A 401,937-nucleotide genomic window follows, 5' to 3' on the forward strand; every position below is an offset into this window, starting at 1 on the left:
ATCAACTTGTTCGAATCCGGTGAACTTGATGTCGTACCACTCAACTCGGAGAACGTCGTCACGTACAAGGATCAAAAAGAGTACAACACTTTCAGCGATTCGCGGATGTTCTTCATCCGGATGAACGAAAAAACGGATGCTTTGAAGGATAAGAAAACACGCCAAGCAATCGACGCAGCGTACGATAAAAAAGCGATGACGGAAACGTTGCTTGGAAACGGATCACTCCCTGCGGACTACATCGTACCGCAAGAACTTGATCCGAAATACGATAGTGCGCGTCAAATCGAATCGTCGTACGATGTTACGGCAGCAAACAAAGTGCTGGCGAAGCAAAACCTTGAGCTGACGATGTTGATTGAAGATGACGATGTCTCAAAAAAAATCGGCGAGTACATCCAAGGCGCATTGAAGAAACAGAACGTCGACGTCAAACTGTTGTCACTACCGAAGAAAGAACGTCTCGCCCGTGAAGGACGAGGGGATTACGATTTGTCACTCGCGAGCTGGGCGCCGGACTATCAGGATGCGACGACATACCTGAACTTGTTCACGACAGGTAACCCGTTCAACATGATGGATTACTCGAATAAACAGTATGACCGTCTTTTGAAACAGGCTGAAAGTGAACTCGATCAAGACAAACGTCTCGCGTTACTCAGTAAAGCGGAAAGTGTGTTGCTCGACGATCAAGCGATCTCACCTGTCTACCAACGGAAGAATGCTTTCCTGCAAAACACAGAAGTCACACATCTTGCCCGCCACAATGTCGGAACGGATATCTCATATAAGTATGTCGAGATTGAGCGGAAATAATAGTACGGTAACGAGTGATGGATGAAGCGGTCCATCACTCTTTTTGATGTATTTTTGTCAGTTCACTGGGAATCGTTTTTGAAAATCGGGTCAACTGACTTAAAACGGTTACAAAAGAAACCGATAGAGAGGACGGTGAAAGAAGATACAGGAAAGGGAGTTTCGGTTATGCGTAAATTACGAAGCAACTTGAAGGTACGGTTATTCTTTTGGGTCTTAGCTATCTCAGTCATCACGAGTGGTATCTCAGCCCAGCTTGTGCTTTATCTCCACCGTGGACTTGATGTCGCGGATACGAACGCGATTTGGATTGGAGCAGGGATCGGTTTACTGTTATCGCTGATTGGAACGTCGTTGACGCAATTAATCCTACGTCAACCGATCAAAGCGATCGAAAAAGCAACAGAAACGGCACGCGAAGTCGCGAACGGCAACTTCAACGTCGATTTCGAGGAAGCGAAACGCGGCGATGAAGTCGACCAACTAATGCACGAACTCGAAGTCATGGTCTTACATATCCGCAAACAGGCGACGCAGATGGGCAGTTCAAGCGATAAGCTGACAGCGTCCGCGCAAGAAATCGCAGCAGCAGTTCAAGAAGGCAATGCGTCCGGTGAAAGCATCCGTTCAGCGATGGCAGAGTTATCCGCAAAGATGAACGAAAACGTCGATCAAGCCTACTTGTCGATGGATGCGCTCGGTGCCGTCAAACGGACGATGGATGAAGTTGCAAAAGAGATGAACGAAGCATTGAAATCAGCGACAGTCATGCAGACGGAAGCCCAAAACGGGAAGACACTCGCAACAGATTCCGTCGAAGCGATGCATATGATTTCGAAGAAGATGGAACAGTCAGCGACACTCAATGGTCGTTTGACGGACATGACAGGCGAAATCTCACGGATCACGGATGTCATTAGTGATATCTCAGCACAGACGAACTTGCTCAGTTTGAATGCATCGATTGAAGCGGCACGAGCAGGAGAAGCAGGACGTGGATTTGCCGTCGTCGCAGCAGAAGTCAAGAAGCTCGCGGAACAGACAGCGACATCCGCAAAAGAAATCACTGATTTGATTTCTGGTGTTAAACGTCTTGTTAATGATACGGCGAACGCGATGACCGATGTTCAAAGTGAAGTCGCGACAGGTGTTGGACTTGTTGAACAAGCAGGATCGTCATTCGAAGAGATTCATCATTCGACAGAAAATGTCTACTCACGTGTGAAATCGGTTGACCAGCTTGTCGTCAAATCGGATCAAGAGATTGACCAAGTCGGCTTAACGACTGCGAACATCCTTGCAATGGTTGAGGAAGCATCAAAACACGCAGAGCAAGTCTTGCAGGCATCAAGCCATCAAGCGGCTTCGCTCAGTGAAGTTAATGGCGCGATGGAAGAACTAGTTGCGGTAGCGGAGCAATTACAGGAAGAGACAGGCGCAACACGTCTTTGAGTAATGAGCAATCGTACATCCTAAAACAGGATGTACGATTTTTTTTGGATTTTTTTGAAAAAAGCATTAAACATTTGGGGAGAACGACGATATATAGAGTGGAAGCAGTCATCGACTAATTCTACCGTGTCGCCCTTGGGCCGGCCAGGGGGCACATCTCGGAGAAGATGGATCTTCAAAGAGACAAAAAATTGATCCTATGGAGGGAAATTACAATGATTATCAATCACAACATTACAGCACTTAACACGCACAACAAGTTGTCTGCAGCTTCTGCAGCACAAAGCAAGTCAATGGAGAAACTCGCTTCAGGTCTTCGCATCAACAAAGCGGGCGACGATGCAGCAGGTCTTTCAATTTCTGAAAAAATGCGTGCTCAAGTTCGTGGACTTGATCAAGCCTCACGAAATGCACAAGATGGTATTTCAATGATTCAAACAGCTGAAGGAGCTTTAAATGAAGTACACGCAATTTCTCAACGTATGCGTGAGTTAGCGGTTCAAGGTGCTAACGAAACAAATAATAGCGATGATAAAGGCGCGATTCTAGATGAATTAGAACAGTTAGAAACTGAAATCAATCGTGTTTCTAAAACTACAGCATTCAACGATAAAAAATTATTGAATGGTGATCTATCCGCTAAGTTAGATTCAACTTCTGAATTAAAAGTAGGTACTGCAGCAGGTGCGGGTTCTGTAATTTCTGCAATTGATGTATCTGGAGCTTTAGCTAATCGTGACTATCAGTTTTCATACGATGATACGACTGATAAGTTAACGTTAACAAGAAGTGGAGATAACGTTGCTCAAACTATTACGTTACCTGCTACTGCTGGCGACTCTAAAACTCTATCGTTTAATGAATTGGGAATTAGTTTAACAGTCAGTGGTACAACTACAGCAGACCTTATTGGTGCAGCATTAGAAACAGCAGCTACTGATACGATTAAAACTGCAGCAGGAAGTGGAGCGGCAGAATTTTTAATTGGTACAAAAGGAGGATCAGATGAAACTCTATCTGTATCTTTCGGAAAATACGACGCTTCGACAATTGGTAACATTGAATCTGCGAATGGTTCAGATACCATCGAACTAGCTTTGAATAAATTACAAGCTGCTAATGGATTAAGTAAATCGAATTTTGAAAACTTAATATCTACAATGGATCGTTCAATTAAAGATATTTCAACACAACGTTCTTCTTTAGGTGCTAATCAAAACCGTCTAGAACATACAATCAACAACTTGAAAACATCGTCTGAAAATATCACAGCGGCTGAATCACGCGTTCGTGACGTTGATATGGCTAAAGAAATGATGAATCAAACAAAGAACTCGATTCTTGCACAAGCTGCACAAGCAATGTTGGCTCAATCGAATCAAACACCGCAGGGCGTTCTTCAACTCCTCCGATGAACGATTCTACTGGGCGTCTAATCTGGTAACGGATTAGATCATGACTGGGTGAATTGCTGGAACTCCTGAGAGCCTTGATGTACGACAACGTGGCTGGAAACGGCGAGCGTGACCGTTCTGAAAAACATCAAGGATTGGACAATCAGCAGCCAAGCACCTGTAGGGAAACCTTGGTGAAGGTTCAACGACTAGGATAGACGACCTAATGGATTTGTCCGATGGTTATGAAATCCGTACTCCGTAAACGGCGGGGGAAGTGCCCAGCTCCTAGTAAATCTAGGATGAAGATATAGTCTTATCATTAGCGAAAGCTAATGCGCGTAGCAAGCGAACCAACAGCCGCAAGGCGTTCTCCAATTACTCCGTTAATCGTAATTGGCACATTTCAATTGTTCAGGTCACGGACTCGTTCCGTGACTTTTTTTGATGGCATTGAGTTTGGCGTAGATTGACCATGTCGAACGATTTAAACGTTGTGCGATTTCTGGTACAGGAACTTGATTTGCTGTGTCATTCATCAGTTGTTCAAGTTCTGATGCACTGAAGTGCCGATTTGGCTTTGTGCTTAAGACTTTTACATACGGGTGATCTTGTTGTATTTGCTTCATTCGAATTTCCCAATCGAGTTTATAAGAAAAATCGGGTAACTGATTTACATAGGGTGTCAAATAATCAAGAAACTGGATCGTATCTTCAAAACGAGTTGTTCGCAAGAAATATCCAGAACCATTTGACGTTTTGGCTACTCTGAAATGGAGTCGAAAATTATGATTTAACCATTCACAAAAGAGTGTTAGTGACTGTTTAGGGAAGGACTGAAGATAAAGTGCGATTGTAGGAGAAACAATCAGTTGTTTTTTAGATGTGAGACGCTTTGAGACAATTAGTGAGCCGTCATCAAGATACAGGGTCAATAAGAAAAGCGGATGATTGCATGAGGGAAGTAAAGCGAAAGGAACATCTTTTTGATCAGATGGATAAAAGTAAGGATAAAGTTCCGTAAATAAAGGAAGTGAGCGTGACACTAAGTTGTTTTGACGAATATATAACAAACCAGGAAGTTGTTGTCGCTTCCATTCCCGATAAAATCGCTGTGACTCCCCAAAGTGTTCGCGATAACTATTGTTCTTTCGCCTAGAACCTGGGTAACACTTTGTAATTTCTCCATCTCCGAGAATACTGGCCAATAAAATAGCTTGTTGTGACGATGATAGATCGTTTAGCAGAAGCATTAGAGTACCTCCTTCTATATAGGATCATATGTTCTAATTACCCCGAAATCATCTTCCTTAAATTAATACTTATAAAATATCTAATTCAGCCGATATACTACATAGAGAACAAATAAGGAGTGACCGACTATGAATTCCATTAATACGGAAATTCGCCTTCATCTGCCTTCGAACGTCCTACCGTACGAAGCGACACGTAATGTGTTTGTGGAAGCGAATCAGGAAGCGCTAGCAGAAGAAGGAGTCGTTGTCCTACCGACACCGCAACACATCACGAAACTTGAGACGGCGATGGAGCAGGCGAATGTAAAACTTGAACTGCAACGGACAGGACTTAAATTCGTCAAGCATGAAAAATTAAACGAATATTACATTCAAGTTGTTGATACGAATAATAACGTCGTCCAGGAAATTCCGAGTAAAAAAGAACTCGATTTCTTTGCGGCATTCATGGAATTTAATCAATTAATCGATAAACGGATTTAACAGAAAGGACTGATTGGATGGCAGGTATTCGACTGAGCGGTTTAGCAAGTGGGATTGATACAGAAACGATGATTAAACAATTGATGCAGGCGGAACGGGCACCGGTCGATCGGTTATCGCAAAAGAAACAGACACTGACGTGGCAACGTGATGCTTATCGAGAAATGAACCGGGCATTACTTGATTTCCGAACAGCTGCAAGCGATATGCTGTTATCGAAGAACTATCAATCAAAAACCGTCACCAGTTCCAATCCGACGGCGTTGACGGTAACGGCAAGTCCGGGTGCACCAGCCGGAAGTTTGACGATTGACAGCATTGACCAGCTCGCTAGCGCCGCTTCAGTAACGATGGTCGCAACAAGCGGAAAGAAAAGTGATGCAACCCTTGAAGAGAGTGGATTGTTCACGAAAGATGCGAATGGCAAAATCAATGTTCAAATCAATACATTTGATGCAGCAGGTGTAGCGGTGACGGAGACATTGCAGCTGGATGCAACACAAAAGATATCGGATTTGACAGCGGCAGTCAATGGTAAAACAAGCCTCGGAATGAACGCAGTCTTCAATGATCTAACAGGAAAACTCGTCTTAACAAAAACAAGTACCGGTAACTTAAATCCTGCAGGAGCGGACATCTCGATCGTCGATGCATCAGATAATACTGCGAAGGTTAATTCACAAGACGGCTCATTCGGTCGTGAAGGACAGAATGCGAAGTATACGATTGGTGGACAACAGCTCGAACAGACGACTAATACGTTCGCGCAAAACGGTCTGACAATCACGTTGAATAACGTCTCGACGACAGCGACGACAATCAATACGACGCTCGATACACAGAAAAACTTTGACTCGATCAAGAATTTCGTTGATAAATACAACGAGGTCATTGATAAGATGAACAAAAAGGTTCGTGAAGAGAAGTATCGGGACTACCAACCCTTGACAGATGCCCAGCGCAAGGAACTCAGCGAAGATGAAGTCAAGAAGTGGGAAGAAAAAGCGATGAGTGGTGTTTTAAAGAACGATAGTTACTTACAGGACGGACTTAATCAGTTTCGGAGTGCGATTTCGTCAAAAATTGATACTGGTTACTCTTATACTTCTGGAACCAATACAATTCAACTTCAGTCTATGTCACAAATCGGAATTACTTCAACGAGTGATTTCCGTGACGGCGGGAAGCTGAAAATCGATGAGACAAAACTGAAGAAAATGCTCGAAGAACAGCCGGAAGGCGTCTATAAGCTATTTACCGCTGATGCGCCGGAACCGACGAAGGATGCGCAAGGGAATACGATTCCGAATGGACTTGACGGTTTTGTCCGGCAAATTCAAGGATTTGCGACAACACTTCGTGATAAGATTTCCGGTGTTGCCGGACGGGACGGAGCGGTTGCGACGACATATCGACTCGGAAAGTCACTCGCTGATCTCGATAAGAGTATGCTGTCGTGGGAAGATAAGCTGAAACGAAAAGAAGACAGTTACTATCGCCGATTCGCGGCCATGGAACAAGCGATGAACCAGGCGAACAGTCAATCGGCGACGCTTGCTGGCTATCTCGGACAAGGATAAAAAGGAGGAAGCGCAATGAACCCTTATGCTACGTATCAGACGAACTCGGTAACGACAGCGTTACCTCAAGACTTAACATTGATGTTATATGAAGGACTAATTAAATTCTCGATGCTTGCAAAACGAGCAATTGAACAGAAGATGATTGAACAAAAAAATACGAATATCCAAAAAGCACAAGCCATCATCAGTGAGTTGCAATTAACGCTCAATCAATCAATTGCGCTATCGAAAGACTTAAACAGTCTGTATGACTACATGCAAACACGCTTAATCGATGCCAACGTCAAAAACGATCTCGTTGCAATCGACGAAGTGATCGGCTTTGCCGAAGAATTCCGCGAGACGTGGAAAGAAGCGATGAAACTCGCACGGCAACGATGAGTCCGCTCGATCCGCTTCGCCTGAAGACGAAACGACTGATTGAATTACTTGATCAAACGCCGAATGAAGAGACGTATGACGAATGGATCGAGAAGATTCAAGGCCTGCTGAATGAACGGGAAGCGTTCATTGCGGCGCACTCGAATCTACTAGCGGGTGCTAATCAAGCCGTCATCCAGGAACTCGTCGCGGATAGTCGGAAAATCGACTTGAAATTATCGGCGGAAACGGCTAAATTAGGGGTACAAATCAGTCAGTTGCGTCAGACGCAAACGAGTCGTAAATCGTACGTTGATCCGTACGAGGAAGTCGATCATAGTTTTTCACCGTATTTTGATTCTCGTCAGTAACTTTCTTGTGTGAGGGAGGGATCTTTCGTGACCAAGCGGGAAGACAAGAAGCGTCCCGTACCGCAGCCGTATTTCCAATCGGACGGCTCGTACGATCAGTTCATTGAACCGGACGTCGAATCGGAATCATGGGAAGAGTTCGAACGCCCTGTCTCCGATGCACCAGATGCTTATGAGGAAGAAAAATATCGTCGTGAGTCGTAAGCTTATGAAAAATGCCCTGTCCATTTCATGGAGAGGGCATTTTACCTTTTATTTAAAGCGATACGCGTTCTTCTCTTCTTGCTTGACGTTACATCGCTTCATCGGCGCGAATCAATAATAGACTCGTCGTCCGACCATCCTCAAGGTGACGAGCGGTGCTAATTGACGGCGTGACCTGCATCGCGGTCGCATGAAAGAAAAAGGGGGCGTTTAAGCGAAGGAGGACGTTCTCGGCGTAGGTAATCGTCTCCGCGCGACTACGAGCAGTGAAAAAAAATCCTTGTTGCGTCTACTGACGAACAAGGATCAGTCCTGCTCTTGCACCCATTCCCAGTGGGTCCGTGCGTCTTTTTTGATTTTGTCTGTAGCTTCTTGACTTTGGAATAAACGACCATACCACAGGCGAGCTTGTTCTTTATCTTGCGTCACAGCGTATAAATCAGCGATTCGCAGTAAAAGGACGTCTTCCGGAAGCCCGCTCTCTTTGACGGACGTGTAGTTGTCGTAAAGCGAGACATACTTCTCGATCGCTCGGCTCGCCCAGAGTTGTTCTTCGTTCTGTTGACCGGTCAACCGGTGTAACCAGGACAAGCGCACACCGAGCATTGCTTGGATGGCTGGTTTTTGCTCCGTCACTTGAGCCGTATAGAGACAGAGCTTATAGAGCTGGATCGCCTGCTCGATCGTCCGCTCCGTGCTAGCGAAAGGCAAGACGGGAAGCGTCGGCAGGATATGATCTTGTAAGGTCGCTCGAACATCTGGCGATAACTTTCCGAACGACTCGTGGAAGAAGAATCGACAATGGCTACACTGGACCGGTTCATAGAGATAGACGTTGACACCTTGATGGCGGATGAAGCCATCAAAGTCGGTCGAGGCAACACGGATATGTCGCGACAGGACACGTTTCGTCTCCGTCGTTTTCAAGCAGTAGGGGCAGGTGCATTTTTTAAGATATAAGTCTGGCATGTTAGGGGAACTCCTCTAATTCTAGATTACACGAAGACGTTGACGAGCATCCCTTTGATTTCGCCGACTTGATCGAGGATATCGAGCCGTCGCGATTCGCCAGAGATGACCGTATCCGTCAACTGGAGGAGCTTCGCATCGACTTGTTCGACGACTTTATAGATCTTCGTCCGACCGCGACGGTTGAAGCCGCGCTTCTCTTCGAGTTGTTGTGATTGGTCGAGGGCATCTTTTAGGAAGTCCTTGATCTTTTCTTTATAGCTTTCGAGGTGCTCGATCGTCTGACTTTCAGCGAGCAGTTGCCCGTGTTCTTCGACGAGCGCGAGCTTTTGTTGCAAGCGCTCATAGCCTTTATGGTCGCGTTTCTCTTGCATCAAGGCAGAGAATGTCGTCGACGCTTCGACTTCACGCGGACCGCCTTTTAAGGACTGGAGTCGTTGCGTTTCTTGGATGCGGCGGATATCCATCGGGTCTGCCTCCTTAGTTGAGTAATTGTAAGACGCCTTGCGGCAAGGCATTCGCTTGAGCGATCATTGCCATCCCCGATTGGTTGAGGATGTTGTATTTCGCATATTCCATCATCTCACGCGCCATATCGGTGTCGCGAATCCGCGACTCTGAAGCCGTCAAGTTCTCGACGCTGACGCTGAGGACGGATGACGTCGCTTCAAACCGGTTCTGAATTGCCCCGAGTTGTGAACGTTGCTGAGAGATCGTATCAATTGCTTTCGTATAATGGCTGATCGCATCATTCGCGTCCGTTGCCGTCATGACGCTGAGGGCGTACTCGGGTGCGTCACCGCTCGAGAAATCAAGCGGACGAATCGAGGAATCAGCTTGTGTCGTTGAACTGACGCCGATCGCAAGGGCTTGCATGTCGTTAATCGTGATCGAAATCCCTTCGTTTGCCCCAGCATTCGTTTGGATGAACAGGGCACTGTCGGCATCGTTGAACTTGCCGCTTAACAACTCTTTGCCGTTGAACTGGGTCGTCTTCGCAATCCGTGAGACCTCGTTTGTTAGCTGATTGATTTCTTCCTGGATTGCTGTCCGGTCTTCGGTCGCGAGTGTTCCGTTCCCAGCTTGGACGGCGAGTTCGCGCATCCGTTGCAAGAGGTTATGTGTTTCACTCAAACCACCTTCAGCCGTTTGAATCATCGAGACGCCGTCAAGAACGTTCTGTTCCGCTTTATCGAGCGCCTTCAAGCGATTGCGCATCTTCTCCGAGATCGCGAGACCAGCTGCATCATCTGCACCCCGGTTGATTTTTTGACCGCTCGATAGTTTATCCATCGTCGTCTTGACGTTCGTCTGGTTGATGCTGAGGTTGCGGTAAGCCTTCAAGGCTTGGACGTTATTCGTGATTCTCATTCGTATTCCATCCCTTCGTATCGTTGATGATGTGCGGCGCGCACGAGTGGTCGATCGACGGTCTGTGCCGCTTGCCAGGTGACGCGTAAGTCTTCTACCAGTTCGAGTAGCTCGTCGAGAACGGCTGGTGTCATATAGACCTGTAACGTTTGCTCAGCAAGATAGTGGTAGAGCGCGTCCAGTTGTGCCGTGATGATGCCACCGTCGTCGTGTAACCCCGCCTGCAATTTGTCGAGTAACTGATAGGCTTTTTGTAAGCGTTCGTTGACCTCGTCAAAGCGATTCGTATCACGTGCGAGAATGGCGCGATCGTATTGAAGGACGAGTCCCGTCAACATCACTTCCGTCAGCTGTTGCGGGGTCATCGCGTAGAGTTCTTGTTCTGTCATGTCTGCCGTCCTTTCGCGTTGTCGAGTTCTTCGATCAGTAAGAGCAGTTCTGCCATCACGTCGTACAGTTGCGGTGGGATCGCCGTCCCAAGGTCGAGATCAAGCAAGTGACCGAGCAGGGACGTATCGTGTTCGATCGCGACCCCGTTCGCCCGTGCTTCTTGCAGGATTCGATCTGCGGCTTGACCACTAGCTCGAGCGACGACGACCGGTGCTTGACCGGATGCTTCATCGTAGCGGAGGACAGCAGCAGTCTTGCGTCCGGTTAAATCGATTTTCTGATACATATCGGTCTCTCCTTTTAGATACGGTAGTCGTAGCCACTTGGTGTCTCGTCTTGCTTGGCGGTTTCCATGACTTGTTCGCGCGTGAACGGACGGAACTGGATCCGGACGTCCTGGTAGCCAGTTGCTTGCAAGGCGTCCGTCGTTCGGTCGAGGAACGGGGTCGCCAGTTGTTCAAGAACCGGGAAATCATTTTCAATCGTGATCTGCATCTTTCGGTTGACGGTCTCAACGCGGACACCGATCTCTCCGAGGCGTGGCGTGTTGAGCTGGACATACAACGTATTGTTTTCCCAGTCGATCACTTCGTCTGGCCGTTTGTTTTGCAAATGGACGTGGAGTCCTGCCGTCGCTTCAACAATTTGGACCGGTAACGCAAGCAGAATCTGATTCAACTGTTGCTGACTGTCCGGTTTATTGACTTGCTGTTGTGCTGCAAGGAATGTTTGCAATTTGGCAGCTTCCGGATTTGCTGCCGGCGTACTCAGTTTCAGTTCCGCCGTCTGGAGCTGAAGTGTCTTTTGGACGGTCTCCTGCAAAAGACGTGGACTGTTCTGTTGCGGCTCATATGGAACGGCTTTTTGTGCCGTTTGTGACGAAGGAAACGGCGCTTGTGGCGGCAGTCCTTGCATCTCCGGTAAGTAAGTCGGACGGACATTTGCTGGCGCATAGCGGAAGGCTTCAAACGCAACCCGGACTTCTTGTAAGACGGCTTTTGCTTCCGTTCCACGCCCGAGTAACGCCAGTTCCGCGCCCCGTTCGAGTTTCGATAAAAAGTGAACTAACTGTTTTTCATCCTTCATCGAGGTATGTAATAAGGCGTCCGTTTGCTGAAAGACTTGTTTTAAGCGTTGCGCCGTACTCTCGATGACGGCGACCATCTGAACCGGACGTGTCTCGACGAGCGGTTCGATCTGGCGGAGTTGGGATACGATCGTTCGCTGTTGGCTCTTGAAATCATTCGTAATCTCAGCAAGTCGTGGCGTCACTTCGCGGACAAGCGTCAAGGCTGATCGGACCGGTTCCGTTTGCCCCGTTACTGGTTCCGGTTGACTTGCTCGTGCCGTCAGACCGATCAGTTGCTCACGGACGCTCGTCTTCGGATCGAGCGGCGCTTGCGGGAAGTAGGGCGCCAGCTGTTTGCGGACCGTCTCGACATCGCCTTGTTCGAGCGTAGCGACGAGTGCCGGGCGTTTCTCCGTTGGTAGGTGTTCGATGTATTGCCGGATATGGAGTGGTGACGCTGTCTCGATCTCGCGTTGCGTCGGGAGTGTCACGCGGGCGACGTCAAGAGCGATGGCTTTTTCGAACGTCGGTTGCTCCGTTAAGGCGTCGCGCTCCGGAAGGACGTCCGAATAGTCTTCCGTCGTCGCAAGGAGACTTGCGATCAAGACGTCGGCGTCAACGGGCAGTGCAGTATCCGGTCGCGACACAAGTTCGAGTGCTAAGTCCTTGTACGTTCCTTGCAGTGCCGTCACAAGCTGGGCGACGATTTCCGGTGTCTGCGGCAATTGACCGCTTGCGAGTAACTTCGCGACGGCTTGCTTCAGTTCTGCAGGCACACCTTCAAGCAAAGCGGGATCGACATTTGATGGAACGGACAGGACAGGTGGCGTTTCCGCGTCAGGTATCGCTGGTGTCAATTGTTCAATCAGGTAACCTTCTGCTGTCTGTCCTTTGACCTTGAACTGGAAATCACCTGTCGGAACGTCGCCTGTGAAGGTCATCTCGATCTTATCCCGACCGACCTGGACGAGAGCCGTATGCGGACCAGTCTGCTCAAGGACCGTTCCTTTATAGGTCTTTGTCTCCAAAAGCGGCGTCTGACCAGGGGATTGCGCCGGACGTGCCGGATTCAATTGGATGTTCATCGAGAAGCCTCCTTGTTTTTTAAAACTGTCATCTCATTATATATCGGCAGAAACCAAAAAGGATTGAGCGAATTCATCGCCCAACCCTGATTTTTTTACGGTTACTCTTTAAGATTTGATTGCATTAAAGCGTTCCTCTAATGTCATCGCGTTCAATTGTTGATAACGAGCCATCAGCTCGCCAGTTGCTTTCATTTGGTTGCGGACGATGTAAGGAGAGGCGTTTACGGGAAGGATCATGCCATTACGAGTCTTGAGCTTCGTCTGTCCGTCTTCCTCGATGACTTCAGACATGTGGCTCCAAGCATACCACTCGCAATCATCACGTTTCGGTGATTTTGTTGGGAAAAACACGAGGCCGAGTGTCGGTTCAATGACGACTGGTACTTTTCCTTTTACAGATGCGACACGTTTTGCGGTCACGATGCGTTCCTCAATGGAACTGTTGTATTGCCTGCAGGAAAGCTGCAGTAGTTGATACGGTCGAAGCGGGGTCATGATGGTCGAGCCATCCTCGAGTACGATGATGGATTGCTTCATCATGTCGTAGCACGGGAGAATCGCCACCGTCCGTTTCGTGATTCGATACTTTTCGTCATTATGGAATGGTCGCATTCGACTACATCCTCCTTAAGATAGGACAATGGATAAAATAGGTAATTACTAACGATATAATACAATAATACAACTGTAATGACAATGTAATTTTTTTAAATATAGAGCAATAAGTAGGGAATATTATTCATTTTTTAGAATGAATTCAAAGTAATCAGAATTTTTAATTGTCAATAATTCCTTCTTTTGATAGACTAAGCCGTAGAGAGCTTGCTCTCGAACTCTGGTTTGCGAAGGGAACGTGAATTTGAATGGAACAAGGTAAAGTAAAATGGTTTAATGCTGAAAAAGGTTATGGATTCATCGAAACGTCTGACGCGAAAGACGTATTCGTACACTTCTCAGCGATTCAAGTCGATGGTTATAAATCACTTGAAGAAGGCGAAGAAGTGGAATTTGAAATCGTTGAAGGCGATCGTGGTCCACAAGCTGCGAACGTTTCAAAGATCTAATCCAATAGCAGCCGCCACCGTTTTTAGGCTATTCGCCTAAAAGCGGTTTTTTGTTTTGAGTTCGATCAAAACGGGTATATACGTTAACATCAACATGCTTCAATATTATCGTACGCTAAGAACAGTAGTGAATGTTCATGAGAATGTCATTGTTCTCATGGTCTTCCTTCACTTATCGTGCTATAATAAAAACGAACCAAAGAATTTCGAATATTCAGAAGGAAACGACTGGAGCATCTCGAATTCATAGGTTCAACCGGTTACTTAAGGAGGAGTTTACATGATCTACAACATTCGCGGTGAAAACTTGGACGTCACAGATGCTCTCAAGGATTACGTCGAGAAAAAGCTTGAAAAGTTAACTCGTTATTTTACAACTCCTACGGAAGCGCAAACGGCTTATGTCAATCTCAAAGTCAACAATGAGAAACAAAAAGTCGAAGTGACGATTCCAATGCCAAACCTCTTGCTCCGTGCTGAGGATGTCAATGGCGACATGTATGCAGCAATCGACCTCGTCGTCGATAAGCTCGAACGTCAGATCCGGAAACACAAAACGAAATTGAACCGGAGAGGGCGCGCTAAAGAAGGCGGCATCGGAGAGTACTTCAAAACGCTCGAAGGACCGGAAGCGGAAGCGCCAGTCTATGAAGAGGACGAGGCAGAACTCGAACTCGTTCGGACGAAGCGTTTCACACTCAAACCAATGGACACGGAAGAAGCGATTCTTCAGATGGACATGCTCGGACACGCATTCTTCGTCTTCTCAGACGCAGAAACGGGCAACACGAACGTCGTCTACCGTCGTAAGGATGGTCGTTACGGTTTGATTGAACCAGAATAATGAATGCAACAGGGACTCGCTCTTACGGGCGAGTCCCTTTTTGATATGATGGAAAACTATTTCTAAACAAGGTACGTTTGCTCTACGACAAAAGACCGAGACCGCTGCTCGGTCCGCTTGTTGAAATTTGACGTCGTATTCGGTACACTGAATAAAGGAAAAATCTCGGAATTCTGTTCGTTCAAAGAATCGTTCGAAGTAAGGGGACTGTAAGGCATGGCTAATTTTCTAAAAGAATTATTTGCACCAACGAAACGTGTCCTGAAGAAAGCCGAAAAAGCAGCAGACGCTGTGGAAGCGCTCGAGACACAAATCGGTGCGTTATCGGATCAAGAACTGGAAGGGAAAGTCGTTGAATTCCGTGAGCGTCTCGCTAACGGAGAAGACTTAGATGATATTTTACCGGAAGCCTTCGCGGTCTGTCGCGAAGTGTCAACACGCGTTCTCGGCATGCGCCACTACCGCGTTCAGTTGATTGGTGGATATGTCCTGCACAATGGGGATATCGCCGAAATGAAGACCGGGGAAGGTAAGACGCTCGTCGCAACACTCCCTGTCTATTTGAATGCTCTCGCTGGCAACGGCGTACACGTCGTTACCGTCAACGAATATCTCGCAAAACGTGACCGTGACATCATGGAGCCGCTTTATGCAGCACTTGGTCTCTCGGTCGGCTTGAATCTCTCAAGCATGTCGCGTCAAGAAAAACAAGCAGCATACAGCTGTGACATCACGTACGGAACGAACAACGAGTTCGGTTTCGATTACTTGCGTGATAACATGGTCCTCTACAAAGAAGACCGCGTTCAACGTCCACTCAGTTATGCCGTCGTCGATGAAGTCGACTCGATTCTCGTCGATGAAGCGCGGACTCCGCTCATCATCTCAGGATCGGCCGAAAAATCGACAGCGCTCTATTCACAAGCCGATGCGTTCGCGAAAATCATGAAGGCAGAGGAAGACTACACGGTCGACATCAAGACGAAGAGTGTCCTGTTGACGGAGCAAGGAATCGACCGTGCTGAAAAATACTTCGGTATTGATAACTTGTTTGGTCTCGAACACGTCGCGCTCAACCATCACTTAAGCCTCGCGCTGCGGGCAAACGCCGTCATGCATCGCGACGTCGACTATATGGTTCGTGAAGACGAAGTCATGATCATCGACCAATTCACGGGTCGTGTCATGGAAGGTCGTCGTTATTCGGAAGGTCTGCACCAAGCAATCGAAGCGAAGGAAGGCGTCGAGATTCAACGCGAATCCATGACCCTTGCGACGATCACGTACCAAAACTTCTTCCGGATGTATACGAAGCTTGCCGGAATGACCGGTACAGCGAAGACGGAGGAAGAAGAGTTCCGTAACATCTACAACATGCACGTCGTACCGGTTCCGACGAACAAGCCGGTCGTCCGAAACGATATGCCGGACTTGATCTTCAAAACGATGAACGGGAAGTTTGCTGCTGTCGCAGACGAAATCGAACGTGCCCACCGTGAAGGACAACCAGTCCTCGTCGGTACGGTTGCCGTCGAGACGTCGGAGTTGCTGAGTAACATCCTCAAAAAACGTGGCATCCGTCACGAAGTCTTGAACGCGAAGAACCATGCACGTGAAGCGGAGATCATCGAGAACGCGGGTCAAGCGAACTCGGTCACGATCGCAACGAACATGGCCGGTCGTGGTACCGACATCAAGCTCGGTCAAGGTGTCTTAGAAAAAGGTGGTCTCTACATCCTTGGGACAGAACGTCACGAATCACGCCGGATCGATAACCAGCTCCGTGGTCGTGCCGGTCGTCAAGGGGATCCAGGTGCATCACAATTCTATCTCTCACTTGAAGATGAATTGATGCGTCGCTTTGGTTCTGATTCGCTGCAGTCGATGATGGATCGTCTCGGAATGGATGATTCGCAACCGATCGAGAGTCGGATGGTGTCTCGTGCCGTTGAATCGGCTCAAAAACGCGTCGAAGGAAATAACTTTGATGCGCGGAAACAAGTCCTCGGCTACGATAACGTCATGGCAGATCAACGGAAAGTCATGTACGCGGACCGGGCAGCGATTCTCGATGCCGGTTCCGTGTCAGATATCGTCCGTCCGATGATCGAGCAGACGATTGAAGCAGGCGTCCATCAATATACGCCGGTCGAGTTCGTACCGGAAGAATGGAGCATCGGTGCACTTGCGGAGTGGGCGAACCAGACGCTTGCGATCGAAGAGAAGGTCACGGAAAGCGACCTCTTCGGAAAAGAACGCGAAGAGATCATCGAGTTGCTCAAAGAGCGCACATTCGCGCACTACGAGCACAAACGGTCAGAAGTCCCAGCAGAAGCATTCGATGAGTTCGAAAAAGTCATCGTCCTACGTGCCGTCGACCAACACTGGATGAACCACATCGATCAGATGGATCAACTCCGTGAAGGGATTCACCTTCGGGCATACGGTCAAAACGACCCGCTCCGTGAATACCAATCAGAAGGTTCGATGATGTTTGATGCGATGAACGCTGCGATCGCTGAAGAAGTGACGCAATTCGTCCTTCGTGCAGATCTCGACCCGAACCTCAAACGCGAAAAAGTCGTCCAAGACGAAGTCGCGGTTTCTGGTAAGGAAGATAAAGCGGTCAAGAAAAAACCGGTCCGGAAAAATCCAAACGACCAAATCGGACGCAATGATCCGTGCTGGTGTGGATCCGGTAAGAAATATAAGAACTGTCACGGCCGTCAGGCATAAGTGATGAATCGACTGAAAGAGAGGCAGGAGATTCCTGCCTCTTTTCACGGAAAGAGAAGGTGGAACACATGGAATTAGCAGAAATTCGCAACACCGCCGAGTGGATGGAAAAGAAACTCGACGAATATAAGGCATCACTCGACCTCGAGTCGAAGATTGCCCGGATCGAAGAACTTGAAAACGAGATGACGTACCCAGACTTCTGGAACAACCAGGAATCGGCACAAAAAGTCATCGATGAGTCGAACGGCTTAAAAGCGATGGTCGACAAATACAAAGAACTCGAAGCAGGTCACGAAAACGTTGCTTTGACGTACGAATTGATCAAGGAAGAGCCGGATGCGGATCTTCAAGAAGAGCTCGAGTCAGAACTTGGCGACCTTAAGAAGAAGTTCGAAGACTTCGAACTACAAATCCTCTTGAACGGCGAGTATGACGCAAACAACGCAATCCTCGAGTTACACCCAGGTGCGGGTGGTACCGAGTCACAAGACTGGGCATCAATGTTACTGCGTATGTACCAACGTTTCTGCGACAAGCAGGGTTGGAAAGTCGAAACGATGGACTACCAACCGGGTGATGAAGCAGGTGTCAAATCGGTCACGCTCCGTATTCAAGGGCACAATGCCTATGGATACTTAAAAGCCGAAAAAGGGATCCATCGTTTAGTCCGGATCTCACCGTTTGACTCGTCAGGCCGTCGTCATACATCGTTCGTCTCGTGTGACGTCATGCCGGAATTCAACGATGACATCGATATCGAAGTCCGTACAGAAGACTTACGGATCGATACGTACCGTGCCTCTGGTGCCGGTGGTCAGCACATCAATACGACGGACTCGGCTGTCCGGATCACACACGTACCAACAGGCGTCGTCGTCTCCTGTCAACAAGAACGGTCGCAGATCAAAAACCGTGAAGCAGCGATGAAGATGTTGAAAGCGAAACTTTATCAACGCGAAATCGAAGAGCAACAAAAGAAACTCGACGAAATCCGTGGTGAAAAATCGGATATCGCGTGGGGTAGCCAAATCCGTTCGTACGTCTTCCATCCATACAGCATGGTCAAGGATCACCGGACGAACTATGAAGTCGGGAACACGCAAGGGGCAATGGATGGTGACATCATGGGCTTCATCGATGCGTACCTCCGTCTCATGAATATGTAAGACAACCAACCAGTCGGACGATGTTCGACTGGTTTTTTGACCGTCAAAGGGGGAAACGTGATGAAGAAGCAAAGTCGGGTCAACAAACAGGCGTGGGAATACCGAGCACATGAATTTTGGGAGAAACGCGATGGAACGGTGAGAACATCCCGACCGAGTTCACGCTCCTCGCAACCAAACTACTTGAAGGGAGCAATAACTAATGATCATCCGTAAAGAAGGCTTCAAGGACGCCACGGGAATTCGGCTCGTCCATGAAGCGGCATTCGAACAACCAAACGAAGCGAATCTCGTTGTTGCGTTACGCGAGGAAGAAGCCGCGCAACCAGTCTTCGGTCGCGTCGCCGTGACTGATAAAGGAGAAATCGTTGGTCATGTCCTGTTGAGCCGGATCCATATCGATGACATCCCGTCGCTTGCCTTAGCGCCGGTCGGTGTCCTACCCACCTGGCAGCGAAAGGGTATCGGCTCTGAATTGATCCGTCAAGTGATCGAGGATGCGCGGGACGCCGGGGAATCCCACATCGTCGTCCTCGGTCACGACAGCTATTATCCACAGTTCGGCTTTGAACGGGCGATTGACTACGGTATCAAGCCGCCGTTCCCCGTTCCGCCGGAGGTCTTTCTCGTTCTTGCACTCGAACGGAATGGATTACGTGGCGTTAGCGGTATCGTTCGCTACAGTCCACCCTTTAGTGCGGTATAAAGGGAACACTGTGAGTTGTTCCGCCTGTCTAGTCGTTGTCTGACTTTTCCGCTAAAATGAAACACGAGAATCAATTGATAAGGGGAAATGGAATGTCATGACATCGACACGTCAGGAAGTCGTGCGCGATTATGCGTATTTGTTAATCGGGTCCTTGTTCGTCGCAAGTGCCTTTAGTTTATTTTTAGCACCGAACCAACTCGCCTCGGGAGGGGTCAGTGGCTTATCGATCGTCTTGAACGATTTGTTCGGGATCTCGCCAGGATTGTTCCAACTCGTCGCGAACGTCGTCTTGCTTGCGATCGGTTGGATGATCCTCGGGATGGGCTTTGGGGTCAAATCACTCGTCGGGTCGATCTTCTTACCGGTCGTCATTCTCGTATATGAGCGGTTCGATGTTCCGGCTGCGACAATGAATCCGATGCTTGCTGCAATCTTCGGTGGTGCCGGGGTCGGGATTGGACTCGGTCTGATCTTCCGGGGGCGAGCGTCGACCGGAGGAATGGATTTGATTGCGCAAATCCTGCATCGTTTCACGAAATTGCCACTCCATCTGTGTATCGCCTTGCTTGACGGCACGATCGTCATTAGTGCGGCGACGATCTTCTCGCTTGAGATTGGGCTGTATGCACTCGTCGCTTTGTTCATCACGATCAAGATGATCGACGTCGTCCAGCTCGGAATCACGAACGACAAACTTGCCTACATCATCTCCGATCAACGGGAAGCGTTAGTGAAGGAAATCTTCGAGACGCTCGATCGCGGGGCGACGGAGATCGAGGCAGCGGGAGCGTTCACTCGGACACGCAAACCAATGCTGATGGTCGTCGTTCGTCAAGGAGAAATCACGACATTAAAGGAAATCGTCAAACACATCGATCCATCGGCATTCCTCGTCGTCAGTGAAGCCCATGAGGTGCTCGGACTCGGGTTTACAGACGATAAACGCTACCGTAATGTGCCGTAATCGTTCTGAACTCGTGAAGTTTTTGTGAAATCACGCTTAACTCCTCCGGATAACGGTTATACTCTAACTAGGTCAGTAGCGTTTATGTAGATACTTACAAGAGGGGGATATCCGGATGAAGCTGAAAAACTTGTTACTCGCGTTAGGCTTAGGAACGACACTTGCGCTCGCGGCATGTGGTGGTAGTGACGATTCGAGTTCTGATGATTCATCGTCAGGCACGAAGGATGAGTCAACGATGAACGATGATTCGTCGAAGACACAATCTGGTGTAGATGCTGAGAAAATCTTCGCAACAAACTGTGCGACGTGTCATGGTAAAAACCTTGAAGGAAACGTCGGACCGAATTTGACGAAGGTTGGCTCGAAATATTCTTCAGAAGAGATTCAAAAAATCATCAAGAACGGGAAAGGGCAAATGCCTGCTGGTATCCTGAAAGATGATAAAGAAATCATGGCTGTTGCCGACTGGCTCGCTGCTAAAAAATGATTATGGGATATGATGGGGTACGAGATGACACACACGACATGTGTTCGTCATTCGTGCCTCTTTTTATGGTATAATCGCCTGAAATGACATTTGATTGTAATGTGCGTTCAATTTTGTCCCTGTTATAATGGTGGTCGGTAGGTTTTTGGACCTATTCATTCAGCATCAGTAAATAAGTAAGGATGTGAAGTACGTGATCAAGATGCAACGAATCAGTAAGATTTATCCGAACGGCGTCACGGCACTCCGTGAGGTCGATTTGACGATCAATCAAGGCGAATTCGTCTATATCGTCGGTCCGTCGGGTGCGGGTAAATCAACATTCATGAAAATGATGTACCGCGAAGAGAAACCAACGAGCGGTTCATTTTTGTTTAAAGGAATCGAAGTCGGTAAGTTGAAGAACCGTCAAATCCCCGAACTTCGTCGCCAAATCGGCGTCATCTTCCAAGATTTTAAATTACTCCCGTCACTGACGGTTTATGAAAATGTCGCCTTTGCGCTAGAAGTCGTAGGGGAAGACAAAGCACAAATCCGGAAGAAAGTACTCGAAGTACTCGATCTTGTTAAGCTCAAGCATAAAGAGCGCAACTATCCGGACGAATTATCTGGGGGCGAACAACAACGGATCTCGATCGCGAGAGCCATCGTCAACCGTCCGTCACTCGTCATCGCCGATGAGCCGACTGGAAACCTGGACCCGGATACAGCCTGGGAGATCATGGAAGTATTCGAAGAGATCTATCGCCGTGGGACAACGGTCGTAATGGCGACACACAACCGGGACATCGTGAACAAGATGCGTCATCGTGTCTTAGCGATCGATGGAGGAAAAATCGTCCGAGACGAAGAGAAAGGAATGTACGGCTATGAAGTTTAATGGATTCCGTCATTTACGGGAAGGGGCAAAAGGTCTCGTCCGGAACGGCTGGATGACATTCGCTTCTGTCAGTGCCGTTACCGTCACGTTACTTCTCGTAGGAATATTCGCGATGCTCATGTTCAATGTCAACAAGATTTCCGATAACGTCGAAAAAGACGTTGAAATCCAAGTGTTCGTCGAACGAGAAGCAGACCAGTCGAAGATCGATTCAGTCGGTGAAGCACTCAAGCAGATGCCGGGTGTCGACTCCGTTCGTTACAGTTCGAAAGAAGAAGAACTGGACCGCTTCAAGGAGCAACTTGGCGAAGGTTCCCAGGCCTACCAGTCGGTTGAAAAGGATAATCCGCTTCATGACCGGTACATCGTCAAAGCTACCTCACCAAAAGAGACAGAAACACTTGCAAATTCCATCAAAAAAATGGAAAATGTAGATAGTGTCGAATACGGTAAGGAATATGTTAAAAAGATGTTTAGTTTCCTTGAAGGAGTTCGGATCGGTGGAATCATCCTGATCGTCGGATTGACGTTCATGGCGATGTTCCTCATTTCGAACACGATTAAAGTCACGATCTTCTCCCGTCGCCGGGAAATCGAGATCATGCGCCTCGTCGGAGCGAAAAACGGATTCATCCGTGCCCCATTCTTCGTCGAAGGATTATTGATGGGCATATTAGGTGCCATCATTCCGATCGTCGTCGTCTACTTCGGTTATGAAGTCTCCTACAATGCGATCCAACCCCAACTTTCTACCGTGAATGCGGGAATCTTCTCGTTGATTCCACCAGGTGAATTGTCGGCACAAGTCGTCTTAATCCTGCTCGGACTCGGTGCATTCATCGGTGTATGGGGATCAACGACATCACTCGGTCGTTTCTTGAAGATTTAAATCAGTTACTCAAAAATAAAATAGAGGAGAGATGCTTCTCATGAAAGTCCGATTCTATTCTGCCGTCCTGAGCTTAGCTTTGATTGGAACTAGTGTGTCCGTTGATGCCACGTCTAAAGAAGATTTGCTGAAGGAACAACAGGAGGTCGAAAGCCGTCTGAAAGAGACGGAACGATTACAGAATCAGACATCAGAGAAGTTGATCTTGACGAAACAGGAGCGTAAGGAAGCCCGTGCGCAACTGAATGAAGTCAACAGCCGTTTGGATGATTTAGCGCTTAAGATAGCCGATCAACAAGCGGCTGTTGCTGCATCTAAAGAACAATTGCGTCTGACGGAAGCAGCGATTTCCGAGACACTCAAGGAACTGCACCAGCAAGAAGAGTTGCTTGGAAGCCGATTGCGTGCCGTCCAGCAAAAAGGGGACGTCAAATACATCGAGGTCTTGCTCGACGCAAAAGACTTTGGTGATTTGATTTCGCGCTTCAGTACGGTCAGTGAGATCATCAAACAAGATGATCATGTCTTACAAGCTTACAAGGGGAACGTCAAACAACTGAGCGAACAACGGTCGGAACAAGCACTATTGCTTGAAAGCGTGAAACGGGAACAACGCAAGCTCCTTGTGCTCCAGACGCGGATCATCGCGGAGTCCGAACTGAAGCGTAAGCTCGTCGTCCAGTTGAACACGAAGGTCAAGGAACTGCAACAAGAGCAGTTCTCTAAAGCCGAGGAGGCAGAAATTCTCGCGGATCAGCGCCGTCTGATTCAAAATGAATTGATTGCCCTGCAAGAAGCCGAACGGAAAGCTAAAGAAGAAGCGAAACGGAAAGCGGAAGAAGCGGCGCGGGCAGCAGAAGCAAAACGTCAAGCGGAAGCGGCAGAAGCGGCACGTGCGGCAGAGGCGAAAAAGAAAAAATCCGATGCTCCAAGTGCGGAACCGATCATTCCTGAAGTCGAGTCACCGACTGCGACACCGGAGCAACCGGCAGATGCCGTGACGAGTCGTCCGTTCCATTTACCGGTTCAAGGATATGTCTCGTCGCCGTTCGGTCCCCGGAACAATCCGTTGACAGGAAAGCCGGAGATTCATAAAGGGATTGATCTCGTAAATGCAAAAGGAACACCGATCCATGCGGCGGCAGGTGGTATCGTTCTACGAGCCGGTAGTGCAACAGGTTACGGGAACGTCGTCATGGTGACGCATTTGATCGATGGACAGGTCTACACGACCGTCTATGCACATCTCGATTCGATCAGCGTCTCCGCCGGTCAAACAGTCATGCCGGGTAAGACGGTCGGTACATTAGGTACAACGGGCTGGTCGACAGGTCCGCATTTGCATTTCGAATTGCATAAGGGAGAGTGGGCAGTCGGACAACCGAATGCAGTTGACCCAGCACCGTACATCTTTTGACATCCCACAGAATACTGAAAAGATAGGGTAACCTATCTTTTTTTGCTATACTGAAAAAAATAATGCGTTTTTAATGGAAGTGGGGAATCAAGCGTGAAAAAATCTACAACAGCAGTGATTGCGGTCAGTACCTTCGGGCTTGGTTTAGGGGCAGGTGCCGTCGGTATGTTAGCGGCTGGCGGAACAGATTCCGTTGCAACGCAGTCATCATCTTCGAATGCGACTGGTGATTGGAAAAAAATCGACCAGGTCCGGCAGATGATCGAACAAAATTATCTAAAAGACGTGACAGATAAAGAGTTACTCGATGGTGCGTTATCTGGCATGACAGAAGTGCTTAACGATCCATATTCCGTTTATATGGATGAGTCGGAAACGACCTCGTTCAACACGAATCTGTCGTCTTCGTTCGAAGGGATCGGTGCGACGCTTGAACAAAAAGGTGAGTCGATCGTCATCGTCTCGCCGATCAAAGGATCACCTGCTGAAAAAGCTGGTATCAAACCAGGCGACGTCATCCTAGAAATCGATGGTAAGTCGACAAAAGGTCAAAAGACGGATCAAGCCGTTAAAAAAATTCGTGGTGAAAAAGGAACGAATGTCGTCCTGACGATTCAGCGTAGCGGACAAGACGCAATGGAGATCACGATTAAACGCGATACGATTCCAATCGAGACGGTCTATACGTCAACGGAGAATGTCAACGGCAAGAAGATCGGTGTCTTACAAGTAACACAGTTCTCGGAACCGACAGCAGAAGAGTTCGAGAAGGGGTTGACGAAACTCGAGAGTCAGAATATTGATGGACTCGTCATCGACGTCCGCGGAAATCCGGGTGGTCTTTTGACGGCCGTCTCGAAAATGATCGCTCCGTTCATTCCGAAAGACGTGCCGATTTATCAGGTCGAGAACAATAAAGGCGAGCGCCAGCAGGAATTCGGGAAGGCAGACGAGAAGAAACCATATAACATCGTCGTCTTAGAAGACGGCGGATCGGCCTCAGCGTCCGAGATCCTTGCAGCCGGACTGAAGGAAGGAGCTGGCGCCGAAGTCGTCGGTACGAAGTCGTTCGGGAAAGGGATCGTCCAAAGTGCGTATGATTTGAAGGACGGTAGCGACCTGAAGTTAACGACGAACAAATGGCTGACACCAGACGGAAACTGGATCCACAAAAAAGGGGTCAAGCCGACGGTCGAAGTCAAACAACCGGCGTACTTCAACGTCACGAAGATTTTGACTGATCAAAAGTCACTCGCTGTCGGCGATTACGGAAAATCAGTCGAGAATGCCCACCTCGTCCTCGAAGCGATCGGTTATGAGCCAAAAGGACAGGACGGCTATTTCGGTGACACGATGAAACAAGCTGTCGAAGCTTTGCAAAAGGATGCGAAACTTGACGTCACTGGAAAAATCGATCAGCAGACAGCGGGTGAGATGGAGACGCGTCTCCTGAAGAAACTCCAGGACGATAAGAATGACGTCCAGCGGAAAAAAGCACTCGAGGTCGCTGCTCAATAATAAGGAATGGAAAGAGGTCTGAATGCGCGTGGAATTACTCGATGAAATTGGTTGGACCGCGATTAGTCTCATCGCCAGTCCGACCTTGTGGTTAGCACTCCTTGTCAGTTGGGTCATCGGCATCCGGCGTGTCAAACGGGAACGCGGACTGTTTCGCTCCCGGACACACGGTAAACGAAGCGATGTCCTCGAAACACTTTTACCAGGCCTACTCGTCGGTCTCGTCTTGTCCGTCGTCAGCGGATGGCTCGGATTGACAGTGACACCGCAGTACGCTCTACTGTTGCTTGGACTTTCGAGCGTCCTGTTGTTGGTCGGGATCGTTCGTTTGAACCTGCCACTCTGGCCGATCTTCTTGCTTGGACTGACCGGCTGGTTCCTAATGGATTCACGTCTTGACTCGATCCGAGCGGTCGAGCCGAAGATGGTTTTATTACTTGCAACGTTGACGCTCGTCGCGGAATGTCTCCTCGTCTGGTGGCGCGGGCAGCGGCGTCTGTCACCGTCACTCGTCGTCTCGAAGCGTGGTCGCTTCATCGGTGGGCTGTCGGCAAATAAGCTTTGGCTGTTGCCGTTGCTTGTCTTTGTTCCGGGTGACGTGCTTGAAGCCTGGTGGCCACGTTACAGCTTCCCAGAGCTCGTTCCGATCGTTCTTTGGTTACCGATTGGTTTCAGCTTCCTCTTTACGGGTAAGTTGCCGAAAGAATTGATGCGTCCGCTCGTTCAAGGACGTTTGATCACGAGCCTCGTCGCGATTCTATTGACGGTTCTTGCATACGTCACCGGACAAGCTGAATGGCTGTACGGGATCGTCTTGTTGCTCGTCCTGCACATTGTGTTGCATCAGCGGGTCAAACGCTTGAACCGGGCACAGACACCGTTGTTCCTCAATGGAACGCGTGGTGCCGTCATTCTTGGAACGCTACCTGATAAACCGGCTGCTGAGATGGGCTTGATTCCAGGTGAAGCGATTTATAAGGTCAATGGTGAGAAAGTCGATTCGGAAGCATCGTTCTACGAAGCCATCCAAAAACACAAACCGTATCTGCGTCTTGAAGTCATGAACCATAACGGTGACATCCGGTTTGCGCAACGTGCCTTTTATGAACAAGATCATCATGAACTTGGTATCCTGTTCGTCAACGAGCCGGTCCATGGTCGCACTAAAGTGCGGTCCTTACATTAACGAGTACATCCCTGTCACGGAACAGCCGTGACGGGGATTTTTTTGTTGGCAGAAAAATCGAGGATCAACACTCGAAGCAAAAAGAAACTTTTGCATTTTCGAAAAAAAGGGTAACTTCCTAAAAGGAGCACTTCATAATCGAATGTTTGTTCGTAAAGTGGTACAATAAAAATAGATTTTTTAACGTGATGAGGGGGAAGCAAACGATGGATTTTGAACTCGTTTCACCATTTGAACCAGGCGGTGATCAACCGACGGCAATCGAAAAATTGGTGACTGGGCTAAAACAAGGCGAACGACATCAGACGTTGCTTGGGGCGACCGGTACCGGGAAGACGTTCACGGTCTCGAACGTCATCAAGGAAATCAAGAAACCGACGCTCGTCCTTGCCCACAACAAAACACTAGCGGGACAACTCTACTCGGAGTTCAAGGAATTCTTCCCGAACAATGCGGTCGAATACTTCGTTAGTTTTTATGATTATTACCAACCGGAAGCGTACGTCCCATCGACGGATACGTTCATTGAGAAGGACTCTTCGATCAACGATGAAATCGATAAGTTGCGTCACTCGGCAACGTCCGCCTTGTTCGAACGGGAAGACGTCTTGATCGTCGCGTCCGTTTCGTGTATCTATGGTCTCGGTAACCCGGAAGAGTACAACAACCACGTTTTGTCACTGCGTGTCGGCAATGAGATGGGGCGAAACGAGATGCTCCGTCGTCTAATCGACATTCAGTATGAGCGTAACGACATCGACTTCCAGCGCGGACGGTTCCGCGTCCGCGGAGACGTCGTCGAAATCTTCCCGGCGTCACGCGACGAACAGTGTGTCCGGGTCGAGTTCTTCGGTGACGAGATTGAACGGATCCGTGACATGGATCCGCTGACAGGTGAGATCGTCGCGGACCGCGAGCACATCTCGATCTTCCCGGCGTCCCACTTCGTGACGGGGGATACCCGTCTACAGAAAGCGATCGCGAACATCGAGAAGGAACTTGAAGTGCAGCTTGCGAAGTTACGCGAAGACAATCAGTTGCTTGAAGCGCAACGGCTCGAACAACGGACGAACTACGATCTTGAGATGATGCGTGAGATGGGCTATTGTTCCGGAATCGAGAACTACTCGCGTCACTTGAACTTGATGCCGGAAGGGGCAACACCGTATACGTTGCTTGATTACTTCCCGAAGGACTTCTTACTCGTTGCCGATGAGTCACACGTCACACTGCCGCAAATTCGCGGGATGTATAACGGAGATCAGGCGCGGAAACAAGTCCTCGTCGATCACGGTTTCCGTCTTCCGTCGGCAAAAGACAACCGTCCGTTACGGTTCGAGGAGTTCGAGGAAAAAATCAGTCAGGCGATCTATATCTCGGCGACACCAGGACCGTATGAACTCGAACATTCGAAAGAGATGGTCGAGCAAATCATCCGTCCGACCGGTCTCGTCGATCCGACGATCGAGATTCATCCGATCACGGGACAAATCGATTACTTGATGGATAACATCCGTGACCGGGTCGCGAAGAACGAACGTGTTCTCGTGACGACACTGACGAAGAAGATGGCAGAAGACTTGACCGATTACTTGAAAGAGAATGGTGTCAAGGTCAACTATATGCACTCGGAAATCAAGACGCTGGAACGGATTGAAATCATCCGTGACTTACGACTCGGGAAATATGATGTCCTCGTCGGGATCAACTTATTACGAGAAGGACTCGATATTCCGGAAGTCTCACTCGTGACGATTCTTGATGCCGATAAGGAAGGCTTCCTCCGGTCGGACCGTTCGCTGATTCAAACGATTGGTCGGGCGGCGCGGAACGCGGAAGGACACGTCATCTTGTTTGCCGATAAAGTCACCGATTCGATGCAACGCGCGATCGATGAGACGGAACGCCGTCGCGCGATCCAGATGGCGTTCAACGAAGAACATGGCATTACGCCGCAGACGATCAAAAAAGACGTGCGTGGTGTCATCAGTACGACAATCGAGAGCGACGATACCGTCGAAAAACTCGAGAAGTTCAACAAACTCAAAAAACCGGAGCGTGAAACGTTGCTTGAACAGCTTGACCAAGAGATGCGTCAAGCGGCGAAAGACATGCAGTTCGAGCGAGCTGCTGAGCTCCGCGACCTCATATTAGAATTGAAAGCAGGTGCCTAAGTTGGGAGAAAAGAAGAATCAGATTATCATCAAAGGCGCTCGCGTCAATAATCTACAAAACATCGATGTCGAAATCCCCCGCGATCAGCTCGTCGTCTTGACGGGCTTGTCCGGGTCAGGGAAATCGTCGCTTGCCTTCGACACGATTTACGCTGAAGGACAACGGCGTTATGTCGAAAGTCTGTCTGCCTATGCCCGCCAGTTCCTCGGACAAATGGATAAACCGGATGTCGATACGATTGAAGGACTGAGTCCGGCAATTTCGATCGATCAAAAGACGACGAGTAAAAACCCTCGTTCGACGGTCGGAACGGTCACAGAGATTTATGACTACTTGCGTCTGTTATACGCACGGATCGGTAAACCAATCTGTCCGAATCACGGAATCGAGATTTCGAGTCAGACGATCAGTCAGATGGTTGACCAAGTGATGGAGTTGCCGGAACGGACCCGTCTGCAAATTCTCGCGCCGATCGTTTCCGGACGCAAAGGAACGCACGTCAAAGTGCTCGACGATTTGAAGAAGGAAGGTTTCGTCCGCGTTCGTGTCAACGGAGAGACGATGGATCTCGCCGAAGAAATCACGCTTGAGAAAAACAAGAAGCACTCGATCGAAGTCGTCGTCGACCGTGTCGTCGTGCGACCAGACGTCGAAGCCCGTCTTGCGGACTCACTGGAGACTGCACTTCGCCTCGCGGATGGTCGGGTCATCGTCGATACGATGGACGGCAACGAACTGTTGTTCAGTGAACATCACGCTTGTCCGATCTGTGGTTTCTCGATCGGTGAACTCGAACCACGAATGTTCTCGTTCAACTCACCGTTCGGTGCTTGTACGTCATGTGACGGACTCGGAACGAAGCTTGAAGTCGATGTTGATCTCGTCGTACCGCATCCCGATAAGTCTTTGAACGAAGGAGCGATCGTGGCGTGGGAACCGACGAGTTCGCAGTATTATCCACAATTGCTCAAAGCGGTCTGTGACCACTTCAAAATCGATATGGATACACCATTCGAACAGTTACCGGAAGAGCAGCGCGAGATAATTTTAAACGGAAACACGAAGGAAGAGATTCATTTCCGTTATGAGAACGACTTCGGTATGGTCCGAAATACAAACCTCTACTTCGAAGGGGTCCTCAATAACTTACAGCGTCGCTTCAAGGAGACATCGTCTGATTATATCCGGGAACAGATGGAAGGCTACATGGCGAAGAAAGCCTGTCCGACGTGTAAAGGACACCGCTTGAAACGGGAATCACTCGCCCTCAAAGTATCCGATCACCATATTGGTGAAGTGACGAAGATGTCTGTTAAACAAGCAGTTATGTTCTTCGACGAACTGCCTGAGAAGTTGAGTGAGAAGGATCAGACGATTTCGCGGATGATCGTTCGTGAGATTCACGAACGGGCGTCGTTCCTCGAAAACGTCGGTCTCGATTATCTGACGATCTCACGCGCAGCCGGTACGTTGTCCGGTGGGGAGGCGCAACGAATTCGTCTCGCGACACAAATCGGTTCGCGTTTGACGGGTGTTCTCTACGTTTTGGATGAGCCGTCAATCGGTTTGCACCAACGCGATAATGATCGTCTGATCAATACGCTGAAGGCGATGCGTGACCTCGGCAACACGCTGATCGTCGTCGAACACGATGAAGATACGATGATGGCAGCCGACTACTTGATCGATATCGGACCAGGTGCCGGGGATCATGGTGGATTTGTCACAGCAGCCGGAAAACCGGAAGAGTTGATGCAGGATGCGAACTCGCTGACCGGTCAATATTTGTCCGGGAAAAAATTCATCCCTGTCCCGTCGACACGAAAAGAGCCGGACGGTCGGATGCTCCATATCCACAAAGCATCGGAAAACAACCTGAAGAACGTTGATGTCGACATTCCGCTTGGTCTGTTCGTCGCCGTCACCGGTGTCTCGGGATCCGGAAAATCGACGTTGATCAATGAAATTCTCTATAAGACGATTGCGCACGAGATGAACCGGGCGAAGGAAAAGCCAGGTGCTCATAAAGGAATCACGGGTCTAGAGCAAATCGATAAGGTCATCGACATTGACCAATCGCCAATCGGACGGACACCACGTTCGAACCCTGCAACGTATACGGGTGTCTTCGATGATATTCGGGACGTCTTTGCTTCGACGAACGAAGCGAAACTCCGTGGTTACAAAAAAGGACGTTTCAGTTTCAACATCAAGGGTGGACGCTGTGAAGCGTGTCGTGGCGACGGGATCATCAAGATCGAGATGCACTTCTTACCGGACGTCTATGTTCCGTGTGAAGTCTGTCATGGTAAACGTTATAACCGCGAAACACTCGAAGTAAAATATAAAGGCAAAACGATTGCCGACGTGCTTGAGATGACGGTTGAAGATGCACTCGCCTTCTTCGAGAACATTCCGAAAATCACGCGGAAACTGCAGACGATCGCTGACGTCGGTCTGACGTACATGCGTCTCGGTCAACCCGCGACAGAACTGTCTGGTGGGGAAGCGCAGCGTGTTAAACTGGCGTCCGAGTTGCATAAACGCTCGACTGGGAAGACGATCTATATTCTCGATGAGCCGACGACGGGACTCCACGTCCATGATATCGCGCGTCTGTTGAAAGTCTTACAACGTCTCGTCGACAATGGTGATACGGTGCTCGTCATCGAACACAACTTGGATGTCATCAAGACGGCCGACTACTTGATTGATCTCGGACCTGAAGGGGGCGACGGTGGCGGAACGATCGTTGCTGCCGGTACACCGGAACAGATTGCTGAAGTTGAAGCATCTTATACGGGACGATACCTCGCACCTGTCCTTGAACGCGATGCGGCACGAATTGAATCGTGAAACTTTTGTGGATGAGGATTCGTAGGAAGGAACTAAGGGAACTTAAACGAAAGTATCATGTAACACACGTTTGAGGTTCAAGAATAGGAGGGAACGGTTCATGAAGCAAGATATGCGTCAATTGATATTGGAGCAAGTCAAAGAAGGAAAGTTAACGATTGATGAGGCACTCGATAAACTCGAGCGGCTCGAAGCGATCGACGAACGTGCAACTTCTGCCAGTGAACATAAGTACGTCGATGAACCAGAACAATATGATCGGGTCGACCAGTATTCCGTCGATTCGCTGACGACGAAAGTCATGTCAGCGTTCGATAATCTCGTCAGCCGGATCAAGGACAGTGATCTTTCGCTTAATCAGGCGTCCGGTCCGAACGTCACCTACGTCAAACAATTCCCGTTCAGCGGTGAGACGGTTCACGTCGATCTGTTCAATGCGAACTTGGTCGTCGAACCGAGTGATCTTGAAGAATGCGAATTGACGGTGACAGGACGTCCGCTCCGCCGCCAACAGGTGACGGAAGAACAGGCGCTTGAGCAACTTCAAGCCGCTGTGCAACACGCGGTATCGGCGAACACACTCTCAATTCGTTTGAAGGATAAGAGTGTCCGTGCGACAGTCCATCTGAAAGTACCACGCCGTCATTACGAATCATTCGTCTTACAGACGTTGAATGGGGAAATTTCGTTATCGTCACTCGATACGACATCCGCTCAACTGATGACAGCGAACGGTCGGGTCAACGTCCGTGACCTCTTCAGTGAAGATGTCAAAGTATCGACAGCGAACGGCTCGATCGAAATCGAAGAGTCGGAGTTGAAGGTCTTAAAAGCGAAGACAGCCAACGGTCAAATCATCACGACGGGTGTCTTCGAACGTTCAGAATTGAAAACAGCGAACGGAAACGTCCGGTGCGAGCTGAAGACAGCGCAAAATGCGAAAGTCAAAGCCTCGTCACTTGCTGGAAGCATCGCCTTGATGTTGCCGCATGGCGCTGAAGTCTACGGGGAACTTGAGACGAACTTTGGTGGTCTCAACTGCAACTTGGACGACATGGAATTGATTCGGGATCAAAAAGAGATCGTCAACCGGAAACTCCATTTCGTATCAGGACGCGGCCGTTCACCAAAAATCGAGGTCGAAGCGGATACGAAGACTGGTACGATTTCGGTCACACACGGCGTTCACCTCAGTCCACAAGCGTTATAAGCATACTCGGCGCAACTTCTTGAAAAAGAGGTTGCGCTTTTCTAATGACGTCGTATCCGCTGTGCATGCTTTCCTCAGGTGAGACACGAGCCGCGGCTACGTCGTTCTAGGAACGAGTAGCTGGGTCTCGTTTGTCTCTGACAGCGCGGATGACCGCGCTTTTTCCTGTAGGAGTCACAGATGCGGAACGACTTCGTCTGCACATGTAAAAACACCCATCCTCATAAGAAGATGGGTGTAGCTACATCAATAATCGTAATCCTGATCCATCATCGGCTCGTCGAAGTTCATGTTCTTGATATTAGTCATATCGTAACCGAACGAGAGTAAGGCGATGACACCGATGATTGCAAGAACGATCGAAACGAGAATCAGACCAATGCCGAGCCAACTCTTTCCGCGTGCGCGATTCCAATAGAAGATGATCGCGAGGACGTAGGAAATGAATGAACCACTGATGAAGACCCCGATAATGGAAATAATAAAGAATAAGAGAGCTGTTTGATCTTGATTCCGGGAGTAAGCCTTCCACATATCGATCAGCGAAATCACGAGATAAACGAAACCGGCGATCGCGAGGATTCCAAATAAAATAAGTATTAAAACGAACCAAATACCGCCACCTGACATCATGGCAAAACCTCCTTCAAAATATTAACTCTTTATTCCATTCCCAAGAAATCATGCTTCTAATCCAATTCCATGAATCGAATAAAAATATGGTACAATACTTCAAGTGAAAGGGGCTGACGAAGCGTGCAACCAAAAGTGCGAACAGCTGAAATCGTAAAACAATTCAATCTCCACATCGTCACGGGAGAAGAAGGCTTACATCGCCCGATTCTAACGGCTGATTTGTGCCGACCTGGCCTTGTGCTTGCCGGTTATTATGCCTATTACCCGGCAGAACGTCTTCAAATTCTCGGAAAAACAGAATTGACGTTCTTCAATAATTTAACGTACGAGGAACAACGTGAACGAGCGAACGTCCTTTGTACAGATGAAACACCTGGTATTTTGATCACACGTGGATTTGAAGTGCCGGAAGCGATCATCCAAGCTGCGGACGAGACGAACGTGCCACTGTTGACGACAAAAGGGCATACGACATCGGTCGAGTCACAGATCACGAACTTCCTCGAAGCGGAACTCGCGCCAACGACGGCGATGCATGGTGTCCTTGTCGATATCTATGGTGTCGGCGTCTTCATTAAAGGAGCAAGTGGCGTCGGTAAATCGGAAACAGCACTCGAACTCGTCAAGCGGGGTCATCGTCTGGTCGCAGATGACTCGGTCGAGATTCGTCAAACGGGTGACGGGATTCTCGTCGGAACGGCACCGAAGTTGATTCAACATCTGCTTGAGATTCGTGGAATCGGGATCATCGACGTGATGACGTTGTTTGGTGCAGGTGCTGTTCGCTCGCACAAGAAGATCAGCCTCGTCTGTAACCTCGAGATTTGGGATCAATCAAAAGTCTATGACCGCGTTGGTCTGGATCAAGAGACGCTTCAAATCATCGATACGGAAATCCCGTTCTTGACGATTCCGGTTCGTCCCGGACGAAACCTCGCCGTCATTATTGAGGTGGCAGCGATGAACTATCGCCTGAAAAACATGGGCATTAATACAGCAGAAGAATTCGCGGGACGTCTCGCGCAAGCAATTGAAGATGGGAATGGTGGTCTTTGATGGGAACTTTAGCCTCTGTACAACCAACGTTTGATCGCGTCGCAATCAATCTCGGACCGGTACCGATTTACTGGTACGGCATCGTCATCGCACTCGGTGCGGTCGTTGGTCTCCTGATTGCGATCTTCGAGTCGAAGCGGATCGGCTTCAACGAAGAGTACGCGGTCGATGTCGTCATCTGGTCGATTCCGATCAGTATCATCTGTGCCCGGATTTACTACGTCGCGTTCGAGTGGAACTACTATAGTCAACATCTTGACCAAATCATCAACATCCGCCAAGGTGGAATCGCGATTCACGGTGCGATCATCGGGGCGATTTTGACGGTCATCATCTATACGCGTAAGAAAAAGATCTCGTTCTGGCAAATCGCCGATATCTTGGCACCGTCGCTCTTGTTCGGTCAAGCCGTCGGACGCTGGGGCAACTTCTTCAACCAAGAAGCACACGGCGGCGAGACGACGTGGTCGTACTTACAAGATACGTTGCACTTACCAAACTGGATCGTCAATCAGATGTACATCGACGGGACGTACTACTTACCGACATTCCTCTATGAAAGCATCTGGAACATCATTGGTGTCATTCTATTAATCGTCTGGCGGATGAAGTTCAACCCACGTCGTGGATATGTCTTCCTCGGTTATTTGATTTGGTATTCGATCGGACGCTACTTTATCGAAGGACTCCGGACGGATAGTCTGATGGCTGACGGACTGCGGACGGCGCAAGTCGTCTCGATCTGTTTAGTCATCTTCGGTGTGATCATGCTCGTCATTCGTCGCAATGCCGTTCGTTACTTGAACGGTTCAAAAAAGGAGGCGAAGTAATCGATGATTCGCACACTTTTGTTTGACTTAGATGGAACGTTGATTGATACGAATCCATTGATCTTAAAAAGCTTTGAGCATACGCTCAGTTACTATTACCCCGACCGGACGTTCACGGAAGCGGAACTGCTTCCGTTCATCGGTCCGACGCTTGAAAAGTCATTCTCAGCGATGAATACGGAACAGTGGAAAGAGATGGTTGCTTTTTACCGGAGCTACAACATTGCCATGCATGACGCGCTTGTACTCGAGTATCCAGGTGTGCTTGACGGATTACGCCGTTTGCATGAAGCAGGCTATAAGATGGCGGTCGTGACGTCGAAGAGTCGTCGCGTTGCCTTACGCGGGATCGAGTTATTCGGATTGACGTCACTCTTTGACGCTGTCATCGCAGCGGACGACGTAACGGAAGAAAAACCAGCCGTCGAGCCGTTTGAGAAAGCGTTGCAGTTACTTGGATCAACACCAGACGAGACAATCATGGTCGGTGACAACGATACGGACATCCTTGGGGGCAAGAACGCAGGAGTGAAGACAGTCGCAGTCGGTTGGGCGATCAAAGGACGCGCGTACTTAGAAGCTCTCGAGCCGGACATCATCATTGATTCGATGGACCATCTTGCTGCTTGGCTGGAGGAACAAAATGGCACGGCGAACTGATCGGTTTCAGGTCGGAACGACGAATCCACTCTGGCATATGTACCGGACGGTGTCGTTCTTTAAAGTGATGTGGTGCTTTACGATCGTCACGATTGGTCGGTTTGCCCCGTCGTTACGCTTTAAGAACGCGCTCTACCGGACGTGCCTCCGAATGAAGATCGGGGAGAAGACGGCACTTGCCTTGATGGTGATGCCAGACACGATGTTCCCGGAGCGAATCACGATTGGTGACAATACGATCATCGGCTTCAATACGACGATCCTCTGTCATGAATATTTGACGACGGAGTATCGTTTAGGTGACGTCGTCATCGGAAGCAACGTCTTGATCGGTGCGAATGTGACGATCCTACCGGGCGTGACGATCGGAGATGGTGCCGTTGTCGGTGCCGGATCCGTTGTTCACCGGGACATCGCTCCGAACGAACGCGTCTCGAGTCAGCCGCTTCGCCGGCACGAAATGTGACAAAACTGTGAGAAGGAAGAAGGAAAAAAGATGACGCACATCCGCTTTACGTATAAGACAGGAAAGTATTTCGGAAGATTATTCGCCGAACGTCCACAAGGTCTCGTCGTGGAGGTGCTGGCTGTCGAGAAGCATCCGGTTCAAGGAGATCTTCATCAACCGAACCAAGTCGATGTCCCGCTCTTTCATATCCGGACCGCCTTGCATAAGCACGAAAAGATCACGGTTTCGCCCGCAGTCGTTTATGCGTATGACGGAGAGATTCCCGATTATGCGACGAGCTTACGGCAGGCATATGATAAGGACGTGGCACGTCTTGAAGGACTGAATCCAGAGACGGATGCTTTTGTACGAAAATGCTTAGAGAATTACAAAGAACTGGAATCAATTTATGCGAAACGCTGGGGATGAACTTCGGCGTTTTTTTCTGTTGCATGCCTTCTAGAGATAGGGTATTCTTGTGTCTGCAACTACGAAACCAGTTTATTATTTATGGGGGCTTGAATCATGATGGAATTAACCCAATACAAAGCAGACCCCTTTGCGATTACAGCGCGCCAAGCGGAACTTTTTTATTTCCGCGGACGGAAGGCGCACCGGGAAGGGCGACTGGACGAAGCCGTCTATCATCTAGATGAGGCGACGACACTTCAGCCAGCGGACATCCGTTATTTGCTCCGTTATGCCCGTGTCTTATTCGAGACAGGAGAAATCAATCATGCGAATGATGTCTTGAAACAAGTACGTGCACTCGACGCATCAAATACGGAAGCACTCTTTTATTTAGCGAATAACTACGCACACGTCTCACTTTATGAAGAAGCGCGACAGCATGCGATGGAATATTTAGAGCAAGCACCAAACGGCAAACACGCGGAGGCATCGGCCGCACTCGTGGAACTGATTGATCTCGAACAAGAGATGGAAGACGACGAAGAGGACGAATTGATTCGTCTGCACGGTCAAGCACAACGCCAGATCGATAAAGGGATGCTGTTCGCGGCACAGGAGACGTTGACTGGACTGATTGCCCAGTACCCGACGTTCTGGCCTGCCTACAACAACCTCGCGATCGTCGAGTTCTATTTAGGAGAGAATGATCAGGCATTCGCTTCCCTCGAACGGGTCCTTGAAGGAAACCCGGGGAATTTGCATGCCCTCTGTAACACGCTCGTCTTACTACACGAGATGGGACAGGACGAAGAGGCGCATCGTCTCTCTCGTCAGCTCGAACACGTCCGTTCCGTGCATCTTGAGACACGTTATAAGGTCGCATCAACACTTGCGATCATCGGACGATACGATATCGCCTATGAAGAGTTGAAGTTGCTCGAGCGTCGCGGGTACCGAGGAGATCCCCTCTTTGGGCACTGGTTATCGATCTCTGCTTATAAGACAGGACATGTCGAAGAGGCAGCCGCTTTCTTAAAGTCAGACGAAGCACAAGCGTTAAAGGAAGAAACGGATACGTATGACATCCGCCACAACCTACAGTTTCGCTCGGCACTCATCCAAGCGTTGAAGACGGAAGATGACGTCTCGCGAATCTTCACGGCACTTCTTCTTGGCAAGCTGAACGATGCCGAAGCACGGCTTGCATTGTCGATGATGCCAGAAGTGACGGACCGAGAAGACGTCCTGTTACTGACGGAACAGATTGTCATCGAGATGGAAGGACGGATCGATGTCGTGGATGAACGCATTCACCGGGCATTGCAGACGATCCGTCTTGCAGAACGATTCGTTTCAGACGAAGAACGGATGAGTCTTGAAGGGGACTTTTATGAGCGCTTCGCACAGCTCGTCTTAAGTGGAGAATCGTTCGATTCAATTGAAGCATCCGCGGCATCACTGCTTTACCTGTTCCATGATTTACGAGACGGAATGTTGATCGAGGAATGCGCATCGCTCGTCGATTGTTCGTTCGATCATGTCGCATCGATGATCCGGACACATGAACGGATGCTGGCACCGCTGCAAGCAAAGTGTTAGACGTTTAGGGGATTCTCACCTATACTCAAACTACAACGATTACGATAAATGGGGTGGAATCATGGCGGAAACAGAACAAAAAATTTATGACGTCATCATCATCGGGGCAGGTCCTGCTGGGATGACAGCCGCACTTTATGCATCACGTGCGAACCTTTCGACATTGATGATCGAACGCGGGATTCCGGGCGGTCAGATGGCGAACACAGAAGATATCGAGAACTACCCAGGATACGATAGCATCCTCGGACCAGATCTCTCACAAAAAATGTTCGACCACTCGAAAGCATTCGGCGCAGAATATGCGTACGGAGATGTTCGAAGCATCGAAGACGGTAAAGCATACAAAACGATTCATGCACACAACAAAGATTACTACGCACGGGCAATCATCATCGCGTCTGGTGCACAATATAAAAAAATCGGCGTACCGGGAGAAGAAGAGCTCGGCGGTCGCGGCGTCTCGTATTGTGCGGTCTGTGATGGGGCGTTCTTCAAAGAAAAAGAACTCTTCGTCATCGGTGGTGGGGACTCTGCGGTAGAAGAAGGTGTCTACTTGACACGTTTCGCGAAAAAAGTCACGATCGTTCACCGTCGTGATGAGCTCCGCGCTCAAAAAATCCTTCAAAAACGTGCGTTCGACAACCCGAAAATCGACTTCATCTGGAACCATACGGTTAAACAGATCAACGAACAAGACGGGAAAGTCGGCGGTATCGAGCTGATCAATACAAAAACAGCTGACGTGACGACGCATCCGATCGATGGGGTCTTCATCTACATCGGAATGAACCCAATCACAGGTTACGTCCAAGATCTCGGTATTTTGAACGACCAAGGTTACGTCGTGACGAACGAAGCGATGGAAACGAACATCAAAGGTATCTTTGCTGCTGGTGACGTTCGTGAAAAAACATTGCGCCAAGTCGTTACAGCAACGAACGATGGTTCGATCGCAGCGCAAAATGCACAGCATTTCATTGAAGCGTTGCTTGAAGAATTACAAGAATCCTCACACGCATAATATCGAACCAGTTTCATTGAAGGAGACTTCAGTGAAGCTGGCTCTTTTTTTATGATATACTGAAAAAGAAGCGAAAAAATACACACGGAACTGTTGTCTGGAGGGCGAAAAGATGGAACAGAATCAACCGCAACTTGTCATCATCACGGGTATGAGTGGGGCTGGGAAGACTGTCGCAATGAATAGCTTTGAGGACTTAGGCTATTTTTGTGTCGACAATCTACCCCCGACGTTACTGCCGCATCTCATCGAAGTCATTGGACAAGTGCGTCCTAAAATCGCCGTTGCCATCGATACCCGCGCGCGTGATTTCATCGACAGCTTTTTTGTCGTCTATGAGGATTTAAAGAAAACGGACTTACAAATCCGGATGCTGTATCTTGATGCACGAAACGATGTCCTCGTACGTCGTTACAAGGAATCGCGCCGTTCGCATCCGCTCGCACCAACGGATTCCCCATTGATTGGAATCGAACGGGAGCGGACGTTGCTCGAAGGATTCCGTGATAAGGCACAGATGCTGATTGATACGAGTGACATCAAGCCGCTTGCACTGAAAGAACGTCTCTTGAAGGAGTTCACGGAAGGCACTCGGATTCCGTTCACGGTCAACGTCATGTCGTTCGGTTTCAAACACGGTTTACCGCTTGATGCGGATCTTGTCTTTGACCTGCGCTTCTTACCGAATCCGTTCTACATTCCAGAGCTGCGTCCAAAGACGGGACTCGACGAGGAAGTCGCGTCATATGTCATGCAGTGGCCGGAAGCGAAGCTGTTCTATAAAAAACTCGTCGACTTGCTCGAGTTCCTGATTCCGCAATACGAGCGGGAAGGGAAGTCGCAACTCGTCATCGCCCTCGGTTGTACAGGCGGGAAACACCGATCGATCACGTTCGCGGAAGCGATCAGTAAAGAATTCGCGACGCAGTATCACATCGAGACGAATCACCGGGATTATGTGCATGCGAAGGAGGAGAAGTGATGAAATGGGAACGCAAAGTCGTCGCCATCGGTGGCGGGACAGGACTCTCGACGCTTCTTCGTGGACTGAAACATTATCCGCTTGATATCACAGCCATCGTCACGGTCGCCGATGACGGGGGCAGTTCTGGTCGTCTGCGGACGGAATTCAACATGTTACCGCCGGGCGATATCCGCAACGTCATCGTCTCCTTATCGAAGTCGGAGACGTTGATGGACCGAATCATGCAGTACCGGTTCGAGACCGGGGAAGGATTACACGGGCATTCGCTCGGAAACCTGATGCTGACGGCAGCAACCCAGCTCTGTAATGGTTCGTTCGTCGAAGCAATCGGCGTCATGGGACAACTGTTGAACGCGGAAGGAAAAGTCTATCCGGCGACGGAACGGACGATCACGTTATGTGCCGAGTTCGAGGACGGAACGATCGTCAAAGGTGAGTCGTTGATTCCGAAGGTCGGCAAGAAGATCGAACGGATCTTCCTTGAAGAACAAGACGTCCGTCCGGTACCGGAAGCGATTCAGGCGATTCTTGATGCCGACGTCATCGTCCTTGGTCCGGGTAGTCTCTATACGAGTATCATCCCGAACGTCCTGATCGATGAAATCCGGGAAGCGATCCAACAATCGCTGGCTCCGGTCGTCTATATTTGTAACGTCATGACGCAGCCCGGTGAGACGACGGCGTTCACGGCGAATGAACATTTAGCGGCACTCGAACGCTTCCTCGGACAAGGCGTCGTTGATACGATCATCGTCAACAACGAATCGATCGATGCGAGTTACCTGAAGAAATACCAGAAGGATCACGCTGACATCGTCACCTATAATGAAAAACAATTCGAGCTCGCTGGCGTTGAAGTGCTTGCGGACGACATCGTCGATTACAATCATCACTTCATCCGTCATGACTCAGATGCCGTCGCAAGCCTCGTCATGCGAAAAGTGTTGTCGATTCGACGGATGCGTCAACTCGAAGGAAAGGAGGAGCTGACATGAGCTTTGCCTCAGAAGTCAAAAAAGAATTAACGCAGATTCCGATCACCGATCACGAGATGAAGGCGGAACTCGCGGCGCTTGCCCGGATGAATGGTGCGATCTCGTTCGGTCTCGGACGTGGTCTGACACTCGATATCTCGACCGAGAATGCCTCGATTGCCCGTCGGATCTACTCGCTTTTGAAAAAAGCATACGGGGTTCATCTCGATCTGCTCGTGCGGAAGAAAATGCGTCTGAAAAAGAATAATGTCTACATCGTCCGCGTCAAACAACAGGCGGATAAGATTTTGCAAGACCTCGGGATTTTAGGGGAAGGGTTCACGATGATTCGCTCCATCAGTGACACGATTCTAAACGATGAACGAAAAGCACGCGCATATTTACGAGGGGCGTTCCTCGCCGGAGGTTCGCTCAACAATCCGGCGACATCGTCGTATCACTTGGAGATCTTTAGCTTATATGAAGAACACAATGCGGCGCTCCGCGGTCTATCGAACGTCTTTGATTTGAACGCGAAGGCGATCGAACGGAAAAAGGGACATATCCTCTACATTAAAGAGAGCGAGAAGATTTCCGATTTCCTTAAGCTCGTTGATGCGACACAATCGATGCTGCGGTTCGAGGATGTCCGGATCTTAAAAGATATGCGTAACTCGGTCAACCGTCTCGTCAACTGTGAGACGGCGAACCTCAACAAAACGGTCGGTGCGGCATTACGCCAAGTCGAGAACATCAAGTTCCTTGAGCGGACGGTCGGGCTCGATGTCTTACCGGATAAGCTGAAGGAGATCGCGATCTTGCGTGTGACCCATCAAGACGTCACGTTACAAGAGCTCGGGGAGATGGTCGAAAGCGGCTCCATCTCAAAATCAGGGATCAATCACCGGTTGCGGAAAATTGATCAAATCGCTGAAAAAGTACGAAATGGCGAGTCGATGACAGGGGCCTTATAAGAGGGTCGCTTGCGGGATGAACCATAGTCTACTATAATATATAGTCGATGCAACTAAATGTTCGAATTAAGGAGTTTTTGAAATGGCTAACGAAAAGAAACGTATTTCGCTGACAGTCGATGCGAAGTTTGATGAAGTGTTAACAAAAAAAGCAAAAGCAATCGGTGTACCGAAAAGCACACTCGTTGCATTCGCAACATCTTTGTTCCTGAAACAATTACAAGCAGAAGAAGAGCTTTCGCCACATGCGAACGCGATCTACTCGCTGATTCGTGAAAACCACGATATCGTTTCAGACATCACAGACTTGATCGACTGATCATCACCCTCTCGTTCTATAAGGAACGGGAGGTTTTTTGTATGTAACGATAACCGACAAGGCTTCACTTTTCTATGGATACAAAAAAAGTGCCTCCCGAAGGAGACACTCTGGATGACTTATGCACGTTCCATGACGCGGTCGATAAGACCGTAATCAGCAGCAGCTTGTGCTGACATGAAGTTGTCACGCTCTGTATCGCGTTCGATGACTTCAAGTGGTTGTCCTGTGTTTTCAGCCATGATTTTGTTGAGGTGCTCACGCATTTTGATGATACGCTCCGCATGGATTTTGATATCCGATGCTTGACCTTGTGTACCACCGAGTGGTTGGTGGATCATGATTTCAGCGTTTGGTAACGCGAAACGTTTTCCTTTTGCGCCTGCTTGTAGCAAGAATGCACCCATCGATGCTGCCATACCGATACAAATCGTTGAAACTTGTGGCTTGATGAAGTTCATTGTATCGTAAATCGCCATACCGGCAGTGATCGAACCACCTGGGCTGTTGATGTAAAGCGAGATTTCTTTATCTGGATCTTCTGCTGCTAAGAACAGAAGCTGGGCAACGACTGAGTTGGCGACGTTGTCGTCAATCGCGCTCCCGAGAAGAATGATGCGGTCTTTTAGCAAACGTGAGTAGATATCGTAAGCACGTTCCCCGCGGTTTGTTTGTTCGATGACTGTTGGAATTAACATAGTCTTTGCCTCCTTATAGTTGGTATGTAGCTTCCTATTCGACTTATCCTTATCATAATCCTTTGGTCAATATTGGTCAAAAGATACGATGCGACTTTTAGGTATTTTTCCATTACAAGGGCAAATGAAACATATCAATATAGAAAAAAGGCAACGCCATTGCTGGCATTGCCTTGTAGTTGAATAAATGGTACACCCGGAGAGATTCGAACTCCCGACACCTGGTACCGGAAACCAGTGCTCTATCCCCTGAGCTACGGGTGCATCTGATGTACTGAACAATTAATAGTATAGCGACATTTTTTCAGAAAAGCAATAGGGAAGGATGACTTTTCTTTTCTCTAGCGACTCAAAAGGGGTTCAGAGCACGTTTTTCAAAACGTTTCTTCTATAATAAGAAGTGAGGGAGGGAAATCGATGGATCAACGCCAGGAACAAACGCAACAGCTGACGTTATCGGCGTCACAACAGTATCAGTTACATGTACTTGAGCAACCGGCGGCAGAACTCGAGGAGGAATGGCGACGGTTGAAACGACGGTTACATCGTCATTACCCGAATCAGGTTTCGCTAGAGGTCGAGCAGATGGCAGGACATTTGTCATCCTATGAAGACGAGCTTCTTGCACAAATACGTTTAGAATCAGTCAGACAGGAAATAGGATATATGGCGGAACAACTCATCGTGTATTTAGAAGCGGACGGTTTATTGCGGACATCGGACGAGGAGCTCGCTGCATCCTTCTCGACCGATGTCGCAACGATTACAGAAGCACGGACACTCTTACAACAATGTGAACCAGTCGGCATTGCTGCCCGCTCGGAGCGCGAGTGCCAATGGTTACAGGCGATCGAGCTAGACGACGCAGAATTGATCGGACTGACGGATCGGTTACGACATGAACCGGCGAGTCAAGTGTTCGCGCAGTTCAGTGAACAGGATCGAGCACGGTTGCGAAAACGATTGACGCGCCTGAGCCGGACACCGGATCTTCCTAAAGAAGAACGACCGGTCATGGCAGAAGCACGGATTCACCTGCTAGATGGAAAACTTCAGATTGACTGGATGACACTCGACATGGATCAGAAGTGGCTCGGATTAAAAGAGGCAACACCTTTTTTGCGCGCGTACGAACGACGTCGCGTTACGATGCATGCCATCCTCTCGGTCTTGCTTGAGCGACAAGAACGCTGGTTCAAGGGAGAACTGCATCTTGAGCCACTGACGAAAAAACAAGTCGCTGAGGCGACGGGGCATCATCCGTCAACGATTGGTCGAGCGATTGCTGCGAAGTATGTCGAGACGGTTCATGGTCTCGTTGCTTTAGAAGACTTGTTCGTCTCACGGACAACAACCGGAGATTCGAGTTTTTTAATTAAACGGCGGATCGCCGAATACATTCAACATAGCGATCGTCCGTTAAGTGATCAGCAATTGACGGATCGTCTGCAAGCAGACGGTCTGACAGTCGCGCGACGGACGGTTGCGAAATATCGGGCAGCACTTGGTTTAACGAAAAAAACGATGCAGCAAAGGAAGGCGCAATCAGAATGGGATTAAAACGACACAGACACTTAACACTCTATTCACGTCCGGGATGTACGCTATGTGAAGAAGCCGCCATCTTACTCGACTTCGTACTCGATGAGTTTCCGGAATGGACATTCGAGGAAGTCAACATCGATCAGGATGAAGCGCTCAGTCTACGGTTCTTATATGAAATTCCGGTCGTCATGCATGACGAGGAAATCTGGAGTTATGGCAAATTTGATACGGAAACGATAAGAAACCGCTTACTTCAAAAAACTTGAGAAACGAGACTTGCAAGGCGAGAAATGGACTGTTATGATAACGGTGTACCAAGTGGGACACGTTATGACATGCGGGACAAAAAGCGTCCAGCTACTTGAGAGGAGAGGGAAATACATGATTCGGCAGTTAGTCCAGATCCAAAAACGAATCGTGCCTGATCTGATCGAAGAAATGCAGACACGCTACGACATCCTTCATTATGTTCGACTGATGCAACCGATTGGACGACGTACGCTTGCGACAAGCCTTGGCTTGACGGAACGCGTCTTACGGCGGGAAGTTGACTTCTTGAAGCAGCAAGACCTCTTAGAGGTCGCGACGCAAGGGATGTCCTTGACAGATGAAGGACGAAACGTTCTTCGCAGCATGCACAGCATCATGGGAGAACTCGCAGGGATCTCAGACATGGCGAAAGCCTTAAAAGAGAGACTCGGAGTACGGGACGTCGTCATCGTACCGGGTGATTCCGATGAAACCTTCTGGGTACAACGAGACATGGGGCGGGCGACCGTCGCACGACTCAAACGAGAGCTTTCTTCAGACCATCACAATACGATCGCTGTCACAGGCGGTACGACGATGGCTTCCGTCGCGGCGATGATGTCGCCAGACAAGGAACACCGTCCGATGACATTCGTTCCGGCACGCGGAGGACTGGGAGAAACGCTCGAATTACAAGCGAACACAGTATGCTCACGGATGGCGTCACGCGCTCAAAGTGATTATCATCTGCTTCACATCCCCGACATGGTCAGTACAGAGACGTTCGTCAAGATGATTGAAGAGCCGAGCATAAAAAATGTGCTTCAAATGATTAAAGGTGCTTCAATCGTGGTACATGGAATTGGTGAGGCGAAAACGATGGCAAAACGTCGTCGCGCGTCTGAGGATCTCCTGACCCGACTGGAACATGAACAGGCAGTAGCGGAAGCATTCGGATATTACTTCGACCGAGACGGGAACATCGTGCACCGGGTCAAGACGGTTGGTCTCCAACTGGCTGACTTGAAGCAAGTCGAACACGTCATCGTCGTCGCAGGTGGTCATTCGAAGGCAGAAGCGATCAACGCCTATGTCAAACAGTCGCCGGACATCATCCTGATCACGGATGAAGGCGCAGCAGCTTCGATTTTGAAAGGGTAACCCCCTTTTGAATAATAGATAACTCGCTTTACATTAAAAGGAGGAAAATTATCATGGCAGTAAAAGTTGGTATTAACGGATTTGGACGTATCGGACGTTTGGCACTTCGTCAAATTCTTCAATTTGATGGAATCGAAGTAGTCGCGATCAACGACCTTACAGACACTAAAATGCTTGCACACCTTCTCAAATATGATACGACTCAAGGTCGTTTCGACGGCGAAGTTGAAGTACACGACGGTTACTTCCTCGTCAACGGTAAAGAAATCAAAACACTTGCTAACCGCAACCCAGAAGAACTCCCATGGGGCGAGCTCGGTGTTGACATCGTTCTCGAATGTACTGGTTTCTTCACAGACAAAGAAAAAGCTGAGCTTCACTTGAAAGCTGGCGCTAAAAAAGTCGTTATCTCTGCACCTGCAACTGGCGACATGAAAACAGTCGTCTTCAACACGAACCACGAAATCCTTGACGGAACTGAAACAGTTATCTCTGGTGCTTCTTGTACTACAAACTGTCTCGCGCCAATGGCTAAAGTTCTCCAAGATCAGTTCGGAATCGTTGAAGGTCTCATGACTACGATCCACGCTTACACTGGTGACCAAAACACACTCGACGCTCCACACCCTAAAGGTGACTTCCGTCGTGCACGTGCGGCAGCAGCAAACATCGTTCCAAACTCAACTGGGGCTGCAAAAGCAATCGGTCTCGTTCTTCCAGAACTTCAAGGTAAACTTGATGGATCTGCACAACGTGTACCAGTCGCTACAGGTTCACTCACTGAGCTCGTAACTGTACTCGACAAAAAAGTTTCTGTAGAAGAAGTTAACGCAGCAATGAAAGCAGCTGCTAACGAGTCTTACGGTTACACTGAAGACGAAATCGTTTCTTCTGACATCGTTGGTATCTCTTACGGATCACTCTTCGATGCAACACAAACTAAAGTCATGACAGTCGGCGACAAACAACTCGTTAAAACAGTTGCTTGGTATGACAACGAAATGTCTTACACTAGCCAACTCGTTCGTACACTCAAACACTTCGCAGAAATCGCTAAGTAATTCGAGCAATTAAATAGCAATTGAATAAGAGCGGAAACGATATCAGTCTCCGCTCTTATTGCGGAAAAAAGCGGGAGGGGCATTCGCCCCTCACTATACGTAAGAGACGGAGGACGAATGTATGAATAAGAAATCGATTCGCGACATCGATGTACAAGGAAAACGCGTATTTACACGCGTGGATTTCAACGTACCGTTGGAAGACGGTAAAATCACGGATGACACACGGATCCGTGCTGCACTCCCAACGATCAAACACTTGATCGACGGCGGAGCAAAAGTCATTCTCGCTAGCCACATGGGTCGTCCAAAAGGCGAAAAGAACCCTGAGTTCTCACTTGCACCAGTCGTAGCACGCCTCAGCGAATTGCTTGGTAAAGACATCAAGCTCGTTGAAGAAGCATACGGTCCAGTTGCAGAAGAAGCAGTCAGCAAACTCGAAAACGGCGATGTCGTCGTCTTAGAGAACGTCCGCTTCTACCCTGGTGAAACGAAAAACGACGAAGAGCTCGCTAAAGGATTCGCGAAACTCGCTGACGTCTTTGTCAACGACGCGTTCGGCGCAGCACACCGTGCACATGCATCGACAGAAGGTATCGCACACCATGTCGACACAGCAGTTGCCGGTCTTCTCATCGAAAAAGAACTTCAAGTTCTCGGTAAAGCTCTTTCTAACCCGGATCGCCCGTTCACGGCAATCATCGGTGGTTCGAAAGTTGCGGATAAAATCGGTGTCATCGATCACTTACTCGACATCGTCGATACGTTGATCATCGGTGGCGGCTTATCGTACACGTTCCTCACAGCTCGTGGTATCGAAGTCGGTACTTCACTTCTTGAGGTCGACAAAATCGACCAAGCGAAGGAATTCATGAAAAAAGCAGAAGAAAAAGGCGTTAAGTTCCTCATGCCAATCGACTGTGTCATCACGAAGGAATTCGGAGAAGAAACATATGTCGGACCACGTGACATCACAGAGATCCCAGCAGATCACATGTCACTTGATATCGGTCCAAAAACGGTTGAACTCTATGCAGAGGCAATCAAGAACTCGAAACTCGTCGTCTGGAACGGACCGATGGGCGTATTCGAACTCGATAAATACGCAAACGGTACAAAAGGTGTCGCGCAAGCTCTTGCGGACAGCGATGCGTACTCAATCATCGGCGGTGGCGACTCAGCTGCTGCGGCAGAGAAATTCGGTCTTGCTGACAAAATGAGCCACATCTCTACAGGTGGTGGAGCAAGTCTCGAATTCATGGAAGGGAAAGCTCTTCCTGGTGTCGAAGCGCTAAACGACAAGTAATCTAAGTTCACAAGGGAGTGTTTCTCAATGCGTAAACCAATTATCGCAGGTAACTGGAAGATGAATCTGACACTCAAGGATGCAGTCGCATTCGTTGAGGAAGTCAAAGGAGCTGTACCTGCTTCGACGACAGTCGACGCAGCCGTCTGTGCGCCAGCAGTATTCTTGGCACACTTGACAGAAGCAGCAGCTGGTACGGATCTTAAAATCGGTGCTCAAAACATGTACGACAAAGAGAGCGGCGCGTTCACTGGTGAAATCAGCCCGCTCATGCTCAAAGAACTCGACGTGACATACGTCATCCTCGGTCACTCTGAGCGTCGTGAGTACTTCGGCGAAACAGATGCGTTCATCAACAGCAAAGCGAAAAAAGCGTTCGAGCACGGCCTCGTTCCAATCGTTTGTGTAGGTGAAACACTGGAAGAGCGTGAAGGCGGCAAGTTCGAAGACGTCATCCGCGAACAGACAGCAAACAGCCTCAAAGGTCTTACTGTCGACCAAGTGAAAAATCTCGTCGTCGCTTACGAGCCTGTCTGGGCAATCGGAACAGGTAAATCAGCGACAGAACAAGATGCACAAGATTCTTGTAAATTCGTCCGCGACGTCGTTGCAGCTGAATTCGGTGCTGAAGCAGCAGAAGCTGTCCGCATCCAATACGGTGGTAGCGTCAAACCGGAAAACATCAAAGAATATATGGCTCAACCAGACATCGACGGCGCGCTCGTCGGCGGTGCAAGTCTTGAGACAGGATCGTTCCTCAAACTGTTGGAGGCGATTTAAATGAAAAAACGTCCAGTCGCACTGATCATCCTTGATGGTTTTGGTATGCGTGACGAGGAGTTCGGAAATGCCGTTACGGCGGCAAACAAACCGAACTTCGACCGTTACTGGGGTCAATACCCGCATACGTTGTTGAATGCGAAAGGCGAATACGTCGGTTTGCCTGAAGGTCAAATGGGGAACTCAGAAGTGGGTCACCTCAACATCGGTGCAGGTCGCGTCGTCTATCAATCGCTATCCCGAATCAACAACGCGATCAAGGATCGCTCGTTCTTCTCGCGTCAAGCGATGAACGATGCGGCAGGTCACGTGAAGAAATACGGTTCAGCGCTTCATATCTTCGGTTTGGTCTCTGACGGTGGAATCCACAGTCACATCAACCACTTATATGCGGTGCTCGAATTCGCGAAACTTCACGAAATCGAAAAAGTCTACCTCCATGCTTTCACGGACGGTCGTGACTGCGACCCACAATCGGGCGCTGGTTTCCTCCGTGACGCGCAAGCGAAGATGGATGAATTGAATGTTGGACAATTCGCGAGTATCTCTGGTCGCTACTATGCGATGGACCGCGATAACCGTTGGGAACGCGTCAAGAAAGTTTATGACGCCATCACGTTCGGTGAAGGTCCAACGACGAAGGATCCAATCGGCATGGTTGAAGCTTCGTACAAACAAGACGTAACGGATGAGTTCATCGAACCAACTGTTGTCGTGCAGGAAGACGGTACGCCAGTCGCACCGATCCACGATAACGATGCGATCGTGTTCTTCAACTATCGTCCTGACCGTGCGATTCAGCTTTCGAAAGTCTACAAAGAAAAAGGTGGCTTCGACGGTTTCGAAATTCCGGACAACGCACCGAAGAACCTGCTACTCGTCTCGATGACGAAGTACTCGGATGCGATTGATACGGACATCGTCTTCCCGCCTGAAGACATCAAGAACACGCTTGGGGAGACATTGTCAAAACAAGGTCTCAAACAGCTACGCATCGCGGAAACGGAAAAGTATCCGCACGTCACGTTCTTCTTCAACGGACAACGTGAAGAACCATACGAAGGGGAAGATCGGATCTTGATCCCTTCACCAAAAGTCGCGACATACGACTTGAAACCGGAGATGAGCGTCTATGAAGTCACAGACGCCCTCGTCGACGCAATCAACTCGGACAAACACGACGCGATCATCCTCAACTTCGCAAACCCGGATATGGTCGGTCACTCGGGTATGCTCGAGCCGACGAAAAAGGCGATCGAAGCTGTCGATGAGTGTCTTGGGAAAGTCGTTGACTTGATTCTCAGCAAAGGCGGCGCGGCAGTCATCACGGCTGACCACGGGAATGCGGATAAAGTCCTTAATGCGGACGGCAGTAAGATGACGGCGCATACGACAGAACCGGTTCCATGTATCGTGACGGTCGAGGACGTTGAACTCCTTGAACCACTCACAGGTGCACTCGCTGACCTCGCACCAACGGTCCTTGATCTCCTCGGAGCGGACCAGCCAGCAGAGATGACTGGTAAATCGATCGTATTGAAGAAATAATCCCGTCGATCGAAAGAATTACAGCACATATTTCTTACACACAAAAGGAGCGAATTTAAATGTCAATGATTACAGAGATTTACGCACGCGAGATTCTTGATTCACGCGGTAACCCAACAGTAGAAGTAGAAGTTTATACAGAAGATGGCGGTTTCGGTCGCGCACTCGTACCATCAGGTGCATCAACTGGTGAGCACGAAGCAGTCGAACTCCGTGATGGCGACAAAGCACGTTACCTTGGGAAAGGTGTTTTGAAAGCTGTTGACAACGTCAACGAAAAAATCGCACCAGAAATCATCGGTTACGATGTCTTCGACCAAGCTGGAATCGACAAAAAAATGATCGATCTCGATGGTACGAAAAACAAAGGTAACTTCGGCGCTAACGCAATCCTTGGTGTTTCTATGGCTGCTGCACGTGCTGCTGCTGATGAGCTTGGTCTTCCACTTTACACATACCTCGGTGGATTCAACGCGAAAACATTGCCAACACCAATGATGAACATCATCAACGGCGGATCACACGCAGACAACAACGTGGACTTCCAAGAGTTCATGATCATGCCTGTCGGTGCTCCAACATTCAAAGAAGCACTTCGTATGGGTGCTGAAATCTTCCACGCGTTGAAATCAGTTCTTAGCGGAATGGGTCTTAACACAGCAGTTGGTGACGAGGGTGGATTCGCTCCAAACTTGAAATCAAACGAAGAAGCAATCACAGTTATTCTTGAAGCAATCGAAAAAGCTGGCTACAAAGCAGGCGAAGATGTTTACCTTGCAATGGACGTCGCTTCTTCTGAGTTCTACGATAAAGCAGCTGGAAAATACAACCTCGCTGGCGAAGGCAAAGTCCTCTCAACAGAAGAGCTTGTTGAATTCTACGCACAACTCGTCGACAAATACCCAATCATCTCAATCGAAGATGGCTGTGACGAAAACGACTGGGATGGTCACAAACTTCTTACAGATCGTATCGGACACAAAGTTCAACTCGTTGGGGATGACTTGTTCGTAACGAACACTGAGAAACTTGCTGAAGGTATCGAAAAAGGCATCGCTAACTCGATCCTCATCAAAGTTAACCAAATCGGTACGTTGACTGAAACATTCGACGCAATCGAAATGGCTAAAAAAGCTGGTTACACAGCTGTCGTTTCTCACCGTTCTGGTGAAACTGAAGATTCAACGATCGCTGACATCGCTGTTGCGACAAACGCTGGTCAAATCAAAACGGGTTCACTTTCACGTACAGACCGTATCGCGAAATACAACCAACTTCTCCGCATCGAAGATATGCTTTCAGACGTTGCTGTCTACGACGGAATCAAATCATTCTACAACCTCAAGAAGTAATTTCAGGTTGATCGTTTGAACAAGCTATAAGGAAAACCTCCTATTCGTGTGATACGTACACACGGATAGGAGGTTTTTTGTATACCAAGCGATGTCAAACATGAAAAGCACTTTTGTCATTAAAACTATACTGAACTGTCAAAAAATTGATTCATCCTAATAGATGACTAAAATGTTATACTCGTAAATAAGTGCAAATTAAATAGTTATAGGCATTAATTAAATCTTGCTCGATACAGATGACAAATACGTCTAAAGGAGATACGATCATGCTAAATTCAGATTTAGATATCCGTTTAGAACCACGCATTCAAGAGTTATATCGACTACACAAGGAGCGTTCAGCCAACATCGACTGGAGCTACCACGAATTCATTCCGTGGGATAAGGCGATGTCGTTCAAGCGCGTTCCCTGGGATGAAAGCCAAGTCACGCTTCCAGAAGGTGTCATCGTCGCAATCGAGACGGCATTACTGACAGAGGTCAACTTACCGTGGTATACGTCGCACTTAGACTATACGTTCAAGAACTCGATGGAAGTCATCAATGACTTCGTCCGGACATGGACAGCAGAAGAAGATCAGCACTCGAACTTACTCGAGACATATTTACTCGTCACGCGAAACGTCAATCCAACGCGACTTCATCAATTAAGAAGACGCGTCGTTGAAAATGGCTGGTTCCCGGACTTCACGAACCCGCTAGCGACAATGGCGTATACGTCACTGCAAGAGTTAGCGACACTCGTCTTCTATAACAATGTTGCGAAGATCGCAGGGGCACACGACAAAGACTTAGCAACGCTACTCCGTCGTCTAGCGAAAGACGAAGCGCTCCATTATGCGTTCTATCGTGACACGGTCAAAGCACACCTAGAGCTTGACCCGAACTTCATCGTCTTCTTCGAAGACGTCATCATCAACTTCTCGATGCCAGGTGCTGTCATGCCGGACTTCACGGAACGGATGAAGACGATTGCTGTTGATACGAACTATGGACCACTCCAATACTTCGACCAAGTATTAGACGTCGTCGTCAAATTCTGGGGCATCGCCGATTTAGAACCGACAACTGACGAAGCGAAACAATCTCAAGCGAACATCATGAAGTATCATGGACGTCTGAAGCGTATCAAGGAACGTCAAGAGCGCCAACTCGAAAAAGCGAAGATTGACGCGTAAGGGGGAATGAAGATGAAGTGTGAAATCTGTGGAACTGAAACGAACAACCAAGTCAGTTACTTGGAACTCGATACATGGGAATTCAACTCATTGAACAAAGAAGCAAAAGATTTTTATCCGATCTGTTTTGATTGCTTCGACAAGCATACGAATCAGTTCATTGATCAGGAGATGGATCTCGAATTACGTAAAAAACGTTCGCAAATGGTCAACAAAGAAGTAGAAGCTGAAATCGAAGCGATTCTTGAGGTTGAGAATTAAGTCTTCTTTACCATACGTGAAGGGAAGCAAAACCGGTAGTGCTTTGGCGCTATCGGTTTTTTTTATCCCTAAAAAAAGCAGTTATCTCTTGCTTCACATGTTTTGTGAAAGAAGAAATAGCTGCTTTTAACATGAAGTCAGTCTTCGATGAATGTAACGAGATAATGATGGGCAGAATGAAGCGGTGCACGGGTCACGAAAAAGTCCGGGAGATTGACATCGATTCCCAATTCGCGCAGTGTATCGGGATCCAAACATTCCTGAATCAAACGTTTGATGTCTTGTAACAGTTCATCGTGCAAGTTCGCTTCCTTCGGAAAGGTACGTTTCGCGTCATCGCGCAACAATAGCACGATCGGTGGTAGACCTCGTAAGAGATCGACCTGAAGGGGCTGCTGATGACGTTCGAAATAATCATTCAGACAACTGACGACCTTCATCGAGTGTTCTTCTTTCATCCGATCCCAACTCTCTGTATATGACTGTAACTCTCTAGCTATTCCCTAATTGAAGCGAGGATATGCAGAGAAACTGGAAATCAAGCATTACAAGGACGCTGTTCGGGGTAGAACTAGAGGGAAGGGGGAATCGACATGCTATTTCGGTTTTTGTTTTTAGGGCTTGATACGTCGATTGGTGATATCCCGTTGCGCCTCATCTATTTTACGGAACTCATACTATTCATCGGTTTGTATCAAATCACGAGCCGGTTTTCGCGTCAGAGTCTGATTTTTGGAACGGCACTCGGAATTGGTGGACTGATTGCCATCTTACCCGGTGCGCTCTATATCATCCGTTATAATCCGGAGGATGCCGTCATCGATGTCACGTTCCTATTGATTTATTTGTTTGAGCCGCTGGCAATCGTTGCGTTCGTTGTTGCTTTGATTCGGCGTTTGTTCGTGGAGCGAAAAAGAGCCGGGAAAGCAAAAAGATGAAAGACTTGTCAGCTAGACTCCGATTGTTCATTGATTTCCGTCCAAGACGTCGCTTTCCGCGGGCGGAAGGTAAGCCTCCTCGTCGCGTGTGCTCCTGCGGGGTCTTGCCTATTCCGCTCTTCCCGCAGGAGTCTCCGTCTTTTCCGAAAATCAACAATCTAACGTGCTACTGAGAGGATAAGAAATACACCGTAAGATGGCGTGACGCTGTCTTGCGGTGTATTTGCGTATGCATCCAAATACTTTCTTTCAATAGTGTAAGGAAGAGTAACTGGAAGAATATTCTATAATAGAGGGAGAGCGAAATTAGATCTTAGTTAATTTCGTAAGATCCCGTTGATTATAGGAGTGAGTTTCATGCATAAAATGTTGTTTGGTTTATCTGTCTTAAATAGTCTCTACATTACGAACAACTTATTTACGTATTCCGATAGTTTTTTGAATGCACCTCTGGGCATCACGACTGTTATTGCCGTGACATTGATGTATCTAAACGATAGCGCAAAAAAAGATAAACCGTCGTTGTACACGAAAGCGACGGATGGATTAGGATTCATTAATATTCTGATTGGTCTCTCGCTGATCGTCTTTATTTAAGGATGATTCAGAACGTTCAAATGCATGATTATACGGAATTACCGTAAGTCTGACGCCGTGTCAGGCTTCTTTTTTATGTTTCAATTCAAGAACTCGAAAAAAAATAAAATATATTTTAGATAAAAAAGATTGATGTGTAACCGGTTACACAATATGATGATTCTTGTAAGCGTTATCAAAAGAAAGAGGTGGCGAAACATGTCGACCATCCGGGAAGTAGCGAAAGCGGCCCATGTCTCCGTCGCGACGGTCTCACGCGTCATGAACGAAAAGGGTTATGTCAGTGAGAAATCGCGTAAGGCGGTGCTTCAGGCAATCAAACAATTGGACTATCGACCGAACCGAGTCGCGCGATCGTTGTTCCAAAAACGGTCCGGACTGATCGGATTGATCGTTCCAGACATCACGAACCCGTTCTTCCCACAACTCGCACGAGCTGTGGAAGATATGGCACATCAACATGGTTTTCAGGTCATTTTGTGTAACACAGACGAACAGTTTCAGAAAGAACGCGAATATATCAAGTCACTCGAGGCGATGCATGTCGACGGATTGATCATCACAACGAACTACTCAAACAATCCGAACTATGAAGAACTCGAAGTGCCGGTCGTAGCGTTAGACCGTGTGTTACAAGGCGCGATTCCGACGGTGACGTCAAACGGTTACGAAGGCGGGAAAAAGGCAGCTTCGTTCTTACTTGCTTCTGGTGCGACGGAGCTCGCTGTCATCAGCGGTCCTTCGAAACTCCCGACGATCAAGAAACGACGAGATGGTTTTGAGGAAGTCGCCGGAACGCATCTCGTTGCAAGCATTGAGTCACCGTTCCATTTTCAAGGAGCACTTGATGCCGCAAACTATCTCTTTGATCACTATCATTGCAACGGGATCTTTGCTGCGAGCGATGTTATTGCCGCAGCAACGGTGCAAGTCGCTGCCGAACGCGGGATCACGATTCCGGACGAGCTACAAGTGATCGGCTATGACGGCATCGAACTCGGACAAATGATTTCACCACCGTTGACGACGATTGCGCAGCCGATCTATCAAATGGGAGAACTGGCGGCGAAACTTTTGATTCAGCGGATTGAAGGCACACCGATTGCCGCCGTCCATCATGAGTTGACGGTTGAGATCATCGAACGGGAAACGACGAAACGGAAGGATGAGGAAGCATGAAACAAATCAGTGTCATCGGCAGTATCTCGATGGATCTCGTCGTCGAAAGTAAACGTCGTCCAGGCGCAGGCGAAACGGTCATCGGGGATGCCTTTCATACCGTACCGGGCGGAAAGGGTGCGAACCAAGCGGTGGCAGTCGCGCGTCTCGGCAGTACCGTCGAAATGATCGGTTGTGTCGGCAGTGATGCAAACGGAGATGCGATCCGCGAAAACTTTAAAACACAAGGGGTGCAGACGACACATTTGCAAACGATTGAAGGTGAACGGACGGGAACGGCACATATCACGCTCGCTGAAGGCGATAACTCGATCGTCGTCGTTCAGTCTGCTAATCAACATGTGCAATTTACGAGTGATGCACTTACACCAATTCTCTCGGAGAGTAAAATCATCTTACTCCAGCTCGAGATCCCAATCGAGACGGTCGAGACCGTTGCCCGGGAAGCACATGCAGCCGGCATTCCGGTCGTCTTAAATCCGGCACCCGCAATGTCACTCTCTACTGAGTTGATTGAACACGTGACGTACTTAACACCAAACGAACATGAATGTGGTTTGATCTTCGGACAAGACCAGCCAATCGAACATTGGTTGATGGAATACCCGAATAAATTGATCGTAACGGAAGGCAGTCGCGGAGCACGCTTCTACGATGGAGAATCAATCGTGACGATTCCAGCGATTGAGACGACCGTCGTCGATACGACGGGGGCAGGGGATACGTTCAACGGTGCTTTAGCTGTTGCGTTAACCGAAGGACAATCGCTCGTTGAAGCTATTCGTTTTGCGAATCGAGCAGCCGGTTTATCGATCCGCGCACTCGGCGCTCAAGGCGGTATGCCAACACGGGAACAGATGGAGGGAGAGGCATGAAGAAGCACGGTATCTTAAACAGTCATATCAGTAAGGTTCTGACCGATCTTGGTCATACCGATACGATCGTCATCGCCGATTGCGGCTTACCGATTCCAGACGGTGTTGCCCGAATCGATTTAGCACTTGAACTTGGCACACCGTCATTTCTCGATGTCGTCCGTGTCGTTGCTGGTGACATGGCGATCGAACAGCTGACACTCGCAACGGAGATCAAGGAAGCGAATCCGAACGTCCTCGAGGCACTGGAAGAGATGAAGATCGAGAGAACGTTCGTCTCACACGAGGAGTTCAAGAAATTGACGCAGCAGGCGAAGGTCATCATCCGGACCGGGGAAGCGACGCCGTACGCAAATGTCATCTTCCATTCCGGCGTAATCTTTTAAGGGGGTCATGCGATGCGTATCGAGATGACAGGTATCAAAAAAGCATTCGGGCCTGTTCCCGTCCTCAAAGGTGTCGACTTCGAACTCGCTGCGGGTGAGATCCATGCCTTGATGGGAGAGAACGGTGCCGGGAAATCGACGCTGATGAAGATTTTGACAGGTGTTCATAAAGCGGACGCAGGCACGATCCGCGTCGATGGACGGGACGTCGAATATAAGAATCCGAAACTTGCCGAAGAAGCGGGGATCGCCTTCATTCACCAGGAACTGAACATCCTCCCCGATTTAACGGTGACGGAAAACTTGTTCCTCGGACGGGAGCTGAAGTCACGCTTCGGGATTCTCAAGCAAGGGGAGATGAAGCGACAGGCAGAACGTGAACTCGCCGAATTGAACGTCTTCATGGACGTTGATCAACTCGCCCGGACGTTATCGGTCGGTCAGCAACAGATGATTGAGATCGCAAAAGCTTTGATGACGGACGCGAAGGTCATCATCATGGATGAACCGACAGCCGCACTAACGGAGCGGGAAATTCGTGCCTTGTTCAGCGTCGCGACGGCACTGCGCAACCAAGGTGTCTCGATCGTCTATATCTCACACCGGATGGAGGAAATCTTCGAACTTTGCGACCGAATCACCGTCTTACGGGACGGGATTTCCGTCTCGACACACGCGATTCCCGAGACCTCGTTCGAACAGATCGTCCGAGAGATGGTCGGTCGTGAGATGGGCGAACGGTATCCGGACCGTGATGTGTCGATCGGTGAGACCGTCCTTGAGGTCAAACAGGCGAGCGGGAAACGGTTTGACGATGTCTCGTTCTCCGTCAAGGCGGGTGAAATCATCGGCTTCTCAGGTTTGATGGGCGCTGGGCGGACGGAAGTCATGCGCGGGCTGTTCGGGGTCGATCGCCTGAAAGAGGGAACGATCGAACTGAACGGACAGTCGCTGAAAATCAAGACACCATACGATGCGATTCGCCAAGGCATCGGCTTTTTGACCGAAGACCGCAAAGGCGAAGGCTTGTTCCTCGACTTTTCACTGCGCGAGAACATCTCACTGCCAACGATTCGTTCGTTATCCCGCTCCGGTGTCATCAAGGATCAGGCAGAACGCGATTTCGCGGAAGGATACTTGAAGTCACTTTCGGTCCGGCACAGCTCGATGGACCAGCCGGCGAAGTCATTATCCGGTGGGAACCAACAAAAGGTCGTCCTCGCGAAGTGGCTCGGAACACAACCGAAAGTCTTGATCCTCGATGAACCGACACGTGGTGTCGACGTCGGGGCGAAGAAAGAGATTTATCTCATCATGAACGAACTCGCTGCGGCGGGTGTCGCGATCATCATGGTCAGCTCGGACCTCCCGGAGATTCTCGGGATGAGCGACCGGGTCTACGTCATGCGCGAAGGCAAGATGAGCGGCATGTTAACACGACAGGAAGCGACGCAAGAAAGCATCATGACACTTGCGACAGGAGGACAATGATATGGAATTGATGCAAGGCAAGGTAACGGAAGCAAAACCGAGACGTCTTGGGATCGGACAAAAGCTTGGACCACTCGCAGGATTGTTCGCGATCGTCCTCGTCGTCTCGATCATGGAACCGGATTTTTTAACATTGAATAATTTATTTAACATCTTACGGCAAGTCTCGATTAATGCCTTGATTGCCTTCGGGATGACGTTCGTCATTCTGACGGGTGGGATTGATTTATCGGTCGGCTCGATTCTCGCACTCTCGTCCGCCTTCGTCGCGGGTCTGATGACGGACGGAACGTCAGCGTTGATTGCTGTTCTTGCAGGGTTGATTGTCGGAGCCGTCATGGGTGCCTTGAACGGGATGGTCATCTCGCTTGGGAAGGTCGCACCGTTCATCGCAACACTTGCGACGATGACGATCTTCCGAGGCTTGACGCTCGTCTATACGGATGGGAAACCGATCACTGGTCTGAGCCAAGGTGGCTGGTTCGAACTGTTCGGACGCGGTTACTTCTGGATCTTCCCGGTACCGGTTCTAACGATGTTAATCGCCTTCGCGGTCCTCTACTTCATCTTGAAGAAGACGACGTTCGGTCGCTATACGTATGCGATCGGCGGCAACGAAGAAGCAGCGAAGTTGATGGGGATTCAAGTCAATAAAGTCAAAATCATGATCTACTCCCTCTCAGGATTGATGGCAGCACTTGCCGGAATCATCCTGACGTCTCGTCTGAACTCGGCACAGCCGACGGCGGGGACATCGTACGAACTCGACGCCATCGCAGCGGTCGTCCTTGGTGGGACGAGCCTCTCAGGTGGTCGTGGCTGGATTGTCGGTACCTTGATCGGTGCCTTGATCATCGGAACACTGAACAACGGACTTAACTTGCTTGGTGTCTCCTCGTTCTTCCAACTCGTCGTCAAAGGTTTAGTCATCCTGTTCGCGGTACTCGCGGACCGGAAACAAGCAGCGTAACCCACATTCCAAAAGGAGGATCTACCGATGAAAAAACTACTTGCAGTCGTCATGATGGCATTAATGGTCTTCGCAGCCGCCTGTTCGACGGAACAGCCAGGCAGCAGCAACGAAACGAAGAAAAAGACGAAGGACTTCAAGATTGGTCTTTCGATTTCAACCCTCAACAACCCATTCTTCGTCTCGTTAAAAGAAGGGGCGGAACAAGAAGCAAAAGCACAAGGCGCAACGCTTCAAGTCGCAGATGCACAAGATGATGCGGCAAAACAAGCAAGCGACATCGAAGACATGGTTCAAAAGAAAGTCGACCTCATCTTGATCAACCCAACGGATTCAGCAGCAGTTGGCGCAGCCGTCCAAACAGCGAACGATGCGAACATCCCCGTCATCACAGTTGACCGGAATGCAGAAGCAGGCGACGTCGTCGCACACATCGCGTCAGATAACGTCGCGGGTGGGAAACAAGCAGGTGAGTACATGATTGAACTCGTCGGCGACAAAGCAAAAGTCATAGAGCTCGAAGGGATTCCAGGAGCATCCGCAACTCGTGACCGTGGTAAAGGGTTCCATGAAGCAGTCGACGGTAAACTTGACGTCGTCGCAAAACAAGCAGCCAACTTCGACCGAGCAAAAGGTTTGTCGGTCATGGAGAACATCCTCCAGAACAACAAAGACATCAAAGCCGTCTTCGCACACAATGACGAAATGGCACTTGGTGCGGTCGAAGCGTTAAAAGCAGCGGGTCTCAACGATGTCAAAGTCATCGGCTTCGATGCGACGGATGATGCCGTCAAAGCCGTCAAAGACGGAAAAATGGCAGGAACGATCGCTCAAAAACCGACTGAGATCGGGAAGATGGGTGTCGAGACAGCAATCAAGCACCTAAAAGGCGACAAAGTCGAGAAGAACATCCCAGTCGATCTCGAATTGATCAAACAATAAGGAGATAAGACACCTGAGTCGACGATTCAGGTGTCTCTTTTCGTCAGGCAGGAAAAAGTTCCTAAATCTATTCCTTGTTCCCGTACTTGTTTTTCTCTATAATGAAAGAAGCGTATATTACTGAAGGAGGATCATCGATGATCATTCATAACGTGGCTCTTGTCGGCCTCATCGTCGTTTCCGTTCTTCTCATCATCGTCGTTCTATTGATGTCAGGTCGTACGACCGGACTCGGAGCATTGACGGGTGGAGCAGAACAATTATTTGGTCGCCAAAAAGCTCGTGGCTTGGATGCGGTCCTAAATCGTGTGGCGTCTATCTTAGGAGCATTACTCTTCATCTTGGCGTTACTCGTCGCTTTTTATAAGTGAGCATTGAAACGACAGCCGTATGATCGCGCTGTCGTTTTTTGTATTTCTCGATATTCATTTTTTCCGGATATGGGGTATAGAGTTAGAGGGGGAATCATTTTATGAAAATCACTTTACCGAAACCATTCTTTTTCGAAGCCGGCCCACGTGCCGTTTTACTATTACATGGATTCACTGGATCGAGCGCGGATGTCCGCATCCTCGGTCGCTACTTGCAAAAGCAGGGCTATACGTCCCTTGCACCACAATATAAAGGGCACGCTGCCCCACCCGAAGAGCTGACGAAGACCGGGCCAGCCGACTGGTGGCAGGATGTCCTTGCCGGATATCAGGAACTCGTCGATAAAGGCTATGACGAAATCGCCGTTTGCGGACTATCGCTTGGCGGCGTCATGTCGCTGAAGTTATCGATGAACCGTCCGGTCAAAGCGGTCATCCCGATGTGTGCACCCGCCTACATCAAAAGTGAAGAAGTCATGTATGCAGGAGTCACCGAGTACGCACGAGAATTCAAGAAGCGAGAAGGCAAATCGCAAGAAGAGATCGACCACGAGATGGCGTCCTTCGAACCGATGCCGACCTTGAAGGACTTACAGGAACTGCTGCGCGAGACTCGTGATTCGCTCGAGGACGTCTACGCACCGACGCTCGTCGTCCAAGCACGCAACGATCACATGATCAACACCGACTCTGCAAACATCATCCATGATGGAGTCAGTGCCTTCCAAAAAGAGCTGATCTGGTATGAGAACTCAGGTCACGTCATTACGCTCGACAAAGAAAAAGACCAGCTCCACTCTGACATCTTGGACTTCCTGGAGTCATTGAACTGGAGCAAGTAACTGGAGGTGTCACGTTGGAATTACGTGAACGAATACTAACGGTCATCACGACGGAAGAACGTCCGTTGTCGATTGATCAATTAACGAAAAAACTAGAACTAGCGGATACGGAAGCATTCAAGGAATTGATTCGGACGCTAAACGCGATGGAAGACGAAGCATTGATCGCCCGGACACGCTCGAACAAGTACGGAACGCTTGCGCAAATCGGTCAAGTCGCAGGGAAGATTTCCGTCCACCAACGCGGGTTTGGTTTCGTCTCACCGGAAGACGGCTCAGAAGGCGATATCTTCTTGCCGGCACCGGAACTGAAGAACGTCTATAACGGCGATCGTGTCCTCGTCAAAGTGTTTGCCGAGTCAAACGGTGGTGACCGTCGTGAAGGGAAACTGCTCAAGATTCTCTCACGCGGACCAGCCGATTTCGTCGGCACGTTCGTCAGTCCAAAAGGACGGATCGAGTCGATTGCTTACATCGAACCGGATGATACGAAATTGACGTTCTTACCGGTCGTCGCGAACGACGATACGCTCGGTGCCGTCGATGGCCATAAAGTCCTTGCCCGGATCACGAAGTATCCGGATGGACGCTACGCCGGAACGGCAAAAGTCTTGAAAATCATTGGTCACAAAAATGACCCAGGCGTCGACATCTTGTCGATCGTCCATAAGCACGGGATCAACGTCGACTTCTCACCGGAAGCGATCGCTGAGGCGAATGCTGTACCGGATCAGATCGATGAGAAGGATCTAGTCGGACGCGTCGATCTACGAAACGAATTGACGGTGACGATTGACGGGGCAGACGCAAAAGACCTCGATGATGCCGTTCACGTCAAAAAGTTAGCGAACGGTAACTTCGAGCTTGGTGTCCACATCGCCGACGTCTCGCATTACGTCAAAGAAGATTCAGCACTCGACGAAGAAGCGCGTGAGCGCGGAACGAGTGTTTATCTCGTCGACCGCGTCATCCCGATGATTCCGCACCGTCTATCGAACGGGATCTGCTCGCTCAACCCGCACGTCGATCGTCTGACGCTCAGCTGTATCATGGAAATCGATGCGAACGGTGCTGTCGTCAACCATGAAATCTTCCAGAGTGTCATCAAGACGACGGAACGGATGACGTACACGGATGTCCGGAAAATCATCGAACGCGAAGACGAAGAAGTGATCGCAAAGTATCAAGATCTCGTCGAGTACTTTGACAAGATGGCGGAACTCGCAGCAATCCTCCGCGAACGCCGCTCGCGTCGTGGAGCGATCAACTTTGACTTCCCAGAAGCGAAGGTTCTCGTCAACGAAGAAGGCAAGACGAGTGAGATCATCCTCCGGGAACGGTCGGTCGCCGAGAAGCTGATCGAAGAGTTCATGCTCGCAGCGAACGAAACGGTCGCGGAGCACATCCAGCGTCAAAAACTGCCGTTCATGTACCGGATTCACGATGAGCCAAAAGCAGAACGTCTCGATACGTTCTTCAAGTTCATCGGTAACTTCGGGATCAATGTCGAACGCAAAGGGGAGTCGGTCGCACCGAAGACGTTGCAATCGATCCTCAACGCTGTCGAAGGTGAGCCGGAAGAAGCCGTCGTCAGTACGGTCATGCTCCGATCGCTCCAACAAGCGAAATACGATATCGAACCGATTGGTCACTTTGGTCTGTCGACGGACTACTACACGCACTTCACGTCACCGATTCGTCGTTACCCAGACTTAATGGTTCACCGTCTGCTCCGTGAATATGTCATCTACAACGATAAGTCACAGAAGACGCAAGACCGTTACTCGGAAATCTTACCGGAAATCGCCGATCACTCGTCGAAACGTGAGCGTCGTGCGGTTGATGCGGAGCGGGAAACGAATGCGTTGAAGAAAGCCGAGTATATGGAGCAACACATCGGTGAGACGTTTGAAGGCGTCGTCAGTGGTGTCACGAACTTCGGAATGTTCGTCGAATTGCCGAACACGATCGAAGGACTCGTCCACATCCAAGCGATGACGGATGACTTCTACCGTTACGATGAAGCGAACTATCAGCTAATCGGTGAGCGGACGAAGCAACAGTTCAGGATCGGTGATGTCGTCGAGATCAAGGTCACGAACGTCAACATCGATGAACGGACGATCGACTTCAGTGTCGTCGGGATGCCAGAACGGCAACCGAAGAAACGGTTCGAGTCGAAGACGATTCGCTCAAGCGGCGGACGTCCAGGACAAAAACGCGACGACAAGAAGAAAGACGATCGTCGCGGCAAGAAACGGTCAGGTAAAAGCGACCAAAGCAAAGGAAAAGGATTCTCGTTAAAGAATAAGAAAGATAAACCGCCGTTCCATAAGGCGGTCTCGAATAAGAAACGGAAGCGCAAATAAGCGCTTCCGCATCGGAAATGTGGTGAACGAACATGCCAAAGGGAACAGATTCGAAAGTCTTAGCGAACAATAAACGGGCCTCGTTCGATTATGCGATCGAGGATACGATTGAAGCCGGTCTCGTCTTGACGGGAACGGAGATCAAATCGGTCCGTAAAGGAAAAATCAGTATCGGGGACGCGTTCGTCCGGTTCGACGGGGGAGAAGCGATTCTTTGGAACTCGAACATCGCCCACTTTGAACAGGGGAACCGTTATAACCATGAGCAGCTCCGTCCGCGAAAACTGTTGCTGCACAAGAAACAGATCGCGAACTTGATCGGCGCGGTCTCACGGGATGGTTATACGATCGTACCGCTTAAGGTCTACATCAAGAACGGATACGCGAAATGCTTGATTGGACTCGGGCGCGGGAAGAAGAAGTTCGATAAACGCGACGACCTGAAGAAGAAGGATGCGAAGCGTGATATCGAGCGAGCACTACGCGATAAGCAAAAGTATTGAACCCGTAACACTTTTCTGCTAGAATATTAGTATTCGGAAAGCCCCAATTTTATATCTTGGGGACGTTACGGATTCGACGGGGGTAGTTCGGTCTTCTGTGGCGTGTCGAGGGGTCGGCCTCGTTAAAACGCACCAGCCATAACTGGCAAAACTAACACACAACTCGCAGCAGCGTAATAGCAACTGCGGATCCTAGCAGCTGTCGCCTGGTCGGCTGATTTCTAGGGTCTCACTTTAAACAGGCTACGCTTGGACCCTTCCGTCTGGAGGGAAAGAGAAGAGATGGAATCAGACTGGTCGGACGGACGCCTGTCAATTGGCAGCCTGACGACGAGATCCCAATAAATTGACTACACACGTAGAAGCTTAAGTATACGATGCCTTCGGACGTGGGTTCGACTCCCACCGTCTCCATACGACGAAATCAGTGGATTTCAAAAAAGTACTTGAATCTCATTAAATGGGTTCAAGTACTTTTTAGTATAAAAAACTATTTATAAATATATAAAAACAAAATAAAAAAATTAATAAGGAGAACTAAATATGAAATTTGGTCAGACAATTAAAATGTTTTTAATTGATGGTAATTCTGATGGCAGATTAACGTGTGAGTTGTCAAATTGGACTGGTCTCGCTTATAGAATTCCACGTACTGAAGTTAAAAAATGTAATGATCGACCTAATTTAAATTCAACTGGAATTTATATGTTGTTCGGTCGAAACGAAGAAGATGAAGAAGCAGTTTATATTGGTGAGGCTGAAGAAGTGTATAATCGTCTTCAAGATCATTTACGAGAAAAAGATTTTTGGAATGAAGTGATTGTGTTTATTAGTAAAGATGAGAACTTGAATAAAGCACATATTAAATATTTGGAGAACAAACTGTATCATAGAGCAAAAAAAGCAAACCGTTATAAAATCGTAAACGGTAATATTCCCCCGATGCCTTCTATATCAGAGGCAGATCGTGCTGAGATGAATACTTTTGGTGAGAATGTTGAAATGTTGGTAAATATGCTAGGACATAAATTATTCTCAGAAGTTCAAAAGAATATCGATACTGAGAATGAGAACGTTCTATACTTAAAAGGCCAAAGAGGTGCCGATAGTATGGGAGCTCAAACATCAGAAGGGTTCGTTGTTTTTAAAAACTCTAAAATTGCGTCAGAAGTTGTCAATTCATTCTCGGAACGATTGAAAGTCAAAAGAAAAGAATTAATTGACTCTAATAAAATTCAAATAATTGATGGAGAATACATAGTAATCGAAGACTTATTGTTTTCAAGTCCGTCGTTAGCAGCTGATATTGTTACGGGCAGAAGTGCCAATGGATTGATTGAATGGAAGAATAAACATGGAGTTATCCTAAAAAAATTATCTTAATTTTTACTTTTTATAATGTTGGTGTAGAGTGAAAATAGGCTGTAATATTGTAAGGAAAGGAGCTGACACCTATGATACGACGTGCCACGTTGATGGACGGAAAAGCCTTATCGGACTTGATGCGACGCATTGATCGGGAAACGAAATATATGCTGTATGAGCCGGAGGAACGCGTCCTGTCAACGGAACAGGCGGAGGCGTTCATCGAGAAATTCGGTCAGGCTACGAACTCGGACATCTTCGTCGTCGATGTCGACGAGCAACTCGTCGGGTATGTGCTCGTCGTTGGTGGTGAGCCGAGTCGGATTCGTCACCGCGCGAACCTCGTCATCGGCTTGCTCGATGCCTATACGGGGCGTGGGCTCGGTGCAGGTCTACTTGAAGCGGTGGATGCCTTTGCGATTGAAGCGGGACTCATCCGGCTCGAGTTGACAGTTCGCAAGGATAACCTGCGGGCAATCGAGCTCTATCATAAGTTTGGCTTCAACATCGAAGGAACTCGCATTGCGTCTCTCTTCATCGATGGCGAATACGTTGATGAACTGGCGATGTCGAAGATCTATACAACAGAAGAATCCTAAAAAAGATGCTCAGTGGACTTATCTCTAAAAGGAGACGAGACCATGAGCATCTTTTTTATGGTGATATTTTCTGTTGCTCGAAATCGATCTCCAAAACGTTTTTCGCATAATCCTTACCCCAATCATACATCGCATCTAAAATCGGCATTAAGCTATGACCGTGTGGCGTCAACGAATATTCGACCTTCGGTGGTACGACCGGGTAGACTTCTCGGTGAATGATATGGTGGTCTTCAAGTTCCCGCAGTTGATTGACGAGCATCCGTTGCGTGATCCCGGGCATCAGACTTTTCAGTTCCCCGAAGCGTTTTGTCCCTTCCTTGCCTAAGTGCCAAAGAATGAGCATCTTCCATTTTCCCCCGATGATCGAGAGTGTCAATTCCTTCTCACAGTTAAACTGACGGTCTTCAAAATGTGGCATCGTTTCACCTCCTGCTCCAGTATAGTCTTTCTTCCGATTGACAGTATACTTTTTTGCACTATGTATGAAAAACCGCACTATGTAAATTAAAAGTGCGTACTTCTCAAGAATGCTCCTGCGGATTATATTTAGTCCTGTTCCTTCATGAACGTCCGAAGGAAGTGTCAGGTACGACAATATAGAGAAGAATGGGAGAGATACAAAATGAAATTACAACTCGCAATTGATTTAGTCGATACAGCAGGTGCGATTGCTTTAGTCAAAGAAATCGGGGAAGACAATTTAGATATCGTTGAGATCGGCACACCAGTCGTCATCAACGAAGGGCTCCGCGCCGTCAAAGAAATGAAGGCCGCGTTCCCGAACTTAACGGTCCTCGCTGACTTGAAGATCATGGACGCTGCCGGTTACGAAGTCAGCCAAGCTGTCGCACACGGTGCTGACATCGTGACGATTCTTGGGGCAGCGGAAGACATGTCAATCAAAGGGGCAGTCGAAGAAGCGAAAAAATCAGGCAAACAGATTCTCGTTGATATGATTGCTGTGAAAGATATCGCGACACGTGCGAAAGAACTGGATGCATTAGGCGTCGACTACATCTGTGTCCACACAGGGTACGATTTGCAAGCAGTCGGTCAAAATTCATTCGAGGATCTCGCGACAATCAAGTCGGTTGTGATGAACGCAAAAACTGCTGTTGCGGGTGGCATCAAGATGGAGACGTTACCAGAAGTCATCGCAGCACGTCCTGATTTGATCATCGTCGGTGGCGGTATCACGGGACAAGATGATAAACAAGAGACAGCGTCAACGATGCATCGGATGCTGCAAGAGGCGTAAATGACACATATTCAAACGATTATCGAAGAGCTGACTTCGACGGTCGAAGCGATCGATGCAACCGAGACAAAAGAACTGGCAGACGCTGTGCTGCAAGCGAACCGAATCTTTCTCGCAGGAGCCGGTCGCTCCGGCTTAATGGGAAAAGCGTTCGTCATGCGGTTGATGCACATGGGACTCGACGCGTATGTCGTCGGTGAGACGGTCACGGCGAATTTACGCGAGGGTGACTTGTTGATCGTCGGTTCCGGATCGGGTGAGACGAAAACCTTGATTCCAATCGTCGAGAAAGCACAGCAACTCGGTGGAACGGTTGCCGTCGTCACGATTAATCCGACGTCGACGTTAGCACTACTTGCAGACTTAGTCGTCAAATTGCCCGGAGTTCCGAAAGAACAAACGGCATTAGCGGACGAGACGGTTCAACCGATGGGCTCGTTGTTTGAACAGACGATGTTGTTGTTCTATGATGCCTTGATTCTGCAGATCATGGAAGACAAACAGCTCGATTCGCAGACGATGTACGGGAAACATGCCAACTTAGAGTGAAACATACGAAACAGATTAGTTCTTTTCAATCGAAGAGGGCTAGTCTGTTTTTGTCTGTAGATTTTTCGCGTATGAATGCGTATTAATCAGAAATTCTCCTTTCCTTCTTTTCATAATTTTCTTAAAGACTTAGTCCCGCAACGTGAGATACTCAAAGAAAGGAAAAAGAGGAAAAGGAGATTGTCATGCGATTTCAACGGATTGGTGTAATCAGTGCTTTACTCGCTGCAAGTATCTTGACCGGTTGTGCAGAACCGGACCAAATTCCGCCTTTGAATCAGCTTAGGTCACACTGGATCGAGGATAATACTGCTGAAGATGTAAATAATCCCGATGCCATCGTGCAACGCATTAAAGCGAAGGACTTTTCAGAACAGGATTCGTTTGAAGCGGATTTCCGTCGTCACGTGACGTTTTACTTTAAAGATGGAACAAAAGCGCACCCGACTGAAGGTGATATCTGGAGCAGTATCGTTGTCGGAAATCATGCTTACGTGACGCTGCATTATCCAAAAGGAGCAGATCGTCTTGCTGTACTAGAGTATACCAAGCAAGAGACGAACTGGATGTTAGGAGGCGTCTCATATGACGACGTTCAAAACATTAAGAAGAGTAGTTCTGCTCGCGGCTTGAATTTACCGTTCTCGACATTCCAAGCGATTATGAGTAGTTCGACTCCTAATGGGGACGATAGTGTTTGGTTCTTCCACACGAAGTCCCAAACGATTCTTCTAACCGTTGTTCCGAAGCAAGACGTTCAAGGCGAGGACTGGAAAGAAACGACACTTGCGAACGGACAGACGGCTTATTTCGAGCAGAAACAAGGGAGAGCGAACCTCTATTACGTCGAGGACAACCAAATCGTCCTCCTGTCTGGTAACGTGTCGCTAGCACAATTAAAAAAATTAGCACGATCGATTGCTCCTGTCGAAGCTGCTGATTTTCCATATTCCTAAACAAAAAAATCCGGACGCTGCGGCATCCGGATTTTTGTTTTACCATTTGAAATCGAAATCAGCACCGACATCTTTTGCGAGATGGGCATCTGATCCATAGACGAGCGGAATCGATAACGACTGCGTGACTTGCAGGAGTTCCGGGTAAGGATAGGAAAGACCACATAATGGCTTTCGGAGTCCTGCCGTGTTGACGTCGAGTGTGAAGTTCGCCTGACGGATCTTCCGTAACGTGTCGTCGAGGTTCGTTGGGTTCGACTCAAGCGGATAGGCTTGGATGAATTTCGTCGGTAACGTTAAGTGACCGAGGCGCTTCGGCTGGTGTGCACCGAGATCCGTCATGACGAGGGCTTGGATGCCTTCATAATAGCGTTCGTGTACCGCCGTGACGCTTCCGAGTTTCGTGACGATCTCACCGAAGCTTTCCTTGCTGAAGTCGACGCCGTAATATTGCTCATCGATGTATAAGTAATGCAGTGAGAGAATGCCGTCGGTCAAGACGTCAGCGTAGCGGGCAATGATGTCACGCGTCCCGTCGACATGCCCTTCCCAGTAGTCGAACTCCATCCCGATCCGGATATCAATCTGATTCTTGTATGTCTCGCGGAGTTGTGTCAATTCCTTCAGGTAGGCATCGGCTGTCGCGAACGACATTCCGGAATCGTTATCTGGCGCAGGATCCGTCACACCTTCAGGTAAAGGGGCATGTTCCGTGAAGCTGATCCGTTCTAAGCCTTGCTCTAACGCCCGCTCGATGTAGGCTTCGAGTGGATCCTTCGTACCGTGTGGACAATATGGACTGTGGACGTGACCGTCCCATTTCAATAATTGCATGAGTAACCCTCCGATTTTTTAGAATTGGCAAGCAAAGCGATTGACAATGTGCCCGAAACACGGTATCTTATCGTTAAATAATTTAGCGTGGTACAGTGATAATAAGATAAAGGAGTGGGAGTATGCAATCATTTTCTACGATTCGACTCAAGGATGGAGCGACGGACTATGTCGGTGCCTCGGCAACACGGCTTCAACGGGTCATCCGTCAGCTCGAGGATGGACTCGAACAATCTAACTATACCCGATTAATCACCCCCTTAATTGAGGAAATCGGTGGACGGGAACAGATTCGGATGGATTTTACGACTAGTGTCGCGCGTGCCCTTAGCGAACGTGGTCGCGAACAATATAAACGTGTCTTCTACAGTGGCTCGGTCTTTCAACCGGAAGAGAAGTTCCAGGTCGGATTCGAGGAACGGGGACAACTCGCGGAAATCGAAGCAATTCAACTCGCGGTCCGACTCGTCGAAGAACTGACAGGAAAAGAAGTCACACTCTCGATCGGCGATGCTGGATTGATCGAGCATTTGATTGAGACGCGCGTCGGTGATCACCACTTACGCGACCAAGTGACGCAGATGCTCCGTTTACGTAACGTCATCGAACTGAAGCGAATCGCGGGTCAACTTGATGATGCTTTACTCGCGAAACTTCCTTTATTATTCGGACGCGAAGGGGCAGAGACGATCTTACCGTACGTCGACGAGACACGACTCAATGCCGTGCTTGATCTCGCAGAAGCCGTCAATGCCGATCTCGACTTCGGTCAAATGGGCTTACAGACGTACTATGACGGGATCACGATTCACGGTTTCATCGAAGGTGTGACGGAACCCGTCCTCGTCGGTGGACGCTATGACCGGCTTTATGAACAATTCGGACAAGAACAACAGGCGTTCGGCATCGGATTCTCGGTCGAACGGTTGGCGGAGGTGCTCTAAATGCGAATCGGAATTACGAAAGGACGGCTGTCGAAAGCGACAGAACGTTACCTAAAAGAAGCTGGCGTCGAGACATGGGGAGCCATTGAACGCGAACTAATCGTCAAACGGGGCGAGCACGAATTCGTCTTCATGAAAGGATCGGATTTGATTCCGTACGTTGCTCAAGGCGTCCTTGACGTCGCGATCACGGGGAGCGACATCTTACTCGAATCGGATCAAGAACTGTCAGAACTCGCGGAATTGCCATTCGGAGTCTGCCGGATGTCCGTCTGTGCAAAGGAACCGTTGCAATTCGAAGGCGGACGCCGCGTCCGGATCGCGACGAAGTATCCGGTCATCGCAAAACGCTACTTCAGCGAACTCGGTGTCGACGTCGACATCGTACCGTTGAACGGTTCGGTCGAGTTAGCGCCGTTACTCGGTCTTGCTGACGCAATCGTCGATATCGTCGAGACAGGTGAGACGTTACGGGCAAACGGACTAAATGAATACGAAAAAATCATCGATATCAGCGCTCGATTCTTTACGAGCGAATGGACGTTAAAACGGAAGCGGGTTGAAGTCATCCGCTTGCTCGAGCAATTGACAGAAGGAGTGACACGATCATGACACCGACAAAACCTTTCAGCATCGATCGCGACACGGAGCTTGCGGTCCGCGCGATCCTCGAACGCGTCGCAACAGACGGTGATGCTGCTGTCCGCGATTACACGAACCAATTCGATCAGGTCGATCTTGAGGATTTCCGCCTTAGTGAAACACGGATCACGCAAGCGTTTGAACAGGCAGACGCCAATTTGATCGACTCGTTGAAGTTGATGGCGACACGACTCGTCGAATGGCACGAGCAGGAACTTCCGTCTGACATCGAACTCGTCGAAGCAGACGTGACACGACGTCAACGGTTCGTCCCTGTTGATTCGGTTGGGATTTACGTTCCAGGTGGTGCAGCCAGTTATCCATCGACCGTCTTGATGAACGCCATTCCAGCGAAAGTTGCTGGGGTTGAACGCGTCGTCATGGTGACGCCGATGACGAACTTAAGTGATGAGGTCCTCGTTGCAGCACGGATCGCTGGTGTGACAGAAATCTATACGATCGGTGGAGCACAAGCTGTCGCTGCGCTGACATTCGGAACAGAAAGCATCCAAGCCGTCGATTTGATCGTCGGACCTGGGAACCGCTTCGTCGCTGAAGCAAAACGCCAAGTCTACGGCATCGTTGGTATCGACTCGGTCGCCGGTCCATCGGAAGTCGTCGTCATCGCGGACGAAACGGCGCATCCGGACCGGATCGCAGCCGACTTACTTGCGCAAGCTGAACACGACCGTGACGCTGTCGCGATCGCCTTCGTGCCAACGGAAGAGATGAAACAAGCGGTGGATACGGAGATCGAGCGACGCTTACAGCAATTGCCGCGTCAAGAGATTGCCCGTCGCGCGATGGAAAACGGTGGCGTCTTCGTCGCTCCACTCGAAACAGCAATCGAAGAAGCGAATCGCCTCGCAGCGGAACACTTGGAACTTGCCGTTGCCAATCCGCAAGAGGTCGTCAAATCAATCCGTCACGCCGGGATGATTTTCCTCGGTCACGAAACACCGGAAACGCTTGGCGATTACGTCGCTGGAACAAACCACGTCTTACCGACATCCGGGACAGCCCGTTTTGCGTCTGGATTATCAGCGCGGACGTTTTTGCGTCACCAGACGATGCTCGAAGCCACTCGCGCAGGCGTACAACGTCTCGCGAACGCAGCGAAAACCGTTGCCCGGGTCGAAGGACTCGAAGCACACGCACAAGCCATCGAAGTGAGGGAAGACTAATGCGATTACACCAAAACGAACGATTCACGACCCACAGTCCAGTGGGGATCGAAGCGATCCAGGAATTGATCGCGACGTTCCCATTAAACGAATATCCTGTCGAAATCATCGATCAAGTCAAGGCATCGTACGCGACGTACGCTGGTGTCCGTCCGACGCAACTCGTCGCCGGAAACGGCTCGGACGAGTTGATCGGCTACTTATGTGCCCGCTATGGCGGACCCGGCATGCCGGTCATCGCCTCAGAACCGGATTTCGTCATGTATCAGTTCTATGCTGACCGAGCACGGGCACCGTTTGAACGCGTGCCGTTACTCGACGAGATGGCGCTTGACGTTGAGGGATTGATCGCAGCTCCTGGTGAGATCATCTTCTTGAGTCACCCGCATAATCCGTCCGGTGTCCTCCGGAAGGAAGCGGACATCCGTCGTTTGCTCGACAGTGGCAAATACGTCGTCATCGATGAGGCCTACATTGACTTCGCGCTCGAACAATCGATGCTTCACTTACTCGAGGAATATCCGAAAGCAATTATCTTACGGACGCTCTCGAAAGCGTTCGGACTCGCATCGCTCCGACTTGGTTTTGTCATCGCGAGCGAACAAATCATCCAAGAAATCGAACAGATTAAATCACCGTACAACGTCTCTGGTCTATCAGCAGCTGTCGGTATCGCCATCATGGCAGAACCGGAACTCGATCGGGTCTTAGAGGAAACGTATGCGAGCCGCGAGGCGATCGAACGGATTCTCGCGCCAATCGGCAAGACGTATCCGAGTGCAGCGAACTTCGTCTACGTCGAGTATCCGGAAGCTGAACGCTTTACGCAGCGTTGTGCTGACGCCGGATTACGGATTCGTTTGTTTGACCAAGCCTTCCGTGTCAGTTGTGGATCACCAGAAGCGATGCAAGTATTAGAAACGTGTGTAGAGGAGGAATTACGATGCGGCGTGGCGCAAGCGAACGAGTAAGTGCAGAGTCAGACATCAAGGTCGAGGTCGATCTCGCAGGAGGTCCGGTTGAAATCAAGACCGGTGTCGGCTTCTTTGATCATATGTTGACGTTATTCGCCTTTCAGGCCCGGATCGGTCTGAAGGTGACAGCAAAAGGTGATACGTGGATCGATGCCCACCACACAGTCGAAGATACCGCGATCGTCCTCGGGGCAGCATTAACGGAAGCGCTCGGCGATAAAGCCGGGATTGAACGCTATGGTGAATCGCGTGTACCGATGGATGAGACACTCGCGTCGGTCGTCCTTGATTTCAGCGGTCGTCCGTTCACGGTCTTCCGTGCTAGTTTCAAGAATCCGAAGCTCGGTGACTTTGATACGGAACTCGCAGAAGAGTTCTTCCAAGGCTTATCACGGAGTGCCCGGATGACGATCCATGCCGAAGTCTTATATGGTTCAAATACCCACCACATGATCGAAGGGTTGTTCAAAGCACTCGGTCGGGCCGTCCGTCAGGCAGTCGCCGTGACGAGCGAAGGCGTACCGTCTACGAAAGGGTTGATTGATCAATGATAGCAATCGTCGATTATGGCGTCGGGAATATCGCAAACATTGAGCGGGTATTAAAACAGTTGGGTGAGGCAGTCATCGTCACGAATGATGCTGAACTACTGGAGCAAGCTGAAGCACTCGTCTTACCCGGTGTCGGTGCCTATGCACCGGCAATGGAGCGCTTGAAGGAGACTGGACTGGTCGACTTCTTAAAAGAACAAGCCGAAAAGAAACCGTTCCTCGGGATTTGTCTCGGGATGCAATTGCTCTTTGAATCGAGTGACGAAGATGGACTGACGGAAGGTCTCGGCATTTTACCAGGAACGATCGAAAAACTACCGAGCGATGTCCGCTTACCACACATGGGCTGGCACCAGCTGACGAACCACGGCGAAGCGGTCTATTTCGTCCACTCGTACGGTGCCGTCTGTGATCCAGAGTGGATCGTCGATTCGGTCGAATACGGACGCCTTGTTCCGGCGATCGTTCAAAAAGGACAAGTCACGGGAATGCAGTTCCACCCGGAAAAGAGTGGCGAAGTCGGATTGAAACTACTGAAGGAATGGAGAGAGACGACATGCAACTCTACCCAGCAATCGATTTAATGAGCGGACAGGCCGTACGCCTGAAGCAAGGAGATTTTGACCAACAGACATTCTTCGGTGATGCGTTGACGATTGCGAAGCGCTTCAAGGAAGATGGGGCGACAGCGATCCACTTGATCGATCTTGATGGCGCGAAAGCCGGCGAACCGTTGCACTTGAACTTGATCGCCGACATCAAAAAGGAGACCGGTTTGTTCGTCGAAGCTGGTGGTGGTGTCCGTAACATCGAGACCGTCGAAGCATACGTCGGTGCCGGAATCGACCGGATTCTCGTCGGTACGGTTGCCCTTGAAGACGAGGCGTTACTCGAACAGATGATTGCTCTTGCTGGTGATAAACTGGCTGTTGCCTTGGATGCCAAAGAAGGAATCGTTCAAACACGCGGCTGGCTCGAAGCGAGCGGTTGGACGCTTGAAGAGGCAATGACACACTTGATCGGTAAAGGCATCAAGACGTTCCTGTATACAGACATTTCGCGTGACGGAATGATGATGGGACCGGACGTTGATGGACTCGATCGTTTGAAGCGGGAAGGGGTCGAATTGATCGCTTCTGGTGGTGTGACGACCGTTGATGACGTCGCGCGCCTCAAAGAGATCGGGATGGACGGAGCGGTCGTCGGTCGGGCATTGCTCGACGGATCACTCGCCTTAAAAGAGGTGTTACGCGTATGTTGATGAAACGAATCATTCCCTGTCTTGACGTCAAGGAAGGACGTGTCGTCAAAGGCGTTAAATTCCAAAACCTACGTGATCTCGGTGACCCGGTCGCCGTCGCAAAGTATTATTACGAGCAAGGGGCGGACGAACTCGTCCTGCTCGATATCTCAGCAACACAAGAAGGACGCGAGACGATGCTCGATATCGTCGAACGCGTTGCGGAAGTCATCTATATGCCGTTTACGGTTGGTGGCGGAATCAAGACGATCGAAGATGCGAAACGCTTGATTCGTGCCGGTGCTGACAAAGTCTCACTCAATTCATCAGCGCTCCAAAACCCACAACTGATTCAAGAAGTCAGCCGCCTGTTCGGCGTCCAAGCGACAGTCGTCGCGATCGATGCGAAACAGACCGGCGACTCGTGGGGTGTCTTCTCACACGGTGGCACACAACCCGTCGGGCGTGACGCGATCGAATGGGCACAGGAAGCCGTTGCTCTCGGTGCCGGGGAGTTACTCGTCACGTCGATGGATGCTGACGGAACAAAAGACGGCTATGATCTCGCCTTGATTCGTCGTCTACGTGAAGTCGTCAACGTGCCGATCATCGCTTCTGGTGGGGTCGGAACGCTCGATCACTTAGCGGAAGGGCTAGAGGCAGGCGCTGACGCGGCTCTTGCTGCTTCAATCTTCCATGAAGCGACATACACGATGCCGGAAACGAAAGCCTACCTCAAAGAACGAGGAGTCGAAGTCCGATGACGACATTGAATTTTTCAAAAGGACTCGTCGCTGCCGTCGTCGTCGACGAGCAGACGAACGATGTCTTGATGGTCGGCTTCATGGACCAAGCCGCTTATGATAAGACGCTTGCGACCGGTCTTGTCACCTTCTTCTCGCGGACGAAGAATCGTCTCTGGACGAAAGGGGAGACGAGCGGGAACACGCTTGAACTCAAACGGATGTGGATTGACTGTGATCAAGATAGTCTCTTGATCACGGTCAAAGCGAATGGTCCGACATGCCATACAGGAAATCGTAGTTGTTTCTATACGGAAGTGGAGGTGCCCGATGTTATACGAACTGGAACAGACGGTCAAAGCGAAGATTGACGCGAAAGAAGCAGAATCCTATACGAACTATTTGATTGCTTCTGGATATGAGAAGATCGCGAAGAAGTTCGGCGAAGAGGCATTTGAAGTCGTTCTAGCTGGTAACGATACGTTAGCAGAAGAGACAGCAGACTTGTTGTATCACTTAACGGTCTTGCTCGCTGAGCGCGGTGTCTCATTCAAAGAAGTCGAAGCCGTCCTTAACGAACGTCACGGTACAAAATCGACGTTCAAGGATCGCCCGGATATTGAACAATGGTAAACGACATCCACATCGCAAAGGCGGTGTGGATTTTTGTATAAGCGGGAAAAGACAAACAGATGACGGTTGTCATCAAATCGACAGAATCTTTCGATAGGCATGCTGTCGCATGAGGGCGTATAATCAAAAGCATAGTCCTTTGTTTTTAGAAAGTAGGTGTTCGAGTGGTTACGAAAAAAGAAATCAAGCAAACGATCAAGCAACAATCGAAGGAAACGATCGAAGAGCTACTCGCAAAAGGTGACTCCTTGAAAGAGGAGATCGCCAGTGCCATTACACACGGATTGGGTGTCATTTTCAGTATCGTCGCGCTCGTGATGTTGATCCTGCAGGCGACGAAATCCGGCAGCGCTTGGAACGTCACGGCTGTCAGTATCTTCGGGGCAACGATGATTCTCCTTTATCTGTTCTCGACCTTGATGCATTCACTGATGCACACGAAAGCGAATAAGGTCTTGCAAATTTTAGATCACGCCGGTATCTATCTCTTGATTGCCGGTAGTTATACACCGTTCGCTTTGATCACACTCCGTGGTCCGCTCGGCTGGACATTGCTCGGCATCGTCTGGGGTGTCGGGACGCTAGGCATCATCTGGAAGCTCTACTCGACGGGGAAATATGTCTGGATCTCGAACGCGTCTTATCTGATTCTTGGCTGGTGTTGTCTGTTTGCAATCAAGCCGATTTATGAAGCGCTCGGATTCCAAGGATTCTTACTGCTCCTCGGTGGTGGTCTTGCGTACTCGCTCGGCGTCATCTTCTACGTCTGGGCACGTTTGCCGTATAACCACGCGATTTGGCATCTGTTCGTCCTTGCGGGCAGTGTCCTGATCTTTCTCTCGATTTTCTACTACGTTGCTCCGGCGACGATGTCATGAAGAAATTACGGCTCCGGGACTGGCTCCCGCTTACGCTGTATTTTATGTTTGGTCTTGGATTGCTCCTGTACTTCCGGATGTCTGGAATGCTGGAGCAATTCGACATTCAAGCATTATCGGATTGGGTACGGAATCAAGGTCTGACAGGGATGTTGCTCTATGTGCTCGCTTATACCGTCCGACCACTCGTCTTTTTTCCGGCGAGTCTTTTGACCGTCTTTGGCGGCTATACGTACGGTCCGTGGCTCGGGACATTACTTGATGTTATTGGTGCCGGTACCGGTGGCTTGCTCAGCTTTTGGATCGCCCGGATGCTCGGTCGCCGTGGAGTTGAGAAGTTGATCGGGAAAGGGAAGCTGAACGTACTCGACGAACGGATTGCAACGAACGGCTTTCTCGTCGTCTTGATCGTCCGGTTGATTCCGCTATTTCCGTTTGACGCGATCAGCTACGCGTCCGGATTATCAAAAATCCGCTTTAAACAGTTCGCCATCGCGAACTATATCGGGATCATTCCCGGTGCGTTCGTTTACAACAATATCGGCTCAAGCCTTCGTGATCCGTTCTCGTGGCAGTTCTTCCTCGCGATCGGTCTGTATGTCTTATTCTTTGCCGTGGGACTTGTCGCACAACAGATTCTCAAAAATAAACAAAAGAAAGAGCGTATGTAAGCGCTTTATGTCATAATATAAAGGCAGAGATGTGAACCGATACGGTAAAACAGCCTAGCATTTATTTAGGGGGAATCATGAGTGATGGAAAAAGTACTACGGGATGGTTTTATCTTCTTATCGCAAAACAAGACATTGAACGGTCTCGCCAAGCGATACGGGCTTAAATTCGGAGCAAGTCGCTTCGTGGCAGGGGATTCATTGGAAGCATCAAAACGGGCGATCCAGGAATTGAACGCAAAAGGATTATGCGTCACGATGGACCATTTAGGGGAGTTCATCTCGACGGTAGCGGAAGCAGAGATGATGACACAAGAATGTATTCGTGCGGTTGAGATGATTGCGGAAGAAAAATTAGACTCGCAACTCTCGTTGAAACTGACATCACTCGGACTTGATATCTCGGACGACTTGATTCGTTCGAACATGGAACGGATTTTAACACGGGCAAAAGAACTCGGTGTCTTCGTCACGATCGACATGGAAGATGAGCCACGTTGTGAAAAAACGATTCAACTGTTTGAAGAATTGCGCCAATCTTTCGATAACATCGGTACGGTCATTCAGTCATACCTCTACCGGTCGGAAGATGATATCAAACGCGTCGGTCGCTTCGAGACGAATCTCCGGATCGTCAAAGGGGCATATAAAGAGCCGGCAACGGTGGCGTTCCCAGAAAAAGAAGACGTCGATCACAACTACATCAAGCTCGTGAAGTTACAATTATCACTCGGAAACTATGCTGCCGTCGCAACACATGACGATGCGATGATCGAGCAAATCATCCGTTACGCTAAAGAAAACGGGATTGAAAAAGACCAGTTCGAATTCCAGATGTTATTCGGCATCCGGGTTGAGCGTCAACTCGAACTCGTCAAACAAGGCTATAAAGTCCGTGTCTACGTTCCTTATGGACGTGACTGGTACGGTTACTTCATGCGCCGCTTAGCAGAACGACCGGCAAACGTTGCCTTCGTTCTCAAAGGAATGGTCAAAGGATAAGTAGAAAAGACGATGCAGCGCTGCGTCGTCTTTTTTGAATTCAGGAAGGAGAGAACAAAATGGCTCGAACGGAACAACAGCTAAAAGAACTGCTACAACAAAACGAAAGTGTAACACCTGCGTTACTCGATGAGTTGCTTCTACATATCGGTTCGACGGATTCTGAGTTGCGGGATGGATTGATCTATCCGCAGTTAGCGACCTACATCGTATCAGAGTCATTTGCGATAGAAGACACCAATCGAATTTTCGATTTTATTTTAAGTGGGCATGGATTGATGTATAGAATGGGAACAGCGGACACAACAGCTGTCCTGACGCGATCATTTTCAGCATTAGCACTCGCTGAATTGTTGGTGATGGACAAAACCCGACACTTATTGACGCAAAGTCAGCTGAATCGGCTGTCGACTTACTTACAAACCTATTTGGAGCAAGAAAAGGATGTCCGTGGATTCATTGACGGAATGGGGTGGGCACACAGCATGGCACATATCGCAGATGTCTATGCGGTTTGGTTTACGCACCCAGCGAGTCGTCCACAGGAGGAGCTCGGAGCGATTGATGCGATGATTCGTCAGTTGATCCGATCCGATTATCTCTATGTCGATGAAGAAGCGGACCGGATGGTGACAGCGTGGTTGCAAGCTTGTCGTCATGGACTGTCGGAAGATGTCCTATTGCAACGAATCGAACGTAATATTAAGGAGTGGCTTGAGAGTGACGTGACATGGGGAGATGCGGAGTGGACGACGTATCGTAACGTCAAACAATTGCTACAGACACTCTATTTCCGACTGAAATGGGAAGAACAATCGGATCTCGTCTTAATTGAAGAGTGGTTGCGACAGGTACATCAGCGAACGCATGGAGGATGAAGCATAGTATACCGGACGTCCCTAGCATCTTCGCTTTCCTCAGGCGGGAAGTAAGCCGCGGCATCTCACATTCCATGTGATTTGCCGGGTCTTCCTATTCCCTGACGGAAGCATGGCTCATGCTTCCTTTTCCTGTAGGAGTCGAAGATGCCTAGTTTCGTCCTATATGAACTCACATCAAAAGCGATCGATTTCCGTCAATGGAATCGATCGCTTTTGAGTTCTTTGGATAACAAATGAGTGCGTCCTCCTCACATGTCTTCACCCGACTCCTACAGGAAAAAGCGCGACGTTTCATCTCGCGCTGTCAGAGACGAACAAGACCCGGATTCGTCATCCGAAGGGTGAAGAAGACTGGCTTGTGTCTCGCCTGAGGAAAGCGGGTGAGAAGACAGTGAGGTGAATAGTGCGTTACATCGGTCATTTCGCATCATGGCCAAATGATATTACCTAGAAACATCATCCCAGCAAATAAACCAATCATTAAGAAGACAGTAGTTTGTGGTTGGAAACGTTTCTCCCGATAACGTCGAAATAAACGGTCCCCCAATGCCTGTATACAGAATAAGAGACCAATAAAGAGTAGGAAGAATTGCCATCTTTCTAGAACATCGAGAGCATCAATGTAAAATAAAAAAACAATACATAAAGCTATTAATATAGATGTATAAAAGGTACTGTGTGACATATTTATCGCTCCCTCACAGCCGTCGTCTGAAAAGCAAACAAACACGAGAAAGCATGTGCTTGATCAAGTAACCGATGCCCCGTCATGACGGCTCCTTCCTTTTGGATGACCGCTTCATCAAGCAACGTCCAGCCGCGCTCTTTTGCTAGCTGCAGCAATTCCCACGGCATCATCGTATTTCCCATCGCGACTTCTTCACCGTACAGACGACGATAAGCAAGTTGACGCGGAGCGGCTGTCGGACCAAGTAGACTGATGACGACAAGTGGGGCAACGCGTTCGATTTCTTGCAGTACTTGAACGGGACGTGTCGACCATTCGAGTGAGTTGACGGCAAGAACGACGTCAAATGCATGATCAGCGAACGGTAACGCTTCGCTCGTCCCGACGATGAACGTCTGCTCGGGTGATTTCTGACGCGCGATTCGAATCATTTCGTCTGAGACATCGAGTCCGACTGTCTGAAAGTCCGGTGTCAGTAGTCGACAGGCTGCCCCATCACCGCAACCGAGATCAAGCAACCGACCACCGGTGATCATTTTTCGTAAGAATGGTAAAACGGTTTTGCGACTGCCGTTCGTCCACATATCGTCAGCGCGATCCGCCCAGTCGGCGGCTTTTTGATTCCATACATGCTCGGTTTGACTCATTTTCAACCACTCCTTTTTATCAGTCTAACAGGAAAATTTGTCCATTGACTGATTTTTTATTGCTACTGAATCATTATTCATTTATGATGAAGATGTAGAAGAAGCACACCAAAGTCGTTCGGCTTCTTTTTTTGTCAGTATAATGAATGGTTGTTCATTCAATTTAAAATCAGGGGGTATATCATGGCGAGTCAAATCGGTCAGCCGACCACAATCCAGTTGACGAAACACATCCAATTCGCCGTCATCATCGGTTCAGGGGTGATGGGTGCAGGCATCGCGGCACATCTTGCGAATGCTGGCATACGGACATTGATGCTTGATATCGTACCAAAAGAACTTACGGCACAAGAAGAGAAGCAGGGCTTGACGCTGAGTGATCCGCGCGTTCGTTCCCGCATCGCGCGCGATAATCGCGAAAAACTCTTGAAACAAACCCCAGCACCACTGGCATCAAAGAAATTGATCGACTTCATCGAGGTCGGAAACTTAGAAGACGACTTAGAACGTCTGAAGGAAGCGGACTGGATCGTCGAAGTCGTCGTCGAACGACTCGACGTCAAACAGCAATTGTTTAAAACGATCGAACCGTTCATTCGGGAAGACACGATCGTCAGCTCGAACACATCAGGCATTTCAATTGAAGCGATGCGCGAAGGACGCTCGGAATCATTTAACCGTCGTTTCCTCGGGACACACTTCTTTAACCCACCACGTTATCTGAAGTTACTCGAGTTGATTCCGACGTCAGACACGGATCCACGTGTCGTTGACTTCATGAAACAATTCGCAGAAGAACGACTCGGGAAAGGTGTCGTCATCGCGAAGGATACACCGAACTTCATCGGCAACCGGATCGGGACATACGGTCTCCTCGTGACGATGGATGAGATGAAAAAAGGTGGCTATTCGATCGGGGAGGTCGATTCCGTCACAGGTCCACTCCTTGGTCGCCCAGGGTCAGCGACGTTCCGGACACTTGACGTCGTCGGCATCGACACGTTCGTCCATGTCGCGAACAACGTCTATGACTTGTTGCCAAAAGGCGAAGAGAAGGAGACGTTCGCGGTTCCGACTGAGATGCGTCGCCTTGTCGAACAAGGAGCGCTCGGTGCGAAGACAGGTCAAGGGTTCTATAAGAAAGTCGGAAAACAGATCCTTGAACTTGATCTCGAGACATTTGAGTACGTTGAAAAGAAAGCGCTTACTGAAGCGTCGATTGGACAAGCTAAAGCACTTCCGGGCGCAAAAAACAAGCTGAAAGCCGTCGTCTTCGCGCAAGATCGTGTCGGTGCTTTACTCTGGCCAATCCATGCGAAAACATTGCTCTACTCGGCTCAGCTGACGGGAGAAATCGCAGACGACATCAAAGCGATCGACGAAGCAATGAAATGGGGCTTCGGCTGGAAGATGGGACCGTTCGAGACATGGGACGCACTCGGCGTCGAGAAGACGGTCGCGAAGATGAAACAAGATGGTTACGCAGTACCGGCATGGGTCGATGAGATGCTCGCAGCAGGAAAAACGAATTTCTATGATGCGTCCGGTCGTCATTATGACGTTGCAACGAAAGACTACGTCGGAGCAACGGTCAATCCGAAGGAAATCCGCCTCCGCGACGTCCGGAAGTCAAACGGTGTTTTACTTGAGAACAACGGGGCACGCTTGCTTGATATCGGCGACGACGTCGCAGTCCTTGAGTTCACATCGAAGAGCAATGCAATCGGTGTCGACATCATGCAGATGATCGAACAGTCAGTCGATCTCGTCGAGAAAAATCACCGCGGTCTCGTCATCGCGAACGATGGCAAAAACTTCTGTGTCGGTGCGAACCTAGCGATGATGCTGATGGAAGCGGAAGATGAGAACTGGTTCGAGCTCGACTGGATCATCAACAAGTTCCAACAATCGATTCAAAAGATTCGTTACGCATCACGTCCGATCGTCGCTGCCCCACAAGGGATGACGCTTGGTGGCGGTACAGAGATCTCGCTTCCGGCAGCTCGTCTGCAAGCTGGTCTTGAAACGTACATGGGTCTCGTCGAAGTCGGTGTCGGTCTGATTCCGGGAGGTGGCGGAAACGTCAACACGTACCGTCGACTGCTAGAAAACACACCGGACGGACTCGTCAACATCGAGAAAGCAGCGCAAAAAACGTTCGAGAACGTCGCGATGGCAAAAGTCTCAAAATCAGCCTTTGAAGCGCGGGAACTCGGATATGTCCGCTCCGTTGATCAGATCTCGATGAACCGCGATCACTTGACGTATGATGCGAAACAACTCGTCCTCGAACTCGACCGGACTGGCTATACGGCACCCGCGAAAGCGAAGATTCCAGTCGTCGGTCGTGCGGGGAAAGCGACGCTTGAACTCGCAACACGCGAAATGTTCTACGGCGGGTATATCTCGGAGCATGACTTAAAAATCGCCAGTAAACTCGCACACGTCATCGCCGGTGGGAACGTCGCCTTCGGTAGCCACGTCGATGAACAATATATGCTCGACATCGAACGGGAAGCATTCTTGAGCCTGATCGGTGAGATGAAGACACAACAACGGATGCAGCACATGCTCGTCAAAGGCAAGCCGCTTCGTAACTGAGGACTGGGGGGATTCGGATGAAGGAAGCAGTAATCGTCGCCGGTGCACGGACACCGGTCGGAAAAGCAAAAAAGGGCGCATTCAAGTCAATGCGCTCGGATGAATTAGCAGGCATCGCCATCCAGGAAACGTTGAAACGGTCCGGTTACACGGGAGCGGTCGATGACGTCATCCTCGGATGTGCCTTGCCGGAAGCGGAACAAGGCATGAACATCGCTCGTTACGCTTCGGTCCTCGGTGGTTTATCACACGAGGTACCGGCAATCACGATCAACCGGTATTGCTCAAGTGGATTACAATCGATCGCTGACGCGGCAATGAAGATCATGACGGGGCAAGCAACTGCGGTCGTCGCCGGAGGACTTGAATCGATGAGCCAAGTCCCGATGCCGGGTCACGTCGTCCGACCTAATCCGTCGATCGTCGACACGGCACCGGAATACTACATGAGCATGGGGCATACAGCGGAGCAAGTCGCTGCGACCTACAATGTCTCACGAGAAGATCAGGATGCTTTTGCGTTGAAGAGTCACCAAAAAGCAGCGGCAGCAATCGCAGCCGGTAAGTTTGCTGACGAGATCGTCCCGGTAACGGTGACGGAACAATTCGTCAATGATGAACTAAAAATCGAAGAGAAGACATTCGTCATCGAGCACGATGAAGGCGTTCGCCCGGATTCGTCACCGGAAGGTCTCGCGAAACTTCGCCCAGCGTTCCGTCTCGGCGGAAGCGTCACGGCAGGGAACTCTTCGCAGACGTCAGATGGTGCGGCTGCCGTCCTCGTCATGGAACGAGAAGAAGCAGAACGCCAAGGGTTACCGATTCTCGGGAAGTTCAAATCGTTTGCGGTCGGTGGTGTCCGTCCGGAAGTGATGGGAATCGGACCAGTCGTTGCGATTCCGAAGGCACTGGACCTCGCAGGCATCACGCTTGAGGACGTCGGTTTGATCGAGTTGAACGAAGCGTTCGCTTCTCAGTCGCTCGGTGTCATCCGCGAGCTTGGATTAAACGAAGACATCGTCAACGTCAACGGTGGAGCGATCGCCCTCGGTCATCCACTCGGTTGTACAGGAACAAAACTCACATTGACGCTCTTGCATGAAATGAAACGCCGGAATGTCCAGTATGGTGTCGTCTCGATGTGTATCGGTGGCGGAATGGGCGCAGCAGGCGTATTCGAATTAGTTGAAGGAGGAACAGGACAATGAGCCAAACGACAAACGAATTAATCAAAGGTGGCAGTTTCGTATTAGATGAGTTAGCACCAGAACGTCTCTTCACACCAGAGGATTTCTCGGAAGAACACAAAATGGTCGGTGACATGACAGCGAAGTTCGTCGAAGATCGTGTCGTTCCAGTCCTTGATCGAATCGAAAAACACGAGTTCGAATTATCAGTCGGTCTCCTCCGTGAAGCAGGCGAGCTTGGTCTACTCGGCGCAGACGTTCCGGAAGCATACGGCGGCTATCAGATGGATAAGATTTCGTCTTCAATCATTACTGAAAAATTCGCACGTGGCCGTTCATTCGCCCTCAGCTACGGCGCACACGTCGGAATCGGTTCGTTGCCGATCGTCTTCTTCGGTAACGAAGAGCAAAAGCAGAAATACTTGCCGAAACTCGCTTCAGGGGAGTGGATCGCTTCGTACGCATTGACAGAGCCAGGCTCTGGTTCAGACGCTCTCGGTGCTAAAACGACAGCTGTCTTGAATGAAGCTGGCACGCACTACATCCTAAACGGTGAAAAACAATGGATCACGAACGCTGGTTTCGCAAGCTTGTTCGTCGTCTACGCAAAAATCGACGGCGACAAGTTCACAGCCTTCCTCGTCGAAGGATCGTATCCAGGCGTCTCGACAGGCGTCGAGGAACAGAAGATGGGAATCAAAGGATCATCGACACGGACGTTGATCTTACAAGATGCAGAAGTACCGGTCGATAACATTCTTGGTGAGATCGGACGCGGTCACGTCATCGCCTTCAACATCTTGAACGTCGGTCGTTACAAATTAGCTGTCGGTGCTGTCGGTTCGTCAAAACGAGCGATCGATCTTGCAGTCCAGTACTCGAATGAACGTAAACAGTTCAAGACACCGATCAGCTCGTTCCCATTGATTCAAGAAAAACTCGCGACGATGGCAGCACAGACGTATGCGATGGAAAGTTCAGTCTACCGGACGGGTGGTCTGTTCCAAGACAGTCTCGATCAGTTGTCAGAAGAAGAGAGCAAGGACGGTAAGAAAATCGCCGATGCAATCGCTGAGTACGCGATCGAATGCTCGATGAACAAAGTCTTTGCTTCGGAAACATTTGATTATGTCATCGATGAAGCGGTTCAGATTCACGGTGGTTACGGCTTCATGGCAGAATACGAAGTCGAGAACATGTACCGCGATTCACGGATCAACCGGATCTTTGAAGGAACGAACGAGATCAACCGTCTCCTCGTACCAGGAACATTGCTGAAGAAAGCGATGAAAGGCGAGTTACCATTGCTTGCGGAAGCACAGCGTCTGCAACAAGAAGTGATGAGCTTCATGCCGACTGACATCGGAACAGCGCCACTCGATCGCGAACGTCACTTACTTGCGATGATGAAGAAAATCTTCTTGTTGACTGCCGGAACAGCGGTCCAGAAATACCAGGACAAACTCCAAGGCGAGCAAGAGATCTTAGCGAACACAGCCGACATCATGAGTGCAATCTATGCGCTTGAGTCAGCGATCGTCCGGACGGACAAAGCGATTGCCGATAAAGGCATCGAGAAGAGCGAACTGAAAGTCCGTTATACGGAAGTCTTCGCGCAACAAGCATTCGAAGCTGTCGAGCGTGACGCGAAAGAGACTCTCTACGCGGCAGCAAGCGGCGACGAACTCCGGATGTTGCTCTCGGCACTCAAAAAATTCAGCCGTTATCAGCCGATCAACGTCATCGGTACGAAACGCGTCATCGCAAAACGCCTCATCGAATCAAACAAATATACGGTATAAGTCAGGTTTACCGCTTCGCCTTTGCAGGGAAAATCTCTGTAAAGGCGAAGTTTTTGGTTGAGGAGGGAAAACGAGATGCGCCAAGAATTGGTTGAACTGCAATTTGCGATTGCCTACTATCAATCCCTTGAACGTTTGTCGCCAGAAGAATGGAATCTGCCGCTTGCCCTGAACAAGTGGACTGTCCTTGAGTGCGTCAGTCACCTCTATTTATGGGACCGGTTTTATTATGATCATGCCATCTCGAAGTTACCGGACGAACCGCTGACACTCGTCGAGACGGATTTTGATCAGTTCAATCGATTGGCGGTCGAGTATGCGCATCATATCGATCCGCTTGCCTTACTGAAGAAAGCGATCAGTGTCCGGCGTGATATCGTCGATCACCTCAATCGTCTGTCTGATGAGCAATTTGAAGCGACCTATGAGGATTTTCGACCGCAAGCCTTCGTCGAGTCGTTCGTCGTCCATGACGCCCATCATCAAGATCAGATCGACGGGACGCTCGCACGCTTGAAGCAGAAGTGATCCATCTGCTACTCTTGGAAGTGAGGTGATGAACATGACAACAACAGTCACGATGTACGGCTACCCGAAATGTAGTACGTGCGTCAAAGCAAAAAAAGCACTCGAACAACACGGTGTCGAAGTCGATTACAAACATATCGTCGAGGAAACACCATCTGCTGCAACGATTCAGGAACTTCATCAAAAGAGTGGAGAGCCACTGAAGAAATTCTTCAACACGAGCGGTCAATCATACCGTTCGCAAGGCATCAAGGACAAACTCCCTGAGTTATCAGAAGACGAGCAATACAAGTTGCTCGCAAGTGACGGCATGTTGTTGAAGCGTCCGATCGTTACAGATGGAAAAGAAGTCACGATCGGCTTCAAGGAAGAAATGTATCAAGGAAAATGGTATTAAGTTCAGAGTCGATTTTGGTATACTGAACACGTTAGTCCAAATTAGTCCACAGGGGGAATCGGAAATGAGTCAAGTAAAAGACAACTTACGCTATTCGGAAGAACATGAATGGGTCGAAGTATCAGGAAACAAGGCGCGCATCGGAATCACGGATTTCGCGCAACACGAACTCGGGGATATCGTCTTCGTCGAATTGCCTGAAGTCGGGGATACGATCACAGCAAACGAGCCATTCGGTTCAGTCGAGTCGGTCAAGACAGTCTCGGAATTATACGCACCGATCTCTGGTAAAGTCGTTGCCATCAACGAAAACCTTTCGGATTCCCCAGAACTCGTCAACGAGTCACCATTCGAAGGCGCTTGGATGGTCGACATCGAAATCGAAGATGCTTCACAAGTCGAGGCATTGATGGACGCTGCGGCGTACAAATCGATGATCAACGAGTAATACTTAACGAAAAGAGAGTGAACGAAGCGCTTGCGTTTCGTCCGCTCTCTTTTTTTTGTATACTGACGACAGATGCCACGAAGAAAGGAGCGACCGTCATGCAAGAGGTCACGACCGTCCCGGAAAACGGGCTATTGTATGTCTATGCACCGATGTGCGGGACATGCGCCATCGCGGAGCGTATGCTCGATATCGTCGAAGCGACGGAATCAGGTCAATCGATTCAGAAGGCGAATGGGAATTTCATTCCGGATTTCTTAGAAGAAGCCCGTGTCATGAGTGTTCCTGCGTTGTTGCGAATTGAAGAAAATCAAGTCGTAGAGCGACTTTATGCTTTCCAGTCCGTTCAAAACGTCTTTGCTTTCTGTCAAGAACGGTAAGAAAAGTCCGACTGGATTTTTCTTTTTGTTAAATTGTCGGAATATTTACAATAATCCGTTGACAACGACGAAATATGAATGGTATATTCATAACAACTTCTAGAAATGCATTATAGGAAGTCTAGCAGAGATGATCGTTCAATACGATTCAAGTCCTGAACCCTTTCTCCCATCCTAAGCCGGTGTATTGTTTCCCCTTAAGTCGTCCCCCAAAGACGAAGCGGTGCAATGAACGGGTGGTGGATCGAAAGGACCGATCAGGAAGTGAACGTAAGCTGGCGATCATGTCGAACAGGCGCCGTCCTCCACGCGGAAGAGCGAACAATTCCGAATGGAGCTGGGTTTTCCTTCGTAGCATTTCTAACCACATTATTCGTGTTGTCGGTTCGCCGGCAACGCCTTTTTTTGTTTTCTGGAAGTTTTTCGAGCCGGTCGCTTGCCAGGATGGAATCTCCTTGCTACAATGCGAATAAGGAAAATTACTTTAATTCATATCCGATTACTCGGAATTAACTGGTGAGATGGAGGACGACAAGGCATGACAGTACGTTTTATGGATGTTTTCACAGAATGGGCATCAACGTATGACGAGACAGTAACCGGACACGATCCGGAATATAAAGAGGTTTTTCGTCGATACGATGAGATTTTGGATACAGTAGCGGATAAAGCGCAGTCGCCGGTCATTGAATTCGGAGCAGGCACAGGGAACCTGACACAACGTCTTCTGGCACGTCACGACGCCGTACTCGCCGTCGAACCAAGTCCGGAGATGCGGGCAATCCTGACGGAAAAGATTCCGTCGCTTGATGTACAGGATGGTCACTTTCTCTCGTTCGAGGCGAAGGAAGCACGTAGTTTTGTTTCGACGTATGCGTTTCATCATCTAAAAGATGAGGAAAAGGGAGAAGCAATCGAACTGATGGCATCACATTTACCGGCAGACGGAAAAATCGTCTACGCGGATACGATGTTCGTCTCAGAAGAGGCACGCCTGCAAACGATTCGCGAAGCACGCGCTCAAGGGTTCGATGCGTTAGCGGACGATCTCGAACGCGAGTTTTACCCGTTGATTCCAGTCATGGAAGAATTGTTTACAGCACGGGGATTCACTGTTAACTTCACACAATACAATCACTTCGTCTGGCTCGTAGAAGCCGAGAAAATGGGGGAATAAATCATGGCACTTCAAAAAATGAACGTCGAAAGCTTTAACCTGGATCACACGAAAGTCAAAGCACCTTATATCCGTGTCGCGGGTTATAAAGAAGGTAAAGTCGACCAAGTCGTCAAATACGATATCCGTTTCACACAACCAAACGTTGAGCAAATGCCGATGCGTGCGATGCACACACTCGAGCACTTACTTGCTGAAAACATCCGCAACTACTCGGATGATGTCATCGATGTCTCGCCGATGGGATGCCAAACAGGTTTCTACATGGCGATGATGAACTTCGACTCTGTCGAAAAAATGAGCGAACTCGTTGAGAAGACGTTGAAAGACGTCCTTGCAGCAGAAGAGATTCCAGCGCAAAACGAAGTCCAATGTGGATTTGCGAGCGCACATGACCTCAAAGGAGCGAAGCACTATGCCGAGAAAATGCTTGCCGGTCGTGATGAATGGGACATCGTCTTCGGATGATCGCGAACAACGTCCGCGACCTCGTCGGAAACACACCACTCTACGAGATCACTTCATTCGATTTGCCTGCTGGTACGCGCATTTTGGCGAAGCTCGAATGGATGAACCCTGGGGGCAGCGTCAAAGACCGCCTTGGCATTCAACTCGTTGATGCAGCAATCGAAAACGGACATGTGACACCAGGCGGTACGATCATCGAGCCGACAGCCGGGAATACCGGCATCGGCTTGGCGCTTGCCGCTAAAAAATATGATCTTCAAGTCATCTGTGTCGTTCCGGAAAAATTCAGTCAGGAAAAACAGACGTTGATGCGGGCACTCGGCGCAACCGTCGTCAACACGCCGACTGAACTCGATATGCAAGGGGCTATCGACCGGGCAAAAGAACTCGGTCAGGAAATTCCGAACAGTTACGTTCCGTTACAATTCGAAAACGAAGAGAACCCAGTCACGTATCAGCGGACACTCGGTCCTGAGCTGATTGCGGACTTGCCGCACATCGACTGGTTCGTTGCCGGTTGTGGTTCAGGTGGTACGTTCGCCGGAACAGCGGACTTCTTAAAACAACGTCTCGGTACAAAAGCAGCGATCGTCGAACCGGAAGGCTCCGTCTTAAATGGTGGTCCAGCCGGTCCGCATAAGACAGAAGGCATTGGAACAGCGAAATGGCCAAGTCTCGTTCCGCGTGAACTCGTCGACGAGATTCATACGATTTCTGACCGCGATGCATTTGACGCGGTTCATACACTCGCTGCTCGCGAAGGATTACTCGTTGGTAGTTCAGCAGGTGCAGCGCTCGTTGCTGCGCTTGATATCGCGAAGCGTCACCCCGGCAGTACGATCGTCACCGTCTTCGCAGACAGTGCCGAACGCTACTTAAGCCAACAAATCTTTGAAAAGGTGGACGAAACTCATGCGTAAGAAGACAGCATTGATTCATGGAGGAACAGGTGTCGACCGGGCAACAGGAGCCGTCACACCTCCGATCTATCAAACAAGCACATACAAGCAGGATAAAATCGGTCAACTTAAGGACGGATACGAATACTCACGGACAGCGAACCCGACACGGACGAGCATCGAACGATTGATTGCGGATCTCGAGGGCGGCGCACGTGGTTTTGCCTTCGGTTCTGGGATGGCAGCGATCCATGCCGTCTTCCACTTGCTTGAGTCTGGCGACCACATCGTTATGACGGATGACGTCTACGGTGGTACGTTCCGCTTGATGCAACGCGTCTTACCAAAGTTCAACATTCAAGTGACATTCGTCGATACGACGGACCTTGCGGCAACGGAAGCAGCGATCCAAGACAACACGAAGATCGTCTACGTCGAAACACCGACGAACCCGTTATTGAAAGTAACGGACATCGCAGCGATCGCAACGATCGCCAAACGTCACGATCTTAAACTCGTCGTCGACAACACGTTCGCGACTCCATATCATCAACAACCACTCGCGCTCGGTGCAGACATCGTCTTGCACAGTGCGACGAAATACATCGGCGGACACTCGGACGTCGTCGCTGGACTTGTCGTCGTTAAAGATGATGTGCTCGGCGAAGAGTTGCATTTCATCCAAAACTCGACAGGCGGCGTGCTTGGACCGCAAGACAGCTTCTTGCTCGTCCGTGGTCTTCGTACGCTCGGTATCCGGATGGATGCAATCGAAGAGACAGCACATGATCTCGTTGCGTTCCTACAAGCGCAAGATATCGTCTCGAACATCTTCTACCCAGGACTTGCATCGCACCCTGGTCACGACATCCAAGCGAAACAAGCGACTGGATTTGGTGGGATGATCAGCTTTGATGTTGGTTCAGCAGCGAACGCAGAAAAACTCGTCGAGGCGACACATTTCTTCACACTCGCTGAGAGTCTTGGTGCCGTCGAGAGCCTGATTTCCGTTCCGGCACGGATGACGCACGCGTCGATCCCAGCAGAACGTCGGGCAGAACTCGGCATCACGGACGGTCTCGTCCGGATTTCAGTTGGACTTGAGGATGCGGAAGATTTGAAAGAAGACTTAACACGTGCTTTCACGTTCCTCGAAAAAGTTTCTGAAAAAACTGTTTGACAACAAAAATAACCCCTGCTAATATTCAGAATATATTCTACAAACTTAATACCGAAACTCTTATCGAGAGTGGTGGAGGGACTGGCCCGATGAAACCCGGCAACCGCGGATCTAATCCGAAGTGGTGCTAATTCCAGCAGACAAAAGTCTGGGAGATGAGAGCAAATGGTTTTGTGTACTGAAAAGTGCGCGCGTTTGCTCTAAAACGCGCGCACTTTTTTTATTTTAGGAGGGACAGTTGTGATTCGTTTACAAGACGTAGGAAAGATTTATCGCTCAAAGCGCGGAGCGGTCGAAGCTGTCGCGAATGTCGATCTGACAATCGAACGCGGTGAAATTTTTGGAATAATCGGTTATTCCGGAGCAGGGAAATCGACCTTGATCCGATTGTTGAATATGCTCGAAGCACCAACGAGTGGTTCGATCCAAATCGATGGTGTTGAGATGACATCACTAAAACCAAAGGAATTACGAGGCGTCCGTAAGAATGTCTCGATGGTCTTCCAACATTTCAACTTATTGTGGTCACGAACAGTTGAAGAGAACATCATGTTCCCACTCGAGCTCGGTGGCTTCCCGAAAGCACACCGCAAGGAACGGGTAGCGGAACTGATCCAACTCGTTGGTTTGGACGGACGCGAAAAAGCCTATCCGTCACAATTATCGGGTGGTCAAAAACAACGTGTCGGTATCGCTCGGGCACTGGCATCGAACCCGGACGTTCTCTTATGTGACGAGGCAACAAGTGCACTCGATCCGAAGACGACGGACTCAATCCTTGAGTTACTCGTCGACATCAACCAGAAACTAAAACTGACGATCGTCTTGATCACACACGAGATGCACGTCATTCAAAAAATCTGTCACCGGGTCGCTGTCATGGAAGCCGGTAAAATCGTCGAGCAAGGACCGGTTGCAGAAGTCTTCCGTCATCCGAAGCAAGCGATGACGAAGGAGTTTGTCAAACAATTGACGTCGCCGTCGGAAAACGAGTTGACGTTCGCGAAACTACGCGAACGGTACCCAACCGGAAAAATCGTTCAGTTGACGTTCGTCGGATCAACAGCGGAAAGCCCGATCCTCGCGGAAGTCATGAAGGATTCACCGGTCCTGTTTAATATCATCGGCGGAAACGTCGGTCAATCGCAGGAAGGGGCACTCGGTACACTGTTCATTCAGTTGATCGGGGAAACAGCAGCAACACAAGCGGTCATCACGAAGCTTCAAGCCAGTGATGTTGAAGTGGAGGTGGATCACCGATGATTTCATTCTTTGACAACCTAGACTGGGACATGGTGTGGGAAGCGACAGGCAGTACCGTTTATATGACGGCAATCGCTGGGGTTTCGACATTCGTCCTCGGTTTGATCATTGGTTTACTATTGTATGCGACAAACGAAGAATTATTGTTCAAGAATCGGGCGTTTTATTCAGTGTTGAGCTTGGTCGTCAACGTCTTCCGTTCGATTCCGTTCATCATCTTACTGATCTTATTGATTCCATTTACGACAGCGATCGTCGGTTCGTTCCTCGGACCAACGGCAGCATTACCGGCACTGATTTTCGGTGCTGCACCATTTTACGGTCGGATGGTTGAACTCGCGTTACGTGAAGTCGATAAAGGTGTCATCGAGGCAGCGGAATCGATGGGGGCGACGAAGTTCCAAATCATCTATAAAGTCTTAATCCCGGAAGCGTTGCCTGCCATCGTTTCTGGTATCACGGTCACACTCGTCTCACTTGTCGGTTATACGGCAATGGCCGGAGTAGTCGGCGGAGGTGGACTTGGGGACATGGCCTTCATCGAAGGATTCCAGCGTTCTCAAAACGATGTCATCGTCATTGCGACACTCTTAATCTTAGCGATCGTCTTCGTCATCCAAATCATTGGTGATTTGCTGATCCGTGCGATTGATAAACGTTAATTCAAATTTTATTCATATTGGAGGAATCATTCATGAAAGTTTGGAAAAAATTCGTAGGTACTGCCGCTGTATCCGTCTTAGCAATCAGCCTTGCTGCATGTGGTGAAAAATCATCAGGATCAGGTAGCGACGATAAAACACTCGTCATCGGTGCTTCAAACGTACCGCACGCTGAGATTCTTGAGCACGTCAAAAAAGAATACGAAGCAAAAGGTTACAAGCTTGAAATCAAGAAGTTCCAAGATTACGTACTTCCGAACAAAGCGCTCGCTTCAAAAGAAATCGATGCGAACTACTTCCAGCACGTACCGTATCTTGAGCAACAAGAGAAAGAAAACAAATCGTATAAGTTTGCGAACGCAGGTGGCGTCCACGTTGAACCACTCGGTATCTACTCGAAGAAATACAAGTCACTCGATAAGTTGCCAAACGGTGCAACGATCTTAACGAGCTCAAACGTCGCGGAACGCGGTCGTGTCTTGACGTTCCTTCAAAACGAAGGGTTGATCAAACTCAAAGACGGTAAAACGACAGATGCACAACTCGGCGATATCGCGGAGAACCCGAAGAAACTTAAGTTCAAAACGAACATCGAAGCATCGCTTCTTCCGCAAGCTTACAAAAACAATGAAGGCGACGCCGTCCTCATCAACACGAACTATGCGATCGATAACGGTCTGAACCCGTTAAAAGACGCGATCGCATCAGAAGATGAGTCTTCACCATACGTCAACATCATCGTCACACGTGACGGCGATGAGAAAGACAAGCGTGTCACGACACTTCTCGATGTCTTGCACGAAAAGAAAAACCAAGATTGGATCCTCGACAAGTACAAAGGTGCAGTCGTTCCAGTCAGCAAATAAGTTTACCGAATCCGGCATCCTTCCTATATAATGGAAGGATGCTTTTCATTTGTCTGAAACAGGGGTTAGGGGGAATCATATGCAACGCATTCGTCAACTGCATCCGTTGACACTCGGGGTCTTGTTCGGGACGTTTTTCTCACGTCTCGGAACGTTCATCACGATGCCGTTCTTCGCCATCTACATGACGACCGTCCTGAAGTTTGATCCGGTCGATGTCGGCTGGGTCCTCAGTATCTCAGCGATTGCCAGTCTCGTCATGAGTTTCATCGGCGGTACACTGTCAGACCGGTATGGTCGGCGGGCGATGATGCTCGCTGGAACGATTGGGTTCGCGATCGTCTTCATCGCACTGGCACAAGTCGAGACATTCTGGGCGTTCTTCATCCTCAGTGCCTTGAACGGGGTCTGTCGTTCGATTTTTGAACCATCCGCCCGTGCCTTGATCAGTGATACGACGGATGAAGCGAACCGATTGTTCGTCTTCAATATCCGTTACGCGATGATCAACATCGCGGCAGCAATCGGACCGGGAATCGCTTTACTGCTGAGTGCGGGGAACACGTCCGCGACGTTTTACATCACGGCGTTCGTCTATATCGTGTACGGCGTGATGATCGGAATTTTATTCAAACGTCATCCGATCACCGAGACACACGGTGGCAAGAAAGTCTCGTTCGGAGCGACGATTCGTCTGTTGCGGACGGATATCGCCTTTACACTGGCACTTGCCGGCATCATCTTCGGGGTCTTCGGCTACAGTCAGTTCAACTCGACTTTGCCACAGTTCTTGACGGAGACGTCACTCCTTGAAGGCGGGAAGACACTTTATGCGATCTTGATTACGATCAATGCGATCACCGTCTTGATCGTGCAATATCCGATCATGAAGTTCGGTGTCAAGACGTCACCGCTCGTCTCGATCACGACCGGAATTGCGACCGTCGCTGTCGGATTGTTCATCATCGGTAATGTGAGTTCGATTTGGCTGATGGTCGTCGCGATGGTCATCTTCACGTGCGGCGAAGTCATGATGTTCACGATGACTGATATCTTGACCGATCGGTTCGCAAAACCAGAATTACGGGGCAGTTATTTCGGGGCAATGGGCTTGACGTCGATCGGACAATCAATCGGTCCAATTGCCGGCGGACATTTATTAAGTTTATATGGAGCGGACCGTCCGTTACCGATTTTCGGGATTTTAGCGGGCTTGACATTATTCGGAATACCACTGCTCCTACTGTCACAACGGATTCATCGGACTTCGACGATCGAGGAACTGGAGGAACCGGTGAAACTTTCGAATGATTCTCAACAAAACGCATGATTTTGAGAAAAAACAACGAGCGATGACGCTTGAATAATACGCCATGTTTCTTTAAGATTAGAATGATACTAAATTAGTAACGCTCGTGTTCTGAATCGTCAGTCACGAAATGAATAGATGGAGGGATTCTAACATGAAGGCTTCACACTTGAAGATTGAAGATCTACACGTCGCGATCGACGGCAAGGAAATCTTGAAAGGCGTCAACTTGGAAATCAAAGGCGGGGAAATCCACGCGGTCATGGGACCAAACGGGACAGGTAAATCAACACTCGCATCAGCATTGATGGGTCACCCATCGTACGAAGTGACATCTGGTTCAGTCACACTCGACGGCGAAGACGTCCTCGACATGGAAGTCGATGAGCGCGCACAAGCAGGTATGTTCCTCGCAATGCAGTACCCAAGCGAAATCAGTGGTGTTACGAACTCGGACTTCCTTCGTTCAGCGATCAACTCGCGTCGTGAAGAAGGCGATGAAATCTCACTCATGAAATTCATCCGTGAACTTGATTCACAAATGGGACTTCTCGAGATGCCTTCAGAAATGGCACACCGTTACCTCAACGAAGGTTTCTCTGGTGGAGAAAAGAAACGTAACGAAATTCTTCAGATGATGATGCTTAAACCAGCAATCGCGATTCTCGATGAAATCGATTCAGGTCTTGATATCGATGCACTTAAAGTTGTTGCGAAAGGTGTCAACGAAATGCGTTCACCTGAATTCGGCTGCTTGATCATCACACACTATCAACGTCTCTTGAACTATATCGAGCCAGACTTCATCCACATCATGATGGGCGGAAAAATCGTCATGTCTGGTGGTAAAGAACTCGCACACCGTCTCGAAGCAGAGGGTTATGACTGGGTTAAAAAAGAACTCGGCATCGAAGACGTCGAAATCGAAACAAAAGCGTAAGACGAGGGAGGAAGCATGATGACTGTAGAACTGAATCTTGCAGTAAATCGCGAGGCAGTGGCAGAACGTGCGACTCGCTTAGGGGAACCATCTTGGATGGTCGCAAAGCGTCAAGACGCGCTTGATCTTGCCCCAACGCTCGCATTGCCAAAAGTAGAAAAAATCAAGATCGAAGGCTGGAACTTCACAGAAGGTACGACGGAACTTGAAACCGTCACTGGTCTTTCTTCAGATATCGAAGCATTGATCGGCGAAAACCGTGATCACATGCTCGTCACACGTAACGGACAACTTGTCCACGCGCAAAACAGTGAAGCGTCGAACGGCGTCATCTTCACGACGCTCGAAGACGCATTAAAACAACACCCGGAACTCGTCGAGAAGTACTTCATGACGGAAGGTGTTCAAGTCAACGAAGATCGTCTTGCGGCATTAAACGCAGCACTTCGTAACGGCGGTACGTTCCTTTATGTACCAAAAGGCGTCAAGCTGTCTGTACCAATGCAAGCGATCTACACGCTTGAGCAATCAGGCGCTGCCCTTTACCATCACGCAATCATTGTCGCAGATGCTGACAGCGAATTGACGTATATCGAAAACTTCGTCTCTTACGGTGACGAAGCGCATAACGTCAACGTCGTCACAGAAGTATTCGTCGAAGACAACGCAAAAGTTCTCTTTGGTGGTGTAGATACACTATCTAAGGGTGCCATCACGTATATGAACCGTCGCGGTGTCGTCAAACAAGGCGCGAAGCTCGAATGGGCACTCGGTCACATGAATGACGGTCACACGGTTACAGAAACAAAAACACACCTCGTCGGAAACGATTCGTTCTCAGATACGAAAGCCGTTACGGTCGGTCGTGGAGAGCAAAAACAAAACTTCAACGTCCGGACGGACCATTTCGGTAAAGGATCAGAAGGTTTCATCTTGATCCACGGTGTCCAAAAAGACGCAGCAACATCGATCTTCAACGGAACGTCGATGATCCATCACGGCGCTTCGAAATCAAACGGCGTTCAAACGGAACGTGTCCTCATGTTGTCTGAAAAGGCACGTGGTGATGCGAACCCAATCCTCTTGATCGATGAGGATGACGTCATGGCAGGACACGCGGCATCTGTCGGTCGTGTCGATGAACTACAACTCTACTACTTGATGAGCCGTGGCCTTTCACGGAAGGAAGCAGAACGCCTCGTCGTTCACGGATTCCTCCAGCCGGTCGTCTCGGAACTTGCGATTGACTCGGTGAAAGAACGTCTCGTTCAAGTCATCGAAGGGAAAGTAAACTAATATGGGAATCGATGCATCCATCCGCAATCAGTTTCCGATCCTCGACCAACAGGTCAACGACCGGAAACTCGTCTATCTCGATAGTGCGGCCTCTTCGCAGAAGCCGCTCGTCGTCATCAATGCGATTGACGACTACTATAAGACGATTCATTCGAATGTGCACCGTGGCGTCCATACGCTCGGAACACGAGCGACGGATGCGTACGAAGGTGCGCGTGAGAACGTTCGTCGTTTCATCCAGGCGCAACACCATGAAGAAATTATCTTTACCCGCGGCACGACGACGGCGATCAACATCGTCGCGTCAAGCTACGGTATGGAGCATGTCGAAGAAGGCGACGAAATCGTCGTCACGTACCTCGAACACCATGCGAATCTCATTCCGTGGCAACAAGTCGCTAAACGCAAAAAAGCGAAGTTGAAATACGTTGATTTGACAGCGGATGGTCGCGTGACGGTCGAAGCGGTCGAAGCACAACTGTCTGACCGGACGAAAATCGTCGCGATGGCACACGTCTCGAACGTTCTCGGGACAATCAATCCGATCAAAGAAGTCGCTCGTCTTGCGCACGCTCGAGGAGCCGTCATGATCGTCGATGCCGCGCAAAGTGCACCGCACCAACGGATTAATGTCATGAATCTCGATTGTGATTTCCTCGCCTTCTCTGCACACAAGATGTGTGGTCCGACAGGCGTCGGTGTCCTTTACGGGAAAAAGGCATTACTCAATGCGATGGAACCTGTTGAGTTCGGTGGCGAAATGATTGATTACGTCGGTCTTGAAGAGTCGACATTCAAACCGTCTCCATATCGTTTCGAAGCGGGTACACCGATCATCGCAGGCGCTGTTGGTTTATCGGCAGCGATTGATTTCTTAGAAGAGATTGGTTTAGAGAACGTCGAAGCACACGAACGTGAACTCGCGCAGTATGCGATGGCACAAATGCGTGACATCGACGGACTAACGATTTACGGTCCGGAAGAACGCGTTGGACTCGTCACGTTCAATCTCGGTGATGTCCATGCACATGACGTCGCAACCGTCCTTGATATGCAGGGAATCGCGGTTCGCGCCGGTCATCACTGTGCACAGCCCCTGATGCGTTGGCTCGGAGCGAGCTCGACGGCTCGCGCTAGCTTCTATCTCTACAACACGAAAGAAGAGGTTGACGCACTCGTGACAGGACTTCGCCAAACGAAGGAGTATTTCAGTCATGGATTTTAACAATCTCGATCACTTGTATCGTCAAGTGATCATGGATCATTATAAAACTCCCCGAAATCGCGGTGCGATCGAGGGGGGCGTCACGATCGACATGAACAATCCGACGTGCGGCGATACGATTCGTCTCCAGCTCGCGATTGAAGACGATGTCGTCCGTGATGCGAAATTTGACGGGGAGGGCTGCTCGATCAGCATGGCGTCTGCTTCAATGATGACGCAACTCGTCAAAGGTAAGACTATCGATGAAGCCTTACGACTCGCGGATATCTTTTCGGACATGGTCCAAGGAAAAGACTATGACGACGAATCGTTCGACCTCGGGGACGTCGAGGCACTCTCGGGTGTCACGAAATTCCCGGCACGCATCAAATGTGCGACACTTGCCTGGAAGGCGCTCGAACGCGGCGTAGAAGAAGGGAAGTAAACTTCGGTCACAAGCAAGTAAGAGGAGGAAATGAACATGGCAAAGAACATGCCGGAAATTGGCGATTATAAATATGGTTTCCACGATCGCGATATCTCGATCTTCCGTTCTGGACGTGGCTTGACGACTGAAGTCGTCGAAACGATCTCGAAAATGAAGGAAGAACCACAATGGATGCTTGATTTCCGTTTGAAATCACTCAAGATCTTCAACGAACAAGCAATGCCAGCGTGGGGTGGCGATCTCTCAGAATTGAACTTCGACGATATCACGTACTACGTCAAGCCGTCTGAACGTGCAGAGAAATCGTGGGATGAAGTACCAGAAGAAATCAAACGTACGTTTGATAAGCTCGGTATCCCAGAAGCAGAGCAAAAATACTTGGCAGGTGTCTCGGCTCAGTACGAGTCAGAAGTCGTCTACCACAACATGAAAGAAGACCTCGAAGAAATCGGTGTCGTCTTCAAAGATACAGATACAGCCTTAAAAGAAAACGAAGATATCTTCCGTGAGTACTTCGGAAAATTGATTCCGCCAACAGACAACAAGTTCGCAGCCTTGAACACAGCGGTCTGGTCAGGTGGATCGTTCATCTACGTACCAAAAGGCGTTAAAGTCGACACGCCGCTTCAAGCCTACTTCCGGATCAACTCGGAAAACATGGGTCAATTCGAGCGGACGTTGATCATCGTTGATGACGAAGCATCGGTTCATTACGTCGAAGGATGTACAGCACCGGTCTACACGACGAACTCGCTTCACTCAGCGGTCGTTGAGATCTTCATCAACAAAAACGCTTACTGCCGTTATACAACGATCCAAAACTGGGCGAACAACGTCTACAACCTCGTTACGAAGCGTGCGATCTGTGAAGCTGGCGCAACGATGGAATGGGTCGATGGTAACATCGGTTCGAAACTGACGATGAAATACCCAGCCGTCATCCTCAAAGGTGAAGGTTCACGTGGTATGACATTGTCAATCGCAATCGCAGGTAAAGGTCAACACCAAGATGCGGGTGCGAAGATGATTCACTTAGCACCGAACACATCGTCGACGATCGTCTCGAAGTCGATCTCAAAACACGGTGGTAAAGTCACGTACCGCGGTATCGTTCACTTCGGACGTAAAGCGACAGGTGCACGTTCGAACATCGAATGTGATACGCTCATCATGGATAACCAATCGACGTCGGATACGATTCCGTACAACGAAATCCTCAACGATAACATTTCGCTCGAGCACGAAGCGAAAGTCTCGAAGGTCTCGGAAGAGCAATTGTTCTACCTCATGAGCCGCGGGATCTCACAAGAGGAAGCAACGGAAATGATCGTCATGGGCTTCATCGAGCCGTTCACAAAAGAACTTCCAATGGAATATGCGGTCGAAATGAACCGTCTCATCAAGTTCGAGATGGAAGGTTCAATCGGATAATTCGTCTTACTCTCTCATCTGCGGATGAGGGAGTTTTTTCATGGTTGGAGGAAAACGGGTATAGGAGGGAAAAAGGAGGGGTTACTATGCGTGACATCGTTTATTCCTTTCAAGTCTCACTTGACGGTTATATCGAGGATGCGTCAGGCAGCATCGATTTCGCTTCACCGGATGCGGAACTGCATCAATACTTTAATGATTATGAGAGAGCGTTCGATACCCATGTCTATGGACGTCGTTTGTATGAAATGATGCAGTACTGGGAGACAGCGGATCAAGAAGACGAGCCGATCATCGTTGAGTATGCGAAAACGTGGCAGGCGCTTGAGAAGATCGTCTTCTCGCGAACGCTCGACGCTGTCGAAGGAAAAGCGCGTCTAGCGACCACGTCGCTTGCCGAGGAACTTCAAGCACTAAAAGCCTTACCTGGCAAACAGATTGCGATCGGTGGGGCAACGCTTGCTGCTGAAGCGATTGAGCTTGGACTCGTCGACTGTTATCATGTCGTGATTTACCCGGTTCTCCTCGGAGGTGGAAAACGAATGTTTCCAGTATTTGATCAACCGCAACACTTAAAAATGATCAAAACACAACGCTTCGAATCAGGATGTATCATACTTGAATATGAACGTTTAAATTGAAGCATTGAAGAAGAAATCCCGGATTCTGCTATGCTATGATGAATAGGCAGAATAGAACACGCGAGGGGGAAGAGAGCATGATATATATCGGTGTCACGGGCTGGGGAGATCATGATAGTCTCTACTTGACCCCGCAAGATCGAAAAGAAAAACTAGCTGCCTATGCTGGGCATTTTCCAGCAGTTGAGGTCGACTCGACATTCTATGCGATTCAACCGGAACGAAACTACGAAAAATGGACATCTGAGACACCGGACGGGTTCCGCTTCATCGTTAAGGTCCACCGCGCGATGAGTGGGCACGACCGGGAAAATAAAAATCCGCTCGGACCAATTTTTGAACAATATATCGCGTCGATCGAACCGATGCGTAAGAGTGGAAAAATTGCGGCAATCCTTGTCCAACTTCCACCATGGTTCGATGTCAGTAAATTGCATTTGGAATACTTGCAAACGATCCGAAAATCGCTTGCTGGACTGCCAGTCGCGATCGAATTCCGAAATCCATCGTGGTATTCGGAAGCTTATCGTGAGCGGACGCTCCGTTTTTTGAAGGAACATCAGTTCATCCATACGATTTGCGATGAACCGCAGACCGAAGATGGTTCGGTGCCGTTCGTACCGGTCGTGACGCAGGAGACGGCATTCATTCGATTACATGGACGAAACAAGGCCGGTTGGTTAAAGAAACCGGGTCAAAGCAGCGACGATTGGCGAAAAGTCCGCTGTCTCTATCGGTACTCGGAAGATGAGCTACAGGAACTTGCAAGTCACGTCCGCGACGTTGCAGCGGAAGCAAAGGATGTCTATGTCTTTTTCAATAATAACTCAGCAGGAGATGCTGCCCCGAATGCGAAACGATTAATCGAAATTCTTGATCTCGACTATGAACTCGCGCCGCGACAAATCTCTTTGTTTTAAATCATCAAGGGGGGCTTCTGCATGAAGTTACACATCATTCACTATAATGATTTGCACTCACACTTCGACATGTGGCCTCGCTACATGTCATTCGTCAAGGAACATCGGACGTATGATTCGCTCGTCTTTGATCTCGGCGATCATGCTGACCGTGTCGATCCAGCGACGGAAGCAACAAAAGGAAAAATCAATACGCATCTACTGAATGCGTTGATGCCGACTGCCGTGACGATCGGGAACAATGAAGGCATCACGTTTCCGCATGACTGGTTAGCGAATCTCTATACGGAAGCAGACTTTCCAGTCCTTGTCTCGAATTTAGAAGCACCATTCGCCAAGCAAGGTGTCATTCATGAGTTACCGACGGGAAAAGTCGGTGTTTTTGGTCTGACGGCACCGTATATCGAACTATACGGTTTACTCGGTTGGACGATCGAAGAACCATTTGACGTCGCGGCGCGCGAGATCGAACGTTTGCGCCAGGAAGTCGACGTCCTGATTTGTTTAAGTCACCTCGGATTTTATCAGGATGAAGAACTTGCGATGCGCTTTCCAGAACTTGATTTAATCATCGGTGCGCATACGCATCATGTCCTCGATGATGGTGTCGTCAAGAACGGTGTCTTAATCACGCAAGCCGGAAAACACGGTCAGTATGCGGGTGAGATTTATATGAATACGGATACGGGTGAGAAAGAAGCAGTACTTCATTCCCTACACGATTACGTTGAGGATGAGGCAACAGCGAAATTACTCGATCGAGAACAATATCTGGCGGAACAACAGATGAAGGAACCGATTGGCGAGACAGCTGGTCTAACCAATGATTGGTTCAGTGAGTCGCCGTTTTCACAGTTGCTCGTCGAGACGATGCGCGACTGGTGTGAGGCAGATATCGCTTGTGTACCAGCCGGTATTCTGCTCGGGTCGCTTCCACCAGGTCCCGTCTCTGTCTTTGATTTACATCGACTCTGTCCACATCCGATCAATCCTTGTAAAGTCACGATGACAGGAATGGAATTACAAACATTCCTCGATGAAGTCAACACAGAACAGTTCGAGCACTTAAAGGTTCGTGGTCTTGGATTCCGAGGAAAGTTGATGGGACGGATGCATTATGCTGGTTTGGCGGATCATCAACCGCTTGAGCTAACACGCGATTATTCTGTCGTCTTGCCGGATATGTTTACGTTCGGTCCATTATTCCCGGCCATCAAAGAGATGCCCAAAGAATATTTCATGCCTGAATTGTTGCGTGATTTGTTGTTTGAACGCTTATCGGAGAAGTCGGAATATAATGAATTGCATGTTCGCAAACCCTGATTGTTTGTTATACTAAAGCAGACATGAATTGACTTTTTGGGGATGAAGGGGGAAGCGAAACCATGGGACGCGGAGAAATCCAACGTAAACCGGAATGGTTGAAAATCAAGCTGAATACGAATGAAACTTACACAGAATTAAAAAGTATGATGCGCGAGAAAAAGCTACATACTGTCTGTGAGGAAGCAAAGTGTCCGAATATCCACGAGTGTTGGGCGGTACGCCGAACGGCGACGTTCATGATTCTCGGAAGTATCTGCACACGTGCGTGCCGTTTTTGCGCCGTGACGACAGGACGTCCGAACGAACTCGATCTCGAAGAACCAAAACGCGTCGCGGAATCCGTTCGATTGATGAACCTGAAGCACGCGGTCATCACAGCGGTCGCACGCGACGATCTGAATGATTTCGGAGCAGGCGTTTACGCTGAAACCGTCCGTGAAGTGCGTCGGATGAACCCAGAGACATCAATCGAAGTCCTACCTTCAGATATGGGTGGGAACTTTGAGGCATTGAAAACGCTGATTGATGCACAACCAGACATCATGAACCACAACATCGAGACGGTCCGCCGTCTGACGCCGACCGTTCGTGCGAAAGCAACTTACGACCGGACGCTTGAATTCCTTCGTCGTTCGAAGGAACTCGCACCTGAAATTCCAACGAAGTCGAGCTTGATGCTTGGTCTTGGTGAGACATGGGAAGAGATTCTTGAAACGATGGATGATCTTCGCGCAAATAACGTCGACATCATGACGATCGGTCAGTATCTCCAACCGACGAAAAAGCACCTCGACGTCATCAAGTACTATACACCGCAAGAATTCGCTGAACTGAAGCAAATCGCGCTCAGCAAAGGGTTCTCGCACTGTGAGGCAGGTCCACTCGTTCGTTCATCGTATCATGCAGATGAGCAAGTCAACGCAGCGAAAAAGAATAAAACAGCACTTCCGATCGACTAACGATCAACGACCGTTCGAGCAGCTGACTCGGACGGTTTTTCGTCTGTCAGGAGAAATGGAATATGCTATGATAAGAACAGCAGGAGGTGGGAATAATGATACAAGTCAATCGGGAACGTTATGAAGTCGTCGAAGAGAAACGGGAAGGCTTTAATGAAGAAGCCTTCATCGGTCGTTTCAGCGATGTCCTTGAAAAATATGATTATATCGTGGGCGACTGGGGGCACGGTCAATTACGACTACGTGGCTTCTATGAGGATCAACACGAGAAAGCGACATTCGATACGAAGATTTCGCATGTGGCTGATTATCTCTACGAATACTGTAACTTCGGATGTGCCTATTTCATCGTCAAGAAGGTCGGATTGGTAGAAGGAGAAGAAGCACCACCTCGCTTCGACGGTTCTTCATCCAATACGTTGAAGTTGAAACGGAAGTTCGCACCTGCACCAGAGAAGACGGAAAGCGAGTAATCAAACTGTCATACAGAAAAGCGTTTCTAGTGGACGGAATTCGGCTATTACTATAAGTATCATGTACCTATAGGGGGAATCATCCATGCGAATCGTTGGAATTTACTCATCCGTACCAGAAGTCGTCAGTGCCGTGCACGATCTCCGTGTTGCCGGTGTCGTCTCGACTGATTTAAAAGTCTTAGCACACGACAAATACGATCTCGAACAAATCGAGGAACTAGCGGATTTGAACAACCAACAGACATCTACGCGTCTGTCGCAGGAAGATCATCGTAATCTATGGCAGGAAATCAAGAGTATCTTCAAAAAAGATGAATCAGTCTCTCATGGAGATGCCATCCACGGAAGTGGCTTGACGAAGGAAGACGTCGATCGTGCGAATCATGCGGTCGAAAGTGGTCAATTCGTATTACTCGTCGGTGATGAAGCGGATCAGCATTCAGAACGCCGTGCCCATGACGAGTCAGACAATACGAACGTCTTCAGCGGACCAAACACACTAAATGAACGAAACGATCGTCTCTTATAAGAAAAAGCCTTCGTCCGCGGACGAAGGCTTTTTTCATAGACCGATATAAGCGCGCAGATACATCTCGAGTTCCGTTGCCGCATCGTCTTCGACGTCAAACGCTGTCGCGATGTAGCCCGGTTCATCAAAATCGTCCGCACCGATGATCGCATAGCGATTCGATAAGAGATTCAAGACGAGAATCTTACCGTAAAAATGCTCCGAGTGGGTGATGGCGAGATCAAACCGACTGGCTTCTCCAATCCAACTGACGAAGCGTGTCTTCGTTTGTTCGACATCATCATATAAAAAATCACGTTCTTCCATCATTCAGCTTCCCTCATTTCCCTAACATCTGTTTCAGATTAAAGGGTTTGGGGGACTTTTTGCAAGTATGGTTTACGCGATAAGCTATGCTCAGCGATCACTTTTCGGATTGTCCGTGTTTTCGAACGCATGACGAGAGATGTCGTCTCAACGATATCATCCGTCAAGAACTTAACGCCATCGAGCATTTCGCCCGTCGTGACGCCGGTCGCGGCAAAGATACAGTCGTCGCTTTTAATAAGGTCATCAAGCGTCAAGAGTTGAAGTGGATCTTCAAGTCCCATCCGGATGACACGAGCAGTTTCTTCTTCATTCATCGGATGTAAACGTGCCTGCATGTCGCCGCCCATCGCTTTAACGGCAGCAGCCGTGATGACACCTTCAGGAGCACCGCCTGTTCCGATGAAGATATCGATTCCTGTCGCAGGAGAAAGTGGTGCGATTCCAGCTGAGACATCGCCGTCTTCAAACAGACGGACGCGTGCGCCCATCCGCATGGCTGATTCGCGGAAGTGATCGTGACGCGGGCGATCCTGCATGATGACCGTGACGTCCTCAATCCGTTTATTGTTGTATTGAGCTGCTTTTTCGATGATGACTTCAAGTGGATCGTCGAGTGAGACGTGCCCTTTCAAGTTCGGTCCGACTGTTAATTTATCCATATACATATCAGGTGCGTGGAGCAGGGCACCTTGATCGGCGACGGCGATGACGACCATCGCATTACCGAGACCTTTGGCAACGATGTTCGTACCTTCGAGCGGATCGACGGCGATATCAACGATTGGACCATTCGCTGTTCCGACACGTTCACCGATGAAGAGCATTGGTGCTTCGTCAAGTTCACCTTCACCGATGACGACCGTTCCGTTCATGTTGACCGTGTTCAAGACTTCGCGCATCGCAGTCGTTGCTGCGTCATCCGCTTCATTTTTCTTACCGCGACCAATCCATTGAGCAGAAGCTAGTGCTGCTGCTTCCGTAGCGCGTACGATTTCCAGTGCGAGTTCCCGTTCCATGTATATAACCTCCACGTCACCAATGTGACATACTATTTTCAGCAAAAATCTAAATTGAGGATAACACATTTGGGAATGTGATGCAAATGACCTTTCTGCTTTTCAGGATTGCCGGATAACGATAAAATGGAGGATGTGAGGGGGAATGAAGATGTATTTCGTCAATCGTCAAAAAATCGAAGAGACGGTCGTCTGTTATGAGACGGCACTTCGACAAAGTAAGGAAGTTACGGGGGATCCGGTGACGACGGCACTGGCTATGGAACGGATCGGTTTTTTAGTCATCGAAAGTGTCATCGACATCGGAAACAGTATGATTGATGGATTCATCATGCGGGATCCGGGAAGTTATGAAGATATCATTCTCATTTTAGAAGATGAGAAGGTCATCGATGGACCGCTCGCGACGAGTCTGAAGAAGCTCGTTGCGTTACGTACGTTGATCGTCCGATCATTCACACAGTCGAGTATGGCGGAGATTCGGGCGGTACTTGAGACAGAGGAAGCAGAACTACGTCGTTTCCCGGAAGCGATTCGCCGGTATATCGAGACAGAACTCGGACCGGTGTCTGCATTTTTACCAAACGAGGAGTGAGTCAGGATGAAGGCAAAAGGCTATTTATTTGATTTAGATGGAACGATGTATAACGGAACGGAACCGGTAAAAGAAGCGGTCGATTTCGTCAATCGTCTGCAAGCAGAGGGCATTCCGTACTTGTTCGTGACGAATAACGCGTCGATGACGGCAGAAGCTGTGGCGGAGAAACTACGCGGGATGGGTGTTCATTCCGATGCGAAACACGTCTTGACGAGTGCGATGGCGACTGGTCGTTATATTGCTGCCCTGTCACCAAAAGCGCGCGTCTATGCGATCGGAGAAACAGGACTGATCGACGCGCTTGAACGAGAAGGGTTAGACGTCGTCGCAACCGAAGCGGCAGATTACGTCGTCATCGGACTCGATCGTCAGATCACGTATGAAAAACTCGCTGTTGGTGCACTTGCGATTCGTGCCGGTGCTCGTTTCATCTCGACGAACGGAGACATCGCGATTCCGACCGAACGTGGTTTCCTGCCAGGTAATGGTGCCTTGACGTCCGTCCTGCGCGTGACGACGGAGAAGGAACCGTTCTTCATCGGCAAACCGGAACCGGTCATGGTCGATATCGCAACGGAGATGATTGGTCTGTCAAAAGAAGACGTCATCATGGTCGGGGATAACTACCATACGGATATCCTATTCGGAATCAATGGAGGCATCCGGACGATGCACGTCAATTCTGGCGTCCACACACCCGTCTTCATTCAAGGGCAGGATCGTCAACCGACATACATGGTCGATACGTTAGCCGAATGGATTCTATGAATCAAAAAATCCCGAACGAGAATTCGTTCGGGATTTCATGTATTAGAAGACTTGTTCGACTTCGACGACGCCAGCGACTTCTTCAAGAAGGGCACGTTCGATACCGGCCTTCAATGTGATCGTTGAACTTGGGCAGCTACCACAAGCTCCCATCAAACGGAGTTTTACGATTCCGTCTTCTACATCTACGAGTTCAACGTCTCCTCCATCACGAAGAAGGAACGGACGCAATTTTTCAAGAACTTCATTCACTTGATCAAACATTTCCATGCGTAAACACATCCTTTCGTATAGTTTCATTGTAACAGGGTTGAAAAATGTTCTCAATCTGGAAAACTTGTATACTAAAGAGGAGAGAATTGAAAAGGGGGACTTCAAGATGGAAATCACGGTTTATGGAACAGCGGTCACCTGTCCGAGTTGTGTCGGGGCACCCAGCTCGGAAGAGACATTCAGTTGGCTACAAGCTGTCCTCGGACGGAAATATGAGCAAGCGATGACGCTACGCTATGTCGATTTCGAGACAGCAACATCAGATCAATGGACGGAAGCGCTAAAAGAGGATGTCTATTTTTATCCACTGATCGTGCTTGATGATGAGATGATTGACGAGGGGTACATCAAACTGAAGACGATTACGGAAGCGATTGATGCAAAGTTAAGTCAGACGGGGTGAACGAAGAAGAGGTATCCCAAAGCTTGGGACACCTCTTTTGCTCATTTAATCTTTTTGTGTTTCCATAAGACACCGGACTTCAAGAGACGTGGGACTTTCCCCGTCAATGCTTGCTTGCCCATGACGATCCCGAAACCGTCTGATTTTCCGAGTGAACCGAGCATCCCGCGCAGTTTAATTTCTGGCAGCTTCGGTAATTTCTTTCCTTGCCACTTGGCTTGTAAGACATCGACGACTTGTTCTGCCTGATGTTCTGCGAGTTGACCACTTGGTGCATATGGTAGACTTGCACAATCACCGATGACGAAGACGTTATCGTATTCCGGTACGTGATGATGTTCCGTCAATTTGATCCGACCGCCACTATCCGCAGCAAAGCCGAGATCGCGTACAACTTTGACCGGCTGCGTACCAGCTGTCCAAATCGTTAAGTCGGATGGATACGTATCGTCGCCGTTTCGCACATCGTCCGCTGTGACGAGCGTGACATTCGAGTTGTTGATGACTTCAACGTCATGTTCCTCGAACCATTCCTGAACGTAAGACGAGACTTTATCGGATAAGAACGACAAGACGGATGGACCGCGGTCGAATAGACGAATCGTCAAATCCTTCCGGCTCTCATGTAGTTCACTGGCGAGTTCGACACCAGATAGACCAGCACCGACGATCGAGACGACTGACCCCGGTGACAGACCACAGATCGCTTGTTGTGTCTTCCGTGATTCTTCTAGTGTCTGGATGCTATATGTAAATTCTTGAGCACCCGGAATGTTGTGGTATTTATCCTCGCAACCGAGGGCGATGATTAAGTCATCATAGAATAATTCTGATCCGTCCTGCAGATGGACTGTATTCGTCTCTGGTGAGATTTTGATGACATGTCCATATTTATAGGTAAGATGTTTCCCCTCCGGAAATTCAATCCGGACATCCCGATCTGATAATGTACCTGCTGCGAGTGCGTAGTATTCCGTTTTGAGTGCGTGGTACGGTAGACGGTCGACGAGCGTGACGGCAACTTCCTCGTCCTTGAATCGCTCACAAATCCGCATTCCACCATAACCTCCGCCGAGTACGATCAATTGCTTCATAACGTAAAATCCCCCTTAGTTCCCCTAAATCAGTCTGACCTTGTATAATACGACATGAGGCAGGTCGTTTCCTGCTTGAAGGAGGAAAAAAAGTGAATCCGATTATTGAATTTTGTATTAGTAACTTAGCGGCTGGTACACAGGTCGTCATGGAGCAACTTGAACGTGACCCGAATGTTGACGTCGTCGAATACGGTTGCCTTGGTTATTGCGGGATTTGTTCGCTTGACCATTTTTGTCTCGTAGATGGTGAGACCGTCGTAGGTGAAACGCCGGAAGAGTTGCTTGAAAAGATTTACCTGAAAATCGAAGAGAATGAGCTGTGAGCACGGACAGCCAAAAAATCCCCTCGTTCGTCTGAACGAGGGGATTCGTGTCCGTCAGCGGGCGCAGCTTTTCGGATCAGGCAGATTGTTGACGGCGCATCATCCATGGGCGTAGTTTCAAGAACAACGGAATGAAGAGTGCCGAGATGAACAAGGCCTTGATGACGTTAAACGGTAAGATACCGGCTGTGATCGCTGTCCATTTGACAGCTGGATCCGCCATGTAATCCATACCGAGGAACCATGCATACGCTGGAAGGATCAAGATATAGTTGAGGATCGCAAGACCGAGTGCCATCGTGATCGTACCAGCGACGAGACCAGTTGCGAGACCTTGTGTTGATTTCTTTTTGTGGTAGAACCAGCTGACAGGTAGTACGAATGCGACGCCTGCAGCGAAGTTCGCGAATTCTCCGACCGGAACACCACTTCCGCGGAAGATGTAGTATAACACGTTCTTCAATGCTTCGACGATGACACCTGCGACCGGTGAGAACATGATCGCTGCGACAAGAGCAGGAACATCACTGAAGTCGATCTTCAGATAGTTTGGTAAGAACGGTAGTGGAAAATTGATAAGCATAAGAACAAACGAGATTGAACCTAACATTGACAGAGTGACCATTTTTTGTGTGCGTTTCATACGAGTATTGTCTCCTTTTGCTCGTTCCTCTCGATGAAGTATTGGCATGACTGCGACCATAAAGAAACCCCCATTGATGAGATCAACAGGGGAGAAGTCCGCATTAAATAAACCTAATCGATTATTGCAAAATCGATCAAATTCAAACTCATGCCGCCATCTTCTCCCATCCAGACTGTACTGTCGGCTCCTGAATTACACAGAATCAGCAAATAGCGCCCTATTCGCTCGCGGGCTTCAACTTAAAAAGAGTTGTTTACCGCCGGTCGGGAATTTCACCCTGCCCTGAAGATGGAACGATTATTTTATTGTACATACCATTTATACAACGAATTCAAGATAGTTTCAAGCAACTAGGTTTCGATTCGCTCAGAAGTTGCGTATACTAAAGAAAAGGAAGGTGATGACATGATCCATTTAACGGAGGCAGCAGCGCTACAAGTCCAGGACATGATGGCGCAGGCACCAGCAGATGAACGAAATCTTCGGATGCTCGTCCAAGGTGGTGGATGTAGTGGTCTGTCGTACGGAATGGGATTCGATCAACAAAAAGAAACGGATCTCGTTTTTGAACAGCACGGCGTGACCGTCATCGTGGACGAAAAAGATTACCCGGTCGTCAAAGGACTGGAAATCGATTATAAACAGTCAATGCTTGGTGGCGGATTCACGATCACGAATCCGAATGCCATCGCAACATGCGGTTGCGGGACTTCGTTCCGGACGGCAACGAATGCCGGGACACCGGGTGGCTGTTAATGAATCCAATCGTGGACATCGTCCACGATTTTTTTATTGCCTGCAAACAGGAGACCTGCTCCATTGACTCGAAATATTTAAGAGAGTGAATGCTACTACGAATAGGGAGGGCTTCAGGATGAGAAAAGTATTGATCTTCGGGGGAACGCGCTATTTCGGACGCCGGCTTGCAATTCGTTTAGCCGATTCGGGGGATGATGTGACGATCGTCACACGGGGTGAGCATACTCCACCGGTCGCGAAGGGCTTGACATTTTTTAAAGGAGACCGGACGTCAAGTAGTACGATGAAGGATTTAAGCCAACAGCACTGGGATGTCATCTATGACAACATCTGCTTCACACCGTATCAAGCAAAGCTCGCGATCGACGCATTTGAAGGGAAAGTCGGACGCTACGTGTTGACGTCGACGATGTCTGTTTATGAAGACGGTGGTGCGAATATTTCGGAACGCGCCTACAATCCGTTTCCCGGGAAATATGATCTTGAGAAGGAACATGGGTATGGCGAAGGGAAGCGCCAAGCGGAGAGTTATTTCTTCCAACGGGCGACGTTCCCTGTCGTTGCCGTTCGTTTTCCTGTTGTCCTCGGACCAGACGATTATACGGAACGACTTGTCTTCCATATCAAACGGGCGCTTGACGGGCGTCCGATTATCGCTGAAAACAACTATGCGAAGATGGGCTACATCTCAAGTTACGAAGCCGCTGCCTTTTTGGAGTGGTGTGGTCGTTCGGAATTGACAGGACCGATCAACGCTGCGAGTGACGGCGTCCTAACGATTCAAGACCTGATGGATAAAATCGACCGTATTGCGGGAACGACGAGCCAAATCGTCGCAAAAGGAGAGGATGAATCGCCACTTGCGCCAGAACGCGATTTCTATATGGATACGACAGCTGCGAAAGAAGCGGGCTATCTGTTCCAACATATCGATGACTGGCTCGATCGTTTGATTGAAGAGGAGGTGCGTAATCACCAATGATGCAGTTGATAAAACCAACCCTCGCATGGGAGACAGAATACCGCGCCTTTTTAGAAGACTGGCGAAAGTCGGGCGAAACGATCGTGCCGGAAGCAGTCGGGGATACGTATGAACCACTGGGCGCTTATTTTGCGGAACTGAAGGAAATGGAGACAACGGTCAGACCGGGGCTCGTCACCCATTCGACGTACTGGATGGTCGACGGACAACGAATCGTCGGCGCGTTGAACTTCCGGCATGATTTGACGGAGAACTTGAAGTTGTACGGCGGACACATCGGATACGGCATCCGACCATCCGAGCGTCAGAAAGGGTATGCGACGACCGGGCTTCGTTTAGCGCTAGAAGAAGCACGGCAACGTGGACTCAATCAAGTGCTGTTGACGTGTGGCGTTGATAATGTAGCATCACGTCGTGTCATCTTAGCGAACGGCGGACGAGAAATTGAGCCGACTGTTCATAATGGACGCGAGACACGTCGCTTCATCATCCCATTATGAGAATTCGTGAAGCACGTCTTGAAGATGCGTCGACCATTGCGCGCGTTCATATCGATGTCTGGCGGGAGACGTATCAAGGGATCATCCCTGATTCTTATTTAGCACAGTTGTCTTACGCGAAACGGACGAAACAATGGGAGCAGGCGTTAGTCGATCAGCGCGTGTATGTTGTGGAGTTAGAAGACGAAGTCGTTGGCTTCGCGCAAGGTGGACCAAATCGAAGGGATGCGCGTGAAGGAGAACTCTACGCGATTTATGTTTTGCGAGCTTCTCAAGGGCAGGGGCTCGGGAAGGCATTGTTTCAACGTATCATCGAGGACTTGGCGTAATACGAGGCAATGCAGGTTTCTGTCTTGCGGGATAATCCGGCGTGCCAGTTTTACGAGCGATTCGGTGGTCAGGTCTTCGAAGAATCGATGATTGAGCGAGGTGGGATCGAACTCGTGCAACGGGTTTATCGGATGCCTGTTAAAAGATCATTCGTATGAAATCGGACGTTTCAACATCTTCGCTTTCCTCAGGCGGGATGTAAGCCGCGCCAGTTCCCATTCCATGTGATCTGTCGGGTCTTCCTTACCCCTGACGGAAGCACACATCGTGCTTCCTTTTCCTGTGGGAGTCAAAGATGTTTGGTCACGTCCTAGATGTGATTCCATCAAAATAAGAGATCGGACTCCGGTATGTCATCCGGAATTCGACCTCTTATTTGTTTGCAGCCATTCATTTATCTCAAGAATGATTCGTTACTTTTTCGAACAGACTCGTTGAGTGTTGCGGGTGACGAGCCGATGGATCGACAAGAAGTTTCGCCTGGTTGACGGCAATCGGTGCTTCACCGAAGCCTGTTGCGATCAATTTGACGCGTCCTTCGTAAGTCGCAATATCTCCACAAGCGAAGACGCCTGGAATCGCAGTCTCCATCTTCGAGTTGACGCGAATCGAATTGCGTTCGAACTCGACTTCCCATTCTTTGAGCGGCCCAAGTGACGAGACGAAACCAAAGTTGCAGACGACATCGTCAGCAGCAACGACGACGACTTCACCACTTTCAGCATGTTTGAACGTCATCGTCTCGATGTGCGTCTCACCTGTGACCGATTCGAGCGTATACGGCGTCATGACGTTAACGGATGAGTCATGTAATAGTTCGACCGAATGTTCATGGGCACGGAACTTATCGCGACGGTGGACGAGCGTGACAGATTTGGCAATCGGTTCAAGCATCAATGACCAGTCGACTGCTGAATCGCCACCACCAAGCAGGACGACTTGACGATCCTTGAAACGTTCCATGTCGTTGACGAAATAGTGTAAGTTCGTTTCCTCGAAGCGTTCTGCATCTGCCACTCCGAGTGGGCGCGCGGCGAACGAGCCGTTTCCTGCTGTCAAGATGACGGTCTTCGTATAATGCTCGCCTTTGTTCGTGACGAGGCGGATGATTCCGTCATCCATCCGTTCGTAAGCGATGACGGTCTCACCGAGCACGTATGTCGGATCGAATTCATTTGCTTGTTCAAGCAACCGGTCGACCAGTTCCTGTGCTTTTACTTTCGGAAAACCGGCAATATCGTATATATATTTTTCAGGATAAAGCGTAGCGAGTTGACCACCTAATTGAGGTAGACTCTCGATGACCTTCGTCTTCATCTGGCGCATCCCTGAATAAAACGCGGTGAACAGTCCGACCGGACCGCCGCCGATGATCGTGACATCATATGGTTGGTGCATCTGATTCCCTCCTAGCGTTGGATAGGTCTATTATATAGGAAGTAGGGGGTGAAGGTGCAAGTACGGGACATCTCACATTTTTTTAAGGGAAATTACATTTTTCTTTTGCAATCATTCCTGAAAAGTGTTTCAATAAGCTTATAGACATGTGAACATTATTTGAACAAAATTTTTGAGCATTCGTCTGTAATTGAATGTGAAGAAAATCACAACAAAACTACGATTCGTAAGGAGTATCAGAACATGAACACACCTAACATTGTTATTCTTGGAGCGGGCTACGGTGGATTGATCACAGCAGTCAACCTTCAAAAGAAACTCGGCGTCGATCAAGCGAACATCACGTTGATTAATAAACACGACTATCATTACCAAACAACTTGGTTGCATGAACCAGCTGCAGGTACGATGTCTGCGGAGCAAGCGCGCATCTACATCAATGATGTCATCAACCCGTCACGCGTCAAACTTGTCAAAGGTATCGTTGAGAAAGTCGACACGGCTGCTAAAACAGTTCTTTTACAAGATGGCGGAACAGTTCCTTACGATTACGTCGTCGTTGCTCTCGGTGGCGTTCCTGAAACATTCGGTATCAAAGGATTGAAGGAACACGCATTAACGATCAGCTCGTTGAACAGCGTCCGTAAAATCAAGGAACATATCGATTACTCATTCGCACAGTACAAAACAACAGGATCACAAGATCGTTCACTCTTGACGATCGTCGTCGGTGGTGCTGGATTCACAGGAATCGAGTTCATGGGTGAGCTCGTCAACCGTATTCCAGAACTGTGCAAACAATATGATATCCCACGCGAACTCGTTCGTGTCGTTAATATCGAGGCAGCGCCAACAGTCCTTCCAGGATTCGATGCTGATCTCGTCAACTACGCACACAAATGGCTTGAGCGCCAAGGCGTCGAGTTCAAACTCGGTAACGGCATCAAGGAATGTGGACCAGGAAGCGTCACGTTCGGTCCGCTTCAAGGCGACACGACTGAAACGATCGAAGCAAGTACGATCATCTGGACAGGTGGCGTCAGCGGTAACCCTGTCGTTGCAGCATCTGGTTTCGAAGCGATGCGTAACCGTGTCGTCGTCGAAGAAGATCTTCGTGTTCCAGGACACGATAACGTCTTCATGATCGGTGACTGTTCAGCAGTCATGGATCCAAGTTCGAACCGTCCGTACCCACCAACTGCACAAATCGCGACACAACAAGCACACAAAGTCGCTGAGAACATCGCAGCACTCATCGCGGGTCGTCAAACATCGACGTTCACGTACGAGAACAAAGGAACGGTTGCTTCACTTGGTCATAAAGATGGTATCGGCATGGTCTTCGGCAAGAAGATTTACGGTCGTAACGCATCATTTATGAAAAAAGTCATCGACAACAAACACTTCTTTGAACTGAAAAAACTTGGTCTTGCGATCAAAAAAGGGAAGTTCTAAGTTCACGTTTTAGGCAAATGTACACTCGTGCATTTGCCTTTTTTGTCGGTTATACTAGAAGAGATTCAAAGGGGGAACAGTATGCATATCATTCAAGCCGTGATCGGGAGTGTGCTTTATCTCGTCATGTTCTTTAGTATCGGATTCATTTTAAACATGTTGTTGCGGAGTACATGGGTGATGCTCGTACTCTATCCGATCATCATCATCATGATGATCGACAACCAATCGACGCTCGAATACTTCACGAATGCTCGTGAAGCGATTCCGAATCTTGGGGACCGGATTGCTGGTCTACAGACAGCGGATATCACGATGTTCGCGGCTGGTCTTGCCGGAATCATCATCGCCGGTCTATCGATTCGCTTCTTGCGTAAGAGCGGTTACCAAATGTTTTAAAGTCTACTTGAGTAAGTAGGCTTTTTTCGTGTCTGAAAAACCGTTATAATAAAAACAATGTCTTTAAATAAATGTGTAAGAGCAGATTGGGTTGAGAGCGAATGGATAAACAAATGTACCACGTTATCAAGGTATTGAATAATAATGTCGTCATTTGTTCGACTGGTGCGAATCAGGAAGTCATTATCCTCGCGAAAGGGATTGGCTTCGGTCGGAAGCCAGGCGATCAACTGACAGATCTCGACAAGTTGGAAAAAGTCTACACGTTGAAGGATAAAGAAGAACAGGATCAATATAAGGCGCTCGTCGATCATCTCGATGAGAACTTCATCGCGTTGATGAACGAGATCGTCTCGATGATCGAGACACGCTTCGGAAAAAAGGTCGATGAACATATCCATATTGGATTGACGGATCATTTGACGTTTACGTTCAAGCGACTAGAACAAGGAATGGAAGTCACGAATCCGTTTCTTGCTGAAACGGAAGCCTTGTATCCGGAAGAGTACGCCCTTGCAGAAGAAATCGTCGAGTTCATCAGTGCCGAGATGAATTTTTACCTGCCTCCAGCGGAGACAGGATTCATCGCACTTCATATTCATTCGGCGACGAACTTCAAAGACGTACTCGAAGTTAACCGCCATCATCAACTCGTCGGTTTAATTGCTAGTCATATCGAACAGCGACTGGAGATTAAAATCGATCGAAAATCGCTTGATTACAAGCGTCTGATTCGGCATCTTCGTTCAGCGATTGAAAGGGTTTCCAATGGGGAGTATCTAGAGGCTCCAGAAAAAGTAGAAAAGCTATTGCGTGAAGAATATCCGCTATGCTATGATACTGCTTGGGAGCTGATGTCCATCATGGAACGTCAGTTGAAGAAAGCGGTACCGCGCGGTGAGGCGACGTATCTTACGATGCATCTGCAACGCTTAGTGCAGTACGATTCAGGTAAATGACCGCACGGACTACGTGTTACTGATACGATCAGGCATGAGTGGGATGTCGGGCAAGAAGCTTTATTTCCGTTATTCAACGGGATAAGTCTATTGTCTACAATCCGCTCGTGCCTGATTTTTTTCTGTAAAAAATCGGTCAGATGTCTGACTTTTTTCGTCTCAATCATTGGCATTATTCATCATACTTCGCTCTTAACAGGAAAAGGAGGAAACACACATGTTCAAACAGATTTTTGCTGTTCTTCAACGTGTCGGTAAAGCGTTGATGCTTCCTGTAGCGATTTTGCCAGCTGCCGGTATCCTACTCGGATTCGGTAACGCGATGCAAAATCCGAACTTGACGTCAAAACTCGAGTTCTTGAAAAATGATGCAATCATCAAGGTTGCAAAATTGATGGAAGCAGCTGGGGATATCATCTTCGGTAACTTAGCACTCTTATTCGCGGTCGGTGTCGCGATTGGTCTTGCAGGGGACGGCGCAGCCGGACTTGCGGCAATCGTCGGATTCTTGATCATGAACAAAACAATGAGCGTTTGGCTCGGCGTTACACCAGAAATGGTTGCTAACGGTCAAGGATATGCAAACGTACTCGGTATCCCAACACTTCAAACTGGGGTATTCGGTGGTATCATCATCGGTTTGATCGCAGCTTGGGCGTACGGGAAGTACCATAATCTCGAATTGCCACAGTTCCTTGGATTCTTTGCTGGTAAACGTTTCGTTCCAATCGTCACAGCAGTTGTTTCATTGGTTGCAGGTCTTGTTCTCGTATTCGTCTGGCCGTTTGCGCAAGATGGCTTGAACTCGTTCTCGCACTTCATGATGGAGAAAAACCCAACACTCGCAGCATTCGTCTTCGGTCTCATCGAGCGTTCGTTGATTCCATTCGGTCTTCACCATATCTTCTATGCACCATTCTGGTTCGAATTCGGTTCGTACAAGAATGCAGCAGGAACAGTCGTTCATGGTGACCAAGCAATCTTCTTCGCACAATTGAAAGACAACGCAACATTAACAGCTGGTACGTTCATGACTGGTAAATTCCCGTTCATGATGTTCGGTCTTCCAGCAGCAGCACTCGCAATGTACCACGAAGCTCGCCCTGAGCGTCGTGCAGTCGTTGGTGGTCTTCTTGGATCAGCAGCACTTACAGCATTCTTGACAGGTATCACAGAGCCAATCGAATTCGCATTCTTGTTCGTAGCTCCAATCTTGTTCGCAGTTCACGCTGTCTTCGCAGGTCTCTCGTTCATGACAATGCAATTGTTGAACGTTAAGATCGGTATGACATTCTCTGGTGGTTTGATCGACTTCCTTCTGTTCGGTGTTCTTCCAGGGCGCACACAGTGGTGGCTCGTCATCGTCGTCGGTCTTGCACTTTCTGTCATCTACTATGCTGGATTCCGTTTCGCAATCCGCAAGTTCAACCTGAAAACTCCAGGTCGTGAAGATGCAGCTCAAGAGACTTCATCTGCTCAAGGTTCTGAACTCGCTGAAGGTATTCTTGATGCACTCGGTTCAGAGTCGAACATCAAACACTTGGATGCATGTATCACACGTCTTCGTGTTGAAGTTCTCGACAAATCGAAAGTCAATAAAGATGAGTTGAAAAAATTAGGTGCTGCTGGTGTCCTTGAAGTTGGTAACAACGTCCAAGCGATCTATGGACCGAAATCAGACAACATCAAGTCTGAGATTCAAGCTGTCATCACGTCACGTAAACAAGAAAAAACAGTCTAATGTTTTTTTAGATGAGTCCTTCTGCGGAAGGGCTCATTTTTTTTTTTTCGAAATCGTTTAGAATCGTTTTGCACTAGAATATTTTAGGGTATGAATTAAGTAGTTTGTTTAAAAAAGGAGGGAATATGCGCATGTGGAAAAACGTGTTTGGTGTCTTACAGCGGATCGGTAAGGCCCTGATGCTACCGGTAGCGATTTTGCCAGCAGCGGGGTTATTGCTTGCGTTCGGGACAGCGTTTCAAAACCCGAACTTAACACAATATTTACCGTTTCTGGAGAACGATTCGCTTGTCGTCATCTGGCGAGTCATGCAGGATGCGGGTGACATCATCTTTGCGAACCTCGGATTATTGTTCGCCGTCGGGGTCGCGATTGGTCTTGCGAACGGAGAAGGGGTCGCCGGTTTAGCAGCCATCGTCGGTTTCCTGATCATGAACAAGGTCATCAGTTCATTCTTGCAGATTACACCAGAAAAAATCACGGAAGCACAAAAGGCGAGTGATTTGTCGTATGCGACGGTCCTTGGGATACCGACCTTGCAAATGGGGGTATTCGGAGGGATCATTGCCGGTTTGATAGCAGCGTACAGTTATAATAAATTCTTCAAAATCAAACTGCCTGATTTCCTCGGATTTTTTGCAGGGAAACGTTTCGTTCCGATTGCAACGGCCTTGTTCAGTCTTGTCGCAGGTTTTGCTTTGTCATATATTTGGCCACCGATCGGGACAGGCATCAATACGTTCTCCAAAACGATCATCGAAGCGAACGAACCGTTGTCTGCCTTCATCTTTGGACTCGTCGAACGTTCGTTGATTCCGTTTGGTCTTCACCATATCTGGTACTCAAGCTTCTGGTTCCAGTTCGGTGAATATACGGATAAAGCCGGAACGATCATCAACGGGGATCAGCGGATCTTCTTTGCACAATTAAAGGACGGTGTACCGTTCACGGCAGGGACATATATGACCGGGAAATATCCATTCATGATGTTCGGTCTGCCAGCAGCCTGTCTTGCGATGTACCACACGGTCGCAAAGGATCGTCGTAAAGCCGTCGAAGGTCTCTATTTCTCAGCTGCGTTGACTTCTTTCCTGACTGGGATCACGGAGCCAGTCGAGTTCTCCTTCGTATTCGTTGCACCACTTTTGTTTGCCGTTCACGCTGTCTTTGCAGGTCTTTCATTCATGATCATGGATTTACTGAACGTCAAGATCGGGATGACATTCTCCGGTGGATTGATTGACTACACGTTGTTCGGGATTTTACCGAACCGAACTTCGTGGTGGCTTGTCATTCCAGTCGGTCTCGTCTTCGCCGTCATCTATTACTTCGGTTTCCGTTTCGTCATCACGAAATTCGATCTGAAGATTCCAGGACGTGAAGCAATCAAAGAGGGTGCTGCGACATCGACGGCACAAGCAGGCGATCTACCGTATGAAATTCTACAAGCATTCGGTGGTCCATCAAACATTAAACATTTAGATGCCTGTATCACACGTCTTCGGATTACCGTTAATGATAAATCAGGTGTCAACAAGGATCGCTTGAAAGAGCTCGGTGCTGCCGGTGTCCTTGAAGTCGGAGATAACGTCCAGGCAATCTTTGGACCGAAATCTGATGGGATCAAGTCAGAAATGGCAGATATCATGAAAGATCCAAATTACAAACCGAAAGAGACACCGGAAGCCGACCCGATTCCACAAGTTCCAACAGGAGATGAAGCGCGAACTTCTGGATCGGGTACAACCGATACGGGACCACTCGCTGGAGATCGTGGGGGTGCTTATGTGCCTGAAGATGGATACGTCGCACCACTGAGCGGTATCATTCGTTCTCTGGATGATGTACCGGATCAAGTATTCTCCGGTCGTATGATGGGTGACGGATATGCGATCGAACCGACGGAAGGATATGTCGTCTCTCCCGTCTCTGGTGAGATTACAACCTTCTTCCCGACGAAACACGCGATCGGTATTCTTGCGGATAACGGAGATGAGATCTTGATTCACATCGGTATTGATACGGTGTCACTTGAAGGAAAAGGGTTTGAGGCGTTAGCGAAAGCTGGAGATCGTGTCAAACCGGGGACACCACTTCTCAATGTCGATCTCGAGCAAGTACGACCACTCGTGCCATCGTTACTGACACCGATCATCGTCACGAACAGTGGCGATCGAAAAGTCGACGTCGATGTCGGACAGACGGTCGAAGCCGGAGAAGCGATTTCGTATCGTGTAGAGTAAAGGAAGAAAAGCGACGGATCGTCACGAACGGTCCGTCTTTTTTTGTGTGAAAATATTGTAGAACACATTTGATAGTGAGATTTTGCACATATGATGATACAATGAGTTAGCTATTATAAGAGTTAGCTAATTTTTTAGAAATGAGGTGTGTCGATGTCTTCGACTACAACAAAAACGAATACGACACCTGTCGTCATTGGACTATTGATTGGGATTTTAGTCGCAGCAATGGATAACACGATCGTTGCGACGGCGATGCCGACGATCGTCAGTGAACTGAATGGGTTTGATCAGTACGCTTGGGTCACGTCGGCTTACATGATCGCAACCGTTGCCGGGATGCCGATCTTCGGTAAATTGAGTGACATGTATGGAAGAAAACGCTTCTTCCTCTTTGGGATGCTTATCTTCATGATAGGGAGTATCTTGTGTGGAATGGCAGACTCAATCATTGAATTGTCTGCGTATCGTGCCTTACAAGGGCTTGGTGGCGGTGCGTTGATGCCGATCGCCTTTACGATTATCTTTGATATCTTCCCACCGGAGAAACGTGGGAAAGTCAGTGGATTGTTCGGAGCGGTCTTCGGGATCTCGAGTATTTTCGGACCGTTGCTTGGTGCCGTATTGACGGATTCCCTCGACTGGCGCTGGGTATTTTATATCAACATCCCACTCGGATTGATTGCCCTTGGTCTCGTGACAGTCTTCTATCAGGAATCACCGGTGCACCGGACACAGAAAATCGACTACATCGGTGCCTTCACGCTTGTTGCAGGATTGGTTTTATTCTTACTCGCGCTCGAAATGGGTGGGAAAGAGTATGCATGGTCTTCACCACAAATTCTTGGTCTGTTCGGAGCAGCACTCGTCGCGTTCGTTGCCTTCGCATTCGCTGAACGCCGTGCCGCGGATCCAGTTATTACATTCAGTCTGTTCCGTCGTCGTTTATTTGCGGCAACACAAGGCGTTGCGTTCTTTTATGGATTCGTCTTCATCTCGGCGAGTGTGTTCATTCCAATCTTCGTTCAAGGTGTCTTTGGTGGCAGTGCGACGAACTCCGGTCTGATCCTGATGCCGATGTTGATTGCCTCAGTCATCTCGGCGCAGCTCGGTGGCCAGTTGCCGAATAAGTTTGGTTTCCGAAATGTCATGATCGTCTCAGCTGTCTTTTTCCTACTCGGTGTCTATCTCCTCAGTACAATGACGCTTGAGACATCGCGTACAGCAGTAACGATCTATATGATCATTCTTGGGTTCGGTGTTGGCTTTAGCTTCTCGTTGTTGAACCTAGCAAGCATCAATGGTATCGAGATGCAACGTCGTGGTGCTGCGACGTCGATGGGATCGACATTCCGGACGATCGGGATGACGCTTGGTGTCACGGTCCTCGGCATCGTTCAATCACGAACGTTCACATCGGCTGTAGCGGATCGATTGCCGCAAGGTGGAGCGCCGTCAGGTGGGCAGTTCCCGACGGCAGCTGCGTTTGCGAAGATGCCACCAGAAGTCGCGACAGCAATCAAGACATCGCTTGCAGAATCCATCTCTACCGTCTATTTCTGGGCCTTGATTCCAGCAGTACTCGGTGTCATCTTTATCTTCTTAATGGGGAACGAGCGTCCGATTTTATCGGAACAAGCGACCCCAGAGAAGAAAAAACAAGCTCAATAATCAGGTTTCAACAACGCCTTCTTTCTTATTTAAAAGAGGCGTTGTTTTTTTGTTAATCGGTATAAAAAAAGACGAACCTGGATTACTCCAGATTCGTCTAACAGAAATTATTTTTTGATATCGAATGTCGTGCTGAGGAAGTCGACGACTTCTTCTGCTGTATCCATATCAAGCACTTGCTCGACGATTGCTTCACATTCTGACTTGTTGAGGCGTGTCATCAAGCTACGTGCGCGAAGGACAGATGAAGCAGACATCGAGAACTCATCGAGACCAAGCCCAAGAAGGATTGGGAGTGCCAATTCTTCTCCTGCCATCTCACCACACATGCCGACCCATTTGCCTGCTTTGTGTGCTTCTGTGATGACGTTGTTCAAGAGGTTCAAGATCGCAGGATTGAACGGTTGGTACAGGTACGATACTTTTTCGTTCATCCGGTCTGCCGCCATCGTGTATTGAATCAAATCGTTCGTTCCGACAGAGAAGAAGTCGACTTCTTTTGCGAACTGACGAGCCATGACCGCAGTTGCTGGGATCTCGACCATCATACCGACTTCGATGTCTTCTGATACAGTGACACCTTCACCTTGGAGATTTGCTTTCTCTTCAAGGAGAAGTGCTTTTGCAGCACGGAACTCTTCGATTGTTGCGATCATTGGGAACATGACAGCGAGTTTACCGTATGCACTTGCACGAAGAAGTGCGCGCAATTGTGTACGGAACAAGTCTGTTTGATCGAGACAGAGACGGATCGCACGGTAACCGAGGAACGGGTTCATCTCGTGTGGGAGATCAAGGTACGACAATTCTTTGTCGCCACCGATATCGAGCGTCCGAATGACGACTTTTTTATCGCCCATTGACTCGAGAACGGTTTTGTATGCTGTGAATTGCTCGTCTTCCGTTGGGAATGTCTCTGCATCCATGTAGAGGAATTCTGTCCGGTAGAGACCGACAGCTTCTGCTCCGTTTTCAAGCACGCCTTTGACATCGTTTGGTGTACCGATGTTTGCGGCGAGCTCGACGTGGTGACCGTCAGCTGTCATTGTTTTTTCGTTCTTAAGTTTTTTCCACTCTTCTTTTTGTGCGATGTATGCTGCACGTTTTGCTTCATACTCAGCGACTTGCTCTTCACTTGGGTTGACGATGACGTCACCTTCCGCACCGTCAAGGATGAGAAGATCGCCGTGTTTAACGTCCGTCAAGACAACTTTTGTTCCGACGACTGCTGGGATTTCGAGTGAACGAGACATAATGGCAGAGTGCGATGTCCGGCCACCAATGTTCGTTGCGAAACCTTTAGCATACTTACGGTTCAATTGTGCCGTATCTGAAGGAGTCAAGTCTTCCGCGATGATGATGACTTCTTCATTGATTTGAGCTGGAGTGACGAACGTGATACCGAGAAGGTGAGCCATCGTCCGTTTCGTGACGTCGCGGACGTCCGCTGCACGTTCACGCATGTATTCGTTATCCATTGATTCGAAAATCATGACCATCATGTTCGCGACTTCATCGAGTGCTTTCGCAGCATTTGCTTGCTCGTCCTCGATTTTTGCGTTCACCTGACTAACGATTTCCGGATCTTCTAGGATGAGAAGGTGAGCCGAGAAGATCTCCGCTTTATCTGGACCTAATTCTTTTAAGGTATTTTCACGAATGACTTCGAGTTCCGTCTTCGATTTTGCGATCGCTGCTTGGAAACGTTCTTTTTCCGCAGCCGTATCCTCGATTTTGTGCGATGGAATCTCAAAGACCGGTGTTTCCATCACGAATGCCTTTGCAATCGCGATCCCTGCAGAAGCGCCAATTCCTTTGATGTGTTGTGCCATGTGCATTACCCTCTTTTCAGTAAGTTTTTTTAACGCGACGACTTCGTTTCTTAGCTATCTATAGATACCCATAAACGCCTCTCTCTTAACGAGCCTTCTGCGCACTCTCCCTTGAATGAAAACGTAGACATTTCCCGGAACAGCAAACGCATCGTTTCTTGAAGTGTCTCAATTTTTCACCTGTTTAATCCTATCATATTGTGAAACGGGCAACAATTGTTTGAAACCAAGCATTTCGACAAATTGGCAAACAAGAATGATGTAAGCGTTTGCGGTCCGCTGAGAGGCTATCAGTTGGAAAATGACTGAAAACACTTCATACTAGTAGGTATTAGATAAAGGGGGAATTTTTATGCAAACGAATCAACCCGTAGACGTACTGATCGTCGGGATATCAGGGAATCAACCGATTGATGAACGATTACAAGCAATGTATGGTGACAAACTAGATGAGTGGGTCCGTCAAGGTGATATCTCAACGAAACGGGGAGAACTTCGTCTGTTGCCGACGTTATCAGGAGACGTCGCACGTGTGCTGTTCGTCGGACTCGGGAAAGTCGATCAACTCTCGCAAGACAACTTGCGCCGTTTGCTCGGAAAAGCCGCACAACATGTCAAAGCACGCCGCTTAGAACAGGTGACAGTCGACGCGACGACGTTTCCAGGTCAACCGGTCGAACTGATTGCTGAGACATTCACCCTCGCTACATATGAGGTCAAACATTATAAAACATCTCCTTCTAAAGCGTACACGCTTCATCTGACGGTCTTACCTTCTGAAGACGAGGCAGTGCGTCGCGGAAAAGCCTTAGGGGAAGCAACGAACTTGGCGCGACGTCTCGTAACGATGCCGGGAAATCTTTTGACGGCGCCAGCGCTTGCGGACGAAGCACGCTTCATCGCGGAGCGTCATGGACATGATCTCCGAATCATCGATAAGGAAGAGATGGAAGCACTTGGCATGGGTGCCTTGCTTGCCGTCAATCAAGGATCGGTCATCCCGCCGAAGTTGATCGTCCTTGAATACAAAGGCTCAGTAGAAGCACCGATTGCTGTCGTCGGAAAAGGTGTCACGTTCGATACAGGTGGTTATTCGATCAAACCAAAAGACGGGATCGTCGGGATGAAAGGAGATATGGGAGGCGCAGCAGCAGTTCTTGGTCTGTTTGAAGCACTCGGTCAACTCAAACCTGATGTTCACGTCATTGGCGTCATTCCGGCAACGGATAACATGATTTCTGGGGATGCTTTCAAACCAGATGATGTCATCACGTCGATGGCAGGAAAAACGATTGAAGTCTTGAACACGGATGCAGAAGGACGACTTGTCCTCGCAGATGCAGTCACGTACGTGAAAGAGTACCAGCCGAAAGCCATCATCGACCTCGCAACATTGACAGGTGGTGTCCTTGTCGCCCTTGGAACAGAAATCACAGGTGCATTGACGAATGATGCGTCACTTTACGAACGCTTTGAACAGGTGACGAAAGAGACGAACGAGATGGTATGGCAAATGCCATATGTCGATGCGTTCATTAAACAAGTCCGCCGCTCAGATGTCGCAGATTTGAATAACTCACCGGGACGCATGGGACACATGATCTTCGGTGGTGCGTTCGTCGGGGAATTTGTAGGCGACACACCATGGTTGCACCTCGATATCGCGGGAACATCGGAACAGAATCAAGCGTCTGAGATTGGTCCAAAAGGAGCAACGGGTGTCATGGTTCGTAGTCTGTATCGATTCGTCGAGCAAGAAAAATGAGACGTTGGAATCTACTCGGCGTCTTGTTGACGATTCTTATCGTCGTCTGGTACTTGGATGCACGAGATCGTCTATCGCTCGGTCTTGCGACATTTATCGGTATCTTCACGGTCTTATCACTACTGCGTTCTTTCCGGGAGAAGACGAATGCACGTCATCGGGATTGATGCGGCAAAGGCAGGATGGGTCGTCGTCAGGTACGAAAATGAGACGTACTCAGGATCAATCGAACTGACGCTTGGACAGATCCCGCCAGCCGACCGAATTTGGATCGATATGCCGATCGGTTTGATGGAAGGACGACGCGAAACAGATCAGCTGTTACGACAGGAACTACGCCCCGGACGAACGAGTAGTGCCTTTAATGCACCGTTCCTCAGTGCGTTGACAACACCAAGTTATATGGAAGCAAATAATTTAGCGAAACAACATGCTGGTATCGGACTTTCGAAACAAGCGTGGTATCTATTACCGAAAATCCGAGAAGTCCGTCATGCACATCGATCTGAAATGATTGAATCACATCCAGAAGTCTGCTTTGCACGCCTCGCCGGTCATCCGGCACGTTTTTCTAAGAAAACAAGGGAAGGCATCGCGGAACGAATCGAATTACTTGAACAATATGATTGTCCCCCGTTATGGGAACAGCGTCAGCCGAACGTCGCGATTGATGATTGGCTTGATGCTTGTCTGCTTGCGACCGGTGCACGGTTTCCATGCGATTACTTGCCAGCAAGTCAACCAGTGGACACGGAAGGGTATCCTTTATATGCCGCTGTACCCAAAAAATCACCCTCACCGAAATGGTGTGGGTGATCCTTTCACGAAGTCCCAGATATAATGGAAAATCTGTGCATTGTAGAGTGCTTTTAAGATGACGGCAATCAATGGTCCAAGGATTAGCCCGAAGACGCCGAAGAATTTGATCCCGACGAACAACGCAATCAATGCCGTAATCGGTTGAATGCCGATGTTATCGCCGACGATCTTCGGTTCCATGATGTTGCGCTGGAGAATGACGATGGCATACAAAATGCCAAGTCCAATCGCAAGCGTCGTATCTCCGGTGATCACCGAGTAAGCGATCCAAGGCAGGAAGACGGAACCAGTACCGAGATACGGTAAGATGTCGAAGAAGGCAGCGATGAAAGCAACTGCGAATGGATGATCGACACCAATGATGATTAAACCAATCAAGACGATGAAAAACGTGATCGTGATCAACGTGAGTTGCGCTTTAAGATAACCAAATAAGGCAGATCGTAAGCTCAAGAAGACCGACTCGACACGAGCGAACCAAGGAAGCATCTCGTAGCGCTTCAATCGCATTTCGTACTGGTGCCAATCCTTTGCGATGAAGAACCAAGCGAGTAAGACGATGACGAAAATCAACGCAATCGATGGTAAAGTCGCAAGAACAGATTGAAGCATCATCGCAACACTTTTTGAGCCTTCTCCAATCGCACTCGCAAGCGAACTACCGAGCGATTGAATACTGTTTTGGACCGTATTTTGTTGGGATGGTTCTAATGAACGTAATGCTTCAGAAGCATCGTTCCAAATCGGTGCCAGTTTTTCGTTATATAGCTTTTGGAAATACAGACTCAACTCCTGGATTTGTGCCGGTAATTGATTGGCGACAAATACGAGACCGCGAATCAACTGCATGATGATCAAGGCAAGCGAACCGATCAATAAACCACTGATCAAAATGATGGACAATAACGCACCCCATCCACGATTGATCCGTAACCGCTTTTGAAAGAAATCGACAAGCGGACGGCTGAAAAGAGCAAGCAGAAACGCAAAGACAAACGGGTACAAAATGGACGAGAGGCGGATGAATAACCATCCAACAGCTACGAAGGCGAAGATCACCGTCAAGAACCGGGCCATTTGCCAAAGACGTTCAGTCGACACAAGCAACACCTCTTACTGGATTATGTAGAATTGATATCATCATATCATGTTTAGGTAGGGAACGAGTCATTCAAAAGGAGGAGAAAACGATGCGTAAAAGAGAAATCGGATTATTTGCTGCATTGATTGCTGCGACATCCGTTGGAATCCGAGAATGGAAGAAAAATCAGGCGTTTGCCAAACGCGTCAAACAAGAGACGGAGGCGCAAGTACGTCAAGCAATCGTGGGGGATCAGACAGATGGAACAGATGAAGACACTGCAACAAAAGGTTGATGCGACGATTCGTTCACTCGGAGGTTATTTTCGACCGCTCTCTGGTCTCGCACGCTTGACCGAAGAAATCGGTGAAGTCGGTGAAGCACTCGAACAAAGAGATCAAGAAGCTCTTCGTTCAGAACTTGTAGACGTTTTGATGATCTCGACGTGTCTTGCCAATCAATACGTGACGGATCTTGCGGTGCAACATGAGGCACTCGGAACGGTAAACGATGATCAGGACGGTTCCTTTTATCGACTTGTGCATGAAGCTGGTCAAGTCGCACGCGTCATGAATGGGTACGAAGGGGATAAACCGCCTAAAGCGAAGGATACAATTGTTCCAATCGGTCATTCCATCGCACGTCTGCAACGGGAATTATTTCGTTTAGCACGACCGCTACAACTCGATTTACTGTCGGAAATCGATCGGACGAATGAAAAGAATCTCAAGCGGGATAAAACACGCTTTGCGTTGACACGTGACCCTATCACGGAAGAGACGATTGATCACTTCCGGAGTGCGACAGGAAGTGAGGCACGTCTCTGGGGAGCACCTATTTATGAGGATGATCAAACATTAGCGGGTAATATGGAGGCGGCCCTCCCGTCGCTTCGACGATTCCTCCGCTGTGCGCCGATTGAGGGAATCGAGGCGTTCGTCTTCGAGGCACCGATGGAACGATCGCGTAGTTTAGTCGAAGTGAAAGAATTAGCAGATGAAATGGGGCGCTTGATCAAAGAGCGGACACCACTTGATTTCAAGGACTCACCGTATCGGTTAGAAGTTTTTGCGCCACAACTCGGTCCAGTCTCACCGTATCATGCGGAAGACGACTATCGGATGTTTCTTGTCTTCTATGTCGATTAAAAAATAAGCCGCCTGCTCGTTTGAGCAAGCGGCTTATTTTTAGTGTGAGTGAGACGATGTTGTCTCATCCTGAGTCTGCCATTTTTTCATGAAGCGCTGAATGCGCGCGATGGCTTCTTGCAGTTGCTCGATTGAACTCGCGTAACTTGCCCGGACATAGCCTTCACCGCTTGCTCCGAAGACGGATCCTGGAACGACAGCGACGCGCTCAGCGAGCAACAATTGCTCGGCGAACTGCTCACTCGTCAGCCCAGTATGACCAATGTACGGAAAAGCATAAAAGGCACCGCCTGGTAAGTGCGTCGGAAGACCCGCATCGTTTAACGCCTTGACGAAGTAATTCCGGCGTTGGCGATAACTTGTCACCATATCAGGGACTGTCTTATGACGAGAACGTAACGCTTCAATACCCGCGAATTGGACGAGTGTTGGTGCACACATCATTCCATATTGGTGGACCTTCAGCATCGATTGCGTGATCGCAGGTGGTGCGCAAGTAAAGCCGAGCCGCCAGCCCGTCATCGCGAAAGCTTTCGAGAAACCATTGATGATGATCGTCCGCTCCCGCATACCAGGAAGGGTCGCAAAACAAATCGCTTCTGTTTCGTAGGATAGCTCCGCATAGATTTCATCACTGATGACATATAAATCATGCTTTTGAACAAGTAACGCGAGGTCCGCTAACTGATCGCATGTCATCGTCGAGCCTGTCGGATTCGATGGGAAACAGAAAATGATTGCTTTCGTTTTGTCCGTCAGCAACTGTTCGATCGTTTCCGGTTGAATCGCAAAACCGTCTTCTGCGTGACATGCAGCGGCGACAGGAATTCCTCCAGCAAGTTCGATCAAGGGGGCATATGAAACGAACGCCGGTTCAACGACGATGACTTCATCTCCCGGATTGATCAAACTACGAAACGCAAGGTCAAGTCCTTCCGAAGCTCCGGTCGTGACGATGATCTCTTCCGTCGTCGAATAGGAGATGGCGAACTTTTCTTGCATGTAAAGCGCGATTTCCTGACGTAACTCGAGTAAACCGGCGTTAGCGCTGTATGCTGTGTAGCCCTGTTCAAGTGCTGCAAAGCTTGCTTCTCGGACGTTCCATGGCGTGACGAAATCGGGTTCACCGACACCAAGTGAGATGACATCTTCCATCGATCCAGCTAAATCAAAGAAACGACGAATGCCGGATGGAGCTAGCTGTTCGACACGTGTTGATAAAGATTTCATGGAGACACCTTCAATCGTTTGTCGTCATCATCCTGACTGAAGAGAACGCCATCGTGCTTATACGTCTTTAAGCGGAAATGGGTCGTCGTCGAGATGACGGAGTCGAGTGTCGATAATTTTTCAGAAACGAATTGAGACACTTCTTGTAGCGATTTGCCATCAAGTACGACTTGTAAGTCATATGCGCCTGACATCAGATACAGAGATGTCACTTCCGGGAAACGATGGATTCGCTCTGCGACTTCATCAAAGCCGCGTCCCCGTTTTGGTGTGACCTTGACATCGATGAAAGCTGTCACGCCGTGATGGGCATGAATCTTTTGCCAGTCAATGACGGCGGTATAGCCGAGTAGGACACCGTCACGTTTGAATGTTTCAATCGAAGCAGCTACTTCTGACGCTTCCCAATCGAGCATCTGCGCAAGTAAGTTTACGTCCATCGGACCATTTTGTGTTAATAGTGCTAATAATTCGAGTTGTTTTTCGGTGTACATGGAATCACTCACTTTCTGTCAATTGACCATTGAAGGTACGACGTGTCTGTCGCAGTCGTGCGCGTCGTTCTTCCTGAACGATATGGAAGTTCTTCATTTCACGTGTCGGAAGTTGATGTTTTTCGACCAGGCGGTCAAAATAGACGCGTCGCGTTGCGTCTTGTCGTGCCGACTCATGATTGCCGGACGGGTTGAAGGCGTACAGGACGGTTGCTCGTGCCGGATGTAACACTAAATGATCCTTACCGACGCGTAAAATCCAGTCCCAGTCCCAGTAGTTGAAGACGTCTTCATCAAACAGACCGAGTTGATCGTGGAGCGATTTACGGTAGAGCGATCCGGATGGAATGTACGTCGAGTCTTCTCGCATCGTCTCCGGATCATACGGGTACGCGAACGGTTCGGAATGAAGTGCAATCCGGTGACCGTCTTCCCAGCGATACGTAAAGAGCTCCGCGTCCGTATACGTTAGATCCGCGCCGGCTTCGAGATCACCGACCGCTTCTTCGAGATGACTCGGTAATAAGAGGTCATCGTCATCATGAAGTAAGATATACCGACCGGAAGCGAGTATGACACCGTGATTTCGAGCACGGACGTGATGATTTTCAGGTAACTCGACATATGTGATCTGCAGACGATCCTGATAGGCAGAGGTCACTGCTGAGACATCGTCGCCATTATTGTTTAGAACGATGACATCGAAGTCCTGATAGTGTTGACGTGTCAACGCTTCTAGCGCTTCTGCTAGTTCGCGAGGACGATTGTATGTCGGGATGATGATGGATACGGTTGGCATCAGCGATCGCTCCTTGAACAAAGACACCTGTTCAGGAACAGGTGTCTTCTTGTTTTTTTACATGTTTGCTTCGATACGTGGTAGCAGCTCATTCCATTCTGCTTCTGGTTCTTTCGTGACCGTCACGAAGTCGCCGTAAGCGAATAGATTATCAATGCCATCGATAGCGATCAAAGATGCGAGCAACGTATCTTCCGGTGTATCTTCTTTTTTGACACTCGTACTTTTTGCACCGAAGCGCTGTTCCTCGAGCGTGATTTTGACGGAATTCGGGTTTGGTGTGTAATCGACTTGCATAGGTAAGCTCCTTTCAACGTACATACGTATATGCCATATGTCATCTTTTCGTGATAGTTGGATTCAATCCTTCTTCCTCCAAACGGAAGATCGATACGTTCAGTATATCAGAAAATTCGAAGAGAATATTTTTCTTCTGATAGGAGAAATGACTCATCTTTATTTTAAGAGTTCGCGTGAACTTATAATATGTTTTACTCGCTATCTCAATATATCTCAAAAGGCGTCATGATGCCTTTTTCAAATTGTTTGACCTGAATTTCAAAGCAAGGGGTTATTTTTTTAGATTTCAGTGATAACCTATATCTTGTACATTAACAGGTTTAAAAACGTCTAAAACGTCTATATATAGAGTGATACTTGTAGAGTTCTTTCTATATGTAGGACGTCTTTTTTTAGTTTAGCGTATTTCATAGTGTAATGCGAACCTGTTTAACGATAGAGAATGGGAGTGGTTCATAGTGGCATCTCCACTGAATACAGCACGCATCTTTAAGGGTGCAATGACAATAGAAGACGTATATGTCGTGATTCGACAAGCGACGGAAACGTATCCGGAACTTGATATCGACCGCTATACAGAACGTGCCATCCGAGCGCTTGAAGGAAAATCCCTACAAGCTGATCAAGTCTATGAACTGTTAACGATGCACGCACTCGATATGTTAAAGGCAGAAGAGCCGAACTGGACATTCGTAGCGACAGCGACTTACTTAAATCGGTTATATCTAGAAGCGGGTGAAAACCGCGGATATGCAGCGGAAGAACGATATGGTTCGCTGTATACATTGATTGAAAAGCTGACAGAAATCGGCATCTTCACGAAACATTTACTGGATGCGTATTCGAAAGAAGACATCAACGAACTGTCGGCAACGATTGATCCTTCCCGCGACCACCTGTTCACATACATTGGCCTTCGGACACTAGCAGACCGGTATCTTGCACGTGATCACGTTAAAAATTTGTACGAGCTACCGCAAGAACGATTCATGGTCATCGCGATGACGCTGATGCAGAACGAACCGAAGGAACGTCGTTTAGAGCTCGTCAAAGAAGCATACTGGGCATTGTCGAACCTCTACATGACGGTCGCGACACCGACGCTTTCGAACGCCGGTAAATCATATGGTCAACTCTCATCATGCTTCATCGATACAGTCGATGATTCGCTACGCGGCATCTATGACTCGAACACGGATGTAGCGACACTTTCTAAGGGTGGCGGCGGAATCGGTGTCTACATGGGGAAAATTCGCTCACGTGGATCAGACATCAAAGGCTTTAAAGGTGTTTCAAGTGGTGTCATCCCATGGATGAAACAATTGAACAACACGGCAGTCAGCGTCGATCAGCTCGGTATGCGCCAAGGATCAATCGCCGTGTATCTTGACATCTGGCATAAAGACATTCTCGAGTTCTTAGATGCGAAGCTCAACAATGGGGACGAGCGACTTCGGACACATGACTTGTTCACGGGCGTTAACTTACCAGACCGCTTCATGCGTGCTGTAGAAGCACGAGAAGACTGGCACCTGTTTGACCCACACGAAATTCGGACGATTATGGGCTTCAGCCTTGAAGATTATTTCGATGAGACAGAACAAGGCGGTAGCTTCACGGAAAGATACGAAGCATGTGTCAATGAACCGCGTCTCAGCAAAAAAACAGTTCCGGCAATCGATCTCGTCAAACGCTATATGCGTTCACAACTTGAGACAGGGACGCCATACATGTTCTTCCGTGACGCCGTTAACCGTGCGAATCCGAATAAACATGCTGGGATGATCTACTCATCAAACCTGTGCTCGGAAATCATGCAAAACATGAGCCCGACGACCGTGACAGAAGAGTACACGGAAGATGGTAAGATCATCGTCACGAAGACACCAGGGGACTTCGTCGTCTGTAACTTGTCATCGATCGCGCTTGCACGTGCGGTTCGCTCTGACGTCTTAGAACGATTGATTCCAATTCAAATGCGGATGCTTGATAACGTCATCGATCTGAATACGATCGATGTCCCGCAAGCGCAATTGACGAATCAAAAATACCGTGCCGTTGGTCTTGGAACATTCGGTTGGCACCATCTGCTCGCGCTTGAAGGTATCCGTTGGGAATCGGTCGAAGCGGTGCAATACGCAGACCGTCTCTACGAGAAAATCGCTTACTTGACGATCGATGCGTCGATGCAACTTGCGAAAGAGAAAGGCGCGTACCGTCTCTTTGAAGGTTCAGAATGGCAAACAGGAGAGTACATCAAACGTCGCCACTACAAAACGACGGATGAACTCGATTGGGATCGTCTCCAAGCCGACATCACGGCGCACGGGATGCGTAACGCTTACTTGATGGCAGTCGCACCTAACTCATCGACGGCGATCATTGCGGGAAGTACGGCATCGATTGATCCAATCTATAAAAAAGTCTACTCAGAAGAGAAGAAAAACTATAAGATCCCAGTTACCGTTCCGGATTTAACACCGGAAACGAACTGGTTCTATAAATCAGCGTTCGAGATTGACCAGTTATGGAGCATTCGTCAAAATGCTTCGCGCCAGCGTCACATCGACCAAGCGATCAGCTTCAATCTGTACGTGAAAAATAACGTCAAAGCAAAAGAATTACTCGAGATGCACATGGAAGCATGGCAACTTGGGATGAAGACGATCTACTACACGCGTTCGACGACGGTTGAGATCGACGAATGTGAATCGTGTTCATCATAAGATAAGGAGGACGATATCATGAAGGCAGCAATCGTATACGCGTCATTGAGTGGAAACACGGAGGAGGTGGCAGAACTCGTCGCGAAGACGTGTTCTGAGATGGGAATCGAGCCGACGATGTTGTTTGCGGACGAAGTGACGACGTATCAGTTAATGCCTTATGATATCGTCTATTTTGGTTCGTATACGTGGGGCGATGGGCAATTACCCGACGATATGCGCGACTGTCTTAGAACGGTTTTGAAGGAGAGCACGCATGCGATTCCGCAGGCAGCTGTTTTTGGAACAGGGGATAAGATGTTCGTCAAATATTGTCGCGCCGTCGATGAGATGGCGTATCACCTCTCGAAATTCGGGATCCCGCTTGCCGGAGAACTGTTGAAAATCGAACAGTCGCCACGCAATCGCCCGCATCTCGTCAAGGAATGGACAAGACGGACCATTCTTCAATTACAGCAAGAGGGAGTCGAAGCACATGGAACAGCTACAAAAAATCAAACTGCTTGATGCACGTCATCCAAACCGCGCGACAGCGATCATCGGTGGCGAAACAAGTGCCATCGTCAATTGGAACGATATTGCCTATCCACAGTTTTACTCGATTTACAAACAACTGTTATCGAACTTCTGGATTCCAGATGAGATTTCAATGTCAAAAGACATGCAACAATGGAATCAATTGAGTGAACGGGAACAAGATGCATTCAAACGAATCATTGGGCTACTCTCAATCCTTGACTCGGTTCAGACACGTTATATTTTGGAATCAGCGATGTTCACATCAGACTCATCCGTTCATGCGATTCTCGCCATCATCGCGCAACAGGAAGTCGTTCATAATCAATCGTATAGCTACGTCTTATCCAGCTTAGTTCCATTGGCTGAACAAAACCGGATTTTCGATATCGCAAAAGACGATGACATGGTCATGAAGCGTAATGCATTCATTCTTGATTTATACGAAGATTTCCAAAATAACCGGACTCCAGAGAACTTCGCGAAATCACTCGTTGCTTCAATAGTTCTTGAAGGGATCAACTTCTATTCTGGCTTTGCTTTCTTCTATAACCTAGCACGCCATCAGAAGATGGTCGGAACATCGACGATGATCAGCTATATTCAACGTGATGAATTGCAACACTCGTACTTCATCAGCCAGTTATTACGTGCTGTCTTGTCAGAGCATCCTGAAATTGATGCAGATGGCTCATTCACACAATTCGTCTACGACACGTTTAAGCGTGCGGTGGATCTTGAAATCGAATGGAGCGAATATGTCTTGCGTGATCTAGACGGTCTGGACGTCAGTGAAATGCGTGACTATGTCAAATATCTTGCGAACAAACGCCTTCGCGTCATCGGTTTGTCGGACCTCTACGAAGGACACGACGAAGACGTCATGCCATGGATTCGGGCATATTCAGATGATTCGATGAACGCGACGAAATCGGACTTCTTCGAACAAAAATCACGTTCATATGCGAAAGTAACGGATGCGAATGGATTCGACGATTTGTAAGTGAAATGAAAAGCATGTGGAAGGGACTAACTGATAAAGTTTTGTTTACACTATTCAGTTAGTCCTTTTTTTAATGGTTGAAATAATCGAAAATTCAGATATCAGAGGAGGTGGTCCGAAAAAGTGTACAAAAAAAGCAGCTGCGAAATCGCAACTGCTTAGTACAGCGAGGGAGTTAACTCTCAGCTGCACGTTGCGTTCGAACAGACACGGCAATGTCTATTCGAACAAGAATAGTGTTGTTAAGAACTTAATCAAACAATACTACATATGTGCCTCAAGTAAAACAATTTTATTTGTTCGAAGCTGAAAGTAATCCTTCCTTGCTTAAAGGAAAGGAGGACTTCGAATGTGCCTTATTAAACCGCACTATCGTAATGCACACTGGGTATGTGGACATTTTCGTCGCGATAAATGGATTGAAGAACACTTTCGTTCAGCTTCATTTGTGAACGGTCATTGTCAATTGCAGTTTGATTTTTAAGTAAGTAATGTCCCTCTTAATTTATCATTGCTTCTACTCTATATTTCCTTTACGCTAGGACAGGTGAGTTTCTGCTCGACTCCTGCGGAAAAACAAGTCGTCATGACCCTGGGAGATGCGACGCATCTGAAGCGGCATGAGGGCTTGTCCGCGGAAAGCGATCAGACCGAGACTGTCCGTTTTTATTAGAGCGTTTTGAAAGTCGTTCCCATCACTTTTCGGTATCTGTTTTTTAGGTCAATTGAGTAAAAGAACAAAAAAAGGGCCGAACTCGGAAAGTTCGGCAGAATCAGGGGGAATACTTGAAGTCTTGCTACTAAAATGTTCCCTTGTGAAATAAAAAATAAACAAATTCCAAAAATATTTTTTACGATACAAGAAAAGTGTGTTATTATAAGTTGATGAATTTAGTTAGGGAGTGTATACATTATGGCAAACTTTGAAAAAGACCAAGTCGTTACTGGTAAAGTAACTGGTATTCAAAACTTCGGTGCTTTCGTAGCACTTGACGAGCAAACACAAGGTCTCGTCCACATTTCAGAAATCTCACACGATTACGTAAAAGACATCAACGATTACGTAAAAGTTGGCGATGAAGTAACTGTTAAAGTTCTCGACATCGACGAAGCTAACAAAAAAATGAAGCTTTCGATCAAAGCAACTCAGGAAGCTCCAAAACGTGAAGCACGCGCGAAAGGTCCACGCAAAAACGCTGGACGTCGCGATGCAGGTCCTGCTTTCAAACAAGAAGAAGCACCTGGATTCAACGTTCTTAAAGGTAAATTGGAAGAATGGATTGAAAAATCAAACTTCCAAAAATAAGCCACATGAGAGAATCGACATCGGTCGGTTCTCTTTTTTTTTGCGATTGTTACATGCAATAAGCATTAAATTAGATGCGAAAGGGGAATGTGTGGATAATGTAAGGTGTTCATTACTTAATGAGGAGGCAACACAGATGGAAAACTTTGAATATCGCAATCCAACAAGACTTATTTTTGGTGACGGTCAAGTCAGCCAACTGAAACCACAACTCGAATCACTTGGTGCGAAGAAAGTCATGCTTGTGTTTGGCGGCGGAAGTATTAAACGTAACGGCGTCTATGATGATGTCACACGTGAACTCAATGCGGCAGGAATCGAGTACGTCGAATGCGACGGTGTCGAACCGAACCCGCGCATCGAAACTGCAGAACGCGGAATTAAAATTGCACGTGAAGCAGGCGTTGACGCACTACTTGCACTTGGTGGCGGTTCTGTCATCGACTGCACGAAATTGATCGCAGCAGGTATCCCGTATGAAGGCGAAGCATGGGATCTCGTCATCGGTAAAGCGACACCAAAAACAGTCATTCCATTCGGAACAGTCTTGACGCTTGCAGCGACAGGTTCTGAGATGAACTCAGGATCGGTCATCACGAACTGGAAAACACAAGAGAAATATGGTTGGGGTAGTCCGCTTACGTACCCAACATTCTCAATTCTTGATCCAAAATACACAGTCAGCGTACCGAAAGATCAAACGATCTACGGTATCGTCGATATGATGAGTCACTGTCTCGAACAATACTTCCATCCTGCACATGCACCGGTTCAAGAACGCATGACAGAAGGTGTCATGAAAGCAGTCGTCGAAGCAGCACCAAAACTCGTTAACGATCTCGAAAACGTGGAACTTCGTGGAACGATTCTCTTCGCTGGTACGATGGCGCTCAACGGTGTTCTTCAAATGGGAGCACGCGGCGACTGGGCATCACACAACATCGAACATGCTGTCTCGGCTGTTCATGACATCCCACATGCAGGTGGACTCGCCATTCTCTTCCCGAACTGGATGCGCCACGTACTCGATGAATCAAACGCACATCGTTTCGTCACACTCGGTGAGAACGTCTTTAACGTCGACACGGAAGGTAAATCAGAGATGGAAGCAGCACATGCGACAATCGACGCGATTAGTGCTTTCTGGACATCACTCGGCGCACCAAACCGCCTTGCGGATTACGACATCAAAGAAGATACAGTCGATTCAATCGTCAAGTCAGCAATGACTCGTGGTGACTTCGGAAACTTCAAATCACTCGGAAACGAGGATGTTCGTCAAATCGTGACAGCTGCCCTATAACAACTCGTAACATTTGCTAATCTTTTCACAAAAGACTTGAACGACCTTCCTTCTTGCGTTTTAATGAAAAGGAAGGTCGCATTTCGTTGCGAATGAATAAGGAGGACGATGGCATGTCAACAGTACGTTTTGATTATTCGAAAGCCCTACAATTCGTAGGTCAACATGAAGTAGAACACATGACGGAGACCGTAAAGACGCTCCACCATGCGATTCATGCAGGAACAGGTGCAGGAAGTGATTTCTTAGGATGGGTAGATCTTCCGACGAACTACGATCAAGCGGAGTTTGCACGTATCCAAGCGTCTGCAGAAAAAATCAAGTCGGATTCTGATGTGTTGCTAGTCGTCGGAATCGGCGGTTCGTATCTCGGTGCACGTGCGGCAATCGAGATGCTTGGACACTCATTCCATAACTTGTTATCAAAAGACGAGCGTAAAGCACCACAAATCATCTATGCAGGGCATAATATCTCATCAACGTATCTGCATGATTTATTTGAAGTACTTGAAGGAAAAGATGTATCGGTCAACATTATCTCAAAATCAGGTACGACGACAGAACCGGCAATCTCGTTCCGTCTCTTGAAAGCATTCATGGAAGAAAAGTACGGTAAAGCAGAAGCGAAACACCGGATTTACGCAACAACGGACAAAGCCCGCGGTGCATTAAAAACACTCGCAGATTCTGAAGGATACGAAACATTCGTTATTCCAGATGATGTCGGCGGACGTTTCTCTGTGTTAACGCCAGTTGGTCTATTACCGATCGCAGCAGCAGGAATTTCGATCGAAGAGTTAATGCAAGGGGCACGTGACGCACAAGAGCGCTACGCGAGCGAAAACCTAGCTGACAACGAAGCGTACCAATACGCAGTCGTCCGAAATGCATTGTATGCGAAAGGGAAAACGATCGAGCTACTCGTCAACTACGAACCAGCACTTCATTACGTATCAGAGTGGTGGAAGCAATTGTACGGCGAATCTGAAGGAAAAGACTTCAAAGGTATTTTCCCAGCAGCAGTTGATTTCTCGACTGATCTTCATTCAATGGGACAATATGTCCAAGAAGGTCGTCGTGATCTGTTTGAGACAGTCATTAAAGTCGGACAAGCGCGTCACGCGTTGACGATTGAAGAAGACGCTCAGGACCTTGATGGATTGAACTTCCTCGCAGGACAGTCGATTCAGTTCGTCAACGATAAGGCAGCAGAAGGAACATTGCTTGCACACACGGACGGACAAGTTCCGAACCTGACAGTCGAACTTCCAGAGATGACACCGTATCACCTCGGATTCCTGTTCTACTTCTTCGAAAAAGCATGTGCGATGAGTGGTTACCTCCTTGGAGTAAACCCATTCGATCAGCCAGGCGTCGAAGCGTACAAGAAAAACATGTTCGCTCTTCTTGGAAAACCAGGATTCGAAGCAGAAAAAGCAGAACTCGAAGCACGTTTGAAATAATACAAAACGACAGTCGATTGTTCCTTAGTGGAACATCGGCTGTTTTTTTACGTTCACGAGATGAGGACGAGTAATCATTTTCCAGATTTATAGGCAATCCTAGCGTTTTCACTTTTAGAATACCCGTGAAACAGGTAAAGTGAAGTTAGAAGAAGAAATGAGGTGCACGTACGTGATTACATTCTTGGATTATTATCAAAATCAAGTGGAGTTAAGTTTTGAGGACCATCCGTTCTCGGATCGTCCTCTACATGTGTGGGTCATTGCCGTGTACGAAGGGAAATGGTTGCTGACCCATCATAAGCAACGCGGATATGAATTTCCTGGTGGGAAGGTTGAACCGGGTGAAACGGCAGAAGAAGCCGCACGTCGTGAAGTGATGGAAGAGACAGGCGGGAAAATCGATTCCTTGAAGTATATCGGGCAATATCGTGTTGCCGGAAAAGGGGATACGATCATCAAAAATATCTACTTCGCACAAATCGAATCGCTGTCATCCCATTTGGCTGTAGATGAAACAGATGGTGCTTTTCTGTTCGAGGAACTCCCTGATCGTCTCGATACGAACCGACAATACAGTTTCATGATGAAGGACCGCGTCCTTCCGGAGACACTCCGTGTACTTAGCGAACGCCGATTGGTTTGAACTTCCGCGGCAAGGTCCGTTTCGGACGTTTCGGATGTTCTATACGACGGCAGACGGGGAGCGCGTCGGTGCCTATATCGTACTTCCGCAAGTCGCGAACGGACAGGGGATTCTCTACTTGCGAGGTGGCACACGATCTATCGGAATGGTTCGACCGACACGGCTGCTCGCGTTCGCGCAGGCTGGTTTTTTCGTCATGGCACCTTTCTATCGGGGAAACTTAGGCGGAACAGGAAAAGAAGATTTCGGATATCGGGATGTCGAAGACGCATGCAGTGCTTTCGATTGGTTGCAACAACGTGTCTCGCATGTTCATGCATTCGGATTTTCTCGTGGGGGGCAAATGGCATTACTTCTGGCTCATCATCGTCCAGTTTCGCGGACGGTGTCGTGGGCAGGCGTGACCGAGTTGACATGGACCTACGAGGAGCAGAAGACGATGCAAAAGATGTTGCGTCGCTATACGGGGGGGACACCAGACACCGTACCTGAGGCGTATAAGGTGCGCTCGCCGCTTCATGTTGCTCCTCAAGGTGAAGTATTATTGATTCACGGTGCGTATGATGAGAACGTTCAGTTACGACATGCGACGGCTTATGCTGCACGTCATCCCGACCAAACCCTGCTTCAGACTTATGCGTATGCACATCAATTCCCGATCCATGAAAAATTACGTGTGACGCGTGATATTTTGACTTGGTTCGAGACAGGCATTTGGAACCGATATGATACATGATTTAAGCAATACGATGTTTGTCGTATTGCTTTTTGTATTTTGGAAGATGAAGCATAGAGATTGAAAAAACAGACCATTGATACATTGTAAAAAACAATAATCTCCTAAAAAGTAAACTTTGATATAATAGAAACCATCTGAGGACAATGGAGGGGGCAGGAGAACGATGGATATCTTATTAGCACGTCAACCCATCGTTAATCGAGTTGGATCAATTGACGCATTTGAATTATTGTATCGTTCGATTAAGCAAATGACTATTTTTGATGGAGATTTAGCGACGATGGATGTATTGACGAATACACTCGTCCATATGGGGGTGGAACATGTCGCGGAAGGAAAAAAACTTTTCGTCAACTTTACGTCAGATTTGTTGAAAAGTGATCTGATTCATTATTTAGATCCTAACCGATTCGTCATTGAAATTTTAGAGACAGTTGATATTGATACTGAAATGTTGTCTGTTCTGCATACTTGGAAAGAAGCAGGCTTCACATTAGCACTTGATGATTTTGTGACAGATTTACTTCGACAGTACGGAGCGGAATTGTTTGCATTGATCGATTTAATTAAAATCGACATCGAGGCAATTTCCCCTCGCGAGCAAAGTGCCATTTTGCATATCGTTCGACGTAATTATCCTCATATTAAGATGCTTGCTGAACGTGTCGAGACGCACGAGGATCATACACGTTGTCTTGAGATGGGGTATGACTGGTTCCAAGGCTATTTTTATGCTAAACCGATGCTGATGAAAGGGAAAGCTGTCCCACCACAATTGCCGGTGTTGTTAAAGATGCTGAAATGGCTTGATACGGATGAGAAGTACGATGAAGTCATTGACGAGATCGAAGCCAATCCGTATATCAGCATCCAGGTATTACAACTGATCAATTCTCCGGGAGTGGGATTACGCAATACGGTTAGTTCCGTTCGTCAAGCGATCTCACTACTTGGCTTTGCTCAACTTAAAAGCTGGATTTCGTTAATTGTCTTACGTGAAATGAAGCTCGCAAGTCCTTATGAATGGTCGAATGAGTTGCTGCGATCTTCCTTACATTGCGCAAAGCTCTGTGAGTTGTTTGCAACAGAAACAAGGACGTTGCAACAAGAGAGTGCCTATATGATCGGCTTGTTATCGCATATCGATGCGTTATTGTCCGTTGATATTGACGACATCATCGATCAATTGCCAATCGAGGAATCCTTGAAGATTGTCCTCCAAGGAAAAGACCATCCGTTCCGGGATTGTCTAGTGCTTGCGATCAGCGCAGATCGCGGTGATTTCGAACAGTTCGAATTGCTCAGTCAACGGTTAGGTGTATCACTTCCGCGAGCATATGCGTTACTGACGGAAAGTCAGGAGTGGCTTATGCAAAAAGAGATGCATCTTCAAGAAGAGACAGATGCCATTCTATAAAAAAAAGAGCCCTGAGGCTCTTTTTTTATAGACATGGACCTGCTGACTTGATCGCATCCGTCGCACTTTCGAAACGAAGGAAATTATGTTGGAATTTCTCAGCAAGCGAACGCGCTTGTGTGTTGTATTCGTCAGGATTTGACCAGACGCGTACCGGATTGAGTAATTCACTTGGAACACCAGGAACTTCAAGTGGCATATGAAGTCCGAAAATTGGGTGCTCTTCTGTTGGAATCGTTGCAAGTGTTCCGTTGACGGCAGCGTTGACCATCGTCCGTGTATACGATAGCTTCATTCGACTACCTGTCCCGTAAGCACCGCCTGTCCAGCCTGTGTTGACGAGATAAACGGTCACACCGTGACGATCAATCAGTTCTCCGAGCATCGTCGCATACTTTTCAGGTATCAGTGGAAGAAACGGTGAACCGAAGCATGTCGAGAACGTTGCTTCCGGTTCCGTGATACCACGCTCTGTTCCAGCAAGTTTTGATGTATAACCTGATAGGAAATGATACATCGCTTGTTCTTTCGTCAACTTACTGATCGGAGGCAAGACGCCATACGCATCAGCCGTCAAGAAGACAATCGTCTTCGGATGACCAGCCCGTGATGGGACAGCGATGTTATCGATCGCTGTGATCGGATAAGCAGCACGTGTATTTTCAGTCAACGATGTGTCATCGTAATCAGGATGACGAGATTCATCGAGCACGACGTTTTCAAGGACAGTTCCGAAACGGATCGCATCAAAAATTTGCGGTTCTTTTTCGCGTGACAGATTGACCGTCTTCGCATAACATCCACCTTCAATGTTGAAGACGCCGTCATGCGACCAACCATGCTCATCGTCACCGATCAATTGACGGCTATCGTCTGCTGACAGGGTGGTCTTACCAGTACCGGATAGACCGAAGAACAAGGCGACGTCGCCTTCGTGTCCGACGTTTGCTGAACAGTGCATCGAAAGGACATTTTCTTGTGGTAAGAGGTAGTTCATGACGGAAAAAATCGATTTTTTGATTTCGCCCGCATATTCGGTTCCACCGATCAAGACGATCCGGTGTTCAAACGACATGGCGATGAATGTCTCGGAATTCGTTCCGTCAACGGTAGGATCTGCTTTGAAATGTGGCGCGTAGACGACCGTGAACGGTTCGAAGGCAGCCACTTCAGGATACTCGCGTAAAAAGAGTTGTTTGGCAAACAGGTTATGCCAAGCGTATTGTGTGAGCACACGAACCGGAAGGGTGAAGTGCGTATCTGCCCCAGCAGCAGCTTCTGTGTAGTAGAGCTGATCGGCTTCGTTCATGTAACGAAGAACCTTTTGTAACAATTGTTCAAATTTGTCTCCATCCATCGGTTGGTTAACATGACCCCAATCAATGTGAGACTCGCAGGAAGAATCACGGACGATGAACTTATCTTTTGGTGAACGACCTGTAAATTTCCCCGTTTCTACAGATAGTGCGCCGTTCTCAGTAAGGACACCTTCTTCGTTTCGAATCGCATGTTCGACAAGTTCAGCAACAGATAGTTGTTTGAACACATGCTCTTTCTTGAGTAGTTCTTCGATATTCAGGACCGTCATCGGCATCCTGACCCCACCTTTCCCCTACGTTGGTTTTGGCTCACTGAATTTAGTATGACACATTTATTATATATGACATACTAAAGAGAGCGCAATCATTTTCTGGTGCTGATTTCTATTTATCTGGAAACGCTTTCAGCATTAATAGTTTAACATCTCTTTTAAAAAGTTTCGACTAGAATTTGAAACCTTGCTTGACAGAGTAGGTACAACTTTATATCATGTAATTCGTAACGGATACTCTTATTCTGAGCAGGTGGAGGGAACAAGGCCCGAAGAAACCCGGCAACCGTCCTACATTAATTCATATATTAATGAGGGAAAAGGTGCTCTCCTGAAGCGAAGTAAACACTTCGAACGATAAGAGGGTAAAGGAAGAACGCACAACCTTTCCCTGACCATTTTTTGGACTTGGAAAGGTTTTTTTCATTTTACCGTCCCACTCAACTAGGGGAAATGAGTACACCGTCAAATTCTTTTTTGGGAGGGTCATACATGACAAACCTTAATCGCCGACTATTCACGTCGGAGTCAGTCACTGAAGGTCATCCAGATAAAATCTGTGACCAAATTTCGGATTCAATCCTCGATGCGATTCTTGCAGCGGATCCAAACGCACGTGTTGCGGCAGAAACTTCTGTTACAACAGGTCTCGTTCTCGTTGCAGGTGAGATCACGACATCCACTTACGTCGACATTCCAAAAGTCGTTCGTGAAACGATTCGTGAAATCGGCTACACACGCGCGAAATACGGTTTCGATGCGGATACATGTGCTGTATTGACATCGATCGATGAGCAATCAGCAGATATCGCTCTTGGTGTCGACCAAGCGCTTGAAGCACGTGAAGGTAGCATGTCTGATGCAGAAATCGATGCAATCGGTGCAGGAGACCAAGGTCTTATGTTCGGTTACGCAACGAAAGAAACACCAGAACTCATGCCACTTCCAATTTCGCTTTCGCACCGTCTCGCACGCCGTTTGGCAGAAGTGCGTAAAAACGGTCAACTCGACTACCTTCGTCCGGACGGAAAAACACAAGTCACGGTCGAATACAACGAGAACAACGAGCCGGTTCGTGTCGATACGATCGTCATCTCGACACAACATGCGGAAGAAGTTACGCTTGAGCAAATCCAAGCTGATTTAAAAGAACACGTCATCACACCAGTCATCCCGGCTGAATACATCGACGCAGCAACGAAATTCTTCATCAACCCAACTGGTCGTTTCGTCATTGGCGGACCACAAGGAGATGCTGGATTGACTGGTCGTAAGATCATCGTTGATACGTATGGTGGATACGCACGCCACGGCGGTGGAGCATTCTCAGGTAAAGATCCAACAAAAGTCGACCGTTCAGCTGCATACGCAGCACGTTACGTCGCGAAGAACCTCGTTGCTGCAGGTCTTGCAGACAAAGCAGAAGTTCAACTCGCTTACGCAATCGGTGTCGCACACCCAGTATCAATCGCGGTTGATACATTCGGCACAGGAAAACTTCCTGAAACACAACTCGTCGAATTGGTTGCTGAAAACTTCGATCTTCGTCCGGCTGGAATCATCAACATGCTTGATCTCCGTCGTCCGATCTATCGTCAAACAGCTGCATACGGTCACTTCGGTCGTACAGATGTTGAGCTTCCATGGGAGCAAACAGATAAAGCAGCAGTTCTTGAAGAACAAGCAAAACGTTTCGCATAATCAAAAAGTCCGGAAATCCTACTTGGGTTTTCGGGCTTTTTTGTTTCCGCGGAACTTTGCAGGAAACGAATGTTTTTTCTAGAAAAGGGTAAAAGTACATGAGTCGATTTGTATGAGTATAAAGGGGGGTTCCGATTATGGAAATACGCGAAGCTATTCCAGCTGATGCAGGACGTATTCATGACATTGCTATCACATCTTGGATGGATACGTATGAAGAAATCTATTCCGAACGTTCGAAAGCGCATTTCGTGCAGGAGGCGTATCCGCAAGAAGAAGTCGTTCGTGCGATCCTGACAGCGGAAGAAGCACGGGGAGAGTATTTTTATGTCGGAATCATCGACGAGGAAATCGTCGGTTTCATTCATGCTGTTGATGTCGAAGGAACATGGGAGATCATTCGGCTTTACGTCCTGCCGGAATATCAGCAAAACGGAATCGGAAGACGTCTGATTCGTGAACTCGAACGACAAGGAGCCGTCCCACTCGAAGTCTACGTGGAAGCACGTAACTATAAAGCGCGTCAATTCCTGACCTCATTTGGTTTTGAAGAACTTAGTGAGATGACGGAAGAAGTGTTTGGGCAAGCGGAATCAGTCGTTCGTCTTCGCCATGTTGCCTCGTGAAATCCGTCTCGGGACGGTTTCGTTTGCGTTTGAAATAAGGTATCGTGAAATGGAATTATGAAGTGAAGAGGTGAGTTTGTGGTTGAACAACCAACAGGAATCATCGTATTAGTCTATCCGTTACAACTGCGTGCCCGTCCGAGTGAAGCTTTGATTCGAGTACTCGAAAGAGAGTATGAAGTGTTACTCGTCGACGCACCACGTCGCATTTCGTTTGAAGAGCACGGTCAACTGTTAAAAGAAGCATTACGCGAAGCAGGAAAACGAAAGCTACCGATTCATATCATCGCCTGTAGCATGGGCGCACTCGTCGTCAATCGTCTATTGCAAGAATATGAACTACCAGTCGCAAGTCTTGCATTCGTTTCACCATTGTTTGATTGGCATCCGTCGAAACAACTCGGAGGTGTCAAACAAGTCTTCGCGAGTGCGTTTGATCGTTTCCGTCCCGATGCGCCACTCGGTACGTTGCCGTTTGGTCAAAGTACGGAAGATACCGTTCGCATCGGTGAACTGACGTATGCGCAGTACCGGGAAATCGAAGAAGAGATCGTCGTACATGACGAGGAACGAAAAAAACTGCCTCGTGTAAACTTGGCTTGTTTTTATGCACCAGACGATCAGTTCGCAGACGTCAAACTGACACTCGAAGTATGTCGGAAAATGGGTGGCGATCAGATTTACTTACAACGTCTACACGGTTTCCCGCATTTCAGCTTTGAACGGTTGAATACACGGTTTGCGGAAAAATTATTGTTGTTTTTTAAATTAGTCGAAGAATGAAAAAAGTGATGGTTTCCATAGCGGAAGCCATCACTTCTTTATTTCTACTGTCAGCGCACTTTTTTCTCGATCGCGATGATGAACGGTGGATGATTCTGTTGATTCAAGAAGCGGTACTGAAGAACGGCATAACCTTGCTGATCAAGGGCTGTGACGTAATCTAGGACAGCATCGCGTTCCCGTTTTCCTTCAAGATGACCGTGATAGACGACAAGGACGACAAGACCACCAGGTGCAAGTACCGGGAGGAGAGCGTCGAGTGCTTCAAGCGTCTCTTCACCTGTCGTCGTGATCGATTTATCACTTCCAGGCAAGTATCCGAGATTGAAGACGCCGGCACGAACAGGCCGTCGTTCGTCCGAAAGACGCGCACCAACATGGATGTGACTTTCGTGATAAAGATCGACGCGTTCTAACATTCCGGCTTCGTCGAGACGTCGTGTCGATTCCTCGATGGCTTGAGCTTGGACGTCGAACGCAAGGACTCTACCTTCTGGACCGACGCATTCTGCTAAGAACTGCGTATCATGTCCATTTCCGGCAGTCATATCGACGACGCAGTCACCAGGTTCGATGACGGACTCCAGTAATTGTTTCGTATAAGGTAGTACACGGGCAAGTGACATGGCATAGACTCCTGTTCCTATGGGCTGTTTTTCTCTTTATACATGATCATCGTATGTATGATTCCTCCTGCATTATACCATCTTTTGAGTCATTGACGAAAAGTGAAGTGGCTTGACAGGCGGGGGAGGGATTGCGTAAAGTGGCAAGGTTGAGAATGAAATAGGAGGACCAAAGGTATGCCAAAATTACCAAAAGCGGTCTGGATCCTCGTCCTTGCGATGGCCATCAATACGACGGGATCCTCTTTTTTATGGCCGTTCAATACATTATATATTCATGAATATTTAGGGGAGTCGATGACAAAAGCCGGAATGGCGTTATTCGTCAACTCAGCCTTAGCAATCGTTGGGAACTACTTAGGCGGAAAAGCGTTTGACCGACTCGGCGGAAAGAAGACGCTTGTCATCAGTGTCATCGGACTTGTCCTGTCTTCCGTCGGCTTGTTGCTATTTCATCAGACGTATATTGGATACGTCGCGATGCTTGGATTGATTGGATTCGTCGGTGGTATGGTTTTCCCGACGATCTACGCAATGACGGGCGTCATCTGGCCGGAAGGCGGACGCCGCGCCTTTAATGCGATCTATGTCGCGCAAAACGTCGGTGTAGCCCTCGGGACAGCTGTTAGTGGTCAAATTGCTGCTTTTTCGATTCAGTACATCTTCATCGCCAATCTCGTTCTCTATATCGTCTTTGCCATCATTTTGTTTGTCGGTTTGTCCTGGATTCAGGCGCCAGCGCGGATGCATGCGGCACATGACGAGATCGAAACGACACGCACGCCACTTTCGCGCGGATCCGCACGGACGATGTTGCTCGTTTCGATCGGTTATGCATTACTTTGGTTCGTTTATGTGCAATGGCAAGGGACCTTTGCTGTCCATACGAAATCGCTCGGTGTCACGATTTCCGAGTACTCGATTCTTTGGACAATCAATGGAGCGCTTATCGTGTTCGCACAACCTTTATTAACACCAATTCTTCGTTGGTTTGGAGATGATTTGAAACGCCAACTGATGACCGGGACAGGGATATTCCTTCTCTCTTATCTGATTGTTCCGTTTGCAGGCGGCTTCAAGATGTTCCTCATGGCGATGATCATTCTGACAATCGGTGAGATGTTCATCTGGCCAGCGGTTCCTGCAATGGCGGCGCGACTTGCGCCAATCGGAAAAGAAGGAGAATTCCAAGGATACGTTAATATCGCTGCTTCAGCAGGGCGGATGATCAGTCCGACAGTTGGAGGTTTGATCTACGATTTATCAGGTATGTCAGCAGTTTTCTTGACCTTAATTGGATTGATCCTGTTAGCAGGAGTTGTCTTCCTTCGTGCTATTCCTAAAACTACATCATGAGCTTTATCTTGTGAGACAGCGGATGATAGATCAGCTGTCTTTTGTTACATCATTCGTTCGAAAATTATAAAACAAACATTTAATAATATGGAATATTTCGGCAAAGAAACGGGTACTTTCTAATCAAGAACTTGAAAAGAAAGGTCATATGAACGTTGCTTCTTTTTGACTGGAGGTGCACGGATGGAAAGGTGTCAATTCATCACAGATGCCGCAACTTGGACGACACACGTACAGAAACAGCCTCTTGATATCTTCTATAGTCACCAATACGTCACGCTCAACACTAGACCGTCTGAGCAAGCGGTATTATTTCTTTATGAAGGTCATGCAGGAACACTGTTTTATCCTTTTTTGAAGCGTCGTATTTTTGATACGCCTTATTCAGATCTCATTACACCGTACGGCTATGGCGGACCGGAAATCATCGGTCAACTGACTGCGTCCGAGATTCAGCAGGCTCGTTTATCCTTTGAGAGGTGGGCGGAGCAAGAATCGATCGTCTCGGAAATGATCCGCTTTAATCCGTTAACAGGTAATGAACGGTTTATGCAGGACTGGACAAAAGTTTCCTTCATCCGTCATACGACGAGTATTGATTTGCGTCCTTCACTTGAAGATATCATGCAGACATTTCATAAGAAGACGAGAAGCATGATTCGTAAATCGCTTGCTTCACCCTTAACCGTCAGAACAGGAACACGGGACGATCTACCTGTTTTTTTAGCGTTGTATCATAAAACGATGGACCGGAAGAATGCCTCGGCTCATTATTATTTTACCGCGACGTATTTTGAGCAATTGATGGAGACGACCCCACTTTGTGAGCCCTTATTACTGATGGCGGAAATCGATGGAAAAGCGGTTGGGGGATACTTCGTATTGCTTGGAAAAGAATACGCCCACGGTCATTTGATCGGCTGTAAGCGGGATGAAGCGAAGATGTTCCCGAATCAGCGACTTGAGTACGAAGCAATTCTTCAGGCAAAAGCACGGGGACTCGTCGAACAACATCTTGGGGGCGGGTATCAAGAACGGGATAGTCTTTTTGAGAGTAAATGCCGTTACACTGGATATCGACTATTTGAGTATCATCAAGGAAAATCCATCCTGCAGCCATCACTATATGATTTGCTCTGCGTACGATACGGATCAAATGCTGATTCCGATTATTTTCCGGCGTATCGACAAGCTGGTATTCAGGTGGCAACTAGTTAAATAGATAATGAGAGTATGAAAACGACTACATCATGTAGTCGTTTTTTTGATATGCTGAAGTCAGGATCGATCAATAAAGGGGGGAGTTATCGTGAAAAAACGCGGTCTGATTTTTGATATGGACGGGGTTATCTTAGATAGTGAGATTCGCTACTTTGAAGTGCATCAACAGATGTTCAAAAGGTTATCGATTCCGCTTGATCCGGTTCAGTATGCGACGTTCATGGGAAAAACAGGAGATGAAATGTGGGAAGAACTCGTCGCCCAGCATCAGCTGAAAGAAACAGCTAGTGCGTTGCTTGAGGAAGAACATCGCTTGTTTCAAATTCATGCAAAGCCGGAGGAGTGTGGATTAAAAAAAGGCGTCACACAAGTCATCGAACAAGCGGCGACTCTTGGTTACGATATCGGCATTGCTTCTTCGAGTTCACTTCAGAAAATCGAACGTGTCATCCGTCATTATGGGCTTCCGATCACGCACTACGTCAGTGGAGAAGAAGTCATCCGTTCGAAACCGGATCCCGCGATTTTTCGACTTGCGGCAGAGCGGATTGGACACGCACCCGAGAACTGTCTCGTCATTGAAGACGCTGCGAACGGGATGATTGGTGCGAAAGCAGCAGGCATGGAAGTGATTGCGCTTCTTGATGACCGGATGCCAACGCAACGCTTAGAGCAAGCGGATCATGTCGCGCAATCACACGCAGAAATCGAGGAAATTTTACGGAAGCGTTGACGCTTGAGGAAGAAACAGATTACACTAGAAAAAGATAGTCAAATGCATGGAACTGAAGTAGTAGGGGAAAGGTGCCGTCAAGAGAGCTGGTGGAAGGTGCGAACCAGTCGGTAACAACCGTGAACTCGTCAGGGAGCACGATTTGTGAAGTCGTAGTAGCGAATCCGGTCTTTCACACCGTTATCCGTGAATCAAGCGGTCTGTCATAGACAGACAACGTGGGTGGTACCGCGGAAGCCAAACCGGTCTTTCGTCCCTTTTCTTAGGGGCGGAAGACCGGTTTTTTTAGATTAGAGGAGGAAAAGACATGCCGTACAATCATCGCGAAATTGAACCGAAATGGCAGGCGCGTTGGGATCAAGACAACGCCTTCGTCACGACAGAAGATCCAGAAAAAGAAGGGTTCTATGCCCTTGATATGTTCCCGTATCCGTCAGGTGCTGGACTCCACGTTGGTCATCCGGAAGGTTACACAGCAACGGATATCCTCGCACGGATGAAGCGGATGCAAGGATACAACGTCCTTCACCCAATGGGATGGGATGCGTTCGGATTACCAGCAGAACAATACGCGCTCGATACAGGAAACGATCCACGCGAATTCACAGCGAAAAACATCGAGACGTTCAAGCGTCAGCTTAAAGAACTTGGATTCTCGTATGACTGGGATCGTGAAATCAACACAACGGATCCAAAATACTACAAATGGACGCAGTGGATCTTTACGAAGTTGTATGAAAAAGGACTTGCCTTCGTAGACGAAGTCGCAGTCAACTGGTGCCCGGCACTTGGAACTGTCCTTGCGAATGAAGAGGTCATCGACGGATTATCCGAACGCGGAAATCATCCGGTTGTGCGTGTTCCGATGCGTCAATGGGTCTTGAAAATCACGGAATATGCGGATCGCCTTCTTGAAGATCTGGATGATCTCGATTGGCCGGATTCTGTCAAAGAGATGCAACGCAACTGGATCGGGAAATCTGAGGGTGCTGAGATTGATTTCACGATTGATGGACATAAAAAACAAGTCACGGTCTTTACGACACGTCCGGACACGATCTTCGGTGCGACGTATCTAGTACTTGCACCGGAGCATCCATTCGTAGCTGACATCACGACAGCGGATCACAAGGAAGCCGTCGATGCGTACATTTCGCAAGTCCAAACGAAGACAGATCTCGAGCGAACGGATTTAGCGAAGGAAAAAACGGGTGTCTTCACGGGTGCTTTTGCGGTCAATCCGATCTCAGGCGATCGTCTTCCAATCTGGATCGCTGATTACGTCCTTGCTTCTTACGGAACAGGTGCGATCATGGCTGTTCCAGGACACGATGAGCGCGACCACGAATTCGCGAAACAATTCGACTTACCGATCGTTGAAGTCGTCGCGGGTGGAAATGTCGACGAAGCAGCCTACACAGGAGAGGGCGAACACGTCAACTCGCATATGCTTGATGGACTTGGGAAACAAGAAGCAATCGAGACGATGATCGCTGAACTCGAAACGAATCAAGTTGGTCGTAAAAAAATCACGTATCGACTCCGAGACTGGTTGTTCAGTCGTCAACGGTATTGGGGCGAGCCGATTCCAGTCGTTCATATGGAAGATGGTTCGATGAAAACACTCAATCAAGAGGAATTACCACTTGAGCTTCCAATCATTCCAGAAATCAAACCGTCTGGTACAGGCGAATCACCACTTGCGCTTGCTGAAGACTGGTTGGATTACACGGATCCTGAAACAGGAATGAAAGGCCGTCGCGAGACGAATACGATGCCACAATGGGGAGGAAGCTGCTGGTATTACCTTCGTTTCATCGATCCACACAATGAAGAAGCGATTGCGGATCCGGAAAAATTAAAATACTGGCTTCCAGTCGATATTTACATCGGTGGAGCAGAACATGCTGTTCTCCACTTGTTGTATGCGCGCTTCTGGCATAAAGTCTTGTATGATGCAGGCGTCGTACCAACAAAAGAACCATTCCAGAAGTTATACAACCAAGGAATGATCCTTGGAGAGAACAACGAGAAAATGTCAAAATCTCGCGGTAACGTCATCAACCCAGATGAAATCGTCAAGTCGCATGGTGCTGATACGTTACGTTTATACGAAATGTTCATGGGACCACTCGATGCATCGGTTGCCTGGTCTGAGAACGGTCTTGACGGGGCGCGTCGTTTCCTCGACCGTGTCTGGCGCTTGTTCGAACGGACAGCAGACATTCAAGACGTCACGGAAGTCGATGCTGACTTCGAACGGACATACCACCAGACCGTCAAGAAGGTCACGGAAGACTTCGCGAACATTCAGTTCAACACCGGGATTTCGCAACTCATGGTCTTCGTCAACGAAGCGAATAAACAGCCGGTTCTCCCGCGTCACTTCCTTCGTGGATTCATTCAATTGTTAACACCAGTCGCACCGCACCTTGGTGAGGAACTCTGGGAACAACTTGGCTTTGAAGAGACATTGACGTATGCGGCATGGCCAACATTCGATGAATCAAAACTTGTCAGCGATACGATGGAATTCGTCATTCAAGTGAACGGTAAAGTTCGCTCGAAAATCGAAATCAACATCGATGCGACAAAAGAAGAAATCGAAGCACTTGCCTTTGCTGATGAAAAGACACAAGAATGGATTGGCGACAAGACGGTTCGGAAAGTCATCGTCGTACCGAAAAAATTGATCAATATCGTGGCGAACTAAGCCATAACCCCTTTCATTCACTTGATGCGAATGGAGGGGGTTTCTTCATTTCCGTCGCAAGTTCGCTTTTTTTTTGAACGTCCTTCTGCTACACTGAATCAGAAACCGAGAAAGAAAGGCGAGTACCATCAATGAAACGATCTTATATAGTCTATACAACGATTTTTGCTGTCGTTTCGGGGTTGATCCTTTGTATACTGCTCGTCTTCTCAAAGCCAGAGACGTTGTCACGTATTCAAGAAACGTTCGCGAAAATCGAGACGCAATCGAAGCATCAGGCAGCTGTCAAACAGGTGCCACCGAAAACGCCTTCAGCCATTCCGAATCCAGAAGAACCGTTGATTAAAAATGTTCAACAGATGTTATATGATGATTCCATCGGTTCGTACCTCGTCGTAACAGAGGACTATCGTTTCTTTGAAATCAGTGGAACTGGAGAACGCATCAATGCGACGTTTCAGTTGGAAGAAGGGAATCTCTTATTGTCTGGTCTTGACGGGATGACACTCGTTGACGGAGAGACAGTCGCTTTATTGACGTCGAATCAAATTCTAGTCACGATTAAACGAAAAGATGGCGTCTGGAGTGAAGAAAAACGCGAAAAAGTACAAGGGACGACGATTCGAGACAGTTTCCATGGTCTTGGATATGATGCGAAGAAAAAAGAATTCTATACAATCAATCAAATTCGCTCGATTGGTCGTGTTGAATTGACTTACTTTGCAATGAAAGAGGACAAAATCAAGATTGATCCAGATGCTTCGGAAAAGAAGAAGCGTGCCTTAAAGAAAAAGCAAAAACCACCGTACTTGTCGATCGTCAAACGAGAGAAAATCGAAGCGGCGAGCGGAATGCGAAGTGATGCGAAAAAAGCATTTCAATCCGGATTCCGTCCGATTGGTCTTGCAGAACGGCAAGGTCGGATCTACACGTTAGACTCAGAAGCACTTTATCTTTATTCGATTGATCAGAAAGAGAAAACGATTACGGGGGAGACAGCGAGTCCGAAAGTGTATGGATCAAAAGGAATCTTTGTACAAGATAATGAATTGTTCGCCTTAGTCGTCACGGATAAATTCTCAAGTCGATCGTTCACACCGATTGACTGATGTAGAAAAAAGACCCGATTTCTCTGATTATACAGAGACGAATCGGGTCTTTTTTGTATTAAGAGACAGTGTCACGTGCCATCTCTGCAGCGTGACTACCAGCACAATGACCCGTCACAAACGCAGCTGTGATATTGTATCCACCTGTATAGCCATGGATATCAAGAATTTCGCCAGCGAAGAATAATCGCTCCGCCTTTTTGGACATCATCGTTTTAGGATCAATCTCTTTGATCGAGACACCGCCACCAGTGACGAAGGCTTTATCGAAATCGAGCGTTCCTGTTGCTTTGAGTGGGAATCGTTTCAATTGTTGCAGGAAGTCCGTCCAGTCCTGTTTCTTTACTTGTGTACACACTTCATCGCCAAAGCCGATTCGAGCGAACAGGAGTTCAAGCAATCGTTCTGGTACAAAACCACGAAGGGCATTCCGAACCGATTTCTTCGGATTTGCCGCAAGTGCTGCCTGGAAGCGTTCTGTTAATGCACCAAGCGACTCATCCGGGAAGAGATCGATCGATAGATGAACGATCGTCTCTTTCGATCGTTTGCGCTCTTTGATCGTATATTGGCTACACCGTAAAGCGATCGGACCACTTAAACCGAAGTGTGTGAACAGTAGATCACCCGTATGTGTCTTGATTGCTTTGTCCTTTTTACCGTGAACCGTTAAGGCAACGTCACGCAACGACAGTCCTTGTAATGTTTTTTCATGAATGAACGTATCACCTAACAAAATCGGGACTTCCGTTGGGAAAAGTTCCGTGATCGTATGACCCGCTTTTTCAGCCCACGGATAGCCGTCACCCGTCGAACCCGTGTGCGGAACAGATTGTCCGCCGACCGCTACGATACAACTTTTTGCTTCAAGACGCATGCCGTTTTCTAAGATGACAGCTGCAAAAGAACCATCTGGATGAAAGTCGAGCGTAGCGACTTGCGCGTCTGTTTGAATCTCGGCGCCATGTGCACGGATTTGATCAATCAATACACGAACGACGTCTGCCGCCTTATCCGAGACCGGGAACATCCGACCGTTATCCTCTTCTTTGAGTGCGACACCAAATCCTTCGAACAAATCGATGATCGATTCATTATTAAATTGAGAAAAGGCGCTATAAAGGAAACGTCCGTTTCCTGGAATCGACTGGACGAGCTCATCGAGTGGCTTTCGGTTCGTGACGTTACACCGTCCGCCGCCAGAGATTGCGAGCTTTCGTCCTAATTTATTTCCTTTATCGAGCAGGAGCGTCCGGGCTCCGGCTTGTAAAGAGGCGAGCGTCGCCATCAAACCGCTCGGTCCGCCTCCGATTACGATTACATCGTACATAAGGTCACCTCATTCATAGAATTCTGCTTGTTTCACTTTAGCAGAAGTTGCGACTGTAAACAAACCGTCTCTTTCAATTCAAGATAGACAGCGGTATAATGATTTGCAATTGTGTACGAGAGAACTTGTATAATGAGACAATCACGATTAGAGTGTCGATTTAAAAATTAGAAAGCGTGAGGGATGTTACCATGTCCACAGTCAGTAATAAGCAGTCTACTTCTTCCGGCAATGCAGGATTCGTTCGTGGAACGATGCTCCTGTCCGGTGCGTCGCTGATTTCCCGCGCACTGGGTTTGATTTATCTCTTTCCGTTTCAGTTCATGGTCGGTGCGACAGGTATCATGTTCTATACCTATGCCTACAACTACTATGCGATCATGATTGGTGTCGCGACAGCGGGGATTCCTGTTGCCGTCTCGAAATTCGTCGCCAAATACAATGCGTTAGGAGAATATGATACGAGTGAACGTTTGTATCGGTCTGGTCTAAAAATCATGTCTTTGACCGGGGTTGTCTCTTTTCTCGCCTTATTCTTCCTTGCGCCGTATTTAGCACACCGGGCGATTCCAGGCGGTGACGTTGATTCAGCCTCGTACGTCGATGCCGTCACGATGACGATTCGAGGGGTTAGTTTTGCGTTACTCTTGATTCCACCGATGAGTATGACGCGTGGATATTTCCAAGGATATCAATCGATGGGACCGACAGCGATTTCGCAAATCTTGGAACAAATCGTCCGCATCATCTTCTTACTCGTAGGAGTCAGCATCGCTATCTATGTATTTGATTCAGGTGTAGCCTTTGCAGCGACGATTGCAACGTTCAGTGCATTCATTGGTGCAATCGGTAGTGTCGCGGTTCTCATCTATTACTTCCGCAAACGATCCAGTGGGCTGCAGGAGCTTCGTGCTACTCAAACCGTCCGTTCGCCGGATCGCCCGTTAACGGATTTGTATAAGGAATTATTGACGTACGCGATTCCGATCGTCATGGTCGGTCTTTCGACGCCGCTTTACCAAGTCATTGATCAGAACACGATGAATGCCGCGTTACAAAGTATCGGCTATACGCTCGAAGCTGCCGGAAATGCGACGGCTTATCTGATTGCGGATAGTCATAAGATCGTCTTGATTCCGGTCTCTGTCGCAACGGGCTTATCTTTGTCTGCGACGCCACTATTGACAGCCTCATTTACGCAGGGGGATATGCGAAAGGTACGGGCTCAAATTTCACAGATTTATCAACTCGTCTTCTTCGTGACGATTCCTGCAGTTGTCGGAATGATTCTCCTCAGTGAAGAAACGTTCCACGTCCTGTTCCCGAAAGATCAAGCAGCATGGGTCTATCTGTTGAGTTATGCACCAAGTGCCTTGTTCCTTGCTCTTTATTCAGTCACGGCAGCGGTCCTTCAAGGGATTAACCGTCAATACTTTACGATCATCGCAACACTTGCTGGATTACTTGCGAAGTATCTCTTGAATGCACCGTTGATTCATTTGACGGGTGATGGAACAGGTGCTGGATATGCGACGATCATCGGCTATCTCGTTGCGACCGGTTTAATGTTCTTCCGGATCACACAAACGGTGAAGTTCCCATTCAATACGGTCTTACGCCGGACGTCGTTGATCTTGATCATCAGCGCCTTGATGGGAGCGGGTGTCGCGCTCGTCAAGTGGGGAATGGTATCCATCTTGCCAGAGACGACATGGGCGTCTCTATTGATTCTGATCGTAGGTGCAGCAGTCGGAATCGTGATTTTTGCAGGACTCTCGATTTGGAGTGGCTTAGCAGAAGTCGTATTAGGACGTAAAATTTCATTGAAACGAGGACGAGGTCATGCGTCTAGATAAATTGTTATCCAACATGGGAGCAGGCTCCCGAAAAGAAGTGAAGCTGCTGCTGAAGGCAGGGGCAATTCAAGTCGATGGTGAGATCGTGCGTGATCCGAAACAACATGTCGATGTCGAGACGCAACAAGTTCTGATGTACGGCGAACCGGTCACGTATCAAAAATACATCTACTTGATGATGAATAAACCACCGGGTGTCATTAGTGCAACAGAAGATAAACGAGATGAGACCGTCATTGATCTGTTGTTTGAAGACGTGACGTATTTCAAACCGTTCCCGGTCGGACGACTCGATAAAGATACAGAGGGTCTATTGCTGTTGACGAATGATGGGTCGTTTAATCACGCTTTAATGTCTCCAAAGAAACACGTCGAAAAAACGTATTACGCAGAAGTGACAGGAGTGTTGACGCAAGAAGACATCGAAGCGGTTGCGGCAGGCGTCACGTTAGAAGACGGTTACCGAGCAAAGCCGGGAAAACTTGTCATCTTATCGACGACAGAAACAGATTCAACGCTTGAGTTGACGATCACGGAAGGGAAGTTCCATCAAGTCAAACGGATGATGCTTGCGCTCGGGAAAGAGGTCACTTTTTTAAAGCGCCGCTCGATTGGGCTCTTGGAACTTGATCCGGCACTTGCGCTAGGGGATTATCGTGAACTGACGCCAGCGGAACTGTCTTTGTTTGATTGGCAACCTGAATAAGCAAAACGAAAAGGCGGTGGAATGAGCGTACATTCCATCGCCTTTTGTTATGGGTTTCGATTATTGATTACGCAATGCTTCTGCGATTGGATAAGGACCACTGAGTACTTCGAATACACGAGATTGTGTCGGATGATCGATCAAGTGAACGAATAATGCTGCGATATCATCACGCGACACCTTACGATCTTCGTATGAATCGAAATGCTCTTTCGTTTCGACAGTGCCTGCCGGGTCGTCATAGCTGAGTGGACCAGGACGTACGATCGTATAATTGAGTCCGCTTTCCTGGAGGTGTGCGTCTGCTGTTGCTTTAGATTCGAGATATACTTTCAATTCACCTTTTGGTTCTTCGGTACCTACTGAACTGAGCATCAGGAAACGATCGATACCGTTGGCTTTTGCTGCATCGATGACTTTAATTGCGCCTTCTTGATCGACGGCGCGCGTCAATTCGTCTGATGCGCCACCAGCACCCGCTGCAAAGATGACGACGTCCGCATTACTGATGACACCACTGACATCCTTCGTCAAATCCCCAAGTCTGACTTCAGATGCACCGAGTGCAATCAAATCGTTGATTTGATTTTCTTCTCGTACGACCGCGATTGCTTGATGATCACCTTGTTTAGCGATCAATTCGACCATCTTGCGTCCGGTCGTTCCGTTTGCTCCAATGATTAAAATATTCATTCTTCTCAACTCCTTCTCCCAATAGCTATACCCCACGTTTTAAAAAAGATAACAAAAAAAGACGCGAAGAATCGCGTCATCGAAAGATATACATAGTGAAACAGTGGATCAACCCGCTTGCTTTTGTTTCTTGCTCGACGTCCATGTACCGCGTCGAGGGCTCACAATGAGATTGTTGTATTCGAGCACGTTCAAATCCCGCTGAACGGTCCTTGAAGTGATGCCAAACTCTTCAACCAACTCTGCTGTCGTAGTAGCTCCGTTCTCTTGGATGTAGAGATAAATCGATTTAATCCGGGTCAACATACGGTCTGTAGAATCTTTCATTGGTATAACCACTCCCCCAATGGATAGAATAGTGTTCTAAAGCTTCGGGTGACAAAAGACAATGCAATATCCAGTTGTTTCGCCTTTAGTATAACGTTTTGATGTTAAATTGCAAGTGATTTAACCGAACGTTTGCATAAAAAACATATTCAAACAGATTGTAAAGTCGATAGTTGGAGTTTTAACATCGTTGAATGTTCGTTATTTAAACAAATAAAAAAGAAAACAGAATTTGGATGTTCGTATCTGAACGAATATTCGCTATACTAGAAAGGTGTATAGGAAACGAATTCAACCCAGAATGAAGGAGCGAAATCAGATGGTGAATTGGAAAGAAGAAGTACTCGCGCGTCGCGAGGACTTATTAGAGGATTTAAAAGAACTACTGCGGATTCCGAGTATACTTGATGAATCAACAATCGAAGCAGGTGCACCGTTTGGTCAAGAAGTCAAACGAGCCCTTGATTGGATGCTCGCGACAGGGGAACGAGACGGATTCAAGACAAAAAATGTTGATGGATACGCCGGACATTTGGAATATGGTCAAGGGGAGGAATTACTCGGTATTCTTTGTCACTTAGACGTCGTACCAGCTGGTGGCGATCACTGGACATACGGTCCATTTAACCCAACGCTTGTCGATGGGAAACTGTATGCGCGCGGTGCAATCGATGATAAAGGACCGACGATGGCAGCTTATTATGCCTTGAAGATCGTCAAAGAACTCGGATTACCGCTCTCAAAACGTATTCGTTTGATTGCTGGAGGAGATGAAGAGAGTGAATGGCGTTGTGTGAATCATTACTTCAAACATGAAGAGATGCCGACTCTCGGCTTTGCACCAGATGCCGACTTCCCGATCATCAATGCGGAAAAAGGACTGTATGATGGGTTATTGATTCAAGGAAAACCAGCGCAAGCATCTGATACAGGCTACCATCTCGTTCGTTTTGAAGGTGGCGAACGTCCGAACATGGTTCCGGGTCATGCCCAAGCACTTCTTCGTGTCGTCGAAGTGGGGACGCTTGAAACGGATTTCCATACGTATCTTGAAGAACAAGGCTTGTCTGGGACGGTCAAGCAAGAAACGGAAGGTCTCGTTCTTGATGTGAACGGTGTCGCAGCCCATGCCATGGAGCCGGATAACGGTAAAAATGCTGCCTTACATTTAGCACGTTTCCTCAATACGCTTCACTTGGATTATAACGGTCGTCGTTATATTCAGCTTGTCACGCACATGTTCCGTGATTCTCGCGGTGTAGCGATTGGTGTCGCTGCTTCAGACGAGACAGGTGACTTAACGATCAACGGTGGTGTATTCCGGTATGCAGAAGAGCAAGGAACAGCGTCGATCAACATCCGTTATCCTTATTCAGCAGATTTCACGGAACGCTTGCAAATCATCAAGGAAGCGGCAGCGGGATATGGCTTCGAGTTACAGACTCGAACACATATGACACCACACCATGTCGATCCGGATCATGAATTGATTCAGACACTGAGTGCCGTGTATGAACGTCATACGAACCAACCAGCTGATCTGATTGCTATCGGTGGTGGTACATATGCACGTTCGTTGACGGCAGGGGTTGCATTTGGACCAGTCTTCCCAGGTGGTCCTGAAGTTGCCCACCAAGTCGATGAATATGTTGATTTTGAAGAACTCTTGCTTGCTGTCGCGATTTATGCAGAAGCAATTTATGAACTCGCAAAATAATGACTGATGATCCCCCGCATCGTGGAGATGGGGGGATTGCTTCTTGAAAGGAAGTTCCGTGTGAAAAATCGTCAAACTTATCATTTCCAAGCGTTATATTTCTTTATTTTCTTTGGACAAGGTGCACTCATTCCGTATCTTGCGCTTTATTTTTCAAGCGATGCGTTCGGTCTGTCCGCTTCAGAGATTGGTACAATCGTTGCGATCGGACCGATTCTCTCTATTTTCTTACAGCCCGTTTGGGGCATCGCGGCAGATCGACTCGGAAAGCCGAAACGTCTCTTACTCGTTGCCATGCTCGCCGCTGGAGTATTTACATTAAGTTACTTACTGACGTCCGCTTATCTACTTTTACTGTTGATTTCATGTGTCTGGGCATTGTTCCAGTGCGCGCATATTCCACTCGTTGATACATTAGCGATCGAATATACACGAAAACGTAAGGTAGATTATGGCGCCTTGCGTCTTTTTGGATCAGCTGGTTTTGCTTTAGCCGTCTTCATCCTTGGACAAATCACTGAGGAGGGTGGACTTGGTCTGATTTTTTATGCGACCGGTGCAGCGTGGGTTTTTGGTTTTCTTGTGTTGATCGGTATTGAAGAAACGGGGAGCGTACACATTTCACATCAACAACAGGTACCGTTGAAACAACTTTTTTCGAATCGACGCTTCTTGTTATTCTTAGCGGGAGGGAGTTTGATCTTCGGACCGATCTTCGCCAATAACTATTACTTTGGCAGCTACGTCACGATTCGTGGAGAGACGACCGCGCTCGTCGGGACCTTGTTCTTCGTCGCCGTTCTGTGCGAAATCCCGTTCATGCGCATCGCTTCGCGTCTATTGTTACGATTCGGAGCGATTCCAGTTCTTGTCTTCATTTCCTTGCTGTCAGCTGCTCGTACGGCGATGATCGCATTAGAGCTTCCGATCGTCATGCTTTGGGTATTGTCTGCGATGCAAGGAATGATCGTCGGATTGTTGATCCCTGTTGCATTAGACTATGTTCGGTCACTCGTTCCAGAGACGATGGTCGCAACAGCTGTCAGTACATATATGGCAACGACGACAGGGCTAGCGACAGCACTGTTTAACTTGATGAGTGGGTTTGTGCTAGACCAAAGTACAATCTATACCGTCTTTTGGGTATATACAATTAGCAGTATTCTTGGTGCCGTCTTGTACAGTGTCAGTGGTCGAATGAAGGAGTGAAGATACGATGAGACAGGAACGACACTTTTTCGTTGCCTTACCGATTCCTTCTGAAGAATTAGCGAATATCGCTAATCGTTTATCTCTATCTGATTACTTTCGAAATGTCTATACGTTAGAAGAGTACCATTTGACGCTTCGTTTTTTTGGTCCATTGGGTGAAAAAGAACAACAATCGTGGAAACAGCAACTGCAGGAGATTGCGCGCACGATCGAACCTTTCGTACTTCGATTGGATCGTCTAATTACCTTTGGACAAAACGAGCGACCACGTGTCGTCGGATTCGGAACAGAAGCAGAGGAATTGTTTCGATTAGTGCGTCTGATTGATCCAAGTGCGACTAAACCATTCGTTCCGCATGTCACGATCGCGAAGAAGTGGCGCACGGAGGCGGAAGAATGGACGACGAATCCGATACAACCGGTGGAATGGACTGTTCGTGAACTTATTCTGTTTGAAGTACGACCAGGCGTTTCGCCGCGATATGAACCGGTTTACCGGATTCATCTAGGTAAAGAGGAATGAGGTGATCCCCATCGCAATCTTGATGAAACTATATGACTTAGATAGTCGATTTGAAAAAAATCCGCTTGAGATGACAAAACGGTTCGGTGAACATCAGGCACTTGATTACGCTCATGTCTATCGTAGATGGGAGGCTGGAGAATTATTTCCCGGGGAAACGCTCATCCGTCCGAAGAAGTGGTGGCAAGTGATGAAAAAAAGCGAAGTCATTCAACTTCCGGGTAAACAATTATCTCGAAGAGCGTTTGATAAATGGTACAAAAAACGTCTCGAGTTACAAAAATTATTAAACGTTACTGGTGGAGCGGGCGAAGAGGACATTTGGCGGATTCCGTTAAAACGTCATTTAGACTTTTATCAGATGTTACATCTCTTGAATGAACAGTATGCAATGTTTTATCGCGCCGTCATTCAATATCAAGTCGGGGAAGTCGAATTGAGTCCGTTCGTCGTCGGTCCATCCGCGATTTATATCATGGAATGGCTTGACGGTGACGAAAGTATCTATCATATCCGGCGAGATAAGTTGTGGCGGGAACAACCGTTCAAGGCATCCGCAAAACAAATTTTGAATCCGAACATCGGTTTAAAACGGACGGAAGATATTCTACGAGTCGTACTTGGGCGAGATTATGTCTTGCCGATCGAACGAGTCATTTTAGCACCTTCAGGTTATTTTGATCAGATTCCAAAAGAAACGACGACGACTTACGTCAATAAAGTCGAGTTTCCAAACTGGCTACAACGAATGAATGCAAGTGCGCCGCATACAAAAGCGTTTCAGATGCGGGTGTGTGAAAAAATCCTGAAAGAGACCGTATCGATTCCGTTTCAAATGGCAATTCTAAGTGAAGGGCAGTCACGAATTCAAGAGTAGGGGAGGAAGCGACGGCATTGTCGTTGCGAAAGACATGACGAACCAAGAGGTGGTAATACCGGTGATCCGGGCAGAGTTCTCATCGTTTCGAAGCATCCGAGTCGAGGTCGAAGGCAATCCGTCAATCCACTGGTCGCTTGAATGTGATGGGAAACCGCTTGAAATTCAACAGACCGAAACGCATCGAGAGGAACAGTTCGTGATTTATGAGTTAACGGTTCTTGAACCAGTCGAGTTAGAATGCCGCTATGAGGTGTTCGGAGCAGGCAGGTCAATCCGTGTCGTTCCTGATCGATTAGTTCGGACGGAAGCGTTCGAGCGAAAGTACCGTTACGAAGAGAAGCTCGGTGTCTGGGAAGAAGACGATACGTATCATTTTGCTGTCTGGTCGCCTGTCGCAGAGCAAATCGTGTGTATCGTATACGATCAAGATGAACAGGTACTCGGAAGACACAAGATGGAGCGACAAGAGCAAGGTACCTATCACCTTCGACTTGGGCAAGAATCAGCAGAACGATGGTACCGCTATGAAGTGACGACTTACGTTGGCACACATGAAGTCGTCGATCCATACGCTCATGCGATATCGGTAAACGGTCGTTACGGTGTCATCGCCGACGTTGAACAGACGATTTCCGAGTGGTTTCCAAAGCGAGTCGCGCGTCCTCTGTTCGTCAAACCGTCGGACGCTGTCATCTATGAAGCAAATATTCGCGATTTTACGATTGATCGTTCCGCTGGTTCAAGTCATCCGGGACAATATGCAGGGGTGGCGGAACGTGGAACAGTTTCTTCTCGTGGACATGCGACAGGTCTTGATTATCTTCTTGATCTCGGGATTACGCATCTGCAGCTGTTACCGGTCCACTTCTTCGAAACGACCGATGAACGAACAAGGTCGCCATATAACTGGGGATACGATCCGATGCTTTGGTTCGGATTAGCTGGGAGCTACGCGAGTTCGGTCGCACCGCTCGTTCGCGTCCGAGAATACGCGGATATGGTGGAGCGACTCCATGAAGCAGGGATTCGTGTTACGTTCGATGTCGTCATGAACCACGTTTTTGTTCGGGAGCGTTCCTCTCTTGAACAGCTCGTTCCGGGTTATTATTTCCGTTATGAAGTAGACGGCACACTTTCAAACGGAACGGGTGTTGGAAACGATACCGCATCCGAACGATTCATGATGCGTCGACTCATCGTTGATTGCTTGACGTACTTTGCTCGTGTCTACCGCATTGATGCGTTTCGATTTGATTTAATGGGCATTCATGACATTGAGACGATGAATGAAGTACGTGCAGCACTCGATGCGATTGATCCTACGATTCTTGTGTATGGAGAGGGCTGGGATCTTGCGACGGCATTGCCGGAACGATTCAAAGCGATGAGCGCCTCGGCTGCGCAAATGCCGCGAATCGCTCATTTTAATGACTTGTTCCGTGATGCCTTGAAAGGATCGACGTTCAGTGCATACGATCGAGGATTCGTTGCCGGAGACGGATGGAAAGAAGGAGAGGTCCGAAACGGGATTGCGGGTAGTGTTCATATCGATAACCAAACGTATGGACGTTTTCCGGAACCGACGTATTCGATCAACTATGTCGAGGCGCACGATAACCATACGCTGTACGACAAATTGAAGATCTCCTGTCCGGAAGCGGACGAACTTCAGTTATTACGGATGAGTCGATTAGCTCAAACGATCGCTTTGCTTGCGCAAGGCATTCCGTTTCTGCATGCGGGTCAAGAGTTCTTGCGTACGAAACAAGGTGTCGAAAACAGTTATAATGCATCGGACGAAATCAACCGAATGGACTGGGAACGCCGGGATGATCATCTCTCCCTCGTTACGTATATCAAGACGATTTTACAAATTCGCAGAATGCATGGCGGATTCCGTCTACACCGGGCGAATCAGGTTCGAGAGCTGCTTCGTTTCATCAACTTACGTCCGGGTGTCATCGCCTACGAAGTCGAAGCGATCCATTCGTACGATGCGTGGCAACGCACGCTCGTTGTCTACAATACGACGCACGAAATCGTGGAAGTCTCACTCGATCACTCGCGCTGGAATGTACATGTCCAAGGGGATGATGCCTCGGTCGACCCGCTTCTGAAAGGTGTCGATAGGATTCAAGTCCTTCCGTTGTCAACGACGATTGCGACGTGTTAAGATAAGCATTGTGCCTTAGGCAAATCTACTAAAAAAGTTGAGCGGATTATAATGGAAATAGATATTTTAGATGCGCTTGGCGAAGGCTGGACCCTTACGCCAGCAGGTGGAATCACAGGAGAAGCGTACATCGCTTCAACCGGACAATCAAAATTGTTCTTAAAACGAAATTCATCGCCGTTCTTGGCGATTTTATCCGCGGACGGAATCGTCCCGAAATTATTATGGACGAAACGAATCTATAGCGGGGATGTCATCAGTGCGCAACAATTCATTGAAGGCGACGAGTTGGAGCCGGAAATGATGGAACGTCCTGAAGTGGCGCGTTTGCTTGGGAAAATCCATGATTCGAAGGAATTGCTGTTCATGCTACAACAGCTTGACCAACGTCCGATCGAGCCTGATGAGTTATTGCGCCAATGTCACTTATATTTTCAACCAAAAGACTTAGAGAATCCAGAACTGGTAGAACTTGCGCTGGATTATCTCGAACGAAATCTGGAGCAAGTAAGAACGGATGAACAAGTCGTCTGTCATTCAGATCTAAATCATAATAATTGGTTGACGGGAGCGGACGGTCAACTCTACCTGAACGACTGGGATGATGCGATCATTGCCGACCGTGCGTATGACCTCGGGATGATGTTATACAGTTATGTCGATGAAGCGGCTTGGCCCGAATGGTTTGAGCATTATGGTCATCCGTTGACGAATGATCTGAAACAACGAATGCATTGGTATGTCGTAGCGCAAGCTGTATTATCCTTGTATTGGTATGAAGATATGCGTCATCCGGATGTCGAGGACAGCTATCATTTTCTAGAACAGTTACTTGAATACTCGAACGACTAAAAAGCGTGTCATTCCGAAAAGGAACGACACGCTTTTTTGATTAACCTTCTGCGATTTTAATCTCTTTTTCAATATCATGACTTTCAAGATCCGCCGACCGATACGCTTCAGTCGTTGGTAAACGTAAATCAAGCTGCGGTTTTTCTTCGAATGTGACGGTGACGTTCTTGACCGTGTAGTCAAAGACATGGCCTCCGCCCGCGCGTTCAGCATCGATGAAATGAAGATGATATCCAGCGACGGCGATACCGTGACCGAACCGTGGTGTGTAGTAACCAGCGAGTGTTCCTTCCGTTTGTTCGAAAGTACGCGCGCTTTGAGAGGCGACAGCTTCCGTGATTGGAACGAACGGTTTCTCTTGACGTGCGACGGTACGTGTCTGCACCTCTGTGAACGTTCCATCAATTCGAACGGCATAAAAACTATTGATCGTCGGTAGTTGTTCATTCAACCAGTGTTCGAATTCCGATTTTGACATCTCTTCTGTCACGGAGAGCGTTTGCTCTGGCACGAAACGGGTCAATGTCGCAAACGGCGTCGTCGTCTCAGGCTGAAGTGGTCGAGCGCTACCGTCTGAACGGAGCTGGTAGAACTGACCATCAAAACCAATCATCTCACCATCCAAGTGGTCGAACGTTCCGATACCAAAATTTCGTTGATCAATAACGGACGCGTATGTGACTTCACTCTCGAATACTCCGTCGAGCAGTGCCATCATCGTTGAAATCTGGACGAGCGTTTTATCGTGTGTCATGTGAATCCTCCTCAGTTCAATTGATCGAGATGAACTTGTTCTCCGAGCGCGATGTTGTCGCGATAATCAATCGGAACATCAACGATGACTGGTCCTTCTGTCGCGAGTGCTTCATCCATGATTGCGGCTAGTTCAGATGGATGATTGACGCGTAATCCTTTTGCTCCGAAACTCTCAGCATATTTGACGAGATCGACGTCACCAAATGACGTACCGGATTTCCGTTTGTATTTCATCTCTTGTTGGAACGCGACCATGTCGAATCCGCTATCACGCCATACGAAGTGGACAAGTGGTGAGTTCAAACGAACAGCTGTCTCAAGTTCCATTGCCGAGAAGAGGAATCCACCATCACCTGAAATCGAGACGGCCTTCTTACCAGGACGTACGAGTGTTGCTGCGATTGCCCAAGGAAGCGCGACACCAAGCGTTTGCATCCCATTACTAAAGAGAAGGTGACGTGGTTCGTACGAACGGAAATGACGTGCCATCCAAATATAGTGAGAACCAACGTCGACTGTGACAGTGACATCATCCGTAATTTTTTCACGTAACGTCTTCATGAAATAGAGTGGGTGCGTCAACGGAGAATCCGCGACAGGAGGAACATCACGATCGACAAGACGTTGATGTAATCCTTCAAGGAATTGAGCTGAACTTTCAGGTAATGTGAGTGGTTGCAGGCGCTCGGCGATTGCATCGACCGTTTTCGCCATATCACCGACAAGCTCGCGGTCTGGGCGATAGAAGTGGTCAATTTCAGCACGCATTTGATCAATATGGACAAGCGTCCGGTCGTGCGTCGGTTGGTTCCAGAATTTCGGATCATAGCCAATTGGGTCATAGCCGATCGAGAGGACGAGATCCGCTTCTGCGAGCAGTGCATCTCCCGGTTGGTTACGGAATAGTCCGACGCGTCCATAGAAATTCGATTCAAGCTCACGTGATAATGTGCCGGCCGCTTGGAACGTCTGGACGACAGGAATCGAGACGTGTTTGAGCAGGGAACGAATCGCATGTACGACGTCCGGCTGACTCGCACGCATACCGAGCAACAAGACAGGTAGCTTCGCATCTTGGATCAAACGAGCTGTTTCTTCAACCCAAGCTTCTGGTGCAACACCGAGCTTCGGTGCTTCAACCGCACGGAATGCCGTGACGTTCGCTTCGCTCAATCCGACGTCTTGCGGGATACTAACGAAAGCAGCCCCGGAAGTCGTTTCCGCTGTTCGGAAAGCATTGGACAGTACTTCTGGAATATTATCGGCATCTTGCACTTCTGCACTGAAGTTCGTAATCGGTGTAAAGAGTGCCTGATTGTCCATGGACTGATGTGTTCGTTTTAAGCGGTCTGCTCGTGTAACGGCTCCGGCGATTGCGACAACTGGGTCACCTTCAGAGTTTGCTGTCACAAGACCTGTCGCTAAGTTTGATGCGCCTGGGCCAGATGTTACAAGTACAACGCCTGGTTTGTCTGTCAAGCGACCAATGGCTTGAGCCATGAATGCAGCATTTTGTTCGTGACGTGCAACGATGAGTTCAGGTCCCCGATCCTGTAACACATTGAAGACGGAATCAATTTTGGCGCCAGGAATACCAAAAATGTAATCTACACCCTGTTCGATGAGTGAATCGACGACTAAGTCTGCACCTGTTTTCTTCTGTACTAGTTCTTTTGAATCTCTGTTTTTATTTTCGTTCATTACAATTCTCCTTTTTACCAACGTTTTTTGGTGTTCGATAGCTGTAATAAATAATCTGTTTCGAAAAAAGTATACATCTGTTTCATGGTAAATCCAACCTAAATTCGTTTAGAGAATAAAAAAAGTACCTTGTGTACGATTACACAAGGTACAGAGATTGCGCTTATTCAACGTCGACTTTTCCGAAAGTCGCCCAGACGAATAAGGCACAGATGCCCATGACGAGAACGATGGGGGAGCCCCAAGCAATCAAGAAATCTTCCATGGTATAGCCCTCCTTTTTAGTTCTTACGTACCTTTAGTGTAGTAGATTGCTCACTGTTTCTCAAGTGACGAACTGCTGAACATTCTTCAATCGGGATTGAAGAAGTTCTTATATAATTACCCGAATCATGATAAACTTATCTGCGGATAATCTAAGTTTGGAAAGGATGAACGATAGTGCGTTTACGACATAAACCATGGGCGCAGGATTATATGAAGGAACAATCCTCAATCTATATAGCAGAACCAGCATCCCTGAAAGGAAACTGGGCAACGGAGTTCAAGAATGATAATCCGATCTACATCGAAGTGGGGTCAGGAAAAGGAGCCTTCATCACAGGGATGGCAAACCAACATCCGGAGATCAACTTCATCGCGATTGAACTTTTTGAGAGCGTAGCAGTGACGATCGTTCAAAAATTAGTAGAGGCTCCACAAGCAAATGTTCGCGTCTTGACAGTCGATGCGAAAGATTTACGTGATTACTTCGAAAAAGGTGAAGTAGCGCGCGTTTATTTGAACTTCTCGGATCCATGGCCGAAGACACGTCATGCGAAACGTCGTTTGACGTATAAAACGTTCCTCTCAACGTATGAAGATATCTTACCTGCGAAAGGACAAATTCACTTTAAGACCGATAATCGCAAGTTGTTTGAATCGAGTCTGATGACGATGTCGGCGTACGGCATGCGCTTCGACTGGATGTCGCTTGATCTACATGCGAATGAACCGGAAGATAACGTCCGGACAGAGTATGAAGAGCGTTTTTCTTCAATGGGTCAACCGATTTATCGGATGGAAGCAACGTACCAAAATTAATTTAGACAAAAAGTTTTCTTATTTTCCTGGTATTTCTTTCACACTTTTTTCTTATTAATTGGTACAATGTTGTTGACTGAAGAACTTGTACTTATAGGTAAAGGGGGAATTTGGGGATGTGGCAGAAAAGCTTAGCCTTCGTAACGGCGCTCTTTCTCGCATTAAGTATCGGTCAATCGGTACTTGCTGCGGTTGATACCTCAGAAATGACAAAAGCATTAGATGAGGAATTACCAACGACGCATTACGATTATAAAAAAGGTTCGGTCGAAATCGAGGATCCGAAGACGTTCACGAACGGAAAAGGAGAAGAAGTCATTGGCGGAATCGCTGTCATCAAGACAGTCCGTGACGGCATCTTCATCACAATCAAACGTGAAATCCACTTCTTCAATGCCGATAGCGGTAAATTGTTGACGAGTGCCGACGCTGCAAAAGTTGACGGCGTAAAAGAATACATCGACAGCAACTCGGACAATCTTCATCAAAAAGTCGTTTACTGGTTACCGGTACTCTTGATGTTGTTGATCATCGCTGTACCAGCGATCGTCTTATACATCGTCGTACCACGTTTGTACTCTACTTCGGAATACATGAATCCGATTTATGAGCGCAACGATAACCCGCGCTAATCAAAAAAACCTTTACCCGTTTGGGTAGAGGCTTTTTTTTATGCTAACAATATAAAGATGAAAGCGAGTATGGCGGGTAATCCTTGTTTAAGTAAAATGGAGCGATTAGCCGTCAAGGCGCCATAGAGTGCGGCAATGATCACACAAGCTAAAAAGAACAATTGGACAGCAATATCTTCACGGATCAGACCAAACAGAAGACCAGCAGCTAAAAATCCATTGTAGAGACCTTGATTGGCAAAAAGCGTCTGGATTTGCTTAGATGCGACCGCTTCATCCGTCAGTCCGAATGTACGTCGTGCCGCCTTAGAGGATAAAAAGAACATTTCAAGAGCCATGATATAAAAGTGCTCTAAGGAAACAAGTAAAACGAAGATAGTAGCAAGAATGGACATGAATCATACCTCCTTTATAGGAACGTGAAAAAAAGACCGCACTTCATCGATTGAAGCACGGTCTTCTGATTAAGCGTATTCGAGTAATGCGCCAGTTTCGGCATCGACTGTGAATTGATACGTTTTTTCATCATCACCTTCAAGGACCGAGATGCCACCTTTATAGCTTTGGTAGTCGCGTGACTCATATGCGTAAGCCTCCGGTGTTGCAGAGATCCATGCACCTTGGACACGTCCTTTTGCTGAAAATGTGCGTTTCGTGATTTCGAGCGCTTCTTCGGCAGAAAGTTGTTTGTTGTCAACGGCCTTCTTCACTGCGAAAGCGGCGACGACAGCTGCTGCCAATCCGATAATCCAATAGCGTTTTTTCATTAAAATTCCCCTCCTTACAGGTTCTATTCCTACTGTACCAAATAATTCGTTCAGAGAGAAACAAAAGGTTAAGTGATTGAAGCAATTTTTTGTATAATGGGTAACAGGAGGCGATACATATGAATGAAAAAACGAGAGAGTTATTTCGAACACTGACGGAATTAAATGGGGCACCAGGGTTTGAACACGAGGTGCGTCAGTTCGTTCGCGAACGCATTACACCTGTCACGGATGAGATCGTTACAGATGGACTGGGTTCGATTTTCGGGAAGCGAACAGGGGATGCGACAGGACCGAAAGTCATGGTTGCCGGACACATGGATGAAGTGGCATTCATGGTGACACAAATCACGAAGAATGGGATGTTACGGATCCAACCGCTCGGTGGTTGGTGGAGTCAAGTATTGCTTGCCCAACGCTTCTCGATCTGTACAGACAACGGTATCATCCCTGGTGTCATCGCGTCGATTCCACCACACTTATTAACAGAAGAAGTACGCAATAAGCCAATGGCAATCAAAGACATGTTCATCGATATCGGTGCGGATTCAAAAGAAGAAGCAGAATCGTTTGGTGTACGTCCGGGTATTCCGGCAGTACCATTTTTCCCATTCACACCGATGGCGAATCCGAAGAAAATCATGGCGAAAGCATGGGATAACCGCTATGGTGTCGGAATGGCAATCGAATTGTTGGAGGAGACGACAGCAGCGGATCATCCGAACATTTTGTTCTCTGGTGCAACGGTTCAAGAAGAAGTCGGATTGCGCGGTGCCCAAACAGCGACGACACTTATCGATCCTGATGTGGCGTTCGTCGTCGATGCGTCTCCAGCCAATGATGCGTCAGGAGACAAAACGGAATTTGGTCAACTCGGACAAGGACCATTACTCCGTATTAAAGACAGCGTCATGATTCTTTCGAAAGAGATGACGGATTATGTCCTTGATACGGCAGAATCGAACAAGATTCCGTATCAATACTACGTCGGTGCAGGTGGAACGGACGGCGGTGTCATCCATCGCTCGAACAATGGTATTCCAACAACAGTCGTTGGTTTACCGGCACGTTATATTCATACCCATGCGTCAATCATGCATACAGATGATTATGATGCGGCGAAGGAATTGCTACGAAAACTCGTCACGAATCTTGATACGACGACGCTTGCAACATTGCAAGTCAAGTAAATAACGAACGGGGAGGACCATTCTCATAAAATAGACGGCGGACTTATAATCCGTCGTCTATTTTATTGTAGTGAGAACATAATGATGTTGATTGTCTTGTCAGTTGGAAAAACAGACTAGTCGAATCGAAAGTGGATTTGGTATAATGATACGCGATGTTGAGTAAAGGACGTGACAAGATGTTCAAGCAAAAGGGAATTTCACTTAGCCCTAAAGTATATTTCATCACTGTATTAAGTTATATGGCGCTTGGTTTATTCAGTTCGCTGATCATGGGCTTGATTGTTCAAACAATCGGAGAAGGGTTGGTAGATCGTGGTATCGAAGCAAGGTTTCTTATTCAATTAGGCGAGCAGGCGATTGCTCTGACGGGACCAGCGATCGGTGTCGCCGTAGCGTTTGCGCTTGAAGCACCGCCACTCATCTTATTTGCAGCAGTTGCGGTTGGAGCATTTGGATATGAAGCTGGCGGACCGGCAGGTAGTTACATTGCGACGCTACTTGCAACAGAAATTGGAAAACTCGTGTCAAAGACGACGCGACTCGATATTCTGTTGACGCCGTTCGTCACGTTGCTAGTTGGATTCGTTGCTGGACGTTATGCCGGGAAATGGATTGGAAAAGGCATGACCGATCTGGGTGAAATAATTCGCTGGGGGACGGAACGCGAACCGTTGTTCATGGGTATCTTCATTGCTACTGTAATGGGACTTGCATTGACAGCGCCGATTTCAAGTGCTGCACTTGGAATCATGCTTGGATTGGATGGACTTGCTGCGGGTGCTGCGACGATCGGCTGTGCCGCTCAAATGATTGGTTTTGGTGTCATCAGTTATCGTGATAACGGAATCGGGGGCGTCATCGCACAAAGTATCGGCACATCGATGCTCCAAGTCGGAAACATCATCCGCAATCCTTGGATTCTCATTCCGCCTACGATCGCAGGTGCTATCCTAGCGCCATTCGCGACTGTTCTGTTGATGCTTGAGAGCAACCCAGAAGGCTCGGGCATGGGGACGAGTGGTTTTGTTGGTCCATTGATGTTGTTGAAGACGATGGGGTTTGAAATGGAATACTATGTAGCCGTCATCGTATTATGTTTTATTGCGCCTGGCATCATCAGCTATCTCATCTATCGGTTATTACTTCGACTCGGTCGGATTCAAGATGGTGACTTGAAAATCGAATATTAAGTACAAAAAGCTGATTCTAAAGAATGTGTCTGTTTGACCGAATGGTGGATAAACAAGGACATGCCTTTTGAATCAGCTTTTTTTCATTTCATAAAGAGAATCCGAATGAACTCGAATAAAAACTCGTGAAGAAGATGTAAAGATAAACGAGATAGAGGGGTATCAAGTAACGCATGCGCACGACAGGTAATTTCCGAGCAAGTCGTTTTCCGAGTGCTTCGAGTAGAATGATGACCGCGAAACCGACAACTAAATATAAAAAGATTTCGGGTAAGCTCCGTTCGGAATCAATGAAGGAATAGCCGTAACGTAAGCAACTCGTCATGCCGATGAAGCTGACGAAGCGTTCGAACGGATGTTTGATTGGTTGATCTGCCATAGTGAAGTCCTTTCAAGGTGTTTTCTAGTTGCAGTATAGCAAACCAAGCACAAAAACGCACAGTCACATTTGAATATGCTATGATGAGGGCAATGACTTCTAGGGAAATTAAAGGAGGAAACCATCATGAAAACATTACAATCCAAACAAGAATTCGATACAGCAAAACAAGGCAAGACCGTCTTTTTATTCTCAGCAAACTGGTGCCCCGATTGTCGCTTTTTAGATCCGTTCATGCCGGAAATCGAGCAGACGTTTGACGCGTTCGAATTTTACTATGTCGATCGCGACGATCACATTGAAATTGCCCAGGAAATGGACATCTTCGGAATTCCAAGCTTTGTCGCGTTCCGAGATGGTGAAGAAACAGGGCGTTATGTCGGCAAAGAGCGGAAGACACCAGAACAAGTGACAGCATTTTTAGAAACCGTTTAAGAAAAAAGCGAGCGCTGACTCGCTTTTTTTCATGATAGAAAGGATGAAATCAAGTGGAACTACAACAAATCCGAAGAATGATGACACAAACATTCGAAGAAGAAGGTTATACAACGTATTTCGATCGTGAAAAGTCCGTGTTACGAATTGAGCGGAAGCATGATAAATCAGGCGTTGATGTCGGATTGAACCCGCTCGTCGCAAAAGCAAAACGAAGAGGTGTCATCGCAGTCGAAGAGACGATCGAATACATCCGTGCTGTACTCGGACAAACGGATCAAATTTCACTCGTTGGACAAGAACAGAAAATATTCCCTGTCATTCGGGCTAAATCGTTTGCTGATACGACAAAAGAAGGAAAAACGCTTGTCAGCACACCACATACTGGTGAGACGAAAATCATGTACGCACTTGATTTAGGGGCGACATATCGTTTGATTGACGAAGAGTTATTGGCATCTGCAGAATGGACGGCTGAACAGCTGTCAGAAGCTGCACGTTTTAACCTGAAATCGCTCGATGCGCCATTTAAACAAGATGAAGTAGCGGGGAACATCTTTTATTTCTTGAGTCTTGGAGACGGATATGAGGCGAGTCGTGTCTTGAACAAGACATTGTTAGCTGATTACGCGGCGCGAATCGAAGGGGAATTCGCTGTTGGTATTCCACACCAGGATGTCTTGATTTTTGCCGATATCCGCAATGACGCTGGATATGATGTCTTACAACAACTCATGTTTGATTTCTTCTCGAACGGTCGTGTACCTGTTACGGCATTGCCATTCTTATATGAAGATGGCAATCTTGAGCCGGTCTTCGTCCTCGCGAAAAACAAGCAGCCGAAAGAGTAAAGAATCTGATACAATAGGCATTGTGAGAAAGACGGAAGGGAGTCATGGATTGAATGAATGTGTTTTATAATAAAGAGGGCGTCGGTGACGTCTTAATGATCATTTTAGAAGACGCACCACGTGCGGAAGTGACGGCGACTCGTGAAGGAGACGTAGCAACAATCAAGCATGGTGATCGTATTATTGGTTACAACTTGTTTGAGGCGTCGAATACATTTACGATCGAGTCACGAGGACCGGTTGAATTGACGGAAGAATTGGCAACACGCATCCAAAAGGAACTTGCAAACCGAGATATCGAATTGTCACTCGAACAAGTTGACTATTCTCCGAAATTCGTTGTTGGGTTTGTTGCTTCTTGTGAGAAGCATCCGGATGCTGACAAATTATCGGTCTGTCAGGTAGAGGTGGATAACGGAACTTTACAAATCGTTTGTGGAGCGCCGAATGTAGCAGCGGGTCAAAAGGTCGTCGTCGCTAAACCGGGTGCGGTCATGCCGTCTGGGTTAATCATTCGTCCTTCAGCATTACGTGGCGTACCGTCAAGTGGTATGCTATGTTCAGCGCGTGAGCTCGGACTTGCCAATGCGCCACAAGAAAAAGGGATTCTTGTACTTGATGATACATCAGCAGTAGGGGAAGCATTCTCAATCGGTCGATGATTCGACCGATTTTTTAACAAGATGGAGGGGTGAACGTATGAGTAATCGTTATGAACAGTCACTAAAGGAGCAGGCTGCCCGAATTCGTCGAGAGCTTGCGGGGGAACGTGAGACAAAGCCGGTAGAGCGTCCGAAAAAAGAGGAGCGCGAAGACCGCTTCGTTTTAACAGATGTTCCTTCACCGATTTATGGATTCCAACGTCCGAAACAATCTGTATCTGAAACGGTAGAAGCTGCGGAAGAAACAAAAACCGTTGAACAGGTTTCAGATGCAGATGAACAGGGAATTACTGATGAGGTTACTTTGACGGAGCAGGAGGCTATTGCGCCGGAAGAAGTTGTCTTAGACAATGCAGAAGCAGATGCTGGCTTTGTACCGGTGACGGACGTTGAATTACTTGTACCGGAACCTGAAGCCAATCAAGATCACGTAAGCGAAGTCGAATTGCCGACCGTACCTGAAACAGAAGAAACGGTTGTAAAAGAGCGGGTAAGTGAAGCACCTTCTACACGTGAAACCGTAGAAGAGCAAACTGTTCCGATGGATACATCGAGCGAGGCACTTCTTGATGATCAAGAAGCAGAGAAGCAACAATCGGAAGAAGTCACTTCGATTTTGGATCCATCTGTTGCTGAAGCGGAAGCAGTAGCACCCGTTCAGTCGGAAGTGAAAAAGCCGGTTGGACCGCCTGTCAATGTCGTTATGACGACAAAAGACTTGATGGCGATGTATCGTGCGCGTCGAGAGCAAAATAATTTACATGGTAAAAAATAAATCGGTTTGCTATAATGGTACAGGTTTTGTACCCGAGCCCGATGGTACGGACCGGAACGTGAATTGGAGGGCTTTTATATGACAAAGTATCATTTTGTTGGAATCAAAGGAACAGGGATGAGTGCGCTCGCCCAAGTACTACATGAGATGAATCATGAGGTACAAGGTTCAGACATCGAAAAGCACATTTTTACTGAAGACGCGTTACGGGCTAAGGGAATTCCATTTTTCCCGTTCAATGCGGATAACATCAAAGAAGATTATGTCATCATCCAGGGGAATGCCTTTGGAGATGATCATCCAGAAATCGCACGGGCAAATGAACTTGGTTTAACGATCCATCATTATTACGATTTCTTAGGACACTTAGCAAATGAATATCGTTCGGTCGCCATTACAGGCTCACACGGAAAAACGTCGACGACAGGTTTGCTTTCACACGTCTTGAGCGGTATTACACCGACGGCCTTCTTGATCGGAGACGGAACAGGGGCAGGAGTAGAAGATGCGAAGGCATTCGTCTTCGAGGCATGTGAATACAAACGTCACTTCTTATATTACAAGCCGGATTACGCTATCATGACAAACATCGACTTCGATCATTCGGATTATTTCACGGGAATCGATGATGTCGTTTCGGCTTTTCAAGAGATGGCGATGCAGGTCAAGCAAGCAATCGTTGCTTGTGGAGATGACGAACATCTTCAAAACATTCAAGCGAATGTACCTGTTCTTTATTATGGATTCGGAGAAAACAATGATTTCCGAGCTGAAAATGCGACATCAACGCCAGACGGCACATCGTTTGATGTCTATTTACGTGATGATTTCTATGGCACGTTCCTGATTCCAGGATTCGGTCGTCATCATGTCTTGAATGCATTATCGGTCATTGCGATCTGTCAGTACGAAGGATTGAGTAAAGAAGACGTTGCTGAACGTTTAGCAACATTCGGTGGAGTGAAACGCCGCTTCAGTGAGTCAGAATTCGGCACACAAATCTTAGTAGACGACTACGCACACCATCCAAAAGAAATCAGCGCAACGATCGAGTCGGCACGGAAGAAATATCCGGATCGTGAAGTCATCGCGATTTTCCAACCGCATACGTACACACGCTTGAAATCATTCATGGATGATTTTGCGACATCTTTACGTGAAGCAGATGCGACATATCTATGTGAAATCTTTGGTTCAGCACGTGAACAGGAAGGGCAAGTTCGAGTCGAAGATTTGCAGGAGAAAATCCCGCAAGCTTCTATTCTGACGCGCGACAATGTTTCTGTCCTACGTCAGCATGAAAATGCTGTGCTTCTATTCATGGGAGCGGGCGACATTCAAACGTATCAGCATCAATATCAAAGTGTAAAATAAGTGAGAACCAAAAGTGTCACTCGATTAGAGTGGCATTTTTTTGTCGTAAATTTGAATTGTGATAGTAAAATCAAAAAACTGATAAGGAAAATCTGAAATAGGATTGCATCTTGAAATAAAGTTTGAAATAGTGTGTATGTGTTGAAGTTATTATAGAGAGGAAAGACACCATGGGACAGATTTTACTCATCTTATTGCTCCAGTTGATTTACGTTCCTGTTTTGACATTGCGGACGATCATGCTTGTCAAAGGACGGACCGTCATTGCCGGACTCTTTGGGACGGTCGAAACATTGATTTACATTTTTGCACTAGGAATCGTGTTCCAAGACTTAACGACACTTGGTATGGTCGTTTATGCACTCGGATTCGGACTTGGTATACTCATTGGTGGATATGTCGAACGAAAACTAGCCATCGGTTACAATATGATCCAAGTACACACACAAGAATTTCCGGCAGAACTCATTCAAGTCATCCGTGATAATGGTTTCGGTGTGACGCATTATCAAGGACAAGGTCGAGACGGTGTTCGTTACCGATTAGATGTCCTTGCGGCACGAACACGTATGAAAGTGCTCCGTAACCTCGTCGAGGAGTATGAACCGAAAGCATTTCTCGTTGCCTTCGATTCCGTCGACTTCAAAGGCGGATATATGCTAAAGGGATTAAAACGTCCGCGATAATCCAATCTTCCTGAAAATGATGTTTATCCTTTGTTATTTAAGGATAAAGATGAATTAGAACGTCATTTGAAATCAGGAAAGGGGAATATCAGATGATCAGTAATCATGCAAAATCAGCTTTGAATCAACAGGTCGCAAACTATGGGGTCCTATTCGTTAAGCTCCATAACTACCATTGGTATATTAAAGGTCCAGACTTCTTGACGCTTCACGAGAAGCTTGAAGAACTCTATACATGGGTGTCTGAGCAGTATGATGTCGTTGCGGAACGTCTCTTGATGAATAACGGAACACCTTCAGCGACGCTAAAAGAATATTTAGAACAAACGACACTCGAAGAAGCAAAATCAGGTTTGTCAGCAGATGAGATGATCGATTCGGTCATTAAAGACTTCCAACAAGTCCGAAAAGAGATGCTTGATGCGATTGAACATCTTGAGGCACAAGACGTAACAGTCGAAGATGATCTGCTTGGTCAAGCGAAGGAAATCGAAAAACAAATCTGGATGCTTCGTGCGACATTGAAAAAATAAGATATAGAAAACGGATGCCCCTGTCCTATGAAGGACGAGCCATCCGCTTTTTCTTATTTCAGGTTTTCAGGATTGAGGACTTCGAGTTCAGGAAGGACGAAACGACCGTCTTTACGGATCAATACGTCGTCAAACCAGATCTCCCCACCACCGTAATCAGGGCGTTGGATGTTGACGAGATCCCAGTGAACGGATGAATCATTACCGTTGTAGGCTTCTTCGTAAGCTTGACCTGGTGTGAAGTGGAAGCTGCCGTCGATTTTCTCATCGAATAGAATATCCTTCATCGGATGTTGAATGAAGGGATTGACGCCGATTGCAAATTCGCCGACGAAACGAGAACCCGCATCTGTATCGAAGACTTGGTTGATACGATCCGTATCGTTCGCCGTCGCTTCGACAATTTTACCGTCTTTGAACGTCAGTTTGACGTTTTCAAACGTGAATCCTTGATACGGAGATGGTGTGTTATATGAGATGACACCGTTGACGGAATCTTTAACGGGTGCCGTAAAGACTTCACCGTCCGGAATATTGGCATTTCCGGCACATTTGATTGCTGGGATGTCTTTGATCGAGAACGAAAGGTCCGTTCCTGGTCCGACGAGACGAACACGATCCGTCCGGTTCATCAAATCGACGAGCGGTTCCATCGCTTGTCCCATTTTTTCGTAATCAAGCGTACAGACATCGAAGTAAAAGTCTTCGAATGCTTCTGTCGATTGATTGGCGAGTTGAGCCATCGATGCTGTCGGGAAGCGAAGGACGACCCATTTCGTTCCTTTGACGCGATCCTGTGTATGCATCTTACCAATCGTTTGACCGTACAGTTTCATTTGTTCAGCTGGTACATCCGATAGTTCATTGATATTATCACCAGCTCGTAATCCGATGTATGCATCCATTGCCTGCATCTGCTTACGTTCGATGTCTGCCATCAATTGGAGTTGCTCTTCTGAAGCATTTCGGTATAATTTTCGTAGGATACGATTATCCTTAAGTAAGACGAACGGATGACCGCCAGCCGCGTAGGCAGCTTCTACGAGTGCTTCGACTAGTTCACGTTCGATACCGAAATTTTCAATCAATACTTTTTCACCAGGTTCAAGGGCAACCGAATAGTTGATCAGATTCGTTGCCAGTTGAGTAAGACGTGGGTCACGCATGAAATTTCCCCCTCGAAATGGATGATGTAGGTTTCAATTATCATTGTAACGGAAATAAACCATTTGGAGTAGCAGGAACGACTTGCTACATGTCGAACTAACAACAAAAGACTACGCAAAAAATTGGAGGCAAGAACCATGGAAATCACATTAGGCGGAATCGCCGGATTAGTCGCTGCGATCGCATTCGTAGTACTCGTCATTTTCCTTGCCCGTGTACTAAGTGCTGCAAGTAAGACGCTGAACAATGTAGCCAACACGACAGCAGGACTTGAACGTCAATTGGACGGTATCATGATGGAGACGACAGCGTTGTTACATAAGACGAATCGTCTTGTCGATACGATTGAAGAAAAAACCGAGTTGCTTGCACCTGTTGCAAACTCGATCGAAGAGCTTGGTACGTCCTTGAATAAAGTAACAGATTCTGTCCGGACGGTATCCGATACGGTCGCTGGTGCGGCAGATACGAATAAAGACCAGATTGCACAAGCAGTCCGTTGGGGCTCAGTCGCTGTAGAATTATTCAAAAAAAATAAACCGGCAGAAACAACAGTTTCAAATCATACGACAGCGACGACGACAGTCGAGAAAAAACCACGTCGTCGATTCCGGAAAAAAGCAGAGACACCGGTTACACCGGAAGTCGTATCCGTCCCGGACGTCGAAAGCATTCCAGATGAGTTGAAAGGAGATCGTAAATCATGACGAAACAACACCCATATCAAACACAAGATTCTTCTAAAGGAGGAGGTTTCCTCGCGGGAATCATCGTTGGTGGATTGATTGGTGCCGCGGCAGCTCTCCTTTCTAGTCCGAAATCAGGTCGTGAGATGCGCGACTTAATCGACGAGCGTACGGCTCCTGCACGTCAACGTTTGACGGAACAGACGCAAGTTGTTCGCGAAAAAGCAGAACCACTCGTGGGAGAATGGATTCAACTGGCAAAAGACAAAGCAGCACCTGTCATTGAAAAAGCAAAGAATAATTCGACAGTTCAAGAAGCGGCACAATACGCTGGTTTTGAGAAAGATCAGGCAAGTATCGATGCAGCTCTCGCAGAAGCAGAACAACTTGTACGTGACATCGAGCGTGAAATTGGGGACGAAGTCGATGGCGCATCCGTGGCAGAAGAAATCGATACGGAAACGGTCGTTGATCTTTCAGAGCTACGGGAACAGTTAGCGGAAGAGCAAGAGGAAGACAATGACCCACAATCTGATGTGAATCATAAGAAATAAGAAGTGAATACGGAGCTCTCATCATGAGGGCTCTTTTTCTATGTTTCTTTATAGAGAAAACGTAGAAAAAATTATATGAAAAAACGTAATTTATTTTCATATTTTAAGAAATCATGCAGCTTCTTTATGTACAACATGGAAAGAGTTCGTTATAATTAGTTGCTATTACGAGCTATATGCTGATTAGGGAGTGGTAGGACATGGATCAACACGCAGAATTAAAAAGATTACGGGATGAACTCGATTTAGTGAATGCAGAATTATTGGAATTGATGAACCGACGTGGTCAAATTGCTGTCGAAATCGGAAAAGTCAAACGAGCACAAGGGCTTGACCGTTACGACCCTGTTCGGGAACGTCAAATGCTCGAATCAATTGCTGCTAATAACCATGGACCTTTTGAAACAGGACGCCTTCAGCATGTATTTAAAGAAATTTTCAAAGCTTCTCTTGAATTACAAGGAGAAGATCGGACTCGGAAATTACTCGTATCACGGAAACAAAAACCGACGAACACGATCATCCGAATCGGAGATGCTGTCATCGGAGATGGTTCTCAACAATTGATCGCTGGACCATGTGCGGTCGAGAGCGAGGAACAAGTATTCGAAGTCGCGGAACAACTCGCGAAACACGGCGTGAAGTTCATGCGAGGTGGGGCGTACAAACCACGCACATCACCTTACGACTTCCAAGGTCTTGGACTCGAGGGTCTAAAAATGTTGAAAAAAGCAGCGGACGCGCACGGTTTGCATGTCATCACTGAAATCATGACGCCGAGTGCGGTTGAATCTGCTTTACCATATGTCGACATTATCCAGGTTGGCGCACGCAACATGCAAAACTTCGATTTACTAAAAGAAGTCGGTCGTACAAATAAGCCGGTTCTTTTAAAACGAGGACTTGCTGCAACACTCGAGGAGTTCATGTACGCGGCTGAGTACATCATGGCAAGTGGTAACGATCAAGTCATTTTGTGTGAGCGCGGCATTCGGACATACGAACGTGCAACACGGAACACGCTTGATATCTCAGCAGTTCCAATTCTGAAGCAAGAGACACATCTTCCTGTCATGGTCGATGTGACGCATTCGACAGGACGGAAGGATCTTCTGTTGCCGACAGCGAAAGCGGCTTACGCGATCGGTGCTGATGCTGTCATGGTTGAAGTCCATCCGTTTCCGGCACTCGCACTATCTGATGCGAACCAACAACTTGATTTCCAAGAATTCGATACGTTCGTCGAAAACTTGACGACAACCTTTCCGGCACTAAACGTTCAATGATTTTCGAAAAAGGGTGACCTAAAGCGAATGAAAACGTTTTACAATAAAGGAAGAATGGGAAAAGAAAACTATCTTTTCCTGTCTTCCTTTCGTGTTGCCTAAAAATGAAAACGAAATGAAAACACTTGAGATCGATCATACTAAAGGAGGAATTTGTTTTGAATAGTAATATTACGATTTATGACGTCGCACGAGAGGCGGCGGTCTCGATGGCGACCGTATCGCGTGTCGTCAACGGGAATCCGAACGTTAAACCATCCACACGAAAGAAGGTCCAAGATGCAATCGAACAACTGGGTTACCGCCCGAACGCTGTTGCTCGTGGACTTGCAAGTAAAAAAACGACGACTGTCGGTGTCATCGTACCCGATATCTCGAACATCTTTTTTGCGGATTTAGCACGGGGGATCGAAGATGTTGCGACGATGTATAAATATAACATCATTCTTTGTAACTCCGACCAAAATCGGGAAAAAGAAATCCATTTGCTCAATACATTACTTGGAAAACAGGTTGATGGGATCATCTTCATGGGTGGACGTCTACATGAGGATCTCGTTCGTGAATTCAAGACATCACCTGTGCCCATCGTTCTCGCTGCGACACTAAATCAAGATTATGACCTTCCTGCCGTCAACATCGATTACGAAAGTGCTGCACATGACGCCGTCAAATCATTGATTGACCGTGGACATGAACGGATCGGGTTCATCACTGGTCCACTTGAACAGCAAATCAATGGTGAAAAGAAATTTGCTGGTTATCGTCGGGCGCTCGAAGAGGCAAATCTTCCGTTCAGCGAACAAAACGTCGTCCTTGGAAACTATACGTATGATTCAGGAATGAAGGCGATGAACCAGTTGCTTGAACTTGGAGAAGATTGCCCACGTGCGATTTTTGCTGGAACAGATGAGATGGCTCTTGGTGTCATCCATGCCTTACAAGATGCCGGACACCGTGTTCCAGAAGACTTCGAAGTCATCGGACACGATAATACACGTCTTGCGACGATGATTCGTCCGAAACTGACGACTGTCGTTCAGCCGATGTATGATATTGGAGCAGTCTCGATGCGTCTTTTGACAAAGATTTTGAACAAAGAAGAAATCGAAACGAACGATGTCACGTTACCACACCGAATCGAACAACGGGATTCGACACGCCCTTAATCGAAAAAGCGTCTCTTCTCTCAAGCAAGCTGCTTGAAAAAAGAGACGCTTTTTCATTTTATGACGGTGATGAGTTCATCTTGGTGATGGTGGAGTTGATCATTTTCGACGTGCAGACGCACAGTCGTCTGACCGGGGGCGTTCAATGTGACTTTTCCGCTGTATGCATCACCTTTTTTAGTTAATGGAACATAATTATGTTTTTCAATACCGGTTTCAATGACTTCGACCTGAACGTTCGCCTTTAATGGTTTTCCATCGAGAAAAACGTGAAAGGAGACAGGGAGGTCAGCACCAGCCTTTACTTTCGTCGCACCCATATAATGGACAGACAGACCATCGACGGCTTCGTGTTCATGCGATGCTTCCTCTTTTTCATGTGAATGATCCATGACGACAAAAGAGATCTTATCCATGTGATGGAGTCCTTTTTTATCATTAATATGATAGAGACCTTCGTATTCACCTTCAGCAAGTTTGGCTTCTGCTTGATAGAAACCTGTCTTTTTCAAGGTTGCTTTGAATTTTTGATGTGCCCCATCTTGTTTTCCAGCTTTCCAAACTTCAAACGTCACATCCTCAAGGTTGACGGGCTTTTTCTTTTCGACCGCGGATGCTTTAAAGACGACGGCATCTTCATCCATTGTCTTTGCTGGGATATCGACAGTGACGTCGACGGTCGGTTTTCCGGCCCCTTGCATGTTATCGTGATCCATTGCCTGCTTTTCATTCCCACACCCTGCAAGTACGATCCCTGTCGACAGAATGAGACCGGAGTAAAGCCATGCCTTTTTCATGATGATTCCCCCAACTATTCGTTTACTAAGTAAAAATTCCATATTTAGTATAGCAACAAGATGTGAACTCCGAACGAAATAAATGTGAAGATAAAAAGTCAATTAATCAGCGGAATAGGGGGAAATCGCTGTCAGTTGTTTTTTACGTTCATCGTTTACGAATGGCCAAATCAATCGTTTGACGGTCTCCCAATTTTTTTCTTCAATTTCAGGACGTCTTGGAATTGCGGGATAAAGTGGTGACGGATCATGCCAGTGCGTGGGTGGCGCTATTTCCTGTCCGCCCCATCGTTCTTGCCATGCAATTGGAATTTCCCCGTGAAAAGGATCTTGTCCTGTCATGGCAGCAAAAACCTGACTCCACGCGCGAGGAACGACACGATACCAATCATAACCACCGCCGCCTAAAGCAACGATTTTTCCATCTGTATACTTTTCTGCCGCAGCCACAGCGATTTGAGGAATCTTTTCATAACTTTTCATCGTTAAGGATAGATGCGTCAATGGGTCAAGCACGTGCGCATCAGCGCCATTTTGTGTGATGATGAGATCCGGTTGAAACAACTCGCATGCCTCAAAGAGTGCCGTCTCATAAGCAAGTAAAAACGAATCGTCTTCCGTAAAAGCATCCAGTGGTACATTCCAGCTAAAACCGTATCCTTCTTCAGATCCTCTCTCCGTTACCATCCCCGTTCCTGGAAATAAGTAGCGACCTGTTTCATGGAGAGATAGTGTCATGACATCATTTCGATTATAAAAGGCCCATTGCACACCATCCCCGTGGTGAGCATCCGTATCGACATAAAGGATTTTACAGTGATATTTTTCAATCATCGCCGCCATGGCGACAGCCGTATCGTTATAGACACAAAACCCTGAAGCACGTCCGCGGAACCCGTGATGTAATCCACCGCCGATATGAAAGGTGCGTTTATACTGACCAGATAAGACGAGGTCACATGCTTCAATCGTTCCGCCGACAAGGAGGGAAGCACCCGAATGCATGCCTTGAAACAAGGGAGTATCTTCCGTACCAAGACCGTACATCTGTGCCTTGAGTGGTGATAATACTCCGGTTCCGGCTGCTTTGACAGCAGCAATATAATCCTGATCATGAACGAGTGCCAATTCTTCATCGGTCGCATGACGTGGGGCGATACAAGGGATGTCATCTAATTGATGCATCGATTCAAGCAAGGAAATGGTTAATTCGAGACGGATTGGGTTAAAAGGGTGGGTCTCGGAAAATCGATAGGTTGCTTCTTCAGGACTATACAGATAAGCAAAATCCTTCATCTGCTCACATCCGGTCCAAGTACATCGAATCCTTCTTTGCGTAACTTCTCGATGATCCGAATTGGATTCATCGTCTGAACACGAAACGCAACGATCCGGACATACGGATCGTCTGTTGGATACACGAGTACATTTAAAATATTAATATTCGTTTTAGCAAGCAGTGCGGAAATCTTCGCTAATGTACCTGCTGTATTCTCGACACGGATCTCGATTTGGGAACTTGGTTCGAGTGCACCCGTCAACTGAACGAATGTCCGTAACAGATCCGTTTCCGTGACGATACCGACAAGACGTCGACCGCGAACGATTGGCAAGCAGGATAAGCGATATTCATAAAACAGCACAGCAGCATCTTCTAGAAAATCAAGCGGATGGGCCGTGACAGGGCTTTCGATCATAATGCTTGAAACGGGATACTGTAGGTCTTGTTTTGCTGTGTCCGGATGAAAGATGCTACTCGCACTTTGAATTTCCTTTAGTCCGACAAGACCGACGAGTTCATGACGGACATTAACGACGAGAATATGACGAATCTGATGACGTTGCATGAGTTCAACCGCATGCGCGATGGAATTCGTCGGTTGCATCGTGATGCACGTCGTATTCATGATTTGTTCGATTAACATGACGATTCCTCCTCGAGCTCAGTCATACATGAAGCGTCTTCTCAAGCGTAGCGCATCAAAATGAGCGATGACTTCAGGTGAGACGTGTTTTCCGATACGTGCCATCAGGCAGTTAGCAGGGTGGGAGGCGATTTCCGGATCATCGGTCGGGAAAAAGACAAGACCACCATGATTCATCATCTTCTCCATGATCTTCCGGTAATCCCACACCGATAGTCCACTCCCTTTTAAGTCCCAATGCCAATAATATTCAGTCGTTAGAATTAAATAATGTTCCATGGCAGGATCCAGCATGGAGATTTCAAGCAATTTTTTACCAATCTGTTGTCCGCGGAACCGAGAGGAGACTTCAATCGCCCCGAGTTCCAAGATGTACGGATTGTTTCCCTCACTCCATGTTTCATAGGGATCAGGATATAAGTAAGTCACATAACCGATGATTTCCGTTCCTTGACGAGCGACGATGATCCGTCCTTCTTCAAGGTCCGCAATCTCAACGAGCGCTTGATGTTGTTCAGCGGGTGGACGAAAAGCCGTTAACCCTGAATCGAGTGTATACGTTGCTAGTGTTTGACTCGGTACGGGACCTTCGATGTCAACAGGACCGAGTGATGTTTCATGCGTCCGATGATTGAATTGTTTTTCAAACATGTAAGCGTCACCACCTTCCTATTCATTATAGACGAAAGCGCTTGAGTAAAGAGAGGGATTTTTTAACAAATTGACGGCAAATGGATTGAACTGACGGATAACTAGCTTATAATAAAGAGGAAAACATAGAAGGGGAGGAACGAGACATGAAAGTTTTGAAAGCGCTTCCGGGGAAGCATTGGTTAGCAGAGTATGATGAAACGAACACGTACGACTGGAAAGATGCTGAGCAGTACTTTTCATGGGCGACAACGGGGAAAGTCAACATGGCCTATGAAGCAATCGACCGCCACGCAGAAGGCGAGCGGGCGAACAAGGATGCGCTGATCTATTTCGATGGAATGACGGAACAACGATTCACCTATGCAGACATGAAACGATTGACGAATAAAGCGGCAAACGTATTAGTCGATGCAGGAGTCAAAACGGGTGACCGGATTTTCATCTTCATGCCACGCTCACCAGAACTGTACTTTGCCCTACTTGGTGCACTGAAAGTAGGGGCGATCGTCGGTCCGTTGTTTGAAGCATTCATGGAACAAGCTGTTCGTGATCGTTTAGTTGACTCTGAAGCGAAACTACTCGTGACAACGAAAGCGTTGCTCCCGCGTGTTCCAGTTGGGGAACTGGAATCACTTGAAAAAGTAGTACTCGTTGATGAAGGCGTTGAAGAATCAGAAACATTACTTGATTTCCGGAAAGCGTTCAAGCAAGCATCCGATGTATTTGAACCGGTCTGGTTGGATCGTGAAGACGGATTGATCTTGCACTATACTTCAGGATCGACAGGGAAGCCAAAAGGTGTCCTCCATGTTCAAAATGCGATGATTCAGCATTTAATGACAGGACGTTGGGTACTCGATCTACAAGAAGACGATGTCTACTGGTGCACGGCTGATCCAGGGTGGGTCACAGGAACAAGTTACGGTATCTTCGCACCGTTCTTAAATGGGGCAACGAACGTCGTTGTCGGTGGACGTTTCAATCCAGATTTCTGGTATAGCGTTATCGAGAAGTATAACGTAACGGTCTGGTATAGCGCGCCAACTGCTTTCCGGATGTTAATGGGAGCGGGGGCGGACGTCGCGAATCACCATGATCTTTCAAGTCTTCGTCATGTGTTGTCTGTCGGAGAACCATTGAATCCAGAAGTTATTCGTTGGGGAAAAGAAGCATTTGACCAACGCATTCATGATACATGGTGGATGACAGAAACGGGTGCGATGATGATTTGTAACTACAAGTCGATGGACATCAAACCGGGATCGATGGGGAAACCAATTCCAGGAACCCAAGCTGCGATCATTGATGATCAAGGAAACGAGTTACCACCGTTCCGGATGGGTAACCTTGCCTTGAAAACACCATGGCCATCGATGATGCGTCAAATTTGGAACAACCCACAAAAATATGAATCCTATTTCTTTAAAGGATGGTATGTGTCAGGCGATTCTGCCTATATGGACGATGAAGGCTATTTCTGGTTCCAGGGGCGTGTCGATGATGTCATCATGACGGCTGGAGAACGGGTTGGTCCGTTTGAAGTTGAAAGCCGTCTCGTTGAGCACCCAGCAGTCGCGGAAGCCGGAGTCATCGGGAAACCAGACCCGGTGCGAGGCGAAATCATTAAGGCATTCATTGCCTTACGTGATGGTTATGAGCCAACGGATGAATTAAAACAAGAAATCCAAGCATTCGTCAAGGAAGGTCTAGCTGCTCACGCGGCCCCAAGAGAAATTGATTTCCGAGATAAGTTGCCGAAGACACGAAGTGGTAAAATCATGCGCCGTGTCCTGAAAGCATGGGAGTTGAACTTGGAAACGGGCGATTTATCGACGATGGAGGATTGAACATGAAAAAAGGATGAATCACCGAAACAGGTGATTCATCCTTTTTGTTAGTTTTCAGAAGCAGCATCTTTTTTCTTTTCATCTTGTTTCTTTTGTTGCTCTTGCTGTTTCTTTTGTTGCTCTTGCTGTTTCTTCGCATCTGCCTCTTTTTTCTTAGCGTCCGCTTCAGCTTTCTTTTTTGCATCGGCTTCGGCTTTTGCTTTTGCGTCGGCTTTTGCTTTTGCATCAGCTTCAGCTTTTGCATCGGCAGCACGTTTTGCGTCATCTGCTGCTTTTTTCTTTGCCTCAGCATCTGCTTTTTCTTTAGCTTGATCTTGTTGTTTTTGTTGATCTTCTTTCTTCTGTGCGTCTTCCTCTTTTTTCTTTTCTTCTACTTCTTTCTGTTTCTTCGCTTCTGCTTTTTTCTTTGCTTCTTCTGCTTTTTTCTTCTTATCTTCTTCTTTGAAGCGACCACTGTTTTGGAAGTCATTTGCTGTTACAGAAGATGGTTGCGTGAAGCGGGCGCCAGATTTGAAGTAACTGCTGTTCGCACCATACGATGCATTCGCCATCTGTGACCAGAGCGTCTGCGTACGTTGGTAGTACGTTGACGGACCGATAAGTGAGTTGTTCTGGTCGTGTCCTGTCCAGACGGCAAGGGTTACGCCAGGAGTAGAACCAACAAGATAAGAGTCTTTGACATCGTTGGTCGTACCCGTCTTACCAGCCCAATCTCCCGGTACGTTCAGTCTAGCTTTAGCGAACGTCGCTGTACCTTTCGTGAAGACACCACGCATCATATCAAGTGTCAGGTAAGCTGTTCGTGGTTCATAGATCCGTTTTTTCTTCGGTTTTGCTTTATAGATATCTTTTCCGTCTTTCGTAATTTTCGAGATGATGTACGGTTGGACGAATTCACCATAGTTGGCAAGTGTCGCGTAAGCACCTGCGAGTTCGACAGGTGTGATTTCCATCGTTCCGAGTGCCGCAGAAGGGGCATAACGGATCGCATCAGGTACTTCAACTCCCATATCGACGAGTTTTTGAATCGAATTCGACATGTTCATCTTCTCGTAAATCTTAACGGCCGGTACGTTCAATGATAGTTCTAATGCCGTACGAACCGTTACATTACCACGGTAACGTCCACCTTCGTTCTTGATCGGACGGTCGCCAGGTTGACGTGGTACAGTCTGGTAGTAGTACTCTTCATCATTAACGGTAGACCCTGGTGTGATCAAGCGATTTTCAATCCCGTTCGAGTAAACGAGGATTGGTTTTGCTGTTGACCCGATTTGACGTTTGGCTTGGAATGCCCGGTTGAAATCGTCAGCTTTTCCATCGATATACCGTCCGCCGACGAATCCGAGGATACGTCCCGTTTCATTTTGAACCATGACTGCTGCTGTTTCTTCTGGATCCTGTTTCGAAACGCTTTTTTTCGTTTTTGGATCGACGACTTGTTTGTATTGCATGCTTCCTGGGAAGTTCGCACTGTTCTTCGCAGGTTGTTGCATCGCTTCATGAATTTTTTTATCAAGTGTCAAGTGAACTTTGTAGCCGCCTTGGCGCAGTGCAACAAGTGCTTGATCTTGATAGTTGGCACGCACTTCTGCCAGTTCAGACGGTTTCACTTCATCTTCCTTCACGCCATCTTGTTTCATCAGATACTTCGTCATGATTTTCGTCGCTTCACGTTCGGCTAAATCGTAGACATACGGATACGTATCACGAGAACGTTTTGATTGTTTCGCGAAATCTTTCGTAATATCATGCTTAATTGCTTTTTCGTACTGTTCCTTCGTGATGTTTTTCGCGACATACATCCGCTTCAATACTGTTTTCATCCGGTTGACACTTGGCGTCAAGTCCTTTTTGACGACGCCACCTTGAAGGTAAGGGGTGTAGTAATAAGGGTTTTTAGGAATCCCAGCGAGAAAAGCTGCTTGTGGTAACGTCAGTTTTTTCGCGGATTTGTTGAAAACTCCTTGTGATGCAGCCTCGATCCCCGCGATGTTACGACCGAGTGAATTGCGACCGAATGAGACGACATTCAAGTACGCTTGTAAAATTTCATCTTTTGACATCGCGTTTTCAAGGCGCAATGCTAAAAGAATTTCTTTCGCTTTCCGTTCGAATGAGACTTCGTTCGTCAAGATTTGGTTTTTGATTAATTGTTGTGTTAGCGTACTTCCGCCTGTGCGCGACGCAGAATTCGTTAGTTCTTGTAGAACTGCTCGTAATGTCGCTTTTGGAACGACACCATCGTGTTGATAGAAGTCTACATCTTCCGTTGATAAAAGCGCATCGATCAAGTAAGGAGAAATCTTCTTGATATCGACAGGCTGACGTTCTTCATCTGTTGAGATGTTCGTCAGCTTTTCACCACTTCCCCAATAAATTTGGCTTGTGACGGCATAGCTGTTGACTTGTTGTTTCATCTCAGTCAATGGTGGTGCTTTTGTGTCCTTGACGAGCGAAGCGAAATAGCCGCCCGCTGCACCAACAGAAAAACTACCGACGAGTAAGACAGCTATGATGAGGAACAAAATGATGTTCCATGAAACATCATATGTGATATTTGACCAGTGCCGAACGGCTTTCGTCCGGGGATGATTCCAAAACTTGAACCAGTTCTCGCGCATAAATGATCTCCTTTGCATCTTAAACTTAGGTGTAAATTAATATTAAATCACAGATAGACGTATTATACCATAAATCTACTAATGAAATCGGACTTGACAGCGGATTCGCCTTCGACGTATCATGAAACCATCTTATTTTCGTATATTGCGCTAAACCATGATCGGAATATAGTAGTAAGTCACTCCCTGTGACAGAGACCTAGTGGTGCTGCGAACTAGGACACAGTGAACTTATGAATTACGCTTCCAGGAGTTTCTTGAGAAATCAAGCGGTCCGTCCCGTTATCGACGAACCAAGTGGTCCTTTTACACAAAAGGACAATTAGGGTGGTACCACGGAAATATTCCGTCCCTTCGTTTTAGACGAAGGGACGGTTTTTTTTTGTTAATAGTGAACTTTAGGAGGAGAAACAATGACGTTATTAGAAGATTTAGAATTTCGCGGGTTAATTAACCAAATGACAGATGAAGAAGGGCTGAAAACATTACTCGAGAATCCGACGACGCTTTACACAGGCTTCGATCCAACAGCAGATTCACTTCACATCGGACACTTGTTGCCGATTTTAGTCTTAAAACGATTCCAACAAGCGGGTCACCATGTCGTAGGTCTCGTTGGAGGGGCAACTGGGATGATTGGGGATCCGAGTGGTCGTGCAACGGAACGGTCATTGAACACATCGGATATCGTCGAAGAGTTCGCGAATCGGATTAAAGATCAACTGTCACGTTTCTTACCACTTGAAGGTGAAAACCCGGTCACGATCGCCAATAACTTAGACTGGACGAAAGATTTGACAATCATCGATTTCTTACGTGATATCGGAAAACACTTCCCGGTCAGCTACATGCTTGCGAAGGACTCTGTTGATTCACGTCTTCAAAACGGTATCTCATTCACTGAGTTCTCATACATGTTACTTCAATCGTTTGACTTCTTGAAACTTTACGAAGACAAAGGATGCCGTCTTCAAGTAGGAGGTAGTGATCAGTGGGGGAACATCACAGCAGGAATGGAGCTGATTCGTCGTGCTGGTCATGAAGAAAAAGCATTTGGATTGACAGTACCGCTCGTTACGAAAGCGGATGGTCAGAAATTCGGTAAGACAGCTGGCGGTGCGGTCTGGTTAGATGCTGATAAAACGTCACCGTACGAGTTCTACCAGTTCTGGTTCAATGTAGACGATCTCGACGTCATCAAGTTCTTAAAATACTTCACGTTCTTGACGCACGAAGAACTCGATGCACTTGCAGAAGAAGTCAAGGCAGCACCAGAGAAGCGCGTCGCACAACGTCGTCTTGCAGAAGAAATGACGGTTCTCGTCCACGGTGAAGAAGGTCTGACACAAGCACAACGTATTACGACGGCACTCTTTAGCGGAGATATTAAATCGTTGCAAGTCGAAGATATCGAAGATGCGTTTAAAGGAATGCCGCGCTTTACACTCGGCGAAGCGAAGAACCTGGTCGATGTTCTCGTTGAGGCGAAGATCAGTCCGTCAAAACGTCAAGCACGTGAAGACGTCACGAACGGTGCGATCTACCTGAACGGAGAACGCGAGCAAGACTTAACGAAAGAAATCACTGAATCAGATGCAATCGGTCGCTTTACGATCGTACGTCGCGGAAAGAAAAAATACTTCGTCGTCGAGCATGCTTGATGATAAACGAAACGCTCCCTGCACATAGATGCAGAGAGCGTTTTTTAAGCTGTCCGGAATAAGCGGAGTGGTAACAAACGAACGGCGATCGTCGTGGCAATGACGGCCTTGATCGTATCCCATAGGATGAAGGGGTAGTTGATCGCAAAAGCATCTTTAAACGACAGATCGAGTACAGCCATCAGACCAAATGTCCCGAGCAAGTAGACTAAACCAAGTCCGAAGACGATCATTCCAATAAAGAGTGGCACGAAGCGACGCGTTTTTTCAGCGACGAGACCGATGAAGAAGCCGGCAATCGGAAAGGCAATCAAATAACCGGCAGTTGGTCCGACAAACGGAGCAAGTCCACCTTTTCCGCCGAGAACAGGGAGACCAGCAGCTGCGAGCAATAAGAAGATCAAGACAGCAAGTCCACCGCGTTTTCCACCGAGAATGGCACTGACCGTCATGATGGCGAGCATCTGGAGTGTGATTGGAACAGCACCGACGAGTTGGATTTGTGGCATAGAACTGACGGCTGCAATGATGGCAGCACCGAGGGCGATGAACGTTAAATCTCTTGTTTTCATGAATGAAGTCCTCTTTTCTATTTGTGTTAACTATGTATATTTATAGGTTAACACAAATGGATGGAAGCCGTCACTATTTTCTTAAGACCAGGTATACATTTTAGTCATAGGTATAAAAAAGCACCCACCGAAGTGGGTGCTGGAACAATCGATTAACGTGAGTAGTACTCGACGACGAGTTGTTCTTGGATTTGATCGTTCAATTCAGAACGCTCAGGAAGACGGACGAACGTTCCTTCGAGCTTCTCAGCATCGAAAGTAACGAAGTCTTTAGTTGCTGGAGCAACTTCGAGTGCTTCTTTGATAACGACAAAGTTCTTCGATTTTTCGCGAACTGAGATCGTTTGACCTGGTTTCACGCGGAATGATGGGATATCAACGCGTTGTCCATCAACTTGGATGTGACCGTGGTTGACGAGCTGACGAGCAGCGCGACGTGTACGAGCCATACCCATACGGTAAACGACGTTATCAAGACGTGCTTCAAGTAAGAACATGAAGTTCTCACCGTGGATACCAGGCATTTTGCCAGCATCGTTGAAGATACGGTTGAATTGGCGTTCGTTTACTCCGTACATGTGACGAAGTGTTTGCTTCGCTTGAAGTTGAAGACCGTACTCAGACATTTTACGACGGCTGTTACCGTGTTGACCTGGTGCGTAAGGGCGTTTTGCGATTTCTTTTCCTGTTTCAGTAAGTGAGATACCGAGACGACGTGAGAGTTTCCAAGCTGGACCTGTATAGCGAGCCATAATAAGACTCCTCCTTATTGTTCGTTATTATTTGCATAAAAATAATAACGCCATCAAACCCACGTTACGCCCATTTCATGATGTGGCACCCTCGCTTGATAGCAAAGTTACACGATGCCCCTCCGGTTATTCACCGAGTCATGAAATGTGATACGTAAGCGATTTGACCGCTATCGTTATCATTTCTGCACTTTTACAAGTATACGGTGTGGACAATCGACTGTCAATCAGAATTACAGATGACGAAGCAGCGTCGTACAGAATGCTTCTAAACCAGCTTGATCGACTTCATCGAAACGGTTGAATTCTGGGCTGTCGATATCGAGGACGCCGATCGTTTGGCCGTCTTTGACGAGTGGAATGACGATTTCAGAATTCGATGCCGCGTCACATGCGATGTGACCTGGGAATTGATGAACGTCTTCGATGCGTTGTGTCGTCTGTTCTGCTGCGGACGTTCCGCAAACACCACGACCGAATGGAATACGGACGCATGCTGGAAGTCCTTGGAATGGTCCGAGGACGAGTTGGTTTTGCTCGGTATCCGTCAAATAAAAACCGACCCAGTTGATACGGTCAAGGAACTGATTGAGTAACGCGCTCGCATTCGATAAGTTCGCGACTTGATTGTCTTCTCCCATTAATAAAGCATCCAGTTGTTTTGATAGCATGTCATATTGTTTCGTCCGGTCACCTTCATATGTCTTTGTTTCGAACATAATAAAAATTCCTCCCGTGAAAAGCGTATTTTTTTTAGTTTAACGAGTTTTCGTGTAGCTGACAAACAATTGATTTTTGGAAAAAGGATTCAAAACAGCGGAAGAAATCAGGAAAAGCCTTTGTAAATCTATGCAAAACGGTTGCGCTATACTATTATAAGGATAAGATTATTGCGATTTAGAGAAAATCTAAAGTCGTACGACAGAGTGGAGGTCGTGACAAATGTGGGCATGGGTGATCGGAGTCATCGTCATCGTATTACTCGTCATGCTATTCAGCATGATCAGTCGAAAAAAATACTACACGAAAATCGATGAACTTGATATGCGCAAGCAAGGCATCGTCAGTGCATCGATTCCGAAGGAGTTGCAGGACTTAAAGCAACTACCGATGGCGGGTGAGACGGAGACGAAGTTCAGCTCCTGGCATCAAGCGTGGGAAGAGTTGTTAACGGTCCACGTCGCCCAAATCGATGAAACCCTTTACCGAGCGGAAGAAGCGCTCGATAAATACCGGTTCATCGCCGTCAAGAATGACCTTGAAGTAACGGAACAATTGATTGCGGAACTCGAAGGATTGATCGATGAGATGCTCGTCGAGATGTCGACGTTCAAAACGAATCAATCGGTTCTAGCAGAGTTGAAAGCGCAAGGGGAAGCCGATTCAGGGCAAGTTCGGAAATCGTTATTGATCCAAGCGAACTCATTCGGTCCGGCGCTCGCGCGTCTGGAAGAACGAAGTGAACAAATCGACGCGCACTGGAATGAGATGTGTCAGTACGAAGCTTCGGGTGAAGTGACGAAGGCGTATGAAACAAGCTTGTTACTCGAGCAAGAAGTAGCGACGACACGTCACCTTGTCGAGCTCGTACCGAAACAATGGAAGATTCTCGCTCATGAATTGCGTCAACGGATTGATCAGCTCGGAGCGGGTTATAAGGAAATGTCGTTAGATGGGTATCCACTTGAGCCCCTCGGTCTTCAATCTGAGATCAAACGGTTCGAGGAACAACGTTTAAGTCTTGCTGAAAAAATCGAGAGACTTGAAGTCGATGGTTTGGAAGAGGCGATTCAACAGTTATCAGCCGACGTTGATCAAATGTACGATACGTTCCGTCGTGAAGTTGATGCACGTCATCAAGTAAAAAAAGAAAATCAATCCTTGAAACAAAAAGCATTACGGATGCGCGAACGGATTCATCAGTTAGCACAAGAGTTCAGCATTTTACGTGAAAAGTATGAAATCTCAGCAGATCTTGGAATTCACTACGAAACGATCCAACGTGACGAAGAGCTACTATTTGAAGCGGCAAAAGATCTCGATGAGTCGATTGCTGGGAAAATCATTCCGTTCAGTATGCTCGAAGATCAAATGCGCGATGCGATTCGCTTAGAGGAACAGTTGATGATTCAGTACGAACGCTTTACGGTCGAACTTCAAGCGCTTCGAAAAGAAGAGACAGAAGTGCGCGAACGGATCGTCGAATGGCGTCATCAGCTCTCGCAAACACGTCTTCGTCTGAAACGACTTGGATTACCGAACTTACCAACGGAAGTCGAAGAAGCACTACGTAATGCGAATCGTTCGCTACAGACGCTTGAGACACGGCTCGAAGAGTTACCGTTTAATGTCCGATCGATCGTTGCACAAAGTCAAGACGTCCAAGAAACGTTTAAACATGTGCAAGAACGGTTAGATACATTAGTGTTCGAAGTCACGTATGCCGAACGGCTCGTCCAGTATGCGAACCGATACCGTCGCCACGACAATGAGATACATATGTCGCTGACGATCGCGGAAACGAAGTTCTTAGCGGGAGACTATGAACGTACGATCATCTTAGCGGAACGTGTCCTAAATGAATACGATCCGGACGCGATCGATCGCATTAAACGATCGTGTGCACCAGAGGAAACGTTGCACGTTTAAATCAGGATCGACAATTCAGGGTGACCGTCATGGTCACCCTATTTTTGTAAAAAGAGGAGTGAGTAGAATGGGAACACTATACGTAAACGGATTGATTCGGACGATGGCACATGAAGAGGACGTCCATTCAGCGATGTTCGTCGAGAAGACGCGGATCATCGCAATGGGGGAGGAAGGAAAACTACGTCGACGTTTCGGTAGACGTATTGAACAGATTCAAGACTTGAACGGAAAAGCTGTTTATCCAGCCTTCACAGACGCACATATTCATCTGATTGGCTACGGGGAAGCGATCAACCGTGTCGATGCCTCGCGTTATACGACGCTTGAAGCATTAGGACAAGCTTTCCTCAAGGCAGAACCAATCAATGGGATTCACGTGGCGGAAGGATATGACGAAACGAAACTTGACCGTGCGCCGACAAAAGCATGGCTGAATCAGTTGTTCCCGGACGTTCCTGCCTTATTAAAACGGACGGACCGGCATACCGCACTTGTCAACGATGTTTTATTCCAACAGCTCGGCTATAAAGCATCGACTGTCATCGATGGTGGAAAGATCGGCTTATCGGATAACGGCGAAGCTGACGGATTTTTGTACGATGCGGCGCTTGAACCTTTGTATGCGTTACAAGCTGGAAACTTAGAGCGAAACAAATCGTCACTCCGGTCAGCAATTAAGAACTTATATCAATACGGCATCATTGCGGCACACACAGAAGATTTATCGTATCACGGAGATGTCGCGGAAATCCTCCAAGCATATAAAGAAGTGACAGAAGAGACAGGCTTCCATACACATCTACTCGTTCATCATCTTGTCATCGATGAGTTCGTGCAACAGCAACCAATTTTGCCATCAACGATGTCAATTGGTGCGATGAAACTATTCGTCGACGGTGCACTCGGAGGACGGACAGCTCTACTTGGTCGTGGTTATTCTGATGATCCGACGACACGTGGCATCGAAGTGCATACGCCAGAACAACTCGAACAACTCGTCAAGCGTGCACGTAGTTACGGGTTCACAGTTGCGGCACATGTCATCGGTGACTTAGCGATTGAACGATTCGTACAGGTGCTCGAGAAATATCCAGCACCAAAAGGCAAGCGGGATCGGATCATTCATGCGACGGTCGTTCGACCAGAAACGCTTGCACGAATTCGGAAGTTACCGGTCTTGATTGACGTTCAACCGGTCTTTTTACTGGATGACGCAGACTTCATCGTCGATCGACTCGGATTGAACCGCTTAGACTGGAGTTATCGTTTACGTTCGTTAGCTGAGACCGGCGCATTATTATGCGGTGGGGCAGATGCACCGATCTCTGACCCCGATGTCCGGCGTTCCCTGTATGCAGCGACGGAAGGAACAGCGGGACGTGTCAATAAGGCGAATGAGACGTTATCGATGTACGAAGCCTTGTTACTCTTTACGAAAAATCCACATCTCGCGACCGAGACACATGGACGCAAAGGATTACTCCTACCAGGATACGATGCCGATTTCGTCATCTTTGAAGAAGACTTCTATCGCTTGCGTGGGGAAGCCATCTTGAATAACCGTTTAGTGGAGACTGTCCAAGCTGGTAAAACCGTCTATCAGGCAGAAGCAGCCTTAATTTGATGTTGCTTCTGCATAGTGCGAAATAGCTTCCGAATAGAAAGAAGATAGTCCAGGTGCATACGCATCGTAGTAGGCACGAAACCGGTCGTCGGACACATACATCTGGCCGAGTGAGGCAAAAATAGATAACTCACATGGATAATAGTACGTATCGATGAAGTCATGTTGTTCTTTCACGATTTGTTGAACGTCTGGATCTGTCGCCTTGTGCCCGTCGCGGTAGAGGGTCGTCAAGCGCTGATCGAGTTGCTTATGCATGGCGCTCAGTTGTTCTTTCTCATTCGGGGTACGTTGTTTTTGTCTTTTTGCACTGATTCGATAGGCGTCGGTGTCACCGTAGTGTTGTTGGACTTCATCTGCATGTTGTTTTTCGTGCATGACGATCTCTTCGTGACGTAAACCGCGGAATAATTGTTCATCTTTCATGGGGAGTCCTCCTATTAAAGTGAGTAATGTTTGTTCAGCGAGTTGAGCGAGCATCTGATAATGCGAAGCTTTTTCTTGAAGTAGTACAATTTGTTTTTTCAATATCATCGTGTGATGACTGGAGTCAGATTGTGTAAGTAATCTTTGGATTTCTGACAGCGGAAAATCAAGAGAGCGATAGAGAAGGATTTGTTGTAAACGTAAAAGATCCTCACTGCTATAATATCGGTGACCGGCATCGTTGCGCTTTGGCACAAGGAGACCGAATGTCTCATAATGATAAAGCGTTCGTTTTGTGACTCCGGTAAGTTTGGCGATTTCCTGAGTGGAATACATCATCTGTGTACCTCCTTTGATTGGAGTATAAGGGGTGACGTAACGGAAGACGCAATAAAAAAATCTGCCTCTTCAGGGCAGATTTTTTTATTGTCATAAGAATGAGCGTTGAATCTTATGCCAAAATGTATTGTTCGTTAATTTGACGGTTTTAAGTTCTTTTTCAGAGAGCTGGATATCGACTGAATCCGTTCGTGTCAGGCTGAGTGCTTCGTTATCCATCCCGATGATCGGATAATCGTTTCCGTCCTCAATGATGCGTAACGAGAGTTTACGTCCGCGGTTCAATAGGAAAGCAGAACCGAGTGTCCGGTACCGGTTATTGTTAACGGAAGCGATCTCGCTGACTTGAAGACAGTGGATCAATGGATCGACAATCGCACCAGAGAGTGACTTGTTATAAGCCGTAGATCCCGTCGGTGTTGAGATGACCATTCCATCCCCGCGGAATGTCTCAAACAGGAAGTCATCGATATAGACTTCGATTGCGAGTGATTTGATGATGCTCGACTTTACGGAACATTCGTTCAGACAGAGCATCGGTGGTCCACCGTTGATGGATGCTTCAAGTAGTGGATAACGACGTACTTCGATTTCGCCATCCGAGACACGATTGCCCGTCTCTTTAAAGATTGCTTCGACCGCAGAAAGATCATTGATATCAAAATCACAGTAGAACGAGTTTGGTCCTTCAGCGAATCCGACATAGATCGCATCATCACGGAAACCTGTGAAGCGTGCCGCTTGCAAGAAAGCCCCATCTCCACCAATCGAGACGATGATGTTTGCTTGTCGATGATCTTGGACGACATTCAGTCCGTATCGTGTACCGACATCGATCAACTTTCGCACCTGCGTCTCGTGTCTTTGTGTATTTCGGTAGTACAGGTAGACATTATTTCGAGCCATGGTCAATTCCCCCTTGAAAGCGTTTCATGAACTCTTTTATTATACCTGTTTTTTAGAAAGACGGGTACTGAAGTCCATCAATTATGGCAGAATACTTGCCATCTTCGCAGATCATTCCTATAGTTAAATAGAAAATACAGTATATCCAATCAGGGGAAAAGGGGAATTCATATGGCAACGTTTAAAGGAAATCCAATCACACTTCAAGGTACAGCGGTTCAAGTCGGACAAACAGCACCGGACTTTCAAGTGTTAGCTAACGACTTATCGCCTGTAACACGTGATACATACCAAGGTGTTCGAATCATCAGTGTCGTCCCATCAATCGATACAGGGGTATGCGATGCACAGACGCGTAAATTTAACGAAGAAGCAGCTAGAATCGAAGGTGTGACGGTCATGACGATCTCAAACGACCTTCCGTTCGCGCAACGTCGTTGGTGTGCGTCAAGTGGTCTTGATCAAGTCGTGACATTGTCTGATCACCGTGATCTTTCATTCGGTACACAGTACGGCGTGGCAATCGAAGAATTACGTCTGCTTGCTCGCTCTGTCTTCGTCTTAGATTCGAACAACGAAATCACGTATGTCGAATACCTCGAAGAATCAACGGATGAGGTAAATTTCGAAGCAGCACTCGCTGCAGCACGTGAAGCGAAGTAAGAATGGTTTACAAACGACGCTGAAGCGTTACAATGGAACTAATGATAGAAACGGCTCCCGCTCTACGGGGGGCCGTTTCGTTTTGGAGAGGATGACGTACATGGAGCCGTTAGAAAAGTTATATAAGGAATTAACACGTCAAACAAAACAAATCGAACGTGATCTTGATATGCCTTACCTAGAAGCGTTGACGACTGTGATTGACCGGTTGAACGATCGCCATACTGAAAATGTAGACAAAGAGGTCATTCGAAAGGCAGTATCGCTTGCTATTTTAGAAGGGATGAAACAAGCGCAACCGAACCATTTGCCGACGCCAGACAGCGTCGCTTTGTTTGCTGGTTATCTAATCGGGAAATTGGTAGGTAAGGAGGACATCCGACTACTTGAATTAGGAAGTGGAACAGGTGGTATGTTACACGCTGTCTTGAGTCAGCTTTCGACGGGCACATCTGCTGAAGCAGTTGAGGTAGATGAGACGTTAATTCGTTTATCGGCAGCTGTAACGGAATTACTCGACTACCCTGTTACGTATACGCATCAAGATGCGTTACGACCTTTGTTGCTAGATCCAGTTGATCTTGCGATGGCTGATCTCCCAGTCGGTTATTATCCGGATGAAGAGGCTGCTGCTTCTTACATCTTGAAACGAGATGAGGGTATGAGCTATAGTCATTTCTTATTGATCGAACAAGCGATGCAATACGTCAAACCAGGTGGGTTCGGTGTTTTTGTCATTCCGAACGGTTTGTTCCAGCATGATACGGAAGGCAAGTTGAAACAGTACTTTGAATCAAAAGCGCACGTCATTGGCATTTTACAATTGCCGTTAACCATGTTCAAACAAGAACAGGCAGCAAAAAGTTATTTGATCGTCCGTAATCATTTAGCCGGTATGAAGATGCCAAAACAAGCGTTACTTGCTGAACTACCATCTTTCACAGATGCCCGTGCGTTTGGTGGTATGGTGAAACAGATTGATGAATGGATTAACACAGAATTAAAATGAATTACGCAAAGTGATTGAAATCTGTCGTTAATTTGACTATTCTAGTTGTAGAACAGAAATAGAAGAAAACCTAAACAGATGTGAATGTTCATTGGATTCAAATGGAAAAGGGGAAAAATCATGGCAAAAATTATGGCGGTAAACGCAGGTAGTTCGTCTTTGAAGTTCCAATTGCTCGAAATGCCGAACGAAACGATGACTGCAGTCGGACTCGTTGAACGTGTCGGTAAAGACGATGCAATCTTTACGATTAAATATGGTGAAGGACAAAAGTATACAGATGTCCTCCCGCTTGCAACACATAAAGAAGCAGTCGAGTTATCACTCGAAAAATTAATGGAGTTCGGAATCATCTCGTCTTACGATGAGATTAAAGGTGTCGGACATCGTGTTCTTCATGGTAAAGAAAAATATGCAGACTCTGTATTGATCACGGATGAAGTCATGCAAGATATCGAGTCGTATACAGAACTCGGACCACTTCACATTCCACCAAACTTGATCGGAATCCGGGCATTCCAAGCATTGCTTCCGGAAGTGCCGCAAGTGGCGGTCTTCGATACGGCGTTCCATCAAACGATGCCAGAAGAAAACTTCCTTTACAGCTTACCGTATGATTACTACACAGAATACGGTATCCGTAAATATGGTTTCCACGGTACGAGCCACAAATATGTTACGGAACGTGCATCTGAATTACTCGGTCGTCCATTAAAAGACCTTCGTTTGATCTCATGTCACTTAGGTAGCGGAGCATCAATCGCAGCAGTTTCGGGTGGCGAATCAATCGATACGACGATGGGCTTCACACCGCTTGAAGGGATCACGATGGGAACACGTTCTGGTTCACTCGACCCAGCTTTGATTCCATTCTTAATGGAGAAAACAGGGAAAACAGCGGAAGAAGTCTTGAACGTCATGAACAAAGAGTCTGGAATCTACGGACTCTCAGGTCTTTCAAGTGACTTGCGTGACGTCCAAACGGCTGCGAAGGAAGGAAACCACCGTTCAGAGATGGCACTCCGTATCTTCGCGAACCGTATCCACGGATACATCGGGCAATATGCTGCTGAGATGAATGGTGTTGATGCCATTATCTTCACAGCTGGTGTTGGAGAAAACTCAGATTCAATCCGTGAGCGTGTCCTACGTGGTCTCGAATTCATGGGCGTTTACTGGGATCCATCACTCAACAATGGAGCTCATGGAGAAGAACTCTTCATTAACTACCCACACTCACCAGTCAAAGTCATTATCATTCCAACGAATGAAGAATTGATGATCGCACGTGATACAGTTCGTGTTGGTGGATTGGTTGCTCAAAACGCATAATTTTTAAAAAGGACTGAATCGTTAATACGACGATTTAGTCCTTTTTTGATGAAATCCCAGAAAAATGATACACGAACGTATGATCTATTGTTACGACGATTGTCATACAACGAAAAAAGAAGCGTCATCATCGTAAAAATAAACCTAAAAAAGAGTCGTTTCTTAAAAAAATTAGTCTTTTGTAACATAACGGTAATAGTACAGACATATTTTTGTGGTCTATATGTAACGGCACTACCTGCTTTTGTCATGTATATTAATCTCAGTTAACAAACACGAAACAATGATGGAGGAGAAAATACATGATGAAACGAATGCTCGCAAGTGTTTTAACGGTCGTGTTAGCACTCAGTTCGTTCGCAGGTCTTCAAGCAGAGGCTGCAACTAAGAAAAGCGTCAAGTCAACAGTCGATAGCCTAGTCATTCGTCAAAAAGCTACTACTTCTTCGAAGAAGCTCGGTCTTCTATATAAGAACCAAACGTTATCGTACAAAGCAAAAACAGGAAACTGGTACAAAGTAAGCTACAAAGGTAAGACGGCTTATCTTAGCGCGAGCTACTCGAAAGTCGTGACGTCAAGCGGATCAAAAAAACAATCTACGGGCGGTTGGAAAACAGTCACGAATGTGAGTGCGACAGCCTATACACCGTATGATCCAGGCAGTGGCAACCTGACAGCAATCGGTTGGAACATCAAAAGCTCGAAAAAGAAAGTCGTAGCTGTTGATCCACGTGTCATTCCACTTCGTTCGACAGTCAAAGTGTATTATAAAGGGAAATTGAAAGGGACATATACAGCTGCTGATACTGGCGGTGCCATCAAAGGTAAGAAGATGGATATCCTTTACTACTCTCGTTCAGAAGCATTCAACTGGGGTCGTCGTACCGTTACAGTAAAATACAAATGATTTCAAACCATCGGACATCGGTTCGATGGTTTTTTGTTTAAGCAGGTCATCAAAAAGCCTCTCTTCCTTTGAGATGAAGGGAGAGAGGCTTTTGATGGAAGAGTGGTTCATAAACGAACAATCAAGACGTCACATTTTGCGTAACGCGTAATGCTTTCAGAGACACTACCGATGAAGAAACGCTCAACAGCGTTTAAGCCGGTCGCGCCACAAATGATTAAATCAGCATCGTGATTAGGAGCAAGTTTTTTGGCAATCGTGACTTTTGGAGAACCGTATTCAATTGCAACTTCGACTTCCTGTACACCGCGATCTTGAGCGGTCTTGACATATTCGTCTAGCAATTCCTTCGCGTAAGATTCAGCACGTTCCGTGATAGTACGGTCATATGCTTCTACTGTTGCGAACGTCCGTGTATCAATGACGTGTGCGATGATCAATTTTGCATCATTTCGCAATGAAACATCGATTGCCGTCTCGAAGGCACGTTCTGCCTCTTTTGAGCCATCTACTGCTACAAGTACATTATGATAGACGATTGCCATGATGAATCCATCCCTTCGTAATCGATATGATGAGTACACCCTAATTATACCATTCTCTTACTGGAAGCGGACGAAACATTCAACAAGTTCTAAAAATTGTCCTACCTTTCCATTCCATCGTAAAATGGAGTCAGTGAAAGGGGGCGATGCCAAGATGAGGCACGCGTTAATTACAGCAGGTACAAAAGGACTGGGAGAGCGAGTAACACGCCAGTTATTGGAAGAAGGATGGAAAGTAACGGCGTTCCATCGTTCCGAACCCGAGTTTACACATCCGAATCTTGTGACGATTCAAGCAGATGTGACGAACCAAGAAGAAGTGGAACACGCAGCTCAACAAGCAATTAACGAGCAAGGTCGGATTGATGCGTTGATACTTAATGCAGGACCATATATATTCGAGCGGAAAGCATTAGTAGATTATAGCGATCAAGAATGGAATGAAGTCATTACCGGGAATCTGACCGCTAGTTTCTGGTTGTTACGTCAAGTATTACCCGTCATGCGTAAGCAAGCCTATGGTCGAATCATTACGTATGGTTTTCCGGAAAGTGCGACAGCGCCAGGATGGGTGTGCCGGGCGGCGTTCGCTGCTGCTAAAAGCGGGATGGTGAGTTTGACGAAGAGTGTGGCGCTTGAAGAGGCAGAGCACGGCATTACGGTCAACATGGTCAATCCGGGGAACATCGTCGGTGATAACAAGACGAAACGGATTTCCGAAGCAGAGCAAGATGAAGAAACACCGGTCGGAAGAACGGGTGTCGGGGAAGATATCGCTCGCGCCATCTCCTTCTTACTCGCAGAAGAATCAAGTATGATTACAGGTGCGATTCTTGATGTGACAGGGGGCGTCAATGTCGTCCATCAATCCCGTAAGTAAATAAAAAACACCTAATCCATCGCTTGGATTAGGTGTTTTTACTGATTTAAGATGATGGAATCGATTGAAGGTGTTTTGGTGTGCGAGTCAACGCAACCGGACCTTCCGCAGTAAGATGGATATCATCTTCGATCCGGACGCCGCCGACTCCGGGAACATAGATACCTGGTTCGAGCGTGTAGACGATACCAGCTTCAGCCGTCAGTAAGTTGTTTGAAGCGAGGGACGGGAATTCGTGAACCTCGATTCCGAGTCCGTGACCAACGCGATGTGTGAAGTACTGACCGTAGCCAGCCTCTGTGATGACGTCGCGGGCTGCTTTATCCAACGAGCCGAGTGTCGTACCGATCTGACTCGCTTTTGTCGCGGCTTCAAGTGCTTGGCGGACCGTTTCATAGATTTTCGTCTGTTCTTCGCTTGCCTGACCATAAATGAAGGTCCGTGTAATGTCTGAACAGTAGCCTTTCCAAATGACACCGAGATCGAATAGGACGAAATCGCCTTCTTGGATGACGCGGTCACCTGGGACACCGTGTGGATCAGCACTGTTTGCACCAAATAGGACAAGCGTATCGAACGACATCTCGCGGACGCCTTTTTTCTTCATTTCATATTCGATTTCCGCAATGACTTCGATTTCCGTGATACCTGGACGGATCGCTTGTTTACCGATTTCGATCGCTTCATCCGCAAGTGCTGCTGCTTCTTGAAGGATAGCAATTTCTTCCGGTGTTTTCTTCAAGCGAAGCGCTTGTAAGGACTCACCAATATCAAAAATGGCTGCATTTTCAAGATGTGAGCTCAGTTCTTGATATCGACTAAACGTCATATGTTCACCTTCAATACCGATCCGATTGTTAGAATGTTCAAATGTCTTGAATAATTCAGCTAAACGATCGAATGGATTTTCATGATCTTCATACGTGACGACGTCTCCTTCCCAAGGACTCGCTGCAACGACACTTGCTTCGAGTGCTGGGCAGAATAATACATGTTTGCCGGTTACATCAACGAGGACTGCCATGACACGTTCGTGAGGTTCTGCGTAGACTCCTGAAAAGTAAAAGACATTTGCCTTTGAAGTAATGACGGCTAAATCGATTCCTTGTTCTTTCAAGAAAGCACTAATGTAATTCGTACGTTCGCTCATATGTGACTCCACCTCTCTACTCATTTTCTACATAAGTATACCATCGTCCGATTCGAAAAACATTTCTCGTAAATCAGACTAGTACACGTTTTCATCTTTGGAGTAGTACAGTATAATGACAGGAGAGTAGAAAAAAGGAAAAGAAGGGATACAGTATGCCTACGAAACACGAACAGATCATTCGACATATCGAAGATCTTGATGTCGGAACGAAGATTTCCGTCCGACAAATCGCGAAGGACTTGACCGTATCCGAAGGAACGGCCTATCGCGCCATCAAGGAAGCAGAGAATCTTGGGTTCGTCTCGACGATCGAACGAGTCGGAACGATTCGAATCAAAAAGAAACAAAAAGAAAATATTGAGAAGCTGACATTCGCGGAGGTCGTGAATATCGTCGATGGTCAAGTTCTCGGTGGGAGAAACGGATTACACAAGACATTGACGAAATTCGTCATTGGCGCAATGAAGCTTGAAGCGATGATGCGTTACATCGATGTCGACAGTCTCGTCATCATCGGGAACCGTGAAAAAGCACACGAACTCGTGCTTGAAGCAGGGGCCGCTGTATTGATCACCGGTGGATTTGATACAACGGAGGATGCAAAACGATTGGCGGATGAGATGGAGTTACCCATCATTTCGACGTCATACGATACATTTACGGTCGCAACGATGATCAACCGAGCAATTTATGATCGATTGATCAAAAAGGAAATCTTACTCGTCTCGGATATCTTGATCCCTTTACATGATACGTTCTATTTACAGACGACGGATCCGATTTCACGTTGGCACGAGTTGAACGAACAGACGAAACACAATCGTTACCCTGTCATCGATGAACAAATGAAGGTCGTCGGTGTCGTGACGGCGAAGGACATCATTGACCGTCCACATGACTGGGCTGTTGAAAAAGTCATGACGCGGCATCCAATTACGGTCGGCATTCGAACGAGTGTCACGAATTCTGCGCATCAGATGGTATGGGAAGGCATCGAAATGTTACCGGTCATTGACCAGTATGGGCGATTGCTTGGGATCATTAGCCGTCAAGATGTCCTCAAGGCGTTGCAACTGGCGAATCGCCAGCCGCAGGTCGGGGAGACATTCGATGATCTGATCACAGGCCAGATTAAAGCGGCAGAGGACGAACGGGGACCGTACTTATCCCTTGAGGTTTCTCCGCAAATGACGAATTTCATGGGGACTGCTTCAAGTGGTGTATTGACGACGCTTCTCGTCGAAGGGGCGACGCGAATGTTGCGTCACATGAAGAAAGGTGACCTTGTCATTGAAAACGTCAGCATCTATTTCATTAAACCTGTTCAGATCGAGAGCACGGTAACGATCCGGGCCAATGTCTTTGACGTTGGTCGGAAATTCGGGAAAGTCGATGTCGAAATGTATCAAGGTACACAAATCGTTGCGAAGGCGCTCGTGACTTCTCAACTCATCGATCGTTAAGTGAATACAAAAAGAACCGAAGTCGATTGACTTCGGTTCCTCTGAATCTCGCTCAGGATTGCTCCATCTCACGGACGACATATGGATAAATCTTTTTGTAACGGATGAATCCAGCGATGAATGAAGCAACACCGACGACGATTAAAATAGAACAGACAACTTTTCCGACGAGTGTCGTTAATCCGTTCCCGGAAACGAACTGATTGACGGCGAATAGGATGACGAACAGACTCAACCAAATGCTCGCTTGTGTATTGAACAAGTATTTTCGGTTCGTGCTTTTCGTATGGAACGCGCGGCGTTTTGCTAACAAATACCCACCAAGCGAGAAAACGATGAGGGCGATGAGGATGAATTGCATGTTAAAAGGACCTCCTTTTTGTCTTCATCTAGTATCATATCAAGATTAGAGGAGCTGTGCACAGTGAAAGAGCAAATCAAACAAATGATTGAAGCTGCAAATACGATCATCATTCATCGTCATGAACGACCGGATCCCGATGCACTCGGTAGTCAGTTCGGCTTACAATTGACATTGCAACACCAGTTTCCTGAAAAAACAGTGTTGTCGGCAGGTGAGATGGCGACATCATTGTCATTTATGGGGAAGCTCGATCAGGTAGAAGACGAGTTATACAAAGAGGCGTTAGTCGTGATTCTGGATACGGCGAATCAAGCACGTATTGACGGGAAGGTCGCGATGACAGGAAAAGACGTCATTAAAATCGACCATCATCCCGATGAGGATCCATACGCGTCAGTGCAACTCGTCGATACGACGATGAGTTCGACATCGGAACTGCTCGTTCATCTATTGAATGAATGGGAATACGACATTCCAGCATCAGCTGCTATTCAATTCTATGCGGGAATCGTCGGTGACACGGGACGTTTTCAATTCCGTGGTACGACGAAACGAACGTTTGAAGTCGCGGCGCAATTGATTGATGTAGGGATTGATACAGATTGGTTGTATCGGAATATGTACCAAACAGAACTGGCGGCGCTTCATCTACAAGGATATGTTCTTCAACATATCCAATTGACGGATCAAGGCGTCGGTTATGTCGTTTTGACACAGGATACATTGAAGCAATTTGGAGCAACGGTCGAACAAGCATCGTTACTCGTCAATAGTTTTGCCGGTTTACAAGGAATGAAGTGCTGGGCGCTGTTCCTCGAAACAGATATGGAAGTTCGCGTCCGAATTCGCTCGAAGGGTCCAGTCATCAATGAAGTAGCAAAAGAATTCAATGGCGGTGGACATCCAATGGCGTCTGGTGCGACGATTGAACAGTTAAGTGAAGTCGAACGTGTCGTTAATCGTCTGAATGAGGTCGCTGCGAACTTCCAGTTTTAAATGGAAAAAAGGCTGCTCGGTCTCATTCCTCTCGTGAGGAAGCGGAGCGAACAGCCTTTTTATGCTTATTTCGTTTTTGTTTCTTGTTGCGGAATGAACCATACGCCACGATCTGTGTGGTCTTCAATGACATTCAGTTGAAGTTCAGCGACCGACTTGCGAATCTTCTCAGCGATTTCTTCCGTTTCAGTAAAAGCAGTAACACCTAACTTTAGTTGTTCAACCTTTTCACGTGCGATTTGACTACGATTCAAAATCATGAGAAATGCTCCTTCCGTACCCGTCATGATATTTCTATACTTATTGTAGCGAATAATAAATCAGATGGCGAGTACTTGAGTTAGTTAGATATGAATGTTCTGAAAACTTTTTAAGCTTTCATCAGAAGAGAGAGGAGAATAGAAGATGCACTTAAATGTCCGGACACAATATAGTCCCTTACAAAGTTTGATTCGAATCGAGACGTACCTCGATGAGCTTGTTCATCGTCAGCTTGGACGAGCGATCATCTGTGAAACGACATTAACCGGAGTTCCGGCATTCATCGAGGCGTGTCAGCGTCGACAGTTACAACCGGTCATTGGCTGGGAACAGCGAATCGAGGAAGAAGACTGTTGTATCTTGTGGTTTGCTTTTTCTTCTGATGGCTTACGTCAATTGTACCGATTAGCTAGTGAACAACCGGTTATTGAAGCCTCATCGCTCATTGCGGTGCTCGTTCCGCTTCGTCAGGCATCGGAAGATATGACACGTCTACGTCGTTCCGTCGTGCAGTGGATGGGACACGTTCAAGGAGCGCGTACATATATGGGAGTGACTTCGAGTCGCTCGACCGTCGAGCGAGAGAGTCGCATGCGTTATCGGGAAGTAGCCGCATCACTCGGTGTAGAGACAATCCCGGTCGATCCTGTCCGTTATCTTCATCGAGCTGAAGCCCCAGCTTATCAAGCAATACGTGCGATCCGTGAAGCAACGACGTTCCAAGATCAAAAAACAGATCGTCTGATGCATTTAAAGACTCGAGAAGAGTTACTCGAAGACTTTACGGAGCGAGAAATCACGATGGCTGAGCAATTTGCCGCGACATCTGAACGCTTAGAATTACCGTTCCAGCAACGTCCATTACCACGCGTCGCAGAAGATTCGAATGCGATGCTGCGGACGCATGCTGAAGAAGGATTACTGGCACACGGTCATGAAAGTAAAGAAGCGGCGGAACGGCTCGCCTATGAACTGTCCGTCATCGAACAAACCGGATTTGCTGATTATTTTTTGATCGTCGAGGAACTTATTCGACGAGCAAAGGCGAAAGGCATTCATGTTGGACCTGGTCGTGGGTCGGCAGCAGGCTCTCTCGTTAGTTATGCGCTTGGAATCACGACGGTTGATCCGTTGAAATATGGATTACTCTTTGAGCGGTTTTTGAATCCAGAGCGGATTTCGATGCCGGATATCGATATCGATATCGAAGATGAACGACGCGAAGAGGTATTAGAAGATCTCGTAATGCGTTATGGAAAAGACCATGTCGCCCAAATCGGGACATTATCAACGCTTGGTGCCAAAGCCGCTCTGCGAGACGTCGGACGAACGCTGGAGTTTTCAAAAGATGAACTGGATGCTGCAGTCAAACAACTTGGGAAATCGACGACATTACAAGGAATCGAACAAAATAAACAGACGTATCGCTGGTTCTCTGGAAGTGAAAAACGTCGACAACTCTTACAGCTAGCGCAAGCAGTCGAAGGTCTCCCGCGACAACGTTCGGTTCACGCAGCCGGCGTCGTCATCGGGTCAGAGAATCTCGTCGAGACGACACCCTTAGAGACAGGACCGAACGAGCGATACGTGACGCAGTTCCTGATGCAAGCATTAGAACGTCAAGGATTACTGAAGATTGACTTGCTGGGGCTGCGCAATCTTAGTCGTTTGCGTCGGATGGAAGAATTGATTCGAAGAGAACACCCCTCTTTTAAGCTCTCGCAAATTCCAGAAGAAGATCGTGCGACGTTCCAAGTCTTTGCCCGCGCCGAGACGGATGATATCTTCCAATTCGAATCACCAGGCATGAAACAAACATTGCGAGAAGTGAAACCGAATCGATTTGAAGATTTGGTCGCCACGATGTCGCTCTATCGTCCAGGACCGATGAAATTCATTGATCTGTACGCAAAACGAAAAGCCGGTCAACCTTATCAGATGGTACATCCTGTATTAGAAGAGGTGCTGGCGTCGACATATGGCATCATCGTCTACCAAGAGCAAGTCATGGAAATCACACGCCGAGTGGCTGGTTTTACGCTTGCTCAAGCAGATATATTACGACGTGCGATTTCTAAGAAGAGTACGGATTCACTCGAACAGGAACGTCTCCATTTTTTAGAAGGTGCACGAACGAATGGATTCGATGATACAGTAGCGCATTCACTTTATGAACAAATCGAACGTTTTGCCGGATATGGATTTAACCGAAGTCATGCAGTCGCCTACTCAAAGATTAGTTATGCCCTTGGGTATATCAAAGCGCATTTCCCGCAAATTTTCTTTCTCGTTTCGGTGGAACAACCGGAACGCCTTGTCCGGTTGATGCGCGAACGACGTCTCCCTGTCCTATCACCGGACGTCTGGATTTCCGATTATCGTTCTTCGCTAGAGGGAAAGGGGATTCGACTTGGAATCCATGTGATTAAAGGTATTTCCGAGCGAGAGTTCGAACGGTTAAAAGAAGCGTCGAAGCACACGGCGACGATCGCCGGTCTATTGACTCATGTCGGATGGGGTAAAAAGGAACGAGCAAAAATCGAATTACTGCTTTATAGTGGCGCATTAGACCGAGCGACGCACGGCGATCGTGGACTCGCTGAACAAGAGGTGCTCGAGTACTTCACGGAATCATCGAATACCTTATTACCGGACGAACTGGCAATCCTCGGGAAACGCCGGACACAGAAGTCATCGAAACGAAGCGATTCCGACTGGGCACGCCTGGAACGAGATGCACTCGGATTCTGGTTAACGTATTCTCCTTTGACGACAGCGATGAAAGCACCGGTCGAATCTGCTTATTTTCATGATCTTAGTGTCGGAGCAGACACGCATTATTTAATCTGCTATATTGATCAAATCCGAGAATTCAAGACGAAACGCGGTCAAGTGATGGCGGTCATTCAAGCGGTCGATGGGTATTCAAATGAAGAAGTCGTCGTATTCCCAAGTCAATATGAGCGGTTCCGTCGTTCTCTTTACTTAGGGAATGTCTTATTGATCGAGTTGAAGGTTCAAGATCGTGAAGGGGAGCGCCAATTCATTTTGGAACGGCTCCGGCCACTCGGACAAGATGTATTGTTCGTCAAGCTAACATCAAAAAATGAGCTAGCCACACTCGAACAATTGTTAGAAGCTACGCCAGGCGATATTCCAGTCGTCGTTCGCTACGCTGATTCACGCGAGACGAAATCGTTACCGTCACTTTATGCGGTTCGGCATGATGAGGAATTATTAGCTCGTCTACGTATGCAGTTTGGTGAGGATCATGTTGTCCTGAAAAATGTGCCTCGCTCAAACTAGTAGTAGGTAATAAGATTTGTTATAATAAAGGGTAATTGGTCTGACCAATGCCACCGATTAAAGCAACCGACTGAAGGGTCAGAAAGGTGGTGCCGTATCGATATGGAGAAGAAACGAAATGCGTTTGAAGCCAATATCGCGGCGATTAAATTGATGATCGAACAAGATGGATTAGTTCCAGGAGACCGAATCCCATCGGAACGGGAACTGGCAGAACGACTATCCATCAGCCGACCGTCCGTACGAGAAGCATTACGGACGCTCGCTTATTTAGGCATCATCGAGACACGGCACGGAGGCGGAAGCTTTCTGTTGAACCGTGACGATCATACCTATATTCAAATCATCGCTCAATTCTTAGTGACTGGCGATTCGAAGTTTGAAGACTTGGCAGGAACGCTCCGCTTGCTTGAGCAAGCAGCGCTCGCGCAGCTGGATGACCTTTCGGTGCTTGCACCAGTTGTTGCATCCGATGCAGCGTTTCGTGAGACGTTGATTCAGACGGTCGATAACGATCTGTTTGAACGAATCTGGCGACAAGTCAATGCCTTCCATAAAAGCTTCGGTCAAGGGGAACTCTATACGCAGGCGGAACGGGAACAACTCTTGAACCGCCCATAGGATGACAAGGGGGAACTGAACGTGCAAGCATTTTTTCGAAAACCTAAAAAGTTCGTCACGCTGACTTCGAAGGAGCAGCGTGTCGATGTGCCAGTTGGCCTAATGACGAAATGTCCGAAATGTAAATTGATCCAATATACGAAACAACTGGAGGCGAACTTACGTGTCTGTTCATGTGGGTATCATCATCCATTGACTGCGCAAGAACGTTTTACGCAATTATTTGATGAAGGTTCGGTAACATATTTTGATCTGCCGGCAGTTCAAGCGGATCCCCTCGGATTTGAGGACTATCCGGAAAAATTAAAAGGAGATCAAGTCAGAACGGGTCTTAAGGAAGCGATCGTCTGTGGCGTCGGGAATGTGAATGGTCACCCACTCGTCGCTTGTGTCATGGATGCGCGATTCCGGATGGGCTCGATGGGAGCTGCCGTTGGTGCTGCAATTTCTGAAGCTGTTCGTTACGCGACGAAACATCGTCTACCTGTCACGATATTCTCTGCTTCAGGTGGGGCACGGATGCAAGAAGGAATGGTCAGTCTCATGCAGATGGCGAAATCGAGTCTCTTTTTAAAACAGCATTCAGATGCAGGGTTACTCTATATTTCTTGTATGACCCATCCGACAACCGGTGGTGTATCAGCAAGTTTTGCGATGCTCGGTGATTTCAACATTGCTGAACCGGGTGCGTTGATTGGATTTGCGGGTCGCCGGATCATCGAACAGACGATTCGTGAAAAACTACCGGAGGATTTCCAAACAGCAGAATTCTTATTGCAAGCAGGTCAACTGGACGATGTCGTATCACGACACGATCTGAAGACGTACTATACGCGAATCTTAAAGATACATGCGGAGGGAACGAACCATGCAACCATTTGACCAACCAGTCATCGCGTTACGCGAAAAAATTCTTGAGCTTCATGACATGGCGGAAACGCAAGGACTTGATTTCAAGGAAGAACTGCAACTTCTTGAAGAACGCCTTCATCGGTTAGAACTCGATATTTACGGGAATATGAAAGCGTGGAATCGTGTTCAGTTGGCACGTCATCCAGAACGTCCAACGACACTCGATTACATTGAATCGATTTGTGAAGATTTCATCGAACTGCACGGCGACCGTCATGGGTATGATGATGCAGCAATCGTCGGTGGAATCGGAACGCTAAATGGTCGTCCCGTGACGATCATCGGTCATCAACGCGGAAAAGATACAAAAGAGAACATTCGTCGTAACTTCGGAATGCCACATCCAGAAGGGTACCGGAAAGCACTGCGTCTCATGCAACAAGCGGAAAAATTCAACCGACCGATCATTACGTTCATTGACACGAAAGGAGCATATCCAGGACGTGCGGCAGAAGAACGCGGTCAAAGTGAAGCCATCGCGAAAAACTTGTTTGAGATGGCTGGGATGACTGTGCCAATCATCTCGATTGTCATTGGTGAAGGCGGTTCAGGTGGTGCTTTAGGAATCGGCGTTTGTGATCAACTCTTGATGCTTGAGAACTCGACGTATTCCGTTATCTCTCCTGAAGGTGCTGCAGCATTATTGTGGAAAGATGCGAGTCTTGCGGAAAAGGCTGCAGAATCGATGAAGATCACAGCACCTGATTTATTACGACTCGGGATCGCGGATGCCATCATTCCAGAAGTCGTCGGAGGGGCGCATCTCGATGTGTCATTACAGGCGGATAAATTAAAAACTGTATTGGTACAGAAGCTCGAATCATTGGTTCATCTGACCAAGGAAGAGCTCATCGATCAACGGACCGAAAAATATCACCAAATTGGCACATAAGCACCATGTAATCGCTATCATGATTGATATTCCTCATTTCCGGAATCGGTAATGAAAAAACAAGTGAAAGTTTATGCAATCTGCCCTGTTGTAAAACAAGAAAACAACGTGCTATTTTAGATTCAGATTAATGGAGAGGTGATTAACGTGAGTTTAAAACGGATTGCTGTCTTAACGAGTGGCGGCGATGCACCAGGTATGAATGCCGCGGTGCGTGCTGTCACGCGTAAAGCGATTTTTCATGGCTTAGAAGTATTTGGTGTCTATAACGGTTATCAAGGATTAATCAACGGGGACATCGTCCAGTTGAACCTTGGGTCAGTCGGTGACATCATTCAACGAGGTGGAACGTTCCTACGTTCAGCACGTTGCCCTGAGTTCCGTACAGAAGAAGGACGAGCAAAAGCGGTTGTCAATCTTAAGAAATTTGAAATTGATGCACTCGTCGTCGTAGGCGGAGACGGGTCGTATCGTGGTGCCCAAAAATTGACGGGACTTGGCTTCCCGACAATTGGACTTCCAGGTACGATCGATAACGATATTCCTGGAACGGACTATACGATCGGTTTTGATACAGCGCTCAACACGGCGCTTGAAGCGATCGATAAAATCCGTGATACGGCATCGTCGCATGAGCGGACGTATGTCATTGAAGTCATGGGACGCGATGCGGGTGATATCGCATTATATGCAGGACTTGCTGGTGGAGCAGAATCGATTCTTGTTCCCGAGCGTCCTGAAGATTTAAAAGAAGTCCTCGATCGCATTCAAAGTGGTGTCAATCGCGGTAAGAAACACTCAATCGTCATCGTCGCTGAAGGTGCAGGCCGTGCCCAGGACGTGGGAGACGCGATCGCAAAAGAAACAGGTCTCGATACACGCGTCACGGTTCTTGGTCACGTTCAACGTGGTGGAGCACCAACGGCAGCGGACCGTGTACTTGCAAGTCGTATGGGAGCGCATGCCATCGAAATCCTACTTCAAGGAAAACAAGGACGTGTCGTAGGTGTACGTGGTGGTAAGATGATCGATCTCGATATCGATGAGGCACTCGACGAAAATAAACATGAGCTGGATCTTGATATTCTCGAGCTTTCAAAACAGCTTTCGATTTAACGAACGTCGATAGGATTGGAATGGACAAGAGAACTTGGCCAAACACCGTAGGAGGTTTATGGAATATGCGTAGAACTAAAATTGTATGTACGATTGGACCGGCGTCAGAAAAACGTCTTCCAGAAATGATTGAAGCAGGTATGAACGTCGCTCGTTTGAACTTCTCACACGGCGATTATGAAGAACACGGCGCACGTATCACGGATATCCGCCGCGCAGCGAAAGAAGCAAACAAAATTGTTACGATTCTTCTTGATACGAAAGGACCAGAAATCCGGACACATTCGTTTGAAGAAGGAAAAGCGCTTCTCGAACGTGGTCAAGAAGTCATCATCGTTAGCGGAGACGCAAACGAAATCGTCGGAACGAAAGATAAATTCTCAGTCACGTATGAAGGACTCTATGATGACGTCGAAGTTGGTTCGATGATCATGCTTGATGACGGTCTCATCGGTCTTCGTGTCACTGAAAAACTTCCGAACCGTGAGCTTCGTTGTTCAATCGAAAACGAAGGTGTCATCAAGACGAAAAAAGGCGTTAACTTGCCAAACGTAAAGGTTAACCTTCCTGCTTTGACAGAAAAAGATATTGCGGATATCGAGTTCGGTATCAAGAGCGATATCGATTTGATCGCGGCATCTTTCGTACGCCGTGCGTCAGACGTCGTTGCGATTCGTCAATTGCTTGAGAAAAACAACGCGAGCCACATCAAAATATTCCCAAAAATCGAGAACCAAGAAGGTGTCGATAACATCGAAGAAATCCTTGCGATTTCGGACGGTTTGATGGTAGCGCGTGGTGACCTCGGTATCGAGATTCCAACGGAAGAAGTCACACCAACTCAAAAAGACTTAATCAAGCTTTGTAACGACTTCGGTAAACCAGTCATTACAGCAACACAAATGCTTGACTCGATGCAACGTTTCCCACGTCCAACACGTGCTGAAGCATCAGACGTCGCGAACGCGATTCTTGATGGTACGGATGCAATCATGCTTTCAGGTGAGACAGCAGCAGGGGACTACCCAATCGAATCTGTCCAAATGATGCACTCGATCGCAAAACGTACAGAAAAAATGCTCGACTACAAGCTCTTGTTGAAAGATCGTCAGACACGTAGTGAGCACACAGTGACGGATGCAATCGCTCAAGCGGTTACGCACACTGCAATCAACTTGGACGCAAAAGCAATCTTGACACCGACACAATCGGGTTACACGGCTGCACGTATCTCGAAATACCGTCCAGAGCCAAACATTGTCGCTGTTACACCAAGCGCACGTGTCGCACGTCAGTTGAACATCGTATGGGGCGTGTACCCAATCGTCGTTGATCATCTTTCAGACAACACGGATGACATGTTGACACTTGCTGCGGACACAGCAAAAGACGCTGGTTTCGTTACAGACGGTGATCTCGTCGTCATCTCAGCAGGTATCCCTGCTTTGACTGCTGGTACAACGAACATGTTGAAAATCCACATCGTCGGTAAAGAGATCGCAAACGGTCGTGGAATCGGTGAGCGTGGAGTCGTTGGCGAAGTCGTCATCGCAAACAACGCAGAAGAAGCAAACGCGAAAGCGAAGCCAGGCATGATCCTCGTTACGAACTCAACTGATCGTGACATGATGCCTGCAATCGAGATGGCTGCAGCGATGATCACAGTTGATGGCGGATTGACAAGCCATGCTGGAATCGTTGGACCATCACTCGGTAAACCAGTCATCGTTGGTGTCGAAGATGCATTGACAGTCTTCAAAGACGGTCAAATGATCTCAATCGATCCATTGACAGGTAAACTATATAACGCATAATCCATTCATGACGGACGTGACTTAGGTCATGTCCGTCTTTTTTTGTATGAGGAGGACGTATGGAAGCTTATCTTTTTTTGATTGCCCTCGTCTTCATCGGGGTCATCGCACAAAATAAATCATTAATCATTGCTGCTGCTTTCCTGCTGATCATCAAGGCAATCGGGCTGGATGGTAGACTGTTTCCTTCCTTGCAGGCAAAAGGAATCACCTGGGGTGTCACATTGATCACGGCTGCGATTCTTGTACCGATCGCAGCAGGGGATATCGGATTTAAGGAACTTATTCAAAGTATTCGGGGACATATCGGCATCATCTCATTTTTATCAGGAATTTTTGTTGCAATCGTCGCGGCACATGGTGTTGGACTGATGAAAGAAGACCCACTCGTGACGACAGCCTTGCTAGCTGGAACGATTCTTGCAGTAGGAATTTTCCGTGGGGTACCGGTCGGACCATTGATTGGTGCTGGAATCGCGGCGCTTGTCATTGGAATGTGGGATATCATCACAAAAACGTTCACAGGATGAGCTGAATCAGCAGAGTAACTGAATTAATTTTTTGATAATAGTATGCAAGTTCATTCACTTTTTGGGTATTTTTGTTTATACTAAGAACAGAAACAAGATGGTCTATTCAAGAGTACAGCGCTACAAGCATGGGGAACGACTCTTGAGTGGACGTCTTTTTTTCAATACGGAAATGAAAGCGTTTTAAATTTCTGGGGAAAAAAAGGGGGATTATTGTCATGACGCAAACTAAAGGTTTAGAAGGAATCGTCGCGACGACATCGAAAATCAGTTCGATCATCGATGGTCAATTGACGTACGGCGGTTATACAATTGATGATTTGGCGGAGCACGCCTCATTTGAGGAAGTCGTCTTCTTATTATGGAACGACCGTCTACCAAAAGAAGAGGAATTGAAGCAACTGTCGGAAGCACTCATTTCCGAAGCACCAGTTGCGACTGCCGTTCTCGAGACGATGAAGGCAGCACCAAAGTCGGCGAATGCGATGGCAATGATTCGAACAGCGCTCTCTCAACTCGCGCTTTACGATGAAACATCGGAAGATATGTCGACAGAGGCGAATTACGCTAAAGCCATCAAATTACAAGCGCAAATCGCAACACTTGTTACGGCTTATGCGCGTATCAAAAAAGGGCAGGAACCAATCGCACCTAAAACAGGTCTTTCTTACGCTGCAAACTTTCTGTTCATGTTGACAGGCGAAGAGCCGACAGAAGTGGCTGAAAAAGCGTTCAACCAAGCGCTTGTTCTTCATGCAGACCATGAGTTGAACGCTTCGACATTCACGGCACGTGTTTGTGTTGCGACACTCTCTGACGTCTACTCAGGTGTGACGGCAGCGATGGGTGCATTAAAAGGACCTCTTCACGGTGGAGCGAATGAAGCTGTCATGAAGATGCTGTTAGAAATTGATTCGGTTGAAAAGGTTGACGAGTATGTTCATAATAAACTTGAGAACAAGCAAAAAATCATGGGCTTTGGTCACCGTGTCTACAAGGACGGCGATCCACGTGCGAAGCACCTTCAGGAAATGAGTCGTCAGCTGACTGCTCAAATCGGGGAACCGAAATGGTATGAGATGTCAGTTAAGATTGACGAGATCGTCCAGTCGGAAAAAGGATTGAAACCAAACGTTGATTTCTATTCCGCTTCTACGTACCATGCACTTGGACTTGATACAGAACTTTTCACTCCAATCTTTGCAGTAAGTCGAATGTCAGGTTGGTTGGCGCACATTTTAGAGCAGTATAGCGATAACCGTCTGATTCGCCCACGTGCAGACTACACGGGTGAAACACACCGGACATATGTGTCCATCGAAGAACGTTAAAAGGACGGAGAGGAGTAATCCTCTCCTGATTTTTGATGTAGATTACAATTACTTAAGGGGGATTTTTAGACATGGCTACACTTCAAGGCGAAAACATCACAGTAACGAACGGTACACTTCAAGTTCCAAATGCTCCAATCATTCCATTCATCATTGGTGACGGAACAGGACCTGACATCTGGAATGCTGCGGTACGCGTATTTGATGCAGCAGTTGAAAAAGCCTATAACGGTGAGAAGAAGATTGAATGGAAAGAAGTCTATGCTGGCGAAAAAGCATTCAACAAAACAGGCAACTGGTTACCAGAAGAGACACTCGATCTCATCCGTGAGCACATCATCGCAATCAAAGGACCACTTACGACACCAGTCGGCGGCGGTATTCGCTCATTGAACGTTGCATTACGTCAAGAGCTTGATTTGTACACATGCCTTCGCCCAGTTCGTTACTTCACAGGTGTTCCTTCACCGGTTAAACGCCCAGAAGACACAGATATGGTCATCTTCCGTGAAAATACTGAAGACATCTACGCAGGAATCGAATATGCAGAAGGTAGCGAAGGCGTTACAAAACTGCTTGAATTCCTTCAAAACGAAATGGGTGTCAACAAAATTCGCTTCCCTGAGACATCTGGTCTTGGAATCAAACCGATTTCAAAAGAGGGTACAGAACGCCTCGTTCGTGCAGCAATCGAATACGCACTTGAGCACAAGCGCGCTTCGTTGACACTCGTTCACAAAGGAAACATCATGAAGTTCACTGAAGGAGCTTTCAAAAACTGGGGTTATGAGCTTGCTGAGCGTGAATACGCAGAGCACGTCTTCACTTGGAACCAGTACGATCGTATCAAAGAAGAAGAGGGAACTGAGGCTGCGAACAAAGCACAAGCAGACGCTGAAGCTGCTGGTAAGTTAATCGTAAAAGACTCAATCGCTGATATCTTCTTACAACAAATCTTGACTCGTCCAAAAGAGTTCGATGTCGTTGCGACAATGAACTTGAACGGTGACTACATCTCGGATGCACTTGCTGCACAAGTGGGTGGTATCGGAATCGCACCTGGAGCAAACATCAACTACATGACTGGTCACGCGATTTTTGAAGCAACTCACGGTACAGCACCAAAATACGCTGGACTTGATAAAGTAAACCCATCATCTGTCATCTTGTCAGGCGAAATGATGTTCCGTCACCTCGGTTGGAACGAAGCAGCAGATCTCATCATCAAATCGATGGAAACATCGATCGAAGCAAAAGTCGTCACATACGACTTCGCACGTCTCATGGATGGTGCGACTGAAGTGAAGTGTTCTGAATTCGCGGACGAACTCATCAAAAACATGTAATCCGATCAGGAGGAATGAGTCGATGAACAGACGGAAGAAGATCGCAGTCATAGGAAGTGGCTTTACGGGCGCGACGACGGCACTTTACCTTGCCCAGCAAGAGTTAGGTGATATCGTCCTCGTCGACCGACCAGAGCAAGAAAATCCGACGAAAGGAAAGGCGCTTGATATGCAAGAAGCAGCGCCAATCCTCGGATTTGATGTTTCGGTAAAAGGGACATCGGATTATGCAGATATCAAGGATGCAGATATCGTCGTCATCACTGCCGGCATTGCTCGAAAGCCGGGCATGAGCCGCGAAGACCTTGTCAGTACGAATGCTGCCGTCATGACAGCTGTGACGAAGGAAATCGTCGCGCATGCACCAGAATCGATCATCATCGTTTTGACGAACCCGGTCGATGCGATGACGTATACGGTCTATCAAGCATCTGGTTTTCCGAAGGAACGTGTCATCGGTCAGTCCGGAGTCCTCGACACGGCGCGTTTCCGGACATTTCTAGCAGAAGAACTCAATGTTTCTGTGAAGGACGTATCAGGGTTCGTGCTCGGTGGACACGGAGATGATATGGTACCGCTACTGCGCTATTCTCAGGCAGGAGGAATTCCGATTGAGAAGCTCATATCGAAAGAACGACTCGATGCGATCGTTGACCGGACCCGTAAAGGGGGCGGTGAAATCGTTCAGTTACTTGGAAACGGTTCTGCTTATTATGCGCCAGCAGCGGCAATTGCTGAGATGGTCGAAGCGATTTTGAAGGATCAGCGACGGATTCTTCCGGCAATCGCTTATCTCGAAGGCGAATACGGATACAACGATATGTACTTTGGTGTACCGGTCATTCTTGGTGGGAACGGTGTCGAGCACGTCTACGAACTCGAGCTGACTGCCGATGAACAAGAAGCATTGAACCGCTCTGCGTCTACTGTCCGTTCGGTACTCGACCTATTAAAATCTTGATTCTAAAAAAAGACGAACTTGTCGAAAGTGACAAGTTCGTCTTTTTTGTCTCGTCATAACCGATGAGGAGAAGCATAGTGCGATAACTTGGCATACCAAGGGCAGACCAGTATAAGAAGAAACGTCAGCCAAGGAATCAAATATCCGATTCGAAGGAAGTGACCTTGATGTTCCATATGTAGGTGTTGTCGGTTTTGACAATGTGGACAGGGGAGTCCGTGAGCAGACCAGATTAAACGATAGATTGTTCGAGCAGACCAGGATTGACGACAAACGGTGCATCGTGCCACGCGAGTGCCTCCTTTCATTCATAGGTTAATTGTGTAAAGTGTGTTTTTCACAACATACGATACACATAGGAGAAAAGTTCCAATTTCAATAAACATGTATAAAAAAAGATTGTATTAGGGTAAGGACAAAGGTACGTCATTCTATTCCACTAAGGGGGATGCCACATGCGCGCCGTAACGTACCAAGGAGCAAAAGATGTTCAAGTCAAACAAGTACAGGATCCATCGATTGATAAAAACGATGACATCATCGTAAAGATCACCTCGACTGCAATTTGTGGTTCGGATCTACACATTTATCAAGGGAATATGCCGGCTCACAAAGACTATGTCATTGGTCATGAACCGATGGGCATCGTTGAAGAAGTTGGACCAGGAGTGACGAAGGTCAAACGGGGAGACCGCGTCGTATTACCGTTTAACGTTGCTTGCGGTCACTGTTTCTTTTGCGAACATGATATGGAAAGTCAATGTGATAACTCAAACGGAAATCCGCATGTCGATACAGGTGGATATTTCGGTTTTACAGAAGAGTTTGGTGGACATCCCGGTGGTCAGGCGGAATATTTAAAAGTACCATTTGGAAATTTCATGCCACTTGTGATTCCTGAATCGTGTGAACTAGAAGATGAAGCGTTGTTGTTCTTATCTGACGTTTTACCTACAGCATATTGGAGTGTCCTGCATGCTGGTGTGAAAAAAGGGGACACGGTCGTCGTACTCGGATCGGGACCTGTCGGACTGATGACACAAAAATTCGCATGGATGCAAGGTGCGAAACGGGTCATTGCGGTGGATGATCAAGTGTACCGATTAAATCATGCTAAAATGACGAATAAAGTCGAGACCGTGAATTTTTCAGATCATGCAGAAAGTGGTGCTTACATCAAAGAATTGACGCAAGGTGGGGCAGACGTCGTCATTGATTGCGTCGGTTTTGACGGAAAGATGTCCGCCGTAGAAAAAATTGAACAAAAGATTGGTCTGCAAGGTGGAACGTTGAGTGCCATTAATATTGCGAAGGACGCTGTCCGGAAATTTGGTACCGTACAGTTGACGGGCGTCTATGCTGAAAAATATAATCAATTCCCACTCGGCGACTTTTTCACTCGGAATATCACACTGAAAATGGGACAAGCACCCGTCGTCCATTTGATGCCGGAACTGTTCCAGAAAATCATCAATAAGGAATTTGATCCGACGGATATCGTGACACACCGAGTGGCACTTGATGATGCTGCTTCTGCCTATCAGACATTTAATGATCGGACAGATGGATGCATCAAGGTCGTCTTGAAACCATAAGCTATATCATACTCAAACAGCCCATCCGATTTTTGGATGGGCTGTTGTACATCATAGGATTAAAAGAAGAAGACGGGCCATAGAAGACCGACAGCTAAACCGAGTAAGAGACCAACGAATACTTGAAACTCAGTGTGACCGACGAGTTCGTTCAGAAGAGGGGTCTCATGACGAATTCCTTTAAAATAATCATTGAGTAATTTTGCCTGAACACCAACAGCTTGTCTGACACCGGTCGCGTCATACATGATGATTGTGGCAAATATGGCAGCTAGTGCGAAGATCGAAGATGAGAAGCCTTCCTGAAAACCGATGACCACGGCTAACGCGACGACAGTCGAGCTATGTGAACTAGGCATACCACCGGAAGCAAACATGATCTCCAGGTCGAACTTTCGGGTCCGTACCAAACTCGTAACAAGCTTCGCTGCTTGAGCGATGAACCATGCCGTGATGGCTGCAAAAAGGGGATGATTCCATTCCATACATTTTACCTCCTACGATTGACGATATGTATTGATTCCCCGTTTTTATCGCTTTTACACGAATGATCAAGAGGGATTCATCGTCTCCTTTAAAGATTATGTAAAGAAACAGCAGAAAGATTTGTGATTTTCCAGTAAAAGTCGGTAAGATGAAGACAGACGAAGCGGATTCCACGGAATTCCTCATTCGAAAGAACGAAACTTGAGGGGGATGCAAGGTTTGAAGGATAAAATTATCGTGGTAGATGATGAATTGTCGATTGCAACACTATTGAAGTTTAATTTAGAGCAGGCTGGTTTTGTCGTTGAAACGGCACATGATGGAATGTCAGGTTTGAAATTAGCGGAAAAACAAGATGCCGCACTGATCGTACTGGATCTTATGTTGCCGGAACTCGATGGTCTGGAAGTATGTAAACGACTACGTCAACAGAAAATCAATACACCGATCTTGATGCTGACGGCAAAGGATGATGAGTTTGATAAGGTGCTCGGTCTAGAACTCGGTGCGGACGATTACCTGACAAAACCGTTTAGCCCACGCGAAGTCGTTGCCCGTGTAAAAGCGATTTTACGACGGATGAGTCATCAGACAGCATCCCCGGATGAGGTCACGGACGGAACGATTCTGATTGGTGACGTCAAAATCGTTCCGGATAACTACGAAGCTTTCAAAGCAGAAGAACGTCTTGAACTTACTCCTAAGGAATTCGAATTGCTCGTATATCTCGCTAAAAATAAAGGACGTGTCTTGACACGAGATCAACTGTTATCCGCGATTTGGAATTATGATTTCGTCGGTGATACGCGTATCGTGGATGTGCATATCAGTCATGTCCGTGAAAAAATCGAACCGAATACGAAAAAACCGATTTATATCAAAACGATTCGCGGTCTCGGGTATAAGATGGAGGAGCCGAAACCAGAATGAGTAAGTATCGGAAACGGTTCATCTTTAAAATGATTTCTTTCATTAGTTTGGTGCTTGTTGCACTCGGTTTTCTACTTGGACAATCATTTAAGGAATTCTATGTTCAAAATGAAAAAGAAAAACTGATGGATGAAACCTCGCTTGTCGAGACGATTCTACAAGGGCGCGAAGTTTCTGATATGGCACAGTACGTGAATCAATTGTATGCCGAATCCAACTTTGACATGATCTTATTTAACGGACGTGGGGAAATCATCGCAGGTACCCCTGTTGATGTCACGAAACTAAAAGTAGCAACGCTCAATTTCTCAGCGATTCCCAAAGATGGTACGTTTGAATCGAAGACGGATGACAGTGTCGTCCAGTTCACGAAGCCTGTTCCAACAGCAGATGGTGGAGAAGTGTACGTCAGTTTCATTCGTTATGCTAAAGATTTGAATATTATCTATTCACGGATTTGGACGGTCATTTTCTTCTCACTCCTTGCTTCGCTCGTAATCATCTTTTTGACAATCTATCGTTCAACGAAACGGTTCCTACGACCAATCGCGGAGGCGACCGATGTGTTGCACGAACTGTCACATGGGAATTATAAATCACGCGTCTACGAGTTAGCGGCACCAGATGAATCACGTGATTTAGGACGCTCGATCAATCTCCTCGCACGAAATCTAGAGAATGCATCATCCGGTGAAGCGATGCAACGGGCACGACTCGAATCCTTGATCGAATACATGGGAGCCGGTCTCATGCTGATTGATGAAAAGGGTTATGTACTACTTGTTAACCGTACCTATCGGGAGATGTTCCATATTCACGAACCATCTAGTGGAAAATTATATTACCGCGTACTTCCGAACGAAAAGATGAGTCAGGTGATTGAAGATGTCTACCTGACAGAAAAACCGAATCGCAAACAATCGAGTGTCCGTTTCGGCATCAACAGTCGGACGTTTATGGTCAGTGCCGCACCGATTTTTGATAAGAACGGTCGCGTGCAAGGAACGACCGTTGTCTTCAACGATATTACGGAAATTAAAAAGCTGGAACAGATGCGCAAAGACTTCGTTGCGAATGTCAGCCACGAATTAAAAACACCACTGACGTCCATCAAGGGGTTTGCAGAAACGTTACTCGATGGTGCGCAAGATGTTCCGGAAATCCGGGAACAATTTTTGCGAATCATTCATGATGAATCAGAACGAATGCAGACGTTGGTCGAAGACTTGCTCGAACTATCGCGACTGGAACAAGACAACTATCAGCTTGAAACAGCAATCGTTGATGTGACGAGTCTCGTTCGCGAAACCGCTGAGCTGTTGCATCGACGAGCAGCGGAAAAAGAGATGATGATTCATATCGAAACGGAAGAGGAAGTCTTCATCCGGGCAGATTTGAATCGGTTGAAACAAGTCGTAGTCAACTTAGTTGCGAATGCGTTGAACTACACCCCGAACGGTGGTAACGTCTGGATTCAACTCGAGGACGGAGAAGAGTCTGTCCAACTCATCATCAAAGATGATGGAATTGGTATTCATCCGAAGGAGACGCAGCGTATCTTCGAACGGTTCTATCGTGTCGATAAGGCGCGAAGCCGTAATTCAGGTGGAACGGGTCTCGGGCTGGCCATTGTTAAACACATCGTTGATCTTCACCATGGGGAAATTGATGTCGAATCGGCGGAGCAACAAGGAACGACGTTTACGATTCGTTTACCAAAACATGGCTGAATTTCACAGTGGATTCACAATTCCTTAATAGATGTATCTTATGATGAAAGTACCTTCTTCATCATCTGTATGGCGACTGGATCAGCTCCCATGTCGTCATGCCCTTGGCGGTTGACTCTCCTTGAGTCAATCGTCTTTTTTTGGTCATTTTTAGCGAACAAATGTGTGCAGAGTGATACAATAGGGACAGAAAATCGATTAAAGGGGCGTAGATGATGGAAAATAAATTGTTATTGATTGATGGGAACTCATTGACTTATCGGGCGTTTTTCGCTTTACCACCAATGACGGACGCGCAAGGACGAAATACGAACGCAGCCTATGGCTTTACGATGATGTTATTGAAGTTGCTTGAAGAAGAGCAACCGACACATATGCTCGTTGCCTTTGATGCTTCGAGTGAAACATTCCGTCACGATGTCTATCAGGAGTATAAAGGAAGTCGGGAAAAAACACCGTCTGAACTACGAGAACAATTCCCGATCGTCCGAGACATCTGTGAAGCACTCGGTATTCAAATGATGGAACTCCATCGCTATGAGGCAGATGATTTGATTGGTACGCTTGCACGAACGATGCCAACGGATCGGACACGGATCGTCACAGGAGACAAAGATTTACTTCAACTTGTCACAGATAAGGTCGAAGTCTTGATCACGAAGCGTGGTATTACGGACGTCCAGTGCATGACAGAGGAACTGTTTGCTGAGACGTATGGTGGTCTCAAACCGATTCAAATGATTGATTTGAAGGGGTTGATGGGTGATAAATCGGATAATATTCCAGGGATTCCTGGGATTGGTGAAAAGACGGCAGTTAAATTGATTTCGGCATATGGTTCTGTCGAAGGACTATATGAACATGTTGAAGACTTAAAAGGGAAGCAGAAGGAAAAAGTCATCGCGAACGAAGAGTTAGCACGACTATCGAAAGAACTTGCGACAATTAAAGTCGATGTCCCGCTCGAGACGACGCTAGATGATTTGCAAATTCGCGATGTTGATACCCAAGTGCCATATTCGTTGTTCCAGTCGCTCGGTTTCAAGTCGTTGACGAATCGATTCGCCCCTGTCGTCAAAGAAGAGGATAAAGAGCAGTTGAACGTCGTGACGATCACTTCACTTCCTGAAGACGTCACCGATGCGGTGTTGCTTGCTGAACAGTTGCGAGAGGATTACATGGAAGAGGACATCATCGGGTTTGCGATCGCAACGCCTGACACGATCTATGTTGCTGCCCCAACGCTCGTCGAAGATCCGGCATTCTGCCAATGGATCGAGTCGGAACATCGGAAGATTTGTCTCGATGCCAAACAAGTCGCATTCGCGTTGCGTAAGCACGGCTTAACCTTAAACGGTTATGAGGATCTGTTATTAGCGGGTTACTTATTGAACTTAAGTGGCGGCACGACGCTCGCTTCAATTGCTGGTCATTATGCATTGATGGCACCGAACGAAGAAGCAGTCCTCGGTAAGGGAGCCAAACGTCTAGCCCCAGCGGATGACGTATTACATCCTTATCTTGCAGAAAAGGCACGGATGATCGAGTTATTGTTCCCGAAAGTCCGGGAAGAGTTGAAGGCGAATCAGCAATATGAGCTGTATGAAACACTAGAGCGTCCATTGTCAGGTGTCCTCGCTGAGATGGAGTGGACCGGGATTCGTGTCGACGTCGCGACGCTCCAGTCGATGCAAGCAGATCTTGCCGGACGTTTAACGGAACTTGAGACGTTGGTCTTTGAAGCGGCAGGTGAGTCGTTCAATATTAATTCACCGAAACAACTTGGTGTGATTCTGTTTGAAAAACTCGAATTGCCCGCCTTCAAGAAAACAAAGACCGGCTACTCGACTGCCGCAGACGTCCTTGAAAAACTGCGTCCGCTGCATCCGGTCATCGATCACATCATGTTATACCGGGAGCTCCAAAAATTACAGTCGACGTATGTTGAAGGCTTACAAAAAGTCATTAAGGAAGACGGAAAGATTCATACCCGTTTTGCTCAGACGATTGCCCAGACAGGTCGTTTAAGTTCGGTCAATCCGAACCTTCAGAATATCCCGATTCGGATCGAAGAAGGACGGAAGATTCGAAAAGCCTTCGTTCCGAGTGAGGCAGGCTGGTCATTGTACGCTGCTGATTATTCACAAATTGAATTACGTGTCATGGCCGATATGTCGCAGGATCAGACGCTTGTCGATGCGTTCCTCCATGATGAGGATATTCATACTCAAACGGCAAGTAGTGTCTTCGGTGTCGAACCGGAAGATGTCACAGGAAACATGCGACGTCAGGCGAAAGCCGTCAACTTTGGAATCATTTACGGAATCAGCGATTATGGATTGTCTCAAAACTTGAACATCACACGCAAAGAAGCGCAATCATTCATCGATCGTTATTTCGAGTTGTTCCCGCAAATCAAACAGTTCATGGATACAGCGATCGAGACGGCACGAGCAAATGGATTCGTCGAAACGTTGATGAACCGTCGCCGCAATATTCCGGATATCAATTCGAAAAACTTTAACTTACGCGGTTTTGCTGAACGTACTGCGATCAATACACCGATTCAAGGTTCGGCTGCAGATATCATTAAAAAAGCAATGCTTGATGTTCATGCTGCTTTGAAAGCATCTAATCTGAAGGCACGCTTGTTATTACAAGTACATGATGAATTGATTTTTGAAGCACCAGACGAAGAACTCGACGCTTTACAAACACTTGTCAAACAAGCGATGGAGCAGACCGTCGAACTATCCGTACCGCTACGCGTCGATGGGGGCGCAGGGCATACGTGGTACGAAACGAAGTAAGCAAGGAGGAATAGATGTGCCTGAATTACCTGAAGTCGAGACCGTTCGCCGCAGTTTAGAACGTTCGGTCTCTGGAAAGACAGTCTCTTCCGTCAAAGTCTACCATCCGAAAATGATTCGGGGGATGGAAGTGGCGCCATTTGCAGATGCCTTACATCAAGAAAGGATCGAACGCGTCGAACGTCGCGGAAAGTTCCTGCTCTTTGATTTTGATCGTTTTTATCTCGTCAGCCATTTGCGGATGGAAGGAAAGTACTTCCCGTATCCACAACCGGTTGAACGGGATAAACATACACATGTCGTTTTCCGCTTCACGGATGGTTCGGAACTTCACTATAATGATGTTCGGAAGTTCGGAACGATGGAATTACGTAATAAGGAAACAGCGATGCAGACTGCTCCACTGGCACAACTGGAGCGTGAACCGTTTGATCCGGAATTTACAGCAGAAGTGTTAGCGGAGAATTTAATTCGTAAAAAGAGAAGTCCAATCAAAACGGCACTGCTCGACCAGTCCATCTTCCTTGGTCTCGGTAACATCTATGTCGATGAGACCCTTCATGCTGCACGCGTCCACCCGTTGACGAAAGCCGGCGCCTTGACACTCGATGATATCTCACGCATTCATCAAGCCGGTGTCAACATTTTACGACAAGCGGTGGAAGCAGGAGGAAGTACGATCCGGAGTTATGTCTCGCCGTCAGGAAAAGGTGAATTCCAGCTTCAACTTGCGGTATACGGTCAAAAAGGGGAACCGTGCCCTCGTTGTGGTACAGCCATCGAAAAAATCAAAGTCGGTGGACGGGGAACACATTTCTGTCCGACGTGCCAACAGGTTGCCTTATGAGAGTCGGTCTGACAGGGAGTATCGCAACCGGTAAAAGTACGGTTTCTAGCTATTTAAAACAAAAAGGAATAGCGGTCATCGATGCGGATCTCATTGCGCGAGAAGTCGTTGAGCCGGGAGGGCGAGCATATGATGCAGTCCAACTGGCATTCCCGGAGGCGTTTGAAAAAGGACGTCTTGTCCGTCCAAAGCTCGGACAAATCATTTTTCAAGATAGTGAAAAACGACAACAATTGAATCAGTTGATGCACCCGAGTATTCGACAACAGATGCTCGAAGCAGCAGATGCCTATGAACGTTCAGGACATTCTCTCGTCGTATTTGATATTCCGTTACTGCTAGAAGGGGATTGGCGAAACCTGTTCGAACGCGTCGTTGTCGTCTATTGCCCAGAAGATATGCAGTTAAGACGATTGATGCAACGTAATGATTTATCAGAAGCAGAAGCGTATGCACGTATCCATGCGCAACTCGGCATCGAACAGAAAAAAGAGCTTGCAGATGATGTATTCTTCAATGACGGTAGTATTGATTCGTTATACCAACAAATCGATGAGTGGTTAAGTCGGTATGGTGATTGATGCAAATGATGACAAGTTATGAAAAACATGAAGTGAGAGAAGTTTCCATCTTCTCTCACTTTTTTTAGAGAACATAATGAAATCGCTTACATTTCGTGATATAGTTCTATCTGTAAACGGAGCTACATCCGTCACATTGAAGGGGGATCCGCACATGGGAGTCAAGGTGGCAGTCAATGGTTTTGGTCGAATTGGTCGAATGGTCTTTCGACGTCTGATCGCTGAGGGGAAAAGCGAAGTCGTAGCAATCAATGCGAGTTATCCAGTCGAAACACTCGCGCATTTAATCAAGTATGATACGGTACACGGAAAATTCAATTACCCGGTCGACATCATCGATGGGGCGTTGATGGTTGACGGAAGAGAGATTCAAATTGTCAGTGAACGCAATCCTGAATTATTGCCGTGGGGGGAACTCGGCATCGATATCGTCGTCGAAGCAACAGGGAAGTTCAATTCGGATACGGGCGCTGCGAAGCATTTAGTGGCAGGAGCAAAAAAGGTCGTCATCACGGCACCTGCTAAAGGGGATGTTCGGACGATCGTCATGGGTGTCAATGATGACATGTATGATCATGAAACGGATGATATCGTTTCGAACGCATCGTGTACGACGAACTGTCTCGCACCTGTCGTACAAGTCATCGACCGTGCATTCGGAATCGAATCCGGTCTCGTCACGACGGTTCATGCGTTTACGAACGATCAAAATAACATTGATAACCCGCATAAGGATTTACGGCGCGCCCGGGCATGCGGCTCATCGATCATTCCGACGTCGACAGGCGCGGCAAAGGCGATCGCGCTCGTCTTGCCACATTTGGAAGGGAAATTAAATGGACTCGCGCTTCGTGTTCCGACACCGAACGTATCACTCGTCGATCTCGTCGTCGAAGTCAGTCGGGATACGACGGTCGCTGAAGTGAACGAAGCCTTCACGAAAGCAGCGGACGGTGCGCTTGAGGGCATTCTCGGAATGACGATGGAACCGCTCGTCTCAATCGACTTTAACGGAGAAGAACGTTCGACAGTCGTCGACGGGCTCTCGACGATGGTCATGGGTGGTCGTCAGGTGAAGGTCCTCGCTTGGTACGATAATGAGTGGGGTTACTCATGCCGCGTCGTCGATCTCGTACACCTCGTCTCGGCACACTTAGAGGCGATGGGAACCGTTGAAAAAGAACTTGAATTGAATTAATTATAACGGGCAGATCCCAGCAATGACGGGGGCTGTCCCGTTTTTTTTCTTAAAATATATTAATTTTTGAAATTTATCCTTGTGTATCTTTTTGATACTCGCTATAATTCAAATCGTGAACTTCAATCGGTCTGGCAATCGCAGCTTAAAGGGTTAGGACCTCTCTGGACTAACTTTCCCCCGTGGGTGCGAACGACTCAGGCGCAAAGTAAGTGATCAACTACTTTGAAGACCATTGAATGTAGGGGGGATCCACAAATGGATACTATGGGAAGACACATTATTGCAGAACTTTGGGATTGTAATCCTGAAAAATTGAACGACATGGAATTCGTTGAACGACTTTTCGTTGACGCAGCACTTCAAGCAGGTGCAGAAGTACGAGAAGTAGCATTCCACAAGTTTGCACCACACGGCGTCAGTGGCGTCGTCATTATCTCTGAATCGCACTTAACGATTCACAGTTTCCCAGAGCACGGGTATGCATCGGTTGATGTCTTTACTTGTGGGGATCGGATCGATCCAGCCATCGCAGCGAACTACATTGCTGAAAAGCTTGATGCAAAAATCCGTGAAAATGTCGAAATTCCACGTGGTATGGGACCTGTTCAAGTCCCAGCGGCTACTGTCCAGCACGTCAACTGACAATACACACGAATTCGTCAAGCCCTCGTCGTTCAGACGAGGGCTTTTTAATATGTCTGACGTCTGTTATTCTTAATAGTAGAAGAAACAAAGAAAAGAGGATGACCATGGGACTGAAGGAACGTTTGCAAAAACAGCTAGAGACATCCGATACACATAAAAACGAAAACCTACGCACACACTACTACGCAGCAACTGTGGAGATGTTATTTGCTGGTTTAGAAAATATCTTAAAGCAAGATGGCGGAACGGTTCGTCGTGTTGACGCGGAACGTGGAGAACTCGCTTTTACCTTAAAAGAAGTCGATGGACTTGCGACAGTCATCATGGTGGCAGGCGGACGTACTGCCGTCGATCTCTTCTTACACCGTGAAAGTCTTCTCGGACCTGATCTCGAGAAACAAATTGAGCGAATCTATACATCACTTGATGCAGGGTATCGATTAAAGATGATTGGAACAAAAGAAATCACGTGAACGGAGGTACGGCATGCGCTGTCCAGCCTGTAATTTTAACGGAACAAAAGTACTGGATTCAAGACCAGTCCAGGATTTCGGTTCGATTCGAAGAAGACGTGAATGTGAGTCTTGTGGCTATCGTTTTACGACATTCGAAATGGTCGAGCAGACCCCTTTAATCATCGTAAAGAAAGACGGAACGCGTGACGAGTTCAATCGCGAGAAAATTCTACGCGGATTAGTGCGTGCCTGTGAAAAACGACCGATTTCGATTGAACAGCTAGAAACAGTCGTCAGTCGGGTCGAAAAGGCATTACGAGCGACAGCTCAGCATGAGATTCCAAGTGAGCAGGTCGGACGTCTCGTATTAAATGAGCTAGCATCCGTTGACGAAGTGGCATATGTCCGCTTTGCGAGCGTTTATAAACAATTTAAGGACATCAATGTCTTTTTCCAAGAGCTCTCTGAGCTGATGGAGCGACATCAAGAAAATGACCGTGAAAATTGAACGTGATATAAGAGAGGTCGTCTGTCCGGTCAGCGCACCTCTCTTTTTCTCCCTAAAGAAAGGACGAGTCAGATGGTAGAACGTGAACTTTCCGGTACCGATCTTTGCTTAGTGATGAGCAATGGTGTCGTCGACCGTGAAGCTTATCAATCTTTATATTATTTGTACCAGCCGATTATCGGTGTTAAAGCGCTTGGGCTCTATCAAACGTTTTGGAGTGAGATGATCCCAGGGAAAACGAAATCCCAGTATATTTCCCATGCGGAACTCGGAACACTACTCGGGTTTTCCGTCGATGAGTTCAAGGAAGAGTTATTTAAGCTAGAAGGGATCGGGTTGATTCGAACGTTCGAAGCGCGCCAAGCCGCGTATCGTTACATTTATCAAATCCGGGTTCCGCTCGCGCCGAACACCTTCTTGAATGACGGGGTGTTATCGAGTCTGCTGTTCTATCGCGTCGGTGAAATCCGGTTCCGGTCGTTACAGCATCGTTTTCGGACGGAGCCGCTTCCGAAGAACATCGTTGATCGGACGGTTCGATTTGATCAAGTGTTCGACGTAAAAGCTGGTCTTGCTTCCGCTCATCAGCCGAAAGCTTATGCGAAACAGGAACGTGCGGTATATGAATTCGACTATTCTTTTGATCTAGAAGAGATGAAGCGACAGACCGATCGTTTCCTGCCACGAACATTTTACTCAAAGGCAATCGATCATCTGCTCGTGAAGCTTGCTTACGTCACGCAGTCGAATGAAGCATTGATGGCGGAACTGTTGAATGCCCGTTTCCGTCACGAAGCGTACTTGCCGATGACCGATGCTGAGAAGCAAGAACGCTGCAAACAGATGATGTTGTCAGCGAAACAAAAACTCAGCCGGGAGAAAAAAGCGAAGGTCGCCTCACTAGACACGATCGAGGTCGGAGACATCGAAGCGACGGAGACGATGGAAAGCACCCATCCGAAGCATTATGTAGCGAAGTTGCGAAAGGTCAAAGCGTTGTCTGAACGGGATGAAGAATTGATCCAACAATTGATCATCGATTATGAGATGTCGTCTGGGATCGTCAATGCTGCGTACTACTATGCGCTCGTCATCAAAAAAGATAATCGCTTCAGCAAGAACTTCCTCTTATCGATCGTTGATGATTGGAAACAGAAGGGATACGTGACGGCATCCGAGGCATTAGCGAAGACGCAGGAGCAGGATGAGTTGATTTCAAAAAAGCAGGAGCAAAAACAAGAACGTGCGCGTCAAACTGTTGGTGGTCGCCGGGGACGGACAAGCAACACGAATGGCGGTCCGAATCCGAAGTGGTTGCAAGAAGAGAAAGCGAAACAGCAGCAGTACGAAGCCTCTAAAAAAGCGAGTTTCGAAGCAGATGTTCCAGATGATGAAGAAATGGAACGGATCTTACGAGAACTGAAGGGGAACTAAAGGAGTCGAGACATGGAACATATCCAATCATCTATCGAAAAAATATTAAGTCGACCGGACGTCGCAGAATCGGTTCGAGCGATTCAACAACGAGTGTTGTCTCATCCAGGTGTCGTCATGTTCTTGCGGACACATCCGGAGATCGATCAACGGATGATCGAGCGGGGCATGCTCAAATTGAATGAATATGCGGAACAGATGGACGGAAATCGACTGATTGAAAGTAAAGCAGTCATCGAAGGGTACCAGCCGATCCTGCACGTCGAAAAAGGACAGATCGTCGTCTCGTATGAGAAGTCGCAAGCGTTAAAAGACCGAGAGGATGAACGTGCGCTTGAGAAGAAATTTAAGAGCCTGTTCCTGCCGGATGAAGTCCGCGATGCGAACTTCAGTGATTTTGACTTATCGACGACGGACCGTAAGCTTGCCTTGCGTGCGGCGTCTCAGTTCCTCAATCATCTCCGCTCGAAGGAGACGGTCAAGGGATTATACCTTCATGGTAGCTTTGGCGTCGGGAAAACATACCTCTTGGCTGCGATCGGGAATGCTTTGAAAAAAGAACGGATTGCAACGATTCTTGTCCATGCCCCGGGGTTTGTCGCTGAAGCGAAACGGCGGATTCGGTCTGACTCATTCGATACATTCCTCGAAGGATTTCAAACGATTCCAGTCTTGTTGATTGACGATATCGGTGCTGAATCGATCAGCCCGTGGGTACGGGATGAATTGTTCGGGATCATTTTGCAGTATCGCATGATGCATCGTCTGCCAACATTATTCAGCTCGAACTTATCTTATGATGAACTCGAGCTCCATTTCGGAATCACGAACGATCAAGGCGATAAGTTAAAGGCTGCACGACTGATGGAACGAATCCGGACGACGACGCAACCAATCGAGTTCCTTGGTGAAAATCGACGTCGCTACTAATTTTCCTTGTCAAGGAAGCAACGGATTCGTTATACTAATGACACGTCAATAGACGATGCAACGATTGAGGATATGGAGTATGAAATGAACCAAACTAGCGAGAGAAGAACGGTGGAAGCTTCTCATGGCATCATTCATGTCTTTACTCCCTCATAGCACGAACGGGGCTAATCCGTTTGCGCCTCACGCCCGTTAACGCGTGTTCGAGCCGAACCAGTACATGGTCCGGGAACGAGGGTGGTACCACGAGATTAAGACTCGTCCCTTTTTAGGGATGAGTCTTTTTTTATTTTGTAAAAGGGGGAAACAGTCATGTCAAACATCGCACTTACATTTCCAGACGGCGCCGTAAAGGAATTTGCAGCCGGCACGACAGCTGAAGAAGTGGCAGCTTCGATCAGCCCAGGTCTTCGTAAAAAAGCCTTTGCTGCTAAATTGAACGGGCACGCCATCGATTACCGTCGTCCAATCGAAGAGGACGGTACAATTGAATTGATCATGCCGGATTCAGAAGAAGGGCTCGACTTGATTCGTCACTCTTCAGCTCATTTGATGGCACAAGCCATCAAACGTCTGTATCCGGATGAAACGATTCATCTTGGAATTGGACCGACAATCGAGAATGGTTTTTACTATGACATCGATATGGAACGTCGTCTGACAGAAGAGGACCTTCCAGAAATCGAGAAGATGATGAATAAAATTGCCGGTGAAAACTTGCCGATCGAACGAGAAGTCGTCTCGCGTGACGAGGCACTTGCCATCTATAAAGAACTCAATGATCCGTTGAAGGTTGAATTGATCGAGTCGATTCCTGCTGATCAGGATTTGACGATTTACCGTCAAGGCGAATTCTTCGATCTATGCCGTGGACCACACGTTCCAGCGACAGCGAAGCTACAAGTCTTCAAATTGATGAGCATTGCTGGTGCTTACTGGCGTGGTGATTCGAAAAACAAGATGTTACAACGGATTTACGGTACAGCATGGGCAACAAAAGATCAGTTGAAACAACACCTCCACTTCCTCGCTGAAGCAAAAGAACGGGATCACCGTAAACTCGGGAAGGAACTTGGATTGTTCTTCACTTCTCAAGAAGTCGGTCAAGGACTCCCGATGTGGTTACCAAAAGGAGCAGCGATCCGCCGGACAGTCGAGCGTTATATCGTCGATAAAGAACTCGAACTTGGGTATGAGCACGTCTATACACCGGTCCTCGGTTCAGTCGATCTATACAAGACATCGGGGCACTGGGATCACTATCAAGATGACATGTTCCCGAAAATGGAGATGGACAATGAAGAACTCGTTCTTCGCCCGATGAACTGTCCACATCATATGATGGTCTATAAGAACGAACCACGTTCGTACCGTGATTTACCACTTCGTGTCGCGGAGCTTGGTGGCATGCACCGTTACGAAATGTCTGGTGCCTTGACTGGTCTTCAACGTGTTCGTTACATGGTTCTTAACGATGGACATACGTTCGTCCGTCCTGACCAAATGAAAGATGAGTTTAAAGCCATCGTTCATCTCATTCAAGAAGTCTATGCTGATTTCGGGATCACAGATTACAAGTTCCGTCTTTCATACCGTGACCCAGCGGACAAAGAGAAGTACTTCGACAACGATGCGATCTGGGAAATGGCGCAACGTGAGTTGAAAGAAACAATGGATGAACTCGAACTCGAATACTTCGAAGCAGAAGGCGAAGCCGCATTCTACGGACCAAAGCTTGACGTTCAAGTTCGGACAGCGCTTGGTAAAGATGAGACGCTCTCAACAGTCCAACTCGACTTCCTCTTACCAGAGCGATTCGAATTGACATACAAAGGGAACGACGGACAAGATCACCGTCCAGTCGTCTTACACCGAGGTGTCGTATCAACGATGGAACGATTCGTTGCTTACTTGATCGAAGAATACAAAGGCGCATTCCCAACATGGCTCGCACCCGTTCAGGTGAAATTGATTCCGGTTTCTGGTGTTCATGAAGACTATGCCCGTGAAATCAAAGCGATCCTGTTGAAAAAGGGAATCCGCGTCGAAACAGATTTCCGTGACGAGAAACTCGGTTATCGTATTCGTGAAGCACAAGTCAATAAAGTACCGGTCATGCTCGTTTTAGGTGACAAAGAAGTAGAAACGCGCGAAGTCAACATTCGTCGTTACGGTTCAAAAGACTCGAGTAATGCATCACTCGAACAATTCGTTGCAGATTTAGAGCAAGAAATCGCAAACCGTTCAAAATAATTCTAGCCTCATGAAAGAGTTCGTCCTGCTGATGTAGGGCGGACTTTTTTTGTGATGTGATTCTTAAAAGAAGGAAGCAACAAGCCGATGATAAAGGTAGATCATCCAGCTACATCTATCCAACATAACCGAAAATCATTTTTCCTTTAATTGGATAAATTCTATAATAAACCTTCATGGGATAGAATGTTTTGAAGGGTAGGAAGGAAGTTACAGAAAAATGAAACAGACGACTCTTGCTGTTTTCATCGCCTTTTCACTTTTAATAGGTGTTCATCCGGGAAAAGCAGATGCGGCGACGACTAAAAAGACGTACCGGATCACACCAAAAACAGAAGCGATTGACCCAGCAATCCGTAAATATACGACCTATAACACAAAGACGCGCAACCATTATACGATGCGCTCTTATTTGGAACGACTTGAAAAAGAGGGGGGAGGGACACTCGTCTTGACGAAAGGAACATATCTGTCTCCACTACGAGTCGGTATTCCGTCCAATACGACGGTGATCTTGGAAGATGGCGTCATCATCAAAAAGACGACTGAGACAGGAACGACAAAGATTAGTTCGACGACAAGTGTCTTTGATTTGGTTGCGCCATCGGTTTTGCGTCTGAATAAAAAAGTTGGCAAATATAACGGTTCACAGAACGTTAAACTCATCGGTAAGGGGAATGCACAGATCGACTTGAATCGATATGCGCGTGGTTCGGCTTTCGCTATTGCCCATAATCAAAACTTATATATCGGCGGCATCACAGTACGGAATCAAAAGGGTTCACATGCGATGGAACTTGATGCGACGAAGAAGGCAGTCATCGAAAACATGAAATTCGTCGATGCTGTCATGATACCGAATACAGGTCCGAATGAATCGATTAATCTCGATACTCCAGATCCAATCACGAAGGGCTTCAACTGGAAGTGGTCGAATCAAGATGGCACTCCAAATGAAGACATCACGATTCGTAATAACTTGTTCCGTAACATCAATGTGGCGATCGGCACACATCAATACACAGAAAACAAATTACACACGAACGTCCGGATTGAAAAAAACACGATTGACGGAACGAAGGATTATGCGATTTCGATGATGAACTGGAAGAATCCAACGGTCCGTTACAATACGATCCGAAATGTGCATCGAGCAGATGGGAAAGCGATGACGATTCTCGGTAGAGGAGTTGTCGGAGGGACGATTCGCTACAATCGATTGGAAGACGCGGATCGTGCGATTCAAATGCAACCGTTCCAAAGTAACGGCTATTCGCCCATTTATAATACGTTTACAGCAGATCAAAAACGGTATATGCAACAAAATACAGTCAAGCAGGTTGGACTCGATCAAATCGTCTTATTCAAAAAATTGAACGAGTTCACGTATAAAACAGCAGAGCGCTATGATTTCATTCCATACTAAGACACAAACAAGCACCCAAGACTAGCGTCGAGGGTGCTCGTTTTGCGTTATGACCGCATTTGTTGCAGGAACGGTTCGATATTGACTTGTAAAGCTTCTGATAGCTTCTGACCGAGTGAAGCATCAGCACGATAGAAGTTACAGATTGCGAGCAGGACCGTATTTTCATGACGCACTTGCTGAAGGTCGTTGACGAGGTTCTTCAAGAGAGCTGCTTGCTCTTCTTCTGTCAGGCGACGGTATACTTCTCCGGCTTGACCAAAGTTATTCGTCTTCTCGATTTCGAGACGACCATGTTTATCATCAAGCAACGGTTGATTTTCTTCCGTATACTCGGGTGTTTCTTTTGGTTCTTCTTGATAACGGTTCGGTTCGTAGTTGACCGGACTCGTTTGCTGACCGACCGGCATTGCACCGTCACGTTGGTAGTTGTTCACTTGTGCAAACGGACAGTTGATTGGAAGTTGTTGATAATTCGTGCCAATACGGTAGCGTTGTGTGTCCGAGTAAGAGAACAAGCGACCTTGTAACAACTTATCCTCAGATGGCAACATCCCTGGAATCAAGACACCTGGGTTGAACCCGACTGATTCTGTTTCAGCGAAATAGTTATCGACGTTTTTGTTCAATGTCATCGTACCGACGTGTTGGAACGGGATGACATCTTCGAACCAATCCTTTGTCGCGTCGAGCGGATCGAAATCGAACTGATCGACGTCAGCTGGATCAAGTACCTGTACGAACAGATCCCATTCCGGGTAATCGCCATCTTCAATCGCTTGGAACGTATCGTTTGAAGCATGGTTGAAGTCTTTTCCTTGAATCTCTGTCGCTTCTTCTGCTGAGAGATTATGAACACCAGCTTTTGGTACCCAGCGTAGTTTCACATAAACCGTATTACCGTGTGCATTCACCCATTTGAATGAGTGAACGGAAGAACCACGCATTTTACGGTAGCTTGCAGGAATACCCTCATCCGTGAAAAGGTGCATGAGCATGTTCGTCGATTCCGGACGAAGTGTCATGAAGTCCCAGTAACGGTCAGGATCTTGAATGTTCGTTCTTGGATCTGGTTTGAGAGAATGGACCATATCCGGGAATTTCATGGCGTCGCGAATGAAGAAGACAGGAAGATTGTTCCCGACGAAATCCCAGTTTCCTTCTTCTGTATAGAACTTGACAGAGAATCCACGTGGATCGCGGAGCGTCTCTGGAGAATGCGTGCCGTGAATAACAGTCGAGAAGCGGGCGAAAACAGGAACTTCTGTCCCTTCTTCTTGTAAAAACGCAGCTTTCGTGTACTTTTTCATTGAATTTTTGACAGTGAAGACACCGTGAGCACCAAAGCCACGAGCATGTACGACGCGCTCAGGTACACGTTCCCTATCGAAATGGGCCATCTTTTCAATTAATTGATAGTCTTCTAATAAAGTTGGTCCGCGACGTCCAGCCGTACGTGAATTCTGGTTGTCTCCGATTGGGACACCTTGATTGGTCGTTAATCGTTTTTCAGTCATCTGTTATTCTCCCCTTATGTAAGATTAAATTAATTATAAAACAATAATCATTCTAAATAAACAGTTTTGCTTGCGAATGTTCTGAATCTTTTTTCATGTTATGAATGTACCCGTGAAAAACAGGTTAGAAACTTCTTGCTTATCGCTCAAAGGATTGCTATTATAATCAAGTATGTGAGCAACGTTCTGTAAGAACATAGAAAGCGGCTTGACATCACGGGAAAACAAGTGCTATGATAGCAAAGTGAAATGACAACAAAGCAGAAGCATCCCGCTTCTCACCATGTATGATCACTCGTACTGGTTCATCATGAAGATACGCAATGTATAGCAAATGCTGTGCTTTGGCGTTCCTTATGAGTGTGGGCGGGAAAAACTGCCGACGCTTTTTTTATAGCGTTTTCTATCATTCATTTTTCGTGCAATGCACGATGGAGGTGCTAACCATTAGCAAAGATCTGTTAATCAATGAAAGCATCCGTGCCCGGGAAGTTCGTCTTATCGGAGCGGATGGTGCTCAACTAGGTGTCCAATCACGCAACGAAGCGCTACGTCTCGCAGAGGAAGCGGAACTTGACCTCGTCATGGTCGCTCCACAAGCGACGCCGCCAGTTTGTAAGATCATGGACTACGGTAAATACCGTTTCGAGATGCAAAAGAAGGACAAAGAAACTCGGAAGAATCAGAAAGTGATTCAGATGAAAGAAGTTCGTCTTAGCCCGACGATCGAGGAGAACGACTTCCAAACGAAATTCCGTAATGCGAAGAAATTCTTGGAGAATGGTAACAAAGTGAAAGCGAGCATTCGCTTCCGCGGTCGTGCCATCACTCACTCGGAAATCGGTAAACGCGTTCTCGAACGCCTCGCAACGGATTTAAGTGAGTTCGGTGTTGTGGAACAGAGACCGAAGATGGAAGGACGCAGCATGTTCCTCGTGCTTGCTCCTAAGAAAGAAGACTAATCGAATCGAAGTAGGAGGGAATCTCTCATGCCTAAAATGAAATCGCACCGCGGTGCTTCTAAACGTTTCAAACGTACTGCTTCTGGCAAATTGAAACGTGGTCGTGCTTACACAAGCCACTTGTTCGGTAACAAATCAACAAAAGCGAAACGTAAATTACGTAAAGCTAGCATGGTATCTACGGGTGACTTCAAACGCATCCGTCACATGATCGCGAAGTAATTTATCCAATCGTATACAGATTTAGGAGGGAATTTATATGCCACGCGTAAAAGGCGGATATACGACTCGTCAACGTCGTAAAAAACAACTCAAATTAGCTAAGGGCTACTACGGCTCGAAACATACACTCTTCAAGGTTGCGAAACAGCAAGTCATGAAATCTCTCATGTACGCTTACCGTGACCGTCGTCAAAAGAAACGTGACTTCCGTCGCCTCTGGATCACTCGGATCAATGCGGCAGCACGTATCAACGGTCTTTCTTACAGCCGCATGATGCATGGTCTTAAATTAGCAGGTATCGACGTTAACCGTAAGATGCTCGCTGACCTCGCAGTTACAGATGCAACTGCATTTGCTTCACTTGCTGACACAGCAAAAGCAAAATTGAACGCTTAAGTTCTACAATTCGTCGGGGAATTTAATTCTCCGACGTTTTTTTCGATTTAATGATAAAATAAGAAGGCACGTCGATGAGACGGTCATATGATTTTTTTAGATAGAAGGAGAATTAAAGATGGATTGGTTGACACTTTTTGAGATGCAAGAACAGTTGGATAAACGGATTCAGTCAGAACATCAATTAACAGGCAATCAATTCGACGAGCGTCTGCTTGCCTTATTGGTCGAACTCGGTGAACTTGCGAACGAGACACGTTGCTTCAAGTTCTGGTCGAACAAGGGACCATCCGCTCAAGTCACAATTCTTGAGGAATATGTCGATGGCGTCCATTTTCTACTCTCACTAGGTCTAGCACTTGAGTATAAGAAGAGTCATTTTGCAGAAGGTGACTTCTATTTAACGGCAACGGATGCTTTTTTAGACGTCTATAATAAAACGAACGTCTTCGCGATTTCGCGGACGGAACAAAGTTATGATGTTTTGATTGGTGCATACCTTGCATTAGGTGCTACACTAGGTTTTACACAGGATATGATTTTCAAGGCTTACATTTCTAAAAATGAAGCAAACCATGTACGACAAGACAACGGTTACTAAGGAGGAAATCAGATGAATGAACAATTACATATGCTAAAACGTCTCACGGACGCAACAGGTGTACCGGGAAATGAAAAGGAAGTCCGGAGCCTCATGCGTGAATATCTAGAACCCCATGCAGAAGCATTCCACCAAGATGGTCTCGGTAGTCTGTTTGCTGAACATAAAGGCGCAGGTGAAGATGCACCACGTGTATTGATTGCTGGTCACATGGATGAAGTCGGATTCATGGTCACGAAGATCGATGAAAAAGGATTCCTTCGTTTCCAACCACTCGGCGGTTGGTGGGGTCAGGTCCTCTTGGCGCAGCGTATGAATATTGTGACATCATCTGGTGAAGTCATCCCAGGTGTAATCGGCGCAAAACCACCTCATGTTTTACCACCGGAAGCGCGCAATAAGCCGGTCGACATTAAAGAGATGTTCATCGATATCGGTGCTTCATCGAAAGACGAAGTCGACAGCTGGGGAATTCGTCCGGGTGATACGGTCGTTCCACATTGCGAATTTACTGTGATGAAAAATGAGAACTTCTTGATGGCAAAAGCGTGGGACAACCGGATTGGTTGTGCCATCGCAATCGAAGCAATCAAACGCTTAAAAGCAGACGGACATCCGAACACGATTTTCGCAGGAGCGACTGTTCAGGAAGAAGTCGGGTTACGCGGGGCTCAAACTGTCGCACACCTGCTTAAACCATCGATCGCCTTTGCTGTCGATACAGGTATCCCGGGTGATACGCCAGGAATGACCGATCGTGAAGCATTGTCGAAATTAGGTGAAGGCGTTCAAGTCATCATGTTCGACGCGTCGATGATCGCACATCGCGGATTGATCGATTTCGTGACGAAAGTCGCAACAGAAGAAAATATCAAGTATCAACTGGACTTAACACCAGGTGGCGGAACGGATGCAGCGAAGTTCCATTTATCGAATACAGGTGTTCCATCACTTGCATTGACTGTACCGATTCGTTATCTGCACACGAACGTCTCAATCATGCATAAGGCCGATTTCGAAGCAGCCGTCGATTTAGTCGTTGCTGTGACAAAACGTCTTGATGCGGAGACTGTCCAAGCGATCTACGAGGGGTAATATAACAATGAAGCACATCGCATCAGCAAAGAACGAAATCGTTAAACAATGGAAAAAACTCTTAACGAAAAAAGGACGTCTGCAGACGAATCGCTTTTTGATTGAGGGAGAACACTTGATTGAAGAGGCTGTTCGCGCTGGAATCGTCAAGGAATTGATCGTGCGTGAATCGTATCAAGTACCCGGTTCTTGGAAACGGAACGCCGATGTCTTTACGATCGATGAAGCCGTCATCAAAGTACTGGCTGAGACGGAAACGTCGCAAGGTATCTTCGCTGTCTGTGAGATGAAACAAGCTTCGGTACAATTAGAGCGAGGACGTTATTTACTACTCGATCGTTTGCAGGATCCCGGAAACGTCGGGACGATGATTCGAACAGCTGACGCAGCTGGATTCGATGGTGTCGTCGTCGGACCGGGAACGGTTGACGTCTATAACGGAAAAGTCATCCGTGCGACACAAGGATCGCTATTTCACTTACCTGTTATCGCAATGCCACTCGAAGAGGCAGTCAATGCCTTGCATGAACAAGGGATTGCGGTAATCGGCACGGCGTTAGAAGGAGCGACGTCTTATCAAGGGATCGCACCGATGGATGCTCTCGGTTTAATTATCGGGAACGAAGCACAAGGCGTGGCGCCAGAGTTGCTTTCTTACTGTGATGAGCGTGCCTACATCCCGATCCGTGGTAAAGCGGAGTCATTGAATGCGGCAGTAGCAGCAGGCATTTTGCTCTATTATTTTGCAAGCGTGGATTGAAACCGACAGTCGTTCATGCTAAAGTGAACATCAGGAATACATCACGGACGTTGATGGAACAGAGTACGTTAGGGAATGATTCAATCAGGGAGAGGCAGTCATAGACTGAAAACTGCTTCGTGAATCTGCTAACCGAATTCACTCCGGAGTCGCACGAGAGATCGTGACGGGATGCGCCCGTTATCGCGCAATTGGAGGACTTTTCGATTGAAAAGTCAAACAAGGGTGGTACCACGGTGTTTACATCGTCCCTTCGGCATTTGCCGGAGGGACGTTTTTTTATATCTTCAACTAAAGGAGTGGGAAAGATGCGCGAGCAATTAGAAGCATTACGCGATGAAGCGTTGACATTAGTCGATCAGGCAACAACACAAAAAGATCTCAATGACGTCCGAGTCAAGTATCTCGGGAAAAAGGGACCAATCACGGAAGTATTACGAGGAATGGGTAAGCTATCAGCGGAAGAACGACCAGTCGTCGGTGAGATCGCGAATACGGTTCGTCAAGCGATCCAAGAGCAACTCGAACAACGTTTGACAGCTGTCAAACAGCAGGAGATGGATGCGAAACTGGCAGCGGAAGCAATTGACGTCACATTACCAGGACGCCCGAAAAAGGTCGGTCATGCGCACCTCTTGCAACAGGTGTCAGATGAGATCGAAGACATCTTCGTCGGACTCGGTTATACGATTGCTGAAGGTCCGGAAGTCGAGCAAGATCTTTTCAACTTCGAGATGTTGAATTTACCGAAGGATCACCCAGCACGTGATATGCAAGATTCATTCTACATCACGGAAGAAATTTTGATGCGAACGCATACGTCACCAGTCCAAGCGCGGACGATGCTCGCTTCTAAAGGGGAACCGATCCGTATTCTCTGCCCAGGTAAAGTCTATCGCCGGGATGAAGATGATGCGACGCACTCGCACCAATTCATGCAAGTCGAAGGACTAGTCGTCGGAGAATCGATTTCGATGGCTGACTTAAAAGGAACGCTTGAAGCCTTCGCGAAGCAGATGTTTGGTGAAGCACGTGAAGTCCGCTTACGCCCAAGTTTCTTCCCATTCACGGAGCCGTCCGTCGAAGTCGACGTTTCGTGCTTCAAATGTGGCGGTAAAGGGTGCAACATCTGTAAACAGACGGGTTGGATTGAAATTCTAGGTGCTGGAATGGTTCATCCTCACGTTCTCGAAATGGCCGAATATGATAGCACGAAAATGTCAGGTTTTGCATTCGGGATGGGCATCGAACGGATTGCCATGTTGAAATACGGTGTCGATGATATTCGCCACTTCTATACGAATGACGTTCGCTTCAGCGAACAGTTTTAAGGGGGAACGCAGATGTTAGTCTCAAAACAATGGTTGAACGAATATGTGGATGTCAGTCATACATCAGGACAAGACCTGGCTGATTTGATTACTAAGAGCGGAATCGAAGTCGAAGGCGTCGATGTCCGGGATGAAGCGTTAAACAACATCGTCGTCGGACGTGTGTTAACGAAAGAAAAACATCCAGAAGCAGATAAATTGAACGTCACGACAGTTGACATCGGACAAGACGAACCGGTCCAGATCGTTTGTGGTGCACCGAATGTCGAAGCAGGACAAGATGTCATCGTCGCGCGTGTCGGAGCCCGCTTGCCAGGGATTAAAATCAAACGTGCCAAATTGCGCGGTGTCGTCTCGGAAGGGATGATTTGTTCACTCGAAGAACTCGGATTCGAAAAGAAATACATCCGAGAAGATGAGCAAGACGGAATCCACACGTTCCGTGAACCAGTCACACCGGGACAAGATGTTCTAGAATTACTCGGTCTACGCGATGAAATCCTCGAACTTGGGTTAACGCCGAACCGGTCGGACTGTCTCAGCATGTATGGTGTCGCACACGAAGTGGCCGCGCTTTATGACACGACACCGACTTTCCCGGTCGTTGAAGTCAAAGAAGCAGAGCCAGCGACGACAGTAGAAGTAACGCTTGATTCAGAGGAGTGTTCGTTCTACGCGGCTCGAGAAATCCAAGGGGTGACGATTCAAGAATCACCGACTTGGTTAAAAAACCGCTTGATTGCAAATGGCATTCGTCCGATCAACAACGTTGTCGACGTCACGAACTTCGTTTTACTTGAAACAGGTCAGCCGCTTCATTCATTCGATGCCGAAAAACTCGGGAAACAAATCGTCGTGCGTCAAGCACGTGCAGGGGAGTCATTCACGACGTTAGACGAAGTCGAGCGGACACTTGATTCTTCGATGCTCGTCATTACAGACGGAGAACGCCCGGTCGCGCTTGCTGGAGTCATGGGTGGAGCAAATACCGAAGTGGACGGAAATACGACATCGATCATTTTAGAGTCTGCTTATTTCGCACCGATTTCTGTCCGGAAGACGAGCCGTGTTCTTGGACTCCGTTCTGACTCGAGTGCGCGTTTTGAAAAAGGTGTCGACCCACGTCGTGTCTTGTTAGCACTCGATCGTGCTGCAGCTTTGATTGCTGAACTTTCGGGTGGAACGGTTCAAGCGGGTGTCGCTCAAGCCGGAACGCTCGAGCTTGACGATCATTTGATTGAAGCGAGTGTCTCGTACATCAATCATCGTCTTGGTATGGAAATTGAAGGAACGGTCATGCAAACGTTACTCGAACGTCTTGGTCTCGGTGTTGAATTATCGGGGGATGCCTTGACGGTCAGCGTACCGACTCGCCGCCAAGATTTGAAAATTCCAGCTGATTTAGCGGAAGAAGTGGCACGTCTCTATGGATATGATGCCCTGACTTCAAGCTTACCGTCTGAAGCGAGCCGTGGTTTCTTACCAAAACGGAACATCCACCGTCGTCATTTACGCCGGACACTGCAGGGAGCAGGTCTTTCGCAAGCGATCACGTATTCATTGACGAGCGAACAACGCGCGATGCAATTCAATGAACGGGAAGATTTGCATCCAGTCAAACTGGCGATGCCAATCAGTGAAGCACGTTCGACATTGCGGACATCCCTCATTCCGGGACTCCTTGAAGTCGCACAACATAATGTCGCACGACAGCATGCCGATGTTGCGTTTTATGAACTCGGCAGTGTCTATCTGCAACGGGATGCGTCACTTGAGACACTTCCAATCGAACAAGAAATGATCGGCGGCGTCGCAGTCGGTGTCTCAGAACAACACCGTGCTCATGGTACACTTGTTAAAACAGATTTCTTCGTCATGAAAGGAATCGTCGAGACACTCGCATATGCGTCTGGTGTCACGTTGACGTTCGAAGCAGCGAGCATTCCATCGATGCACCCAGGGCGGACGGCACGTATTCTGCTTGACGGAGAAGCAATTGGATTCGTCGGTCAAGTGCATCCTGGTCTGTCAAAAGAACAGTATGGTCTAAAAGAAGTGTACGTCTTCGAGTTAGAGGCAATGGCATTGCGTTCGAAGGAAGAACAGGTCTACTCGGAAATCTCACGTTTCCCATCGATGACACGTGACTTAGCAATCGTCGTTGAGCGATCAGTGACGGCACAATCCATCGTCGATGTCATGACGGAGGCGGCCGGTCCACTTCTACAGGCAATCGAATTATTCGATGTCTATACGGGAGAGAACGTCGGAGAGAATGAAAAATCATTCGCTTTCTCCCTCCGTTACCAAAACAAAGAACGGACGTTAGTCGATGAAGAAATCACGACAGCGCAACAGCGAGTCGTAGATGCAGTGAAAGAAACGTTCAATGCGGAACTTCGCGCATAATTAGATAACGGAATAGGACATGGATCATGATGAAGATTCCACGGTTACCTATTTTCAGATTAAAAGTAAAATGCAGTTCTTTTCTTAACTGAAAAGAACTGCATTTTTTTGTTTCATAGCGTTTCTTCGTTCAAGATACAGTTGAACTACAGTCGAGCTACAGATTCGTTTCATACGATGAATGCAGACGATAAAAGGAGGAACAGGACACATGAATTTTTTGAAACGGGCTGGAAAGAGTATCATCGCTCGAAAGGGTAAGACGATGATCATGTTGATTATTTTGACAGTGATTGGATCGCTGGTTCTATCAGGATTCGCGATTCAGAATGCTGCAAAATCAGCTGGAGAAGAAGCAAGAAAAGAACTGGGAGCTACCGTGACGTTACAAGTCGACCGACAAAAACAAATGCAGGAGCGACAAGCTTCTGGAGAACGAGGAAGACCAGAAGAAGTTAAAATTTCGATGAAAGAAGTTGAAGCGATCGAACAACTAGATGCAGTCAAGTCGACTAATTATCTTTCGCAAGCGACCGCGACCGCGAGTGATATTGAACCGATCGAAAGTGAGTCGACGAATACAGGTGGTGGACCGGATGGTGGACCAGGCGGTGAAATGCCAGAGGGAATGACGACGCCCGACTTCTCGTTGAACGGTGTGACGAATATGGAGTTACTTGATTCGTTTTCGAATGGAACATTAAAAATTGTTGATGGCGTAGCATTGACGTCTGATGCGAAAGAAAATAGTGTTGTCATCGATGAAAATCTAGCAACTGAAAACGACCTTAAAGTAGGAGATACATTCAAACTGAAATCGACGACGACGAATCAAACACAAAAACTGACGATCATCGGGCTTTCTTCATCGACAGATGCGAGTTCAGACGCAAGTTTCCGTGCTGCGGGGTTCATGGATCCGATGAATCAAATGTATGTTTCAAATGAGACGCTTGCCGACTTTGCTACCGAGGATGGGACAGTGAGTGCGTCAAGTGTTGTCTACTCTTTAAAGGATCCGTCTGAAGTCGAGGCGTTCAAACAAAAAGCAAAATCGGTTTCATCAGTGGACTGGGATACGTTCACGTTGGATGCGAATGATGCGGCTTACCAAAAAATGGTCGGACCAATTGAACAAGTTGCTTCCTTCTCAAAATCAGTCGTCTATCTCGTTAGTATCGCAGGTGGTTTGATTCTGGCACTTTTGATTTTGTTATCTGTACGTGAACGCCGGAAAGAGATGGGGATTTTGATGGCAATGGGTGAAAAACGTTCGAAGCTGATGAGTCAATTATTAGTTGAAACATTTGCGATTGCGGCAGTTGCGTTTCTCATAACGTATGCGACGGGAGGAATGACATCACAATTCATGACCGATCAATTATTAAACCGAGAAGTGACAGAAGCGGCAAGTTCGGCTACAACGGATGGATTTGGAGGTCCAGGTGGAGGTCCGGGTGGTCAAGGACAACAACTCCTCGCTAGTATTCCTCAAATTACAGAGATGACGACGAAAATTGACTGGTCGACACTAGCACAAGTCGTTCAAATCGGTAGTCTGATTGTCTTTTTATCCGTTTTATTACCGTCACTTATCTTATTACGAATGAATCCAAAAGAAATCTTATTGCGGGAGGATTAATCAGATGACGACTTTAGAAATGACGAAGGTGTCGTATGCGTATACATCAGCAGGAAAGCAACAACGAATCTTAAATGAGGTATCGATGCAGTTCGAGGCGGGAAGATTTTATGCAATTCTTGGAGAATCAGGTTCTGGTAAAACGACTGCGTTAAGTTTACTCAGTGGACTAGACTCACCAACGGAAGGACAAATACAGTATGAAGGACGTGAATTGCGAAAAATCGGACTGACGACGTATCGATCGCGTCATGCAGCGACTGTCTTCCAATCCTTTAATTTATTAACTTATATGAATGCTATTGATAATGTCATTGTCGCACTTGAGTTGAGTGGGCGACGGATTAAGGAGAAGAAGAAACGAGCTCTTGAGTTACTGGAACAGGTCGGGATCGATGAAATACATTCGAAAAAGAACGTATTACAGTTGAGTGGTGGTCAGCAACAACGGGTTGCCATCGCGCGCGCTCTAGCGACAGAAGCGCCAATCATATTAGCGGATGAACCGACAGGAGCACTCGATGAAAAAACAGCTACGGAAATCATCCGTTTGTTTCAACAACTAGCGCATGATGCCAATCGTTGCATTATCGCAGTGACACACTCAGCAGAAGTCGCACGTGCTGCCGATCAAATCATTGAACTGAAAAAACAACGGTTCGTCGAAAAGAAACCTATCGTTGAAGGGCAGACCATACCGGCTCGTTGAAGAAACGAAATGAATGTATTAAAAGAAGGGACTCTCATCAATCGTTGAGAAGTCCCTTCTTTACTTATGAGGCGATGTCCTGATTGGTTGCTGTAGCGGAGGAACGTCTCGAATACACATATAAGAGACCGCTGCTGACGACGACGAGACTGCAGATCAAAAACATATTCGAGTATCCAGTCTTAGCCGCAATGCCCGATAGCAGGAAAGCACCGATGCCAAAGCCACTATCATAGGCGAGGAAAAATGTAGAGATGGCTTTGCCTTTTTGTTCAGGAGCTGCATACGTCAGCATGACCGTCTGCAATCCTGGGAAGATGGAGGCGGAGCCGATGCCGATGATGAGGGCGGCGAACAACAAACCATAAAGCGTTGGAAAGAATCCAAGTACTAGAAATCCGACCGCATACAGACCATAGGATGGAATAAGCACGGAAGCTGGTCCTTTTCGGTCAAACCGTTTTCCGGCTAGTGGACGAATGGCGACCATACCGAGCGCAGCCAGTCCGTAAAAATAAGAGGCATACGTCACATGGTGAATGGAGTCGGCATATAAGGAGATAAATGCAGACGTACTGGAAATCGCAATTCCCGCAAAGCTTGTAGCTAGCAACAAGACGGGACTGTCTAAGAAAAGCGATTGACGGAGCCGAAATGGTGACGTTTGCGGAATATGACTGCTCGTCAATGGTAAACGGATCATGAAAAGAAATGAACAGATGGCGAGTAGAGCAACTGTCATGAAATACCAGACCATGACATCATGAGCAATCAACGTCAATCCGATGACAGGACCTAGGACGGAAGCGAGATTCATCGAGAGGACGAAGTAACCCATTCCTTCACCCTGACGTTGTTTAGGAATCAACGTCGTGACACTTAAACTCAGTGAAGAAGAGATCATACCGAAACTAAACCCATGTAACACACGAATGATGAGCAATAAACTGAATGATTCAATCGGCAGAATGATCAAGTAGAGACAGCTAAAGAGAGTAAACAGACTAGCAGATAATAGTAACATCCGTTTCAGTTCGTACCGATCGAGCCAATGACCAATCAACGGACGTGAACAGACCGTTGCGAGTACGAATGCCGTCACGACCCATCCGAGTGATCCTTGTGAAACCTCGAATTTTTGGGCGGCGAGTAGAGGCAGGGATGCATTTAATAAGTAAAACGTTATGAATAATAAGAGATTGACGAGTAATGTCGTCACGTAATGCCGGTGAAATAAACGATTCACGATGATTCCTCCTGTTCGACCGGGCGATGGGTAAGAAGTAGCTGAGTCATCAGGCGCTCTAAGGAAGACTGGTCTTCTGGCGATAATTCATCCAAAAATATACGATGTGCTTGTTGGACGGATGCATCAATCGTCTGAAATAAGTCGCGTGCTTGTGAAGTCAATTCGACCAGGCGATGACGTCCTGCGTTCTGACGAAAGATGAATCCTAATTCTTCTAATCGAGCGACTGTTTTTGTGACGGCTGGCTTTTCGATGACTAAATATTTCGACAGGGTGACCTGTGAGACTGGTTCAAGTAAAGACACGGCCTTCAAGAGTGCCCATTGTCCAGTGTGTAACGAATATTGAGCGAGGGTGGCATCGACGTCTCGTTTGACGAGTCGGGCGACTTTTGACAGTTGTCCGAGAATATCTTCTTGTTGAGATGACATAAAAAAACCTCCTTTAAGTTAACTAGTTAACTTAAAGGAGTATAGCGGATTCTTTACTTCTTTGGCAAGTAGAAATCAAGAAGTAGTTTCAAAAAACGTCGTGAATCGTACCTGATCAGGTGTTCCAGTCAAAGTAGTCTTTAAATCTAATCGATCCATGATTTGGTGTACCAAATATAGTCCGAGACCACTACCGCCATGAATTCGATTTCGCGATTGTTCGGCGCGTGTAAGGGGGTGGAACCAAGCGGCAGTATCACTTGAATCTTGAATAGTCGGTGAGTTCGTAATCGTTAGCACCACACCATTTTGTTTTCCGGTCGTCTCGATTAGAATCGTTCCACCCGGAGCCGTATACGATATGGCATTCATTAATACGTTATGAAAAGCGCGCTCCAACAAGTGACGATCCGTGTTAACGTTCCAGTCTCCTTTAGGTGAGATCACACGTAATTGCTGATCATGAATAAGTTGTCCGAATTGATCGAGTTGTTGTTCGAGTAACAGACGAAGATTCGTTTCCTCGAAATGAAGTGCCATTTGTTCGACACGGGCGACTTCGAGCAACGATGCAATGAGACGTTCCATATTTTCAATCACCTGACTAGCACGCTCCAAATAGTAATCACGGTCTCGGTAGATTCCGAGATTCAAGAGCATCCCTTCGACTTGACCCTTGATGATCGTAACAGGTGTTTTTAACTCATGTGAGATAGCGAGGAATAGCTGTCTTCGTTCTGCATCACGTATTCGATCTTTTTCCGCTTCAAGACGAAGGCGTTCATTGGAGGCTTGTAAAGAATCCATCGTCGCCTCGAGTGTGGTGGCGAGTTGATTGATATTTCTTGATAGATCACCCAGTTCATCCGTTGAGTGATGATGGGTTCGGACAGCAAAGTTTAAATTCGCTAACTCCTTCGTCGCTTGATTGATGGAGATCAGCGGTCGAGAAATGGTACGTGAATAAAGATAGGCAGCAAGACCGGCTAATAATAGAAGCGGAAAAACGATATAAGGAGCTAGTTTTAACAAGACGGCTTTCACTTCATCAATCGGTTGAATCATTTGATCCGCATCGAGAGTAACCGTTTGACTGTTCAGTTGAAGTGGAAGGGAGGCTTGGATCGTTCCGGTAGGAGAGTTATCGGTAGTGCGACGAATCGGTCCGCGACCAAAATCGGGTGCATATAAGAGTTGATCGTCCTCCGTCCACAGTGAAAAACGAATCCCTTTGTCTGTCAGTTGATCAAGCAATGGGATGAGTTCTTCGATTGAACGATCTTTACTTTTTAGTTTAATAGATGCCATCGTCGAGTGAAATTGTTCTTCTCGATAGGACTGATAGTACGAAGGCAACGAGGCATATAGAAAACCAACCGTCGAGAGGACAGCGACGATGAGTAAGCTCATCGTTAAAAAAAATAGTTTAGCAGTGATTCCTTGACGTTTAGCTAGGTGCTTCAAGCTTATAGCCAACTCCTTTTACTGTTTGAATATAAGGTACGTTTATTTTTTTTCGTAGGTTTTTAATATGTGTATCCAAGAATCGTGTATCGCCAAGGGCATCAAACCCCCAAAGTTGCTGAATCAGCTGTTCTCGTTCGAGTACACGGCCGGGATGTTCGAGTAATAAATGAAGAATTTGAAATTCCTTAAGTGTTAATGTCGTCGGATTTCCAGAAACGTATACGTTATAGCTTGATGGAAAAAGGGTAATCTCTCGAAATGAGAGTGATTCTGCTTCATTCGATTGAATGCGCCTGATAACGGCTTCGATCCGTCTAAGTAAGATGCGAAGGGAAAATGGTTTTGCGATGTAATCATCGATTCCGAGATCAAATCCTTTCACCTGGTTTTCCTCATCTTGCAAAGCGGTTAAAAAAATAATCGGCGTTTGTGATTCTTTACGAATGTCGCGTGCAACCTCAAAACCATCGAAGAAAGGCATCATGATATCTAAGATGATTAAATCGAAAGAGCCCGATCGGTAAAGTTGTAAGGCTTCCATGCCGTTTGCCGCGCTAGATACAATGTATCCATTGGAGTTCAATAATTCTGTTAGTAGTTCCCTGATATCGTATTCATCTTCTGCGATCAAAATATGTGTCATATCATTCACCTCATTGTTAGTTGTAACATATTCATCTGAAGTTTAGCTGAAGATAAACAATTGATACATCGAGTCATTTATATTAGACCAAATAAAGCAAATCTTGAGACAAGGAAGGGAAGCAAACATCATGAAGCCCTGTTCGAAATCCTTAGCATCATTAGTATCACTTTTTAACTTACGAACAGATTCAAATCCGATAGTTACGAGTATTGAGACAGACTCACGAAACGTAATACCAGGAAGTCTGTTTATTTGTGTTCGCGGCTACACGGTAGATGGTCATCGATATGCTAGAGAAGCGGAACGTAATGGAGCAGTTGCGATTTTAGCGGAAGAAGCATTAAGTGATGTAACGATTCCTGTTATTCTCATTGAAAATACAAAGGCAGCTGCCGGGAAGGTAGCAGACTTTTTTTATGATCATCCGAGTCAAAAAATGCGTGTCTATGGTGTAACGGGAACGAACGGAAAAACGACGACGACAAAATTGGCGTATGATCTCTTTCGTGCAACAGGCATAAAAGCCGGCATGATTAGCACGGTCGGTGCACGAATTGATGAGGAACTCATTGAGACACCGAATACGACGCCTGAAGCGATCATCTTACATCGACTGTTGTATGAAATGGTTGAAAAAGGCGTGACGGATTGCATCATTGAAGTGTCTTCTCATGCATTAGCTGAAGGTCGAGTCGAAGGAGTGTCTTTCCACTCGGCAGCATTTACGAACCTGACGCATGATCATCTGGATTATCACCATTCAATGGAGGATTACGCCAAGACGAAAGCGTTGTTATTTCAACAAGTCGCTGCGTCAAATGGTCGGACCATCGTCTTGAATCGAGAAGATGGTTGGAGCCGCGTCATGCGAGAAGCTGCGCCTTTACAACCCGTCATCTGGTATACGACACAACCACACCGGACGTCACAAATCGCGGTCGAATGGTTGACGGACACCGTCAATGTGCGGATCGACGAGACGACGACGCGTGTGCCGACAGCTTTACTAGGTGAATTCAATGCAGCGAATTTAGCGGCGGCGATGGGATTATTGCAGGCAGGTGATGCCAATCTCTATGCTTTGATTCGTCACATTCCAGAACTGGAATTGCCGAAAGGACGACTTGAACGACTGGACTGGGCACCTTGTGAGATTTATATCGATTATGCCCATACACCGGATGGTCTAGAAAAATGTTTACAGGCACTCACTTTTTCCGGAGAATCGCTATCGGTCGTTTTAAGTGCAGCTGGAGAGCGTGATCGAACGAAACGAGCGGAAATGGGGCGGATTGCAAGTAAATATTGTGAACACATCATCGCAACGGTCCATGATGCGAGGACAGAGGATCCGGATCGAATCATCGAAGAGCTAATCGTTGATATTCCACGTGAACATTTAGTAGGTTGTCATACATCCCGTCACGAAGCGCTCGTACAAGCAGCGCATCTGGCGCACGAAGGAAAACGCATCGTCATCGTCGGGAAAGGTCATGATGAGGTAGAACGAATCGGTACAAAAACGATTCCTTTTAATGAAAAACACATACTTCTTGCGGAATTAGAACGACTGTCTGAAGGGGAGTCCGTCATTTAAAAAAACCGACCATTCCGTTAAGGTCATGGTCGGTTTCGTTTCGCAGCTAGTTGTTGTGCCTTTTTCGTATTCGCAAAATGGGCTTTCGTCCAGTCACGCAGTTTGTCAGCTCCATAACGTAAAATCAGTGAGGCGGCGACTTGATCGACCTTGGCACCAGCACCTTTCGGAATGACGACACCTGTTGTTTCACTCAACTTGTCCATCTCCTTCAAAAAGATGGCGCGAGCAATGATCGAGGAGGCAGCTACAGCGACATGGAGTTGTTCCGCCTTGGTCGAGAAGTAGACATTTTCTCGAACGGGATTGACGACACCAGCTAGGTGTTTATAATAGACACTTTTTTCGGCGAACTGATCAATCAAGATCGCTTCTGGTTTCGTCTCCAGTTGGTCAAGAAGCCGCTCGATTACATCATTATGCATCAGGGCAGTCATCTTTCCTTGAGTCATCGACCGTTGCATCTGATTGTATTCTGGATTGTGTAGGATACGATATGTGTACGGAATGACAGCATGGAGATCGCGAGCAATTCGACGAATCTCGATATCGTTCAAATGTTTGGAGTCTCGGACACCGAGTTCGTGAAGAAGTGCGATCTGCTTTCGATCAACAAAGGAAGCGGCGACGACGAGTGGACCGAAGAAATCGCCTTTCCCGACTTCGTCACTACCAACGACGGACCATTCCGAAAAACCATTCGGTAACGTTGAAACAAGTGGTTCTTTCGACTTAGTCGGCGAAGCCGTACCGAAACGTGTAGCGATAGCTTCGGCTTGCGGTCCTTGAAACATCACTTTTCCAGAATTATAAATCGTGATGACACAACCAGGAATCTTGGCAGCGAAACGGGCATACGGAGGAGACTTCGTCTCGTTCTGTTTGAAGTTCTGTATGACTAAGTCCTGTTTTTCTTTAGATAAGCGTAAAACGGTCGTTCCCATAGGATAACCTCCCTTTCCGGGATTAAGCATACCATCCTTAAGACCGATGGGGGACTTCTTTTCCTAAAACGAAAATGATGGTACTATATGAAAGAAGCAAAGTATGAGGAGGACAGAAAAATGGCTGATTCAGAAGGGTTGAACCGGACGACGATTCATATCGCAGGCAATGATTATACGATTGTCGGAACGGAGTCGCCAGAACACGTACGCGAAGTGGGTCTCCTCGTAGATACGAAGATTCGAGAAATCCGAGAACAAGCACCACAACTCGACGTTCGTCAAATCGCCGTCCTAGCGGCGCTTAATATTGGTAGTGATTATGTAAAAATTAAAAAGAATTTGGGTGAACTATAAACTATGATTTCTCTCGTTATCTTATTACTTCTCGCCGTAGGTGTCATGACAGGGGTCCGAAGGGGAGTTGTGTTGCAGGCCGGTCATTTGCTCAGTCTGATCATTTCCTTCATCGTTGCACTGTCGTTCTATGAGGAACTGGCTACGAAATTCCGATTGTGGGTACCATATCCGTCTACACTGGATGATGCGGGAATCGATTTGACGATGTTCGCGATTCCAAGTTCAGCACGACTCGATGAGGTGTTCTACAAAGCCTTTTGGTTCGTCGTCCTGTTCTTCGGTACAAAAATCATCTTATCGATCTTATTGTCGATGTTTGATTCGTTGACGAATGTCCCGATTCTAAAACAAGTCAAAGGGTTGTTAGGTGGTGTCTTTGGTTTCATCGAGATGTACATCTTCATCTTCCTGCTCTTGTTCTTAGCGGCATTCGTTCCAATCCAATCGATACAGGATGCGATCGCGAATTCGAGTTTAGCAAGCTTCATTATCCAGCATACCCCGCTTCTTGCGAACTGGCTGATGGATCAAGTTGGATTGATAAAATAAACAGGCTCCCACGATTGGGAGCTTTTTTTGAGGGGAGAACTGCACATGCGTACGATTCAAGATGCGATGCGTCATTTGGAACGGATATCGGTCTACCTAGAGGTCAAAGGGGAAAATCCATTTAAGATTAATGCTTTTCGGAAAGCAGCAAGTATTCTCGAAGCATCCGATGCTGACTTCATGGCGATTGAGGATTTCACGGCGATGAAGGGGATCGGGAAAGGAACGGCTGCTGTTCTAGAGGAATATCGTGAAACGGGAACGAGCACGGCACTGACAGAACTCGAACAAGAAGTGCCAGAAGGATTGATCGCCTTATTGAAGATTCCGGGTCTTGGTGGGAAAAAGCTCGCTAAACTGCATGAAGTTGGCGTCATTGATGCAGATTCCTTTGCAGAGAAATTAGCAGATGGTACAGTCGAAGCGATGCCTGGATTCGGCAAGAAGACGGTCGAGAAGTACGTTAAAGCACTTGAAACGTTTGAAACACGACCGGAGCGATTACCATACGGTGTCATGCGAAAGATCGTCGCTGAATTGAATCAGACACTTGCATCGTTTGATGCAATCATTCGTTTTGAAGTTGGAGGAAGTTTCCGTCGAGCAGAAGAGACGTGTAAGGATCTTGATTTCATTCTATCAACGAATGAACCGGAACGAATCAAGGAGCAGCTTCTAGAACTGTCGCTCATCGATGAAGTCATCGCAGCTGGCAGCACGAAAGTATCGCTCATCTTAAAACGAGACGTTCATTATATCGCGGTTGATTTCCGAATTGTGGATGATGCGGCGTATGCATCCACATTACATCACTTTACGGGTTCGAAGGATCACAACGTCCGGATGCGCCAACTCGCAAAAGAGCGAGGAGAGAGTATTTCTGAATATGGTGTCGAGACCGAGCAAGGATTAGTGCAACCGAACACAGAAGAAGAATTGTTTGCGCGATATGATTTACCGTTCATCGCGCCTGAATTACGAGCGGGACGTCATGAATTCGAGCAAGATTTATCACGTCTCTTGACGGAACAAGATATTCAAGCCGATGTGCATATGCATACGACATGGTCAGATGGTACGTTGTCTGTTGAAGAACTAGTCGATGCCTGTGCTGCACGCGGATATACATGGATGGCGATCACGGATCATAGTAAATATATGAAATTCGTCAATGGATTAACGGAAGAACGTCTGCGTGCACAACGTATTGAAATCGAAGCGGCACGCGAGAAACATCCCGATATGACAATTTTATGCGGTGTCGAGATGGATATCTTGCCCGATGGATCACTTGATTATGAAGATGAGTTCTTAAAAGAAATGGACTATGTCATCGCCTCGATCCACTCGAAGTTCGATCAGACGGAAGAAGAGATCATGCAGCGGCTCGAGAATGCTTGTCGTAATCCTTATGTTTCCTTGATTGCTCATCCGACGGGACGAATCATTGGAAGACGAGAAGGATACGCCGTCAATGTCGATCGATTGATCGAACTAGCAGCGGAGACAGGAACAGCGCTTGAGATGAACGCGAATCCAGCACGTTTTGATTTAACAGCAAGTTCGCTTGCGAAAGCGAAGGCTGCCGGCGTAAAGATTTTAATTAATACGGATACACACCGACCAGAAATGTTAGAAGATATGAAACTTGGAGTCCTCCATGCTCGTAAAGCTTATTTGGAGGCGTCTGATGTCATCAATACGTGGTCTGCTGAAGAAGCACTCGAATTCTTCGGTCGAAAACGTTTAGGAGTGGATTAAATGAATGCCAACGCATTACGCGTTTTAGAATATGAGAAGTTAAAAGAAAACATGCTCGCCTTCACGGCTAGTTCACTCGGAGCACAGTTCGTCCGGGCAATGCGTCCGGCGGAAGACTTCGAGCAGGTCAAGGAACTGTTAGCTGTCACGACGGAAGCAACGACGGTCTACCGGTTGCGTGACCGTTATCCGTTCGGTGGATTGACGGACGTCCGAAGTGAAGTGAAACGAGCAGAGATTGGCTCTGTCCTCTCGACGAGTGAACTTCTAGCCGTCGCAGACGTCGTCTACTCGGGACGTCAAGTGAAGGCATTCCAAGAACGGCTACACGAAGACCATGCGGATCTACGATTACCGCGCCTTGATAGTCGAATCGAGCAAATCACGAAGCTCGTCGAGATCGAACAGGGGATTCGCCATGCCATCGACGATCAAGGGACTGTCCAAGACTCAGCGAGTGATAAATTACGAGCGTTACGCAGTCAGTTACGCTCGCTCGAAGGACAAGTTCGTTCGAAAATCGATAACGTCTTACGTAGTAAAGCGAAGATGCTGTCTGACGCCATCGTGACGATGCGAAACGATCGTTATTGTGTACCGGTCAAACAAGAATATCGTCAAGCGTTCGGCGGAATCGTCCATGATCAGTCCGCTTCTGGAGCAACGTTGTTCATCGAACCGCAAGCTGTCGTCTCTGCGAACAACGAAATTCAAGAAGCGCGTTTGAAAGAACGGGCGGAAATCGAACGAATTCTTGCACAACTATCGGCACTTGTCGGTAGCGTTGGTGATTCGCTACGCATCAATCTGGATGTATTAGCAGAACTTGATTTCATCATGGCAAAAGCATTATACGGTCATCAAATTGGAGCGGTCGAGCCACGCTTGAACGAAAACCGCCATATCATTCTGAAGGAAGCACGGCATCCGTTCATCCCGAAAGAGGAAGTCGTACCAATTACCGTATCACTGGGTGGGGATTTTACGTCACTCGTCATCACCGGTCCGAACACCGGCGGTAAGACAGTTACCTTAAAGACGATCGGTCTTTTGCAATTGATGGTGCAATCAGGACTATACGTGCCAGCTGCAGATGAGACGGAACTCAGTGTCTTCGATGCGATTTATGCCGATATCGGGGATGAACAGTCGATTGAACAAAACTTATCGACGTTTAGTTCGCACATGACGAACATCGTCTCGATGATGGAAAAAATCGATTTTATGAGTCTAGTACTGTTCGATGAATTAGGTGCGGGAACGGATCCGACAGAAGGGGCTGCCCTTGCAATCGCGATTCTTGATGAAGTGAAGCGACGCGGCGCACGTGTGGCAGCGACGACGCACTATTCAGAATTAAAAGCGTACGGCTATAACCGAGAAGGGGTCGTCAATGCGTCGATGGAATTCGATGTCGAATCACTCAGTCCGACCTATCGCTTACTCATCGGTGTACCTGGACGCTCGAATGCGTTCGAGATTTCAAAACGTCTTGGACTCGAAGACCGGATCATCGACGCGGCACGTGGTCAGATCGGTAGCGACGCACAGTCTGTCGAGACGATGATCGAACGATTAGAAGAAGCGAAACAGCGGGCTGAAACGTTAGAGGCACAGTTGTTAGAAGAGAAAAAACGACTTGTCGAAGAGAGAGAGCAGTTCGAGCAAGAACAAGCTGAGATCCAGGAAGAGAAAAACGAAATTCTGGCAAAAGCGGAAGAAAAAGCAGCACGTGCGGTCGAACGCGCTCAAAAAGAAGCAGAAGGCGTCATCAAACGTCTGAAGGAATTACGAGACGCTGGTGCCGTCAAAGAGCATGAACTGATCGAGGCGCGGAAGCGACTCGAAGACGCGAAGCCGAGTCTGCAAGAGAAGCGGATCGCTAAAGTAAAAGCAAAATACGACCAAACGCCGCGATTTGATAAAGGCGAAGAAGTTAAAGTCACGACGTTCAATCAAAAAGGCTATATTATCAACCAACAGGCGAACGGCGAGTATACCGTCCAAGTGGGCATCATGAAGGTGAACGTCAAACCGGAAGATCTCGCGAAGATTGGCAGTACACCAAAACGTCCACAAACGAAAGGGCGCTCTGGTGGAACGAGTGTGACGAAACAATCGACACCTTCGGCTGAACTGGATTTACGTGGCGTGCGTGTCGAAGAAGGGTTGTCGAAGCTCGAACGCTTCATGGACCAAGCCTTGTTATCGAACTACGACCACATCCGTGTCATTCATGGCTTGGGTACGGGAGCGATGCGACAAGGTGTCCAAGAATTCTTGAAAGGTCATCGTCACGTCAAAGGTCACCGGTTAGGTGGTCAAGGTGAAGGCGGACACGGTGTGACGATCATCGAACTGAAATGAGGAAAGCAAGATGAACATTTTTGAGAACGTCTATGTCTATACGACAGCGCTCTATTCGGTCGCGGGATTACTGATCATTTTGGGGCTTGCACTTTTTGAGTTGACAACCCGGTATAAAAACTGGGAACATATCAAGAGTGGCAACATCGCCGTTGCGTTAGCAACAGGTGGAAAAATCATAGGACTCGCCAATATCGTTCATTTCGCTGTCCAAGGGGAAGAACGGGTCGGGTCGATATTTCTTGAAAGTGCCTTTGGCTTCTTATTGTTGATATCGACATATTGGATCTTTGAATTCCTGACACCGAATTTGCCGGTAGACCGTGAAATCGAGAATGGCAACATTGCTGTCGGTATCATTTCATGCGCTTTATCGATCGGCATGTCCTACGTCATCGGATCAGCGTTAGTGGGGTGAATCCGTGTTAGAACGTTTAGCGAAAATCATGTTCGGGGTTTCGATCGCCTTTTTGGTTGTCGGTATCCTTTGGATTGTATTTAATTAAAAGAACCGGTCTTACCGTGTGATCATTCCGTACTGACATCGTTTCAGTACGGAATTTTTATTGAGCCACGCCTAATCAAAAAAGGAGGAACGCATATGAACGTACGAAAAACATCAACAACGACAGAAACGAGACGCCGTGCTTTTGAGGCGATGCAATTGATTTCTTGGAAGGACATCTTCTGGGTTATCATCGGGTCGTCGATTCTCGCCTTTGGAATCAACTACTTTACGATTCCAAATGATCTCTCAGAAGGTGGATTGATTGGGATCACGGTCATTTTCTACTATCTTTACGGTTGGGATACGGGACTTGTCTCCTTGCTTGCGAACGCTTTGCTGTTCGTTGTCGGTTATCGATTCCTTAGCCGGAAGACGATGCTTTACTCAGTCATCTCAGTCGCCGTCACATCGTTTGTCCTCTCTTCGACAGCAAACCTTGCGACATCATCGGATAGCCGTTTGATTGGAACGGTCTATGCGGGTATTTTGATTGGTGTCGGAATCGGACTCGTCATTCGTGCGGGAGGAACGACGGGCGGTGGTGTCATCATCGCTCGACTGATGAATAAATACTTGAATCTCAGTATCGCAGTCTCGATGTTCATCATCGATGTCGCCGTTGTCGGTGCGTCAGGTTTTCTATTTGGAGAAGAGACGATGCTGTACACGTTAATTGCGATCATCATCGGTTCGTATTTGATTGATCTCGTCAGCGAAGGATTGAACGTCCGCGAAGCGGTCACGATCATTAGCCATCGCCAAGAAGAAATCGCGACGATCCTGACGGAGACGCTCGGACGTAGCGCGACTGTCATCCACAGTCATGGTCATTTCACGAAACAAAAGAATGACATGTTGTATATGATCGTCGATAAACGACAACTGGCACCGTTGAAACAAATCGTCGAAGCAGCGGATCCCCGCGCCTTCGTCGTCATTCATAAAGTGCGAGAAGTCATCGGGGAAGGATTCACATATCCCTCCCGGTAATATGGATTCAAAAGTAGCACCTCTCTTTTTCGGAAATCGAGAAAGGGAGGTGCTGCTTTTTTAGTATTAAAATTTTGATTGAAAAAACCAAAAAACAAGCAGATTCAATTTCTTTTTTTGGGATTTTACTGGCATGTCGAATTCAAATCAACGTATAATGAAAATGAATAGTAATTCATTATCAGGGAGGGAAACGTATGGAATCCGTTTGGTTATCTGATTATCCAAAGCAAGTACCCGTATCGATTGATTATCGAGAAATACCTCTTTATCAGGCACTTGATGAGGCAGCGACTGATTTTCCAGAACAACGTGCCTTAAGTTTCTTAGGGAAACGTATGACGTTTCGTGAAGTGTGCGACGAAGCACATGCACTCGGAAGTTTACTTCAAGAGCATGGCCTCAAAAAAGGAGATCGTGTCGGACTGATGTTACCGAACTGTCCCCAGTATATGATCAGTTATTATGCTGTCCTCTATGCTGGTGGAATCGTTGTGCAGGTGAATCCGCTCTATACGGACCGTGAACTCGAACAGATCCTCATCGATTCAGGTGCACATCTGCTCGTAACCCTCGACCTACTTTATCCGAAAGCATCTCGCGTCAAAGCGGCGACGGAACTCAAAACGGTCGTGACAACAAGCATCGCGGATTACCTTCCCTTCCCTAAAAATAAACTGTATCCCATTAAAGCACGGAAAGATAACAACATCATCATCGATACGACGGGTTCGATTCCATTTTTATCGCTACGTGGTTATGAACCGATTACACCGATTGCGATTCAACCGAAAGAAGATGTCGCGGTTCTTCAGTATACGGGTGGAACGACAGGTGCTCCAAAAGGTGTCATGCTGACGCACTATAACCTGAGTGCGAATGTCGAGCAAATCGACAAATGGTTTTATAAATATGAGCGGGGAGATGGACGAAAACTGTTAGCTGTCGTTCCGTATTTCCATGTCTATGGCATGACATGTAACCTCAATTTCGGTATTTTTAATGCCTATGAGCAAATCATCGTTCCGAAATTCGACATTGAACAAGTATTGAAAACGATTCATAAGGAAAAACCAAATCTGTTCCCTGGTGCACCGACGATGTATGTCGGTCTGTTGAACCATCCGAAGCTAAAGAAATATGATCTGTCTTCAATCGAAGCTTGTATTTCAGGTTCAGCTCCACTGCCGGTCGAAGTCCAGGAAAAATTCGAAGCATTAACGGGCGGACGAATCGTTGAAGGATATGGTTTGTCTGAGACGAGTCCGGTGACGCATACGAACTGTATCTGGGATCGCCGGATTCCTGGAACGGTTGGTATTCCGGTACCCGATACGCAAGCGAAAATCGTCCAAGCGGATGGAGAGACACCCGCAACTCTTGGTGAGATCGGTGAGATCATCGTCACAGGTCCGCAAGTCATGAAAGGATACTGGAAACGACCAGAAGAGACGCAAGCGGTTCTTCGAAACGGTTGGTTGCACACGGGAGACCTTGGTTATATCGGCGAAGATCATTACTTCCGGATCGTCGATCGGAAAAAGGATTTAATCATTGCTTCCGGATTCAATATTTATCCACGTGAAGTCGAAGAAATCTTGTACGAGCATTCGGCCGTCAAGGAAGCCGTCGTCATCGGTGTTCCGGATGCCTATCGTGGAGAGACCGTCAAGGCGTTCATCGTCGTCAAGGATGAGATGACGGTCACAGAAGAAGAGCTTGATCAATTCTGTCGTAAACAGTTAGCGTCATTTAAAGTGCCAAAGCAGTACGAATTCCGACAAGAGTTACCGAAGACGTTCGTCGGGAAGATTCTCCGCCGTGTTCTTGTTGAAGAAGAACGTGCCAAACAACTCGAAGAAAGCAGTTGACAGGACGAAATGACATGATAGAATAAATATGAATGAACCATCATTCATTTTATGCGTTAGGAGATAGTGGAATGAAACGAACAATGTCAAAGAGTGACCGCATCATTGATGCCGCCGTAAAAGTCATCGCTAAAAACGGCTACCATGGAGCGAAGGTGACCGCCATCGCAAAGGAAGCCGGTGTTGCGGATGGAACGATCTATCTGTACTTCAAGAATAAAGAACACCTACTGATTTCGCTATTCCAAGCGAAAATGGGAAGCTTCATCGAATATTCCGAAGGACAAATCGCGAATCACACGTCAGCGACAGAACAATTGGCCGCATTGATCGAGGCACACCTTGAGCAATTATCCGTCGATTATGATTTGGCTGTCGTCACGCAAATCGAGCTACGTCAATCCAACCAAGACATGCGCCAAAACATTGCCGCCGTCTTGAAACCGTATCTGCATCTGATTGACCGTGTCATCAAGCACGGGATGACGACAGGCGAGTTTTCAAACGAACTCGATTATCGATTAGCGCGTCAGATGATCTTCGGAACAATCGATGAGGTCGTGACGAGCTGGATGGCAAGTGGATTCAAATATGAGTTGCTTGAGACACGCGACGGGATCCATCGGATGTTGATCAAAGGGCTGAGTTAAGCCCTTTTCATGACAACAATCATGTAAGCGGATACAAAGAATGATGGTGAATAGACGACAAGGGGGAGCATGAGATGGAAATCTATGTACTGTTGAAACGCACATTCGATACGGAAGAAGCAATCCAACTCGAGAATGGTCAAATCGATGAGGATGGCGCTGAGTTCATCATTAACCCGTACGATGAATATGCGGTAGAAGAAGCGATTCGTGTCCGTGATGCACAAGGGGGAACGGTGACGGTCGTGACGGTCGGACCGGAAGATGCGGACAAGGAATTACGAACAGCACTCGCAATGGGAGCGGACCAAGCAGTTCGCATCTCGATTGAAGATGATATCGAAGAGGCAGATCATTTCACGATTTCTGAAGTGCTCGCTGGTTATTTAAAGGAACAGACAGTTGATCTCGTCATCGCTGGAAACGTCGCAGTTGATGGCGGAAGTGGTCAAGTGGCACCACGCGTCGCAGAATTGCTCGATATTCCTTACGTGACGACGATCACGAAACTTGAACTCGACGGCACGAAGGCTGTCGTCACACGCGACGCTGAAGGGGATACAGAAACGATTGAAACAACACTTCCGTTACTCGTCACTGCGCAACAAGGGTTGAACGAACCACGTTACCCAAGTCTTCCAGGAATCATGAAAGCGAAGAAGAAGCCGCTTGAAGAACTCGAACTCGATGATCTCGAACTCGATGAAGATGAACTCGCACCACGTCTAGAGACGATCGAACGTTTCTTACCACCGAACAAAGCAGCCGGTAAGGTCCTTGAAGGTGAACTGAACGAGCAAGTCGCACAGCTCGCATCATTATTACGCAACGAAGCAAAAGTGGTCTAAGGGGGAGAAACGAATGACAAAAGCATTAGTACTCGCAGAATCACGGGATGGCAGTTTACGGAATGTGTCGTTTGAGGCTATCGCAGCAGCGCGACGTGTCGCAGACGAAGTCATCGCAGTCCTGATTGGACACGATGTCGCTAAGGATGCCGACGTACTAGCGTCACGCGGAGCGGATCAAGTCCTCGTCGTCGAGGATGAGCGTCTTCTACACTACACGCCAGACGGTTATGGACAAGTCTTCCTTGAGTTGATGAATCGGACGTCACCTGACGTGCTCGTCTTCGGTCATACGTCGCTCGGCAAGGATCTATCACCGAAGATCGCGGCAAAACTGCAAGCTGGTCTAATCAGTGATGTGACGGCGATTGAAGGGGAAGGCGCGGAAGCAACGTTCATCCGACCGATCTATTCAGGGAAAGCATTCGAGAAAGTCAAAGTCGCAGAAGGCAAGACACTCTTTACGGTCCGTCCGAATAACATCGATCCGCTCGAAACGGGGAGTTCACAAGGCACGGTCGAGTCGGTCACAGTCGAGCTGAAGGATTTACGGACGATCGTCGCAGACATCGTACGTAAAGCAACAGGTGGTGTTGATTTATCAGAGGCAAAAGTCATCGTCGCAGGTGGACGCGGTGTCAAGAGCTCAGACGGCTTCGCACCGTTACAAGAACTAGCGGATGTTCTCGGAGGAGCAGTTGGTGCTTCGCGTGGTGCTTGTGATGCGGATTACTGCGATTATGCACTTCAAATCGGTCAGACGGGGAAAGTCGTTACACCAGACTTGTATATCGCGTGCGGGATCTCGGGTGCGATTCAACACTTAGCGGGGATGTCGAATGCAAAAGTGATCGTTGCGATCAATAAGGATCCAGAAGCGAATATCTTCTCTGTCGCGGACTACGGGATCGTCGGAGATTTGTTTGACGTCGTGCCGTTATTGACAGCTGAATTCAAAAAAATGCTTGTTCACGGATGAGTGAATGTACCGGTGCCATGCAGATGGTACCGGTATTTTTTTTACGAATTCTTCACGTGAGCAGTTTCGTTTGTTGGAAGAGACTGCTATGATATACTCGAATCAATAAAGAGATCACCCATTTTTTTTCCGGGTTGATCTACTCATTAGGAGGTTATGATCAATGGCAATCGTACACGCAACTAGCCAATCATTTAAAGAAGAAACACAAGAAGGACTCGTTCTTGTTGATTTTTGGGCAACATGGTGTGGACCATGTCGTATGCTCGCACCAGTTCTTGAAGAACTCGATGCTGACATGCAAGATGTAAAAATCGTTAAAGTTGACGTGGATGCAAACCCAGAAGTAGCTGGAGCATTCCAAGTTCAAAGTATCCCGACACTCGTTCTCTTCAAAGATGGACAACCTGTCAACAAAACGATGGGCTTCATGCCAAAAGACGCACTTAAAGAATTCGTTGAAACATCTAACTAATTCTTTCCTGCATATTAAAACAGACCGTTCTGCATAGGCAGAACGGTCTGTTTTTTAGATTACATTGGCGTACAAAGTTCGATGAGGTGACCATCGGGGTCGAGGACATAGGCGACGACTTGCCCCCATGGTTTTTTAACAGGAGCAAGGACGGTCTCATATCCTGCCTCCACCACCTTCTGAAAAAGAGTCGGGACGTCATCCGTGACGAAACCAATCTCTAACGTCTGATGCGCTTTTCCGCTTGGGATCGTGTAATCCGGAATCAACTGTTGCACGTCTTCACGCGTATTGAAGGCGAGTGTCGTCTGACCGGTCTCGAACTCGATGTAGCTCCCGTGCTCCGCCTTGACGGATAGTCCAAGGACGTCTCGATAGAATGTCAGCGTCTGTGCAGTATCTTCAACGTATAAAATCGTATAGCCGTATTGAATCATCAAAAAGCCTCCTATCAATCCTCGAATAACGAAGCGATATCTGAAGCCGGTGTCGGGTAAGCGAATCCAGTCTGTTGCATCGAAGTACTTGGAATCCGGTGTTGCATCGCAAACGAGAAATAGTTTGCTAGTTCCGCTGCATTGACACCGATGAAATGTGCGCCGAGTACTTGATCATCTTCCCCGACGAGCACTTTCGCCCGAGCGAAACTGTCTTTGATCCGTGCGTTCGTTTGCCAGGAGGACGTATCAATCAAGCGACCACGGTAAGGAATACCTGCTTTTTTCAAAGCAGCTTCCGTCTCACCGACAAGGGCGAGGTTCGGAGCAGTGAATACGACGCTAGGTACAGGGAGCAGCTCCAGTTTCCGGTTGTTCCCTTCGAGCATGTTGTCGGCAGCGAGTCGTCCTTCTGTTCCGGCAAACGGTGTCAACGCCGGATTCCCGCTGACAGCAACATCTCCTGCGGCATAGATATGTTCGACGGAAGACTGGAGATACGCATTGACATGAATTCCTTTTTCGTTATGCGAAACGCCGATGGCTTCGAGACCAAGTTGATCAATACTTGCGACACGTCCAGTCGCATTCAAGACGACATCCGTCTTCAACACATCACCGTTCGATAAACGAAGGGAATCCTCTTCGTAAGCGACGACTTCTGCCTCTTTGATGATCGAGATGCCAAGTGCTCGTGTGGCGTCGAGTAAGACATCGACGAGTTCACTTTCGAATTGTTTTAAAGGATCAGATCGTAAGACGATCGTCACGTCTGCACCAGCAATCCGAGCAAGATGCGCGAACTCGAACGAGATGTACCCGCCACCAATACAGACGAGTCGACGTGGTAGATCCTTTAGTTCTAAAAATTCATTACTCGTTATAAAACGTTCACTACCGGGTACAGTTAATTCGCGAGGTCGTAGACCGGTTGCGATTAAAAACTGTTTCCCTTCGATTTCTTCTTCACCAATTCGAAGACGATGTGAAGAGACGAAGCGGGGTTCGCCGTGGAAATAGTCGATGTCCGTTTCCGCGTACCGCTTTCGTGTTTGCTCCGGGATGGCGCGCGTGTATTCATTCTTGCGCTCCATCAACTGGCGCCAATCGATTGAAATTAATCCCTTTACGCCATATCCGAGCAATCGCTCGACAGCGTCTTTCGTCTCACTACCCGTCAGTAAGATTTTTTTTGCGTCACATCCACGTTGTGCGCATGTGCCACCTGGAGTGAAGTTTTCCACGATGGCAACACGTAGTCCTTTTTCAGCGAATTTATAAGCCGCTTGATTTCCAGCGGAACCTGTTCCGATCACAATGCAATCATATGTACGCATTTTTCATCCTCCGTATGTCATAATCAATGTATGGTATTTACCCGAACGAATAAAACTAAAAACGGTGAAAGGAGACATTTATTTGGGACATCAAGAACATATCAAAGCGAAACTATCCCTTTTGCCGGATGAGCCAGGATGTTATCTGCACAAAAATGAATTCGGTGAAGTCATCTATGTCGGAAAAGCAAAAAATCTCAAGAATCGTGTCCGTTCCTATTTCACGGGAGCACATGATATTAAGACAGAACGCCTCGTCGCGGAAGTCCGTGACTTCGAATACATCATCACAGCGAGTGAACTAGAAGCGTTATTGCTTGAGATGACGCTAATTAAGAAACATGATCCGAAATATAACATCATGTTGAAGGATGATAAATCCTACCCTTACCTGAAGATTACGAATGAGACCTATCCGCGCTTGATCACGACGCGTAAGTTGAAGAAGGATGGCGGTCATTATTTTGGTCCTTATCCGAATGCCTATGCGGCAAACGAAACGAAACGTTTGTTAGATCGTTTATATCCGCTGCGCAAATGCCAGCCGATGCCGAAAAAACTTTGTCTCTATTATCATATTGGTCAATGTCTCGGTCCATGCGAAATCCCGAATCTCGAGTCGGAACAAAAAGCGCTCGTTTCGGAAATCCGCAGGTTCTTGTCCGGGGACACGAAGGAACTCGTCGAAAGCTTGAAACAGAAGATGGCGGAAGCAGCCGAGACGATGGAATTCGAGCGAGCCGGAGAATTACGGGATCAAGTCCGAGCGATCGAGTCGATCATGAACAAACAAAACATGATTACAGCGGATCTGACGTCACGCGACGTATTCGGAATTCATGTCGATAAAGGTTGGATGTGTGTCCAAGTCTTCTTCCTTCGCGGCGGAAAGATGATCGAACGTGATGTCTCGCTTTTCCCGATCTATGGTACGCCGGCAGAAGAGCTTGAGAGTTTCATCGTCCAGTTCTACGAAAAGAACATCAAACCAAGTGAAGTTTATGTACCGCCACTCGTTAATCAGCTTCTGCTCAAAGAGGCGCTCTCGATTAAAATTCACGTTCCGGTCCGAGGATCAAAACGGAAATTACTTGATCTAGCAACGAAGAATGCTGAAAACGCGATCTCGGAACGCTTCGAGTTGTTAGCGAAAGATGAGAAACGGACCGTTCAGGCAGTCGAAGAACTCGCTGACGCGATCGACGTTCATCCATTGTCACGGATCGAAATCATCGATAATGCGAACATCCAAGGAGCGGATGCCGTATCGGCGCTCGTCGTCTTTGAAGACGGTAAACCACTGAAAAAAGAATACCGGAAGTTCAAGATCCGGACGGTTCAAGGACCGGATGACTATGAATCGATGCGGGAAATCGTTCGTCGGCGTTATCGACGCTTGTTACTTGAGGGAGCGCGCCTTCCGGACCTCGTCTTGATTGACGGAGGGGTCGGACAGTTGAATGCTGCTTTAGAAGTCATTCAAGATGAACTCGGCCTATCCCTGCCGGTCGGCTCATTAAAAAAAGATGACAAACACCGGACGAGTCAGTTGTTGTTTGGAGAAGATGCGCGATTGATCGAACTCAGCCCTCGCTCAAGTGCATTTTATTTACTTCAGCGCATGCAAGATGAGGTCCACCGATTCGCGATCACCTTCCACCGCTCGCTTCGTTCAAAAGGGATGACACGTTCATTGCTCGACGAGATTCCAGGAGTCGGACCGAAACGACGCCAGCAGTTGATTCGTCATTTCGGGTCGATGCGTAGTCTAAGACGTGCGACGATCGAACAGTTGGCTGAGGCAGGATTGCCTGTGAAATTAGCGGAAACCGTCGCTGAATATTTAAGTCAAGCGAATGAAGAATGAAAAAATGCCGTCCTCTTGAAGAGGGCGGCATTTTAAAATAATTAGTTGTTGATGTACTTCTCGTAGTACGAACCGAAATCACGCTGGTTCCACTGATGGTAGTGACCTTGAAGCCACTCGAAGGATTGTTCAGACAACTCCTTGAATGTTTGCGGAACGTTCATGTCGCCTTGGCGAAGACCACCGAGAATCGTGACCGAATGATTTAATGAGCTATTCGCGAACTCGAGCATCTTTTGTCCTTCGTATTGTTTTTCAGCGATGGCAAGTAATGTCTTATACAGATCCTTTACATGCTCCAGTTGTTTTTTATCAACGTCGATCGAATAATGTTTGCCACCGATTTCGAACTTGATCTCGACATCGAGGTCGACTGTTCCAGCCGTTTCGAACATGACGTGGCGAATTGGATAATGTGCATATGGATAGCGGTAGAGTACACGTTTTGAACTGACAGCACTTTCTCCATCAAGGTGAATCAAGGCTAAGTTCGTAAAGCAATACTCGTCAGATTTGGACTTGATCAAGAAATAGATTTTTTCGCCGTCTTCATGTAAAACATAATCGTCAGCGGCTGCCTTGTCGAAATCATCAGGATGAATGACTTGTCCGATATCACTGAATCCCGTTAAATCTGCTGCTAGTTTTTTGAACATGTAAAGTTCCTCCTCGCGATTTGTGTACGCATGATTTTACGATCACTTACTGCAAAAAGTTTCAAGGATCTATTTCGATGTTGAAAATAAAGATTCCTGTCACATTCTATGTAAAGTTCAACCGATTGGTTCGAGTGGATCTTTTGGATCGATTTGGACCGTGATTTGAACAATCTCTTTGCTTGTCTCAGCATATCCTTCCGCAACACATCCGTTAAAACGGGAGAACTGTTCAGCGAGGAAACCGGCTTCGAGTTGAAAGTAGCCTTGTGGCCGTTCATCTCTCGTCGTATCAGGAGGAGACAGTACGAACGAGATGACCGTTCCTTTACGTTTCTTGATTTCGAGCATTCCCCAACCGGCTTGTTCAAAGAATGAGGCCAATTCAGATTCATCCACGACAGGGAATTGACGCGCGAGACGTTTACCTGCCCAGTAGATGACTTGCCGATAATCCGACCCTAGAAGATCGGTCAGCACATAATCCCGGATCAGTTCGATTCCGAAAAGTGGTGTTTGGTTTGGTGTAACATCCATCATGATTCACTCCTATCTGCCAACCATTATACCGAGATGATTCTAGCAGGTCATTGTTTTCCTGAAAAAATTTGCAGTTAAATGCAACGGCTCGGGTTGTCTTCTAAAAAGGACAGGAGTAGAATAAGTGATGAAAAGACGAATTTCCTTATGAAAGCGCTTTTCTACCAAAATGCGCCAACGGTTGATTGGCAAACAAAAGGGGGGATTTGGATGGCGAATCATCGTGATTTCGTGAGTCGTAAAATACACTCACTGCTCGGCGTCATTCCAATCGGGTTATTTTTACTTTCGCACTTAACGACGAACTACTTCATCGTACGTGGTGAGGAAGACTTCAATAAGGCCGCGGAATTCGTGGGGAGCGTTCCGTATCGATTGTTCTTAGAGATCTTTGTCATCTTCATTCCAATCATCTTGCATGGTGTCTACGGTGTTTACATCGCATTCACGGGTTCTGCGAACGCGGGACGATATACATATTTCCGGAACTGGATGTATGTCTTGCAACGGTTTAGCGGAGTGTTCCTCGTCGTGTTCATCACATGGCACGTTTGGGAGACTCGGATTGCCGCTGCGATGGGAACAGAAGTTGATGCGAGCATGATGCAGAACATCGTTGATAACGGATTCATGTTAGCGTTCTATATCGTCGGGATCTTGGCAACGACATTCCACCTCGCGAACGGACTCTGGACGTTCTGTATTACTTGGGGAATCACGCAGTCACCAGCATCTCAACGGGCGATGTCTTACGTGGCAGCACTCGTATTCATCGGTTTATCGTTTGTAGGCGTACGCTCGATCTTAACGTTTGCAGGCGTGTTGTAAGGAAAGGGGAACTGACAACATGGCGAACAAGAATCTTGTCATCATCGGCGGAGGGCTTGCCGGTCTGATGGCTACGATAAAAGCAGCAGAGCAAGGCGTACCAGTTAAGTTATTCTCACTCGTACCCGTCAAACGCTCACACTCTGTTTGTGCACAAGGTGGCATCAACGGAGCAGTCAATACGAAAGGGGAAGGGGATTCACCATATCAGCATTTCGATGACACGGTATACGGTGGAGACTTCCTCGCAAATCAACCACCTGTTCAAAAAATGGCGGAAGCAGCACCGAAGATCATCCATATGTTCGACCGCATGGGTGTCATGTTCAACCGGACACCGGAAGGGTTACTCGACTTCCGACGCTTCGGAGGAACGTTGCATCACCGGACGGCATACGCGGGAGCGACGACGGGGCAACAGTTATTGTACGCATTAGATGAACAGGTTCGTAAGTTCGAAGCGCAAGGTTTGGTAGAAAAATATGAAGGATGGGAATTCCTTCGTGCCATCATCGATGACAATGGCATTTGTCGTGGAGCGGTTTGTCAAAACCTCCGGACGATGGAAATCGAGGCATTTGCCGCGGATTCTGTCATCCTCGCGACAGGTGGTCCTGGGGTCATCTTCGGAAAATCGACGAACTCGGTCATTAACACAGGACAAGCGGCAGCAGCTGTCTATCGTCAAGGTGCAATCTATGCGAACGGTGAGTTCATTCAGATTCACCCGACAGCGATTCCTGGTGATGATAAATTACGTCTCATGAGTGAATCAGCACGTGGTGAGGGCGGTCGCGTCTGGACGTATAAAGACGGTAAACCTTGGTACTTCCTTGAAGAGAAATATCCGGCATACGGAAACCTTGTCCCACGAGATATCGCGACACGCGAGATTTTTGACGTCTGTGTCAATCAAAAACTCGGAGTCAACGGGGAGAACATGGTTTATCTTGATCTATCACATAAAGACGCAAAAGAACTCGACGTCAAACTCGGTGGAATCCTTGAAATCTACGAAAAGTTCGTCGGTGATGATCCACGAAAAGTACCGATGAAAATTTTCCCGGCTGTTCACTATTCAATGGGTGGACTATGGGTCGACTACGATCAGATGACGAATATTCCTGGACTATTCGCAGCAGGCGAATGTGATTATTCGATGCACGGAGGAAACCGTCTCGGAGCGAATTCACTTCTTTCTGCGGTATATGGTGGAATGGTCGCCGGACCGTCAGCAATCGCCTATATGAATGAACTTGAGACATCGGTTCATGAGATGAGCGAAGACGTCGTCGAAGCGCATAAGATCGAAGAAATCAATCGTTTTAACGATATCTTATCGATGGAAGGTACAGAAAACGCGTATCAGATCCACCGTGAACTTGGAGAAATCATGACGGATAATGTCACGGTCGTCCGTTATAACGATAAGCTCGAAGAGACACTCACGAAAATCAAGGAACTTCGTGATCGGTTCACGCGCATTTCGGCAACGGACACAGCGCGTTGGAGTAACCAAGGAGCGTCGTTCATCCGTCAGCTCGATCACATGCTCGACTTAGCCGAAGCAATTACGCTCGGTGCCTTAAAACGTGACGAGAGTCGCGGGGCGCACTACAAACCGGACTTCCCGGAACGTAATGATGAACAGTTCTTGAAGACAACGATGGCTCGTTATACGAATGGTCATCCAGAAATCTTCTATGAAGATGTCGACACGTCGTTGATTCCACCGCGGAAACGCGACTACAGTAAGAAGTCGAAGAAAGAGGTGAAAGCATAATGGCGACACCACTCGAATCACCTACTACGCAAAAATCGGTTCAATTCATCGTTCAACGTCAAGATGGACCTGATGGTAAACCGTATGATGAAGCGTTTGAAATTCCGTACCGTCCGAACATGAACGTCATCTCTGCTTTAATGGAGATTCGTCGTAATCCTGTGAATGCAGCCGGTGAAAAAACGACACCGATCAACTGGGATATGGGTTGTCTAGAAGAAGTATGTGGCGCTTGTTCCATGGTCATCAACGGTACACCACGTCAATCGTGTACGGCACTCGTCGATAAACTCGAACAACCGATCCGCCTTCAACCGATGCAGACATTCCCAATCGTTCGTGACCTTCAAGTCGACCGTCAGCGCATGTTTGATGCGTTGAAAAAAGTTAAAGCATGGGTCCCGATCGATGGAACGTACGACTTAGGTCCAGGACCACGGATGCCAGAGAACAAACGTCAATGGGCGTATGAGTTATCGAAATGTATGACATGTGGCGTGTGTCTCGAAGCATGTCCGAACGTCAACGATCGTTCGACGTTCATCGGACCAGCATCGATCTCGCAAGTTCGTCTATTCAACTCGCATCCAACAGGTGCCTTCCATAAGGAAGAACGTCTTGAAGCGTTGATGGAAGATGGCGGGATCATGCAGTGCGGTAATGCTCAAAACTGTGTCGAGGTTTGTCCGAAAGGCATTCCGCTGACGACTTCGATCGCAGCGATGAACCGTCAGACGACACTTCACTCATTCAAGAAGTTCTTCGGTAGTGACGAAGGACGGACAGGTGAAGCAGTTAGTTCATAAGTTATTAAAGAAGGAGCCTGCTCCTTCTTTTTTCATTCAGACAGGAGGAACCGATTGTGCGCGTACCAGCTTATATTTCAGAACTCGAATCATGGCTTGAACAAATGAAACATGGAACACGACTCGACGTCGCTGTTCGTTTTGCAGAGACGGATGCCTATGGTCATATGAATAACAGGGTACCGTTCATCTATTTCGAGGACGTTCGGACATTGATGTTAGAGGAGACCGGATACTCGCTTACAGAAGACGGGATCATCGTCGTTGCGGATGCCCAGTGTAATTACATTCGCCAAGTGTATCCACGGACACGTCTCGCCGTCTATGCGTACCCAGTACATGTCGGAAGTGCATCGTGTGACGTCCATTATGCGGCATTTGATGAACAGGGTGAACTGATGTTCACAGGACGGACATCGATGGTACAAATCAATCGTGCCGGGAAAGCATTCCCATGGAGTGAGGCATATAAAAATTCCTTGCAGAATCGATTCGAATCCGTTATCATTTGATAATGAGTTCACATATTCGAAAACGACTCACTAGTACGTTATTAGTGAAGGGAGATTTCTTAATCATGGAAAAAACATTCAAAGTCATCGCGGATTCAGGCATTCACGCTCGTCCCGCTACTCAGCTCGTCAACACAGCTTCTAAATTCCAATCAGACATCAACTTGGAATACAACGGAAAGACTGTCAACTTGAAGTCAATCATGGGTGTTCTTTCACTCGGAATCGCGAAAGATTCAGATATCAAAATCGTTGCAAACGGTGACGATGCTTCTGAAGCAATCACGACTCTTTCAGATATGCTGACTAGCGAAGGTCTTGCTCAGTAATCCTGTAATCGTACATTCTCGGACGCCGGTCTTGCACCGTCGTCCTTTTTTGTTACCATAAGATTGATAGAAAGAGGTGGAGAAGAGTGAATCGAGCGATTGGAGTACTGGATTCCGGAGTCGGTGGATTGACGGTCGCACGTGAATTGATGCGACAGTTGCCCCATGAGCGAATCATCTATGTCGGGGATACACTACGTTGTCCGTATGGTCCGCGTCCAGAAGAAGAAATTCGTGAGTTTACGTGGGAGATGATTGATTATCTCGTACAACAAGATGTGAAATTGATCGTGATCGCCTGTAATACAGCTACGGCTGTCGTCTTAAAAGAAGCGCGAGAACGTTTAAATATACCTGTCATCGGTGTCATCGATCCGGGTGCCCGTGCAGCAGTCAAGGTGACACGTACGAAACGAATCGGTGTCATCGGAACGAAGATGACGATTACAAGTAATTCCTACGAGAAGGCATTACGACATGTCGAAGGACAAGTCGTCGTTGAATCGTTAGCGTGCCCGCCATTCGTTCCGCTCGTCGAGTCGATGCAGACGGATGGCGCATACGTCGAACGTGTCGTGGCGAATACGCTACGACCTTTGATGAATTACGATATGGATACACTAATACTCGGGTGCACCCATTATCCGCTTTTAGCAGATGTCATTGGACGGGTCATCGGACCAGGCGTTCAACTCATCTCTTCAGGGGATGAAACCGCACTCGAAGTAGCAGCACTACTTGACTACAACACGATTTCAGCAGATGTGACACAAACACCAGAACATCGTTATTACGCGACAGGCGATATCCGCTCATTCGACCAAATTGCAACGGACTGGCTCGATCAGCCCATTCATGCGGAGCGCATCGTCCTTGGAACGGAGGAAGATTAAATGCGGACAGACCAACGAACGGCGGACGATCTCCGTCCAGTACAGTTATCAGTTGACATCAATAAACACGCGGAAGGTTCGATTTTGATTGAACTGGGTGATACGAAAGTCCTCTGCACGGCGACCGTCGAGGAAAGGGTACCACCATTTCTACGTGGAAAACGCCAAGGCTGGATCAATGCGGAATATTCGATGTTACCGCGGGCAACCGCTCAGCGGACTGCACGAGAAGCCGTTCGCGGCAAACAGACGGGGCGGACGATGGAAATCCAACGTCTCATTAGCCGATCACTTCGGGCGGTCGTCGATTTAGAAAAACTTGGTGAACGGACGATCTGGATCGATTGTGACGTCATTCAAGCTGATGGCGGAACACGAACAGCATCGATCACCGGTGGATTTTTAGCACTCGTTCGAGCTATCGATCAACTGATTCAAGCGGGAAAATTGACCGATACACCAATCAAAGAGGGCATCGCCGCCATCTCAGTTGGAATCGTCGGATCGAATGCCTTACTTGATTTATGCTACGAAGAGGATGCTGCAGCTGAAGTCGACTTCAATCTCGTCATGACGTCATCCGGTAAAATCGTCGAGATGCAAGCAACAGGAGAAGAGTCGACCTTTTCCCGTCAAGAGATGCTCGAAATGCTCGAACTTGGGGAAAAAGGTATTAAGGAACTGATTGAAACCGGTCGCGAGGCACTCGGTGTTTCGTGGTGGTATGTAGGAGAAGAAGTGGGGGAACATAAATGAAAGTCATCGTCGCAACACATAACGTTGGTAAAGTGAAGGAACTCGAAAGCATGCTTGGGCGTCTCGGCTATACAGTCGAGTCGTTACTCGATCATGCGGATGCTAAAGAAACGGATGAGACAGGTGAAACATTCGAGGAGAATGCACTCTTAAAAGCAACAGAAGCAGCAGCCTACTTTGGTCACGCAGTACTTGCTGACGATTCAGGTCTTGAAGTCGATGCTTTAGATGGCGCTCCAGGTGTCTACTCGGCACGCTTCGCGGGTCTTGAAAAGTCGGGTGCAGCGAACAATGCTCTACTACTTGAAAAGTTAGAAGGTGTTCCGGAAGAGGAGCGGACGGCACGCTTCGTTTGTGTACTCGCGCTAGCAAAACCAACAGGCGAAACATTGACGGTACGCGGAACAATGGAAGGGCGAATCGGTTTTGAAGCAACGGGATCGAACGGTTTCGGTTATGACCCATTGTTCGTCACGGCAAGTGGACAAACGGCTGCTGAGTTGACGAAAGAAGAAAAAGCGATGATCAGTCATCGTGGCAATGCATTGCGCAAGCTCGAACAGGACTTAACTACTTTCCTAGGAGTGTGATGAAAATGAGAGCGTTGATCGTTAGTGATAGCCATGGACTAGAACAAGAACTGCTTACGATATTCGAACGGCATCAGGACGTGGATCTAGCATTTCATTGTGGAGACTCTCAATTGACGCGCGACATTGAATCGTTATATCCATATCGTGTTGTACGGGGGAACTGTGATTATGGACACGATTTCCCGGAAGAAGTCACGTCGGAAATGGACGAGCATAAGGTCCTCTGTGTCCACGGGCATCGTCAGGACGTCAAATATAGCCTAGATGTCTTGCAACATCATGCGAACGAAAAGCAAGCTGATATCGTTTTGTATGGTCATTCTCATGTTGCGAAGGCGGAGTATCGGGATGGTGTGTTATTCATCAATCCAGGATCGATTCGGATGCCACGCCATCGTCCAGACAAGACGTATGCGATTCTTGAAGTAGAACAAGACCGCTATTCTGTCGATTTTCTTGACATGAACGGGGATCGCGTCAATGCACTTCACCTCGACGGAACATTTTTGTAATAAAATAAATGCAATCTTTGTAATGTGATTGACACGAAAGAATTGTTCTAGTATAGTTTATTCGTGTTGACACGTCCCAATAGCTCAGCAGGATAGAGCAACGGCCTTCTAAGCCGTCGGTCGGGGGTTCGAATCCCTCTTGGGACGCTATAATTAAAATAGAGACTGCCCTTACGAGGGCGGTCTCTTTTTTTTATTTCAATTTTCGTTTATAATTAAGGTATCATGAACTCGAAAGGGGTGAAAGTGATGTGGAAGAAAGTTGGTACCGTCCTGTTACTCAGTACATTTCTTGCAGGATGTAGTGAGATTTCAAATACAGTTGATGATGCAAAACAACAGGTCAACGATGTGAAAAATAGTGTCGATTATGCGGGAGAACTCCAAGGCATTGCGAAAGATACGGCACAAGTCACGTCAGATCTGTCTTCTTCTTTGAATGAGGCCGCTACGAAAGCACGCGAATCCGCGAATCCGGAGCAAGCGCTCGACCAACAAGTCGAAAAGTTGAAGGAAAACGGAACGATTGATCAATTTAATCAAGAGTTGGATCAAATCGACCAACGATTGGCGGGTCTTGAAAACCCACCGCAAGAGTTGCAAAATTTAAGTGCGAAGCTTGAGCAGTTCGTGAATCAATCAGAAGACATCACACGACTTCTTGAAACAGACGTCTCTCTCGATACATTAAATCGTCTCGGTATCGAACAGGCAGGGAAATTACAAGATGCGATCACAAACTGGACGTCTTTGCTCGATCCGTTTACGAAATAAGTAGTTGAATGAAGGAGTGCAGGAATATGGAGACATCCCGCTGGATGGAACACGAATTAGAAGCGGAACGAGTGCGCATCCTCCGTTTGCCCGCAGCTGAACAAGAACGGCTGGTAAAAGAATTAGAGACTGACCAATTGACAGGAGAAGATGTGTTATACCGACTCTATGTCATTCAACCGCTATTACTGCATGACCGTGAACGATACGAAACTGTAGCAGAACGTTTTCTTGAAGTCGAGGGTGTGGAGCAAGTGCTCGCACTCTTTCTTTATGAACTCGGAGAACGGTATCCAATGAAGCTCGCTCTACGCTCGGCGTCACCGTATCTGCCGTATGGATTTGCGCTTCGGTTAGACGAGATTAAACAGCGGATGACGGTGCGAGAACAAAAGACGACACCGGTTCAAAAAAACAATGTTACTCAGAGTACTGTAACTTCCGGAACGGCGTTGATGCATGTGTTGCAACATGGAAGCTGGGTCGAACAAATGCGCCATTTGGCTGGTGCTGAATTCGAACGGACACCTGCGCTCTTTGACTACATCACACACAAGTATCTTCGTGCTCAGGATACAGAACATCAAAGCCTACTCGTCATCGATCAGTTATTAGGAAGTGTGATTGAGCATCTGTCCTATCCGGCAGACATTTATGTGCCACATTTAGATGTACACTGGACGATCTCGACGCGTCAAGATTTAGAAGAAGTACTGATTGCGCATCAACAGGAACAACAAGCGTTACTCGCATCGATGCATACATTAGAAAAAATGGATCCTTTTCGAGCCTTGCTCGTCTTACGTTCGGACCAGTTGATTCATCTTGAAGAACGAGAAGCAATCGGGTCGGATATGGAGAAATGGCTTCTCGCATGCGAAGAACTAGCCGGTCTGTCGTTTGAAAAAGAAGAGCCGGAACGTGACTTGAGTCCGCTAGCGAAGCGATTATATCAGGGGGTGCATATCCTCTATCCGGAAGTCATCGCATTCGAGCAGATTTACTTCGATTGAGACATCTGGAAACGATTCGTTCAACAGTGGTAATCGTCAGAACGATTGTGCTATAATGTGACTTGTTGTACACACATGTACGCTAATTGACAATTTTGGAGGGACTCAGCATGACTGCAAAATGGGAAAAACAATCAGGTAGCCTCGGCGTCCTCACGTATGAAGCGCCTGCTGAAGCATTTGATAAAGCGGTAGACCAAGCGTTCAAGAAAGTCGTTAAGACTTTGAACACACCAGGTTTCCGTAAAGGAAAAATGCCACGCGCAATGTTCAACAAAATGTACGGTGAAGAAGCACTGTACCAAGATGCACTCGATATCCTTTACAAGGACACAATCGAAGGTGCAGTCGTCGAATCAGGAATCGAGCCAATCGCGCTTGAAAACATCGACGTTGAAACACTCGAAAAAGGCAAGCCAGTCGAATTCAAAATCACGTTCGTCATCGAGCCAGAAGCTACACTCGGTGAGTACAAAGGTCTTGAGTACACAGCAGTTGAAACGAACGTTACTGACGAAGACGTCGACGCTGAACTCAAAACATTGCAAGAACGCGGTGCAGAACTCGTCGTTAAAGAAGATGGCGTCATCGAGAATGGCGATACAGTCGTATTCGACTTCGCAGGTTTCGATGGGGAAAACCAATTCGACGGCGGAACTGCTGAGAACTACTCACTCGTCATCGGTTCTGGAAACTTCATTCCTGGATTCGAAGAGCAAATGGTCGGTTTAAAAACTGGCGAGCAAAAAGATCTTGAAGTGACATTCCCAGAGGAATACCACGAAGCATCACTCGCTGGAAAACCAGTTACATTCAAAGTAACAATCCATGAAGTCAAAGCGCAAGAGCTCCCTGAATTGACAGATGAGTTCGCAAAAGAGATGGATGAAGAAGTTTCTTCACTCGACGAGTTGAAAACAAAAATCCGTACGCGTCTCGAAAACACACGCAAGCAAGAAGCTGATGCTTCAATGCGCGATGAGTTAGTCGAAGCGGCTACGAAAAACGCGACAGTTGATCTTCCAGAAGTCATGGTCGAAAACGAAGTCGAGCGTATGGTTCAAGAGTTCACACAACGTATTCAATCACAAGGTATCGACCTCAACATGTACTTCCAGTTGACTGGAACGACAGAAGAGGCAATGCGTTCTGAAATGAAAGAGCAAGCGGAAGAGCGCGTTAAAGCACGTCTCGTCCTCAAGCAAATCGTTGCTGACGAAAAAATCGAAGTAACAGATGAGGAAACACAAACTGAACTTCAATCAATGTCAGAACTCTACAACATTCCTGCAGATCAACTTGAAACGATGCTTGCACCACAAGGTGGTCTTGAAACGCTTAAAGGCGATCTTCAATTCCGTAAAGCTATCGATGTTCTCGTCGACAACGCAAAAGCAAAATAAGCCATTTCATGGTTTTCGATCGACTTCAAGCCCAATTTCTGGTCTTGGAGTCGATTTTTTTGTACGATAGGTCAAACAAGGACAAACAATCCTTGGTTCAGAACATCAAACTGTAAATCGTTCGTCCAGGATTTGAAAGACTTTCCTTGTTCATGCTACAATCATAAATAGTAAAACGTGAGACGGGATGCTACAGGCATCCATACAATTTCCACGTTAAAGGGGTGGACCTTTATGTTTAAATTCAACGAAGAAAAAGGTCAGCTAAAATGTTCTTTCTGTGGAAAGACACAAGAACAAGTACGCAAACTTGTTGCTGGACCTGGCGTTTACATTTGCGACGAGTGTATCGAACTCTGCAATGAAATCGTAGAGGAAGAACTCGGTACCGAAGAAGAAGTCGAGCTGAAGAACGTTCCAAAACCGCATGAAATTCGTACGACACTTGACGATTATGTCATTGGTCAAGAGAAAGCGAAGAAATCGTTGTCTGTAGCGATGTACAATCACTACAAGCGAATTAATGCTGGTGGTCGCGCAGATGATGTCGAGCTCTCAAAATCGAACATCGTCATGATTGGACCAACAGGTAGCGGTAAGACACTTCTTGCCCAAACGATGGCACGTATCTTAAACGTACCGTTTGCGATTGCAGATGCAACAAGTTTGACGGAAGCCGGTTATGTCGGTGAAGACGTCGAGAATATCCTGTTAAAACTCATTCAAGCAGCTGACTATGATGTCGAGAAGGCTGAAAAAGGAATCATCTATATTGATGAAATCGATAAGATTGCTCGTAAATCAGAAAACCCGTCAATTACACGTGATGTTTCTGGTGAGGGTGTCCAACAAGCTTTACTGAAGATTTTGGAAGGAACTGTTGCAAGTGTACCGCCACAAGGTGGACGCAAACATCCGCATCAAGAATTCATCCAAATCGATACGACGAACATCTTGTTCATCGTTGGTGGAGCATTCGATGGTATCGATCAGTCGATCAAACGTCGTCTCGGTAAAAAAGTCATCGGCTTCGGAAACGATTCAGAGAACCGTAACCTCACACAAAAAGAAATTCTAGCAGCCGCATTGCCAGAAGATCTTCAAAAGTTTGGTTTGATTCCTGAGTTCATCGGTCGTTTGCCAGTCATGGCAACACTCGAGCCACTCGATGAAGAGGCACTCGTTCAAATCTTGACGAAACCGAAAAACGCCCTCGTGAAACAATATAAGAAAATGCTTCAACTTGATGATGTCGAACTCGACTTCACGGAAGATGCACTTCTTGAGATTGCGAAGCTCGCAATCGAACGTAAAACAGGTGCGCGTGGTCTTCGTTCAATCATCGAAGAAACTATGCTAGATATCATGTTCGAAATTCCATCGCGTGAAGACATCGCGAAAGTCATCATTACAGCAGAAACGTTGACTGGTAAGCGCGGTCCAACGCTTGAGTTGAAAGATGGTACAATTGAACATGGGAAAGAAAAAGAAACGGCGTAACACCGTGACAAATCGGCTCGGAGGCTACTTGTACGCCTTTCCGAGTCTTTTTGTTTAGGAGGAATTCGAATGAAGAAAAAACAATATCCACTTTTACCGTTACGCGGTGTCGTCGCGTATCCGTTGATCGGATTGACGATTGATGTCGGGCGTCCGGTATCCTTAAAAGCCTTACTTGCATCAAAGGAACACGAGATCGATCTCGTCGTCGTCACGCAACGTGATCCAGAAGCAGAGCCGTCTGTAGACGGGTTGCATCAGGTCGGTACACTTGTTCAAATCGCGAAGATGAGTGAACTTGGGAATGATACAGTTCGTGTCCGCGTTATCGGGAAGGAACGCGTCCGGATTGAAAACGTTGAGGAGACGGACGAAGGGTATCAAACAGTCATCGAACCAATCGAGAAGATGGACATCAAAGGGGCGAAACAAGAAGCGCTCGTTCGTCTAATTAAAGAACAGTTCGGTCAACTCGTCTCTCGTATCAAAGGTATCGGAACAGATGAGCGTCGTCGGTTCGAGACCTATGAACGTCTCGACTCATTGACGGACTATATCACGTCGAAGTTACCGATCGATATCTCGAAGAAACAGGAGTTCCTCGAACAACAGGATCCGGTCGAACGGGGATTGATGCTGCTTGACGTCATGAAACATGAATATGAAGTCGTCGAACTCGAACGTGAGATGCGTGAACGGACGAAGAAGACGATTGAACAATCGCAACGCGAGTATTACTTGCGGGAACAATTGAAGACGATTCAACAAGAACTCGGTGGCGAGTCGACATCCGTTGAAAGCGATGCGACGAAATACCGGGAGCAACTGTCCATGCTTGATTTACCGGAAACGACGGTTGCGAACGTCGAGAAGGAAATCAGTCGTTTAGCTGTCGTACCGGCGACAAGTCCCGAACATGGGGTCATCCGCAACTATCTCGAATGGTTCTTCTCGTTACCATGGAATGAGGCAACCGATGATTTCTTGAACGTTTCAGCTGCTTCGGAACAGCTTGAAAAGGATCATTACGGTCTAGAAAAGGTCAAAGAACGAATTCTTGAGTATCTCGCCGTTCGTCAATTGACGGATTCGCTACGGGGTCCGATTCTCTGTCTTTCTGGTCCTCCGGGGGTCGGGAAAACGTCGCTTGCTCGTTCGATCGCAACAGCGCTCGAGCGGAAGTTTGTCCGCGTCTCACTTGGTGGCGTGCGCGATGAAGCGGAGATCCGTGGACATCGCCGGACGTATATCGGTGCGATGCCAGGTCGAATCATCCGCGGTTTAAAACAAGCAGGAACGAATAACCCGGTCTTCTTACTGGATGAGATTGATAAGATGTCAAATGACTTCCGTGGTGACCCATCGTCCGCGATGCTTGAAGTTCTTGATCCGGAACAAAACAACAGCTTCTCCGATCACTACATCGAAGAACCGTTCGATTTATCAAATGTCCTCTTCATTGCGACAGCAAATGATGTCTCGAACATCCCAGGACCGTTGCTCGACCGAATGGAACTGATTCAGATTGGTGGCTATACGGAACAAGAGAAGACGGAAATTGCCGTTCGTCATCTATTATCGAAGCAACTTGCTGAACACGGTCTGAAAAAGAGTCAATTGACGGTCAAAGCAGACGCGCTAGAAGAAGTCGTTCGTCGTTATACACGAGAAGCCGGTGTCCGTAATCTTGAACGTGTCCTCGGCTCACTTTGCCGGAAAGCAGCAAAACAAATCGCGATGGGTGAGAAGAAGCGGGTGACGGTGACGAAGCGTAATCTAGATGATTTCTTAGGTAAACCGATCTACCGTTATGGTCAAGGCGAGCTAGAAGATATGATTGGCGCAGTGACTGGTTTAGCGTATACTGCTTTTGGGGGCGATACGTTGACGATCGAAGTCAGTCTTGCTCCGGGTAAAGGGAAACTGCAGTTAACCGGGAAACTCGGTGACGTCATGCAAGAGTCCGCTCAGACTGCGTACAGTTTCGTCCGAGCAAATGCGACGTCCCTTGGCATCGAACCGAACTTCTACGAAACACAAGACATCCACATCCACGTCCCTGAAGGTGCTGTACCAAAAGATGGTCCATCTGCTGGTATTACACTGGCAACAGCACTGATTTCCGCCTTGACGAAGCGTCCGGTTCGCCGGGACGTCGGGATGACAGGTGAAATCACACTACGCGGACGGGTCTTACCGATCGGTGGACTAAAGGAAAAGTCACTCGCAGCACATCGTGCGGGCTTGACGACCGTTCTTCTACCACAAGATAATACGCGGGACATCGATGATATCCCGGAAAGCGTCCGCGCAGGAATGGAATTCATTCCGGTCGCGACGATGGAGCAAGTGCTCGAACATGCATTAAAAGGAGAGTAACATGAAAATTTATAAAGCTGATTTTATTACGAGTGGTGTTAATCCGGAACATTATCCGGAGCCATTGTTGCCAGAAGTGGCACTCGCAGGGCGATCGAATGTCGGAAAGTCCTCTTTCATCAATAAACTGGTTCAGCGAAAAGCACTCGCGCGGACATCTTCGAAACCAGGTAAAACGCAAACCTTGAACTTCTTTAACATCAATGATGAAGTCATGTTCGTCGATGTACCGGGTTACGGGTATGCGAAAGTCTCGAAGACGGAGCGTGAAGCGTGGGGCAAGATGATGGAGAAGTACTTCACACAACGTGAAATCCTCAAAGGTGTCGTACAGCTCGTCGACATCCGACACGATCCGTCTGCGGATGATGTGACGATGTACGATTTCTTGAAGTATTACGATCTACCGGTCATCGTCGTTGCGACAAAACTCGATAAAATCAAAAAGAGTCAACGTGATAAACATATCGCGGCAATCAAACGTAAATTGCAATTTGATGGTCAAGATACCTTAATTCCTTTCTCATCTGAGACAGGAGAAGGCGTCGATGCCGCATGGGAAGCGATTTATCGTCTTCTGTAAAAAACGAAACGTTCTGTTCTCCTACAATAGGAGAGCAGGACGTTTTTTTTATGAGGGTTAAAGTAATCTAAAAATAGCATCTAATTATTTCCTTACAACATTTTTGATTTCCATTATATGAACATCATTTGATTCACGTTACAATGATAGGAACAAATTGTTCTAGTGGGAGGCTATGCCAATATGAGGCGTTATAAATGGACGTTCGCAATCGTCGTCTTACTCATTCTGACACCATTTGCCATTTGGTTCTTGAAGCAGGAAAAGACATTAGACATTGCGCTATTTGATTACACGAACGGAACGGAAGAGCGAGAGCATGCCGGAACGACGTGGTTATTGAATCACTTAAAGATCCGAAATACGCAAGGGCAAGATTATACGTATTCGGACTACATCAACCGGTATGATGGTACACAAGGTAAAAAAATGTTACAACAAGCCTCTAAAGCAGATGTGCTGTTGTTTACGGATACGTACGGAAAATCATATGACGTCAACGGGAAAAAAGAACATCGTGGTGGCTTGACGACAGAAGACGTCGAACTAGCAACTGAAGCGATTTCGCAAGGAAAAACCGTCGTGGCGGAATTTAATACAGCAGCAAGTCCGACGTCAGTCGAGCGGTCCAGTGCGTTTCGACAATTATTCGGAACGGCTTGGACAGGATGGATCGGTCGATTTTTTCCAGATTTAACAAAACTGCAAGGTCTTGAGAAAAACGTCGTAGCTCAATTAAAAACACAAGCGAAAGAAAAAGAGTTCAAACTATCAGGTCCGGGTTATGTTTTTATTAATGATTCGACCGAAAAAGCTTTTTTCGTCAATGATGACACTCCTTTACTTTACAAGTGGGATCAAAATAAGGGGAATGCAAAAGATGAGGTCCGTTATAACTACTGGTTCGAGATTCTTGAACTAGATGGCGGGAAACAACAAGCGCATTTCTCTTGGAATCCTTCGAAACAGACACAAGCAATGCTTCGAAAATACCAGTTGCCGCTTGAGTTTCCAGCGTATGTCACGCAAGGAAGTGGTCACTATTTTGCCGGTGATTATACGGACGTCGCGGATATCCCACGTTATTATCGATACAGTGGTCTCGATTGGTTCCGCAAACAGTTCATCCTCGATAGTGCGGAAAGTGAATCGGCGTTCTTCTGGAAGATTTACGCCCCGACGCTGACGCGGATTCTTGAAGATACGAAACGGATCTCGACACAAACTGCGAAGATCAAACCACTTTCACAAACGAAGGTCGGTAATCAAGAGTTGCGGACCCGAGCTCGTGAAGGACAGGACACACTTGAGATGTATCAAGATGGTGAATGGAAGCCGTACTTCGTTAAGGGTGTCAACATTGGACTTGGTCGACCAGGTGCATTTCCCGGGGAACATGCCATCAGCCGAAACGAATATGATCGTTGGTTGAAGGAAATCGGAGCGATGGGGGTCAATACGATTCGTGTGTACACGTTGCACCCTCCTGCTTTTTACGATGCATTAAAAGCTTACAACGAACAGGCGAAACAACCGATTTATCTCATGCAAGGCATGTGGGTCGAAGAGAAGCCGTTCGAGGAACTAAAAAATGCATTTGATCCAAAGTTCATGAAGATGACAGATACGGAAGCAAAACGAATGGTTGACGTCATTCATGGAAACGCAGTCGTTAAAGAAGTTGTTGGTCATGCTTCCGGAACATACACTTCAGACGTCTCGCAATACGTTTCAGCATTTGTCTTCGGAATCGAATGGTTACCGGAAGCTGTCGTTGAAACAAATAAAAAGAACAAAGGAACACGTTTCGAAGGACAATATGTAACGACGACGAAAGAAGCGTCTCCTTTCGAATCGTGGTTAGCAGGTCGGATGGATACGGCGACTGCACACGAAATCAAAGAGTACGGCACAACACGACCAATCGGTTCGACGAACTGGCCGACGACGGATCCGTTGAAACACCCAAAAGAGATTGAGGAAGAACAGGACCTCGTCTCCATTGATTTCAATCACTTAAAAGCAACGAAGGATTTCCCGGGTGGCTTGTTCGCGTCTTACCACATCTATCCGTACTATCCTTCGTTCATCAAGGAAGAGTACAGTCAAAAAACGGACAAAGGATCTGAATCGTATGCCCGTTACTTGAAGAAGATGAAGGATTATCATGATATGCCGCTACTTGTATCAGAATTCGGAATTCCGAGTTCTCGCGGGAAGACGCACCTCGGACCAAATGGTTTCGATCAAGGGCATGTCAGTGAGAAGAAACAAGGCGAACTCGTCGCACAACTCTATCAAGACATTAAAGACGTCAAAACAGCCGGTGGACTCGTCTTCATCTGGCAAGATGAATGGTTCAAGCGGACGTGGAACACGATGGATTATGATGATGCCAATACGCGTCCCCGTTGGTCGAATGTCCAGACGAGCGAACAACATTTCGGTATGCTTGGTTTCCTGCGTTCAGATATCGTCATTGACGGGAAATTGGATGATTGGAAAGGGTATGCACCAGTCGCTGAAAATAAGGATCAAGCGATATATATGACATCCGACGAAGCCTATCTCTATTTGCGTATCGACCGGAAAAAAGCAGAGCCGACGACACTTGCGCTATCGACGAAACCGAACGATGGGAATACGAAAGTCGGTCCGTTGATGCTTGACGAAGGAGCGGAATATCGCCTGACGATCGATCTGAAGGCGCGCATCGATGTCGATGCTCGTTATGATATCTTCCGTTATCACTATGGTCTCAAGATGCCGTTTGAGATGGTAAAACCACCGTCTGATCAAAAAGACAGCGGTAAGTTCGTTCCAATTTATCAAATGCTCGATTATGCAAGACGCGACCCGGTGACGAAAAAAATCGTCAAACCAGCCGTCAAGTGGGACACGGGTGTTTTACATGAAGGAGAACCAGACGATATCTTGACAGATATCTCAGATATCACGAAACCAACCGTAGAGCTCCGTATTCCATGGATGGTCTTGAATATGCGAGACCCTAGTAAACATGAAATCATCGGTGACTTCTGGAAAGATGGATTAGAAGCGAAGATGATTACGGAAGGAATCGAAGTCACAGGTCAAGTTGGTGAGACACGTATCCCTGAAAAGGATCGTGGTTTCTACAACTGGGCAGAGTGGACGAATCCGCAACAGCGAGAAGAACTGAAACCTGTCTATCGGACGATGAAAAAAGCATTCACTGAGGGAGGAAACTAAATGCGACGTGAAGAGATGTGGAAAATAATCAATCAGTCGTTTGAATCAACAAGTCAAGATCGTGAAGTCAGTTCGTCGATTGAATGGACGGAAGAAACCGTCCGGCAATCGTCGACGAATACCTTGTTCGTGCACACAGTTGGACGAATGCCGGAGACGGTCAATGGTCTGATCGAAGAGGGATGGTGCGTGCAAACGGACATCTCTTATGCCGATGTCGTTCTCGCAAGCGAACCTGTCATCGAGGAACGAATTCCCGTCGTGTATTTTAATACGGAGACCTCTTTCTATGGTTTAGAAAATGCGCGAGAAATTCTACCGGCGACACTGTCGCGGGAGCTTGTCCTTGACCGGCTAGCGCGTTATAAGAAAATCCATCATATCGCGGATGTCGTCGTCGTAACGGAAGATCCGCATATCCGTCGGATGATGGAACGGGAACTGACGGAACGCTTCGAACGGTTCGTCACATTCGAACGAGCAGAGACATTCCTTGACGAGTACGTAGCATCCCGTCCGTACTTACTCGTGTTTACGTCAGCATTACCACGAGCAGATGGGCTGGAATTACTACTGCGAGCAAAACAACAGAGTGTCGCACCGTTCCAATCGATGATGATCTCGATGTACAACCGTGAACGCGATCATGTTCTTGCGATTGACCGAGGTGTTGATTATATTATGACCCTTCCCTTAAAAATCGAAGAATTCCGCGCGTGGATTCGAAAAGTTGAGGATGGCCGATGATGCAGGCGATTCTAGTATTTATCGTTGTACTCGTTTTCTTACAAGGTGGAGCATTGGTCTATCTCGTCGTTCAAAAACGAAAACGTGCCAACCGCGAGCATTCCCGTAGCGATTGGCAACTTGCTTTTCGAGATGACATCTACGACTATGCGACAGGTGAACGTCAGGACATGCCGACGGTTCAAAAAGGAAACGAGGATTTAGCTGAGCTTGAGCTCTTCGCACTGTCTAACTTGACGGCAACACCGGCACATCTCGAACGAGTGCAAGCTTTTGTCGCTGCTAATATGCAAGCCTATTACGAACAACAATTGAAGCATCACCGTATTGACCGTCGCTTGAACGCTTATGAGGCCGTCTCTCAATTCCGTTTGGTAGCAGTCGCACCGATGATTCATGCGCGTTGGGGAAACACGATTGAAAAAGAAGAGAGCGATGTCATCGTTCGGACCCTCGTCTCACTATCACCGCAAGATGCAATCGCCATCGCCAAGCAAGAAAATGGGATTAGTTTCTTCGGTGCGATTCTTGCGGTCGGTCGTAGTCAAGACTTAGAGGAATGGGTGGCTGTGTTTGAAGAATTGACACTGTCTTTTAAGTTAGCGATCCTTCAGTTGATCTTTGATCGCGATGAGACACGTTATATCGCACTCGTTCGTGACAAGACGACAGATGAAAATCCAGAAATCCGAAAACGTGCCCTTCGTGCGCTCACGCGAATCGGGCTTGAGGAGGACTGGAAGTTATATGTGCCTTACTTGGAAGAAGAATCAAGTTGGGTTGAGCAAATGCTTGCCCTTCGTTTCTTAGAACATGTCGTTCCAGCCGATGCGATACCAGCGATCTTGCCGTTTGTCGGTAGTCGATCGTGGTGGGTCCGGACGGCTGCCTTTGATGCGCTGCTTGCTTGTGGCGGGATCGAACAATTGGCGAAGGTATCAAGTACACATCCCGACCGCTATGCACGTCAAAAAGCTACAGAACGGTTGGCAAAGGAGATGAAGCATCATGTCGTCTGAGACAATCCAAGCCATTATTGAAGTCCTTTCATGGACAGTGTTGATTTATATGTTACTCGTCATCGTGTTCTATTCGATGCTTTACCTGATTTCAGCTCAAATGGTGCGACGGCAACGCTTCCGTCGGAAAGAGAGCTCTTACTTGCCACTGATGCGCTCTCTCTATACACGGCCGGTCAGTATCCTTGTACCAGCGTACAATGAGGAATATACGATCGTCTCGAGTGTCCAAGCTTTGCTAGCACTTGACTATCCGGAGCATGAAGTCATCGTCATCAATGATGGTTCAAAGGACGGAACGATGGACGAATTGTTCCGATCGTATGAGCTGGAGAAGGAAATCCGCTATCCGAGGATTCTAATCGGTTCGAAGCCGGTCAAACAAGTCTACCGTTCGCGGATCGATAGTCGTTTGATCGTTATCGATAAAGAGAATGGTGGAAAGGCGGATGCCTTGAATGCCGGTATCGACCATTCCAGTTATCCGTATTTCTGCTCGCTTGACGCGGATTCGATTTTAGAGCGGGATGCCCTATTAAAAGTCATGAAACCGATCGTCGAGTCCGACGAAGAGGTCGTCGCGACATGCGGTTCAATCTTCCTCGTCAATGGCTGTACGATTGAAGGTGGTGAAATCGTCGAGATTCGGACACCAAAACAACGGATCGTCTTGATGCAGATGATTGAATATTTCCGAGCATTCTTATTTGGCCGCCTTGGACTTAGCCGTTTCAACATCTTATTGATTGTCTCTGGTGCGTTCGGTCTGTTCCAAAAGAACATCGTTGTCCAGGCAGGTGGATATAAGGAAGGACTTGTCGGTGAGGATATGGAACTTGTCGTTCGTTTGCACCGATACATGAAGGAAAATAAACTCGATAAACGCATCGAGTACGTTCCGGCACCAGTCTGTTGGACGCAAGCTCCGGAGTCAATGGAAGTGTTGCGGTCGCAACGGACACGTTGGCACCGTGGGCTAGCTGAGACACTCTGGACGCATAAGCGCATGATCGGTAATCCGAAATATGGTTCTGTTGGTGGCGTTTCGATGCTATATTTCTTTTTGATTGAATTACTCGGACCTATCGTTGAACTGATCGGATATTTCATCATTCCGCTCAACCTGCTCGTCGGGACGCTTAACTTTGAATTTGGTATCGTCTTATTGGTCGTCGCCTTACTCTATGGTTCCTTATTATCAGCAGGTGCCGTATTATTGGAAGAGTGGACGATGCACCGATTCAAGAACGTCAAAGAATTGATTCGGTTGTATTTATGGTCCTTGACCGAGTCGTTCTGGTACCGTCCGATTTTAGTCTTCTTCAAACTAGGTGGATTGATTCAATTCTTGACTGGTCGAGGAAACTGGGGACAGATGGAGCGCCAACGCCTCGAAGACGTCACCGAGGAAAAAGTCGGCTGACGAATAGGTATGAGGAGGATATGCTAGGTGGATTTGTTACGAAACAAATGGTTTAAAGCATTAATTTGGGTATTAGTGATTTTTCTTGTCATCTGGGTCGGTACAAAGATCTCATTTTTATTCCAGCCGATAAAAGTCATGCTGGCATTGATCTTCCCACCGCTCATTATTGCGGGTATTTTCTATTACTTCACGCTCGGGATCGTAGATGCGTTACAAAAACGAGTCAAGAAACGTGGTCTTGCCGTGTTGATCGTTTTACTTGGTTTCATCACGATCCTGACGATCGCCGTCGCTTCAATCGGACCGATCTTAGTTGAGCAGGTGACAGATTTTGCAACGAGCATTCCGACGCTCGTCATCGAATTGCGTGATCAAACGTTAAATTTACGCGATCAGCTGATGGACAATCGTTTTATCTCGACCTGGGTACATGAGAATACAGATTTATTTGATAAGTGGACGAATGAAGCGACATCGTATGTCGGTACCGTCTTCAAGTCCGTCTCGACGTCCGTTGGAACGATTTTCGGTGTCATCTCTTCGACGGTCTTAATCATCGTCTTAGTGCCGTTCATCTTAGTGTATATGTTGCTTGACGGGTATAAATTCCCTGACTCCGTCGTGAAATTGTTACCGCGTAGCTACGAAACGGAAACGCGTAAAATTCTGCACGACATGCACGTGACAGTAAAGCATTACGTCAACGGACAGGTCATCGTCTCAATCTGCGTCGGTGTGATGTCCTTGATCGGCTTTTTCATTGCTGACATTCAATATGCGTTATTGCTTGCCTTATTCTGTACGGTGACGAACATCATCCCGTATCTTGGACCTTACATCGGTGCCGTCCCGGCAGTCATTGTCGGATTCATTGATGATCCGATCAAAGCGGTCTATGCGATCATCACGATCGTCGTCGCGCAACAAATCGAATCGAACTTGATTTCTCCTTACGTTCAAGGAAAAACACTCAAGGTCCATCCCCTGACGATCATCATCGTTTTGCTAGTTGCCGGGAAAATCGGTGGCATCATCGGTGTCATCTTGGCAGTTCCGACCTATGCGGTCTCAAAAGTCGTCATTCAGAACATCGCTCGGATTTATCGTTTACGTCAGCAACGTCTCGATGTACCGGACGTGACGGTATCACCTGAATCGTTGAAGTAAAGTGTAACCCTCTGCTCTTTTTAGGAGCAGAGGGTTTGTGATTTTTACGGGAGAGGGATAAGGTAGAAGAAGAGAAAAAATGAAGAAGATTTCACAACTTCGACTCATTTTAGTTTATAAATTGATTGGAATCTTTTTTATAATGGTTATAATGTAGGATAGAGAACGAAAAGATAGATCGGAACGAAATCTTTGGACGTAAGGGGTAGAGCGCATGCATATCGTAGTGGTCGGCTTGAATAACAAAACAGCGCCTGTATCAATACGCGAACAAGTCTCATTTGGGGAGCATGAGATGAAGGGAGCGGTCGTCGCATTGCGCGATGAAAAAAGTATCTTTGAAAGTGTCATCGTCTCGACATGTAACCGGACGGAACTGTACGTCGTGACGGATCAGCCACATACAGGACGGTATTATACAAAACGTTTCCTTGCAAACTGGTTTGGTTTGACGATGGAAGAGCTCGAGCCGTATCTCTTCATCCATGAAGGATTCGATGCGATGAAACATCTGTTCCGCGTGACAAGTGGTCTTGATTCAATGATCGTCGGTGAAACGCAAATCCTTGGTCAGGTCAAGACAAGCTTCTTCATGGCACAGAAGCTTGAAACGACAGGAACGGTCTTTAACAAACTCTTCAAAGAAGCGGTCACGCTCGCCAAACGGGCTCACGCAGAAACTGGAATCGGTGAAAATGCCGTTTCTGTCAGTGCTGCTGCCGTCACGCTTGCCGAACAGTTACTCGGATCGCTTGAAGATAAATCGATTGTCGTCATCGGTGCGGGAGAAACTGGCGAATTGACGACGCTCAACTTATATGAAGCAGGAGCTCGTGACATCACGGTCTTTAACCGAACGCTCGCCAAAGCAGAAGAGGTCGCGAATCGGTTCGAAGGATCAGCGCATTCGATTAACGAGATGCAGTGCGGTTTGCTTCGGGCAGACATCGTCATTTCTTCAACAGGTGCAAAACGTGCCATCATCAAACGGGAAGACATCGCAGCAGCACAGCTGTTCCGTCACGATCGTCCATTCTTGTTGATTGACATCGCAGTACCGCGCGACATCGAACCGACCGTTGGTGACTTGCCAGGCGTTCATTTATATGATGTCGATGATCTGACATCGATCGTCCAGCAAAACATGGCGGAACGGATGAAGGAAGCGGCGAAAATCGAACAACGAATCGAAGCGGCAATCGCTGAGTTCGAAGGGTGGATGACGACACTTGGTGTCGTGCCGATCATCACGGAATTACGAGACCAAGCATTGCGGATTCAACAAGAGACAATGCAAAGCTTGGAACGGAAATTACCGGAGATGTCAAAACGTGAAAAAACCGTCATTGGTAAACACATGAAATCCATCATCAATCAATTGTTGCGTGAACCGCTATCTTACATCAAAGATGCGGCAGCGAAACCGGATGCTGATGAGCGGATCGCGCAGTTCATGGATACGTTCGCATTAAACGAAGACTTGTTTGATGGGCTCGAAGATGAAATCGTGACGTCAGAAGAGACGACACCTTCAGCAAAAGCTGTGAACCGGTGAACAAAGTACGATTTGTGTTACAATAGAAAATGCATGGGGCGGACTTGTGCCGCCCCTTTATCATTGTACAGGGGGATTTTAGCATGCGAAAAATCATTGTTGGATCGCGAAGCTCGAAGCTAGCGATGACACAGACGAAATGGGTCATTGATCAGTTGAAACAAGCCGGCGCGCCGTATGAGTTCGAAATCAAGAACATCATCACAAAAGGAGACCGCATTTTGGATGTGACGCTCTCAAAAGTCGGTGGTAAAGGGTTATTCGTAAAAGAGATCGAACAGCAGATGATTGACGAAGAAATCGATTTTGCTGTTCACAGCATGAAGGATTTACCGTCTGAACTACCGGATGGTCTCATCATCGGTGCCACACCAGCGCGTGTCGATGCGCGTGATGCCTTGATCACGAAAACAGGAGAAGGTCTTGCTTCCTTGCCAGAAGGTGCGGTTGTCGGCACGAGCAGCTTACGTCGTGGATCACAATTGCTAAAACTCCGCCCTGATTTAAAAATCGAATCGATTCGCGGGAACATCGATACACGACTTGATAAATTAAAAAATGGTCCGTTTGACGGGATTCTGCTTGCAGCAGCTGGTCTAAAACGGATGGGTTGGTCTGAAGACGTCGTCTCGGAATATCTCTCGACAGATGACATGATTCCAGCCGTCGGTCAAGGAATCCTCGGTATCGAATGTCGCGAACATGACCAAGAAGTACGTGACCTTCTGCACCTGATTCATGATCAGATGACGGAAAAAGTAGCTTACGCAGAGCGCGCTTTCTTAGCGGCGATCGAAGGTAGCTGTCACGTTCCGGTCGGTGGATTCGCAACGATCAACGAAGACATGTCAACGACACTTGTTGGATTCATCGGATCCGTCGATGGAGAGCAAATCCTAATCGAGCGCGAATCAGGTCTTGACCCGATGCAACTCGGTCAAGACGTTGCCGAACGTCTGCTTGCTTCGGGCGGTCGTGAGATTCTCGCGACACTTCCGGATGACTTGTAAGCAGGTACTCTTCACGGGCAGTCGACCACCGACGACCGAGCAGATGGCGCGACTGCGCGCCGTCGCGATCGAGTCAGTGCATTATCCTGTCATTGAAACGCGACCGGTTTCGTTTACGTTGCCAAGGGGAATTGATTGGCTCATCGTGACGAGTCCGAATGGTGTCCACCGGATTGCTGATGCATTGCCTGAATTAGCAGCAACGCGTATCGCGGTCGTCGGACGAAAGACGGCAGACGCACTTGCGAAGTACGGTCGAACAGCCGACTTCTGTCCGTCGACCTTTACAGGAGATGCACTCGTCGCAGAACTCGTACCACACTTATCTGACGGCGATCATATCGTTTTTGCGCGAGGGAACCGCTCGCGGCAAGCACCGGTCGATCAGTTACGAAAACTGAATCGATATACGATCGAGGATATCATCACCTATGAAACCGTCACCCGTCGACTACCTGAAGCTCTTATCAGAAATGCCACCTATATTGGACTGCAGAGTCCTTCCGCTGTCGAAGCGATTGCTCCGCTAGACCCGAAGACGACCTTCATCGTCATCGGGACGATCACGGAGCAAGCAGCAAAAGCAGCCGGACTTCAACCGATCCATGTCGCCCGTGAATTCACGGTGGACGGCATGATTGATCGTATCATTGAGGAGGAATCAGCATGAACACATTAGAATACGCACGTCACCGTCGTTTACGTCATACCGCATCACTCCGGTCACTCGTCCGCGAGAACCAGTTGCATAAATCAGATTTGATTTATCCGATCTTCGTTGCAGAAGGCGAAGACATTAAACGCGAAGTCAGTTCGATGCCAGGCGTCTTCAACTTATCACTTGATCATCTGACGGCTGAGATTGAAGAAGTCGTCGCACTCGGAATCGAATCTGTCATTTTATTCGGTGTTCCGCATGACCACTTGAAAGACGAGCAAGGATCAGGTGCGTTTCACGATCACGGGATCGTTCAAGAAGCGACACGTCTCGTCAAAAAAGTTGCTCCGCAGTTAACGGTCATCGCCGACACATGCTTATGTGAATATACGTCGACAGGTCACTGTGGAATCGTCGCCGACGGTACGGTCGATAATGATGCGTCATTACCGCTTCACGTCAAAACAGCCATCTCACAAGCTCGGGCAGGTGCCGACGTCATCGCTCCATCATCGATGATGGACGGATTCGTCGCAGCGATTCGTCAAGGATTAGACGAGAACGGCTTCAGCCATATTCCGGTCATGAGCTATGGTGTTAAATACGCGTCTGCTTATTACGGTCCATTCCGTGATGCGGCAAATTCGGCACCGGGAGAAGGCGACCGGAAAGGTTATCAAATGGATCCAGCAAACCGTCGCGAAGCGTTCCGCGAAGCAACAGCGGACGTCGATCAAGGAGCTGACTTCATGATCGTCAAACCTGCACTTGCGTTCATGGATATCATTCGTGATGTGCGCGAGCGAATCGATCTACCAATCGTTGCGTATAACGTATCGGGTGAGTATGCAATGGTCAAAGCCGCTGCCTTGAACGGCTGGATCGACGAAGAACGAATCGTCCTTGAGACGATGCTTGGCTTTAAACGAGCAGGCGCTGATTTAATCATCACCTATTTCGCAAAAGACATTTGTCGTTACCTGGAGGGGTCGAAATGAGCTTAATTAACCAGAACTCAAAATCAAAAGCAGCATTCGAGCGGGCACTCCCGCTTATGCCAGGTGGTGTCAACAGTCCGGTCCGTGCTTATAAATCGGTCGGGATGACACCGATTTTCGCAGATCATGCGAAAGGATCAAAGCTCTATGATATCGACGGAAAAGAGTATATCGATTATGTCCTGTCATGGGGACCAATGATTCTCGGTCATGCCGATCCAATCGTCACTTCAGCGATCCAAGAACAAGCGACACGTGGCTGGAGCTACGGGACACCAACGGAAATCGAATCAGCGATGGCGGAAGTCGTCATCAGTCGGGTGCCGTCGGTCGAAGTCGTCCGGATGGTCAACTCAGGGACTGAAGCAACGATGGCAGCGCTTCGTCTCGCACGTGGCTACACAGGTCGGACGAAAATCCTCAAGTTCGAAGGCTGTTACCATGGTCACGGTGACTCGCTCTTGATCAAAGCAGGTTCAGGTGTCGCGACACTCGGATTACCGGATTCACCAGGCGTTCCGGCGCAAATCGCGAGCATGACGCTGACAGTTCCGTACAACGATTTGGATGCTGTCCGGATCGCGTTTGAAAAACACGGGGACGATATCGCTGGTGTCATCGTCGAACCGGCTGCTGGGAACATGGGCTTCGTGCCACCAGAACCAGGCTTCCTCGAAGGCTTACGGGAAATCACGTCGGAAAACGGCGCTTTATTGATCTTTGACGAAGTCATGACCGGTTTCCGTGTCGGATTCCACTGTGCGCAAGGACACTTCGGTGTCACACCGGACATCACATGTCTCGGTAAAGTCATCGGCGGCGGCATGCCAGTCGGGGCTTACGGCGGACGACGTGACATCATGGAACAGATCGCACCACAAGGTCCAATCTATCAAGCGGGTACATTATCCGGGAACCCACTCGCGATGGCAGCGGGTCTAGCAACATTGACACAATTGAAACCAGAGCACTATGAAGAGTTCGACCGGAAAGCAAGCCGTTTGTCGGAAGGTTACCTGAACGCTGCGGCGAAATACAACATTCCGCTGACGACGAACCGTGCAGGCGCGATGTTCGGTGTCTTCTTCACGAATGAACGCGTCACGAACTTCGAAAAAGCGAAAACATCGAACCTTGAGATGTTCCGTTCGTATTATCAAAAGATGGCGGCGCGTGGTGTCTTCTTACCACCATCACAATTTGAAGGTCTCTTCCTGTCGATCGCTCATACGGATGAAGACATCGAGCGGACGATCGAAGCCGTCGAATTGACGTTCAAGGAACTCCAAGTTGAATTTGGTCGTTAAGCAGTTCTTGACGATTGCTTGAACTCTCGGCTAAAATGAGTAAAGAAGAAAATGGCAACAGCGATGACGGGAAGAGTAGTCCTGTATTCGTACCGGTGTAGAGAACACATCCTTGGCTGAAAGATGTGACGGGCGAACAGGAGGAAGGTCACCCCACGAGCTGGTATCGTGAGTCTTACGAGCGATATCCGTCCTCCACACGTTACGTGGCTCGAGGGCATCCGATTTTGGATGAACTAAGGTGGTACCGCGGAAAAAAGCAACGGCTTTCTTTCGTCCTTAGCATAGGACGAGAGAAGCCGTTTTTATTATGGACAAAAAGGGAGCGATCAGGATGCAGGAATTATCAATGCCAACGAAGTATGATCCGCAGGCAACGGAAGAAAAATGGTACGACTTTTGGGTGAAAGGTGACTATTTCAAAGCCGATCAGGATCCAGAAAAAGAGCCGTACACGATCGTCATTCCACCACCGAACGTCACAGGTAAATTGCACCTTGGTCACGCGTGGGACACGACGTTACAAGATATGCTGACACGGATGAAGCGGATGCAAGGATTCGACGTCCTTTATCTACCAGGAATGGACCATGCCGGTATCGCGACGCAAGCAAAAGTCGAACAAAAACTGCGGGCAGAAGGGCAATCACGTCTTGAAATGGGTCGTGAGAAATTCCTCGAGCAATCTTGGGCATGGAAAGAAGAGTACGCGTCAACGATCCGTGCACAATGGGCAAAACTCGGTCTTGGACTCGATTATTCGCGTGAACGCTTCACGCTCGACGAAGGGTTGTCGGAAGCAGTTCAAGAAGTCTTCGTGAAACTTTACGAAAAAGGCTTGATCTATCGTGGCGAATACATCGTTAACTGGGACCCAGCGACGAAAACAGCGATCTCGGATATCGAAGTCATCTATAAGGATATCGAAGGGGCGTTCTATCACTTCAACTATCCATTGACGGACGGTTCAGGTCACGTTGAACTCGCGACGACACGTCCTGAGACGATGCTCGGTGATACAGCGATCGCCGTGAACCCGAAGGATGAGCGTTATGCTCACCTCGTCGGAAAAACGATCACGTTACCAATCGTCGGTCGCGAGATTCCGATCGTTGCCGATGACTATGTCGACATGGAGTTTGGTACAGGTGTCGTTAAGATTACACCAGCACATGACCCGAACGACTTCGAAGTCGGTAACCGTCACGAGTTACCACGTGTCCTCGTCATGAATGAAGATGGAACGATGAACGAGAACGCAGGGAAATACGAAGGCATGGATCGTTTCGAATGCCGAAAACAAATCGTTGAAGATTTAAAAGCAGAAGGTGTTCTGATCAAGATCGAACCACACTTGCACTCTGTTGGTCACTCGGAACGTTCAGATGCAATCGTCGAGCCGTATCTCTCATTACAATGGTTCGTCAAAATGGAACCACTCGCGCAAAAAGCACTCGAGGAACAACAAGGACCGGACAAGGTCAACTTCGTTCCACAACGCTTTGAAAACACGTATGTACGTTGGATGGAAAACATCCGTGACTGGTGTGTCAGCCGTCAACTGTGGTGGGGACACCGGATTCCGGCTTGGTACCATAAAGAAACAGGCGAAGTCTACGTTGGCAAGGAAGCACCAGCCGATCTCGAGAACTGGGAGCAAGACAACGATGTTCTCGATACATGGTTCTCTTCAGCCCTTTGGCCGTTCTCAACGATGGGTTGGCCGAACACGGACGCAGCGGATTATCAGAAATACTTCCCGACATCGACACTCGTTACAGGGTACGACATCATCGCCTTCTGGGTATCACGGATGATCTTCCAATCGTATGAATTCACGGGACAACGTCCATTCCAAGACGTCTTGATCCACGGATTGATTCGTGATTCGGAAGGACGCAAGATGTCGAAATCCCTCGGGAACGGGATCGACCCGATGGATGTCATTGAGAAGTATGGTGCCGATTCACTTCGTTGGTTCTTAACGACAGGATCGACGCCAGGGAATGATCTTCGTTTCTACTGGGAAAAGATCGAAGCAACATGGAACTTCTCGAACAAACTGTGGAACGCAAGCCGTTTTGCCTTGATGAACATGGATGGTCTAACGTTTGATCAGATTGATTTGACAGGCGAGAAATCACTCGCAGATAAGTGGATCCTGACACGTTTACAGACAACGATTGATGACGTGACACGTCTATCGGATAAATATGAGTTTGGTGAAGCAGGACGTATTCTCTATCACTTCATCTGGGAAGACTTCTGTAACTGGTATATCGAGATGGCGAAGTTACCGCTCAACGGGGAAGACGAAGCAGCGAAACAAACGACGCGTTCGGTTCTTGCCTATACACTCGACCGGATCATGCGCTTGATGCATCCGTTCATGCCGTTCATCACGGAAGAAATCTGGCAACACTTACCGCATGAAGGTGAGACGATCACACGTGCCGCATGGCCGACACGCGAGGCGTCACTCGACTTCCCGGAAGCTGTTCCAGCATTTGAAGCGGTTCAGAACGTCATCCGTTCGGTTCGTAACATCCGCGCGGAAGTGAACGCACCGATGTCGAAACAGATCCAACTGTTCATCTCGACGAACGACGCACGTGTTCAAGACGACTTGTCGTCAAACAGCTCGTACTTGCAAAAGTTCACGAACGCGTCTGAACTCCGGATTGAAGAACAGATGCCGGCGCCAGAAAAAGCGATGAGTGCGATCGTAACGGGAGCAGAATTGTTCATCCCACTCGCTGACTTGATCAACATCGAGGAAGAAATCGCGCGCTTGAATAAAGAACTCGTCAAGTATACGAAAGAAGTCGAACGGGTCGAGAAAAAACTCAACAACCCTGGCTTCGTCGGCAAAGCACCGGCACATGTCATTGATGAAGAAAAAGCGAAGGCACTTGATTACACGGAAAAACGTCAAGCTGTCGAAGCACGCATCAACGAACTCTCACACTAATTACAGCAGTGGCTCAAGTCTCCTTGAGCCACTTTTTTTAAAGGAGCGAACAGCATGAGGACGCGAGAAGATGTATTGGATTGGTTATCGAGCTTACTAGCATTCGGCGTCAAACCAGGTCTTGAACGGATGCAGGCGATGTTACTGGAATTACAGATTGACCCGGACGCGATTCCGACGATTCATGTCGCTGGCACGAACGGAAAAGGATCGACGGTCGCGTTCTTGCGTGAGATGGGAATTGCGGAAGGATTACAAATTGGGACGTTTACGTCGCCGTATATCATTCAGTTCGAGGAACGGATCATGTTGAATGGGGTACCGATCGCAGAAGACGACCTGGTCGCAGCTGCGATCGCTGTTCAAGCTGCCATCGGGCACATCGATCCGGCACTCGGTACAGTCACTGAGTTCGAAGCATTAACAGGACTTGCTTTCTATTATTTTGATCAGATTCGCCCGGATTTCGTCATCTATGAGGTCGGTCTCGGTGGACTGTATGACTCAACGAACGTCTTCAAAAAGCCGGTCGCAGCAATCATCACGTCGATCGGTCATGATCATCAAGCGATTCTCGGAGATACGCTCCAAGAGATCGCCTTACAGAAGTTCGGCATCATCAAACAAGGGACACCGGTCATCGCCGGAAAACTGCAAGAAGAACTGACAGTGCCGTTAATGGCGTATTGCGGTGACCGGAATGCAACGTTGAAATGGAGTCAGGAAGCCATCATCCGTTACCGCTTAAAAGAGACGGGGACCTGGGCGACATATGATGGAATACCAGAGACGCGCTTAGGTCTTGAAGGCCATCATCAAGTCCATAATGCGGCGAACGCCGTCATTTGTGCGCGGCGACTCGGCTGGTCGAAAGCGGCAATCCGAAAAGGATTACGGGAGGCAAAACATCCGGGACGGTTTGAGATCATCTCGCGCAAACCACGAATCATTCTCGATGGTGCCCATAACCCGGAAGGCATCACGGCACTGGTTGAACGCTTAAAAGAGGAGTCAAAGCCCGTGACGTTACTCTGTTCGATTTTGCGTGACAAAGACCGGACGGCGATGCTTACGCAGCTAAGCAACGTTACACCAGATATTTACGAGACGACATTTGATTTTCCGCGAGCAAGGACATTCGATGAGTTAAAACAAGACGGGGCTAATGTAACGACGGTCGAAGCGTTCTTCAATCAATTAGAGATGGACCGGACATACGTCGTGACGGGATCACTTTATTTCATCAGTGAAGTGCGTCATTATTACGCTTCCATTTTTACAAAAAAGGGAAAATCCTGATTCTCTCGTTATAATGAAATGGGGGAGTATAGTCCCATATTTTGATGACACGATGAGGAGACGATAAATGATGAAGCAGTGGATCCGTCTAGCCTTAGCTACCTTACTGATTTTTTCAAGTTTTACGTATATACAGGAGCCACATTCTAAAGCCGCAACGGGTGAAAAGTTTAAGATTTTAGAAATACGTGATGAATGGTCGACGACGAATCGGATTGATCCGGAAACGACAATTGCGTCATTGTCACTATTAAAAGAGTTGAGTACTAGTCAATATGATGTCAAGATGATGACGGTCAAAGAGTTAAATGCGTCCCGTTTTCCATTAGATGGAGCGTTTGATGCGATTGTTTTTGATCCGTCTGTTTTTACAGGATTAGACCGTTATGCTGTAAAAGTTTCTGATACTTCGAAACAGCATAATACAAGTAGAATAGAAAATGACATTACGAAATTAAAAGCAAATGAGATTCTGACGAACTATATTCAAAAAGGACTGCCGGTCTTTTTGCACTCTGATGTGCTGACACATGCAACGAGTAATTTCACTTCGATTTTTAAGCAAAGCATGACATCTGGTGCTGCGATTGCCTACACGGATTCGAAACAAGTCGTCCTCCGACTAAAATCTGAAAAAATCGAGCGACCTCGTTTGAGCAAAGTAGCGGTTTCGCAAGCTGGTCAATCGTTAACATCGGTAGATAAAGCAGCACCGGCTTCACCAGATAAACCAATTGATTTTAATTTTACGCTTGATCAAACTACAGCTAATACACGTGTCCAGTTGTATATTGACTTTAATAGTAATGACCAATTCGATGAGTCAGAGAAAGTCGACGAGAAAGTAGCTACAGTTTCTGGTTCAGTATCGTATCGCTTTGATGCACCGAGCTATACGGGACCACGGAATTGGATGATTCGACTCGTAAGTGAAGATGGGCTGACGGATTATAAGATGGGAAGCTTTTTAATGCAGGACCAAGAAGTTAAAGCGAAAATTTTACAAGTCACGCGTTCTGGAACGACCGGTTCAATCAACGGTTTTATGAACTCAGGAACTTTACTAAAACAAGATGGGTTATATGACTTCAATGTAGAAGTCATTTCTGCGGACACGTTTAATAAAGCGTATGCCAGTAAAAATATAAATACATCCTATGATATGCTGATCTTCGGTTTTCAGGATTCGTATGGTGCAGCTTCACTCAGTGATCCTGCATCAGATGCTATTCTTAACTTCACGAATACAGGGCAAGGATTGATGCTGACACATGATACGATCTTTAGACCGGCACAATCCAGCAAACCAGAGCTATTCTGGGAAACAAAGTTTGTAGATCTCGCAGGTCAAAAGAACTTTACAAACATGGGTTACGCGGCACCTCGAACATCAGGTCAAGCCGTCAAACAAAATGCGGGCGTCATGACTTCCTATCCATTTGCCTTAGCTGATACGGTTGCTATCGCAACGACACACAATCAATACTTTGGTCTGGATCTTGAACAATCGGATTTGATTCCATGGTATAACATCCGGGAAAACAACCTTAGTAGTTCGAATCAGGCTGCCGGAAGAACAATTGGTGATGCGCGCAACCACTATTATATGTATACCAAAGGAAACGTTACGTATTCCGGAGCAGGACATACTTCGAGCTTTAATCAACAACAAGAAAAAGAACTATTCTCAAACACGATGTACCGCGCGTTCATTGGTGCGAACCATAAACCTTTAATAAAGAACATCTTACCAACGGATAAATCAAGTTATCTCGAGAACGAACCGTTGACGATCTCGTATCAAGTCAACGACTACGACCTACAAGATCGTGAGTTGAAGACACGTATCTATATTGATGATGAGAAAGTCTTTGAAAACAATAAGTTGAAAAACAACTCGTTCGTCAGTCAATCATTCGATTCAAAGCTCAAAGGGAAGACGAGTGTGACGATCCGGATTGAAGCAGAAGATCAACGAGGTGCCAAAACAATTGAGACGCGGACCGTTCAAGTCGTTCGTCCAGCTGCGTCTATGCCTTTCGTCCTTTCACGCTCGATTGACCCAGCTACGATTCCAAAAGGGGAAACAGCGGATATCACCTACACCGTCAAAACGTCTCCGATGATGCAAAAGGATGCCATTGGTAACAACGGATACATCATGGGACAATTCTCGGTGACGATGGAAAATATCCTGTTCAACGAACAATTCCCAAGTAATCTTGAAATCTTATCAACGACTGGTCTGACTGGAGCGAATATTACAGGACAGACGATTAAAGGGAGACTCCCGGATATCGAATACGATGAGGCGATTTCAGGTGTTCATAAAGGGGAATGGATCGCAGATCAATCAGAAGTAACATTCACTGTCAAAGTACGTGCCAAAGATAATGCAGGAGTTCATGTACTTGATAAAAAAGATAATACGCTGACATCGACGAAAAACGTCTACCGAGATAAAAAGAACGGAAAAGATAAATCAACAACTGTCACCAATGATCCACAAGCTTTTCCGACGATTGGTTATGCACTAACACCATCCTATGCGACAAGTGCGAAAATTCCGTCCGTCAAGATGGATATCACGACACCATCGTATAAAGTTTTACCGGATATCAGTCCTGTAGGTAGTCAGTACGGCACGTTAAAATGGTCAATCGTAGATTCAGAAATCGCATCCATCGATGAAGCTGGTGTCATCAAGCCGAAAAAAGTCGGGACGACACAGATTAAACTCGTCGTACCAGTCGGAAACGGTAAAGAGTTGACGGCGACTTCTGAACTCGTCATCAATGATGTGTTCGGAGGACTCATCGTCCGCAACGTGCCAGATACGTTATATATTGGCGAAACAAAATCAATGACAGGAATCGCTTCGATGGTTTCGGGAAGCAACACGCCGATTCAGTGGATCATAACGAATGATTCGCGGGTTACGACAAATGGTTTAACTAAGAATACGTTGGAGTTGACAGGAAAGACACCAGGCACAGTCACGGTCAAAGCGGTCGTACCTGCGACAGCTGGAAGCTCGACTTATCTTGCCCAATCAACGACGTATACGATTCAAGTGAAGTTGCCGGAATTATCCGTTTCCCCAAGTAATCTGGAACTGTGGGTTGGATCGAATCAAGATGTAACGGCGACGTTCAATCCGAACTATCCGTTACAATTTACGGCTTCAACTGTTAGTAATGCAATTGAATTGAAACAGACAGCATCGGGTTATACGATCACGGGTAAAGCCGGCACACCAAACGGACCGGTCGAAGCGTTACTAACGTTAACTGATTTCCCGGATACAGTCGCGAAGACACTCGTTCGGGTACGCGAGAACCCACTCGATCTGACAGCTGATGATATCGCAATGACGATGAAAGATGATAAAAAATCACCGGTTCTGCGCTGGTTCCCAGTGACGACGACAGAACGCTTCTATCGCTTAGAAGTGTTTCAGGGTAAGGAATACGTCAAAATTGATCCGACAGGACAAGCGCTACAACCACTTCGTCCAGGTGTGGCACGCATTAAAGTTACAGCATTAAAAGAAAACAAAGATGTGCTCGAAGTCATGAAAGACAATCAAAAAACACCACTAACGACGACATTCAAGGTAACGATTAGTTCTGAAGCAGGAACGTCAGACTTGGATGGAGATGTTTATTAAGAAGTGGAGACGCTATTTATGAAACGCAGACGAATCATTGTCGTCCTCTTGATTTTAATCATTATTGGAATCGGGGGGGGGATATATGTTACGAAATCAAATCAACAAGCAGCACTGGAACAAGGACTGCGTTCAGAAAAACCAGAACAACTTGCGAACGCATTAAAAGATGCTTCTTTATCAACAAAGGAGAAAAATCGTTACATTCGTCGCTTCCAGGAAACACTCGCTTTTGACAAAGCAAACCTCCTTCTTGATGAGCAGACCGTAAAAAATAGAGCGAACTGGTTTTATGCGGCGCAATTCGCGCCGCGTAGCACGGTCGCTGAATGGTTGGCAGAAGGTGCAAAAATCAGTCAACTGAATGCGCAAGGTCAGTCGGTTCTTCATGTGGCAACGAGTGTGAATCGATCGATTGATGCGTATGCTCTTTTGATAAAAAAAGCGTCTAAAAAAGAGCTCAATCGCATCGATGACTTTGGTCATACACCACTTTTTTATGCGACACTGGATCAAAATGAGGCAGCGATTGAACTGTTGTTAGAAGCAGGAGCTGATTCGAATCGTGGGAAAGAGAAACCGGTCTATGAAACGGTCAAACAAAATCGAAAAGATTTGTACGCCATGTTAGAACAGAACGGTGCAACGGTAGAAAGCAAAAAGGTGAAAAAGCTCGCTAAGCAATACCGTGCAACAAAATTCTAGTCAAAAAAGAGTCATTCGTCGCAAGCGAATGACTCTTTTTTATATGTGTTACGGTTGAACGCGTTTTGGTGTTTCGACATACAATTGGACAGCTCGATTGAGTGGAAGTAAGGCTGTTGGATTTTTTAATACTGTCGCATCATACGCCATTCGTAGACGGGATGCTTCAAAGTCAGAGGATTTGTTAGCGACCATCAGTTTTTCGAGTTCTTTTACGTTTGCAGGAAACGCATTTTCAGGTAAGTCCAATTTTCCACGATAGGCGTTGACTTCTAGATTACCCTTCGTAAAAATGCCACCGCGTACATTCATCGTCGAACCTACAGAGTAAATCGTATTTTTTTGATTGTCGTCACTATACAGAAACGCATTTAAATCAGGTGTAGTTGTTTGGGGCGTCGAAAATTTATTGACGCGGTTAATGACAAGATTTCCTTTGCTGAGTAAAATCAATGTATTTTGTTTAGCTGTTGAAGTCAGCCCTTGAATGTTTGCGTCATCCAGACGACTTGTTCCGGTCGCATAAATCGTCGTTGCAAATCCAACATTTCCTCGAATCAGTAAGTTGCCAAGAACGACGAGAGGACGTTTGATCTCGAGCGGCTGGGTCAAAGGATTCAAGGAAGAGATCGTTAAGTTGCCGTTAATGATTAAAGGTTCGAGTGTTTCTTGAACAAGATCATCTGTCAATGTCACAGTATTGTCTGTATTCAATGCTGGACTGATCATTTGTCGCTTCGTATCAAGTTCCGTTAAAAAAGGTCCCGTTAATATAGATTGTGGAATCGAGGAATTTTTTAATGTAGACGCGACTTGTGTAAGAGGCGTATTCACTGGTAATTTCAAGAAATCGTTCAACGCATAGTCAAAATCGAACGGAACGAGTGTTTCTTTCGTTGATACTAGCTCCGTTGCACCTTTCGGATCAAAAATCGTTTTATCACACACGAGGTAATCCCTACACTTCAATAATGGCTGAGTCTTCTCTTGGAAAACGCGTACCTGACCTGCGATGTAGGGAAGTGCTTTAGTATTAGTGAAGATTCCATCCTCGTCGTTGTATTTAAATATCGGGGTCGCAGTTGCTTGCAGGGCGTTGCGAGAAAAAATATTACCTTCGATCAAGGGAGCACCATTTAAGATGACTTGATCATCTGAACCTAACGTATAGTACAAAAAACTAGGAATCGCAGACAAATAGACACGTTGTCGATACGTTTTTTTGATTGCCGGCTGATCACCTTTTTGTTTTGAGACTGTCGCTGTTAAATCAAGCGCTTTGACACGAACGTTCGATGCGGTTTCATTCAGCTTGACGGTCACGTTCGGAACGATTGTTTTTAAGGGTAAAACGATAGAATTATCGATATTCTCAAACAATGCCTGAGAAGAAGTCGTTGGTGAAGTCCCAGTCGTCTTAGAGACGATATTCTGGAGGGAGGCGACTGCTAAATCAAGATCATTTTGTGTCGTCGTCTCGACATCGATATCCGTCTCGCGGATTTCGGTTAGGCGAGTTGACTGTAAACTGATGCCAATCGTCGCAACAGCGAGGACAGACAGGACGGTTAAAGTCACAAGAACGAAAAGTAATGTATAGCCTTGTTCGGATTTACGCATACCGTGTTCCTTTCTGAGTTAAAATCCAATCGTACTCGTGAAGGTCTGAACTTCCTCTTGATCTGTCGATTGAATTGTAGTTGTAATCGATAAAATACCGTGAATGACGTAGCGACCCGGATACGTTCCTGATGTAATGGTTTGATACTCCGGACTCGATAACTTGAACGTTTGAAGTAATTCCGTTTGGTCGTCGATTGACTGTGTCGCTGATTCATACGTTAGTTCGGTACTGTCCAATGTTTGTTCTGCGAACGTATAACGAACGGGTGTCGCTTCTTTCTCTGAAGCAGATGCTTCTTCTGTTGCGTTAAAAGGTTCGAATCCACTGGCACGCTCAAGTAACCCAGTATCGGCGTTCAAGACAGGGAGTGTTCTTTTATAAAACGATAGCTGTTTTGCTTCATCGATCCGAATTGCATCAAATCCACCGATTTCATTTAATATGATACCGACGCGGCTATCAGCTTCACTACGCAGTTCACTGATGATTCCTGTTGCCCGAAAGCTTTTCGTACCAGAGATGAACACAGTCAGGATGACAGCACTGAAAATCGAGGCGATGACGATGGCGACGAGTAGTTCGACGAGCGAGAAGCCGTCATTTTGTTGTCGGAAAACTTTGATTGAGCGTCGCATTCGTAATCGATCCTTTCAATGATGTAATCGGTTCAGTAGTTCCTTCTATGTAGACGAATACATGGAGGTCAAGAAGATTCGGATTAACGACTCCTTCGAGTTTCCGAGGTGTCACACTGTATTTGACTTCAAAGTCAATGTTATTGATTTCAGGATTAGTAAAGATTGATGAACAAATAGCCGATAGTTCACAAGAAGGAGACGTGGGCTCTGGAATGACATATTTTCCATTCAGATAAGTAGCTTTGTCTGCTTGTTTTGATAAAGAACTGAAGGCGAAGGGTTCGTCACTTGTCGCTTCTAAAGCTTCTCGCTTGATATAAGAGGTTGCGTTTTTTGCCAGATAATTCGCGAACGTCAACTCCGTACTGTCGCGTGAGGCAGCTAGTGACTGAGAAAAAATGCTGATCAGAGAGACCGATATGATAGATAAGATCGTAATACTGACTAATACTTCGATTAGCGAAAAACCGCCTTGCTCGCGTTGCATGGATTCACCTCTACTTCATGATAGATGAGGATGAAAGATCCTAAATGATTTTTCTAGAAAATCAAAAACAGCACCTATTCACAGATCATGAGAGGATTTGTCAGGATAGGACTTATGTTTCATCATAATATTCATTATAATGGAAATACTAGGCACCTGAAATGATTAAATTCATACAGAAAGGAAACAGATGATGATTAATCCGAAGCGTTTTGCTATACATACACTTTTGCTGCTAGTACTAGTAGCCCTGATTTACGTACCATCGTTTGCCTTGATTTCCTTTACCGGTAAAGCAACGGCACCTACGACGTTTTCTGAGACGGCACGGATTGGATCGGTTCCAGTCAGCGGCATGGATCGAAAGGAAGCACAATCGAAAGTTGAGAAAGCGATTACGGAGTGGACGAAGAAAACGCCGCTGACGACTGGAACGGGAGAAGAGACGACCCCGATTCCAACAGAAGTCGTGACGATCAACGCCGCTGATTCTGTTAAAAAAGCTTCTTTGAAAAAGGGTGGAGACTTGATGGTGACGGTAAATGAAGCGTCGCTTGAGAATTTTCTGGCGACACAGCCGATCAGTTACTCGGATGAGCAACTCGTTGCCTTTAAGACATGGTTAATCGATACGAGCAAAACATTGCAGGAAGGAAACTTTGATCCTGTTCAATCGGAAGCTGCAGTCGATCCAACAGGGGAGGTCGTCTCGACGGTTTCATTCTCGACACGTTCTGCTGCTGAAGAACAGATGATCACGGCAATGATGAATGTCGAAATCAAGCCGGGACAATTGATGAATGTCAAGACGTACGGCATGGATGCAGTCGCAGGATCGTATGTCGGTAGCAAGCTATACGAACTGTTCGCAAAGACACCATTTGAAATCGTCGAACGGATGCCGCATGCGGCATTACCAGACGGCGTCACACTAGGATATGACGTCAAAATTGATGAGAAAACAGATTTTGCTGTTCGTAATACACAAGCATCCATCTATCGTGTCATTGCGACCCAAAACGGGAGCGATGTCACGCTTGAATTGCGAGGCACACCGTTCAAGGAAACGGTCACGACCGTTCTTGAAGGCGAAAAAACGATTCCATTCCGGACGATCACACGTTATTCTGCAACGCTTACGGCAGGAACGACGAGCGATACACAAGCGGGAGAAGAAGGGAAATCGATTGAAGTCTATCGCGTGACGAAGACGGCTCAAGGTGAGAAGAAGCAGTTATTGTCTCTTGATTTCTACAGCGCCATCCCGGCAATCGTCACAAAGAGTAGTCAAGAAGAACAAGCACCTGTCGTCGTACCTGAACCGGAAGATGACACGAACTCTGATGATTCTACGGATACGAATGATTCCAATGATTCAACGAAAACAGATGATACAGACAATCAAACGACGGATGAACCGCAGACAGATGGCGTCGAGACGCCGGATACACCAACGTCTCCGACAAGTCCGACGTCACCTGATACACCTGATAGTAACGAAACGGGTGATCCTGCTTCACCAGTAGAAGGTGAAACAACAGGAGAACCTGTCGGATAAGAAGGAGGAAACAAGATGAACTGGACGACGATAGCAATTGAACTAGGTATCATCATCGGTCTAGCGACAATCATCTGCGGTCTGATGTTTGCGGTGACGATCCCTTACGTGACGACTGTGACGACAAAAGCGATTTTATCCGTTGCGGCGATCTTGATCGTGACGTTGATCTATTTCAGTATTCAACTCGACTGGATCACGAACCCACTCGTTCTCGCCGGGATTGTCGTCTTATGTCTGTTGACCGCAGTCGTGACAAGTGTAGTTGATGAAAAACATCAAAAACCGGATGTGTTAGAGGAAGAAGAAACATGGCACGCGGAAGGATGACACGTTAAATGGCAATGAAACGAAAACGTTTAGGGGAAATGTTGATCGAAGAAAGCCTCGTGACGGAGCAACAAGTCGAAGAGGCGTTGACGGTCAAACGATCGACCGAAAAACTCGGGGATGCACTGCTTCGACTTGGTCACTTGACGGAACAACAATTACTAGAGGCACTGCATCATCAATTGAAGATTCCAATCATCCAGTTGTACAACTATCCAGTTGACGTCGCCGTCACGAAACTGATTTCAAAAGACCTCGCACAGCGACATACACTCGTTCCAGTTTACCGGGAAGGAAATCGTTTATTCATAGCTATGGCGGATCCGATGGATTTGATCGCGATCGATGATTTGCGGATGCAGACCGGTCTATCCATTGATGTCGGAATCGCGACGCGTGACGAAATCAGACGAACGATTCTGAAATACTACGACATTGATTCGTCGTTACGGGAGCTACTCGAATCCGATGACATGATGGAGTCGGATCAATCCCGTGATGTCGTGACACGCGAAGATGCACCCATCATCCGGCTCGTCAATCAAATTCTAGAGAACGCGATTGCTCAGCGTGCATCCGATATTCATATGGATCCGCAGGAAACGTCGATGACGATCCGGATTCGGATTGATGGAGAACTACGAACGGAGAACAATTATCCGAAGCAGATCCAAAGCATTCTGACGACCCGGATCAAAGTCATGAGTGAACTTGATATCACTGAGTCACGCTTGCCACAGGATGGACGGATTAAATATGTCTTTAACGGATTACCATATGATTTCCGTGTCTCGACCTTGCCAACTGTTTACGGTGAGAAGGTCGTTATCCGGATTCTTGACAGCTCGAACTCGAACATCTCGATTTCAAAAATCGGTTTTAGTTCGCGGAATGAATCACAGTTCCGGGAGATGCTGAAGCGCCCGAACGGCATCATCTTGATCACCGGTCCGACTGGGTCCGGGAAATCATCGACGTTGTATGCCGCGTTAAATGAGTTGAATGACGAGTCACGCAACATCATCACTGTTGAAGATCCGGTCGAGTATCAAGTCGATGGAATCAACCAAGTTCAAGTCAACGCGAAGATTGGGTTGACGTTTGCGAGTGGTCTTCGCTCGATTCTTCGTCAGGATCCGAACGTCGTCATGGTCGGGGAGATTCGCGACATCGAGACGGCTGAGATTTCGATTCGTGCTTCGCTAACAGGACACTTGGTTCTTTCGACTTTACACACGAACTCTGCCGTTAGTTCGATCACGCGATTGATTGACATGGGGGTCGAACCGTTCCTTGTTGCTGCTTCTGTCAGTGGATTGATTGCACAACGACTTGTTCGCCGTGTCTGCCGTGATTGTGGCGAAGTCCATCCGATTTCGAAACGAGAACAAGAGTTATTTGATCAAGAAGGAATCGAAGCGACGACGGTCATGCGTGGACGTGGTTGCTCGTCTTGTAATATGACGGGGTACCGTGGACGGGTTGCGATTCAAGAGGTCATCATGATTGATGAAGTGTTACGCCGGATGATCATGAATCAATCGACGGAAAGTGACATCACAGCGTACGTTAAGGAGCAAGGACAACGATTCCTGCTTGCAGATGGTCTATCAAAGGTCGCAGAAGGGATCACGACGACAGAAGAGATTTTACGGACGGTGATTTCAGAATGAATAGTACGATGGAACGAGCACAAATCGAAGATATCTTACGTTCGTCGAAAGAACGAGGAGCGTCCGATGTTCACTTGACGGCGGGATCACCACCCGTCTTTCGAATCAACGGAACGTTGACACCGTTTGGGACAGAAAAGATGAAACCGATCATCATTGATGGATTTGTCAGGTCTTTGATTACAGAAGAGATGTACCAACAGCTGAAACAGGACCGAGACATCGACTTTTCATTCGGTGTGACCGGTGTTGCCCGGTACCGGGTCAATTGTTTTTATCAACGGGGCGCTTTGTCAATGGCGTTTCGGACGATTCCGACAGAAGTACCGACACTTGAACAACTGGCGCTTCCGCCTGTCTTAAAACGATTCTTAACGAAACCACACGGGTTGATTCTCGTGACGGGTCCGACGGGTTCCGGGAAATCGACGACGCTTGCAGCGATGATTAATGAAATCAATCAGACGATGTATAAACGGATCATTACGCTCGAAGATCCGATTGAATACTTACATAGTCATCATAAAAGCCTAATCGATCAGCGAGAAATCGGGATCGATGCGCCGCGCTTTGCAACCGGCTTACGTTCAGCGCTCCGTCAAGATCCAGATGTCATTTTGCTCGGTGAGATGCGGGACCTTGAGACGATTGCGACCGCCGTGACGGCAGCGGAGACGGGTCACCTCGTCTTTGCAACGGTCCATACGTCGACGGCTGCCTCAACAGTCAGCCGAATCATCGATGTTTTCCCGTCAGAGCAACAAGATCAGATTCGAGCTCAACTGGCGAACGTCCTTGCGGGTGTCATCTCGCAACGCTTGATGCCGCGTTCAGACGGCACAGGACGCGTCGCTGCCCTTGAGATCATGGTCGATACACCAGCTGTCTCGAACTTGATTCGGACCGGTAAGGAATATCAGATTCAATCCGTCTTGCAGACGGGTAAACAATACGGCATGCAGACGATGCAGATGGCATTGCAGGATCTCGTCAGTCGGGGATTGATTCCGGCTTCTGCTGCATCACCGTACATATCGGGGTGAACACATGGCAGTATTCATTTATGAAGGTCGGACGATTGCCGGCAAACGAAAGAAAGGCAAGATTACAGCATTGACGAAACGAGAAGCCGCAGAACGATTGCGGACGGATCAGATTGCTGTGATTTCGCTTCAAAAGCAAGAGTCGAAAGGATTAAACACCGAGATTACGTTTCTCAGTGCAAAACCGAAAATTGAACATCTCGTCATGTATGCGCGTCAGTTCGCGACACTCGTAAGGTCTGGTGTCTCAATCGTCAAGGCGACGGAAATTCTGCGGAAGCAGACGGAGTCGAAACCACTCGAACGGGCACTCGTTGAGGTCGAAGATGACTTACGGAGTGGGATTCAGTTTTCGCAAGCGATTGAAAAACATCCACGGGTCTTTGATACATTCTTCGTCAGTATGGCGATGGCGGGAGAGGCAAGTGGGAATCTCGAGGAAGCACTTGATAACATCGTCACCCAGCTTGAAAAACAATATGAAATCAAACGGAAAGTCATCTCGGCATTGATCTACCCAGCGGTCGTTTCACTCGTTGCCGTTGGGGTCGTCGTCTTCTTGATGATGAACGTCGTACCGACGTTTGCATCGATCTTTGATCAGCTTGGTAGTGAGTTGCCTTTGATCACGAAGCTCGTCGTTGCCGTATCGGATTTCTTCGTCGCGTACTGGTGGGTCATGTTGTTAATTGCTTTTGGATTTGTTGGATTGCTGTACTTTAATTTAAAAAACGAACGCCAACGACTATTTTTTGATCGCTTTTTATTAATTATTCCCGTTTTTGGTCCCCTGATCCAAAAGTCGCAGATTGCCTTGATGACCCGGGGGCTGTCTGTCCTGCTTAATGCTTCCGTCCCAATTTTAGCTTCACTCGATATCACGGAGCGGATCGTGACGAATCGGATCATCCGGAAAGGGATTGCCGACGCTAATGAAGCGATGGCACGTGGCATTCCGATGCACGAACCACTTGAGAAAAACAAATATTTTCCACCTCTCGTCACGCAGATGATTGCGATCGGGGAAGAGTCAGGACGTCTTGATACGATGCTGACGGAAGTCGCGAACTTCTATGAGACAGAAGTCGAGACGACGACAGACCGTTTAAAGTCAATCATTGAGCCACTCTTGATCGTTGTCTTAGCAGCAATCGTTGGTGTCATCGTCATTGCCGTCGTCGTACCGATGTTTAAGATTTACTCAGATATACAAGCGAGTTGACAATTGTAAAAACATTTACCTGATGTGAAAAAAAGACATATTCTACAAAAAATATGGTGCTACTATAATAGTATTCATCTGGATAGTATTACCTACTAGCCAAAAACAGTGAAAAAGTACTAGGGAGGCATAACTAAAATGGTAGAACGTTTAAAAGAAATCTGGTTAGATGCAAAACAAATGCGCGATGAGCGCGGGTTGACGTTAATCGAGTTACTCGTCGTCGTCGTTATTTTAGGAATCATTGCTGCGATCGCAGTCGTCGCAATTGGTGGATTGATTGAGAACTCACGTAAAGACGCACAAGTATCGAATGCGAAACAACTTGTGAGTGCAGCGAAATTAAAAGCTTCTGCTGATGCAGCTGGGATTAAAAATAATGAGACTCTGACTTATACTGCATCAGGCACTGAAGGGGCTTTGAATAACTATATTGACTCGCTCAAAGATCCGATGAATAGTGATAAAGATTATAAGACTGCTTCAGTTACTGTGGGTAAAACAGCTTCTGGAAAGTTCACTTATGCAGTAACTTTGATCGGTGAAGATACAACTTATTTCAATGGAGCATCTGATAGTGAATTAAAAAGAGATAATGTTGCAAAATCTACAACACCTGCTAGTAATGATGGCAAATAATATTAAAAATAATTTATACCCCCTCCTCGGGGGTTTTTTTCTGAACTTTTTTGAAAGGGAGGTCGTGTCATGACGATCGTCTTCACGGTTTATTTTTTCTTGTTAGGCTTACTCATCACGTCGTTTACGAACGTCGTCGGTCTGCGCGTCCCGGTCGGGGAGTCGATTGTTCATCCGCGCTCCCATTGTCCGACGTGTGGACATGTTCTTGGACCGCTCGAACTAACACCGGTACTCGGTTATGCTGTACTTGGTGGGAAGTGCCGCTCTTGCGGACAATCGATTTCAATCAAGTATCCAGCGCTTGAATTACTCGGAGGTATTCTTTACGCGTATGCCTTTTGGCAGTTCGGCTGGTCGATGGAACTCGCGTTGACGCTCGTCCTGACGAGCTTGCTGTTCATCCTGACGATGTCGGACTTAGCCTACATGCTGATCCCGAATAAAATTTTGCTCATCTTTTTGCCGATTGCCTTGATTGTGCGCTACCTTTCTCCACTCGAAAACTGGTATAATCCAATTATTGGTGGAATCGTCGGATTCGTTCTATTATTCGTCATCTTTCTTGCTTCCCGGCGTGGTATGGGGGCAGGGGATGTCAAACTGTTCGGACTGCTCGGAATCTTCCTTGGACCGCTTCACGTCGTCATTGCCTTGTTCGTCTCGGCATTCGTCGGTTCCGTCTTAGGATTAACGTTACTTGGACTCGGACGTGTGAAACGGAAACAGCCGATCCCCTTTGTTCCGTCGATTGCCGTCGGAACCCTACTGACATATTATTTTGCGGATGATTGGGTGTCGTGGTACCTCGATTTACTGCTTTAAGAAAGGAAGAACGTACATATGGCGCAACGGCGTAAAGGGACTTATATCTACTTTAATTTCACCGATGTCGCAATCTTCGGTGCAGTCGTCAAAAAAGGCGTCATCAAGCGCCGGGCAGTCGTCGCGCTGCCGCCAGGAACACTTCAAGGAGGCTGGTTACAGCCGGAAGCCTCGCTTGATTTCATCTTTGACGGGCTACTGACGAAACTAAAAGTACCGCGTGGTTCGCAAGCGGTGCTTGCGCTCGATGGTTCACTCGTTCTCGCCCGGAAACTTGATATTCCGGAGACGATCGAGACGAATCAAATCCGTGGCTATTTGTTTATGGAGATCGGACATAGTATCGTCTTACCGTTTGAAGAACCATATTTTGATTACACGGTTCTTGAAGAAGACGGCAAGCGGGAAATCATGCTCTATGCCGCGCCAAACGAGGCGCTAAAGCAATACACACAACTGTTCAAACAAAAGCATTTGCGACTGGTCGCAGCTGAACCACAACCGCTTGCGACCTACTTCGGGATTGAAGCCCATCATCCGGTCGCGACGGAAGCTGATACGTTATTGATCTGGAATGCGAATGCGACGAATCACCAGCTGATCATCATCGAAGATCACGTGCCACGTCTGATTCGCTCGGTCGACACGTTTGCGGCTGATGCGTGGGATGTTGATGTCATCGATGATCAATTGCATTATCGTTACCGCTCGGATGATCCGACGGTCGAACTCGTCTTAGATGAGATGTTGCTCGAGTTCTCGCGTGTGCTCGATTTCTATCGTTTTTCGCTCGCGCGCGAAGGACGAGAGATCACGAATGTCGTCCTTGCCGGGGACTTCCCGTTCCGTGATGAACTGGCAACACGTTTCCGGTCGAACTTTGATTTAAGTCTCGATGAAATTCCAGATATGATGACGATTGACGGACAGTCAATTCCACGAGCGTACTTACCGCTCGCTGGTCTTGCTTCACCGCGAAAAGACCGCATCAACTTATTACCGGAAAATGACGAAGCACCGAAATATCCGCTTGTCGCTTCACTCATTCTGTTGTTGTTCGGCGGACTCGCTGGTGGTTATCTCTACTGGCAAACCGATCAATTCGCGGATCGCGTCGAGTCGACGAACGATCAAATCCAGATCGTCCGTCAGTTGCAGTCGGAATCGGACCAATCGGCAAAGCAGGAAGTCGCGCAACTCAAACAGACAGTCGAAGGACTCGAGACGACGCCGCGCCCTGCCGTACCGACGCTTGAACGGATTACCCGTTATCTCCCGGAACGCGGTTATATTCTTCAATTCGCCTATGGGGCAGATCATGCCGTGACGATGACAACTCAGTTCGAGACGCTCGATGAACTGAACGATTTTTATCGTGAATTGTTGACGGATAAAGTCTTCTCAGGAACGAACCTTGCGAGTGTGACGACTCGGACGATGAATGAAAAGGCAGATGTCGTTACGACGACGACGGTTGATCCGACGACCGGGCAAGAAATTCCGACGACGGAAATCACACCATCGGATGATGCGAAATCTGAAGAACCCCGTTATATCGGACAATTCTCGTTGAACGTCAACCCGACGGAAGTCGTCAAAGGCGAAACGAACGAAGCTGATCCGGCAGTACCAAAAGAAGATCAGCCGTCTGAATCGGAAACGGACAGCTCGACGGAAGCGACTCCTTCAACCGATCCGACGACGGAGACGACTGATCCGAATGTAACGACTGAAATCGAGGAGGTGCCGGACAATTGAAACGTTATAGTAGCTTCATCCTCCTCGGTCTAACGATCTTAATCGTTCTCGGTGCGGTCGGTTACTTCGGTTATACGACCTATACGACACACCAAACGTTGCAAGAAAAAGAAGCGACGTTGAAACGGGAACAGATGGTGCTCGAGCAAGCGAAAGCGAATGAACAAAAAGTCGACGTCGCTGAGTCGAGCTTCCTGCAACAAAAAGTCCCGGTGACGCCGTCAAATGATGACGTCATCGATGCGATCAACGCGTCAAGTCAGATTGCCGGTGTCAAAGTTCAGTCGATCACGTTTGGTCAGGCGACTACAACGCCAACGTCACAGTCACCGGTGACATCAACGCCTGCCGTTGACGGAGCAATGGCGACGGAGTCTGATCAAGATCAAGCGACAACAGCTGCGGCGACAGGAACGACCACTGCGAATGCGACGCCACTTCCGGCATCATTGGCGGTTGAAGCCCCATCGTATCTTGAATTAATGGCATTCCTGAAGCAAATCGAACGGACGGACCGAATCACGGTCTTACGCCAAATCCAGTTGTCAGGACCGGAAGAACCGGGTCCAGGCAGTGGAACGGTCTTACTCGAGGATGAGATGCTTTCGTTCACAGTCGAGATCGAATCGTATTATCGTCCGGATTTGACGAAGTTGACGCCGGATAAACAAACACCACTCGAGGAGAAGACACCGAAGTCGGATCCATTTGTCGATGTGACAGGAAATTAAAAGAAAACAAGCGGTTCCTATGCTGTTAGGGACCGCTTGTTTTTTGTTAGACTATTCGATGACTCGAATTATCCGATTCGAAATTAACGGGAAAGAACGTGATACTAATGATAACGCAACCACACTTGATTCTAGCGTCGGCTTCACCGCGCAGGACGGAACTCCTGCAACAAATCGGAATCGCTCACGCAGTCGTACCAGCGAATGTCGTCGAAGAAGCGCCGTATCCGATGTCCCCGCATGAATACGTCCGTCATCTATCGCAAAAGAAAGCACGAGCGATTATGACAGATGGGGTCATTCTGGCTGCCGATACGGTCGTTGCAATTGACGATATGATTCTTGAGAAACCAGCGGATATTTCTGAAGCGCGGGCGATGCTTGCGCGTCTGTCAGGACGTGCTCATGAAGTCGTGACAGGCGTGACGATTCGCTTCGGAGAGAAGGAAGAGACGTTCGACGTGACGACGCACGTCCGTTTTGGTTCATTACCAGACGAGTGGATGGAAGGCTATATCGCGACGAACGAGCCCTATGATAAAGCGGGCGGCTATGGCATTCAAGCGATGGGTGGTCTGTTCGTCGAGGCAATCGAGGGCGATTACTATAATGTCGTCGGACTGCCGATCCACGAGATCACAAAACGTCTCGCGTCCTTTGAAATCAAGCCGATGTTTGCGTAATCCTGAAACAGAGAGGTCGGATGCTGTGATTGAATGGCCGAAGGATATGGTTCAGTTGAAAGGCTTGGCACAAGCGACGACAGTCGAGTTACTGGCGTGTCTCGTCCGAAGTGGGACGCGCGACCGGACACCGCTTGAAATCGCGGAAGAATTACTGCACATCTATCCTTCGTTGATCGAACTCGAGGCAGCCGGAGTCGGTGGACTCGAGAAAGCACCGGGGGTCGGGAAGGCAAAGGCGTTTCAAATCATGGCGGGACTGGAACTCGGTCGTCGTCTCGTCACGGAACCGAAGTGGGTTCGACCGACGATCCGTTCACCGGAAGACGCGGCGGAGCTGTTGTTAGAAGAAATGCGCCTCTATCAACAGGAACATTTCATCTGCCTGTATTTGAATACGAAAAATGAGGTTGTCTCGAAAAAGACGTTATTCATTGGAGGATTGAACACGTCAATCGTCCACCCGCGAGACGTTTTCCGGGAAGCGATTCGCTGCTCGGCTGCGAACTTCATTGCCGTCCATAATCATCCGTCAGGTGACCCGACGCCAAGTCGGGAAGATATCGAGGTATCAGAGCGACTTGTTGAGGCAGGACGACTCATTGGAATCAGTTGTCTTGACCACATCATCATCGGGCATGGACAATTTATTAGTATGAAACAGCGCGGATTTATGTAAGAATAACGTCTGAAGGGAAAGTTTCGTTTCTTTCCGTCAGACGTTTTTTTGTGTGTTTTCTAAGGCGAACTGTAAACAAGCTGTAACGTTTTAACGCTTTCCAATGAAGGCTTTTCCGTTATAATTAGTGAAGTGTATTCTCAGAGAGGGGTTTTTTGAATAATGTTTGGATCATTCAGCCGTGAAATCGGCATTGACTTAGGTACGGCTAACACGCTCGTGTATGTAAAGGGGCAAGGAATCGTCGTCCGTGAACCGTCCGTCGTTGCTTTCCGTACGGATACAGGGAAAATTGAGGCGGTTGGTAATGCAGCAAAAAACATGATCGGTCGTACGCCGGGTAACGTGACTGCACGACGCCCGATGAAAGACGGGGTTATCGCGGATTATGAAACAACCGCTACGATGATCAAATATTTCATGGATCAAGCTTCAAAGAAAAAAGGCTTGTTCTCTTCTAAGACGAACGTCATGATCTGTGTACCAAGTGGTATTACATCGGTCGAAAAACGTGCGGTTGAAGATGCAGCGAAACTTGCGGGTGCGCGTGAAGCATACACGATCGAAGAACCATTCGCAGCAGCAATCGGTGCAGGTCTTCCGGTTTCAGAACCAACAGGATCGATGGTCGTTGATATCGGTGGTGGTACGACAGAAGTTGCTGTCATCTCACTCGGTGGTATCGTCACGAGCCAATCGATCCGTGTCGGTGGTGATGAGATGGATGAGTCGATCATTCGTTACATCAAATCGAAATACAACTTGATGATCGGGGAGCGGACAGCTGAGACGTTGAAAATGACGATCGGTTACGCTCGCATCGATGAAGAGTCAGAGAACGAAACGATGGAAATCCGTGGACGTGACCTCGTTACAGGTCTTCCGAAACAGATCGAAGTCACAAGTGCTGAAATTTGTGACGCGCTCTCAGATACGGTCGAAGCGATTCTTGCAGGTGTCAAGCACACGCTTGAGCAGACGCCTCCTGAATTATCAGCAGACGTCATGGACCGCGGTATCGTCCTGACAGGTGGTGGGGCGCTCTTGAAGAACCTCGACGCTGTCATCGAAGACGAAACACGTATTTTGACACTCGTTGCAGAAAACGCACTTGATTGTGTCGCAATCGGTACAGGAAAATCACTCGAGATGATGAATGTCCTTCGTTCGAAATCAGGCATCTCGCAAAAAAGATAAGGACGGGATGAGCGATGAAGCGATTTTTAAATAATCGAAAACTGCTCATCACACTCCTTAGTTTTCTCCTTTTGGTGATCTTAATCGGGATTTCGCTGCAAGGGCGTAACCAATCCCACTGGTATCAAAGCTTCGTGCGTGATACCGTGGGCGTCGGTCAACGCCTTTTCGCGACACCGATTGGCTGGATTGATGATACGGTCACTTCGATTAAAGAAGTGCGTGACGTGTACAAAGAGAATGAACACTTGAAATCACGATTGAATGACTATGCCGGTAATGCCGTGAAAGTCCGTGATCTTGAGCGTGAAAATAAAGAATTAAAAGACATGCTCGACCTCAAAGGTTCGATTCGCGACTATAAACTGTTACCGGCAGAGATGATCGGGCGGACATCGTCCGAATGGCAACGGTTCGTCACGATTAACATCGGCGAACAAAAAGGTGTCAAACCGAACATGGCCGTCGTAACAGCAGATGGATTGATCGGTCGCGTCATCCAGGCGAGCGCCTATACGTCCCTTGTGCAGTTGATGTCTGATACGAGTCGGACGAATAACGTTTCGGCAACGGCAGACGACACGAAAGGAAAAGGAGTCTTCGGAACGATTGAAGGCTTCGATGAAGAGACGAAATTACTCAAGTTCACGAAGATTCCGAACGACGCGAAGTTGAAAAAAGGGCAGACCGTCACGACGTCCGGTCTTGGCGGAAAGTATCCGAGCGGGATCGTCATCGGAAAAATCGAAGAAGTGAAATCCGATCAGTATGGGGCTTCGAAAATCGCATACGTCAAACCGGCAGCAGACTTCGAACAGTTCGGTCATGTCTTCGTGATTGAACGCGAAGCGAAGGAACCTTTCGCTGAGACCGATAAGGGAGGGGACACTCGTGAATAACGTTAAGTTGTTTTTCGCCGTGTTCCTTCTTTTTATCTTAGAAGGAACGTTGTTCGCGGGACCGCTTGGAGATGGTTCGCCGTATGTCATTCATACGACCTTGATTGGTCTGATGTTCCTCGGTCGGTACGGGAAGCTTGAACAAGCACTCGGATTCGGACTCGTTTTCGGATTGCTCTATGATTTCGTGTACTCGGATATTATCGGGATTTACTTATTTGCGTTATCCGCCATTCCGCTTTTTAGTAGCTTCGTGCTAAAATATGTAAAGGAGAACGTATTGACGATTCTCGTCACGTTCACGTTCAGTGCCATTTTGTATGAACTCGATATATATTTCTTCACGGCTTCGGTCGTTGGTGTCGGGGTTTCCTTCCAAGAACTCGCGACACAGATCATTCCAAGGAGTTTGGTTGCCCAGTTGATCGGGATCATCATCCTGTATTATCCGATGACTCGACTCGTGCAGTCGACCCTTGACGAGAAAAGAGGATGAGTCATGATTGAGCGTAAACGTTATGTAACGATGAAAGGCCATCGTGGTGGCCTCGCCGTCTATGTGAATGAAAGGTGCAGTGTGGATGAATTTCTTGACGATTTAGAGTTGACGCTTACGGACAAATCCGTCGAGAACGGACGCGCCGTACCCATCACCTTCTTCTTCGGTCGACGTTATGTCGATGAAGGGGTGTTGACGGCCGTCGAATCTATCGTCGCGCGACATGATTCCTTCTCTTTCAAAGGCTATGACAGTGAGTGCATCACGAAAGACGAGGCAAAAGCCTTGTACGGAGAGCGGACGTTCCATTATTTTGGTGGCACGGCACGCAGTGGGCATGTATTAGACGTTGAAGGTTCGATCGTCATCATCGGAGATATCAATCCGGGGGCGGTCGTCCATGCGACAGGAAGTATCTATTGTCTCGGAGCTTTGCGTGGTACCGTTCATGCAGGTAAAGGCGGTAATACGGAAGCAGTCATCGCTGCAAGTGTGTTGCAACCGAAATGGGTTGCGGTCGCTGGAACCGTCCATGAGGAGCCGGATGACGCACCGATTCCTGCTCTCGATATGGGCTGTGCATTTTTAGGCGAAGACGGGGTGGAATTCTCCCGCCTTCAAACCGTTCCGCTTGCGCGGATGGATCAGTTTGCGATTGATAGTGAAAGAGGGTGACGGATATGGAACAAGTGAAAGAACAGGTACATATGGAGGCGAAGACGAATATGGGACGCGCCATCGTCGTCACATCCGGTAAAGGCGGCGTCGGTAAGACAACGACGACGGCGAACATCGGAACAGCACTTGCATTGATGGGGCATTCGGTTTGTCTCGTCGATACGGATATCGGGTTACGTAATCTGGATATCGTGCTTGGTCTTGATAACCGGAGTATCTATAACATCGTTGACGTCGTAACGGGACAATGTAAATTGCACCAAGCGCTCGTCCGCGATAAGCGTTTTGAAGAGATGTATCTGTTGCCTGCTGCTCAATCAAAGGATAAGTCCTCCGTCACACCCGAACAGGTGAAGGCAATCATCGATACGCTGAAACTTGAATACGACTTCGTCTTGATTGACTGCCCGGCCGGAATCGAACAAGGATTCATGAATGCGATCGCTGGAGCGGATGAAGCTGTCGTCGTAACGACACCGGAAAAGGCAGCCGTCCAAGATGCGGACCGGATCATCGGGATGCTCGAACGCTCAGAACGAAACATCGTTCCAAAACTCGTCATCAATCGGGTGCGTTCGCACATGATGGCATCAGGTGATATGCTCGATATCGATGAGATCATGCGTATCCTCTCGATTGATTTGCTTGGTCTGATCATCGATGATGAGGAAGTCATCGCCGCTTCTCACCGTGGTGTGCCTGTGACGATGAATCCGGATAACCGGGCTGGACTCGGCTACCGGAACATCGCCCGCCGGATTCTCGGAGAATCCGTGCCACTGCTTGATTTAAATGAACAACCGCAAAAAGGCTTCTTCGTCAAATTGAAGAAAATGCTTGGGATGAAATAAGAATGGGAAATTAGACTAGGACGACATCGTCGCGCCTAGTCTAATTTTTTTGGAGGGATCAGTATGCGATGGATTAGTGAACAGACCGCTTCACTCGAACGATTGGCGTTGGTCGAAGGCGGTCGATTGATTGAATATCATGAACGGATGCGTGACGAGATCCGGGTCGGAACGTTCGTCTATGCCAAGGTCGACCGGTTGCATCCGACGCTCGGAGCAGCCTTTTTGATCGCGACTGACGGTACGCCGCTTTACTTACCGCTTAATGAAACGGTGGAAGCACTTCGTCGCTATCCGGACGTGCCAACGATCGGACAAGCCGTCCAGGTCGGGCAGACATTGCTCGTTCAGGTCGTCAAGGAAGGGGTCGCACCGAAGCAACATAAGGTGACGCAGAACATCACTTATGGTGGACGTTATCTTGTCTATTTCCCGTACGGTCGCCGCGTCCGTTTCAGTCGGAAGTTGGATCTCGTCGTCCAGCGTCAACTGGCGGAGCAATTGACGACGACGGAAGAAGAAGGGATTCTTTACCGGACGGAGGCAGCGAAAGCATCAATCGACGAATTGAAACAAGAGTTACAGTCATTACGGATACGGCATAAAGAACTCATGCAGGCGCCGCGTCTTGAGCAAGACGAGGCATTGATCGTCCAGGAAGCGAAGCGACTTCCGCATGTCACCGATGCGCTCGTCATGACGCGTCAGGAAAAGGAACGCCTCGAACTGCTCGGTCTGTCCGTTGAACGATCGCTACGAAAAGGGCGCTTACCCGAGATGGAAGCCATTGATGGGGCGATCGAAAAAGCGATGCAAAGAGTCGTCTGGCTTGATGGTGGAGCGTATCTTTTAATTGAGGAAGTCGAGACGATGACTGTCATCGACGTCAACAGTGGGAAGACGATCTCCGTCAAGGAACAAAAGCGGACGTTCGATCAAATCAATGAAGCGGCTGCTGTCGAAGTCATGCGGCAATTACGGTTACGTAATATCAGTGGGATGATTGCGGTCGATTTTTTACGTGGCTCAAGTAAAGGGCAGACACGGGTGACCCAACTTCTCAAAGAACGAGCCGCACTTGAGACGAAACAGATCGAAGTGTATGGATTTACGAAGATGGGCTTATGCGAGCTGACGCGACAACGTCACGGGAAATCGCTACAGGAACGTTCACAGGAATCCGGTCAGTGGACACGATTAAGCGTCTATCGGTTGATTGAACCGAAGTTGCTTGAGATCGCGACCTATGCGGAAGCGGTCGTGATTCGCGCGCCGCGTCACTTGTTACAAGACGAATTCATCTCCCGTCAACCACTAGAAGTCCATGTGCTCGAAGGCGATCCAGCCGTCCTATTCACTGGGTCGTCACAGGACTGTCTCGATTTCATCAAGCGATCGGAATAATCCTTCAGAACAGCATTGACAAGGTGGAAGAACGTTTGGTATTCTGAATAACGTTAGTTCGTTTGGAAGCACCCAAATGACTACAACCGCACAGACCGGGTTTTAAAGCATACGCTGCCCGTGATGGCGAGTCTGAGTTCCTAAGAGGAGGTGCACGTAATGTACGCAATTATCAAAACTGGTGGTAAACAAGTCAAAGTCGAAGCTGGCCAAGAAATCTACGTTGAGAAATTAAACGCAGACGTCGACAGCACAGTTGAATTTGGTGAAGTATTGATCCTTGGTGGTGACGATGTTAAAGTCGGCGCTCCACTCGTAGAAGGTGCGAAGGTCGTAGCAACGGTCATCAAACACGCTCGCGCGAAAAAGATCACTGTCTTCAAAATGAAAGCGAAAAAGAACTACCGTCGTAAGCAAGGTCACCGTCAACCTTACACGAAGGTCCGCATCGAGAAAATCGAAGCGTAAGCCATGATACGTGTCAAGATTCGACGAGATGAAGCGGAACTCGTCCGCTCCATCGAAGTGACAGGACATGCCGAGTTCGCAGAACCAGGTCTCGACCTTGTCTGTGCCGGCGTCTCGTCGGTGATCTTCGGGGCATACAATGCCATAGAAGCATTACTCGGGCAGGTCCTGCTCCTTGAAATGGCAGAACAACAAGAGGGTGGCTACTTTTATGTAGAACCGTACGCTGACTTAGCACCGGATGTCAGTGAGCGCACCCAATTGTTACTGGAAGCGACCTTGGTCCAACTTGGTACCATCGCTGAAAGTTACGGTGAGTTTATCCAACTTGAACAAGTATAGGAGGTGGATTCCACATGTTGAAACTTAATCTTCAGTTCTTCGCATCGAAAAAAGGGGTAGGTTCGACAAAGAACGGTCGTGACTCGCAATCGAAACGCCTTGGGGCGAAACGTGCAGACGGTCAAACTGTTTCTGCTGGTTCAATCCTCTACCGTCAACGCGGTACGAAGATTCACCCAGGTATGAACGTCGGACGTGGTGGCGATGATACACTTTTCGCAACTGCAACTGGTGTCGTTCGTTTCGAACGTCTCGGACGCGACAAGAAACAAGTCAGCGTTTACCCAGCATAAGGATCGACGAAGCAGACTCTAGCCACTTTCGAGGGTTAGGGTCTGTTTTTTTTAGGAGGGAACGACCGATGGAGGAACAGCAGGTACTTGATCTTTTAAAGACTCTTCGTCACGAGTGGTTGAACCGGATACAACTCGTCCGTTCGTATGGCGCGATCGGAGACGAACAAGCAGTCGAGTCGATCTGTTCGGCATACCGGGATCAAGCATCTCGGGAAGGACGTCTAGCGCAAATCGGATTGCCGAAAACCGCACTGGCGTTATTGCAAGCTGAATGGTCAGGCAAAACTGTGACGTATGATGTCATCGGAGCACCTCACATGGAAGATGAGCGGCTGAAGCAACTCGTCGAAGCAGCCATCACCATGATTGATGTAGGAGTAGGAGAAGTATCCGTGACCTTCCACGAGGGCGTGACCATCGAGATCTATCGGGATCTACTAGATATGTCGCGCCTTGAAGATCTAGTGACGCCGATGGAAATCGAGTCGCAGACGGAAAATGAGTGTGTGATTGAGATTGAAAGTCTTTCGTTTGAGGAAGAGAAGTAAGAGGAGGGATCCGACATGTTTGTCGATCAGGTAAATATTTATGTAAAAGCAGGTGACGGAGGACGTGGACAAGTAGCGTTCCGTCGCGAGAAATACGTTCCAGACGGTGGACCAGCCGGCGGTGACGGTGGTCACGGAGCTCACGTCGTCCTCGAAGTTGACGAAGGACTTCGGACATTGATGGACTTCCGTTACAAACGTCACTTTAAAGCAGTTCAAGGTGAAAACGGAATGTCAAAAGGCATGCACGGTCGTAAAGCCGAGCATTTAATCGTCAAGGTTCCACCGGGCACAGTCGTCTACGATGATGATACGGATGCGGTCATCGCTGACCTCGTCCATCACGGACAACAAGCAATCGTCGCAAAAGGCGGACGTGGCGGACGTGGGAATACACGTTTTGCGACACCAGCCAACCCAGCTCCAGAGCACGCGGAAAACGGTGAGCCAGGAGAAGAGAAGTACTTGAAGCTTGAACTGAAGATGCTAGCAGACGTTGGTCTCGTCGGCTTCCCGAGCGTCGGGAAATCAACGATATTATCGGTCGTTTCAGCAGCACGTCCGAAAATCGGAGCATATCACTTCACGACGATCACGCCAAACATCGGTGTCGTCGAAACGGAAGATAGCCGTAGCTTCGTCATGGCTGACTTGCCAGGATTGATCGAAGGTGCAAGTGAAGGCGTCGGACTCGGTCACCAGTTCCTCCGTCACGTCGAGCGGACGAAAGTCATCGTCCACGTCATCGACATGAGTGGGATGGAAGGACGCGATCCGATCGAAGACTACAACATCATCAATAAAGAGCTCGCAGACTATAACCTTCGTTTGACAGAGCGTCCACAAGTCGTCGTCGCGAACAAGATGGATATGCCGGATGCGGCAGAACATCTCGAAGCCTTCAAAGAAGCTTTCCCAGAGCTTGAAGTATTCGAGATTTCAGCAGCAACACGTCAAGGGCTACGCGATCTGTTATTCCGAATCGCTGACCTCGTCGATGCAACACCAGAATTCGGTCTTGAGGAACTCGAAGAGAAAACAGCGACACCACGTGTCGTCTATGGTTACGAAGCACCAGAGGCTGGCTTTACGATCACAAAAGATGAAGATGATTGCTTCGTCATCAAAGGACCACGCATCGAAAAACTCTTCACGATGACGAACTTCATGCGTGAAGAATCAATTAAACGTTTCGCTCGGACACTTCGTCAAATGGGTGTCGACGAAGAGTTGCGTCGTCTTGGTGCGATTGACGGCGATGTCGTTCGTATCCGTGATTTCGAGTTCGAATTCGTCGAGTCATCCTTCTAAGCGGTTCATTCCATTAGGAAACGGAGTGTGAAAGCATCGTGGACCCATTGCCCATGATTTCAGTCGTTTGGTTAATTCCGATTCTCATCTTATCCGCATTCTTTTCCTCAGCCGAGACGGCACTCGCGAGTGTCAACCGGTTGCGGTTGTTGCACCAATCGGAAGCAGGGGACGCGCGTGCGTCCCGTGTGTTTCGCTTACTTCAACGCTACGAAGAGACACTGACGTCGATATTGATTGGGAATACGCTCGTCAATGTCGGCTTCATCTTGTTTGGCGGCTGGTGGATCATCCAGTTCGTCGAGACGATCGCAACACAAACCGTTGCCTTTCTTGCGCTATTTTTCCTGTTGCTGTTGTTCGGAGAATTGATACCGAAGTCGTATGCTCGTGAACATACGGAACGTTACGTGTTATTGATCGGACGTCCACTGCGTTTCTTCTTACTGTGCTTTCGACCGCTTGTCTTCCTGTTACTCCGCTTACGCCAGTTTGCGCTTCGATTGATTGGAGCGGATCCGAAAGGACCGCTCGTGACCGAACAGGAACTCAAGGCACTCGTCGATATCAGTCAGGAAGAGGGAATCATGGGGCTTGCAGAGGCTGAACTCGTTCATCAAGCAGTTGATTTTCAACATGCGACGGTCGAGGATGCGTTGACGCCACGGATGGATATTCAAGCGATTGATATCGATGCGCGGCTCGAAGACATCCTTGCTGAAGTCCAGAAGGGCGGCTATTCTCGTCTGCCGGTCTATAAGGATTCGATTGATCACGTCATCGGCGTCTTATCGGAGCGGGACTTTCTGCGTGCATACGTGAAGAATGGCTCTGTGGATATCCGGGAATGGATTCGACCGGTATCATTCGTCGTGCCGCAGACAAGATTGATGGATTTATTGCCGGAACTCAAAGTCAAGCAGTCTCATATGGCAGTTGTCCTTGATGAATTCGGAGGGACGGCAGGTCTGATCACCCTTGAGGATATTTTAGAAGAAATCGTCGGGGAGATTTGGGATGAACACGATGAATCATTGGAATATACGAAACAGATTGGTCCAGAGCAATTCGAATGTCTAGCGGAGTATGACATTGAAGACTTCTGTCAGCAATTTCAATTGACGATGCCGGACACGGATGCCCAGTCACTTGGGGGATGGATCATGGAAGAGAGCGGACAGCTGCCGGACGTCGGAACGGCGATACGCTATGAACGTGTCACGTTGACCGTCTTGCATATCGAGAACCGTCGCGTTCGAAAAGTCTTAGCAACGTTCGATCCGCCCGCTACGATGCCAGAGCTACCACTTGAATTGATGTAACAATAAAAACCGCTTATTCCTTAGGAATAGGCGGTTTTTTAATGTTTAGACATCGAGTTCCGAAACAAGAATTCCGAGACGATCGAGTTTCGCGATGGCGGCTTCTAGTGCGTCTTCATGGTCCGCTTCAAGCGTATGAATATGGACTCCGTCCGTCAGGCTTGACAGTGGAGTAGCTTGTGTCTCATGTAACTGCTCTAGCAATACCCGGACATCCCGGCGACTCTTTAGCATCAACTCTCCTGTGATGAAACCATAGACAGGATGCTCGATGATGACATCGCGGATGACAACGCCTTCGTCAACAATGGCGTCACACTCATCCTTTAATTGATCGATGCCATGACGGCAAACGATCTTGCGGCGTAATTTCGAACCGTCGATTTCAGGATCATTGATCAAATACCCACGAGCTGTCGCGATGACGGGGTACCCTTTTGCTTTTAATAATGATAAATCCTGCACGATCACTTGGCGGCTGACGCCTGCTTGTTTCGCCAGTGCTGTTCCCGTGACAGGTTGTTCACTTTCCTCAATCATACGAAGTAATGATTTCCGGCGTTCTTCTCCGGAGATACGTTTCCCCATCATGTCTCCTACCTTTCTCCAGTGTCATGAAATCGTGTTCAACACATCAATGCACTGTTCGATTTCTTCGTTCGTCGTGTGTCTTCCAAAACTGAGTCGGATCAACCCATGAGCCGCTGATTCGTCAAAGCCGATGGCACATAATGTCGCATTCGGACCGTTTTCTCCAGCCCGGCAGGCACTACCGGCGGAAACGGCGATTCCAGCACGATTCAAGGCGAGCAACGCGTATTGACCGTCCCGTTGTTTCGTATGGATGGCGCAGATGGAAGCGAGTTGCGTTGGCGACTCAATCATTGTGTAACGAGACGAAGACAATGTTTTTTTTAGCATACCACGAAATCGACGGCTTGAAGCTTGGATTCCTGGATTTTCGAAGCGCGACGCTTCACAGGCAGCGATGAAGGCGGCAATTCCCGGAACATCGACTGTGCCTGGGCGAATCCCGAACTCATGATGTCCTTCGTAGTAGGGACTAAAGAGCGGTCGTCGCAAATACAGGGCACCTAACCCTTTAGGACCGTAGACTTTATGGCTACTCATCGTGTAGGCGTCAAAGGAGTCAATGTTAACATCATCTTTTAAAAATCCTTGAACCCCATCGCAATGAAACAAAATCCCGCGTGATTGACAATATACTGCAATTCGTTCGACTGGGAACCGAAAACCGGTATCCGAATTGACGTGTTGAATCGAGACGACACCAACCTCGTCCGTACAAGCCGTAACGAATCGATCCCAGTCGAACGTTCCGTCCGGTAGTAGAGAAAGATGACGTGTTTCTTGTGCCCAGCGCGCAAGTGGAAGCAAGACCGAGTCGTGTTCACATCGAAGTGTCAAGACAACTGATTTGTTACTCTGTCGTATCAAGTGTGTCAAAGCGATGTAATTTGCTTCTGAACCGCTTCCTGTAAAGATGATAGATCCTTCTTTTTGAGCTAATTGTTGCATCAGGTACTGTCGTGCTCGTTGAAGCAGGCGTTCTGCATCCCCACCGATATCATGAAGAGAAGAACTGTTGCCGTAGAACGATTGAGCGGCTTGTTGATAATGATCGAGTGCTTGTGGATGTAGCGGAGTCGTCGCTGCGTAATCGAGATAGATCATGAAAAAATCCTGTCCTTTCGTCTTGTCACTCAGCTAAAAGTATGCCAAACTTATTGTCAAGTCAATAGTAAACTTTTAGATATAGAGGTGTAAAACATATGTCTTTACATAAACGACTTGAGACGGATGTGTTGATCATTGGAACAGGGCTTGCCGCAATTTCAGTCGCCTTGCATCTTCCATCAGGGATGGACGCATTACTCGTCTCGAAAGGTTCGCGGTTTGAGACGAATTCCGTCCGAGCACAAGGTGGGATTGCTTCCGCTTATGCAGAAGTCAATCATCGTGGTCATTTTGAAGATACGTGTCAGGCAGCAAAAGGACGTATCAATCCGTCCGTCGTCGATTACGTCACCCGATTGGGAACCGAGGCGATGGAATTCTTGTTACGACAAGGCGTTCCATTCGATCAATCCGAGGGAGAGTTTTTGCTCGGTCGTGAAGGAGCACATCGTTTGCCGCGGATTTATCACTGTGGCGGGGACGAGACTGGTAAACGGATCATGGAGACGTTGATGCCACGAGTACCATTTCCGATTCTCGAGCAGACGCGTATCACAGAGTTGATTCAAGTAAATGGACAGGTTGTAGGTGCAGTTGGATATAGCGATGGAGGACCGATCGAGATTGTAGCGCGCGCGACGATTCTCGCTACTGGTGGAGTGGGTGGATTGTTCGTGGCGTCGACGAATGATCCATCGATTCAAGGAGACGGGATTGCGCTCGCCTTTGAAGCGGGGGCGACGATTCGTGATCTCGGTTATATTCAGCACCATCCGACGGTCCTTGTTCATGCAGGTCGCTCAGAAGGTTTGATTACGGAAGCACTACGCGGAGCAGGAGCCATTCTTGTGACGAAAAGCGGTGACCGGATCATGGCAGATCATCCGATGCAAGATTTAGCGGCGCGCGATGAAGTCGCCAAACGAATCCATGAGGTGCGAAAACATGAACCAGTCTATCTCGATACGTCAAACGTCATCGATCGGACAAAACGGTTTCCAACGTTCGTTGAAAAATGTGAAAAACTGAACATAAATCCGGATCTCGTTGAAATCGCACCAGGTATCCATTTCTTGATGGGTGGAATCGAGACCGATCTGACAGGACAGACGCATGTCGAAGGACTTTACGCGGTCGGCGAGACAGCATCGATTGGACTGCACGGTCGAAATCGTCTTGCGTCGAACTCGCTTCTTGAGTGTGTCGTCATGGGGAAAGCAGTAGCAGAACAGCTCGAGTTGTTACCGGGACCATCAGTAAAACAAGTGAAACGACGTCCAGGAACACTTCGTTCCGTAACAGATCGTCTATCGCAGGTCATCGGTGTCGAAATGGATGTTAGGCAGGTACAAGAATGTCTGGATGCGTTAAAAGGCTGGGCATTAGAAGAATCCGGACAGGAAGCAGAAGAAAATCGATTACGTCACGTAACGGCATGTCTGTTGCTTGAAGGAGCGCGAAGTCGGTTGACAGGAGAGGATGAGAACATTGAACAAGTGGCAGTTACGGCAACAACTGGAGGCATTTTTAGTCGAGGACATCGGACAGTGGGATATCACGAGTGAAGGATGTCTGACGGGACAAGAACGCGGAACGGGTCGTTTTTTAGCAAAGGAAGACGGTGTCTTCTGTGGAGTAGACATCATTCGTGAGATGGCGCATCTGTTACAAGTCGACGTGACGATTCATATAGCGGAAGGGACGGTCGTCACGCGAGGAACGCTCCTTGCCGAGTGGTCTGGTTCGTTACAGGATATTTTAAGCGGAGAACGCGTCGCTTTGAACCTTGTGCAACGCTTATCGGGGATTGCGACGCAGACACGTCAAGCGGTCGAGGTAGCAGCAGGACGAATCCGAATCACGGATACACGGAAGACGACTCCTGGATTACGGATGCTCGAAAAACACGCCGTTCGCGTCGGTGGTGGCTATAGTCATCGCGGACGACTCGATGACGCGGTCATGATCAAAGATAACCACATCACGGTCGCAGGATCGATTACGGAAGCGGTAGCGCGAGCAAAACGAGTTGCAGGTCATACGACACCAATCGAAGTCGAAGTTGAGACGGAAGCGGAAGTGCTTGAGGCAGTGGCTGCAAAAGTCGATATCATCATGCTCGATAATCGGACGCCAGCAGAAATTAAACAGCTCCGGCAATTGATTCCACCGCATATCACGGTCGAACTATCCGGTGGGATCACGGTAGACACGTTATCGGACTTCGCGGATAGCGGAGCAGACGTCATCTCACTCGGGGCACTCACCCATTCAGCAACAGCACTCGATATCAGCATGAAAATCGAAGGAGGAAAAAAAGATGTCATTTGATCTATTACGTCACGAGGGAATTCCGGCGTCGTACTTACAGAAAACAGAAGCAGACTTGATCGCGATCATCGAAGGGGTCAAAGCACGGATGGGCAGTCGCTTGTTCTTACCTGCCCACCACTATCAAAAAGACGAAGTCGTCCAGTTCGCGGATGCGACGGGAGATTCGCTCCAGCTTGCACAAGTCGCGAAGCAGATGACAGAAGCGGAATATACAGTCTTTTGTGGTGTTCACTTCATGGCAGAGACGGCAGACATGCTGACGGATGCGTCACATACGGTCGTTTTACCCGACATGCGTGCGGGCTGTTCGATGGCAGATATGGCGAATGATATACAAACGGAGCGTGCCTTTACGATCTTGACGGAACGGTTCGGAGATTCGATCTTACCATTGACGTATGTCAATTCGACAGCAGCCATCAAAGCATTCGTCGGTCGTCACGGTGGGGCGACGGTGACATCATCGAACGCTGTCCAAATGGTCGAGTGGGCGCTTGCTGAACGAGACATCTTATTCTTCCTGCCGGATCAACACCTCGGTCGCAATACGGCACATGCGCTCGGAATTCCGTTAGAGCAGATGGCGATTTGGGATCCGATTCGCGACGAACTCGTTTTTGACGGGGAGGACCAAGACGTCCGCGTCATCTTATGGAAAGGGCACTGCTCGGTGCATGAGAAATTCACAGTCGGACAAATCGAACAGTTCCGTAAGACGGATCCGGAGCGAAAGATTCTCGTTCACCCGGAATGTTCGCATGAAGTCGTGACGGCGTCTGATCTCAATGGATCAACGGCGTACATCATTCAACAAATCGAACAGGCTGCTCCTGGAACGAAGTGGGCGATCGGAACAGAGATGAACCTCGTCAATCGACTCGCGACGACTCATCCGGATCTTGACATCGTGTCGCTCAATCCGTTCATGTGTCCATGTCTGACGATGAACCGGATTGACTTGCCGCATTTGGCTTGGGCGCTCGAACAAGTCGAAGCAGGTGAGCCGGTCAACATCATTAAAGTCGACGCAGAGACGACGCGGCATGCCGTGTTGGCGCTCGAACGAATGCTTGAGCGTTCGTAAAATAGAGAGTGAGAGCGTGGTCGTGCAAACGATCACGCTTTTTGTCTTCTGATTGAGAGAGCGAACATATGTATTGATTTTTGCTGAAGAACGCTTTGAAGCCAAACGAAGATGTATGCTACAATAACACGAGAGTTTGTTTATAGATGGGAGCGTTCCACATTGATAGAATTCGTACGCGGCGAAGTCGCTTATGTCTGTGCGGAATTCGTGACGGTAGAAGTTGGCGGGATTGGCTACAAGATCGTAGCACCGAACCCGTTTTTTTATCGGACCGGAGACGAACAGATCATCGTATATACGTATCACTATGTCCGTGAGGACCAAGAAGTCTTATTCGGATTCCGTTCCCGCCGTGAGCGTGCCTTGTTCACGAAGTTGCTCGGTGTGACAGGGATCGGACCAAAAGGAGCGCTTGCAATCGTCGCATCAGGGAATGTCGATGCGCTTGTTGAAGCAATCGAACAAGAAAAGGAAAGTTATCTCGTCAAGTTCCCAGGTGTCGGCAAAAAGACAGCAAAACAAATGACACTCGATCTAAAAGGAAAGTTAGCAGAGCTCGCGCCAGACTATGTACCGAGCGAAGGCTTGTTCGCACAAGGTAACGCTGAGTTGAACGAAGCCTGTGAAGCTCTGACGGCGCTCGGTTACAGTGATCGAGAAGTCGAAAAAGTCAAAAAAGCGTTGCAGGCAGAAGTCCTTTCAACGGATCAATATGTTAAACGGGCACTCCAGTTGTTATTGAATGTGAGGTGAGGACATGGAAGAGCGCATTTTGTCAGAATCCGCCCATGCGGAAGATCAAGAAGAGTGGAGTCTGCGTCCTCAGACGCTCGAACAATATATCGGGCAGGAGAAAGCAAAAGGAAACTTAAGTGTCTTCATAGAGGCGGCAAAAATTCGTCAGGAAACACTCGATCACGTGCTTCTCTACGGTCCTCCGGGTCTTGGGAAGACGACGCTTGCGACGATCATCGCAAACGAGATGGGGGTCGGCATCAAGACGACAGCCGGTCCTGCGATCGAACGACCAGGTGATCTAGCGGCAATTCTCTCATCACTTGAGCCGGGAGACGTCCTGTTCATCGATGAGATTCATCGGTTGAGTCGATCAATCGAAGAGATTCTATATCCGGCAATGGAAGACTATTGTCTCGATATTGTCATCGGTCAAGGGGAACTCGCCCGCAGCGTCCGAATTGATTTACCACCGTTTACGCTCGTTGGTGCAACGACGCGTGCCGGGATGCTGTCGGCACCGCTACGTGATCGTTTTGGAGTGACGCTGAAGCTTGAATATTATACGATGTCAGAGTTGTCTGCCATCGTGACCCGGACGTCACGATTGTTCGGATTCGAAGCGGATCGTCTCGCAGCAGAAGCGATCGCCCTTCGTTCACGCGGAACACCACGTGTCGCGAACCGGTTATTACGGCGTGTCCGCGACTTCGCTCAAGTTGCCCATCAAACCGAGATCGATGCCTCGCTTGCGACAAGTGCACTTGATCGCTTGCATGTCGATGCGCTCGGACTCGACGATGTCGACCATCGTTTATTACGATCGCTTGCAGAACGGTTTGCCGGTGGTCCGGTCGGTCTTGAGACGATCGCAGCGACAATCGGTGAAGATGCGCAGACGATCGAGGATGTGTATGAACCATATCTACTGCAACAAGGATTTTTACAACGTACTCCGCGCGGACGCGTCTTAACACCGTTCGCCCGCCAACATTTAGGACTGAAAGAAGGAAATTGAACCAATGGATGTAAACTTATTTGATTTTCATTTACCAGAAGAACAAATTGCTCAAGTGCCATTGCTCGACCGGACGAGTTCGAAACTGATGGTTCTCGATCGGGAGACGGGTGCGATTCAGCACCAGCACTTCCATGATATCGTCGACCACTTCCGGGAAGGCGATACACTCGTCATCAACGATACGAAAGTCTTACCAGCACGTCTCTTTGGTGTAAAGGAAGAGACAGGTGGAAAAATCGAATTGTTGCTCTTGAAGCAGACGAGTGACGATGTGTGGGAAACGCTAGCAAAACCAGCAAAACGCGTCAAACCAGGAACGATTTTGTCGTTTGGTGACGGGTTACTCCGTGCTGAGTGTGTCGAAGCACTTGAAGACGGTGGACGAATCCTGAAATTTTTCTACGACGGGATTTTCTACGAAGTGCTCGACCAACTCGGAACGATGCCATTGCCACCGTACATTCATGAACAACTCGAGGATCAAGATCGTTACCAGACGGTCTACGCTCGCGAACGTGGGAGCGCTGCGGCACCAACAGCGGGTCTTCACTTCACACCGGAATTGCTTGAAGCGCTTCAAGCGAAAGGCGTCCGGATCGCACCATTGACGTTACACGTTGGACTTGGCACATTCCGTCCTGTTTCGGTCGACGACGTCGATAGTCACAAGATGCACAGTGAGTACTACGAACTGCCGGAAAGTTCAGCTGCTCTACTACGCGAAACACGGAAACAAGGCGGACGGATCATCGCGGTCGGTACGACGTCGACACGAACGCTTGAAACGGTCATCCGTGATCACGGTGACTTCGTCGAAGCAACGGGTTGGACAGACATCTTCATCTTCCCGGGTCAGGAAGTCAAAGGGATTGATGGTCTGATCACGAACTTCCACTTACCGAAATCAACATTGATCATGCTCGTGTCCGCGTTATCGACACGAGAACACATTCTGCATGCCTACGAAGAAGCTGTCGCGAATGGCTATCGTTTCTTTAGCTTCGGTGATGCGATGTTCTTAACGAGAGAGGAACGAAACTAATGACAAAACACGCGGTAACATATGAACATATCAAGACATGTAAACAATCCGGAGCGCGGTTAGGAATCGTCCACACGCCGCACGGTAGTTTTGAGACACCGGTCTTCATGCCGGTCGGAACACAAGCGACGGTCAAGACGATGGCACCGGAACAAATCAAGGACATGAACGCGAACATCATCCTCGCGAACACGTACCATTTATGGGTGCGTCCTGGACACGATGTCATCAAGGAAGCAGGGGGTCTGCATAAATTCATGAACTGGGATGGCGCGATTCTCACGGACTCAGGTGGTTTCCAAGTCTTCTCACTCGCTGATCTCCGGAATATTTCGGAAGAAGGCGTTCATTTTCGTAACCATTTAAACGGTGACAAACTGTTCTTATCACCAGAAAAAGCAATGGAAATCCAGAATGCACTCGGTTCAGACATCATGATGGCGTTTGATGAGTGCCCACCGTATCCAGCTTCTCACGAGTACATGAAAGCATCTGTTGAACGGACAAGCCGCTGGGCAGAACGTTGTCTTGCAGCGCATGAACGTCCACATGATCAAGCGCTGTTCGGTATCATCCAAGGCGGAGAATACGAAGACTTACGTCGTCAAAGTGCAAAAGACCTCGTTGCGCTTGATTTCCCGGGTTATGCGGTCGGTGGTCTATCGGTCGGAGAACCGAAAGACGTCATGTACCGTGCGCTCGAATTCACGACACCACTCATGCCGGAAGACAAACCGCGTTATTTGATGGGCGTTGGTTCACCGGACGCGTTGATTGAAGGCGCGATTCGCGGAATCGATATGTTCGATTGTGTCTTACCAACACGAATTGCACGAAACGGAACGTTAATGACCTCAAAAGGTCGTCTTGTCGTTCGGAACGCGAAATATGCACGTGATTTCCGTCCGCTCGATGAGAACTGTGATTGCTACGCGTGTAAGAATTACTCACGTTCGTACATCCATCACTTGATTCGTGCGCAAGAAACGTTCGGTCTTCATCTGTGTTCGACACACAATCTTCACTTCCTCGTCAAGTTGATGGAAGGCGTTCGTCAAGCGATTCGTGAGGATCGTCTGCTCGATTTCAAGGAAGAATTCTTCGAAGAATACGGTTACAATTTACCGAACGCAAAGAATTTCTAACAAATCGTCTGACAAATCAATCCTTTCACGGTATAATGAACGTGATTTGAATGATAAAAGGAGCTGAATATGATGCAACAATTATTGACATTCCTCCCGATGATCTTGATCTTCGTGGTGTTCTATTTCTTGTTGATCCGTCCACAGAACAAACGCCAGAAGCAAGTGCGTCAGATGCAAAATGAACTCTCACGCGGCGATTCGATCGTAACGATCGGTGGTCTTCACGGGGTTGTCCAAAAAGTGGACGACACGACGGTGACATTGAAGTCAGGAAACGCACAATTGACATTCAACCGAAGTGCTGTGGCAGAAGTGACGAAAAAATCAACGACTGTCATGGGCGACGAAACGGTCGAATAAGGCATTGAAAAGACGCTTTCCGGATTCCGGAGCGTCTTTTCTGTTTATATATGAGAAAAACGTTTGCTAAGATTACCATTTCTTTTGTAAGCTAGGGTAGGAGAACAAAGTTGTCTGAAAATATACTGGGAACTAGAGAAAGGACAATGTAGCATGATCAAGAAAGGGAAACTTGCCACATTCTTCATCGTCGTCATCGCGTTGCTCGTGCTGATCGGTACGACATCGTCATGGTTGCTGAAGGATACGAAGCTTGGCCTTGACCTTAAAGGTGGCTTCGAAGTCTTGTATGAAGTACAACCACTGAAAGAAGGAGACGTCATCGACCAAAATGCGATGAGTGCCACATTGACGGCAATTGAGAACCGTGTCAACGTTCTCGGTGTCTCTGAACCGGATATTCGGATCGAAGGTAACAACCGGATTCGTGTTCAACTTGCTGGCGTCAAGGATCAGACGGAAGCGCGTCAAATCCTATCTTCGACAGCACAATTGTCATTCCGTGACATCAACGATAAGTTGTTGCTTGACGGTTCAGACTTAAAAGCTAAAGGAGCAAAAGTCGGATATGATCCGAATACGAATGAACCACTCGTCGAATTGACGATGAAGTCAAAACAGAAATTTTATGAAGTAACTCAAAAAGTCTCACAAATGCAAGCACCGGCGAACCGCCTTGTCATCTGGCTCGATTACGAAAAAGGTGATACGTACGAAAAAGAGATTCAAAAGAAGAATTCGAAAATCGTTTCGGATGCATCGGTCACTCAACCAATCAACTCGGATAAGGCAATCATTTCCGGTGGCGATATCGATGCCGAGTATGGTAAACAATTGTCCTCAATCCTTAACGCAGGAGCACTGCCGGTCAAACTCGAGGAAATCTACTCGACGTCGGTCTCTGCTGCTTTTGGACAGGACGCACTTGATCAGACGCTCTTCGCCTCAGCAATCGGTGTAGCTGCAGTCTTCTTGTTCATGCTACTGTTCTACCGGGTCTCTGGATTCGTTTCGATTATTACGTTGCTGTTCTACATCTATCTCGTCATGATCTTCTTTAACGGGATCAATGCTGTCCTCACATTACCGGGGATTGCGGCACTCGTTCTTGGAGTCGGGATGGCGGTCGATGCGAACATCATCACTGCTGAGCGGATCAAGGATGAATTACGAAGTGGTAAATCTGTCTTGTCCGCGTTCAAAGCCGGTAACCGTCGTTCGTTTGGTACGATTCTTGATGCCAACTTGACGACGTTAATCTCTGCTGGCGTGTTGTACTACTTTGGTACAAGTACGGTCAAAGGATTCGCCATCATGTTGATGGTTTCGATCGCCGTCACGTTCGTCACGAACGTTTTTGTCTCACGTTACCTGATGCAACTCCTTGTCAGTAGCCGATGGTTCGATAAGAAGAAATCATGGTTCGGTGTAAAGGAGAGTGAAATCCGTGAGCTTTAATCCTACGAAATTCGATTACGTCAAACATCGTAAAATCTATTTCGCAATCACGATTGCGCTTGTCATCGTGTCGGTCCTTTTGTTGTCGTTCCGTGGTCTGAACCTCGGGATCGACTTCACGCAAGGTACACGCGTCGAGATTTCTTCTGAGAATCAAATCAAGGAAGCCGATGTCCGCTCTGTCATTGAAGAGTCAGGCATTGATGCTGCGGAAATCGATGGCATCCAATTTGCTCAAGGTGGAAAACTAGCGAACGTCACGTTCGTTGGGGAATTCAGCCAAAATCAAATCTCTAAAATGAAACAAACGATTGAAACGGAATATAAGAAAGAACCGAGTATCTCGACGGTTTCGGCACAAGTTGGTCAAGAAATCGCGCGTAACGCGATTTATGCCGTCTTACTCGCGTCACTTGGGATCGTCATCTATGTCTCGTTCCGATTCCAACCGTTATACGGGATTGCGACAGTGCTTGCACTATTGCACGATGCATTGATGATTGTCGCCTTCTTCTCGCTGTTCCAGATTGAGGTCAACCTGTACTTTATCGCAGCGATTCTGACGATCATCGGGTATTCTGTCAACGATACGATCGTTACGTTCGACAGGGTGCGAGAAAATCTCGGACTTGCTGAAAAAGGTGGACGGAAAGTCTCATTTGATGAATTGGCACACATCGTCAATGAATCGATTCAACAAACGATCATTCGCTCGATCAATACGGTCGTCACGGTCATCATGACGGCAGCGGCACTCTACATCTTCGGTAGTGAGGCAATCCGTGGATTCAGTCTCGCCCTGCTTGTCGGTTTGATCATGGGGATGTATTCTTCGATCTTCATCGCCGCGCAGCTCTGGCTCGTCATGAAAGGTCGGACACTTGGTCGCACAAAACGCGCTTCTTAAAAGAGTATCCGCATCAGCTATCGCTGGTGCGGATTTTCAATTATAATGGGGAAGTTGATTGGAGGGTTTGAGATGTACCATGCTAAAAAAACATGGCTTGATAAAGTCATCGATTCAGAACAAATCGAACAATTGACGGCGGATGGCACGATCTCACCGCACGTCGCACAATTACTTGTCCAACGGGGATTCACGACACGTGAAGCTGCTCGTGATTTTTTAGAGACGGATCAAATGGCATTCCACGATCCATTTGCTTTTAAAGACATGCCGAAAGTCGTTGAACGGATTCAACGTGCCGTCAACGAAGGTGAGATGATTTTAATTTACGGTGATTATGACGTCGATGGTGTGAGTTCCGCTGCGATTCTCTGGCATGCCTTGATTGAAATTGGAGGGATGGCAGAGTGTTATATCCCAAACCGATTCACGGAAGGCTATGGACCGAATGAAGCAGCATTTCGCTGGGCAGCGGAAGAAGGGTTTAGTCTCGTCATCACTGTCGACTGTGGGATTTCCGGTATCCACGAAGCAGATGTCCTGAAGGAACTCGGGGTCGATTTAATCATCACCGATCACCACGAAGCCAAAGAAACGTTACCCGATGCCTTTGCCTTGATCCATCCAGGTGTCGATCCAGACTATCCGTTCTCAAAACTTGCTGGGGCAGGCGTCGCCTTTAAAGTCGCACATGCTCTCCTTGATCGTGAACCAGTCGAATTACTCGATCTTGCCGTGCTCGGAACGATTGCCGATCTTGTCCCGCTCGTCGGCGAAAACCGCTTGCTTGCGATTCGTGGAATCGAGGCGCTAAACGCAAGTGAACGTCCAGGTATCCTTGCGTTACGTGACGTCTGCAGTTTAACTGAGGACGAACTAACGGAAGAGTCGGTCGGATTTGCATTCGGTCCACGGATCAATGCAGCAGGTCGTCTTGATTCTGCGATGCCAGCGCTCGAGATGTTGCTAGCAGAAAGTAAAGATGAAGCACTTCATCTCGCGAAACAACTCGACCAACAAAATAAACAACGTCAAGATATCGTCAAGCAGATTGCGGAGGAAGCAACGGCGCTTGTCGAGGAACGCTTCAAGGATGACCGCGTCCTCGTCGTCGATGCGGCAGACTGGAACCCAGGTGTCGTCGGCATCGTCGCCTCGCGACTCGTTGAAAAATATCATCGTCCTGTCATCATGCTGTGTCATGATGCTGAAAAAGGAACAGCGAAGGGTTCTGGACGGTCGATTCCAGCCTTTGACCTCTTCGCTGAACTGACGAAATGTGAAGATATCTTGCCGCATTTCGGAGGACATCCGGCTGCTGCCGGCATGACGCTCTCTTCCGATGACGTTGAGACGTTACGTCAACGCTTGAATGAACAAGCGAGCACGTTACCGGATGACGCGTTCATCGCGACAATCGATGTCGACCTACGTCTACACGTCAGTGATGTCTCGATTCAGTTGATTGAAGACATTCAGCGACTGGCACCGTTCGGGATGGGAAACCCCGCGCCACGGATTGTCATTGAGCAGGCGAAGATTCGCGATATGAAACGGATCGGTCGTGATTTGACGCATGTCAAGGCACTCCTATCAGGCGACGGGAAGGAACTCGATGCAATTGGCTTCAGCTTCGGCGACCTCGTCGATGAAGTTTCAACCTTATCGGAGATTCACTTGATGGGCAGTCTGAACATCAATGAATGGAATGGTTTCCGTAAACCTCAATTGATGATTCAAGACGTCGCTGTCGAAGATGTTCAAGTGTTTGATTACCGTGGAGGTAAGCGTCCGCTGAGCGATCTATTCGCCTTACCGCACGAGACGACGACATTCGTCGCCTTTACCGATGAGATGAAGGAGAAATACACTGAACGTCCATTGAATGGTCCGATTCGACAAAACATTGTCTTTCTTGACCTGCCGGAAGAGGAAGCAGCATTTTATCCATATGTGGAACAGGCAGAGCGGATTTATTGTGCCTTTAAGGATGAAGGATACTATTTCGAGACGATTCCGTCGCGGGAAGACTTCAAGCATTACTTCCAGTATTTCGCGAAATGTCCACGAGACGAGCTACGGATCGGTCTCGTACGTTTGTCGAAATCGCGAAAATGGACGAAACGATCGATTAACTTTATGCATTCGGTATTCTCGGAACTTGATTTTCTTGTTACAATGGAGGACGGGCTGCCGGGTGTGAACCCAAATGCTGCAAAACGAGATCTGACGGAAGCACCGACGTACCAGCGTCATGAAGCGCGTCAAGAGCTCGAGCAACAATACATTTATTCGTCACTCGCTCAGTTGAAAGAGCGTTTTGATACTTTGGTAGAAGCGGCGAAGCAGGAGGAAAAGACATGGAGTTCAAACAGCATATAAAAGAGGTCGAGAATTGGCCGAAAGAAGGAATCAGTTTCAAGGACATCACATCACTCATGCAAAACGGACCGGCGTATAAACAATCGGTCGATGCGCTCGTTGAGTATGCACGCAGTAAAGGCGCAGATGTCATCGCAGGTCCAGAAGCACGTGGATTCGTCGTTGGTTGCCCAGCAGCTTACGCGATGGAAATCGGATTCGTTCCTGTTCGTAAAGAAGGAAAATTACCGCGTGAGACAGTCCGTGTCGAGTATGGTCTTGAGTACGGAAAAGACGTCTTGACGATGCACGAAGATGCAATCCAACCGGGACAACGCGTCGTCATCCTTGACGATTTGCTTGCAACAGGTGGTACGATTGAAGCAACGATCCAAATGATCGAAAAATTAGGCGGAACAGTTGCCGGAATCGGATTCTTAATTGAACTCGATGGTCTTGGCGGGCGTGAGAAACTCGAAGGATATGACATTCTTTCATTGATTCGCTACGAAGACTGAAGACACTATACTCTCTTGGTACTTGATGACCAAGGGGGTATTTCTTTTTATTTTGACATCTTCTCAAGATTTCACGATAATAAGAATTATATATTAGGGATTCCGTTGCAGACGATCCCGGGGACTGGGTGAGGAAAAGGGATGACAAATAAACAAATCGTAAATGTAGAAGACCTTCTCGCTCGATGTGCGGAATACATGACGCAAGTTGAAGTCAAAGACATCGAACGTGCTTACCAATTCGCGAAAGACGAACATGATGGGCAATTCCGCCGTTCGGGGGAACCGTACATCATTCATCCGGTACAAGTTGCCGGTATCTTAGTCGATATTGGTTTGGATGCAACGACGATCGTCGCTGCGCTTCTTCATGATGTCGTCGAAGATACGGACATTACACTCGAAGAATTATCCGAACGATTCGGATCTGACGTTGCGATGCTCGTCGATGGCGTCACGAAACTCGGGAAAATCAAATATAAATCGAAGCGTGAAGAGTTAGCTGAGAACCATCGGAAGATGTTCATCGCGATGGCGGAAGACATTCGTGTCATCTTGATCAAACTGGCTGACCGTTTGCACAATATGCGGACGTTGCAACATATGGTTAAGGAAAAGCAAGTGCAAAAAGCAGAAGAGACGCTTGAAATCTTCGCGCCACTTGCACATCGTCTCGGGATTTCGACGATCAAATGGGAACTTGAGGACATCAGTTTGCGCTACATCAATCCGCAACAATACTACCGGATCGTTTCGATGATGAAACAAAAACGGACGGAACGAGAAGCGCTCGTTAGTTCGGTTATTGAAGAGGTCAATGAAGTACTCGATGATGTACAGATTGCAGCGGAAGTCGATGGACGTCCGAAGCATATCTATTCCATTTATAATAAGATGCAAAACTCGAAAAAAGAGTTCAGTGAAATCTATGATTTGATGGCTGTTCGCATCATTGTTGACTCAATCAAAGATTGTTACGCTGTACTCGGAATCATTCATACGCAGTATAAACCGATGCCGGGACGCTTCAAGGATTATATCGCGATGCCGAAGCCGAACATGTATCAATCGCTGCATACGACGGTCATCGGACCGAAAGGCGAGCCGCTCGAGGTCCAAATTCGGACGCGAGACATGCATTTCATTGCCGAGTACGGGATCGCCGCTCACTGGGCGTATAAAGAAGGTAAGGAACAGGAAGCAAAATCTGGATTTGAGGATAAGATTGCTCACTTCCGCGAGATTTTGGAGTTACAGAAGGACACGGCAGATGCCGAGGAATTCATGGAATCGGTCAAAGTCGACTTCTTCAGTGACATGCTGTACGTCTTCACACCAAAAGGTGACGTCATCGAGTTGCCGAAAGGTTCTGTTCCGATTGATTATGCCTACCGAATTCATACGGAAATTGGTCACCGGACGATCGGAGCGAAAGTCAACGGACGGATGGTACCGATCGACTATAAGCTAAAGACAGGTGACATCATCGAAATTGTCACGTCGAAGCATAGTTATGGTCCAAGTAAGGATTGGCTCAAGATTTGTGTGTCGAGTCAGGCGAAAAATAAAATCCGTCAATGGTTCAAACGTCAACAACGCGAAGAGAACGTCTCAAAAGGACGGGAACTGATCGAAGCAGAAGTGAAGAAGCTTGGCTTTGAGCCGAAAGAAGTCATCAATGAGAAGACGCTCGAAGACGTGACGCGGAAGTTCAACTTCTCGCAAGAAGAAGACATGTACGCTGCTGTTGGCTATCATGGTCTGACCGCTGCCCAAGTCGCGCATAAATTAACGGAAAAATTACGCAAAGACAAAGAATCCAAAAATCTAGAACTGAACGAAGCAATCAGTGAGATGAAGACGTTCGATCGTCCGAAAAAGGAAAATCCGGAAGGGGTTCGGGTCAAAGGCATCGATAACATGCTCGTTCGCATGAGTCGTTGTTGTAATCCGGTTCCAGGGGACGATATCGTCGGATATATCACGCGTGGGCGTGGCGTCTCAATTCACCGGACGGACTGTTTGAACGTCATTCACGAACAAAATCCAGAACGTCTGCTCGAAGTCGAGTGGGAACATGAAGGTAAAGCCGTCAAGAGTTATAACGTCGAAATCGAAATTTCTGGATTTGACCGGGCAGGATTGTTGAATGATGTCTTGCAGTCGGTATCTGCAACGAATACGAACATCGTCGCTGTCAGTGGGAAGGGCGACGACAGTAAACAAGCCAAAATCACGATGACGATTGCGATCAATAATGTCAATCATCTACAAAAAGTCGTCGATCGAATTAAACAAATCTCTGACGTGTATGCTGTACATCGCGTCATGATGACGTAAGGAGCGGATCCGTCGTGCGAGTTGTATTACAACGAGTCAAAGAAGCAAGTGTCACAGTCAATCAGGAGGTCATCGGTCAAATCAAGCAAGGATTTCTCTTGCTCGTCGGTGTCACACACGAAGACACGATCGATCAGGTGAACTGGTTAGCTGATAAAATCGCAGGACTCCGTGTGTTTGAAGATGAGGAAGAACGGATGAATCGCTCGTTACAGGATGTCGACGGTCAGATTCTATCCGTCTCGCAGTTCACGCTGTATGGTGATGTCAAAAAAGGACGTCGTCCAGCCTTCACGGAAGCGGCGAAACCGGATGTTGCCAATGAGTTGTATGAAGCGTTCAATGAACGTCTTCGTGCGCAAGGACTGACGGTCGAGACAGGTCAGTTCGGTGCCATGATGGATATCGCGCTCATTAATGATGGACCTGTAACGTTGATTCTTGAAAAAGAAGCAAACGCTTGACAGGAACCGAGAGACGAGGCAATATTAGACGTAACCAAATGATTCATACGACCGAAGACGAAGAGGAGTAATCAAGACCTCGTCTGCTTAGAGAGTCGCCCCTTGGCTGAAAGGGCGAACAGACGAACTCGATGAAAGACCCTTCCGAGGTATCTTCCTGAACCGATAGTAGGGAAGGTCGTACGCAGGCGTTAACTGCACCGAGTGGTCAAATGTGATTTGACAACCAGGGTGGTACCACGGGATCTTCAAGTTCTCGTCCCTTTGCGGACGAGAACTTTTTTGTATTCAAAAAAGGAGGAATTTGAGATGAAATTACCACGCGGTACGTTTGATGTCCTTCCAGGAACAGTCGAACGTTGGCAGTACATCGAACAACAATTACGTGAAATTAGTAAGCGTTACAACTATAAGGAAATCCGGACGCCGATTTTTGAGGAGACAGAACTTTTCAAACGTGGCGTTGGTGAGACGACGGATATCGTTCAAAAAGAGATGTTCATGCTTGAGAAACGCGGAAAAGACCAGTTGACGTTACGCCCGGAAGGAACGGCTGCCGTCGTTCGTTCATTCGTGACGAACAAACTGTTCGGTTCACCGAACCAACCAACGAAATTGTTCTACATCGGGCCGATGTTCCGTTATGAACGTCCGCAAGCAGGACGTTTCCGTCAGCTCCACCAATACGGAGTTGAAGCACTCGGAAGTGAACAACCGGCCATCGATGCGGAAGTCATCAGTCTCGCGATGAGCATCTACCGTTCATTCGGATTGAAGCATCTTAAACTGGTCATCAACACGCTCGGGGATAACGAAAGTCGCGCCGCACACCGGGCAGCACTCGTCGCTCACTTTAAACCAGTCGTTCACGAATTATGTCAGGACTGTCAGAACCGTCTCGAAACGAATCCACTTCGTGTCCTTGATTGTAAGGTCGACCGCGATCACCCGAGCATGGCAACAGCACCATCGATTCTCGATTACTTAAACCCGGCATCAAAAGCGTATTTCGACGAAGTATTGCTTCACTTAGATGCACTTGGTATCGAGTACGTCGTTGATCCAACGCTTGTTCGCGGAATCGACTATTACAATCACACGGCGTTTGAAATCATGTCAGAAGCAGAAGGTTTCGGAGCAATCACGACACTGTGTGGTGGTGGTCGTTACAACGGTCTCGTCGAACAGATCGGTGGACCAGCAACACCGGGAATCGGATTCGGAATCGGTATCGAGCGTTTATTGATGGCGCTTGAGAATGAGAACGTCTTACCGGCAGTCGATGATCAAATCGACGTCTTCATCGTCGCGCAAGGCAGTGACGAAGTCGAAAAGACAGCAACACGTCTCTTACAATTGATGCGTCTTGAAGGACTTGTCGCGGATCGCGATTATCTCGGTCGGAAGTTCAAAGGACAATTTAAGGCAGCAGATCGCTTGAAAGCACGTTACACGGTCATCCTCGGGGATGAAGAAGTCGAGCGTGGTGCAGCTGCCCTCAAAAACATGGCTACAGGGGAACAGACGGACGTTCCGTTATCAGCAGTCGCTGATACGATCGTCGCGAAATTAAAGGAGGAAGCACAATGATCGGACGCACGCATATGAACGGACAGGTGACAGAAGAAGTCATCGGACAACACGTTCAACTTAAAGGATGGGTTCAAAAACGACGTGACTTAGGAGGATTGATCTTCCTTGATCTCCGTGACCGTAGTGGCATCGTCCAAATCGTCTTCCAACCGGAAAACGAGCAGGCACACCGTCTTGCCGAATCGATTCGTTCGGAATATGTCCTCGATATTAAAGGACATGTCATCGCACGTGAGAATCCGAACCCGAACATCCCGACTGGACAAGTCGAGGTCGTCGCGGATGAAGTCGTCATCTTAAACGCAGCGAAGATGACACCGTTCCCGATCAGTGAAGAAGCGGAGCAGACGTCAGAAGATTTACGTCTTAAATACCGTTACCTCGACTTGCGTCGCCCATCGCTCCAAGAGACATTCCGTCTCCGTTCGAAAGCATCGAACATCATGCGGAACTTCCTCGATGAGCAAGACTTCCTTGAAGTCGAGACACCGATCTTAACGAAATCAACGCCAGAAGGCGCACGTGACTATCTCGTCCCAAGCCGGGTTCACCCGGGCGAGTTCTACGCCTTGCCACAATCTCCACAATTGTTCAAACAATTGCTGATGGTGTCTGGTTTTGAGCGGTACTTCCAAATCGCACGTTGTTTCCGTGATGAAGACTTACGTGCAGACCGTCAACCTGAATTCACGCAAGTCGACATCGAAACAAGCTTCATGGACATCGAAGACTTGTATGCCATGATGGAGTCGATGATGACACGCGTCATGAAAGAAACGCTCGGAAAAGATATCGTGACACCATTCCCACGGATGCCGTATGCAGAAGCAATGAGCCGGTATGGTTCGGATAAACCGGATACACGCTTCGGTCTCGAATTGATCGATGTCGCGGATGCCGTCAAAGGAGCAGGATTCAAAGTATTCGATATGGCACTTGAAGCAGGTGGAGAAGTCAAAGCATTGAACGTCAAAGGTGCAGCTGAACGCTTCTCACGAAAAGACATCGATAAGTTACAAGAATTCACGGCGATTTACGGTGCAAAAGGTCTCGCGTGGGTCAAAGTGACAGCGGACGGATTGAATGGTCCAATCGCGAAGTTCTTCGACGAAGAAGCAACCGCTCGCTTGACAGCGGCGACAGATGCGGAAGCAGGCGACTTGTTGTTGTTCGTCGCAGCAAAAGCATCGATCGTAGCAGACAGCTTAGGTGCGCTCCGTCAGAAGTTGGCGAAGGAACTCGACTTAATTGATGAGTCGGTCTTCAACTTCCTTTGGGTGACAGACTTCCCACTTGTCACGTACGAAGAAGAAGATGGTCGTTTCTATGCGAATCACCACCCGTTCACGATGCCGCGTCGTGAGGATCTCGAATTGCTCGAGACGGATCCTGGCAAAGTCCTCGCCGTCGCGTATGACCTCGTCTTAAACGGATATGAGCTCGGCGGTGGATCACAACGGATTTATGAACGGGATATCCAGGAGCGGATGTTCAAGTTGCTTGGCTTCTCAGAAGAAGAAGCAAACGAGCAATTCGGCTTCTTGATGGAAGCATTCGAATACGGAACACCACCACATGCGGGGATCGCACTTGGTCTAGACCGTCTCGTCATGTTACTCGCAGGGCGTTCGAACTTGCGTGATACAATTGCCTTCCCGAAAACAGCATCAGCAAGTGATCTGTTGACGGCAGCACCAAGCCCAGTCTCGGATGCGCAATTAAATGATCTCTCAATTCGTACAGCAGTCAAACAATCTTAAGTCACGACAAGCGAATCTTCCGGTATGGGAGGTTCGCTTGTTTCATGAAGGAGGGCGAACGGATGGAACGACACTTTTTTGAACGATCTCCAGTTGAAGTCGGACCAGACTTCTTAGGAACACAGATCACGGTCGATGAGGTAACGATGCGAATCGTCGAGGTCGAAGCCTATCTCGGTCCTCACGATCAAGCGGCACACTCGTTTTCCGGTAAACCGACGAAACGAACGGCACCGATGTTCGGTCCACCCGGACATTTATATGTTTATTTCACGTATGGTATGCATCACTGTATGAATATCGTTTGTGGACATGAAGGGGAAGGATACGGACTGTTGTTACGAGGTGCCGAAATCATCAGTGGGCACGATCAGGTCGCTAAACGCCGTTTTGGTTGTTCCTACGCGGAATTGACTGCGATTCAAAGACGAAATCTCGTCAATGGACCGGCAAAATTGTGCCAAGGATTCGGTCTAACGACTGCTGATTCAGGTCAGGATCTTTATCAAGACCGGTTTCGACTCGTTGCCGACCCGGTCGATGCAATCGTCCAGACGACACGCATTGGTATTCCAAATGCTGGAGAAGCGACGGCCTATCCATGGCGTTTTTATGTCGACGCGAGTGAAGGTGTCAGTAAACGTTAAAAAATGGACGCTCCGATCAGGAAGCGTCCATTTTTTATTTAGGATTGTTGATTGATTTTTTAGCTTGTTGTTTTTTATAGAATTTATAAACGATTGGTCCAACCGTCGTTACAAGCGTCACTAATGTTCTGAGTTTACCGCGTTTTGCAGCCATTGATCCATTCACTCCTCTGATTTGTTGTAGTAATCATATTCCACGAAAACAACTTCTTAAAACCTCGTCGGCACATCGATTGGTTTTCTAAGTCCCTTGGTCGGGTCATAGTATAAGAGAAGGGAGCCGATCAATATGGGAGCAGTCGTCTGGTACCGCAATGATTTGCGTGTCGATGATCATGAAGCACTTCGGAGCGCATGCGAAGAACAAGATACGATTCGGGCAGTATACGTTAAAAATCATAAGGAACAGCTGTTTGAAAGAGGCGCGCAACAAGCGAAATTCGAAGAAGAGACATTAGCGAATTTAGCCGATCATTTGTCTCAAATCGGAATTGCATTAGATATTTTAGAGGGGAAGGTGAATGAGGCACTTGATTCTTATCTACAAACGGATGATACAGTCTATTTCCATAAGATGACTGGAACAGAAGAAGCGGCAAGTGAGCAGTATGTCAAAGACAGATATACAGTCCGTTCTTTTGAGACACAGACACTACATCGCCGGGAAGATATCGGAAGTGACGAACTGAAGCGCGTCTTTACAGCGTTTCGAAAACGTGTCGAGGCGAAAGGAACCTTCTACGATCCACTTGATCCACCAACCGGTATTCGATTAATAAGGGAGGAATCAGTCAAAGCGGATCCAGAGATTGCGTTCCCGTTCCGTGGTGGAGAATCAGCGGGGAGAGCACGTCTTCAAGAATACTTTGCTGAGCCTGTATTCACCTATAAAGAAACACGTAATGGTTTTTTGCGAGATGATTCTTCGAAGTTATCTGCCTGGCTAGCGAACGGATCGCTGTCACCGCGTCGCGTCATGGCTGAATTGCAGAAAGCCGAGCGAAAAAAGGGAGCAAATGAATCGACGTACTGGTTGTATTTCGAACTGTTATGGCGTGACTTTTTCCATTTAACGATGCGTGAGACAGGAAGTCGTCTGTTTCGATCGAATGGATTAAAGGAAGGACAATACACGTGGAAGACGGATCAGCTAGCTGTCGAACGTTGGATAAAAGGAAAGACCGGTGTACCGTTCGTTGATGCCTTTATGAACGAGATTCGCGAGACGGGATGGATGTCGAACCGGGGCAGGCAGATCGTTGCCAGTTATCTCATTCATGAATTAAAACAGGACTGGCGCATCGGAGCACAGTATTTTGAACAACAATTGATTGACCATGACGTCGCTTCGAACTATGGCAACTGGGCATTCATCGCAGGGGTCGGGAATGCGACAAGGACGCCACGATTCGATCCCGTGTTCCAGCAACAACGATATGATCCGAATGAGGAATTCACGAAACGTTGGACCTGAAAAAAGCATCTTTTTCTGGAGTGGGAAGTAGTTGCATTTCAGAGGGGAGGATGCTATATTAAATGCATCAGATGGGGTTCCTGAATTGTACGAGAGCCGCCTTTTATCTTTGAGCCACTCTTTTTTGATAGGGAGTTTGACGTTCCAACTAGTAGTACATGCCTCGTAACACAGCAGGAGGACGTACGAATAGGAATCGGATAAGACACCCACCTGCACAGCAGGTTCAAAAATAAGGTATCGACACGGCACTTCGGGTCCCATCGTCTTATTATTTTATTGTTTGACACGTCGCATGACGTTTTTTTTTATGATATAATTCCGAGTAAAACAGTATGAGTATTGTGAGGTTATGAGATGTTACATCAATTTTCGCGTAATGAACTAGCAATCGGTAAAACTGGACTTGACGCATTGGCATCCAAGTCTGTCGCTATTCTGGGAATCGGTGGTGTTGGATCGTTCTCGGCAGAAGCGCTTGCCCGTAGTGGTGTAGGTCGTTTGATTCTCGTTGATAAGGATGATATCGACATCACGAACGTCAACCGACAAATTCATGCCTTGCTTCCGACGGTCGGTCAGCCGAAGGTCGATGCGATGGCAGAACGTCTTGCGTTAATCAATCCAGACCTTGAAATCGTTCGTTTAAAGATGTTCTACAATGAAGAAACATTCGAGTCGTTCTTTGAACAGCAGCCGGATTATGTCATTGATGCATCGGACACGGTCTCGTTTAAAATTCACTTGATTCAAGAATGTAAGAAACGTAACATCCCGATTATCTCGAGCATGGGGATGGCGAACAAAATGGATCCGACACGCATCAAGATCGTTGACATCAAAGATACAAGTTATGATCCATTAGCGAAGGTCATTCGGACGAAACTCCGGAAAGCCGGCATCCATAAAGGCGTTCCTGTCGTCTTTTCCGATGAACCACCCGTTAAGATCATTGAAGAAGTCCGCCAAGTCGTCGGAAACGATGCCGCTGCGATTCGTAAAGCGAAGATGCCACCGAGTTCGAATGCATTTGTTCCATCTGTCGGTGGACTGATTGCAGCGAGCTACGTCATCAATGAGATTGTCCGTGAAGCTGGCGTGACGATCGAACGCGTTCGTTAAAAAAAAGCGACCTTATGGTCGCTTTTTCTGATGTGTGGCTGTTTGTTTGTTCCAAAAATCAAGTCGAGCTTGCAGTTGTTTCTCAAAACCGCGCGGGCTCGGACGATAAAAGACCGGCTTTGTTCGGGCAAGGTTTTCTGGCCAGTAATTTTGTGGCACATAGGCATGCTCGAACTCATGAGGATATTGATAAGTGACACCATTCCCGAGCGCCGCTGCCCCCGGATGATGGGCATCGCGCAAGTGCGGCGGGACGGGTCCGCCGTCCGAACGACGAACGAGCGTCAATGCTTGATCGATTGCTGAGATGACAGCATTCGATTTCGGTGCCGTTGCGAGATATAAGACCGTTTCAGCAAGCGGGATCCGTGCTTCCGGGAAACCGACGTACTCGCACGCGCGTGCGCAGGCATCGACCATTAATAACGCTTGCGGATCAGACAGGCCGATGTCTTCTGCCGCATGGACGTAGAGACGACGGACGATGAAACGTGGACTTTCGCCCGCTTCAATCATGACGGCGAGCCAGTAGAGCGCGGCGTCCGGATCGGAACCACGAATCGATTTAATGAAAGCAGAGATGACATCATAATGACGATCGCCGTCCTTATCATACTTCAATGCCTTTTGCTGAATCGATTCCTCCGCGACAGCGAGGTCGATCGTAATTTGACCATCGATTTCCGGTGTCGTCAAGACGGCGAGTTCGAGCGCATTCAATAATGCCCGGTAGTCGCCGTCTGACAACTTGACGTAATGATCGATTGCTTCATCCGTGATCGTGATTGGATATTTGCCAAGACCACGCTCCGTGTCCTTCAGGGTCCGATCGAGGACGATCCGTAAATCATCTACCGTCGGGGGTTCAAAACGAAAGACTGTTGCCCGCGATAAGAGAGCGGCGTTGACCTCAAAACTCGGATTTTCCGTCGTCGCCCCGATCAATGTGATCGTACCCGCTTCAAGCGCTGGCAGTAAGGCGTCTTGCTGCATCTTATTGAACCGATGGATCTCATCGAGAAAAAGGATCGTTTTTTGATCCTCGAACTGAAGACGAGCTTCGGCTGCTTTTAGAATCTCACGTAATTGTTCCAGTTTCGCCGTGACCGCATTCAATTGTTCGAATGCTGATTTCGTATAACTGGAGATGACACGTGCGAGCGTCGTCTTACCGGTACCGGGTGGACCGTAAAAAATGACGGTTCCGAGACGATCGGCTAAGATGGCACGCCGCAGGAGCGTTGTCTCTCCAATCAGATGACGTTGTCCGACGATTTCATCCAGATTCTGCGGACGCATTCGATTCGCGAGCGGTCCGGCAGGAGACTGGGATTCAAATAAATGTGCCATACACATACGCTCCTTCTACTTTTAGCTACTACTATACTAGAAAGGATGATCCTTCGCATGATGAAAATCTCGACGAAAGGGCGATATGGTCTGACGATCATGATCGCACTCGCGAAAGAAGCTGAATCTAAACCATTGTCCTTAAAGAAAATCGCGCAGATGTATGACTTATCTGAACACTACCTCGAGCAATTGATCGCACCACTTCGTAATGGTGGTCTCGTCAAAAGCGTCCGCGGCGCTTATGGCGGATATAAGCTCGGTCGTGAAGCGCAAAACATCACGGCGGGTGAAATCATCCGCTTACTTGAAGGACCACTCGTCGTCGTTGAAGGTGATGCGTGTGACGAGGTCACGAAACGCAAACTGTGGGATAAAATCCAACAAGCAGTCGATCAAGTACTCGATTCAACGACGCTACAAGACTTAGCGGAAGAAGACGATACAGGATACATGTTCTATATTTGAGAGGTGAAAACGAATGAATTACTTTGACCATTCGGCGACGACGCCGATGCGTCCGGAAGTCCTTGAGGCGATGACGCCTTATTTGCTCGAACAGTATGGTAACCCATCGAGTGTCCATGCGGCTGGTCGGTCTGCTCGGGCAGCGATCGACAACGCACGTCGGCAGATCGCACAAGAATTGAACGCGAAACCAACCGAACTGATTTTCACGAGTGGTGGAACGGAGTCGGATAACTATGCCATCTTCGGTGCGGCAGAGGCAGCGCGTGAAAAAGGACGTCATCTCATTACGACACGTTTTGAGCATCATGCCGTGCTCCGCGCCTTCGAAGAGCTCGAAAAACAAGGCTATGACGTCACGTATCTTGATGTACCAACGACAGGCGTCGTCTCATTGGATGCCTTGCAAGAAGCTGTCCGGGAAGATACGACACTCGTCTCGATCATGTTCGGCAACAATGAAGTCGGGACGATCCAGCCGATTGCGGCAATTGGTCAATTCTTACGGGAACGCGGTATTTTGTTCCATACGGACGCGGTGCAAGTGTTCGGAAAACAAGCAATCGATGTCGAAGCGTTACAGGTCGATCTTTTATCCGCGTCTGGTCATAAAATCAATGGTCCAAAAGGAATCGGGCTATTATATGTACGGACAGGTGTGAAATTAGCGACGCAGACGTATGGCGGAGAACAGGAACGCAAGCGTCGCGCTGGTACGGAGAACGTACCGGGAATCGTCGGTTTAGCGAAAGCGCTCGAACTGATGATCGCAGAGCGCGATCAACAGCAGGACCACATCAAACAACTGCGTAGCGTTTTGCTAACACGCTTGGATGAAAGTGGCGTCACTTACGAAGTCAACGGTGTTGAAGGATTGCCGAATGTCCTCAATCTTTACTTCCCGCAAATTGAAATCGAACCGTTCTTGATCATGCTTGATATGCGCCAGATGGCGGTATCGAGCGGGAGTGCATGTACGGCAGGATCCGTCGAGCCTTCGCATGTCTTGTCGGCGATGTATGGTGAAGATGAACGGACACGGGCATCGGTTCGGATCAGTTTTGGTCACGGAAATGAGCTCGCGCAAGTCGAACTACTCGCACAAGCCTTGCAAGATGTCGTAAAATCGTTTCAGAATTAACTAAGAGGTGAAATGAATGAATACACGAGCGAAAGCCCCGAGTGAAACGACAGTCGTCGTTGGGATGTCGGGCGGTGTCGATTCGTCTGTGACGGCTCATTTATTAAAAGAGCAAGGCTATAACGTCATCGGGATCTTCATGAAAAACTGGGATGACACGGATGAGAACGGCTTTTGTACGGCGACGGAAGATTATGAAGACGTCATCGCCGTAGCCAATCAAATCGGCATTCCGTATTATGCGGTCAATTTTGAAAAAGAGTACTGGGATAAGGTCTTCACATACTTCCTCGATGAATATAAACTCGGTCGGACACCGAATCCAGACGTCATGTGTAACAAGGAAATCAAGTTCAAAGCCTTCCTCGATCACGCGATGCGTCTTGGTGCCGATTTCGTCGCGACAGGTCATTATGCACGTGCTGTCTATGAAGATGGAGAACATAAATTGCTTCGTGGTGTCGATACAAACAAGGATCAAACGTATTTCTTGAATCAATTGTCGCAAGAGCAAATCGCGAAGGCGATGTTCCCAATCGGTCACATGGAAAAATCAGAAGTGCGCCGGATCGCAGAAGAAGCGAACCTTGCAACAGCTAAGAAAAAAGACTCGACCGGTATTTGCTTCATTGGCGAGCGGAATTTTAAACAGTTCCTCGGTCAATACCTACCGGCACAACCCGGTGAGATGCGGACGCTTGACGGCAACGTCATGGGTCGTCACGATGGATTGATGTACTATACGATGGGGCAACGCCACGGGCTTGGTATCGGTGGCGACGGAGAACCTTGGTTCGTCGTCGGAAAAAACCTAAAAGAGAACATTCTCTATGTCGATCAAGGATTCCATAACGAATTATTGTATTCGGAAGGATTACTTGCTTCAGATGTCAGTTGGACATCTGAACGTCCAGTCGGTGAGACATTCCGTTGCACAGCGAAATTCCGTTACCGTCAACAAGACACAGCCGTCACGGTTCGTGTCCTTGAAGGTGGACTCGATGTTTCGTTTGACGAACGTCAACGGGCGATCACACCAGGACAAGCGGTCGTGTTCTATGATGGAGACATCTGCCTCGGTGGTGCCACAATCGATGCAGCCTATAAAGCAGGCGAACGCCTCGCTTATTTAGCGTAAGGAGCAAAAGAAGATGAACTATAATGAAGTAGGGTTCCGGCATCTAGAAGCTGGAAATTATGAATTAGCAGCGCAAGCTTTTAATGATGCGATCGAAGAAAACCCAAAAGATCCGACAGCATACGTCAATCTTGGAACATTACTCCAATCGATGAACGACGCTGATCGTGCCCTCCGTTTTTATGACCGGGCACTGATGATTGATAATACGTTTGCGAGTGCCTATTATGCGAAAGGTGCCTTGTTCTTTGCTGCCGACAAACTCGTCGAAGCAGAGGAATCATTGCGCGCGGCGTTATTGTACGGACTTGACGACGCGGATCTCCATTTCATGCTAGGGATGACGTATCAAAAACTCGGTGATCCAGTCCGCGGCTTACCTCGTTTACAACGCGCGTCAGAACTAAACGGTGTCGATATCGAGGTCGCGTTCCAATACGGACTTGCCTTAGCGCAAAACGAGAAGTTGGAAGAAGCGGTCGAGATGTTCGAGCATGTCTTGATGCTTGACGAAACGCATACAGATGCACGATACAATTATGCGATTGCTCTTGCCTTCCTCGGTCAACAGGAAGCCTGTTATGCAGAACTTGAAGCCGTTCTTGCCTATCAGCCGGAACACGCGCTTGCACGAGATGCAAAAGCGAAGATGGATGCGTTATTAAAACAAGCAGATTGATCTAAAAAAAGACGATTCCAGGCGGAGTCGTCTTTTTTGTATGGTATTTAATTCCCGACTTCACGGATGACACGAAGCGGAGGTCCGGAAAAGTCTTCATAGGCTTCATCCATGTTTTTCGTATACAGTTCGATGACGTTATTTTCTGTATCCTTGAAATAAGCGGAATACTCTTTTTGGTTCGAGGTCTCCTGTTCATCCCATTCTCTTAGCTTCACGGTGATTGAAGCTTCCCGAAGCTGATTTAAGGCTTGCTGGAACTCGTCCTTCTCAACGTAAAAGGCACAGTGGACATGGACTCCGCCTTCATCGTACAACGTATCCCATTCGGAGACCGGTAAATGTTTAACGGTTCGTTCTTCCATCGTGAAGTCCCGTTTCAGCCAAAGACCGAGTCGGGTGTTGCCGCCAATGTAGAGCCACGTTGCCCAGACCCCATCTTGTTTAGATTGTTCTTTGCTCGGCTCAGCATCCTCAGGTGCCCATTGCTCGACAATCGGAATACCAAGTGTCCCATTCCAAAAGCCAAGGGCGCGATCCATATCCTCGACTTCAAGTACTAACTCACACAATCCTGCAATCGGTAAACGTGCCATCCTTGAACTCCTCCTCTTAACGAAATGTTTCACGTTATCTTTCCCTGATTTAAAATCCGGTAAACGAATGCTATGATGAAAGCAGCGAATGAAAAAGAGAGAAAGAAGGTGGAGTGATGGAGCACCCCCATCAAGTAGTCGGGCGCGTCAAACGTGTGCTCTTTTCTTCTGAAGAGGAAGCACACTCCATTGTACTGGTCGCCGTCAAAGAAAAGAACTTTGAATTAAAAGAGACCGAGCTCGTCATTACGGGTACAGGAGTCGGAATCGAACTCGGAGGGACGTATCAAGCATTCGGTCGTCTCGTCGATCATCCCCGATTCGGAAAACAACTGAAGGCGGAGCTGATTCGTCGATCGGTTCCGATGACCAAACATGCGACGATCCGCTTCTTGACGAATGGTTCGTTCACCGGCATTGGTCCGAAGACAGCGAAAAATATCGTCGATGCTCTCGGAGAAGACGCAGTGGATCTCATTTTGAAAGATGAACGGGTACTGAATCAGGTGCCTGGGTTGAAACAAAAACAAGCCGACATCATATTGAATCGACTCGCCACGTTATACGGTGTCGATCAGTTGATGCTGTTCTTAGCACCGTTTGATGTCACACCGAAGCTAGCGGCAAAGATCTATGCCGCGTACGAGGGCGACGCCATGGCACGGATTCGGGAGAATCCGTATTCCTTGATGTATGAAGTAAACGGGATCGGCTTTAAGACAGCCGATCATATTGCCGCGCACCTCGGACTCGTCGGGCTACATCCAGAGCGTGTCGCTGCTTCGATCATGCATATATTAGAACAAGAAGCGGGCGAGGGACATGCCTTCGCGACGGTTGACTCTCTGTTGCAACGGGCACCCCGTCTGCTAGGGGAAGATCCGGGAGAGCGGCTGGAAAAAGCGATCGAACTGTTGCTCGCTGAAGATAAGGTCAAGCTTGAAGAAGGTTGCTTGTATTTACCGACGATCTTTTATGCGGAAGTCCGCGCGGCGAAGGAGCTAGCACGCGTCATGGCAAACGGTGCCGAACAGGAAGTCGATGTCGCGACGATTCTTGAAGCAATCGGGCACCTCGAAGAACAGTTCGGCATGGAATATGCCGTGCAACAGCGAGAAGCGATCGAGTTAGCGGTCAAAGCGCCGCTGATGGTCTTGACTGGTGGACCGGGTACCGGTAAGACGACTGTCATCAAGGGAATTTTGCATGCGTTGCAAGAAATTCATGACTGGCCGCTTGAGAAGAGTCGCGTCAAGACAGGAGAGGTCTATCCATACGTCCTTGTTGCACCGACGGGACGTGCCGCTAAACGTCTATCGGAAGCAACAGATGTACCGGCGATGACGATTCACCGTCTCTTAAAGTATGATGGAACGAACTTTCAACTGAATGAGGATCAGCCGATCACGGGAAAAGTACTGATCATCGATGAATCGTCGATGATTGATATCTACTTGTTATCGAGTTTGCTTCGCGCCGTCCCGAATGGCATGAAGATCTTGTTCGTCGGTGACCGCGATCAATTGCCATCCGTCGGTCCAGGACAGGTGCTGGCAGACTTGATGGATACGGAAGGAATTCCCGTCGTCCGTTTGAACGTCGTCCATCGTCAAGCAGAAGATTCTTCGATATTGCGTCTTGCGCACGATTTGAAGAACCGGACGACGTCTGCTGATTTGTTATCACCACTTGCGGATCGCCGCTTCTATACTGCGTCTCCGCAAGAGACGTTACGGGGCATCTCGGCCTTCGCGGAAAAAGCACTCGCAAAAGGCTACTCGAAATTCGATGTCCAGGTCCTCGCGCCGACCTACCGGGGTCAGGTCGGGATCGACGAATTGAATGTCGCCTTGCAACGCGTCTATAACCCGGAGGAACCGAAGAAACGAGAAGTCAAACAAGGAACGCGGATTTACCGGACCGGAGACAAGATTCTCCAGCTCGTCAACAATGCGGAAGAAAACGTCTATAACGGAGATATCGGCGAAATCGTCAATATCTTCTTCGCTAAAGAGAATGTCGATAAAGTCGATAAGATCATCGCCCGGTTCGATCAGACGGAAGTCGAGTACAACCGGAGTGACTGGGATCAATTCACGCACGCCTATGCGATTACGATCCATAAAGCGCAAGGATCTGAGTTTCCGATCGTCTTGATGCCGGTCTATTTCACGGGGGCGTTCAAACATTCCCGAAATTTAATTTATACGGCAGTTACTCGGGCAAAATCGAGTTTGTTATTATTCGGTGATCCGCGTGCGTTCCATAAAGCGTCGCAAGAAGAGGAACCCCGGCGCCGAACACGATTGATCGAACGACTCGGTGGGGTGACAAAGACTTGACGGATGCTGTTCGATAGGTAATAATCACGATAGATGAATGGACGTAACACGTTGATGGAAGATAAGTAAAAGGAAAACTCGAGTCCAGAGAGAAGTGAGTCTGCTGCAATCACTTTCTCGAGTCCCTTTGAAGCTCCTTCCGGAGTCGGGTGTAAACACCTGCGGGTCATCCCCGTTATCAGATGTTCGAGGTAGGCAATAGGTTGCTTACGAACGAGGGTGGTACCACGGAAGCGATGCTTTCGTCCCTTTTCAGGGATGAAAGCATCGTTTTTTTGCGTCCAAATAAAACCAATGGAGGTAACTGTTCATGAAAGCTCTAAAACCATTAACGGGTGCACAAATCCGTCAGATGTATCTTGATTTCTTCCAAAGCAAAGGGCATGCGATCGAACCGAGTGCTTCACTCGTGCCGGTCGAGGATCCATCGCTCTTGTGGATCAACTCGGGTGTTGCAACACTCAAGAAATATTTTGATGGTCGTGTCATTCCTGATAATCCACGTATCGTCAACGCACAAAAATCAATCCGGACGAACGATATCGAAAACGTCGGGAAAACAGCGCGTCACCATACGTTCTTCGAGATGCTCGGAAACTTCTCTGTCGGTGATTACTTCCGTGAAGATGCAATCAAATGGGGTTGGGAACTCTTGACGAGTGATGACTGGTACGGTCTTGACCCAGAACGTCTTTCGGTCACGATTCATCCGGAAGATGATGCAGCGCGTCAAATCTGGCTTGAACTCGGCGTACCGGCTGAGCGGATCATTCCGCTTGAAGATAACTTCTGGGAAATCGGTGAAGGTCCATCTGGTCCGAATACGGAAATCTTCTTCGATCGTGGTCCAGCTTTCGGAGACGATCCGAACGATTCAGAACTTTATCCAGGTGGCGAAAACGAACGCTATCTCGAGATCTGGAATATCGTCTTCAGTCAGTACAACCACGACGGACACGGCAACTACACGGAACTTCCGCGTAAAAACATCGATACTGGGATGGGACTCGAACGGATGGCGTGTGTCATGCAGGACGTGCCGACGAACTTCGATACGGATCTGTTCATGCCGATCATTCATAAGACAGAAGAAATCAGCGGCAAGATATACCGTGATGATTCGAAACTTGATGTAGCATTCAAAGTCATCGCAGACCACATCCGTACTGTATCATTCGCGATCGGTGATGGGGCTCTTCCTTCGAATGAAGGACGTGGATATGTCCTTCGTCGTTTACTACGCCGTGCGGTTCGTTATGCGAAGATGCTTGGGATCGAACGTCCGTTCATGTATGAACTCGTTGATACGGTCGGGAACGTCATGGTTGACTTCTACCCACAAGTTCCGGAAAAAGCGGACTTCATCAAACGCGTCATTAAAAACGAAGAAGAACGTTTCCATGAGACGCTTCATGACGGTCTTGCAATCTTGAACACGGTCGCTCAGACGTCTAAGGCAAACGGTGAGCATGTCATCAGTGGCGAAGATGCGTTCCGTCTGTATGACACGTATGGTTTCCCACTCGAATTGACAGTTGAGTATGCGGAAGATCATCAGATGTCTGTTGATGAAGAAGGCTTCAAACAAGCGATGGACGCACAACGTCAACGTGCGCGGGCAGCACGTGAAGAGAGCGGTTCGATGCAACAACAATCGGAAGTCCTCTCGACACTAAAAGATAAAAGTACGTTCGTCGGCTATACCGACCTTAAGGCGGATGCAAAAATCATCGCATTGTTGCATGATGGAGAACGAGTCACAGAAGTGGCTGCTGGTGAAGAAGCGCAAGTCATTCTCGATATCACGCCGTTCTACGCTGAAAGTGGTGGTGAAGTAGCGGATACAGGAACAATCGAAGGCAAAGACTTCGTTCTTGATGTCAAAGATGTTCAAAAGGCACCAAACGGTCAAAACTTGCATACGGTCATCGTCCGTACAGGAATCGCAACGGAAGCGGCGGATGTCGTTGCAAACGTCGAAGCAGCAGAACGTAAAGCCGTCACGAAAAACCATACAGCAACACACTTGCTTCATAAAGCATTGAAAGACACGCTCGGAACACACGTCAACCAAGCGGGATCACTTGTTTCTCCAGAACGTCTCCGCTTCGACTTCTCACACTTCGGTGCCGTGACACAAGAAGAGTTGACAAAAATCGAACAAGACGTCAACCAAGCGATCTGGGCATCATTACCGGTTGATATCGAAGAGATGAACATCGCTGATGCAAAAGCAAAAGGCGCGATGGCATTGTTCGGTGAGAAGTACGGTGAAACGGTCCGTGTCGTCTCAGCAGGCACATACTCGATTGAATTGTGTGGCGGAATCCACGTCGGAAACACTGCAGAGATCGGTCTGTTCAAGATCGTCTCAGAGTCTGGGATCGGTGCAGGTACACGCCGGATCGAAGCCGTGACAGGTGCAGGCGCGTATCGTGTGATGAATCAACACTTGGAAACACTCGAACAAGCAGCAGCTGTCTTGAAAACGAAAACGACGGAAGTTCCGGTCCGTATCGAAGCACTGCAACAACAACTTCGTGAGACGGAACGGGCGAACGAATCGTTGCAAGCAAAACTTGCGAACATCGAAGCTGCTTCACTAAAGGACGATGTTGAGGAAATCAACGGCGTACGTGTGCTTGCAAAACGTGTCGACGTCTCAGATATGGATGCCCTTCGCGGTATGATGGATGAGTTGAAGAGCTCACTCGGATCAGCAATCATTGTTCTCGGTAGTGCGCAAGGTGAAAAAGTCAATCTCGTCGCAAGCGTTTCAAAAGATTTAATCGACCAAGGCTATCATGCTGGTAAATTGATCAAGGAAGTCGCAACACGCTGCGGTGGTGGCGGTGGCGGTCGCCCTGACATGGCTCAAGCTGGTGGGAAAGATGCGTCGAAATTAGAAGAAGCACTCGCGTACGCTTCACAATACGTGCAATCACTGGCATAATAGAAACGTAGTGTATATGAAAGAGGTGATGAACGTGAGTCAGATGGATCAAACGATGAAATTCAACTTTCCAGAAGACGATAACAAAGCAGCGACACGGGATGTGTTGTTGACGGTCTATCATGCTTTAGAAGAAAAAGGATATCATCCGATCAACCAAATCGTCGGCTATCTCCTATCTGGAGATCCTGCTTACATTCCTCGTCATAATGACGCACGTAACTTAATTCGTAAGATTGAACGTGACGAATTGCTCGAAGAACTCGTGAAATCTTATTTGGCGGAGAGTGGAAATTCAAAATGAAACGTGCAATGGGACTAGACGTCGGTTCGAAGACGATCGGGGTAGCGGTCAGTGACTTGATGGGCTGGACGGCGCAAGGTGTCGAGACGGTCAAGTGGACGGAACCGGATTACCCAGAAGCCTTCAAACGGCTCGATGTCATCATGGAGACATACAATGTCGAAATCCTAGTCATTGGTCTTCCGAAAAACATGAACGGTTCCATCGGTCCCCGTGCGGAGGCGAGTGAAGCCTTTGCGAAGGAAATCGAACAGCATACTGGGCTTGAAGTCGTCTTCATGGATGAACGGTTGACGACGATGCAAGCAGAACGGATGTTGATCGATGCCGATGTCAGCCGCAAGAAACGAAAACAAGTCATCGATAAGATGGCTGCCGTCATGATCCTGCAATCGTATTTGGATCGGGCGAATCGATGAAGGGGGAGAAACCGATGGCTGAAGAAAAACGTCAGTATCTCTTTCCAGATGAAGAGGGCGGCGAACATCTTTTCGAAGAATGGTACCGTTACTCAAGTGAACGTACAGGAAAAACCTATCTATTTCTTGAAATGATCGGTAACCCTGACGAAGGAGCGGATGATCTAATCATCTGTGAGATCGATGAATATGGAGAAGGCGAAGATGATTTTGAATTGAGCCTGATCGATGAAAATGATGAGCAAACTTGGGATGAACTCGAGCTTGCGTTAAAGGAGCGGATCACTGATGCAACAGAATGAGCCAACACGTTACGTAATTCCGGACGGCGAAGGAAATGATTTCGAATTCGTAGAACGTCTGCGTTATGAAAGCCCACGTTCGAGCAAGACATACATCTTCCTCGAGCCAATCGGAGCAGATTATGACGAAGCAGAAGAAGTCGATATCTTCGTTTACGAACTCGACGAATACGGTGATGGAGACAACGACTTCAACCTCGTACCAATCGACGAAGACGATACAGCGACTTGGGATGAAATCGAAGAAGTCTTTAACACGCTCGAAGATCAGTTAGACTAACCCGACTCATGACAGGTGACGTCGTAAGAGACTTTCTCTTACGGTGTCACCTTGTTTTAAGAGAAGAAGGAGGAACCGATGGAGAACGAATGGAAGCAAAATGCTGAAATCGAAAAAAGGCGACGCCGGACATCACGCCGGATCACGCTGATCATCCTTTCTGTATTGTTGACGATTTTTCTAGTTACCAGTGCGGTCATCTATGTCTTTTTGAAAAATGCGCTTGAACCGGTCGATGAAGCAGCGACGAAATCCGTCAAAGTCGAAATTCCTTTAGGCGCAGGAACGAGTACGATCGCTTCCTTACTAAAGGAAAAAGATTTGATTGCAAACGAGACGATTTTCCGTTATTACGTCCGTTATAAGAATGAATCGTCATTCCAGGCGGGTACATATACCCTGTCACAAGCCATGTCCCCGGATGAAATCATCAATGAATTGAAAACGGGAACGGTCATGAAGGCAGCGGATGTGAAAATCACGTTACCTGAAGGCATCACGATGGATCGTCAAATTGATTTAATCGCGAAAGCGACGAAGTTCAAAGAAGAGACGATTCGTAAAGAATTGACGGATGCGATGTTCATCGATGCCATGATTGAAAAATACCCGATGTTGACGGATGAAGTGAAGAAGAATGGCGTCTTGTACGCACTTGAAGGATATCTCTTCCCAGCAACGTATGAGTTCGATAAAGGAAAAAGCATTGATCAAATCGTCGAGACGATGCTCGACGAGACAGAAAAAGTCTACGATGAAAATGAGGATGCCATTCGAAAGTCAGGCATGACCTTCCATGAAGTGCTCAGTCTCGGTTCAATGGTCGAGCGTGAAGCCGCGACACCGAAGGATCGTCGTGAAATCGCAGGCGTCTTCAAAAACCGTTTAGATGATGGCATGAAACTGCAGTCGGACCCGACGGTTTGGTATGGCACAGGCGAGAATACGGCATTGACGACGCTAAAGGATCTTGAGAATAACTCAAAGTACAATACGTATAAGTACGAAGGAATTCCGATTGGTCCGATTTCAACGGTCAGTAAGGATTCCGTATTAGCTGTCTTGAACCCGAATAAAACAAAATATGTCTATTTCTTCGCCCGTCCACCAAGTGATACACATCCACGAGGACAGATTCTTTACGAAGAGACATATGAAGAACATCAACGAAACGTCGTTAAGTATAAACCGGAATGGGTGGAATACGAAGCGAGTAAAGAGCAATGAGCAACGGGTTGGGTTGAAGCGGGAAGTTCGCTTCAAGTCAGCCTGTTTATGCGGAAGAGGGAGTGAATGGCGTGAAGGATTTCACGACCTATGTCGAATCGATGATTCATCCTCGTGATGCCCTACTAGAAGAAATGGAGCGTTATGCGGAAGAACATCATATACCGATCATCGAGTTGACCGGTTCCGAAGTCTTATTGTCGCTCCTGCGATTACAGCAACCGAAGCGTATTCTAGAAGTCGGAACAGCAATTGGTTATAGTGCGATCCGGATGGCACGTGCGTTACCGGATGCGCGTATTACGACAATCGAACGGAATGCAAAGCGGTATGAAGAAGCAAAAACCTTCATCGCCCGGTCAGATGTGGCGGATCGGATTGACATCATTTTTGGTGATGCAGTAGAATTAGCCGAAACGCTTGAAGACCAGTTTGATGCAGTCTTCATCGATGCAGCTAAAGGACAGTATAAAAAATTCTTTGCGGGATATGGGCGACTCATTCCAGAGGGCGGCGTGCTTTATACGGACAATCTCTTCTTACACGGAGATGTCCTTGAGCCTGACCCGAAGACGTTCGATCGAAGAAGACGTCGGCTCGTGCGTCTCGTCAAAGAATTCACGGTCTGGATGATGGAACAAGAACAATATGATACGACGATTTTTCCACTCGGTGACGGTGTATCCGTCAGTCGGAAAAAGTCGAAATGATGGAGGAACGAATGACATGCAAAAACCGGTAGTAATAGGCGTAGCGGGCGGAACGGGTTCAGGGAAGACGACGGTGGCACGTTCACTTGTCGATGCGTTCCCAAGCGAATCAATCGTCATGATTGAACAGGACGCATACTATAAAGACCAAAGTGAATTATCAATGGAAGAGCGATATCAGACAAACTATGATCATCCATTTGCTTTCGATAATGGTCTTTTGATCGAACACATTCAAGCGCTCCGCGAAAACATTGCCGTTGAAAAACCGGTATATGATTATGTCGCACATACACGTGCTCAAGAAACGATTCGTCTCGAACCACGTGATGTCATCATCGTAGAAGGAATTTTAGCGCTTGAAGACGAACGGTTACGGGAACTAATGGATATTAAGGTGTTCGTCGATACGGATGCGGACGTTCGCATTCTTCGTCGGATGCAACGTGATATCAACGAACGTGGGCGTTCAATTGATTCTGTCGTTGAGCAGTACACGAATGTCGTCCGTCCCATGCATCTACAGTTCTGTGAACCGACAAAACGTTATGCGGATATCATCGTACCAGAGGGCGGCGAAAACCACGTGGCAATCGATTTACTCGTAACGAAAATCCGAGCGATCCTTGATTATCGATCATCACTCGACCAAAGAGGATATTGATTCCAAAAAAGATGTGAATATACTATACTAGTGGAATAAAAAGGAGCGTGACAAAAATGGCAGAAAAGCAATACTACATGACGCTTGAAGGTAAAGCGAACATTGAAAATGAATTGAATGAATTGAAGTCAGTCCGCCGGAAAGAAGTCGTCGAGAACATCAAGATTGCCCGTTCGTTCGGTGACCTTTCAGAGAACGCAGAATATGATTCAGCAAAAGAAGAGCAAGCAATGGTCGAAGGCCGGATTGCTCAACTGGAAGAGATGCTTCGCAACGTTGCCATCATCTCGGAAGAAGAGAAGGATATCTCAGTCGTCGGTATCGGAACGACAGTCACTTTCTTGAGTGTCGAAGACAACGAAGAAGATACGTATACGATCGTTGGTAGTGCCGAAGCAGATCCGTTCACGGGTAAAATCTCGAACGAATCACCAATCGCAAAAAGTTTAATGGGGCACCAAGTCGGAGATCAAGTCTCTGTACCAGCACCAGGCGGCGAATACGCAGTAAAAATTACATCGATCAAATAAAGAACACAGGAGCCGGAGCAATCCGGCTTTCTGTTTGATGGAGGAATGGACCATGCCAATCGCAATCATCGGCGCAATGGAAGAGGAAGTCAACTTATTGCGCAACGAGTTGTCAGAACGTAAAGATACAGTCATCGCAAACTATCATTTTTATGAAGGACTCTTGAATAGCGTTCCTGTCGTCATTTTGAAGTCAGGAATCGGGAAAGTGAACGCTGCGATCGGTACGACATTATTGCTTGACCACTACAAACCAACTGCTGTCATCAATACCGGCTCAGCAGGCGGATTTAAAGAAGGCTTAACGGTCGGGGATGTCGTCGTCTCAACAGAAGTACGTCACCATGACGTAGACGTGACAGCGTTTGGTTACGAATATGGTCAGGTACCTGGAATGCCAGCTGCCTACCAAGCAGATCCAAAGCTCGTAGCAACAGCAGAAGCTGTCATCGAGCGCATGGATGCAATTCGTGTCGTTCATGGATTGATCGCGACAGGTGACTCCTTCATCCATGATTCAGAGCGTGCTGCTCAAATCAAGGCGCACTTCCCAGAAGTCGCAGCCGTCGAGATGGAAGCTGCGCCAATCGCACAAGTCTGTCATCAGTTTGGTGTTCCGTTCGTCGTGACACGTTCGATTTCAGATAGCGCTAATGAAGAAGCGTCACTCTCGTTTGATGAATTCCTCGAGATTGCGTCAATCAATTCCGCTAAAATGGTCATGGAAGTCGTTCGGACGTTAGCAGAATGATGTAGAAGGAAGGGCACGGGAGACCTTGCTCTTCCTTTTTTCTTTGACAAAAGCAAATTAACGCTTTATATTAGTACCAGATACTAATAACCAAAAGGGGATGCCTTATGAAGATCGGGATTGTAGGATTAGGAACGTCTTTGCCATCACGTCGCGTAACGAATGATGAGCTAGCAACGACGCTTGACACAAGTGATGAATGGATTCGGACACGAACAGGAATCGGGGCACGACGAATTGCAGCCGATGATGTGGATGTAACAGACTTAGCGACAGAAGCGGCTCAGAAGGCACTCGATGATGCTAGATTGACAGTAGAGGACATCGGCTTGATCATTGTCGGAACGGCAACAGGACGTGCGTTCCCTTCTACAGCCTGTATCGTTCAAGAGCGCTTGGGAGCACGAGGGGCGACCGCTTTTGATATCAGTGCGGCCTGTAGTGGATTCATCTTCGCATTACAAACAGCTGCAAGCATGTTATCAACAGTCGAAGGAAAACATGCACTGGTCATCGGTGCCGAAAAAATGTCGAGTATCGTTGACTGGTCAGACCGGTCGACAGCGATTTTATTCGGGGATGGTGCAGGAGCGGTCGTCATCGGACAAACTGAGCAAGAGGGATTAAATGCTTTTGAACTCGGAACAGACGGACGTGGAGCCCATCTGTTGTTTAAGGATGTCGATGGACCAATCGAGATGAACGGTCGCGAAGTCTTTAAGTTCGCCGTTCGTAAATTACCGGAAATCGTTGAGAAGGTCATTCAAAAAGCAGACAGCACGCTTGAAGATGTCGATATCTTGATTCCGCATCAGGCGAACCTACGCATCATCGATGCAGCGTGCGAACGACTGCATATTCCGCAAGAAAAAGTCATCGTTACGATCGATGAGCATGCGAATACATCTGCTGCTTCGATCCCACTCGCACTCGAAGAAGCACGTAAGCAAGGTCGTCTGACACCAGGTACGAAACTTGTACTTGCTGGCTTCGGTGCCGGATTGACTTGGGGAGCAGCATATATTACTTGGACTAAAGGAGAGAACACATAAGATGATGAGAAAACGCGTTGTAGTCACAGGAATCGGGGCATTGACACCAATCGGGAATGATGCGAATACATTCTGGGATGCATTAAAAGAAGGAACGAACGGAATTCGTCCGATGGAGCGTCTTGATATCGATGAGTATCCAACGAAGGTCACGGGCGAATTACAGAACTTCGATGTCACAGAATTCATTGAGGCGAAAGAAGCACGTAAAATGGACCGCTTCGTTCATTACTCACTTGTCGCAAGCATGGAAGCTGTAAAAGATGCTGGAATTGATATCAAGTCGATTGCTGAACGTGCAGGTGTCTGGATTGGATCAGGAATCGGTGGCGTTGAAACGATCGAGAAACAAGCGAAAATCTACTTTGAACGTGGACACCGTCGTGTCAGCCCATTCTTCATTCCAATGATGATCCCGAATATGGCAAGCGGTCAGGTATCGATTTATACCGGAGCAAAGGGACCGAATAACTGTTCCGTCACAGCATGTGCTTCAGGAACGAATGCCATCGGAGAAGCACTGCGTGTCATCGAACGTGGTGACGCGGATGTCATGATTGCTGGTGGTGCGGAAGCGCCGATCACGAACTTAGCATTTGCTGGTTTTTGTGCCAACAAAGCGATGTCAACGAACCACGATCCTGAGACGGCAAGCCGTCCATTTGACGAAGGACGTGACGGATTCGTCATGGGAGAAGGGGCAGGAATCTTGATTCTTGAAGAATATGAGCATGCAGTAGCTCGTGGTGCGAAAATCTATGCAGAGGTCAGTGGGTATGGATTAACAGCTGATGCGTACCACATCACAGCTCCGGATCCAGACGGAGACGGTGGAGCACGCGCGATGGCGATGGCGATTCAAGATGCGGGCATCACTCCGGAGGCAGTCGGATACATCAATGCTCATGGAACGAGTACACCAATGAACGACATCCTTGAAACAAAAGCGATCCACAGTGTCTTCGGTGAACAAGCGAAACAACTCGTCGTCAACTCGACGAAATCGATGATCGGTCACTTACTTGGTGGAGCAGGTGGCGTCGAGGCAATTGCGACGATTAAATCATTACAAGAACAAACAGTTCACCCGACGATTCATCTCAAACAGCCGAGCGAAGGCTGTGATCTCGATTATGTGACAGAAGGTTCACGTCACGTCGAAATGACTTATGCGCTCAGCAACTCGCTTGGGTTCGGTGGACACAACGCATCACTCGTCTTCAAACGGTATGAAGCTTAAGCTCAAGCGACTCCCTTGAAACATCAAGGGGGTCGCTTTTTTGATGAAATTCTGATTCAATAGAGAAATGCGTGTTTGACGCAGAAAGGAGTCGTTTATGACTAACATCACAAGAAAAACATCAATCCTGATATTGATCTTATTTTTATTGATTGGTCTCAGTGGTACGCTCATATATCGTCTATCATCATCTCAAAAGACCAAAACAGATCAGGAGACCCAAGCAGTGAAGGTTGAATTAATTGAATCATCACTCCCGAAGACATCCGATATTGCGTTAGCGACAGATAGTCGTTCTCAGACACTGTTAGCACAACTGTATGAAGGATTATATGTCTTTACTTCTGGGACATCCGTCCGTCGAGGATTAGCACAGGATATGTCAGTCTCAAAGGATCGTCTGACGTATACGATTCAACTCAAACAAACGAAAAATGCGCAGGGTCAGCCGATCACGGCACAAGACTTTGTCGATAGTTTCCGACGTGTCGCAGCTAATAAAACGAATTCTCCTTATGGTTTTTTATTTGAAGTGTTTGAAAATGGACGTGCCGTCAATGACGGAAAAATGAAGCCAGAGCGTTTAGGTGTAAAGGCGAAAGGACGCAATCAACTTATCATCACGTTGAATCAGCCGGTTTCGAATCTAAAGGAATTACTTGCGATGTCCGTCTTCTATCCACAACCGGAATCAAAGAAGTGGGAAGAACTTGTTGGAAATGGTGCATTTACACTAGAAAAAATGTCGAAAAGCGGATATACGCTTAAGAAAAATGATCAGTATCATCAGCAAAACGTTGTTACAGTAGCGAAAATAGAAAGCCGTATCATTCCCGATCATCAGACGCAATGGAGTTCGTATGAGAAAAGCAAGGCGGCTATCCTTCCATTACAAGAAAGTGTCGAAACACAAGGTGATCAGGTTTCACGACCGACCTATCAAAAAAAGCGGAGTGGTGTCTTTTATATCGCCTTTAATCAAAAAAATGACACGTTCCGCGATACGACACTCAGAAAGCGGATTGCTCACGCCTTGATGGAAAAAGAATCGGTTCAACTTCCTTTAGGGTATGCAGGTATTCCGACGAATCGATTCGTCGTCACTGATACGAACGTATTGATGTCAGAATCCGTTCAAGAGAAACCTGAAAAATCACAAGAACACAGTAAACAACAAATTGAGATGCTTAATTTTGATGATCCACAAGCAAAACGGATTGGGGAACAACTCGAAACCTATCTTGAGAAACAAATACCTGAGATTGATATCATTCTTAAGCCAGTCGCGATTGAAGAGAAAATCGACAAAGAACAATCATCACGATATGCGATGACTTTGACTGGATGGATGCCAGATTATCCAGGACCGCTAGCCTATTTAAATCAATTCGTCTCAGACAATCCTTTAAATTCGGTGAATTATCAATCCAAGGTATACGACCAGACAGTTGAAAAAGCACGAAAAGAAAAAGAGATAAAACGAAAACAAGCACTCTATCATCAAGCCGAAAAACGGTTAATCCATCAGGATGCTGTCGTCGTTCCTTTGTATCAGACGACTGAGAAATTATATGTTTCTGATACGATTCAAGGAATTGAAGTACCGATTTATGGACCGGAATACCTACTCCGCTCGATGAAAATTTTAAAATAATCACTTAACTGGGACCATTATTTCTTAAGGTCCCAGTCTTTTTTTGAAAAAATATTTAGAAAAATCGGATAAAAGGTTTGCAAAATTATCAGAACATTGTAAACTATTTGTAACGAAGGGTTTGATTCGAATATAGTAATTCTTTTTTTTTCGGTCAAAAACCTGACAGTATCATTTTTTTAGAAACCTAGGGGGGTCATCGTAACATGAAGAAGAAAAGCTTTGCTTTAGCTACATCGGTAGCACTCGTATCAAGTGCGTTCCTCGCAGCTTGTTCGACAACGGATTCAGGCGACAAATCGGGCGACACAGGTTCAAGCAAAAAATCCAATGATCAAACACTTAATTTGATCGAAGGTTCGGATATTCCGACACTCAACCCGACGACTTCAACAGACTCAGTTTCATTTAACGTATTGAACAACACGATGGAGGGTCTTTACCGTCTTGATGACAAGCAGCAGCCGACTCCAGGTATCGCTGAAAGCCACACGGTTTCAGATGACAAATTAACATACACGTTCAAATTACGTGATGCAAAATGGTCTGATGGTACACCACTTACGGCAAAAGATTTCGAATATGCATGGAAAGAAGTTCTAAATCCTGAAAACGCTTCACAGTATGCATACGTCTTCTACAATATCGAAGGTGCAGAAGAGTACAATACGAAAAAAGGCGATCGTGATGCTGTCGGTGTTAAAGCAGTCGATGACAAAACGCTCGAAGTTAAGTTAAAAGCACCTGCAGATTACTTCCTCGGACTCACTGGATTCGGACCATTCATGCCGAAATCAGAAGAACTCTCGAAGAAAATCGGGAAAGACTTCGGTTCGACTGCAGACAAGGCGATCTACAACGGACCATTCAAGTTAACAGAATGGACACGTGAACAAGGCTGGAAAATGGTTAAAAACGATAACTACTGGGATAAAGATGCCGTCAAACTTAAAACGATCAACGTTAAGGTCGTTAAAGAGACAGCGACAGGTGTTAACCTTTACGAAAAAGGTGACATCGACCGTACAGGTCTAACTTCTGAGTTCGTTGCTCAGTACAAAGACAATAAAGAATTTAAAACAAAAGGTGAATCAACGATCTTCTACCTTAACCTCAACACAAAGGTAAAAGCGCTTGATAATGAAAAAATCCGTCGCGCCATCGATATGGGTTACAACAAAAAAGGAATCACGGATGTCATCCTTGCAAACGGATCACTTCCAGCAAACTACCTCGTACCAAAAGATTTCGCAAAAGATGCTGACGGAAAAGATTTCCGCGACAAGTATCCGGCATTCAACGAATACAATGCCGATGAGGCGAAAAAACTCTGGGAAGAGGGTCTCAAAGAAATCGGTCAAAAATCGGTTGATCTTGAGCTCTTGAACTACGATAGCGACGATGCTAAGAAAATCGGTGAGTTCTTGAAAGGGGAACTTGAGAAAAACCTTCCAGGTATGAAGGTTACGATCAAACAACAACCATTCAAAAACAAACTTGATCTTGAAAACAAAGGTGATTTCGAGTTCTCATTCGCTGGCTGGGGTCCTGACTACCAAGATCCAATGACGTTCCTCGATCTCTTCGTCACGGGCGGACCATACAACCGTGGTAAATGGTCGGACAAAGAGTACGATAAACTCATCAAAGATGCACAAACTCAAACAGATGCAACAAAACGTTGGTCTGAACTACAAGAAGCTGAGAAAATCCTTCTTGATTCAGCAGCAATCTCACCTGTTTATCAGCGTGGACGTGCATTCCTCGTTAAACCATACGTCAAAGGAGTCGTCGAGCATAACTTCGGCGCAGACTTCTCTTACAAATGGGCTTCAATCGAAGGAAAATAAGCAAAATAAAAACTACTTCCGATTTGATTCGGAAGTAGTTTTTTGTTTGGAAATATCAAAAAAGACCGGAGCATTCCGATCTCTTTTGGAGAAAATCTTATTTTTTTACTTTGGCACGCTTCCGCTGTAAGCCCATTGCCTTTTCGATTTTCGCGAGTTTTTTGGCAGCGACTGCTTCTGCGCGATCACGTCCAGCGTCAAGAATTTGATCGAGTTCTTCAGAATCAATCAATTCATAATAGCGCTGTTGAATCGGTTCGAGTTCCGCAATGATCGCTTCTGCGACATCTGTTTTGAATGTTCCATAATTCGAGCCCTCGTATTTTGCTTCAAGAGCTGGAATCGAGATACCAGCGAGTAGGGAATAGATCTCAAGTAAATTCGACACACCTGGTTTGTTTTCACGATCGAATTTGACGATGCCTTCTGAGTCCGTGACAGCTGATTTCACTTTTTTACGAATGACATCTGGTGCGTCAAGCATCGAGATGAAGCCTTTCGGATTTTGATCAGATTTTGACATCTTTTTATCTGGCGTCGTCAAACTCATGATTCGGGCACCTGATTCAGCAATGATCGGTTCTGGTAATGTGAACGTCTCATAATAGCGGCTATTAAATCGTTGGGCTAAATCGCGCGTTAACTCAATGTGTTGTTTTTGATCGTCACCGACCGGAACGAGTTCCGCGTCGTAGAGAAGGATATCAGCTGCCATGAGCGTCGGGTAGACGAACAACCCTGCACCAATCCGCTCTTTTCCTTGTGATTTATCTTTATATTGCGTCATACGTTCTAGTTCACCCATACCGGAAAGACATGTCAACATCCAGCCGAGTTGCGCGTGCGCTTTGACTTCTGATTGAACGAAAATCGTTGATTTTTCTGGGTTCAGACCACTTGCGATATAAAGAGCAGCAAGGGCGCGTGTATTGTTCATCAGTTCGACACGATCGATATCGACCGTGATGGAGTGCAGATCGACGACGCAGTAATATGCATCATGACCGTCCTGTAAGTTCACGAAGTGTTTCATGGCACCTAAGTAATTTCCGAGTGTCACTGTTCCTGTTGGTTTGATACCTGAGAAAATCGTTTTCATAATGAAATCCCTCCAAATAATAAAATCAAAATAAAAAACGCCCCTTGAAAATCAAGGGACGAGTCATCGCGTTGCCACCCAAGTTGCTATTTACATAGCCGCTCAATTTGCTGTAATGGGCAAACCCATCTGACTCTACTTGATTCGAATCAGCCACTCGAAAGTCCATTCACTTAGGCATCACCTGTCCATTTTCAGCACCATGGACTCTCTGAGAGGAATGGATCTAAGTTACTACTCTTTGTCGTCGTGTTTTCTTGTTTGATTAGTTTGAGTTTACCATACCTGAGATAGAGCGTCACGTTGATTTCGTTTAAAAATAGGAGATGATCAGCGAGACGACGATGAAGATGACACCGCTTGAGACGTAGGGTTTCGTCCGTGCTGAAGCACGGCGTTGCTTTTTGCGAAGCACTTCTTCCTCCTCGTCTTCATCTTCGTAATAATCGCCATCAATCTCTCGCAACTTTGCTTCCCGCTGCTTTTTGAATCCAGCTGTCATGCCGCGGAAGAAGCCGTTAGCAGACATATTCGAGAAGAATCCTACTGCAACTAACAAGAATCCTGCTATGAATAAACCACCAGACAGATGATACAAGATGCTGTGAGTCGAATCCGTCATAGTTGCCCAAATCGTGTAAAGCAGAACAAGAATGACCGCAACGATGACCGGTCGGAAATACGTCGATCGCATGAAAATCCCCCTTTACGTACATAGATATTCTTAGTATACGAAACTTTTAACGCTGTTACGAATCGGTAACAAATGAATGATGCAAAATAGCAAATAGTGTGACTATTCACTTGACGTTAATGCTATTCTCACATAAAATCAATTTATCACTTCGTTTAAGTTTTTGAAACTAGGTCAATGCATTTTGGGGAATACATTGCAGTTTCGACGGGACGTTATTGATGTCATAGGCATTATGGCAACTTGGAAATTGAAAAGGAGATGACTTACCGATGAAGAAAAAAACAGTCGGTCTCGCTTTATCAGTCATGCTTGCAGGAAGCGCTGTGCTTGCTGGATGTTCGACAGGTGGCGGAGACAAAGATTCAGGTTCGACAGACGGCAAGAAAAATCTACGTTTAACGGACACTTCGGATATTACGACAGTGGACCCAGCGAAAGCTACGGATTCCGTCGCTTTCAACATGATCGGAAACACGATGGAAGGTCTTTATCGTTTAGACAAGGACGGAAAAGCGATTCCAGCACTTGCAGAAAAAACGGATATCTCAAGCGACAATTTGACGTATACGTTCACGCTTCGTGATTCGAAATGGTCAGACGGTTCACCCGTCAAAGCACAAGATTTTGAATTCGCGTGGAAACGTGCTGCTGATCCAAAAACAGGTTCTAGTTACTCATACATCTTTGACACGTTAAAAAACGGCGCTGATGTTACACAAGGTAAAAAGCCTGTTGATGAACTCGGTGTTAAAGCAATCGATGATAAAACGTTAGAAGTAAAACTCGAGCGTCCAGCTCCGTATTTCCTCTCACTGACATCGTTCGGTACGTATACACCGATCAGTGAAGACTTCTACAAGAAAAACGAAAAAGACTTCTCGCTCAAACCAGATAAATTGCTTTATAACGGGCCTTTCGTTTGGGAATCTTGGAAAACGGATTCAAAACGTGTCCTGAAGAAAAACGACAACTACTGGGATAAAGATGCTGTCAAACTCGACGAAGTCACGATCAGTGTCGTTAAAGATACGTCAACAGTCGCAAACTTGTATGATTCAAATGAAATTGATTACGCAGGTCTGACTTCAGAGCAAGTTGAAGCTTACAAATCGAAGCCTGAATTCAAGACAGCGCTTCGTTCTTCAATCGCTTATCTGAAGTTCAATAACGAAGATGCAACGATGAAAGATGTCAATGCACGTAAAGCAATCGCTCGTGCGATCGATCCAAAAGGTATCACGGATACGCTTCTTGCGAATGGTTCAATTCCAACAACAAGCTTCATTCCAAAAGACTTTGTCAAGGATGCATCAGGTAAAGACTACACGAGCGACATCAACTGGTTCGATCGTGACGCGAAAGAAGCAGCAGATCTTTGGAAAAAAGCAAATGGCGATAAGAAAACGACGATTGAATTGCTTTCGTTCGATAGTGAAGATGCGAAGAAAATCGGTGAGTACATGAAAGGTCAAATCGAGAAGAATCTTCCGAACGTCACTGTCTCAATTAAGCAACAGCCGTTCAAGAACAAACTCGATCTTGAAGCAAAAGGAGATTACCAAATCTCTTACTCACTTTGGGGTCCGGATTACCAAGATCCAATGTCTAACCTGTCCATCTTCGAATCAACGAACAGTCAAAATGACGTGAAGTACAAATCAGCTGCGTATGATAAATTATTAAACGCGGCAAACGACGAGTCAGATTTGACGAAGCGTTTAGATTTGTTCAAACAAGCTGAGGCACAATTGATTGAAAAAGATCAAGCCATCGCACCAATCTATCAAGCTGGTTCTGCATACTTGAGCCGTCCATCGGTTAAAGATTTTAACCGTCAATTGTTCGGAGCAGATTTCCAATACAAATATGTTGATGTGAAGTAATCGAGAACGGGAGCGTCCCTAAGTCAGTTCGGGTGCGCTCCTGTTTTATACTACTTTGAATGAACGGAAACTCATTTTTAGCGGAAATGTGAAATTTTCGTAAAAAAGTGGTTCTAATTACTTTGTTAGCAAAGTATAATGGAACCAAACGAAAAATTCTGACTATTGGACGACATTAAAAAAGCGTCTGATCGAACATCGAATCAAAGCACAATTAAAAAGAATTTTAAATTTTTATAACAAAATTCTTGAATGTTCCGACAATTGTGGGTCATACTGATTTTATTGATGTTTCGAAAAAACAGAAAATCTTTATAGGGGGTGCCATCTTATGGGCCGTTATTTAGCTCAACGCCTGGTTTACGGCGTATTGACGTTTTTACTCATCGCTTCGTTCACTTTCTTCCTGATGGATCTGCTACCAGGTTCACCATTCCAGAACCAGGAGAAACTTTCTCCTGAACAGTTGAATATCCTTCGGGATAAGTACAATTTGAATGATCCACTACCACAACGCTATGCAGCGTACATGGTTAACTTATTCCAAGGAGACCTTGGTGTATCGTTCAAATATGACAGCCGTCCAGTTACGGATTTAATTTCTGAACGAATTGGACCATCGGCTCAACTTGGAGTTCAAGCACTCGTACTTGGTGTACTCTTAGGTCTCGTACTTGGTGTAGTTGCTGCACTTCGTCACAACACAGTTGTCGACTACGGAGCAATGTTCATCTCGGTTCTCGGGATTTCAGTACCATCTTTCGTATTTGCCTCACTCCTTCAGTATTATGTCGGCGTGAAATGGGGCGCTTTGCCAGTAGCGTTCTGGGAAAGTCCGGCGCATACGATTCTACCAACGATTTCGTTGTCTCTTGGGGTCACCGCCTCGATTGCCCGATTCGTAAGGACGGAAATGCTTGAGGTTACAGGTCAGGATTACGTCACGTTAGCTAAAGCAAAAGGCCTAGATGGTCAATCAATCACTTGGAAACACATGGTTCGGAATGCATTGATTCCTGCTATTACGATTCTTGGACCTATGACTGCTGCATTGATCACAGGTACATTTGTCATCGAAAAAATCTTTGCTGTACCTGGACTTGGTGAGTTGTTCGTATCGTCAATCACACAAAATGACTATACAGTTATCATGGGTACGACGCTGTTCTTCTCGGCAATCTTCATTCTCATGATTTTAATCGTCGACTTGCTATACGGTGTCGTTGATCCACGGATTCGTTTGGGGGGTAGTAAATAATGGCTGAACAAAATTCAAATGCAAAAGCGGAACAGTTCGATTCATCGTTATTTCAACAAGTCGAGTTCAATGAACAAGCCGGTGAACGAATTGCCGGTAAAAGCTTAAACTTTTGGCAGGATGCTTGGATGCGCTTGCGTAAAAACAAAGCAGCGATCATTTCTCTTGTCTTGATCATCGTGATTGCCATCATGTCATTAGCGGGTCCTGCAATCTCTGGTAAAGATGCTTATACCCAAACAATCACTCAAGCTAAACTTCCACCTAAAGTAACAGGATTAGAGTGGGCTGGCTTTGATGGTATGGCAACACTTGGTGAGACACCAATCGATTTTTATAAACAAAAACAAGTAAAAGAAAATTATTGGTTTGGTACGGACCACCTTGGTCGTGATCTTTGGTCACGTGTCTGGGAAGGGACGAAAATTTCACTCTTCATCGGTTTGATGGCAGCGCTCATTGACGTTCTCGTCGGTGTCACATACGGTGGTATTTCAGCTTATTACGGCGGTCGTGTCGATAATATCATGCAACGGATCGCGGAAATCCTGACAGGGATACCGAACTTAATCTTGATCATCCTCTTCATCTTGATTCTTGAACCAGGAATCACGACGATCATCCTCGCGATGACGATTACTGGTTGGATCGGGATGAGTCGACTCGTTCGTGGTCAGATCCTGAAACTAAAGAACCAAGAATTCGTTCTCGCAGCACGTACACTTGGTGCTTCTAGCGCACGTTTAGTCTTCAAGCATTTGATTCCAAATACCTTGGGTACAATCATCATCTCGCTCATGTTCACGATTCCTGGGGCAATCTTCTTCGAAGCTTTCCTAAGCTTCATCGGTCTTGGGCTTGCACCACCGCAACCGTCGCTTGGTACACTGATCAATGAAGGGTACAAAGAACTTAAGACGTTTCCTTTCTTGCTCGTCGTTCCATCGACAGTGCTCGTACTCCTCATGATCAGCTTCAACATGTTGGCAGATGGATTACGTGATGCGTTCGATCCACGTCTACGTCGCTAAAAAATATTAGATTAGAGAGGAGCTCATCCAAAATGGAAACAATCTTGTCAGTCCGCGACCTGAACGTCGCTTTCCATACGTACGCCGGGACGGTACAAGCCGTCCGCGGAGTATCGTTCGATTTAAAAAAAGGTGAAACACTCGCAATCGTTGGTGAGTCCGGTTCTGGTAAATCGGTTACTTCAAAAGCCATCATGCGTCTGATTCCAAATCCGCCAGGTGAAATCACAAAAGGTGAGATCTTATTCGAAGGTCGCGATTTGGTTAAGCTTTCTGATAAAGAAATGCAAAAAGTACGCGGTCGTGATATCGCAATGATCTTCCAAGATCCAATGACATCACTTAATCCGACAATGACGATCTACAAACAGATTGCCGAAGGTTTAAAACGTCACCAAGGATTGACAGGTGATGCTGCTAAAAAACGTACGCTTGAATTACTGACGCTTGTAGGGATTCCAAACCCAGAAGCACGTCTGAAACAATATCCACACCAATTGTCTGGTGGGATGCGTCAACGGATCGTCATCGCAATCGCACTTGCTTGTAATCCGAAAGTCTTGATTGCCGATGAGCCGACGACAGCACTCGATGTTACGATTCAAGCGCAAATCCTTGAGTTATTGAAAGACATTCAACAAAAAACGGGTACAGCGATCATCTTCATTACGCACGATTTAGGCGTTGTAGCGAACATGGCCGATCGTGTAGCGGTCATGTATGCAGGTAAATTAATTGAGAAGGGTACAGTCGATGAGATTTTCTACGAGCCACGTCATCCATATACTTGGGGACTCCTTGGTTCAATGCCACGTCCATCGGATGACCGTTCACAAGATTTACCGGCGATTCCAGGAACACCACCAAACTTACTTCATCCACCAGTCGGTGACGCGTTTGCACCACGAAATAAATATGCAATGAAGATTGATTTTGAAAAAGAACCTCCTTTCTTCAAAATTACAGATACTCACGAAGCGGCGACATGGTTGCTCCACCCACAAGCACCGTATGTTGAGCCACCACTTGCAATTCGGGATCTGGCGTTGAAATACCGCCCAGATAGCGTATTCGCGAAATCGCTTCTGAAAGGCGGTCTGAAATAATGGAAAACCGTAATAAATTACTTGAAGTAAAAAACTTGAAGCAACACTTCAACATTGGACGAGGACGTGTCGTTAAAGCGGTTGATGGTTTATCATTCGATATTTATGAAGGCGAAGTACTTGGTCTTGTAGGTGAATCGGGTTGTGGTAAATCAACGACTGGTCGCTCAATCATCGGATTGTATGAGGCGACAGACGGCGAAGTCATGTTCAAAGGTGAAAACGTTCATGGTAAAAAGTCGCGTAAAGATAAATTGAAGTTCAACCGTGCTATGCAAATGATTTTCCAAGACCCTTATGCGTCACTTAACCCACGGATGACAGTCGGTGATATCATCGCTGAGGGAATTGATATTCATGGTCTAGCAAAGTCGAAAGACGAGCGGAATAACCGTGTGTACGATTTACTCGAAACAGTTGGTTTGACGAAAGAACATGCGAGCCGTTACCCACACGAGTTCTCGGGTGGTCAGCGTCAACGGATTGGAATCGCGCGTGCGCTTGCTGTAGAACCGGACTTCATCATCGCGGATGAGCCAATCTCGGCACTTGACGTATCGATTCAAGCGCAGGTCGTCAACTTGATGAAAAAACTGCAACGTGACCGTAGTTTGACTTACTTGTTCATCGCCCACGACTTATCGATGGTAAAATATATCTCGGATCGTATCGGCGTTATGTACCAAGGTCACCTCGTTGAACTATGTAGTGCGGATCGCTTATATGAGAATCCGGTCCATGCTTATACGAAATCGCTCTTGTCTGCGATTCCTCTTCCGGATCCAGAGCACGAGCGTACGCGTAAGCGGATCGTTTATGATCGTCCGACGAGTGGACCTGTTGGTAAATCAGATGAAGATTCAAGCATTCCACCACTTCGTGAAATCGAACCAGGTCATTTTGTTTCGATGACGGATGCAGAACTGGAAGCATATCAAGCGCAACTCGTATAATTGTTTAAAACAAAAGGCATTTCCACGTTGATCGTGGAAACGCCTTTTAATTTTCTGATGCAATTCGTGGAAGATGCGCGAAGCGATGAACGACAGAATCAATCGCATCAAGACGGCGCATGGCTTCATCAAAATCGATTTTTTCATAGTGATGTAGTCCGCCTGGTTGTTCTTCTAGCGTATCCGCATCGTGCACAAGTTGTTGAAGTGGTGTCCGATTGATTGCACCAGGTGGAAGATACGAATCTGTATGCAAGAGAACGGCAAGTGCGATTTCTTTGGCGCGTGCTGGTTCTTCACCAAGGCGAATCAAAAGTTTATGGGCGCGTTCAGCCCCTTTAATGGCATGAATATCATTTTGACGATAGAGATCATAGTTCCAAGTGCCATCGGTATACCATTCGTAATGCCCGATGTCATGGAGGAGTGCAGCTTTCGTAGCAGTATCCGCATCTAAACCTCGCTTCGTAGCGAGCGTCAGAGCGCGTTCAGCTACTGAAATCGCATGATTCAAGCCAGAACGGGATAAATATTTTTGAGCGATCGGATGATCGAGAATAGTGACGAGTGTTAATGACATGAATGAAAAACTCCTTCCTCAGCGTTGATATTTCTATACACTCTACAGAAAATTGAAAGAAATTGCAACTGTTTTTCATTACTCAATCGACAATCTCACATATTTAATTGCTTAAAGTAGGAATAGATTATTGATATACGTGGTATACTTACTAATGTAGAAGATGATTATTTTGCTTTCGTAGGTTGTTAGTTCTGTTTCGGACCGATTGGGGTGTCGGAATATGAAAGAACGTGACAAAAAGAAAAAGCTGAAGAAGCGCCTTTTGCGGGATATTTTAGAGAAAAAACTAAAAGAAATGAAACTTCCTAAAGCAAAAGAGACGATTTCTCAGCCATTTGATCACACGCCAGCTTGTTAAAGCCACGTGGTGGCTTTAACAAGCTTTTTTACGAAAAGTTCTTTCATCTTTATAAAAAAGCTAGGTTTTCTGCTTTATTAGATGTAAACTGTCAAGTAATAGAACCATCATCGATATCTATGTATTCACTTAGGTGTTGAATGATGTTAAATCAGGGGGAGGATGTTTTTCAATGGTAACACTCTATACTTCACCAAGTTGTACTTCTTGTCGGAAAGCACGCGCGTGGCTTGAAGAACATGAAATCCCGTTCGTAGAACGTAATATTTTTTCAGAACCATTATCGCTCGATGAAATCAAACAGATTCTTCGAATGACGGAAGATGGAACGGACGAGATTATCTCAACGCGTTCAAAAGTCTTCTCGAAACTCGATGTTTCCGTTGAAAACTTATCGTTGCAGCACCTATACGATTTAATTCAAGAATATCCTGGATTATTGCGTCGTCCGATTTTGATTGACGAAAAACGTCTTCAAGTAGGATATAACGAGGATGAAATCCGTCGATTCTTACCACGCAAGGTGCGTACATTCCAACTTTTGGAAGCACAGCGTCTTGTAAACGAGTAATTTTAAAAAGCACGCTGCCTCGTGAGCAGTGTGCTTTTTGTTACCGATAAAAAAGGTTAAAATAAAGATAACAAAGGAATAGAAATATATCCTTCGGATTCGAAAGTGTGAATCCAAGTCATGTCCTCGTTCGTATTCTAAATAAGGAACGAGAAGAAAGGAGTGGACAGATTGAAAATCGAACGCGTCAATGACAATACGGTCAAGTTCTTCATCACTTATACTGACATCGAACGCCGTGGTTTTGCCCGAGATGAGATTTGGTATAATCGGGAACGGGGAGAACAGTTATTCTGGCAGATGATGGACGAAGCGAATGAAAAAGAGTCCATCTCCTTCGAAGGTCCACTATGGATACAAGTGCAAGCTTTTGAAAAAGGTCTTGAAGTCACTGTAACGATCGCAAAAAATGCAGTCGATGGTGAACAAGTCGATGAAGACGAACTCGATTCACTTTTACGATCAGCGATGTCTGAGACAGAAGATAAAGATACAGAATTAAGCCAGGATGTCTTATTCGAAACGCATGATTTCGAGCATATCATTGCGCTTAGTCAATATGCGAATGCTCCTGTCTTCGCAGAACTTGAAACAGCGCTTTACCAAAAGGATGGACTTTATCTACTACATGTTCATTTCGAAGATGATGTGGATGTAGAAGCACAAGAAAATGTCATGAGTTTAATTGCTGAATATCTTCACTTCAGCGAACAAACGATTCATCCTGTCGCTGAATATGGAAAACAAATCATTGCTTCAGATGTCTTTGCCTTTATTCGGAAACACTTTCCGAACTAAAGGAACTAAAAGCGCGAGTAAAAGGAGGATCACGAATCGTGATACCTCCTTTTATTCTGACATTAAGTGAGGGTATATCCACCGTCTACGATAAGGGCTTGCCCATTGATGTAACTCGCTTTATTCGAGAGTAAGAAACAAACGACTTCTGCGATTTCAGAAGGTTGTGCAGGTTCGCCACGAAGATGATGCTTCATCGCAAGATCAAACTTATCTTTCCCGCCATATAATGCGTGGCTCAGTGATGTGTCGACCGGTCCCGGACAAATGGCATTAAAACGATACTTGCCATGGAAGCGGGCAGCGTATGTCTTTGTCAGTGTCAATAAAGCGCTCTTAGACGATGCATAGGATAAGAGCATGGCGGGAAACTTGACGTGACCGACAATGGCGCTATTATTGACGATAGAGGCACCTTTTGAGAAACGTTTCGTCGCGAGCTGGATGATTCGTTCAGGGGCATGATAATTCACTTGGAACACTTCTTTTTGTTGATCGGTGATTCTCTCGGGTGCGACGGGTTTTCCAAATGTCCCTGCATTATTAAAAATCCCGTCGATTTCTGGAAAATCTTCGAGTGTTTCTTCAAAGAACCTGTCGATGGCAGAGGAATCAGTCAAGTCGACAGGGAAGAAATATAAACGTCCTTCTCCGCTAGATTCAAGAGAAGCTCCTTTGTCTTGATTACGACCAATGGCAAGAACGGTATGACCTTCTCGAATCAGTTGGAGGGCAGTTGCTTCTCCGATTCCACTTGTTGCACCAGTAATGATATACGTACCCATTTAAACGCTTCCTTTCTGTCATGAGTTCTTAACTACAATTTTTACAACATACATAAAAGGAGGGGGATTCATGCTACGACGTGTACAACTTCTCATGACCCTCATCTTGACCATCGGTTTAATCGCCTTTTTATCCTACTATTGGAGCGTCTATATGGTAGGCTGGCTGTCCATCGTCATCATTTTGGTCGTCATGAGCGTGTTCATCATCATTTTGCTTGAAAATCGTAACCCAGAACGCACACTCGTCTGGGCACTTGTCATGATGGCACTACCTGTTGTCGGCGTGTTTGTTTATTTTACGTTTGGTCAGAACTACCGCCGGAAACGAATGTTTCGATTGAAAGCAATGCTTGATGAAGAGTCTTATATTAAATACCGTACCCAGTTTAAAACAGCAGTACACCAATCAGTGTTCCAAGAAGGACATTATGGAAAAGTTGTCACACTTATCGATTCGATCAGTCGACTTCCGATTTCGTATAATACACATACAAGAATTTTGACGAATGGTCAGGAGAAATTTCCGATTCTTTTAGAAGAAATTCGTCAAGCACAACATCATATCCATTTGGAGTACTATATCGTACGGGATGACGAGCTCGCATTGCAGTTACAGGAAGTATTGATTGAAAAGGCACAACAAGGAATTGAAGTCCGTTTTCTTTATGATGCCGTCGGGTGTTTTTCGACAGATAAGCATTATTTCAAGAAGATGCAGGAGGCAGGTGTTGAAGTTCGGGCATTCTTCCCGGTCGTATTACCGTTCATTTCGAGTAAGTCCAACTACCGAAATCATCGGAAGATCGTTGTCATTGATGGAACAGTTGCTTTTACGGGTGGAATTAACGTTGGGGACGAGTATATCGGTCGCGATCAGCATTTTGGATTTTGGCGTGATACGCATCTTCTTGTACGCGGAGAAGCTGTTTCTGAACTTCAATTAATTTTTCTCCAAGACTGGTACTATATGACGGGGGAACGCCTGTTTACACCGTTTTATATGGAACCACTGGAATATGTCGATGAAGCAACGGGAGGCGTTCAAATCATTGCCAGTGGACCTGATGAGCCACATGAGGCAATGAAGTCACTTTACTTCGGACTCATCACAGAAGCGCGTGAATCTGTTTACATTGCATCTCCATATTTAATACCAGATGAAGATTTGATGACAGCACTAAAGACAGCCGCTATGTCTGGAATTGATGTTCGTATTCTTCTGCCAAGCTTTCCGGATCATAAAATCGTATTTTATGCGAGTCGCTCTTACTTTGATGATTTACTCCAGGCTGGTGTGAAAATCTATGAGTATAACAAAGGATTCATGCATTCGAAAGTCATCGTCGTGGATGACGCCATCGCAACGATTGGAACAGCAAATATGGATTTACGGAGTTTTCATTTGAATTTCGAGGTAAACGCTTTTTTATACGGAACAAATTCGGTTCATCAATTAACACGTGATTTTTATGAGGATTTTAGCCAGTCTACACAAGTTGATGCTGATTTGTTTCATCGTCGTCCATTACGCCGCCGTTTAGTTGAATCAATTTCACGCTTATTCTCACCGCTACTCTAGCAAAAGGGGACGATGCTGATGTTTGAAGCTATTGATGGGTCAGGTAAACGCATTATGATTCATAGGTTTTCTGTCCATGAATTAAAAGCGATGTCCTTACGTTGTCCGTATTGTCTGAAGCCATTGCGCGTCAGGCAGGGACGACGACCACATTTTGCACATATCTCAGCATGTTCAGGAGAAAGTAGCTTACATGTATCTTGGAAACGACGAATTGCAGATTCGTTGAGGAATGCAGGCGTTCGCGTCGAGACCGAATGGACGATTGGACAGCGACGCTTCGACCTGTGGATTCCGGAAAAAGAGATTGGGATTGAAATTCAGCGTTCTCCGATGTCGGCAGATGAATGGATTAGACGAGCAAGACTTGATGCGAAACAAGGACAAACGGTTCGTTGGATTGGGTTTCATCCGTCACATGGTGTCACATTTCGTTTACAAGGATGGATGCGTCAAGCCTTCTTAGAAAATGAGTATTTGGACTTGATCGTTGACAATCAAATCCGACGGTTTCGACATCCGGTTCCTTTTGCGAAACATTATGTCTATTGTACCGTTCAATCCCTTTCATTATCCGACTTCCTTTCGACGGAACTTCCGTCATTTCCTCGGAAATTTTCAATGGCTCGATGGCAAGGAATCGTCTTGCGCTATCGACAGCGTCCTTTTTATCCTTCGTTACCTCCACGAATGCTTAAACTTCCATTATATGAGGCAGGCTTTCATCTTCTGAATCTGCCATCATCGGTCTTTCTTCCGATCGGTCACTTATTATCGTATCCCGTTCATCCTTTTGAGTTTCAAATGGCAGTCTTTTTGCGGTTAAAAGGGGTTTATTCCTCTACTGCTTTAGAACAAGCCGTCTTTCATTTACTTCATCGATTGGATATCCCGTTTGAACGACCGATGATCGATTTACTTATCACGGAATGGTTAGAGCGGATCGAGGAGGCGAATCGGCTGTTTTAGCAGGAGCACTTCGATTGTTTGTCGAAAAGAAAACAGGTATAACTGAATTAAAGGAGTGAGGGAAATGGCAGAAGTATTAACACGTCAAGATGTTGACGTTTCAGAAACTTGGAATCTAGAATCGATTTATGCATCAAACGAAGCGTGGGAAGAAGAATTTGAATCGGTAAAAGCGATGCTTCCATTACTCGTCGAGTATAAGGGTCGTCTTGGACAGAGTGCGGATACACTCTATGAAGGGTTACAGTTACGAGACGAAGTCTCAAGACGTCTTTATAAGCTCTATACATACGCGCACATGCGTTACGACGAAAATACAGCGGATAGTTTCTATCAAGCTATGAACGACCGTGCTCGGACGCTTGCGTCACAAATTGGAGCCACACTTGCTTTCATGACACCAGAACTGTTAGCTGTACCTGAAACAACAATAGAAGCATATCTAAATGAAAATGCAGACCTTGCGATGTACCGTCATGCATTTGATGAGTTGAACCAAGAACGCGAGCATGTGTTGACGGAAGCGGAAGAAGCGATTCTTGCGAAGGCGGGAGAAGTTCTCGGTCAATCCGGTACGACATTCGGTATGCTGAATAATGCAGATTTGACATTCCCAAAAATCAAGGGAGAAGACGGGGAAGAGACAGAATTGACACATGGTCGTTTCATCACATTCCTTGAATCATCTGATCGTTCTGTTCGGGAAGCCGCATTTAAAGCGATGTACGGAACGTATGCGAAATACACGAATACACTCGCTTCAACTCTTGCTGGGTCAGTTAAGAAAGACAACTTCTATGCAGATGTTCGGAAGTTTCCTTCTGCACGCGCGGCAGCCTTACATGGTAATGCAATCCCTGAATCCGTTTATGATGGGTTGGTTGAAGCGGTGCATGAGCACTTACCATTGCTTCATCGCTATGTTGCCTTACGTAAACGGGTCCTCGGTCTTGATGAGTTACACATGTACGATATGTATACCCCCCTCGTTTCTGAGGTCGAGATGAAGGTATCTTATGAAGAAGCGAAACAATTGATGGTCGAAGGGCTCGCGCCGCTTGGAGCAGAATATAAACATATTCTCGAAGAAGGGTTGTCTGAGCGCTGGGTTGATGTCCGGGAAACACGTGGTAAACGGAGTGGGGCATACTCTTCTGGTGCTTACGATACACAACCATTCATTTTGATGAACTGGCAAGATAACATCAATAATCTCTTTACGCTCGCACATGAATTCGGACATTCGGTTCATAGCTACTACACGCGGAAATCTCAACCATATCCATATGGCGATTATTCGATCTTCGTCGCAGAAGTCGCTTCAACAACGAATGAAGCGCTATTGAATGATTATCTATTGAAAAAAGTGACGGATCGTAAAGAAAAACTCTATCTGTTGAACAATCAACTTGAAACATTCCGTGGAACATTGTTCCGACAAACGATGTTCGCTGAGTTTGAACATGCAATTCATGATGCGGCGCGTCTTGGACAATCGTTGACACCAGAATTCTTGACGTCAACGTATTATGCCTTGAATCAAAAATACTTCGGAGAAGAGATTGTATTAGATGAAGAGATTGGTTTGGAGTGGGCTCGGATTCCACACTTCTATTACAATTACTATGTCTATCAGTATGCAACAGGCATTTCGGCGGCGGCTGCCTTGACGGATCAGATCCTAGAAGAAGGACAACCGGCTGTAGAACGTTACATCAATAATTTCTTAAAAGCGGGATCAAGCGATTATCCAATCGAAGTACTAAAAGCTGCTGGTGTTGATATGACAACAAAAGCACCAGTTGAAGCCGCACTTCGTCAATTTGAACGTGTCTTAGATGAATTCGAAGCGTTATTAGCAGAGTGACATGTTTGTGACAAAATGAACAAAGTGTGGAAAAGAAAAAAGACTCACGGTATACTTATATTGTGAAGAGGGTCACATTCCCCAGTCGATTCTCTTTTTCCCCCATCCAATGGTCAAAAGAAGAAGTCCTTCTCGTCATGAAGGACTTCTTCTTTTTCTATGAGTGAACACCAAAAAAAGGACAGTGAAGCTCTGAACTGAACCAAAAAAGTTAGACAATAAATAATTTGTCAGGCGACCTTGAGGACCTGAGTCCGGTATTCCACCGGGCTCAGGTTTTTT

389 protein-coding genes, 2 tRNA genes, 2 other RNA genes, 3 pseudogenes, 3 riboswitches and 7 other annotated features (1 of these 406 cut by a window edge) are annotated in these 401,937 nt (G+C 47.4%); of the genes and pseudogenes, 321 read left to right on the forward strand and 75 right to left on the reverse strand.

Annotated elements, in window-relative coordinates; translation table 11 throughout:
* The 3 genes from HZS85_RS01695 to HZS85_RS01705 form a co-directional block, all read left to right on the forward strand.
* Positions 1 to 816: the 3' portion of a peptide ABC transporter substrate-binding protein gene (locus HZS85_RS01695; protein WP_214852473.1), read on the forward strand. It extends 693 nt beyond the left edge of the window; 816 of the gene's 1,509 nt are visible here — the last part of the coding sequence; its start codon lies beyond the left edge, outside the window; its stop codon occupies positions 814 to 816.
* 168 nt (positions 817 to 984) lie between these two features.
* The gene (locus HZS85_RS01700) at positions 985 to 2,268 is read left to right on the forward strand and encodes a methyl-accepting chemotaxis protein (RefSeq protein ID WP_214852475.1); all 1,284 of its coding nucleotides are present in this window, start codon (positions 985 to 987) and stop codon (positions 2,266 to 2,268) included.
* A 215-nt stretch (positions 2,269 to 2,483) separates the two neighbouring features.
* Positions 2,484 to 3,683, forward strand: coding sequence for a flagellin N-terminal helical domain-containing protein (locus HZS85_RS01705; RefSeq protein WP_214852477.1), 1,200 nt, complete (start codon positions 2,484 to 2,486; stop codon positions 3,681 to 3,683).
* 398 nt (positions 3,684 to 4,081) lie between these two features.
* Here the strand turns inward: HZS85_RS01705 and HZS85_RS01710 are convergent, their stop codons facing one another.
* A complete protein-coding gene (locus tag HZS85_RS01710) occupies positions 4,082 to 4,915 on the reverse strand; it encodes an endonuclease (protein ID WP_214852479.1) in 834 nt (277 codons plus the stop codon).
* 129 nt (positions 4,916 to 5,044) lie between these two features.
* Here HZS85_RS01710 and HZS85_RS01715 point away from each other — a divergent pair, with 129 nt between their 5' ends.
* Genes HZS85_RS01715 through HZS85_RS01735 form a run of 5 tightly spaced genes read left to right on the forward strand, consistent with a single transcriptional unit; the run spans position 5,045 to position 7,919 of the window.
* The gene (locus tag HZS85_RS01715) at positions 5,045 to 5,401 is read left to right on the forward strand and encodes a flagellar protein FlaG (protein ID WP_149427783.1); all 357 of its coding nucleotides are present in this window, start codon (positions 5,045 to 5,047) and stop codon (positions 5,399 to 5,401) included.
* 17 nt (positions 5,402 to 5,418) lie between these two features.
* Complete coding sequence (gene fliD / locus HZS85_RS01720) at positions 5,419 to 6,981, forward strand: flagellar filament capping protein FliD (RefSeq protein WP_214852481.1); 1,563 nt, start codon at positions 5,419 to 5,421, stop codon at positions 6,979 to 6,981.
* A 15-nt stretch (positions 6,982 to 6,996) separates the two neighbouring features.
* Positions 6,997 to 7,365 carry a flagellar export chaperone FliS gene (gene fliS, locus HZS85_RS01725; RefSeq protein WP_035410054.1) on the forward strand — a complete coding sequence of 123 codons (369 nt, stop codon included), beginning with the start codon at positions 6,997 to 6,999 and terminating at the stop codon, positions 7,363 to 7,365.
* Positions 7,329 to 7,715: a hypothetical protein gene (locus HZS85_RS01730; RefSeq protein ID WP_231496899.1), complete on the forward strand. Its 387-nt coding sequence runs from the start codon at positions 7,329 to 7,331 to the stop codon at positions 7,713 to 7,715. Before fliS ends, HZS85_RS01730 begins: the two co-directional genes overlap by 37 nt.
* 27 nt (positions 7,716 to 7,742) lie before the next feature.
* On the forward strand, positions 7,743 to 7,919 hold the full coding sequence (locus HZS85_RS01735; RefSeq protein ID WP_169738097.1) for a hypothetical protein: 177 nt from the start codon (positions 7,743 to 7,745) through the stop codon (positions 7,917 to 7,919).
* A gap of 306 nt (positions 7,920 to 8,225) precedes the next feature.
* On the opposite strand, the gene HZS85_RS01740 is transcribed toward HZS85_RS01735, so the two are convergent.
* The 7 genes from HZS85_RS01740 to HZS85_RS01770 all read right to left on the reverse strand — a co-directional run bounded on the left by HZS85_RS01740 (position 8,226) and on the right by HZS85_RS01770 (position 13,418).
* On the reverse strand, positions 8,226 to 8,888 hold the full coding sequence (locus HZS85_RS01740; RefSeq protein ID WP_214852483.1) for a DUF2225 domain-containing protein: 663 nt from the start codon (positions 8,886 to 8,888) through the stop codon (positions 8,226 to 8,228).
* Positions 8,889 to 8,914: 26 nt separating this feature from the next.
* Positions 8,915 to 9,355, reverse strand: a complete 441-nt coding sequence (locus tag HZS85_RS01745) for a YaaR family protein (RefSeq protein ID WP_058705025.1) — start codon at positions 9,353 to 9,355, stop codon at positions 8,915 to 8,917.
* Between the two features lie 13 nt (positions 9,356 to 9,368).
* Entirely contained in the window at positions 9,369 to 10,259 is an 891-nt protein-coding gene (locus tag HZS85_RS01750) for a flagellin N-terminal helical domain-containing protein (RefSeq protein WP_214852485.1), read from the reverse strand.
* Positions 10,256 to 10,648, reverse strand: coding sequence for a flagellar export chaperone FliS (locus tag HZS85_RS01755; protein ID WP_214852487.1), 393 nt, complete (start codon positions 10,646 to 10,648; stop codon positions 10,256 to 10,258). The genes HZS85_RS01750 and HZS85_RS01755 overlap by 4 nt, the downstream gene beginning before the upstream one ends.
* The gene (locus tag HZS85_RS01760) at positions 10,645 to 10,935 is read right to left on the reverse strand and encodes an EscU/YscU/HrcU family type III secretion system export apparatus switch protein (protein WP_029342503.1); all 291 of its coding nucleotides are present in this window, start codon (positions 10,933 to 10,935) and stop codon (positions 10,645 to 10,647) included. The genes HZS85_RS01755 and HZS85_RS01760 overlap by 4 nt, the downstream gene beginning before the upstream one ends.
* Positions 10,936 to 10,949: 14 nt before the next feature.
* A complete protein-coding gene (locus HZS85_RS01765) occupies positions 10,950 to 12,803 on the reverse strand; it encodes a hypothetical protein (RefSeq protein WP_214852494.1) in 1,854 nt (617 codons plus the stop codon).
* 108 nt (positions 12,804 to 12,911) lie between these two features.
* Positions 12,912 to 13,418 carry a competence protein ComK gene (locus HZS85_RS01770; protein ID WP_029342501.1) on the reverse strand — a complete coding sequence of 169 codons (507 nt, stop codon included), beginning with the start codon at positions 13,416 to 13,418 and terminating at the stop codon, positions 12,912 to 12,914.
* A gap of 251 nt (positions 13,419 to 13,669) precedes the next feature.
* Between HZS85_RS01770 and HZS85_RS01775 the strand changes: the two genes are divergently transcribed.
* The 16 genes from HZS85_RS01775 to HZS85_RS01850 all read left to right on the forward strand — a co-directional run bounded on the left by HZS85_RS01775 (position 13,670) and on the right by HZS85_RS01850 (position 32,913).
* A complete protein-coding gene (locus HZS85_RS01775; RefSeq protein ID WP_023469248.1) occupies positions 13,670 to 13,870 on the forward strand; it encodes a cold shock domain-containing protein in 201 nt (66 codons plus the stop codon).
* A 280-nt stretch (positions 13,871 to 14,150) separates the two neighbouring features.
* Positions 14,151 to 14,714, forward strand: a complete 564-nt coding sequence (gene hpf / locus HZS85_RS01780) for a ribosome hibernation-promoting factor, HPF/YfiA family (protein WP_035410035.1) — start codon at positions 14,151 to 14,153, stop codon at positions 14,712 to 14,714.
* A gap of 216 nt (positions 14,715 to 14,930) precedes the next feature.
* Entirely contained in the window at positions 14,931 to 17,450 is a 2,520-nt protein-coding gene (secA, locus tag HZS85_RS01785; RefSeq protein ID WP_214852501.1) for a preprotein translocase subunit SecA, read from the forward strand.
* Between the two features lie 68 nt (positions 17,451 to 17,518).
* The gene (prfB, locus tag HZS85_RS01790) at positions 17,519 to 18,619 is read left to right on the forward strand and encodes a peptide chain release factor 2 (RefSeq protein ID WP_023469245.1); all 1,101 of its coding nucleotides are present in this window, start codon (positions 17,519 to 17,521) and stop codon (positions 18,617 to 18,619) included.
* Between the two features lie 60 nt (positions 18,620 to 18,679).
* Entirely contained in the window at positions 18,680 to 18,835 is a 156-nt protein-coding gene (locus HZS85_RS01795; protein WP_214852503.1) for a hypothetical protein, read from the forward strand.
* Positions 18,822 to 19,325: a GNAT family N-acetyltransferase gene (locus HZS85_RS01800; RefSeq protein ID WP_214852509.1), complete on the forward strand. Its 504-nt coding sequence runs from the start codon at positions 18,822 to 18,824 to the stop codon at positions 19,323 to 19,325. The genes HZS85_RS01795 and HZS85_RS01800 overlap by 14 nt, the downstream gene beginning before the upstream one ends.
* Positions 19,326 to 19,422: 97 nt before the next feature.
* Positions 19,423 to 20,292: a YitT family protein gene (locus HZS85_RS01805; RefSeq protein ID WP_023469242.1), complete on the forward strand. Its 870-nt coding sequence runs from the start codon at positions 19,423 to 19,425 to the stop codon at positions 20,290 to 20,292.
* A gap of 115 nt (positions 20,293 to 20,407) precedes the next feature.
* Positions 20,408 to 20,782: a cytochrome c551 gene (gene cccB / locus HZS85_RS01810; RefSeq protein WP_214852511.1), complete on the forward strand. Its 375-nt coding sequence runs from the start codon at positions 20,408 to 20,410 to the stop codon at positions 20,780 to 20,782.
* Between the two features lie 193 nt (positions 20,783 to 20,975).
* Entirely contained in the window at positions 20,976 to 21,662 is a 687-nt protein-coding gene (ftsE, locus tag HZS85_RS01815; RefSeq protein ID WP_035410018.1) for a cell division ATP-binding protein FtsE, read from the forward strand.
* A complete protein-coding gene (gene ftsX, locus HZS85_RS01820; RefSeq protein ID WP_214852513.1) occupies positions 21,652 to 22,551 on the forward strand; it encodes a permease-like cell division protein FtsX in 900 nt (299 codons plus the stop codon). Before ftsE ends, ftsX begins: the two co-directional genes overlap by 11 nt.
* Positions 22,552 to 22,591: 40 nt before the next feature.
* Positions 22,592 to 23,968 (forward strand): murein hydrolase activator EnvC family protein, encoded by a 1,377-nt coding sequence (locus tag HZS85_RS01825; RefSeq protein ID WP_214852515.1) that lies wholly within the window; start codon positions 22,592 to 22,594, stop codon positions 23,966 to 23,968.
* Between the two features lie 93 nt (positions 23,969 to 24,061).
* Complete coding sequence (locus tag HZS85_RS01830) at positions 24,062 to 25,486, forward strand: S41 family peptidase (protein WP_056062985.1); 1,425 nt, start codon at positions 24,062 to 24,064, stop codon at positions 25,484 to 25,486.
* Between the two features lie 22 nt (positions 25,487 to 25,508).
* Positions 25,509 to 26,672: a PDZ domain-containing protein gene (locus HZS85_RS01835; RefSeq protein WP_214852517.1), complete on the forward strand. Its 1,164-nt coding sequence runs from the start codon at positions 25,509 to 25,511 to the stop codon at positions 26,670 to 26,672.
* Positions 26,673 to 26,878: 206 nt separating this feature from the next.
* Positions 26,879 to 28,846 (forward strand): excinuclease ABC subunit UvrB, encoded by a 1,968-nt coding sequence (gene uvrB / locus HZS85_RS01840; RefSeq protein WP_214852519.1) that lies wholly within the window; start codon positions 26,879 to 26,881, stop codon positions 28,844 to 28,846.
* 1 nt (position 28,847) lies between these two features.
* Positions 28,848 to 31,703 (forward strand): excinuclease ABC subunit UvrA, encoded by a 2,856-nt coding sequence (gene uvrA, locus HZS85_RS01845; protein WP_214852534.1) that lies wholly within the window; start codon positions 28,848 to 28,850, stop codon positions 31,701 to 31,703.
* Between the two features lie 100 nt (positions 31,704 to 31,803).
* Positions 31,804 to 32,913: a DUF4097 family beta strand repeat-containing protein gene (locus HZS85_RS01850; RefSeq protein ID WP_056062976.1), complete on the forward strand. Its 1,110-nt coding sequence runs from the start codon at positions 31,804 to 31,806 to the stop codon at positions 32,911 to 32,913.
* Positions 32,914 to 33,159: 246 nt separating this feature from the next.
* Here HZS85_RS01850 and HZS85_RS01855 read toward each other — a convergent pair whose 3' ends face one another.
* Positions 33,160 to 33,546, reverse strand: a complete 387-nt coding sequence (locus tag HZS85_RS01855; RefSeq protein ID WP_214852536.1) for a hypothetical protein — start codon at positions 33,544 to 33,546, stop codon at positions 33,160 to 33,162.
* 123 nt (positions 33,547 to 33,669) lie between these two features.
* On the opposite strand from HZS85_RS01855, the gene hprK reads away from it, so the two are divergent.
* The 11 genes from hprK to HZS85_RS01910 all read left to right on the forward strand — a co-directional run bounded on the left by hprK (position 33,670) and on the right by HZS85_RS01910 (position 42,829).
* Positions 33,670 to 34,605, forward strand: a complete 936-nt coding sequence (gene hprK / locus HZS85_RS01860; protein WP_035396292.1) for an HPr(Ser) kinase/phosphatase — start codon at positions 33,670 to 33,672, stop codon at positions 34,603 to 34,605.
* Positions 34,605 to 35,435 carry a prolipoprotein diacylglyceryl transferase gene (gene lgt / locus HZS85_RS01865; RefSeq protein WP_214852538.1) on the forward strand — a complete coding sequence of 277 codons (831 nt, stop codon included), beginning with the start codon at positions 34,605 to 34,607 and terminating at the stop codon, positions 35,433 to 35,435. The genes hprK and lgt overlap by 1 nt, the downstream gene beginning before the upstream one ends.
* A gap of 3 nt (positions 35,436 to 35,438) precedes the next feature.
* Positions 35,439 to 36,095: a pyrophosphatase PpaX gene (ppaX, locus tag HZS85_RS01870; protein WP_214852540.1), complete on the forward strand. Its 657-nt coding sequence runs from the start codon at positions 35,439 to 35,441 to the stop codon at positions 36,093 to 36,095.
* Positions 36,079 to 36,561: an acyltransferase gene (locus HZS85_RS01875; protein WP_035409993.1), complete on the forward strand. Its 483-nt coding sequence runs from the start codon at positions 36,079 to 36,081 to the stop codon at positions 36,559 to 36,561. Before ppaX ends, HZS85_RS01875 begins: the two co-directional genes overlap by 17 nt.
* Positions 36,562 to 36,591: 30 nt before the next feature.
* Entirely contained in the window at positions 36,592 to 36,972 is a 381-nt protein-coding gene (gene kapB / locus HZS85_RS01880) for a sporulation phosphorelay system protein KapB (RefSeq protein ID WP_023469227.1), read from the forward strand.
* Positions 36,973 to 37,068: 96 nt separating this feature from the next.
* On the forward strand, positions 37,069 to 38,553 hold the full coding sequence (locus tag HZS85_RS01885; RefSeq protein ID WP_214852542.1) for a tetratricopeptide repeat protein: 1,485 nt from the start codon (positions 37,069 to 37,071) through the stop codon (positions 38,551 to 38,553).
* A 61-nt stretch (positions 38,554 to 38,614) separates the two neighbouring features.
* Positions 38,615 to 39,577 (forward strand): thioredoxin-disulfide reductase, encoded by a 963-nt coding sequence (gene trxB, locus HZS85_RS01890; RefSeq protein ID WP_023469225.1) that lies wholly within the window; start codon positions 38,615 to 38,617, stop codon positions 39,575 to 39,577.
* 112 nt (positions 39,578 to 39,689) lie between these two features.
* On the forward strand, positions 39,690 to 40,559 hold the full coding sequence (gene rapZ / locus HZS85_RS01895; RefSeq protein ID WP_050678698.1) for an RNase adapter RapZ: 870 nt from the start codon (positions 39,690 to 39,692) through the stop codon (positions 40,557 to 40,559).
* Entirely contained in the window at positions 40,559 to 41,557 is a 999-nt protein-coding gene (locus HZS85_RS01900) for a gluconeogenesis factor YvcK family protein (RefSeq protein ID WP_029342482.1), read from the forward strand. Before rapZ ends, HZS85_RS01900 begins: the two co-directional genes overlap by 1 nt.
* Positions 41,554 to 42,510 (forward strand): DNA-binding protein WhiA, encoded by a 957-nt coding sequence (gene whiA / locus HZS85_RS01905; RefSeq protein ID WP_023469222.1) that lies wholly within the window; start codon positions 41,554 to 41,556, stop codon positions 42,508 to 42,510. The genes HZS85_RS01900 and whiA overlap by 4 nt, the downstream gene beginning before the upstream one ends.
* An 82-nt stretch (positions 42,511 to 42,592) precedes the next feature.
* A complete protein-coding gene (locus HZS85_RS01910) occupies positions 42,593 to 42,829 on the forward strand; it encodes a hypothetical protein (RefSeq protein ID WP_035409978.1) in 237 nt (78 codons plus the stop codon).
* 119 nt (positions 42,830 to 42,948) lie between these two features.
* Here HZS85_RS01910 and clpP read toward each other — a convergent pair.
* Positions 42,949 to 43,533: pseudogene (gene clpP, locus HZS85_RS01915) on the reverse strand (ATP-dependent Clp endopeptidase proteolytic subunit ClpP); the annotation flags it as partial.
* Between the two features lie 182 nt (positions 43,534 to 43,715).
* A tRNA-Arg gene (locus HZS85_RS01920) sits at positions 43,716 to 43,791 on the reverse strand.
* Between the two features lie 153 nt (positions 43,792 to 43,944).
* On the opposite strand from HZS85_RS01920, the gene HZS85_RS01925 reads away from it, so the two are divergent.
* The 10 genes from HZS85_RS01925 (at position 43,945) to HZS85_RS01970 (ending at position 53,971) form a co-directional block, all read left to right on the forward strand.
* Positions 43,945 to 45,087 (forward strand): RNA polymerase factor sigma-54, encoded by a 1,143-nt coding sequence (locus HZS85_RS01925; RefSeq protein WP_214852544.1) that lies wholly within the window; start codon positions 43,945 to 43,947, stop codon positions 45,085 to 45,087.
* Positions 45,078 to 45,338 (forward strand): glutaredoxin family protein, encoded by a 261-nt coding sequence (locus HZS85_RS01930; protein WP_035409973.1) that lies wholly within the window; start codon positions 45,078 to 45,080, stop codon positions 45,336 to 45,338. The genes HZS85_RS01925 and HZS85_RS01930 overlap by 10 nt, the downstream gene beginning before the upstream one ends.
* A 115-nt stretch (positions 45,339 to 45,453) precedes the next feature.
* Positions 45,454 to 46,482, forward strand: a complete 1,029-nt coding sequence (locus tag HZS85_RS01935) for a sugar-binding transcriptional regulator (protein ID WP_023469218.1) — start codon at positions 45,454 to 45,456, stop codon at positions 46,480 to 46,482.
* A 53-nt stretch (positions 46,483 to 46,535) separates the two neighbouring features.
* A complete protein-coding gene (gene gap, locus HZS85_RS01940) occupies positions 46,536 to 47,543 on the forward strand; it encodes a type I glyceraldehyde-3-phosphate dehydrogenase (protein ID WP_023469217.1) in 1,008 nt (335 codons plus the stop codon).
* Positions 47,544 to 47,664: 121 nt separating this feature from the next.
* Positions 47,665 to 48,849, forward strand: a complete 1,185-nt coding sequence (locus HZS85_RS01945) for a phosphoglycerate kinase (protein WP_035396304.1) — start codon at positions 47,665 to 47,667, stop codon at positions 48,847 to 48,849.
* A 27-nt stretch (positions 48,850 to 48,876) separates the two neighbouring features.
* Positions 48,877 to 49,629, forward strand: a complete 753-nt coding sequence (gene tpiA / locus HZS85_RS01950; protein ID WP_023469215.1) for a triose-phosphate isomerase — start codon at positions 48,877 to 48,879, stop codon at positions 49,627 to 49,629.
* The gene (gene gpmI / locus HZS85_RS01955; RefSeq protein WP_214852546.1) at positions 49,630 to 51,177 is read left to right on the forward strand and encodes a 2,3-bisphosphoglycerate-independent phosphoglycerate mutase; all 1,548 of its coding nucleotides are present in this window, start codon (positions 49,630 to 49,632) and stop codon (positions 51,175 to 51,177) included.
* Between the two features lie 59 nt (positions 51,178 to 51,236).
* Positions 51,237 to 52,529: a phosphopyruvate hydratase gene (eno, locus tag HZS85_RS01960; protein ID WP_087681330.1), complete on the forward strand. Its 1,293-nt coding sequence runs from the start codon at positions 51,237 to 51,239 to the stop codon at positions 52,527 to 52,529.
* A gap of 269 nt (positions 52,530 to 52,798) precedes the next feature.
* A complete protein-coding gene (locus tag HZS85_RS01965; protein ID WP_035396308.1) occupies positions 52,799 to 53,710 on the forward strand; it encodes an acyl-ACP desaturase in 912 nt (303 codons plus the stop codon).
* A 12-nt stretch (positions 53,711 to 53,722) separates the two neighbouring features.
* Complete coding sequence (locus HZS85_RS01970; RefSeq protein WP_230088506.1) at positions 53,723 to 53,971, forward strand: hypothetical protein; 249 nt, start codon at positions 53,723 to 53,725, stop codon at positions 53,969 to 53,971.
* Between the two features lie 137 nt (positions 53,972 to 54,108).
* On the opposite strand, the gene HZS85_RS01975 is transcribed toward HZS85_RS01970, so the two are convergent.
* On the reverse strand, positions 54,109 to 54,429 hold the full coding sequence (locus HZS85_RS01975; protein ID WP_214852548.1) for a hypothetical protein: 321 nt from the start codon (positions 54,427 to 54,429) through the stop codon (positions 54,109 to 54,111).
* Positions 54,430 to 54,564: 135 nt separating this feature from the next.
* Here HZS85_RS01975 and HZS85_RS01980 point away from each other — a divergent pair, with 135 nt between their 5' ends.
* The 15 genes from HZS85_RS01980 (at position 54,565) to HZS85_RS02050 (ending at position 67,398) form a co-directional block, all read left to right on the forward strand.
* The gene (locus HZS85_RS01980; protein ID WP_214852550.1) at positions 54,565 to 54,909 is read left to right on the forward strand and encodes a hypothetical protein; all 345 of its coding nucleotides are present in this window, start codon (positions 54,565 to 54,567) and stop codon (positions 54,907 to 54,909) included.
* 357 nt (positions 54,910 to 55,266) lie between these two features.
* Positions 55,267 to 55,506 (forward strand): hypothetical protein, encoded by a 240-nt coding sequence (locus tag HZS85_RS01985; protein WP_214852552.1) that lies wholly within the window; start codon positions 55,267 to 55,269, stop codon positions 55,504 to 55,506.
* Between the two features lie 198 nt (positions 55,507 to 55,704).
* Positions 55,705 to 56,685, forward strand: coding sequence for a LacI family DNA-binding transcriptional regulator (locus HZS85_RS01990; RefSeq protein WP_050678689.1), 981 nt, complete (start codon positions 55,705 to 55,707; stop codon positions 56,683 to 56,685).
* Positions 56,682 to 57,560 (forward strand): ribokinase, encoded by an 879-nt coding sequence (rbsK, locus tag HZS85_RS01995; RefSeq protein WP_214852554.1) that lies wholly within the window; start codon positions 56,682 to 56,684, stop codon positions 57,558 to 57,560. The genes HZS85_RS01990 and rbsK overlap by 4 nt, the downstream gene beginning before the upstream one ends.
* Entirely contained in the window at positions 57,557 to 57,946 is a 390-nt protein-coding gene (rbsD, locus tag HZS85_RS02000; protein WP_035409944.1) for a D-ribose pyranase, read from the forward strand. Before rbsK ends, rbsD begins: the two co-directional genes overlap by 4 nt.
* A 12-nt stretch (positions 57,947 to 57,958) precedes the next feature.
* Positions 57,959 to 59,437 carry a sugar ABC transporter ATP-binding protein gene (locus HZS85_RS02005; RefSeq protein WP_214852556.1) on the forward strand — a complete coding sequence of 493 codons (1,479 nt, stop codon included), beginning with the start codon at positions 57,959 to 57,961 and terminating at the stop codon, positions 59,435 to 59,437.
* 1 nt (position 59,438) lies between these two features.
* Positions 59,439 to 60,407 (forward strand): ribose ABC transporter permease, encoded by a 969-nt coding sequence (gene rbsC, locus HZS85_RS02010; protein ID WP_050678685.1) that lies wholly within the window; start codon positions 59,439 to 59,441, stop codon positions 60,405 to 60,407.
* A 27-nt stretch (positions 60,408 to 60,434) separates the two neighbouring features.
* On the forward strand, positions 60,435 to 61,349 hold the full coding sequence (gene rbsB / locus HZS85_RS02015) for a ribose ABC transporter substrate-binding protein RbsB (protein WP_214852558.1): 915 nt from the start codon (positions 60,435 to 60,437) through the stop codon (positions 61,347 to 61,349).
* A 137-nt stretch (positions 61,350 to 61,486) separates the two neighbouring features.
* Positions 61,487 to 61,720 (forward strand): preprotein translocase subunit SecG, encoded by a 234-nt coding sequence (gene secG / locus HZS85_RS02020; protein WP_023469201.1) that lies wholly within the window; start codon positions 61,487 to 61,489, stop codon positions 61,718 to 61,720.
* Between the two features lie 101 nt (positions 61,721 to 61,821).
* Positions 61,822 to 62,562 carry an alpha/beta hydrolase gene (locus HZS85_RS02025; protein WP_023469200.1) on the forward strand — a complete coding sequence of 247 codons (741 nt, stop codon included), beginning with the start codon at positions 61,822 to 61,824 and terminating at the stop codon, positions 62,560 to 62,562.
* Positions 62,563 to 62,576: 14 nt separating this feature from the next.
* Positions 62,577 to 64,931 carry a ribonuclease R gene (gene rnr, locus HZS85_RS02030; protein WP_023469199.1) on the forward strand — a complete coding sequence of 785 codons (2,355 nt, stop codon included), beginning with the start codon at positions 62,577 to 62,579 and terminating at the stop codon, positions 64,929 to 64,931.
* A 32-nt stretch (positions 64,932 to 64,963) separates the two neighbouring features.
* Complete coding sequence (gene smpB / locus HZS85_RS02035) at positions 64,964 to 65,434, forward strand: SsrA-binding protein SmpB (RefSeq protein ID WP_023469198.1); 471 nt, start codon at positions 64,964 to 64,966, stop codon at positions 65,432 to 65,434.
* A 58-nt stretch (positions 65,435 to 65,492) separates the two neighbouring features.
* Positions 65,493 to 65,851: a transfer-messenger RNA gene (gene ssrA, locus HZS85_RS02040) on the forward strand.
* 126 nt (positions 65,852 to 65,977) lie between these two features.
* Positions 65,978 to 66,817, forward strand: coding sequence for a GIY-YIG nuclease family protein (locus tag HZS85_RS02045; RefSeq protein ID WP_214852560.1), 840 nt, complete (start codon positions 65,978 to 65,980; stop codon positions 66,815 to 66,817).
* Positions 66,818 to 66,888: 71 nt separating this feature from the next.
* Positions 66,889 to 67,398 carry a GNAT family N-acetyltransferase gene (locus tag HZS85_RS02050; RefSeq protein ID WP_214852562.1) on the forward strand — a complete coding sequence of 170 codons (510 nt, stop codon included), beginning with the start codon at positions 66,889 to 66,891 and terminating at the stop codon, positions 67,396 to 67,398.
* Between the two features lie 55 nt (positions 67,399 to 67,453).
* Here the strand turns inward: HZS85_RS02050 and hxlR are convergent, their stop codons facing one another.
* A complete protein-coding gene (gene hxlR / locus HZS85_RS02055; RefSeq protein ID WP_029342458.1) occupies positions 67,454 to 67,819 on the reverse strand; it encodes a transcriptional activator HxlR in 366 nt (121 codons plus the stop codon).
* Positions 67,820 to 68,023: 204 nt separating this feature from the next.
* Between hxlR and hxlA the strand changes: the two genes are divergently transcribed.
* The 3 genes from hxlA (at position 68,024) to HZS85_RS02070 (ending at position 70,164) form a co-directional block, all read left to right on the forward strand.
* A complete protein-coding gene (gene hxlA, locus HZS85_RS02060; RefSeq protein WP_214852564.1) occupies positions 68,024 to 68,659 on the forward strand; it encodes a 3-hexulose-6-phosphate synthase in 636 nt (211 codons plus the stop codon).
* Positions 68,660 to 69,208: a 6-phospho-3-hexuloisomerase gene (gene hxlB, locus HZS85_RS02065; protein ID WP_214852566.1), complete on the forward strand. Its 549-nt coding sequence runs from the start codon at positions 68,660 to 68,662 to the stop codon at positions 69,206 to 69,208.
* A gap of 185 nt (positions 69,209 to 69,393) precedes the next feature.
* Positions 69,394 to 70,164: a DUF4367 domain-containing protein gene (locus tag HZS85_RS02070; protein ID WP_214852568.1), complete on the forward strand. Its 771-nt coding sequence runs from the start codon at positions 69,394 to 69,396 to the stop codon at positions 70,162 to 70,164.
* 39 nt (positions 70,165 to 70,203) lie between these two features.
* Here HZS85_RS02070 and hisJ read toward each other — a convergent pair whose 3' ends face one another.
* A complete protein-coding gene (hisJ, locus tag HZS85_RS02075; protein ID WP_055968870.1) occupies positions 70,204 to 70,998 on the reverse strand; it encodes a histidinol-phosphatase HisJ in 795 nt (264 codons plus the stop codon).
* 122 nt (positions 70,999 to 71,120) lie between these two features.
* On the opposite strand from hisJ, the gene HZS85_RS02080 reads away from it, so the two are divergent.
* The 13 genes and pseudogenes from HZS85_RS02080 (at position 71,121) to HZS85_RS02145 (ending at position 81,338) form a co-directional block, all read left to right on the forward strand.
* Complete coding sequence (locus HZS85_RS02080; RefSeq protein WP_214852570.1) at positions 71,121 to 71,942, forward strand: ATP phosphoribosyltransferase regulatory subunit; 822 nt, start codon at positions 71,121 to 71,123, stop codon at positions 71,940 to 71,942.
* Positions 71,943 to 72,554 carry an ATP phosphoribosyltransferase gene (gene hisG / locus HZS85_RS02085; RefSeq protein WP_023469189.1) on the forward strand — a complete coding sequence of 204 codons (612 nt, stop codon included), beginning with the start codon at positions 71,943 to 71,945 and terminating at the stop codon, positions 72,552 to 72,554. It begins immediately after the preceding gene.
* Positions 72,551 to 73,768, forward strand: a complete 1,218-nt coding sequence (hisD, locus tag HZS85_RS02090; RefSeq protein ID WP_064299439.1) for a histidinol dehydrogenase — start codon at positions 72,551 to 72,553, stop codon at positions 73,766 to 73,768. Before hisG ends, hisD begins: the two co-directional genes overlap by 4 nt.
* Positions 73,768 to 74,739 carry a pyridoxal phosphate-dependent aminotransferase gene (locus HZS85_RS02095; RefSeq protein ID WP_214852573.1) on the forward strand — a complete coding sequence of 324 codons (972 nt, stop codon included), beginning with the start codon at positions 73,768 to 73,770 and terminating at the stop codon, positions 74,737 to 74,739. The genes hisD and HZS85_RS02095 overlap by 1 nt, the downstream gene beginning before the upstream one ends.
* Positions 74,712 to 75,293, forward strand: coding sequence for an imidazoleglycerol-phosphate dehydratase HisB (gene hisB / locus HZS85_RS02100; protein WP_035396348.1), 582 nt, complete (start codon positions 74,712 to 74,714; stop codon positions 75,291 to 75,293). Before HZS85_RS02095 ends, hisB begins: the two co-directional genes overlap by 28 nt.
* Positions 75,290 to 75,877 (forward strand): imidazole glycerol phosphate synthase subunit HisH, encoded by a 588-nt coding sequence (gene hisH / locus HZS85_RS02105; protein WP_214852574.1) that lies wholly within the window; start codon positions 75,290 to 75,292, stop codon positions 75,875 to 75,877. Before hisB ends, hisH begins: the two co-directional genes overlap by 4 nt.
* The gene (gene hisA / locus HZS85_RS02110) at positions 75,850 to 76,554 is read left to right on the forward strand and encodes a 1-(5-phosphoribosyl)-5-[(5-phosphoribosylamino)methylideneamino]imidazole-4-carboxamide isomerase (RefSeq protein ID WP_029342450.1); all 705 of its coding nucleotides are present in this window, start codon (positions 75,850 to 75,852) and stop codon (positions 76,552 to 76,554) included. The genes hisH and hisA overlap by 28 nt, the downstream gene beginning before the upstream one ends.
* The gene (hisF, locus tag HZS85_RS02115; protein ID WP_023469183.1) at positions 76,548 to 77,297 is read left to right on the forward strand and encodes an imidazole glycerol phosphate synthase subunit HisF; all 750 of its coding nucleotides are present in this window, start codon (positions 76,548 to 76,550) and stop codon (positions 77,295 to 77,297) included. The genes hisA and hisF overlap by 7 nt, the downstream gene beginning before the upstream one ends.
* Positions 77,294 to 77,909 (forward strand): annotated as a pseudogene (hisIE, locus tag HZS85_RS16695) (bifunctional phosphoribosyl-AMP cyclohydrolase/phosphoribosyl-ATP diphosphatase HisIE). Before hisF ends, hisIE begins: the two are co-directional and overlap by 4 nt.
* A 218-nt stretch (positions 77,910 to 78,127) precedes the next feature.
* A complete protein-coding gene (trhA, locus tag HZS85_RS02130; RefSeq protein WP_195865500.1) occupies positions 78,128 to 78,787 on the forward strand; it encodes a PAQR family membrane homeostasis protein TrhA in 660 nt (219 codons plus the stop codon).
* Positions 78,784 to 79,458: a TVP38/TMEM64 family protein gene (locus HZS85_RS02135; protein ID WP_214852576.1), complete on the forward strand. Its 675-nt coding sequence runs from the start codon at positions 78,784 to 78,786 to the stop codon at positions 79,456 to 79,458. The genes trhA and HZS85_RS02135 overlap by 4 nt, the downstream gene beginning before the upstream one ends.
* 84 nt (positions 79,459 to 79,542) lie before the next feature.
* Positions 79,543 to 80,460 carry a proline dehydrogenase family protein gene (locus tag HZS85_RS02140; RefSeq protein WP_035405952.1) on the forward strand — a complete coding sequence of 306 codons (918 nt, stop codon included), beginning with the start codon at positions 79,543 to 79,545 and terminating at the stop codon, positions 80,458 to 80,460.
* Between the two features lie 59 nt (positions 80,461 to 80,519).
* Positions 80,520 to 81,338 (forward strand): DUF2785 domain-containing protein, encoded by an 819-nt coding sequence (locus HZS85_RS02145; RefSeq protein WP_214852578.1) that lies wholly within the window; start codon positions 80,520 to 80,522, stop codon positions 81,336 to 81,338.
* A 690-nt stretch (positions 81,339 to 82,028) separates the two neighbouring features.
* Here the strand turns inward: HZS85_RS02145 and HZS85_RS02150 are convergent.
* The gene (locus HZS85_RS02150; RefSeq protein ID WP_214852585.1) at positions 82,029 to 82,676 is read right to left on the reverse strand and encodes a class I SAM-dependent methyltransferase; all 648 of its coding nucleotides are present in this window, start codon (positions 82,674 to 82,676) and stop codon (positions 82,029 to 82,031) included.
* A gap of 183 nt (positions 82,677 to 82,859) precedes the next feature.
* Between HZS85_RS02150 and HZS85_RS02155 the strand changes: the two genes are divergently transcribed.
* The 26 genes from HZS85_RS02155 (at position 82,860) to HZS85_RS02280 (ending at position 108,013) form a co-directional block, all read left to right on the forward strand.
* Positions 82,860 to 85,277 carry a 3-hydroxyacyl-CoA dehydrogenase/enoyl-CoA hydratase family protein gene (locus tag HZS85_RS02155; protein ID WP_214852587.1) on the forward strand — a complete coding sequence of 806 codons (2,418 nt, stop codon included), beginning with the start codon at positions 82,860 to 82,862 and terminating at the stop codon, positions 85,275 to 85,277.
* A gap of 17 nt (positions 85,278 to 85,294) precedes the next feature.
* Positions 85,295 to 86,485 (forward strand): acetyl-CoA C-acetyltransferase, encoded by a 1,191-nt coding sequence (locus HZS85_RS02160; protein ID WP_214852588.1) that lies wholly within the window; start codon positions 85,295 to 85,297, stop codon positions 86,483 to 86,485.
* The gene (locus HZS85_RS02165; protein ID WP_214852591.1) at positions 86,482 to 88,266 is read left to right on the forward strand and encodes an acyl-CoA dehydrogenase family protein; all 1,785 of its coding nucleotides are present in this window, start codon (positions 86,482 to 86,484) and stop codon (positions 88,264 to 88,266) included. The genes HZS85_RS02160 and HZS85_RS02165 overlap by 4 nt, the downstream gene beginning before the upstream one ends.
* 75 nt (positions 88,267 to 88,341) lie before the next feature.
* Positions 88,342 to 88,794, forward strand: coding sequence for a DinB family protein (locus tag HZS85_RS02170; RefSeq protein WP_214852593.1), 453 nt, complete (start codon positions 88,342 to 88,344; stop codon positions 88,792 to 88,794).
* Positions 88,795 to 88,828: 34 nt separating this feature from the next.
* Positions 88,829 to 89,191 (forward strand): arsenate reductase family protein, encoded by a 363-nt coding sequence (locus HZS85_RS02175; protein WP_214852602.1) that lies wholly within the window; start codon positions 88,829 to 88,831, stop codon positions 89,189 to 89,191.
* A 64-nt stretch (positions 89,192 to 89,255) separates the two neighbouring features.
* Positions 89,256 to 89,639, forward strand: a complete 384-nt coding sequence (gcvH, locus tag HZS85_RS02180) for a glycine cleavage system protein GcvH (protein ID WP_023469168.1) — start codon at positions 89,256 to 89,258, stop codon at positions 89,637 to 89,639.
* A 98-nt stretch (positions 89,640 to 89,737) separates the two neighbouring features.
* The gene (locus HZS85_RS02185) at positions 89,738 to 90,019 is read left to right on the forward strand and encodes a thioredoxin family protein (RefSeq protein WP_023469167.1); all 282 of its coding nucleotides are present in this window, start codon (positions 89,738 to 89,740) and stop codon (positions 90,017 to 90,019) included.
* 538 nt (positions 90,020 to 90,557) lie between these two features.
* Positions 90,558 to 91,196, forward strand: coding sequence for a class I SAM-dependent methyltransferase (locus tag HZS85_RS02190; protein ID WP_214852604.1), 639 nt, complete (start codon positions 90,558 to 90,560; stop codon positions 91,194 to 91,196).
* Positions 91,197 to 91,199: 3 nt separating this feature from the next.
* On the forward strand, positions 91,200 to 91,664 hold the full coding sequence (locus HZS85_RS02195; protein ID WP_023469165.1) for an S-ribosylhomocysteine lyase: 465 nt from the start codon (positions 91,200 to 91,202) through the stop codon (positions 91,662 to 91,664).
* A complete protein-coding gene (locus HZS85_RS02200; RefSeq protein WP_023469164.1) occupies positions 91,661 to 92,584 on the forward strand; it encodes a PLP-dependent cysteine synthase family protein in 924 nt (307 codons plus the stop codon). The genes HZS85_RS02195 and HZS85_RS02200 overlap by 4 nt, the downstream gene beginning before the upstream one ends.
* Entirely contained in the window at positions 92,577 to 93,743 is a 1,167-nt protein-coding gene (locus HZS85_RS02205; RefSeq protein ID WP_214852605.1) for a bifunctional cystathionine gamma-lyase/homocysteine desulfhydrase, read from the forward strand. The genes HZS85_RS02200 and HZS85_RS02205 overlap by 8 nt, the downstream gene beginning before the upstream one ends.
* Positions 93,744 to 93,800: 57 nt before the next feature.
* Positions 93,801 to 93,905, forward strand: a riboswitch (SAM riboswitch).
* A gap of 78 nt (positions 93,906 to 93,983) precedes the next feature.
* On the forward strand, positions 93,984 to 95,006 hold the full coding sequence (locus HZS85_RS02210; RefSeq protein WP_214852607.1) for a methionine ABC transporter ATP-binding protein: 1,023 nt from the start codon (positions 93,984 to 93,986) through the stop codon (positions 95,004 to 95,006).
* Complete coding sequence (locus tag HZS85_RS02215) at positions 95,003 to 95,668, forward strand: methionine ABC transporter permease (RefSeq protein WP_023469161.1); 666 nt, start codon at positions 95,003 to 95,005, stop codon at positions 95,666 to 95,668. The genes HZS85_RS02210 and HZS85_RS02215 overlap by 4 nt, the downstream gene beginning before the upstream one ends.
* Positions 95,669 to 95,700: 32 nt before the next feature.
* Entirely contained in the window at positions 95,701 to 96,534 is an 834-nt protein-coding gene (locus tag HZS85_RS02220) for a MetQ/NlpA family ABC transporter substrate-binding protein (protein ID WP_214852609.1), read from the forward strand.
* Between the two features lie 79 nt (positions 96,535 to 96,613).
* Complete coding sequence (locus tag HZS85_RS02225) at positions 96,614 to 97,864, forward strand: MDR family MFS transporter (protein ID WP_214852611.1); 1,251 nt, start codon at positions 96,614 to 96,616, stop codon at positions 97,862 to 97,864.
* 133 nt (positions 97,865 to 97,997) lie between these two features.
* Positions 97,998 to 98,783 carry a Fe-S cluster assembly ATPase SufC gene (sufC, locus tag HZS85_RS02230; protein WP_023469158.1) on the forward strand — a complete coding sequence of 262 codons (786 nt, stop codon included), beginning with the start codon at positions 97,998 to 98,000 and terminating at the stop codon, positions 98,781 to 98,783.
* Between the two features lie 18 nt (positions 98,784 to 98,801).
* Positions 98,802 to 100,079 carry a Fe-S cluster assembly protein SufD gene (gene sufD / locus HZS85_RS02235; RefSeq protein ID WP_056062861.1) on the forward strand — a complete coding sequence of 426 codons (1,278 nt, stop codon included), beginning with the start codon at positions 98,802 to 98,804 and terminating at the stop codon, positions 100,077 to 100,079.
* Position 100,080: 1 nt separating this feature from the next.
* Positions 100,081 to 101,304 carry a cysteine desulfurase gene (locus tag HZS85_RS02240; RefSeq protein WP_214852613.1) on the forward strand — a complete coding sequence of 408 codons (1,224 nt, stop codon included), beginning with the start codon at positions 100,081 to 100,083 and terminating at the stop codon, positions 101,302 to 101,304.
* Positions 101,294 to 101,728 carry a Fe-S cluster assembly sulfur transfer protein SufU gene (gene sufU, locus HZS85_RS02245; protein ID WP_035406013.1) on the forward strand — a complete coding sequence of 145 codons (435 nt, stop codon included), beginning with the start codon at positions 101,294 to 101,296 and terminating at the stop codon, positions 101,726 to 101,728. Before HZS85_RS02240 ends, sufU begins: the two co-directional genes overlap by 11 nt.
* Positions 101,729 to 101,764: 36 nt before the next feature.
* Positions 101,765 to 103,162 carry a Fe-S cluster assembly protein SufB gene (sufB, locus tag HZS85_RS02250; RefSeq protein WP_023469154.1) on the forward strand — a complete coding sequence of 466 codons (1,398 nt, stop codon included), beginning with the start codon at positions 101,765 to 101,767 and terminating at the stop codon, positions 103,160 to 103,162.
* 86 nt (positions 103,163 to 103,248) lie between these two features.
* A complete protein-coding gene (locus HZS85_RS02255) occupies positions 103,249 to 103,803 on the forward strand; it encodes a dihydrofolate reductase family protein (protein WP_214852615.1) in 555 nt (184 codons plus the stop codon).
* A gap of 77 nt (positions 103,804 to 103,880) precedes the next feature.
* The gene (locus HZS85_RS02260) at positions 103,881 to 104,723 is read left to right on the forward strand and encodes a DUF72 domain-containing protein (RefSeq protein WP_214852617.1); all 843 of its coding nucleotides are present in this window, start codon (positions 103,881 to 103,883) and stop codon (positions 104,721 to 104,723) included.
* Between the two features lie 21 nt (positions 104,724 to 104,744).
* Positions 104,745 to 106,046 (forward strand): bifunctional metallophosphatase/5'-nucleotidase, encoded by a 1,302-nt coding sequence (locus HZS85_RS02265; RefSeq protein WP_214852620.1) that lies wholly within the window; start codon positions 104,745 to 104,747, stop codon positions 106,044 to 106,046.
* A gap of 62 nt (positions 106,047 to 106,108) precedes the next feature.
* Positions 106,109 to 107,008 carry a lipoyl synthase gene (gene lipA / locus HZS85_RS02270; protein WP_023469150.1) on the forward strand — a complete coding sequence of 300 codons (900 nt, stop codon included), beginning with the start codon at positions 106,109 to 106,111 and terminating at the stop codon, positions 107,006 to 107,008.
* Between the two features lie 95 nt (positions 107,009 to 107,103).
* Positions 107,104 to 107,481, forward strand: a complete 378-nt coding sequence (locus HZS85_RS02275; RefSeq protein WP_214852623.1) for a YutD family protein — start codon at positions 107,104 to 107,106, stop codon at positions 107,479 to 107,481.
* An 85-nt stretch (positions 107,482 to 107,566) separates the two neighbouring features.
* The gene (locus HZS85_RS02280) at positions 107,567 to 108,013 is read left to right on the forward strand and encodes a general stress protein (RefSeq protein ID WP_214727844.1); all 447 of its coding nucleotides are present in this window, start codon (positions 107,567 to 107,569) and stop codon (positions 108,011 to 108,013) included.
* A 33-nt stretch (positions 108,014 to 108,046) separates the two neighbouring features.
* Here HZS85_RS02280 and HZS85_RS02285 read toward each other — a convergent pair whose 3' ends face one another.
* Both HZS85_RS02285 and glpX read right to left on the reverse strand, forming a co-directional pair.
* Positions 108,047 to 108,322, reverse strand: coding sequence for a DUF3055 domain-containing protein (locus HZS85_RS02285; RefSeq protein ID WP_023469147.1), 276 nt, complete (start codon positions 108,320 to 108,322; stop codon positions 108,047 to 108,049).
* A 35-nt stretch (positions 108,323 to 108,357) separates the two neighbouring features.
* A complete protein-coding gene (gene glpX, locus HZS85_RS02290; RefSeq protein ID WP_214852626.1) occupies positions 108,358 to 109,338 on the reverse strand; it encodes a class II fructose-bisphosphatase in 981 nt (326 codons plus the stop codon).
* 151 nt (positions 109,339 to 109,489) lie between these two features.
* On the opposite strand from glpX, the gene HZS85_RS02295 reads away from it, so the two are divergent.
* Both HZS85_RS02295 and HZS85_RS02300 read left to right on the forward strand, forming a co-directional pair.
* Positions 109,490 to 109,933 carry a DUF86 domain-containing protein gene (locus HZS85_RS02295; RefSeq protein ID WP_023469145.1) on the forward strand — a complete coding sequence of 148 codons (444 nt, stop codon included), beginning with the start codon at positions 109,490 to 109,492 and terminating at the stop codon, positions 109,931 to 109,933.
* Positions 109,934 to 109,939: 6 nt separating this feature from the next.
* Positions 109,940 to 110,704: a TIGR01457 family HAD-type hydrolase gene (locus HZS85_RS02300; RefSeq protein WP_214852630.1), complete on the forward strand. Its 765-nt coding sequence runs from the start codon at positions 109,940 to 109,942 to the stop codon at positions 110,702 to 110,704.
* A gap of 42 nt (positions 110,705 to 110,746) precedes the next feature.
* Here HZS85_RS02300 and HZS85_RS02305 read toward each other — a convergent pair whose 3' ends face one another.
* A complete protein-coding gene (locus HZS85_RS02305) occupies positions 110,747 to 110,974 on the reverse strand; it encodes a NifU family protein (protein ID WP_012371190.1) in 228 nt (75 codons plus the stop codon).
* A 109-nt stretch (positions 110,975 to 111,083) separates the two neighbouring features.
* Between HZS85_RS02305 and HZS85_RS02310 the strand changes: the two genes are divergently transcribed.
* Positions 111,084 to 111,380: a DUF1462 family protein gene (locus tag HZS85_RS02310; RefSeq protein ID WP_214852633.1), complete on the forward strand. Its 297-nt coding sequence runs from the start codon at positions 111,084 to 111,086 to the stop codon at positions 111,378 to 111,380.
* Between the two features lie 41 nt (positions 111,381 to 111,421).
* Here HZS85_RS02310 and HZS85_RS02315 read toward each other — a convergent pair whose 3' ends face one another.
* Complete coding sequence (locus tag HZS85_RS02315; RefSeq protein ID WP_214852642.1) at positions 111,422 to 112,474, reverse strand: NAD(P)/FAD-dependent oxidoreductase; 1,053 nt, start codon at positions 112,472 to 112,474, stop codon at positions 111,422 to 111,424.
* A gap of 92 nt (positions 112,475 to 112,566) precedes the next feature.
* On the opposite strand from HZS85_RS02315, the gene HZS85_RS02320 reads away from it, so the two are divergent.
* Positions 112,567 to 112,800: a YuzB family protein gene (locus tag HZS85_RS02320; protein ID WP_023469141.1), complete on the forward strand. Its 234-nt coding sequence runs from the start codon at positions 112,567 to 112,569 to the stop codon at positions 112,798 to 112,800.
* Positions 112,801 to 112,876: 76 nt separating this feature from the next.
* On the opposite strand, the gene HZS85_RS02325 is transcribed toward HZS85_RS02320, so the two are convergent.
* Positions 112,877 to 113,443 (reverse strand): ECF transporter S component, encoded by a 567-nt coding sequence (locus tag HZS85_RS02325; RefSeq protein ID WP_029342415.1) that lies wholly within the window; start codon positions 113,441 to 113,443, stop codon positions 112,877 to 112,879.
* A 154-nt stretch (positions 113,444 to 113,597) separates the two neighbouring features.
* A riboswitch (FMN riboswitch) is annotated at positions 113,598 to 113,740 on the reverse strand.
* Between the two features lie 111 nt (positions 113,741 to 113,851).
* Between HZS85_RS02325 and HZS85_RS02330 the strand changes: the two genes are divergently transcribed.
* The 4 genes from HZS85_RS02330 (at position 113,852) to HZS85_RS02345 (ending at position 116,016) form a co-directional block, all read left to right on the forward strand.
* On the forward strand, positions 113,852 to 114,202 hold the full coding sequence (locus tag HZS85_RS02330) for a HesB/IscA family protein (RefSeq protein ID WP_029342414.1): 351 nt from the start codon (positions 113,852 to 113,854) through the stop codon (positions 114,200 to 114,202).
* Positions 114,203 to 114,320: 118 nt separating this feature from the next.
* Positions 114,321 to 115,187 carry an NAD-dependent epimerase/dehydratase family protein gene (locus tag HZS85_RS02335; protein ID WP_214852645.1) on the forward strand — a complete coding sequence of 289 codons (867 nt, stop codon included), beginning with the start codon at positions 114,321 to 114,323 and terminating at the stop codon, positions 115,185 to 115,187.
* Complete coding sequence (locus HZS85_RS02340; RefSeq protein ID WP_214852664.1) at positions 115,184 to 115,687, forward strand: GNAT family N-acetyltransferase; 504 nt, start codon at positions 115,184 to 115,186, stop codon at positions 115,685 to 115,687. The genes HZS85_RS02335 and HZS85_RS02340 overlap by 4 nt, the downstream gene beginning before the upstream one ends.
* Complete coding sequence (locus tag HZS85_RS02345; protein ID WP_214852665.1) at positions 115,684 to 116,016, forward strand: GNAT family N-acetyltransferase; 333 nt, start codon at positions 115,684 to 115,686, stop codon at positions 116,014 to 116,016. The genes HZS85_RS02340 and HZS85_RS02345 overlap by 4 nt, the downstream gene beginning before the upstream one ends.
* 400 nt (positions 116,017 to 116,416) lie before the next feature.
* Here HZS85_RS02345 and HZS85_RS02350 read toward each other — a convergent pair whose 3' ends face one another.
* Positions 116,417 to 117,415 carry an NAD(P)/FAD-dependent oxidoreductase gene (locus tag HZS85_RS02350; RefSeq protein WP_053454114.1) on the reverse strand — a complete coding sequence of 333 codons (999 nt, stop codon included), beginning with the start codon at positions 117,413 to 117,415 and terminating at the stop codon, positions 116,417 to 116,419.
* Positions 117,416 to 117,658: 243 nt separating this feature from the next.
* Between HZS85_RS02350 and HZS85_RS02355 the strand changes: the two genes are divergently transcribed.
* The 6 genes from HZS85_RS02355 (at position 117,659) to HZS85_RS02380 (ending at position 125,883) form a co-directional block, all read left to right on the forward strand.
* A complete protein-coding gene (locus HZS85_RS02355) occupies positions 117,659 to 118,870 on the forward strand; it encodes an NAD(P)/FAD-dependent oxidoreductase (protein ID WP_023469134.1) in 1,212 nt (403 codons plus the stop codon).
* Positions 118,871 to 118,951: 81 nt separating this feature from the next.
* Positions 118,952 to 119,269, forward strand: coding sequence for a YuiB family protein (locus HZS85_RS02360; protein WP_214852667.1), 318 nt, complete (start codon positions 118,952 to 118,954; stop codon positions 119,267 to 119,269).
* Between the two features lie 101 nt (positions 119,270 to 119,370).
* Positions 119,371 to 120,228 (forward strand): glucose PTS transporter transcription antiterminator GlcT, encoded by an 858-nt coding sequence (gene glcT / locus HZS85_RS02365; protein WP_214852669.1) that lies wholly within the window; start codon positions 119,371 to 119,373, stop codon positions 120,226 to 120,228.
* A gap of 217 nt (positions 120,229 to 120,445) precedes the next feature.
* Entirely contained in the window at positions 120,446 to 121,969 is a 1,524-nt protein-coding gene (gene ptsG / locus HZS85_RS02370) for a glucose-specific PTS transporter subunit IIBC (protein WP_214852671.1), read from the forward strand.
* Between the two features lie 131 nt (positions 121,970 to 122,100).
* Positions 122,101 to 124,212, forward strand: coding sequence for a glucose-specific PTS transporter subunit IIBC (ptsG, locus tag HZS85_RS02375; RefSeq protein WP_214852673.1), 2,112 nt, complete (start codon positions 122,101 to 122,103; stop codon positions 124,210 to 124,212).
* Positions 124,213 to 124,365: 153 nt separating this feature from the next.
* Positions 124,366 to 125,883, forward strand: coding sequence for an MDR family MFS transporter (locus HZS85_RS02380; RefSeq protein ID WP_214852676.1), 1,518 nt, complete (start codon positions 124,366 to 124,368; stop codon positions 125,881 to 125,883).
* A 107-nt stretch (positions 125,884 to 125,990) separates the two neighbouring features.
* Here HZS85_RS02380 and ptsP read toward each other — a convergent pair whose 3' ends face one another.
* Entirely contained in the window at positions 125,991 to 127,715 is a 1,725-nt protein-coding gene (gene ptsP / locus HZS85_RS02385; protein WP_214852679.1) for a phosphoenolpyruvate--protein phosphotransferase, read from the reverse strand.
* 352 nt (positions 127,716 to 128,067) lie between these two features.
* Here ptsP and HZS85_RS02390 point away from each other — a divergent pair, with 352 nt between their 5' ends.
* Genes HZS85_RS02390 through HZS85_RS02400 form a run of 3 tightly spaced genes read left to right on the forward strand, consistent with a single transcriptional unit; the run spans position 128,068 to position 130,296 of the window.
* Complete coding sequence (locus tag HZS85_RS02390) at positions 128,068 to 129,480, forward strand: leucyl aminopeptidase (protein WP_214852682.1); 1,413 nt, start codon at positions 128,068 to 128,070, stop codon at positions 129,478 to 129,480.
* Positions 129,477 to 129,647 (forward strand): hypothetical protein, encoded by a 171-nt coding sequence (locus HZS85_RS02395; RefSeq protein WP_214852685.1) that lies wholly within the window; start codon positions 129,477 to 129,479, stop codon positions 129,645 to 129,647. Before HZS85_RS02390 ends, HZS85_RS02395 begins: the two co-directional genes overlap by 4 nt.
* The gene (locus HZS85_RS02400) at positions 129,628 to 130,296 is read left to right on the forward strand and encodes a DUF429 domain-containing protein (RefSeq protein ID WP_214852689.1); all 669 of its coding nucleotides are present in this window, start codon (positions 129,628 to 129,630) and stop codon (positions 130,294 to 130,296) included. Before HZS85_RS02395 ends, HZS85_RS02400 begins: the two co-directional genes overlap by 20 nt.
* On the opposite strand, the gene ytvI is transcribed toward HZS85_RS02400, so the two are convergent.
* On the reverse strand, positions 130,276 to 131,400 hold the full coding sequence (ytvI, locus tag HZS85_RS02405) for a sporulation integral membrane protein YtvI (RefSeq protein WP_214852692.1): 1,125 nt from the start codon (positions 131,398 to 131,400) through the stop codon (positions 130,276 to 130,278). The genes HZS85_RS02400 and ytvI overlap by 21 nt on opposite strands.
* A gap of 89 nt (positions 131,401 to 131,489) precedes the next feature.
* On the opposite strand from ytvI, the gene HZS85_RS02410 reads away from it, so the two are divergent.
* A complete protein-coding gene (locus HZS85_RS02410) occupies positions 131,490 to 131,675 on the forward strand; it encodes a hypothetical protein (RefSeq protein ID WP_214852695.1) in 186 nt (61 codons plus the stop codon).
* Complete coding sequence (locus HZS85_RS02415; protein WP_251137787.1) at positions 131,641 to 132,528, forward strand: MazG nucleotide pyrophosphohydrolase domain-containing protein; 888 nt, start codon at positions 131,641 to 131,643, stop codon at positions 132,526 to 132,528. The genes HZS85_RS02410 and HZS85_RS02415 overlap by 35 nt, the downstream gene beginning before the upstream one ends.
* A 39-nt stretch (positions 132,529 to 132,567) precedes the next feature.
* On the opposite strand, the gene HZS85_RS02420 is transcribed toward HZS85_RS02415, so the two are convergent.
* The 4 genes from HZS85_RS02420 to HZS85_RS02435 are packed head-to-tail and all read right to left on the reverse strand — an operon-like array spanning position 132,568 to position 135,348.
* Positions 132,568 to 133,758, reverse strand: coding sequence for an aminotransferase (locus HZS85_RS02420; RefSeq protein WP_214852698.1), 1,191 nt, complete (start codon positions 133,756 to 133,758; stop codon positions 132,568 to 132,570).
* Positions 133,755 to 134,252: an Lrp/AsnC family transcriptional regulator gene (locus HZS85_RS02425; RefSeq protein ID WP_035406085.1), complete on the reverse strand. Its 498-nt coding sequence runs from the start codon at positions 134,250 to 134,252 to the stop codon at positions 133,755 to 133,757. Before HZS85_RS02425 ends, HZS85_RS02420 begins: the two co-directional genes overlap by 4 nt.
* A gap of 4 nt (positions 134,253 to 134,256) precedes the next feature.
* Positions 134,257 to 135,051, reverse strand: coding sequence for a glycosyltransferase family 2 protein (locus HZS85_RS02430; protein WP_214852701.1), 795 nt, complete (start codon positions 135,049 to 135,051; stop codon positions 134,257 to 134,259).
* A gap of 57 nt (positions 135,052 to 135,108) precedes the next feature.
* On the reverse strand, positions 135,109 to 135,348 hold the full coding sequence (locus HZS85_RS02435) for a NifU N-terminal domain-containing protein (RefSeq protein WP_035406091.1): 240 nt from the start codon (positions 135,346 to 135,348) through the stop codon (positions 135,109 to 135,111).
* A 461-nt stretch (positions 135,349 to 135,809) separates the two neighbouring features.
* Here HZS85_RS02435 and HZS85_RS02440 point away from each other — a divergent pair, with 461 nt between their 5' ends.
* The 9 genes from HZS85_RS02440 (at position 135,810) to HZS85_RS02480 (ending at position 146,470) form a co-directional block, all read left to right on the forward strand.
* Positions 135,810 to 138,077, forward strand: coding sequence for a ribonucleoside-diphosphate reductase subunit alpha (locus HZS85_RS02440; RefSeq protein ID WP_056062774.1), 2,268 nt, complete (start codon positions 135,810 to 135,812; stop codon positions 138,075 to 138,077).
* A gap of 18 nt (positions 138,078 to 138,095) precedes the next feature.
* Positions 138,096 to 138,584, forward strand: coding sequence for a flavodoxin domain-containing protein (locus HZS85_RS02445; protein ID WP_035406096.1), 489 nt, complete (start codon positions 138,096 to 138,098; stop codon positions 138,582 to 138,584).
* Entirely contained in the window at positions 138,553 to 139,596 is a 1,044-nt protein-coding gene (locus HZS85_RS02450; RefSeq protein WP_214852703.1) for a ribonucleotide-diphosphate reductase subunit beta, read from the forward strand. The genes HZS85_RS02445 and HZS85_RS02450 overlap by 32 nt, the downstream gene beginning before the upstream one ends.
* Positions 139,597 to 140,509: 913 nt before the next feature.
* Positions 140,510 to 140,902, forward strand: a complete 393-nt coding sequence (gene yugI / locus HZS85_RS02455) for a S1 domain-containing post-transcriptional regulator GSP13 (RefSeq protein WP_012371159.1) — start codon at positions 140,510 to 140,512, stop codon at positions 140,900 to 140,902.
* Positions 140,903 to 141,038: 136 nt separating this feature from the next.
* Positions 141,039 to 142,205: an iron-containing alcohol dehydrogenase gene (locus tag HZS85_RS02460; protein ID WP_035406102.1), complete on the forward strand. Its 1,167-nt coding sequence runs from the start codon at positions 141,039 to 141,041 to the stop codon at positions 142,203 to 142,205.
* 113 nt (positions 142,206 to 142,318) lie between these two features.
* On the forward strand, positions 142,319 to 143,668 hold the full coding sequence (locus HZS85_RS02465) for a glucose-6-phosphate isomerase (RefSeq protein ID WP_035406105.1): 1,350 nt from the start codon (positions 142,319 to 142,321) through the stop codon (positions 143,666 to 143,668).
* A gap of 172 nt (positions 143,669 to 143,840) precedes the next feature.
* Positions 143,841 to 144,314, forward strand: a complete 474-nt coding sequence (gene ytkD / locus HZS85_RS02470; protein WP_035406108.1) for an RNA deprotection pyrophosphohydrolase — start codon at positions 143,841 to 143,843, stop codon at positions 144,312 to 144,314.
* Positions 144,286 to 145,050 carry an alpha/beta hydrolase family protein gene (locus HZS85_RS02475; protein ID WP_214852706.1) on the forward strand — a complete coding sequence of 255 codons (765 nt, stop codon included), beginning with the start codon at positions 144,286 to 144,288 and terminating at the stop codon, positions 145,048 to 145,050. Before ytkD ends, HZS85_RS02475 begins: the two co-directional genes overlap by 29 nt.
* A 166-nt stretch (positions 145,051 to 145,216) precedes the next feature.
* Positions 145,217 to 146,470 carry an EAL and HDOD domain-containing protein gene (locus HZS85_RS02480; protein WP_214852709.1) on the forward strand — a complete coding sequence of 418 codons (1,254 nt, stop codon included), beginning with the start codon at positions 145,217 to 145,219 and terminating at the stop codon, positions 146,468 to 146,470.
* Between the two features lie 25 nt (positions 146,471 to 146,495).
* Here HZS85_RS02480 and pckA read toward each other — a convergent pair whose 3' ends face one another.
* On the reverse strand, positions 146,496 to 148,064 hold the full coding sequence (pckA, locus tag HZS85_RS02485) for a phosphoenolpyruvate carboxykinase (ATP) (RefSeq protein ID WP_214852712.1): 1,569 nt from the start codon (positions 148,062 to 148,064) through the stop codon (positions 146,496 to 146,498).
* A gap of 234 nt (positions 148,065 to 148,298) precedes the next feature.
* Positions 148,299 to 148,425, forward strand: a riboswitch (SAM riboswitch).
* Positions 148,426 to 148,553: 128 nt separating this feature from the next.
* Between pckA and metK the strand changes: the two genes are divergently transcribed.
* The 3 genes from metK to HZS85_RS02500 all read left to right on the forward strand — a co-directional run bounded on the left by metK (position 148,554) and on the right by HZS85_RS02500 (position 151,171).
* Positions 148,554 to 149,762 (forward strand): methionine adenosyltransferase, encoded by a 1,209-nt coding sequence (metK, locus tag HZS85_RS02490; protein ID WP_214852715.1) that lies wholly within the window; start codon positions 148,554 to 148,556, stop codon positions 149,760 to 149,762.
* A 137-nt stretch (positions 149,763 to 149,899) separates the two neighbouring features.
* Positions 149,900 to 150,388: a GNAT family N-acetyltransferase gene (locus tag HZS85_RS02495; protein ID WP_214852718.1), complete on the forward strand. Its 489-nt coding sequence runs from the start codon at positions 149,900 to 149,902 to the stop codon at positions 150,386 to 150,388.
* A gap of 78 nt (positions 150,389 to 150,466) precedes the next feature.
* A complete protein-coding gene (locus tag HZS85_RS02500; protein WP_035406117.1) occupies positions 150,467 to 151,171 on the forward strand; it encodes a serine aminopeptidase domain-containing protein in 705 nt (234 codons plus the stop codon).
* A gap of 50 nt (positions 151,172 to 151,221) precedes the next feature.
* Here HZS85_RS02500 and mnmM read toward each other — a convergent pair whose 3' ends face one another.
* Positions 151,222 to 151,818 carry a tRNA 5-(aminomethyl)-2-thiouridylate-methyltransferase MnmM gene (gene mnmM / locus HZS85_RS02505; RefSeq protein WP_255344364.1) on the reverse strand — a complete coding sequence of 199 codons (597 nt, stop codon included), beginning with the start codon at positions 151,816 to 151,818 and terminating at the stop codon, positions 151,222 to 151,224.
* 156 nt (positions 151,819 to 151,974) lie between these two features.
* Here mnmM and HZS85_RS02510 point away from each other — a divergent pair, with 156 nt between their 5' ends.
* The 5 genes from HZS85_RS02510 to HZS85_RS02530 all read left to right on the forward strand — a co-directional run bounded on the left by HZS85_RS02510 (position 151,975) and on the right by HZS85_RS02530 (position 158,929).
* A complete protein-coding gene (locus tag HZS85_RS02510; RefSeq protein WP_214852721.1) occupies positions 151,975 to 153,153 on the forward strand; it encodes an MDR family MFS transporter in 1,179 nt (392 codons plus the stop codon).
* 183 nt (positions 153,154 to 153,336) lie between these two features.
* A complete protein-coding gene (locus HZS85_RS02515; RefSeq protein ID WP_214852724.1) occupies positions 153,337 to 154,371 on the forward strand; it encodes a peptidoglycan bridge formation glycyltransferase FemA/FemB family protein in 1,035 nt (344 codons plus the stop codon).
* Between the two features lie 91 nt (positions 154,372 to 154,462).
* Positions 154,463 to 155,107, forward strand: coding sequence for an HAD family hydrolase (locus HZS85_RS02520; protein ID WP_035406128.1), 645 nt, complete (start codon positions 154,463 to 154,465; stop codon positions 155,105 to 155,107).
* 38 nt (positions 155,108 to 155,145) lie between these two features.
* Positions 155,146 to 155,368 (forward strand) — a binding site (T-box leader).
* 46 nt (positions 155,369 to 155,414) lie between these two features.
* Positions 155,415 to 157,820 (forward strand): leucine--tRNA ligase, encoded by a 2,406-nt coding sequence (leuS, locus tag HZS85_RS02525; RefSeq protein WP_214852727.1) that lies wholly within the window; start codon positions 155,415 to 155,417, stop codon positions 157,818 to 157,820.
* Between the two features lie 131 nt (positions 157,821 to 157,951).
* Positions 157,952 to 158,929: a hypothetical protein gene (locus HZS85_RS02530; protein WP_214852734.1), complete on the forward strand. Its 978-nt coding sequence runs from the start codon at positions 157,952 to 157,954 to the stop codon at positions 158,927 to 158,929.
* Positions 158,930 to 158,987: 58 nt separating this feature from the next.
* Here HZS85_RS02530 and HZS85_RS02535 read toward each other — a convergent pair whose 3' ends face one another.
* Positions 158,988 to 160,259: a BaiN/RdsA family NAD(P)/FAD-dependent oxidoreductase gene (locus tag HZS85_RS02535; protein ID WP_035406136.1), complete on the reverse strand. Its 1,272-nt coding sequence runs from the start codon at positions 160,257 to 160,259 to the stop codon at positions 158,988 to 158,990.
* Positions 160,260 to 160,450: 191 nt separating this feature from the next.
* Between HZS85_RS02535 and HZS85_RS02540 the strand changes: the two genes are divergently transcribed.
* Positions 160,451 to 162,115 carry a putative polysaccharide biosynthesis protein gene (locus HZS85_RS02540; RefSeq protein WP_214852737.1) on the forward strand — a complete coding sequence of 555 codons (1,665 nt, stop codon included), beginning with the start codon at positions 160,451 to 160,453 and terminating at the stop codon, positions 162,113 to 162,115.
* A complete protein-coding gene (locus tag HZS85_RS02545; RefSeq protein ID WP_214852740.1) occupies positions 162,102 to 162,821 on the forward strand; it encodes a pseudouridine synthase in 720 nt (239 codons plus the stop codon). Before HZS85_RS02540 ends, HZS85_RS02545 begins: the two co-directional genes overlap by 14 nt.
* A gap of 60 nt (positions 162,822 to 162,881) precedes the next feature.
* Here the strand turns inward: HZS85_RS02545 and HZS85_RS02550 are convergent, their stop codons facing one another.
* Both HZS85_RS02550 and HZS85_RS02555 read right to left on the reverse strand, forming a co-directional pair.
* The gene (locus HZS85_RS02550) at positions 162,882 to 163,514 is read right to left on the reverse strand and encodes an SDR family oxidoreductase (RefSeq protein ID WP_035406145.1); all 633 of its coding nucleotides are present in this window, start codon (positions 163,512 to 163,514) and stop codon (positions 162,882 to 162,884) included.
* Between the two features lie 108 nt (positions 163,515 to 163,622).
* Positions 163,623 to 163,841, reverse strand: coding sequence for a DeoR family transcriptional regulator (locus tag HZS85_RS02555; RefSeq protein ID WP_023469095.1), 219 nt, complete (start codon positions 163,839 to 163,841; stop codon positions 163,623 to 163,625).
* 319 nt (positions 163,842 to 164,160) lie between these two features.
* On the opposite strand from HZS85_RS02555, the gene pepV reads away from it, so the two are divergent.
* The 6 genes from pepV to HZS85_RS02585 all read left to right on the forward strand — a co-directional run bounded on the left by pepV (position 164,161) and on the right by HZS85_RS02585 (position 171,198).
* On the forward strand, positions 164,161 to 165,558 hold the full coding sequence (gene pepV / locus HZS85_RS02560) for a dipeptidase PepV (RefSeq protein WP_214852744.1): 1,398 nt from the start codon (positions 164,161 to 164,163) through the stop codon (positions 165,556 to 165,558).
* A 60-nt stretch (positions 165,559 to 165,618) separates the two neighbouring features.
* On the forward strand, positions 165,619 to 166,767 hold the full coding sequence (locus HZS85_RS02565) for an MFS transporter (protein ID WP_214852759.1): 1,149 nt from the start codon (positions 165,619 to 165,621) through the stop codon (positions 166,765 to 166,767).
* A 7-nt stretch (positions 166,768 to 166,774) separates the two neighbouring features.
* Positions 166,775 to 167,293, forward strand: a complete 519-nt coding sequence (gene thpR / locus HZS85_RS02570; protein ID WP_214852761.1) for an RNA 2',3'-cyclic phosphodiesterase — start codon at positions 166,775 to 166,777, stop codon at positions 167,291 to 167,293.
* A gap of 1 nt (position 167,294) precedes the next feature.
* A complete protein-coding gene (locus HZS85_RS02575; protein ID WP_290757761.1) occupies positions 167,295 to 168,170 on the forward strand; it encodes a hypothetical protein in 876 nt (291 codons plus the stop codon).
* Positions 168,171 to 168,231: 61 nt separating this feature from the next.
* Positions 168,232 to 170,346 carry a type I pullulanase gene (pulA, locus tag HZS85_RS02580; RefSeq protein ID WP_312067508.1) on the forward strand — a complete coding sequence of 705 codons (2,115 nt, stop codon included), beginning with the start codon at positions 168,232 to 168,234 and terminating at the stop codon, positions 170,344 to 170,346.
* A gap of 51 nt (positions 170,347 to 170,397) precedes the next feature.
* Positions 170,398 to 171,198 carry a phosphotransferase family protein gene (locus HZS85_RS02585; protein ID WP_214852763.1) on the forward strand — a complete coding sequence of 267 codons (801 nt, stop codon included), beginning with the start codon at positions 170,398 to 170,400 and terminating at the stop codon, positions 171,196 to 171,198.
* Positions 171,199 to 171,238: 40 nt separating this feature from the next.
* Here the strand turns inward: HZS85_RS02585 and budA are convergent, their stop codons facing one another.
* From budA to HZS85_RS17000, 3 genes are all read right to left on the reverse strand, one after another.
* Entirely contained in the window at positions 171,239 to 171,952 is a 714-nt protein-coding gene (gene budA, locus HZS85_RS02590; protein WP_214852765.1) for an acetolactate decarboxylase, read from the reverse strand.
* A gap of 11 nt (positions 171,953 to 171,963) precedes the next feature.
* Positions 171,964 to 173,655 (reverse strand): acetolactate synthase AlsS, encoded by a 1,692-nt coding sequence (gene alsS, locus HZS85_RS02595; protein WP_214852769.1) that lies wholly within the window; start codon positions 173,653 to 173,655, stop codon positions 171,964 to 171,966.
* A 163-nt stretch (positions 173,656 to 173,818) separates the two neighbouring features.
* On the reverse strand, positions 173,819 to 173,920 hold the full coding sequence (locus HZS85_RS17000; RefSeq protein WP_414651135.1) for a cytochrome bd oxidase small subunit CydS family protein: 102 nt from the start codon (positions 173,918 to 173,920) through the stop codon (positions 173,819 to 173,821).
* Positions 173,921 to 174,096: 176 nt separating this feature from the next.
* Here HZS85_RS17000 and trmB point away from each other — a divergent pair, with 176 nt between their 5' ends.
* A complete protein-coding gene (gene trmB, locus HZS85_RS02600) occupies positions 174,097 to 174,738 on the forward strand; it encodes a tRNA (guanosine(46)-N7)-methyltransferase TrmB (RefSeq protein WP_035406161.1) in 642 nt (213 codons plus the stop codon).
* Positions 174,739 to 174,854: 116 nt separating this feature from the next.
* Positions 174,855 to 175,370: a hypothetical protein gene (locus HZS85_RS02605; RefSeq protein ID WP_214852771.1), complete on the forward strand. Its 516-nt coding sequence runs from the start codon at positions 174,855 to 174,857 to the stop codon at positions 175,368 to 175,370.
* A gap of 38 nt (positions 175,371 to 175,408) precedes the next feature.
* On the opposite strand, the gene HZS85_RS02610 is transcribed toward HZS85_RS02605, so the two are convergent.
* The gene (locus HZS85_RS02610) at positions 175,409 to 175,765 is read right to left on the reverse strand and encodes a DUF1304 domain-containing protein (protein WP_214852773.1); all 357 of its coding nucleotides are present in this window, start codon (positions 175,763 to 175,765) and stop codon (positions 175,409 to 175,411) included.
* A gap of 69 nt (positions 175,766 to 175,834) precedes the next feature.
* On the reverse strand, positions 175,835 to 176,137 hold the full coding sequence (locus HZS85_RS02615; RefSeq protein ID WP_012371126.1) for a PepSY domain-containing protein: 303 nt from the start codon (positions 176,135 to 176,137) through the stop codon (positions 175,835 to 175,837).
* Positions 176,138 to 176,256: 119 nt separating this feature from the next.
* Here HZS85_RS02615 and HZS85_RS02620 point away from each other — a divergent pair, with 119 nt between their 5' ends.
* Positions 176,257 to 177,327 carry a M42 family metallopeptidase gene (locus HZS85_RS02620; RefSeq protein WP_214852775.1) on the forward strand — a complete coding sequence of 357 codons (1,071 nt, stop codon included), beginning with the start codon at positions 176,257 to 176,259 and terminating at the stop codon, positions 177,325 to 177,327.
* Positions 177,328 to 177,506: 179 nt separating this feature from the next.
* Complete coding sequence (locus HZS85_RS02625) at positions 177,507 to 178,520, forward strand: PTS sugar transporter subunit IIC (protein ID WP_214852777.1); 1,014 nt, start codon at positions 177,507 to 177,509, stop codon at positions 178,518 to 178,520.
* Between the two features lie 88 nt (positions 178,521 to 178,608).
* Here HZS85_RS02625 and HZS85_RS02630 read toward each other — a convergent pair whose 3' ends face one another.
* Positions 178,609 to 178,899 carry a hypothetical protein gene (locus HZS85_RS02630; RefSeq protein WP_214852779.1) on the reverse strand — a complete coding sequence of 97 codons (291 nt, stop codon included), beginning with the start codon at positions 178,897 to 178,899 and terminating at the stop codon, positions 178,609 to 178,611.
* 126 nt (positions 178,900 to 179,025) lie between these two features.
* On the opposite strand from HZS85_RS02630, the gene HZS85_RS02635 reads away from it, so the two are divergent.
* The 7 genes from HZS85_RS02635 (at position 179,026) to HZS85_RS02665 (ending at position 184,215) form a co-directional block, all read left to right on the forward strand.
* Entirely contained in the window at positions 179,026 to 179,334 is a 309-nt protein-coding gene (locus HZS85_RS02635) for a thioredoxin family protein (RefSeq protein ID WP_214852781.1), read from the forward strand.
* 53 nt (positions 179,335 to 179,387) lie between these two features.
* Positions 179,388 to 180,185 (forward strand): DUF1444 domain-containing protein, encoded by a 798-nt coding sequence (locus tag HZS85_RS02640; RefSeq protein ID WP_056062718.1) that lies wholly within the window; start codon positions 179,388 to 179,390, stop codon positions 180,183 to 180,185.
* Between the two features lie 53 nt (positions 180,186 to 180,238).
* Positions 180,239 to 180,847 carry a YtpR family tRNA-binding protein gene (ytpR, locus tag HZS85_RS02645; protein WP_214852783.1) on the forward strand — a complete coding sequence of 203 codons (609 nt, stop codon included), beginning with the start codon at positions 180,239 to 180,241 and terminating at the stop codon, positions 180,845 to 180,847.
* 37 nt (positions 180,848 to 180,884) lie between these two features.
* Positions 180,885 to 181,622 (forward strand): hypothetical protein, encoded by a 738-nt coding sequence (locus HZS85_RS02650; protein ID WP_214852786.1) that lies wholly within the window; start codon positions 180,885 to 180,887, stop codon positions 181,620 to 181,622.
* A 78-nt stretch (positions 181,623 to 181,700) separates the two neighbouring features.
* Positions 181,701 to 182,996 (forward strand): UDP-N-acetylmuramate--L-alanine ligase, encoded by a 1,296-nt coding sequence (gene murC / locus HZS85_RS02655; protein WP_035406189.1) that lies wholly within the window; start codon positions 181,701 to 181,703, stop codon positions 182,994 to 182,996.
* 170 nt (positions 182,997 to 183,166) lie between these two features.
* Positions 183,167 to 183,682: a DUF2179 domain-containing protein gene (locus HZS85_RS02660; RefSeq protein ID WP_035406192.1), complete on the forward strand. Its 516-nt coding sequence runs from the start codon at positions 183,167 to 183,169 to the stop codon at positions 183,680 to 183,682.
* Positions 183,683 to 183,774: 92 nt separating this feature from the next.
* The gene (locus HZS85_RS02665) at positions 183,775 to 184,215 is read left to right on the forward strand and encodes a Dps family protein (protein WP_023469073.1); all 441 of its coding nucleotides are present in this window, start codon (positions 183,775 to 183,777) and stop codon (positions 184,213 to 184,215) included.
* A 53-nt stretch (positions 184,216 to 184,268) separates the two neighbouring features.
* Here HZS85_RS02665 and HZS85_RS02670 read toward each other — a convergent pair whose 3' ends face one another.
* A complete protein-coding gene (locus HZS85_RS02670; protein ID WP_035406195.1) occupies positions 184,269 to 185,381 on the reverse strand; it encodes an aminopeptidase in 1,113 nt (370 codons plus the stop codon).
* Positions 185,382 to 185,519: 138 nt separating this feature from the next.
* On the opposite strand from HZS85_RS02670, the gene HZS85_RS02675 reads away from it, so the two are divergent.
* The 4 genes from HZS85_RS02675 to ccpA all read left to right on the forward strand — a co-directional run bounded on the left by HZS85_RS02675 (position 185,520) and on the right by ccpA (position 189,077).
* The gene (locus HZS85_RS02675; protein WP_035406198.1) at positions 185,520 to 186,089 is read left to right on the forward strand and encodes a DUF948 domain-containing protein; all 570 of its coding nucleotides are present in this window, start codon (positions 185,520 to 185,522) and stop codon (positions 186,087 to 186,089) included.
* The gene (locus HZS85_RS02680; RefSeq protein WP_056062709.1) at positions 186,086 to 186,622 is read left to right on the forward strand and encodes a YtxH domain-containing protein; all 537 of its coding nucleotides are present in this window, start codon (positions 186,086 to 186,088) and stop codon (positions 186,620 to 186,622) included. The genes HZS85_RS02675 and HZS85_RS02680 overlap by 4 nt, the downstream gene beginning before the upstream one ends.
* 200 nt (positions 186,623 to 186,822) lie before the next feature.
* Entirely contained in the window at positions 186,823 to 187,908 is a 1,086-nt protein-coding gene (locus HZS85_RS02685) for a bifunctional 3-deoxy-7-phosphoheptulonate synthase/chorismate mutase (protein ID WP_035406204.1), read from the forward strand.
* Between the two features lie 158 nt (positions 187,909 to 188,066).
* Positions 188,067 to 189,077, forward strand: a complete 1,011-nt coding sequence (ccpA, locus tag HZS85_RS02690; RefSeq protein WP_035406207.1) for a catabolite control protein A — start codon at positions 188,067 to 188,069, stop codon at positions 189,075 to 189,077.
* A 53-nt stretch (positions 189,078 to 189,130) separates the two neighbouring features.
* Here ccpA and HZS85_RS02695 read toward each other — a convergent pair whose 3' ends face one another.
* The 4 genes from HZS85_RS02695 to HZS85_RS02710 all read right to left on the reverse strand — a co-directional run bounded on the left by HZS85_RS02695 (position 189,131) and on the right by HZS85_RS02710 (position 192,450).
* On the reverse strand, positions 189,131 to 189,874 hold the full coding sequence (locus HZS85_RS02695) for a FixH family protein (protein ID WP_214852789.1): 744 nt from the start codon (positions 189,872 to 189,874) through the stop codon (positions 189,131 to 189,133).
* A gap of 102 nt (positions 189,875 to 189,976) precedes the next feature.
* The gene (locus HZS85_RS02700) at positions 189,977 to 191,170 is read right to left on the reverse strand and encodes an acetoin utilization protein AcuC (RefSeq protein ID WP_214852792.1); all 1,194 of its coding nucleotides are present in this window, start codon (positions 191,168 to 191,170) and stop codon (positions 189,977 to 189,979) included.
* The gene (locus HZS85_RS02705) at positions 191,167 to 191,799 is read right to left on the reverse strand and encodes an acetoin utilization AcuB family protein (RefSeq protein WP_214852796.1); all 633 of its coding nucleotides are present in this window, start codon (positions 191,797 to 191,799) and stop codon (positions 191,167 to 191,169) included. The genes HZS85_RS02700 and HZS85_RS02705 overlap by 4 nt, the downstream gene beginning before the upstream one ends.
* Before the next feature lie 18 nt (positions 191,800 to 191,817).
* The gene (locus HZS85_RS02710; RefSeq protein ID WP_214852799.1) at positions 191,818 to 192,450 is read right to left on the reverse strand and encodes a GNAT family N-acetyltransferase; all 633 of its coding nucleotides are present in this window, start codon (positions 192,448 to 192,450) and stop codon (positions 191,818 to 191,820) included.
* Positions 192,451 to 192,596: 146 nt separating this feature from the next.
* Here HZS85_RS02710 and acsA point away from each other — a divergent pair, with 146 nt between their 5' ends.
* Positions 192,597 to 194,300: an acetate--CoA ligase gene (gene acsA, locus HZS85_RS02715; protein WP_056062704.1), complete on the forward strand. Its 1,704-nt coding sequence runs from the start codon at positions 192,597 to 192,599 to the stop codon at positions 194,298 to 194,300.
* Between the two features lie 47 nt (positions 194,301 to 194,347).
* Here acsA and HZS85_RS02720 read toward each other — a convergent pair whose 3' ends face one another.
* Positions 194,348 to 196,924, reverse strand: coding sequence for a transglycosylase domain-containing protein (locus HZS85_RS02720; protein WP_214852802.1), 2,577 nt, complete (start codon positions 196,922 to 196,924; stop codon positions 194,348 to 194,350).
* Positions 196,925 to 197,072: 148 nt separating this feature from the next.
* Positions 197,073 to 197,281 (forward strand) — a binding site (T-box leader).
* A gap of 56 nt (positions 197,282 to 197,337) precedes the next feature.
* On the opposite strand from HZS85_RS02720, the gene tyrS reads away from it, so the two are divergent.
* Entirely contained in the window at positions 197,338 to 198,585 is a 1,248-nt protein-coding gene (tyrS, locus tag HZS85_RS02725) for a tyrosine--tRNA ligase (protein WP_214852806.1), read from the forward strand.
* Between the two features lie 44 nt (positions 198,586 to 198,629).
* Here the strand turns inward: tyrS and HZS85_RS02730 are convergent, their stop codons facing one another.
* From HZS85_RS02730 to HZS85_RS02740, 3 genes are all read right to left on the reverse strand, one after another.
* Positions 198,630 to 199,157, reverse strand: coding sequence for a biotin transporter BioY (locus tag HZS85_RS02730; protein ID WP_214852809.1), 528 nt, complete (start codon positions 199,155 to 199,157; stop codon positions 198,630 to 198,632).
* A 152-nt stretch (positions 199,158 to 199,309) separates the two neighbouring features.
* Positions 199,310 to 199,909, reverse strand: a complete 600-nt coding sequence (rpsD, locus tag HZS85_RS02735; RefSeq protein ID WP_214852823.1) for a 30S ribosomal protein S4 — start codon at positions 199,907 to 199,909, stop codon at positions 199,310 to 199,312.
* 233 nt (positions 199,910 to 200,142) lie between these two features.
* The gene (locus tag HZS85_RS02740; protein ID WP_023469058.1) at positions 200,143 to 200,628 is read right to left on the reverse strand and encodes a GAF domain-containing protein; all 486 of its coding nucleotides are present in this window, start codon (positions 200,626 to 200,628) and stop codon (positions 200,143 to 200,145) included.
* Between the two features lie 223 nt (positions 200,629 to 200,851).
* Here HZS85_RS02740 and ezrA point away from each other — a divergent pair, with 223 nt between their 5' ends.
* Together ezrA and HZS85_RS02750 are read left to right on the forward strand one after the other, a co-directional pair.
* The gene (gene ezrA, locus HZS85_RS02745) at positions 200,852 to 202,558 is read left to right on the forward strand and encodes a septation ring formation regulator EzrA (RefSeq protein WP_214852827.1); all 1,707 of its coding nucleotides are present in this window, start codon (positions 200,852 to 200,854) and stop codon (positions 202,556 to 202,558) included.
* 67 nt (positions 202,559 to 202,625) lie between these two features.
* Complete coding sequence (locus tag HZS85_RS02750) at positions 202,626 to 204,185, forward strand: amidohydrolase (protein ID WP_214852831.1); 1,560 nt, start codon at positions 202,626 to 202,628, stop codon at positions 204,183 to 204,185.
* On the opposite strand, the gene HZS85_RS02755 is transcribed toward HZS85_RS02750, so the two are convergent.
* Positions 204,177 to 204,950 carry a MerR family transcriptional regulator gene (locus tag HZS85_RS02755; protein ID WP_214852834.1) on the reverse strand — a complete coding sequence of 258 codons (774 nt, stop codon included), beginning with the start codon at positions 204,948 to 204,950 and terminating at the stop codon, positions 204,177 to 204,179. The two genes, HZS85_RS02750 and HZS85_RS02755, sit on opposite strands and share 9 nt — an antisense overlap.
* Positions 204,951 to 205,040: 90 nt before the next feature.
* Positions 205,041 to 205,856, reverse strand: a complete 816-nt coding sequence (locus tag HZS85_RS02760; RefSeq protein ID WP_023469054.1) for an NAD kinase — start codon at positions 205,854 to 205,856, stop codon at positions 205,041 to 205,043.
* 165 nt (positions 205,857 to 206,021) lie between these two features.
* Between HZS85_RS02760 and tpx the strand changes: the two genes are divergently transcribed.
* From tpx to HZS85_RS02780, 4 genes are all read left to right on the forward strand, one after another.
* The gene (tpx, locus tag HZS85_RS02765) at positions 206,022 to 206,519 is read left to right on the forward strand and encodes a thiol peroxidase (protein WP_214853208.1); all 498 of its coding nucleotides are present in this window, start codon (positions 206,022 to 206,024) and stop codon (positions 206,517 to 206,519) included.
* A gap of 100 nt (positions 206,520 to 206,619) precedes the next feature.
* Complete coding sequence (locus tag HZS85_RS02770) at positions 206,620 to 207,528, forward strand: class I SAM-dependent methyltransferase (RefSeq protein WP_023469052.1); 909 nt, start codon at positions 206,620 to 206,622, stop codon at positions 207,526 to 207,528.
* 120 nt (positions 207,529 to 207,648) lie between these two features.
* Positions 207,649 to 208,860, forward strand: a complete 1,212-nt coding sequence (locus HZS85_RS02775) for an acetate kinase (RefSeq protein WP_214852837.1) — start codon at positions 207,649 to 207,651, stop codon at positions 208,858 to 208,860.
* 302 nt (positions 208,861 to 209,162) lie between these two features.
* Entirely contained in the window at positions 209,163 to 209,768 is a 606-nt protein-coding gene (locus HZS85_RS02780; RefSeq protein ID WP_035406242.1) for a 3D domain-containing protein, read from the forward strand.
* Positions 209,769 to 209,875: 107 nt separating this feature from the next.
* Here the strand turns inward: HZS85_RS02780 and HZS85_RS02785 are convergent, their stop codons facing one another.
* Positions 209,876 to 210,313, reverse strand: coding sequence for a universal stress protein (locus tag HZS85_RS02785; protein ID WP_029342342.1), 438 nt, complete (start codon positions 210,311 to 210,313; stop codon positions 209,876 to 209,878).
* Between the two features lie 154 nt (positions 210,314 to 210,467).
* Between HZS85_RS02785 and HZS85_RS02790 the strand changes: the two genes are divergently transcribed.
* Complete coding sequence (locus HZS85_RS02790) at positions 210,468 to 211,193, forward strand: SDR family oxidoreductase (protein ID WP_035406245.1); 726 nt, start codon at positions 210,468 to 210,470, stop codon at positions 211,191 to 211,193.
* Between the two features lie 46 nt (positions 211,194 to 211,239).
* Here HZS85_RS02790 and HZS85_RS02795 read toward each other — a convergent pair whose 3' ends face one another.
* Complete coding sequence (locus HZS85_RS02795; protein WP_214852840.1) at positions 211,240 to 212,343, reverse strand: M24 family metallopeptidase; 1,104 nt, start codon at positions 212,341 to 212,343, stop codon at positions 211,240 to 211,242.
* Between the two features lie 155 nt (positions 212,344 to 212,498).
* Here HZS85_RS02795 and HZS85_RS02800 point away from each other — a divergent pair, with 155 nt between their 5' ends.
* Positions 212,499 to 213,809, forward strand: a complete 1,311-nt coding sequence (locus HZS85_RS02800; RefSeq protein ID WP_023469046.1) for a DRTGG domain-containing protein — start codon at positions 212,499 to 212,501, stop codon at positions 213,807 to 213,809.
* A gap of 52 nt (positions 213,810 to 213,861) precedes the next feature.
* Here HZS85_RS02800 and HZS85_RS02805 read toward each other — a convergent pair whose 3' ends face one another.
* Entirely contained in the window at positions 213,862 to 214,170 is a 309-nt protein-coding gene (locus HZS85_RS02805; RefSeq protein ID WP_035406252.1) for a YtpI family protein, read from the reverse strand.
* A gap of 63 nt (positions 214,171 to 214,233) precedes the next feature.
* On the opposite strand from HZS85_RS02805, the gene HZS85_RS02810 reads away from it, so the two are divergent.
* A complete protein-coding gene (locus HZS85_RS02810) occupies positions 214,234 to 215,169 on the forward strand; it encodes a DHH family phosphoesterase (RefSeq protein WP_214852842.1) in 936 nt (311 codons plus the stop codon).
* Positions 215,170 to 215,234: 65 nt separating this feature from the next.
* Here HZS85_RS02810 and HZS85_RS02815 read toward each other — a convergent pair whose 3' ends face one another.
* The gene (locus tag HZS85_RS02815; protein ID WP_214852844.1) at positions 215,235 to 215,429 is read right to left on the reverse strand and encodes a YtzJ family protein; all 195 of its coding nucleotides are present in this window, start codon (positions 215,427 to 215,429) and stop codon (positions 215,235 to 215,237) included.
* A gap of 145 nt (positions 215,430 to 215,574) precedes the next feature.
* Here HZS85_RS02815 and dnaE point away from each other — a divergent pair, with 145 nt between their 5' ends.
* The 11 genes from dnaE to HZS85_RS02870 all read left to right on the forward strand — a co-directional run bounded on the left by dnaE (position 215,575) and on the right by HZS85_RS02870 (position 229,854).
* The gene (dnaE, locus tag HZS85_RS02820; protein ID WP_214852846.1) at positions 215,575 to 218,736 is read left to right on the forward strand and encodes a DNA polymerase III subunit alpha; all 3,162 of its coding nucleotides are present in this window, start codon (positions 215,575 to 215,577) and stop codon (positions 218,734 to 218,736) included.
* Between the two features lie 102 nt (positions 218,737 to 218,838).
* Positions 218,839 to 219,357, forward strand: a complete 519-nt coding sequence (locus HZS85_RS02825; protein WP_214852848.1) for a FadR/GntR family transcriptional regulator — start codon at positions 218,839 to 218,841, stop codon at positions 219,355 to 219,357.
* Positions 219,358 to 219,378: 21 nt separating this feature from the next.
* Positions 219,379 to 220,239 carry an acetyl-CoA carboxylase, carboxyltransferase subunit beta gene (gene accD, locus HZS85_RS02830; RefSeq protein WP_214852850.1) on the forward strand — a complete coding sequence of 287 codons (861 nt, stop codon included), beginning with the start codon at positions 219,379 to 219,381 and terminating at the stop codon, positions 220,237 to 220,239.
* The gene (gene accA / locus HZS85_RS02835) at positions 220,226 to 221,161 is read left to right on the forward strand and encodes an acetyl-CoA carboxylase carboxyl transferase subunit alpha (protein WP_023469039.1); all 936 of its coding nucleotides are present in this window, start codon (positions 220,226 to 220,228) and stop codon (positions 221,159 to 221,161) included. Before accD ends, accA begins: the two co-directional genes overlap by 14 nt.
* Before the next feature lie 147 nt (positions 221,162 to 221,308).
* A complete protein-coding gene (pfkA, locus tag HZS85_RS02840; protein WP_029342336.1) occupies positions 221,309 to 222,277 on the forward strand; it encodes a 6-phosphofructokinase in 969 nt (322 codons plus the stop codon).
* Positions 222,278 to 222,342: 65 nt separating this feature from the next.
* The gene (pyk, locus tag HZS85_RS02845) at positions 222,343 to 224,091 is read left to right on the forward strand and encodes a pyruvate kinase (protein WP_023469037.1); all 1,749 of its coding nucleotides are present in this window, start codon (positions 222,343 to 222,345) and stop codon (positions 224,089 to 224,091) included.
* A gap of 59 nt (positions 224,092 to 224,150) precedes the next feature.
* Entirely contained in the window at positions 224,151 to 224,621 is a 471-nt protein-coding gene (locus HZS85_RS02850) for a DUF441 domain-containing protein (RefSeq protein WP_214852853.1), read from the forward strand.
* A gap of 218 nt (positions 224,622 to 224,839) precedes the next feature.
* A complete protein-coding gene (gene citZ / locus HZS85_RS02855) occupies positions 224,840 to 225,952 on the forward strand; it encodes a citrate synthase (protein WP_035406285.1) in 1,113 nt (370 codons plus the stop codon).
* A gap of 71 nt (positions 225,953 to 226,023) precedes the next feature.
* Positions 226,024 to 227,298: an NADP-dependent isocitrate dehydrogenase gene (icd, locus tag HZS85_RS02860; protein ID WP_056062664.1), complete on the forward strand. Its 1,275-nt coding sequence runs from the start codon at positions 226,024 to 226,026 to the stop codon at positions 227,296 to 227,298.
* 22 nt (positions 227,299 to 227,320) lie between these two features.
* Positions 227,321 to 228,259 carry a malate dehydrogenase gene (gene mdh / locus HZS85_RS02865; RefSeq protein ID WP_214852856.1) on the forward strand — a complete coding sequence of 313 codons (939 nt, stop codon included), beginning with the start codon at positions 227,321 to 227,323 and terminating at the stop codon, positions 228,257 to 228,259.
* A gap of 455 nt (positions 228,260 to 228,714) precedes the next feature.
* Entirely contained in the window at positions 228,715 to 229,854 is a 1,140-nt protein-coding gene (locus tag HZS85_RS02870) for a zinc-dependent alcohol dehydrogenase (RefSeq protein ID WP_214852859.1), read from the forward strand.
* 59 nt (positions 229,855 to 229,913) lie between these two features.
* Here HZS85_RS02870 and HZS85_RS02875 read toward each other — a convergent pair whose 3' ends face one another.
* Positions 229,914 to 230,339 carry a divergent PAP2 family protein gene (locus tag HZS85_RS02875; RefSeq protein ID WP_214852862.1) on the reverse strand — a complete coding sequence of 142 codons (426 nt, stop codon included), beginning with the start codon at positions 230,337 to 230,339 and terminating at the stop codon, positions 229,914 to 229,916.
* Positions 230,340 to 230,550: 211 nt separating this feature from the next.
* Between HZS85_RS02875 and HZS85_RS02880 the strand changes: the two genes are divergently transcribed.
* From HZS85_RS02880 to HZS85_RS02940, 13 genes are all read left to right on the forward strand, one after another.
* The gene (locus HZS85_RS02880) at positions 230,551 to 231,270 is read left to right on the forward strand and encodes a response regulator (RefSeq protein ID WP_369792024.1); all 720 of its coding nucleotides are present in this window, start codon (positions 230,551 to 230,553) and stop codon (positions 231,268 to 231,270) included.
* Positions 231,267 to 233,000 (forward strand): two-component system histidine kinase PnpS, encoded by a 1,734-nt coding sequence (pnpS, locus tag HZS85_RS02885; RefSeq protein WP_035406301.1) that lies wholly within the window; start codon positions 231,267 to 231,269, stop codon positions 232,998 to 233,000. Before HZS85_RS02880 ends, pnpS begins: the two co-directional genes overlap by 4 nt.
* Positions 233,001 to 233,212: 212 nt before the next feature.
* On the forward strand, positions 233,213 to 235,810 hold the full coding sequence (gene polA, locus HZS85_RS02890) for a DNA polymerase I (protein ID WP_214852866.1): 2,598 nt from the start codon (positions 233,213 to 233,215) through the stop codon (positions 235,808 to 235,810).
* Positions 235,811 to 235,826: 16 nt separating this feature from the next.
* Complete coding sequence (gene mutM / locus HZS85_RS02895; protein ID WP_214852869.1) at positions 235,827 to 236,657, forward strand: DNA-formamidopyrimidine glycosylase; 831 nt, start codon at positions 235,827 to 235,829, stop codon at positions 236,655 to 236,657.
* A complete protein-coding gene (gene coaE / locus HZS85_RS02900; protein ID WP_214852872.1) occupies positions 236,654 to 237,238 on the forward strand; it encodes a dephospho-CoA kinase in 585 nt (194 codons plus the stop codon). The genes mutM and coaE overlap by 4 nt, the downstream gene beginning before the upstream one ends.
* Positions 237,239 to 237,392: 154 nt before the next feature.
* On the forward strand, positions 237,393 to 238,436 hold the full coding sequence (locus HZS85_RS02905) for a glyceraldehyde-3-phosphate dehydrogenase (protein WP_214852875.1): 1,044 nt from the start codon (positions 237,393 to 237,395) through the stop codon (positions 238,434 to 238,436).
* Positions 238,437 to 238,694: 258 nt separating this feature from the next.
* Positions 238,695 to 239,081: an adenosylmethionine decarboxylase gene (gene speD, locus HZS85_RS02910; protein WP_023469024.1), complete on the forward strand. Its 387-nt coding sequence runs from the start codon at positions 238,695 to 238,697 to the stop codon at positions 239,079 to 239,081.
* Positions 239,082 to 239,188: 107 nt separating this feature from the next.
* A complete protein-coding gene (locus tag HZS85_RS02915; RefSeq protein WP_214852878.1) occupies positions 239,189 to 239,557 on the forward strand; it encodes a hypothetical protein in 369 nt (122 codons plus the stop codon).
* 13 nt (positions 239,558 to 239,570) lie between these two features.
* Entirely contained in the window at positions 239,571 to 240,047 is a 477-nt protein-coding gene (gene nrdR, locus HZS85_RS02920; RefSeq protein WP_035406313.1) for a transcriptional regulator NrdR, read from the forward strand.
* Positions 240,048 to 240,119: 72 nt separating this feature from the next.
* The gene (locus HZS85_RS02925; protein WP_056062648.1) at positions 240,120 to 241,481 is read left to right on the forward strand and encodes a replication initiation and membrane attachment family protein; all 1,362 of its coding nucleotides are present in this window, start codon (positions 240,120 to 240,122) and stop codon (positions 241,479 to 241,481) included.
* Positions 241,482 to 241,493: 12 nt separating this feature from the next.
* The gene (gene dnaI / locus HZS85_RS02930) at positions 241,494 to 242,411 is read left to right on the forward strand and encodes a primosomal protein DnaI (RefSeq protein WP_035406319.1); all 918 of its coding nucleotides are present in this window, start codon (positions 241,494 to 241,496) and stop codon (positions 242,409 to 242,411) included.
* A gap of 312 nt (positions 242,412 to 242,723) precedes the next feature.
* Positions 242,724 to 244,664: a threonine--tRNA ligase gene (gene thrS, locus HZS85_RS02935; protein ID WP_214852890.1), complete on the forward strand. Its 1,941-nt coding sequence runs from the start codon at positions 242,724 to 242,726 to the stop codon at positions 244,662 to 244,664.
* Positions 244,665 to 244,884: 220 nt separating this feature from the next.
* Positions 244,885 to 246,090, forward strand: coding sequence for a glycoside hydrolase family protein (locus HZS85_RS02940; RefSeq protein ID WP_214852893.1), 1,206 nt, complete (start codon positions 244,885 to 244,887; stop codon positions 246,088 to 246,090).
* A 47-nt stretch (positions 246,091 to 246,137) separates the two neighbouring features.
* Here the strand turns inward: HZS85_RS02940 and HZS85_RS02945 are convergent, their stop codons facing one another.
* Positions 246,138 to 247,607: a catalase gene (locus HZS85_RS02945; RefSeq protein WP_035406325.1), complete on the reverse strand. Its 1,470-nt coding sequence runs from the start codon at positions 247,605 to 247,607 to the stop codon at positions 246,138 to 246,140.
* 431 nt (positions 247,608 to 248,038) lie between these two features.
* On the opposite strand from HZS85_RS02945, the gene infC reads away from it, so the two are divergent.
* From infC to HZS85_RS02995, 10 genes are all read left to right on the forward strand, one after another.
* Positions 248,039 to 248,569 carry a translation initiation factor IF-3 gene (gene infC / locus HZS85_RS02950; protein ID WP_029342318.1) on the forward strand — a complete coding sequence of 177 codons (531 nt, stop codon included), beginning with the start codon at positions 248,039 to 248,041 and terminating at the stop codon, positions 248,567 to 248,569.
* Positions 248,570 to 248,596: 27 nt separating this feature from the next.
* On the forward strand, positions 248,597 to 248,791 hold the full coding sequence (rpmI, locus tag HZS85_RS02955; protein WP_023469015.1) for a 50S ribosomal protein L35: 195 nt from the start codon (positions 248,597 to 248,599) through the stop codon (positions 248,789 to 248,791).
* Positions 248,792 to 248,828: 37 nt separating this feature from the next.
* Positions 248,829 to 249,188 carry a 50S ribosomal protein L20 gene (rplT, locus tag HZS85_RS02960; RefSeq protein ID WP_012371057.1) on the forward strand — a complete coding sequence of 120 codons (360 nt, stop codon included), beginning with the start codon at positions 248,829 to 248,831 and terminating at the stop codon, positions 249,186 to 249,188.
* A 118-nt stretch (positions 249,189 to 249,306) separates the two neighbouring features.
* Positions 249,307 to 249,789 carry a dUTP diphosphatase gene (locus HZS85_RS02965; protein WP_214852896.1) on the forward strand — a complete coding sequence of 161 codons (483 nt, stop codon included), beginning with the start codon at positions 249,307 to 249,309 and terminating at the stop codon, positions 249,787 to 249,789.
* 12 nt (positions 249,790 to 249,801) lie between these two features.
* Positions 249,802 to 250,884, forward strand: coding sequence for a M42 family metallopeptidase (locus HZS85_RS02970; RefSeq protein ID WP_214852903.1), 1,083 nt, complete (start codon positions 249,802 to 249,804; stop codon positions 250,882 to 250,884).
* Complete coding sequence (locus HZS85_RS02975) at positions 250,859 to 251,644, forward strand: TrmH family RNA methyltransferase (protein ID WP_396205226.1); 786 nt, start codon at positions 250,859 to 250,861, stop codon at positions 251,642 to 251,644. Before HZS85_RS02970 ends, HZS85_RS02975 begins: the two co-directional genes overlap by 26 nt.
* Positions 251,645 to 251,952: 308 nt before the next feature.
* Positions 251,953 to 252,975, forward strand: a complete 1,023-nt coding sequence (gene pheS, locus HZS85_RS02980; protein ID WP_056062640.1) for a phenylalanine--tRNA ligase subunit alpha — start codon at positions 251,953 to 251,955, stop codon at positions 252,973 to 252,975.
* Positions 252,976 to 252,987: 12 nt separating this feature from the next.
* Positions 252,988 to 255,384 (forward strand): phenylalanine--tRNA ligase subunit beta, encoded by a 2,397-nt coding sequence (pheT, locus tag HZS85_RS02985; protein WP_214852909.1) that lies wholly within the window; start codon positions 252,988 to 252,990, stop codon positions 255,382 to 255,384.
* Between the two features lie 211 nt (positions 255,385 to 255,595).
* Positions 255,596 to 257,026 (forward strand): ABC transporter permease, encoded by a 1,431-nt coding sequence (locus HZS85_RS02990; protein ID WP_214852912.1) that lies wholly within the window; start codon positions 255,596 to 255,598, stop codon positions 257,024 to 257,026.
* 4 nt (positions 257,027 to 257,030) lie between these two features.
* A complete protein-coding gene (locus tag HZS85_RS02995; protein ID WP_214852915.1) occupies positions 257,031 to 257,735 on the forward strand; it encodes an ABC transporter ATP-binding protein in 705 nt (234 codons plus the stop codon).
* A 64-nt stretch (positions 257,736 to 257,799) separates the two neighbouring features.
* Here the strand turns inward: HZS85_RS02995 and HZS85_RS03000 are convergent, their stop codons facing one another.
* The 4 genes from HZS85_RS03000 to HZS85_RS03015 all read right to left on the reverse strand — a co-directional run bounded on the left by HZS85_RS03000 (position 257,800) and on the right by HZS85_RS03015 (position 261,525).
* A complete protein-coding gene (locus HZS85_RS03000) occupies positions 257,800 to 258,981 on the reverse strand; it encodes an MFS transporter (RefSeq protein WP_353048855.1) in 1,182 nt (393 codons plus the stop codon).
* Complete coding sequence (locus tag HZS85_RS03005) at positions 258,978 to 259,415, reverse strand: MarR family winged helix-turn-helix transcriptional regulator (protein ID WP_214852919.1); 438 nt, start codon at positions 259,413 to 259,415, stop codon at positions 258,978 to 258,980. Before HZS85_RS03005 ends, HZS85_RS03000 begins: the two co-directional genes overlap by 4 nt.
* A gap of 75 nt (positions 259,416 to 259,490) precedes the next feature.
* Positions 259,491 to 260,879, reverse strand: a complete 1,389-nt coding sequence (locus HZS85_RS03010) for a sensor histidine kinase (protein WP_251137789.1) — start codon at positions 260,877 to 260,879, stop codon at positions 259,491 to 259,493.
* A complete protein-coding gene (locus HZS85_RS03015; protein ID WP_214852922.1) occupies positions 260,863 to 261,525 on the reverse strand; it encodes a response regulator transcription factor in 663 nt (220 codons plus the stop codon). Before HZS85_RS03015 ends, HZS85_RS03010 begins: the two co-directional genes overlap by 17 nt.
* Before the next feature lie 130 nt (positions 261,526 to 261,655).
* Here HZS85_RS03015 and HZS85_RS03020 point away from each other — a divergent pair, with 130 nt between their 5' ends.
* Positions 261,656 to 263,125: a UDP-N-acetylmuramoyl-L-alanyl-D-glutamate--2,6-diaminopimelate ligase gene (locus HZS85_RS03020; protein WP_214852925.1), complete on the forward strand. Its 1,470-nt coding sequence runs from the start codon at positions 261,656 to 261,658 to the stop codon at positions 263,123 to 263,125.
* A 23-nt stretch (positions 263,126 to 263,148) separates the two neighbouring features.
* Here HZS85_RS03020 and rnhC read toward each other — a convergent pair whose 3' ends face one another.
* Positions 263,149 to 264,069, reverse strand: coding sequence for a ribonuclease HIII (rnhC, locus tag HZS85_RS03025; RefSeq protein WP_214852928.1), 921 nt, complete (start codon positions 264,067 to 264,069; stop codon positions 263,149 to 263,151).
* A gap of 120 nt (positions 264,070 to 264,189) precedes the next feature.
* On the opposite strand from rnhC, the gene zapA reads away from it, so the two are divergent.
* From zapA to trxA, 11 genes are all read left to right on the forward strand, one after another.
* Positions 264,190 to 264,426: a cell division protein ZapA gene (gene zapA / locus HZS85_RS03030; RefSeq protein WP_029342308.1), complete on the forward strand. Its 237-nt coding sequence runs from the start codon at positions 264,190 to 264,192 to the stop codon at positions 264,424 to 264,426.
* A gap of 3 nt (positions 264,427 to 264,429) precedes the next feature.
* A complete protein-coding gene (locus HZS85_RS03035; protein WP_214852931.1) occupies positions 264,430 to 264,978 on the forward strand; it encodes a CvpA family protein in 549 nt (182 codons plus the stop codon).
* 45 nt (positions 264,979 to 265,023) lie between these two features.
* Complete coding sequence (polX, locus tag HZS85_RS03040) at positions 265,024 to 266,739, forward strand: DNA polymerase/3'-5' exonuclease PolX (RefSeq protein WP_214852934.1); 1,716 nt, start codon at positions 265,024 to 265,026, stop codon at positions 266,737 to 266,739.
* Positions 266,740 to 269,106: an endonuclease MutS2 gene (locus tag HZS85_RS03045; protein ID WP_214852937.1), complete on the forward strand. Its 2,367-nt coding sequence runs from the start codon at positions 266,740 to 266,742 to the stop codon at positions 269,104 to 269,106.
* A gap of 10 nt (positions 269,107 to 269,116) precedes the next feature.
* Positions 269,117 to 269,524 (forward strand): DUF350 domain-containing protein, encoded by a 408-nt coding sequence (locus HZS85_RS03050; RefSeq protein WP_023469001.1) that lies wholly within the window; start codon positions 269,117 to 269,119, stop codon positions 269,522 to 269,524.
* A gap of 183 nt (positions 269,525 to 269,707) precedes the next feature.
* The gene (locus HZS85_RS03055) at positions 269,708 to 270,604 is read left to right on the forward strand and encodes a YitT family protein (protein ID WP_035406360.1); all 897 of its coding nucleotides are present in this window, start codon (positions 269,708 to 269,710) and stop codon (positions 270,602 to 270,604) included.
* 197 nt (positions 270,605 to 270,801) lie between these two features.
* Positions 270,802 to 272,475, forward strand: a complete 1,674-nt coding sequence (locus HZS85_RS03060) for an AMP-binding protein (RefSeq protein ID WP_214852939.1) — start codon at positions 270,802 to 270,804, stop codon at positions 272,473 to 272,475.
* A 71-nt stretch (positions 272,476 to 272,546) separates the two neighbouring features.
* A complete protein-coding gene (locus HZS85_RS03065) occupies positions 272,547 to 273,125 on the forward strand; it encodes a fatty acid metabolism transcriptional regulator FadR (protein ID WP_052018985.1) in 579 nt (192 codons plus the stop codon).
* Between the two features lie 74 nt (positions 273,126 to 273,199).
* On the forward strand, positions 273,200 to 273,973 hold the full coding sequence (locus HZS85_RS03070) for an electron transfer flavoprotein subunit beta/FixA family protein (RefSeq protein ID WP_214852942.1): 774 nt from the start codon (positions 273,200 to 273,202) through the stop codon (positions 273,971 to 273,973).
* 13 nt (positions 273,974 to 273,986) lie between these two features.
* Positions 273,987 to 274,952, forward strand: a complete 966-nt coding sequence (locus HZS85_RS03075; RefSeq protein ID WP_214852945.1) for an electron transfer flavoprotein subunit alpha/FixB family protein — start codon at positions 273,987 to 273,989, stop codon at positions 274,950 to 274,952.
* Between the two features lie 163 nt (positions 274,953 to 275,115).
* Positions 275,116 to 275,427: a thioredoxin gene (gene trxA, locus HZS85_RS03080; protein WP_023468994.1), complete on the forward strand. Its 312-nt coding sequence runs from the start codon at positions 275,116 to 275,118 to the stop codon at positions 275,425 to 275,427.
* A gap of 59 nt (positions 275,428 to 275,486) precedes the next feature.
* Here trxA and HZS85_RS03085 read toward each other — a convergent pair whose 3' ends face one another.
* The gene (locus HZS85_RS03085) at positions 275,487 to 275,864 is read right to left on the reverse strand and encodes a VOC family protein (protein ID WP_214852948.1); all 378 of its coding nucleotides are present in this window, start codon (positions 275,862 to 275,864) and stop codon (positions 275,487 to 275,489) included.
* Between the two features lie 14 nt (positions 275,865 to 275,878).
* Positions 275,879 to 277,201 (reverse strand): dihydrolipoyl dehydrogenase family protein, encoded by a 1,323-nt coding sequence (locus HZS85_RS03090; protein WP_214852951.1) that lies wholly within the window; start codon positions 277,199 to 277,201, stop codon positions 275,879 to 275,881.
* Between the two features lie 82 nt (positions 277,202 to 277,283).
* On the opposite strand from HZS85_RS03090, the gene uvrC reads away from it, so the two are divergent.
* Positions 277,284 to 279,068 carry an excinuclease ABC subunit UvrC gene (uvrC, locus tag HZS85_RS03095; RefSeq protein WP_214852955.1) on the forward strand — a complete coding sequence of 595 codons (1,785 nt, stop codon included), beginning with the start codon at positions 277,284 to 277,286 and terminating at the stop codon, positions 279,066 to 279,068.
* A 41-nt stretch (positions 279,069 to 279,109) separates the two neighbouring features.
* Here uvrC and HZS85_RS03100 read toward each other — a convergent pair whose 3' ends face one another.
* Both HZS85_RS03100 and HZS85_RS03105 read right to left on the reverse strand, forming a co-directional pair.
* A complete protein-coding gene (locus tag HZS85_RS03100) occupies positions 279,110 to 279,724 on the reverse strand; it encodes a PH domain-containing protein (RefSeq protein ID WP_023468990.1) in 615 nt (204 codons plus the stop codon).
* 117 nt (positions 279,725 to 279,841) lie between these two features.
* The gene (locus HZS85_RS03105; RefSeq protein WP_251137790.1) at positions 279,842 to 280,264 is read right to left on the reverse strand and encodes a YslB family protein; all 423 of its coding nucleotides are present in this window, start codon (positions 280,262 to 280,264) and stop codon (positions 279,842 to 279,844) included.
* 210 nt (positions 280,265 to 280,474) lie between these two features.
* On the opposite strand from HZS85_RS03105, the gene HZS85_RS03110 reads away from it, so the two are divergent.
* The 30 genes from HZS85_RS03110 (at position 280,475) to HZS85_RS03255 (ending at position 316,691) form a co-directional block, all read left to right on the forward strand.
* Positions 280,475 to 281,092 (forward strand): succinate dehydrogenase cytochrome b558 subunit, encoded by a 618-nt coding sequence (locus HZS85_RS03110; RefSeq protein WP_214852958.1) that lies wholly within the window; start codon positions 280,475 to 280,477, stop codon positions 281,090 to 281,092.
* A 19-nt stretch (positions 281,093 to 281,111) separates the two neighbouring features.
* Positions 281,112 to 282,875 carry a succinate dehydrogenase flavoprotein subunit gene (sdhA, locus tag HZS85_RS03115; protein WP_023468987.1) on the forward strand — a complete coding sequence of 588 codons (1,764 nt, stop codon included), beginning with the start codon at positions 281,112 to 281,114 and terminating at the stop codon, positions 282,873 to 282,875.
* Positions 282,875 to 283,681, forward strand: a complete 807-nt coding sequence (gene sdhB / locus HZS85_RS03120; protein ID WP_214852961.1) for a succinate dehydrogenase iron-sulfur subunit — start codon at positions 282,875 to 282,877, stop codon at positions 283,679 to 283,681. The genes sdhA and sdhB overlap by 1 nt, the downstream gene beginning before the upstream one ends.
* A 56-nt stretch (positions 283,682 to 283,737) precedes the next feature.
* Complete coding sequence (locus tag HZS85_RS03125; RefSeq protein WP_214852964.1) at positions 283,738 to 284,193, forward strand: acyl-CoA thioesterase; 456 nt, start codon at positions 283,738 to 283,740, stop codon at positions 284,191 to 284,193.
* Between the two features lie 65 nt (positions 284,194 to 284,258).
* Positions 284,259 to 284,522 (forward strand): phosphocarrier protein HPr, encoded by a 264-nt coding sequence (locus HZS85_RS03130; RefSeq protein ID WP_012371023.1) that lies wholly within the window; start codon positions 284,259 to 284,261, stop codon positions 284,520 to 284,522.
* 86 nt (positions 284,523 to 284,608) lie between these two features.
* On the forward strand, positions 284,609 to 285,415 hold the full coding sequence (racE, locus tag HZS85_RS03135) for a glutamate racemase (RefSeq protein ID WP_035406391.1): 807 nt from the start codon (positions 284,609 to 284,611) through the stop codon (positions 285,413 to 285,415).
* The gene (gene rph, locus HZS85_RS03140) at positions 285,416 to 286,171 is read left to right on the forward strand and encodes a ribonuclease PH (RefSeq protein ID WP_214852967.1); all 756 of its coding nucleotides are present in this window, start codon (positions 285,416 to 285,418) and stop codon (positions 286,169 to 286,171) included.
* On the forward strand, positions 286,168 to 286,761 hold the full coding sequence (locus tag HZS85_RS03145) for an XTP/dITP diphosphatase (protein WP_214852970.1): 594 nt from the start codon (positions 286,168 to 286,170) through the stop codon (positions 286,759 to 286,761). Before rph ends, HZS85_RS03145 begins: the two co-directional genes overlap by 4 nt.
* A gap of 5 nt (positions 286,762 to 286,766) precedes the next feature.
* A complete protein-coding gene (locus tag HZS85_RS03150) occupies positions 286,767 to 287,276 on the forward strand; it encodes a metallophosphoesterase family protein (protein ID WP_214852973.1) in 510 nt (169 codons plus the stop codon).
* 73 nt (positions 287,277 to 287,349) lie between these two features.
* A tRNA-Arg gene (locus tag HZS85_RS03155) sits at positions 287,350 to 287,423 on the forward strand.
* A 102-nt stretch (positions 287,424 to 287,525) separates the two neighbouring features.
* Positions 287,526 to 288,050, forward strand: a complete 525-nt coding sequence (locus HZS85_RS03160; protein ID WP_251137791.1) for a hypothetical protein — start codon at positions 287,526 to 287,528, stop codon at positions 288,048 to 288,050.
* Between the two features lie 26 nt (positions 288,051 to 288,076).
* The gene (locus HZS85_RS03165; protein ID WP_214852979.1) at positions 288,077 to 289,063 is read left to right on the forward strand and encodes a hypothetical protein; all 987 of its coding nucleotides are present in this window, start codon (positions 288,077 to 288,079) and stop codon (positions 289,061 to 289,063) included.
* A gap of 110 nt (positions 289,064 to 289,173) precedes the next feature.
* Positions 289,174 to 290,466 (forward strand): trigger factor, encoded by a 1,293-nt coding sequence (tig, locus tag HZS85_RS03170; protein WP_023468978.1) that lies wholly within the window; start codon positions 289,174 to 289,176, stop codon positions 290,464 to 290,466.
* Between the two features lie 234 nt (positions 290,467 to 290,700).
* Complete coding sequence (clpX, locus tag HZS85_RS03175) at positions 290,701 to 291,966, forward strand: ATP-dependent protease ATP-binding subunit ClpX (protein WP_023468977.1); 1,266 nt, start codon at positions 290,701 to 290,703, stop codon at positions 291,964 to 291,966.
* A 69-nt stretch (positions 291,967 to 292,035) separates the two neighbouring features.
* The gene (lon, locus tag HZS85_RS03180) at positions 292,036 to 294,345 is read left to right on the forward strand and encodes an endopeptidase La (protein ID WP_214852982.1); all 2,310 of its coding nucleotides are present in this window, start codon (positions 292,036 to 292,038) and stop codon (positions 294,343 to 294,345) included.
* A gap of 1 nt (position 294,346) precedes the next feature.
* Positions 294,347 to 294,928 carry a ribosome biogenesis GTP-binding protein YihA/YsxC gene (yihA, locus tag HZS85_RS03185; RefSeq protein WP_023468975.1) on the forward strand — a complete coding sequence of 194 codons (582 nt, stop codon included), beginning with the start codon at positions 294,347 to 294,349 and terminating at the stop codon, positions 294,926 to 294,928.
* A gap of 183 nt (positions 294,929 to 295,111) precedes the next feature.
* On the forward strand, positions 295,112 to 298,159 hold the full coding sequence (locus tag HZS85_RS03190; RefSeq protein WP_251137792.1) for a hypothetical protein: 3,048 nt from the start codon (positions 295,112 to 295,114) through the stop codon (positions 298,157 to 298,159).
* Positions 298,160 to 298,906, forward strand: a complete 747-nt coding sequence (locus tag HZS85_RS03195) for a response regulator (RefSeq protein ID WP_214852987.1) — start codon at positions 298,160 to 298,162, stop codon at positions 298,904 to 298,906.
* Positions 298,903 to 299,925 carry a HEAT repeat domain-containing protein gene (locus HZS85_RS03200; protein WP_214852990.1) on the forward strand — a complete coding sequence of 341 codons (1,023 nt, stop codon included), beginning with the start codon at positions 298,903 to 298,905 and terminating at the stop codon, positions 299,923 to 299,925. Before HZS85_RS03195 ends, HZS85_RS03200 begins: the two co-directional genes overlap by 4 nt.
* Positions 299,915 to 301,348 (forward strand): glycosyltransferase family 2 protein, encoded by a 1,434-nt coding sequence (locus HZS85_RS03205; RefSeq protein WP_056062594.1) that lies wholly within the window; start codon positions 299,915 to 299,917, stop codon positions 301,346 to 301,348. Before HZS85_RS03200 ends, HZS85_RS03205 begins: the two co-directional genes overlap by 11 nt.
* A gap of 27 nt (positions 301,349 to 301,375) precedes the next feature.
* Complete coding sequence (locus tag HZS85_RS03210; RefSeq protein ID WP_052018986.1) at positions 301,376 to 302,518, forward strand: AI-2E family transporter; 1,143 nt, start codon at positions 301,376 to 301,378, stop codon at positions 302,516 to 302,518.
* A gap of 214 nt (positions 302,519 to 302,732) precedes the next feature.
* Entirely contained in the window at positions 302,733 to 304,073 is a 1,341-nt protein-coding gene (gene hemA, locus HZS85_RS03215; RefSeq protein WP_035406423.1) for a glutamyl-tRNA reductase, read from the forward strand.
* An 83-nt stretch (positions 304,074 to 304,156) separates the two neighbouring features.
* Complete coding sequence (gene hemC / locus HZS85_RS03220) at positions 304,157 to 305,083, forward strand: hydroxymethylbilane synthase (RefSeq protein ID WP_214852993.1); 927 nt, start codon at positions 304,157 to 304,159, stop codon at positions 305,081 to 305,083.
* Positions 305,073 to 305,753, forward strand: a complete 681-nt coding sequence (locus HZS85_RS03225; RefSeq protein WP_214852997.1) for a uroporphyrinogen-III synthase — start codon at positions 305,073 to 305,075, stop codon at positions 305,751 to 305,753. Before hemC ends, HZS85_RS03225 begins: the two co-directional genes overlap by 11 nt.
* Complete coding sequence (gene hemB, locus HZS85_RS03230; RefSeq protein ID WP_023468970.1) at positions 305,750 to 306,739, forward strand: porphobilinogen synthase; 990 nt, start codon at positions 305,750 to 305,752, stop codon at positions 306,737 to 306,739. The genes HZS85_RS03225 and hemB overlap by 4 nt, the downstream gene beginning before the upstream one ends.
* On the forward strand, positions 306,736 to 308,046 hold the full coding sequence (gene hemL, locus HZS85_RS03235) for a glutamate-1-semialdehyde 2,1-aminomutase (protein ID WP_214852999.1): 1,311 nt from the start codon (positions 306,736 to 306,738) through the stop codon (positions 308,044 to 308,046). The genes hemB and hemL overlap by 4 nt, the downstream gene beginning before the upstream one ends.
* Positions 308,047 to 308,100: 54 nt before the next feature.
* Positions 308,101 to 308,330 (forward strand) — a binding site (T-box leader).
* Between the two features lie 50 nt (positions 308,331 to 308,380).
* Entirely contained in the window at positions 308,381 to 311,017 is a 2,637-nt protein-coding gene (locus HZS85_RS03240; protein WP_396200878.1) for a valine--tRNA ligase, read from the forward strand.
* Positions 311,018 to 311,071: 54 nt separating this feature from the next.
* A complete protein-coding gene (locus HZS85_RS03245; protein ID WP_214853003.1) occupies positions 311,072 to 312,316 on the forward strand; it encodes a bifunctional folylpolyglutamate synthase/dihydrofolate synthase in 1,245 nt (414 codons plus the stop codon).
* Positions 312,317 to 312,383: 67 nt separating this feature from the next.
* Positions 312,384 to 315,986 carry a GEVED domain-containing protein gene (locus tag HZS85_RS03250; RefSeq protein ID WP_251137794.1) on the forward strand — a complete coding sequence of 1,201 codons (3,603 nt, stop codon included), beginning with the start codon at positions 312,384 to 312,386 and terminating at the stop codon, positions 315,984 to 315,986.
* An 18-nt stretch (positions 315,987 to 316,004) separates the two neighbouring features.
* Positions 316,005 to 316,691 (forward strand): ankyrin repeat domain-containing protein, encoded by a 687-nt coding sequence (locus HZS85_RS03255; RefSeq protein WP_214853006.1) that lies wholly within the window; start codon positions 316,005 to 316,007, stop codon positions 316,689 to 316,691.
* Between the two features lie 48 nt (positions 316,692 to 316,739).
* On the opposite strand, the gene HZS85_RS03260 is transcribed toward HZS85_RS03255, so the two are convergent.
* Genes HZS85_RS03260 through HZS85_RS03270 form a run of 3 tightly spaced genes read right to left on the reverse strand, consistent with a single transcriptional unit; the run spans position 316,740 to position 319,440 of the window.
* A complete protein-coding gene (locus HZS85_RS03260) occupies positions 316,740 to 318,311 on the reverse strand; it encodes a type IV pilus modification PilV family protein (RefSeq protein WP_214853009.1) in 1,572 nt (523 codons plus the stop codon).
* An 18-nt stretch (positions 318,312 to 318,329) separates the two neighbouring features.
* Entirely contained in the window at positions 318,330 to 318,950 is a 621-nt protein-coding gene (locus HZS85_RS03265; RefSeq protein WP_214853012.1) for a prepilin-type N-terminal cleavage/methylation domain-containing protein, read from the reverse strand.
* Complete coding sequence (locus tag HZS85_RS03270) at positions 318,913 to 319,440, reverse strand: prepilin-type N-terminal cleavage/methylation domain-containing protein (RefSeq protein ID WP_214853014.1); 528 nt, start codon at positions 319,438 to 319,440, stop codon at positions 318,913 to 318,915. The genes HZS85_RS03265 and HZS85_RS03270 overlap by 38 nt, the downstream gene beginning before the upstream one ends.
* A 190-nt stretch (positions 319,441 to 319,630) precedes the next feature.
* Here HZS85_RS03270 and HZS85_RS03275 point away from each other — a divergent pair, with 190 nt between their 5' ends.
* The 23 genes from HZS85_RS03275 (at position 319,631) to HZS85_RS03385 (ending at position 340,396) form a co-directional block, all read left to right on the forward strand.
* On the forward strand, positions 319,631 to 320,998 hold the full coding sequence (locus tag HZS85_RS03275; protein ID WP_251137795.1) for a G5 domain-containing protein: 1,368 nt from the start codon (positions 319,631 to 319,633) through the stop codon (positions 320,996 to 320,998).
* 15 nt (positions 320,999 to 321,013) lie between these two features.
* Complete coding sequence (locus HZS85_RS03280; RefSeq protein ID WP_214853017.1) at positions 321,014 to 321,328, forward strand: hypothetical protein; 315 nt, start codon at positions 321,014 to 321,016, stop codon at positions 321,326 to 321,328.
* An 8-nt stretch (positions 321,329 to 321,336) separates the two neighbouring features.
* A complete protein-coding gene (locus HZS85_RS03285; RefSeq protein ID WP_214853019.1) occupies positions 321,337 to 323,001 on the forward strand; it encodes a GspE/PulE family protein in 1,665 nt (554 codons plus the stop codon).
* Positions 323,002 to 323,009: 8 nt separating this feature from the next.
* Positions 323,010 to 324,044, forward strand: coding sequence for a type IV pilus twitching motility protein PilT (locus HZS85_RS03290; protein WP_251137796.1), 1,035 nt, complete (start codon positions 323,010 to 323,012; stop codon positions 324,042 to 324,044).
* A 4-nt stretch (positions 324,045 to 324,048) separates the two neighbouring features.
* Positions 324,049 to 325,266 (forward strand): type II secretion system F family protein, encoded by a 1,218-nt coding sequence (locus HZS85_RS03295; protein ID WP_214853023.1) that lies wholly within the window; start codon positions 324,049 to 324,051, stop codon positions 325,264 to 325,266.
* Positions 325,267 to 325,404: 138 nt separating this feature from the next.
* Complete coding sequence (locus tag HZS85_RS03300) at positions 325,405 to 325,905, forward strand: type II secretion system protein (RefSeq protein ID WP_214853025.1); 501 nt, start codon at positions 325,405 to 325,407, stop codon at positions 325,903 to 325,905.
* 69 nt (positions 325,906 to 325,974) lie between these two features.
* Positions 325,975 to 326,730: a prepilin peptidase gene (locus tag HZS85_RS03305; protein ID WP_035406466.1), complete on the forward strand. Its 756-nt coding sequence runs from the start codon at positions 325,975 to 325,977 to the stop codon at positions 326,728 to 326,730.
* A gap of 18 nt (positions 326,731 to 326,748) precedes the next feature.
* Entirely contained in the window at positions 326,749 to 328,488 is a 1,740-nt protein-coding gene (locus HZS85_RS03310) for a type IV pilus biogenesis protein PilM (RefSeq protein WP_214853027.1), read from the forward strand.
* Positions 328,485 to 329,219, forward strand: a complete 735-nt coding sequence (locus HZS85_RS03315; protein ID WP_214853030.1) for a YfgM family protein — start codon at positions 328,485 to 328,487, stop codon at positions 329,217 to 329,219. The genes HZS85_RS03310 and HZS85_RS03315 overlap by 4 nt, the downstream gene beginning before the upstream one ends.
* Before the next feature lie 107 nt (positions 329,220 to 329,326).
* Positions 329,327 to 329,902, forward strand: coding sequence for a Maf family protein (locus HZS85_RS03320; protein ID WP_214853032.1), 576 nt, complete (start codon positions 329,327 to 329,329; stop codon positions 329,900 to 329,902).
* Between the two features lie 46 nt (positions 329,903 to 329,948).
* On the forward strand, positions 329,949 to 330,581 hold the full coding sequence (radC, locus tag HZS85_RS03325) for a RadC family protein (protein WP_214853239.1): 633 nt from the start codon (positions 329,949 to 329,951) through the stop codon (positions 330,579 to 330,581).
* A gap of 162 nt (positions 330,582 to 330,743) precedes the next feature.
* Entirely contained in the window at positions 330,744 to 331,778 is a 1,035-nt protein-coding gene (locus tag HZS85_RS03330; protein ID WP_029342258.1) for a rod shape-determining protein, read from the forward strand.
* A gap of 14 nt (positions 331,779 to 331,792) precedes the next feature.
* Positions 331,793 to 332,677, forward strand: a complete 885-nt coding sequence (gene mreC, locus HZS85_RS03335; protein ID WP_056062539.1) for a rod shape-determining protein MreC — start codon at positions 331,793 to 331,795, stop codon at positions 332,675 to 332,677.
* Positions 332,670 to 333,173: a rod shape-determining protein MreD gene (mreD, locus tag HZS85_RS03340; protein ID WP_035406481.1), complete on the forward strand. Its 504-nt coding sequence runs from the start codon at positions 332,670 to 332,672 to the stop codon at positions 333,171 to 333,173. Before mreC ends, mreD begins: the two co-directional genes overlap by 8 nt.
* A 3-nt stretch (positions 333,174 to 333,176) precedes the next feature.
* On the forward strand, positions 333,177 to 333,851 hold the full coding sequence (locus tag HZS85_RS03345) for a septum site-determining protein MinC (protein ID WP_214853036.1): 675 nt from the start codon (positions 333,177 to 333,179) through the stop codon (positions 333,849 to 333,851).
* 50 nt (positions 333,852 to 333,901) lie between these two features.
* Positions 333,902 to 334,705, forward strand: coding sequence for a septum site-determining protein MinD (minD, locus tag HZS85_RS03350; protein ID WP_029342255.1), 804 nt, complete (start codon positions 333,902 to 333,904; stop codon positions 334,703 to 334,705).
* 63 nt (positions 334,706 to 334,768) lie between these two features.
* Positions 334,769 to 336,109: a ribonuclease E/G gene (locus HZS85_RS03355; RefSeq protein ID WP_214853040.1), complete on the forward strand. Its 1,341-nt coding sequence runs from the start codon at positions 334,769 to 334,771 to the stop codon at positions 336,107 to 336,109.
* A gap of 74 nt (positions 336,110 to 336,183) precedes the next feature.
* Positions 336,184 to 336,253 (forward strand) — a sequence feature (ribosomal protein L21 leader region).
* A 15-nt stretch (positions 336,254 to 336,268) separates the two neighbouring features.
* Positions 336,269 to 336,577 (forward strand): 50S ribosomal protein L21, encoded by a 309-nt coding sequence (rplU, locus tag HZS85_RS03360; protein ID WP_012370978.1) that lies wholly within the window; start codon positions 336,269 to 336,271, stop codon positions 336,575 to 336,577.
* Positions 336,578 to 336,580: 3 nt separating this feature from the next.
* Positions 336,581 to 336,919: a ribosomal-processing cysteine protease Prp gene (locus HZS85_RS03365; protein WP_023468945.1), complete on the forward strand. Its 339-nt coding sequence runs from the start codon at positions 336,581 to 336,583 to the stop codon at positions 336,917 to 336,919.
* Positions 336,920 to 336,933: 14 nt separating this feature from the next.
* The gene (gene rpmA, locus HZS85_RS03370; protein ID WP_012370976.1) at positions 336,934 to 337,212 is read left to right on the forward strand and encodes a 50S ribosomal protein L27; all 279 of its coding nucleotides are present in this window, start codon (positions 336,934 to 336,936) and stop codon (positions 337,210 to 337,212) included.
* 68 nt (positions 337,213 to 337,280) lie between these two features.
* Positions 337,281 to 337,763 (forward strand): Spo0B domain-containing protein, encoded by a 483-nt coding sequence (locus tag HZS85_RS03375; RefSeq protein WP_214853043.1) that lies wholly within the window; start codon positions 337,281 to 337,283, stop codon positions 337,761 to 337,763.
* Between the two features lie 15 nt (positions 337,764 to 337,778).
* A complete protein-coding gene (gene obgE / locus HZS85_RS03380; RefSeq protein WP_214853046.1) occupies positions 337,779 to 339,074 on the forward strand; it encodes a GTPase ObgE in 1,296 nt (431 codons plus the stop codon).
* Positions 339,075 to 339,127: 53 nt separating this feature from the next.
* Positions 339,128 to 340,396, forward strand: coding sequence for a hemolysin family protein (locus HZS85_RS03385; protein WP_251137797.1), 1,269 nt, complete (start codon positions 339,128 to 339,130; stop codon positions 340,394 to 340,396).
* A gap of 45 nt (positions 340,397 to 340,441) precedes the next feature.
* Here the strand turns inward: HZS85_RS03385 and HZS85_RS03390 are convergent, their stop codons facing one another.
* Positions 340,442 to 340,984, reverse strand: a complete 543-nt coding sequence (locus tag HZS85_RS03390; protein WP_058264756.1) for a transcription repressor NadR — start codon at positions 340,982 to 340,984, stop codon at positions 340,442 to 340,444.
* A gap of 24 nt (positions 340,985 to 341,008) precedes the next feature.
* On the reverse strand, positions 341,009 to 342,091 hold the full coding sequence (locus HZS85_RS03395; RefSeq protein WP_214853053.1) for a cysteine desulfurase family protein: 1,083 nt from the start codon (positions 342,089 to 342,091) through the stop codon (positions 341,009 to 341,011).
* A 98-nt stretch (positions 342,092 to 342,189) separates the two neighbouring features.
* Here HZS85_RS03395 and HZS85_RS03400 point away from each other — a divergent pair, with 98 nt between their 5' ends.
* From HZS85_RS03400 to HZS85_RS03495, 19 genes and pseudogenes are all read left to right on the forward strand, one after another.
* Positions 342,190 to 343,659, forward strand: a complete 1,470-nt coding sequence (locus tag HZS85_RS03400) for an L-aspartate oxidase (protein WP_214853055.1) — start codon at positions 342,190 to 342,192, stop codon at positions 343,657 to 343,659.
* Positions 343,583 to 344,425, forward strand: a complete 843-nt coding sequence (gene nadC / locus HZS85_RS03405; RefSeq protein ID WP_214853057.1) for a carboxylating nicotinate-nucleotide diphosphorylase — start codon at positions 343,583 to 343,585, stop codon at positions 344,423 to 344,425. The genes HZS85_RS03400 and nadC overlap by 77 nt, the downstream gene beginning before the upstream one ends.
* Positions 344,415 to 345,512: a quinolinate synthase NadA gene (nadA, locus tag HZS85_RS03410; RefSeq protein ID WP_214853059.1), complete on the forward strand. Its 1,098-nt coding sequence runs from the start codon at positions 344,415 to 344,417 to the stop codon at positions 345,510 to 345,512. The genes nadC and nadA overlap by 11 nt, the downstream gene beginning before the upstream one ends.
* A gap of 162 nt (positions 345,513 to 345,674) precedes the next feature.
* Positions 345,675 to 346,268, forward strand: coding sequence for a Holliday junction branch migration protein RuvA (ruvA, locus tag HZS85_RS03415; RefSeq protein WP_023468936.1), 594 nt, complete (start codon positions 345,675 to 345,677; stop codon positions 346,266 to 346,268).
* 4 nt (positions 346,269 to 346,272) lie between these two features.
* Positions 346,273 to 347,268: a Holliday junction branch migration DNA helicase RuvB gene (gene ruvB / locus HZS85_RS03420; RefSeq protein ID WP_035406506.1), complete on the forward strand. Its 996-nt coding sequence runs from the start codon at positions 346,273 to 346,275 to the stop codon at positions 347,266 to 347,268.
* Between the two features lie 4 nt (positions 347,269 to 347,272).
* Positions 347,273 to 348,313, forward strand: a complete 1,041-nt coding sequence (gene queA, locus HZS85_RS03425; protein ID WP_214853061.1) for a tRNA preQ1(34) S-adenosylmethionine ribosyltransferase-isomerase QueA — start codon at positions 347,273 to 347,275, stop codon at positions 348,311 to 348,313.
* Entirely contained in the window at positions 348,313 to 349,458 is a 1,146-nt protein-coding gene (gene tgt / locus HZS85_RS03430; RefSeq protein ID WP_214853063.1) for a tRNA guanosine(34) transglycosylase Tgt, read from the forward strand. Before queA ends, tgt begins: the two co-directional genes overlap by 1 nt.
* 72 nt (positions 349,459 to 349,530) lie before the next feature.
* Complete coding sequence (gene yajC / locus HZS85_RS03435; RefSeq protein ID WP_214853065.1) at positions 349,531 to 349,821, forward strand: preprotein translocase subunit YajC; 291 nt, start codon at positions 349,531 to 349,533, stop codon at positions 349,819 to 349,821.
* Between the two features lie 156 nt (positions 349,822 to 349,977).
* A pseudogene (gene secD, locus HZS85_RS16700) lies at positions 349,978 to 352,186 on the forward strand (protein translocase subunit SecD).
* A 72-nt stretch (positions 352,187 to 352,258) separates the two neighbouring features.
* Positions 352,259 to 354,568: a single-stranded-DNA-specific exonuclease RecJ gene (gene recJ / locus HZS85_RS03450; RefSeq protein WP_214853080.1), complete on the forward strand. Its 2,310-nt coding sequence runs from the start codon at positions 352,259 to 352,261 to the stop codon at positions 354,566 to 354,568.
* Positions 354,547 to 355,065, forward strand: a complete 519-nt coding sequence (locus tag HZS85_RS03455; protein WP_035406521.1) for an adenine phosphoribosyltransferase — start codon at positions 354,547 to 354,549, stop codon at positions 355,063 to 355,065. Before recJ ends, HZS85_RS03455 begins: the two co-directional genes overlap by 22 nt.
* Positions 355,066 to 355,206: 141 nt before the next feature.
* On the forward strand, positions 355,207 to 357,405 hold the full coding sequence (locus HZS85_RS03460; RefSeq protein ID WP_056062492.1) for a RelA/SpoT family protein: 2,199 nt from the start codon (positions 355,207 to 355,209) through the stop codon (positions 357,403 to 357,405).
* 14 nt (positions 357,406 to 357,419) lie between these two features.
* On the forward strand, positions 357,420 to 357,869 hold the full coding sequence (gene dtd / locus HZS85_RS03465) for a D-aminoacyl-tRNA deacylase (RefSeq protein ID WP_214853089.1): 450 nt from the start codon (positions 357,420 to 357,422) through the stop codon (positions 357,867 to 357,869).
* 45 nt (positions 357,870 to 357,914) lie between these two features.
* Positions 357,915 to 358,136, forward strand: a binding site (T-box leader).
* A gap of 42 nt (positions 358,137 to 358,178) precedes the next feature.
* Positions 358,179 to 359,459 (forward strand): histidine--tRNA ligase, encoded by a 1,281-nt coding sequence (hisS, locus tag HZS85_RS03470; protein WP_214853092.1) that lies wholly within the window; start codon positions 358,179 to 358,181, stop codon positions 359,457 to 359,459.
* Positions 359,456 to 361,222 (forward strand): aspartate--tRNA ligase, encoded by a 1,767-nt coding sequence (gene aspS / locus HZS85_RS03475; protein WP_035406533.1) that lies wholly within the window; start codon positions 359,456 to 359,458, stop codon positions 361,220 to 361,222. Before hisS ends, aspS begins: the two co-directional genes overlap by 4 nt.
* A gap of 62 nt (positions 361,223 to 361,284) precedes the next feature.
* Positions 361,285 to 361,869 carry a DNA-3-methyladenine glycosylase gene (locus HZS85_RS03480; RefSeq protein WP_214853095.1) on the forward strand — a complete coding sequence of 195 codons (585 nt, stop codon included), beginning with the start codon at positions 361,285 to 361,287 and terminating at the stop codon, positions 361,867 to 361,869.
* 289 nt (positions 361,870 to 362,158) lie between these two features.
* The gene (locus HZS85_RS03485; protein WP_035406539.1) at positions 362,159 to 363,343 is read left to right on the forward strand and encodes a DASH family cryptochrome; all 1,185 of its coding nucleotides are present in this window, start codon (positions 362,159 to 362,161) and stop codon (positions 363,341 to 363,343) included.
* A 74-nt stretch (positions 363,344 to 363,417) separates the two neighbouring features.
* A non-coding RNA gene (gene ssrS / locus HZS85_RS03490) (6S RNA) lies at positions 363,418 to 363,607 on the forward strand.
* 93 nt (positions 363,608 to 363,700) lie between these two features.
* Positions 363,701 to 364,465 carry a tRNA threonylcarbamoyladenosine dehydratase gene (locus HZS85_RS03495; protein ID WP_023468920.1) on the forward strand — a complete coding sequence of 255 codons (765 nt, stop codon included), beginning with the start codon at positions 363,701 to 363,703 and terminating at the stop codon, positions 364,463 to 364,465.
* A 12-nt stretch (positions 364,466 to 364,477) separates the two neighbouring features.
* Here the strand turns inward: HZS85_RS03495 and HZS85_RS03500 are convergent, their stop codons facing one another.
* Complete coding sequence (locus HZS85_RS03500; RefSeq protein WP_214853098.1) at positions 364,478 to 365,815, reverse strand: replication-associated recombination protein A; 1,338 nt, start codon at positions 365,813 to 365,815, stop codon at positions 364,478 to 364,480.
* Between the two features lie 60 nt (positions 365,816 to 365,875).
* Here HZS85_RS03500 and cymR point away from each other — a divergent pair, with 60 nt between their 5' ends.
* Genes cymR through HZS85_RS03520 form a run of 4 tightly spaced genes read left to right on the forward strand, consistent with a single transcriptional unit; the run spans position 365,876 to position 369,241 of the window.
* Positions 365,876 to 366,283, forward strand: coding sequence for a cysteine metabolism transcriptional regulator CymR (gene cymR / locus HZS85_RS03505; RefSeq protein ID WP_214853241.1), 408 nt, complete (start codon positions 365,876 to 365,878; stop codon positions 366,281 to 366,283).
* A 13-nt stretch (positions 366,284 to 366,296) separates the two neighbouring features.
* Complete coding sequence (locus HZS85_RS03510; protein WP_214853102.1) at positions 366,297 to 367,424, forward strand: cysteine desulfurase family protein; 1,128 nt, start codon at positions 366,297 to 366,299, stop codon at positions 367,422 to 367,424.
* A gap of 16 nt (positions 367,425 to 367,440) precedes the next feature.
* Positions 367,441 to 368,562: a tRNA 2-thiouridine(34) synthase MnmA gene (gene mnmA / locus HZS85_RS03515; protein WP_214853105.1), complete on the forward strand. Its 1,122-nt coding sequence runs from the start codon at positions 367,441 to 367,443 to the stop codon at positions 368,560 to 368,562.
* A 13-nt stretch (positions 368,563 to 368,575) separates the two neighbouring features.
* Positions 368,576 to 369,241 (forward strand): tetratricopeptide repeat protein, encoded by a 666-nt coding sequence (locus HZS85_RS03520; RefSeq protein ID WP_035406548.1) that lies wholly within the window; start codon positions 368,576 to 368,578, stop codon positions 369,239 to 369,241.
* Positions 369,242 to 369,288: 47 nt separating this feature from the next.
* On the opposite strand, the gene HZS85_RS03525 is transcribed toward HZS85_RS03520, so the two are convergent.
* Entirely contained in the window at positions 369,289 to 369,837 is a 549-nt protein-coding gene (locus tag HZS85_RS03525) for a VOC family protein (protein ID WP_035406551.1), read from the reverse strand.
* Between the two features lie 116 nt (positions 369,838 to 369,953).
* On the opposite strand from HZS85_RS03525, the gene recD2 reads away from it, so the two are divergent.
* The 15 genes from recD2 to HZS85_RS03600 all read left to right on the forward strand — a co-directional run bounded on the left by recD2 (position 369,954) and on the right by HZS85_RS03600 (position 386,115).
* On the forward strand, positions 369,954 to 372,179 hold the full coding sequence (recD2, locus tag HZS85_RS03530; protein ID WP_214853109.1) for an SF1B family DNA helicase RecD2: 2,226 nt from the start codon (positions 369,954 to 369,956) through the stop codon (positions 372,177 to 372,179).
* 42 nt (positions 372,180 to 372,221) lie between these two features.
* Positions 372,222 to 372,432, forward strand: a binding site (T-box leader).
* 57 nt (positions 372,433 to 372,489) lie between these two features.
* Positions 372,490 to 375,132 carry an alanine--tRNA ligase gene (gene alaS / locus HZS85_RS03535; RefSeq protein ID WP_214853112.1) on the forward strand — a complete coding sequence of 881 codons (2,643 nt, stop codon included), beginning with the start codon at positions 372,490 to 372,492 and terminating at the stop codon, positions 375,130 to 375,132.
* 34 nt (positions 375,133 to 375,166) lie between these two features.
* Positions 375,167 to 375,436 carry an IreB family regulatory phosphoprotein gene (locus HZS85_RS03540; protein WP_029342229.1) on the forward strand — a complete coding sequence of 90 codons (270 nt, stop codon included), beginning with the start codon at positions 375,167 to 375,169 and terminating at the stop codon, positions 375,434 to 375,436.
* Complete coding sequence (gene ruvX / locus HZS85_RS03545) at positions 375,433 to 375,855, forward strand: Holliday junction resolvase RuvX (RefSeq protein WP_056062458.1); 423 nt, start codon at positions 375,433 to 375,435, stop codon at positions 375,853 to 375,855. Before HZS85_RS03540 ends, ruvX begins: the two co-directional genes overlap by 4 nt.
* Positions 375,856 to 375,869: 14 nt before the next feature.
* A complete protein-coding gene (locus HZS85_RS03550; RefSeq protein WP_023468909.1) occupies positions 375,870 to 376,157 on the forward strand; it encodes a DUF1292 domain-containing protein in 288 nt (95 codons plus the stop codon).
* Positions 376,144 to 376,437, forward strand: a complete 294-nt coding sequence (locus HZS85_RS03555; protein ID WP_023468908.1) for a DUF1292 domain-containing protein — start codon at positions 376,144 to 376,146, stop codon at positions 376,435 to 376,437. The genes HZS85_RS03550 and HZS85_RS03555 overlap by 14 nt, the downstream gene beginning before the upstream one ends.
* Before the next feature lie 78 nt (positions 376,438 to 376,515).
* Positions 376,516 to 377,664, forward strand: a complete 1,149-nt coding sequence (gene mltG / locus HZS85_RS03560) for an endolytic transglycosylase MltG (RefSeq protein ID WP_035406563.1) — start codon at positions 376,516 to 376,518, stop codon at positions 377,662 to 377,664.
* 71 nt (positions 377,665 to 377,735) lie between these two features.
* Positions 377,736 to 378,374 (forward strand): O-methyltransferase, encoded by a 639-nt coding sequence (locus HZS85_RS03565; RefSeq protein ID WP_081780346.1) that lies wholly within the window; start codon positions 377,736 to 377,738, stop codon positions 378,372 to 378,374.
* A gap of 16 nt (positions 378,375 to 378,390) precedes the next feature.
* Positions 378,391 to 379,038 carry a uridine kinase gene (udk, locus tag HZS85_RS03570; protein WP_214853116.1) on the forward strand — a complete coding sequence of 216 codons (648 nt, stop codon included), beginning with the start codon at positions 378,391 to 378,393 and terminating at the stop codon, positions 379,036 to 379,038.
* A 56-nt stretch (positions 379,039 to 379,094) separates the two neighbouring features.
* Positions 379,095 to 379,568: a transcription elongation factor GreA gene (greA, locus tag HZS85_RS03575; protein WP_029342224.1), complete on the forward strand. Its 474-nt coding sequence runs from the start codon at positions 379,095 to 379,097 to the stop codon at positions 379,566 to 379,568.
* A 52-nt stretch (positions 379,569 to 379,620) separates the two neighbouring features.
* Positions 379,621 to 380,319, forward strand: a complete 699-nt coding sequence (gene mtnN, locus HZS85_RS03580) for a 5'-methylthioadenosine/S-adenosylhomocysteine nucleosidase (protein WP_035406568.1) — start codon at positions 379,621 to 379,623, stop codon at positions 380,317 to 380,319.
* A 107-nt stretch (positions 380,320 to 380,426) separates the two neighbouring features.
* Complete coding sequence (locus HZS85_RS03585; protein ID WP_214853126.1) at positions 380,427 to 381,371, forward strand: beta-ketoacyl-ACP synthase III; 945 nt, start codon at positions 380,427 to 380,429, stop codon at positions 381,369 to 381,371.
* Position 381,372: 1 nt separating this feature from the next.
* The gene (fabF, locus tag HZS85_RS03590; protein ID WP_214853128.1) at positions 381,373 to 382,611 is read left to right on the forward strand and encodes a beta-ketoacyl-ACP synthase II; all 1,239 of its coding nucleotides are present in this window, start codon (positions 381,373 to 381,375) and stop codon (positions 382,609 to 382,611) included.
* A 226-nt stretch (positions 382,612 to 382,837) separates the two neighbouring features.
* Entirely contained in the window at positions 382,838 to 384,265 is a 1,428-nt protein-coding gene (locus HZS85_RS03595; protein WP_214853130.1) for a peptide ABC transporter substrate-binding protein, read from the forward strand.
* Between the two features lie 206 nt (positions 384,266 to 384,471).
* A complete protein-coding gene (locus tag HZS85_RS03600; RefSeq protein ID WP_214853133.1) occupies positions 384,472 to 386,115 on the forward strand; it encodes a peptide ABC transporter substrate-binding protein in 1,644 nt (547 codons plus the stop codon).
* A 97-nt stretch (positions 386,116 to 386,212) separates the two neighbouring features.
* Here HZS85_RS03600 and trpS read toward each other — a convergent pair whose 3' ends face one another.
* Positions 386,213 to 387,214, reverse strand: coding sequence for a tryptophan--tRNA ligase (trpS, locus tag HZS85_RS03605; protein ID WP_214746458.1), 1,002 nt, complete (start codon positions 387,212 to 387,214; stop codon positions 386,213 to 386,215).
* Positions 387,215 to 387,265: 51 nt separating this feature from the next.
* Positions 387,266 to 387,471, reverse strand: a binding site (T-box leader).
* Between the two features lie 56 nt (positions 387,472 to 387,527).
* Positions 387,528 to 387,908, reverse strand: a complete 381-nt coding sequence (locus HZS85_RS03610) for a DUF3899 domain-containing protein (RefSeq protein ID WP_214853136.1) — start codon at positions 387,906 to 387,908, stop codon at positions 387,528 to 387,530.
* A 272-nt stretch (positions 387,909 to 388,180) separates the two neighbouring features.
* Here HZS85_RS03610 and HZS85_RS03615 point away from each other — a divergent pair, with 272 nt between their 5' ends.
* The 5 genes from HZS85_RS03615 (at position 388,181) to HZS85_RS03635 (ending at position 394,142) form a co-directional block, all read left to right on the forward strand.
* On the forward strand, positions 388,181 to 389,794 hold the full coding sequence (locus HZS85_RS03615; protein ID WP_214853139.1) for a peptide ABC transporter substrate-binding protein: 1,614 nt from the start codon (positions 388,181 to 388,183) through the stop codon (positions 389,792 to 389,794).
* 331 nt (positions 389,795 to 390,125) lie between these two features.
* Complete coding sequence (gene opp3b, locus HZS85_RS03620; protein ID WP_035406592.1) at positions 390,126 to 391,052, forward strand: oligopeptide ABC transporter permease; 927 nt, start codon at positions 390,126 to 390,128, stop codon at positions 391,050 to 391,052.
* Positions 391,052 to 392,083 (forward strand): oligopeptide ABC transporter permease, encoded by a 1,032-nt coding sequence (gene opp3C / locus HZS85_RS03625; RefSeq protein WP_214853140.1) that lies wholly within the window; start codon positions 391,052 to 391,054, stop codon positions 392,081 to 392,083. Before opp3b ends, opp3C begins: the two co-directional genes overlap by 1 nt.
* A gap of 32 nt (positions 392,084 to 392,115) precedes the next feature.
* Positions 392,116 to 393,189, forward strand: coding sequence for an ABC transporter ATP-binding protein (locus HZS85_RS03630; protein ID WP_035406599.1), 1,074 nt, complete (start codon positions 392,116 to 392,118; stop codon positions 393,187 to 393,189).
* Complete coding sequence (locus HZS85_RS03635) at positions 393,189 to 394,142, forward strand: ABC transporter ATP-binding protein (protein WP_035406602.1); 954 nt, start codon at positions 393,189 to 393,191, stop codon at positions 394,140 to 394,142. The genes HZS85_RS03630 and HZS85_RS03635 overlap by 1 nt, the downstream gene beginning before the upstream one ends.
* 46 nt (positions 394,143 to 394,188) lie before the next feature.
* On the opposite strand, the gene HZS85_RS03640 is transcribed toward HZS85_RS03635, so the two are convergent.
* Positions 394,189 to 394,722 carry an HD domain-containing protein gene (locus tag HZS85_RS03640; RefSeq protein WP_035406605.1) on the reverse strand — a complete coding sequence of 178 codons (534 nt, stop codon included), beginning with the start codon at positions 394,720 to 394,722 and terminating at the stop codon, positions 394,189 to 394,191.
* Positions 394,723 to 394,945: 223 nt separating this feature from the next.
* On the opposite strand from HZS85_RS03640, the gene HZS85_RS03645 reads away from it, so the two are divergent.
* The 3 genes from HZS85_RS03645 to mecA all read left to right on the forward strand — a co-directional run bounded on the left by HZS85_RS03645 (position 394,946) and on the right by mecA (position 396,452).
* Entirely contained in the window at positions 394,946 to 395,083 is a 138-nt protein-coding gene (locus HZS85_RS03645) for a hypothetical protein (protein WP_023468890.1), read from the forward strand.
* 172 nt (positions 395,084 to 395,255) lie between these two features.
* A complete protein-coding gene (gene spxA / locus HZS85_RS03650) occupies positions 395,256 to 395,654 on the forward strand; it encodes a transcriptional regulator SpxA (RefSeq protein WP_012370920.1) in 399 nt (132 codons plus the stop codon).
* A 171-nt stretch (positions 395,655 to 395,825) separates the two neighbouring features.
* Entirely contained in the window at positions 395,826 to 396,452 is a 627-nt protein-coding gene (gene mecA, locus HZS85_RS03655) for an adaptor protein MecA (RefSeq protein WP_214853154.1), read from the forward strand.
* Positions 396,453 to 396,514: 62 nt separating this feature from the next.
* Here the strand turns inward: mecA and HZS85_RS03660 are convergent, their stop codons facing one another.
* Positions 396,515 to 397,237, reverse strand: a complete 723-nt coding sequence (locus HZS85_RS03660) for an SDR family NAD(P)-dependent oxidoreductase (protein WP_214853156.1) — start codon at positions 397,235 to 397,237, stop codon at positions 396,515 to 396,517.
* A 70-nt stretch (positions 397,238 to 397,307) separates the two neighbouring features.
* Here HZS85_RS03660 and cls point away from each other — a divergent pair, with 70 nt between their 5' ends.
* The 3 genes from cls (at position 397,308) to pepF (ending at position 401,655) form a co-directional block, all read left to right on the forward strand.
* Complete coding sequence (gene cls / locus HZS85_RS03665) at positions 397,308 to 398,819, forward strand: cardiolipin synthase (RefSeq protein WP_214853158.1); 1,512 nt, start codon at positions 397,308 to 397,310, stop codon at positions 398,817 to 398,819.
* An 18-nt stretch (positions 398,820 to 398,837) separates the two neighbouring features.
* Positions 398,838 to 399,788, forward strand: coding sequence for a competence protein CoiA family protein (locus HZS85_RS03670; RefSeq protein ID WP_214853160.1), 951 nt, complete (start codon positions 398,838 to 398,840; stop codon positions 399,786 to 399,788).
* 64 nt (positions 399,789 to 399,852) lie between these two features.
* Entirely contained in the window at positions 399,853 to 401,655 is a 1,803-nt protein-coding gene (gene pepF, locus HZS85_RS03675) for an oligoendopeptidase F (protein ID WP_035406619.1), read from the forward strand.
* The last annotated feature ends 282 nt before the right edge of the window (positions 401,656 to 401,937 follow it).

Origin of the sequence: Exiguobacterium sp. s130, assembly GCF_018619055.1 — a bacterium.
Lineage (GTDB): Bacteria > Bacillota > Bacilli > Exiguobacteriales > Exiguobacteriaceae > Exiguobacterium_A.

What these genes read in the sequence shown, in the direction of transcription:
- HZS85_RS01700 (WP_214852475.1), top strand. Translation starts at nt 985, where the DNA reads ATGCGTAAATTACGAAGCAACTTGAAGGTACGGTTATTCTTTTGGGTC.
- HZS85_RS01705 (WP_214852477.1), top strand. Translation starts at nt 2,484, where the DNA reads ATGATTATCAATCACAACATTACAGCACTTAACACGCACAACAAGTTG.
- HZS85_RS01710 (WP_214852479.1), bottom strand. Translation starts at nt 4,915, where the DNA reads ATGCTTCTGCTAAACGATCTATCATCGTCACAACAAGCTATTTTATTG.
- HZS85_RS01715 (WP_149427783.1), top strand. Translation starts at nt 5,045, where the DNA reads ATGAATTCCATTAATACGGAAATTCGCCTTCATCTGCCTTCGAACGTC.
- fliD (WP_214852481.1), top strand. Translation starts at nt 5,419, where the DNA reads ATGGCAGGTATTCGACTGAGCGGTTTAGCAAGTGGGATTGATACAGAA.
- fliS (WP_035410054.1), top strand. Translation starts at nt 6,997, where the DNA reads ATGAACCCTTATGCTACGTATCAGACGAACTCGGTAACGACAGCGTTA.
- HZS85_RS01740 (WP_214852483.1), bottom strand. Translation starts at nt 8,888, where the DNA reads ATGCCAGACTTATATCTTAAAAAATGCACCTGCCCCTACTGCTTGAAA.
- HZS85_RS01745 (WP_058705025.1), bottom strand. Translation starts at nt 9,355, where the DNA reads ATGGATATCCGCCGCATCCAAGAAACGCAACGACTCCAGTCCTTAAAA.
- HZS85_RS01750 (WP_214852485.1), bottom strand. Translation starts at nt 10,259, where the DNA reads ATGAGAATCACGAATAACGTCCAAGCCTTGAAGGCTTACCGCAACCTC.
- HZS85_RS01755 (WP_214852487.1), bottom strand. Translation starts at nt 10,648, where the DNA reads ATGACAGAACAAGAACTCTACGCGATGACCCCGCAACAGCTGACGGAA.
- HZS85_RS01760 (WP_029342503.1), bottom strand. Translation starts at nt 10,935, where the DNA reads ATGTATCAGAAAATCGATTTAACCGGACGCAAGACTGCTGCTGTCCTC.
- HZS85_RS01765 (WP_214852494.1), bottom strand. Translation starts at nt 12,803, where the DNA reads ATGAACATCCAATTGAATCCGGCACGTCCGGCGCAATCCCCTGGTCAG.
- HZS85_RS01770 (WP_029342501.1), bottom strand. Translation starts at nt 13,418, where the DNA reads ATGCGACCATTCCATAATGACGAAAAGTATCGAATCACGAAACGGACG.
- HZS85_RS01775 (WP_023469248.1), top strand. Translation starts at nt 13,670, where the DNA reads ATGGAACAAGGTAAAGTAAAATGGTTTAATGCTGAAAAAGGTTATGGA.
- hpf (WP_035410035.1), top strand. Translation starts at nt 14,151, where the DNA reads ATGATCTACAACATTCGCGGTGAAAACTTGGACGTCACAGATGCTCTC.
- secA (WP_214852501.1), top strand. Translation starts at nt 14,931, where the DNA reads ATGGCTAATTTTCTAAAAGAATTATTTGCACCAACGAAACGTGTCCTG.
- prfB (WP_023469245.1), top strand. Translation starts at nt 17,519, where the DNA reads ATGGAATTAGCAGAAATTCGCAACACCGCCGAGTGGATGGAAAAGAAA.
- HZS85_RS01795 (WP_214852503.1), top strand. Translation starts at nt 18,680, where the DNA reads ATGAAGAAGCAAAGTCGGGTCAACAAACAGGCGTGGGAATACCGAGCA.
- HZS85_RS01800 (WP_214852509.1), top strand. Translation starts at nt 18,822, where the DNA reads ATGATCATCCGTAAAGAAGGCTTCAAGGACGCCACGGGAATTCGGCTC.
- HZS85_RS01805 (WP_023469242.1), top strand. Translation starts at nt 19,423, where the DNA reads ATGACATCGACACGTCAGGAAGTCGTGCGCGATTATGCGTATTTGTTA.
- cccB (WP_214852511.1), top strand. Translation starts at nt 20,408, where the DNA reads ATGAAGCTGAAAAACTTGTTACTCGCGTTAGGCTTAGGAACGACACTT.
- ftsX (WP_214852513.1), top strand. Translation starts at nt 21,652, where the DNA reads ATGAAGTTTAATGGATTCCGTCATTTACGGGAAGGGGCAAAAGGTCTC.
- HZS85_RS01825 (WP_214852515.1), top strand. Translation starts at nt 22,592, where the DNA reads ATGAAAGTCCGATTCTATTCTGCCGTCCTGAGCTTAGCTTTGATTGGA.
- HZS85_RS01835 (WP_214852517.1), top strand. Translation starts at nt 25,509, where the DNA reads ATGCGCGTGGAATTACTCGATGAAATTGGTTGGACCGCGATTAGTCTC.
- uvrB (WP_214852519.1), top strand. Translation starts at nt 26,879, where the DNA reads ATGGATTTTGAACTCGTTTCACCATTTGAACCAGGCGGTGATCAACCG.
- HZS85_RS01850 (WP_056062976.1), top strand. Translation starts at nt 31,804, where the DNA reads ATGAAGCAAGATATGCGTCAATTGATATTGGAGCAAGTCAAAGAAGGA.
- HZS85_RS01855 (WP_214852536.1), bottom strand. Translation starts at nt 33,546, where the DNA reads ATGATGTCAGGTGGCGGTATTTGGTTCGTTTTAATACTTATTTTATTT.
- lgt (WP_214852538.1), top strand. Translation starts at nt 34,605, where the DNA reads ATGGGAACTTTAGCCTCTGTACAACCAACGTTTGATCGCGTCGCAATC.
- ppaX (WP_214852540.1), top strand. Translation starts at nt 35,439, where the DNA reads ATGATTCGCACACTTTTGTTTGACTTAGATGGAACGTTGATTGATACG.
- HZS85_RS01875 (WP_035409993.1), top strand. Translation starts at nt 36,079, where the DNA reads ATGGCACGGCGAACTGATCGGTTTCAGGTCGGAACGACGAATCCACTC.
- kapB (WP_023469227.1), top strand. Translation starts at nt 36,592, where the DNA reads ATGACGCACATCCGCTTTACGTATAAGACAGGAAAGTATTTCGGAAGA.
- HZS85_RS01885 (WP_214852542.1), top strand. Translation starts at nt 37,069, where the DNA reads ATGATGGAATTAACCCAATACAAAGCAGACCCCTTTGCGATTACAGCG.
- trxB (WP_023469225.1), top strand. Translation starts at nt 38,615, where the DNA reads ATGGCGGAAACAGAACAAAAAATTTATGACGTCATCATCATCGGGGCA.
- rapZ (WP_050678698.1), top strand. Translation starts at nt 39,690, where the DNA reads ATGGAACAGAATCAACCGCAACTTGTCATCATCACGGGTATGAGTGGG.
- HZS85_RS01900 (WP_029342482.1), top strand. Translation starts at nt 40,559, where the DNA reads ATGAAATGGGAACGCAAAGTCGTCGCCATCGGTGGCGGGACAGGACTC.
- whiA (WP_023469222.1), top strand. Translation starts at nt 41,554, where the DNA reads ATGAGCTTTGCCTCAGAAGTCAAAAAAGAATTAACGCAGATTCCGATC.
- HZS85_RS01910 (WP_035409978.1), top strand. Translation starts at nt 42,593, where the DNA reads ATGGCTAACGAAAAGAAACGTATTTCGCTGACAGTCGATGCGAAGTTT.
- HZS85_RS01925 (WP_214852544.1), top strand. Translation starts at nt 43,945, where the DNA reads ATGGATCAACGCCAGGAACAAACGCAACAGCTGACGTTATCGGCGTCA.
- HZS85_RS01930 (WP_035409973.1), top strand. Translation starts at nt 45,078, where the DNA reads ATGGGATTAAAACGACACAGACACTTAACACTCTATTCACGTCCGGGA.
- HZS85_RS01935 (WP_023469218.1), top strand. Translation starts at nt 45,454, where the DNA reads ATGATTCGGCAGTTAGTCCAGATCCAAAAACGAATCGTGCCTGATCTG.
- gap (WP_023469217.1), top strand. Translation starts at nt 46,536, where the DNA reads ATGGCAGTAAAAGTTGGTATTAACGGATTTGGACGTATCGGACGTTTG.
- HZS85_RS01945 (WP_035396304.1), top strand. Translation starts at nt 47,665, where the DNA reads ATGAATAAGAAATCGATTCGCGACATCGATGTACAAGGAAAACGCGTA.
- tpiA (WP_023469215.1), top strand. Translation starts at nt 48,877, where the DNA reads ATGCGTAAACCAATTATCGCAGGTAACTGGAAGATGAATCTGACACTC.
- gpmI (WP_214852546.1), top strand. Translation starts at nt 49,630, where the DNA reads ATGAAAAAACGTCCAGTCGCACTGATCATCCTTGATGGTTTTGGTATG.
- eno (WP_087681330.1), top strand. Translation starts at nt 51,237, where the DNA reads ATGTCAATGATTACAGAGATTTACGCACGCGAGATTCTTGATTCACGC.
- HZS85_RS01965 (WP_035396308.1), top strand. Translation starts at nt 52,799, where the DNA reads ATGCTAAATTCAGATTTAGATATCCGTTTAGAACCACGCATTCAAGAG.
- HZS85_RS01970 (WP_230088506.1), top strand. Translation starts at nt 53,723, where the DNA reads ATGAAGTGTGAAATCTGTGGAACTGAAACGAACAACCAAGTCAGTTAC.
- HZS85_RS01975 (WP_214852548.1), bottom strand. Translation starts at nt 54,429, where the DNA reads ATGAAAGAAGAACACTCGATGAAGGTCGTCAGTTGTCTGAATGATTAT.
- HZS85_RS01980 (WP_214852550.1), top strand. Translation starts at nt 54,565, where the DNA reads ATGCTATTTCGGTTTTTGTTTTTAGGGCTTGATACGTCGATTGGTGAT.
- HZS85_RS01985 (WP_214852552.1), top strand. Translation starts at nt 55,267, where the DNA reads ATGCATAAAATGTTGTTTGGTTTATCTGTCTTAAATAGTCTCTACATT.
- HZS85_RS01990 (WP_050678689.1), top strand. Translation starts at nt 55,705, where the DNA reads ATGTCGACCATCCGGGAAGTAGCGAAAGCGGCCCATGTCTCCGTCGCG.
- rbsK (WP_214852554.1), top strand. Translation starts at nt 56,682, where the DNA reads ATGAAACAAATCAGTGTCATCGGCAGTATCTCGATGGATCTCGTCGTC.
- rbsD (WP_035409944.1), top strand. Translation starts at nt 57,557, where the DNA reads ATGAAGAAGCACGGTATCTTAAACAGTCATATCAGTAAGGTTCTGACC.
- HZS85_RS02005 (WP_214852556.1), top strand. Translation starts at nt 57,959, where the DNA reads ATGCGTATCGAGATGACAGGTATCAAAAAAGCATTCGGGCCTGTTCCC.
- rbsC (WP_050678685.1), top strand. Translation starts at nt 59,439, where the DNA reads ATGGAATTGATGCAAGGCAAGGTAACGGAAGCAAAACCGAGACGTCTT.
- rbsB (WP_214852558.1), top strand. Translation starts at nt 60,435, where the DNA reads ATGAAAAAACTACTTGCAGTCGTCATGATGGCATTAATGGTCTTCGCA.
- secG (WP_023469201.1), top strand. Translation starts at nt 61,487, where the DNA reads ATGATCATTCATAACGTGGCTCTTGTCGGCCTCATCGTCGTTTCCGTT.
- HZS85_RS02025 (WP_023469200.1), top strand. Translation starts at nt 61,822, where the DNA reads ATGAAAATCACTTTACCGAAACCATTCTTTTTCGAAGCCGGCCCACGT.
- smpB (WP_023469198.1), top strand. Translation starts at nt 64,964, where the DNA reads ATGCCAAAGGGAACAGATTCGAAAGTCTTAGCGAACAATAAACGGGCC.
- HZS85_RS02045 (WP_214852560.1), top strand. Translation starts at nt 65,978, where the DNA reads ATGAAATTTGGTCAGACAATTAAAATGTTTTTAATTGATGGTAATTCT.
- HZS85_RS02050 (WP_214852562.1), top strand. Translation starts at nt 66,889, where the DNA reads ATGATACGACGTGCCACGTTGATGGACGGAAAAGCCTTATCGGACTTG.
- hxlR (WP_029342458.1), bottom strand. Translation starts at nt 67,819, where the DNA reads ATGCCACATTTTGAAGACCGTCAGTTTAACTGTGAGAAGGAATTGACA.
- hxlA (WP_214852564.1), top strand. Translation starts at nt 68,024, where the DNA reads ATGAAATTACAACTCGCAATTGATTTAGTCGATACAGCAGGTGCGATT.
- hxlB (WP_214852566.1), top strand. Translation starts at nt 68,660, where the DNA reads ATGACACATATTCAAACGATTATCGAAGAGCTGACTTCGACGGTCGAA.
- HZS85_RS02070 (WP_214852568.1), top strand. Translation starts at nt 69,394, where the DNA reads ATGCGATTTCAACGGATTGGTGTAATCAGTGCTTTACTCGCTGCAAGT.
- hisJ (WP_055968870.1), bottom strand. Translation starts at nt 70,998, where the DNA reads ATGCAATTATTGAAATGGGACGGTCACGTCCACAGTCCATATTGTCCA.
- HZS85_RS02080 (WP_214852570.1), top strand. Translation starts at nt 71,121, where the DNA reads ATGCAATCATTTTCTACGATTCGACTCAAGGATGGAGCGACGGACTAT.
- hisG (WP_023469189.1), top strand. Translation starts at nt 71,943, where the DNA reads ATGCGAATCGGAATTACGAAAGGACGGCTGTCGAAAGCGACAGAACGT.
- hisD (WP_064299439.1), top strand. Translation starts at nt 72,551, where the DNA reads ATGACACCGACAAAACCTTTCAGCATCGATCGCGACACGGAGCTTGCG.
- HZS85_RS02095 (WP_214852573.1), top strand. Translation starts at nt 73,768, where the DNA reads ATGCGATTACACCAAAACGAACGATTCACGACCCACAGTCCAGTGGGG.
- hisB (WP_035396348.1), top strand. Translation starts at nt 74,712, where the DNA reads ATGCGGCGTGGCGCAAGCGAACGAGTAAGTGCAGAGTCAGACATCAAG.
- hisH (WP_214852574.1), top strand. Translation starts at nt 75,290, where the DNA reads ATGATAGCAATCGTCGATTATGGCGTCGGGAATATCGCAAACATTGAG.
- hisA (WP_029342450.1), top strand. Translation starts at nt 75,850, where the DNA reads ATGCAACTCTACCCAGCAATCGATTTAATGAGCGGACAGGCCGTACGC.
- hisF (WP_023469183.1), top strand. Translation starts at nt 76,548, where the DNA reads ATGTTGATGAAACGAATCATTCCCTGTCTTGACGTCAAGGAAGGACGT.
- HZS85_RS02135 (WP_214852576.1), top strand. Translation starts at nt 78,784, where the DNA reads ATGAAGAAATTACGGCTCCGGGACTGGCTCCCGCTTACGCTGTATTTT.
- HZS85_RS02140 (WP_035405952.1), top strand. Translation starts at nt 79,543, where the DNA reads ATGGAAAAAGTACTACGGGATGGTTTTATCTTCTTATCGCAAAACAAG.
- HZS85_RS02145 (WP_214852578.1), top strand. Translation starts at nt 80,520, where the DNA reads ATGGCTCGAACGGAACAACAGCTAAAAGAACTGCTACAACAAAACGAA.
- HZS85_RS02150 (WP_214852585.1), bottom strand. Translation starts at nt 82,676, where the DNA reads ATGAGTCAAACCGAGCATGTATGGAATCAAAAAGCCGCCGACTGGGCG.
- HZS85_RS02155 (WP_214852587.1), top strand. Translation starts at nt 82,860, where the DNA reads ATGGCGAGTCAAATCGGTCAGCCGACCACAATCCAGTTGACGAAACAC.
- HZS85_RS02160 (WP_214852588.1), top strand. Translation starts at nt 85,295, where the DNA reads ATGAAGGAAGCAGTAATCGTCGCCGGTGCACGGACACCGGTCGGAAAA.
- HZS85_RS02165 (WP_214852591.1), top strand. Translation starts at nt 86,482, where the DNA reads ATGAGCCAAACGACAAACGAATTAATCAAAGGTGGCAGTTTCGTATTA.
- HZS85_RS02170 (WP_214852593.1), top strand. Translation starts at nt 88,342, where the DNA reads ATGCGCCAAGAATTGGTTGAACTGCAATTTGCGATTGCCTACTATCAA.
- HZS85_RS02175 (WP_214852602.1), top strand. Translation starts at nt 88,829, where the DNA reads ATGACAACAACAGTCACGATGTACGGCTACCCGAAATGTAGTACGTGC.
- gcvH (WP_023469168.1), top strand. Translation starts at nt 89,256, where the DNA reads ATGAGTCAAGTAAAAGACAACTTACGCTATTCGGAAGAACATGAATGG.
- HZS85_RS02185 (WP_023469167.1), top strand. Translation starts at nt 89,738, where the DNA reads ATGCAAGAGGTCACGACCGTCCCGGAAAACGGGCTATTGTATGTCTAT.
- HZS85_RS02190 (WP_214852604.1), top strand. Translation starts at nt 90,558, where the DNA reads ATGACAGTACGTTTTATGGATGTTTTCACAGAATGGGCATCAACGTAT.
- HZS85_RS02195 (WP_023469165.1), top strand. Translation starts at nt 91,200, where the DNA reads ATGGCACTTCAAAAAATGAACGTCGAAAGCTTTAACCTGGATCACACG.
- HZS85_RS02200 (WP_023469164.1), top strand. Translation starts at nt 91,661, where the DNA reads ATGATCGCGAACAACGTCCGCGACCTCGTCGGAAACACACCACTCTAC.
- HZS85_RS02205 (WP_214852605.1), top strand. Translation starts at nt 92,577, where the DNA reads ATGCGTAAGAAGACAGCATTGATTCATGGAGGAACAGGTGTCGACCGG.
- HZS85_RS02215 (WP_023469161.1), top strand. Translation starts at nt 95,003, where the DNA reads ATGATTTCATTCTTTGACAACCTAGACTGGGACATGGTGTGGGAAGCG.
- HZS85_RS02220 (WP_214852609.1), top strand. Translation starts at nt 95,701, where the DNA reads ATGAAAGTTTGGAAAAAATTCGTAGGTACTGCCGCTGTATCCGTCTTA.
- HZS85_RS02225 (WP_214852611.1), top strand. Translation starts at nt 96,614, where the DNA reads ATGCAACGCATTCGTCAACTGCATCCGTTGACACTCGGGGTCTTGTTC.
- sufC (WP_023469158.1), top strand. Translation starts at nt 97,998, where the DNA reads ATGAAGGCTTCACACTTGAAGATTGAAGATCTACACGTCGCGATCGAC.
- sufD (WP_056062861.1), top strand. Translation starts at nt 98,802, where the DNA reads ATGACTGTAGAACTGAATCTTGCAGTAAATCGCGAGGCAGTGGCAGAA.
- HZS85_RS02240 (WP_214852613.1), top strand. Translation starts at nt 100,081, where the DNA reads ATGGGAATCGATGCATCCATCCGCAATCAGTTTCCGATCCTCGACCAA.
- sufU (WP_035406013.1), top strand. Translation starts at nt 101,294, where the DNA reads ATGGATTTTAACAATCTCGATCACTTGTATCGTCAAGTGATCATGGAT.
- sufB (WP_023469154.1), top strand. Translation starts at nt 101,765, where the DNA reads ATGGCAAAGAACATGCCGGAAATTGGCGATTATAAATATGGTTTCCAC.
- HZS85_RS02255 (WP_214852615.1), top strand. Translation starts at nt 103,249, where the DNA reads ATGCGTGACATCGTTTATTCCTTTCAAGTCTCACTTGACGGTTATATC.
- HZS85_RS02260 (WP_214852617.1), top strand. Translation starts at nt 103,881, where the DNA reads ATGATATATATCGGTGTCACGGGCTGGGGAGATCATGATAGTCTCTAC.
- HZS85_RS02265 (WP_214852620.1), top strand. Translation starts at nt 104,745, where the DNA reads ATGAAGTTACACATCATTCACTATAATGATTTGCACTCACACTTCGAC.
- lipA (WP_023469150.1), top strand. Translation starts at nt 106,109, where the DNA reads ATGGGACGCGGAGAAATCCAACGTAAACCGGAATGGTTGAAAATCAAG.
- HZS85_RS02275 (WP_214852623.1), top strand. Translation starts at nt 107,104, where the DNA reads ATGATACAAGTCAATCGGGAACGTTATGAAGTCGTCGAAGAGAAACGG.
- HZS85_RS02280 (WP_214727844.1), top strand. Translation starts at nt 107,567, where the DNA reads ATGCGAATCGTTGGAATTTACTCATCCGTACCAGAAGTCGTCAGTGCC.
- HZS85_RS02285 (WP_023469147.1), bottom strand. Translation starts at nt 108,322, where the DNA reads ATGATGGAAGAACGTGATTTTTTATATGATGATGTCGAACAAACGAAG.
- glpX (WP_214852626.1), bottom strand. Translation starts at nt 109,338, where the DNA reads ATGGAACGGGAACTCGCACTGGAAATCGTACGCGCTACGGAAGCAGCA.
- HZS85_RS02295 (WP_023469145.1), top strand. Translation starts at nt 109,490, where the DNA reads ATGTATTTCGTCAATCGTCAAAAAATCGAAGAGACGGTCGTCTGTTAT.
- HZS85_RS02300 (WP_214852630.1), top strand. Translation starts at nt 109,940, where the DNA reads ATGAAGGCAAAAGGCTATTTATTTGATTTAGATGGAACGATGTATAAC.
- HZS85_RS02305 (WP_012371190.1), bottom strand. Translation starts at nt 110,974, where the DNA reads ATGGAAATGTTTGATCAAGTGAATGAAGTTCTTGAAAAATTGCGTCCG.
- HZS85_RS02310 (WP_214852633.1), top strand. Translation starts at nt 111,084, where the DNA reads ATGGAAATCACGGTTTATGGAACAGCGGTCACCTGTCCGAGTTGTGTC.
- HZS85_RS02315 (WP_214852642.1), bottom strand. Translation starts at nt 112,474, where the DNA reads ATGAAGCAATTGATCGTACTCGGCGGAGGTTATGGTGGAATGCGGATT.
- HZS85_RS02325 (WP_029342415.1), bottom strand. Translation starts at nt 113,443, where the DNA reads ATGAAACGCACACAAAAAATGGTCACTCTGTCAATGTTAGGTTCAATC.
- HZS85_RS02330 (WP_029342414.1), top strand. Translation starts at nt 113,852, where the DNA reads ATGATCCATTTAACGGAGGCAGCAGCGCTACAAGTCCAGGACATGATG.
- HZS85_RS02335 (WP_214852645.1), top strand. Translation starts at nt 114,321, where the DNA reads ATGAGAAAAGTATTGATCTTCGGGGGAACGCGCTATTTCGGACGCCGG.
- HZS85_RS02340 (WP_214852664.1), top strand. Translation starts at nt 115,184, where the DNA reads ATGATGCAGTTGATAAAACCAACCCTCGCATGGGAGACAGAATACCGC.
- HZS85_RS02345 (WP_214852665.1), top strand. Translation starts at nt 115,684, where the DNA reads ATGAGAATTCGTGAAGCACGTCTTGAAGATGCGTCGACCATTGCGCGC.
- HZS85_RS02350 (WP_053454114.1), bottom strand. Translation starts at nt 117,415, where the DNA reads ATGCACCAACCATATGATGTCACGATCATCGGCGGCGGTCCGGTCGGA.
- HZS85_RS02355 (WP_023469134.1), top strand. Translation starts at nt 117,659, where the DNA reads ATGAACACACCTAACATTGTTATTCTTGGAGCGGGCTACGGTGGATTG.
- HZS85_RS02360 (WP_214852667.1), top strand. Translation starts at nt 118,952, where the DNA reads ATGCATATCATTCAAGCCGTGATCGGGAGTGTGCTTTATCTCGTCATG.
- glcT (WP_214852669.1), top strand. Translation starts at nt 119,371, where the DNA reads ATGGATAAACAAATGTACCACGTTATCAAGGTATTGAATAATAATGTC.
- ptsG (WP_214852671.1), top strand. Translation starts at nt 120,446, where the DNA reads ATGTTCAAACAGATTTTTGCTGTTCTTCAACGTGTCGGTAAAGCGTTG.
- ptsG (WP_214852673.1), top strand. Translation starts at nt 122,101, where the DNA reads ATGTGGAAAAACGTGTTTGGTGTCTTACAGCGGATCGGTAAGGCCCTG.
- HZS85_RS02380 (WP_214852676.1), top strand. Translation starts at nt 124,366, where the DNA reads ATGTCTTCGACTACAACAAAAACGAATACGACACCTGTCGTCATTGGA.
- ptsP (WP_214852679.1), bottom strand. Translation starts at nt 127,715, where the DNA reads ATGGCACAACACATCAAAGGAATTGGCGCTTCTGCAGGGATCGCGATT.
- HZS85_RS02390 (WP_214852682.1), top strand. Translation starts at nt 128,068, where the DNA reads ATGCAAACGAATCAACCCGTAGACGTACTGATCGTCGGGATATCAGGG.
- HZS85_RS02395 (WP_214852685.1), top strand. Translation starts at nt 129,477, where the DNA reads ATGAGACGTTGGAATCTACTCGGCGTCTTGTTGACGATTCTTATCGTC.
- HZS85_RS02400 (WP_214852689.1), top strand. Translation starts at nt 129,628, where the DNA reads ATGCACGTCATCGGGATTGATGCGGCAAAGGCAGGATGGGTCGTCGTC.
- HZS85_RS02410 (WP_214852695.1), top strand. Translation starts at nt 131,490, where the DNA reads ATGCGTAAAAGAGAAATCGGATTATTTGCTGCATTGATTGCTGCGACA.
- HZS85_RS02415 (WP_251137787.1), top strand. Translation starts at nt 131,641, where the DNA reads ATGGAACAGATGAAGACACTGCAACAAAAGGTTGATGCGACGATTCGT.
- HZS85_RS02420 (WP_214852698.1), bottom strand. Translation starts at nt 133,758, where the DNA reads ATGAAATCTTTATCAACACGTGTCGAACAGCTAGCTCCATCCGGCATT.
- HZS85_RS02425 (WP_035406085.1), bottom strand. Translation starts at nt 134,252, where the DNA reads ATGTACACCGAAAAACAACTCGAATTATTAGCACTATTAACACAAAAT.
- HZS85_RS02430 (WP_214852701.1), bottom strand. Translation starts at nt 135,051, where the DNA reads ATGCCAACCGTATCCATCATCATCCCGACATACAATCGTCCTCGCGAA.
- HZS85_RS02435 (WP_035406091.1), bottom strand. Translation starts at nt 135,348, where the DNA reads ATGCAAGTCGATTACACACCAAACCCGAATTCCGTCAAAATCACGCTC.
- HZS85_RS02445 (WP_035406096.1), top strand. Translation starts at nt 138,096, where the DNA reads ATGAAGGCAGCAATCGTATACGCGTCATTGAGTGGAAACACGGAGGAG.
- HZS85_RS02450 (WP_214852703.1), top strand. Translation starts at nt 138,553, where the DNA reads ATGGAACAGCTACAAAAAATCAAACTGCTTGATGCACGTCATCCAAAC.
- yugI (WP_012371159.1), top strand. Translation starts at nt 140,510, where the DNA reads ATGGCAAACTTTGAAAAAGACCAAGTCGTTACTGGTAAAGTAACTGGT.
- HZS85_RS02460 (WP_035406102.1), top strand. Translation starts at nt 141,039, where the DNA reads ATGGAAAACTTTGAATATCGCAATCCAACAAGACTTATTTTTGGTGAC.
- HZS85_RS02465 (WP_035406105.1), top strand. Translation starts at nt 142,319, where the DNA reads ATGTCAACAGTACGTTTTGATTATTCGAAAGCCCTACAATTCGTAGGT.
- HZS85_RS02480 (WP_214852709.1), top strand. Translation starts at nt 145,217, where the DNA reads ATGGATATCTTATTAGCACGTCAACCCATCGTTAATCGAGTTGGATCA.
- pckA (WP_214852712.1), bottom strand. Translation starts at nt 148,064, where the DNA reads ATGCCGATGACGGTCCTGAATATCGAAGAACTACTCAAGAAAGAGCAT.
- metK (WP_214852715.1), top strand. Translation starts at nt 148,554, where the DNA reads ATGACAAACCTTAATCGCCGACTATTCACGTCGGAGTCAGTCACTGAA.
- HZS85_RS02495 (WP_214852718.1), top strand. Translation starts at nt 149,900, where the DNA reads ATGGAAATACGCGAAGCTATTCCAGCTGATGCAGGACGTATTCATGAC.
- HZS85_RS02510 (WP_214852721.1), top strand. Translation starts at nt 151,975, where the DNA reads ATGCCAAAATTACCAAAAGCGGTCTGGATCCTCGTCCTTGCGATGGCC.
- HZS85_RS02515 (WP_214852724.1), top strand. Translation starts at nt 153,337, where the DNA reads ATGGAAAGGTGTCAATTCATCACAGATGCCGCAACTTGGACGACACAC.
- leuS (WP_214852727.1), top strand. Translation starts at nt 155,415, where the DNA reads ATGCCGTACAATCATCGCGAAATTGAACCGAAATGGCAGGCGCGTTGG.
- HZS85_RS02530 (WP_214852734.1), top strand. Translation starts at nt 157,952, where the DNA reads ATGAAACGATCTTATATAGTCTATACAACGATTTTTGCTGTCGTTTCG.
- HZS85_RS02535 (WP_035406136.1), bottom strand. Translation starts at nt 160,259, where the DNA reads ATGTACGATGTAATCGTAATCGGAGGCGGACCGAGCGGTTTGATGGCG.
- HZS85_RS02540 (WP_214852737.1), top strand. Translation starts at nt 160,451, where the DNA reads ATGTCCACAGTCAGTAATAAGCAGTCTACTTCTTCCGGCAATGCAGGA.
- HZS85_RS02545 (WP_214852740.1), top strand. Translation starts at nt 162,102, where the DNA reads ATGCGTCTAGATAAATTGTTATCCAACATGGGAGCAGGCTCCCGAAAA.
- HZS85_RS02550 (WP_035406145.1), bottom strand. Translation starts at nt 163,514, where the DNA reads ATGAATATTTTAATCATTGGAGCAAACGGAACGACCGGACGCAAGATG.
- HZS85_RS02555 (WP_023469095.1), bottom strand. Translation starts at nt 163,841, where the DNA reads ATGAAAGATTCTACAGACCGTATGTTGACCCGGATTAAATCGATTTAT.
- pepV (WP_214852744.1), top strand. Translation starts at nt 164,161, where the DNA reads ATGGTGAATTGGAAAGAAGAAGTACTCGCGCGTCGCGAGGACTTATTA.
- thpR (WP_214852761.1), top strand. Translation starts at nt 166,775, where the DNA reads ATGAGACAGGAACGACACTTTTTCGTTGCCTTACCGATTCCTTCTGAA.
- HZS85_RS02585 (WP_214852763.1), top strand. Translation starts at nt 170,398, where the DNA reads ATGGAAATAGATATTTTAGATGCGCTTGGCGAAGGCTGGACCCTTACG.
- budA (WP_214852765.1), bottom strand. Translation starts at nt 171,952, where the DNA reads ATGACACACGATAAAACGCTCGTCCAGATTTCAACGATGATGGCACTG.
- alsS (WP_214852769.1), bottom strand. Translation starts at nt 173,655, where the DNA reads ATGAACGAAAATAAAAACAGAGATTCAAAAGAACTAGTACAGAAGAAA.
- HZS85_RS17000 (WP_414651135.1), bottom strand. Translation starts at nt 173,920, where the DNA reads ATGGAAGATTTCTTGATTGCTTGGGGCTCCCCCATCGTTCTCGTCATG.
- HZS85_RS02605 (WP_214852771.1), top strand. Translation starts at nt 174,855, where the DNA reads ATGTGGCAGAAAAGCTTAGCCTTCGTAACGGCGCTCTTTCTCGCATTA.
- HZS85_RS02610 (WP_214852773.1), bottom strand. Translation starts at nt 175,765, where the DNA reads ATGTCCATTCTTGCTACTATCTTCGTTTTACTTGTTTCCTTAGAGCAC.
- HZS85_RS02615 (WP_012371126.1), bottom strand. Translation starts at nt 176,137, where the DNA reads ATGAAAAAACGCTATTGGATTATCGGATTGGCAGCAGCTGTCGTCGCC.
- HZS85_RS02620 (WP_214852775.1), top strand. Translation starts at nt 176,257, where the DNA reads ATGAATGAAAAAACGAGAGAGTTATTTCGAACACTGACGGAATTAAAT.
- HZS85_RS02625 (WP_214852777.1), top strand. Translation starts at nt 177,507, where the DNA reads ATGTTCAAGCAAAAGGGAATTTCACTTAGCCCTAAAGTATATTTCATC.
- HZS85_RS02630 (WP_214852779.1), bottom strand. Translation starts at nt 178,899, where the DNA reads ATGGCAGATCAACCAATCAAACATCCGTTCGAACGCTTCGTCAGCTTC.
- HZS85_RS02635 (WP_214852781.1), top strand. Translation starts at nt 179,026, where the DNA reads ATGAAAACATTACAATCCAAACAAGAATTCGATACAGCAAAACAAGGC.
- ytpR (WP_214852783.1), top strand. Translation starts at nt 180,239, where the DNA reads ATGAATGTGTTTTATAATAAAGAGGGCGTCGGTGACGTCTTAATGATC.
- HZS85_RS02650 (WP_214852786.1), top strand. Translation starts at nt 180,885, where the DNA reads ATGAGTAATCGTTATGAACAGTCACTAAAGGAGCAGGCTGCCCGAATT.
- murC (WP_035406189.1), top strand. Translation starts at nt 181,701, where the DNA reads ATGACAAAGTATCATTTTGTTGGAATCAAAGGAACAGGGATGAGTGCG.
- HZS85_RS02660 (WP_035406192.1), top strand. Translation starts at nt 183,167, where the DNA reads ATGGGACAGATTTTACTCATCTTATTGCTCCAGTTGATTTACGTTCCT.
- HZS85_RS02665 (WP_023469073.1), top strand. Translation starts at nt 183,775, where the DNA reads ATGATCAGTAATCATGCAAAATCAGCTTTGAATCAACAGGTCGCAAAC.
- HZS85_RS02670 (WP_035406195.1), bottom strand. Translation starts at nt 185,381, where the DNA reads ATGCGTGACCCACGTCTTACTCAACTGGCAACGAATCTGATCAACTAT.
- HZS85_RS02675 (WP_035406198.1), top strand. Translation starts at nt 185,520, where the DNA reads ATGGAAATCACATTAGGCGGAATCGCCGGATTAGTCGCTGCGATCGCA.
- HZS85_RS02680 (WP_056062709.1), top strand. Translation starts at nt 186,086, where the DNA reads ATGACGAAACAACACCCATATCAAACACAAGATTCTTCTAAAGGAGGA.
- HZS85_RS02685 (WP_035406204.1), top strand. Translation starts at nt 186,823, where the DNA reads ATGGATCAACACGCAGAATTAAAAAGATTACGGGATGAACTCGATTTA.
- HZS85_RS02695 (WP_214852789.1), bottom strand. Translation starts at nt 189,874, where the DNA reads ATGAAAAAGGCATGGCTTTACTCCGGTCTCATTCTGTCGACAGGGATC.
- HZS85_RS02700 (WP_214852792.1), bottom strand. Translation starts at nt 191,170, where the DNA reads ATGAAGGATTTTGCTTATCTGTATAGTCCTGAAGAAGCAACCTATCGA.
- HZS85_RS02705 (WP_214852796.1), bottom strand. Translation starts at nt 191,799, where the DNA reads ATGTTAATCGAACAAATCATGAATACGACGTGCATCACGATGCAACCG.
- HZS85_RS02710 (WP_214852799.1), bottom strand. Translation starts at nt 192,450, where the DNA reads ATGTTTGAAAAACAATTCAATCATCGGACGCATGAAACATCACTCGGT.
- acsA (WP_056062704.1), top strand. Translation starts at nt 192,597, where the DNA reads ATGAAAGTTTTGAAAGCGCTTCCGGGGAAGCATTGGTTAGCAGAGTAT.
- HZS85_RS02720 (WP_214852802.1), bottom strand. Translation starts at nt 196,924, where the DNA reads ATGCGCGAGAACTGGTTCAAGTTTTGGAATCATCCCCGGACGAAAGCC.
- tyrS (WP_214852806.1), top strand. Translation starts at nt 197,338, where the DNA reads ATGACGTTATTAGAAGATTTAGAATTTCGCGGGTTAATTAACCAAATG.
- HZS85_RS02730 (WP_214852809.1), bottom strand. Translation starts at nt 199,157, where the DNA reads ATGAAAACAAGAGATTTAACGTTCATCGCCCTCGGTGCTGCCATCATT.
- rpsD (WP_214852823.1), bottom strand. Translation starts at nt 199,909, where the DNA reads ATGGCTCGCTATACAGGTCCAGCTTGGAAACTCTCACGTCGTCTCGGT.
- HZS85_RS02740 (WP_023469058.1), bottom strand. Translation starts at nt 200,628, where the DNA reads ATGTTCGAAACAAAGACATATGAAGGTGACCGGACGAAACAATATGAC.
- ezrA (WP_214852827.1), top strand. Translation starts at nt 200,852, where the DNA reads ATGTGGGCATGGGTGATCGGAGTCATCGTCATCGTATTACTCGTCATG.
- HZS85_RS02750 (WP_214852831.1), top strand. Translation starts at nt 202,626, where the DNA reads ATGGGAACACTATACGTAAACGGATTGATTCGGACGATGGCACATGAA.
- HZS85_RS02755 (WP_214852834.1), bottom strand. Translation starts at nt 204,950, where the DNA reads ATGATGTATTCCACTCAGGAAATCGCCAAACTTACCGGAGTCACAAAA.
- HZS85_RS02760 (WP_023469054.1), bottom strand. Translation starts at nt 205,856, where the DNA reads ATGGCTCGAAATAATGTCTACCTGTACTACCGAAATACACAAAGACAC.
- HZS85_RS02770 (WP_023469052.1), top strand. Translation starts at nt 206,620, where the DNA reads ATGGAGCCGTTAGAAAAGTTATATAAGGAATTAACACGTCAAACAAAA.
- HZS85_RS02775 (WP_214852837.1), top strand. Translation starts at nt 207,649, where the DNA reads ATGGCAAAAATTATGGCGGTAAACGCAGGTAGTTCGTCTTTGAAGTTC.
- HZS85_RS02780 (WP_035406242.1), top strand. Translation starts at nt 209,163, where the DNA reads ATGATGAAACGAATGCTCGCAAGTGTTTTAACGGTCGTGTTAGCACTC.
- HZS85_RS02785 (WP_029342342.1), bottom strand. Translation starts at nt 210,313, where the DNA reads ATGGCAATCGTCTATCATAATGTACTTGTAGCAGTAGATGGCTCAAAA.
- HZS85_RS02790 (WP_035406245.1), top strand. Translation starts at nt 210,468, where the DNA reads ATGAGGCACGCGTTAATTACAGCAGGTACAAAAGGACTGGGAGAGCGA.
- HZS85_RS02795 (WP_214852840.1), bottom strand. Translation starts at nt 212,343, where the DNA reads ATGAGCGAACGTACGAATTACATTAGTGCTTTCTTGAAAGAACAAGGA.
- HZS85_RS02800 (WP_023469046.1), top strand. Translation starts at nt 212,499, where the DNA reads ATGCCTACGAAACACGAACAGATCATTCGACATATCGAAGATCTTGAT.
- HZS85_RS02805 (WP_035406252.1), bottom strand. Translation starts at nt 214,170, where the DNA reads ATGCAATTCATCCTCATCGCCCTCATCGTTTTCTCGCTTGGTGGGTAT.
- HZS85_RS02815 (WP_214852844.1), bottom strand. Translation starts at nt 215,429, where the DNA reads ATGATTTTGAATCGTAGTCAAATCGCACGTGAAAAGGTTGAACAACTA.
- dnaE (WP_214852846.1), top strand. Translation starts at nt 215,575, where the DNA reads ATGCACTTAAATGTCCGGACACAATATAGTCCCTTACAAAGTTTGATT.
- HZS85_RS02825 (WP_214852848.1), top strand. Translation starts at nt 218,839, where the DNA reads ATGGAGAAGAAACGAAATGCGTTTGAAGCCAATATCGCGGCGATTAAA.
- accA (WP_023469039.1), top strand. Translation starts at nt 220,226, where the DNA reads ATGCAACCATTTGACCAACCAGTCATCGCGTTACGCGAAAAAATTCTT.
- pyk (WP_023469037.1), top strand. Translation starts at nt 222,343, where the DNA reads ATGCGTAGAACTAAAATTGTATGTACGATTGGACCGGCGTCAGAAAAA.
- HZS85_RS02850 (WP_214852853.1), top strand. Translation starts at nt 224,151, where the DNA reads ATGGAAGCTTATCTTTTTTTGATTGCCCTCGTCTTCATCGGGGTCATC.
- citZ (WP_035406285.1), top strand. Translation starts at nt 224,840, where the DNA reads ATGACGCAAACTAAAGGTTTAGAAGGAATCGTCGCGACGACATCGAAA.
- icd (WP_056062664.1), top strand. Translation starts at nt 226,024, where the DNA reads ATGGCTACACTTCAAGGCGAAAACATCACAGTAACGAACGGTACACTT.
- mdh (WP_214852856.1), top strand. Translation starts at nt 227,321, where the DNA reads ATGAACAGACGGAAGAAGATCGCAGTCATAGGAAGTGGCTTTACGGGC.
- HZS85_RS02870 (WP_214852859.1), top strand. Translation starts at nt 228,715, where the DNA reads ATGCGCGCCGTAACGTACCAAGGAGCAAAAGATGTTCAAGTCAAACAA.
- HZS85_RS02875 (WP_214852862.1), bottom strand. Translation starts at nt 230,339, where the DNA reads ATGGAATGGAATCATCCCCTTTTTGCAGCCATCACGGCATGGTTCATC.
- HZS85_RS02880 (WP_369792024.1), top strand. Translation starts at nt 230,551, where the DNA reads ATGCAAGGTTTGAAGGATAAAATTATCGTGGTAGATGATGAATTGTCG.
- pnpS (WP_035406301.1), top strand. Translation starts at nt 231,267, where the DNA reads ATGAGTAAGTATCGGAAACGGTTCATCTTTAAAATGATTTCTTTCATT.
- polA (WP_214852866.1), top strand. Translation starts at nt 233,213, where the DNA reads ATGATGGAAAATAAATTGTTATTGATTGATGGGAACTCATTGACTTAT.
- coaE (WP_214852872.1), top strand. Translation starts at nt 236,654, where the DNA reads ATGAGAGTCGGTCTGACAGGGAGTATCGCAACCGGTAAAAGTACGGTT.
- HZS85_RS02905 (WP_214852875.1), top strand. Translation starts at nt 237,393, where the DNA reads ATGGGAGTCAAGGTGGCAGTCAATGGTTTTGGTCGAATTGGTCGAATG.
- speD (WP_023469024.1), top strand. Translation starts at nt 238,695, where the DNA reads ATGGATACTATGGGAAGACACATTATTGCAGAACTTTGGGATTGTAAT.
- HZS85_RS02915 (WP_214852878.1), top strand. Translation starts at nt 239,189, where the DNA reads ATGGGACTGAAGGAACGTTTGCAAAAACAGCTAGAGACATCCGATACA.
- nrdR (WP_035406313.1), top strand. Translation starts at nt 239,571, where the DNA reads ATGCGCTGTCCAGCCTGTAATTTTAACGGAACAAAAGTACTGGATTCA.
- HZS85_RS02925 (WP_056062648.1), top strand. Translation starts at nt 240,120, where the DNA reads ATGGTAGAACGTGAACTTTCCGGTACCGATCTTTGCTTAGTGATGAGC.
- dnaI (WP_035406319.1), top strand. Translation starts at nt 241,494, where the DNA reads ATGGAACATATCCAATCATCTATCGAAAAAATATTAAGTCGACCGGAC.
- thrS (WP_214852890.1), top strand. Translation starts at nt 242,724, where the DNA reads ATGTCAAACATCGCACTTACATTTCCAGACGGCGCCGTAAAGGAATTT.
- HZS85_RS02940 (WP_214852893.1), top strand. Translation starts at nt 244,885, where the DNA reads ATGAAACAGACGACTCTTGCTGTTTTCATCGCCTTTTCACTTTTAATA.
- HZS85_RS02945 (WP_035406325.1), bottom strand. Translation starts at nt 247,607, where the DNA reads ATGACTGAAAAACGATTAACGACCAATCAAGGTGTCCCAATCGGAGAC.
- infC (WP_029342318.1), top strand. Translation starts at nt 248,039, where the DNA reads ATGGAGGTGCTAACCATTAGCAAAGATCTGTTAATCAATGAAAGCATC.
- rpmI (WP_023469015.1), top strand. Translation starts at nt 248,597, where the DNA reads ATGCCTAAAATGAAATCGCACCGCGGTGCTTCTAAACGTTTCAAACGT.
- rplT (WP_012371057.1), top strand. Translation starts at nt 248,829, where the DNA reads ATGCCACGCGTAAAAGGCGGATATACGACTCGTCAACGTCGTAAAAAA.
- HZS85_RS02965 (WP_214852896.1), top strand. Translation starts at nt 249,307, where the DNA reads ATGGATTGGTTGACACTTTTTGAGATGCAAGAACAGTTGGATAAACGG.
- HZS85_RS02970 (WP_214852903.1), top strand. Translation starts at nt 249,802, where the DNA reads ATGAATGAACAATTACATATGCTAAAACGTCTCACGGACGCAACAGGT.
- pheS (WP_056062640.1), top strand. Translation starts at nt 251,953, where the DNA reads ATGCGCGAGCAATTAGAAGCATTACGCGATGAAGCGTTGACATTAGTC.
- pheT (WP_214852909.1), top strand. Translation starts at nt 252,988, where the DNA reads ATGTTAGTCTCAAAACAATGGTTGAACGAATATGTGGATGTCAGTCAT.
- HZS85_RS02990 (WP_214852912.1), top strand. Translation starts at nt 255,596, where the DNA reads ATGAATTTTTTGAAACGGGCTGGAAAGAGTATCATCGCTCGAAAGGGT.
- HZS85_RS02995 (WP_214852915.1), top strand. Translation starts at nt 257,031, where the DNA reads ATGACGACTTTAGAAATGACGAAGGTGTCGTATGCGTATACATCAGCA.
- HZS85_RS03005 (WP_214852919.1), bottom strand. Translation starts at nt 259,415, where the DNA reads ATGTCATCTCAACAAGAAGATATTCTCGGACAACTGTCAAAAGTCGCC.
- HZS85_RS03015 (WP_214852922.1), bottom strand. Translation starts at nt 261,525, where the DNA reads ATGACACATATTTTGATCGCAGAAGATGAATACGATATCAGGGAACTA.
- HZS85_RS03020 (WP_214852925.1), top strand. Translation starts at nt 261,656, where the DNA reads ATGAAGCCCTGTTCGAAATCCTTAGCATCATTAGTATCACTTTTTAAC.
- rnhC (WP_214852928.1), bottom strand. Translation starts at nt 264,069, where the DNA reads ATGGGAACGACCGTTTTACGCTTATCTAAAGAAAAACAGGACTTAGTC.
- zapA (WP_029342308.1), top strand. Translation starts at nt 264,190, where the DNA reads ATGGCTGATTCAGAAGGGTTGAACCGGACGACGATTCATATCGCAGGC.
- HZS85_RS03035 (WP_214852931.1), top strand. Translation starts at nt 264,430, where the DNA reads ATGATTTCTCTCGTTATCTTATTACTTCTCGCCGTAGGTGTCATGACA.
- polX (WP_214852934.1), top strand. Translation starts at nt 265,024, where the DNA reads ATGCGTACGATTCAAGATGCGATGCGTCATTTGGAACGGATATCGGTC.
- HZS85_RS03045 (WP_214852937.1), top strand. Translation starts at nt 266,740, where the DNA reads ATGAATGCCAACGCATTACGCGTTTTAGAATATGAGAAGTTAAAAGAA.
- HZS85_RS03050 (WP_023469001.1), top strand. Translation starts at nt 269,117, where the DNA reads ATGAACATTTTTGAGAACGTCTATGTCTATACGACAGCGCTCTATTCG.
- HZS85_RS03055 (WP_035406360.1), top strand. Translation starts at nt 269,708, where the DNA reads ATGAACGTACGAAAAACATCAACAACGACAGAAACGAGACGCCGTGCT.
- HZS85_RS03060 (WP_214852939.1), top strand. Translation starts at nt 270,802, where the DNA reads ATGGAATCCGTTTGGTTATCTGATTATCCAAAGCAAGTACCCGTATCG.
- HZS85_RS03065 (WP_052018985.1), top strand. Translation starts at nt 272,547, where the DNA reads ATGAAACGAACAATGTCAAAGAGTGACCGCATCATTGATGCCGCCGTA.
- HZS85_RS03070 (WP_214852942.1), top strand. Translation starts at nt 273,200, where the DNA reads ATGGAAATCTATGTACTGTTGAAACGCACATTCGATACGGAAGAAGCA.
- HZS85_RS03075 (WP_214852945.1), top strand. Translation starts at nt 273,987, where the DNA reads ATGACAAAAGCATTAGTACTCGCAGAATCACGGGATGGCAGTTTACGG.
- trxA (WP_023468994.1), top strand. Translation starts at nt 275,116, where the DNA reads ATGGCAATCGTACACGCAACTAGCCAATCATTTAAAGAAGAAACACAA.
- HZS85_RS03085 (WP_214852948.1), bottom strand. Translation starts at nt 275,864, where the DNA reads ATGATTCAATACGGCTATACGATTTTATACGTTGAAGATACTGCACAG.
- HZS85_RS03090 (WP_214852951.1), bottom strand. Translation starts at nt 277,201, where the DNA reads ATGCGTACATATGATTGCATTGTGATCGGAACAGGTTCCGCTGGAAAT.
- HZS85_RS03100 (WP_023468990.1), bottom strand. Translation starts at nt 279,724, where the DNA reads ATGTTCAAAAAACTAGCAGCAGATTTAACGGGATTCAGTGATATCGGA.
- HZS85_RS03105 (WP_251137790.1), bottom strand. Translation starts at nt 280,264, where the DNA reads ATGATGGATGTTACACCAAACCAAACACCACTTTTCGGAATCGAACTG.
- HZS85_RS03110 (WP_214852958.1), top strand. Translation starts at nt 280,475, where the DNA reads ATGGCGAATCATCGTGATTTCGTGAGTCGTAAAATACACTCACTGCTC.
- sdhA (WP_023468987.1), top strand. Translation starts at nt 281,112, where the DNA reads ATGGCGAACAAGAATCTTGTCATCATCGGCGGAGGGCTTGCCGGTCTG.
- sdhB (WP_214852961.1), top strand. Translation starts at nt 282,875, where the DNA reads ATGGCGACACCACTCGAATCACCTACTACGCAAAAATCGGTTCAATTC.
- HZS85_RS03130 (WP_012371023.1), top strand. Translation starts at nt 284,259, where the DNA reads ATGGAAAAAACATTCAAAGTCATCGCGGATTCAGGCATTCACGCTCGT.
- rph (WP_214852967.1), top strand. Translation starts at nt 285,416, where the DNA reads ATGCGGACAGACCAACGAACGGCGGACGATCTCCGTCCAGTACAGTTA.
- HZS85_RS03145 (WP_214852970.1), top strand. Translation starts at nt 286,168, where the DNA reads ATGAAAGTCATCGTCGCAACACATAACGTTGGTAAAGTGAAGGAACTC.
- HZS85_RS03150 (WP_214852973.1), top strand. Translation starts at nt 286,767, where the DNA reads ATGAGAGCGTTGATCGTTAGTGATAGCCATGGACTAGAACAAGAACTG.
- HZS85_RS03160 (WP_251137791.1), top strand. Translation starts at nt 287,526, where the DNA reads ATGTGGAAGAAAGTTGGTACCGTCCTGTTACTCAGTACATTTCTTGCA.
- HZS85_RS03165 (WP_214852979.1), top strand. Translation starts at nt 288,077, where the DNA reads ATGGAGACATCCCGCTGGATGGAACACGAATTAGAAGCGGAACGAGTG.
- tig (WP_023468978.1), top strand. Translation starts at nt 289,174, where the DNA reads ATGACTGCAAAATGGGAAAAACAATCAGGTAGCCTCGGCGTCCTCACG.
- clpX (WP_023468977.1), top strand. Translation starts at nt 290,701, where the DNA reads ATGTTTAAATTCAACGAAGAAAAAGGTCAGCTAAAATGTTCTTTCTGT.
- lon (WP_214852982.1), top strand. Translation starts at nt 292,036, where the DNA reads ATGAAGAAAAAACAATATCCACTTTTACCGTTACGCGGTGTCGTCGCG.
- yihA (WP_023468975.1), top strand. Translation starts at nt 294,347, where the DNA reads ATGAAAATTTATAAAGCTGATTTTATTACGAGTGGTGTTAATCCGGAA.
- HZS85_RS03190 (WP_251137792.1), top strand. Translation starts at nt 295,112, where the DNA reads ATGAGGCGTTATAAATGGACGTTCGCAATCGTCGTCTTACTCATTCTG.
- HZS85_RS03195 (WP_214852987.1), top strand. Translation starts at nt 298,160, where the DNA reads ATGCGACGTGAAGAGATGTGGAAAATAATCAATCAGTCGTTTGAATCA.
- HZS85_RS03200 (WP_214852990.1), top strand. Translation starts at nt 298,903, where the DNA reads ATGATGCAGGCGATTCTAGTATTTATCGTTGTACTCGTTTTCTTACAA.
- HZS85_RS03205 (WP_056062594.1), top strand. Translation starts at nt 299,915, where the DNA reads ATGTCGTCTGAGACAATCCAAGCCATTATTGAAGTCCTTTCATGGACA.
- hemA (WP_035406423.1), top strand. Translation starts at nt 302,733, where the DNA reads ATGCATATCGTAGTGGTCGGCTTGAATAACAAAACAGCGCCTGTATCA.
- hemC (WP_214852993.1), top strand. Translation starts at nt 304,157, where the DNA reads ATGCGAAAAATCATTGTTGGATCGCGAAGCTCGAAGCTAGCGATGACA.
- HZS85_RS03225 (WP_214852997.1), top strand. Translation starts at nt 305,073, where the DNA reads ATGACTTGTAAGCAGGTACTCTTCACGGGCAGTCGACCACCGACGACC.
- hemB (WP_023468970.1), top strand. Translation starts at nt 305,750, where the DNA reads ATGAACACATTAGAATACGCACGTCACCGTCGTTTACGTCATACCGCA.
- hemL (WP_214852999.1), top strand. Translation starts at nt 306,736, where the DNA reads ATGAGCTTAATTAACCAGAACTCAAAATCAAAAGCAGCATTCGAGCGG.
- HZS85_RS03240 (WP_396200878.1), top strand. Translation starts at nt 308,381, where the DNA reads ATGCAGGAATTATCAATGCCAACGAAGTATGATCCGCAGGCAACGGAA.
- HZS85_RS03245 (WP_214853003.1), top strand. Translation starts at nt 311,072, where the DNA reads ATGAGGACGCGAGAAGATGTATTGGATTGGTTATCGAGCTTACTAGCA.
- HZS85_RS03250 (WP_251137794.1), top strand. Translation starts at nt 312,384, where the DNA reads ATGATGAAGCAGTGGATCCGTCTAGCCTTAGCTACCTTACTGATTTTT.
- HZS85_RS03255 (WP_214853006.1), top strand. Translation starts at nt 316,005, where the DNA reads ATGAAACGCAGACGAATCATTGTCGTCCTCTTGATTTTAATCATTATT.
- HZS85_RS03260 (WP_214853009.1), bottom strand. Translation starts at nt 318,311, where the DNA reads ATGCGTAAATCCGAACAAGGCTATACATTACTTTTCGTTCTTGTGACT.
- HZS85_RS03265 (WP_214853012.1), bottom strand. Translation starts at nt 318,950, where the DNA reads ATGCGACGCTCAATCAAAGTTTTCCGACAACAAAATGACGGCTTCTCG.
- HZS85_RS03270 (WP_214853014.1), bottom strand. Translation starts at nt 319,440, where the DNA reads ATGCAACGCGAGCAAGGCGGTTTTTCGCTAATCGAAGTATTAGTCAGT.
- HZS85_RS03275 (WP_251137795.1), top strand. Translation starts at nt 319,631, where the DNA reads ATGATGATTAATCCGAAGCGTTTTGCTATACATACACTTTTGCTGCTA.
- HZS85_RS03280 (WP_214853017.1), top strand. Translation starts at nt 321,014, where the DNA reads ATGAACTGGACGACGATAGCAATTGAACTAGGTATCATCATCGGTCTA.
- HZS85_RS03285 (WP_214853019.1), top strand. Translation starts at nt 321,337, where the DNA reads ATGGCAATGAAACGAAAACGTTTAGGGGAAATGTTGATCGAAGAAAGC.
- HZS85_RS03290 (WP_251137796.1), top strand. Translation starts at nt 323,010, where the DNA reads ATGGAACGAGCACAAATCGAAGATATCTTACGTTCGTCGAAAGAACGA.
- HZS85_RS03295 (WP_214853023.1), top strand. Translation starts at nt 324,049, where the DNA reads ATGGCAGTATTCATTTATGAAGGTCGGACGATTGCCGGCAAACGAAAG.
- HZS85_RS03300 (WP_214853025.1), top strand. Translation starts at nt 325,405, where the DNA reads ATGGTAGAACGTTTAAAAGAAATCTGGTTAGATGCAAAACAAATGCGC.
- HZS85_RS03305 (WP_035406466.1), top strand. Translation starts at nt 325,975, where the DNA reads ATGACGATCGTCTTCACGGTTTATTTTTTCTTGTTAGGCTTACTCATC.
- HZS85_RS03310 (WP_214853027.1), top strand. Translation starts at nt 326,749, where the DNA reads ATGGCGCAACGGCGTAAAGGGACTTATATCTACTTTAATTTCACCGAT.
- HZS85_RS03320 (WP_214853032.1), top strand. Translation starts at nt 329,327, where the DNA reads ATGATAACGCAACCACACTTGATTCTAGCGTCGGCTTCACCGCGCAGG.
- radC (WP_214853239.1), top strand. Translation starts at nt 329,949, where the DNA reads ATGGTTCAGTTGAAAGGCTTGGCACAAGCGACGACAGTCGAGTTACTG.
- HZS85_RS03330 (WP_029342258.1), top strand. Translation starts at nt 330,744, where the DNA reads ATGTTTGGATCATTCAGCCGTGAAATCGGCATTGACTTAGGTACGGCT.
- mreC (WP_056062539.1), top strand. Translation starts at nt 331,793, where the DNA reads ATGAAGCGATTTTTAAATAATCGAAAACTGCTCATCACACTCCTTAGT.
- HZS85_RS03345 (WP_214853036.1), top strand. Translation starts at nt 333,177, where the DNA reads ATGATTGAGCGTAAACGTTATGTAACGATGAAAGGCCATCGTGGTGGC.
- minD (WP_029342255.1), top strand. Translation starts at nt 333,902, where the DNA reads ATGGGACGCGCCATCGTCGTCACATCCGGTAAAGGCGGCGTCGGTAAG.
- HZS85_RS03355 (WP_214853040.1), top strand. Translation starts at nt 334,769, where the DNA reads ATGCGATGGATTAGTGAACAGACCGCTTCACTCGAACGATTGGCGTTG.
- rplU (WP_012370978.1), top strand. Translation starts at nt 336,269, where the DNA reads ATGTACGCAATTATCAAAACTGGTGGTAAACAAGTCAAAGTCGAAGCT.
- HZS85_RS03365 (WP_023468945.1), top strand. Translation starts at nt 336,581, where the DNA reads ATGATACGTGTCAAGATTCGACGAGATGAAGCGGAACTCGTCCGCTCC.
- rpmA (WP_012370976.1), top strand. Translation starts at nt 336,934, where the DNA reads ATGTTGAAACTTAATCTTCAGTTCTTCGCATCGAAAAAAGGGGTAGGT.
- HZS85_RS03375 (WP_214853043.1), top strand. Translation starts at nt 337,281, where the DNA reads ATGGAGGAACAGCAGGTACTTGATCTTTTAAAGACTCTTCGTCACGAG.
- obgE (WP_214853046.1), top strand. Translation starts at nt 337,779, where the DNA reads ATGTTTGTCGATCAGGTAAATATTTATGTAAAAGCAGGTGACGGAGGA.
- HZS85_RS03385 (WP_251137797.1), top strand. Translation starts at nt 339,128, where the DNA reads ATGATTTCAGTCGTTTGGTTAATTCCGATTCTCATCTTATCCGCATTC.
- HZS85_RS03390 (WP_058264756.1), bottom strand. Translation starts at nt 340,984, where the DNA reads ATGGGGAAACGTATCTCCGGAGAAGAACGCCGGAAATCATTACTTCGT.
- HZS85_RS03395 (WP_214853053.1), bottom strand. Translation starts at nt 342,091, where the DNA reads ATGATCTATCTCGATTACGCAGCGACGACTCCGCTACATCCACAAGCA.
- HZS85_RS03400 (WP_214853055.1), top strand. Translation starts at nt 342,190, where the DNA reads ATGTCTTTACATAAACGACTTGAGACGGATGTGTTGATCATTGGAACA.
- nadA (WP_214853059.1), top strand. Translation starts at nt 344,415, where the DNA reads ATGTCATTTGATCTATTACGTCACGAGGGAATTCCGGCGTCGTACTTA.
- ruvB (WP_035406506.1), top strand. Translation starts at nt 346,273, where the DNA reads ATGGAAGAGCGCATTTTGTCAGAATCCGCCCATGCGGAAGATCAAGAA.
- queA (WP_214853061.1), top strand. Translation starts at nt 347,273, where the DNA reads ATGGATGTAAACTTATTTGATTTTCATTTACCAGAAGAACAAATTGCT.
- tgt (WP_214853063.1), top strand. Translation starts at nt 348,313, where the DNA reads ATGACAAAACACGCGGTAACATATGAACATATCAAGACATGTAAACAA.
- yajC (WP_214853065.1), top strand. Translation starts at nt 349,531, where the DNA reads ATGCAACAATTATTGACATTCCTCCCGATGATCTTGATCTTCGTGGTG.
- recJ (WP_214853080.1), top strand. Translation starts at nt 352,259, where the DNA reads ATGTACCATGCTAAAAAAACATGGCTTGATAAAGTCATCGATTCAGAA.
- HZS85_RS03455 (WP_035406521.1), top strand. Translation starts at nt 354,547, where the DNA reads ATGGAGTTCAAACAGCATATAAAAGAGGTCGAGAATTGGCCGAAAGAA.
- HZS85_RS03460 (WP_056062492.1), top strand. Translation starts at nt 355,207, where the DNA reads ATGACAAATAAACAAATCGTAAATGTAGAAGACCTTCTCGCTCGATGT.
- hisS (WP_214853092.1), top strand. Translation starts at nt 358,179, where the DNA reads ATGAAATTACCACGCGGTACGTTTGATGTCCTTCCAGGAACAGTCGAA.
- aspS (WP_035406533.1), top strand. Translation starts at nt 359,456, where the DNA reads ATGATCGGACGCACGCATATGAACGGACAGGTGACAGAAGAAGTCATC.
- HZS85_RS03480 (WP_214853095.1), top strand. Translation starts at nt 361,285, where the DNA reads ATGGAACGACACTTTTTTGAACGATCTCCAGTTGAAGTCGGACCAGAC.
- HZS85_RS03485 (WP_035406539.1), top strand. Translation starts at nt 362,159, where the DNA reads ATGGGAGCAGTCGTCTGGTACCGCAATGATTTGCGTGTCGATGATCAT.
- HZS85_RS03495 (WP_023468920.1), top strand. Translation starts at nt 363,701, where the DNA reads ATGTTACATCAATTTTCGCGTAATGAACTAGCAATCGGTAAAACTGGA.
- HZS85_RS03500 (WP_214853098.1), bottom strand. Translation starts at nt 365,815, where the DNA reads ATGGCACATTTATTTGAATCCCAGTCTCCTGCCGGACCGCTCGCGAAT.
- cymR (WP_214853241.1), top strand. Translation starts at nt 365,876, where the DNA reads ATGAAAATCTCGACGAAAGGGCGATATGGTCTGACGATCATGATCGCA.
- HZS85_RS03510 (WP_214853102.1), top strand. Translation starts at nt 366,297, where the DNA reads ATGAATTACTTTGACCATTCGGCGACGACGCCGATGCGTCCGGAAGTC.
- mnmA (WP_214853105.1), top strand. Translation starts at nt 367,441, where the DNA reads ATGAATACACGAGCGAAAGCCCCGAGTGAAACGACAGTCGTCGTTGGG.
- HZS85_RS03520 (WP_035406548.1), top strand. Translation starts at nt 368,576, where the DNA reads ATGAACTATAATGAAGTAGGGTTCCGGCATCTAGAAGCTGGAAATTAT.
- HZS85_RS03525 (WP_035406551.1), bottom strand. Translation starts at nt 369,837, where the DNA reads ATGGCACGTTTACCGATTGCAGGATTGTGTGAGTTAGTACTTGAAGTC.
- recD2 (WP_214853109.1), top strand. Translation starts at nt 369,954, where the DNA reads ATGGAGCACCCCCATCAAGTAGTCGGGCGCGTCAAACGTGTGCTCTTT.
- alaS (WP_214853112.1), top strand. Translation starts at nt 372,490, where the DNA reads ATGAAAGCTCTAAAACCATTAACGGGTGCACAAATCCGTCAGATGTAT.
- ruvX (WP_056062458.1), top strand. Translation starts at nt 375,433, where the DNA reads ATGAAACGTGCAATGGGACTAGACGTCGGTTCGAAGACGATCGGGGTA.
- HZS85_RS03550 (WP_023468909.1), top strand. Translation starts at nt 375,870, where the DNA reads ATGGCTGAAGAAAAACGTCAGTATCTCTTTCCAGATGAAGAGGGCGGC.
- HZS85_RS03555 (WP_023468908.1), top strand. Translation starts at nt 376,144, where the DNA reads ATGCAACAGAATGAGCCAACACGTTACGTAATTCCGGACGGCGAAGGA.
- mltG (WP_035406563.1), top strand. Translation starts at nt 376,516, where the DNA reads ATGGAGAACGAATGGAAGCAAAATGCTGAAATCGAAAAAAGGCGACGC.
- udk (WP_214853116.1), top strand. Translation starts at nt 378,391, where the DNA reads ATGCAAAAACCGGTAGTAATAGGCGTAGCGGGCGGAACGGGTTCAGGG.
- greA (WP_029342224.1), top strand. Translation starts at nt 379,095, where the DNA reads ATGGCAGAAAAGCAATACTACATGACGCTTGAAGGTAAAGCGAACATT.
- mtnN (WP_035406568.1), top strand. Translation starts at nt 379,621, where the DNA reads ATGCCAATCGCAATCATCGGCGCAATGGAAGAGGAAGTCAACTTATTG.
- HZS85_RS03585 (WP_214853126.1), top strand. Translation starts at nt 380,427, where the DNA reads ATGAAGATCGGGATTGTAGGATTAGGAACGTCTTTGCCATCACGTCGC.
- fabF (WP_214853128.1), top strand. Translation starts at nt 381,373, where the DNA reads ATGATGAGAAAACGCGTTGTAGTCACAGGAATCGGGGCATTGACACCA.
- HZS85_RS03600 (WP_214853133.1), top strand. Translation starts at nt 384,472, where the DNA reads ATGAAGAAGAAAAGCTTTGCTTTAGCTACATCGGTAGCACTCGTATCA.
- trpS (WP_214746458.1), bottom strand. Translation starts at nt 387,214, where the DNA reads ATGAAAACGATTTTCTCAGGTATCAAACCAACAGGAACAGTGACACTC.
- HZS85_RS03610 (WP_214853136.1), bottom strand. Translation starts at nt 387,908, where the DNA reads ATGCGATCGACGTATTTCCGACCGGTCATCGTTGCGGTCATTCTTGTT.
- HZS85_RS03615 (WP_214853139.1), top strand. Translation starts at nt 388,181, where the DNA reads ATGAAGAAAAAAACAGTCGGTCTCGCTTTATCAGTCATGCTTGCAGGA.
- opp3b (WP_035406592.1), top strand. Translation starts at nt 390,126, where the DNA reads ATGGGCCGTTATTTAGCTCAACGCCTGGTTTACGGCGTATTGACGTTT.
- opp3C (WP_214853140.1), top strand. Translation starts at nt 391,052, where the DNA reads ATGGCTGAACAAAATTCAAATGCAAAAGCGGAACAGTTCGATTCATCG.
- HZS85_RS03630 (WP_035406599.1), top strand. Translation starts at nt 392,116, where the DNA reads ATGGAAACAATCTTGTCAGTCCGCGACCTGAACGTCGCTTTCCATACG.
- HZS85_RS03635 (WP_035406602.1), top strand. Translation starts at nt 393,189, where the DNA reads ATGGAAAACCGTAATAAATTACTTGAAGTAAAAAACTTGAAGCAACAC.
- HZS85_RS03640 (WP_035406605.1), bottom strand. Translation starts at nt 394,722, where the DNA reads ATGTCATTAACACTCGTCACTATTCTCGATCATCCGATCGCTCAAAAA.
- HZS85_RS03645 (WP_023468890.1), top strand. Translation starts at nt 394,946, where the DNA reads ATGAAAGAACGTGACAAAAAGAAAAAGCTGAAGAAGCGCCTTTTGCGG.
- spxA (WP_012370920.1), top strand. Translation starts at nt 395,256, where the DNA reads ATGGTAACACTCTATACTTCACCAAGTTGTACTTCTTGTCGGAAAGCA.
- HZS85_RS03660 (WP_214853156.1), bottom strand. Translation starts at nt 397,237, where the DNA reads ATGGGTACGTATATCATTACTGGTGCAACAAGTGGAATCGGAGAAGCA.
- cls (WP_214853158.1), top strand. Translation starts at nt 397,308, where the DNA reads ATGCTACGACGTGTACAACTTCTCATGACCCTCATCTTGACCATCGGT.
- HZS85_RS03670 (WP_214853160.1), top strand. Translation starts at nt 398,838, where the DNA reads ATGTTTGAAGCTATTGATGGGTCAGGTAAACGCATTATGATTCATAGG.
- pepF (WP_035406619.1), top strand. Translation starts at nt 399,853, where the DNA reads ATGGCAGAAGTATTAACACGTCAAGATGTTGACGTTTCAGAAACTTGG.